Source organism: Sinomicrobium soli, assembly GCF_003285545.1.
Classification (GTDB): Bacteria; Bacteroidota; Bacteroidia; order Flavobacteriales; family Flavobacteriaceae; genus Sinomicrobium.
Genome location: NZ_QLNV01000001.1, coordinates 1 through 461,373 on the forward strand (window position 1 = coordinate 1; position 461,373 = coordinate 461,373).

The following is a 461,373-nucleotide window of genomic DNA, read 5'->3' on the forward strand; positions in this document are numbered from 1 at the left end:
TTTTATATCATTGTAGTATCTTTCCAGGTGGCACTATGCCTCCGAAATCCGTGGCATGGTCACTCCGAAATATCCAAGATTCTCCTCTCTAACATCGATGAACTCCTATCTTTTATTGAAGCCCGTTGTTTTAGGGCACAGTTTAGAGAGGTTAGAAATGTAGAATTCTTCTTATTCAGATTAACCACAATTTTTGCATAAACACAACAATTGGGAATGGTTCGAAATCACATCATATTAAATGAACGCCCAAAAACTTGAAAACCACGCAATTCAATAGGAATTACGTGGTTTTGTAAAGAATCTGAATTCTTAATAGTGACCCCGGAGGGATTCGAACCCCCAACCCTCAGAGCCGAAATCTGATATTCTATCCAGTTGAACTACGGAGCCATGACCCGGAAAATGAAATCTCATTTATCACAGGTTTATTTTTGTTTCAATATTTCACTAATAAATTCTCTTCCAACACCCGACTTCAGATACTTTCTCTACGGGCATTTTATTGTGCAAGCTTCTGCTTTACAATTGCAGAGACCACTTTGCCATCTGCTTTTCCGGCCAACACCCTGGTGGCTGTTCCCATTACCTTTCCCATGTCTTTCATACCCTGGGCGCCGGTGTCAGCAATAACTTTTTCCACCACTTTTGCAATATCTTCCTCACTGAGCTGTTCGGGCAGGAATTTCTCTATAACGGCAGCCTGGGCCAGTTCGGGCTCTGCCAGGTCTGCTCTTCCCTGTTCCGTATAGATGGCTGCGCTGTCTTTTCGCTGCTTTACCAGCTTCTGTAACATCTTCAGCTCATCCTCCTCCGTGAGCTCTTTTGCGCTGCTTTCGGTCTGTGCAAGCAACAATGCCGATTTAACAGCTCTCAATGCTTCCAGGGACACGGTATCCTTGGCTTTCATCGCTGTCTTCATCTCTTCCATGACCTTGCTTTGCAGACTCATCTCTTGCGTTTTTAATCCGGTGTGCGAATATAAGAAAGAATTACAATACCGGGGGCAAAAATACGGAATTTTTACCCCATAAAACAGTTAAACGCCATAATCCCGTAAAAGACATGGCGTTTAACTGCGGATACCTCCCTGCCTTATACCCGGCCGGTAAGGTTATGGATTATTTTAGTCTACATTATCGTGAAGAAAGGAGTTGTTCGTCCGCAACTGTATATCCTCATTGCTGTCATTTCCTACCGAAATCCTCGAGGTACCGTCGCCTGAACTCCTTTCACTGAGATCTACCCCCAGCCTTTTATATGCGGGCTGTTTTTCTATTTCATCGATCTTCGAGACACTGTTGTTAAACCTGTAATTAAACTCCTTGAGTTTCCTCCGGCGCTCTTCGGCCCTTAATTTCAGGCTTTCCTCTATCGATGTGTTAAAGGGATCTACTTCCTGTGATGCCGCATTTTCTTCCGGGGTACTGACCACCTTTTTTTCCATGGCCAGTTCCTGGTCGGTCACCTCATTTCCGGGCGAAGATTTCGGGCTGGCATTAGACAGCCTGTTTTCCACTTCCATATAATCGTCCAGGCTGTAACGGCGTACTCCTTCTTCCGATACTTCGGTAACCGGAACTACCTCTACATGATCTTTGACATCGTAATTACGGGCGTCGTCCGTATTGAGCTCAAAAGTCCTGGTTTGGGATTGTTCAGATTGCTTTTTTGCCGGTGTTGCCGGCCTGTTAACTTCTTTTGCCGGTTTGTTCACAGGCATATCAAAAGAAAGTGTGGTCTGCTGCTGGGGTTCCCCCGGCGCCGACCTGATCTCTTCAGCCTCAACCTCAATATTCCTGATGTGTTCCGTGGTATCTATGATCACAAAATCCTCTTCCCTGGCATAGACTTCATCGTATATCACATCCATATTCCTGATGATATCGGTAGTAGATACCAGGTCCGGGCCGTCATTTTCCGTAAGGGTATGCCTTACCGCGGGTTGTTCCTGGTTCCGGGCCGGGCCGGTTTCTCCGGGAAAGTTCATCGTCATGGATGTCTTGTCCGGGGAAAGGTCCTGAATGGCCCTTTGCTCGTCCTCCAGGGTATGTATGATCTTCTTGGCCTCGGTATTTACGATCTCGTGTTGTTGCTCTATATCAAAACCCGTAGCAATAATGGTTACTGAAATGGCATCGCCCAAAGATTCGTCTTCTCCCACACCCATGATAATATTGGCACCGTGCCCGGCTTCGTTCTGGATATGGTCGTTGATCTCGCCTATCTCGTCAATAGTGATTTCCTCGCCGCCAGAAACGATAAGTAGCAGTACGTTCTTGGCACCTGTAATCTTATTGTCGTTCAGCAGGGGCGAATCGAGCGCTTTGACAATGGCGTCCTGGGCCCGGCTTCCTCCTGTAGCCGCAGCCGATCCCATAATGGCAGTACCGCTGTTAGACAATACGGTCTTGGCATCCCTGAGGTCGATATTCTGGGTATAGTGATGGGTAATGACCTCCGCAATACCCCGTGAAGCCGTAGCCAGCACTTCATCGGCCTTGGAAAAACCTGCCTTGAAGCCCAGATTACCATATACCTCCCGAAGCTTGTTGTTATTGATCACGATCAGTGAGTCTACGTGGCTCCTCAGGTTATCCACTCCCCTTCGGGCCTGTTCGTTACGGGTTTTTCCTTCGAACTGGAAAGGAATGGTGACGATCCCCACGGTAAGGATATCCAGCTCCTTTGCCATCTTGGCAATGATGGGCGCTGCCCCCGTACCGGTACCACCACCCATCCCGGCAGTGATAAAGAGCATTTTGGTATTGCTGTCCAGCATGCCCTTGATCTCTTCGAAGCTCTCTATGGCCGCTTTTTCCCCCACATCGGGATTGGCACCGGCTCCGAGCCCTTCTGTGAGAGATACCCCGAGTTGTATTTTATTGGGCACGGAACTGTTGTCCAGTGCCTGTGAATCCGTATTACACACTACGAAATCGACTCCTTTGATCCCCAGCTGAAACATGTGATTTATCGCATTGCTTCCTCCGCCACCAACGCCTATTACCTTGATCACATTGCTCTGGTTCTTGGGCATGTCGAACGAGATGTTTCCAAAATCTGTGTTGCTACTCATAATAATTGTTTACAGGTTTTAATACTTTTTCTTCAGCCAATACGTTGCTATTCGGCATTGTCTAAAAAATCTTTTACTCTATCGGACCATTTTTCGAGGAAAGACTTGCGTTCCTTCTTCGGTTTCGATATCGTTTCGGGCTCATCGGTTGGTTTACGGGATAATTCTTCCTGTTGGTTGTGTTCTTCGGTGTTTTGCTCTTCGGCGACAAATCTGCTCTGCCGGTCGAGGGCATTCATCACCAGCCCCACTGCCGTAGCATATACGGGACTGGCTACTTCAGGGTCTGAATCACCGGCCAGGTGTTCATTGGGGTAGCCGATCCTGGTATCCATCCCGGTGATGTACTCCACCAGCTGTTTCAGGTGTTTCAGCTGGCTGCCGCCTCCTGTCAGCACGATCCCGGCTATGAGTTTCTTTTTTTGTTCCTCATGGCCGTAATTCTTGATCTCCATATACACCTGCTCTATGATCTCCACGGCCCTGGCATGGATGATCTTGGACAGGTTCTTCAGTGTAATTTCCTTGGGTTCCCTGCCGCGTAATCCGGGAATGGAGACGATCTCATTGTCCTTGTTTTCCCCGGGCCAGGCCGATCCGAACTTGATCTTGAGCAGTTCTGCCTGTTTCTCTATAATGGAGCAGCCTTCCTTGATATCGTCGGTAATCACATTACCCCCGAAAGGGATTACGGCTGTGTGACGGATAATGCCATCCTTGAAAATGGCCAGGTCTGTGGTTCCGCCCCCTATATCGATAAGGGCCACTCCCGCTTCTTTTTCCTCCTGGCTGAGCACCGCATTAGACGAGGCCAGCGGTTCCAGTGTGATCCCGGCCAGCTCCAGCCCGGAACTCTTTACACAGCGGCCAATATTCCGAATGGAGGAAACCTGCCCCACCACTACGTGAAAATTGGCCTCGAGCCTTCCGCCATACATTCCTACGGGTTCCTTGATCTCCGACTGTCCGTCCAGTTTAAACTCCTGCGGAAGCACGTGTATGATTTCCTCGCCGGGGAGCATGACCAGTTTGTACACCTGGTTGCAAAGCCGCTCCACATCGAGCTCATCGATCACCTCATCAGAATTGGGACGGGTAATATAGTCGCTGTGCTGCAGGCTCCGGATATGCTGCCCGGCTATGCCTACCACTACTTCGTCCACACGCTTGCCCGAATTGTTCTCTGCCTCCTGTACCGCCTGCTGGATAGACTGTATCGTCTGGGTAATATTGCTTACCACCCCGCGGTGTACGCCCAGGCTCCTGGCTTTTCCAATACCCAGTATCTCTATCTTTCCGTACTCATTCTTACGGCCTATCATAACCACGATCTTCGTGGTCCCTATATCCAGTCCTATTCCGTATTTCTCCTGTCCCATAACTTATTTTTTGGTGCACACCACCTGGTTGTTGAATCTCAGGTCTATCTGCTTATACTTATCCAGGGAATGATCCTTTAATGCTTTGTGATAAAACGCCTTAAAATTAACGACCTTCTGCTCCAGGTGGTCTGTTTCTCCCAGGATCACAGTAAAGTCGTCCGCCCGCATCCGGAGTTTATACCCGGATACCTCCCTGTGAATGCCCGTAATATTCCTGTTCAGGAAAGCATCACCGTCTATATATTTCACCAGGGTATACACCTCCTCCAGCACATCTTCATCAACAGTCCCCGTAACCAGCGGTACCCGTACCGCATGCACCGGCGACAACGGCATGCGCTTCCCCTGCCTGTCTATATAATAAGAGGTCTTACCCGTAACACGGGCAATGGGTTCCCTTTGCTTGATTCTCGCACCAAGTTGCCCGTTTACAGTCATATAAACCTGGGCTTCCTGTATCATTTCGTCGGAGTTAAGTATACCCTCCAACTTATTCAAAACTAATTTTTCTTTAGGTATATCCGGTACGGTGTCAGCATTTTGTATTAACAATTTATTAACCGCCTGATGGGTAACGAACAGGTTGTCTCCGTCCAGAAATACAATGTCTATCCCGCTTACGGGTTTTCTCTCATACCTGTGATTGGCAAAGGAGTACAAAAATACCAGTACTGCCATCACCAGGAATAATTTTATGATGTGGATTGCCTTTCGCATTACAACCGATATATTAGTATTCGTTTCATCTTATCATTGTCTTTCTTATAGTGCTATTCCGTATCTGCGGACCAGTATCTGCCTTATCCGCGGCACTTCTACGCCGATATCCCCTGCTCCCATGGTCAGTACAATCCGGGCACCGGTATTTTCGAGGACTTCCAGCAGGGCTTCCTTGCTCACAAGCTGTTTATTGTTATGCGAAACTTCGCCCAACAACTTTTCCGAAGTCACCCCTTCTATAGGTTGTTCCCTCGCCGGGTAGATATCCAGCAGGACCACCTGGTCGAACCCGGACAGGCTTTTCCCGAATTCCTTCATAAAATCACGGGTACGGCTGTACAGGTGAGGCTGGAATATCGCCAGCACCTTCTCTCCCGGGTACATTTCCCTTACCGCCTGGTGCACGGCTTCTATTTCGGCCGGATGGTGGGCATAGTCATCCACATAAACCACCTCCGGGGTATTCAACTGGTAAGAAAACCTCCGTTTCACTCCCTTAAACCCGGCAAGGGCTTCTGCTGTCTTTTCAGGAGAGGCACCTCCTTCCACGGCCATGGCAAATGCTGCCAGTGCGTTCAGCAGGTTGTGTTTTCCCGGTTTTCCGAAAGTCACTCCGCTTACCTTTCCTTCGGGCATACGGATGTCAAAAACATAGCGTCCTCCGGTGATCTTTATATTTTCCAGGCCATAAGCGGCAGCGGTTTCAAATCCGTAAGTCACCCCCTCGAAAGGCAGGCCGTAACGCACGATCAGCTTTCCTCCGGGTTTAACCTTCCCGGAAAAATCACGGAAGCTCTTTTCCATCTCGGCCTTGCTCCCGTAAATATCGAGATGATCGGCATCTACCGAGGTGATACAGGCTATATCGGGCGACAGGTGCAGGAACGAGCGATCGAACTCATCGGCTTCGGTAACGGTGACCTCTTCTCCCTCGATCAGGAAGTTGCTGTTGAAATTCTCCGAAACCCCTCCCAGAAAAGCAGTGAGGCGGGTACCGGTTTCCCGCAGCAGATAGGCCAGAATGGACGAAGTGGTGGTTTTACCGTGCGTTCCCGCCACGGCATAGCAGAAGGTATCCGCCGTAATATACCCGAGTACTTCCGCCCGCTTGCTTACCCGAAAGCCGCCGGCCCTGAAATAGTGTAACAACACACTGTTCTCCGGTATTGCCGGGGTATAGACCACAAGGGTATGCTTCGGGTTGCGAAAGGCATCCGGAATTTCCTGCTCTTCATCCGAATAAGCCACCGTTATCCCCGTTTCCTCCAGCCCGGCCGTAATATCGGAAGGGACCCTGTCATAACCGGCCACCTCCTTACCGATAAAATGGAAATACCTGGCCAGGGCCGACATGCCTATGCCTCCGATCCCTATAAAATAAACGTTATGTATGTCTTTTACCTCCATTTACGGTCCTGCTTTAATCCTGTCTCTTCAGGTATCGTTCTATTTCGTCAACAATGTCGGAAGTGGCATCCGGCAGGGCCAGCTTCCTGATATTCTCTCCCAGTTGCCGCTGCCTGTCCTCCGATCCTGCCAGGGTACTGAATTCTTTTTCAAAATCCCTGTCCAGGTCCTTCTCCCTGATCAGGATGGCAGCATCGGCATTCGCTACCGCCTGTGCATTTTTGGTCTGGTGATCTTCGGCTACGAGTGGCGACGGTACGAATATCACCGGTTTTCCCACAATACTCAGTTCCGAGACCGACCCGGCCCCGGCCCTGGATATCACCATATCGGCCGCTGCATAGGCCAGGGCCATTTCGTTGATAAACGGGTGTATGTGAACCGTATTGCTCGCATACCCCTTAAATTCTTCGTAATACAAGGTGCCGCATTGCCACAGGAGCTGTATCCCCAGGCTGTCGAAAAAGGCCAGGTGGCCATGTGTCAATGTGTTGATCGCCCTGGCGCCGAGGCTGCCTCCCAGCACCAGCAATACCTTGCGCTGCGGGTCCAGCCCGAAGAACCTCATGGCTTCTTCCCTTTTCCCGGAAATATCCAGCAGGTCCTGCCGTACAGGATTCCCGGTCTTTACGATCTTGTCTGCTGGGAAAAAGCGTTCCAGTCCGTCATAGGCCACGCATATTTTCCGCGCTTTTTTAGCGAGCAGCTTATTGGTAATGCCCGGGTATGAATTCTGCTCCTGCAGTACACAGGGAATTCCCCGTGAAGAAGCTACCCTGAGCAGGGGGCCACTGGCAAACCCGCCGGTCCCCACCACCACATCGGGACGGAACCTCCTGACAATACCGCGGGCTTTCCACAGGCTGCTGATCAGCTTCAGGGGAAACAACAGGTTCTTCAGCGAAAGTTTCCGCTGTATCCCGGATATCCACAGGCCTTCGATATCGTAACCCGCCCTGGGCACCTTCTCCATTTCCATACGGTCTTTTGCCCCGACAAACAGGAAAACAGCCCCGGGATAACGCGCTTTCAGCTCGTTAGCTATGGCTATGGCCGGGTAAATATGCCCGCCTGTTCCTCCTCCTGATATGATAAACCTATAGTTGTCCACTTAAAACCTCTAACGGATTTTGTTCTTCTTCTGTTACTGCTCCCCTTTCCGCTACTGTCGCCGCTTCTTCCCTCCTCGCGCTTACACTGAGAATAATGCCTATGGCCAGACATGACATCCAGATCGACGTACCCCCCGTACTTATCAGCGGAAGGTTCTGCCCGGTAACCGGAAACAGCTCTACCGCCACCGCCATATTGATCAGCGCCTGGAACACGATGGGCAGCCCCACACCTATGACCAGCAATTTTCCGAAAACGGTATCGGCCTTATAGGCTACGATAACAATCCGGAACAGCAATAGCATATACAAAAACAGGAGCAGCAAGCCTCCTGCCAGGCCGTATTCTTCCACGATAATGGCATATATAAAATCGGAAGAGCTCTGGGGCAGAAAATTCTTCATTACGCTTTTTCCGGCACCTACACCCAGCACCCCCCCGGTGGCAATGGCGATCTTGGCCTTCTCGATCTGGTAATCAGCCTCGGTATCTTCTCCGTTGGCAAAATTCTCGATCCGGTTTACCCAGGTATCGATCCGGTTGGGCAACAGGTCCGGGAAAGCCTTATTGACCAGGATAAACAGGAAAAGGCTGAATATCCCGGCAGCCACTATGCCCCCCAGGTATTTTACCGGGTACCCTCCGAGAAAACACAGGAGCAGCACGATAAAAAAGAGTATGGCCGTAGTGGAAAAATTGGCCGGAAGTATCAGGGCCATAACCAGGAATACCGGTGCCCACAGCGGGACTACGGTTTCTTTGAAAGCAACTTCCCGGTCCTTTATCCTGGACAGGTACCGGGCCACATAGATCAGCAGCACAACCGTTGCCAGGGTCGAGGTCTGAAAACTCACGCCCACAAAGGGGATCCTTACCCACCGGCTGGCATTCGCCCCGTCGATGGTCGTTCCCTGGGCAAGGGTATACACCAGCAGCAAAAACACCACCGGCATGACAATAATGGACAGCCCCTTGAAATACCTGTACGGGATACGGTGTACACCGAAAATAATACCGAAGCCCAGCAGCAAAAGCATGGCGTGCTTCAGCAGGTGCCCTACGGTCGTTCCCGATCCTACCACATAAACCAGGTTGGAACTCGCACTGTACACAGGCAGGAACGACAGAATGGCCAAAAGTGCGGCTACAGCCCAGATGGCCCGGTCTCCCTTGATATTTTTAAACAGACTCTGCATGGTATCTCTTTTTCTGTACTCTCCCGAAACAAGGTTACAGGTGTTTTACAGCCTCCTTGAACTGATTGCCCCGGTCTTCGTAATTCTCAAACAGGTCAAAACTGGCACAGGCAGGAGACAACAGTACATTATCCCCCTTCTCTGCTATCTTGTAAGCTATCTTTACCGCCTCTTCCATAGACTGTGTTTCCACCATCAGGTCTACCACCCTGCCGAAAGCATCTATGATCTTGGAATTATCGATCCCCAGACATATGACAGCCTTTACTTTTTCACGTACCAGGGGCATCAGTACCGTATAGTCATTCCCTTTATCCTGCCCGCCTACGATCCATATCGTAGGTGCCGACATGCTGTCCAGCGCATAGTGAACCGCGTTGACATTAGTAGCCTTGGAATCATTGATATACTGAACATTCTGTATTTTCAGCACCTTTTCCAACCGGTGTTCCACCCCCTGAAAGTTCTCAAGACTCTCCCTGATGGTCTGTTTTCTCACCTTTACCAGGTGGGCTACCAGGGAAGCCGCCATGGTATTCTTGACGTTGTGTTTCCCTTCCAATACTAATGTGTCTGTAGACATAATGCTCTGTTCGTTATCTATGGTTAATATTATTTTATCATTCTTTACAAAGGCCCCCTGCGGGATTTCCTTTTCCAGTGAAAAAGGCAGCAATACCGATCGCACCGGGTGTTTTTTCAGCCAGTCCGTAATCACTTCATCATCCGCATCGTAAATGAGGTAATCGTCTTCGGTCTGGTTCATCGCGATCCGGAACTTGGAAGCGATATAACGTTCAAAATCATTGTCATACCGGTCCAGGTGATCCGGGGTGATATTGGTGATCACGGCTATATGCGGACGGAATTCCCTGATACCGTCCAGTTGAAAGCTACTGATCTCCAGCACGAAGAACTCCTTGTCATCTTCGGCCACCATACCGGCAAAACTTTTCCCTATATTCCCGGCCATCCCCACATCCAGTCCGCCATTGCGAAGCAAATGATGGGTAAGCATGGTGGTTGTGGTCTTCCCGTTGCTTCCCGTGATCCCTATCAGCATCCCCCCGGTATACCGCGATGCGAATTCTATCTCCGAGATCACCGGGATTCCCTTGCCCGTCAACTCCTGCACCAATGGCACGCCATCCGGTATTCCGGGGCTTTTCATCACCAGGTCTGCTTCCAGTATCCTGCCTGCATCATGGCTGCCTTCTTCCCACGATATTTCATACTGTTCAAGAACGTTCCTGTACTCCGGGCCTATCTTTCCCCGGTCTGAGACAAACACTTCAAAGCCTTCCTTTTTCCCCAGGATCGCTGTCCCTATCCCGCTTTCTCCCGCTCCCAGCACTATTAATTTTTTCATTCCAGAGGCTTCTTTTACTTTCACTGTTGTCATTTGCACACCCGGCTATCTGACCTTAAGGGTCACTATCGTTATCACCGCCAGCATAATACCGACAATCCAGAAACGGGTTACGATCTTACTCTCGTGGTATCCCTTTTTCTGATAGTGGTGATGCAGGGGCGACATCAGGAAAATGCGCCTGCCTTCACCGTATTTTTTCCGGGTATATTTAAAATAGCTCACCTGCAGTACCACCGAAAGGTTTTCGGCCAGGAATATCCCGCACAATACCGGAATAAGCAGTTCCTTGCGCACTGCTATGGCTATTACCGCGATAATGCCGCCTATGGTCAGGCTTCCGGTATCTCCCATAAACACCTGGGCCGGATAGGTGTTATACCACAGAAAACCTACAAGCGCCCCTGCAAAAGCGGCGATATACACCGAGATCTCCCCGACCCTGGGGATATACATGATGTTCAGGTAGTCGGAAAATATGATGTTTCCCGAAACCCAGGCAAAAATCCCCAGTGCAATGACGATAATCGCAGACGACCCTGCTGCAAGGCCATCTATTCCGTCGGTCAGATTCGCCCCGTTGGACACCGCCGTAACGATAAAGATGACTATGGGGATAAAGATCAGCCACGCATAATCCCTGTAATTATCGCCAGCCCAGGCAATGATCCTCGAATAGTCGAGTTCGTTGTTCTTCACAAAGGGAATAGTGGTCGTCGTCGATTTTTCTTCCTCCCCGGTATCGGCCAGTGTTTCGGCAGAAACAACCTGTGCATAATCGGCACTGATCCCCTCCTTGACGGTGACCTCCGGGTGAAAATAAAACGTGGCTCCCACGATAATCCCCAGTCCTACCTGTCCCAGCACCTTGAACCTTCCTTTAAGTCCTTCCTTGTCCTTTTTGAATATCTTGATATAGTCGTCCACAAAACCGATGGTTCCCATCCATATGGTAGTGATGAGCAGTACGATGATATAGATATTGTCCAGTTTGGCAAAGAGCAATACTGGCACCAGGGTAGACAGGATAATGATGATCCCCCCCATGGTAGGCGTACCCGCCTTTTCCGTTTGCCCTTCGAGCCCGAGGTCTCTCACGGTTTCACCCACCTGCTGCCTGCGAAGAAGATTAATGATATACTTCCCGAAAATGGTGGATATAAGCAGGGAGCATATTACAGCCATAGCCGCCCGGAAAGAGAGGAACTGGAAAAGTCCGGCCCCGGGGATCTGGTAGTGTTGGCTCAGGTATTCAAATAAGTGGTATAGCATTCAGCCTCTTCTTTTTTATGCGTTACTGGTCTACTTATCGAGTGCCTTTATCAGCTCTCCTGCAATTTTAAAATCGTCAAAATCCTTTCGTTCCCCGTTGATCTCCTGGTAGGTCTCATGCCCCTTTCCCGCAATGAGGATTATATCGTTTTGTCCGGCCATCTGGCATGCTGCCTTAATGGCCTGCTTCCGGTCTGTAACAGACAGCGTCTTGTTGTAATACTGGGGGGCTACTCCCTGCTCCATCTCCCTGATGATCTCCTCCGGGTCTTCCGTTCTCGGGTTGTCGGAAGTAAAGATCACCTTGTTGCTCAGTTCCGCCGCAATTTCACCCATGACAGGCCTTTTGGCCTTGTCGCGGTCACCCCCGCAGCCCACTACGGTGATCAGTTGTTCGTTACCGGTGCGTATGCTGTTGATGGTCTGTAATACGTTCTTAAGCGAGTCGGGAGTATGCGAATAATCGACAATGGCGGTAACCCCTCCTTCCGACACAAAGTACTGGAACCGCCCCTGTACACTCTCCAGCTCACTGACCAGCCGGAGTATTTCCATCGTCTCCAGCCCCAGCAACTCTGCCGTGGCGTATATGGCCAGTATATTATAGGCATTGAACTGGCCTATGAGCTTTACCCAGACCTCATTCTCCCCGATCTTGAGCAGCAGCCCCCCGAATTGGTTCTCCAGTATCCGTGCCCTGAAATCGGCATACGACTTTAAGGCATAGGTATATTTCCTCGCTGCCGTATTCTGGACCATCACGGCACCGTTCCTGTCATCCGCATTGGTCAGGGCAAAGGCTTCTTTGGGCAACAGGTCAAAAAAGCGTTTCTTTACATCCCTGTATTCCGCAAAGGTGTGGTGATAGTCCAGGTGATCGTGGGTGAGATTGGTAAATATCCCCCCGGCAAACCGGAGCCCTTCTGTCCTTTTCTGCGCTATCCCGTGCGAACTGACCTCCATAAAGCAGAACTCCACCCCCTCCTGCGTCATCAGGTCGAGGTAACGGTTGATGGTCAGGGGGTCCGGCGTGGTATGGGTAGCGGCGTATTCCTTATTATCCACCATGATCCTGACGGTAGACAGCAAGCCTGTCTTATATCCCGCCTTGCGGAACAGCTGGTACAGCAGGGTAGCAATGGTCGTTTTACCGTTGGTACCGGTAACGCCTACCATTTTTATATTCCCGGAAGGGTTCCCGTAGTAATTGGAAGCCATGACGGCCAGGGCGGCATGGGTGTCTTCCGCCTGCACATAGGTCACCCCGTTCACCATGCTGCCAGGCATCTCTTCGCAGACTACGGCTACGGCTCCCTGCCTGAGGGCGGCATCGATAAATGCATGTCCGTCGGCCTCCGCACCCCTTATGGCGATAAAGACATCGTTCAGGCTTACTTTCCTGGAATCGAAACACAGGGCATTGACAGCCACGGAAGTATCTCCTGCCACGGCGGCTATCTGCACTTTATACAATATGTCTTTCAGTATATTCATCTATGAAAGTTCCAGTACTACGGTTTCGTTACGTTTTATCTTATTTCCGACGGTGAGGGACTGTTTTCTCACCTTTCCGTTCCCTACCGCCTTCACTTTAAGCCCCAGGTTTTCCAGTAACGGGATGGCATCCATGGCACTCATTCCCTTTACATCGGGCATCACATCACTGTGTTTCTGCGCTTTTGCGTAATAGGACTGGTAGTCCTCTTCGGTCTCCGGCCGGGTCTGCTCCAGCTCTTTCACTACATCTTCTACCGGGGAACTGGTATAAATTTTCTGTGCGATACTCTTAAAGACCGGCCCGGATACATCTGCCCCGTAATACCCCACGCTCCTGTCGGGTTCGTGAATCACCACAATACAGGAATACTCGGGGTCATCTGCCGGGAAATATCCTGCAAACGTCGAGATATACTGCAACCGTTCCCTGTTTTTCGTCCCGTAGTTTTTCTGGGCCGTCCCCGTTTTTCCCGCCATGGAAAAATTGGGGGAATACAACCGCTTGCCGGTACCTTTCAGCACCACATTCTTTAACATTCCCTGTAACTTGCTCACAGTTTCCGGCGAGCACACCCGGGGGTTTATCACTTCCTTGTCAAACTTCATGATGGTCTTGTTCCACTCCTTCACTTCCTTGATGAGCCTGGGTTTTACCATTTCGCCGTTATTGGCTATGGCATTGTAGAATGTAAGCGTTTGCAGCGGGGTCATGGACACGCCGTATCCGAAAGCCATCCACTCCAGGGCAATTCCGCTCCATTGTTTTTTATTGCGGGGGTCAGGTATATAGGGCTTCCCCTCTCCCTTGATAGAGAGTCCCAGCGGTTTGTCGAGCCCCATCTCATAAAGTCTGTCCACAAACCTGTCGGGATGTTCGCTGTAGTGTTCGTGGATCGTCTTGACCACCCCTACATTAGACGACACCTCAAAAGCACGCCCCACACTTATTTTCCCGTACCCTCCGTGTTTGGTATCCCTTACCCTTCTGCGGTAATAGGTAATAACCCCTTTCTCGGTATCTACAATATCACTGGTATCCACCACCTTGTCTTCCAGGGCTACGGCCAGGGCCATCAGTTTGAAGGTAGACCCCGGTTCGTGCGACTCTCCTATGGCATAATTCAGTTTTTCGTAATACTTGCCGTCGGAGGTACGCCCCAGGTTGGAAATAGCCTTGACCTCTCCCGTCCTGGTCTCCATCACTACAGCCGTACCGTGCTCCGCCTTGTATTTCTCCAGCTGGGCCAGCAGGGCGTGGTGTGCGATATCCTGGATATTGATATCTATGGTAGAGATCACATCATACCCATCCCTGGGCTCTACTTCATTATTATCGCTGATGGGCTTCCACTGCCCCTTGGCAATACGCTGCTTCAGCCTCCTGCCTTCCTGTCCCTCCAGGTATTCCCCGTAAGCCCCTTCGAGCCCTACGCGCAGTTCATGGCCACTGCCATCCAGGCGTTCATACCCTATACTGCGCTCGGCGATCTTCCCGAGGGGGTGCTCGCGTTCCACATGCTGCTCTACGATAATCCCTCCCTTATAGGGCCCGAGTTCAAAAAGCGGAAAGTTCTTGATCCTTATATATTCGGCATAGCCCAGGTCTTTGGTCACGAGCAGGTACCTGTTTTTATTGGCCCTTGCCTTGCGGAAGGTTTTCTGGTAATAGGACGAAGGCTTCCCCAGCATTGCCGAGAGCTCGTCCGACAGTGGCTTCAGGTATTTTTCAAAATTCTGGGCAGACACGGTCAGGGCGTCGAAACGGATGTCGTATTTGGTCACCGAGGTCGCCAGCAGGCTCCCGTCGTCAGAATACAGGTTCCCCCTGTTGGCAGGGATGGTAAAATTCCGGATCGTACGTTCCTCTGCCATCTGGCGGTATTCTTCTCCGTCTACCTGGATATACACCAGTTTTACCGCAACCCCTAATGCAAACAGGAACATACACCCGGCGAGGAAATACAGTCTGTTCAATATTTTCTTCTCTGTTACTGGCATAACACCGTTCAAACTTTTGCGATAATTTTGTTTCTTTCCTACCCTAATTGCGTCCTGCAATCACGATTTTCCTCGGAGGTGTCTCAGACTGTTTTACCCCCCGGTCTTTCAGCCGGGCCATAATGGCCGACTCCAGTTTCATCTGCTGCATGGTTGCCCTGGTATCCACATATTCACTTTTCAGCTCCTTGACTTCGTCGTTGAGCCGGGCAATCTGGTGCACCTTCTTGTCCACACTGTGAGAACTGGCTATCATCAACACTGCCAATGCCGAGGCAAAAAGGATAAACCGCCAGTTTTTAACTGCATCCTCACTGACCAGGAACTTTCCTTTCAGTATATCGATCAACCTGCTCTTCATAACCTTCTGTATATGGTGTTCTACTTTTTTCAAATACGTTCCGCAACCCTCAGCCTGGCACTCCTGGCCCTGCTGTTTGCTTCAATCTCCGCGGCATCGGGCACGATCAGCCCCCCGGATTTCTTAAAGGGTACATCCACATTCCCGTAAAAATCCTTTTCCGGTTCACCTTCGAACATCCCGCTCCGGATAAACCGCTTCACCAGCCTGTCTTCCAGCGAGTGATAGCTTATCAGGCTGAGCCGCCCGCCTTTCCTGATTACCCCGGGCATCTGCAGCAGGAATTCCTTCAACGCCTCTATCTCACTGTTCACTTCTATGCGAAAGGCCTGGTATACCTGGGCCAGCACCTTGTTCTCCCTATGCGCGGGCAGAAAACGACGCAATGCCCTTTTCAGGGCTTCGGTGGTTTCCAGGGGAGCGGTTTTTCTCGCCTCTGCTATGGTCCTGGCCATGGCCCGGGCATTTTTCAGTTCCCCGTACAATGCCAACACCCGGCGCAAGGCCTCCTCGCTGTATTCATTGACCACTTCATAGGCCGAAAGTTCACTCCGCCGGCTCATCCGCATATCAAGGGCAGCTTCGAAGCGGGTGGAAAACCCCCTTTCCGCCACGTCGAACTGATGGGAAGACACTCCGAAATCACCCAAAACACCGTCCACTTCCCGGACGCCGTGCAACCGGAGAAAACGCCGTACATGCCTGAAATTCTCATGAATAAGCACAAAACGGTCGTCATCGATCCTGTTTGCAAGCGCATCTTCATCCTGGTCAAAGGCATAAAGCCTGCCCCCGGCTCCCAACCGGCTCAGTATTTCACGGGAATGTCCGCCGCCACCGAAGGTCACATCCACATACACCCCGTCTTCCCTGATCCGGAGCCCGTCTACAGATGCCTTCAGCAAAACCGGTTTATGATATTCCGTCTTCATCATCGTCTCCCATTACTTCTTCGGCCAGTTCGGCAAAATCCAGTGCCGCATCGTCTATAGCCTGTTCATACTTATCCTTATCCCAGATCTCAATAATGTTAATGGCCGACGACAACACTACTTCCTTACCGATCCCGGCAAAAGCCACCAGGTCTTTCGGAATAAGCAAACGCCCGGTAGTATCTACCTCCACCATTCGTACACCGGCAGTAAACCTGCGGATAAAATCATTGTTTTTTTTCTTAAACCGGTTCAGCTTGTTCATCTTTGCCATCAGCACGTTCCACTCTTCCATAGGGTACAGCTCCAGGCAGGACTGGAACACGGCACGCTTTAAGACAAAGCCTTGCTGCAACAGGGGTGAAAGCTGATTTTTCAGGGCCACAGGGAGCATTACCCTGCCCTTGGCATCTGCCTTGCACTCATATGTACCTATGAAACTATTCATTATCAAGCCTTAAGCGCTCCGGGTTTACATTTTCAAATATATGGAATTATTTACCACTTTTTACCACTTTCTACCACTTTGTTGATAAGTTTTGCCATTTACACTATAAAATTCCCTCGGGGAACCGGCGGGGAAATGCCCCGATATAGTACGCATACCATTTCAGACCATCCTATATATCCTACATTAAAACGGTATTCATTTCTTAAATACCAGACTGAAATCCCTGAAAAAAAATTCGTTTCATTCCTCATATACCTGCTATCCGGCAAAAAAATAAGTGCATAGACATGCCCCGGGATTTGCAGTGAAACATTTTTATGTAAATTTGCTAACTTAGAATATCAACTAACCTATTAATGGTACAGAACATAAAGAAAGAAGGAAAATATTCTTATCTGGAAGTAGGAGAAGGGACTCCCGTCATTATTCTCCACGGACTTATGGGGGGGCTGAGCAACTTCAACGATGTTTCCAGGTACTTCTCCACAAAAGGATACAGGATCATAGCTCCCGAATTACCGATATACAAAAAACCTTTATTGCGTACCAACGTAAAGAGCTTTGCCAAATACCTGGACCAGTTTATCCGGTACAAGGAACTCGACAAGGTGATCCTGCTGGGAAATTCTCTCGGGGGCCATATCGGGCTGCTGCACGCAAAAATGTTTCCCGAACACGTCAGGGCACTTGTAATAACCGGAAGCTCAGGGTTATACGAGAGTGCGATGGGGGACGGATATCCGAAAAGGGGAAATTACGAGTTTATCAAAAAGAAGAGTGAAGACGTATTTTACGATCCGAAAGTGGCTACCAAGGAAATTGTGGATGAAGTCTACGCCACGGTCAACGACCGTTCGAAGCTTATAAAAACACTGGCTATTGCCAAAAGCGCCATCAGGCACAATATGGCGAAGGACCTGCCCGGCATGCATGTGCCTACCTGTATCATATGGGGGAAAAACGATACGGTAACCCCCCCGAACGTAGCCGAAGAATTCCACACCCTGTTACCTGATTCCGACCTTTACTGGATAGACAAATGCGGCCATGCCCCCATGATGGAACATCCCGCGGAATTCAACCGGCTGCTGGAAGAGTGGCTGAACAAAAGAAATATTTAAGTCAGGGCCCATGCAAATCCATTCGGCAGAATTTGTAATCAGCAATACGGATGTCGGCAAATGTCCGAAAGACCCGATCCCGGAATACGCCTTTATCGGCCGGTCTAACGTAGGTAAATCTTCCCTGATCAACATGATCACCAACAGGAAAGGGCTTGCCAAAACTTCCGGAACACCGGGAAAAACACAGCTGATCAATCATTTCCGTATGGATAACCGCTGGTTCCTGGTAGACCTTCCGGGCTATGGTTACGCCCGCGTATCCAAAAAGCAGCGAAAGGGATTCCAGAAGCTGATTACCGATTATTTTGAAAAACGCAAGCAACTGGTCTGTGCTTTTGTACTTATCGACCTACGGCTGGAACCCCAGAAAACAGACCTGGAATTCATGTACTGGCTCGGCACGAACAGTATCCCGTTTACCATTGTCTTTACCAAGGCAGACAAGCTCAAACCCGCTGCCGTCAGCAGGAAAACAGGAGAATACCTGCAAAAACTGACCGAAGATGCCTGGGAAGAGGCTCCTCCCCATATCGTTACTTCTGCCCAGAACGGTACGGGAAAAGACGAATTGCTGGGATATATCGAACACATCAACCAACAGCTGAAATAGTATTCTTCCCTGAGGACTGTAAGCTGTAAGAGCTTGTTTAAATTGATTTGATTGCGGCTACTTTTTAAGTTCCAGTTTTTCCGCAAAATACTCACAAAAATCCCGCATGGTAGCTGTCATTTTTTCATCCTGTGTCGCCTTGTGAAAAGTATCGGCCATAGCCACAAGGGTCTGATGAAAAAACACCTTCATTTCATCGACTGGCATATCCTTGGTCCAAAGGTCGATACGGAGGGTTTCCTGTTGCTCGCTGTCCCATACCGAGAGTAGCATGGCCTTGGCCTCTTCCTCCTGTACCCCCCCGTCTTCGGCAGTCCACCTCAATTTTTCCGGCACCCGGTTCTCATCCAGTTCTACGGTAAGTTTTATATCCGAAGTATGTGTTTTAGCCATTATATTTTTTCCTTTTAATAATCTCCTGACTCGCTTATATTTCCTGTGATCCCGGATTTCCCGGGTTATTTCTTCCCGGGCTTATACCGGGATTCCCGGAAGAGTTGTTCCGCCGGGACCTTTAGCATTTGCTGCAAAGATACATTATTGTTTTTCATATACGCCCTTACGATCTGCCATCCTGCGAAACGCCCGAGTTCCCCCGGCGATTCATTGTCGAGTTCCAGGTAAAACTTGGAGAAGGGAGCCGGAACAATAAAACGGTCCCTTAGCCTGGAATCGGTAGAGAACAACAGGTCGCGCTCTACGAAATAACGCCATATCTCCTGCTCATTGGCCTTCGCCCACTCCATTTCCTCTTTGGTATACCCCATCTTTTGCGCATCGGGCACCTCCGGAAGAAAAAGATCGCACAGGTACAGGAGCCTGCCTTCGTAGATCATGGCTTCCATAAAGCTTCGCCCCCTTTCCGGCGGCACCTGCTGCCGGGCGTATGACATGGCTGCTTCCGGCACCATATGTTCCTTCCGGAATTTTTTACTCAGATAGACCGGTATCCCCCTGTAAAAACGGTGGTCAGGGCCCAGGTAGCAATCCAGTGATACCAGCAACAGGCTATCTGCCCAGATCACGCGGTTCCGGTAATCTACATCGGAAGTAAGTGTTACCACTCTCGGCGGCTCAAAGCGGGGAAAATAATATTTGATATGCTGAAACAACCCTCGCAATTGCTCCCGTTCTGCAGACAGGTCGGGAAATATACGCCCTGCTTCTTCAGACAGTCCGGCCTGCAAGGTATCATTCATTTTCGCAATCCAGACACTATCCGTATATTGTTCGGGAAAAAGAAAAGGATAAGCGGTTTTCAATTGTGGCAGATCGTCCGGTTCCGCTTCGGAAAAATCCCTGTCGAACCTGTCCAGGCGGACTTCAACATGGATATTGCTTATTTTTTCTTCCAGGGCGTTATTCCTTTTACAGGATGCGGCAAAAGCCACAAATACCACAAACAGCACTACTTTTCGCATACGTATGGAAATTATATGTATAAACGACAGATCTTTTTAATAATTTTATCGGCACGGGGCGAAATGCCGGCCCGTGCAAAGTTAACACAGATAAATTACAAGCACATGCAAACCGAAAAAGTAATAGAACATATCGTACAATGGCTTAAGGACTATACACAGAAATCCGGAACAAAGGGATTTGTGGTCGGAGTGTCCGGCGGTATAGACTCGGCAGTGACTTCTGCCCTCTGTGCCCGTACCGGCCTCCCCCTGTTATGCCTTGAAATGCCTATCCACCAGGCAGAAAGCCAGATCAGCAGGGCTATCAGGCATATCGAATGGCTGAAAGACCATCACGGAAATGTGTCGGAACAATCGGTAAACCTGACCCCGGTATTCGACAGCCTGATCGGCAGCCTGCCTTCCGTAAACAGGGAGGAAGACCGTTTTATGTCGCTGGCGAATACCAGGGCAAGGCTGCGAATGACCACCCTCTATTATTTTGCAGCGCTGAACGGCTACCTGGTAGCAGGTACGGGCAACAAGGTAGAAGATTTCGGGGTAGGCTTCTACACCAAGTACGGAGACGGGGGGGTAGACCTGAGCCCGATTGCCGACCTCCTGAAAACCGAAGTATACGAAATTGCCGCCCACCTGGGCGTTATCCGGGAAATACAGGAAGCCCCGCCTACAGACGGACTGTGGGGAGACAACCGCACGGATGAAGACCAGATAGGGGCCTCCTACCCGGAACTGGAATGGGCCATGCTTATGGACGAAAAGGGTAAAAAGCCCGGGGATTTCGAAGGCAGGCAAAAAACGGTCCTGGAAATATTCCTGAAACTCAACAGGGCCAACAAGCACAAAATGGTCCCCATACCGGTATGCGAAATCCCGTTAACCCTTAAATAGACCGGAGTTACGCCCATTTCCGAAAATCCGGTGAAACGTCATTTTAAACCGACTATATGCAGTGTAAGGATATTTGTTTTTCATTAACAGAATCTTAACCTTTAGTCATAAGATTTTAACTACATTTTTAATGAAATATTTCCCCCCGATCTTGCATGAGATACTTTTTTTAACTACATTTATCCCCATCAACCCCAAATCTTCAATATAAACTAACTTCCCTACTTACCTGTTTGGTTTATTTTATAAAAGCACCTAACTGATCCTAAATAAAAACAAATCATTATGATTAAAGTATTGATTGCCGACAACCATCCGGTAGTACAAGATGGTATTATTGCTGCCCTGGGCAGCAATAAGGATATCGAAGTGGTAGGTAAAGTACGGACCACTTCCGAACTTTTTGACCTTTTACCCCAGTTAAAACCAGATATCATCCTTTTGGAAATGAATATTCCTGAAGTTAACGGGATTACTGCGCTACGGCAGTTAAAAAAAGAGCACTCCCAAACCAGGGTTCTTATCTTCAGTTCAGAATCTGAAGATGTTTATGCACTGAGCACCTTACGGGCCGGTGCTTCGGGCTACCTTTCGAAAGATGCGGACACTGCACTGTTATCTGAAGCCATTACCAAGATTGCCAATGGCGGACTTTTCATCACCAATGAGCTGGCACAGCGGCTGGCTTTTGACGAAAGTACCAACAAACCGAGAAAATTCTTCAGAAAACTCTCCACAAGGGAAGTAGAGGTACTGAAGCTCCTGGCGGAAGGAAAGCGTAACAAATATGTAGCCGAAGAACTCGGGCTCAACGAAAAAACGGTAAGTACCTATAAAGCCCGCCTGATGCGCAAACTCAATGTAGACAATATGGTAGATATGCTGCAACAGGCCAAGGCACTGGAGCTGTACTAACCCTGTTGAAAGTTTAGAGCACCCGGTTGAGTTTCCGGGCAAGCAGACGTTTTAATTGATGGTAATTCATGATCTCCTCGAGGATATCCGGATTACCATCTTTTTTTTCCAGTGTTTGCTGCTGTAGCTCCCCCACTCTTTTTTCGATAAGGTAACAACGCAGGTTGAGGACGGTTTCGCTGACCAGCTGCGCCACGGTCTGTGACTTGTCCTTGACCAGGATATCCTGGTCCTCCCAGCGGTGCAGGATATATTTTTCTTCATCCATCAGTATGGAGGTCACCTCCCTGGCCTCATCCGGTTCGAGTTCCTGTACAAAACGGTCTACCGAAAAATCTTCGCCCCCGTTCAGGTTCTCTATAAGCCGGGGAAACACTTTCCTGAACACCTCATTGCTCAATTCTACCTCGTCTTCCTGCAGATCGAGAAAAACTTTTTCAAAAACCCTGCATCCATGTACCATTTTTTCCAGCTGCAATTCCCCCTCATCGTCCTGTTTCAGCACATAGTCCTCAAATTCTTCGGTTTTCTTTCCGTAAACCAGTAACAACTCGATGATCTTCCGCTCCAGCACATATTGCTTGTCCACTTTCTGCACCGCGGGTTCTTCCCGTTCCCGGACCACCTCCATACCGGTTTCCTTCCGCTGCTGGCGCTGCCTTCTGCCGGCCTCGGCGACTTCCTTCCTCCCTATCTGCGCCAGGGTGTTGAAAAGGACCTCTTCCGAAATATCCATAATACGGGAGCATTCCTGTACATAGACCTCGCGCTGTATCCTGTCGGGTATTTTACCTATGCTGTTTACAATATCCCGTATGGTCTCTGCCTTTCGTATGGGGTCGTCCTTGGCCTCCTCCATCAGTACGGAAGCCTTAAAACGGATAAAGTCGGTGGCTTTCTCCTGCAGGAACAGGACAATATCCTCCAAAGTGTTTTCCCGTGCAAAACTATCCGGGTCTTCCCCGTCGGGCAAGGCACATACCTTTACATTCATCCCCTGCTCCAGGATCAGGTCTACCCCGCGCAAAGATGCCCTTAAACCGGCAGCATCGCCGTCGAACAGCACCGTAATATTATTGGTAAGCCGGTGGATAAGCCTGATCTGCTCCGGGGTAAGGGCCGTTCCGCTGGAAGCCACTACATTTTCTATCCCCCGCTGGTGAAACTGGATCACGTCGGTATAGCCCTCTACCAGGAAACAGTTGTCTTCCCGGGCTATAGCCTGTCTCGCATGATAAATGCCATACAGCACCTTGCTCTTGTGATAGATCTCCGTTTCCGGGGAATTCAGGTATTTTGCCGCCTTTTTATCACTTTTCAGTATCCTGCCCCCGAATCCCAGTACCCGTCCGCTCATAGACTGTATGGGAAACATCACCCTGCCCTTGAAACGGTCGAACTGCCTGCTTCCTCCTCCCCTGCCATCTTCCTTTACAATGGTCAACCCGGTCTTTTCCAGGAATTCCAGCTGATACCCCTTGGAAAGCGCTTCTTTGGTAAAGGCCTCCCATTCATCAGGGGAATACCCCAGGCCGAACTTGCGTATGGTCTCGTCCGTAAATCCGCGTTCCTTAAAATAGGTAAGCCCGATGGCCTTTCCGGGTTCGGTATTCCACAGTACATCCTCAAAATAGTCACGGGCAAACTCACTCACCAGGTACATGCTTTCCCGCTCATCGGCCTGCTGCTTCTGCTCGTCGGTCTGCTCGGTCTCCTCGACTTCAATATTGTATTTCCGGGCCAGGTACTTTATGGCTTCGGGATAGGTAAAATGCTCGTGTTCCATTAAAAAAGCCACTACATTACCTCCCTTCCCCGAAGAGAAATCCTTCCATATCTGCTTTACCGGAGATACCATAAAACTCGGCGTACGTTCATCGGTAAACGGGCTCAGTCCCTTAAAATTGGAGCCGGACTTCTTCAGCTGTACAAAATCGCCGATCACCTCCTCTACCCGGGATGCCTCAAAAACCTTATCTATCGTGTCCTTGGAGATCAAGCTGTTATCCTTTTTAGTGATTTTATCCGGAGTTGAGTTAATGAGTTATCGGGGTATTAAGTTATTCAGGCAACAACTAAATAACTGAATAACCCATTAACCTGATAACCGAAATCCCCGCACGGAGGCGGGGATCAAAATTACGGAATTTTATTTTTTTACCGGGATCTTTTACGCTCCCTTATAATTCGAAGCGGAGCCCCAGGGAAATATTCCGCTGTTCCGGGTTGGGGTCCCTGAATATGGGATTGAGGTCGTATTTCAGATAGACCGACACATCTCCAGCTCCCACATAAGCCGCCAGGCCATAGACAAAATCATTGGTATTATAACTGTCCTTGATCTTTTCTTTGGTATGGCTCCCGCTTTCATCCCTGTACTTCAGCTTCTGCCTGGAAGTCAGGTTGACCCCGGCATACCCGCCTATGCCCACCTTGAATTTCTTACGGGTGGAATACCTGAAGTAACGATCGTATTCCTTTTTTTCCGACGGCCCGAACTCAAGGAACAAAGGCACTACAAGGTGGTCCTGCCTGAATTTGGCCTTTTTCAGCTTATGCGGAAAAGGTTCCAGGTACGTCGTTTCCCCCTCGCTCACAAAATACCGGTCGTCCTTGGGTTTTAAACCGTTAGAATGCAGAGACAGCCCGTAACTCACCCGTACGGCATTGCTGTTTTTCAGCAGTCTCGTTTTCCATTGCCACCCCAACTCGAAGAACCTGCTGCCCCAGGCCTTGTACGGGCTGTCGTTAAGCGATTGTCCTTCAATAATCGCATTGTTGAGCCCTACGGCAATAATAAGATCGGAAGTGGTCCTTTTGTCGTACTTTTTTTTCTTGTTGTCACTTTTAAACTCTATCCCAAAAAGTAAATCTCCATCTTCCTCATTTTCTGTCCCAAAGTCTATTCTCAACATACTGCCTTCAATCGCATTCAGATCGAGCTTAGCGTACTCTCCCCTTTCCACCAACGCTTCCTTATTATCCAGGATAGCCAGCCTGTTCTCGATATTCAGGGCCGAGCGCTTTGCTTCCTGCTCTTTCCGCCGTTGTGCTTCACCGGCGCTGATCTTCCCTTCCCGCTGCAGGGCCTGTATACGCTCCACTTCCTTTTTCAGCCTGGATTTTTCTTCCGGGACCACACGCTCCCTTTCTTTTTTCAAAGCCTCGAGCACCCGTTCCTTACGGTGCATATCGAGGCTGTCTTTCGCTGTTTGCGCCCCTAAATTCTGGGCAATAAAAGTCATTGTCACCAAGGTGACATACATAACAATTCGCAACATGATCAATGGATTTTATGGATGATTTTTGTACTAATTCCTATCGGCAAGCGCGGTGCCTACCCTGGCCAGCCCGTCCTTCAGCGCTTCCAGTACCTTTTCCCGGAAAGACCGGTCTATTTCGGCTTCCACCTCGTCCAGAAGCGCCATGGCATCAACACTGCCGCTATCGCTGAGCTGCAGCCGCTCTGCGGCAATTTCGCGCTGTGCATGTGCCAGCATCATTTCGATATCTTCGTCGGTCACTTCCCGCTCTTTATTAATTTCCAGGAGCTTCGAAACCACCCCGGCAACTTTCTCATCTTCCTTTTCCCTCTTTCCGGTTTCTTCTGCCTGCACAACAGCCTGCTGCCCGGTATCTTTCACGGGGTCATATACGGGAACGGAACCGGTTTCGAAATGCTGTTCCCGTACAGGCTCCGGACGCCCGGAGGCCGGCTTTTCCGCAGCTGCAACTTCTGTTTCCGTTTTCCCGTTTTTTACCTGCCTCTCCTTACTTTCCGTATTTACCGGAACCGTATCGCCGGTTTCCGGGGCAGATACTACTGCCGGGACCGTTGCCCTTTCCGGCCGTTTTTCCCACAGCAGCAACCCCAGCACTACTATGCCCACTGCCGAAGCAACCGCAAAAAGCGACGCCCGTTTGTGCCGGGGAGAAGATGCCGGCCGACTTTCCAGCTGCTGCTCCAGCCTGTCCCAGGCAGATGCAGCAGGTGTTATTCTCCTTTGTTCCAGTTTCTCCCGTATTTGCCTTTCCAGCCTATCTCGTTCCATTTTCTTTCTCTTTTAATTCCAGGATGCGATCTTTCAGCATTTTCCTCGCTTTGAACAGTTGTGATTTCGACGTGCTTTCCGATATGTGCAGGGCTGCCGCTATTTCCCGGTGCGAATACCCCTCTACGGCATACATCAGGAAAACAGCCTTATACCCTTCCGGCAACAGGTCGATGAGCGTTTGTATTTCTTCCGTATCCGGGGCGTCCGTTTCGGGGATATGCGCCGCGGTGTTTTCCGGCAACTCACTGACCTCTACAAAAGACAGCGATTTTTCCCGGCGGAGAAAGGAAATACATTCCCGTACCATAATCCGCCTTACCCAGCCTTCAAAACTACCTTCACGGCGAAAGGCACTAAGATTCGCAAACACCTTGTAAAACCCCCGGATCATCACATCTTCTGCAAAATGGGTATCCCTGATATAACTGCGGCATACACTCAGCATTTTGGAAGCGTACTTGTCATAGAGTTCCCGCTGGGCCCCGCGGTGATTTGCAGCTGCCTTGCGCAACAGCTGGTTTTCGTCCTTATATAGTGGTATGATCTTCAAAAGTCGTCTTTTCATCGGGTGCTTTCATTTCTATAGACGTCCCGCTTTATAAAAAGGTTGCCTGAAGGTATGTTTTTTTCTGAAGAGGTATTATTTTTTACGGTCTATGACATAATTGACCATGAGTTCCAGGGACTCCTTATATTCCGAAGCAGGATAGGCATCCAGGATTTCCAGGGCTTTTTTCTGAAACTCCTTCATCTTCCGCTCCGCATATTGCAGTCCGCCCTTATCCTTTACGAAACCGATCACCTCCTTAACCCGTGCCATGTCCTTGTTGTGGTTCTTCACCGAATTGATAAGCCAGCGCTTGTCCTTTTCGTCACAGTGGTTAAGGGTATAGATCAGGGGAAGCGTCATTTTCTGTTCCTTGATATCTATTCCCGTAGGCTTTCCGATGCGTTCATCCCCGTAATCGAACAGGTCGTCCTTGATCTGAAAGGCCATTCCGATGAGTTCACCGAACTTTCTCATCCTTTCGGTTTCCTCCGACCCGGGCTTTACGGAACAGGCTCCCAGTGCGCAGCACGCTGCAATCAGGGTAGCAGTCTTCTGCCGGATGATCTCGTAATACACTTCTTCGGTAATATCGAGCTTCCGGGCTTTCTCGATCTGCAGGAGTTCTCCTTCGCTCATCTCCCTGACTGCAACGGAAATGATCTTCAGCAGATCGAAATCGTCATTGTCTATGGAGAGCAGCAACCCTTTGGAGAGCAGGTAATCCCCGACCAGTACGGCGATCTTGTTCTTCCACAGTGCATTGAGCGAGAAAAAGCCACGCCGGCGATTGCTGTCGTCCACCACATCGTCATGTACAAGGGTGGCGGTGTGGATGAGTTCTATAACCGACGCCCCCCGGTAGGTGCGCTCATTTACCTTTCCTCCCGATACCATTTTGGCCACCAGGAACACAAACATGGGGCGCATCTGCTTTCCCTTCCGGTTTACAATATAATAGGTTATGCGGTTAAGCAACGAGACCTTTGAAGACATGGACTCGTGGAACTTTTTCTCAAAAAGTTCCATTTCGGTATAGATAGGTTGCTTTATTCTGGCCACAGGTTTCATCACGGCCCCAAAGATATAAAAAAGCTGTAATTATACCTTAGCAATGATGCGTCCCGCACCATATTTATCCAATGGCCTGTAAATAGCTCCCTTTCGTATTGATTTGCTATCTTTAAAAACTTTTTAATCATGCTTACCCATGAAAAACCACGAATACACCGGTACTCTCCTGCTATACCTCCTGCTCTGTCTTATCCTGACAGGGTGTTCATCCACAAAAAAGATAGCGACCCTGAAGCCCGAACCCGATAAAGCTGCTCCTGCGACCTATGAAAACACCCATTCGTTTATCAACCTCCCGGTCAGTATAAAACTGAAGGATGTAGAACGCATAACAAACAGTTCTTTTGAAGGGCTGATCTACGAAGATGATGATTTTAAGGAAGACGACCTGAAAATGAAGGTGTGGAAGGAACAGGATATTTCCATAACCAACGAAAACGGAAAACTCAAGACCGTTTTACCGCTTAAGGCCCTGATACAATATAAGTTCAGCGCCCGGAATTTCGGGCTCCCCCTCGAAGACATCAGGAATATATACCTGAACGGCACCGTTACCCTCATAAGCGATGTAGGCCTTTTCAACTGGGAACTCCGGACCAATACAAGGTTGAAATCGCTGGTGTGGAACGAAGAGCCCACCACGAACGTCATGGGACAGAAAGTTACGGTGACCGGCCTGGTAAACCCGGCCGTTGCCCTGTTCCGGTCGGTGATCGAAGAAAGTATAGACGGGGCCATCAGGGAGTCACTCGATTTCAAGCCGAATGTACTGGAGGCCCTGCAACAGGTATGCACCCCTTTCCGGATGAGCGACACCTATGAAAGCTGGATGCGCATCATTCCCCGGGAACTCTACATCACCGATGCCACCCTGAAAGAGCAGGCCATCTCCTTTAAAATGGGGATGAAATGTATTATGGAAACGGTGATCGGGCAACAGCCCCCGGTGGTATTCGACAAGGAACACATCGCCCTGAAACCGGTAAAGGAGATCCCCGAATCGGTAAGTGTCAGCATTGCCGTGATATCGTCGTACAAGGATGCTTCGAGGATCATCACCAAAAACTTCAGGGGTTATGAGTTCGGGGAAGGGAAACGCAAAATATCGGTAGAGAACGTCGACATCTGGCACAAGGAAGGAAAGATCATCGTAGCGCTGGAAGTCTCGGGAAGTATTGACGGCACCATTTACCTGGCCGGGTACCCGCAGTACAACCAGGTGACCAAAGAGATCTATTTTGACAAGCTGGACTATGTCCTGGATACCCGGAATGCCTTATTGAAATCGGCCCAGTGGCTGGCCGGGAATTACGTGCTCCGCCAGTTACAGGAAAAGTGCCGGTATTCCATAGCACCCGATCTCGCCGAAGGCCGGGAAATGATAGCACAGTACCTCGACAACTATTCTCCCGCAAAAGGCGTTTTTGTGAACGGAGAGGTCCGGGATATCGAACTCGACCGGATGCAACTGGCCACCAATGCCATGGTAGCACTGATAAAACTCAAGGGAACAGTGCTTGTTTCCATAGATGGCCTGGAATAGACCACTCCCCCGGCTACATATCGAATTTAAAAGTAACCCCACCAAGGACCTGGAAGCCCTGTACCTGGTAGTTCATCCAGCGTGTGTACCGGTTATTGGCTATATTATTGGCCTTGGCAAACAGGGATACCTGGTCGTTAAACCTGTACCCCAGACGGAGGTTAATGTCAAAATAACTGTCGAGGTCCACGATTTCCGAAGTTAAGGGAGTAGTACCGGCACCCATGTGCGTATACAGGTCCTTTCGCTTCCCTACGAAAAACATATTGGCCCCGGCAGACCAGTGCTCCCCGATCTGGTAATCCCCGAAAAACGACCCTCTTACCACGGGAAGGTTCCAGGCTTCTTCCTGTTCGTCCGTATCGTACCCCGAAACTTCCGCATTGACCCCGAGGGTGAGGCCCCTGCTGATATCGGCATGCAGTTCCCCGAAAGCGGAAAAGGTAGTCACATCGTCATATACCACCCCGAACGAATTCCCGTACATATATCCCTCGTTATCCGCCGTACCGGAAATCACCGGGTTTGCAAGGTATAGGGGTTTATTATTCTCGGCCCTATAAGATGCCTTTACATTATAGCCCACGGTAGAGGACAGCTTTCCCTTCATTCCCAGAAAGGCATCGTATTGACGGTCTGTAGGGGTTATTCCAAGTGAAGGAGCCACAAAGAGGTTCTCCTGCGCCAGGTCGTGGTACGAATTCTGGTCGAGTCCGCCCTTCACCCCTCCGTAAACCGTAACGTATTCTTCCACCAGGCGGTAAGAAGCATCGATCCGGGGGTAGATATAGACATCATTATCACTGTTCTCGATATCCATTCCGTAGAACACGGAAGCCCCGAGATTAATGGTATAATCATCTCCTCCAAGTACAAAATTGGGATTGATCCCCAGTAACAGGCTACCGTATTTCATTTTTTCCCCGCTGTAGTATTCATGCCTGAATTCCCCGCCCACATAGTCTGCGGTAATATGAGTGGTCACACTCTGTTCATCAGAGATGGGAAATTCGAAGGAAGGCTTGAATACCAGGCGGTTTTCCCCGGAGCTCTCGGCATCCCAGAAACGCTTATACGACACTTCCCCTCCGGTAAAGACCGATTCCTCTACGGCTTCGAGCTGTCCGCCTACCGACGCCGTGTAATAGGTAAGGCGTTCGTCTATACTCCTGATCACAGGCAAATCAAATCCGGCTTGCTCCGGCAGGCCATACCAGTTGTATATCTGGTGGTGAAACCCGGCATTGATCCCCCAGCGGTAAAAGCGACCGGCATTGTTATACGATGCCTTCAGATGGGTGTCGAAGAATTTGGTATCCAGTTCGGTCTCGTCCAGCTGTGCCAGGGACGAGTGATGGTTCAGCCCTATATCGAACGACTGGTCTCTGCTGATCTCCCGGCTGGTATAGAAATCCAGCAGGGCGGTGCTGTAATTTCCCAGTCCGAGGGATACGTAGCTGTTGTACAGCATTTCCCTTTTTCTTTTTTCCACTACGGCGGCCTTCCCCTTTTCGGGAACAAAAGTCGATGCCACGGGCACCGAGAATATACTGTAGTTTATCTCTTTTTTCTGCAACAGCACGGAGTCTTCCAGTACAGGGTCTTCCCTCACCTTAAAGGCATCGGGTATACTGGCCTTGTAAGGCTTTATGACATTGACCGTTTCCGTACCTATATCTTCCTTTTCCTGTGCAGACATTCCCGCGGTGACACACATCATTGCCGCGAAAAGGCATAAAGGCATAAATGCGGCAAGGATATCTCTGTATTGTTTCCCGGTATTTTCAGATTTATGATACATTATTCAGGTATGGGATTTTAGTTATTATTCGGATTCACTGAAGAATTCGTCTTGGCCTCTTCAGCCTTGATGCGGGCGAGTTCGTTACGCGCCTCTTCCACCACTTCGGGATAGTCCCCGAAACTGCTGATCAGGTTATCGAGAATATAGGTAGCCTGAAAGGCATCGTCCATGGCATAAAAATTCCTGGCCATCAGCAGCAGCCCTTTCGCCCCGAATTCCTTATACCCCGAATACTCCCCGGCCAGTTGCTGTACACTCTCGTTAGAGGCTTCATAATCCCCTTCCTTATTTTTAAAGTACGCATCGTAATAGAGGGCTTCGGCAGCCAGCGCACCGGTCGCCGTTCCGGCCAGTGCTTCATAAGCCGATTTTGCAGTAGCATCGTCCCCCGCCGCGACGGCAGACCGGGCAATGATCGTATTGGCATCCCTTCTGATCCTCTGGTCGGTACTTTCCTGCTCCAGCAGTTCCCTGGCATAAGTGACCGCTTCCATATGGTTCCCCTGCTCGTAGTTTACCTTCATCAGGTTTGATTTGGCAAAGAGGACATTCTGGGGAGACCCCGCTTCTTTTTCCAGCCTGGAAAGTACCGGCAGGGCCTTCTCATCATTTTTTTCGTCGAGGTACAGCTGTCCGAGGCGCACCAGGGCCTGTTCCGTAAATTCGTTTCTCCCTCCCTCTGCGACCTTTTCATAATGAGGTACCGCCTTAACCGTTTCTTCCCTGGCATCATAAGATTGCGCCGTATAGAAATGGGCCTCGTTCGCATGTATTCCCCTGGGGAATTTCTCCAGGTAGCCCTCAAATCCCTTTATGGCTTCCTCCGGGTTGTTCTGTGCATACTGCCGCTCTGCCGATTCGAAGGTTGCATGGTCCAGTTCGGCATCGGTTACTTCCACAAAATCCAGTCCTTTCACCCAACTGGCATACGCATCGACCTGCCCCATATCCATATAGATCAATTTGGCTGTAGATACGGCCTGCATGGCCTCGGAAGTCTCCGGGAAATAATCGGCTACGCCGCGGAATTTTTCCAGGGCCTTTTCATTTTCTCCGGCATTGTAATACACCAGCCCTTCACGTAACATGGCCTTGGCCACAAACGGGCTCATGGGATATTCCCCGACCAGGCGCTGGTACATCCCGGTAGCATCGGCAGACCTGTTCTGCGCTACATAAGTATTCCCCAGTTCGTACATCGCATCATCGCGAAGGCCGGAATCCGGGAACTCCCGGATAAAGGCATTGAGCGCCTCCACTTTCTGCGGAACGCGGTCTACGAAACCATAACTGATGGCTTTCTGAAACGAGGCATAATCCTCATGGCCCTCACGCATCGCAATGGCATTGTTATACGCTTCCATCGCCGGCCAGTATTTTGAAGTCGCAAAATAACTGTCTCCCAGCCTTATCCAGGCATCGTTCAGCCTTTCGCGGTCTTCCAGACTGCTCTCGCTATCGGTAAACTTTTTAAAATGCGCAACGGCATTACCGTAATCCTTCTGCTTGAAAGCGGCATATCCCAGCTGATAATCCGCCTTGTAGAATTCAGGGGTCCTGTAGGCCCTGGGCTCTCTCAGGAAATCCCCGAAATACTCCGCGGCCTCTTCATAATGTTGCTGGCGGTATGCCGTTTCTCCCCTCCAGTAAATGGCCCTTGCCGTATATTCTTCATCTTCCGGTTCGGCTATGGCCTTGTCAAAATACGATGCGCTCTCCCCGAACTTGCCATCCCGGAACAATTCGACCCCGCGGAAAAAAGCCACTTTCTGGTATACTTCCCTGTTGCCGTAACTGTTGTTCTTCTGAAGGAGCTCCAGGGCCGCATCGTAATTCTTCGACGTCACATAGGAGTCGACCAGAAGCGCTTCCACCTCCTGGCGGTATCCCGATTCCGGGTATTTCTCTACAAAGGAGTGCAGCACTTCGGGAACACTTTGATACGGGTTTCCGATATCATAGCTCAGCCTGGCATAATTGAGTAATGCATCTTCCCTGATCTCTGCGTTAAAATCCATTTCCGAGGCATTCCGGAACGCATTGAGCGCCTGCTGTTTCCTGTTTCCCTTAAGGTAGCACTCCGCCAGGTGATAATAGGCGTTCTGCGCTACAAAATCGTTCCCCCCGATGATCCTGTTGAACTGCCCTATGGCTTTCTCGTAATCACCCTGCTTGTAGTAGGCATAGCCCAGCTGGTAAAAATCGGTATTGTTCCACTTGCCTTTTTTTCCTTTATATTCTTTCAGATAAGGTATGGCTGCCTCATACTCCCTGAGGTTAAAATAGCTTTCCCCAATGATCTTGTTGAGCTCCGATATCTCGGCAGGCTTCGACTTGGGAAGCTGCTCCCTGGCAAGGTCTATGGCTTCTTCAAACTTTCCGGCCTTAAAACTCATATCTGCCTGGTAATACGACAGGTTCCTGTTGAGCTCCCTGTTGTCGGAAACCTGGTCAAAATAAGCCGTCGCCTCATTGTAATCATCACCTTCATAAGCCATATACCCCAGGTAATACTTGGCCCTGTCCCCGTATTCTTCCGAAGAAGCCACGCGATTGAAATAGGTTTTGGCATCGGCAGGCCGTTTTACGGCAAACAGGGCATATCCCTTTTTAAAGGTAAAGGCATCTTCTTCTCCCGTGCCCAGGCCCTGTGCTTCAGCCTTGTCATACCATTTGAGGGCCTGCGGATATTTTCCGTGGGAAAAATAATAATCCCCCGCATCGATATATGCCGTATTCCTCTTGGTAGAGGTCGGATAGTCTTCTACAAAATTCTCCATGAGTTTTTCCGCCCCGGCCTGTTGCAACCTTATGGCACTGCTGGCCGTATAATACGCACTGTTGGCGGCCAGCTCTTCGTCACGGGTGCTCAGCCTGACCTTTTCAAAGATACGCTGTGCGGCGCCGTACTGCTTGTTGTGGTAAAGCTCCAGCGCTTTTTCATAATCCTTATCGGTATAGGTGTACACTTCAGACAGCTGTGCTGTGGCCGTCCATAGAAAACAGCAACTGGCAACAAGCGGAATAACCCTTATATATCGCATAAAACAAATTTTTTCTTCAACCAAAGATAACCCAATATACAACCTATAACGCAGCTTTCGGATGATAATTATCCACAAAGGGATTAACGATATAAAAAAGGGCATAGCTCCCTGTCTTACCGCGAAAATGCTCCCGGAACACGCCTGCGGCCTTTCCCGGCAGGCCAAAAGAATTTAACACCCCGCTTTGCTGCAGGGACCCCTAACTTTTATTATTTTTACCCTTGTATAAAAGCCCGAACATGTCAAACACTATTGTAGAACTCCGCGACGTAGCCATTTATCAAAGAGAGAGCCTGGTTTTAAGTGAGATCAATCTAAGCATTAACCAGGGAGAGTTTGTCTACCTCATCGGAAAGACCGGCAGCGGTAAGAGCAGTTTTATGAAAACGCTTTACGGCGACCTTCCCCTGACCCAGGGCTCAGGCATGGTCACCGACTTCGACCTGAGAACACTGAAAGAAAAGGACATCCCCTTTCTCCGTCGCAAGCTCGGTATTGTTTTTCAGGATTTCAACCTGCTTCCGGACCGCACGGTAAACGACAACCTGCTGTTCGTACTGCACGCCACCGGCTGGAAAGACAAGGACAAGATCGTAGCGCGTATAGAAGATGTTCTCGGACGTGTCGGCATGAAAACCAAAGGGTTCAAATTCCCGCATCAGCTCTCGGGAGGGGAACAGCAACGTGTAGCCATAGCCCGCGCCCTGTTGAATGACCCCGAGCTCATACTCGCCGACGAACCTACCGGAAACCTGGACCCCCAGACCAGTGTCGAGGTGATGAAGGTGTTACAGGAGATCAACCAGAATGGCCGTACCATACTCATGGCCACCCACGACTATGCCCTGTTGCTCAAATTCCCCTCCAAGACCCTGAAATGCGATGGCAGCAAGGTCTTTGAAGTGGTACAGAAGAATGTCTGAAACTACAGGGCTGCTTATACCCACTGGTTTTCATGAACACCGCCCCCGCAGGACAATTCCCGGCAGGAAATGGTAAATGTTTCCGTTAAAGGGTTGTATCCCGAAGACTCAAAGTTTTCCCGGTATTTGACCAGGTAGCCTTCGGTAAAATTCACTTCTTTCAGCTTGGCATCCGTGTTGCGCTTTATAAAGGTTATGGTCCCGTTCTTGCGCTCAAAATTGTTGGTCATCCATTCAAAAAAGAAAGAATCTCCCGTAGACTCTACCGTAATATTAATTCTCCCCCCTCTTGTTACGGACGAAGGACGACCCGTGGCATCAACTTCCTGTGCCAGGTCGTAATTGACGCTTAAGATATTTACCTTCTTACCGCCAACACTTAAAACCGCCTTGAATGACATATGTACAAAATAAGATTTAACAAAATAAAATATCAGATCAGTCAGAATACAGCCTGCAATATATTAAAGAAGGCGCTATTCTACAACAGCATCATGCCGAAGCGACTTCGGCATTCCGGTCTATTTTCTTTACCAGCCCCTGCAATACCTTCCCGGGACCTACTTCAGTAAACAGGCTGGCACCGTCGGCTATCATCTGCTGCACGCTCTGTGTCCATTTTACGGGGGCTGTGAGCTGTGCTATCAGGTTCCTTCTGATCTCGTCCGGGCTGGTTACAGCCGTGGTGGTCACATTCTGGTATATGGGACAGGCCGGGGTATTAAAAACGGTCTGCTCTATGGCCGAAGCGAGTTCTTCCCGCGCCGGTTCCATCAAGGGAGAATGAAAAGCGCCCCCCACAGGAAGCACCAACGCCCTTCTGGCACCGGCCTCCTTAAGGGCCTCACAGGCCCTGTTTACGGCATCTGTCTCTCCCGATATCACAAGCTGCCCGGGGCAGTTGTAATTAGCGGGAACAACTATGCCCCCGGTAGCCTCACATACCTGCTCTACCACAGTATCTTCGAGCCCCAGCACCGCAGCCATGGTACTCGGTTGCAACTCGCAGGCTTTCTGCATCGCCAGGGCACGCTGAAAGACCAGTTTCAGTCCGTCCTCAAACCCCAGTGCGCCATTGGCCACCAGTGCCGAAAACTCCCCGAGGGAATGACCGGCAACCATATCGGGGGCAAAAGCTGCTCCCAGTGTTTTACTCAGTACAACCGAATGGAGAAATACGGCAGGCTGGGTAACCTTTGTCTGCCGGAGGTCTTCATCCGATCCGTTAAACATAATATCGGTAATGGCAAACCCCAGTATTTCATTGGCCGTATCAAAAAGCTTCCGTGCCGTTTCCGACTGTTCGTACAGGTCGGCTCCCATACCTGAAAATTGTGCTCCCTGACCGGGGAATATATATGCTTTCATAGTTTATTGGTTTGTAGTTCTCAGTTTATGAAAAATACGGAAGCGCCGGAGATTCCTCCCCGACCGAAAAGGCCGGGACAGGCTCTATCGTCGGAATGACAACTCCCGACTCCCTTAACCGTATTCACCGGTCAAAAATAATAAATTGTTTACTGGCAGCCGGACATCTTTTCGCATATTCTGAAAATCCGTCCTCTTTCGCCGGGTACCGGTCCTGTTCACTCCTCATACCAGCCGGAATATTTTACATAATTTGCCGCAATCCGTTCGATCTCCCCGGAAAGCAGTTCCTGGCTTATATCCCTGACTTTCCTGGCAGGCACTCCCGCATAGATACTTCCTGCCTCTACCCTGGTGTTCTTTGTAACGACAGCTCCGGCAGCAATAATGCTGTTGCGCTCCACCACACAGTCATCCATCACAATACTTCCCATCCCGATCAGTACATTATCGTGTATGGTACAACCGTGTACAATGGCATTGTGCCCGATGGAAACATTGTTTCCGATCGTCGTGGGCGACTTCTGATAGGTGGCATGAATAACGGCGCCGTCCTGCACGTTGACCCTGTCGCCCATACGGATATAGTGTACATCCCCCCGTATTACCGCATGAAACCATACGCTGCACTGGTCTCCCATACTGACTTCACCCACGATCACCGCATTCTCGGCTATAAAACAGTCTTTTCCCATTACGGGCGCTTTTCCGTTAATCTTTTTTACAATCATACCTCTTTGTGTTTACGGTCGCAGGCACAAATATAAACAAGCGCAGGCCACTGTGGTAAAATATCCGGAAAAGTATATGTAACTTTGCACCAAAATGCAATTGAAATGGAAAACAGCACTGTAAAAATAAAACCGACCTCCAATCCGGCCATTATAAAGTTTGAAGCTTCCCGTTTCCTGACGGAACACACGAGCTACGAATACCGGAACATCGATGAAGCCCGGGACTCCCCGCTGGCGCAACAGCTCTTTTACCTGCCGTTTGTCAAGACCGTGTTTATCTCGGGAAATTTTGTAGCCATAGAGCGATACGATATTGTGGCGTGGGAAGATGTCCGGGAAGAAGTAGCTGCCCAGATCGCCAATTACCTGGAAAGCGGCCGGCCCGTAGTGAAAGAGGCAGAAGCCGAAACCCGCTTGCCTTATACCATCTATGCGGAAAGCACCCCGAACCCGGCAGTGCTCAAATTTGTCGCCAACAAGAAACTGGTGAGCTCGACCTTCGAATTCAAGAATATCGACGAGGCCAAAGACGCTCCCCTGGCACAGTCGCTCTTCCACTTTCCGTTCGTAAGGGAAGTATTTATCGATGAGAATTATATTTCCATCACCAAATACGACATCGCCGACTGGAACGATATTACGATGGAACTGCGCGAATATATACGGGTATACCTCGAGGAAGGCAAACCCGTTGTTTCCGATACCATACAGACACAGAAAACCAATAAAAGTGCCATTGCTCCGGAAGCGGATAACAGCGATATCGGGGAGACCTCCAGGGAGATTATCGGGATTATAGAAGAATATGTCAAACCGGCCGTAGCCAGTGACGGGGGAAATATTCTCTTCGAATCGTATGACGAGGAGAGCAAAGTGGTAAAACTCGTATTACAGGGGGCCTGCAGCGGTTGTCCTTCTTCCACATTTACCCTCAAGAACGGTATAGAGACCATGCTTAAGGAAATGCTTCACGGAAAGGTAAACGAAGTAGTGGCCATTAACGGATAACATAAACCTACACAAGCACCGGAGCATTACATTACACCTGCCGGCTCAACGGCTACCGGAGGTTTAGTTTGTTTAAAATGTCATTCAGAACGCAGTGAACCTGCCTGCCGGCAGGCAGGGAATCTCCACCCAAGATCAAAAAACCTTCAACAGCATAACGGAGAGCCCGGAGATTCCTTCCCGACCGAAAAGGCCGGGACAGGCTCTATCGTCGGAATGACAAAGCCACTACAAACATAGGATAACGACTCCCGACTTCCGGCCATTTCGTCGTTTGCAAACTAACGACGGCACTACAGTACCGGAAAGGCTTTTTCCTTGACCTCCTTATAATCCGAATAGAAGTCCCTGAAGAGCTCCAGGAGATTCATACTGGCAGAGATCAGGTCTTTGGTTTCCAGCAACAGCCCAAAATACAGTTTGGTGTTTTTCGGACTGGTCTCCGTGGTGCGGATACGGTCTATCTGCTTCTGAATGAGATCGGATACCCTGTCGAACAATTCCTGTTTCTCTTCCAGGATACCGTCGATCTTCTTAAAGGATTCCTTGTCAAAAGTTTCCTGTATCTTGTCGAACAGCACCTGCAGGTCCTTGTCGATCTTCTTCAGGTCCCTGATCTGGTTAAACTTGAGGTTCTTGTGATTGTTATTGACATGCGAATAACTGTTTTTCACAATATAGCCTATCGACTGCACCATGTCCTGCAGGTTATCCAGCATCAGGATATAGAACTTACTGGCTTCTATCGAAGATTCGTCCAGCGATTTTATGAAATAGAACAGTTCCCCTTTCAGTTCATCGACCTCATCCTCCAGTTTTTTCAGGGTCTTCTTGTTTTTCTTAAGCTTTTTGAGATCCTGCAGCCCCAGGTGATCTACCACCTCGGTATACAGCTTATTTGTTTTTCCGATAACCTTGGAAATATGGTGCGAACTGTCGTTTACAATTTCGTGTATGGTAATAATATCTTCCGTCCTGAGCCTTCGCTGTTCTTCTTTTTCCTGGTTCTTCCGGGCGTGTATCCTGGCACTCCGGTACAGCAGGACGGCCACTACGATGAGCAGTCCCACAAACGACACTACCCCGCCTATGGTAAGCAGATAGGCTATGGAAGCCGCGGCAACAAAGGCTACAATAGCCGTGAGGAACCATCCTCCTATAACATTAAACACTCCTGCCACGCGGTATACGGCACTTTCCCTGTCCCATGCGCGGTCGGCAAAGGAAGTTCCCATAGCCACCATAAAGGTCACATAAGTTGTAGACAGCGGAAGCTTAAGGGAGGTCCCTATGGATATCAGTATACTGGCCACCATAAGGTTTACGGAAGCCCTTACCATATCGAAGGCCGGGGCATCCTTGTTTTTCCTGCGCCTGGTCTCGGGCTGTTCAAACTGTTTATCTATCTTGAGCTGTACAGATTTGGGCAGAAAATAGTTGATACCCGCCCCGGCATATACCGAAGCCCTTACAATAAAACGGGAAAGCGCATTGGGCGAGAACTTTTCTGCCCCGTCGCCCTGGCGGGACAGGTCTACCCCGGTGGCAATAACATCGCGTGCCTTTTTGGAGGTCCACAATGTGATGACCATCACTATTCCCGCAAACAGCAGGAAATAGAAAGGTGCTACAATTTCCTCGCTGGCCAGTGCTCCCATAGTATATGTATTGGCAGACATACCGGAATCCACAAAAAAACCATACGACTGGAAAGCCGCTATGGGCACCCCGATAAAATTCACCAGGTCATTCCCCGCAAATGCCATGGCCAGGGCGAAAGTCCCGATAATAATGATAAGCCGGAGAATATTGATCCTGAAGACGCTCATCAGCACCTGCGACAGTACAGTCCAGAACACCAGGCTTATACCGAGGATGATAAGCTGATGCGTGGTTATCCACGCATAGGTTTCAGCAGGGATAAAAGAAACACCCTTCATCCCCTTGATCAGGATAAAAAAGGTGATCGCCGTAATGGCAAGCCCCCCGAAAATAGCGCCTATATACTTAACCTTCTTTTCGAACTGAAATGTAAAAACCAGTCTCGAGATATATTGCACCAGGGCCCCGACGGTAAATGACAGGGCAACGGAAAGCAATATACTGATCACGATCTGCGAGGCCTTCGTCGTATTGATATATTCTCCCAGGCTGGACATATCGCCGTTCTGCACTACGATCTTGTATCCGGCGAGACATACTGCTGCCCCGAGCAGTTCAAACACTATGGACACTGTAGTGGAAGTCGGCAAACCTATGGAATTGAAAACATCCAGCAACAGGATATCAGCGATCATCACGGCCATAAAAATGATCATCACCTCGTTAAAGGTAAACATGCTCGGAACAAAAATACCACTGCGGGCTATCTCCATCATCCCGCTGGAAAACAGGGCACCGCAGGCAATACCCACACTTGCCACGATCATGATGGTCTTCATGGAAACCGCTTTGGACCCTATCGCCGAATTCAGAAAATTAACGGCATCGTTACTCACTCCTACTACCAGATCCGTTATGGCCAACAGCGCAAGGGCTATCAGCATTACCATATATATCTGTTCCATACGTATTCTTTACAGAGGCAAAAGTCTGTCAACTTAATTAAAGTAAAGTTAATTTAATGTTACGAAAACATTACGCAGATGTTTATAACAGTTTCTTAATCTACAATTTAAGGCATTTTGTCATAATTACCGTCCTTTTTTTTCTTATATTATAAGGGTAATCATTTAAAATATTGATATTATGGCAGTTTTAAAAGTAATCGAAGTATTGGCAAGCTCCCCGCAAAGCTGGGAAGATGCCGCCAGAAAGGCTATTGCACAGGCCTCAAAAACCGTGAAGAACATCCGGTCGGTGTACGTACAGGACCAGAGTGCCGTGGTCCAGGGCAGTGACATCAGCGAATTCCGGGTAAACCTCAAGATCACCTTTGAGGTGCAGGATTAAAAAAACAGACGACAGGAAAAATGTAACCAAAAAAGCGTTTCAATACTGTTGAAGCGCTTTTTTGTCTTATTTTACAACGCTATTAAAAACGTTTCCCAATGGCAGATCCCTACACCAACGACCTTATTCATGAAAGCAGTCCGTACCTGCTGCAACACGCGCACAATCCCGTTCAGTGGAAACCCTGGAAACCGGAAGTCCTCGAAGAGGCCGTTGCCTCCAACCGGCTGTTGCTGATAAGCATAGGATACGCTTCATGCCACTGGTGCCACGTCATGGAACAGGAGTGTTTTGAGGACAGTGAAGTGGCCGAGGTCATGAATGCACACTTTATCAATATCAAGGTAGACCGGGAGGAGCGGCCTGATATAGACCAGGTATATATGACCGCCTTACAGGTGATGACCGGGCAGGGCGGATGGCCGCTGAATATAGTGGCCCTCCCGGACGGCCGTCCGGTATGGGGCGGCACATACCTTTCAAAAGACCGGTGGACAGGAACACTGTGGCAGATCCGCGATCTGTATGAACAGGAACCCCGTAAGCTGCAGGAATACGCCACAAGACTGGAACAGGGATTGCAGAGGATGGAAAGCATCGTACCGAAACACGACATCTCTCCTTTTTCGGACAGCCAGATCAGGCAGGCCGTGTCCCGGTGGAGGTCCGGATTCGACTACGAGTACGGCGGACCCGACAGGGCCCCGAAATTCATGATGCCGGGCAATATCGCTTTTCTGCTGGACTACGCCTCCGTTGCCGGAGACAAGGCCCTTATGCAATATGTAGAACTCACACTGACCAAAATGGCTTACGGCGGAATTTACGACCAGGTCGGGGGAGGGTTTTCACGGTACTCGACAGACCGTAAATGGCATGTCCCGCACTTTGAAAAAATGCTTTATGACAACGGACAGCTCGTAAGCCTCTATGCCAATGCCTACGCAGCCACAGGCAGCAAGCTCTACAAAACGGTCGTCTTTGAAACCCTTGAATTCGTCCGCCGGGAACTGACCGGCGATGACGGCGCCTTTTACTCCTCCCTCGATGCCGACAGTACAGACCCGGAGGGCCGGCTTCGGGAAGGTGCCTACTACACCTGGAAGGAAGAAGAGCTGAAAACCCTCCTCGGCGATGATTTCCCCCTGTTCGCAGCGTATTACAACATCAATGGTTACGGCCTGTGGGAAGAAGACCGGTATGTCCTGATCCGAAGTGCCCCGGACAGGGAGATCGCCGCCCGGAACCATATTGAGGAAGGCCTGCTTTCCGGCAAGCTGAATTCCTGGAAACACCTGCTCCTCGACTACAGGGAACAGCGCCCCCGCCCGCGGCTGGACGACAAAATACTGACTTCCTGGAATGCCCTCATGCTAAAGGGTTATACGGATGCCTATAAGGTTTTCGGCGAAAGATCCTTCCTGGAGGCCGCCCTGAAAAATGCCCGTTTTATACTGGAAAAGCAATACGACGGCAACGGAAGACTATTCCGCAATCACAAGGGAGGCAAAAGCAGCATCAATGCGTTCCTGGAAGATTATGCCGCGGTTACAGATGCTTTTATCGCGCTTCATGAAGCAACCCTCGACGAACAGTGGTTACAGGTATCCAGGGCACTCACAGACTATGTTTTCACGCATTTCCACGATCCGCGGAGCCATATGTTCTTTTTTACTTCAGACCTGGATGCGGCACTGATTGCACGAAGTGTGGAAAGACAGGACAATGTGATCCCGTCTTCCAACTCCATCATGGCCGGGAACCTCTTTGTACTATCCAGGCATTTTGACGATGAAAAATACGGGAAAACCGCAAGCCTGATGCTACAACAGATGCTGGACGACATACAAAGCCACCCGTCTTTTCACGCCAACTGGCTGAGCCTGATGCTTTACCACACCTCCGGATTCCGGGAAGTCGTTATCTCCGGCCCGGAGGCCGCAGCATACGCAAAAATCCTCAACAGCCACTATCTCCCCCTGAAAACAGTGACCGGTACATCGGAAAGATCCGGCCTGCCCCTTTTGCGGCAGCGGTATCACGAAGACAGTACTGTTATTTATTTATGTAAAAATAATACCTGTACACTCCCCACCGGAATTCTCAAAGAAGTCGTTAAAAACCTGAAAGGTTACGAATAATGTATACAACCACCAGGAGGGAACAGAAGCCTGATCATCTTTTACAGCCTGGGCTTAGGCCGGGTTACGACAAAATCCTTCAGGTAGTAAGGTTCAAAATAGGCGACGTCCTCAAACCCGCCTGTTTTGAACTTTTCTTCGGAAAGCAAAACCATCCCGCTCGCGGAAGGCACCTCCCTGTGCTCCGGAAATACGGCATTGGGATGGCGGATGACTTCTCTGCATTTCCCGGCGCCATTTCCCGTAAAACAGACTTTTCCCCTCTCCAGCCACAGTGCAAAAGAGGTTTCGTCTACAATCTCGGCACGGGTTTCCCTCAGGAGCCTGAGTTCCGGGTCATATACTGCCGAATAGACCTCCATTCTCCTCGCATCGAGCAGGGGCAGAATAACACCCTGAACGCTGCGATACCGCGATGCCAGTACCTGGAGCGTCGGTATGGCCAGCAGGGGCTTGTCCAGGGCATAACACAGCCCTTTAACGGCTGATACGCCGATCCTCAGTCCCGTATACGACCCCGGGCCCATACTTACCGCAAAGGCATCTACCCCTTCCGGTGAAATCCCCGCTTCTTCGAGTACTTCCCGTATAAACACATGAAGATTTTCGGAATGTGAATAGTTTGCATCGTCCTGTTCCCTGATCGCTACGGATGTCCCGTCCACAGCCAGGCATACCGAACAATTGGTGGTAGAAGTTTCCAGGTTGAGAATAACAGCCATCCTGCCAGATTTGTTACCGTGTTACAGGGGGGCAAGATAAGCCCTTTTCCCCGAACTGTAAAATGATATGCTATAACTCGTCCAGCGGTATCCCGAAATAAAATTCCAGGACCTTCAGCTTGAACACATAATCGTATTTTGTCCTGACGAATTCCGCTTCCGCATTATCTACCCTGGCCTGTGCCTGGGCATAATCGAAACCGTTCATCAACCCTACATTATAGCGTTCCCGGGCATAATTATAGGCTTCTTTCCGGGCCTCCAGGGCTTTTCCGGCTGCTTCATAACTCTTGTAAGCGGCCCGGGTATCGTTCCACGCCTGGTGTACGGCATTGTCGAGGTCCAGCTTGTCCTGCTCCAGCTGGTTTTTGGTCCGCTCCAGGTTTACTTCACTTCGCTTCACACTGTTTCGCGCCGAAAAACCGTTAAAGACCGGGATACTGAGCTGCAACCCATACGAATGCCCGTCATTCAGCGACCACTGGTCGAAAAAAGGCATCGGCCCCCGCACCCCCATGATCTCCCTCGGCGTCACCACAGCTTCTTCGGTAGAAGGGACCACCCCTATCGGTACCAGGTCGAATTCTCCGGTACCTACAGACCTGTCCTGGTACGATATCCTGGTATCGTATCCGTAATAGGCAGACAAGGTCGGCAACAGTGCCCCCTTGGCTATTTCCACATCTTTTTCGGCCAGCGCCACATTGGTTTCCGAAAATTTTATATCGTTCCTGAACGTCAGGGCCTTTTCGTAAATAGTCCGGGGCGATTCATCCGGGATCCGGGATTCGGGCATTACAAAATCTTCATCTGCCACATCAAAGTTCTCATAGTCATCGATAAGCAGGAGCTGCGCCAGCGATATCCTGGACAACCTGAGTTCATTTTCCGCATTCACGATCTGTTGTTCCTGGGTAGCCGCAGTAGCTTCTATTTCCAGCAGGTCGCCCCGGGGAACCACTCCTGAGGTCACCAGCTCCCTGGTCTTTTTCAGGTCCTGTACCGTAACCGCATACTGTGCCCTGGCCACTTCCAGGTTTTCCCTGCTGAAAAGCACCTGCAGGTATCCGTTGGCTACCGAAAGCGCTATATCATCTTTCATATCGGCCAGTTTATACCTGTTGGCCAGAATGCTCAGGTTGGCCCTTCTCAAGGTCTTTACATTCTGCAACCCCTTAAATACATCTACGCTCACCGACCCCTGGAAAGAGGTAAACTGCGTCGTCTGGTTTTCGAGCAACCCCGTGGTAATATTCTGGTTGAGCCCGATATTCCAGGAGTGAGAGGTTCCCAGATTGATCTTGGGGAGAAAATTCCCCACCGCATCCGATTTATTGACTTCCGCATCGCGGGAATCCAGTTCGGTCTGTCTTACGCTGATATTGTGTTTCAGGGCATACTCAATACAGGACTTCAGGGTCCATTTTTTGGCCTGGGAATGGGCCAGGAAGGTTGTGAGGAGAAAAGTAAGAAAAAATAGTCTTGTTCTCATAAGGGTTATTTATTGTTTTTTAAGCGGTTCCGTTTTGTTCCACACTTTTACCCGGTCACTTTCCGAAAGTCCGGATACTATTTCGATATTGATACCGTCGGAGATCCCTGTTTCCACATCCCGCCGCTCAAATTCCTGTTCTCCCGTCTCCACCTCCACATAGGGCTCTTCCGTTTCCTTGTCGAACTGGAGCAGGGCTTCCTTTACAGCCAGTACGTCTTCCTTCTTGTCGAGCACCAGGGAAGCATTGGCACTGTACCCTGCCCTGATAAAATACCCTTCTTCCATAAAGACATTGGCTTCTATCCTGAACTGTATCACTCCCGAGGAGGTTTCTTCCTCTTCGTTCCATTTGGGAGCCACAAACTTCAATTCCCCGTCAAATTCCTTGTCGGGAATGGCCCCGAAACTTATTTTCAGCGGAGAGCCGACTTCCAGTTTCCCTACTTCGGCCTCGTCTACCAATCCCTGAAAGATCATTTTCGAGAGATCGGCTATACTGGCGATGGTGGTCCCGTCGTTAAAATTGTTACTCTCTATAACCTGGTCCCCTACTTTAACCGGTATTTCCAGTATGGTTCCGGCAATAGTAGCCTTGATATTGGTATTGGCACTGCTCGACCCCCCGGCCGATCCTTCCCGGATGATCTGAAGATCGCTCTGGGCATTGGCCAGTTCCTGTTTCGCCTGGTTATGGGTGAGTTCTATATTGTTGAATTCCTGGGCAGAAATAACCCCCTTGTCGAAAAGTTCCTTATTCCGCTTGTATTCTATCTCCGCGTTCCCCAGCGATATCCTGGCATTACTCACCCTTCCCCTTGCGGTGTTGAGCGTTTGTTCATTGGGTACTACCGTTATTTTGGCGATAAGATCGCCGGCTTCCAGCACATCGCCCTCTTCCACCAGTATTTCTCCTATGATACCGGAGATCTGCGGCTTTATGGCTACCTCATCTTCGGGGATCACCTTTCCAGTAGCTACCGATTTCTCCTGGATGGTTGTTTTAAACGGGGTTTCCGTATCGTAGGTTATGGGCGACTTGCTGTTGGATTTTACAAAATAGGCTGCAGCCAGAAGTGCTCCTACGATCAGGACACCGATTCCCAAATACTTTACAATTTTCATCTATGACACTCTAATTGGTTATTCTTTTCTCTTTATCTGTTCGTATGCTGTAACTATTCTTCCCTGAGGGCATCGATAGGCTTGATATTCACCGCCCGCTGTGCCGGAATGAGCCCGATCAGGGTTCCCAGGCCGATCATGATCAGCAGGGCTCCCAGAATATAGGGTATGGGCACTGTGGGATTGGTATACGGGAAATCTCCTCCTCCCTGGGTCATCATATTGATCAATGCGAGCACCATGGCCCCCAGTATGATCCCCATGATCCCGGCTACCAGGGTAAGAAAAACAGATTCGAGCAGTATCTGCCCCCTCACCTCGGCGGGAGTAGCTCCCAGCGCCCTTCTCACTCCCAGTTCCCGGGTACGCTCCTTTACCGATATCAGCAGGATGTTCCCTATGGCGATAACCCCGGCGATGATGGTGGCCATCCCCACAAAGAGGGATAAAAAATTTAATCCACGGGCAAAGCCGAAAAGTTTTGAGAAAGCCTCTCCCAGGTTAAACCCTCCGAAGGCCCTTTCATCATCGGGATGCACCTTATGCCTGCGCTTCAGCAGGTTCTTCACATCCTTTTCCAGGGCGACAATGTCGACATCCTCATAGGCTGCAATGGCCATCCACCCTACATCCTCTCCCGTATTGAATATCTTCCGGTAGGTCGTGTAAGGCAGCATGAGGGCACTATCGCCTTCGAAATCCACATTTTCCGATTTTTTATACACCCCGATCACCTGCAGGTATACATTGTTGAGCTTTACAAAATTCCCTACCGGGTCTTCGTCCTTGTCGAAGAGATCGTTTCTCACCCGCTCGCCGATCACACATACCCTCCGCTCTTTCACAATATCCATTTCATTGAGAAAGCGGCCTCCTTCGTATATTTTTTTCTTCGAGATCTTGTCCACTACCGGATAATCCCCGAAAACCGGGTAGGTACCGTATTTCGTCCCTCTTGAAACGGTGGGCGGGGCGCCCCCGAATACTCCCATCACATTCCTCGGAGCGATAAACTGGATCTCCGGCAACTTGTTCTTCAGGTCCTCCACATCCCCCAGCTTGAGCCTTATCGTTCTTCCTATCTTAAACCCCGCATAAGGAATACTGGTTCGCTGGGTCCATATAAACATGCTGTTATTGGCGATGCCCTGAAATTCCTTTTCGAAACCGTTATCCAGCCCCTTGGTGGCCCCGGAAAGGGCGATATACACAAATATCCCCCAGAGCACCCCGATAATGGTAATCACGGTACGCACCTTGTTCTTCCGGATAGACCCGAAAATTTCCTGCCATGTATCCCTGTCAAAAATAAACCGCATTAGGTGTCTTCTGTTTTGTTATTTTCCATGATATTCCCGGTATTATTCATCCCTGAGTGCTACAATCGGTTTTACATTCGCCGCTTTTCTGGCCGGAACATAGCCTGCCAGTACTCCGAAAAACACGAGGATAAGTGTAGCCATAATGACAATATTGAGCCCGACCCCCGGGTTACTGATAAAATAGTCTTCCTTGAAACGGTCTCCCATAAGGGAAAGTATCCCCATTCCCAGCACCAGGCCGACATAACCGGCTATGGTCGTTATAAAAATGGATTCCTGCAACACCAGCCCGATCACCGAAGCCGGGGTGGCCCCGAGGGCCTTCCGGATACCCAGTTCCTTCGTGCGTTCCTTCACCACAAAGACCATGATATTACTGATCCCTATAACCCCGGCGATCAGGGTGCCTATACCCACGAAAACAACGACCAGTTGCAGTATGTTGGCAAACATCATGTTGCGCTGCACAATATCTGCCATATTCCGGAGATAGATGGCATTCTGGTCATCGGGCGCTATATTGTGTTTGGCCTTCAGGTACTTTTGCAGGCTCAGGTCGAAAGCCATGGCACCTGCATACCCGATATCGGTATTATAGGTCAGCATGATCTCATTGATCTTGTCGGTACCCTGGTCCAGCATCTGCCGCGTCGTATAGGGCATATAGATCATCCGCTCCTCGTTATCCCCGTCATCATCCTGGAACACCCCGACAACCCGGTACATGACACCTCCCACATCCAGGTATTTCCCCACGGCGCTCTCCGAGTGTCCGAACAGGTCGACCTCTACAAGTCTCCCGATAACGATATTCTTGGCAAAACCGGCCATATCATGTGCATTGACATACCGCCCCTTCATGATAATGGTCTTCTGCATATCTCCATAGGGCGGGGCTATGGCATTGATACTGTAACTGTTGGACTCTCCCCTGTACCTGGCGGTAGCACTGAAGGAGATCACCGGGGTGATCTCGTCGAGATAGAGTGCAAAATCCTTTTTTATATCGTCTATATCGTCATTCCTGAATTCAATGGCCCTACCCTTCTTAAACCCTTTATACGGCTCGGAGGTCCGTCCCGGATTTATGGAAAAGGTATTGGTCGCCTCTCCCATAAAAAACTCGTTGAAGGAATTCTTCAGCCCGTTGCCCATACCGTAAAGCACGGTAAAGATAAATATCCCGAGCGCTACGGTAAAACCCGACAGGAATGTCCTGAGCTTGTTTTTACCTATGGTCTGGAATATTTCCTGCCAGCGGTCCCTACTGAACATACGATGAAGCCCTTACCTGTTCTACAAAAGAATCTTCCACGATAACACCGTCTTTCAGGTGTATGATACGTTTACACATTTGCGCGATATCGGGTTCGTGGGTTACAACCAGGATGGTCTTGCCTTCATCATTGATCTCCTGTATGAGGTCCATGATCTCATAGGAGGTCTTGCTGTCCAGCGCCCCCGTAAGCTCATCGGCCAGCAGCACCTTGGGTTCGGCAGCCATTGCACGGGCTATGGCCACACGCTGTTTCTGCCCTCCGGACAACTCGCTGGGAAGATGATGTGCCCAGTTCTTCAGCCCTACCTTTTCCAGGTATTTCATGGCCTTCTCCTGCCGCTCGTTCCTGTTTACACGCTGATAGTAAAGCGGCAATGCCACATTCTCTATGGCTGTCTTATAATTGATCAGGTTGAAAGACTGGAAAATAAAGCCGAGAAACTTGTTCCTGTATTTGGCCGCCTTGGTCTCATTGAGGTTCCTGATCGGCACCCCGTCCAGGATGTATTCTCCGGAGTCTGCCTCATCGAGCATTCCCAGAATATTGAGCAGGGTGGATTTCCCCGACCCGGAAGATCCCATGATGGCCACGAGTTCCCCCTCTTCTACAGACAGGTTCAGCCCTTTGAGCACGTGAAGGGAATTAGTCCCCATGCGATAAGATTTGTGCAAGTCCTTAATTACGATCATCCTTCTGGAGCTTTGAGGTGTCATGCCGCGCAAAATCACCGGCACAGCCAAACAATATTAGTATTAGACATTCAAAAAAACAAAAAGTTACATCCGATACCATAAAATTTTCAATTTATTTCTCTTGTCACAACAACAGATGCCGCAACATGCTACTTTTCCGCGAGTAACCTGTATATCAGTATGGCAGCCCTCTGCGTAAGGGCTTCAAAAGTATTCAGGTTGATATTCTCTTCCGGGGAGTGTGCGCCTTCCCCCATGGCACCGAGGCTATCCAGGCAGTCTACATATCCGCCCACAAAAGACACATCTGCAGCTCCTTTCACGAGCGGGTCAACCGCTTCTACCTCACCCAGCCCCATATCGACACTCACCTGGCTCAGTTTTTCCAGCAACTTCCTGTTACCTTCGGTAGGCTCCATGGCGGGATAGCTGTCAAAAAAAGTGATTTCCGCACGGGTACCCGGCAGGTTACGGGCCGTGATCTCCCTCATCTTCTCCCTTGCCTTTTCCTTCTGTTCTTCCGATATAAACCGGAGCCCCCCGTCAACTACCGCCGTCCGGGCCACCACATTAGTCTTCCCGAAAGTATTTCCCTTGCTCAACGCATCGTCATACGACACCTCGGTACCTCCCAATACGGTTCCCGGATTAAAGGTCAGGTAACGGTCGTCTCCCCTTACTTCTTCATAAAATTCGTGGAGGATACGGGAAATCTCGAAGATGGCCCCGGCGCCTACTCCCTCACTGAAAATATCGGCAGAGTGGGCCTGCCTGCCGGTAACTTCCACTTTCCACCCGGAAGAACCGCGTCGTGCCATGGTAGCTTCCGAAAAACCGGTAGAGGGCTCAAATCCCAGGGCCACATCGCTCCGCTTTGCCGCATCGATCAGATCTTTCCTGCTTACGGACAGTGGCTTCCCGGTATACTCTTCATCCCCCATCAGTGCTACAATAACCTGCCTGCCCTTTAAAAGTCCGTTTTCACGAAGTGCCTTTAAAGCATACAAAATAATGGCATTTCCCCCCTTCATATCATTGACCCCGGGCCCGGTAGCTGTACTGTCATTTATTTTTTTCATGGTCTGAAACGGGCTGTCCTCTTCGAAAACCGTGTCCAGGTGGCCTATAAGCAATACTTTTTTACCCTTTGTTCCGCGTGTTTCTACAAAAAGGTGACCCGCACGGTCCATTTCCGCCGGCATATCCACCCATCGCGTATCGAACCCTATCCCGGCAAACACATCGGCAAACACCTGCCCTACCTCCTGCACACCGGCATGGTTCATCGTTCCGCTGTTGATATTGACCACCTTTTCGGTAAACTCCAGCTGGTCTTCAAAATTCCGGCTTACGGCAGCCGCGATCCGGCGTTCGGTTTTAGAAAGATTCTGGGCGTGGCCTGCAACTACAGCCAGCACCAATCCTGTACTGAAAAAGGTCCGGAATCGTGACATAGATATATTTTTAATATATAAGGAGTGCTAATTTAAGGATTTTCGCGCATTTGTCTCCCGGAATATATACAATACTGTTCCGGTCGGTTCCCGGCTTGCCGCAAAAAGCCGTGCAACATCAATCGAACCGCATTGCCCTGGCCGGTACGATCCTGGTAATGATATAGGAAGGCAGCAGCAGCATGGCCAGGCACAGGAGCAGGATACCGGAATTGAGCAGTATAATATAGCCCGGACTGATATATACCGGAGCCTCGACCACGTAATAGTTACTCGGGTCCAGCTTTATCCATCCCGTGTACTTCTGAAGAAACAGCAATCCGAGCCCGACCAGGTTTCCCCAGAACAGTCCGACCAGGATAAGATAGGCCGCATTGTAAAGGAAGATCTTGCGCACGCTCCAGTTTGCACTCCCCAGCGCCTTGAGAATACCGATCATGGGGGTGCGTTCCAGTATAAGCACGAGCAATGCGGTAATCATGTTGAACCCTCCCACGACGATCAGGATACCGATAATAAGTGCCGTGTTGAAATCGAACATACCGAGCCATTCGAATATGGAGGGAAACTCCTCCAGGATAGTGGTCGAATCGAGCGTGGAAAGCGTCTGCCCGTAAACCCGGTAGCCTACCTCCTCCAGCCTGTCGAAATCGGCAATAAACAGCTCAAACTTTCCTACCTGGTCTTCTTCCCAGCGGTTCATGCGCTGTATGTGACGAAGATCGGTAAACACATATCTCGCATCAAAATCCTGAAAACCGCTATCGTAAAGCCCGGTGATCCTGAAAATACGCTGGTTGGGTACGGAACTCTCTTCATCTCTCAGGAAAAATGCGTAAAACGTATCGCCCACCTCCAGTTTCAGCCTGTTGGCCAGGTACCTGGAAAGCAGCACCTCATTATTGAGCTTTCCTCTAAAGTCAGGTAATTTTCCCGATACCAGGTATTCTGAAAAGTACCTCCAGTCGTAATCGCTTCCCACCCCTTTCGCTATGATCCCTTCAAAGGTGTCTTCAAGCCGGATGATCCCCGCTTTAGAAGCCACTCCCTGAATATGGGTGATTTCGGGGATCTCCCTGAATTCCGGGTAAAAATCCTGCTTCAGCGATATCGGGTGCACAGAAACTTCAGACTGGTTGTTGTCGTAGTTGTAGATCTGGATATGCCCGTTAAAGGCCGAGACCTTTTCCCTGATCTTCTGTTGCAGCCCTACTCCCGCCGCAACGGAAACCAGCATGACCACCAGTCCTATGGCTATGGCAGCTATGGCAATTTTTATAATTGGTGCCGATACACTACTTTTATAATCTTTGGACCTTATAATGCGTTTTGCTATGAAAAACTCTAAATTCAAGGGGACTGTTTGTTTTACAAACCCCAAAAATACATTTTTATTACGGTTCTTCCTCGAAATTATAAGGAAGGGTGCCCATCTGTCCGCTCCCGTTTTCCAAAAAACCGGCTGCAAAAAAAACGCAGGCCTCACCACGACCGGCTTCCGGGTACTTTTTCTGTCTTTTCTTTTAACCGCATGCAGCAGCCGTGCTTCCTCCGGGACCGGGGAAAAACCGCACAGCACGGACCAGGCAGTTGCGGAAGTGGCACACATAGAGACCGGGGCCGACCGGACCGCGGAATACCTCCCCCTGTTAAAAGGCAAACGGGTAGGCATCGTAGCCAATCCTTCCAGTGTCATTTTCAGGAACCGGGAAAAAACCGTGTACGTCCACCTGGTAGACAGCCTGCTGAAAACAGGGGTCAACATACAGAAAGTGTTTGCACCCGAACACGGTTTCCGCGGGACCGCAGAAGCCGGGGAAACCGTGAAAGACGGCAAAGACCCGAAAACGGGGCTCCCCGTGATCTCTCTTTACGGCAATAACAAAAAACCGGAGCCGGAACAACTGGAAGATATCGACATCCTCGTTTTTGACCTCCAGGATGTAGGAGTGCGTTTTTACACCTATATATCCACGCTTCACTATGTAATGGAAGCCTGTGCCGAACTCGGGAAGCCCGTACTCCTTCTCGACCGTCCGAACCCGAATGGCCACTTTACGGACGGGCCGGTCCTGGAACCGCAGTTTAAAAGTTTTATCGGGATGCACCCCATTCCCGTAGCACATGGGATGACCATAGGAGAATACGCCCGGATGATCAACGGTGAAAAGTGGCTGGCCCGGGGTGTACAATGCCCCCTGCAGGTCATCACCTGCGCCAATTATACGAAAGACATGCCTTACGAACTCCCCGTAAAACCTTCGCCCAACCTGCCGAATGCCCAATCCGTCAACCTGTATCCCAGCCTCTGCTTTTTCGAAGGTACCAATGTGAGTGAAGGACGGGGCACGGACAAGCAGTTCCAGGTCTACGGCTCTCCCTACCTTCCGGAAGCCGAATATCCCTATACCTTTACCCCCGAACCCAATTCCGGCTCCGGCAACCCCCAGCACCGCGGGAAGGTGTGCCACGGCGAAGACCTCTCCGGTACGGAAAGGCTGTATCGTATCGAACTTAAATGGCTTGTCCGCGCCTACCGGAACACGGCCGGAAAAGAGGATTTTTTCACTGATTTCTTCGTCAAACTGGCCGGCACAAAACAGCTCCGGCAACAGATCGAGGCAGGAATACCGGAAGACGAGATCCGGGCAAGCTGGCAGGAAGGCCTGAGAACATTCAGGGAAGTCCGTAAAAAGTACCTGCTTTACAGAGAACAGTAAACTACCTCAATGCAAGCATACGAGGCATTAGAAGGAAAACAAAAACATCCCGAGGCAAGCCTCGGAGCATTTAAATCTCGATTATCGAGTAATTTTATTTAGGAACAGGTTTTGACGATTTTTCGATAATGAATACTTAATTTTGTATAAATTAGGTCATTATGGAGACATTCACAATACATACAAAGAACAAGGAGCAATCCAGGATCATCAAGGCTTTTCTAAAGGCCCTGAAAATACCTTTTCAATCTTCAGAAGAAAATCCGTATGACCCTGAATTTGTCGCCAAGATCAAAGAAAGCGAGGTACAGGCCAGAGAAGGAAAGGTCAAAGCCATTAAAACAGATGAACTGTGGAAGTAGTTTATACTGAAAAAGCTTTAAAAGATCGTGCTTATTGGATAAAAAGAGCTGACCAGGCAATTCAGAAAAAGATCACCAACCTAATCAAATCCATCGAAGATCATCCGTACGAAGGGATTGGCAAACCCGAAGCCTTAAAATATGAATTATCCGGTTTTTGGTCAAGGAGGATCAACAGAGAGCACCGGCTTATATATTATATAAGGTTTTAAAAGAAAAAGATGTTATAGAAATTCACTCCATGAAGGGACATTACTGATTTATTTAACATTGGAGCCCGTTTAAACAATACAATTGCCCGGAAAGCCGTTCAGGCTCCCGGGCAATTGTATATCGGGCCGGCGCTGTTCCTTTAGATGGCAGCCCTGGCTTTTTCTACGGCGATCGTTGTATCGGCCTTGACGTGTGCAGCGTTGGCACGACCGCTGGGGTCGGTGTTCTCCTGCCATTTCGGGATCCATCTCTTTACCGTTCTGGCGGCACTCTCCTGCGGGAAATGCTTGTGGAAAATCTCACGGTAGAAAAAGGCTTCCTTCGTCGCCGGGGTGTTTATCGGGTACTTTTCAGCCGCGGTGGCCATTTGTGCATCGGTAACCTGTGAGGCACAGTGCGCTATCAGGGTATCGATCCAGTTGTATCCCACTCCGTCGGAGAACTGCTCTTTCTGTCTCCACAGCACCTCATCCGGAAGGAAAGGCTGTTCAGGGGTATCAAAGGCTTTTCTCAGAATATATTTCTCTATGCCGTCATAAGTCTTGGGCTGCTTGAACTCCGGCATGATCTCCATGGCGGTCTGCAGGAAGGATTTATCCAGGAAAGGCACCCTTGCTTCCAGTCCGTGGGCCATAGTACTCTTGTCCGCCCGGAGGCAGTCGGCCGTAGACAGTTTCTGTACCCTGTCTATGGTCTCTTTCTGAAAATCCAGGGGAGAGGGTGCGTTCCTGAAGTAGAGGTAACCTCCGAATATCTCGTCGGCGCCTTCCCCGCTCAATACCACTTTTATGCCCAGGTCGGTAATCGCCTTACTCATAAAATACATGGGAGTGGAGGCCCTGATGGAAGTTACATCGTAGGTTTCCAGGTGCCATACCAGTTTCTCCAGTATCTCTATCCCCTCTTCTATGGTAAAGTGTATTTCATGGTGTTCCGTACCGAGATATTCCGCAACCTTCCGGGCTGCAATAAGATCGGGCGCGTCGGCATCCAGCCCTATGGAGAAAGAGTGCAGCTTTTGTCCCGTTCCCTCCAGCAGCCTGCAGGCAATGGAAGAAGTAAGTGAAGAATCCAGCCCTCCCGACAGCAATACTCCCAGCGGCACATCGCTCATCAGGCGTTTCCGGGTAGCCTCTATCAGGCTTTCCCGCAGTTTATCCAGGTCCAGGTCTTCCGTAGCCGTTGCACTGTCGAACCACTCCGGGGTAAAATAGCGTACAAACCCGGTTTGGGGAGTATAGAAATGCCCGGGAGGAAAAGCAGCGAATTCCACACACTGATCGGCTATGGTCTTCATTTCGGAAGAAAAATACATACGCCCTTCGGCATCCGTCCCGTAGTAAAGCGGTTTCACCCCGATCGGGTCGCGCCCGGCAATAAAATCGTCCCCGTCTACCACTACAAAGGCAAAAACCCCGTCGAGTCTGTTGCAGAAGTCATAACCGAACTCCTCGTAGAGATGTACGATAACTTCCGAATCTGAGGTAGTGCGGAAGGTGTGATCTTTCAGCACGGTCTCCCTCAGTTCCCCGTGGTTGTATATTTCGCCGTTGTGCACCATCCAGGCCGTATCGGTACCCTGTATCGGTTGCTTCCCGGTATTCAGGTCTATAATGGATAATCTTTCGTGGCTTAACACGTGGCCATTTCCCGTGAGGTGCAGGTCACTTTCGTCCGGCCCCCTGTGTGCCATTCTCTTCGACATTTCCCCGATAAGCCCGGTATCGGCTACAGGCTTCCTGGCTTGCAGGGCCCCTTCGGGAGTATAGGTTGCGCTTATAACTGCTAATATTCCACACATAACTCAAAATGGTTTTAGTTTCTAATGACCCTGCAAATATTAGCCTTAACTTTCACTTTAAAAACCAAAACAATAAAAATAGTTACAAAAACACACAATGAAATCCTATTTTTATTTCCGAATGAAATACACGAAGACATAAATACTGTTTTTTCGAACAAACTGTAAGAAGGTGTTCCCGTATCTAAAACTCCATATGTGGCCATTCCGATCTCAACCGGCGGATGCGGTCTTCCAGCCTGCACCTGAAATCCCGGTGTTCCGGGGAGTCCGGCGCAAAAGGTTTATGGGAGAGCCCTTTCCGGATGGCATCCACTTCCTTCATGTCCTGATGTGCTGCAGGGGATATCCAGGCCCCGGAAAACTTTTCCCAGATATATTGTATGGCCGTATCTGACGGATGTATCATGTCGTCGGTATAAAACCGGTAATCGCGGAGCTCGTCCATCACGATCTCATAAGAAGGAAAGTAAAAACAGGACAGGGGGTCCGTCACCTGGTGTACTGCTGTTACGAGATGGGCCTTACTTCGCTGGTTTTCGACAAAGCCGTCTCTTAAATGGCGTACCGGGGATATGGTAAAAATAATCTGCACTTCCGGGTTTATTTTCCTCAGGGCACTGATCATTCCGGAAATATTACCGGTTACCGATTCTGCGGAAGCCAGCTCTTTTTCAAAATGCTTTTGTGGTATTTTATGGCAGTTGGCCACCGGTTCTCCCGTTTCCTTTAAGCGATATCCCCAGGCCGTCCCCAGGGTGATGAGCACATGCGTGGCTGTTTTGAGGAAGGTTGCTGTTTCTTCAAGCGCGGTATTGATGTTTGACAACGCCTGTTCGCGTGAGGTGCTGCTCAGGCTTGAATGTGCATCAAAACAGTGCCAGCGCCCCTGGTGCCCGAAAAGTGCTTCCCGGGTATACTTATCTCCCGAAACAACCTTTTCCAGAAAGCGGGCTATTGCAGCAGGGTGGTATAAGATACCAAAGGGGTTTCTCAGGCAGCGGAACTGAAAATACTCCAGTTTGCCGGCCATATGCTCCGAAAAACACGAACCCAGCAATAACAGTTTCGAATGATGATCAATACTATGATCGCCAGGTATAGCCGGTATTTCAGTTCGCAGTTTCAAATTTTCCCGGTATTTGTATGTTTCCGGCCTGTGCCTGTCACAGGTTCCGGGTCATTTATTTTGAGGCAATAAATGTCCTGGCATGCTCCAGGGCCTCCGGAATCCCTTCCGGCCGCTTCCCCCCCGCCGTGGCAAAGAAGGGCTGTCCGCCACCGCCGCCGTTGATATATTTCCCGAGTTCCCGCACCACCTTCCCGGCATTGAGATCCCGTTCGGAGGCCAGTTCCTTTGAAATATAGCAGGTGAGCACGGCCTTGCCCTGCTGCTCTGTGGCCAGCAGTACAAAAAGGTTTTCATGCTCCCTTCCCAGTTCGAATACCAGGTCTTTTACCGCCGGGGTATCGAGATCTACCGTAGTCGCGAGAAAACGCACATTCCCGATATGTTCAAAACTGCCGGCAAGCTCCTTCTTAAGATTCCCGGCCTTGTCTTTCATCAAGGCTTCAAGCTGTTTTTTCAGGGCACTGTTCTCTTCCTGAAGTGCCGTGATCGCCTTTACGGGATCGCTGGTATTCCTGAGCGCTGCCTTCACTTCCCCGAATATTTCCGCCTGGGAAGTAAAATATTCCTTGGCCGCATCCAGGGTAATGGCTTCAATACGCCGTATTCCGGCAGCAACAGCGCCTTCCCCGGTAATGATAAAGTGCCATATATCCCCGGTATTCTTTACATGGGTCCCTCCGCAGAGTTCCATACTCTCCCCGAAACGCACGGTCCTGACCGTATCGCCGTATTTTTCCCCGAACAAAGCCATAGCCCCTGCCTCCAATGCTTGCTGGTAAGGGGTATTGCGGTGCTCTTCCAGCGGTAACTGTTCCCGGATACGGGCATTTACAAAATCTTCCACCTGTTGCAGTTCTTCCTGTGTCATCCTGCTGAAATGGGAGAAATCGAAACGCAGGTGGTTGTTGTGTACCGAAGACCCTTTCTGCTCTACATGCTCCCCGAGCACCACCCGGAGTGCCTGGTGCAGAAGGTGTGTCGCCGAATGATTGGCAGACGTTCGCCTGCGCTGGTTGGCATCCACCACCGCCGTAAAGCTTCCTTCCGTATTACGGGGAAGGTTTTTGGTAAGATGTATGATAAGATTGTTCTCTTTTCTGGTATCGGTAATATATACCACATCGCCGTTAGCGGCCTTGATATATCCCTTGTCCCCCACCTGGCCTCCTCCTTCGGGATAGAAGGGGGTTAGGTTGAATACTACCTGATACATCTCACCGTCCTTTTTACTGTTCACCTTGCGGTAACGTGTAATTCTCACCCGGGTTTCAAGGGTATCATATCCCACAAATTCCTCTTCGTCATCTTCAGACAGCACTACCCAGTCTCCCGTACTCACCGCCGTAGCGGCCCTGGAGCGGTCTTTCTGCTTCTGGAGTTCTTTGCGGAAGCCCTCTTCGTCCAGTGCATATCCCCGTTCTCCGAGGATCAGGGCCGTGAGATCTATGGGAAACCCATAGGTATCGTAGAGTTCGAAAGCCTTGCTTCCGGATATGGTATGGTCTTTCGCATTGGAAATAATACTGTCCAGCAGTACCAGCCCCTGTTCCAGGGTTTTCAGGAACGATTGTTCTTCTTCCCTGATCACATTGACCACGAGATTTTTCTGTGCCTTTATTTCCGGGAAAGCGTGGTGCATCTGGCTGCTCAGCGTATCTACAAGCTTGTAGATAAACGGCTCGTCCTGCCCGAGGAAAGTGAAACCGTAGCGGATGGCCCTCCTGAGGATACGCCGTATCACATAGCCCGCCCCGGTATTGGAAGGCAATTGTCCGTCGGCAATGGCAAAAGCCACCGCCCTGAGGTGGTCGGCAACCACCCTGATCGCAATATCCGTCTTCTCATCCTTCCCGTATTTGCTGGTAGTGACCGCCTCGATCTCCCGGATGATCGGGGTGAATACATCCGTATCATAATTGCTCTTCACGCCCTGCAACACCATACACAGGCGTTCGAAGCCCATACCCGTATCCACATGCCTGGCCGGCAATTTTTCGAGAGAACCGTCAGCCTTGCGGTTAAACTCCATAAAGACCAGGTTCCATATCTCCACTACCTGCGGATGGTCCTTGTTCACCAGTGCGCTCCCGGGCACCTTTTTCCGCTCTTCATCAGTGCGTATATCTATATGAATTTCCGAACAGGGCCCACAGGGCCCCTGCTCTCCCATTTCCCAGAAGTTGTCGTTCTTATTGCCGGGAAGCACCCTGTCTGCCGGAACTATGGCCTCCCAGAGCGTTTTCGCTTCCCCGTCTTCGGGAAGGTTATCGTCTGCAGCTCCTTCAAAATAGGTGACATACAGCCTTTCACGGTCAATACCGAATACTTCCGTAAGCAGTTCCCAGGCCCATCCGATAGCCTCTTTCTTGAAATAGTCGCCAAAACTCCAGTTCCCGAGCATTTCGAACATGGTATGGTGATAGGTGTCTTTCCCCACTTCTTCCAGGTCGTTGTGCTTCCCGCTTACTCTCAGGCACTTCTGCGTATCGGTAACCCTTGCGGATACCGGCTTCCGGTTTCCGAGGAAATACTCCTTGAACTGGTTCATTCCCGCATTGGTGAACATCAGTGTCGGGTCGTCCTTGACCACCATGGGAGCCGATGGCACTACAGTGTGTTTGCGCGCTTCGAAAAACCTGAAAAAACGTTCTCTTACTTCTTGTGACTTCATCAATATGTGTTTGGCGTTTTGCTTTTTTCAAATGACAAGGGCCCGGACTGTAAATCTTAAGCTTTTCTAAAAATTGCAGTAACTGGAAAACAATTTTTATATTTGTCCGTTAGCTCGGTTTAAACAAACGGCTTTCCCCTGTATTCCATTGTCGTTTACCGGGCAAAAATAGAATATTTTAATTTTATGTCGAAGGTAAAATATTATTACGACCAGGAGACACTTTCGTATCGGAAAATTGAGGTAAGGAGAGGAAAAAAGATACGTAACTTTCTGGTTTTTCTTCTGGCCTCGTTCCTGTTCGGGCTTCTGGGGCTTTTTACCTTGCTCAACACCGGGCTGGTCAATACCCCGAAGGAATTATCCACCACACGGGAACTCAAACAATACGAGCTTCAGTTCGAGTTGCTGAACAGAAAGATGGAACAGATGGAAAAAGTCCTCGCCGATATAGAGGACAGGGACAACAACATATACCGCCTCTATTTTGAAGCCAGTCCTATTCCGGATGAACAGCGCCGCGCGGGATTCGGGGGGGTTAACCGCTACCGGAGCCTGGAAGGGTTTGAGAATTCCAGGATCGTTGTCAATACCACCAGGAGGCTGGAAATTCTTCAGAAACAGCTTGTCGTACAATCCAGGTCGCTGGATGAGATCTCAAAACTGGCGGAGGACAAGGAGAAACTGCTCGCTACCATTCCGGCCATACAACCGGTAAACAACAAAGACCTGAAACGGATGGCGTCGGGATTCGGGTGGCGGACAGACCCGTTTACCAAAGCGCGTAAAATGCACTGGGGGATGGATTTTTCCGCACCGAAGGGCACCCCGGTCTACGCTACCGGCGACGGGGTGGTAACCCGGTCAGACAACCGTGCGGCAGGGTACGGCAACCACATCAGGGTAGAGCACGGATTCGGTTATGAAAGCCTCTATGCACACCTGAGCAAATACAACGTAAGAAAAGGACAGAAAGTGAAGCGCGGAGACCTTATAGGGTATGTGGGCAGTACGGGGCGTTCACAGGCTCCACACCTCCATTACGAGGTCTTTAAGGACGGACAACGGATCAACCCGATGAACTTTTACTACGGCAGTTTAACGCCTGCGGAATACGAAGAACTGATCCATGTAGCCTCACAGGAAAACCAGTCTCTCGATTAGCGGCACGAAGGCCGGACACAAGACCAAAAGGATTGAGCATTACGATAACGCAATACGTTCCACATCATGCACATAGAACTTCCTGAAAAACGCTATTACAATATAGGCGAAGTAGCCAGAGCCTTTAATGTAAACACTTCCCTGATCCGCTTCTGGGAAAAGGAATTCGACGTACTGCGTCCCAAGAAGAATGCCAAGGGAAACCGAAGGTTCACTCCGGAAGACATCAAAAACCTGCAACTCATCTACCACCTGGTCAAGGAAAGAGGCTTTACCCTGGAAGGTGCCAAGACCCACCTGAAAGAAGAAAAACACAAAACCCTTTCCAATTTTGAGATTATTCGTAAATTGGAAAACATAAAAGCATCCCTTTTAAAGATCAAGGATGCATTATAATTTTATAAGTAAAAATCACAAAAATCAAATTCACTCACTATGAAAAAATGGTTAATCCCGGTTATCATCCTGGTTGTTATTGGTGTAGGCATTTACAGCTGGGCAGTAGGTTTCAACAACACTGCCGTCACCTACCAGGAAGATGCAAAAACCACCTGGTCTAACGTGGAAAGTGCATACCAGCGAAGAAATGACCTGATAGGAAACCTGGTCAAAACCGTACAGGGTGCAGCCGATTTTGAACGAAATACCCTGAGGGAAGTGGTGGAAGCCCGGGCCAAGGCAACCTCCACCACCATCAGCGCCGACAACCTGAGCCCGGAAAAAATGGCGGAATTCCAGCAGGCGCAGACCGGACTTTCTTCTGCATTGTCCAGACTGCTGGTATCGGTAGAGCGGTATCCCGAACTCAGGGCCAACCAGAACTTCCTGGAACTACAGGCACAGCTGGAAGGCACGGAAAACCGGATCAACGTGGCACGGGACCGTTTCAATGCCGGGGTTAACACGTACAACAAGCATATCAAAACCTTTCCCAATAAGATCCTGGCCGGCATGTTCGGTTTTGAGGAAATGGCCCGGTACCAGGCTGATGCAGGATCGGAAAATGCCCCGGATGTGGAATTTGATTTCGGAGCGTCTTAATGCTCACGCAGTGAGTAAAACACAGCACTATTACCATGTCTGAAGTAGAAAAATTTTTGACTGCCCGCGAAGAAGAAGAGATCGTAAAAGCCATACAGGAAGCAGAACGCAATACTTCGGGGGAGATTCGTGTACATATCGAAAGAACCTCGGGAAATTCCGAGCCCTACCAGAGGGCTATTGCCGTATTTCACGAATTGGGGATGGACCGGACCGAACTGGCCAACGGGGTTATCGTATATATCGCCGTAGAAGACAGGACATTCGCCATTTACGGGGGCAAAGGGATCAATGATGTGGTGCCTGATGATTTCTGGAACAGTACCAAAGAGGTCATGGCCTCCCGCTTTAAGGACGGACATTACAAACAGGGGCTCGTAGAAGGCATCCTGAAGGCCGGAAACCAGCTCAAACAACACTTCCCCTGGCAGGAAGACGATATCAATGAACTTCCGGATGAAATCTCAAAAGGATAACCCCTGACAATAATACAAATTGCACGACAGCCCATGGCATTTCACAGGTTCCTCACTCTTTTTTCTTTTTTACTGATCACCGGATTTTCCGCATCTGTACAGGCGCAGTACCAGATCCCGGACGTTCCGGAAGTACAGACCAGCGTATACGATTACAGCAACCTTTTTTCACCTGTCCAGAAGAAGGCACTGGAAGAGAAGCTCGTCAGGTATTCCGACAGTACTTCCACGCAGATCGTGGTGATCGCCATAGGATCTGCGAAAGGAGAAGACCTCAATTACCTCGGGGCCAACTGGCTGACGGAATGGGGCATAGGACAGAAAGGAAAAGATAATGGCATCCTGATCCTTCTGGCAGAAAAAGACCGCAGGGTAAGTATCCAGAACGGTTACGGCATAGAACACCTGCTGACGGATGCATTGAGCAAGCGCATTATCGAACAGGTAATGAAGCCCTATTTTGTCAGGGAGGATTATTACGGCGGACTGGACAAGGGGACAGATGCCATTTTCGGGGTACTTACCGGGGCGTATGAAGGACAACGGAAAGACGGGCGGCAAAGCGTATCCCCCGGAAGTATACTTTTTATTATCATCATGTTTATTGTTCTCGTGGTCATTCTCTCCAGGAGGGGCGGTGGCGGAAGAAACGGCACCGGGAGGTTCAGGGGGCCTGACCTGCTGGACATGATCATCCTGAGCAGCATGGGCCGGGGAGGCTTCGGAGGAGGCGGATCTTCAGGAGGTGGTTTCGGCGGAGGCTTCGGAGGGGGCTTCGGCGGCGGAATGGGAGGTGGCGGTGGTGCCAGCGGAAGCTGGTAAACGCCTTTATCCTGCCATTGGTCGAACAAAGACAAACACATGCTTCTTCCCTTGATATAGCCCCCTTTATTATTATCTTTGCATAATGTAACACTTAATGCCTGCGCTTTGCTAATTTTTACCCGAAAAAAAACGGTTTACCTTAAAGATCTGTTTGAAGAGGATCATGTGGATATGCATTCGCATCTCTTACCCGGAATTGACGACGGGGCCAAAACCACCGAAGACACCGTGAAACTTATCGATGGTTTTAAAGAACTCGGTATCCGGCACATCATTACCACCCCTCATATCATACAGGGGGTATGGCCCAATACCTCCGGTATCATCAGAGAGAAGGAACAGGAAATCCGTCCTCATGCCGAAAGACAGGTATCTTCTTTCAGGGCCGCAGCAGAATATCTTATGGATGAATCGTTCAGGGAGCTGGTCCGGGAAAGGGACATCCTTTGCCTTAAAGACAAATATGTATTGGTGGAGATGTCGTATATCAGTCCGCCCATATCCCTTTTCGACATTCTTTTCGACCTGCAGGTAGCGGGATACACCCCGGTACTGGCCCATCCGGAACGCTATCTCTTCTATCACGAGAACTTCGACATGTACGCCAAACTGAAAAAGGCGGGATGCCTGTTACAGCTCAACCTCTTATCGCTGTCGTCCTACTACGGGCGGGAAGTACACAAAACAGCGATGAAACTGCTACGGGAAGGCCTGCTTGACTTTGTCGGGACCGATGCCCATAACAGCAGGCATATCGAATACCTGAAGCGGAAATTCAGGATAGAGGCCCCGGAAATATTACGGGAACTCATAAGCAACAACAAGGCCGTTTTCGCACCCTGACATCTGGTTGGTTATTTGCTTATTTAGCAGGAGATTCTCCCCTTCCAGCCGGCAGGCCGGGCTTCGCTCAGAATGACAATGACTCATTCAAACGAACTACGAACTAAGAACTAACAACTAAGAACTAAGAACTAAGAACTAAGAACTAAGAACTAAAGGCACTCCGAACGAAGGCCAAATAAAAAACCCGGAAGCAAAACTTCCGGGCCAATTAAACCTTTATACATTTTCAGGTTCTGCTCCTGTTAAAATCCGAGCTCTGTTTTGACATCTGCCATGATATCCTTACCATCTGCAAGCAGGATTCCCGATCCCGGGGAAGCATCCAGCACATACTGGAATCCCTGTGCTTTTCCTACTTTCTGGATAGCAGCCTGGGCCTTTTCAAGAATAGGCTGGATCAGTTCCATCTGTTTTTTCTGCAATTCCTGCTCGGCAGCCTGACGGGCCTGCATGATATTGTTCTGCATGGTCTGTACCTCCTGAGCCCTCTTCTGGTTCTCGTCTTCTGTTTTTCCTGCGGCTTCGCTTTCGTAAAGTTTGATTTTATTTTGCAATTCCTGTCCGGAACTCTGCAAGTCTGAAGAATACTGCTTTTCCAGTTTTTCCAATTCTGCCCTAGCCGCTTTCATCTCCGGCATATCCTCCATTAATTGCTGCACATTGATGTGGGCAACTTTGCTCTGTGCATTCGCAAAACTAACCGTTCCTACAGCTAATACAAAAGCAATGGCTAACGTTTTCAATTGTTTCATAATTTCGAAAATAATAAATGTTTAAGTGTTAATTGTTATCGTTATTGTTCTTTTCCTTTTCGCGTTCTTCCCTTTTTTGCTGCCGTTCTTCTTCCCTGGCCTTCATGTAGGCCTCCCGCTCTTCGAGTATCTGCTGCCTGCGCTCTTCAAACTCCCGTTTGCGCTCTTCCCGTTCCCTGATACGCTGCTGCCGTTTCTCTTCCATCAACCTTGCGCGCTCTTCCCTTTCGGTTTCCGCGCTTTCTCTCTGCGCTTTTCGCTCCGGGTCTACCTCCCTGTTCACGTCTTCAAACTTGTTCTTCGCACTTCCCGTACGGTGTTCTTCCGTGACCCTGGTCCGGTCTATGCTTCTCAAAACCTGGTCGCTAATATCGTGTTTTTTATCGGAATACAACATCACCACATCGGCAGACCTGTCAAAAACAAAATCGTAGGACCTTCTCGAAGCGATATCCTGCACGGCATTAAAAACCCGGTCCTGTACCGGTTTTACCAGTAACCGCTTCTGCCGTACCATATCACCTTCCGGGCCGAACCTGCCCTGCTGATACTGCAACAGTTCTTCTTCAGATATCCTGATCTCTTCTTCCCGTTCCTCTATCAGCTCCCTGGTAAGCAGTACTTTTTCCGCTTCCAGTTCCTTTTTCATGGTTTCTATGGCATTTTTTTTCTGTTCTACCTCAAGCTTCCATTTTTCCACCCGTGCCTCAAGCTGCGAGCTGGCTTCCTGGTATTCCTGTACGTTCTCCAGGATATATTCCATGTCCACGTATGCTATCCTCACTCCTCTCTGACCATATGCGGCCCATAAAGAGGCCAGAAACAATACCGAAAGAACTTTAGCCTTCATGAGTTGCTGTTGTTTAAAATTTCGCCTGAAATTAACAATTTTTTCAGCAAACCCCGGCCATTATTTCCATATATATTTTTCAGGTAACGGGTATTGTCCAAAAATTACCCGGCCAATCATCCTCATACTTTCCCTGTGAAAAAGCATTTTCCCTGTTATCTTTTCTTTTTCTCTTTCATACCGGGACTTCATCCCTTCCATCGGCAAACACTACACAGAAAATATCATGCCAAACTCAGAATTGCTGTCCTATAATAAAGTGGGTTTCCCATCCGTTCTTCTGTCCGGTGCCGTCCACAGAATCGAAACCGTGACCGAAATCTATTCCGAGCAGACCAAATGCAGGCATAAAGATACGCAGTCCGAATCCTGCCGACCGCTTGAGCTGGAAAGGATTGTATTCCTTAAAATCGGTATAGGCAGCACCACCCTCGGCAAATATAAGCCCGTAAATGGAGGCTGCGGGTTTCAGGGTAAGCGGATATCTCAGTTCAAGAGAGAACTTGTTATAGATCGTAGATCCTATATTCGGAGATAATGACTGGTTGGGATATCCCCGCAATTGTATGGTTTCCCTGCTGTCCAGCGTATAGTTTGCCATTCCGTCGCCTCCGAGATAGAACCGTTCAAAAGGCACTACCCCCCTGTCGCTGTTGTACGCCCCGAGGTAACCGAAATTGGCCGATGTTTTGAGCACCAGGTCTCCTACCAGCCTGTTGTACCATTCCCCGTCGAACTTGATCTTGTAGAATTCCAGCCACTTGATCTTTTCCTGTTCTATTTTTTCATCATCGGGCACTATATTTCCATCCTCATCTTCTGTCTGGAATTCCGGTTTATCGCCAAGGTTTGCGTAATCCACTCCGTCAAACAGGGAATACGGCGGGGTCAGCCTCGCCGAGATGGTAAACCGCGAACCGGTACGGGGATATATGAGTTTCGGGAACCTGTTATCCCTCGAAAGCGCAATGGTATATGCGATATTCCTGGCAAACCCGGTACTTCCGAACCTGAAAAGCCCGATCGGGTAGTTCTCCAGGTCGTAATACTGGAAGCTCAGTGAGTGGGAAAGACTGAAATAGTCGTCAGGCACTTCGAGCCTCTTGGCCAGCCCCAGTGTAAAACTGGTGATATAAAACCGCTGGCTCTTGTCGGGCCTTCCGGTTCTCCAGTCGTAGTAGAACTGCCGGCTATGCGACAGGGAAGCCGAGAACTGTGTCGGTTTCTTTCCTCCCATCCAGGGTTCGGCAAACGAAAAACTATAGGTCTGGTAGAAACGGCTGGCCTGCAATCTCAGTGCCAGCGTCTGCCCGTCTCCCATGGGTACGGGTTTATATGCATCTTTCTTGAACAGGTCCTTGATGGCAAAATTGCTGAACGAAAGCCCCAGCGTACCGATAAATCCGCCGCCGCCGTATCCTCCCTGTAACTCGATCTGGCTCGATCCCTTTTCGGTAAGGCCGTATTCGATATCCACCGTACCGGCATTAGGATCGGCATTCTTGATATCCGGGACCACCGCTTCCTGGTCAAAATACCCCAGACCACCGAGTTCCCGTATGGTACGGATCACGTTTTCCTTACTGTACTTCTCTCCCGGCCGCGTACGGATCTCCCGGTAGATCACATGGTCATTGGTCTTATCGTTCCCCGAAACCCTGACATCGTTAAAATACGCCAGTTTTCCTTCACGGATACGGATCTCGAAATCAATAGTATCGTTCTTGGCCGATATTTCCACGGGAGTAATGGTTGAGAACAGGTAACCGTTGTTCTGATACTGGTTGGTGATATCATCTCCATCGGGTTTGGTCTCGTCCTGGATACGTTGTCTCAGGAGCACCCCGTTATAGGTGTCCCCGGGCTGTATACCCAGCAGGGAAGCCAGCTGCCGATCGGAATAGACCGTATTCCCCACAAAATCGATACTTCCGAAATAGTATTTATCCCCTTCCTCCAGGTCGATATTGATACTGATATTCTTCGATTTGTCATCGATAACCGTATCCAGAATGATCCTGGCATCGCGGTATCCTCTTTCCTTATACTTATCTATAACCGAGGTGAGGTCGGTCTTGTAATCTTCAGGAATAAATTTCGATTTTTTCCAGAAGCGCCCGAACATCTTTCTCTTGGTATTCTTCATGGCCTTGCGAAGGGTCTTGTCTTTCAGGGCTTCGTTACCCTCAAATACGATATCCCTGACCTTGACCTTTTCTCCCCGGTCTATATTCACCTGCATTTTGACTGCATTGACTGCCGAGGTATCGGGGGCGGTTATAATATTGGCCTTCGCGTGCAGAAAACCCTGTTTCTTGTATTTGTTAACCAGAAAGTTCCTGGTATTGGTGATAAAACTTTCGGTAACCCGTTTTCCTTTCTTGATATCGGCCTCCTTCAGTACGGCTTCCCCTTTTTTCTTCTTTATCCCTTCCACCTTTACCGAAGAGAGGGTAGGCACTTCCTTGATATCCAGTATCAGAAAGACCTGATCGCCCTCAACGCGGTCGATATAAAAATTCACATCGCTGAACAACTCCAGTTTCCACAGTTTCTTGATCACTTCCGAGACCTGCTCTCCGGGAATGGTGATCTCCTGCCCTACACGCAGACCGCTGTAGGTAACCACGGTTTGCTTGTTATAGCTTTTTACCCCGGTAACTTCCACGCCTCCGAGGATATAGTTTTTCCCTTTGTCGAACTTGATCTCCTGCGCCCTGAGTGCAGTATTATTAGAAAGAAGTACAAAAAATATGGTTATCGCTCCAAAATATATATTGCGCATGCTATATTTCGTTAAGTTGTTCGCTTGTTTTTCCAAATCTACGTTCCCTGTTCTGATAGTTTAGAATTGCTTCATACAGTTTTTCCTTATTAAAATCGGGCCAGAGGGTTTCGGTAAAATAAAGCTCGGCATAGGCTATCTGCCAGAGCATGAAATTGCTGATTCTCAGCTCCCCGCTGGTACGTATCAACAGGTCTACATCGGGTAGATCCTGCGTGTAAAGATGCTCATTTATAACTGATTCGTCAATATCTTCTACAGAAATTATATTATTTTTAACTTTAGTCCCTATGGCTTTTACCGCATGGGCAATCTCGTCCCTCGAACCGTAACTCAGTGCCAGGGTGAGGGTCATACGGCTGTTGTTACGGGTCTTTTCGATCACCTCTGCCAGCTTTTTGGATACGGTACGGGGCAGAAGGTCCATACACCCTATGGCATTGAGCCTGATATCATTTTTGTTAAGGGTTTTAAGTTCTTTCCCCAGTGAAGTAATCAGCAGTTTCATCAAAGTCTCCACTTCGAGCTTCGGGCGTTTCCAGTTCTCGGTAGAAAACGCATACAGGGTAAGGTGTTTCACCCCCAGTTCTGCGCAGCCTTCTACAACTTCCCGCACAGATTTCGCGCCCTTTTCGTGCCCGAACACCCGCAATTTCCCGCGTTGCTTTGCCCATCGTCCGTTACCGTCCATGATAATGGCTATATGTGCCGGCAATCGCTGCTTGTCTATTTCGTCTTTTACAGTATCCATTAATCTATTTCGTCAAAGGAAAAACAACTCTTTCCTCTTGATGTCACGTATGGCAAACCCGCTTTAATCATAACAATAATTACAGGGCCTTTTTCCGAAAGTATACGTCAGGGTGATCCCGCTGAACACATACCAGTCGTTGGTGTTATAACTGCCGAAAACCCTGTAATCACCCGCTTCCGGCTCCTTCTCGGGATAACTCCCGTCTATATCATTGGCCAGGCTATACCTCACTATAACCTCAGCCCCGAGGATCAGGTTGGGCAACACCTCACCCTTGACTCCCAGTCCGAAAGGAAATGCCAGGGTTGTCCGTCTTTTCTGGGGCCGCAACTGCTCCGTGCTCTGCTCCAGATACCACATCCGGTAATTCAACCCCGCTACCCCCGCATAAATGTAGGGGGTAAACGGCCTGTGCAGGGAATGGAGGTCGAACTCCCAGAAATTAAACTCTATCCCCAGGGATGCCTCCAGTATTTTATTGGAGAACGCATATCCTCTCGCTTCCCGTGCCTGATCGCCGGAGTCGGTGTCATCGGCATGCAATTTCGTATAAGACAGCATCGCCCTGTACGAATACCGCGAACTTTTATTCCATTTATATATACCTCCCAAAGCCAGTTCGTTGGGGTTGATGTAATTGGTCTTCCCCACATCCCCTATAAAATTACTCCCGCCGAGAAACACCCCCAGTTCATGGATCTGGGCAGTACCGGCACAGCATAAAAACAGGAAAAAGACCGTCGTAATCCCTTTTCCGCATGCTTTCAAAAGTTTGCAAATATAATAATTATGATTGCTCATGGGTAATTTCCTTTGAATTAGTATGCTTAATCAACAGATTTAAAGGTTTTTTATTGTTCAATAACTGCCCCGGCACCCCTGTGCCACCGTATTCCCAACCCTGCTATTGCTAAAAAAAACACACTCGTTTCAAGTTACAGGTTACCTTCAACCTGCTAACTTCATGCTTCGTGTTTGCAACATTTCAATTTCTTTTATCTTCTCCCCAGAGCAGTTTGTTCCTCAGGGTCTTGAGGAAACTCTCCGACCGGAGTTCCACCATACGCATTGCGAAAGGCGCCTTTCTTATAATGATCTCCGTTTCTTCGGGCAGGGTGGCTACCCTGGAATCCAGGGATACGAGATAATTGTTTTCCCGCCCGGAGACCTTCAGCCTGATTTCGGTATCATCGGGAATTACCAGGGGTCTCGCATTCAGATTATGAGGCGCTATAGGAGTGATTACCAGTCCCGTAGCATCCGGCGTCAGTACCGGACCGCCACAACTCAGGGAATATCCCGTAGAACCGGTAGGGGTCGCTATAATAAGCCCGTCCGCCCAGTAGGAAGTGAGATACTCGTCGTTCAGGTATGTAGCCACGGTGATCATGGATGCGGTATCCTTGCGGTTTACGGCCACTTCATTCAATGCAAAATTGATCTCGGCCAGTGCTTCATTTTCGGGGCGCGTACTGATCTGGAGCAACGTACGACCTACCACTTCGTATGTTCCGCTGAAAACGCTGTCCACGGCTTCTCTTATATGCTCTTTCTGTACGGTAGCCAGGAACCCCAGCCGCCCGGTATTGATCCCCAGAACCGGGATACCTAGATCGCGTATGTACAAGACGGTACGGAGTATGGTCCCGTCGCCTCCCACACTGAAGAACAGGTCATACCCCTCATCGAGATCCTCAAAGGACGCAAAGGTCCCGTAGTTCTTCTCCACTTTCAGAAAACGCCGCAGGTGTTCCAGGTATTTCACTTCCACCACAATTTCCACCTCCCGCTCTTCAAGGGCTTCGAGGAGCGTAAGCACGTATTTCTCACTGTCGCTGTGATAAAATTGTCCAAAAAGACCTACCTTCATAACCGGATACCGTGATTTTTATATATTGAGGAATTTTTTCAGATAGTCCGACCTTTCCCTGAGACTGGCCAGGTACATGTCATCTTCATTGCCCATAACGATACTGTAGCCATACCTCCGGAACGACTGTATTATGGCATTCAGCCCCGTGTTTCCCACTTTCAGCGTTATCTGCGCCCGGTCTCCCTGACCGGAGGATATGAAAGCACCGAGCAGTTTTCCGTTATTGCTTTCGACGATTTGCGAGATCTCGCTAAAGGTGTAATCCGTGCTGCCCTTTTCTACAATGAGGATCCCACCTGGCTCGTTAAAGAACGGGGTCTCCCGGAAAAGCCCCATAATGTCCGTGAGTTCGTAATACCCCAGGTATTTTCCTTCCTTGTCCAGTACCGGCATGATATTGGCATTGTTCCCGGCAAATTCCTCCAGTACTTCCAGCCAGTGGGTATGCTCTCCCACGAAAAAAGCGTCGAGGGCATAACCGTAATCGGAGATCTTCTTTTCCAGGTCAAATCCCGCCATATCTTCTTCAGAAACATTCCCTACCAAATGCCCGTCTTTCACCACGGGAAGGTGCGTATTGGTTAGTTCAAGAAAGCATTCCCTGGCTTTTTCCAGGGTATCATCCGGGCTCAGGGGAGGAACATCGTGGTTTATACAGGTATTGATCTCCATAGTGCAACTTTACTCGATAATCGAGATTTAAATACTCCAAGGCCTGCCTCGAAATTGTAAAAACAGGTTTCTATTGCATACTCGTGGGCTTGCCCCAGAGGTTCTTGATTCAAACAAACCGGGAAAATGGCAACCGTTCCCCTTATTCCGGGCCGTTTCGGCCTACGGGATCACAACTCATTACGAGTCAATCGCTTACCATAAACCCTTCTTTTCGGTCAGCAAATTAATTAAATTATGTGAGAATAAAGCAGGATGAAGTTTGTATTTTTGCTCTTATTTTATCTCAGGCATGACCCGGTTAAGTGTAAACATCAACAAAATAGCCACCCTTCGCAATTCGCGCGGTGGTAATGTACCCGATCTGCTGCGCATGGCCGCGGATATCCAGGAATTCGGTGCTGAAGGCATCACCATCCACCCCCGTCCGGATGAGCGGCATATCCGCTACCAGGATGCCAGGGACCTGAAAGATGTGGTTTATACGGAATTCAATATTGAAGGCAATCCCATAAAAAAGTTCACGGATCTCGTTCTCGAAGTAAAGCCCACCCAGGTAACCCTCGTCCCCGACGGGGAAGATGCCATTACCTCCAATGCCGGATGGGACACCGTAAAACACGGGGATTTCCTCAGGGAGGTCATTGCCGAATTCAAACGCAACGGCATCCGGACCTCGATCTTTACCGACCCCGATCCGAAGATGGTGGAAGGTGCGGCAACAACGGGAACAGACCGCATAGAGCTGTATACGGAAGCTTATGCCTCTGCTTTCGAAAAAGGCGACAAGGAGGGGATCCTTCCTTATATCGAAGCCGCAAAAACCGCAAATTCACTGGGACTGGGCATTAACGCCGGGCACGACCTGAACCTGGAAAACACCAGGTTTTTCAGACAGAACATCCCCGGGCTTCTGGAAGTTTCCATCGGGCATGCCCTTATTGCAGAATCGCTGTATCTCGGCATTGAAAACGTGGTAAACCTATATCTTGACAGGCTAAAGGAATGACCTGACCGCTCCGGCCGTAATAATGGCAACGGATATCGGTCAGCGTCAGGGCAACACCTTTTCGGCTCCTGTGCCCTTCGCCTCAAAAAGACGTAGAAAATGAGTCCTGATCCTTTGGCGGACCTCCTCCATATCCACCGTTTCCCTGCCGAGTTCCACATTCAGCGAAGTGACTGCTTTTCCGCGTATCCCACAGGGAATGATATGATCGAAATACCCCAGGTCGGCATTGACGTTCAGTGCAAACCCGTGCATAGTCACCCATCGTGAAGCTCTTACTCCCATAGCGCATATTTTACGGGCAAAAGGTGTCCCCGTATCGATCCACACCCCTGTTTCCCCCTCACTGCGCATGGCACTGATCCCATAGTCGGCCAGGGTAAGTATGATCACCTCCTCCAGAAAACGGAGGTATTTGTGAATATCGGTAAAAAAGTTGTCCAGGTCCAGAATGGGATAGCCTACGATCTGCCCGGGGCCGTGATAGGTGATATCCCCTCCCCTGTTGATCTTGTAGAAGGCAGCTCCCCTGGCCTCCAGCTGTTTTTCATTGAGCAGCATATGGGCCATATCCCCGCTCTTCCCCAGCGTATACACATGCGGATGCTCTACGAACAGCAGGTAATTGGGGGTCTCAAGACCGGCATTCTCCCTCCTGTTCTTCATTTTGATATCCAGTATTTCCCGGAATAACTGTTCCTGGTAATCCCAGGTCTCCCCGTAATCGCGAAATCCGAGATCCTGTATGTCCACCTGTTTGTTCATGGTACAAAGATAGCCATTAAAAACAACCCGGCACAGCCACTTCCACTACTTCCCGTACTGCATTGCTACCGGTTCGGGTTATTGAGAATGACCAGGGCGGCGATCACTCCCGGAACCCAGCCGCACAGGGTCAGCAAAATAACGATCACAACAGAACCACATCCCTTGTCCAGCACCGCAAGCGGCGGGAAGAAAATAGCCAGTAAAACTCTCCAAATACTCATTATACACTTATATTAACCCCAGGAAAATATCCTGTTTTCTTATTGATTGTAAATATCCACGCTGTAAGACGACAAAAACACCGTTTTGTTACACCGGCCCGCTGCATCCCCTGCAAAATTAAATCATCATTTTTCAACTACCGCTTTTTGTGTCGCTTTTATCACGGGAAGATGATATACACCATGTACAAGGAACCCGTTTAAACTTTTCTTAATAGGCCGCAGAATATAAATTGTAACTATCTTTGCATCTTTAAAATAAAAAAGGAATTTAACATACAGCGTTTGATATGCAGCTTTCAGAACAGGAACTCGTAAGAAGGGAGAAACTCGGAAAATTGAGGGCACTGGGAATAGACCCGTATCCTGCGGCCTTATACCCGGTAGACCATACTTCCGGCCGGATCAGGGAAGAATATGAAGAAGGCAGGGAAGTCGTTATAGCCGGCCGCCTGATGAGCCGGAGGATACAGGGCAAGGCCTCTTTTGCCGAAGTACAGGACAGCGAAGGAAGGATACAGGTGTACTTTAACCGTGACGAAATATGTCCCGGGGAAGACAAGACACTTTACAACGAAGTATATAAGAAGTTGCTGGACATCGGGGATATCATTGGTGTCAGGGGACAATTATTCACTACCCAGGTAGGAGAAAAAACGGTTATGGTCAGGGAGTTTACCGTGCTGAACAAATCGCTGCGCCCCCTTCCCCTTCCGAAGGTGGATAACGAGGGGAAGGTCTACGATGAATTCAACGATCCGGAACTGCGATATCGTCAGCGCTACATAGACCTGGTGGTAAACCCGCAGGTCAAGGAGACATTTATCAAACGGACCAGGATCACCAACAGTATCCGTGAATTCTTCAACAGCCGCGGTTATCTCGAGGTGGAGACCCCCATACTGCAACCCATTCCGGGAGGAGCGGCCGCCCGGCCTTTTATCACGCATCACAACGCGCTCAACATTCCGCTTTACCTGCGGATAGCGAATGAGCTATACCTGAAAAGGCTTATCGTTGGCGGGTTTGACGGCGTTTATGAATTTGCAAAGGATTTCCGCAATGAAGGAATGGACCGCACCCATAATCCCGAATTTACGGTAATGGAGCTCTATGTTGCCTACAAGGACTACCACTGGATGATGGATACCACCGAAAAATTACTGGAGAAAGTAGCCGTGGATGCCAATGGCAGCACTACGGTCAAAGTCGGGGACAACGAGATCAGCTTTAAGGCGCCCTACCCGAGGGTACCCATCTTACAGGCCATAAAAGACCATACCGGTTACGATGTGGCCGGAATGGATGAAGAAGCCCTCCGGGAAGTGTGTAAAAAACTGGACATTCCCGCCGATAACACCATGGGAAAAGGCAAGCTTATCGATGAGATCTTCGGAGAGAAATGCGAGCATCATTATATACAACCCACCTTCATCACCGATTATCCCAAGGAAATGAGCCCGCTTACCAAGGAACACCGCGACAACCCCGATCTCACGGAGCGCTTTGAACTGATGGTTAACGGCAAGGAACTGGCCAATGCCTATTCGGAGCTCAACGACCCCATAGACCAGCGGCAACGTTTTGAGGAACAGCTGAAGTTGTCGGAAAAAGGAGATGATGAGGCCATGTTTATCGACCAGGACTTTTTACGGGCCCTGGAATACGGCATGCCGCCCACGTCCGGGATCGGGATCGGGATCGACCGGCTGGTGATGCTGCTTACCAACAACGCGTCTATACAGGAAGTCCTTTTCTTCCCCCAGATGCGACCGGAGAAGAAGCCACTGGAACTCAAGGACAACGAAAAAGCGATCCTCGGGATCCTGCAAAAACAGCAAAGCATGACGCTTGATGCGCTCAAATCAGCAACCGAACTGAGCAATAAGGCCTGGGACAAGGGCATGAAAGGCCTTTCCAAACTGGGGCTTATCAATGTCATTGTGGAAGGCGACAGCAAAACCGTTGTCTTACAGGAACAGGAATAGTTTCGAAACTATAGATGACTAACTATTTGGTTACTGGTTATTAGGTTATTAGGTTATTGAGTTATTCAGACAACGACTCAATAACCCATTAACTAAGTAACTCAGTAACTTAGCAACCTGATAACTCAAATCATAAACGAGATGTACTAAAGCATATAGATTTGACTTCGAATGAGATTATTAAAGTCCGGGATTTGACAGTTCCGGACTTTTTTTGTTAAAAAACATTAAAAAACTCAATTCTGTTTAAACCTCCTGCCTTTCTTCCGGTCTAACCTACAAAATCTAAAAAAAGAAACATATGAAAAAGTTATTGACTTTAGCCATTGCTCTTACGCTGGTAAGCGGGATCATGGCGCAGGAAAAAGGGGAAAGAAGAGGTATGGAAAAGAAAAAAGAAAGGATATCGCATTTTAAGGATCTCACTCCCGGGCAGCTCGCAGCGCTTCAGACCAAACGCATGGCCCTGAAACTGGACCTCGACGCCTCACAGCAGGAGGAAGTACTGAAGCTCAACACCGAACTTGCCGAAAAGAGGAAAAGCCGGATGGAAGCCTTTAAAAAGGCCGATAAAAGCGTAAAAAAGGAATGGTCTTCCGAAGACCGGTTTGCCTTTATGAACACACAACTCGATGCCCAACTGGAAGTTCAGAACCGTATGAAGGACATACTGAACGACGATCAGTACGACCAGTGGAAAAAGGATCAGCACAAACGTTCCTTTAAAAGGCATTATGCGTTTAAGCACAGAAAATCCATGCCTCACAAAAAATAATCAGTTCAATATGAAAAGGCCGGCCCGGGCATTCGTCCCGGAGCCGGCCTTTTTTATCAGGAGAGAGGCCGTTATTTCCTTTTTATCCCGGGCTGCATTATGTGATAACTTTTCTTTACTTTAGAATTCGCCACTATATCCTTCACATCTTCGAGCAGTTGTTTTGCATCGTAAATAATGCCGTCTTTTACCGTATATTTTACGCCTCCTACACGAACGACCTTATTATCTTCGGTAAGTTTTATGGCACCTGTACCGTACAGGCTCTGGAAATTCTCCAGCGGATTTTCCTCTACGATAACAAAATCAGCCAGCTTTCCGGGCTCCACCGTACCGATCTCCTGGTCCATACCCAGAGATTCCGCACCGCTTAATGTGGCTGCCTTGATGACCTCAAGAGGATGGAAACCGGCTTCGCGGAGCAGTTCCATTTCACGCGGATATGCAAATCCGTACAGTTCGTAGATAAACCCGGCATCCGTACCTACGGTGACCCTACCTCCGCGGTTTTTGTATTCATTGAGAAAGACCATCCATAATTTGTAGTTCCCCTTCCATTCAATCTCCTGTTCCGTACCCCAGTAATGCCAGTACGATCCGTGGGACTGCCTGCTGGGCGAATAGAAATCCCACAGTGAAGGCAGGGTGTATTCCTCATGCCATTCCGCACGCCTCGCCCTGGTGAGATCCCGGTTGGCGTCGTAGATTACCATGGTGGGAGACAGGGTAAAATCGAGGGAGATGAGCTCATTCATGACCGCATTCCACTTCTCCGAATAAGGCTTTGCAGCCTGTTTCCACAGCTGTCCTGCTTCCCCGAACCTGTCCTGTTCGTTCTGGTAATTGTAATCAAGGGAATAATGTTGTACCGTCCTGTCATCAAAAAGGGCTTCGGGAAGGCCGTACCAGTGCTCCATGGAGGTCAGTCCCGCACGGGCACTGTTCAATACGTTCCATTCGCCTACGTAAATCTGTGCATGGTGCATCTTGGAACGGAGCCCCAGTTTTTTATTTTCATCCAGGGCAGCGGCCATAATCCTGGGCGGAGAACCGAAGAACTTAATGCCATCGGCCCCTTTTTTGGCGTTTTCGCGTACCCATTCCCTGGCCTGTTCGGGAGTGGTTATGGGAGTCGGGCTGTTCCTGGCAAAAGCGGTATACGCTTTTATACGAGGGGCCGTGATCTCGTTGTGCTCGCTTTTTTTCTTTTCATCCAGTACCCAGTCCAGCCCGTTGCCACAACCCGGGTCGGCGATCGTTGTAACACCGTGCCCCATCCATAGTTTAAATACATACTCGGCCGGAGTTCCCTGAGAAATTCCTCCTATATGCGCATGGGTATCCACGAATCCGGGCAGAATATACATTCCGGTAGCATCGAGTTCCTTGCCTCCCGGTTTTAATTCGGGCCGTCTTTCCGGGTCGATCTCCACCCCCGGATAGCCCACGGTTTTCACATCGGTAATGCGATTGTTTTCCACCACAATATCTACGGGGCCCGTCGGGGGTGCAAGGGTGCCGTTTATCAAAGTAGCTCCCCGGATGATGAGTTGCGGCCACGGGCCCTCGCCCTCTTCCCGCGGAGGGGCTTTTTCTATCTGGGCATGGGCCTGAAATGTAAACACGGCCACGCAAGTGAGTGACAGGCATATGATGTTCAGTGTTTTCATGAGAATTATGTTTTTACAGATTAAACAGGGGTAAAGCAAGTCTGCCGAAAGTTCCGGCAGACCTGGCTTCCGGCGGCACATAAATTTACCTCCTCGCATACCGTGCGGGCTCATCCCCGGCCGGCAACGTATTTTTTATAAACTCGCGCAGGTCGTCGTTGGCCGTCACTACGTCTTCGCTGCGGAGATACATCATATGCCCGCTGCGATACCCTTTCCAGCTCATCCGGTCTTTCAGTTTTCCGCTGGGGTCCATCTGCCACATGTTGTACTGGGCGTTAAAATAGTCACAGGCCCCGTCGTAGTAACCGGACTGTACCATGACATGCAAATAGGGATTCTGGGCCATGGCCTGGCGCAGGTCGAGGCCGGTGGTATTATTGCTCCTGTCCCACGGACGTACGGGCCCGAACATATAATATTTGAGATCGGTATCGTATTTCAGGTAATTTTTCATGTAGTAATTGATGGCAGGGGTAAATTCGTGCAGCCAGGTAGTGAGTTCCGCAGCGTAGTCCGGCTGTTCTCCGGCATCCATGGCATCAATACCAAGATACCTGGAATCCAGTCGCCCTATGGTATACCCTTCGTCCCGAAGCAGGTCTTTCCAGAAAAAGTTTTTCGGAACCCGCAGATTATGCTGAAGGATAACTTTTTCAGACAACCCGGAATAGCGGGAGATACGGGCGGCCATCTCTTTCTTTTCGGCATCCGGCAAAAACCCGCCTCTGGCAATGGCCGGGATCAGTTCGTCAATGGTAAATTTCTCTACTTCCGGCAGTACATCGGTAAGGTCTTTGGATTGCAGGTCGGCCGGTAATTTTTTATGATACCAGGCAGCAGCACAGTAATACGGCAATATATTGGCGGCATCGGCAGCCATGCCCCTGTCCATCCCGAGTGTTGTGGGCGATACAAGGACCACCCCGTTGAGGTACATCCAGTGCCTGTTCTGCAATTCGAGAGACAGTCCGGATACCCGTGGCGTACCGTAACTTTCACCGATCAGGTATTTGGGGGATTCCCAGCGGTTCTGCCGGGTCACAAAGGTATTGATCCACGCTGCGAGGTATTCGATATCCTGTTTCACCCCGAAGAATGCCTTTTGCATTTCTTCTTTGCTCATGGTGGAAACCGCCCTGGAATATCCCGTATTTACGGGGTTGACATATACAATATCGGCAACATCGATAATAGAGTTGGGGTTGTCCTTTACGGTATAAGGCTGTAACGGAAAACCTTCGGCATCGATATTCAGGGTTTTCGGGCCGGTATATGCCATATGCATCCATACCGAACCGGTGCCGGGGCCACCGTTGAAGGAAATGAAAAGCGGCCTTCCGGAACGGTCTTTCACATCCGAGCGCTCGTAATAGGTGAAATGCAACCCGGCAATAATATTGCCTTTATCGTCCCATACGGGATATTTACCGGTGGTAGCCTTATATTTTACCGGGACACCTTTTATGGTTACCTGCCCGGTGGTAACAACAGTGGTATCCATACTGGTATTGAGTTGCTGTGCACCGACAGCTACGACGGCAAAGACTGCTATGATAAATGTGTAAATCCTATTCATGATCATGTGTTTGATTAAAGAATTGAACAAATAAACAAACGGTTTCCGGGTATCCCGGATAACGGTGAATACCCGGAACCGCTCAGTTGATATCCCAGAACAGTTTGGTTGTCAACAGGTCTCCTCCTATGGCCGAAGCCGCACTTTCGTAATTGGCACGGTTCAGTGTCTGTTCCGAAATAGGGTAAATAAGCCTGACGGGGACGATATCCACATAAGATTCGGGCGGAGCCGAAAGTTCCGGGTAATCCAGCCTCCGGTATTCGGTCCAGGCTTCCAGTCCCTGGTTAAAAAGTGCGATCCATTTCTGTTCTCCTATCTTTTGTTTCCAATTTCCCGTGGCAGTGGTATAAGCCACCCCGGGTTGCAGAAGATAGTTATCCGCACCTTCCACCCCGTAATATTCGAAGGAGGCCTTTATGGCCTGGTTATAATGCATTTCGGCATCCGAAACCCCTGCCAGGCCACGTTCTGCAGCTTCCGCAAGAAGAAATTCTACCGTGGAATAATCCATAAAGATCACCGGGGTGGTGGGTTCGTAGAACAAAAGCCCGAAAGGCGAAAAGGATGCATAAGAGACTACCAGGCCCGGAGCAGAGCCTATGAACTCGCCGCCGACATCCTGGAAAAAGACACTTCTCCTCGGGTCGTCCAGGTCGTTCATAAGGTCTACAAAAGGTTTTGCTCCTACAAAATCACGGCGGTTCCCTACGGCAAGGTCTGTCCACAGTTCATTTGTATTGGGCGGAGCAGACTGGTGCACTACCTGTGCAATATCTGCATTGGAGGTAAAAATACCGGGAAGGGCCTCAGTGATTATTTCGGCAGCCAGTGAAGGGTTTGAGTCGGCAATACGCATCCCCATTTGCAACAACAGGGAATTGCCCAGCTTTTTCCAGGCCGAAACATCCCCGTCATAAAGGATATCGTTATCCCAACAGGCCCCGGATTCGTCGATATTGCCGATAGCCGTCCTCAACCTGCCGATCAGGTCTTCATAAATGTTCCGGGCATCGTCGTACTGTGGTGAGATATTCTCGACATCGAGAGCTTCGGAATAAGGTATATCACCGAAAGATTCCACCAGTTTTGCATAGGTAAATACCTTCATAATTTCCAGGGTAGCCAGCATATTCAGTTCTTCCGGCCCGTTTTCAACGCCGTTTACTTCCGGGTTACTCTCTATGATACCGGAACTTTTTTCCAGGTTGATAAGGACCCCCATATACACATCGTTCCAGGTGAAATTGGAATAATAGGTTGCGCCTTCATTATAGGTTACCGAAGATATCTGCTGCGCGAGTATCCGGGTTGTATTGAAAGGATTGCCATTTGCGCCGTATGTGATACCGCTCAGCAGGTCGGACATGTTTTTTATGGCCAGGTTGAAGAACGTATCGGCAGGAGCATCGGAAACATTTTTTTTATCCACATTCAATTTTTCCAAATCTCCGGAGCATGAAAACAGTATTATGAATATGGAAAACAGGATAAAAAAGTTTTTCATCATCATTTAGTTTAAAGTTAGAATTGCAGTTGCACATTCACCCCCATATTCCGTGTGGATGGCAGTACCCCGTTCTGAAAGCCTTGCAGGTTACCGGAACTCAGATTGGCTTCCGGGTCGGAGAAAGGCAGGTTTTTGTGAATGATCCACAAGTTGGAACCGACGATCCCCACTCTCATAGACTCTATATGGAGTTTTTCGAGGAAACTTGTTTTGGACAGCGTATAAGTAAGGGCCACCTCCCTGAGCTTGATATAGGAGGCATCATAAATATAGTAGGCGTCAGGCGCCTTGATACTTCCGGTTGCATTCTGGTAGGTATTCATGGAGGTACGTACGGTATTGACACTACCATCTGAAGCTACACCTTTAAGTACAATACCGCCACCGTCTGCCAATGTATTGCGCACCGGGTTGCCCAGGTCGTTCAACCCGGCCGAATAATCGTATAACCCGGACCTGTTACCGGTAGCGATATCCTGGGAGAATACATCGCCGCCTTTCTGCATGTCGACCAGGAAACTCAGGTTGAAATTTTTGTATCTCAGACTGTTGGACATCCCCCCGTTCCAGTCCGGGGTAATATTCCCGATCACATTGTTTGATGTGGTTGTCCGTTCAAATTCCCCCGTTTCCTGGTCAATGACCCTTTTTCCGTCGAGATATATAAAATCTGTTCCCTGTATGGTTCCGTACGGCTCTCCTACGGTAGCATTGATGGTTACGCCCGAAACACTGCCCAGTTGCAGGTTGCTTCCGCCTTCGAAGAGGGTGAGAACCACACTTTTGTTTTTGGCCCAGTTCAGGTTGACATCCCACGAAAAGTCTTCCGTGGAGATCACCGTCCCGGACACAGCGACCTCAAGCCCTTTGTTCTCGATCTCACCGGCATTTACGAATTTGGAAGAATACCCCGTAGTGGTCGAGATGGCCACGGGCATGATCTGGTCTTTGGAATTCGTCTTGTATGCAGACAGATCCAGCCGTATCCTGTTGTCCAGAAGACGTACTTCCACCCCTCCCTCAATACTTACGGTCCTTTCCGGCAACAGGTTTTCGTTGTTCTTGGTGGGGTTTGTGCCGTACAGCGGCACCGAACCGAAGGGAGTGGGCTTGTTCAGTACGTCCCTGAGACTGTTGGCAGGGGCCGAACTTCCTACCTCGGCATAGTTCAGCCGTAATTTCCCGAAGGAAAGTACCTCGCTGTCGATGAGGTTGGAGAATATAAAACTCGTAGATACGGAAGGATAGAAATACGTACTGTTTTCAGGAGGGAGCGTAGAGGAATGATCAAACCTTCCCGTGAGGTCCAGGTACAACAGGTTATCATAGCCCAGCGACAATAAACCGTAATATCCGTCTACTCCTATCTTCTCCAGGACTTCTTCGGGGGCTTCCGGGACATTTACGGAATTGGTCAGGGAAAACACACCGGGTATGACCAGCCCCCCGTTGGTCATGGCACTGATGGAACTGAAGCTGTTACGGCGGATGTTGACTCCCAATACGCCACTGACATTGAGTTTTTCGGAGACGTATTTGTTGTAGTTCAGCATGAGATCGTAATTCATCTCACTGTAATTGATATTTTTTCTGGAATACATCCCTACAGCACCTGCGGTACCTTCGTTAACTCTTTCTTCCTGCAGGAAGGAATAGGTGTCCAGGGATACTTTGCCCTCTATGTTCAACCAGTCGGTAAACTTGTATTTGATCGATGTATTGCCAAAAATCCGGCTCCTGGTATCGTTCTGATAGTTTTCATAGACCACCCAGTACGGGTTGTCTATGGTCCCGCCCATAAAGGGATCGATATTCCTCCCGGTCGTGAAGTAGGCATCCTTAAGTTCTTTTATACCTACGTTCATCGCCCAGTACTTCCGCATGGAAGCCACGACATTTCCGGCATTGGCCCCGGTTTCGTTGCCGGTACGGTTCCGGCCAAGGGCATCGGTCTTGATGTAATTGGCACTTCCGGACACGCTGAGTTTTTCCGAAATGTCAAAAGAAGTGTTCACGGATACGTTATTCCTGGTGAGGTCGCTGTTGGGCATGATACCTTCCTGGTAAAAGTTGGTATAGGACAGCCTGTAGGTTGCCTTATCACCATTACCAGCAAAAGAAATGCTGTTGGAAGTGGTTACCGGTGTTTCGAAGAAAGTGACCAGCTTGTCTTTCGGAGCTTCCCAGGGTGTCGGCTGCATATAATTGGGAGACTCCGGGTAGAAAGAATCCCACTGGTAGACCAACAGGTTAGGATCAAAGGGAGCCCCGTACGAGCCATAAGCGGTAGATGGTGTTACCAGGTCAGGGACCCCGTCTCCGTTGACATCGCTTTCCTCGAAAAAACCATTGCCGCCAGGACCGTATAACGCCCCGTATCCCGTACCGTATTTATACTGGAAATCAGGCCATGTGGATTTGTCTATCCATCCTACGGTAACACTGGAATTAATGGTCACTGTCGGCTTTTTTTTGGCTCCGCTACCGGATTTTGTGGTGATGATCACCGCCCCGTTCGTAGCCCTGGAACCATACAGGGCTGTTGCTGCGGCCCCCTTGAGAATGTTTATGGACTCGATATCGTTGGGATTGATGTCTGATGCGAGATTGCCGTAATCAAACCCTCCGGCACCCGTTTGCTGGTCGGAAGAATTGAAATTGGAATTATTGACGGGCACGCCATCTACGACAAACAACGCCTGGTTGTCGCCGGTAAGCGAAGTACTCCCGCGAATGACTACATTACTCGATCCGCCCATATTGGTATTATTGCGTATCTGTACCCCGGCGACTTTACCCGACAGGGAATTCACCACATTATCTGAAGGCACCTGGTTCACATCTTCGCCATCTACTTCCTGTGTTGCATATCCCAGCGATTTCTTTTCCCTGGAAATCCCCATGGCCGTTACCACGACTTCGTCGAGCTTGGCAGAATCTTCTGTAAGCATAACCGTAATGGAAGCCTGATTGTTAACCGGGATTTCCTGTGTCTTAAATCCGATGTAAGACACTACCAGTATGGCGTCTCCACTGACCTCCAGGGAAAAATTCCCGTCAAAATCGGTTTGCGTCCCCCTTTCACCGCCTTTTTCCAGAACATTTGCACCGGGCAGAGGCTGTCCCCCGGCATCGGTGACCACCCCGGTTACCACAGTTTGTACGCTGCCCTTTTCGCTAATTTTTAAAGGCCGTTCTGCCGAAGGTTCAGGTTTATGAAGTTTACTGAGGATGATCTGCCGCCCTTTGATCTTGTAATCCACTTCCGTCCCCCTGAATATCACACCCAGGATTTCCGAAATTTCTTTTTGATCAATTTTCAATGTTATTTTCCGCTTAAGGGATATCACATTGCTTTCGTATAAAAACCGGTATTCCGTAAGGGCTTCTATCCGGCCGAATACTTCTTTGACGGTAACATCTTCGAGGTTCAGGGACAGTTTATCGTCTGCCTCCGAGGCATTGACCTGGAGTGCAAAAAACGAAATAAAAAGCAGGGTAACCATAAGTCTTATCTTCCGGTCAAATGAGGGAAATCTCCAGAACGGGAGGTCTCTGGTTAATTTTTTTTTCATAATTTTACATCGATTTAAATAGTTGATGAATACGATATTTAATTCACTATTAAGTCTATCGGGGAAGGCGCCAACATTCCCCGATTTTTTGTGAATTCTTACGATGAAAGGGTTACGTCATAGGCAATTTTTTTACGGAGGTTAGTTAATGATTATCTGATCATCTTTTATGTTATAGGTATAGGGAAAGATCTCTTCAATAGATTTTAAAACGTCCTCTATTTTTTCCACTTCCACACTAAACCTCGCATTCAGTTTTTTACCGGCCAGTTCCGTATTGTTGTTTTTTATGGTTACATTGTATTTGCGTTCCAGTTTTATCAGGGCTTCACCGAAGGGCGTATCCCGGAATACGAGTTCTCCCTTGGTCCAGCTGGTATAGAGTTCGACGTTCACATCTTCCGTCCTGGTGGTACGGGAGGCCCTGTTCCAGGCTCCTTTGGTCCCGGGTTTCAGAACGATATTATCAGCAGTATTATAAGTATTGCTCATGGCTACAGACCCTTCTATCAACACGGTTTTTATCTCGGCATCTTCCCGGTAGGAGGATATGTTGAATTCCGTTCCCAGCACCTCTACGGTTACCGCATCGGCATGCACGAGAAAAGGATGTTCTTTATCTTTGGCTACTTTCAGGTAGGCTTCACCATCTATATAAATCTCTCTTTTATGACCATCCGGGAACCTGACCGGGTACTTTATATGGGTTCCCGAGTTAAGGTGAATGGATGTACCGTCCGACAGTTCTATTTCAAAGATCTTCCCATACGGGATCCGCAATTCGTGAAAAACAAGCTCGTCTGCCTGCACATCCGCCTCATACCGGATCTTATTACCCTGTTGTTCCGCGATCACTTTACCCGAAGCAGAGACGATCTGCTGGTGCCCTGCCTGGTCGATGACCTCTATCCTGTCATCTCCCGTTTTTAACTGAATGCTGTCTTCGGCAATACCAGGTTCCCGGGAAGACACGAGCATTACCCGGAACAAATAAACCAGGGAGATCATGCCTGCAAAGACAGCGGCATATTTCAGTACGTTTTTGTATATCGGTTTAACCCGGTGCCTGTCGGGGCGCATCCTGTCTTTTACCTTTTTCCAGTCCCGGTCGGCATCCAATTCCTTCAGGAAATCCAGCGACTCATCCGTAAGTTTTTCGCGATGGAGGTCCCGGATCAGTCTTTTTTCATCTTCGGTCAGGTCTTTCAGAGCTTCGGCATCAATCGTACCGGAATTTTTAAGTTTTTTCAGAATTGCGCTAATCCGTTCTTTTTTCGACATCACAAACATGTTTCTATTAATATGTTATAGAATTTGTTAAACAGGGTGACAAAAAAATATGTTTTTTGTAATTTTTCTTTATATAGTGTTTTTTAAGTGATAATTTTTTTGAGTTAAGTTGGAAATTGTTAATTTTCCCTAAAATCCCTCACTCAAATTGTCTATGAAGCTCTATGAACGCAAAGTCCGACATCAATGCCGTTGAAATAGAACGACTTTTTAAAGAGAACTATGATGTACTGTGCCTGGTCTCTTTCAGGATACTAAAAGACAGGGATACGGCAAGAGATATTGTACAGGATTTTTTTGTTTTTTACTGGCAAAAGAAGAATACGATATCCATAAATGTCTCTTTTCAGGCCTATGCCGTCAGGGCCGTGAAAAACCTGAGCCTGCTTTCGTTGCAAAAACAGCGAAAGGAACATCTGCTCCTCCGGGATTTAAATACGGAGGAAGAGGACTTAAGGGATCTGAGGGATAAAACAGGCAGTTACACTAAAATCCTGGAAGTATTGAACCATCTCCCGCGCAGCCGGAGAGAGATATTCATATCCTCCGTGATACACGGCCTGAGTTATTCTGAAATTGCGGAATCTTATAATATTTCTGTAAATACGGTAAAAACCCAGATAAAAAGGGCTTATGTTTTTTTAAGGTCAAAGGTCAGCAAAGAGGACCTGTTATACCTGTCCCTGTGGCTCTCACTTGGGGCCTTCTGAGGAACACAATATATCCGGATTTTGTGGTTTAGCCCTTTGCTATTTTCACCATAGTATATTTCCTTTCCACCGCGTCGCCCGTTTTACTTTTCACCCGTTCGGTTTTATCTTCAAACCCAGTGATTTTCAGCTCCGATACTGCTATGAGCTCTTCAATATCACGCTTGTCAAAAAGCCTGAACCGCACTCCTACAAAAGGCAGTTTACGCATAAATTCCCTGTCTGCATACGTCAGTACACCTATTCCTCCCGGTTTTAAGGTTCTTTCGATCTCCTGCAACAACTTTTCCGGATCTGACCAGAAATAAAGGGTATTCACCGTCATGACCCGGTCGAAAAAACGGTCGGCGAACGGTATGTTCACTCCGTCATAAAGCTGAAATTCCGCCGGCTTCCCCATATGAGCATTCCGGGCCTCGTTCCACATGGTTTCCGAAACCTCCAGGCCAAAATACCGGAGCCCCGATGCCCGGCCCAGCAACTCCACCAGATGCCCGCAATTGCCGTGGCCCAGTTCCAGTACTGTATTTCCGTCGTCCAGCCCGAGCAACCCTATCGTATTGATCGTCATCCCGATATTGGACATATTCATATTTTCTCCTACCGCAACTCCCATTTTTCCGCTCGGACAGCTCAATTGCTTTTCCAGTTCGCGAATCTCGGTTTCCGTTAATGTTTTCTTCATTTCGGGATTGTAACAGTTCTTGTTTGAATTTCATTTAACAGCTTGTATGCCCCCATGACCGGTCACACGCAATGAGACCCTGCCGGTAAAGCCCGGGTAATATGTTTTCATACAGATACTATGGTAAGGCAAGATAATAAAAAACACCTTTCCATTTTCCCCGCTCAAGAGATACAGATATAAATCATAATTTCGTGACGGATTCATTTTGCAATTCAAATCCGTTTCATACCTTTGTCGGCACATTTAAAGAAAGAGGAAGGATTTGACTGATTGCAACCTCGGTAAAAAATGCTAAAAACAGTTGGTTCCGCCCTTAAAAACGGCGCCGGTGAATACCGCAGAACAAACCGCTTTAGCAACTTCTTTCAGTAGCTCCTTTCTCCATTAGACAAACAAAAATTCAAATTGAGATAATGGCTTATTTATTTACGTCCGAGTCAGTCAGTGAAGGGCATCCGGACAAGGTTGCCGACCAGATATCCGATGCGCTTCTGGACCATTTCCTGGCCTTTGACCCGGAATCCAAGGTGGCATGCGAAACACTGGTCACTACCGGGCAGGTGGTACTTGCGGGAGAAGTAAAATCACAGACCTACCTCGACCTGCAGAATATTGCCAGGGAGGTGATCAACCGTATCGGTTATACAAAGGGGGAGTACCAGTTCAGCGGGGATTCGTGCGGAGTGATCTCGCTCATACACGAACAGTCGCAGGACATCAACCAGGGGGTAGACCGGGCCAGCAAGGAAGAACAGGGCGCGGGAGACCAGGGAATGATGTTCGGCTATGCCACCAAAGAAACGGAGAACTATATGCCGCTGGCCCTGGATATCTCTCATAAAATATTGCATACCCTGGCCGGGTTGCGAAAGGAAGGAAAAGAAATTCCCTACCTGCGCCCCGATGCCAAGGCACAGGTCACCATAGAATACAGCGATGATGACATCCCCCAGCGTATCGTGACCATTGTGGTCTCTACCCAGCACGACCAGTTCGACAGTGATGATAAGGCCATGCTGGACAAGATCCAGAAAGATATCAGGGAAATCCTTATTCCCCGTGTCAAGTCTCAACTCCCGGAAGGCCTGCAGCAGCTTTTTACAGACGATATCCAGTATCACATCAACCCCACCGGAAAATTTGTGATCGGAGGGCCTCATGGCGATACCGGGCTGACGGGGCGCAAGATCATTATTGACACCTACGGCGGGAAAGGTGCTCATGGCGGAGGGGCTTTTTCCGGCAAGGACCCCAGTAAGGTAGACCGCAGTGCGGCCTATGCTGCAAGGCATATTGCCAAAAACCTGGTCGCCGCAGGTGTAGCCGATGAAGTACTGGTACAGGTAAGCTACGCCATCGGAGTGGTAGAACCTACCTCCATCAGCGTAAACACCTATGGAAAATCGAACATCGACATGACCGACGGGGAAATTGCCCAAATCGTGGAAAAACTGTTTGATATGCGCCCTGCCGCCATCGAGGAACGGCTGAAACTGCGCAATCCCATATACCTCGAAACCGCCGCCTACGGCCATATGGGTAAAACACCCCAAACCGTGACCAAGGTATTCGAATCGCCCTACAACGGACGTATCGAAAAACAGGTAGAACTCTTTACCTGGGAAAAACTGGATTATGTAGACAGGATCAGGGAAGCTTTTGCGCTGTAATATCCGTAACTCCGGAAGAGGTGTCATTATATAAAAAAACGGGAGAGCTTATGGGTTTTCCCGTTTTTTTATATAATTTTTTGAATATCCGTAATTACTCATAATTTTGTATATTTCACTGAAATAGAGCGTTCCATGAACATATTCACATTCACAGCCCATTTCGGGGATGAACAGGCCTGTCGGCATCATTTTAAAGAACAACGGGATAAGATTGGGGTCACCTGTGCCCGTTGCGGCCATACTGAACACTATTGGATAAAAAGCCGTTGGAGCTACGAATGTAAAAGCTGTCGTCACCGGACTTCATTAAGGAGCGGAACGATTATGGAGAGTTCCAACCTTTCGTTTTTGACCTGGTACAAGGCCATGTTTTTAATGAGTGTGACCAAAAAAGGGTTTTCGGCTAAAGAAATGCAACGGCAATTAGGTCAAAAGCGCTATGAACCTGTGTGGGCCATGGTGCACAAGTTGCGAAAGGCCATGGGTAACAGGGATGCCCGTTACACCCTGGAAGGGATGCTGGAGCTCGATGAGGGCTATTTTACGGTGGAAACCTCCGAAGTGGATCGGGATAAAGGCGTTAGGGGACGTGGAGCTGCCGGTAAGCAGAATGTACTGGTCGTGGCAGAGTCCACCCCGCTGGAAGACCCACAAACTGGTAAAAAGGACAAGCACGTCAGGTATTTTAAGGCCAAGGTACTGGATACCCACGAGAAAGGCGAGGTATCCGAAGCTGTGGGCAAATCACTAGACGAAAAGACCATTGTCTTTAGCGACAAGAGTACCTCATACGTGGACATTGCCGATTATGTTGAACTACACATCACCGAAAAATCCAACAAGGAAACCACGAAGGAAACCCTGAAATGGGTACATATAGCCATCAGTAATGCCAAACGCAACCTATTGGGCAACTATCACAAGATAAAGGGCAAATATTTACAGTTGTATCTCAATGAGTTTGTGTACAAACTCAATAGAAGATATTTTGGAGAACGCCTCTTCGATAGGCTTGTGGTGGCCAACATCACTGGATTATGACTAAAAACGGATATTCAAATATAATTTTCTCCTGAATGGAAAAACCAACGGCTATAGTGGCAGATTTGTTTTAAGTTTTTTCAGGTAAACCTCATTCCAGTCATCTGCTTCGTCTTCAGCAAATTCTTCATAGGTATAATCGGGGTTATTCTTTTTTTCTCTCATTTCAACAAAATCTCCAAAATACTGAAAGCCTGAACTATAATAGTATTCTGTTAATTTGGCATTAGTATTGTCAAGGATATACAAACTTCCCGTGTCACTTTTCACCCCACCAATACTCCCGGTAAAATTATATTCGTATAGATATGTTATATTGTTTTTTTCCCAGGCTCCATAAAAAAAATCATTATTCTTGCTGTAAAATACAGGATCCCCTAATCTGGCCAATAAGGTTCTGTATAGTTTTTCACTTTCTTGTGATGTAAAAACATTCACTCTAAAAAAAGGTATTACCACTTCATTTTCTTCAACATAAAACTCTAATCGGTTTTGACTTTCGTGTTTTTCCGAAACCTGTCCGTTCAGGTCAATATCATTGAAGACTAAAAGTCGGGGATCCATAGAAATATACAGGCTTAAATTTTCAAATGTAGCCGACTGTTTTTCTGTTTGATATTTATTTATTAAGTCATTGCCCGAATATGGCAGATTAATTTCGGCCAAATCTATTTCCTGAGAGCTGCACGATGCCATCATTATCAATAAAAATACTATAAAGTGACTTTTTTTCAATAACCAGAATATCATAATTAAAAAAACAAACATTGAAAGAGATGTAAACATAAACTTCCCAAACTCATAGGACCATCAAATTACTCTCACTCGAAAACTCACTAAAGATCATGTAAGTAGGAACATTTGAAATATTGTTAACCAAGCTTAGAGATATATTTCTATTTCCAGATTTCCACTGAAATTTCGTTCCGAATTCATTTTCAAGTACCTTTTGTTTTTCTGAACCGATTTCATCTATTCTTTTTATAACCGAACCAACTTCCGTATCGTTTTTAATCAGAACCTTATAACCAATTACTTTTCCATATTGACAATAAACCAGCGCCTTGTCCCCATCGACATAAGGATGTTCAAAATCACCTTTTTTTAAAGTGAAAAATGCAAAATATTCATTTCCCTCTTTTTTCAAATTGTTGTCAATAAGACCATCCCATTTCTCACCTATTATGTTTACCAAAGTATATATTCCGTTTGAACAATGTATGAGAAAACCGGAAGAAAAGATTCCTATGGCACCAAAACCAATATTTAAAAAAAACTTCCTACGTTTCATAAATATCAAATAATAGTTAACCCATGATTTTTTGAACGCATATGTAACTTTACCTCCAGTTCAATGTTACTTTGTTTTGCTTTATCCGGACTTTTAAACTGAAGAGGTTGCGTTCCGTTCTTTTTCAGTAATCGCACCAATTTTCCATTTCCCATAATCTCAAGTTTCAATTCTTTTTCATCGAAAGGCTCTACTTCCAGATTTTGACCAAATAATTCAGATATTCCATTTTTGAAACCTTTTTTTCTCTCCTCCGAAAAATAGAAAGCCTGTTCCTGGAGTTTCATCTTCTCCATGGATAACTCTAAAAATTTAGGAGCATCTTTGATTTCTAATACTGATAACACTTGTCTGTAATATGAAACTACTTCCTTAAACAAATCCTGTTCATCCATTTTGGTTAAATCTACCGAATTTTGCCACCCATCCAAAACAAAGGGAAGATCAACTTCTATTTCGGTCATTATTTCAAAATATTTATGCTCTACCCCTTCACTTAAACCGTCCCATGGGGATTCTATCCGAGGGTGGAACTTATGCCTTGAGTCTTTCCATTTATCGGGATCAGCCTCAGCACAAAAAAAATCTATCATCATTACCTCTTCTTCTGTAATATAATCCTTCCCTTTTCGTGGAAACATTTTCCCCACAACTTTATATTTACCACTTTCAAGTAAGACATGGTTGATCAAATTGTCCCCTGCATATCCTCCTTCTCCAGCAGTTTCCTCTCCAAACCAATCAACCACAGGCACATCATTAACGTAGACACTCCCCGAACAATAAATTGTAGAATAAACTGAATACAAGGGGTTTTCAAAATTATGCATTTTCATATATGTTATTTTGTGAGATATTTTTCCCACACACCCTTTCTAAACTCACGCTACATTAATCTATATGCTTATCATTGTGCTGATCCAAGAAAAGGGTATCGTCAATTGCCTGTGCTCAATACGTCTATCTACCTTAAACTTCAGTGCATGACATCTAACCACAAAATGCAATACAGGGGCTCTAAAAGACGATTCTACCAAGCTTTAACCTCCAATTAATTTAGCTTAATACCGCATGAGAGATTTCCGCATCATACATTTCTTTGATGTGAGCCGAGTTCAGTTTATACCCTCTTTTTTCTAAATAACGATCAGGGTTTCATTTTTACGATGAAATCTGAACTCCAGGGAAACCGTATCTTTCGGACTATTTTTATTTATTAACCGGATAATTCCATCTCTATTTATCGTATCTACCAATGTAACCATTCTTCCTTCTGCAAAGAAGAACATTTGTACGTTCTCAGGATAAGGGGCCAACTCATAATTTTCATCACCTATTACATCAGTCAATTTTTGCAGGCGGGATTTTTTTTCCGACTCTTCCAGGTAAAATACGGTAGCCAACAATTCTTCCCTTTCCCATATTAGCTTTTTAAATGCAGAAGTATCATTTTCAGCGACCATCTCCCTGATTGTATTATAACGTTCCAATAATTCATTTTTAAGATCGTCTTTGTCTTCTTCCTTCAAATTTACCGAATTACTCCAGCCTTCCACTTCATAAGGTACCTCTACATCTATTTCAGTACGAAGTTCAAAATAGGGATAACCGTCAAGACCTTTATTCCCTGCTCCTTCTGTGCCCGGTGTTTCAATAGTAAACATCGGGAATTTCTTTTCCCAATTACCGGCTTCTCTGTAATACCCCTCCAACATAAGATAGGAATAAAACTCTAAAGCCGTTTGTCCATATCTCGGATAAATACGCCCTGTAACTTCATACCTGCCACTCTTTAGAATACAGGAATTTAACGGGACTGTAGGACTGATACTTCTGCCTTCAGGTTTTGTTATTTCTCCCCAATACAAGTTTAAAGACGGGGGAACGTTATCCACCATAAATTCAATTTGTCCTGTAGCCGCAGTCAAATGCACATCATAAGATTTATCAACAATAGTATCGTTTTTTTCGCTTTCCGAAGGTGTCGACAGATCATATCTTAATGTATCACTCATAATTTCAGGTATTTCGTATATGGTAATGACATTCATATTATCGCCCTGTATCTCTTGCTTCCTATTTTGTCCGCAAGCACTGAATGCTAACACGATCAGGGCACAACTCATGGTTTTTTTCATGGTTTTATAAGTTTTCCCTCCGAAATTATAGGTTCATGGTTAAACAATTCAAAAGTCTATGTAAATTTCAGATCATAATTCATTTCTCTTTTGGAAATTAGTTTATAGCATGTAATTATTAGTACTGCCTCATTCCACCATACCGAAGACCTAATACTATTCTATAGTGGCTGATTTGCTTTAAGTTTTTTCAGGTAAACCTCATTCCGGTCATTTGCTTCGTCTTCAGCAAATTCTTCAATAGCAAACTTATGATCTTCCAAAACACTCTGTCCTAAGTAAACCCCGGAAAACTTTTGCAATTCCTGTCCATCTATACTAATCCTTGTTTTTACTCGAATGGGCATAAGCTGTGGTTTTTAATCATTATTTAATGTGGTTTCATCAGGTACCTGAAAACTGAAAACTGCAAAGTCAAAATAATCTGCATTCTCTTTTACAAAACGGGCAGATAACAAAGATTCGAGATCTTTTATCTGTTCTTCCCCGATACCATTAGGACATAAGTTTTGCACCCCGCCTTTATTGTATTTAAACAAAACCCTTAAGGTTTTTACATTTTGCTGTTCTTCTACCGGAATGGAATAGCGCTTCCAGTATTCCTTTGAAAAGCGCTTTACAAAATCAAGAAACCGTTGCTCTTCACCGGTTTCCACAAGGTTCTTGCTTTCTTTAAAAAGTTGCAAAAAGGGACGTTTTCCCAATCTCTCTTCCAGAATACCTGTACATCCCCTGGTTTTATCCACATCGGACACTTCCAGCAAAATAACATCCGTATTTTCACCGGTGCCGAACCTGTCTTTCAAATACTCCCAAAAATCGGGTGTCCTGATTCCGGTTTCGTTTCCCGAATCCGTAGTACGTTTATAATTGTAGGGAGTTCGCCTCAGCGCTCCGTCCTCTCCGTCATAGCCATAGGAATAGACAATACTCCTTCTCTCTATGGAATCGAATAAAACATCAAAACCTCTTTCCCTGAACTTTCCCCTATACTCTTCATCAAAAATGGCACTCCCCCATTTTATCACCTTTTCCACATCTTTTTTGTTCTCCGGTAAAGCATCCCAGTAAACATTTTCAAACTCCGTAAGATCGGCATACAAGACATCAGCACTTTTTTGCAAATCTTCCATAACTTCCCGATATCTCATATAATCGATGGCCAAGTATATTGCCACTCCCCAGAACACAAAAAGAGACAACGCCAATTTCCACTTCTTTCCACGATGATTTTTCACCTTTGCCATAAGCAGATATTGTCAAATATATAGTCATCTATCTTATTATAATCCTCTTCAGATGCAATGGTGATATTTCGGAATAAAACAATTTGTAACCGTGAAAACGGTAGGTGAATGCCAGGAATTTAGATTTATACGATGCTATTATCAGGATATACCTACATATTTCGACTATACCATATAATCGATATTCATTGTCATCCTATAACTCTGAACCGATGATCAGATTATTCATAAATTTACCTTATTACCTCTAACTCACTACCTATTGGTTTATGTAAATAAAGTTCTATTTCATAAACCAGTTTTTCTTCTTTATTTTCACAAAATAAAACTGGTTCGTGGGTAGTAGTGACCAACGTAATCACCCTTTTATCACCATAAAACTTAAGAAATGAATCTTCTATATTATTAGCAGCTTCCATTTTTGATTCTATCAAGGTATTTATCAGATTGTCCCACTCCTTTTCGGTGTCCGTTGATGAAGTGTATAGAGCCCGATCTATTTCATTAATTTTTGTATCATATATACTCCTATACTCCTGAAATTTTTTTTGTTCCAGCAGGGAGTATACATTTTGATAAAAAGCTTTCACTCTTTTCTCAAGAGAGTCATTCAACTCTAATTCTTCTGATTGCGACCATCCCTTAACAATATGAGGAACTTCTGCCTTAAACCTCGCTATATTTTCAAAAAAGGGAACTGATTCATTTAGTTGAGGCGATTTAAACTCAAATACATTGACCAGCTCTCCTTTATTCATTTCCAAATCCTCCACAATAATTTCCATGTTTAATGAAGAATGTTCATTAAGAGCTTGCTGCCCTGCCTGTGGATATAGGTACATCGAAATTTTCTGTTCTCCAGAATTTAATATCAAATGATTTATTGGATATTGTGTGGATATCATACCCGTATCATGATAATTAAAGACAGGTATATCATTTATTCGGATATTAAAATTACAGGCTCTGCTGGAGAATTTTAATCTGTAGAAGGGTTTTTTCATTCAAATTCCTTTAAAAACTTTTTATATATAGGCCACTGCCCTTTTTTAAGGTTTTCCTCTTTAATAAGGATCAAGTTACTTCCCAACCAGTATGTCCTCTCCCCATTTTCTTTCTTTTCAGAGTATTTTATGGTCCCAAACTGTATAATAATCCCATTTTTTTTCCATAAAAACACCTGGCTCTCATTCGCATTATCAGGACCGAATACAAGCTTACCTTCTCCATATTGTTCTTTTAGTACCTTGCGAAGATTTTCAGTATGGTCAGCATCATATGTTTCAAACTTATAACCAATAATTATACCGTTGACAGTGCGTATAAGTAGTTCGTCAAAGGGAATATTGTTATATGAGGCCTGTTTGCTATCAGGGGAGATATGATAATCGCGTATCAGATTAGATTCGTTGCGTTCAATTGCCCCCTCGTCGTCCATTTTATAAAACCTGTAATCATCAGCCAGATCTATCTCCCTGGTTTCTTTAACCTCGATAAACTCCAGGTAATTTTCTATTTTTTCATCAAATTTTAGTTTTGACAAATCCATATTTTCACTCATACAGCTAACCAATATAGCAAGAAAAAACAAACCAATTTTATTATACATTCTGTTATTCATTTAAGTAGTTTTTCTCAAATTCAATTTTATCAGGAGGTACAATTTCCGCATCGGGAGGACTTTTATCAAATGTTCTCTTAATAATCCCGAACCTCACACTCCCCTTCAATACAAAAGTAGCTATAACTCCTCCGAATTCAGCTACAGGCACGATATATACCCCTTCCCGATCGGCTCCACCTTCCACTCCTCCTTTAACACTGGCCTCTCCTGTAATACCGGCCTCTATCTCCGCCTCGAAACTTCCTGCCGCCACTTCCCCTGTACTTCCCGAAGCAGACAACTCAATTTCCAGCTTAATTTCTCCCGTTACCGTAATTTCTCCTTCACTTCTTTCAGGGAGTAATGTATTGATATCAACCTTCCCATCTACCTCTATATTACCTGAGAATCTAACTTCAAAAACAACTTCTACATAATCCTTAGCCTTCGTTCTAACAAATTCTATAACCTTAGTTACCCCCGGAGATAATGTGGTGGCCGCTGCAGAAATCAAATCAATAGTAAATGTTGCTCCGACCAACGGTTTTGCAGAAGCACCAACGGTTACCAATGTGGCAATCTGATCTGGTGAATCGGCAGGAATATCACCAGTTTTTTCCAATTTCCATTTTGCCGAGGCTGCAATTGCTGGAGATTCAATCTCAAGACTCATCGGCATGTTCCCTCTTAAATGAGTTGTTATATTATCTATCAGGGTTTTAACTCTTGCAAACAGGCTAAGGGTTTTACGAATACCTTCCAAAAATTTGTCTCCAACTTCGAACTCATCTTCACCATTGTTCCAGGTAGCTTTCAATGACCATTCAAAGGATTGTAACATTTCACCATCCGAAGCAAATCCACTATCAACAGCCGAACCTATTGCCTTGTCTTTATCAATACTATAACTTGTCAAACCATTACTAAAACCATAATAAAACGGGGCATCATGATTCCATTTAAATTCTAATTCCCACTCTATATCCGGGTGTATATTGAACCGTACCTCTCTCGAATATCTACACGTGGATATTCCACACGAATAATTTTGAGTCAACTCCCGTCTCTTAGGCCAAATATAGCTTAATAAAGCTATCGGATTATTCATTCCTACCACTCCCCCAGGATATTCATACCTTGGCCTCAACACAAGTTTATCTCCACTTTCCTCCGGAGACCAGGTACCGACGGCTTCATCATAAACAAATATATTATTATGGTGAGACGGCTTTTCCCCACATTCTTCCGTATGTACTCCTTCGAGTTGTATGGTAACTTCCTGGTCATCACCATTTCCCGCTACTACGGGAATCACCGGGTGGATCAGGTTCGTAGCCAGGAAGCCCTGTTCCTTATTTTCCCTAAGTATTTCTATCGGCTCCTGATCCTTTACGATAACTTTCAACGCCGAAAACCTGCATTCTTCATGATCAATAGGAGTAAGGGTTTCTTCCTTTACACTTACTATTTGCGGTGTAAGACCCAGCCTGGGCATGATAAAATCGAAAATGGTCGTACTGACCTTCAGGGTAAAATCCCGGATCACCGGGCTTCCCGGAGCGAATCCGCCATCTGTACGGTTTTCCAATACGTCTTTCGGATTGAAGGTAAACCTCACCGTATAATCCTGTGTGGTCCCGTCCGGATGCCCTGTAGCCTCTTTCCAGGCAGGGTCTACAAAAAGGCTTTCCTTCATCTGAAGGTTATACTCAAGAGCGGGATTATCGGAATTCGCATACCGGTCCAGGTCCAACCGCTTCTTCCCGTTGTAAATACGTGTACCCTGGTAAAGGATCTCCACCTCTGCCCCGTATCTTCCCGGAATGATCCGGTGGGTTTCTATATGCAGGTCTACGGTGTCCCCGTACCTGATACCTTCCAGGCTTTGTATATCTTCCCGGATAAAATTCTCATCGGGGTCATACATCCGGAACTCCCTTTTTTTAGCGAAAAGGGAAAGTACCCCCGGCTGGTCTACTCCTATGATAAACGCTCCCATACCGGCCCAGTCCGGACTGTAATACAGGCTTTCCAGCCATATGCCCTGCCCTGCCCGTTCAGGCGTATACGACGGATACCTGGGGCGGCTCCAGTCTGTTTGCCCGTTCTCACCGGTCTCAAAAACCGTGATATAATTATGTGCGACCTGTTTCACCGATTCCGGGGTATAATCTGCCTTCCCTCCGTTCAGGTGGTTAAAGTACTCGTGTAAAGCCATCGGAGCCGGGCCGCTTTTCCATTCCAGCCAGCTCTCTTCCCCGAAAGCATCCATCCCCTGAGCCACAAAATACATCCGGTGCTTCCGCGACTGTAGTGACCTGAGACGGTCCGTATCCAGCTGAAATGTCGCTTTTTGCCCTACCGGAACCTCAAAGATCACATAATTATGACGCGAGGTTTCCATCACCTTATTCCCGGAAGAAGCGCCCGACAAGGATATCCATTTACTCATTATTCGGCACTTATTAGATGTTCTACTTTATCTTCCCGTTGTTCCGAAGGGGCCGCAAAAGGGTTGAGCATGACATGGGTTTCCTCGTCGGCCTGCTCCATTTGCTGCGAGGTAGGCGAGGCTGTTTGTCCGTGAAAACTGACCGTAATACACGGAGCCCCGGCAACAGGACAGGTCGCCTTACTCTTTTCAGTCAGTACTTTACCGCCATTGCTCAATGTTACCTTTTCGTAAAAATCCTGCCATTCGGCAACCTGTACCTGGCAGGGTTTGTATCCGCCCGGGGTCGGTTGCAGTTTACACTGCCCGAAGGTCTTTTTTTCAAAAGGCTGCCCCACATCCATATGGGTAGCGATCATCTTGTCGCTGCCATCACTCTCATTTACGTATTCCTTATGCTTGCTTACCACTTGCAGGGTATCCGGAAAATCGCCGTACCGGCATTCGCATAATGCTCCCTGACATACTATTTTTCCACTGCTCATATCCGTGTTATTTTAAACGAAATCTCTCTTTCCTTACCTGTGACCAGATGACAGACGCCCTCCATTTTTTTTAATACAACCCCGTCTTTCTCCCAGGTATACGACATATTCAAGTTCCCATCCTTTACCCTTGTCCGGTAGCGAACCCGGTCGGAGGCATATGTTCCGGTATATTCCAGCCGGAAATACCCCGTATCCTGACGTTTCAGCCGATGTCCGCATTTAAAGGAAACAGGCCTTTCCCCAGGAACCAGCGGCAACCTGATGATATTTTCTTCCTTTTGTCCGATCGCCTCCTGCATAAAAAACAGGTAATAGAACATGTCTTTCCTGATCGCCTGCCGGAATGTCTCTACCGACGCAAGGCTACCGGACATCCGGTCCAGGTATTTTTCCGCTTCCGCTCCGGTATACTCCCTTTGCAATCCCGGAAGTGCATTTGTCCAGCGCTCCCGTATCTCCTCAAAATTATCAATCCCCAACAACACCCCGGACCGGCCTATCCTGAAAACAAACGGATATAGCACTCCGGAACATTTTTCCGCAAAGACATCCATCAGCCTGTGAACAAGCCCGCCATTTACCGCAAACCCTTTACGGTTCAATACACACCGCAGGTTTCCTTCGCTTTCCTCCGTGTATGTAACCTCCACTATATATTGTATCGTCTTCTCTTCTTCCCCTTCCGGCCTCCCCTTATCCTTTCGTTTATATGTAAATTTTACTCCGTATACCAGGTTCTTTTTCATATTAGGATCAGTACTGAAAAGGTATTGTTTTAGCTATTAAAATTATCGTCTTCACTTAGTTTAATAACGCTCTAAAGTCACTTCCAACCTTTGAAAACTCAACTTTCCCGAAGTCCTTTTCCGTATATACTTCATGTTTTTCCTGAATACTTTCAGGAGTTTGCTTAACCGTGAGAATATTCATTTTTTTTAGATATATATTATCAGGCGACTCATAAACAAAATATAAGGTAATGTGTTCCAGGTTTACCATAAACCCTCCCTCGTTAGCATTTAAGGAGATATAAGGGTCCCCTCCCTGGTAACCACATGCCGAACAAGTTATCATTTCATTATTAATTGCGATAGTTTTATATTCTTCTGCTCCTTGTCCTAACTTTACTTCCAATATTCGGTTAGCTTTTTCATTGGCCGTCATTAATTTTATTTTATCAGTCATTCCATCCCCATTAATATCTAACATCAAAGAATCTACAGCCAATCCGGTCTGGATCCTCTCTACTTTCTGACTTTTTTGATCATTCTGACTTTCTGGTTTTCCTTTACAAAAAACAAAAACAATACCAAGCCAAACAAAGCCAATTCTCAATATAATTGTTTTAATCCTCTTTGAATTCATCATAGTAATCTTTTAAATTATCCGCATATTCTGGATTAAAAGTTTGCCAGGAAGATCCATTATATTTTTCGGCTATTTTTTCCCAATCTTTATCTTTCATAGCCTGAATCAAACCATTTGTATTTTCCAGATAACCAATAAAAAATTTAAATTGTTGTACTTCACAAGTATTAACAGCTTTCTCCATTTTTTCTGGAGTTTCAAAAGCTACATCATAATTAAAACCCATTACTTGAAATTTACCCCATGAACATGATTTTAATGCACTGGTGTAATCAATCCCCTTTGCAATTCTTAATTTCTCATATTGATCTGCATACGAACCATATCCTCCTGAATTATTATTAACAATATTCGGATATTGATCCTTCAACTTTTTTAGTTCCTCATCCGTTTTTCCTAAATCTTCCTTTAGGTATTTCCACATTTTATGTCTTTCAAATAAAATAGTTGCCTGCTCTTCTTCCCAGAAACTATTTCTTTTGGATTCTTGTTTGGCTATGGCATGCATAATTGCAGATTCTACTCCAAGTCTTTCAGATTCCTGTTCGTAAAGTTCATCCGTAATTGAAGAACCTTTTCCTCCACATGAGGTATTTAATAGTCCTTGTAACTTACAATAGCAAGTAGCCCCTCCTACCTCAAACCACTCCCCGTCCTCATTCAAAAACACATTACTCCTGTCCCTTCCACAATACACAACGTCCCCTTCTTCCGCCCGGGCTTCCACTTCAATGGAAAGCAGACTCTTTACCGTATCATATATGGGTTCCATCCCTATAGGGGTCATTGCCCCGAAGGCTTCGGGGGAGACCGTTCTTTGATTTTCCGTATCGCTATAACCTACCAACTCCTTGTCCTGTAATTTCTCCCGCCAGGTTTCCAGGGTTTCATCTTCTTCAGGACGCAGCTTTATTTTAGCATAGTAGTAAATCCCTTTTAATTCTTCCTCCTCCGGCTCACAGAGCTCTATGGCAGTCACTTCGCTGTCGTCCTGCATCACCGCAAGTGCTCCCCCGTCCGTTAGCAAGGGCTCCTTTTCTTTCAGGGTTGCCCGGAGACTGCTCAAAGTACCGAAATGTTCCACCACAATATAGACCTCTTCCCCAATATTTCCAGCGGTTATTTGCTCGAACCGGGTTGTCTCGCCTACCTTGGTCCTGCTGGTGATATGAAGCTTATCCCCGACATCTATTTCAGTTGACGTCAATCCGTTTTCCTCCATAATATCCTGGTAGGATACCCCTTCATACTCGCCTGCTATTACAGAGAGGTTGTCGCCGGAGACTACCGTATACTCTTCGGTAGTTTCGTCGTAGACATCTTCTACTTTTTTCTCCGCAAAAAAGGCTTTGTTTATAAATACGTCACCGGGGGGCGCCTCTTCGGGATCTCCGAAACATATCCCTTCTTCCGCAGTTTCGTTAATTGCGGTAGAGGCTGCCTGGGTGATGACATCAGCATAATTGCTGATATCACCGCGGGCAATACGGATAAATTTTCCCAAAGCTACTTTTGTAATCACACCCATAACTAAAACAGGTTTCCTTTTTTTCCACTATTGCTGTTTATTTTCGACCTGGCATGGCTATTCAATATGCCTTCGTTACTCATAGAACTTATTTATTTTCACTGTTGCCGCCGGACTTAAAATCTTTCATTTTATTGATTACTTCCTGGTCCGGTATCCCGGTAAAATCAATTTCAGAAGTTTTTTTACAAACGATAGTATCCTTGTTACCTACTAAATAAATCAAAAGTTGATTTTCATCCTCACTTATCAAAATTTTCTTACTCTCAAAGTCATTAAAATCAAAGTCAAAATCCACTGGTGAATAATAGCCCGAAGACTCCAATTTATTTTGGTTTATTTTATACAATTCATAAGCAAAAACCTCTTCTGTCATGGTAGGGAAGGTAACCCATTCTGCATCTTCTCTACCAAAGAAGTGAATCTCTTTCTGTATTTGTTCCAAGGATACATTATAAAAAAAATCTAAATTCACATTATTAAAAGACTCCGGAGGGAATTCCACAAATGCCAATTCTTCATTTTTGAATAAATAAAACACGAGATCAGGTTGTGTATATGATATTCTGACAATATCTCCGTTTTGATCCACTTTGGATCCCGGGTGTAATTCCTGTAAAAAAACCTCATTACTTTCAAGAACAGTATCTGCGACAGTTGCAAGATTTTTTTCTCGTTTAGACTTACAAGCAGTAAACAGAATCAGGAAACAAAGTATATATAAATTATGAGGTAAAGCCTTCCATGTTGCCATACTGTAATTTTTCCTGTCCGTTGACTTCTTTGATCTTACCTCTGTCCTTTTCATCTTCTTGTTGTCTGTCATCTTCTGATTGATTATCGCCATTTATATCACTTTTTCTTCAAAGATCAATTATCCTCCGAGCATTTCATATAGTATTCAATTATAAAGGAAAACCACAACTCTCAATCTACCCCTTGTTTTAGCACTTTGTTAAACCCCTTTTTTAAGGCATTTACATCAGCCCTACTTCTCGTTATTTTCTCTAACAATCTTTGTGAAATTTCTTTTTCCGGATGGGGGCCATCAAAATGAAAAAACCAAAACCCTATTTGTGTTCGCTGCTCCTTCTGCGATAAGATTTCAAATAGGTCATCAGGGTTATCCTCTATCATTTCATGCAGTTTGTGCTTTAGGTAATTTACAGCATCTGCATCCCATTTACCTTGCTTTGCAATATTTATTATCTTATTCAAAACTTCATCTTTACAACAAATCTCTGAACTTAGAAACAACATATCTATATATGCGTTAGCTTCTTTATATAGAGGCATTTCACCCTCTTCATCATCAAATCCAAAATAATCCTGAAAAGACTGAAATGTAGAAGGAAAGGCATATACATATCTGGTCAAATCAGCGTCGGAAACTTTTTCAGATGAAATCTTCTTAAAATAATATGTCAAAGAATCAATTTCTGATACTTGCTGCTCTGCTTTTGAAATATCTTTGGTAGTTCCTTCTGAATATTCGGATTTATTTTTATTCTTCTTTACTTGTTCACATCCTATAAACAAACATATATTCAAGATCACAATTGTACAAAACACCTTATTCATCTTCTCCAACAAAATTTTCTGTTATAATAATCTTTGCATCTTCTATACCAACCTCTTTAACATAATCGTTAATTTCTTTCAGTTTAGCTTTACTTCCGGAAACCCAATCTGTAGATTTTGAAGTTCCAGGTAATAAACAACCTCCTCCGTATAGACGTTCTCAAGCAACTCATTTTAATTAGAAACCAGCAACTCTGCATGTCGCAAAGCATGAGTCCTATATATAATATTTTCTTTTACTATTTGATAACATTTTGTAACCCTTTTTGTTATCTTCCCAGTCAACAGCATTTCAAGAAGCTTTCTTCAATACCAAATATTTATCTTCACATTCTTCAAATTGTGAAAAAGGATTCTCAGCATTACCATAATTTTGAATGAGAATGGACGAATCTTCATATTCTCCTCTGAATTCAGGTTTTATCTCCAAATTTCCCGAACTTTCTTCTACACGGAAAAGAAAGAATACCTTCTCACTTTCTCTACTAATCTCAATTACTCCGGATTCTTTTCTCTTATTCGTTTCCAGATTAAATGTATTATTCTTTAACCTGATCCGAAGATTACATTTATTTCCGCCAGCTAACTTATATACACCATCATAAATATGTAAAGTATCTTTTTGATTGTTGATGTAAGAACTTATTTTTTTCGTTTGGGGGTTAATAGTTTCTTTTTTCTCTATACATTCAAACAAGAGTAGAAAAATTAAGATTAATATCGCTTCCGGCATTTTACTTATTTTATTCGTTCCATGACCCTTTTTGGTATCTTCTTATCCTTACCTTCTTTCTTTATATAATTTATATATTTGATATAGGATTCTTTAGCCTTTGAAATATTATTCACCCCCCAATAGGCATCTCCTAAGTTAATATAGGCTACAGTTCTTTCGGGAAATTTTGAAATTATTTTTTTTAATATAAATATTGCTTCATCATAGGCTTTTGCCTGTTCCAGGTAATAAGCTATATCGTTATATTCTGTTAAATTATCCTCTGAAAGTTTTATTTTTCCTAATAACGATTTATATCTATCTATTCCTAAATAAATTTTGGAGTTATCACTATTAAATCTTTCAATAAATTCTACCAGATTATCCTCAATAAAATATTCTATATTACATAAAGAGTCTCTTTTTGAATTTTCAGGGATTTGTTTAATCTTCTTTACCTGTTCAGAATCTATTAAGACCTTCATTTTAATATCTTGCTCTACATCACAGATATACGTTGTCGTATAATCTTCCTGCCAATAATTATTTATATATCTGGTTTTTGTCAAAATCCAATCGCTATCAACATAAGCTACAAAATAATATGCCTGATCATTTCCTCCATCCGGGAAAAAGGTATGAATCTTCATCAATTCATTGCCATTTTCTACTTTTTGAATGTCTCCTATTATCCGTCCTCCATCTTCCGAAAAATTAATACTTTTTAACATCATTTGATATTCTCCCTCCTTGTTAACAAAGAAATAGAGTTCATTCCCTTTATATTTCTTTGAACTTACAACTTTATCCAAAACACCATCCTGGTTAACATCTATATCTCTTATAAAATAATCACTATTGCTCTCAAAGTACTCTATATCCTTAATTTGATCTTCCTTTTGTATTTTCGCCTTACTTGTTACTTTCCCAATGTCGGTGTATGAACGTACTTTCTCTTTACATCCAGCAACACAAAATATTAACAACAAAATTGTTTTATTTGTTATTCTCACAATCCGTATCATACTTGAAAATCTTTTTTAACTCATCTATATAATCTCTCCTCTCTTGTAACCCATTACCTCCTCCATTAACCAACCAACTAATAACATCAACATAATCATCGTCAGCTATTAGGTTTAAATCAATTGTGCCATATTGTTTTGTTTCTCCATTATCTTGATAAGATATTATAGTTTTTGAATAACTTGAGTTAACATTCGTGACATAATCAGGTGCACTTGAGGGAGGTGACCATGTCTCTCCTACACTCAATACCTTTCCCTGTTTCCAAAACCATCCTGCAGAATCAAACGAATTGAACAAATCATTTCCAATTATTTCCGGATCTTCAACACAATCTATACCACTATAAATGCCATATATTTTATAGTTACTCTCCCATGTAAGCTGCATTAATCCTCTTCCTATATAAGGAGCATAGTTCGCTGAAGTGTTGTATTCTTCTGACGTTCTTAATCTATCTGTTTCATGATATATTTGAGCCAAAAAATGTATTCTTCTAATACATGTGTTTATCTCATATGTATTAAACACATTATTTAATTCTTCTGTAAATCGAGTGAAAGATTTATCGGAGGAAGGGATATCACAATTTGATTTCCAAAAAAGATTTTCTTTATTATCACCAGTATAAACCGAAGATTCTGATTTACGTAAGGCAATAATAATTTCTTTAACCTCCTCTTCCGTTAAGTCCCTATTACAATAACAAGTAGCTCCCCCTACCTCAAACCACTCCCCGTCCTCATTCAAAAACACATTACTCCTGTCCCTTCCACAATACACAACGTCCCCTTCTTCCGCCCGGGCTTCCACTTCAATGGAAAGCAGACTCTTTACCGTATCATATATGGGTTCCATCCCTATAGGGGTCATTGCCCCGAAGGCTTCGGGGGAGACCGTTCTTTGATTTTCCGTATCGCTATAACCCACCAACTCCTTGTCCTGTAATTTCTCCCGCCAGGTTTCCAGGGTTTCATCTTCTTCAGGACGCAGCTTTATTTTAGCATAGTAGTAAATCCCTTTTAATTCTTCCTCCTCCGGCTCACAGAGTTCTATGGCAGTCACTTCGCTGTCGTCCTGCATCACCGCAAGTGCTCCCCCGTCCGTTAGCAAGGGCTCCTTTTCTTTCAGGGTTGCCCGGAGACTGCTCAAAGTACCGAAATGTTCCACCACAATATAGACCTCTTCCCCAATATTTCCAGCGGTTATTTGCTCGAACCGGGTTGTCTCGCCTACCTTGGTCCTGCTGGTGATATGAAGCTTATCCCCGACATCTATTTCAGTTGACGTCAATCCGTTTTCCTCCATAATATCCTGGTAGGATACCCCTTCATACTCGCCTGCTATTACAGAGAGGTTGTCGCCGGAGACTACCGTATACTCTTCGGTAGTTTCGTCGTAGACATCTTCTACTTTTTTCTCCGCAAAAAAGGCTTTGTTTATAAATACGTCACCGGGGGGCGCCTCTTCGGGCTCTCCAAAACATATCCCTTCTTCCGCGGTTTCGTTAATTGCGGTAGAGGCTGCCTGGGTGATGACATCAGCATAATTGCTGATATCACCGCGGGCAATACGGATAAATTTTCCCAAAGCTACTTTTGTGATCGCACCCATGACTAAAACAGGTTTCCTTTTTCTCCGCTGTTGTTGTTTATTTTCGACCTGGCATGGCTATTCAATGCGCCTTCGTTACTCATGGAGGTTATTTCCGATCTCCCCACATTATTAATGGTATCGGCCTGTGCACGGAAATCCCCATCTGAAATTTCAGTGATATTGGCTGCCTGAAGCCTGTAATCGGCCGTAGCCACTTCCTTGAGGTTTTTACCGGCAGTAATACTCGTATCCTCTCCCGAATTGGTAGTAATAGATCTTCCCGCAGTAAGTGTCATGTGCTCTCCGGCTCTTATCGATACATTTTTCGGGGCAGTAACCTCGATGTTCCCCTGCCCGTCCATAAACCAGGTATTCCCGGAGGGGTCTTCGATAAAAATGCTGCCTTCGGCATCGTTCATTTTTATTTTGGTACCGCTGCGGCTATGAATAACCTTAAGGTCATTGTTTTCGGTAGCATACCCGCTGACCTGGCTGCCGTTGTACATGGTCCCGGCCACGTATGGTTTTTCTGCATTTCCCCCTTCGAAAGCTACCAATACTTCTTCACCTACTTCCGGAATAAAATAAAATCCCTTACTTCCCCCTCCGTGAGGTTGCACCATACGAATCCACGGGCTTTCATAATCCCAGTGAAACTTTACTTTTACACGTCCCAGGCCTTTGGGGTCATTATTATCGGTCACTATCGCCGGCTGGGTTTCTGCAACGGGAGGGGTCAGTACATTGGTATAGGGCGGGGCCTCCACAGTATCCGGGACCCCCTCGAATTCGTTGCTGTAATTCCCTGTCTCATCACAGATATGAGTGATTCGTGTGATATAGTAACGGCCAAACGCAGATTCCCGAACCCCGTCGGCAGGGTCGCCGGTAAGTGAGAACTTAGGCTCCGTAATACTGGCAATATCACCCAAACGAAGGCCCGGTTCCGTAGATGTTCCACGGGCGGTAACCATCCCCGAAGCCCTGCCCTGTAATTGGGTCTTTACCCGGTCGTGAAGGTGGCCGGAAGCGTTTCCTGGACTGATCGGGTGATTATAATGCATGGATGCTCCCGTATCGGGAAATATCCGCTTTGAAATCTCCAGCATGGCCTGGGTAAGCCCCTGGCTTTCCAGTCCTATCTCAGTAGCTTTGAGCTTCTGCACCGTGGCACCTTCCGGATCATAACCTGAAAATGAAAAGCCAAGGGGCTTAATTCCCATATGCCGCTTAAACCGCGATATATTCCGGCCGTATACCAGGGAAAAAGTCTCCGGTTTCGGACGCCCGAAAACCAGTCGGGTACCGTTGTAATAACACCACTGCCCCTTCTTTTGTGCCAGGCGGCACAGAAAACCGAAATCACTCTCTCCGTACTGTACCGTATAGTCCAGAGCCGTGTCACGATCGGGATTCAGCTGAAGCCCCAGACTTTCTTTCTGACGTCCCAGGGTGTCCGACACCACTTCTGACAGCTCCTTGTTCAACCAGGAATGGGTGTTGGGAACGCCGTCCAGCTGAATGGTAGGACTGCTCCCGGAAATCACCATTTCCCCGGCAGCCCCGCGGCTGCGGTCGACATCCACGTCCGTGACAAGACCTTTAAAGGTCAGCGTACCCGAAGTCTCCGGGATACGGGGGGATATGGCAATATGGATAATCTGCCCCATATAGCCTTGAGCCTTATCAAGGGCATGGTCAATAAAATCCTTGGGTAAAGGCTGCTTTATCGAAAAAACATGATGGGAACACAAGGACTGCACTATGGCTATTTTGGAAAATTTGGTCAGCTGCTCCCCATTGATTACTATCCTGATATTGGTCTGTATGGCCATGATAAAAATTTTATTCTTTAGTATTCCTGTTCTTTTTTAAGGTGGTGACAATACATGAAAGCCCTTCTCCCCGCTTAATCCCAAACGTTTTAATTCTACTTCACGACCATAAAACCTGATAGCAAAAATGGCGGAAACGGACTCTGCTGTCCTGTCCCATTCCAGATTATCATCAATAAGTGTCTTCAGGTTTAATCGTTCCAAAGCCATGTTCGTGTCATTCCTCACACTTAAAAGGCATGAATACCCCCCGGGATTCACCAGAATCTGTAAGGTTAAAATTCCACGAATACTATCTATTATATCCTGATCCCAGTTAGCTGCAAGAATTTCATTGACAGATCTCGATTTAACCCGAACTGAAACAGAATCGTTTTCCACTACAAACCGCTCCATATTACAACCTTCGTACTTTTCAGGAAAAAGCTCCTGGGAAAACATCACATTTCCCGTAAATGAAAACATGGAGATAACACAAAAAAAAATTACGGCCCTTTTCATCAGTTCAACAAAATATATAAACTACATAATACAAGCGCAAAAAAGAGAAAACCTACCAAACCATTATAGTAATCCTGTACACTGTTTTGAAAATTCCTCCCCCTTTTATCTTTTATGTAGCAATTCAGTTTTCTATAATTGCCTTTTCTGTTTAAGACCTTTTTTCCCCCTTCTATTACCGCAAACCTGACAAAGGCCCCTATAAGTCTGCATTGAGACTGCTTAGCAACTCAGCCCAATCCAATGCATCTTCTATTGATTTCACATTCAAATCCACAATAATTCCGTGTTACAACGCCGGCGGCCAGTTCTTGTCAAACCGCGAACCGTTGATATCTATTTCCTTGGCCACAATGGTAATTTCGGCACGCATGGGCAGGGTATCATCCGCATCAAAGGCCTCTTCATAGGAGACACAATAGGCTTTCCTGAATTTTAATCCGCGCATTTTAGACATCCCGTCCCGGCGGTAAAATACAAATTCCCCGTCCCGTACCTGGCCGGGATTGCGCATCCAGTCGAACAATGAGGTACTTTTGGTCAGCTCTACCAGCACCCGGATGCGGCCTCCCCTGGGGTCGGCTGCCGGACGATCGCTGTGATCGGTGTCCTGTACCATGGACATGCGGTAACGCAAGACCACCATTTCTTCATTCTCTATGGTTAATTTGGCAAGGAAACTCATATGCTTTTTTTGCTATTGAAATACTGTTATACCGGACTAAAATATATCTTTTCTCCCTGAGTTTGTATCCCTGAAAACCAGTATTTAGCCAACCTCAAGGTCAGCATGGTATCGTTTGTCCCTGAATACGCCCCCGGCATTGGCATTCCGTACGCGGTCGCCAACTGACAGTTCCATCCCCTGAGGTCAACTGATAAAAAGTACCAGCTATAGTACTTATTTACAGTCTGCAATATATTAAATCCTGCTTTTTACACAAAATAAAATCGGACAAAAAATATTTTTTATCCACAAGAATTTAAAGATTTAGCTTACAAAATATCCCTCAATGCGAGTCCCGGAACTTCTTAACCCCGGGCTGCCGGGTAAAAAATTTTACAATAATCCCGGATTAAATGAAATATTTTCTTCCCTTTTGCGACTATATTAATATAACGCATCTTCCATACATGGACCGGAACGAAAAAAACAGAGTCATACAACGGGTAACTGTGGCAGAAGAAAACAGGCTGGTCCATTTTCTACGGCAGTGGATCCCGGACAGGGAAGATGCCCGGGATATTGCACAGGACGTTTTTTACAATCTGATCCTCGGGTTTGAGGAGATCAAGGATATTGGCAAGATCACTTCATGGTTGTATGCCACGGCACGGTATAAGGCCATTGATTTTATCAGGAAAAAGCGGCCCACTCCCATATCTGCACTGGGCAGGCCGTTGCACACCGATGAGGGCGAAACAGATATTTTCGGGTGGTTGCTGGAGCATATTCCTCCACACCAGGAAACAGAGCTCTGGCAGGAGGAAGTATTACGGGTGGTGGAGTATATCCTTGAGGAGCTGCCAAAGGTTCAGCGGGATGCCTTTTCCCTGCACGAACTCGAAGGCATCCCGATAGCGGAAATTGCCAGGCGGCAGCAGGTACCCGTAAACACCGTACTATCGAGAAAAAGATACGCCGTATCCCGGTTAAAAAAGGCATTACAACTCTGGTATAACGAATTAAATGATTGACCTATGAGAGCACTTAAAATAATAGGGTTTGTTATTTTCAAACTGGCATTTATTGCCCTTTACGTATGTATTGTCATGCTGTTGTGGAACTGGCTTATGCCCTCCGTATTCGGCATTGTAAAACTCGATTTCTGGCAGACCCTGGGCATACTGCTACTGTGCAAGCTGCTGTTTCTGGGAAGCGGATGGAATTACAGGCGCAACAGGAAATTTTCGCCGCGTCACGGAAAGCAGCAATGGAAGTCGGAATTCAGAAAAAAATGGATGGAAAAAATGTGTAACGCTCAAGATAAAAGCAATGAACAATAACCTATTCACCTCCGGGGTACTCGTTTTTGCCACGGATGTAACCAATACCAGGGAAGCCAATAATGTACTGGTAAGCCTGCTCCTGCACCCGGGAGTCAGGCAGGCCAATTTTGACCTGGAAGACACCGACAGTATTCTCCGTGTGGTATCCTGCGGCATCTCGGAACGGGAAATCGAACGCCTGCTCGCCAGGCACCACCTGTGGTGTAAGGCCCTGGCATAAAAAACCCGGTACCTCATGCGGAGTGTACCGGGAATACAGTAAATCGCCTGCAGGAAACTATGCCCGGCTTTTGAGCATATGCCGTTCCCGGGCAAGGAGGGTGTTTTTGAGCAGCATGGCAATCGTCATGGGCCCCACCCCTCCCGGTACGGGAGTGATATAACTCACTTTCTTGCTCACATGTTCAAAATCGACGTCTCCCACGATACGATATCCCCTTGCTGCGGTTTCATCGGGAACACGGGTAATTCCCACATCGATAATGACCGCATCGTCCTTGACCATTTCGGCCTTGAGATAATTGGGCTGACCCAGGGCAGTAATAATAATATCTGCCTGGGAAGTGATCTGGGTAATATTCTTTGTATGGCTATGAGTAAGGGTTACGGTTGAATTTCCCGGAAATCCCTTCCTCCCCATCAGGATACTCATGGGGCGCCCCACAATATGACTCCTTCCTATAACCACGGTATGCTTCCCCTTGGTCTCCACATTATAACGTTCCAGCAATTCCAGTATCCCGAAGGGCGTTGCGGGAATAAAGGTGGTCATATCGAGGGCCATCTTACCGAAATTTACCGGGTGAAAACCATCTACATCCTTATCCGGGTCAACAGCCATCAATACTTTTTGTGTATCTATCTGCCGGGGCAACGGAAGCTGTACGATAAAACCATCGACGGATTCATCTTCATTGAGCTCCTTTATTTTCCGGAGCAGTTCTACTTCACTGATGGTACTGGGGAGTTTTACCAGGGTCGATTCGAAGCCCACCCTCTCACAGGCCTTCACCTTACTCCCCACATAGGTAAGGCTCGCACCGTCATTACCTACCAGTACTGCAGCGAGATGAGGCACCTTTTCGCCCCGCTTTTTCATCTCCGCCACCTCGGCGGCAATTTCTTCCTTGATCTGATTCGATATTTTCTTCCCGTCTAATAATTCCATGCTTGCTGTTTAGTTGTTTTGTGCTTTCTATGCTGAGAATACTGTTAGCGCATCCCTTTCATCATCTGCATCATTTTCCGGCCCCCGCCTCCCTGCATCATTTTCATCATCTTGCTCATCTGGTCAAATTGTTTCAGAAGCTGGTTCACCTCCTGTACCGACGTTCCCGACCCTTTGGCTATCCTCTTTTTCCGGGAAGCGTTCAGCGTGGAAGGAACAGAACGTTCTTCAGGGGTCATGGAGTGTATAATAGCCTCGATATGCTTAAAGGCATCGTCATCGATATCAACGTCCTTAAGCATTTTTCCCGCACCGGGGATCATCCCCATCAGGTCTTTCATGCTCCCCATCTTCTTGATCTGCTGTATCTGGGACAGGAAATCGTCAAAGCCGAACTGGTTTTTGGCAATTTTTTTCTGAAGTTTCCTCGCTTCTTCCTCGTCATATTGTTCCTGGGCACGTTCTACGAGAGATACTACATCTCCCATTCCCAGTATCCTGTCGGCCATACGGGAAGGGTGGAAGACATCTATGGCATCCATCTTCTCCCCGGTACCTATAAACTTGATCGGTTTATGGACCACCGATTTGATCGAAATGGCCGCCCCGCCCCGGGTATCCCCGTCGAGTTTGGTGAGCACCACCCCGTCAAAATCCAGCCGGTCGTTAAAGGCCTTGGCCGTATTTACCGCATCCTGACCGGTCATGGCGTCTACCACAAAAAGGGTTTCCTGCGGCCGGATGGCCCGGTGAACATTGGAGATCTCGACCATCATCTCTTCATCTACGGCAAGACGTCCGGCAGTATCGACGATCACCACATTATGGCCGTTGGCTTTGGCGTGCTGTATCCCTGCCTTGGCAATGGCTACCGGATCATTGTTCCCCCGGTCTGAATACACCTCGACCCCTATCTGCTCTCCTACCACATGCAGCTGGTCGATAGCGGCAGGGCGATACACATCACAGGCTACCAGAAGTGGTGTTTTTGATTTTTTATTTTTCAGGAAGCCGGCCAGTTTTCCCGAAAAGGTGGTTTTACCGGACCCCTGGAGACCGGACATAAGGATCACCGACGGGTTTCCCGAAAGATCGATCCCTTCGGCATCACCTCCCATAAGGCCGGTAAGTTCGTCCTTGACGATCTTTACCATAAGCTGCCCCGGTTGCAGGGTGGTCAGTACGTTTTGCCCCAGGGCCTTTTCCTTGACCTTGTTGGTAAAATCCTTGGCTATCTTAAAGTTGACATCGGCATCCAGCAGCGCCCGCCTCACCTCCTTGAGGGTCTCCGCGACATTGATCTCCGTAATCTGCCCATGCCCCTTCAGGACGTGGAGGGCTTTATCCAGCTTTTCACTTAAATTATCAAACATAACTACCTGCTTCTTTTATACGTATCAAATGAGATTCGAAACCTGACTGCCCTGACTGCCGGCAGGCAAGTTACCCCGCCGTTTACCTCAAAACCCCCCGCTTCGAACAGCGCAGAATTTTTTCCGGTTTTCCTGTCTCCGTACTCACATTTATTCCGGGACCACGGACAAAAATACCGGTTCCTTTCCCCGGCGGGATGCAAATTTAAACATTTGAACCGAAGCCCGCCAAGGCTGAAGCTCTAATTTTAAACATTTTCGGCAAGAAAAAGACACAGGAACAGAGACCGATATGCCTGAAAAGAGAAAAGAGGTCTTGCGACCTCTTTTTCTGGCTGCCGGGCACCCCTACCCGACAGCTCAATCCAAACAACCTATTTTTGACAGTTGCCATATCCCTCCGGATATCGGGTATCGCAACCTCTTTCGGATAACGATAACAACTGTATGTATGTATTTTTATCACGACCTGTACCGTTTGTTTCCCGGCACCGGCCTTTTGTATATTTCAAAAATTAATTCCCGCAACCTTCGGCCGTCTGTTTTATAACGTCCAGAAGTTCTTCATTATTATTGACTTCCATCATTTCATTTCCGAGATTTACGGTTACCGGATAATTTATCGTGGTATGCAAATCTCCTATGGCCTCCATAAACCTGAAAAAATCCTGGTCATTTCCGATAGGGACACTTCCGTTGGTCTGGTTATTGGCATTATACGTCAGCATTTCCAGCGGATAGGAAAACCGTATACAGGGAATCCTGGCGTATTCATCATTATCACACCTTTCCCGCAACAGGGACAACTCCTCCTCCGACCTTATCTCGATTTCGGTATAATCGCCCGAAACCACACTGAAAGGAAACTGCAGTGAAGCCGGAATTCCCAGTTCCTCTACAATATCCCGGACAATGCCCAGATCCCCTTCGTTATTGATCATCCGCACTGCCCCGTTAAGGCTTACCGCAATGGGCAACTTCAGGGTTCCGCAACTATACCCGTCCAGAAAATCATCTTCCGTTTCATAATTGGAAGTTGCTTTCCTGATCCAGACTGTCATTTCGGAACCATCCGCTATGGCCAGTCCCGGATCTTCCCCTATCATTTCTTCTATCTCTTCCTGGCATGCAATACATAAAAAGAACACAGTGGCCGCTACAAGTCTGCCGGTGAAATACAAGCTGCCGTTTCCGGCGTATTTCAGACATAAAACAGTTACTCCTGTAAATACCCTACCCCACATTTCACTTTTTTTTGTTTTTTAGTTGTCAGTTCGTAGTTGTTAGTACCAAATTTGCCAGGTCTATCACTGAATCGGGGAACCTTTCTTATAACAAACTGCAAGGTACACAGACCAGCAACAGTAAACAAGCATTCCAAATACACATTTTAAAATATCAGTCGTTATATACGGTTGCAGGAGGCAGGACAAAGGGTTTAACATTCTGTAGCTTTAATTCTACACACAAAATAAATATCTTTGTGCATCCTGATAAAAAAATCCCATGCAACAAGACGACCCTGTTTGTTCTGAAAAAATCTACACCTCGATATATCGCAATTACGCGGAGAAACTCAATAATTTCATATATTACAAGTGCGGAGACACCAAGGAGGCGGAGGATATCGTCCAGGAATCCTTCGTCAGGTTGTGGAACAATTGCAAAAAGGTACCTTTTGAAAAGGCCAGGGCATTCCTGTTTACGGTAGCCAATAACCTTTTCCTGAATGTAGTGGCCCACAAGAAAGTGGTGCTCGACTACAGCAGGGAATCCCCGGGTGATTCCGACAAGGAAAGTCCGCAGTTCCTGCTGGAAGAAAAAGAATATATGGAGAAGCTGCAAACGGCGATCGGCAACCTGAGTGAAGCCCAGCGCACCGCGTTCCTCCTGCACAGGATAGACGGAATGAAATACAGCGATATTGCAGCATCACTGGGAATATCCGTAAAAGCTGTTGAAAAGAGGATACACAAGGCCCTGGTAAGCCTTAGAAAAGAAGTGGAAGGTGTTTGACCTGAAAATAAATTTCGGCTGTCAAAAACAAGGTAGGGTATATCCTATCTTAACTGTTAAATAACTAAATGCCAACAATGAAGAATGATAACCTGTTAGCAAAATGGCTGAGTGGCGAAATCTCCCCGGAAGAACTCGACATCCTCAAACAGACCGAGGACCTCTCTTCTTACGAGAAGATCATTGCCCATACCGGAAAGTTCAAGGCTCCTGCCTTTAACAGGGAAGTGGTATTACAAAAGATCAGGGACCGGCAACAGGATACTCCCGCTCCCCGGCGAAGCATCGGTTTGTGGAAAATAATAAGCGGCGCCGCTGCCGCACTGGTATTGGTGCTGGCCTCATACCTGTTTTTTTCGCAGGGCAATATTACCGTAAAAACCGCCAATGCCGAAAAAACCAGCCTCCGGCTTCCCGATGCTTCGGAAGTCGTACTGAATGCGGGATCTGTCCTTAGTTACAGTAAAAGGAAATGGGATTCCGAACGGGAGCTCAGGCTGGAGGGAGAAGCATTCTTCAAGGTGGTTCCCGGAAACACTTTTGCCGTACACACCGCTGTCGGTAGCGTTACGGTATTGGGAACCCATTTTAACGTGAAGAGCCGTAACCGGTATTTCGAGGTCAATTGCTACCAGGGCTCGGTGGAAGTGGTCCACAACCGGGACACCGTCATGCTGAAGCCGGGCGAAACATTCCGCTCCCTGGAAGGCAGCAGGATAGAGACCGGAAGTTTCCCGGAGCATGAGCCTTCCTGGATAAGGGATGAAAGTTCTTTTAAGAGTGTTCCCTTTCAGGAAGTCCTCGGGGAATTCGAACGGCAGTACAATATTAAAATCCGCAGCAATACCGGTACCGATATGCATTTCACCGGAAGTTTTAGCAATAACGATTTAGAAACTGCCATAAAAAGTATTACCTTGCCGTTCCATCTAAAGTACCGGTTTTCGGATGGCAGCAACAGCGAGATTATTTTGTATTCTGAACAAAACTAAAACACGGATAACGGTTGTTTTAGTCTTTTTTTTATGGGGCCTCCCCTGTCTTCACGCACAGGAAAAAGAAGCCCTGTCCGCAGTGCTGCCCCGGCTGGAAAAACATTACGGGATCAAGTTCTCCTATTCCGACAACGACATAGCCCCCTTCCGGGTTGTGGCCCCCGATCTGTCGTCCCCGCTTCCCGGGGTTATCAGCCTTATAGAACAACAGACCTCCCTTACGGTAAAAAAGCTGAATGACCGGTATTACACTATCACTTATCAGCCACAATCACTGTGTCTTATACTGATAGACGAGTATTTGAAAGAGCCCGTGGCAGGAGCTTCCGTACAGGTCTCCCGGGACGGAGCATACGTTATAAGCGACCTCGGGGGAAAAGCCGGGTTTACCGGTATTTCCCCAAAGGCGGTTGTCCGTATCCGCTCTGTCGGGTACCGGGATGTAACATTCCCGGCCGGCGAGCACACCGGGAAAACCTGTGATACCATTTCGCTCATACCGGAATACCAGAGGCTGGAAGAGGTTGTGGTAAAGCAATACCTCACCAGCGGGCTACAGAAAAAAACGGACGGAAGCATCAGCATAAGCACCGGGAGTTTCGGGATACTTCCCGGACTGGCGGAGCCCGATATCCTCCACACCATACAGGCGCTCCCCGGTGTTAAAAGCGCTACCGAAACGGTTTCCAACATCAATATCAGGGGCGGCTCCCACGATCAGAACCTCATTTTATGGGATGACATCAAAATGTACCAGTCCGGGCATTTCTTCGGATTGATATCGGCCTTCAACCCTTACCTCACCCGGGATGTCTCGGTCATCAAGAACGGGGCAAGCGTACTTTACGGCGACGGGGTAAGCGGGACCATAGACATGAGGTCGGCCAATACCATAGACAGCACCTTTACCGGCGGGGCGGGATTCAACCTCATCGCTGCCGATGCCTATACCCGTATCCCGATCGGCAGCAAACTCGCCCTTCACCTGTCGGCACGACGATCGGTCACCGACATGATCTCCACCCCCACCTACAACTCCTATTTCGACAGGGTATTCCAGGATTCCAAGATCACGGATACCGAAAACCAGGAGATTAACGAGCATATCGACAGGGGAGAAAACTTTTATTTCTACGACACCAGTGTCAAGCTGCTATACGATCCCGGGGAGAAGCACCAGGTAAGGGCCAATGCCATTCTTTTCAAGAACAACCTGGAATACAACGAGCAATCCGTAAACACGGGAGAAGCCCAGCAAAGCACCCTGACACAACAGAATCTCGCCTTCGGCGCATCGGTCAGAAGCGAATGGTCGCCTGCGATCACCTCTTCCGTAAACGTGTATTATACCAAATACAATCTCGATGCCGTAAACTACACCCTCTTCACGGACCAGCGATTGCTGCTGAACAACGAAGTGCTCGAAAGCGGGGTCAAGGCGCATGTCAACTACAAGATAATCCCTTCGGTAAACCTGCTTGCGGGGTACCAGTTTTACGAAGTGGGGATTACCAATACCGACGATATCAACACGCCCAGGTTCCGGTTAAAGGACAAGGATGTAATACAGAACCAAGCCTTCTTTTCAGAGGTCAGCTACCAGTCGCCCAGCAAGGGAACCTATATCAGGGGTGGGCTACGGGTAAACTACATCGACAAATTCCGGAAATACATCCATGAGCCCAGGCTCAGTATCCGGCAGAAAATATACGGCGGCCTTGCCCTGGAAGCCCAGGGAGAAATGCGAAGCCAGGTCACCAACCAGGTCATCGACCTGCAAAGAGATTTTCTCGGGGTCGAAAAGAGAAGGTGGATCTTGTCGAACGACGACGACCTGCCCGTCACCAGGAGCAAACAGGCTTCTGCGGGGCTCCACTACAACAGGCATGGCTTTTATGCAGGGCTCGAAGCCTTTTATAAAACCGTGGAGGGCATTACCACTTCGGGGCAGGAATTCCAGAACGAAGGACAATACCTGCGAACGGCAGGCAACTATACTTCCCGGGGGATAGAGCTCTTGTTCAATAAAAAAACAGGCAGGTACAGCACCTGGCTCAGTTATTCCATAGCCCGGAACGAATATGACTTCAGGGAGCTCACCCCGTCCTCCTTCCCTAACAACCTCGATATCAGGCACGCCGTCTCTTTCGCAGGCACCTATACCCTGAAAAGACTGAAATTCGCCCTCGGGGTCAACTGGAACTCCGGAAGGCCGTATACCACCCCCATAGCCGGAAATGAAGTTACCGAAAGACAAACAGGGAACAGCATAAACTACAATCCGTCCAACAGCGACAGGCTTCCCGATTTCTTAAGGGCCGACCTGTCCTCCACCTATAATTTTGAGATAAGCCCGAAGGTAAGGGCAAATATCGGGATCGCCATACTCAATCTCCTCAACCGGAAAAATACCCTCGACATCTATTACAGGCTGGAAAACGACCGGAGTACGCAGATACAGCAGGTAGAAAGCCTCTCCCTCGGCCTTACCCCCAATATGACTTTCAGGGTATTTTTTTAGGATGCAACTTCCGACCCGCTAATAGCAATCACTCCTGATCTGCTTCCTCTCCTGGTAATAGCTCAGCGGTTGGCCGTTATGCGCCGGGCAAATGGTTTCCAGGACATCCAGTACATTTTTGTACATGCCCAGCGAACCACAGACCATAACCACGCCATTGCGGTCCAGGACCCCGGCGATAAGCCCGGCATCCGAACGGAGTTTATCCTGTACATAACAACAGTCTTCTTCACGCGATAAAGCCAGGGAAAACCAGTCCAGTTTCTTCTCCCGGAGCAGTCGCTCCACATCAGGCCTGTACAAACTATAGGACGCGGCATCCCTCAGCCCCAGGTATAAATGGGTCTGTGCGGTTCTGTTGTGATAAAGCATCCCCAGAAAAGGAGCTACCCCGGTACCATTGGCGATCAGCACGACTTCAGAGGCTCTTGCGGGAAAGTGGAACGCCGGGTTCCTGACCAGCCTGGCCCTGATCGTTTCCCCTATTCCGGCAGTATGTAAAAAGCCGGAACCCAGTCCGTTTTCGTACAGTTTTACGCTTAACCGGATATTTCCGTTTATCTCACCTATGGAATACAGGCGTTCCCGGTAATCGTTGCCGGGATACACCGCCAGCAGGTCACCGGAAGTAAAACGGTGGTGCCATCGCGGTTTCAGGGTCATCAGGAAAGTAGTACCACCGGTATCGGTTTTGCCCACTACCTTAAATTTCCTAAGCCGCCGGGGGGCTGCATACAGCTCTTCTTCCGGAACAGAAACGGAAATCCCGGTAGCGCCTGACCATTGTTTCACCCACCGGCCGAAATCCTCTACCGACTTGTCATTGATAGTAAACACCGGCAACACCGGGGTCATACGCTGCCCCAGCTCCCGGTCTGCATCAAAAGCAAACCTGCAATAATCCGGATAGGCCAAGGACCCGAACCCTACTACCGAATACCTGGTATCCCGGTTCGGTGTGATCCCTTCCAGTTTTTTGAGGAACTGTCCGGCATTGGCCGGCGGATCGCCCTGACCGTAGGTAGCGGTAATCACCACAAGATGTTTTGCCTCGGGGTAAGTGGTAACCGCATTCATCTCGGCGATAAAGGCCTTGTGTCCCCCTGCCGTCAATTGTTTACAAAAAGCGGCAGCATAAGTAAGGGTACTGCCGTTCTCCGAACCTGCCAGGACGACGATCTCCGCCTCTCCCTTCCCGAAGCTGTTCTTCCACCGGGCACGTCTTCGCCGGAGCGTCATGGCAAAACCGGAATAGACAAAAAACAGGATATTGACCGAAGCCACTGCGAGGACCACCGACCACCATATACTGCCTTTCCCTGTATGCAGGTTCAGGCTCCAGGTGGATAAGACGGCTGTTCCCGGAACCCGTACCCGGCTCAGGACATCACCGGTATACTGGTTGATGAGCAGTTCTTCGCCGTATTTTTTTAAGATAAAGTAATCCCCGACATCCGGTGAAAAAGGGAACTCCAGGGCCGTGACCTCCGAAAGCGGCGTTCTTTTAAAAACCTCAAAATCCGGAGGGGCGACCCGGGGAATTTCCGACAGCGCCTCCTCATTGACCCGGTGCGTGATCTCCGGTCCGGGCAGCAGATGAAACTTTTCCAGGGACAGGTACACCCCGGTAGCCGTAATGATCACAATGGGAATTAAAGACAGGCGGCCGGAAACCACATGCCAGTACTGGTTAAAGTTCTCGTTGACGATCCCGGAGAAAAACCGCCGTATTCCCCGTTGCCGCCTGATGATCAATACGCTTCCCGTAACAGCGATCAGAAACAGTAAAAACGAGCAGAGCCCTACAAAAAAACGGCCTGTGCCTTTCATAAACAACGACCTGTGAAAACTGGTCACCCATTGAAAGAAAGGTGAGGGTTTCAGTTCTTCCCCGAGATATGCCGCCGTTCGCGGGTCAAAATACCCGCTCAGATCTTCCCCTTCTTCCGTAAATACGGAGGCGATGACAAAATCATTGGCGTCGACCTTAATTTCCATGATTTCCGGATAAGTCTCTTTAAATGCCGCAATGGTCTGCCCGAGGGTGATCTTCCCCGGGTCGGCCACCTTATACGGCTGCAACTGTTCCGAGACAGGCCGGAAAGCCAGGATCGCGCCTGTTACCGAGGCCAGGACTATAAAAACAAAAGAAGATACGGCCAGTGCCAGGTGGCTGTATCTCCAGATGGATACGGTCATAATCTATGATTTTTATCCGGGCTAATTGGGCATCATCCTGACATAGCGGATAAATCCTTTTCCTTCGTGTTTGATTTTAATGTTTTCCGAAGTCAGCGGAAATTCGACATCCGTAGTATAATACTCCTGGTCTTCCACCGCCGATTCGAAACGGATACGGTAGCCGGCATCTATCCTGGAATCCTCTATCCCGATAACCTGAATGGCCCGTCCGCCCCCGCTGATGGTGGCACCGGTTATGGCATCTATATTATGGCGTTTTCTTCCGTAGAATTTCCACCATTCCTCCATACTGTGATACCACTCCGGGTCGTCGCCATTGACGTACAGGGTTTTTTCATACTGCCCGTCCGGGTCGATCAGTGAAATGACAATATACGCCGCCTCCCCCGTGTAGTTGGTCATCTGTATCATGCATTTGTACCTGGTAGTATCAGCTATGGCACCGAAAGATACCAATACCAGGCATAGCCCGGCAACAAAAGAGATCAAAATTGTTTTTTTCTTCATCTTCACATCTGTTTCAAAAAATCCAGGGATACTTTATTCTTTTTAAGTATCTCATTCTCAGAAGCCAGATCGTAAGCTGACTCTCCGAAATCGGTAATTACAGTCTTATCTGCCCCGAGTTCCAGAAGCGCTTTTAATATCCCGTCGTCTTTGGCCCTCATGGCAGCGAGCAGCAATGGCGTATTACCCTCTTTATTCTTGGTATTAATATCCTGACCGGTTTTTCGGCCCAATTTCAACAGTTCAACACTGTTTTTATCTACTGCCAGATGATACCAGGTATCGCCATTCCCCTGGGGTTTGGCAAGATCAAGTCCTTCTTTTTCCAGGAGTTCCAATTTTATTTCAAATACCTCTTTGGCTCTGTTACCGCCCCTGCCACCAAGTGAATTGACGAGATAAGACACCAGCGTATTTCCTCCGGCATCCGCAACCCGTATATCAGCTCCCTTTTTTATGAGAAAGTCTACTGCCTCAGGTGTATTTCCCTGTACTGCCAGACTCAATGCCGTCTGCCCTTTTTTATTGGCCCGGTTGATATCTTCCGTGTTTTCAGACAACAAGTTTATCACTTCCAGGCTGTTTCCCCCGGCGGCATTCATAAAAGGCGTATTCCCCTTGTGATCGGCTGTATCTGTATCCAGCCCGTGATCGAGCAGATACCGGATCACTTTTACATCCCTGTTCCTTGCGGCTGCGATATGCAGGGGAGTAAAGCCTTCCTTATCGGCTACTTTCGGGCTGAGGCCCCTGCTCTCCAGGTAATGATATACCTCAATACCATTGGTAACCCCCCGGGTGCCTGAAGCTGCAAACAGGAAGGCCCGGTCGTCCCCCTTTATTCCCTTTTCCCACAGCTTGTCCATCAGGGCAATGTTTCCCGCCTTCGCTACGTAATTGAAGATGCCGTTACCGTTGTGGTCGGTACCGTTAATATCCAGTCCTTTCGATACGAAATAATCGGTGAGCACCAGGTCATCATCTTTCGGAGCGGCCAGTAACAAGGCGTTGGCCCCGTCCGCACTGAGGTCCTTTTCCAGGTTGGCCCCGTGTTCCAGGCAGAGTTCATACACTGCCGTATTTTTCACCCCGGCACCGGCGGCAAAGTTCAGGATGCTCATACCGTGGTCATCGACCACATCGGTTCTGGCCCCGTGGTCCAGCAGGTATTCCATAAGTTCCGCATTGCCCCTGTAGGCCGCCCAGAATATATAGGTCCTGCCATCGTGTGTCAACTTGTTCACATCGTTTCCTTCCTTTGAGATCAGGTGGATGACAGACCTGTTCGATGCATCTTCCAGCATGGCGTATACCACCCCGTCGAAATTATAGCTATTGGCTTCACCCGGGGCATTTCCCTCTTTTATCCTGGCATCGATAACCTCCGGGGAGGGATCGGTTTTCCAGAAATCACGGCTCCAGAAAATGTTCTCCTGGGAAAATCCGTTAACGGTAATCAGCAGTATTACAGCGGTGAGTACTGATGTATAACACCTCATATCCTATTCTTTTACAAACGATTCGATCAGGGGGTTTATCTCTTCGGGAGTATTAAAGGCATCTTCTTCGAACAGCGACTTGTACAACGGCTTGTTATCTACCTTTTCTTCCAGCGACAGTTCTTTTTTGCGGGCAAATACTTCCTCCCACTTGGCGCGGACCAGGCTCCACTTCTCCTTGTTTTTCTCCCAGTATTCCCGGGCAGCATTACATTCGCTGTCGTCAACACGCCTGTATACATCATACCCCTTTTCCTGGGCGATGATCACGTCTTCCTCACCGTCTTCCCGAAGTATCTTATCGTTGTCCTGGTCGTGTATCCAGCCGTAATCCACGATCTCATGGCGGTTTCTCCTCAGGGTCACGTTGTAATCGCTGCGCTGTGTATATTCACGCCTCGGCAGCGGGGCGGAAGTTTCATTCTCCCAGAAATGCCTTCCGTCTACGTGCACCCAGGAAGCCGATCCCTGGTAACGCGGACTGTCATCTACCTGGAATACTTTCTGTGTCCACTGCCCCTTTACCTGTTTTGCCGGGAGGGTAACGAATTTCCAGGTGTTGTCGTGATCGTAATCGTAAATATCGCTATTCTCATATTCCCAGTCCTGACGCCAGTGTTTAACAATATAGGGGTGTTCCTTCGAACCCACGATAAGCAGGTGCTGCATGGATATTTTATCCCTGCCGTCCTCTACCAGCTGTACCCACTCCAACCCCCTTTCGTGTTTGGTTTCGGAGGGTACATAAGCAGAATCTTCCACATATTCGAAAGTCTCTGCAAAATTAAACGTCACCTCATAACAGCCACACATGCTCTTTATGGCCTCTATGTCCTGTTTCTTTTTGTTTTGTGCCTGTATACTGAATAAACATGACAAGCTCAGTACGGAGGCTAATGTGAACTGTTTCATAATAATAGGATATTGAAAAATATTTTATTATTTATAATAATTAAAAATAACATACATCTGCGCAAATTTAAATAAGAATAAGTCTTAATAAAAATAAAATAGTTGTTTTATTTTCCTGTTGTTTGTTTATTTCTGATGCCGGTCCGGGAAGCGGGTCAACAAACCAGGGCGGGGACAGGGTAAGAATACAAAACCCCGGTCACCAAAAGGCAGCCGGGGTTAGTGCAACTAAAAAATAAAAAACTTAAAAACTAACTTACTTCAAAACATATTGAATATGAAAATCAAATTACTCCAATAATTCGTATTTAAACTGCGGATACCCTCTCTCCCCTGCTTCGTTTAGAAAAGCTGTAAACTGTAACTTGAAGTAGTTTCCGTCGGCATCTTTTACTATATAATACCTATCGTCTTTCACCTGGCTTTCCTCGCCACCAAACCCGCCGGTTTGCCGCCAGTCGCTACCTATTACGGTCTTGTCGTCATATACAAATTCGGTTTCTTCCACATCAGACCGGGAAAATGCATCAAAAGAAGGCGCCCCGGTCTCTACGGTACTTTCTCCTTCCGTTTCGTAAATAAAAACGGTATACAATCCTACATTGCCCAAGGTGTTATGGACGGCATAATCAGAAAAAGTAACCCCGGCAGTCGTACCTGAAAAATCCCCGTAATAGGAATATACACTGGTAAAATTGATGTCCCATTTCTCCTTTTCCGGCTCGACGTCCACGATCTCACCATTTACCAGGCTAAAGGCCCTGATATTATAGGCATCATCCTTACTGATCTTCACTTCCTGGTGGTCATCAGCATCCAGTTCGGCATATTGCAGGGTATACTCATTCCCGTCGGTCAATATCCTTATCTTATAAAACCCCCTGTGTTCTCCTGCTGTATTGATGGAACCGGGGTCTGCAGCTTCCGTAGGAATGGCACTTCCGGCAGAGACTATATACACCTTATTATCGGTATCGGTTGTAGAAATCCCGCTGATAGCGGTACCACCAAGCCCTCCTTCCACGGAATCGGAAAAAGATATTCCATTGTCCGCGTCACCGTACATACCATAGCCTAATGGCAGCCCGGTCTTAAGTTCCTCCACATTATTTACCGTGATGTCTACAGACTGAAACGTCTGTATATCCAGGTATTTCAATTGCAAAGGAGTCTCAAAAACGGTATTGCTGTTTACGGCATCAATATCCGTGAATTCCGAAAGTTCTGCGGCAGTGGCCAGGATAGAAGCATTCAGAAATACCCTGTTCTCCGATCCGGAGTAAAAACCGAGTTCCCAGGCATCCCGCCGTACGACCTTTGTATCAGAGGTGCCCAGGTCTATATATACCTGGTTGGGCTGATTGGAACCTCCAGATTCCACATCTATTGTAGCCGATTCTACTGTGGGAATTTCGGGACCCGTTCCGGGGCCGTCATCGTCACTGCTACATCCGGTAATCAACAGTCCTGCAAAGAGGAGCTGTAAAAGGAAATAATTTCTCATATTAAGTTCAGCGTTTAAAATTATACAAAAGCTTCAGATAAAAGGACCTTCCGTATCCCAGCAACACATTGCCGGGAGGAGCACCGTGAGCTGTTCCTGAAACGGCAGTCGTGTTCACACTTACCACATCGAGCAGGTTCCTGGCCCCCGCAGTAAGTTCCAGTGTCTTGTTTAAAAAGGATTTCCTGATGCTGGCATCCCACCAGGTAAAGGCATCCTGTTCGCCTTTCATGTATACAGTATCCCCGGTATCGTTCGTCCGTTCTACATATTGGGGCTGTTTGCCGTTGTATTTTAATTGTGTGGTCAATACGATCCCGTTGGCAGGTATCGTATAACTTACCATGACATTTGTGGTAAAATTAAAGAGATAGTCGTCCCTGCTCACCTCTTCCGCCCCGAGTTCCTGTGCAATGCCGATATAGCTGAGTCCCAACCCGGCCTGCAGGTTTTTGTAGTACAGTGTATTTTCAAAGGATGCTCCGAGTACCCGGTGCCGGTCTATGTTCATATAGCGGAAACTGCCCCCGGGCGCCTCATTTCCCACCAGAATAAGGCTTATTTTGTCCTTGATATTAAAGTGAAACCCCTTGAGAGATTGTCTGAGCGTCACTTTATCCAGGTGCGACCGCTTTTCTATGGAAACCAGGGCAGAAAGCCCGTCTTCCGGCTTCAGGTCGGGGTTGCCCTGCACGTCGTGGTTGGCATCTACAAAATAATAGAACAACTGGGCAAATGTCGGGGTCTTATATGCCGAACCGAATACGCCCTTCATCTTGATGTCGTCCGACAATTCATACCCGGCGGTCAGTCCCCATATCCAATGGGTACCATAACTCGAATTACTGTTGAGCCGCAGCCCCGGATAAAGGGCAAGCCGGTCCGTAATATTCAGGTCGGCAGCGGCAAAAACATCATAGTTTTCCAGCCTTTTCTCCACAATGTCCCTGGAGTGCTCCCCACTGGCCGATACATCATATCCTTTCTGGTTTACAAGCTCGTACCCCAAGGTAAGATCAAAGAATTCCGATTTCGAAAAAATCCGGCTCAGTACACCCCTTGAGAACAGCAGGTCGCTGGACTGGTCGGTGATATCCCGGGTCACCTCCTGTTTTCTTCGTTCCCCCACATTATACACATAGTCCTCATTATCCCGTTCCTGCTTCTGGAAAGAGAGTGCCAGGTTGTAGTTCATGGAATTCCACTTACCATCGGCATAGAGCTGATGTAAAAAACGGGAGGTGTTATATCGCTTGTCGTTTGCTGTAATCTTATAGACATTACCCTCTGCCCTGGCATTAACCACATGATCGTATATATCCAGAGTTTCGTCGTAGTACCCGAATTTATAATAGATATTGAAGCGCGGAGCGGTATAATACAGCCCCCCTGTAAGGTTGAGCTGTTCCTTCGGATTCCATTCATTGCCCCTGAGCCCGTCGTTTATCACGGAATTGTTCTGCGTCTTAAAATAGTTCTTTCCCCTGTAATTATTAAAAAAACCCTGGAAATCGTTCCGGTTAAAACCTGCGGCAACATACAACCTGTCGGAAATATTATGCCCCATTTTCAGGGACTGAATATGTCTCCCCTGATCAGACCAGTCGTATTCTCCCCCGACAGTCTCTTCCTGGATCGCTGCCTCTACTTCCCATTGGCCTTCTGTCCCCTTTTTGGTCACTATATTGATTACCCCGGCAACAGCATTATCCCCATAGAGCACCCCCATCGATCCTTCAACCACCTCTATCCGTTCCACCTCATCGAGATTGATCTGGTTGATATCAATATTATTGCCATAACCATTATCACTGACCAGGGGTATGTTGTCTACCAGTATTTTTACGTACTCCCCTCCCAATCCGAACATGCGCACGGTAGACCTGCCCGACTGTGCATCGGGAACAACATCGATATTCAACTGGTAATGAAGTATATCTGCCAGGTTATTACCGGCCAGTTTGTCGATATCCTGCCGGCTTATTTCGCTCACTGTAAACAGCTTTCCGGATACGCTCCCCCTTTTGTACTGGTCTGTCACTATAACCTCATGAAGGGTATTTACCTCCGTAACTGTCGTATCTGTCTCCACCTGGGAATACGCCTGATAAAATACCGGGACACTGAAAAAAAACAGGAATATTTTATGTCTTTGCAGGTATGCATTCATTTCAGTCTGTTAGAAAAATCTCGTTACCTCTCTGTTCTTTGACCATATTTTTTTACCAATCGGCAAGGATTCCCTATAGAGATAAGCCCGGCTATGAACCATTCGGTATTTAGCCAAGCAACTCAAAAGCCTCCGGACGACCGGATATATTTCTCAGTTTAAGACAAAGATGACCCAAAAAGATATTCGGAATAGTTATTAATAAATTCGAAGCAAATATATAATTAATTTTTATTCAATCTAAATAAATTTATTTAAATTTGCCGTGAACAACACAATACCGGAGCACAAAAAGAAAGAAAGTCCGGAAAAATATTCAGACATGAACAACACCGCCTTACCGAAAATATCGAAGATGCAATAGTGCCCTTTATTGCCAATTAGTTTTCATCTATGGTTAACTACCGGCCGTCCCGAAAGAAGTTTCGGGACGGTTTTTTTTATAAAGTTTGAAGCATGACGTCCGAAGCCCGGAACCGGAAGTTTTGTTGTAAGTCATAAGTCTTTACCCAGGCACCGGGGAACTTCAACAGCATCACGGAAGCACCGGAGATTTAACTGCGTTGAGCCCTTCGGGGTTCCCCTTTCCCGATGCTCGGGACAGGCTGTCGGAATGACAACTCTGAACCAGTTATGAGTTCAGATTTTTAACCTCCAACTAACGAACTAACAACTAAGAACTAAAAACCCCCACTACATCCGCTCAGGTACATCGATCCCGAGCAGGCGGCAGCCGGAAGCGATGACCTTGCCCACTTCTTCGGACAGTTGTACACGGAATGCACGGATATTTTCATCCTCGGCACCCAGTATGGAAACATTCTGGTAGAAGGAGTTGAACTCCTTAACAAGGTCATAGACATAGTTGGCAACCACTGCAGGACTGTAATTTTCTGCGGCGGTCTGTATGATCTCGGGATAAGTCTCCAGCGATTTCAGCAACTCCTTTTCCTTCCCGTGCAGTCCGGGTACCTTCACTTCGGCAGCCGTATCCCCGGCCTTTCGCAGTATAGACTGTATACGCGCATAGGTGTACTGGATAAACGGCCCCGTATTTCCGGCAAAGTCTACCGACTCTTCCGGGTTGAAGAGAATTCTCTTTTTCGGGTCTACCTTGAGGATATAATATTTCAGGGCACCGAGCCCGATAACCTTGTACAACTGCTGTTTTTCGTCTTCCGTATAGCCGTCGAGTTTACCCAGTTCGCGGGAGATCTCCCCGGCCGTACCGGTCATTTCCGCAATAAGGTCGTCGGCATCGACCACAGTACCTTCCCGGCTCTTCATTTTTCCACCGGGGAGGTCAACCATTCCGTAACTCAGGTGGTACAACCGTTTCGCCCAGTCATATCCCAGTTTCTGCAAGATCAGGAACAGCACCTTAAAGTGATAGTCCTGTTCGTTCCCTACGGTATACACCATTCCCCCTATATCCGGGTGGTCCTTTACCCGCTGTACGGCCGTGCCCATGTCCTGTGTCATATAGACCGCCGTACCGTCGGCCCTCAGCACAATTTTCTCATCCAGTCCCTCCCCGGTAAGGTCTATCCACACACTGCCGTCTTCCTTGCGGTAAAAAACGCCTTTTTCAAGCCCCTCTTCCACAATATCCTTTCCGAGCAGGTAGGTATTGCTTTCGTAGTAATAGGAGTCGAAATCCACCCCCAGGTCGGAATAGGTTTTTTCAAAGCCGTCATACACCCACCGGTTCATTTTTTCCCACAGGGAGATCACCTCCTCGTCCCCTGCCTCCCATTTGCGCAGCATTTCCTGGGCTTCCAGCAGGAGCGGGGCTTTTCCGGCCGCTTCCTTTTCAGGCATACCACTGTCTTCAAGGGCCTTGATCTCCTTTTTGTATTCCTTGTCGAATATCACATAGTATTTCCCCGCAAGATGGTCGCCCTTCAGGCCCGTGGTTTCCGGGGTCTCCCCGTTTCCGAACTTTTGCCACGCCAGCATCGATTTGCAGATATGGATCCCCCTGTCGTTGATAATCTGGGTTTTGTATACTTTTTTCCCGGAAGCTTTAAGGATTTCAGCAACCGAATATCCCAAAAGATTATTCCGTATGTGCCCCAGGTGCAGCGGTTTGTTGGTATTCGGTGAAGAATATTCCACCATAACCGCCCCGGCATCCGGTTCCGGAACCCTGAAACCGTAGTTCCGGCTGTTCCTGATCCGGGAAAAAACATCCAGATAGTGCGCATCGCTGATCACCAGATTGAGAAAGCCTTTTACCACATTGTACTTTACAACATCATCCACACCATCCTGCAAATACGCCCCGATCTGTTCTCCGATGATCTGAGGATTCCCTTTGACAACACGCAACATGGGGAAGACCACTACCGTTACATCTCCCTCGAAGTCTTTCCGGGTAGGTTGCAGCTCTACCGATTCCAATACGGCTCCGTATATTTCCTTGACAGCTTCTCTTACTTTAGCTATGATACGCTCTTGTATATCCATCCAAATGATTTTATGCCCCGGGGCGTGCAAAGATAACAAATGTTGAAAAATAGCGTATCTTTATAAAAAAATACCATGCTGCTCTGTACTACCTGTAACGACAGCCGGAACAGAAAAAAAATAGAAAATTCAGTAGGCAAACCCTATACCCTGGACGAACGGGAAAAGCTGCAAGGGGTGCACTCTCCCGTTATGGAGATCGTATCTTCCTCCCTCCCGCTGCGAAACCTGCTTATCCTGAACCCCGGAGACAATAATTGTACCCTGGAATTAAGGCCCCGGGGGATTATCCTCTATTTTTCCTCTGTTATGGGCAGACATGCCTTTGTTATCCCTTATTACAAACTTTCGATCCGAAAAATAAACGCCGGAACATACGGCATTCACAAAGACAATTACCGCATCGGTATCAATGTCATAAACCGCGAAGGCCGCGACTTTATAAAAAAGATACTCCGCTCCAGGACCGATAGCCTTCCTTTCTTTGCAGACGATTTATGATCTCCGGGTTCGTTCGTAAATCCCGGATGACAAGATGATACAGGGGGCAGGAAAAAGGAATTTCCCGATCAGCTTACCTTTTTATCTTTCGGTTCCCGTTTGTGCCAGTACGAGGCCAGTATAGACCCGGTGATATTCATCAAAGGTCCGAAAATGGCAGGGGCCAGCCCCATCGTGGCAATCTTGCCTATCGAATTGGCTATCCCCGAAGCCAGTCCGCCATTCTGCATCCCCACCTCTATCGCAACCGTCCGTGCATCGCGCTCCGGTAGACGAAAAAGACGTGCATACCAATACCCCAGGGTATAGCCGAAAAGATTGTGAAACAACACCAAAAGCAACAACACCAGACCTATGTCCAGAAGACTGTCCCTGCCCGCTGCCGTGATCACCACAATAATCAATGCTATACCCAGCATAGACACCACCGGCATCGCCAGGTCCAGCCACCTGGCCTTACCGTGGAGCAGCTTGTTGAAAAGCAACCCCGCGCCTATGGGGATAATGATCATCTTGACGATATCCCACATCATGGCCAGGACATCGATTTCTATAAACTCACCCGCCAGGAACTTCATCAGCACCGGAGTGAGGAACGGGGCCAACAGGGTGGCTATGGCGGTAATCGTCAACGACAATGCCAGGTTGGCTTTGGCCAGATAAGCCATCACATTGGATGCCATACCGCTGGGAGAACAACCGATAAGCACAATACCCGCTGCGATTTCCGGGGGAAAATCACTCACACTGGCCAGTATAAAACCCGACAGGGGCATAATGATGAACTGGGCCGTCACCCCTATAAACACTCCTTTCGGAGCCTTGATTACCGATTCGAAATCACGTGCGCTCATCGAGGTGCCCATACCAAACATTATGAGCTGTATCAGGGGGGTAATCAACCTCGTAAGCCTGAAGTCCCCTACGGAAATGAAATACTCCGGGTAATACATGGCCAGGGATACTGCGGCAAAGATCATTATCGTATATACATATCCCCGCAAATGGGCAAAGCCGTAAAAACCAGCGGCCAGAGCCACAAAAAACAACACCAGGAAAGGGCCTGCATTGGCAATATGACCGGAAAGAACCATTACTGCATAAACCAGCAGCAACAGGGCAGCAAGTCCCAGCACTGTTAAAAACAATTTCTTCTTCTTCAAAACACGGGTGTTTAGAGGTTGAAAATAAAGGTTAAAACTTATACGCCTGACGGGCCAGGAGTTTCCACTTCCCATCCTTTTTTACATACACCAGCATATTGCCGATACGGATATCTACGGGCTCCCCGGCATGGGTAGCACGTGCCTCGAAGATATGGCGAACGACAGCCGTATGCCCGCTCACGGTGATCTGCTGATCGGTAAAATCGACTTTCGTAAAATCAAAGGCGCCATTAACCAGGTCGTCCGTAAATGCAGTCCTGTCCTGGATGGTACCGTTGGAATGGCCATAGCTCAATTCGTCTGCCGTAAGATCATCGAGAACCCCGGTATCGGGAGAAACTATGGCTTCGCGTAACAGTTCCACGGCAGCTTCCACGGCCTTCATTTCCTGTTCAGGGGTAATCAATTCTTTCTTTTCTGCCTTAGCGGGCCCCTGTTGTTCTTTTTTGACCTCCGTACAGGAGACCAGCAGAACCAGGCAGCAGGTCAGCGCCCATATCTTTTGCAGTGTTTTCATAATTTATTGTCTTTAACTATCTTTTATTTCAAATACCTATACGGATCCCTGAACTGCTTCCATAAGCCTGCCAGGTATTTCAGCTGAAAACCGAAAATGGTGTCTTCCTGCTCTCTCCGTTCTTCGGTCCGGTAATCTCCATTTTCTTCAGTCCGTACCTGTTCCGTTATAAATACTTGTGTTCTTTGAGGTAATCGTTGAGTTCTTCCCTCGTCATCGGTAGTTTGCTGTCCGGGTACCGCCCCAGCCACTCCACAAAATCCTTTTTAATCACATCCGTCCACTGGGTATCGATCTGGCCTGCCGTATATTTCTTCTCCTTCAGCCGCTGAAAACCGAACTGGTCACGAAGATTGGTCACCTCCGAAGAGATCACCAGGTCGTTTAACAGATATGCCGGGATAAAAACCACACCATACCGGTTGGCCAGTACCACATCACCGGGCAATACGATAGCCCGGCCAATACGGATCGGGGCATTGATGGACGTCAGCATTTCCTGTTGCAGGTACGACGGGTCGTCCCCGCGGAACCAGCCGTTGAAATCCTCTATTTCCACCAGACCGGCAAGGTCCCGTACCCCGGCATCAAAGACAAAACCGTTCTGAGAATTCGCATAGATCGCATTGCCCAGGTTAGAACCTATCAGTGTACCGTCAATAACACGGCCGTATCCATCGGCCACATACACATCTCCAGGTTGCAGGATCTCTATGGGCCAGGAATTGCTCCCCCCGATCGTATCCCGGTTTTCCCGGGCACCCTGTATTTTGACCACCTTGTCAAAATCCGGGCGCAGGGGCATGTATTGTGCCGTCAGCACCCTCCCGGTCAGCACCCGGTCGTCATGGACCATTTTCCACCCGCCTTCGTACTGGTTGTGAAACCCCTTCCCCCGGAGAAAGCCCCAGGCCTCTTCTACATTAATGGCCTTTAATCGTTCCAGGAGAGCATCGGATACCTTGGGACGACCGTCTTCAAGCCGTTCTCCCTTCCATCGGGAGGTAAGGGTTTTTACATATTCCGGAGGCGAAGTCACATGCTGGGCAGAAAGTCCCAGCGACACCAGTATCAGGACAAGGCTTACTATGTTCGTCTTATTCATGTCTTTTGTCTTTTAAAAAATTGATTTGTTTTTCGGGATAATTTTTCCCCTAACTGTACGTCCTGTCGTGCGAACGAACCTCATCCCATTCCTTCGTTGGGGCGAAGAAGGTCTTATCACTCGGATGGAGGTGTTCCCTGACCACATCTTCATTCAGTTCTATACCCAGTCCCGGGGCGGTCAACGGCACCGGGGCAAACCCCTTGTCTATCATCTTTCCGCCACCGGTCATCGTCACGAGATCTTCCCACCACGGGAGGTCTACCGAATGGTGCTCCAGGGCCAGGAAATTCTGGGTAGCCGCAGCACAGTGCACATTGGCCATAAAAGATACCGGGGTACCCGCCTGGTGCATGGCCATGGCGATACCGAACTCTTCCGCATAATCCCCGATACGCTTGGTCTCCAGTAATCCGCCCGAAGAAGCCAGGTCGGGATGGATAATATCTACTGCACGGTTATGGATCAACGGAAGAAAATCTTTCAGCAGGTAAATATCCTCTCCTGTTGCCGTGGGGGTCTCTATGGCCTCACTGATCGTTTTCCACTGTTCGTGGTACTGCCACGGCACCATGTCTTCAAACCAGGCCAGCCGGTATGGGTCCAGCTTACGGGCCAGGCGGATTCCGTTGTTCAGGTCGAAATGCCCATAATGATCCGTAGAAATAGGGATCTCGTAACCCACCATGTTACGCACATTTTCCACTATTGCCGCCAGTTCGTCCAGCCCCTTTTCCGTAATCTGGATCTGTGTAAAGGGGTGTTTGGCATTGGCATATGACATCGGGTTCTGCCGGTCGCCCCATTGGGCCAGGTTCCCTTTGCTGTCTTCCCAGAATTTCGAATTCACCACCGTTCCCGGCCGGCCCTTCAATTCTCCTATGGAAACATCCATCTTCAGCCATGTATACCCCTGATCCTTGATCCGGTAGTTGATCAGCTTCTGCTGCTCTTCGGGGGAATGAGCCTCCGGGGTATCGGCATACAAGCGTACCTTATCCCGGTAACGCCCTCCCAGCAATTGCCAGGCCGGTACGTCATAGGCCTTGCCGCAGATATCCCATAAGGCCATCTCCACGGCACAGACACCTCCCGCCTGCCTTGCAGGGCCGCCGAACTGTTTAATGACCTTGAAGATCTTTTCCACGTTGCAGGGATTTCTGCCCAGGATACGGCTCTTAAGCATCAGGGCATAACGCACATCGGCAGCATCACGCACTTCGCCCAGCCCGTATATCCCCTGGTTGGTATCGATGCGGATAATGGCCGTGCCCCCCATAACGTTGGTCAGGGCATAGCGCATATCGGTGATTTTCAGGTCTGAAGGAGCGGAACTCCGTTTCACCTTAGACGTGGTCTGTGCCATGGTATCCTCGAGAGACAGTCCCATAAATCCCGCAAGGCCGATACCACCAAGGGCCGTTTTTTTCAAAAAATTCCGGCGGGCAGATCCCGTATCCGCACTATCCATCTCAGCCCGGCGCGATGCCGCATAGGCCTTTTCTTCTGCTTTGTTTTTGGCAATAAGACGCCTTAACTCACTTTTCATAAGTTTTTGTTTTTAGATTGGTAAATATGTTTTTGTAATTATACTACTGGTCCCACCAGACCCTGGTGTCCAGGTTATCCGGCCCCATCCGGGATACGGCTTCGCTGATGTGTTCCCCGTTTACGGCCAGTTCTGCACTCGGATAGGTAATCCTGCGGATAAACTCACCGGTAATATCCTGTCCCGGATACGGGTTGGGGGCAAGGTCGGGATAGCCGGTTCTCCTGAAATTGGCATAGGCTTCCGGCCCGTTCAGGAAACAGGCTACCCAATACTGGTCATACAATTGCTCCAGGGAGCCCCCGTAAGGATGATCGGCTATATACTGGTCTATATCCGCAGCGGGTATGGCGCTACCGGGGTCGTATTCGGCCATGAGTTCCATGTGTGCCCTTACCCCCTCTTCAAAGTAGGTGGCCGGGTCTCCGGACACCCATCCGTAGGTGGCCGCTTCGGCCAGCAGTAAGCGGGTTTGTGCATGGGTAACCAGGTACATGGGGGCCCCGATCTTTACCATACGGGTACGATCTGCCTGGCTGAAATCATAGAAGCTTGCCAATCCCCCGGCAGATACGGCTTGTCCTATGGTACTGTTGTCGTGCCCCATAGGCATCCCTATCTGGTCTGCCGGATCTGTAGACGCATTGGCCGGGACCTGTTCTGTTCCGGATGCCGCTCCCACATAGCGGACAGCTATGGAACCCAGCCTGGGGTCGTCCGTATTCGCAAGAAAATCTACAAAAGTATCCACCAGGTAAAAATTATTGGCTTCGGAACCGTTCAGGAAGTTCCCTATAGGATTGGTAAAATTGCTGTCGTGACGGATGACATAATTATCTTCGTTAGATGTCATTACCCCACCGGCAAAAGCATCTTCCACGGTTTGCCGGGCAAGGGTTTCATCGGCATTGATAATGTGTATTCCCAGGCGAAGCAGCAGGGAGTTTCCCATTTTACGCCATTTCCCGAGGTCACCTCCGTAGAGTATTTCCCCGGTCACCGCATTGCCGTTGTCGTCGAGGGCTGCTACGGCCTCTTTTACTTCCTTGATCAGGTCGCTGTAGATCTCCTGCTGCGGATCGTACGCGGGCAGTACGATCTGGTCGGAAATCCCCTTCCCGGCTTCGGAATACGGAATATCGCCATAGCTGTCCGTAAGTACCATAAACGTAAATGCCTGTATGATCCGCGTCATCTGCAACAGGTTGGAATATTGCGGGTCGTCCTGTATCCGGCTCATCAGATCGCCTGTATTTTTTATAACGGTTTCGTAATAATCATCCCAGACTTCCGCCGAAGCGAAACGGTTGTCCTGGTTGTGATTGCCCCCGGTAAGCAACCCGGAATTGGGGGTAACAAGCTGCTGTACTATGGCGGCATCGTATTTGAGCTGCCCGGTAGCAAAGGAAGTCCCTATCACGGCATTGTTAAATAGAAATACCGGGTCTACTTCGGTCGGATCTACATCGTTGGTATTGATCTCTTCAAAATCCTTTTCACAGGCTGTGTTCAGTAAGGAAAACACTACTGCAAAAACAAAATATACTGTATTTTTTATCATGGTTCCCTTTTTTTAGAATTTTAAGTTCAGGTTAAACCCCATACTACGGGTTGTAGGCACACCGGTTGATTCAAGTCCGGAAACATTATCCGAACTGAATGCAAAAGAATCCGGATCTATATTGTCTACCCATTTTTTCAGAATGAGGACATTATTGGCCACGATACTGAGTTTGGCCCCCTTGATAAAAGATCTTTCGGGAATGAGCTTATGAAAATCATAACCTATGGTAATCTGCCGCAATTTCCAGAACCCTCCGTTATATACAATGGGTTCGATGAGCTGTGATGCCCGTACTACTTCCCAGTACTGCTGGGACTCCGTAGCTACCGTATTGGGTTGTCCCTGCAGATTGACTCCTTCCCCCACAACACCGGTCTCCCTTCCGGGTAAGGTCATTTTATGCAATCCGTGGCGAACGGCATTGAAGTTGGTGCCGGAGATCATCTTGTTTCCCAGTTTGAAATCTATGAGAAAAGAGAGGTTAAAATCCTTATAACGGAAGGTATTGGTAATCCCTCCCGTCCATTTGGGCAGGGCACTGCCAAAGAATACGATATCTTCGGTAGGCAGGGCCCTGCCGTCGTTACCGAAAATGCGGCGTCCCTGTTCGTCTCTCCGGTATCCGAAACCGGCAAGCTGACCGATCTCCTGCCCCACTACCTGGTATAAAAAACCGTTGAATATGTGCTCTCCTACCAGTATCCTGTCTCCCGGTTCGTCGGTGAGCAGGCTCAATACCTTGGTTTTATTGTAAGAACCGTTGATGTTCAGGTTCCACTGAAAATCATCGTTTTTAACAGGGATGACATTTAAAAGGGCCTCAAAACCATCACTCCGGCTCTCCCCGCTGTTTATCAGGGTATTGGTAAACCCTGAGGTATTGGAAATCTGGGCAGGGATGATCTGGTCTTTGGTTATTTTGCGGTAAACGGCCACATCCAGGTTCACCCTGCTTTCAAACATCCGGATATCCAGCCCTATTTCAGCCTCATTGGTGCGCATGGGCTTGAGATCCGGGTTGGGCAACGTACTGGTATTGGCCCCTGCAACGGGCTGAGTACTACCGTCAGGGCCGGTAAAGAAGTTGGGGTCGATATCATAGAAAAGCACATTGGAATACGGCGGTACATCCGTATCGCTCCCTACCTGTGCATAGGCAAACCGGAGCTTACCGAAAGACAACCACTCCGGCTTATTGGTAAACATATTGGAGAATACGTAGCTTCCGGATACGGACGGATAGAATATGCTGCGGTTCTCCGGTGCCAGGGTAGAAAACCAGTCGTTCCTGAAGGTACCACTGAGGTAATAGGTATCTTTCCAGGAAAGGTCTACCGCGCCATACACCGAGTTTACCGCTCTTTCGGAAATGGCATAGGCAGGATCCTTTACACGACCGTTTTGTACGGTATAGAGATCGCGTATCACAAAATCGGTCACATCGACCCGGTTGATATCCATACGGCGCTTCATCCGGTTTCCTCCCAGGTTAACCCCCAGACCGAAGTCTTCCCCGAATTCCTTATCAGCCGAGAAAAGGATATCCATATTGGTTTCGCGAAACCTTCGCGCTTCCTGGGTATAGGTACCGTTAACAAATCCGTCCGGGGCCGGCCCACGGGAGGCCTGCCCGGTAGGGAAGCCATTATAATCCTGGTCTCTGGACCAGTAATCCTGCCCGACCCTTCCTTGTACGAAAAGCCAGGGCAACAGGTTGTATTTAACGGCTACATTACCGAAAATACGATCTCTTTTTATGTTATTGAACTGTTCCGCCAATGTAAAATAAGGGTTTGTACGGTTGCGAAAACGCGAATACACATATTCGTTACCACTTGCATCGTATTTATACCGTTCCAGTACATCCAGGGACATGGAATTGGCCAGGTTGTAGATGGAAACGGGAATGGTATTGTCCTGCTGTCCTACGTTGGGCGGATTGGTATTTATTTCATTGGAGTAATTGACGTGTACATTCACATTCAGCTTATCTGAAAAATCATGGGTCACCCCCAGGCTTACGGTTTTTCGTTCAAATTCATTGTTCGGGGTAATCCCCTGGCTTTTGAGGTTTGCAAGGGACAGGTTAAACCCTCCTTTCTCCCCACCGCCGGCAATGGATACGGAATTGGTGACATCGAGCCCGTCCCTGTAAAATTTCTTTATCCGGTTCCGTTGCGGAACATAGGGTACTTCCACCCCGTCAAACAATATCTGGGTCATCCCGGGTTCAAACCGTTCCCCGAAAGACCATTGTCCGGAAGTCGGGTTGGCCGAAGTGGGCCGCATACCGTTTTCACCCTGCCCGTATTCGTACTGGAAATCGGTAAAATCCAGCGGGGTATGGTTAGTGACATTAAGGTTGTAGGTAACACCAAGCCCTTCTCCCTCACCCCTGGTCTTGGTGGTGATCATAATGACCCCGTCCTTAGCCCTGGAACCGTAAAGTGCGGCGGCGGTAGCTCCTTTCAGGACTGTCATATTTTCTATATCGTCCGGGTTAATACTGGAAAAACCATCTCCCCCGTCGGAGTATACCCCACCGTCGCTGATACCCGGTTCCCCGCCGGTACTTCCGGGATTAGTCCCGAAAGATGTATTGTCAATAGGCACGCCGTTCACCACAATCAGCGGGCTGTTGGTCCCGGAGATAGACGACTGCCCCCGGATACGTACCTTGGATGATCCGCCGGGGCCACTGCCCAGCGCGGAAATATTCACCCCGGCAACCTTACCCTGAAGGCTGTTCATAAAATTGGAAGAACGGTTTACATTGACTTCCCCCGGTTCCACTTCCGAAACAGCATACCCCAGTTTGCGGGATTCCCTTTTTATCCCCAGTGCGGTAACAACGACGACATCCAGGGTCTGCACGTCTTCTCTCAATGTGACATCTATTGTCGTCCGGTCACCTACCGTTTCCCTTACCTGCTTCATTCCTATGTACGTAAAGACCAGTACGGCATCCGTACCCGGGATGTCTATATCGTATTTTCCGTCAAAATCGGTCACTGTTCCTATGGTGGTCCCTTCTACCAGGACATTTACTCCGGGCATGGGAACTCCCTGTTCATCCGTCACGGTCCCGTTTACCGTTACCTGTACGGTATCATGACGATCATTACCACCATTGTTACCGGACAGGAAACTTTCTAATTTGCCATTATCCATCTTCAGGATAATCTGTTTATTCAGGGTTTCATAGACAATGGAGGTCCCTTTAAAGAGTTTGTTCAGCACCCGGGACAACGGCACCTCATTAAAATCTACGGAAACCCGTCTTTTGTAATCCACTTCCCGGTCGTTGTACAATACTTTGTACTCGGTCTGTGTTTCGATCTCCTTGAGTACCTTTTCGAGGGCTACATCCTCAAAGTGCAGTGAAATTTTCACATCCAGCGAAAAGTTTTCTGCCTGTACCTGGAACAAAAATGCCGCGAAGAAACAGATCAGGAGTTTCATCTTTAAGTCAAACTTTAATGCGTAAATAAATACACTCCCTGACTTCAGAAGGTTTTTCATATCTTTGTTTTGGTTTATGTGGTTAAACATTGTTTTAATCACTCCATTTCAAATCGGAGGATGTGCCACCATCTTCCGGTTTTTTTTATATAGGTGATTTTTCTTTTTTCCCGTTATAATTCCGTCATAGGCAAATTTGTTTTATAAGGTTACAGGTTCCCGGCCCCCTGGGGAAACCCGGGATAAACTACAGCCGAAAGGGAGGTTATCAATAATCAAGCCCCCACAACGCTCCCCCTTACGGGCTAATCACAATGCTATCGCCCCGGACCGTGTATTCAAAAGGATAATTTCTCCCAAAATAATTCAGGATGTTTTCTACAGATTCGCCCTCAAAGCCTGCTGTAAATATTTCTTTGTCCAGGTTTTTATTCTTATTGATTATGGCAATATCATAATACCTTTCAAGTCTTCTCAGTATTTCGCCGAAAACTACATGATTAAAAATGAGTTTACCTTCTATCCATCCGGTATACACCCCGGTATCGACATCTTCGAAGGAAATATCTTTTTGTGTTTTATCCCACGTAGCCTTTTGCCCGGGTACCATCCGGGGGGCTTTTTCCGGGTTATAGTCTTTTCCTTTTTCAAAAAGGGCTACCGATCCTTCGAGTAAAACAGTGTGTATGCGCGATTCTTCCTTATATGAATTGACCACAAACCTGGTACCGAGCACCTGTATGTTAATACCGTCTGTTTCTACCACAAAGGGTTGTTCCGGATTTTTCTCCACATCAAAATAAGCCTCCCCTTCCAGGAATACCTGCCGGTTTCCTTCTCCTGTGAAATGTATAGGGTACTTTAAAGAAGACCCGGCATTGAGGTTCACGGTCGTACCGTCGGAAAGGATGAGTTCAAAAGTCTTTCCGAAAGGAATCTGTATTTCGTGATATTCCGGTACAGTTGTATTAACGGCTTTTTCCGTTTTCCGGTAATTGATACTCCTTCCGCGCCGTACACCTATTATTCCTCCGCTCCTGTCCTTGATGGCCCCGTCCGCTGTCTCCTCCAGTACTGTAATACTGCCATCGGGCAACCGAAGGGTTATGTGCTGTTCTCCGGCTACGGCATCCGCAGGGGGTTCGCCGGATAAATGATCCCGGAAAAAGAAATAACCGATGGCAATAAAGCCTGCAAATACAGCGGCTATCCTGGCCCAGCTATACAGGTACCTGACTTTTTTGTCCGGCGGGCGGATCGCTGCTTCTATTTTTTTCCAGTCTTTATCCCTGGTTTTACAGAGCTCTTTTGCAATTTTGTGCTGCGCCTCTATCTTAACCGGATCGGAAAGGTGTTCTATGACATAATCCCTGTCTTCATCACTGAAAAGGTCACCTTCAATATCCGTTCGTTCTATCCGCTTCCCCCGCAAGATCATGTCGGCAAGCTTTATGGCTGTTTTTACCATTTTATCGAAATGGATCATAATATTTTACGTAGTTAATAATTTTAAAACGCATATTTTGCACACTACATAATTAAAGACGACAAAAAGTGAGAAGAGGGTTAAAAAAAATAAGTTTTTTTTTGGAGAAAGTTGAAAAGTTCCCGGTTACAGCTTGCCGGGGGCATCCGGCGAATACGCACAAAGAAACACAGGTTCGCAGAAAAAGTATCTCAGGGTTCAGAACTCAAAATCAAGAACTCCCCTTCTTCTACAGCAATGAAAACAGCACCGAGAACACTCCTTTCAACATTACCCTGAGCTTGCTATAGGCTATGCGTTTCTGTGCTTTGACGGTATTGACGGAAATAGATAATGCCTGGGAAATTTCGTCGTTTTTATATCCCTTTAAACTGAGGTTTATGATTTCTTTACACTTATAGGGTAACATATCCACCGCCTCGCGGATTATTTTGGAAGACTCCTCAAGCAATACTTCCCGTGCAAAAAAGGAATCGGATTCCAGTTTTTTCAGGTCGGCGGCCTCCAAAGGGTTCTTGCTCCTGTATTCCTTGCTTTTAAGATAATCGAGAGACTTGTTCTTCACCGCAGTATACAAGTATGATTTCGCAGCGTTCTCATCGCGGAAAACAACTTCCGTGTCCCAGACACGGATAAATACCTCCTGTACGATATCTTTTGAAATTTCAATATCACCCACGTATTTACCGGCAAACAAACAGAGGGAATCATAAAAGGTATTGAATAACACCTTGTATTTACGAATCGAGATTTTACGGGGATTCACAGACTTCAAAATCTCATAAATATTAGCTTATATCATCAAATCAAAAGGTTGGTACCCTGCCCTTCACAATATCAGGATCAGTATCTCCCGATATTTTCAGCCACTGATCCACCTAAACATTCTCTGTGTATCCGTGACAACGCTGGCTTAGTTCTGAAAGAAATATAATGCTGGCAAACAGACCACACTACAATTATCAATTCAAATATTTTAAAAACAATTAAAGATCATATTCTTAAAAAGTCATTGAATTTAGTATTAAAATTTCAAATACCAAAATATCGGCACAAATCACCACCTCCCGGAACCACATATATCGGACAGGCAGAGCAAATATCACAGATTGTGATTTACCCTGTTCCAAAATCGTATAACTCCCCATTTCCCACAGCTCCCTACACCATCCGGGTTAAGATCGATACGGTCTATGCGGGGGTTGCTTATGCCCATAACGGAAAAATAGCCATCAGTTCGGCCTGGATACGTAAAAAGCCCGGTATTACCTGCCGGGCCTTATTTTTATGTAGTTGTTCTTACTTTCAGGAGATGATCCGCTAACGGTTTCCGGAAACGTGAAGCCCGCATTCACGGTTTTCGAGTACTTTTGTCGGATCGTAATACTTGAATTCATTTTCAAGACCGTGGTCTTCGAGATAGGTGTCCAGTTGCGCATCACTCCAATAGAAAAAAGGAGAAACCTTTACAATACCATCGTCGCCCAGGGTTACGATATCGAGTGAATCCCGGAAGGCGGTCTGCCCTTTTCTCAGGTTGGTAAACCACACATCGGGCTGATGTTCTTTCATGGCCCTCCTGAAGGGTTCCAGTTTTACCTGTTCCGTAAATTCCTTGTGCAGGGGCGAATCGATATCGGGAATTCCCATGACTACATCCCGGTGGGCAGCCGTCTGCCGGGGCACATACAAATGGATGTTAAGTCCCAGCTGCCCGATAAGGCGTTCGGCATGGCGGTAGGTCTGGGGGGTATTGTACCCGGTGTCGCACCATATTACCGATATATTGTCTTTTACCCTGGTAGTGGCATGCAGGATGGCGGCTTCATAAGGCCGGAAATTGGTAGTCACCACCGGCCTGTTGGCAGTTTTCACAGCCCACTGTACAATCTCTCCGGGAGTTTTGTCTTTCAGGTGTTCATTGATCTTTCTCAGGTCCATAACCATTATTTTTTACAATCCGAGGCCATGCCCTCTCGCGCAGGCAGTACGGTATTATCACTTTGACATCAATAGTGCACAAATATACTATTAATCTATCGATTTACTCGACTATGTGTTGATTTTTTATTCTTCCGAAAGATCGGCAAGTGTTCTTTTTTCAAGGACACTGAGCATACTGTCTCTCATTTCGGCCATGACCCTGTTGAGCGAACAGGCTTCTTCCGTCTTGCAATCGCTGCATTTTTCATAAAAGTGAAGGCTTACGCAGGGCAAGGGGGCTATGGGACCCTCAAGGACCCTGATCAGTGCTGCAACGGTGATCTCTTCCGGATCCTTTAAAAGATAGTATCCTCCGCCCTTTCCTTTCTTGGAGCCCAGGAATCCCGAATTTTTCAACTGTAGCAGTATGATTTCGAGAAACTTCTTCGAGATATTTTCACTTTCGGCAATTTCCGAGATCAGTACCGGACTTTTTTCTTCCCTTCTGGACATGTATACCAGGGCTTTAAGTCCGTATTTTGTTTTCTTTGACAACATATCAGCACCGGTGGTTTAACACCTAAATATAACAATTATTTTTATCCCTGGCCTTTACGGAGAAAGATCTCCGCCATCATACAACGCGCACTTCCCCCGCCACATGCTTCTATAACATCAAGGGGGGCAGACAATATTTCACAATACCGTCCTATTTTTTCCAGTTGTTCCCTGTCGAGACTTTGTCTTGCCGCTTCGCTCATCACCAGGTACCTGCTACCGTTCCCGCCCTTAAGCTGCAGCATGTTTCCCGCAAAACTGTTGACCTGGTCTTCGGTAATCTCTATGATTTCCTTTCCGTCTTCCTTCAGGTGGCTCACGAGCTGCTTCCGCTCTTTCTTATCATCAATGGCCGCTGTACAGACCACGGCAAAATCCTCTCCCACACTCATCATCACATTGGTGTGATAGATCGGTTTCCTGGTTCCGTTCACGGTCTGCCATGCCGTAAATAGCACAGGCGTATATTCGAAATCCTCACAAAACTCTATAAACAATTCTTCATCTGCCCGGGGCGAAAGGGCGCAGTATGCCTTGCGGTTCACCCTGTCCAGTATCATGCTCCCGGTGCCCTCCAGAAAAAGCCCGTCGGTTTCCGCTTCGGTATAATCCACCACTTCAGCTATTAAAAAGCCCTCTTTTTCCACAGCCTCCAGCACCTCTTCCCTGCGCTCCAGCCTCCTGTTTTCTGCAAACATCGGGTACAGGGCCACCGTGTTTTCCTCGTGAAAGGAGATCCAGTTGTTCGGGAAGATCGAATCGGGAGTATCCGGTTCCCTGCTGTCTTCAACCACAATAACCCGTATGGTAGCAGCCCTCAGTTTATCCACAAAGGCATCGAATTCCTTCAGTGCCCTGTCCTGTACCGTTTGGGGGCTAAGCCCTTCCAGCACTTTCTGGTAGTAATTGTTTACGGCGGTCTGTTCGTTCATCCGGAAATTCACCGGGCGTATCATCAGTACGGTATCGGTAATCTGTTGTCTCATCATCAGGCTCTTATCAAAGGCATTGTGGAACAGCGGAAAAGCCCTTCCTGTTTGGATATTTCGGCATAGGGTACCTCCTCAACGGTAAACCCCTGTTTCCGCAACCAGTTGTTCAGGCGTACAAAATTCCGTTCGGATACCACTACATCCGTATCAATGGAAAATACGTTGGAATACATGTGATACATCTCCTCGCGTGTAATGTGGAAAAGATTTTCCCTGCCGAACAGCGCCACGAGATATTCATAGTCATCCCTGTCGCTGAACCCCCCGGGATATATAATCCCCCGGTCCTTTCCCACCGGCTGGAAGCAGCAGTCGAGATGAAGGGCGTTGTCCCTGGCCTCTGTCGCAGATTTCACCAGGTCGAATTCCTTTACATTCCTGTCAGGAAAAAGCGCTCTCAGGAACTGCACACCGTGCATATTGGTCCTGGCGGTGATCTGGTCGGGGTAATCCTCTCCCTTATATGTTCCCACAAAAATATGGTCGTTCCACAACATGACATCCCCTCCCTCAATATGTACTTCTTCGGGAGGAGTGATGATCTTCTCCGGCGCAATCTGTTCCATTACGCGGGCTATGGCCTTTAATTCCTTTTCCCGGCGTGGCAATATGTTCGATCTGATAAAAAGGTCATCGATAACAAAGGCAATGTCCCTGGAAAAGATCTGGTTATAACCGGCTATAACCTCAGGACGGTACACCTTGACATCATATTTTTCAAATACCCGGGCAAACGCCTCCATCTCCCCGACCATATCTGCCTCCGAAGGATAGGTACCCGCCAGGATATGCTCCAGCGATTTGGGATCGTAAGCCTCCTCCGGAGCAGGTACCCCGCCATTGCTCACTGCCGTACCCAGGACCAGTGCTTTTAGCCTGGAGGTTTCATCTTTTATATTGAGTTTTAACATAACCCCTTGCAATTTGTTACAAATATAAAAAAGGAGAGACGCACCGTGGTGCGCCCCTGTCCTGTTTTTTAAAAAAGAACCGAAAATTTTCCGGGTTCTTTCCTTACCTCTTGTCGATATCTATAAAAGTACGCTTATTTTCCCCGACATATACCTGTCTGGGCCTTCCTATCGGCTCATTGCGCAGGCGCATTTCCCTCCATTGGGCGATCCATCCGGGAAGACGTCCGAGGGCAAACATCACCGTAAACATCTCGGTGGGAATTCCGAGGGCACGATAGATGATCCCGGAGTAGAAATCCACATTGGGATACAGCTTCCTGTCTACGAAATACTGGTCTTCCAGGGCTTCCTTTTCAAGTCCCTTGGCAATGCCCAGTACGGGATCGGTAACTCCCAGGTCGCCGAGTACCTCATCGGCCGCCTTTTTGATGATCCTCGCCCTGGGGTCGAAATTCTTATATACCCGGTGACCGAATCCCATAAGGCGGAACGGATCATTCTTGTCCTTGGCCTTGGCCATGTATTTCTTGGTATCTCCGCCATCGGCCTTGATCCCCTCCAGCATTTCGATCACCGCCTGGTTGGCTCCCCCGTGAAGGGGTCCCCACAGCGCCGATATTCCGGCCGAGATGGAAGCAAACAGTCCCGCATGTGACGATCCGACGATCCGGACGGTCGATGTAGAGCAATTCTGCTCATGATCGGCATGAAGGATCAGCAGTTTGTCCAGCGCATTGATCACCACATCATTTTTCCTGTATTCCTTGTTAGGCTTCTTAAACATCATTTTGGCAATGTTCTCCACATATCCGAGGGCATCGTCGCCATAATCAAGCGGCATTCCTTCCTTTTTGCGCAATGTCCACGCCACGAGCACCGGGAACTTCGCCATCAGCTTTACAATGGCCCTGTACATCTCTTCTTCCGAAGAAACATTGACAGAAGAAGGATTAAAGGCAATAAGTGCACTGGTCAGCGATGCCAGTACTCCCATCGGGTGGGCGGATTTCGGGAAACTGTCGAGTATCTTCTTCATGTCTTCATCCACTACAGACTGATCTTTGATGTCTTCGTGGAATTTATCCAGCTGATCCCGGGTAGGTAATTCGCCAAAAATCAAAAGATATGCAACCTCAAGGAAATCGGCTTTTTCCGCCAGTTCTTCGATGGTATAACCGCGGTACCTCAGAATTCCCTTTTCACCGTCCAGATATGTAATAGCACTCTCGCACGAGCCCGTGTTCTTATAACCGGGATCAAGCGTAATAATCCCGCTCTGTGCCCGAAGCGTCTTAATATCTATTGCTATTTCATTTTCTGTTCCGACGGTAACCGGAAACTCATATTTCTCACCGTTATACTCTAAGGTAGCAGTTGTAGACATAATAATTTTATAGATTTTTAGATTCACCAATTTTCACATCCGAAGCTCAAAAGAGACTACTGTGTATTTGATGTGAACGAGTGTTGCGAAAATACGAAATAATGTCTTAAAATAAACTTAATTAGCGCTATTTTTGAGCGTGTAAAACCTCAAAAGACAGCATTTTTCCCCACCGGGCGCCGGGCTTGATCATTTAATCTTACAGAGACAGTCATTGTCATTCGGAACTGCCTGTCCCGAGTATCGGGAAAGTGAAGCATCTACCCCGAAGATCAAAGGAATTTCAACAGCATGAGGGAAGACCGGAGATCCCTCCACTGCGGTCGGGATGACATTCCTGTCATTCAGAGCGGAGCGCAGCGAAGTCCCTGCCTGCCGGCAGGCAGGGAAGAATTTCCAACCCGGATCAAAGGAACTTCAGATCAATCACAGCGAATAAAAAACCCCGGAGATCAATCCGGGGTTTTATCACGATGGTTATTCCGTTTTTATTGCTGTTGTACCTTAAAAGCTTTTTTCCCGGGATAGTAGGCCACGTCGCCGAGCTCTTCTTCAATGCGCAGCAACTGGTTGTATTTGGCCATACGGTCGCTTCTGGAAGCAGAGCCTGTCTTGATCTGTCCGGTGTTGAGTGCCACGGCGAGATCGGCAATGGTATTATCTTCCGTTTCTCCCGACCTGTGAGACATGACGGAGGTATAGCCTGCATGATGTGCCATATTTACGGCAGCAATGGTTTCCGTCAGTGTTCCTATCTGGTTCACCTTGATCAGAATGGAATTGGCAATACCGCTTTCTATACCGCGGGACAGTCGCTCTACATTGGTAACAAACAGGTCATCTCCGACGAGCTGCACCCTGTCACCTACCCTGTCGGTAAGGTATTTCCAGCCTTCCCAGTCATTTTCATCCATCCCGTCCTCTATAGAGATAATCGGGTATTTCCCGGCCAGTTCAGCGAGATAGTCGGCCTGTTCCTGAGAGGTCCTTACCTTGCCCTTATCGCCTTCAAACTTGGTATAATCGTATTTGCCATCCACATAAAATTCCGCAGAAGCACAATCCAGCGCGATCATGACGTCGTCCCCGGCCTTATACCCGGCTTTTTCAATGGCCTTGATAATGGTCTCAAGAGCATCTTCCGTGCCTTCAAGCGTGGGTGCAAACCCTCCTTCGTCACCAACGGCAGTGCTCAGTCCGCGATCGTGCAGTACCTTTTTCAGATGGTGAAATATTTCGGTCCCCATCTGCATCGCATGAGTAAAGTTCTCCGCCTTTACCGGCATGATCATAAATTCCTGAAAAGCTATGGGAGCATCGGAATGCGACCCCCCGTTGATAATATTCATCATCGGCACGGGCAGTGTATTGGCACTCACCCCTCCCACATAACGATACAGGGGCATACCCAGTTCATTGGCCGCAGCCTTGGCCACCGCCAGGGAAACTCCCAGTATGGCATTGGCCCCCAGCTTCGACTTATTGGCCGTTCCGTCCAGGGCTATCATCTGCTTATCGATAGCATTCTGCTCAAACACCGATGTCCCCACCAGTTCTTCAGCGAGAATATTATTGACATTATCCACAGCTTTGGAAACTCCTTTTCCCATGTAAGAAGAACCTCCGTCCCTCAACTCCACTGCTTCGTGCTCTCCTGTAGACGCTCCCGAAGGTACCGCCGCTCTTCCGAGAATACCGTTTTCGGTAACCACATCCACTTCTACCGTAGGATTACCTCTTGAATCTAAAATCTGCCTTGCATGCACACTAATAATGATACTCATAATATTACTTGTTATATTCTGTTTCGTTAAACTATTACTCCAAAAACTGTTATCCCTTCACTGTGGCGATCTCCGACACCATCCCGATAAAATCGTCGAAAAGGTATGAAGCATCGTGTGGCCCCGGACTCGCTTCCGGGTGATACTGCACAGAAAAACAGTTTTTATCCTTTATGCGTATCCCGGCCACCGTATTGTCATTGAGGTGAATATGTGTGATCTCCACTCCGGGATGTTGTTCCACTTCTTCCCTGTTGACCGCAAAGCCGTGGTTCTGGGATGTAATCTCACCTTTTCCCGTAAGAAGGTTTTTGACCGGGTGGTTTATCCCCCTGTGCCCGTTGTGCATCTTATAGGTGGATATCCCCTGCGACAAGGCTATGATCTGGTGTCCGAGACAGATCCCGAACAGCGGAAGGTTTTCGGATATGATCTTTTCAGCCACTTCTACAACACCCTCCAGGGGTTCCGGGTCACCGGGTCCGTTGGAAAGAAAATACCCGTCCGGATTCCACGCCTTGAGTTCCTCGAGGCTCGTATCATAAGGAAATACCTTAATGTAAGCGTCCCTGGCCGCCAGGTTTCTCAGAATGTTCTTTTTTATCCCCAGGTCGAGGGCTGCTATTTTATATGTAGCATCCGGATTACCGAAGAAGTAGGGTTCTTTCACAGAAACTGCGGAAGACAGCTCCAGTCCTTCCATGGCCGGGACTTCCGCCAATTGCGCCTTCAGTTCATCGATCCTGTCGACCTCCGTAGAGATCACGGCATTCATGGCTCCGTTATCGCGGATGTAACTCACCAGCGCCCTGGTATCCACATCGGAAACAGCAAACAATCCGTTGTCTTCCAGAAATTCCGACAGCGAGCCGTCGGCTCCGGCCCTGGAATAATCATAGCTGAAATTTTTACAGATCAATCCGGATATCTTTACCGAACCGGATTCCACCTCTTCGTCCCTGACTCCGTAATTTCCTATATGGGCATTGGTAGTCACCATGATCTGCCCGAAGTAGGAAGGATCGGTAAAAATTTCCTGATACCCCGTCATCCCGGTATTAAAACACACCTCGCCAAAAGCGGTTCCTTCCTTACCTACCGCCTTTCCATAAAAAATGGCCCCATCCGCAAGGATAACGACCGCTTTCTTTTTTGATTGATACTTCATGTATGGATTGTATAATTTATACTAAATATTCCCCGAATTCCAGCCATATGCCGTGGAAATCATCGCTACAGCCATGCCTTACCACTTGTGTACATTCAATCATTCGCGAAACATTTAAAAGTTTTACAAAATAACACAAAAAAAAGGATAAACTAAAATGTTTATCCTTTTGATATGTAATGATTTCGTTATCATTTGTTATTCGTCGGCAGAAGCTTTTTTATCATCGTTATCCGGGGCCTTTTCGGCCGCTTCCACTTTCTCGTCTTTCACTTCTTCAGCCTTCGGCGCCTCTTCTGCCGGTGTCTCGGCTTTCTTGCCGCGGCCTCCCCGTCGTGTAGATTTCTTTTTAGCCGCTTTCTCAGTGCTGTACGTCTCGTTGTAATCTACCAGCTCGATAAGGGCCATATCAGCGTTATCCCCAAGGCGGTTACCCAGTTTTATAATACGGGTATACCCTCCGGGGCGGTCAGCTACCTTTACTGCAACATCCCTGAACAGTTCCGTTACCGCATACTTGCTTCTCAACCTGGCGAAAACCACCCTTCTGTTATGCGTGCTGTCCTCCTTTGATTTTGTAATCAATGGCTCGATAAACACTTTTAATGCCTTGGCCTTGGCCACGGTGGTATTGATCCGCTTGTGCTCTATCAGGGAGCAGGCCATATTGGCCAGCATCGCTTTTCTGTGAGCCGATTTCCTCCCCAGGTGATTTATTTTCTTTCCGTGTCTCATCTTAATTCCCTGTATTGTTATCCTTACCTTCCTCTATATACTCTTATAAAAGGGAGCGGCAGGATTAATCTTTATCTAATTTATATTTGGACAGATCCATTCCGAAACTCAATCCCTTTACACTTACGAGTTCTTCCAGTTCGGTAAGCGATTTTTTTCCGAAGTTGCGGAATTTCATCAGATCGTTCTTGTTAAAGGATACCAGATCTCCCAGCGTGTCTACTTCGGCAGCCTTAAGGCAGTTCAATGCACGCACCGACAGATCCAGGTCTACCAGCTTGGTCTTGAGCAATTGCCTCATGTGCAGCGACTCTTCGTCATAGGTTTCTGTCTGCGCGATCTCATCTGCCTCAAGTGTGATTCTCTCATCGGAGAACAACATAAAGTGATGGATGAGGATCTTGGCAGCCTCGGTAAGGGCATCCTTGGGGTGGATGGAACCATCGGTAATGATTTCGAAAACCAGCTTTTCGTAGTCTGTCTTCTGTTCTACACGATAGTTCTCCACACTGTACTTTACGTTCTTGATAGGCGTAAAGATAGAGTCGGTAAAAATGGTCCCGATCGACGCATTGGCCTTTTTATTCTCTTCTGCCGGAACATACCCTCTTCCTTTCTCGATAGTAAGTTCGAGATTGATGTTTACCCCGGACTCCATATTACAGATCACATGATCCGGGTTCAACACCTGGAAACCGGAAATAAACTTCTGGAAATCTCCTGCTGTCAGTTGCTCTTTTCCCGTAACAGAAACCGAAACGGTCTCATTCTCCACATCTTCTATCTGCCTTTTAAAACGCACCTGTTTCAGGTTCAGTATAATTTCCGTAACGTCTTCCACTACACCCGATATGGTAGAGAATTCATGCTCTACGCCTTCTATCTTTACAGATGTAATAGCAAAACCATCCAAAGAAGCCAGCAAGACTCTTCGCAATGCGTTACCAACGGTCAATCCGTATCCGGGTTCGAGCGGGCGGAATTCAAATTTCCCCTCGAAATCGGAAGAATCGATCATTATAACTTTATCGGGCTTTTGAAAATTTAATATTGCCATAGTTTGACAGCTGTCTGATTATTATTTAGAGTATAACTCGACGATTAATTGTTCCTTAATATTTTCCGGGATCTGGAGTCTTTCCGGTATATTAACGAACGTCCCTTCCCTTTTTTCCGTGTTCCAGGTGATCCACTCGTACACCGCCGAGTTATTGGCCAGCGAGTTCTCGATCACTTCAAGGGATTTTGATTTTTCACGTACGCCGATCACATCACCGGCTTTAAGGGTATATGAAGGAATATTTACGATCTCTCCGTTTACGGTAATATGGCGGTGAGATACCAATTGCCTGGCACCCCTTCTCGAAGGGGAAATCCCCATTCTGTACACCACATTATCCAGCCGGGATTCACACAATTGCAGTAACACCTCACCGGTTACCCCTTTGCTTCGGTTGGCCTTTTCAAAAAGATTCCTGAACTGTCGCTCAAGGATACCATAGGTATACTTGGCTTTTTGTTTTTCCATCAACTGAACGGCGTACTCCGACTTTTTTCCTCTCCTCCTGTTATTCCCGTGTTGCCCGGGAGGGTAATTTTTCTTTTCAAAAGACTTGTCATCACCAAAAATGGGCTCTCCGAACTTTCTAGCGATCTTGGTTTTTGGACCTGTATATCTTGCCATGTTAAAAAAATTATATGACGACGAAATGATTATGAATTAAGGCTTATCCTTCGATAATCGCAAAATATTCCGCCGCTATCCGATTGTAAAATAAAATTAAACTCTTCTTCTCTTGGGCGGGCGACATCCGTTGTGCGGCAGCGGAGTAACGTCTATGATCTCCGTAACCTCTATACCTGCATTGTGCAGGGTTCTGATGGCAGATTCCCTTCCGTTCCCAGGCCCCTTTACATAGACCTTTACTTTCCTCAGACCAGCATCCTGGGCTATTTTAGCAGCATCTTCGGCAGCAACCTGAGCAGCGTACGGGGTATTTTTCTTAGACCCTTTAAAGCCCATTTTACCGGCAGATGACCATGAAATCACATCACCCTTCTTATTGGTCAGTGCTATGATGATATTGTTGAACGAAGCTGTTACATGTGCCTCACCCACAGATTCCACTACAACCTTGCGCTTCTTCGCAGCTTTTGTATTCGACTTTGCCATATTACCTTACGTTATTATTTGGTTGCCTTCTTCTTGTTAGCAACAGTTTTTCGCCTGCCTTTACGGGTTCTGGAGTTGTTTTTGGTTCTCTGACCTCTCAACGGTAAACCGATACGGTGCCGGATACCGCGATAACAACCTATATCCATGAGACGCTTGATGTTCAACTGTACTTCAGAGCGCAATTCACCTTCAATCTTAAAAGCACCTACAGCCTCACGGATCCGGTTGATCTCCTCATCCGTCCAGTCAGACACTTTAGTATCTTCATTTACTTCAGCTTTTGCCAGTATGTCTTTGGCCCGGCTTTTTCCGATACCGAAAATATAAGTCAGTGAGATAACTCCACGCTTATGTTTAGGTATATCTACTCCTGCAATTCTTGCCATAATTACCCTTGTCTTTGTTTAAATCTAGGATTCTTTTTATTAATTACGTACAATTTCCCCTTACGACGCACAATTTTGCACTCGGGACTTCTCTTTTTTAGTGATGCTCTTACTTTCATGATAATTCAATGTTCAGGTCCGGACGCGGCATATACCGTCTGCCCGGCCATTAATATCTATATGTGATCCTGGCTTTTGTGAGATCGTAAGGGCTCATTTCGAGCTTTACCTTATCCCCCGGCAACAATTTTATATAGTGCATACGCATCTTTCCGGAAATATGGGCCGTAACGACGTGCCCGTTTTCCAGTTCAACACGGAACATTGCGTTCGACAATGCTTCGATAATCGTACCATCCTGCTCTATTGCTGCTTGTTTCGCCATGTATTACACTTCTGTATTTTAATTACTGCCTTTTCTTAAGGCGGCACAAATTTATGATTTTTCTGCTTATGATCGAAAAGCTATCCGAACATTTACGCTCAGGCTACTACTTTCCGGTTTTTTCCGGTCTTCATAAGACCGTCATAATGCCTGTTCAGCAGATACGAATTTACCTGTTGCATGGTATCTATCGCCACTCCCACCATAATCAGGAGCGAAGTTCCTCCGTAAAACAGGGCCCATCCCTGCTGCATTCCCACGATCTTAACAACGAAAGCCGGTAATATGGCTATAATTGCCAGAAAAATGGATCCCGGGAAGGTGATCAGCGACATGATCTTGTCCAGGTAATCACCGGTTTCCTTACCGGGTTTTACCCCGGGTATAAAACCGCCGCTTCTCTTGAGATCGTCGGCCATCTTGTTGGTAGGCACCGTGATCGCCGTATAAAAGTAGGTAAATATTATAATCAGCAATGCGAAAACAAGATTATACCAGAACCCGAAAATATCCATAAATGCCGACTGTACCGATTGGGCCGCTTCCGAACTCGACAATCCGGCCAACGCACCCGGTACAAACATGATCGCCTGGGCAAATATGATAGGCATTACTCCCGAAGCATTGAGCTTGAGGGGGATATACTGCCGTGAACCGAAAACATTTTTCTCATACCCGCCTGAAGATGTCCGCCTGGCGTACTGCACCGGTATCTGCCTGGTAGCCATAACCAGCATGATCGAAGCCAGAATTACAACAAACCAGATCACAAGCTCGATGAGAATAAGCATTAACCCACCATTATTTTCAGACACCCGGGAAGCAAACTCCTGGATAAACGACTGCGGAAGACGGGCAATGATACCCACCATAATGAGCAGTGAAATACCGTTTCCGATACCTTTATCGGTAATCTTTTCACCCAGCCACATGGCAAAAATGGTTCCGGTAACGAGAATAATTACCGAAGGGATGATAAAATCAAGCCCTTTTCCCAGTAAAAATGCACTTTCCGGCACCCCCAGTGCTCCCAGGCCATAGAGATAGGCCGGAGCCTGTACCACACATATAGCTATGGTAAGCCAACGTGTAATCTGGTTAATGGTCTTTCTGCCACTCTCTCCCTCCTTCTGCAGTTTCTGCAGGTAAGGAACAGCTATCCCCATCAACTGTACCACAATCGAAGCAGATATATAAGGCATAATACCAAGAGCAAATACGGAAGCATTGGCAAAAGCCCCTCCCGTAAACGCGTTGAGAATTCCCAGTAAACCGGTATCTGTCTTGCTGGACAGTTCGGCGAGTTGTACAGAATCAACACCCGGAAGAACGATCTGAGTACCGAAGCGGTATACCAGCAGCAACCCCAGGGTTACCACGATACGGCTTCTGAGCTCTTCTATTTTCCAAACGTTGCTAAGTGTCTCCAAAAATTTTTTCATGGTCGGTGTTTTCTTATACGGTTACCGCCTCTCCTCCGGCTTTTTCTATAGCCGCTTTGGCACTCGCGGTAAATTTGTGTGCAGATACTTTAAGTTTGGCCTTCAGTTCTCCTCCACCCAGTATTTTAACCAGATCAGAACGTTTAACCACCCTTTTCGTTACCAGAGTTTCCAGGTCTACCGTATCGGTAATCACACCCTTATCTACCATTTCCTGTAGCTTCCCAAGATTAATACCTACGTATTCCTTACGGTTTATATTGTTGAAACCGAACTTGGGAACCCTTCTCTGTAACGGCATCTGGCCACCTTCAAAACCGATCTTCTTGGAATATCCGGAACGGGACTTGGCACCCTTATGTCCCCGGGTAGCGGTTCCTCCTTTTCCGGATCCTTCTCCGCGGCCCACACGTTTTCCGTCCTTATGCACTGAACCTTCTGCCGGTTTTAAGTTACTTAAGTTCATACCTGTATTGTTAATTAAGCCTCCTCTACGGAAACCAAATGTTTTACTTTATTTACCATACCAAGGATATTCGGTGTAGCGTCGTGCTCTACAACCTGTCCTATTTTTCTAAGGCCAAGCGCTTCGAGGGTTCGTTTCTGATCCTGAGGGCGCTTAATCTGGCTCCTTACCTGTGTTACTTTAATTTTTGCCATGTTATCCTTGTTTACCCTTTAAAAACTTTCTCCAGAGATATTCCCCGTTGCACAGCAACAGTCCGGGCATCTCTCAACTGTAACAGTGCGTCAAAAGTAGCTTTCACAACATTGTGGGGGTTGGAAGACCCCTGGGATTTCGACAGTACGTCAGACACTCCCAACGATTCCAGTACGGAACGCACCGTTCCTCCGGCGATCACTCCGGTACCGTGCGAAGCAGGCTGAATATACACTCTTGCCCCACCGTATTTACCGCGCTGCTCATGAGGAAGCGTTCCCTTGTTAAGGGGAATCCGAACCAGGTTCTTTTTCGCATCTTCGACCGCTTTGGAAATAGCATCGGCAACCTCTTTGGATTTGCCAAGACCATGTCCTACCACACCGTTTTCGTCACCTACCACTACTATAGCGGAAAAGCCGAATGCCCTACCTCCTTTAGTAACCTTAGTAACTCTCTGTACGCCAACCAGACGATCTTTCAGTTCGAGTCCGCCGGGTTTTACCAATTCCACGTTTTTGTATTTCTGAAACATAATTTCTTAGAATTTTAGTCCGCCTTCCCTGGCTCCTTCTGCCAATGATTTAACTCTTCCGTGATACAGGTATCCACCTCTGTCAAAAGAGACCGTTTCGACACCTGCCTTGATCGCCTTTTCGGCGATAGCCTTACCCACTAAAGCAGAAATCTCGGATTTTGTCCCTTCAGATCCGGCGATATCCTTGTCCCTTGAAGAAGCCGAAGCAAGTGTAACCCCGTTAACATCGTCTACCAGTTGTGCGTATATCTCCTTATTACTTCTGAAAACAGCCAGTCTGGGTCTTTCGGCCGTACCGCTAACCACTTTCCTGATCCTGTTTTTTATACGTTGTCTTCTTTCCGTCTTTGATAATGCCATAATGCTAATTATTAAGCTGATTTACCTGCTTTTCTTCTCAATACCTCACCAACAAACTTAATACCTTTACCCTTGTATGGCTCGGGTTTACGGAAAGAACGTATCTTCGCCGCCACCTGGCCTACAAGTTGCTTATCGTAAGAAGTAAGCTTTATAATAGGGTTTTTTCCCTTTTCGGATATGGTCTCGACTTTTACCTCAGGGGCAAGTTCCAGAACGATATTATGCGAAAATCCCAGAGCGAGATCCAGCTTTTGTCCCTGGTTACTGGCCCTGTATCCTACACCTACCAGTTCGAGTTCCTTGGTATATCCTTCAGAAACCCCTATCACCATATTGTTGACCAAAGTACGGTAAAGACCGTGCTTTGCTTTCTGTTCTTTGCTATCATCGGTAACTTCCAGTACCACCTGTCCGTCCTCCTGCTTCACAGCGACGTCCCTGATTTCCTGGGTTAGCTCTCCTAATTTTCCCTTAACGGTTACGACATTGTCCTTAATGGTTACCGTAACTCCATCGGGTATATTTACCGGACTCTTTCCTATTCGTGACATTTCTTCTTGTCTTTATTTTTTAGTAAACGTAACACAATACTTCGCCCCCAACATTCTCGTTCCTGGCCTGTTTGCTGGTCATTACTCCGTGAGAAGTAGACACAATGGCAATACCAAGACCGTTCAGCACCCTGGGAAGATCGCTTGAGCCCGCATATTTACGCAAGCCCGGTTTACTCACACGCTGTATTTTTCTGATCACCGGCTCTTTGGTGGCCTTATCGTATTTCAGCGCAATCTTAATCTTTCCCTGTACGGCATTATCCTCAAACTTATAGCTCAGGATATACCCCTGGTCAAAAAGGATCTTGGTGATCTCTTTTTTCAAATTGGAAGCAGGAATCTCCACCACCCTGTGCCCGGCACTGCTGGCATTCCTGATTCTCGTCAAATAATCTGCAATAGGATCTGTATACATCTATAAAAATTTGCGGTAGTAGTTTTCGCCTGTCTCATCGCGAACTTACCACCCGTTAAAAATTACCAACTTGCCTTCTTAACCCCGGGAATAAGCCCCTGGTTGGCCATTTCGCGGAAAGTAACCCGCGATATACCGAAAACCCTCATATACCCTTTTGGTCTTCCGGTAAGCTTGCAACGGTTGTGCAGCCTTACAGGCGATGCGTTTTTAGGCAGCTTCTGCAGTGCTTCATAATCGCCGGCCTCCTTAAGAGCCTTGCGTTTTTCAGCATACCTGGCCACCAGTTTTCTTCTCTTCACCTCGCGGGCTTTCATGGATTCTTTAGCCATACTTAATTCTTTTTAAAAGGTAATCCCAATTCGCTTAACAATGATTTTGCCTCCTTATCGGTACCGGCAGAGGTCACAAAGGTAATATCCATTCCTGAAATACGGTTGACCTTGTCGATATCTATTTCGGGAAATATGATCTGCTCGGTAATTCCGAGGTTGTAATTTCCACGACCGTCAAAACCATTGGCCTTGATACCGCCGAAATCCCTGACCCTCGGGAGCGCACTGGTTACCAGACGATCCAGGAATTCGTACATACGGTCTCCTCTCAGGGTAACCTTGGCTCCGATGGGCATCCCCTTACGAAGTTTAAACGAGGCCACATCCTTCTTCGAAATGGTAGCCACAGCTTTCTGTCCCGTAATGGTTGTCAGTTCGTCTACTGCATAGTCTATGAGCTTCTTATCTGCAACGGCAGCTCCTACACCACGGCTTACCACTATTTTTTCCAGTCGGGGCACTTCCATTACATTCTTGTACCCGAACTCATCCTTCAGAGCAGCGATAACCTTGTCCCTGTACTCTTGCTTCAATCTCGGAATATATGCCATAACTAAATAACTTCGTTGGATTTCTTGGAAACTCTCACTTTCTTGCCATCCTTGACTTCATATCCTACCCTGGTAGTTTCCTTGCTCTTAGGATCTATGAGCGCCAGGTTGGAGATATGGATAGCAGCCTCTTTCTGAACAATACCTCCCTGAGGATTGTTAGCACTGGGCTTCTGGTGTTTCGAAACCAGGTTCACCCCTTCTACTATCGCCTTGTTCTTTTCACGATCTACCTTCAGGACCTTGCCTTCCTCTCCTTTGTGGTCTCCGGCAATAACCCTTACAGTATCTCCTGATTTTATTTTTAGCTTTATCATTTTTCTACGTATGTATTACAGCACTTCCGGTGCCAATGATACAATTTTCATAAACTGCTTGTCGCGAAGCTCTCTCGCTACCGGCCCGAACACACGTGTACCGCGCATCTCGCCGGTGGGATTCAGCAACACACAGGCATTGTCATCAAAACGGATATAAGAACCGTCAGGTCTTCTCACTTCCTTCTTGGTACGCACAACAACAGCGGTAGATACCTGTCCCTTTTTAACGTTTCCGTTAGGGGTAGCTTCTTTTACGGTAACAACGATCTTGTCGCCCACAGAAGCATATCTTCTCTTTGTACCTCCGAGAACACGAATAGTCAGAACTTCCTTGGCCCCGGTATTATCGGCCACCTTTAATCTTGTTTCTTGCTGTACCATAATTACTTCGCTCTTTCAATGATTTCAACTAACCTCCAACACTTGGTTCTACTCAACGGACGTGTCTCCATTATTTTTACCGTATCACCGATGTTGCAATCGTTCTTTTCATCGTGCGCCACATACTTTTTTGTCTTGAGCACGAACTTTCCGTACATAGGGTGTTTCACACGTTTAACTTCTGAAACCACTATGGATTTCTCCATTTTGTTGCTGGTAACGACCCCTATTCTTTCTTTTCTTAATCTTCTTTTTTCTTCCATCTTAAGCAGCATAGGATTATTCTACTTCCCTTTTTGTTAGCTCAGTAGCCAAACGGGCAACCGTTCTTCTCACCTTTCTGAGCTGAAGCGGATTTTCAAGCGGAGTGACAGCGTGAGCCATTTTTAAGTCTGCGTAATTCTTTTTGAATTCACCAAGCTTTTCCTGGAGCTCAGCAACAGATAATTCTCTAATTTCTGACTGTTTCATAATTCATCCAATTATTAAGCTGAATAATCTCTTGCCACGATAAACTTGGTTCGAACCGGAAGTTTCTGAGCGGCCAGACGCAATGCCTCCTTGGCAACATCCATAGGCACTCCTCCTACTTCGAACATGATTCTTCCCGGCTTCACCACTGCAGCCCAGTATTCCACCGCACCTTTACCTTTACCCATACGTACTTCGAGAGGTTTTTTGGTAATAGGCTTATCCGGAAATATCTTGATCCACAGTTGTCCTTCCCTTTTCATATAACGGGTAGCTGCTACACGGGCGGCCTCGATCTGACGCGCTGTTATAAAAGAAGAGTCCAGTGATTTTATACCAAACATTCCGTTAGAAAGCTCATGACCTCTTTGGGAAACCCCCTTCATGCGCCCCTTCTGCTGTTTGCGATATTTGGTTCTTTTTGGCTGTAACATTTTTCCTTACTTTAAAAAATTACTTTCTTCGGCGTGCTTTTTTGGCACCACCTTTACCGCCCTGCTGTTTTTTGGACATTCCCACCAGCGGAGACAATTCTCTCTTTCCGTAAACCTCGCCTTTCATGATCCATACCTTAACACCGAGCCTCCCATAAGTGGTATGGGCTTCGGCCTGGGCATAATCGATATCCGCCCTGAAGGTAGACAACGGGATCCTTCCTTCCTTATACGATTCGGAACGCGCCATTTCCGCGCCGTTCAAACGTCCGGAAATCTGAACCTTAACCCCTTCGGCATTCATACGGATGGCAGCGGCAATAGCCATTTTCACCGCACGCCTGTAACTGATCCTGCTTTCGATCTGACGCGCTATACTCGCTGCGACAAGATTGGCATCCAGCTCCGGCCTCTTGATCTCGAAAATATTGATCTGGACCTCCTTTTCGGTAATCTTCTTGAGTTCTTCCTTCAGCTTGTCTACCTCCTGACCGCCTTTTCCGATAATAATACCGGGACGAGCCGTAGTGATAGTAACGGTTACAAGCTTAAGGGTCCTTTCGATAATCACCCTTGAAACACTTGCTTTCGATAAACGGGCATGAACGTACTTCCTGATCTTATCGTCTTCTGCGATCTTATCACCGTAGTCCTTTCCTCCGTACCAGTTAGATTCCCATCCCCTGATTATACCGAGGCGATTTCCTATTGGATTTGTCTTTTGTCCCATCTATCTTCCTAGCTTTGTGTGTTATTATTAGCTCCTAATACCAGTGTTACGTGGTTGGAACGCTTTCTTATCCTGTGCGCACGCCCCTGGGGTGCCGGACGAAGCCTCTTAAGCATGCTTCCCCCGTCCACACGGATCTCCTTTACAAACAGGTCAGCTTCCTCTATACTCGCATCCTCGTTTTTTACCTGCCAGTTGGCAATAGCCGACAACAACAGTTTTTCCAGACGCCGCGAAGCTTCTTTCTGACTGAATTTCAAAATAGCAAGCGCTTTTTCCACTTTCTCTCCCCGAACCAGGTCTGCAACCAGACGCATTTTTCTGGGCGAAGTAGGGCAGTTATTCAACTTGGCAAACGCCAGGCTCTTCCTGGCTTCCTTGAGCTGTTCCGCTCTTTGTCTTTTACGAACTCCCATAGCTTCCTGTTATTTTTTTCCTTTATTCTTTGCACCCGCATGCCCCCGGAAGGACCTTGTCGGTGAAAATTCTCCTAATTTATGCCCCACCATGTTTTCAGTAACATAAACGGGTACAAACTGACGACCGTTGTGCACAGCTATGGTTTGCCCAACAAAATCCGGGGTAATCATGGAAGCCCTTGACCAGGTCTTGATCACGGTTTTCTTTCCGGACTCTATATTCTGCTGTACTTTCTTCTCCAAACTATAGTGAACGTACGGTCCTTTCTTTAACGAACGTGCCATCTGTTATCTCTTTTATTTCTTTCTACGTTCTACGATATACTTATTACTCGCCTTGGTTCTGGAACGCGTTCTGAATCCTTTGGCAGGAACTCCGTTTCTCGACCTCGGGTGTCCTCCTGAAGCCCTTCCTTCACCACCACCCATCGGGTGATCTACCGGGTTCATCGCCACAGGTCTCGTTCTCGGCCTTCTGCCCAGCCACCTGCTTCTACCGGCCTTACCGGACACCTGAAGCTGGTGGTCAGAGTTAGACACCGCTCCTACCGTAGCACTACAGGTCACCAGTATAAGACGTATCTCCCCGGAAGGCAGCTTTACCGTAGCATACTTTCCTTCCCTGGCGACCAGTTGGGCAAATGCCCCGGCACTGCGCGCCATAACTGCTCCCTGTCCGGGACGCAGCTCTATACAGGAGATCACCGTACCCAACGGCAGGTCGGAAAGCGGCATGGCATTTCCGATCTCCGGAGCACTTCCGGGACCTGAAACTACCGTTTGCCCCACCTGAAGTCCGCTCTGGGCAATCATATAACGCTTTTCCCCGTCACTGTACTTCAACAAAGCGATAAAGGCTGTTCTGCTAGGATCGTACTGAATAGACTCCACCGTAGCTTCCACTCCGGTTTTATCCCTCTTGAAATCGATTATACGATACTTTCTCTTATGACCACCACCTCTGTAGCGCATGGTCATTTTTCCTTGACTGTTTCTTCCCCCGGATTTTTTTAACGGAGCGAGCAGGCTCTTCTCCGGCTTATCAGTAGTAATCGCGTCAAATCCGTTTACTACTCTAAATCGCTGTCCCGGGGTTACCGGTTTTAGTTTTCTAACTGACATTTTTGTCTTACCTTACTTATATGTTACTATAAAAATCAATAGTATCTCCTTCGGCAACCTGAATTATGGCTTTCTTGAAAGCATTGGTCTTACCGTACTGAATACCAGCCTTGGTATAACGAACGCTTCTTTTGGGACCGTAATTCATGGTACGAACTTTCTCAACAGAAACACCATAAGCAGCCTCTACAGCATCCTTTATCTGGATCTTATTCGCCTTTCTGTCCACAATAAAACCATAGCGATTATTCGCCTCGCTATCCGCGGTTACTTTCTCCGTAATTATCGGCTTGATCAACACACTCATGGTCTCTTATTTACTTAAATTCGTTTCAATTCCTTCCAGAGCACCCTCCAGAAGAATCACATTATTAGCATTCAGTATCTTGTAAGTATTTAATTCTGAAACACTTACAACCTCTGAAGTTTTTAAATTACGTGACGACAAATATACATTTTTATTTGGCCCACCCAATACAAACAGGGATTTTTTATCCTCTAACCCCAAGGCTTTCAGTACAGAAGTAAAATTCCTGGTCTTCGGTGCATCGAAACTGAAATCTTCCAGAACCACTATGGCTTCTTCTTTTGCCTTCAGGCTCAAAGCCGATCTGCGCGCCAGGCGCTTCACATTTTTATTCAGTTTCTGGGTATAGTCTTTCGGCCGCGGGCCAAAGACCCTTCCTCCACCTACGAATACGGGAGACTTAATACTACCCGCACGCGCAGTTCCGGTACCTTTTTGTTTTTTAAGCTTCCTGGTACTCCCTGCTATCTCCGCGCGCTCTTTAGCCTTATGCGTTCCCTGACGCTGATTGGCCAGGTAACGTTTTACATCGAGATAAACAGCATGGTTATTAGGCTCTATCCCGTAAACAGCATCGGAAAGACTGACTTTCCTGCCTGTTTCTTTTCCGTTGATATCTAATACTGCTACTTCCATTACTTCTGAACTATTACATAAGCATTTTTATGCCCCGGAACACACCCCTTTACTACCAGGATATTCTTTTCCGGAACCACTTTCAACACTTGCAGGTTTTCAACTGTTACTCTATCGGCTCCTGTTCTTCCAGCCATGCGCATTCCCTTGAATACACGTGCAGGATAGGAAGCCGCTCCAATAGAACCAGGCGCTCTCAGGCGGTTGTGCTGCCCGTGGGTAGCCTGTCCTACTCCTCCGAATCCGTGGCGTTTTACCACCCCCTGGAATCCCTTACCTTTAGAAGTCCCTGTCACATCGACAAATTCTCCCTCGGCAAAGTGCTCTACCGTTACGGTATCGCCTAACTTAAACTCTCCTTCAAACCCCTGGAACTCGACAACTTTCTTTTTGGGCGAAACTCCTGCTTTTTTAAAGTGACCTAATTCGGCCTTGTTAGCACGCTTTTCTGCCTTGTCATCGAAACCGAGCTGAAGAGCCTCATACCCGTCAACCTCATTGGTTCTGACTTGGGTAACCACGCAAGGACCAGCCTCGATCACGGTACATGGAATATTTTTACCGTTCTCGTCAAAAATGCTGGTCATGCCCACTTTTTTACCAATTAACCCAGACATACTGATTTTTGATTTTCCGCCAGATTACGAAACCGGTTCTCACCTTCTTCCGAAACCCGACACATTGTTATTAATTAATGATCTATTCAAAATAATTCAGGGTCAAAAAAACATATTTCAACCCTGAATACATTTTTTTCCGTTTTTCCCTCGCAAACCGCTCAGGACATGTTTTTTTCAGTTATGAGTTTTCCTATCCGCAAACCGCTGAACCCCGAATTCCGAACTTATCATCAGACCTTGATCTCCACCTCAACTCCGCTGGGTAATTCCAGCTTCATCAGGGCATCAATAGTCTTGGATGAAGAACTGTAGATATCCAGCAACCTCTTATAAGAGCTCAACTGAAACTGTTCCCTCGATTTCTTGTTCACGTGAGGAGAACGAAGTACGGTAAACAGTTTCTTATGTGTTGGCAACGGAATAGGCCCTGTAACTACAGCTCCGGTAGTCTTTACAGTTTTAACGATCTTCTCGGCAGATTTGTCTACCAGGTTGTGATCGTACGACTTTAATTTTATTCTTATTTTCTGACTCATTTTCCTAAAGTTTAAGCTTCAACCCCTTTTGCTTTCTTAATCACTTCTTCAGCTATATTGGAAGGAGTTTCCGCATAGTGAGAGAATTCCATGGTAGAAGTTGCCCTACCGGATGACAGGGTCCGCAATGCAGTGACGTACCCGAACATTTCGGACAGCGGGACAACTGCCTTGATCACTTTCGATCCGGCCCTGTCGTCCATACTGTTTACCTGTCCCCTCCTTCGGTTCAGGTCTCCTACGATATCTCCCATGTTTTCTTCCGGCGTCAACACTTCCAGCTTCATTATAGGCTCCATAAGAACGGCACGGGCTGCTCTGGCAGCAACCTTGTAACCCATTTTGGCAGCCAGCTCAAAAGAAAGTGAATCGGAGTCGACCGCGTGGAACGAACCATCTTTAAGCACAATCTTCATCGCATCCATTTCAAACCCGGCCAAAGGCCCGTTTTTCATGGCTTCCCTGAATCCTTTCTCTACGGAAGGAATATACTCCTTAGGAATATTACCTCCCTTGATCTCGTTGACAAACTCAAGTCCGGGCTTATCTTCATCGGCAGGTTCCATGGTAAATACGATATCCGCAAATTTACCACGTCCACCGGTCTGTTTCTTATACACTTCCCTGTGATCTGCAGAAGCGGTAATAGCCTCCTTGTACTCTACCTGGGGCTGCCCCTGGTTTACTTCCACCTTAAACTCTCTTCTAAGACGGTCTATGATAATATCGAGATGAAGCTCTCCCATTCCGGAAATGATCGTCTGCCCGGAAGCCTCATCGGTTTTCGCCTGAAAGGTAGGATCTTCTTCCGAAAGCTTGGCCAGCGCCATTCCCAGCTTGTCCACATCTGCCTTGGTCTTGGGCTCTACCGCGATACCGATTACCGGATCGGGGAAGATCATACTTTCCAGCACTATGGGGTTCTTCTCATCACTCAGCGTATCTCCGGTCTTGATATCCTTGAATCCGACAGCCGCACCGATATCTCCGGCAGCGATAGATTCTACAGCATTCTGCTTATTGGAATGCATCTGGTAAATACGCGAAATACGCTCCTTTTTCCCGGACCGGGTGTTCAACACATAAGATCCGGCATCCAGTTTCCCGGAATATGCTCTAAAGAAAGCCAGCCGTCCTACAAAAGGATCGGTTGCAATCTTAAAGGCCAGCGCTGCAAAAGGTGCATTGACTTCAGGTTTTCTTGAAATTTCTTCGCCGGTATCCGGATCTGTCCCCACTATTGCATCTTTATCCACCGGAGAAGGCAGGTACCTGCAAACAGCGTCGAGCAGGAACTGCACTCCCTTGTTTTTAAAGGAGGACCCGCAAACCATAGGGATAATACTCATATCCATCACCGCAGCCCTGAGCGCAGCGTGGATCTCATCCTCTGTAATAGAGTTTTCATCTTCGAAGAACTTCTCCATCAGGTTCTCATCATACTCGGCAACTGCCTCGATCAGGGCTGCGCGGTACTCTTCAACCTCCTCCTTCATGTCTTCCGGAATATCCACCACATCAAAGGTAGCCCCGAAATTATCTTCATGCCATACTACCGCCCTGTTCTTGATAAGGTCAACAATACCTTTAAAATCGGCTTCATCTCCGATAGGAAGCACAATCGGTACTGCATTAGAGCCCAGCATTTCCTTTACCTGGCGACAAACATTGAGAAAGTTCGCCCCCTGTCGGTCCATCTTGTTTACAAATCCCATACGGGGCACCTTGTAATTATCGGCAAGCCTCCAGTTGGTTTCGGACTGTGGTTCCACCCCGTCTACCGCACTAAACAAAAAAACCAATCCATCAAGAACCCTTAAAGATCGGTTTACTTCCACGGTAAAGTCAACGTGACCGGGAGTGTCTATAATATTGAAGTGATACGGCTTGGTATCCGGAGTCGGCTGTGCATTTTCCATAGGAAAATTCCACGTACAGGTAGTTGCAGCAGAGGTAATGGTAATACCGCGCTCCTGCTCCTGCTCCATCCAGTCCATAGTCGCAGCACCATCGTGTACCTCCCCGAGCTTATGACTAACCCCCGTATAGAACAGGATACGCTCGGTAGTCGTAGTTTTTCCGGCGTCGATATGCGCTGCAATACCTATATTTCTGGTGTATTTTAAATCTCTTCCCATTGTTATTTTCTGTTCTTAGCTATTAAAACCTAAAGTGAGAGAATGCTTTATTCGCTTCCGCCATTTTATGCGTATCGACCCTTTTCTTGACTGCCGCTCCTTCTTCCCTGGCCGCAGCAAGAATCTCGGCCGCCAGCTTCTGCGCCATCGTCTTCTCATTTCTCTTGCGGGCAAACGCTATAAGCCACTTCATAGCCATAGACACTTTCCTGTCCGGACGGATCTGCATCGGTATCTGGAAGGTAGCCCCCCCCACACGACGACTCCTTACCTCCACATGAGGCATAACATTAGACAACGCATCCTTCCAGGTCTCCAAAGCAGACTTTTCCTCATTCTGCTTCTTCTCCTCCACGACATCGATAGCATCGTAGAATATCTTAAACGCAACAGACTTCTTACCGTCCCACATCAGGTTATTCACAAAACGAGTCACCAACTGATCGTTAAACCTGGGATCCGGTAAAAGAGGCCTCTTTTTCGCCTTTCTTTTTCTCATTTCTTTTCTTTAAATGTAATTCGACTTTTTAACAAAAACTCTCAGACAAAACACTTTTGCAGGGCAACATTCCTGTCACCCCGCCAAATACGGAACGGCTATTTCTTGTCCTTAGGCCGTTTTGCCCCGTACTTAGACCTTCTCTGTGTTCTGCCCTGTACCCCGGCAGTATCCAGCGCACCGCGCACAATGTGATACCTTACACCGGGCAAGTCTTTTACCCTTCCGCCTCTTACCAATACTATCGAGTGCTCCTGGAGGTTATGTCCTTCCCCGGGGATATAGGCGTTCACCTCACTACCGTTTGTAAGACGAACACGCGCAACCTTACGCATTGCGGAGTTCGGCTTCTTGGGTGTAGTAGTGTAAACACGCGTACATACCCCTCTTCTCTGAGGACACGAATCCAAAGCAACCGATTTACTCTTCTTGGTAATTCTGGCCCTTCCTTTTCGTACTAACTGTGAAATTGTTGGCATAATTTACTATACAAATAAATGTTTATTTTAAACAAAGCCTCTTTTTAGAGGGTGGCAAAGGTATAGTTTTTTTCCAATAATTCAAACATAATCAATTAATTTTCTTTCAGATATAAATTTAAAAAATCAGGTTTCCGTCAGGACACCTCCCATACCGGTTCTCTTTCCGGAGAAGGTTCTCTGTTTAAAATTCACCTGCCGGACAAAGCCCTCCCTGCGCAGACACCTTAAAATAAGTAACACTTTTCTCCCGGAAGAGGCACTCTTACCATAAAATTAACAATTCTTGTCACGACCTCGATTTTTAAGAAAAATAAAAAAATAAAAACAAAACATCGAATGACTGTTATTTAAACCTCGTAAATACCTGTAAAACACAAAAAAAACACACTATTTAAATAAATAGACTACAAAAGAAGAGCCAACAAATTATGTTAATAAATTGTTATCGTTATTTTTTTTACACATATTTGACGAACTAATTCAAAATATTCACTTGAACATGAGAACAAAAATCAGTTTAATTTTAACGTTATTTTTGACGTTAACTGTGCACTATCTATCTTATGCACAGGAAAAAACCGTTTCAGGTACGGTTAACGATGCTTCCGGCTTACCGCTTCCGGGAGCCAATGTTTTGGTCAAGGGTACCACTACAGGGACCCAGACCGATTTTGACGGTAACTTCACTTTAACTGCCAGCCAAGGGCAGACCCTGGTGATCTCGTATATAGGGATGAAGACCCAGGAAGTACAAATAGGAGCTTCATCGAATATAACAGTAACCCTTGAAGAGGATGCGGAGAGCCTGGAAGAAGTTGTGGTTACGGCTTTGGGGATAACCCGGGAAAAGAAATCGTTGGGATATGCCACTCAGGAAGTAGGTGGTGATGAGGTAAACACTGCCAAGGAAACCAATTTTGTCAATTCTCTTTCTGGTAAAGTTGCCGGGTTGGATATTAAGAAAAGTAGCACTCTTGGAGGTTCATCCAATGTAATATTACGTGGGTATTCTTCTCTTACAGGAAACAACCAGGCGCTTTTTGTTATTGACGGTACACCCATAAGTAACTCGAACACAAATACTGACAACCAAATGTCTGGTAGAGGTGGTTATGATTATGGTAATGCTGCCATGGATGTCAATCCTGAGGACATTGAAAGCATCAACGTTCTTAAGGGAGCTGCAGCAACAGCACTCTACGGTTCCAGAGCAGCTAATGGTGCGATTATCATAACTACTAAAAAAGGTAAGACTCAAAAAGGCATCGGAGTAACCATTAATTCAGGAATAACCTTTGGCTCCTACGACAAAGACACTTTTTCCAAGTACCAAAAAGAATACGGTGCAGGATACGGGAAATATTACGGAGATGATGAAGCTTCCTACTTCAACGATTTTGATGTAAATGGTGATGGGGTGAAAGATCTGGTAACACCATTTGGCGAAGATGCATCCTTTGGAGGACGATTTGACCCCAATTTAATGATATATCAATGGGATGCTTTTTATCCGGAATCTCCAAACTATATGAAAGCTACACCTTGGGTTGGTGCGAAGCATGGACCGGAGTATATATTTCAGACTTCAACCACATTTACCAACAGCGTATCCCTATCAGGAGGTAATGAAGACGGATCTTTCCGCATGGGGTATACCAATCTGGATCAAGAAGGTTTATTACCCAATAGTAAGTTAAAGAGAAATTCCATTGATTTTAATGGTTCATATAATTTTACCGATAAACTTACAGCTTCTGCTAAAGCCACATTTACGAAAACTGACGGCAAAGGGCGGGAAGGTACAGGATACAGTGGACGAAACCTTATGCAAAGCATGCTACAATGGAACCAGTCCAACGTAGATTTCAAAGATCAAAGAGATGCTTATTTTGCAACTCGTCGAAATATAACCTGGAACTATGCATCGATAAATCCGGACGACCCATTGTACCTCTTCCCTCTTTATACGGATAACCCGTATTGGGAACGATATGAAAATTATCAAAATGACACCAGAAACAGATTATTCGGTAATATTTCTTTGGATTATGAGATCAATGACTGGATTTCTGCTACAGCCCGTGTTTCTTTAGATACATACAGTGACTTAAGGGAAGAAAGGATTGCGGTTGGAAGTAAAGACGTATCAGAATATCAAAGATATAATGGTAATTACACCGAACTGAACTATGACCTTTTACTTAATTTCCGCAAGGATTTCAGTGAAAAATTCAATTTTAACGGTACTTTAGGAGCCACTAAAAGAACTCTGTCACAAGACTATATTACCGCTCAGACTAATGGGGGACTGGTCATTCCAAGACTTTATTCGCTCTCCAATTCAGTAAATTTACTGGAACCTCCTTTGGAAGAACGTTCAGAACTGGTTGCAGACGGTTATTTCACCAGTCTTTCTTTTGGCTATAATGATCTCTTGTTTCTGGATCTGACGGGTCGTATAGATAAGTCGTCAACACTCCCTACTGATGACAACACTTATTTTTACCCTTCGGCATCTACAGCTTTTGTATTTTCCAATCTAATTGACAGTGAATGGCTTACTTTCGGTAAGTTCCGGGCAAACTATGCTGAAGTTGGGAACTATGCCCCGCCATTATCGGTATATACCGTATTCGACGCGCCGACAAATTTCAAAGTACCAATGTTCTCGTATGCTACATACGTAAACAACAACGTATTAAAAAATGAAACTACAACGAGCTTGGAACTTGGCTTGGAAATGGCTTTTTTCCAAAGACGATTAGGATTTGACTTTGCAGCCTATAAGAACAATTCCAAAGACCAGATCCAACCTATCAGGGTTTCAGACGCATCGGGAGCATCCTATAAATGGGTAAACTCTGGAGAAATTGAAAACAAGGGCCTGGAAGTAAATCTTTATGGATCTCCCATTAGAACCGAAGATTTTGAATGGAAGGTAAATATCAACTGGTACAAGAACCAAAGTGAAGTATTATCCCTTTATGAGGGCGTTAACAATTACGAAATGGCGAGTTACCAGGGAGGAGTTTCCATCAATGCTACCGTTGGAGAACAATATGGTTCAATTTGGGGGTCAAATTTTGTATACCTCGATGGAGAACGTGTAGTTGACCCTGAAACAGGTGCATATTTGGTAGATACTGCTGCGCAGCCTATTGGTAATATAAATCCAGACTGGAAAGGTGGTATTCAGAACATGCTCAGATATAAGAATCTTTCATTGGGCTTCCTTATAGATGTACAGAGAGGTGGAGATATCTTCTCATTAGATTCCTGGTATGGATATTCAACAGGGATATTCCCGGAAACTGCAGGTCTTAACGACCTTGGAAACCCAAAAAGGGATCCAATTGTACAGAATGATGACGGGTCTTATGCTGCAAATAGCGGTGGTATTATCCTTCCCGGTGTAAATCCTGATGGCTCTCCTAATACTACCAGGGGAAGCATGGAAGATTCCAATAATGTTTTAGGATATAATGCGGCGGGCACAGGAGGTCCTAATGCAGCCCATATGTATGATGCCAGCTACATAAAACTAAGAGAAGTTACGCTTTCCTACTCTCTTCCTTCCAAAATAATAGATCAATTACCTTTCCAAAATGTAACGCTTTCTGCTGTGGGAAGAAACCTGTGGATTATAGACAAAAACACTCCCTATACCGATCCCGAAGCAGGTTTAAGTTCCGGGAACTGGCAAGGAATTCAATCTGGTCCAATGCCAACTGCAAAGGAATACGGATTTAATATTAGACTTCAATTTTAAACGATGAAAGTAATGAAAAAACTGTTATATATTTTTGTCATTCTATTTGGCATATCATCATGCTCAGACATGAATGAAGGGCTGAATACGGATACTAAAAAGCCTACTGATGTACCGGCGGAAACTTTATTCCCTACGGCAACTAAGGCGTTGTTTGATGAAATGGTCCATCCCAGCGTCAATAGAAGTGCTTTCAGGTTTTTTGGGCAATATTGGACAGCGACAACCTATACGGACGAACCCAATTACAATCTCAGAACCCGGGGTATCCCGGAAAGTCACTGGCTGGAGCTATACAGGGATGTATTAAAGGATTTAAAGGAAACATCTGAAATAATTGCGAATAGTGAAGGCTCCGGAGAAGCCCCGGAAGTATTGGCCAATAAATCTGCTATGGCAGAAATCCTCACAGTATATGCCTATCATGTACTTGTGGATTCTTTTGGAGATGTTCCTTATACCGAAGCCTTGCAAGTACTGGAAAATACAACTCCGGTATATGATGATGATGCCGCTGTATACGAAGACCTGACTGTACGTCTGGACAATGCAATCTCTACATTAAACCCGGAATATGCTGGGTTTACAAGTGCTGACCTCATCTATGGCGGAGATATCGAAAGCTGGATAAAATTAGGAAACTCCTTAAAACTACGTATGGCTCTTCGATATGCCGATGTAGATAATGCAAAAGCTAAATCAATGGCAGAGGAAGCTGTTTCCGGAGGTGTTTTTACATCAAATGATGACAATGCTACAATACAATATGATCCGGGCGCTCCAAATACCAACCCCATATGGGAAGTTCAGGTACAAAGCGGAAGAACAGATTTTGTAGCTGCCAACACTATCGTAGATAAAATGAACGAACTGGAAGACCCAAGACGTCCAGTCTATTTCAAACAAAATCTGGGAGAAGGTGTTTATGATGGTGGTTCTTTTGCTGCCAGGGGAAACAGCTATGACAATAGCTCTCAAATTGGTGCTATATTTGACGAACCTACATTAGAAGGTATCATCATAGAATACTCCGAAGTAGAATTCTTATTAGCTGAAGCTATTGAGAGAGGTTACGCAGTAGGGGGAACTGCTGAAGAACATTACAATAATGCAGTTACAGCCTCAGTAGAATATTGGACGGAATCATCCAGCGAAGCCTCCGCTTATCTTTCTAACCCTGATGTAGCTTATTCTACTGCCCAGGGAGACTGGAAAGAAAAAATAGCTACTCAAAAATGGATATCTCTTTTCAACAGGCCTTTTGAAGGCTGGACCACTTACAGGAGATTAGGATACCCAGAAATGCAGGTTACAGCTCTGTCAAAATTACCTACTCCCCGACGTTATACCTATCCGGTTGCAGAAGCCAGCCGTAACACAGAAAATTATAATGCAGCAGTTACGGCCATGGGAGGTGATGAACTATCTACAAAGATTTTCTGGGATGTAGAATAAAATCATCAATTTACCATTCATCAGGAATATACAGAAAAGGCCATCTTTTGAAAAGACGGCCTTTTCTTATTTGCGGAACACTGCAAAACACCACAAATGACATTATGACTATACCCCCCCGTGCGATCACTGATTTTTATCGGACTTTGCGATACAATTACGCACTTTATCGATAATTTCATTCGTTTTGTCGAATTTTACCGATGAGAATATGCTTCAATGCACTATTTGAAAAAGTTGCCGGATATTTGTCCTGTTGTTTGATAACAACGCTGATAAAACAGAAACGACAATACAAAATCATATTTCTGGATTAGTTAGTTGTTTTAAGATTCATGGTTGGTTTAGACTTTTACTGTTGTTTATTTTTGGGGTAGTTTAACATGTAACAATGTTAATTTAATAAGCACGGTAATTTTAAGAGGCTGCCCTTACGGGCAGCTTCTTTTTTATATATCCTCCTCCTGCTCCCCTTTTTCTTTTCGGGCATATACACTATCTTCGTAGGCTTAAAAACCAGTTGTAATATGTGTGGTACTGCAAAAGAATTATTCAACACTCCATACGGGGCCGCTCCCTTCAGCAAAATAAAATCATCCGATTTCCTGCCGCTCATAGAACGGGAAATCGAAAATACCAGGAAAGAGATAGATCGCATCACTTCCAATCCGCTCCCTCCCGACTTTTCCAATACCGTGGAGGCACTGGAATTTTCCGGAGAATACCTGGACAGGCTCAGCAGTATGTTCTTCAACCTCAACAGTGCCGAAACCAATACGGAGATCCAGCAACTGGCCCGGGAGATCTCCCCACTGCTCTCCGCGTTTGCAAATGACATCCGCCTCAACCAGGTACTCTTCCGTCGTGTGGAAGAGGTTTATGTACAAAGAGATCGCCTCGGGCTTACCCCCGAACAATACACCCTGCTCGACAAACAGTACAAGAGTTTCGCCCGGAACGGGGCGGCACTCGAAGAAGAAAAAAAGAAGAGGCTGCGGGAAATAGATGCAGAACTATCCTCCCTGAGCCTCAAATTCGGGGAACACGTACTGGCCGAGACTAATAAATTCGAACTTCACATCACGGATAGCAACCAGCTCTCCGGGCTGCCGGAAGGAACTGTAGAGGCTGCAAAAAACCTCGCGGAAAGCAGGAATAAGGAAGGATGGGTCTTTACCCTGGATTACCCGAGTTTTATCCCCTTCATGACCTATGCAGATCACCGGGAACTGCGCAAGGAAATGCTGCTTGCATCGGGAAGCAAGGCCTTTCACGGCGACGATCTGGACAACCGGGATACCGTACTCAGCATCGTACGCCTCCGCTGCGAAAGAGCCCGTCTCCTCGGGTATAAAACCCACGCCCATTACGTGCTCGAAGAGCGTATGGCCGGCTCTCCTGAAAAGGTGGAAGAATTCCTGAACGAAATGCTCGAAAAGGCAAAACCCGCTGCTTTAAGGGAATTTGAAAAACTACAGGAGTTTGCCCGTGAACAGGACGGGATAACCCCATTGCAGAAATGGGACGGGGCCTATTACACCGAAAAACTCAAACAAAAGCTCTTCGAACTTGACGACGAAAAACTCAAGCCTTATTTCAAACTGGAAAACGTTATCCGAGGGGCATTTACGGTAGCCCATAAACTGTATGGCCTCAGCTTTGAGGAAATAAAGGACGTCGACAAATATCACGAGGAAGTGCTCACCTACAGGGTCACAGACACCAACGGCAGGTTCATAGCCCTGTTTTATGCCGATTTCTTCCCACGACCGGGAAAGAGGAACGGGGCATGGATGACATCGTACAAGCCTCAGGCGGTAAAGAATGGCAGGGAAGAACGCCCGCACATCTCCATTGTCTGCAACTTTACCCGGCCTACAAAAACCAGGCCTTCACTGCTTACCTTTAACGAGGTAACCACCCTTTTTCACGAATTCGGGCACGCCCTGCACGGCATGCTGGCCGATACCGTTTATCCCTCGTTAAGCGGCACCAGCGTATACTGGGATTTTGTCGAGCTCCCCAGCCAGGTACTGGAAAACTGGTGCTATGAAAAAGAAGCCCTTGAGCTCTTTGCCAAACACTATGAAACCGGGGAAGATCTCCCAATGGAATACATCCGGAAAATAAAAGAGTCGTCAAGCTTTATGGAGGGTATGCAAACCCTCCGCCAGCTGAGTTTCGGGCTCCTTGACATGAGCTGGCATGCCACGGACCCCACAGCGGTCAGGGATGTCAAAAAACACGAAGACCTCGTATTTTCTGCAACCAATCTCTACCCGGAAACTCCGCAAACCTGTATGAGTACCGCTTTCTCCCATATCTTCCAGGGAGGGTATTCATCCGGTTATTACAGCTATAAATGGGCAGAGGTTCTCGATGCAGATGCCTTCGAACTCTTTAAAGAAAAGGGAATATTCAACAAGGAAGTCGCCGAAAGCTTTAAAACCAATATACTTTCCAGGGGAGGTACGGAAAATCCCGTAATCCTGTACGAGCGATTCCGGGGGCAGCAACCCAATCCGGATGCCTTACTGAAAAGGGCAGGATTGATTTAAGGCTATTTTTTATCCTCCTTTTTTTTCCAGGCTTCGTATCCCCCTTTCAGGTTGGTCACATTTTGAAATCCCAGGGAATCCAGGGATTTCGAAACACGCGCGCTGCGTTTCCCCGTACGGCAATACACATATACCGGCGTTTCCTTGTCTATGTTTTTCCACTGCGCCAGAAAATCCGGCTCCAGGCAATCCAGGTTTAAAGCTCCCGGCAAATGTCCTTCCCCGAATTCTTCCGCAGTGCGAACATCTACAAGGAAACCTTTCTGCAGTTCTTTCGAACCTGCCGATGTGATATCCACGTCTTTTACCTGGCCGCTGGCCCCCGCTGTCAACAGCCCGAATACAAACAACAGTATATACTTCATATCTATCAGTTTTTATTTATAACCCTTTCAGAATTACCAGCAATACCATCCATAAAACCGGTATTCCCTCGACCCAGAAACTACAATAATACTTTCCCTGTTCAACACGCGAATACCATAGTGCCACTCCCAGAAATACCGAAGTCAGGGACAGTCCCGCAAAATCCGGCAGACTGCTTTTTCGCTTGAACAATTCCAGCAACAGCACCAGTAAAAGGACTGCCGTACCCATGTACTTTGAACTTCTTACTCCGAATTTCTGGGGAATGGTCCCCAGCGACAGGTCGTCCACGGCCATATCGCGTATTTCAAAGGGAATGGTCAGCACAATCACAAAAAGAAATCGCTGTATTCCCTCCATTAACATATCCGCGCCCGACACCCTGCCGTAAACCGGCAGCTCCATGTTACCGGCAAGGGGAAGCCATACCGTAGCCCCGCTCCATACCAGGGCCACGATAAAGATCTTAATGCCGGGAAAATTACGTATGTTACGTACCGAGGCATTAAGGGGTACGGCGTAGAAAAAGCACAACAATACCAAACCGCCCAACACCATAAGGCCCTGCAAGCGGATGTGTATGGCACAAAAAACACAGCACAAAAAACAGGCAAAACTAAAATACTGAATACTTTTCACATAACGTGTCCTTACCACATAAAACCTTCTTGCCTCACTGCCGTATTTTATGAAATTATACCCTACGATGGTCCCGAAAAATACCGTAAGGCACACATACCCGTCAAAAGGCAGGTCTAAATTAAACATGGTAATAACGGTGAGCATACCGGCAGACAGTGCCACATGTATACTCGCCTCGATATAGAAATTCAACAAGCGTATCAGCCATTTCATCGGACAAAAATAAAGAATAGAATGTATTCTCATTTAATACACTCTTCCTACCGTGTTTTTTAAGAGCTTGTTTAAATTGATTTGATTGCAGCGAAAAATAGAGATTTTTGCCCCAGATGAAAGCTTTTTTGCGCTACATAGCCATAGCTACGGAGCAAGAAAAAGACGAAATATGGGGTAAAAAGATCATTTTGCAGCCAATTGGAATTAGTTTAAACAAGCTCTAACTTCATACTGTGGTTGAAAACTTTTTTACAACAACTTGAAAATGATCTATTAAAAAAAATATAATAATGTACTTTTGCGCGATAATCACAATCTGGTAAACTCATCTGTTTTTTCAGGATGAGTTCCATATCTTACACTTAAATACATCTAATGAGAACAGATTCCTTTGCAGTACGTCACATCGGTCCCGGAGAGGGAGACCTCGGTCACATGTTAAATGTCACAGGAGCAGAAAGTCTGGAAGACCTGATCAGTGAGACCATCCCCGACGATATCCGGCTCAATACGCCTTTAGAACTTCCCCATGCGTTGAGTGAGAGTGAGTTCATATACCATATTCAGAAGCTCGCTTCCTCCAACAAGGTATTCAAATCCTATATCGGCCTGGGATATCATCAGACCTTTACACCATCTGTAATCAAGAGAAACATACTGGAAAATCCCGGCTGGTATACGGCATACACCCCGTATCAGGCAGAAATTTCCCAGGGAAGGCTGGAAGCCCTGCTCAATTTCCAGACCATAATATCCGACCTTACCGGGATGCCCCTGGCCAATGCTTCCCTTCTGGACGAAGGTACCGCTGCGGCCGAAGCCATGGCCATGCTTTTCGAAGTAAGGTCCAGGGAACAGAAAAAAAACGGGACCGTCAAATTCTTTGTTTCCGAAGAAATTCTGCCTCAAACGCTTTCGGTACTCCGCACCAGGGCCGTTCCCCTTGGCGTAGAACTGGTAACAGGTGATCCCGGGAATTTTGACTTCTCTGCGGAATACTATGGTGCCATCCTGCAGTATCCCGGAAAATACGGAGCCGTGAACGACTACAGGGAATTCGTGGCCAAAGCTCATGAAAACAATATCAGTATAGCCGTAGCCGCCGACATCCTGAGCCTTGCACTGCTCACACCACCGGGAGAATTCGGGGCCGATGTGGTAGTAGGTACCACGCAGCGTTTCGGTATCCCCATGGGATATGGCGGTCCACATGCCGCTTATTTTGCCACACGGGAGGAATACAAAAGGAATATCCCCGGAAGGATCATAGGGGTTACCAAAGATACCGCCGGCAACAGGGCACTTCGTATGGCGCTGCAAACAAGAGAGCAGCACATCAAAAGAGACCGGGCCACTTCCAATATATGTACGGCCCAGGTGCTTCTTGCCGTAATGGCAGGAATGTATGCGGTATATCACGGACCGGAAGGGATCAGGTATATCGCAAACAAGGTACACCATTCGGCCGTGACCCTCGATCACATCCTGCAACAGCTCGGGTACGAACAGCTCAACACCTCCTATTTCGACACCCTGGTGGTCCGGGCCGATGCTTCCCGGATAAAAGAAGTGGCCGAGGCGCGGGAAATAAACTTTCTGTATATCGACAAGCAGACCGTATCCGTCGCTGTAAACGAGGCGACTTCCATAGACGACCTCAATGAGATCATAGCCGTGTTTGCTGACGTTGCAGCCAAAACTCCCGTTATTGTAGAAACGCTTACCGGCGAATCTGCGATTCCCGTAGAGCTGCAACGACAGTCCGCATTTATGGAAAACGAGGTTTTTAACCGCTATCATTCGGAAACAGCCCTGATGCGGTACCTCAAAAAACTGGAACGCAGGGATCTTTCGCTCACCCATTCCATGATCTCGCTGGGATCCTGCACCATGAAACTCAATGCCGCGTCCGAAATGCTTCCGCTGAGCATGGCCCAATGGGCCAATATACACCCTTTTGTTCCCCTGGAGCAGGCAGCAGGTTATCAGCAGGTACTTGGCGAACTGGAACAGCAGCTCAATGTTATCACCGGGTTTGCAGGCACCTCTCTACAGCCTAATTCGGGCGCCCAGGGAGAATTTGCAGGGCTCATGGTTATCCGTGCATATCACGAAGCCAATGGTTCCTTTGATCGCAATATCTGCCTTATCCCCGCTTCGGCACATGGTACTAACCCCGCCTCAGCAGTGATGGCAGGAATGAAAGTAGTGGTCACCAAAACCGATGAAAGAGGAAATATAGACGTTGATGACCTCAGGCAAAAAGCAGAAAAATACCAGGATAACCTTGCAGCGCTGATGGTGACCTACCCTTCGACTCACGGCGTATTCGAATCGTCGATCAGGGAGATCACAAAGATCATTCATCATCACGGGGGGCAGGTTTACATGGATGGTGCCAATATGAATGCCCAGGTAGGCCTTACCAATCCGGCCACCATAGGGGCAGACGTTTGCCATCTCAACCTGCACAAAACCTTTGCCATTCCTCACGGGGGGGGAGGACCCGGAGTAGGCCCCATCTGCGTAGCGGACCACCTGGTACCGTTCCTTCCGTCCAATCCGGTCGTAGAAACAGGCGGAAACAAGGGAATAACGGCAATTTCGGCAGCCCCCTGGGGAAGCGCACTGGTATGCCTTATCTCCTATGCCTATATCAAAATGCTGGGGGTCAACGGGCTTACGCAGGCCACCCGGTATGCCATTCTCAATGCCAATTATATCAAAGACAGGCTCAAGGGGCATTTCGATGTACTCTATACCGGGGAAAAGGGAAGAGCGGCACATGAAATGATCGTGGACTGCCGGTCTTTCAAGAAAAAGGGCATAGAGGTTACCGATATCGCAAAACGCCTTATCGATTACGGGTTTCACGCTCCCACGGTTTCCTTTCCCGTAGCGGGCACCCTGATGATAGAACCTACCGAAAGTGAGAACAGGGAAGAACTGGACCGCTTCTGTGATGCCATGATCGCCATACGCAGGGAAATTGAAAACACTTCCCCGGAACAGCAGGACAACATACTGAAAAATGCACCCCATACCCTGGAGATGCTTACCGCAGAAGAATGGAACTATCCGTACACCAGGGAACAGGCCGCATTTCCGCTGGAACACATCCGGGAAAATAAATTCTGGCCTTCCGTAAGGCGGGTCGATGATGCCTATGGAGATCGTAATCTCATGTGCACCTGTGCCCCGATAGAAACCTATGCCGAAGCGGAATAATCGCATCAAAACGCAATATTTACAAGGCTTTATGAGATCGTATATCATGAAGCCTTGTTTCATTGGGCGCTACCCCAAGGCCCTGAAAACTTTCAAGCGGAGGGGTTGGGCATCGTATTTTTTGTTATGCATGCATAACAAAAATAAATATCTATTGCATACCTTTAGCAAAAATCATTGAACAATGAATATCAAGATCACCGGAACAGGATGTTATATCCCTTCCGAAAAAGAGTCGAATTCAGCTTTTCTTCAGCACGAATTTTTCGACTCCGACGGAGTTCCATTCGATACCCCCAACGAAACCATTATTGAAAAATTCGAAGCCATAACCGGTATTGCCGAACGCCGTTATGCCAAAACAGAGCTCAACACCTCAGACATAGCCTTTGTGGCAGCCGAAAATGCCATAAAGGACTCGGGAATAGATCCCGAGACCCTGGATTATATTATAGTAGCCCATAATCTGGGCGATGTGAACCACGACAGCATACAGGGCGACATCATCCCCTGCCTGGCAGCCCGCGTCAAACACAAACTCAACATCAGCAATCCCAAATGTGTGGCATACGATCTTATCTTCGGTTGTCCCGGATGGGTAGAAGGTCTCATACAGGCCCAGGCCTTTATACGTGCCGGTATGGCACGAAAATGCCTGGTCATAGGGGCCGAAATACTATCCCGTGTCACTGACAGGCACGATCGTGATTCCATGATATTTTCCGACGGTGCGGGAGCTACGGTAGTAGAAAGCTGTGAAGAAGACTGCGGTATCCTCGCCTTCGAAAGTGCAAGCTATACCCGCGACGAAGTGGGATATCTCTTTAACGGAGGCTCTTATAACAGGGCATTGCCGCAAAATATCCGTTACATCAAAATGCACGGCAGAAAAATTTACGAATTCGCATGCATCCATGTTCCCCAGGCCATGAAGGAATGCCTGGATAAAAGCGGAATTTCCATAGATAATGTCAGGAAAATATTCATTCACCAGGCCAATGAAAAAATGGATGCCGCCATTATCAAGCGCTTCTACCGTCTTTATAACAAACCGGTTCCCCCGGGCATCATGCCCATGAACATACACAAAATGGGAAACAGTTCGGTAGCCACCATCCCCACCCTGCTCGATATGGTCAAAAAAGGAGAAATAGAGCAACAATCCGTTCACAAGGGAGATGTTATTATATTTGCAAGTGTAGGCGCCGGCATGAATCTCAATGCCGTAGTGTATAAATGCTGATTATGTACGAAAACAATTTTCCTGACAAGCGATACGGGATCACCCTCGGTTTTTTAAAAGAGCACCTGCCGGCAACATCCCGGATACTCGACCTCGGTACTCCCAATCCCTTTACCGGTATCATGCAGGCACAGGGATACGAAGTAACCAATACCGGGGGCGAAGATCTTGATATAGATGTAAGTGCTGTAAAACACGACCACTATGATGCGGTTACGGCTTTTGAGATATTCGAGCATATGGTATCGCCCTTTAATGTCATAACAGCCATCAAGGCCGACAAACTGGTTGCCTCTGTTCCGTTGAGATTATGGTTCTCGCCGGCATACCGCAGCAAAACCGATATGTGGGACAGGCATTACCACGAATTTGAAGACTGGCAGTTCGACTGGTTACTCGAAAAGGCAGGATGGGAAATAAAAGCCCGGAAAAAATGGACCAATCCGGTCAAAAAGATAGGTTTCAGGCCCCTGCTGAGATGTATTACGCCAAGATACTACGCCGTGTATGCGGAGCGGAAAAGATAAAAGACTCCCTTTTGTGGCACCGTGCTGTTCAGGACAAAAGGAATGACAGTATAAGCAGGAGGCTCCCCTCCGTAAAGGGGCGTACTCCCGCCTTTATCGCCTCCATGATCTTCCACAGGTGATTCTTTACGGTCTTGGGGGTGATCCCGAGCATCTCTGCAATTTCCGCATTGCTCCTGCCCTCCTGCCGGGAAAGCCGGTATATCTTTTTTTTCTGTTGTGGCAGCTTATCCACAATTCCGGCTATGACCTTACAATACTCCTTATAGAACAGCTGTGTTTCTATCTGGTCGTACTGTTCGGTAATACCATTCCACAGCTCCTCCTTTGCCACTTCCCTCCGCATGGTATCCCTCAGATGATTAAAGGTCAGGTTCCTGGCCATGATAAATATCAGGGTGTGAAAAGTAGCGGGTTTGATCTTATCCCGCTTTTGCCAGATCCGTATAAAAACCTCCTGAACAATTTCATCTGCCACGTATTCGGATTTGGCATACGAAAAAACAAAATAGTAGACCTTCTTTCTCATCAGCACAAAAAACCGCTCAAAAGCAGCCTGGTCTCCCCGCTTAATCGCTTTGACCATCTCGATATCCAATTGGTGTTTACTTCGGCTCATCGTCTTAAATCTTCGGGTTGGATTATTGTTTCATTCAAATATAGAATTAATCTGCAAATACATTTTACAGGGTTAAAATCGCACAATTCTACATACTACTTTTCGATCATAATATATGTTAAATATCATTCAAACAGGAATAATCAATCCAATTTGTGTATATTTACAGCTATAAACGCAATACCTGTACTCCTCACAAGTACAGTAGGAAAACACTACAAATATATAAACATTTTGTGGAAATAAAAATTATCGCAAAACTTTAACACTCGATACGTTAATGGAAATTGACAGATCTTTCATGCTCGACCGGATAAAGACCCACTACCGCTTTAAAAGGGATATCGACCTGGCACGGCATCTGGGTGTAAAACCGCAGGTATTGTCTAACTGGAGGAAAAGAAATTCTTTCGATGCCCAGTTGCTGTACACCAAATGCGACGAGCTGAACCCTTCCTGGCTGCTTACCGGTGATGAGCCTATGCTGACATCTGCATTACAGGATCTGCACAGTTTACAGGAAGAAAGCGGGGTATATGTCTTACAGGAGAAAATCAATGCCCTGGAAGGCCGGATCGAAGCCTTACTGGAAGCCAATACCGCCCTGAAAGAAGCCAATGGCGCATTTCGGGAAACCATCGATATCATGAAGAAACGCATTTCGGAACTGGAAGCGGGGAAATAGTAGGGGTAATTCGGTTCTTCGGTAACACTCTGCAGCTCGCTGACTGTCGTCCTGACACCTAACGTTTGGGTAACCGCATGAATGGATACGACGTTTTTGAAATGAAGCAACTTACGATAGATACGTCATAGGTAGCGCAGCCGAAGAATCTCCGGTGCTTCCGTTATGCTGTTGGAAGTTCTTTGATCCGGGGGCAGGAGATTCCCTGCCTGCCGGCAGGCGGGTTCACTTCACTTCGCTGCGTTCTGAATGACAGTGTTGTCATCCCGAGCGTAGTCGAGGGATCTCCGGTCTCGACGTTATGCTATTGAAGTTCCTTTGATCTGAGGTTGAGATTCTTCCCTACGGTCTGAATGACAAACTACGAACTAACAACTAACAACTAAGAACTAACAACTATACCGCTGCAACCACTAAAACTCCGGAGGCAGCAGAAGGGTACGCCCTATAAAATAAAAGCACATGGCCTGCCGGGGTGCTACCGGGATACTGTCGTAAAGACGCTGCTTCCTGATCACATTGCCATCACGGCTGCAATACTCTATCCAGCAATAATCCTCACGTACGCAGCACAGGCGGATCTTGATAAGCTGTTGCTCTGCAGACAACGCAAAGGCCTGCATGGCCATCCTCACAAAAACCGGCTCATTTTCGAAGAGGTTCATGACATATCTTACGCCATCGGTATAGTAGAACGGAAAATCGGAATGCAGGTACAGGCGGCCGGTACTGCGAAAATTTTCCAGTTTGCTCCGCAGGGTGCTGCCGTACGTTTCTTTCGGGGTAGTTATTATTGTTTCCATAGAATAGGTTATATAATTTCAGACAAGCCGCACTTTACAGTCGGAAACCGTATTATTGCGAAATTCTATTTCGAGATACATCTTATAGGGGATCGTCTTGAGATCGTGTACAAAATACTTCCACCGGTCTACGTAATAGTGGTTGTATTCGTCTCCGAGAAGTTCAACGATCTCTTCTTTTGTCCTTGAAATCAACAGTTCCGTATCCAGTATATGTTTCAGGTAGCACATGCGCTGTTCCCGGCTGCGCTTCCAGGTTAAACTTTCAAAAGAACAATGTTTGATCCCCAGCAGGAACATTACATATTTACAATATAAAGGCATAGTCGCATTTTTTATTAGTCGTTTTAAATACACACTATTACTACCCTCTGTAAAAAACCCTGTCTCTGTATTGCCTTTCGCACAGTACCGGTATAAGCTCCTTACCTCCCGGATACCGTTGAAAAAGCACTGACATAAAAGTAAACGACGACGCCCGAAATAATAACAGAAAACCTGTAGAACCTTTTGTTTTGGAACATAGAATAAGTTCGATTGAAACATAGAACAAGTTCTAATAACGGTTAGGAGATAATCACCATTTTTTTTGTATCATTGTACACCCCAAACACTATTTTATCCAACTTACATAAAATCAGGGTATTATTTCCACTAACTTCCCATTAGGGATATGACGGGAAAATTGTTTTACCATACCTGATATAGAAAACTCTGAACTCACGGTTTTTACATAATATTTTAGAATTCCGCTCTGATTCTAATGCGACTTACGTTGATTATTCTTTACAGCCTGTTCTGCCATGTTTCTTATTGTAAACAAATTAACAACAGCTTCACCCACGACCACAACCTCCGTTGGTATACCGATAGCGACGGGCTGCCCCAGAACACCATTACGGAAATATTTAAAGATATTCACGGTTACATATGGCTGCTTACCAAAAACGGGGTAGTACGGTATAACGGAAGTAGCTTCAGAACCTATAATTCCGAAAATACCGGGCTCGGCAACAACAGCATGACCCAGGTCACAGGTAACCGGAAATCGGACAGTATCTGGGTTTTCAATGATTTTGACGAAGCGCTCCTGATCACCCGGCGAACCGCCAGGCACGTATACTACAACAAACCGGGTATTCCGTCCGGGACTCCCTTCTTTGCACCCGGAAGCACTGTCGCCCTGGATCAGGTACCGGAGTCGGGGAAAAGCGACTTCTTTAAGGTCGGAGATACACTATGCCATATTTCAAAATCGGGAAAATACACCCTGATATACGGTGAAAACTATACTTCAGGAATGCTGGACCTGAAAAATGACAGCATAGGGAAAATTATTTATAACCGGATCGCACAACAGGTTTTTATCCTTACTTCCGGAAACCTCTATACCGTAACCAAAGAAAAGGACCGGCTCCTGGTTTCTCCATTATTGAACCGTTTCAGCTATCATCGGTTCAAGGATATCATATCGATCTATTACGACAGGTCGCTGAACGAGTTATATCTCGGGAGCAATACCAGGGGGCTGGGGGTGATCAGACCAAAAAAATTCCACAGTCATTACGACACCAACCCCGACAGGGTGCAATATGCCCTTATCGCACAGGACAGCAATACCGTTCTGACCGCCAATGGTACCCGTATCACGGCAGACAGTTCGGGAATCCGGACTTCCCGGATCAGATTCCCCTGTGAAGGTGACGAAACGAGCATGACCATCGATACTTTCGGGAATATCTGGACCAAAAAACAGGATATGCTGTATTGCTTCCGTAAGGATACCGGCTTTAACGGATACCGGCAATGGAAGCTCCCCGGAGACATAGGCCGGGTATACCTCGGAAAAAATGGCAACATATGGATTACCACCCGGCCTGCAGCACGACAAAACACAAGGAATAAAGGAGCTTTATACCGCATGAACCCCGCACAACCGGACCAGCCCCCCCTGTACTTCAGATCGGTCGGGTTTGACATATCCTATATCCTGCAGACCCCGGATTCCTCCCTCTGGCTGGGCAGCTATAAAGGGCTGTACCGGCTCGACCTCAAGACATCAGGGATAAGCACCATCCCCGGATTGCAGGACAAACACATAAAAAACCTGTATGCGGGTACACAAAACGAATTGTGGATCGCTACCGCCACCAAGGGCATTTTCCTGTACCGAAACGACACCCTTACCGGTTTTCCCCCGGACAGATACGGGTATATGCGCTCCCCTCTTTGTATCCGGGAAGATGCAAAAGGCTTTCTGTGGGTCTCCTCCGGAAAAGGACTGTTTCAGGTCTCAAAACAGAAAATGATAGACTATGCCACGGGAAAGACAGACCAGGTGTACTATCACTACTACGATAAAAGCTCGGGGTTTACTTCCAATGAGTTCAACGGCGACTGCCAGCCCTGCGGGGAAACACTTTCCAATGGCTATATCGCCTTCCCTTCCCTCGAAGGCATAGTCCTGTTCGATCCCCTCCAGATACACCCCAGGCTGCCAAATACAAAACTCTATCTCGACGAGGTCTACACTGTTCAGCACCGGGAGAAGGTAACGGTTCACAACGACACCATTCACGTACCCCGGGACTTCTCAAGGATATACCTATGGATCGATTCGCCGTACTTCGGAAACCCCCGTAACCTCAATCTCCAGTTCAGGCTGGAAGACCAGGGCGACGAGCAATGGGAATACATTTCGCAGGGGCAGCCCATCACCTTTTCACAGCTCTCCCCCGGCAGCCATACCATTGTCGTCCGGAAAATGAACAGTTTCTATTCCCATTACACCCATAAGCGCATTACCCTGATCGTACCTCCCTATTTCTGGGAAACGGACTGGTTCCTGTTACTGCTGCTACTCGCCGTTCCCGTACTTCTGTACTATAGCATAAAGTTCAGGATACGGTATGTGCGCTATAAAAACATGCTCCTGCAAAAGAAGATAGCCGAAAACACAAGACATCTGCGCAACGCCATCAGAACACTGAAGATCACCAGAAACAAGCTCGAACAACAGACCTCCATCCAGGAAAAGCTTATCGCATCCATAAGCCATGATATCCGCAGCCCGCTTCGTTTCATGGTAGATACTGCAAAATACATACACAACCACTATGACATGGGAGACAGGGAAACGATCCACAAAGGCATTTATTCGCTGTATACGGCTTCGGAGAATATCTACGATTTTATCAGCAAACTGCTGGAGTACAGCAAGGCCAAGGCCTATGACCAGCGCAAGGACGCTCCTCCGGATATTTACGACCTTCACGAAATGGTAGCGGAAAAAATATCCCTGTTTTCCGAAATAGGCCAATCACAGAAAACAGGGATATACAATGGTGTCCCCAAAGCATTCCTCACTACGGTAAGCAAGCACCTGTTATCCATCATTATCCACAACCTTATCGACAATGCGGTCAAGAATACCTACGGCGGAACGATCTCCATACAGGCTTTCTTAAAAAAGCAACGCCTATATATCACCGTAAGGGATACGGGCAGGGGCATGTCTGCCGGGCAATTACAACACTACCGGGCACTATTTCACCCGGAAAAAATAAAAGCTCCTTCTTATGAACACCATGAGAAAAACCTCGGAATGAAAATCATCCTCGACCTCCTTATCATTCTCAACGGGGAGATAGACATACGGAGTACATTGCAAAAGGGAACGGTCATCACTCTTAATTTCCCCCAGAAACATCCCCTTCCTGCATCCTGATCTGAAGTTTGAAGTACGAAGCCCGCAGCTCAAAGTCTGAAATCAACTATCAACTACGAACTAAGAACTAAGAACTAAGAAAGATCAATTATTCCATATATCTTCCTCAAACCCCCTGATATTCTCCTTTATACGGTCGCTTTCCAAAAGCTGGAACAGGGAATTCTCCACTACATAGTCCTTGATATAACGATCTCCCTGAACATTGTCCTCCTTATAGATCACGGCGTTAAACCGCCTGGTGTTCAACAGGGTATCAAAAGATATGGGAGCTGCCGAATTCCTGTTATTAAAAGCTTTGGCCTCATGGAGTATCTGTCTTGCCCCCGGGTACCACACCCAGAAGAGTTCCACCAGATTAGAACCATCGTCAATACCCTCGTCCATAAAATTGACATCGGGGGCCACCGGGGCTATCCCCAGGAGGCGGTACTTGAGCTCTCCCTGTCTCTTGTCGAAATACCAGACCCCTTTGATCCGGTACTCCCTGATGTCGGCGGCGGTGATGTCGCGGCGGTCTATGTATTCGGGAGACAACCGTTCGCCCGCGTTGAGCTGCTCGTATCCCATATCCGTAGTATCTATTTTGGAAAGGGTCGATCCCAGTTCTTCAAAAGCCCTTTTCTCCGTAAAGTAGGAATCCGCATAAATATCTTCAAGCTCTCCCGACTTTATGGCTTCGACCAGTACATCGTACAACGACTTCCTGTTCGACCGCTCTATGGGTTCCACGGGATAATAGAGAGCATAGTTCACCCTCTCGTTAATATCTATGGTTTCCCACGTCATTTTAGACCACATAATGTCCCGGTCATCGACATAGCCGTAATCCATGGGCGCATCGTTGTCCGCATTTTTCTGTCTTTCCGTCTTGACTCCTATCTCTTCGGGTTTTTTGGCATTGAGAAGATTGGCCTGTGCAGACAACAAAAAGCTGTACAGACCAAAAAGGAAGAAAAGCGGGGTAGTAACTCTTCTTTTCATGATTCTGATGTTTAAGTAATTGGGATAGTACTATATTAAAATAACAAGGACTCCCCCGGCAATGTCTTTCGACACCTGCAAAAGGAGCCCGGATGCTTCATCGATATACCCTGCAAGGCATTATCGTAGAGTTCTAATTGGTAAGCTGTATCACTACCGGAGATACCTTTTTCAGTTTATATCCTGTATTTCCGACAATATACGCCTCTATGTCAAAGACCTGAACGGCATCTCCCCTTCGGGCCCGTTTCAGGGCATTCCTGGCGGCCCCGTCCAGTTTATTTCCGCTAACCGAAATGGTAGGCTGTCCCGGGACCTTGAATTTAAATCCTCTTATACCGAGGTTCAGGTCAAAGTCAAAATCTTCCAGTAAAGCGCCCACCGTAGAAACTTCCAGGCTGGATCTGGGCATACTCACTTCTCCGGATTCGCCCCTTATGGTTCCAGAGGGCCTGGGCACGTCCTTGATCCTGAATTCCGTAGTCGTACTGATGCGCTGCCCGTCCGGCAGTGCTCCGCTGGCCGTAATATTTACTGTCCTTCCCCCTCCCGGTCTCATGGTGTATTTGCTTCCCGAAACCCTGGAGAGTCCCGTAGCCGAAGCAGACACCTTATTGTCCGGAATCCCGGGGATGGAAATGGTTATCGGATTGGAGACCCCACGGTATACCACATTCATCTTATCGGCAGAAATTACCGCTGCATTGGGTTTGGAGATCGTGGCAAATGCTGCCGACACCGGGACTTCGAGCATTTCCTCATCCTGCATAAAGATCAGTTTTCCCTCGAGCTTGTGATCTCCGGGACTGCCGGCACTCACATTCAGCCTGACCTTTCCCCCGTCAAGGCTGTAGTCTCCTTCCGAAAGCTTTTGCCCGTCCAGGAACAATTCCACTTCGTGAGGTTTTGTAGTCGCATCCGTCCTTCCCAGTACGATAGCCCCGTCAAAGGTCTCTCCCTGGTAATAGGCCGACTTGGGCTGCTCCAGCAAGGTAGAGTAGTTGGTCATGGAAACCTCACTGCTCAGTTCTTCCCCGAGCATGGCGCTGAATACATCGCTCTCGGTGGTTTTGATATCGGCCTGCATCTGGGTTATTTTAGTGAGGGATGCCACGAGGGGAAATCCTTCAAAATTATAATTCAGCCAGTCGATCTTCACCCCTTCCCGGTTTTCCACTTTTCCGTCCTCTCCCGTAGAGAAACGCTCGGCTACCGAACTCTTTACCTCGTTAAAATTTTCTTCACCCAGCGCCGTTATAACGGCCTCCCTGTACGTATTGATCCTGTCGATAAACTCCTGTCCTTCGTCGGTATACCGGCCTCCTCCCCTGAAGAACTTGTTGTCGAGGAACGTGGCCTGGTCCATTTTTTCATAATCCCTTTTATCGTTCAGGTTCTCGGTCATTTCGTTCTTCAGTTCCTCCAGGTAATTGTAATAGTCTGCCGAAAGCTCCTTTACCTCCCCGGCCTTTTCCAGGATTGGGCGGTAACGGTCGGGTTTCTCTTCGGCCATCTGGGCCAGCCCGTTCAGCGCTGCCGTATTATCCTCCGTGGCCTTTACATTGGAAGCTTCGAGTTTTTCATTCAGCGTACCAAAAGCCGACAACACCTCTTTCCCCATATTTATCGCCAGCATGGCAATAAATACCAGGTACATGAGGTTGATCATCTTTTGACGCGGTGACAAATTATTTCCTGCCATGTCCTAATCGGTTTTTGATTTTGGTGTTTGCGGTTATTAGCGTTTGTTCATGGCAGACAACATTCCACCGTACACACCGTTAAGGGATGAAAGATTAGTGGTAAGCGATTCCATTTGTTCTTTCAGGCGTCCGGCATTATTGGCCACCTCTTCGTTAATGGCAGCCTGTCGTCCGGCGCTTTCCAGCTGTACCTTGTAAAGACTGTTGAGCGATTCCATCTGTGCGGCCGCCAGGGAGAGCTCCTCACTGTATTTCCTGGTAGAGGAAATAGCATCTACGGTAGGTGCTATATTCTTGGCAGCTCCTTCAAAATTCCTGATACTATACCCCAGGCTACTCATCAGTTCGGCATCGATCCTGGCTTCCTTGAGCAGGTTGTCGAGTTTTTTGGACAACAATCCTTCGGCTTCCTTCACCTCTTCCTCCACTTTCTGCTCCCTTTTCCTGGCCTCTCCTCCGCTGAGCTCGGGATACACCCTGCTCCAGTCCAGGTCTTCATCTACAGGTTCGAACGCCGAAATGGCAAAAATAAGTGCCTCGGATACCAGTCCGATCGCCAGCAGGACGGTTCCGTTAAGCGGCCCGAACTCCCAGTGATTAAGCTTGAAAAGCGCTCCCAGGATAACTACCGAGGCCCCCAGACTATAGGCCATATTAAATAATTTCTTATTGGATTTGGATCTTGCCATAATGGTAAATAGTTGATTTGTTATATATCAGTTAAAATCTCAGAACACCGCTTAGCGGCCTATCTCTTTTGCCCCCATATAATCCTGGACCGTACGGAAGCCGATATAGCTTCTGGCAGAATCCTGGTATTCAAAATCCCGGGTACTCACCTGCAGGAAATAGGCGACATCTTTCCACGAACCTCCCCGTATCACCTTCCTCTTGTTCTGTTCGTCGTAGGCATTGGGGTTCATGGTAGAAGCATAGTCATACGAACTGGGGTCATAGGCCGAATTGGTCCATTCGGAAACATTCCCTGCCATATTATACAACCCGTAATCGTTGGGTTTATAGGATTTTGCCTCCACGGTATACAGGGCATCATCGGCCGCATAGTCGCCCCTGTTCGGTTTGAAATTGGCCAGAAAGCATCCGCGTTCGTCCATCAGGTAGGGTCCTCCCCAGGGATAGGTCCCCGATTCGAGTCCGCCCCGGGCCGCATATTCCCATTCCGCCTCGATCGGCAGTCGGAACTGGTTTACAAAACCTGCACCCCTCGATTTCTGAAAGTCATTCTTGTATTTGGTCCGCCAGTTACAGAATGCCTTGGCCTGTTTCCACGACACTCCCACCACGGGATACTCACTATAGGCATCGTGCCAGAAATAATCATTGTGCATGGGTTCGTTATAGGAATAATAGAAATCCCTGATCCACACCGTAGTATCCGGATAGATCATCATCTCTTCCGTCTTTACAAAGTCTTTCCGGTTCCCCTTTTTCATTTTGGCTGCCGCCTGTATATCCATCCAGGTGTACTTGTATTTCAACTGGGTGACATCTATGGTACGATAACCGTTATACGACTCCTCCAGGGGAAGATACATGGAGTCCATAACTTCGGTATAATACTGATCCGGATATTTCGCCGGGTCCCATATCAGTCTCGGTTTCTTATTGAGCATACGTCCTTCAAAACCGGTTTCACCCATACCGCCGTAATTTTCGATCATATACCTGTCGTATTCCGAAAGCTGGGAAGTATCGGCATCCTTAAAGGCATATTCTCCTATCCCGCCGTCCCCGGGGCCCAGCCCTTCGTAATCGGCAAGAATGGCCAGTTTGGTACGGAGCACGGAATCCTTGACCCATTCCACGAACTGGCGGTACTCACTATTGGTGATCTCGGTCTCATCCATATAAAACGACCTTACGGTAACCGTTTTGGTAGGGGCGTTCATTCCGCCGGAAACGTCAGATTCCGATTTTCCCATAATGAAGGAACCCCCGGGCACCAGCGTCATTCCGTAAGGCTTTTCCGGATGCCATCGCTTTCCGCCTACTCCTACCAACTCTCCCCTGTCCTGTTTACCGCAGCTGTACAAAACAGCTCCGAGGGCTATAACAAAAAATAGTTTTTTCATTCGCTTTTTCGGTTAATATGGTTTAAAAAATTCCGCATACCCTATTACTTCCGATATCCCGATTTTTTTTCAGCTGTATTCCGGCCGGTAACATTCACTGCACCGCTGCCGGCATCATCCCACGGCCGTTTTCTTACAGGCCTTCCACCAGCGTTCGGGGATGATCTCGTTGCAGGCATCCAAATAATCCTTTTGGGTGCATGGTAATAACGTATGTCTTTTCAATTTATTATTCGGTGCCCCGAGAATCGGCACTTCGATCCACCACCTCCCGGAAACATCACTTTTGTAAAAACACAATTCCTGATCTTCCATCGGAACGATATATTTCTCGTAATTACGGGTCCCGGAGAAAGGATAATCCTTTTTCCTGAAATTAAACCCTTCGATAAAATACCACAATATATGTGCGGCGAGTTGAGCACTGGCCGGAGTATTCCGGTTTTCATAGATCCCGAATACGGACACCTTGTCACTGATCCCCGCATACCGGGCAATGGCGCAGATCTCACGCCCGTCAAAACCGTTGGGAAATGTTCCGGGCGCATGCCCGAGGTCTGCCCCCCTGACGGAGGTCATATCAAGGCTTACCACATCGGCATCGCGAAAAACGGGTTCGGCCAGGGTAATGTCTTCCGCCAGCGCCCCGAGCCTGTAGGCATCGAAGAACAATTTGTCCATAAGATCGATCTCTTCCTGGGCATTGAAATAGGTCTGATAACCGAGATTACTGAAATTAAAGAGATTATTCGGCTGCTCTACAATAATCCTGCTCATATAGGAAGCGGAAGAAATCAGTTCACCGGGAGAGCCGAAATCAAAACGGCTATCTACAGAGACCAGGTTTACCATTTGTTCCAGCTGGTCAAAGGCCCTGTAAGTGGCATAGGTAATATCCTGGCTGCCCCCTATAATAATGGGTACAATTTCCCTTTTTACCAGGTATCCCACAAGAGATTTCACCGCAAAATAGGTATCCTCTACGGTATCTCCCGCCGAAATATCACCCAGGTCCGCCATTCCGTGACTCCAGTTTCCCCCGTAAAGCCGGTATAGCTGAATGCGTATCTCGTCCAGGCCGGGCGATATTCCTGCCCCCTGTACTACAGAATTCCTCGTCTCATCCACACCCACGACAGCCAGTTTCACCTGCTCCAGATCAGGTATTCCCTCCTGCCCGGTATGCATCCCTATCTGGTTTCCTATGGTCTGTGCAGACAGTAACTGATTATGGGCCACCACTGTCGTACTTACGGGCGACAAGAACTCAAAATCCATACTTTTTACTCGTGTTTCGCCAATACTTTTCCTGCCATCGGCGTTATTCTTTAATATCCGGTTACTTTTTACGCGCTTTTCCCGCCTTTCCCTTAACCGGTTTTTTTTCTTCCAGCCTCTTTTTTACATCTTCAAGCTCCAGTCCGGAAACATCGACATCCTTGGAAAGCTCCACCTTGCTCCTGCCCTTGATGATATTGTGCCTGCCCCAGCGGGCCTTCTCTATGCGTATCCCTTCTTCCGGCCATTCCCGCACCACTTTTTCGGCTTCCTTTTTAAGCTTGTCCTCGATCAGTTCGGTTATATCATCATCAGACAGGTTGTCAAAATCGTATTTTTTATTGACATTGACAAACATTCCGTCCCATTTGATAAACGGACCGAACCGTCCCTTGCCCTTGGTCACGTCCTTTCCCTTATATGTAGCTATGGGAGCATCGGCCTTTTGCTTGGCCCTTATGAGCTCTACCGCCCGGTCCAGCGTCACATCAAAGACATCTTCCCCCTTGTCCAGGGAAATAAACCCATTGTCATAACGGACATACGGACCGAACCGTCCCACATTGACCTCTACGGGCTTGCCTTCGAAATCGCCCAGCACTCGCGGCAGTTCGAACAGCCCCAATGCCTCTTCCAGGGTAATACCCTCTATGGTCTGCTCCGGAAGCAGGCTGGCAAAGCGGGGTTTTTCCTCTTCTTCAGCCACCCCTATCTGCACCATCGGGCCAAAACGCCCCAGCCGTACACTTACCTGTCTCCCGCTTTCGGGATCCGTGCCCAGGATACGCTCTCCCCTTTCCCTGTCGGCATTTTCCTCTACATCCTTTACCTGGGGGTGGAACCCTTTGTAAAACTCCTTCATCATCAGGGTCCAGTCTTCTTCTCCCGATGCAATATCGTCAAAATTCTGTTCTACCCTGGCCGTAAAATTATAATCAAGTATGTTTTCGAAATGGGTCACCAGGAAATCATTGACTATGGTCCCTATATCCGTAGGCACCATTTTTCCCTTATCCGCCCCTGTAATTTCCGAAAGTGTCTTCTCCTGCAACTCACCCTTACGCAGGGTAAACTGTGTGTATTTGCGTTCTGTTCCTTCTATACTGCCCTTTTCTATATAACCGCGGTTCTGTATGGTGGAAATGGTAGGCGCATAAGTAGAAGGGCGCCCTATTCCCAGTTCTTCCAGTTTCTTTACCAGCGACGCTTCCGTGTAGCGGTACGGCGCCCGCGAAAAACGCTGGGTAGCCGTCATTACCGTATTGTCCAGGACCTCTCCTTTTTCCAATGCCGGAAGCAGGCCGTCCTGTTCTTCGTCCTCTTCGTCCGTTCCCTCGATATACACCTTCAGAAAACCGTCGAATTTAAGCACCTCCCCGGTAGCAGTAAACAGCTCCTTATGCGTATCGGCTTCTATTTTCACATTCGTACGTTCCAGTTCCGCATCGCTCATCTGGGAGGCAATGGTACGCTTCCAGATCAGGTCGTACAACCGTGCCTGGTCACGTTCTACGGACACGGAATGACGTGATATATCGGTAGGACGTATGGCTTCATGGGCTTCCTGGGCCCCCTTGGCCTTCTGTGCAAAATTCCTGGGTTTGCTGTACTTTTCCCCGAAGGCCTGTTTTATCTCTGCCTTTGCGGCCTCTGATGCCTCGGGAGAAAGGTTTACGCTATCGGTTCTCATATAGGTGATAAGCCCCGCTTCATACAGGCGCTGGGCTATGTTCATGGTCCTGCTCACCGAAAAGTAGAGTTTCCGGGAGGCCTCCTGTTGCAGTGTGGATGTTGTAAAAGGAGGTGCCGGGGTCTTTCTGGCAGGTTTGGTCTCAAGGCTGGCTACCTTAAACGCCGCGCCGGTATTGCGTTCGAGAAACTGTTTTGCTTCTTCCTTCGTACCGAAAGTTTTCGGCAGTTTGGCCTTGAAAGTCTTTCCTTCCGCGGTCCGGAACTCGGCCACTATGCGGAACGACACTTCCGGGGTAAACCGGTTGATCTCCCGTTCGCGTTCCACGATAAGCCTTACGGCCACCGACTGCACCCTCCCGGCAGACAGTCCGCCCTTTATCTTTTTCCAGAGTACGGGCGAGAGTTCGTATCCCACGAGCCGGTCCAGCACGCGCCTCGCCTGCTGTGCATTGACAAGGTTGTAATCTATCCCCCTGGGGTTTTCTATCGCCTTGAGAATGGCGTTACGGGTTATGGCATTAAAAACGATGCGCTTTGTCTTGGACCGGTCGAGCTTAAGCTGTTCCGCCAGGTGCCAGGCTATGGCTTCCCCTTCGCGGTCCTCATCACTCGCAAGCCATACCGTATCAGCTTTGGAAGCGAGGCTCCGGAGGTTTTTAACCACCTCTTTCTTGTCTTTCGAAACAATATATTTCGGCTTGAAATCCTTGGTCACATCTACCCCCAGCTCTTTGGAAGGCAAATCGGAAATATGTCCGTAACTGGACGCTACCTTATAATCCTTTCCCAAAAACTTTTCTATGGTTTTTGCCTTGGCAGGCGACTCAACAATCACTAAATTCTTTGCCATAAACCCGATTTTAAGATTACAAAAGTATATTAAAAAAAATTTATGGAAGCACCCCCGTGTTTTTTTGAATAAAAATACCCCGGCATTTCCCTGCCAAATTGTCACTGAGTTTATAAATAATCCTATCTTTGTACCCTGAAAATATCACAAACGGAGTGCAATTCGTTTTTCCGGGCCGGACCCGTACAACCTTTCCGGTTCCAGTATATTTCCGGAAGATCACCGATAAAACATTCCGTTAAGGGCACAGGGTATTATGGAAAAAACAATAGACGAAAAGAAACAGGGAGAGCAGCTCGTAATGGATATACAGCATTACCCGGAACAAGGTGTACAGCACCGGAAAGACGGTAAAAAACTGTATATAGAAAGTTATGGCTGCCAGATGAATTTCTCCGACAGCGAGATCGTAGCCTCCATCCTTGCCGGGGAAGGCTTCAATACCACCCAGCAGCTGGAAGAAGCCGACCTGGTCCTGATCAACACCTGCTCCATACGGGAAAAGGCAGAACAGACCGTGCGCAAAAGGCTCGAAAAGTTCAACGCCGTCAAAAGGATAAACCCCGCCATGAAGGTCGGGGTACTGGGCTGTATGGCCGAGCGCCTGAAAAGCAAGTTCCTGGAAGAGGAAAAGATCGTGGATATGGTGGTAGGGCCCGATGCCTACAAAGACCTGCCCAACCTGGTGCAGGAAATCGATGAAGGGCGCAATGCGGTAAATGTCATTCTCTCCAAAGAAGAGACTTATGGCGATGTTTCTCCGGTGCGGCTCAACAGTAACGGGGTCACTGCCTTTGTATCGATCACCAGGGGATGCGACAATATGTGCACCTTCTGCGTGGTCCCGTTTACGCGGGGTCGGGAACGAAGCCGGGATCCGCAATCCATCCTGGAGGAAGTGGGGCAGCTCTGGGAAAAGGGATACCGGGAGATCACCCTGCTCGGGCAAAATGTAGACAGCTATCTGTGGTATGGAGGAGGGCTCAAGAAGGATTTCGAAAATGCCTCGGGGATACAGAAAGCCACAGCGGTAAGTTTTGCCGGCCTGCTGTCTATGACAGCCGAAGCATATCCCAAAATGCGCATCCGGTTCTCTACCTCCAACCCGCAGGACATGACACTTGACGTGATCAGGACCATGGCAGAATATCCCAATATCTGCAAATACATCCACCTCCCGGTGCAAAGCGGGAGCGACCGTATACTCCGGGCCATGAACCGCCTGCATACCAGGGAAGAGTATTTCCGGCTTATCGACAACATCAGGGAGATCATTCCCGACTGTGCCATTTCTCACGATATGATCGCCGGTTTTCCCACAGAAACCGAGGCAGACCACCAGGATACCCTCTCACTTATGGAATATGTGAAATACGACTTCGGCTTTATGTTTGCCTATTCGGAGCGTCCCGGAACACTGGCCGCGAGAAAGATGGAAGACGATGTTCCCGAAGAGGTCAAAAAGCGCAGGCTTACCGAGATCATCAACCTGCAGCAACAGCACGGTCTATTCCGTACACAGCAGCACCTGGGAAAAACGGAAGAGGTGCTTATCGAAGGCCCTTCCAGAAAAAGCGATGCCCACTGGATGGGACGCAATACCCAGAATACGGTTGTAGTATTTCCCAAAGAACACTACAATATAGGCGATTTTGTCAATGTAAAGATTACCGACTGTACTGCTGCAACCCTGATAGGAGAAGCAACAGGCCTTTCTGATAAGAGCTTGTTCTAATCCGGAAGCAGCAAGCAAGTATAACCCAAAACACGTTTTCCCGGTATTGCATACACCAAACCGGGAAGGCAGTCAGAAGAGCATGGAAAACGTACAAGCCATAAAACAGCGGTTCGGTATCATAGGCAACGATGTAAAGCTCAACCGCGCCATCGAAAAAGCCACACAGGTAGCCCCTACCGATATTTCGGTACTGGTAACCGGGGAAAGCGGAGTAGGAAAGGAAAGTATTCCCAAGATCATCCACTCCCTGTCGCATCGCAAACACGGCAGGTTTATCGCGGTCAACTGCGGGGCCATTCCCGAGGGTACCATAGACAGCGAGCTCTTCGGGCACGAAAAGGGCTCTTTTACAGGGGCCACCCAGACCCGTAGCGGATATTTCGAAGAGGCCGACGGGGGTACCATATTCCTGGACGAAGTGGGAGAACTCCCGCTCACCACCCAGGTACGGCTTTTACGGGTGCTGGAAAACGGGGAGTTTATAAAGGTAGGGTCGTCAAAAGTGCAGAAAACCAATGTCCGTATCGTAGCCGCTACCAACGTCAATATGTTTGAGGCCATCGAAAAGGAAAAGTTCCGCGAAGACCTCTACTACCGCCTCAGTACCGTGGAAATACACCTTCCCCCGCTGAGAGACCGCAGGGACGACATCCACCTGCTCTTCCGGAAGTTTGCCGCCGACTTTGCCCAGAAATACAAAATGCCCGCAATCCGGCTGGAGGACAGCGCCGTAAAAGTACTGCTGGAATACCGATGGGCAGGGAATATCAGGCAGCTCAGGAATGTGGCCGAGCAGATATCGGTACTGGAACAGGACCGCTCCATCTCGGCAAATACGCTTACGGGGTACCTGCCCGGTGCCGGAAAAAACCTGCCGGCTGTGATCAGTGACAAAAAGTCCCAGGGTGATTTTGGCAGCGAACGGGAGATCCTGTACAAAATACTGTTCGATATGAAAGGTGATCTCAACGACCTGAAAAAGCTCACACTCGAACTCATGCAGTCGGGCAGCAGTCAGAAGGTAAAAGAGGAAAACCAGAACCTCATCCGGAAAATCTACGGAAAATCCGATGCTCCTGATGATTTTGAAGATCTCGCCAGGAATTCAGGCATCTCTACCGAAAACTACCCGGCTATCGAGGATTACGAAGACAGCGAGGCCCTGGAGGTGCTTCCCGTGGCGCAGGACCAGGAACTCCGGAACACCGAAGACAAATACCACTTTGCCGAAGAGATCGAAGAGGAAGAAACGCTTTCCCTCCAGGACAAGGAACTGGAACTCATCAGGAAGGCCCTGGAACGGAACCACGGCAAACGAAAAGCCGCAGCAGCCGAACTGGGAATTTCCGAAAGAACGCTGTACAGGAAAATAAAACAATACGATTTGTAAGGAAGATTAGCTGGAAGTCGGGAGTCCGAAGTCGGGGTTCTCATTCTGAGCGAAGTGCAGCGAAGCCGAAGGCTCTATCGTCGGAATGACAACAGCCAACCAGTAACCAAAATAAATACATTCGCATGAAAAACAATCATACAGGCCCGGCAATACCGAAAAGGGCTGTTTCCATATTGGTAGCCTGTGCTGCCCTGCTTATTTTTAAAGGATGTGGCATATACAACTTTACGGGAGGCGATGTCGGAAGTGCCCAGACCTTCCAGGTAAATACGTTCCGGAACGAAGCCCCGCTGGTCGAACCCGGACTGGACCGGGACTTTACCCTGGCGTTACAGGACCTGATCATGAATCAGACCAGCCTGGACCTGGTACCTTCCGGCGGAGACCTGCTCTACGAAGGAGAGATCACCGAATACCGGGTGGCCCCCATGACGGCAACAGCACAGCAAACCGCCGCCCAGAACCGCCTGACCATAGGGGTGCGTGTGCGTTTTACCAACAACACCAAGGAAGATGCCGATTTCGAACGCACGTTCTCGTTTTATTACGATTTCCCTGCCAACTCACAGCTCAACTCAGTAAAATCGGCTGCTCATGAAGAGATCTTCGAGAGGATCACCCAGGATATCTTCAATGCCTCCCTGGCCGACTGGTAGGTATTTGCAAGTCGTTAGTTTGTGAAGAATGGCAGGAAGTCAAAACAAACAATATCAACATGAACGCTTCAGACTACATACAACTCTTAAGAAAACCCGAAAACATCCGGCTGGAAGAAACAACAGCCCTGGAAACCCTGATCGGGGAATACCCCTTTTTTCAGTCGGCCAGGGCACTTCACCTGAGAGGGCTCAGTAATCTGAACAGCTTCCGGTACAACGATGCACTCAAAAAAACTGCGGCCCATACCACCGACAGGACAGTGCTGTTCGACCTGATCACCTCAAAAGAATTCCTGCAGAACCGCATTGCCAAAACCATCGCCAACCGGAAGACCAATCTCGGGGATATCGAAGTCAATGCACAGGAGATCCGCATAAAGGGCAATACCCTGGTCGAACAGACCCACCTGGCAGATGAACAGGACGCCGAACGCATCCTCGATCCTTCCGTATTTATTCCCGTACCTTCCGAAACGGAACAACAACTCGGAATAGGGACTCCCCTGACCTTCGGTCACGGTGAGAAGCACTCCTTTTCGGAATGGCTTAAATTATCGTCCTGCCAGCCGGTCGCGCGGGAAACGGCAGTCAGTTCGCAGAAAGACAAAAACAAACAACCTGCTCCGGCAGAGATCAGCAGGAAATTCAAGCTTATAGACAAGTTTATCAAAAACAACCCGAAGATCGTGCCCAGGGCAGACCGGAACAAGGAACCCACCGTAGTAAACCTGGCCCACAATGCGCAAGTGGAACAGGAAGAGCTGATGACCGAGACCCTGGCCAGGGTATACCTGGAACAAAAACGGTATAAAAACGCCATTCAGGCCTATAAAATATTAAGTTTGAAATATCCGGAAAAAAGTGGTTTCTTTGCAGACCAGATCAAGGCCGTTAAAAAACTGCAACAAAACAGTTGACCGATGGCCGCTGTCCGGAAACCGGGAATTTCCGGACGGGATACGACAACAAAGCATATTAATATATTATCACATAAACAATGAGTACGTTTTCTATATTCATGGTGCTGATCATTATCGTGGCACTTTTATTAGTTCTGGTCATTATGGTACAGAATCCCAAAGGCGGAGGACTGTCTTCTTCCTTCGGTGGTGGCGGTAGCCAGATCGTAGGCGGCGTTAAAAAGACCGGAGATTTCCTGGACAAGAGTACCTGGACCCTCGCTACCATCCTGATCGTGCTGATACTGCTTTCGAACCTCAGCCTCAGGAACAGCGGTGCATCGCAGGAGTCCAAACTGCTGGAAGGCCAGCGGACAAGACAGGAAACTACAATACCGCAACAGGACAACACCACACCTCCGGTACCGACAGAAACCGATACTACCGGGGAACCCGAATAGCGGACAGACAAAAAAGATACCTGAAAAAATGCCAGCTTGTCATAAGTTGGCATTTTTATTTACAAAAATGTCAGTTTCCTTTCCTTTTTAAGACATTCGTACACGTTGGCATAATTTCTGCCTGACAGTGCATAGTTTAAACATAAATCTAATTTAAAATAAAATAGTAAAAATGGCTGAAGTAAACATTAAACCGCTTGCAGACAGGGTTCTGGTAGAACCTGTCGCCGCAGAAACAACAACTGCTTCCGGAATTATCATTCCCGATTCTGCCAAGGAAAAACCTCAGAAAGGAGTTGTTGTTGCAGTTGGTCCCGGTACCAAGGACGAACCGTTAACTGTAAAAGTCGGTGATACTGTGCTTTACGGAAAATACTCCGGTACCGAACTCAAACTCGAAGGTACCGATTACCTGATGATGCGCGAAAGCGATATCCTGGCTATTGTATAGCACCCCCTTATCACAACCGGATTGACACTGAACTGAAAACAGTAAATTAAAAACAACAGAAAATGGCTAAAGACATAAAATTTGACATTGAAGCCCGTGACGGACTAAAGCGCGGAGTAGATGCCCTCGCAAATGCAGTAAAAGTAACACTCGGCCCCAAAGGGAGGAACGTAATTATCAGCAAATCCTTCGGAGCCCCCACCGTAACCAAGGACGGGGTTTCCGTAGCCAAGGAAATAGAGCTGGACAACGCGCTGGAAAACATGGGCGCACAGATGGTTAAGGAAGTAGCCTCCAAAACCAATGACCTCGCCGGTGACGGAACCACCACGGCTACCGTTCTGGCACAGGCCATCGTTAAGGAAGGCCTGAAAAACGTAGCGGCAGGAGCCAACCCCATGGACCTTAAAAGAGGGATCGACAAGGCTGTGGAAGTCCTGGTGAAAGACTTGGCAAAACAATCGAGGGAGGTAGGTGATGCTACAGACAAGATAAAGCAGGTAGCTGCCATTTCTGCCAACAACGACGAAACCATCGGTGAGCTTATCGCCCAGGCGTTTACGAAAGTCGGAAAGGAAGGGGTAATTACCGTAGAAGAAGCCAAAGGTACTGACACCTATGTAGATGTTGTGGAAGGGATGCAGTTCGACAGGGGATACCTCTCTGCCTATTTCGTTACCGATTCCGAAAAGATGGTTGCCGAACTGGAAAACCCGTATATCCTTCTTTTCGACAAGAAGATCTCCAACATGAAAGACCTTCTTCCCGTACTCGAGCCTGTTGCCCAGCAAGGAAAACCCCTGCTGATCATTGCCGAGGATGTAGACGGTGAGGCCCTCGCCACCCTGGTCGTAAACAAACTGAGAGGTTCTCTCAAGATCGCAGCGGTAAAAGCCCCGGGATTCGGTGATCGCAGAAAAGCCATGCTGGAAGACATCGCCATCCTTACCGGAGGTACCGTAATTTCTGAAGAGAGAGGATTTACGCTCGAAAATGCTACCATAGACATGCTGGGTACTGCCGAGAAAGTAGCCATAGACAAAGACAATACTACCGTAGTCAACGGTGCCGGTGAAGCCGAAGCCATTAAAGGCCGCGTAAACCAGATCAAGGCGCAGATAGAAACGACTACCTCAGACTACGACAGGGAAAAACTTCAGGAACGCCTTGCCAAACTGGCCGGTGGTGTAGCCGTACTGTATGTAGGTGCTGCCTCCGAAGTGGAAATGAAAGAGAAAAAAGACCGCGTAGATGATGCACTTCACGCTACCCGCGCTGCCGTAGAAGAAGGTATCGTAGCCGGTGGTGGTGTGGCCCTGGTAAGAGCCAAGGCAGTGCTCGACCAGGTGAAAGCCCTGAACCCCGACGAAGAGACCGGAATACAGATCGTGGCCCGCGCTATCGAATCGCCGCTGAGAACTATCGTTGAAAACGCAGGTGGCGAAGGTTCCGTAGTCGTTTCCAAAGTACTCGACGGAAAAGACGACTTCGGTTACGATGCCAAGTCCGAAACCTATGTAGACATGTTTAAGGCCGGTATCATCGACCCCAAGAAAGTAACCCGTATCGCCCTGGAAAATGCGGCTTCCGTATCCGGTATGATCCTCACTACCGAGTGTGCGCTTACCGATATCAAGGAAGACAACCCTGCACCTGCAGGCCCTCCCATGGGCGGGGGAATGCCGGGAATGATGTAAAACAAATGTTTCCGATAAAAAAAGCTGCCCGAGAGGCAGCTTTTTTTATTCCTATAATTTTGCCATCCGCAGCCGGAGGGAATTGGCAATCACCGACACCGAACTGAAGCTCATGGCCAGCGCAGCGATCATGGGCGACAACAACAAACCGGATACAGGATACAACACGCCGGCCGCTACCGGAATTCCCAGGGCATTATACGCCAGGGCAAAGAACAGGTTCTCCTTTATATTCCGCATAACCTTATGACTCAGCATACGGGCCCTCGCTATACCATTGAGGTCTCCTTTCACCAGGGTGATCTCCGCGCTCTCTATCGCCACATCAGTCCCGGTCCCCATCGCTATACCTATGTCGGCCTGTGCCAGCGCCGGGGCATCATTGATCCCGTCTCCCGCCATGGCTACTTTCTTTCCGGCTTCCTGCAACCGTTTGACCTCGTTCAGCTTGTCCGCCGGCAACATCTGCGCCTTAAAACCGTCCAGCCCGAGCGTTTCATTTACCGCCCTTGCCGTGTCTTCATTATCACCGGTCAGCATAACCACCTCCATGCCTTCGTCCTGTAATTTCTCTATGGCTTCCCTGCTGGTCTCCTTTATTTTATCCGAAATCACCACAAAACCCAGCACCTCACCATCTTCTGAAAGGCAGGATACGGTTTTTCCCTGTTGTTGTTCCGCCTTTACCTGTTTTTGCAATGCTTCCGGGAGCTTTACCCCTAACTGCTCCAGTAATTTGTCATTTCCGAGTGCCAGAGCCTTGTCCTGCCCCCCTTCGGAATGCACACCCTTTACCCCCTTCCCGGTAACAGATTCGAAATCGTTTACCTGTACGGGCTCTACCCCTTTTTCTTCGGCATACCGCATGGTTGCCTGTGCCAGGGGATGTTCGCTATGACTGTTGAGCGATACTATCTTTTGCAGGACCTCATCCCCGCCTGACCCGCCGGCAGCCACCACTTTTTCCACCGAGGGTTTCCCTTCGGTAACCGTTCCGGTCTTGTCAATGATCACCACATCAATTTTATTCATTCGCTCCAGGGCCTCCGCATTTTTAATGAGCACCCCCGATTGGGCGCCCTTACCCACCCCGACCATGACCGACATGGGCGTTGCCAGTCCCAGCGCACAGGGACACGCAATGATAAGTACGGCAATGGCATTTACAAAGGCATACACATAGGACGGTTCGGGACCGTATACGGCCCATACGATAAAGGTCAGTACGGATATCAGCACCACGACAGGCACAAAATATCCCGAGATCCTGTCGGCCAGTTTCTGTATCGGGGCCCTCGACCTGCTGGCGGAATTGACCATATCCACAATCTGCGAAAGCAGGGTATCGGCTCCTACCTTCTCGGCCTCCATTACAAAACTCCTGTTTCCGTTAATGGTGCCTGCGCTGACCGTATCTCCTTCCCCGCGATCGACCGGGATAGGCTCCCCGGTGATCATGGACTCGTCTATCGTACTCTTTCCCTCCTTGATAATTCCGTCTACCGGGATCTTCTCCCCCGGCTTTACCCTGAGCAGGTCACCCTTTTCCACATCGTCCAGGCTCACCACCTGTTCCTTTCCCTCTACCACCCTGGTCGCCGTATTGGGTGCCAGTTTCAACAGTTCCCTGATGGCCGAATTGGTCTTGCCGTGTGCCCTTGCCTCAAGTAACTGCCCGAGTAATACCAGCGTAAGGATTACGGTTGCCGCCTCGAAATACACGTGAACCGTACCGTCGGCAGACTTGAACTGCTCCGGCAATATCCCCGGGAATGCCATTCCGCCGAGACTGAATAGCCAGGCTACCCCCGCTCCCAGCCCGATCAGGGTAAACATATTGAGGTTCCAGGTCACCACAGAGCGGTATGCCCGCTCAAAAAACATCCATGTAGCATAAAACACCACCGGCAGGGAAAGCCCCAGCTGTATCCAGTTCCAATACTCGCGGGGGAGCCAGTCCCCCACAGGGTCCCCCGGAAGCATTTCAGACATCGCGATCAGGAATATGGGAAGGGTAAATGCCACGGCAATCTTGAACTTGCGCAACAGCTTGATGTAATGCTCATCCGTTTCTTCCTCTTCCTCTTCCACAGGAACAAGGTCCATTCCGCATTTCGGGCAGCTTCCCGGCTGGTCACTGATCACCTCGGGATGCATCGGGCAGGTATAAGACACCTTTTTTCGCCGTGGTGAAGGTGCCTCCACGAGATCCATCCCACACACAGGACAACTTCCCGGTTTGTCATAGGTCTTGTCCTCTTCACAGTGCATGGGGCAATAGTAAACCCCGCTGCCGGGAACACTGCCTTTTTTCGCGGAAGCATGGGAAGCATCGTGTTTTCCATCACTGCTGCAACAGCTACACCCCTTTTTTTCCTCACCCGGAAGCGCAATGCCGTAATGCCCCCTGTCGGCCTCAAAGGCCTCCCCCAGTTTTGCGAAGGGAACGTGCTCTTCCATCTCCACTACGGCCTCTGCCTTGTCCAGGTCTACCGTTACCCCGGTAACCCCGTCGACACTGCCGATAATCTTCTCCACATGCCCTTTACACCCCGTACAGGACATTCCGGTTATTTTATAGGTATGTTTCATCATGATTTTATCCGTATTTAAGAATGCAAAGTTCCGGGATAAAAACCGGAAGTTATTATACAATTCCGGAAAAGGATTGTATAATTTACGGATTTTCTGCAGAAGAAACAGGCTGTTTCCGGGGTAATACCTCCGGGAGGGATTTTTATATGCGTTTCGTAGATTCCCTGACGATCAGTTCGGTCTTAAGGGTTATGGTCTGATAATCTATGATATCGGCATCATCTTCCTCTATCTGGCGTATCAACAGTTTGGCCGCAGCCTCTCCCATCTGGAATGCCCGGTCATTGACCGTCGTGAGACTGGGCTCTATAATCCTGGAAATGGGATAATTACTAAAGCCTGCAATAGCTACCTGTTCCGGTATTTTTATGCCGGCCTTATTAAAGGCCTGGATAATACTCACGGCAGTATAATCGTTCGCACAGAAGATGCCGTCGGGCAGATCGGGCAGCTGCAGCAGCCTGCGGGCACAATCTGCACCTTCCTCGTAACTCAGGTTTTTGGTGGTCAGGATAAAATCGTCCCGGAACATCATGCCATTGTCGGCAAGAGCGGCCTTATATCCTTCCAGGCGTTTCCTGAAAATACCGGTAGACTGATTACCCGCAATGTGAAAGATCCTCCTGCAACCGACATCTATAAGGTGTTCCGTAGCCGTGTATGAAGATTCGTAATCGTCGATGTTGACTTTATTGGTCAGGAAGTTTTCCGGGGTACGGTCGTAAAACACCTGGGGCACTTTCAGGTTGTTCAACCGTTTGAGATGATCAAATATCCTCGACTCCATCGCCAGGCATATAATAACGCCCTCCACCATTTTTGTCTGAAGGATCTTCACGATCTCTTTCTCCCGCTTATAGGAATCATGTGATTGAAAAATGGTAACGTGATACCCGCTTTTATATGAAAACTCCTCGATACCACTGATGACCCTGGAATGAAAATGCACATCGATCCTGGGTACAATGACACCGATGGACCTGGTTTTCTTACTCCGGAAACTCGCCGCTATGGAATTGGGGGTAAACCCCAGCTCCTCGGCCCTGTCTTTTACGGTTTTCTTGGTAGCCTCACTGATGGCCGGATGATCAGACAGGGCCCTGGATATCGTAGACGGTGCCAGCCCCAGATCCCTGGCCAGATCTTTTAAAGTTACTCGTCCTTTAGTCATCTCAAAATTCAAACGTTTGCATAAAAAATAAATTAAACATAAGGAATATCAGGTGAACTTATACTAACACCCTCTCTTTGAAAACCACCATACAGCTGATAACAAGATGCTTAATTTATCACAAAGATAATAAACATCCTCTTACAAAACGCGCTTGCTTCCCGTTTTTTTAGAAAATTTTAAGGCAAACGTTTGCATAAAAAAGATCTAAAATATACATTTGATATGATTTTAAGACTTAATTAGTGATAATCCGAAAAAAAATGGTCAAATGAGTGAACCTTACAAAAACAATCTCCGCCATTGCGGAATAATTCGGAACTTCATGGGATATATGGCCTTCCTGGCGATACACCTTTTGATATCAGGCCCGGTCATGGCCCAGGAAAGGACAGTCTCGGGAACCATTACCGACAGCGAGACCGGCATGCCACTGCTCGGGGTAAATATCATTATCAAGGGAACTTCTACGGGAACTTCTTCCGACCTGGACGGGAACTATACCATTACGGGAATTTCTCCGGGCGATATCCTGACGTACTCCTTTATGGGGTATGAGTCCCGGGACATACCCTTCGATGCCAATACTACCATAGATGTTTCCCTCACTCCGGCAACCAACGAGCTGGAAGAAATGGTAGTCGTAGGGTACGGGCGCCAGAAAAAGAGGAACGTCACGGGATCTGTGGTTTCCGTGGGAAGTGAAGAGATCGCACAATCCAATTTACAGGACCCGGTATCCGTCCTCCAGGGAAGGGCTGCCGGGGTACAGGTCACTTCCAACTCGGGGGCTCCCGGCGGGGGAATGACCATCCGTGTAAGGGGAAATTCTTCCCTGAATTCCGGGAACGACCCGCTTTTTGTAGTAGATGGCGTTCCCATAGAATCCAACAGCCTGTCTTCCCTCAACGGTACGGAAAATTTCGGATTAAATCCCCTGGCCGATATCAATCCCGACGATATTGAGTCCATTGAAATTCTCAAAGACGCCGCATCGACAGCCATATACGGTTCCAGGGCGGCCAACGGAGTGGTCATGATCACTACAAAACGGGGAGCGGAAGGCAAGGCCCAGGTAAACCTCAATGTCCATACCGGGATAAGCCAGATCACCAGGAAACTCAGTGTGCTCAACGCCAGCCAGTACAGGGAGCTCATCCTCGATTCTTACCGGAACATGGATAATCCCGAAGAACCCTACTGGACGGTAATAGACTCGCTTAACCCCAGGAATACAGGTGATGTGGACTGGCAGGACGAATTGCTGCGCACTGCTTCCCAGTACAAAATAGACCTGGCAGTAAGGGGCGGAGCCGAAAATGTGAAGTACTCCTGGAGTTCTTCTTTCCTCAATCAGGACGGCATTATCCTGAACTCCAATTACAAAAGGGTAACCACAAGGCTTAACGTAGACTTCGATATTTCAGATAGATTAAGGGCAGGCCAGAGCATTGCCTATACCAACACCAATAACAACAGGATAAATGCCGGAGGTACCGGAAACCTGAGTGTGATCCGCGAACTGCTGGTAAGGCCTCCCTCCTATGCCATGTATCTCCCCGACGGTTCACTGAACGGGTATATGGTAGGAAGGCGTAACCCGGTGGGTATTGCGCTTTATGCCACACACCAGAACAAGAGCAACCGGATTATCGGGAACGAATACCTCGAGTACGATATCATGGACGGGCTGACCTTCAGGAGTAACCTCAACCTCGATTTTACCGCCATGAAAGAAGACGATTTCATGCCTTCCATTCTCGACTACCGCGAAGGATACAATACCGGGGCCGTAAGAAGTACCAACAATATTACATGGGGCAACGAAAATTACCTGAAGTTCGATAGAAACTTCGGAGAAAAACACAGCCTGAATGCCCTGGCGGGGTTCAGCTTTCAAAACTGGCAGTACGAACGTACGGGACTGGACGGGATGTTTTTTCCCAGTGACAATATCCGTACCCTCAACGGGGCCGGTACCATTTCCAACCAGGAAGTGAACATTACCACGGAGCACTCCATGCTCTCCTATTTCGGAAGGGTGTCTTACGATTATATGGGAAAATACCTCGCAGAGGTAAATATCAGGGCCGACGGTTCTTCCAGGTTCGGAAAAGACAAACGCTTCGGTTACTTTCCCTCGGCATCGGTAGGCTGGAGGTTCTCTGAAGAGAAATTCCTTGAAAACCTCGATTTCCTAAGCGATGCCAAACTTCGCTTCAGTGTGGGGAACACCGGTAATGAGGCCATAGGCAATTACACTTCACAGGGAGAATTTATGGTGGGGAGCAACTACCTCGATTATTCGGGGGCGTCGCCTTCGGTCATGCCCAATTCCGGGCTTACCTGGGAAACCACCACCCAGTATAACGCCGGGCTCGATGTTTCCCTTTGGAGAAACCGCCTGATCTTCAATGCCGATTTCTACATAAAAGATACCCGCGACCTGCTATACAATGTTCCGATACCGCGAACTACCGGCTTCAGTTATATCACACAGAACATCGGGAGGATACAGAACAAGGGAATCGAATTCCTGGTAAGCAGCCGTAACCTTACGGGCGATTTCAGCTGGAATACCAACTTCAATATAAGTGCCAACAGGAACAAGGTCAAGGAACTCCCCGAAGACCTGCTTACCAATGGCTATATCCAGAACGGCACCTATCACATCCTCAAGGAAGGGCTTCCCATAGGCACGTTCTACGGCTGGAAATTCGACGGCGTTTACGCCCGTGACGAAGACAATGTAAACGGGGTGACCAACGGCGCAATGGGCAGGGAGTTCCAGGGCGGGGACCCTATCTGGAACGACCTGAACGGAGACCATATCATCAATGAAGACGACCGGCAGATCATCGGTAATGCCGAACCCGATTTCTTCGGGGGGATCACCAACGATTTCAGCTACAAGAACTTCACGCTCAGCGTATTTTTCCAGTTCTCCGTAGGCAACGAGATCTACAGCGAGATCAACCATCAGAGAAATTCGGTAGTCCGGTACAACAACCTCTCTACCGACGCACTCGGGAGATGGAGGGAACAGGGCGATATCACGGATTTTCCGAGGCCCGTACGGGACGACCCCATGCAGTCAGACAGCAGGGTACAAAGCAGATGGGTAGAGGACGGCTCGTATATCAAACTCAAAAACGTACATTTCAGGTACAGCTTTCCTTCCAGGATCATCAATAAGATCGGTATCCATAAGCTCGATGCCTATATCACGGCGACCAACCTCATTACCTGGACGAAATACACGGGCTTTGACCCGGACGTCAATTCCTACAGCGGGTTACGGGCAGGTGTAGACGAAGGCTCCTATCCGCAGAGCCGCACCCTTATCCTGGGATTAAATTTTGGACTTTAAAAACTACTGGTCATGAAGAACATAAAAAAACTATTTATAGGATGTATACTTGCAGCAATAACGGGTTCCTGTGCAGATTCCATACTGGACAAAGAACCGGTGAGCAGCTTTCCGGCCCAGGGGTTTTACAAGAATGCCAGTGATGCCCAGGCCGGGGTATACGGGATTTACGACGCCATGCAATCGGCTTTCAGGATCAATTTCTCCCTCTGGGGAGAAGGAAGGGCCGATGCGGTAGACACCAACAACTCGGGAGATGCGCTGGCACTCCACCAGAATACACTTACCCCTATCATTTCCTCTGCCAGCTGGAATAACCTGTACGAGGTCATCAGCCGGGCCAACTATGCCATAAAATACGTGCCCCAGGTCTTTGACGGGGAAAGCACCCTGAAAGACCAGCTGCTGGGGCAGGCACATGCCCTGAGGGCCATCGCCTATTTTTATGCCGTAAGGGTATGGGGCGACGTTCCCTTGATCACCGAACCCTACGAAAGTGCGGAACAGGAACTTTTTATCTCCGCAACCGACCGGGAGATTATACTGGACCAGGTTGTAGACGACCTGATCTTTGCCTCGGAAAACTGTGCGGAAAATTACGGCGGGGAAAGAGACCGCATACTCGTTACACGCGGGGGAGCAAACGGATTTCTCACCCAGGTATATATGTGGAGGGGCGAATATGATATGGTCGTGGAGTCTGCACAAAAGGTACTCGACAATCCCCTGTACTCCCTGGTGCCCATCAATAACTGGTCTGATATCTTTACTACCGGGTTTTCCGGCGAAAGTATCTTTGAAGTAGGTTACAATGAAATACAGACCAATTCCATGCGTGTACTGTATGCCCTGGGGTCCGACAGTTATTATTTCCCCAGTGAGTCGTTCAGGAATTCCTTTGAAAACGGCGACAGGAGAAAATCCCTGATATACGATACCACCCAGGTAACACCCCGTAAAATATGGAAGTTCTTCGGAGAAGGCTTTAACGATGAAAGTCCCGACCCCTCGGAGAACAACATCGTACTGCTGCGCCTGGCAGACATCGTACTGCTAAAAGCAGAGGCTCATGCAAGACTGGGGCAGACCGATACCGCCCTCGAATTGCTGAACAGCATACGAAACAGGGCCGGCCTCCCTGCGCTGGACCCGGAAGATGCCGAAGCGCAATATTCGGGAGTGGAAGCCGCCATTTTACACGAAAGGGCCATCGAACTGTCGTTTGAAGGACACCGCTGGTTCGACCTGGTGAGAACAGGGTCGGCCATAGAAGTGATGCAGCCTGTAAACGGGTTGAACAGTGAGGCCAACTTCCTGTGGCCCATACACGAGGATGCACTGAACAGAAACCCGAACCTGGAACAGAATGAGTTTTACCGGTAATAAAAACCGGGAAGTTAACTTAAAACACTTAAAATCATGCAGAATCACAATATACTGATCCGTTTTCTCGGAATTTGTCTCACAGTAGCCATCACTACCGCAAGCTGTGAGATCCAGAAAGATTTTGAATATCAGAAATCAGGGACAGACGGCAAACTGGAGGTCAGTGCCTGGGAGTTCATACAAGAGAACGATTCGCTGGAATACCTGGAACAGGCCATTGTACTGGCCGAACTTCAGGAGTTGTATGAAGGGGAAGAGGTCAGGACATTTATCACCCCTACCAATGCGTCGTTCAAAACCTACCTGGCCGATAACTCATACAGCAGCATGGAGGAAGTCCCCCTCCCCATTCTCCGCAATATCCTCAGGTACCACATCGTCAATGACAAGGTGCATTTCGGAGACCCCGAACTCTTCGAGAACAACAAGCCCATCGCCTATGATACGGAGAACGGGCAATTGATGTACCTCTCGCACAACAACAATTTCATGGGCCTCATCAACCAGGGGACCAATGTGCAGTGGCAGATCACCACCTCCAACCTCGAACCGCTTAACGGGGTGCTGCACATCGTCAATTCCATCGTCTATTTCTCAGCCCCCGCAGGGGATACCAATGCACCCGACCCGACCCTGGTCAGGGACACCATCTTCCCGGTATACGACACCTATGTAAACGGGGGGGCGCAATCCGGGGCAAACTTCGGGAACAACCCCTTGCTGAAGGTCAAGAATGTTTCCGGGGACGGTGATTACGACCGGAAAGCGTTCCTGATGTTCGACCTGGACGATTTCGACCGGGAAGGAATCATCACCGATATTCAGCTGGAAATCGCTGTGTCCTTTACCCATGCCAAAGGAGTAGCCCTGGATGTATACCAGACGCCTGACACAAGCTGGAATGAAATGGGACTTACTTTTGACAGTGCCGTTTTCCCCCAGGATGGCCCCATTGCAAGTATTACGACAACCAAGGTGTCCAGTTTTAAATTTAACCTGACCGATTTCTACAAGGACAACCAGGAACTCGGCCGCCTGTCGCTTATGCTCGACGGGGAAGCCGGTACCGATGAAACCGATGACCTGGCCTCGAAAGAACACGCCGATCTCCATCCGCCCATGCTGGTGGCCACCCTGGCTTCAGGACAAAATACCCTGGAGTTGTCTACCCATGAAGACATCAACGTTGAAAACGGGGAGACGACCGTGTGGAACAACGATATCCTGGAAATTACCGGTGCAACGGCAGCAGATATCATCTACACCGTAGAAGCTGCTCCCGCTAACGGCTGGCTGATCAAGGGCGCCAATATTCTAAGGGCAGGCGACCAGTTTACCCAGCTGGATGTCGAGCTTATGAACCTGTTGTACATTCACAATGGGGAAGGTGGCAGCGAAGACACTGTAATGCTTTCGGCAAAAGACAAAACAGGCTCCGCTATTGAAGAAATAACCGTGGAAATAAATGTTCAATAACAGGTATATCATCCCAACTATGAATTATTCCACACTTTTTTTACACGCCCGCTCCCTGTTTCAGGCCGGTATACTGGTCCTTTTCCTGTATTCCTGTGGTTCCTCGACAGATAACGATGAGGAAAAACCCCCGGAAAACACCGTACGGACCCTTGATTTTTCAGGATTTGAATGGATAGTGCGCAGTTCCGGCGAGGGCAGGGAAGGCCCGGGGCCCAATTATTTTTCAGATTCGGAGGATAATGTATGGGTAGATGACGACGGCCGGCTGCACCTGAAAATCGTTCAAAAGGGAGGGCATTGGTATTGCGCAGGGATCTCCCTCCGCAGGTCACTCGGATACGGAAAATATGTTTTTTACGTATCCGGAAGGATAGACCGGCTCGACCCGAATGCCGTAGCCGGAATGTTTACCTACAGGAATGACAACGAAGAGATCGATATCGAATTTTCACGATGGTCCGACCCTGATAACATGGATTCCCAGTTTGCCGTACAACCGTCAGATATTCCGGGCAACAAGGAACGTTACAACCTCGGGCTTTCAGGGGAAACCAGCACGCATTCTTTTGACTGGCAACCCGACAGCATTGATTTCATAAGCCTTTACGGGCACGATACCGCAGTGTCGGAAAACAATGTGATCCACTCCTGGAATTACAAGGGCAGTAACATCCCCCCGGATAAGGACGAAAGACTGAAACTCAACCTATGGCTCTTCAGGGGGCAGAACCCTTCAGACCTGAAAGAACAGGAGATCATTATTGAGAAAGTGGAATATATCAAATAGCTTCCGGGATGATCTTCCGCTACCCTGTCAATCACCCCGCCAAAAATATATCGGGCGGTCAACACAAAAAACAAGAAACTCCGGTACGGCTACATAGCCCGTACCGGGACCCAAATATCAAGTATAAATATGTCAGAACTGAATCAGAACATCTGTGTTTTTTCCACCCCGGAAGAAACAGGAATTGCGGCAGGTAAAGCCGTAGAAGAATATCTTATTGCATTGCAGCGTAAAAAAAAGACCATCCGGATGATCTTTGCCGCCGCCCCGTCTCAGGATCATTTACTATCTTACCTGGCCGATTCCCCGAATATACAATGGGAAAAAATAGTAGCCTTTAACATGGATGAGTACCTCGGACTGGAAGCCCATGCCCCGCAACTGTTTTCACGATACCTGGAAGACAAGCTCTTTTCCAGGGTCAGCCTGAAAGCAAGGCATACGATCAATACGCAAAATCCGGTACAGGAGGAAATAGAACGGTTTACAAAACTCATCAGCCGGGACACTATAGATATCGTATGTCTGGGAATAGGAGAAAACGGCCACCTGGCTTTTAACGATCCGCCTGTTGCCGATTTTAATGACCCCGATACCATAAAAACCGTGGCGCTGGATATGGCCTGCCGGGTACAACAGGTACACGACGAGTGTTTTGACTCGGTCGCCGAGGTCCCCACTCACGCCCTGACCCTCACCATCCCCGCCCTGCTTCGCGGTACGGCCCTGTTCTGTGTTGTAATAGGAAAACACAAAAGAGAAGCCGTCCGCAAAACCCTGACGGGTCCGGTAGAAGAGTCCTGCCCGGCTTCCGTACTGCGAACCCATCCGGACTGCAGGTATTTTTTTGACAAGGCGGCATACGGAAATACAAAGACCGGTAAAATACACCAGCACGGTATTACAGGATAAAAACATTTTAAAAGAAATACACAACACAACAGATTATGCGATATACACAGATTGTCAGTTCAATATTCATGCTCATACTGGTATCCGGGCTAAATGCCCAGCCTTCACAGCGCAGGACCGGCGACTTTGACATCAGGGGTTTTCACCTCGACCTCCGCATACAGGTCATGACCCCGGAAGCGCTTAAGGCATTTGCGAAGGAACTTTCGGATTTCGGTATAAACACTCTTGTGATGGAATGGGAAGCCACATATCCGTTCAGGGAGCATCTCACCATAACCAATAAATATTCGTATTCCAGAAAGGAGATCGAAGATTTTATAGCGTATTGCAATTCACTCGGCATACAGGTGATCCCGTTGCAACAAAGCCTCGGTCATGTGGAATACATATTGCGCAATGCCCGTTACAGTCATCTCAGGGAAGATAAAAAAGATATCTCCCAGTTATGTCCCACACTTCCGGAAGCCAACAGGGAACTGTTCACTTCACTGCTTTCCGACCTTGCAGCTACACATAACTCCGATTATATACATATAGGCGGTGACGAAACCTATCTGCTGGGGCACTGCGAACGATGTGCCGCCAAAGTGGCCGAAAAGGGAAAATCTGCCTTGTTTGTAGATCATATGAAAATGATCGCACAAATTGTACTCGACCTGGGAAAGACCCCGGTGATGTGGGCAGATATCATCCTGAAATATCCCGAAGCCGTAAAAGACCTGCCGGCCGAAACGGTATTCGTAGACTGGAATTACGGTTGGAAAATAAACCACTTCGGCGATGTGGCGGGACTGCAGGACCAGGGATTTACCTTCTGGGGAGCCCCGGCGATCAGGAGTCACCCAGACAACTGGTATGTCACCGCCTGGAAAAAACATCTCGAAAACCAGAAAGACTTTATTCCCTATGCCCGTAATGCCGGTTATGAAGGCATCGTCATGACCTCATGGTCTACAACAGGCTTATACGGCTTTATCTGGGACGTGGGATATGAAGTCATAGACATGGTCCAGATCAGGAACACCTATCCCCTTGCCGGGTTCCGTATCCTTGTGGCTGCCTATGCCAGGTCCCTGGAACAGGAAGCACCTATCGACCCGGAGTCATTTGTTTATGACTACGCCCGGGAACGGTTCGGAATGGATAAAAAGGATGCCGGGAAATTATGGGATTTCATCTCGGCCGTACCGGAACTGATTGAGAACGGAAAACCAGCTTACAGCAAAGACATTACGGCATTGAAAAACAAATTTCTCAACATAAGGAACAGCCTTTACGAATGCCGTGTTAAAACACATAAAGAAGAATTCGAACATTTCAGGCTGATGGCCGACCTCCGCATGCATTACCTGGAATTCAAGGAAATCGAGGCCGCCTACAATACTCCCGGGCTTACGGAAGGGCAGGTTCCCGGACTCATCTCCCGCCTCAACAAGGTATTAAATGACGGAAAGGTACTGAACAAGCGATTTGAAACCCTGATGGACGGTTTTTTATATCCTGCCGGGATCCGGGAACAGAACAAATGGAGGGAAGCGCCTCTTCACGTGCTTTCGGACCGTCTTAATAAAAGAAAAAAATAAAACCATCAGCTACACATGCAGTTATCGGATTGGATCGTACTGGCCGCTTACTTTCTCATGCTCATAAGTATCGGGCTCTGGGCTTTTTTCAAGGTAAAGAATGCCGCAGATTTTTACACGGCGGGGGGCAGGCTCCCGTGGTGGCTCACCGGAATATCCCACCACGTATCGGGGTATAGCGGTGCGGTTTTCGTGGCATACGCGGGAATAGCCTATACCTCGGGGTTCAGCCTGTACGTATGGTGGGCCTTTACCGTAGCCATATCTACTGCAATAGCGGCCCGTTACATTGCTCCCAGATGGTCCCGCTTACGTATTTTCAGCAATATCCAGTCGCCCACGGAATACCTCAGGGAACGGTATGGCCTGAACGCCCAGCAGCTTATAGCATGGCTGGGATCCCTTATAAAAATTTTTGACACCGGGGGTAAAATAGCAGCCATTGCCGTTTTGCTCCATGTTTTCAGCGGCACACCGGTAGACCTCGGGATATTACTGGTGGGGATGGTCACACTGGCATATATTACCGTGGGAGGACTATTGGCTGATGTCTGGAATGATTTTGCCCAGTTTATCGTTCAGCTGCTGGCCGGGATTACCATGTTTGTCATGATCCTCATGCAACTGGGCGACGGGGCCGGCGGGGTGTTTTCGGTATGGGAAAGGCTCCCGCCGGAAAACAGCAGCTTCTTCAGGGAACCCTATACGGTATACTTTGCGCTGGTGATGCTGATGATCAATTTTTTCAGCTACAGCGGAGGTACCTGGAACCTGGCCACGCGTTTTATCTCGGCTTCAGACGGAAAAACGGCCCGGAAAGCCGCCGTATTGTCTTCCATACTGTACCTGGTATGGCCGCTTGTACTCCTCTTTCCCATGTTTGCCGCTCCCCTGTTCTTTGAAAACCTGGCAGACCCTACACTTTCCTATGGCCTGCTGGTCAAAAAATTCCTGCCCCCCGGGCTGGTAGGGCTGGTGCTGGCTGCGCTTTTTGCCAATACCCTTTCCATGACCGCATCAGACTCCAATACCGTCTCCGCGGTTATCAGCCGGGACATCCTTCCGGTGATCTTTCCTTCCGTCCGGAAATACGGCCCTAAAAAATCCCTGGCCCTGGCCAGGATCACCACCTGCTGTTTTACATTCCTGACCATCCTGGTCGCTGTAAATGCACACTATTTCGGAGGGGTTTTCGGGCTTATAATTTCGTGGTTCGCAGCATTACTCGGGCCTATCTCCATCCCGGTAATACTCGGTTTGCTACCCGCTTTTGCCAAAAGTGACGGAACATCTGCCGTACTTTCCATTACGGGAGGGCTGCTCTGTTTTATTTTGCTTAAATTGTTTCCCGTAGATTCCCTGGCCCTCGAGATAGGAGGCCCCTCCCTGGTATCGCTTGTCATCTATACACTCACAGGGGTATTGCGAAAAGGGGATATACCGGAAAAAGTCAGGGTACTGCATCGTCACCTCAACCAGAAATCCTGAAATCATAAAAGCCCGTAAACAAGCCTGTTTATTTTTATATCGATGAAGAAACACACCTACAAAGGCATACACTACAAGACCGGAAAAGCAGTTGCATTACACGTAACAGGCGAAAAGATAACCGGAACAGGGGAAATACCCCATGACCTCTCTTTAAGGGAAATCATCATACCGGGGCTGGCAGACCTGCAGGTCAACGGTTATAAAGGAATTGATTTTAACGGGGAGGACCTGGATGTAAAAAAAATAAGAGATCTCATCCAAAACCTGTGGGCAACGGGAGTTACCACCTGTTTTCCCACGGTGATCACCAATAGTGACACCCGCATAGCTGCTTCCCTGCAAACCATAGCCAATGCCTGTGATACGGACAAGGCCATAGACAACACCATAAGGGGAATACACCTGGAAGGCCCCTTTATCTCCGGGGAAAACGGCCCCAGGGGGGCACACCCGGAACAATTTGTAAAAAAACCGGACTGGGAACTTTTCCGGAAATGGCAAAAAATCTCGGGCAACAGGATAAAACTGATCACGCTTTCCCCAGAATGGCCCGAAGCATCCGGGTTCATCGAAAAATGTACTGCCAGCGGAGTGCTGGTATCCATAGGGCATACGGCAGCTACAGGCGAAGACATACAGAAAGCCGTCAGGGCGGGAGCCAGGATGTCTACCCATCTCGGCAATGCCGCACACCTGCAGTTGCCACGACATCAGAACTATATATGGGAACAGCTGGCCTCCGATGCCTTATGGCCGACCATCATCGCCGACGGCTTTCACCTCCCCGCATCCGTACTGAAAGTGTTTTTCAGGGCAAAACCGGAACAAGGCATCCTGGTCAGTGACGCCACACAGTTTGCAGGTCTCCCTCCCGGGACTTATGATACACATATCGGGGGAAAAATAGTACTGGACGAAAAAGGAAGGCTCTTTATGAAAGAGCACCCGGGCCTTCTCGCCGGGTCGGCACGGACACTTATCCAGTGTATTGATTTTCTCACAAGGGAAAAACTGCTGCCTCTGGAGACTGCCGTGGATATGACCTCCGTGAGGCCCATGCATATAACCGGACTGGAGCACCCCTACGGATTACTCCCCGGTGCTCCCGCCGATTTTGTGATCCTGGAACAACGGGAAAAAGAGATAAAGGTAAAGCAGACCGTAAAATCGGGGGAAATCGTATTTCAAGGTCAGTAAAAGATATCCGACCCGGCAAAGCCGTACGAAACAAGCTTTTACAAACTGTCCAGCGACTTCCTCCTGCTCTCCCCTACCTTCCTGAAATGCGATGGGGTAAGCCCGGTAACCTTCTTGAACTGCCGGCTCAGGTGGGCCGCGCTGGAATATCGGAGCCTGAAGGCTATTTCGCCCAGTGACAGCTCATCGTATACCAGGAGTTCCTTGACCTTTTCGATCCGCTGGGCGATGTAATATTGCTCTATGGTGGTCCCTTCTACCTGCGTAAACAATTTGCTGAGATAGGTATAGTCATGCAAAAGCTGTGCACTCAGGTAACCGGAGAGGTTGACCTTCAGTTCCCCGTTATCATTACCGTGTACCAGGGTTACGATCAGGTTTTTCACTTTTTCGATCAGCCTGCTTTTTTTATCGTCGATAAGACTGAACCCGTATGGTGCCAGGGCAGATCCTATGCGCTGCTTCTGCTCCGCCGTGACGGGAGCCGCAAACTGCACCACTCCCAGTGTTACGGATTCGGGGATGATCCCCAGCTGCTCCAGTTCAGACCTCACCACCATGCTGCAACGGTCACAAACCATATTTTTAACGTATAGCTTCACGCAAATAAGTTTAAATGAAGTTTCTTGTACCAAGGTTGTAAGTTATATGCAACCTGGTGCTCGTTTGCAACGAGTATCAACTTGTGCGTTACCAACGCATCTAACGATCGGTACGCGTTTGAGCAAAGCGGAAACGCGTACCGGTGTTGTTTATTTATTCCAGCACTTCCTCAACCGTACCGCATTTCAGCATCTTATCCCCGAAATAAGGGTTCAGTACAGCCTCTTCCGAAGACAGCCAGGACGCCCCTTTATTGTTAAAAGCCATCGGGCAGTATTGCTTGTATACCGCACCGGAAGCGATCTGCCCGGATACGAGGCCCGTGATCTCTTCGGAGAGCCCGAAAAAAGACTCGCGCTGGGCCTCTACATCTTCGGATGCTTCTATTGCCCTGGCAAATTGCAGCGCCTTGTCTGCATTATCGTTCTCAGAAAGGGCGGTTACCAGCATCCGGGCCCCTTTCTGCGCTTCTCCCGCATCAGTGTTGACCAGGGCAGCTTTCACATGGATATAGTGATCGTATACCTGCCCTGTCTTTTCGTCCTTAAAAGTCACACTTTCCTGCTTGCGGTCATCTGCACCGTCCTTATGCGATGCGTGATCGTGTTGTTCTGTTGCACGGTGATCGTCTGCCTGCGGTTTTTTATCCGTCTTACAGGAATACGCAGCAGTCATGGACAGTGCCAGTACGGCAATAATCAATCTGTTTTTCATTAGTATGTAATTTAACGTTATTCTTGTTTATTTGATCTCCTCGGTAATTTCTCCGCATTTCAGCATCTTATCCCCGAAGTACGGATTGCGTATTTCACGGGACAAACTCAGCCAGTCCGCCCCGTTATCGGAATCTGCCATAGGGCAGTGTTGCACGTATAAAGTTACGGAAAACGGCCCGAATGCATGAGCCATACGGATCACACTTTCGGACAGCGGTTTGAACGAGCGCCGCATCTCCTCCAGGTCGCCGGTACCGGTCATGCGCTCCAGGTACGTCGCCGCCTCTTCCCGGAAATCCATCCAGTACTGATGAGACGTCCCCTTAAACAACGACATGTCAGCACCGTCAAGCGCAGCACTGATATCCCCAACGGCTTTCCCCGCTGCCGGGGCATCGCCGCCTGCAAGAGCATCTTTCAGTCTGAGGTAGGCCCGGGCCACCTGTTCTGTCGCATGCCTGGCTTCAGGAGAAATTTCCGCCCTTTCAGGCATCTTTCTTTCCCCGGTATTACCGGAAGCAGGCGTTCCGCCGCCGTGATGATGGCCGGCCCCGCTGTCTCCGCCGTCCGGGCTCATCATACTGGGTTTCCCTGCCAGCTGGGCGGCTGCATCTACGGTAAAGGTACCGTTTATCACGATCTCATCGCCTTCTTCCAAGCCCTTTTTTACCACATAAGCCTCACCGAGAGACGGACCGAGAACCACTTCCCGCATTTTGAACGACGGCGTTCCGCCACCCGTTTCCCGCGTGTAGACTACCGAACGTTCTCCCGTCCACAACACGGCACTTTCCGGAATGGTAATGGTCTTGTCTGATGCAGCTTCCGGTGCGATATGCATTTCCCCCGAAGCAAACATTTCGGGTTTGAGCCTTCCGTCTTTATTGGATACCTCCACCCGGGCCGTTGCCACCCTGGTCTGTGCATTGATCAGCGGATCGACAAAAGTGACCTCGCCTTCAAAAGTTTCTCCGGGCAACGAAGCTATGGTGTATTTTATCGTACTTCCTTCTTTTACCCAGGTCATTTCACTTTCGTAAATATCAAAAAGTACCCACATGGCCGAAAGATCGGCGATTTCATAAAGGGGCATTCCGCGTTCCACATAATCCCCCGGTTCCACCTTGCGTTCGGTTACAATACCATTGACATCGGCGCCGATGGGAAAACGCTGCAGGGGGCTTTGATTTTCCAGTATGTTGTCCATCTGTGCCTCCCCGATTTTCCAGTTCCGCAGTTTTTGCTTTGCCGCCTCAAAAAGTTCGGGCTGGGCATTCCGGATGGCATGGGCCTGCAACAATTCTTCCTGGGCGGTCACCAGCTCCGGCGAATACACCACGGCCAGGGTTTGTCCCCTTCGTACCTTTTCACCGGTAAAATTGATACTGAGTTTCTCAATCCGCCCGGGTACATGAGTGGTCTGTGCATACACCTTACGCTCGTCGGGAACGACCTTTCCATTGAGCCGAAGCTTTTTTTCGGTCACCTGCCTTCCCACCGTCATGGTTCGGATATTGGCCAGTTTCACTGCATTTTCACTCATGGCTACCACTGCGGGGTCGCCTTCGGATGCATCACCTTCCAGGGGAATGAGGTCCATTCCGCAAAGAGGACATTTTCCCGGTTCGTTCTGCCTGATCTGCGGGTGCATGGAGCAGGTCCACACTTCCTCTACCCCGCTTTCGGCCGTATGGTCATGGGCAGACGCCGCATCCCGGTCTCCGCCGAAAAACAGCCATCCGAGCAGGAACCCTAAGAGCAGGAGCCCTGCCATGATCAGGATATTCTTGGTTTTTACTTTCATTTAGTTTATTAGTTTGTAGTTCTTAGTTTTTTAGTTGCTGGTATCAGGTTCGCAGGATTCTTGTACACCCCAACGATAATTTAGTCTTCGGATAGCAGGTATGCTTTCCTCGCTTGCGCTGCGAAACGGTCTTTTTCGGCTGTGACCTTTGCCGTCTCATACAACAATTTCTCCTGTTGCATCCGCAATATCTCCTCTATTCCGCTTTCCGAATTCCCATAGGCCGCCAGCAATAATTTAATGGCCTGCCCGGTACTTTCAAGCTGTTTGTCATACAGTGCCATACGCTGTTGTGCTTTCCTGATGTCGTAACGGGCCATTTCGTAATCGGCCCTCAACCGGTTCCGTACCGCAACACTTTCCTGCCGGGCCGCTTCGGCCAGGAAGTCCGCTTCCTTCACCCTCGCCTTATGCTGTTTCCGGAAAACCGGCAAACTTACCGAGAGCATGGGCATGATCACATCCTGCCCGTTGTTTTCAGGGTTCATCTCCGTCTGCTTGCTTATGATGGAATAGTCTATCCCGATCCCGAGCATGGGCAGGCCCTGCTTAACGGCCGCTTTTCGCTGTGCCGTATAGGAGGCGGTCTGCTTGTCCAGTTGCTGCATTTTCGGGTGAGCGGCAAAAAGACTGTCGCCTTCGGCATTTTCCTGTTCCATCTCTTCTCCCGCGGGAAGGGCAGGAAGTGTTTCGGGAAAGGCCACCTCGCTGTCATGAGCCACGTTCAGCAGCGCATTGAAACGGTATGCTACCGATGCCCTTTTATCTTTGAGCAGGGCGATCTCTGTCCCGGTATCATTCCGTTTCATATCTACCCGCACCACGTCTACCATGGCCGCCTTGCCGTTACGGAACCTGGATAGTGCCAGTTCGCGGAAGGTGTTGAGCACTTCCATATTTTCCTCCTGTATACTGATGGTCGCCTGGAGCTCGTACATTTCCGCATAAACCGTCTTTACCTTTACAAAGAGTTCTTCCCGGGTGTCCAGGTATTGCTGAAAACCGGCCTCTGCCATTAAAGTTGCAGCGTCTTCCCGGGCTTTCAGCGTCCCGAACCAGGGAAACATCTGCATCAGCGAGAATTTGGCTTCCTGCCTTCCCAGCCGGGTCTCTATCATCTTACCGAAAGCACTCATCGTAAGCGTAGGATCGGGCAGGCTGCTCACCTGCGGGGCCTTTTGCATGGCAGCTTCAAACCGGGCGTAAGAGGCCTTCACCTCAGGGTTGTTTTCGGCAGCTGCCTGCAAATAGTCATCAAGGGTCTGTGCTGTCACTGTAAAAGGCAGCAGTACTAAACTTATGATCCGGATTATCTTTTTCATGACTGTAAGGTTTCATTTTCTCCGTTCCCGGCATTTTCCTTTTTTACGACGGTTTCCCTCCAATAGGCCTGAAGCACGGGAACGACGAACATGGTCATAATCTGTATGAACATCCCGCCAACGGTAGGTATCGCCATGGGCACCATAATATCGGACCCCTTCCCGGTCGAGGTCAGTACGGGAAGCAGGGCGATAATGGTTACGGCTGTAGTCATCATGGCCGGACGGACTCTTTTAAGCCCGGCTTCCAGTACGGCCGCCCTGACCGCCGGAACGGTCCGGGGTTGTTTTTCTTCAAAAACCTGGTGGATATACGTTCCCATGATCACCCCGTCATCCGTAGCAATGCCGAACAATGCGATAAACCCTACCCATACCGCCACACTGAGGTTTATGGTATGCATCTGGAAGAGATCGCGCATGTTCACCCCCAGCACGGAAAAATCCATAAACCAGGCCTGCCCGTATAGCCAGAGCATGATAAACCCTCCTGCAAAAGCGACGAATACGCCGGAAAAATGTATGGTGGAGGCAATGACGGTACGGAACTGGAAATACAGCAGTAAAAAGATCAGGACCAGGCTCAGGGGGATCACTATCGACAACCGCTTGACGGCGCGCACCTGGTTTTCGTAATTTCCGGAAAACTTATAGGTTACTCCCCGGGGTACCTGCAATACACCGGAAGCTATTTTCTCTTCGATAAAACGGCTGGCCTCGTCAACGACATCCACTTCGGCATAGTTTTCCTTTTTGTCGAAGAGCACATAACCGGTGAGAAAGGTCTCTTCACTTTTTATCATCTGCGGCCCGCGGACATATTCCGCCCTGGTCAGTTCCCCGAGCGGTATTTGTGCCCCCGAAGGTGTCGGCACGAGTATCTTCCCGATCTTTTCCGGGGTATCCCGCAATTCTCTCGGGTAGCGCACCCTTACCGGGAAGCGTTCTCTTCCCTCTACCGTACTGGTCACCTGCATACCGCCCACGGCAGTCTCTATGACCTGCTGCAACTGCTCTACGCTCAAACCGTACCGCGCTATGGCATTCCGGTCGATATGCAGCTGCAAATAAGGTTTTCCCACGATGCGATCGGCAAAAACAGCTTCTTCTTTTACGGAAGGGACCTGTTTGAGAAGGTTTTCGAGTTGTATCCCGAAATCCTGTATCGTTTCCAGGTCTGGGCCGTAAACCTTGATCCCCATCGGGGCGCGCATCCCCGTCTGTAACATCACCAGGCGGGTTTCTATCGGTTGTAAACGGGGAGCGGAAGTTACACCGGGAATCCGGGTGACCCTTACGATCTCGTTCCATATATCATCGGGAGACTGCACCGTGCTCCTCCAGTTCCGGAAATAGCTGCCATCCGTATCCTGTACCAGGTCTTTATCCGAAAACCCTTGTTCCAGCACTTCATCATTGGTAAGCGTATCTCCGGATTTCAGGATAAAACGGCCTGCTTTATCCGTTTTATAGGCCTGCTGCCTTCCGTTCCCGTTCCTGCTGTATTCCGGCTTGTAGTTTATAATGTTCTCATACATGGAAATAGGTGCCGGGTCCAGGGCACTTTCGGCCCTTCCCATCTTACCGACAGCCATCTCCACCTCCGGTATTCCGGCTACTGCCATGTCCAGTTGCTGCACGACGCGCCGATTCTCTTCCATCCCCGCATGCGGCATGGAAGTGGGCATCAAAAGGAAACTTCCCTCGTCGAGAGAAGGCATGAATTCTTTCCCCGTTCCCGGAAATGCATGAGCCAGGCCGCTCCACAGCGAAGTCGTACGGATGTTCCATCCTATGGTATCTCCTCCCCGGGCCACCACACCGAAAAGTTTCGGGAAGCCTATCCATATCATCAATCCCAGAAAGACGGTAAACAGGGGCAGCAACAAAAATTTCCCTTTGTGTACAAGGCACCATTTCAGTATGGGTTCGTAATACCGGACCACCGCGAGCAGGGCCACAAGTATCAAAGCCAGCAGAAGGATTACAAAAAGATAGTTGCTGAACAGGCTGTTCTGATGGCCTAACGGCACCCATTCCTCCGCCAGGAAAAACAGGGTCACGGCCAGTATGACAAACAGCGTGATCCCGGAAGCATACTTACCGAGGAATTCCGGGCTTCGGTGTTCGAACAGTTTTATGATACCGATCACTGTGAGCGCCAGCGGCAACCACATCCGGAAAACCACGGCCAGGACGAGCCCGCCCGCCACCAGGGAAATATGCCACACCCGGTTGATGTGCTTTTTCTTCGACCCCATCGAAAACACAAAATAAGAGAGGGTAGGCAAAACGATAATCCCGAGCACAAAAGAAGCGGCAAGCGCAAAGGTTTTGGTAAAAGCAAGCGGGCGGAACAGTTTTCCTTCGGCGTGTTCCATAAAAAATACGGGGAGGAAACTCACTACGGTTGTGGCGAGTGCCGTGGTTATGGCCGGGGCAACCTCCGTAGTTGCACGATAAATAATCCCTGCCAGCGCCTTTCCCCTGGCCCCCCGGCTTTTTCCGGATTCCAGGTGGCGGATCGTATTTTCCACAAAAACGATCCCGACGTCGACCATCACCCCGATGGCTATGGCGATCCCGGACAGGGCCACTACATTGGCGTCGACCCCGGCATACCGCATCACTATAAAGGTCATCAGTACCGCTACGGGCAGCAGGCTCGATATCAGCACCGACGCTCTCAGGTTGAGCACCAGGACCACCACGACGATAATACTGATGAGGATCTCATGCGACAAGGCATTTTCGAGCGTCCCTATGGTTTCTTGTATGAGTTGTGTACGGTCGTAAAACGGAACGATGGTGAGCTGGCTTTCCGTACCGTCTTCCAGTGTTTTCCGGGGCAATCCGCGGGCTATTTCACCGATCTTGTCCTTGACATTATCGATCACCTCGAGCGGGTTGGACCCGTAGCGTGCCGTGACCACCCCCCCGACAACCTCGGCACCTTCCTTGTCGAGCAGTCCGCGCCGCGTTGCAGGGCCGAGCGTTACCTTCCCGATATCCCGGATAAGGACAGGTTTGTTGGCATTGACCGCGACCACTGTTTCTTCCAGGTCTTTAACCGATTTGATATAGCCCAGGCCGCGGACCAGGTATTCCACCTGGTTCACCTCTACGGTTTTGGCCCCTGCATCCCTGTTGGAATTTTTTACGGCCATCATCACCTGGTCTATACCGATATGGTAGGCTTTAAGGGCATCGGGATCGACATCGACCTGGTATTCCTGCACATACCCTCCTATCGATGCCACTTCAGACACCCCGGAAACAGCGCTGAGACCGTATTTCACATAAAAATCCTGTATGGTACGCAGTTCGTGCAGGTCCCAGCCCCCGGTGACATTTCCGTCCGGGTCACGTCCTTCGAGGGTATACCAGAAAACCTGCCCCAGTCCGGTGGCATCCGGCCCCAGGGCCGGTTGTACACCTTCCGGGAGAAGGTTGGCGGGAAGCGAGTTCAGTTTTTCGAGTATCCTGGAACGCGACCAGTAAAATTCCACATCTTCATCGAAAATAATATAGATGCTGGAAAAGCCGAACATGGACGTACTCCGCACCGAGGTTACCCCCGGCACCCCGAGTAGCGTGGTCGTCAGCGGGTATGTAATCTGGTCTTCCACATCCTGGGGAGACCTTCCGGGCCAGTTGGTAAAAACGATCTGCTGGTTTTCCCCGATATCCGGAATGGCATCTACCGGGACAGGGTCCTGAGGTAAGAAACCGGTATTCCAGTCAAAAGGCGATGTCACCAGCCCCCACCCTATAAACAGCAGGAGCAGGAGAACAGTAACCAGCCTGTTATGCAAAAAATAACGAATAATGGTATTTAACATCGGATATTGCTTTTAGTGATGTAAACAATGAACCGTGAAACACGGGACGCCGGAAATACCGGGACGCACCTCTTCCATGTGAAATTTTCACGGATACGGAACAATCACTAAAAACTAAATGAGAAAAGTATCGTGCAGGACCTGAATATCCCGTACGACCAGCGGGGGAGCGTAATCCCCGAAGGGAATGACATTTTCCTCCAACCCTTCGAAAAGATCGAGGTAAGTATATACAAAAGCCTGTACAAAGACGAACTGATGCTGCAATTCCATGCTTGTGGCTTTCTGTAGCGTGTCCTGCCCCTGTATCAGGGCAATTTCATCGGAGCAACAGGAAGTTTTGGTTACCGTACAGGTATCCTGTATTTTCATACTTTGGCCGTACCCGGCAACCATACCACAGCTATCCGCCCCGGAAAAGAGTGCCGTGTCTACCAGAAAATCCCCGCAGAAATGCTTTTCCACGGTAAAGGAGACGGTAGAGAACAACACCAGGAAGGCGAGTAAAAAGGATGCTATTTTGAAAAAAGCCTTTTTCATTCCAGTACAAAAGTAATAAATATTCCGTTCTGACCGGATTTTTTTAAAATTGTTAACAATACGGGCATATCAGACCTTACCCGGAAACTGCCGTTTTTCCCGGTCCTCCCTTGACATACATTGCGTTTCAGATGCCGTAAACTATCGGTTTATTCCCTAAATTTGTCCGCAAAACCATGTGTTATGAATTTTAAAGAACTGAAACCCCGGGTCGAAAATATACTTGGTGAAGACACTGCAGTAGAAGACCGTCTTACCCGTGTGTGTGAACTGCTGAAAGAACATGTCTCTTATTATGACTGGGTAGGTTTTTATTTTAAAAACGGGAACAGGGAAGAACTGAAACTCAAAGCGTTTGCCGGGGAACCTACCGATCATACCATTATCCCATTCGGCAAGGGGATATGCGGACAGGTTGCCGTTTCCAATGAAAATTTCGTGGTCCCGGATGTCAAAGCCCAGAACAATTATATAGCGTGCAGTATATATGTGAAAGCGGAAATCGTTATCCCGCTTTTTGTAAACGGGGAAAACATCGGCCAGATCGATATCGATTCGCATACTCCCGATCCGTTTACGGAGGAAGACGAAAAGTTCCTGGAATTTGTCAATGCCCGGGTTGCGGAAATACTCTGATGCTCCCTGTACATGACCCCTGCCGCGGTGACAATGGCACTATTTCTCCGCGGAATGACCATTTTTCCTCATCATGTTCACGGAAAACCACCCGAGGGTAACAATGATCACCAGCATGACCGCCCACAGCCATACCTTGTTTTCAAAGAGGGGCGACGGCCTTTTAACACGCTCTTTCGCCATGACCTCCTCTTCCCCTGCTTCCAGTGGCGTTAAAGTTACGGGTATCCTGTCGGCAAAACGGCCTATATCGTAATTCGGGTGTACCGCCGGTGTACTGCCGTAAACCAGAAAGTACGCAGCCGGTTCTGCAAAGCGGACGACCAGTTCATGCAGATATCCCTTTACCTGTACACCATCGATGTCCAGGGGCTGATTGTCGTGGTTATCAATAAGTACATTCAGCTTTTTAACAATGGTACTGCGAAAGGTAAATTCATTGTTGTCCATGGAATTGAGCGTCCCTGAAGCCAGTGTATGATACTGATACTTCCATCCCTGTTCCGTCTTCACACTGTCGGCAACATACCTGATGGTCAGGGGCCTGTAGTAATCGAACCGGTCTCCGACATCTATAAGCAGACGGCTCACGGGCACGGGAAACGGCAAATCGATATCGATCCCGGTTTGCCCGGATGCCCTGTCTTCCCGTATATCCGTTTTCCGGGGGAGATAATCCCTGAAAACACCTTCCGTAGTCTCCATCCGCTCCATTCCGGCTTCCAGGAGGTCCGGTTTCTCCTCACTGTCTATAAACACCCGGAGATAACGGTATTTTGATTCCGGAAAGGCCAAAGTAGTAGATTGAAAATCGGTGGTTTCGTTTTGTATGGAAAGAATGCGGTAATTTTCAGAAACAGTAAACCATTGGCGCTGATCCTGGCTGCCTTCGAGGGTGACCCGCCAATCGAAATTTTCCTGTTTAAAATCCAGTTTGATCCGGTTGACCGTCTCCGTACCCGGGACTTCAAAGGTAAAGTAATACCCCTTATTGTCGCTAACGGTATTCAACCGCCTGAAACCGATCTTCCTTACCGATTTTTTCCCGCCGGTCAACCGCAACATGTACGGGGCCTCTACCGTATCGTTGTTTTTTGTTACGCCATAGATCCTGATATCGTCCAGGTTACCGGATACCTTCCCGAATACCTCATCGGGCAGGACGATCTTGTGCCACTGCTCCGAAACCCCTTTCAGTTCGCGTTTATAATCGTATTGCCCTATTTGTCCGTAGGTAGCGTAACACACTAAAAACAAACACAGTGCGCAACATATTTTAATTATTTTTGTCATCTGATATGATATGCTTGTACTTGTTATACAAAAACGAAATGATGAGGAGCAGTACCCCCAGCGAAACAAATGCGACAGTCTTCGCGATGGTATCCAGTTCAGAAATATCATAGACAAACAGCTTGAGCAGGGCCACTCCGAACAATACGATCCCCCCGACACGCAGGTACTTTTTCTTTTTCCAGATGCCGAAAGCGATCAGGAAAAAAGAATAAACGCCCCAAAGTATGCTCAGTCCGAACTTGTAGGATTGTGAAGTTCCGGCCATATCCATCCAGTGTATCAACTCACTGCTGGCCATCCATAATACGGCAATATGCACCAGGAGGTCGAAAGCCACCCGGAGCCCTCTTTGTCTGAGATCCCCGCGAATACACTTATAGGCCACCGCAATGGCCAGGGCGGCAAAGGCAAGCGAAACGTATCGTATCCCGAGATTGAACGCCCCTCTCCGGTAGTATTCCGACAGGGTCTGATCCAGGTAACTCTCCCTCAGTTCACTCAGGGTGTAAAGCCCCTGCGTCAGAAAGACCAGAAGGGTGAGAATGATAAATCCGAGATTGATAAACCCTAACAAGCGGTTCCTGAATTTCCTGTAATTCACAAAGGCGAGTACGGAAAAGAAAAACAGGGAATAGTTAATGATCCAGATGGTTTTAAAACGGTTCAGATCATGATCCCAATACCGCATGGGCGACGCCTGGTCATCTGCAGAAATCGCAACCACCGAGTCGGCATAGAGCTGTTTCCAGTAATGTGCAATTTCCAGCCGGAAGGCGTAGTAAAGCGTACATAACAAGATGGCAGGGACCAAAAAGGAAACTATTTTTAACATCCCTTTTCCGGATGCCGTGACGAACCTGCGGTTTACAATGGCAATAAAAGCAAAGGCAGCTACAAACAATAAGGAACTCAGGAAACTGATATTAAGCAGGGGGGTAATTTCCGGTTCCGCATCTTCCGGATAATATCCGCCGTAGAAAGTCATCCAGTCGTGAATAATACTGAAAAACGCCAGCAGCATCAAGGGATACGACAATTTTTCATAGACCGGCACCTTCCTGGTCCTCCCGATCCAGAACAGCAATGCGGCCTCCCCTGCCCAGAGCAGGGTGACCCAGTTGCCCTCCAGCTGCACCGGGATGGCCAGGGTAATAAAGACAAGTACCAGGCCCGAAACCATATAGAACAGGTTCCTGTCGGTGAGTTTCTGACGGTAGACCACCACACTCACTATAAAGTGCAGGATGGCATTACACAGTGTAAACAATCCCAGCAACTGTGCTCCCGTAGTGTGGTTGTTCAGGACAGCATATCCTATTCCGTAAAAAATAAACGAATTGGCCAGCAGCAGCAAGATGTCGTCAATGACGAATTTTTTCTTTTTGAGTAATTTATTCGCCAGGAGCATGAGGTAAAACGTCACGAAGAACACCAGGAGGAAAGTCAGGGCCAGTGCAAAATGCTCATCGGTCCGGTATTCCGTCACAAACCAGGAAAAGTACATGATCCACGTAAGCACAAAAGAAGTGTAATACAATGGCTTCCAGTATTTTTTAAATGCAACAGCCAGGATTCCCGCATTGATAATGGCCATATACGAAAACAGTACCTCCACTTTCCCCGAAGATTCACTCAGCAACAGGGGAACGGCATAGGCGCCGACCAGCCCGATATGCGCGATGACCTGCCGGTTGTACTGTACGGCAGCCACCACGGTAAAGACCGTAAAGACCACCATCAGCAGAAATGCGGGAAGCTGCGGGATCAGGCCGTAAAAGTCGTAGGCCGCATAGGTGATAAAGTACATGATGGCCATGGCCCCGCTCAGTAAGACGGCACTGAAATTTTCGTAATTCCTTTTCAGCCTTATGGCAAACCCCAGGAGCCCTATGCCTGTTAGGTATCCCAGGATTATCCTGGTCAGCGGACTGATAAGTTCGTGGTCGATCGCGTATTTCGCACCGATGGCCACCCCGATCACCGTAATGGCAATCCCGATCTTGTTGATCAGGTTTTCCCCGATAAATTTCTCCAGGTCCGATTTTTTCTTCGGGGCTTTCGCAACAGGTTTCACCGGCTGTTTTAAAGGTGCTTCCGGTGCCGGTTTACTCCCGCCGTGTGCTCCGGAAGCCGCCTGTACAGGTTCTTTTTCAATTTCGCGGACTGTTACGGTACTGCCTTGTTCTGCCCTCTCTTTTTCAGGCTTCCGGATCTCCCCGTGTTTTTTCAGCATGCCTATTTCGGCCTGCAGTTCACCGATCTCCCTGGCAAAGTCCTCCTGTCTTTTCAAAAGTAATTCCAGCCTGTGATGCAGCCGGTTTATGCTATCGTTGTTCTCTGCCATATTGTTCTGTCATTTTTCCAATCGTGGATAACTCCCGCACAATATATCAAAAAAACCTGATTGTTTTACACCTGCTTCCCAAACCTATCCCAATCTTTTCTTCATCGCCTCCACTACCCGGAAGGCGGCAGGGCAGATCGCAGTGTTTTTCAGGGTAATATCAGTGATCTGGTGAAATTTTTTCCGGTCGGTATGCGGGTATTCCCGGCACGCTTTGGGGCGTACGTCATAGATCAGGCAGTAATTATCGGCCCCCAGAAAGGCGCAGGGAACACTTTGCAGTACATAGTCCTGGTCTTCATCCATGCGCAGATAGCGGTCTGTAAACTGCCGGGGTTTTAGTTTCAGGTGCCGGGCAATCCGCTCTATATCGGCATCGGTAAACAGTGGCCCGGTAGTTTTACAGCAATTGGCACACTCCAGGCAGTCTACCTCACTGAAAACCTCATCGTGCAGCTCCCGCATGACGTGATCGAGATTTTTGGGGGGCTTTTTTCTGAGTTTGGCAAAGTACTTCTTGTTTTCCTTATGCTTATCTTTGGCCAGTTGCGGTAAATGTGCCAGTTCTTCTTTCATGACACAAAAGTAAGAAAGTACGGCACTCACCGCATACAAAGACCTGAAAAAAATGAACTCCACAGCAAAAACAGAACCTGCACCCGATATCATCGGGATGGCCATCCGCGATTATTACACCGGAAATTACACCGAGGATATCATCACGGAAACCTCCATTTCGGAAGAAGATATACTTCCTGTCCCCTACCTTTTCCGGGACTACGGGCAGATGCCCGAAATAGAGCAGGTGGCCCTTATGATGGCCCGCGGAAAAGTGCTGGACATAGGTTGTGGCGCAGGAAGTCACGCCCTGTACCTGCAACAGCAGAAACAACTCGATGTCACTGCTGCAGACACCTCTCCGGGGGCGGTGGAAATATGTAAAAAGAGAGGAGTATCGAAAACCGTCAATTCGGATATCATGGATTATAATGAAACGGGGTTTGATACGGTACTGCTGCTTATGAACGGGCTGGGGCTCTGCGGGAAACTCGATCGTATCGGCACATTTCTGCTGCACCTGAAAAGCCTTTTAGGTCCGGGCGGACAAATACTGCTGGATTCCTCCGATATTCTCTATATGTTCGACGAGGATGAAGACGGGGGAAAATGGATCCCTTCGTTTCCCGCCTATTACGGGGAACTCGAGTTCAGAATGCGTTATAAAAACGTGCAGGGCCCTTCTTTCCCCTGGCTTTTCTGCGATTATAACACCTTGCAAAACGCCGCTGCAGTTCACGGTTTCGACTGTGAGCTTCTCCTGGAAGGGGCACACCATGATTACCTGGCCCGGCTTACTCCCGTTTCGGCAACTTCCCCGTAACACTTCTCCCATTATACGGAATGGCATGATCCCCATCCACACATTCCCACATTATCTCATTATCACATTGGCACATTATCTCATTATCACATTGGCACATTAGCTAATCATCCCTCCTACGACATTTTGTATTCCCCGTCTATCAGCCTGTTTCCCTCATCGTTATCACATACCGCATAGTTAAACCCGGGGCGCAGGCAATAGGCGCCGTATTCTCCCTGTTTATTCAGTGCTATAAAACCGATCTGCAGGTATTCCAGGTCGGGCCGGTTTTTATAGATGTCATAAATACGTTCCACAATTTCCTTACAGGCTTGCTGCGGGCTTTTTCCCTGCCGCATCAGTTCTACCACCATGGCACTTCCGGCCGTACGGATGACGGCCTCTCCAAGCCCGGTAGCCGCGGCACTTCCCACTTCGTTGTCCAGGAACAGCCCGGCCCCGATGATCGGGGAATCCCCAACCCTGCCGTGCACTTTCCAGGCCGCACCACTGGTAGTGCATGCCCCGGAAAGATTACCGTTTTCATCGATGGCCAGCATGCTTATGGTATCGTGGTTTTCCACATTGATAATGGGCTTGTATTCCGATTTCCGCAACCATTCGCGATAAGCCTTTTCGGCATCGGGAGTAAGCAGGTTTTCTTCTTTGAACCCCTGTTCCAGGGCAAACTGTTTTGCCCCTTCTCCCACCAGCATGATATGCGGGGTTTTCTCCATGACTTTCCGGGCTACGGAAATGGGGTGTTTTATATTTTGCAGAAAGGCTACGGAACCACAGTTGAACTCGTGGTCCATAATACAGGCATCGAGGGTTACCTTCCCCTCGCGGTCCGGCCACCCGCCATAGCCTACACTGGACACTTTAGGGTCGGCTTCCGCCACACGTACCCCGGCCTCTACGGCATCCAGTCCGGCCCCTCCTCCGTTCAGTATTTTCCAGGCTTCTTCATTAGCGGGCAAACCGTGGTTCCAAGTAGAGATCACTACCGGTTTTCTCACTTCATTATTCCCAGTCTCCCCGGCACTTTCCTTTTTCCGGGGATCGTGAGGTTTGATACCGTTGTCTACGCAGCTGTAAAGCGTCCCTACCGCTACGGTACCCAGTGTGGCTTTTGTCAAAAATTTTCTTCTGTCTATCATATCCCGATTTTTTCAATCAAATTTCCCATACCCTTTACGGCCGGGAAAAATACTATAGCGTTTCACTGGTTTCCTTAATTACTTCAAGCTGCTCATCAGTCAGTGCAGGCCCGTCAAAGAAGGCGGCGCCTTTTGCCCCGTTATCCCTGGCGTAATGAATGGCTTTTTTCAATTCATCCGCCGACATTTCAGGCACATAGATCCCCGTGTGCAATTGAGTGTCCTTGTATTTCAGGTCTTCCACTCCCTGTTTCGTCGCAAAACCTATCCAGTCGGTCTCCTCGTTGTAGAAACTGTGATAGATCATGGGGAGCACCACGTCAACATCCCACTTGTCCCAGCGCTGACGCACCATATGGTCTGCCATTTCCGGATAGGGAAAAACAGCGGCAGTCAGTATTTTTCCGTGTTTATGGGCTATTTCATAGGCATCGTTAACCACATCGCGCACCTTGTTCAGCCTGAACTGCTTCCATTCCATATCTATGGCAGGGTTTTCCATTTCCCTCGGATTTTTATGGTGTATCTTTTCAAATTCCGCCACGCAGGCATCGCAATAACAAAAATCGAATTCCGGGAGTTCTGTTTCCTGCTCCAGGTCGTATTTGGGCAGTAACCCTACCGGAAGAAAAATATCGGAATAGCGGATATAATCGAGGTGAACGCTGGCCACGCCTTCCACTTCGGCAAGTCCCTCCACGAGTTCCAGCACATGCCCCCTCGATTCGGGACGGGTAGGGCAGAGCCACTGGTAGTAGTCTACATAGGGCCGGTGGTCGAAACAGGATTTTCCTTCCCTGCTCACCGCATACCATTCGGGATGCTGCAGGGCCACCGAATCCCCGGGACGGTTCATGGCCATGATCCAGGCATGTACTTCCAGTCCTTCTTCACGGGCCAGCGGCGTCAGCCTTGCCAGCAGGCCGGGATCGGTATTGGTGTTGATCAGTACCGCGTCGAGCCCGTTATCCCTATACTTCCTGAATTCCTCCGTATAGGATTCGTCCGTACGCTGCTTGTCAGCCGTGATCCAGGTCCAGAATTTAAACGCTTGCTCCTTTTCGGCCTGTACTGTTGCAGGGGTTTGTCCTTTTTCTTCTTTCTGCCCCTGCGGCCCACATGACATGAAACCTGCCAGGGCCACACACATCGTTAGTTTTAAAATTTTCACGCGAATAGGTTTAAGTTAAACTATTTAATATTGAACTCCAACAGCACAACGTCAAGACAGGAGATCCCTCCCCGCCTACCGGCCGGCCGGCACTACGGTCAGGATGACCACACTGTCATTCAGAGCGAAGCGAAGAATTTAAACCCCGGTCCAAAGGATAAACCTCCCGTCTTCTGTCACCGTAAGCGTTTTTCCCGTAAAAGGGCTCAGGGCGGTCAGGTTCCATCCCGTACTGTGCATTTCGAGCGATATTTTTACCGGCTTTCCTTCAACCACCAGAGGTGTACCTACCAGTTCCCGCACCGAATGTATCCAGTTCCCGTTTTCCTGCTTATGGGCTTTCTGTTTGCGGTAAAGGGCATATAATTCCCATTTGATCTTTTCGTCGTCGGGAATGCTGAACTCACCTCCTTTTCCCGGGGCTTCCGGGGAAAAATACACATATCCCCACCATTCGGGTTCATGCATATTGACCACCCATTGCGGAGACCACACCCAGTTGTATTCCGGGAGGTATTTCCCGTTCCTGTCTTTTTTCCGCCCGTATTTTCCGTTATCCAGTTCGTAGTCCCAGTTTACCCGTGAAAAATTGATACGCCAGAACTCGTTCTCCGGGCTCGATTCCGTCGCACCCGAATGTGCTTCCTTCAGCACCTCCCAGGGCATGGCGATCTCCACGCTCCATCCCTTATCGGTATCCCCGGGATTGTTCAGTGTTCCGTCTATGTGTACCGCAGTCTTTATCCCCTGAATGTCCCAGCTATCGATTACGGGGGCATTTTCCCTGTATGGTTTTACCAGGTAGAGGTCCCATACGGTGTTCAGGGCATTCATTTCAAATTCCATATAATTATGCGTATCCCCGTCAGGGTCTATAAAGACCTCGAAATCATTGTTGTAAAAGATCACGGTATCGCGCTGTTTCAGCGTCCCCCATACGTGAGGTTCTTCCATTTCGGCGAGGAAATAGAGGTATTCCTCATCCCACAACATCCTCACACGGGTTTTGTATGCCGGGGTTTTCTCCCCTTCGATATCGATAAAATCTTCGGTTTCCGGGGCCTGTTTCCACGCTTCTTCATCTCCCTTTCCGTCTATATTCAGGGGCGTGGTGATCTTATGTGCCACATAAGAGCGCGGAGGCACGATCTGTTGCTGCGCAAAGATGCCCGGGCATAAAAAAATGATCATTGCCAGGGGGAGGATGGTCTGGTGTATTTTTGCCATATTGTTTGTTTTTGAGGTCCGATGTCCGGAGAATATCTACTTCCGGCTTCCGGCTATTTCCACGGTCTTTCACCTGAGCCGGGTTACAGGCTGTTTTCCTTTATAAAGCGGATGATCTCACTGATACGGCCAAAGGCCATTCCGGTTACGGTATCCGCAGCGCCGTAATACAGCGCGAGTTTATCTTCTTCATGCGAATGTAAGGCTGCACAGGGAAAGACCACATTGGGTACATCTCCCGTCATTTCATAACTTTCCGCAGGGGCCAGCATATAAGGCCGGGTACGGTATTTTACCTGGTCAGGACGGTCTTTATCGAGCAGGGCTGCCCCCACGGAATACCGGAAACCATTGCAGGTATTGATCACCCCGTGATAGAAAAGCAACCATCCTTCATCAGTAAGTATGGGCACAGGCCCCGCTCCTATCTTCGTACACTGCCAGGCGCTGTCTTCAAAGGGCGTGACCTTCATGACACAGCGGTGCTCTCCCCAGTATTTCATGTCCGGGCTGTAGCTGATATAGATATCCCCGAAAGGCGTATGCCCGTTGTCACTGGGCCTGCTGAGCATGGCATACCTGCCGTCTATCTTTTCGGGGAACAGCACCCCGTTCCTGTTAAACGGGAGAAAGGCATTCTCACACTGGTAGAACGTTTTAAAATCAAACGTATACCCTATACCTATTGTGGGCCCGTGATACCCGTTGCACCAGGTAATCCAGTAACGGTCCTCGATAAAGGTGACCCTGGGGTCGTACTTATAGTCGGAATCGATCATATCGGTATTCCCGGCCCCGAAGATTATGGGATCGTGGGCAATGTCCCAGTGTATGCCGTCTTTGCTGAAACCGGCAAAAATATTCATCTGTACGGCCCTGTTGTCACAGCGGAACACCCCGGCATACCCGTCTTCAAACGGTACCACCGCACTGTTGAATATACTGTTGGACGAAGGAATGGCATACCGGTCTATTACAGGGTTTGCACTGTAACGCCACATCACGTCCCTGTTTCCTTCGGGTCTGTCCTGCCACGGAATTGTATTCATTTAGTTTATTAGTTTTTTAGTTCTTAGTTGTTAGTTACTATCAGGCATCTTCCTCACCTTATCCAGCCAGGTAAATTTGAGTATGGCTGAAGTTACTACAAATATAATCAACCACCACAATGACCTGGAGTAATCCCTCACCATAAAGAATACCGGGAGCAGGATCATACTGGACTGCCATACTATACCAACGGTACAATTGAACATATCCATACCGAAATTCCTGTTCCTGCCCACGGGATTCCCTTCTTCTTCCAGCTTGCGGCACACAGGTTCCCACCATCCCCAGGGGCGCACCCGGGCATAAAAACTCTTGAGAGTACTTATCCCGGTTGCCGGGGTGAGGAGGGTTCCCAGGATACACCCCGCCAGGGAAAACCCGAAAATAACGGGAAACAGGTAGATGGCCGGAATATGTGCTGTTTCATACAACAGTGTTCCTTCCGTAAAATTGTCCTTGTTCTGGTCTGCCAGGAATTGCAGAGTAGCGATAAGCAATCCCGACAACATACCCCAGAAATAACCCCATCCGTTAAAACGCCACCACACCCATTTCAGGACATTGGCGGCGACATATCCTCCGTAAAGCGCGCTGGTGATCCACAATGTTATGGAGTTGATAGACTCGGCAAAAAAGCCCATGACCACCCCCAGGATCACCACACCGAACGAAGCGATATGACTGGCGCGTATATAGTGTTTGCCGGAAGCCGAGGGTTTAAAATATTTCTTATAGATATCGTTTACAATATAAGCCGGGCCGGAATTGACAAATGCCGAAAAGGTAGACATAAAGGCGGCCAGCAGACCGGCGAGCAGTAATCCCTTGATACCGACAGGCACGTGGTTGTTGATCACCCTCGGCAGGATCATCTCGAGGTCGCCGGAACTTACCGCCCCCGTTTCCGCCATGGCCGGCGCCAGGTATACAAGCCCTAACACTACTATTCCGGTGATGAGCAGGTACCTCGGCACAAAGAGTACCAGGTTGGTAAAACCACTCATATAGGCAGCATCCTTCACATTCCTGGTAGAGAGTATCCGTTGCATGTCGTAACTCGGCGTAGGTCCCGCCACACTGGCAAAAAAGCCCTTGAGCAGTGTCATCCCGATAAAGGCCCCGAACATCTTATAGCCCTGGGTATCGATCAGGTCGTTAAAAGTGGCCAGCTTCCCCTCCCAGAAGCCTTCCAGCTCCCTCCCGAAAAATATGTTTTTCCACTCGTCGGGAATTACTGCCGACAGCTGTGCGTCACTGACAGCGATAAAGGCATAAACAGCGATGAGTATCCCCGCCAGTACCATAATAAGGTATTGCAGTACTTCAGTGGCCACCACAGAATACATACCTCCCTTTATAGTATAGATAGTAGTCAGCAGGATAATGATCAGGGCATACGACTGTGCCGAACTGAGCAACAGGGTACCTCCCGGGGAAAATGTCATATCCCAGGGCAGGATAATGGTCATGAATTTCCCGACACCTTCAAAAAAATAAGCTATAAACCCCACGGCAGCCACTATGGCAAATACCGCCACAATAAGGTGTGATGCCCTCCCTGCACGGTCGTCCCCAAAACGGGTAAGTATCCATTCCGACCCGGTCATGATATTGGAGCGGCGTATCCATACAGCCAGGAATACCATGACGAATATCTGGTTCCAGATGGGCCACATCCACATGAACATAAAGCTTTTTGCCCCGTACAGAAACAGTATTCCCACCATCCAGGCCGTTCCCGACACATCGAACATGCCCGAACCGTTACTCAGCCCGAGGTAATACCATTTGATACTGTTTCCCCCGAGAAAATATCCGTCCAGCCCTTTGGACGCTTTCCTGGAGACCCATACCCCGATGGAAAGGGTCAGAATAATATACAGGGCTATAATCAATACATCTAAGGCGGCCATTCAATATTATTTTTCAGCACTCACTCCCCATTCCTTATCTGGTTCGGGGCCCATAACAAAATGCAGTTCTCCCCCGTTGAGGATCTCTTCGTGAGTAATGTAGGTTCTGTTGAGGTCTTTTCCGTTCAGGGTAGCCGACTGTATATACCTGTTGGTATCCGACACGCCGTCTGCGCTGATGACAAAGCGGGTATCATCCGACACCTTTATTTCCGATCTTTCAAACAGGGGGCTCCCTATCTGGTAGATCCCGGAGGCCGGGTTGTAGGGATAGATCCCCAAAGCGCTGAACACATACCAGGCCGACATCTGCCCGCAGTCCTCGTTTCCGCTCAGCCCGGCAGGAGTGGTGTCGTACTGGGAATTGAGAATTTCCCTCACCCAGTACTGGGTACGCCAGGGCTTTCCGGCAAAATTGAACATATAGGCGATGTGATGGCTCGGTTCGTTACCGTGGGCGTACTGCCCGATCAGTCCCGATATGTCCGGGGAGGCATCATCGCCGGTAATTTCCGAACTTTCCGTATACAGCTGTTCCAGCATGGCGGTAAACGGTTCTTTTCCCCCGTGCAATGCGATCAGGCCTTCCACATCGTGCAATACGAACCAGCTGTGCTGCCAGGCATTGCCCTCGGTATAATCGGTACCCTTGCGGTGTATGGAGAGTCTGGGATCAAAAGGCTCGTGCCATTGCCCCTGGTCCGATTTGCCACGCATAAACCCGGTTTCGGCATCAAAAAGGTGCTTGTATGCCCCTGCCCTTCCGGCAAAATATTCATGATCGTCCTGTTTGCCGAGTGCTTCGGCTACCCGGGCAATGCACCAGTCGTTATACCCGAACTCCAGGGTAATGGTCACCGATTCGTCCAGGAGGTTATACGGTACGTACCCGAACTCCTTGTAAAAACCGACCCCGCGTTTCTTTTCGTCACTCATCATGGTGAGTTTCATCGCCTCATAGGCCTTTTCCGCATCAAACCCCTCTATGCCTTTCAGTATGGCGTCGGCAATGACCGGAATGGCATGGTTCCCTGTCATGGTATAGGTCTCATTGCCGTAAAGCGTCCATACCGGCAGTGTCCCGTTCTCGTCGTAATAGACCAGCATGGAGTTCACGATATCAGAAATCCTCTGCTTGTCGAGTATGGTAAGTAAGGGTTGCTGTGCCCTGAAAACATCCCAAAGCGACAGGCTCGAGTAAGCCGTATATCCCTCTGCTGTGGCTATGCTGTCGTTTTGCAGGCGAAACTCCCCGTTGGCATCACTGAAAGTTACTGGGGCCACCTGGGCGTGGTATAGGGCCGAATAGAAAATGGTCTTCAGTGAGTCTACAGGGGTTTCCACCTCTATTTTGCCCAAAGCGGAATTCCACAGCCTGCCGGCATCTTTCCTGACCTCTTCAAAATCAAAACCATCCCGCTCCTTCATGTTTTCCTTTGCATTGGCTATACTTACCGAAGACAGGCTTAATTTCACTTCAAGGACTTCCCCGCTCTCCCCGTCAAAGAAAAACTGTGCGGCGGTTTTTGCCCCGTTAACCTCATTTTTCCCGTCTGCGCCCCTGGCGTTCTCATAAAGCTTAAATGAAGCCAGGGGTTTGGAAAACTCAGCCACAAAAAACACTTTCTGGTTTTTTGCCCATCCGGTACTGTGCCTGTATCCGCTTATGGTATGCTCATCCTCCACCCCGATCCGTGTTTCCAGCGGTTTGTCCCAGTTTATGGCAAAACCGAGGTCTACCACCACACTCTGGAGGTCCCCTTCCTTATAGGTATACCTGTGATACCCGGTACGCAGGGTACTGGAGAGTTCCACGTTGATATCGTGATCCTCGAGATATACCTGGTAGTAGCCCGGGCTGGCGGTTTCATTGTCATGAGAATATCCTGACTTATAGGGGTAATCGTCCCTGGAAGTGATCTCTGTCCCCAGGTCCACTTCCTTGTTTACCGGCATAAAAAGCAGGTCGGCCAGGTCGCCTATTCCGGTACCGCTGAGATGAAGGTGGCTGAACCCCACGGCTATGGAATCCGTAATGTGATATCCCGAACACCAGTCCCATCCGGAAGTGCCGTTGTCCGGGCTCAGCTGTATCATTCCGAAAGGCACCGTAGCCCCCGGATAGGTATGGCCGTGATCTCCGGTACCTATAAACGGGTCAGCATACGAAGTGAACTCCGGCGCATTGCTTTCAGTAGTTTCCTCATTTTTTTGTGACGCCCCTCCCCCGCAGGAGACCAGGGCGATTAACGCAGTCAATAAAGCGTAAGAAGCAGGTTTGTGTTTCATTTTAGTTTTTTAGTTTGTAGTTCTTAGTTGTTAGTTGCTGTTTTCAAACTCTGAACTCATAACTCTGAACTGGTTCATAGTTATCATTCCGACTCCGGACTTCCAACCATTTCGCCGTTTACAAACATTTGAGTCCGGGAAGCACAGGATGGGACATTTATATTGAACTCGTTTTTGGGTTATTTCATTGTGTCTTGACGGAATGTTACCAAATATTTATATTTTTGGGCAGCTGGAGAATTAATTTAGACCAACAACATTTCTAAGAAGCCAAACGTCAAAAAACACCACCGGGGGTCCGGGTGTGACGGTCACAGGACCGGACTTCCGGAATACCGGACTTCAAAGACAAGCAACAGGCATGACACACCGAAAACAGATGGGCAGACTTTTTGATTTCGACGGCCGTATCAACTACCGTATCGCTACAAAACACCATGTCATTTTCTGGCTGATCTACTTTTCGTTTAATACCCTGCGGTGGGGCAGTTACTACCACGACTACTGGTATTCACTGAAAGCCAATGCCATCGGTTTTCCCATTCACATGGCCCTGTGCTATTTCAATATCTACTACCTCATGCCGAAGCTCATATACAGAAAGAAATTCGTACTGTACAGTTTCGGCATACTCCTGGCCATTTTTGTGATGGTACTGGTCAAGTTTTTCCTTACTTATTTTCTTATCAGTACCAATGTCTGGCCCGAAGGCCCGGAAGAGACCACCACCTTGTCGTTCAATTATGTCACCCAGATGATGCTGGGCGAACTGTACGTAGTCTCTTTTGTCACCGCCATAAAAATTACGGCCGACTGGCTTCGCGAACACAAGCGGGCCGCCGACCTGGAGAAGGTACAACTGGAAACAGAACTCCGTCTCCTCCGTACCCAGGTGTCTCCTCATTTCTTTTTTAACACCCTGAACAATATCTACTCACTGGCCATTGAACAGTCCGGAAAAACCCCGGAAACCATCCTTAAACTCTCCGAGCTTATGAGGTACCTGCTCTACGAGACCAAGCAGCGCAGGCAGAGCCTGATCAAGGAGATCCTCTGCCTCCAGAACTACCTCGATCTCGAACGCATGCGTTACGGGGATTCCCTGAAAATAATAATGAACCTCAGCGGCGACCTGGAGGGAAAAAAGATCCCTCCCATGTTATTGCTTTCCTTTATCGAGAACTGCTTTAAACACGGGGCCAACAAGAGTATCGATCAAATCGTAATTGAGATCGATTTCAGGATAGAAGGTGATTTCCTGTATTTCAGGGCAGCCAACACATTACCTCCGGATACCGGAGAGGAGACCTCATCCCGTAAACCGGGGGGCATCGGAATAAAAAACGTCAGGAAAAGACTGGAACTGGGATACCAAAGGAATGAATATGAACTGGATATCAGGAAGGAGAAAAACTGGTATATCGTTCTCCTGAAGATCAAAGTAAGCTAACCACAACCACTAACCGATAAAAACAACTGAAATGGGGCTGAGATGTATTGTTATTGACGATGAACCACTGGCGGTAAATGTCCTTAAAAACTATATTGCCCAGACCAAGGAGCTGGAACTCCTGGAAACCTTTAGCAATGCCCTCGACGGCATGACCTTTCTCCGGGACAACGAGACCGACCTGGTCTTTCTCGACATCAACATGCCCGTGCTGGACGGTCTGAGCTTTCTGAAGGCCCTTAACAACAAACCCATGGTTATCGTCACTACGGCCTACGAGGAATACGCCGTAAAAAGTTTCGAACTCGAAGTGCTGGATTACCTGGTAAAACCCATCCCCTTCCATCGCTTTGTCATGGCGGTAAACAAGGCTTTCCGCATGCATTCTGCCCTGCAGAAAACCGAAGCCGACCATGCCGAACGCAGGCATATTTTCATCAAAATAGACAAGAAGAAGATGAAGAAAATATACCTGGACGAGATCACCGTAGTGGAAAGCCTGAAAGACTATATCAAGATAAACACCTATTCCGGAAAGTACATTGTACACCAGACCCTGAGCAGTTTTACCGATGACCTTCCGGCAGACCGTTTTATCCGTATCCACCGTTCGTATACCGTTTCTCTCGACAAGATCGAGGCCCTTGAGGGAAACAGTATAGAAATAGGCGGTGTGCGGTACACCATAGGGCGGAGTTATTTCAACGAAGTGAGAAGCAGGATCCTCAACGAACCCCTCGAAGACGAGTAAGCCCGGCCCCTATTTCCCGGTGAGTTTGTTCAGCACTCCGAACACTCCCCGTATAAAAGTGGCACTGGTGAGTACTTTTATGATGGGGTTCATCCGGGTACTGCGGCCTCCCGAGGTTCTCTTCCTGTCTGTCCTGCCCTTTTCACGGGCCTCTTCAGATGCTGCAATTTCAATTTTTCCGGTCAGTATCTCATACGCACTTTCCCGGTCTATCTGTTCATTATATTTTTTCACAAGTCCGGAACGCGCTGTCAATGTCTTTATTTCGTCATCGGTAAGCACATCCATCCTGCTCATGGGGGCCCTGAGCAAGGTTGCCGCCAGGGGGGTCGGCCTTCCTTTTTCATCAAGTGCGGTGACCAGCGCCTCTCCCGTACCCAGGCTGGTAAGCACCTCAGTGGTATCGTAATATTCGCTTACGGGATAGTTTTCGGCAGTAAGCTTAATGGCTTTCCGGTCTTTGGCCGTAAAAGCGCGAAGGGCGTGTTGTACTTTAAGCCCGAGTTGCGACAACACGGCATCCGGAACATCGGTGGGGAGCTGGGTGCAGAAATACAGTCCCACCCCCTTGGAGCGGATCAGTTTCACGATACTCTCTATCTGGTCGAGTAATGCCTTACTGGCTTCGTCAAAGATAAGGTGGGCCTCATCGATAAACACCACCAGTTCCGGCCGGCCGGAATCGCCCTGTTCAGGCAGCGTATTGTACATTTCCGCCAGGAGACTGAGCATAAAGGTGGAAAAAAGTTTGGGCCTGTCCTGGATATCCGTAAGCCGGATAATGTTCACATAGCCCCTTCCCTTGTCGTCTACCCGCATCAGGTCTTCTATTTCAAAGGACCGCTCCCCGAAGAAAAGTGCTGCTCCCTGCTGTTCCAGGGCTACCAGTTTGCGAAGTATGGCTCCCGTAGATGCCGTTGATATCCTGCCGTATTCCCGGCTGATCTCTTCCTTTCCCTCTTCCGTGATATACTGAAGGGCCTTGCGAAGGTCCTTGATATCCAGCAATGGCAATTTACAATCATCGCAATATTTAAAAACAACGGCGAGCACTCCTGCCTGTGTATCGTTAAGTTCCAGTATACGCGATAACAATACCGGCCCGAACTCCGATACGGTGGCCCTGAGCCTTACCCCCTGCTCATCCGAAATGGTCATCAGCTCTACCGGGGCCCCCTGCGGTTCGTAAGGCAGCCCGATTTTCTCATGTCGTTCCAGGATAAAACCGGCCGCCTCTCCCGGTTGTGCAATACCGCTGAGGTCTCCCTTGATATCCATCTGCAATACAGGAATGCCCTGTTGTGAGAGTTGCTCCGACAGGATCTGCAATGTCTTGGTCTTTCCCGTACCCGTAGCCCCCGCAATAAGTCCGTGACGGTTAAAGGTTTTCAGGGGCAGCCTTACGAAAGCGTCCTTTACCGCTTCGCCATCCAGCATGGCCGCTCCCAGTACGATAGCCTCTCCCCTGGTAGCATATCCCGAAGTAATATCATCGAAAAAAGTTTCTTCCTTACCCATGAAGTCTGTTTTGGTATAAAAATAAGTTAATTTTCACGAATGTCAGCTACCGGGTATATTTATAAACAGGACAGCCGGTAAGGTTTTAGAACTTACAACTTCTTATCGTATCTTTGCACCATGAGCAAAGCAGAGGTTTTAACATTAGTGGAACGGGGAGAAATGCTCCCCCTGATGGAGGAGTTCTATACCATTCAGGGTGAAGGGTATCACAAGGGCACAGCCGCATACTTTATCCGTATAGGCGGCTGTGATGTGGGATGTCACTGGTGTGATGTCAAGGAGAGCTGGAATGCCGAAACACATCCGCCCACCGCAGTAGACCGGATCGTTGACAACGCAGCAAAATATTCAGACACCATCGTTATTACCGGGGGGGAACCCCTTACGTGGAACATGGGTCCCCTGACCTCAAAATTAAGAGACAGGGGGCTCAAAACACATATAGAGACCTCCGGGGCCTATCCGCTTACCGGGGTATGGGACTGGATCTGCCTGTCTCCGAAGAAAATAAAACTCCCCGTAGAAGATATTTATGAAAAAGCACAGGAACTCAAGGTGATCGTATACAACAAAAGTGATTTTGCCTTTGCCGAACAGCAGGCCGCAAAAGTCGGCCCGGATTGCATACTCTACCTGCAGCCCGAATGGAGCCGGCGCGAAAAAATGATCCCGGAGATCGTCGGTTTTGTCATGAAAAACCCGAGGTGGAAGGTGTCGCTGCAAACCCATAAATACCTGAATATTCCCTGAATATTCCCGTTGCTGTTTGTTTCTAAGGGTAATTGGTTAATGGGTTATTAAGTTATTCAGGCGACAACTCAATAACCCAAACCACAAAACGGAACCCATAAAAAAAGCCGGTTATTGATAACCGGCTTTTTTGCCCCGGACCTAAACAACATCCCGGGCGTCAGGAAACAATAGGTATAATCTTCCTTTTACCTGAAACTGAATGCAATCCCCGCCGTAAGCATATTGTATTCCTGCAGCGTATACTCGGCAAAGATCTTGAAAAAGGCCAGGTTGAGGCGGGCACCCAGACCTGCCCTTACTCCTCCTACATTATACTTTAGTGCAATGGGATCCTCATATTCTTCGGTATGGGTATACACCCCCGCCACCTCATAATCGACCTCATAGGTTCCGAGAACGTCGAGTCTGGAAGTTCCTCCCGAATACCCCAGGCTTCCGAAAACAGTTACAAAAGGAAAATCGAGAGAGGCCAGTCCTTGTATCGTGTAGGTTCCCAGTTTAAATTCCGCGCTCTGGTGCTCCCCGTCAAAAGCATCTCCTTCCTCGATATTGTAATCTACTTTCATATTGGAAAAAGCTGCGAGTACGGACACGTTCAAAGGCAGTTTTTCCAGCGGACCGAAATACTGCATCAGGTCGTGTTTGATCCCGAGGCCGAAAAGCTGTCCCCTGACATCATCAGACCCTACACGGGGAACAAAACGCAGCATCAGGTCGGTATTCTTTACAATTCCCACTCCCAGTTGAACCGCAGGTGCCGGTATGGCGTTCATGGGCACATCTTCGCCTATTCCTTCAGGCATGGTAAACGAGACAGTTTCGCCGGTATCCCGAAGTTCCACTTCCACCATCGAAGGCTCTGCATCGCCGGCAACGGTCGGGGTCATATCAGGGGTCCCGGTAATGCGGTTCTCAAATGCCAGCTCCGAAATCCGGAAAAGCCGGTTGCTCCTGGGCACCATGGCAGCATTGGCGGCTATGGTTATATCAAATCCCAGGGTTTTGTGTGTTTTGGCCGTAGTGGCCCAGCCACCGTTTGCCGCATAGACCAGCCCCTCCATGGCAGGTGCTATATAGGCCCCCATCAGGGTATTGGCATCCTTCTCTCCGGCTGCAATAATGCTTTCAAAGCCATCCTGGGCATACACCCCGACAGTCATACACAATGCTGTCACGGTACATAAAATGGTAGTTTTCCTATTCATAAATTATATTGGAATTATGGTTAGTATTCGTCTTTTCCGAACTGTACGGTTGCGAAATTACAGGGTTTCACAAAAGAATAAAATCCCCTCAACAGGGTATTTTACCCGGGATCATTCTTTACCGTAAATACATAAATCTACTGTATACCAACAACATACCACCCGTTAGTCCGCAAATCTGCAAATCTATAAGGATAAAGGCAAACACCGTCCGGAGGAGCTGTAGAACTTGTTCTACAACCCGGAAACGGTTTATACCGGTCCGTCATTACCGGATAAACCAGGGGCCCGATAGCATGCCCGGTTGGTAAATATGAAATTTTAGTTGTTTAGAATCATTTTAAATAGTATGTTTGTAACTGAACTTATATACAAAAAATCATGAGAAAGAACTTTTTATCCGCACTGACATTTTTTATGAGTTGTACCATGGCCGTACCGGCTGTGAACACCGATAATGACGAGAAAAAAAACAAACCCGCTAATGCCGGATGGTTCCGGGCCGAAGGCCGGAAGACCGATGTAAAATTCGTCCGGGTACTGTTTGCCGCCGAAGGCTCTGAAAACGAAGGAGAAAGCAACGATATCACCCAGCTGGTCTTCGACAGTACTGATCCCCAAGGCAATGCGGTAAAAGTATACCGTTTCCAGGTCACCGCCAAGAATACCGGCTACGACGAACTGCAGACCACAAAAGACGGGGATTACAAACTAAAACAGGTAAAGCAGGGAATAAAACTCCATATAGAGGTTCCCCTGGAAAACGGCACCCCGCAGTTCGATAAGGCTTATGTGGGAAACCTCGCCTATAATTTTGGGACCAGGGAAACCCGTCATATCCTGACCCCGGAGGCGGTATCCGGGATCAAACTGAAAATAAGCCGCCTGGAACTTCCCGAATTCGGTGCCGGCAGCAAACCCGGCGATAAGGGAATAGTGTATAACGACGGCTATATCAAATTTAAGCTGAGCGCCGAAGCAAAGCATATCGGTTCGGAGCAGTGGTCTCCTTTTGACATCAGTATCAATGCTCCTATTTCCATTACCCACATCCGTGGCAGGGAAAGGGCCGATCGCGCAGTTTCGATTGACAACGGTATTGTCCTCAAAAACAAATAGTCTCCCGCACAGGATTTTTCCCTGAAAGTATTTTCATTGCAGGGGCAGGCAGTAATCAACGGCCTGCCTTTTTTATTTACCGGCTGGTCAATCCCCGGCAACTTCCTCTTCAGCCTTCTGCTGCAGGTATTCGGTGGGGGTCATTCCGAAATGTTTCTGGAAATTCCTGCCGAAACTGGTCTGCGACTTATACCCTACCTTTTCTGCTACCTGGTACATCCGGAGTTCACTGTTTTCGAGTAACTGGACCGCTTTTTTGAGCCTGCTCATATTGATGAGTTCATTGGGAGACAGTTTCGAGATCTCCCTGATCTTGCGATATAGGGTAGAACGGCTCATGTGCATGTGTTCTGCCAGAATGTCGACACTCAGGTCGGGATCGGCCAGGTTATCGTCGATAACCTTGTCCAGTTTCCCGAGAAAGGTTTTATCGTTGTCTGAAACAGCCATCGATTTCATATGGGCCAGGGGCGAACTGGAGTAATGGCCCAGAATATGTTTTCTGTTCTCGATAAGATTGGAAATCTGTACCTTGAGGTGCCCCATGGAAAAAGGTTTGGGGATATAGGCATCCGCTCCCGACTCCAGTCCTTCGATCTTGGCGTTCAGGGCACTCTTTGCCGTGAGCAGGATCACCGGAATATGACTGGTTTTCACATCACTCTTTATGCGCCGGCACAACGCTATACCGTCAAGCACAGGCATCATCACATCACTGATCACCAGGTGTACATCATTTCCGGACACCATCTCCCATGCCTGCTGCCCGTTTTCAGCCATCTGTATGTTGTAATCCCCGGAAAGTTCGTTATATATAAAATCCGCCAGTTCCCGGTTATCTTCGGCAACGACAATGTGGGCTCCTTTCCTTTCATCAACGGTAAAACCTGTGCCATGAGCAGGTTTTTTCCCTGAATCGGCTTTCTCATCCACACCCCTGAACTCCATATCCTGGTGAATGGGGAGCCGCAGTACAAACACATTGGCCTCCTTGGCTTCCTCGTCCATAAACAACGCTCCGTGGTGCAGCTCGGCCAGGGAATGGGCCAGTGAAAGCCCTATCCCGCTGCCGTGCTCCCTGTTTGCTTCGGGAAGCCTGAAAAAGGGTTCGAAAATGCGCTTCCGGTGTTCGGGAGAGATCAGGTGCCCGTCGTTCTCAAAGCGGATCACAAACTCCCTTCCCTCCTTCCGGAGTGTAATGCGCACCTCGTGATCGGAATATTTCACCGCATTGATAAACAGGTTGCTGAGAATTTTCTTGACGGCCTCTTCATCTATAAAAGCATAGATATTCCCGGTTTCGGATACAAGATCAAAATGCAGTTGTCTTTCCTGGATCAGCTGGCTGAACCTCACATAGGTTTCCTCGAGAAGCTCGTTGATATTCACTCTTACGAAACTCAGCTTTACGTGTTCCATTTCGGTCTTCCGGAAATCCAGCAGTTCATTGACCAGGTTGATAAGCCTGGAAGTGTTTTTTTGCATGATCTCCAGGTTATGGGGAATTTCGGGCGACCGGTAACTGCGGTCGAGCAGCTTTTCAAGAGGACTTTTTATAAGGGTAAGCGGCGTCCTTATTTCATGGGCTATATTGGTGAAAAACTCGATCTTGGCCTGGTATATTTCCTTTTCCTTCTCACTCTCCAGCTGCTGTATTTTCCTGTTGTTCCTGTCTTTGGTATAACGGTGATAATAACGCAGCAGAAAATAGACCAGCGACACCAGCAATACGGTATAGAGCATATAGGCCGTCCGGCTTCCGGAAAAGGGCGGCAAAACACTGATACGGAGCAGATCGTTTTCCTCACCCCATACCCCGTGGCTGTTAAGCGCCTTGACTTTCAGGTGATAGTCCCCGGGAGGGAGTTCGGTAAAACTCACCCGGTGATTCTTGCCCAGGGATACCCATTCTTCATTGAGCCCCTCCAGTTTATACCAGTATTCCGTCATTTCCGGAGCCGTATAGCTCAGCGATGCAAACTCCAGGCTAAAGGTAGACTGGGCATTGCTCAGCGTAATATGATCAGAAAACAGGATAGACCTGGTCAGGGGGGAGTTCTCCTCCCCTACCTTTACTTCCCTGTTATTGATCCGTATATCCGTAACAAAGACAGGAGGGCGGTAATTGTTTTGTACGAAACGTGCGGGATTAAAGCTGATCAGCCCCTTTACACTTCCGAAATACATTTCACCGTCAGAGTCTTTAAAGGCAGAACTGTAGTTGAACTGATCGCTCAGCAGTCCGTTCGACCTCGTATACACCTGCATCTGCCCGCTATCCGGGGTAAATTTCACCAGGCCGTTAGAGCTGCTCACCCACAGGTTCCTCCGGTCGTCCTCAAGTATGGAATAGGTAACATTGGAAGGAAGCCCTTCCTTTCTGGTATACCGCCGGAAAGTACCGGACCCGTGCTGAAAAAGATTCAGGCCGTTTTCCGTAGTGATCCATAATCGGCGGGCAGAATCCACAAACAGGCCGTTGATCACATTGGAGCTGATACTCAGGGAGTCTTTCCTGTCGTACCGGAAAACCCCTTTTTTACCGGTCTCCGGATTAAAATAGTACAATCCGTCCCAGTATGTCCCTGCCCACAGGGTGCCATTGTGGTCTTCGGTCATGCAGGTAAAATGATAAGCTTCCGGAAAGCCATCCACGATCTCAAATGTATCCCGGTCGGGAATATACCTGTAAATCCCCGAAGATGTAAGCACATAGATCACCTTTTGGCGGGTCTGGTATATAAAAAAGATAAAATCGCTTTTCAAATGCCCTCCTTCTTCTCCGGTACCGTAATGCCTCACCACCTTTCCCGTACGGATATCCAAGACATCCAGCCCGTGCTCGAAGGTTCCCACCCAGAGCTCGTCTCCCACCGGAAGTATACCGTGAATATTGTAATGGGAGAGGGCTCCCTTTTCTCCTACGGAAGAATAATTCACAAACGTTCCCACCTTCGGATCGAACCGGTTGAGCCCGGCATCTTCCGTTCCTATCCACAGGTTCCCGTACCGGTCTTTCTCAATCTCCCGTACCGCATTGCCGCTTATCGAATTCTGGCCTACCTGCGGAAAATAGCGCTGTATAGGGGTGTATTGCTCCGGATAGTAATTCACCCCCCCGAAATAGGTACCGGCCCACATCCCCTTCTCCTCGTCCGGCACCAGGGCATATACGGCGTTGTCAGACAATGAGTAAGGATCGTCATAACTCTTCTCGAGATGCTCATAGGTATGGTCGTCAAAATGGTAGATATAAACCCCCGATTCTGTCGCTATCCATAGTTCTTCCCGGTTTTTCATTACAAAATCCCGTACGTACAGCGGGTTTTCGCTGTCGTCGAGAAGCTTTGTCAATCTGCCATCAGACAATGTATACAGCAAAGCCCCATGGTTCTTGGTCCCGATAAAAAGCGTATCCTTACCTGCGGCCGACATGGCCGTGATCACCAGCCGTTCGCGGATATCATTTTCTACGGGCTCTACCCTGCTGAACGAATCGTTATCAGGCACGAACCTGTACAAAGTATCAAAAGACGCCACAAAAACCTCTCCCTGGTCATTACTGCTGATGAGCTGGGCACTAAACTGGTTAAAAACCTCTTCCCGAAACGTATTTCCATCCTCCTGAATGGCTATCCGGTGAAGGCTTCCTGCAGCGATAAACCACAAATAACCATTGGCATCACCATGTATGTCCAGGATGGGCTGATTGGCCGTGCCTTCCATCAACTCAAAAGACTCGCTCTTCTCGTCGTAGCGAAACAGACCGGTGTCGGTACCTACCCATATATAATGCCCGTATTCTTCCAGGCACCTTATGTAATTACTGCCTATGCTTTCAGGGTTTCCGGATTCACGCTGGAATAACTTAAAATTATAGCCGTCGTACCGGTTGAGCCCGTCTTTGGTACCGAACCACATAAAACCCTGGGCATCCTGCAGCATACAGATCACGGAATTATGCGACAGTCCGTCTTCCACCTGCAATTTCTTAAAAGCACGGTTCTGTGCCGGTAAATGAATACCGGCAACAAAAAATACCAAAAACAGACAATACCATTTCATATCTCTACAAATCAACTCATTTCCCTTAAAAAGACCATCTGCAAATCATCCCATTTTTAAACAAATCATCCCATTACCTGTCTTTTAATATAAAAACCGGTAAAAATGAATCTATTTGAATAAAAATTGAAACAGTTACACCATATCCCTTTGACACAAAATCGCCTACATTTGGAAATATAATTTAACAAAAATCAAACTATTTCTTTAAGGATTAAAATAAAAAAACTGATTTTTTATAGCAAATCAACAAAAAGGCCCTTTTCCACTTTATCGACGATATATAGCAAGATGAGGTGTTCTAATTCAACAAATCGTTTCACATAGTGCGCAAACGAAAAATCAAAACTTTGATTCTATGAAAACTAAACTCAATTCAAAAACCGGCCTCAGGATGATCCTTTTCCTGACGGTCCTGTGGGGGCAGTGCGTTCTTGCCCAGCAGCCGACAGTCTCGGGAACCGTTACCGATGCAGACGGTATTCCCATTCCTTTTGTCAACATTGTGGTAAAGGGTACCAGTACCGGGACATCGGCAGATATGGACGGCAATTATTCCATTCCGGCCGCGCCCGATGCCACCCTGGTCTTCAGCTATGTAGGCTTCAGCACACAGGAGATAGAGGTCAACGACAGGATACAGATAGACATACAGATGCAGGAAGATGTATCCGCTCTTGAAGAAGTCGTCGTTGTAGGATACGGGACCCAGCAGAAACGGGACCTGACCAGTGCCATCTCCGTAGTAAAGTCGGACCAGATACAGAAACGCCAGACTACTACTGTTGCCGAAGGACTACAAGGATTAGCCCCGGGGGTAAACGTACGTGGAGGAGGGCAACCCGGACAAGAAGCCTCCATACAAATACGGGGATTGAAAAACCTGCAAAGCGCGAATCCGCTCTATGTAGTCGACGGATTAATCACCACAGCCAACAGGGATTTTAATCCGAATGACATCGAATCTATACAAATCTTAAAAGACGCTGCCGCTGCGGCAATATACGGCTCCAGGGCCGCCAACGGGGTAGTGATCATCACCACGAAAAAAGGGATACAGGGGCCCTTACAGGTCTCTGCCAGTTCCAAAATGAGCCTTACACAAGTACCAAAATACGACCTTGCCGGACAGGAGGAATTTGTACGGTTGAACAATATGGCCTATGACAATGCAGGATTGCCAAGACAAGCCTTAGACCTCAATGTTAATACGGATTGGCAGGACATAGTGTTCCGCACAGGATTAATACAAGATCACAACGTCAGTTTCTCAGGAGGTGGCGAAAATTCTTCCTACTTCATATCGGCAAATTATTTCGGGAACAAGGGTACTGTTATCGATACCGACTTCGACAGGGTCTCGCTCCGAGTGAATACTAGTGGAAAAAAGGGAATCTTTAGTATAGGAGAAAACCTGTCACTCTCCAATGCCAAAACGAATGAGATAGGGGCACCCGCAGCCGACCGGGGAAATCCTTTTATAGATGTTATAAGGATGTTCCCAACCGTTCCCGTATATGACGAAAACAATCCGGGAGGATTCGGATATGGAAAAGCTGATGTCGCCAATACCTTTGGAGCAAATCCGGTAGCCATTGCCAATCTGATAGACCGGGAATTGGAAAACTTCAGAATAAGAGGAAATCTTTGGGCAGAAATAGACCCGACGCCTTTTTTAAAATACCGTTTTAACTTTGGATACGAAACCAGTTTTGACGACTATTTTTACTTGAGAAAGAAAGGAAACTGGACCATGAATCAGGCCGACGAACCATCAATGACGAATCAGAACAAGGCTCAGTCGGAGACTACTCTGATTGAAAACACCATTTCTTTCAACAAAGATTTTGGAAAACATCATGTCAACCTCGTAGCGGGGATGACTTATCAAAAAGACATATACAAACAAATCAATGGCACCAAGAGAAACCTTTTGGTCAACCCGAACACCGGATCCTACTTTGACGTCTTGGATCTCGGAGATCAAGGTGTCGTTGGTGGATACCGCAACGAATCTGTCCTGATCTCCTATCTCGGAAGACTGGAGTACAATTACGACAACCGTTATCTCTTAAACGCGGTATTCCGTCGCGATGGTTCTTCCAAATTCAGCGATGTTCACAAATGGGGTAATTTCCCATCTGTATCCGCAGGATGGAGACTGAGCAATGAGAAATTCTTCGACATAGAAGAAGTCAGTGACCTAAAACTGAGGGTAAGCTATGGAGAACTCGGAAGCGGAAATATTCCGGATTATGAATACATGATGTTTATCAACACACTGGGATCCATGGTTGCAGGAAGGGACCAGTTATTATATCCGGCTGCTACCCAAGTAAGGCTGGCGAATCCCGAATTGCGTTGGGAGACACTTAAACAAACCAATTTCGGGGTTGACCTCGGTCTTTTTGACAACAAACTTCAGATCACCGCAGATTATTTTATCGCGAGAACAGAGGATGTATTATTCGGTTTTCCAATTCTACTTTCTACGGGTAATGACGGAGGAAACCCGATTACCAATGCGGCTACTGTAGAAAACAAAGGTTTCGAATTCAACGCAGCCTACAACGAGGTCGTCAATGAAGATTTCAGTTTTAACGCTTCGATTAACCTGAGTACCCTTAACAATAAACTCATCAAACTCGGTAATGGCTTCAACGAAAGCATACAAGGTAATACGGTTACTCGTGCAGGACAACCTGTAGGTATGTGGTACGTACTACAAACCGACGGACTTTTCCAGAGCCAGGAAGAGATCGACAATTACACCAACTCTGACGGACGGGTTATTATGCCCGATGCACAACCTGGGGATATCCGGTTTAAGGATGTCAATGACGACGGACAGATCACCAACGAAGATAAGGCTGTAGTATCCAGTCCCTGGCCCGATTTCGAAATGGGCTTTAATGCCGAAGTGCAATACAAGGACTTCGACTTTTCCATGAACTGGATCGGTTCATTTGGGGCTACTGTCTATAACGGTTTCAGGAGTACCGTAGACCGTTTTGACGATGATACTAACTATCGGTCAGGCATTCAACCCTGGACCCCCGAAAATCCGGATACTAACTTCCCAAGAGTGGTAAAAGGAACTTCTTTCAACGCTCGTGGTGATAGTGATCGCTGGTTAGAAGACGGCAGTTTTGTAAGGCTGAAATATATAGGTATAGGGTATAACGTACCTGCTGAAATACTGGAAAAAGCAGGTTTCAGCAAATTGCGGATAAGCATGTCTGCCCAGAATATTATCACCTTTACCAAATACGGGGGGCTCGATCCGGAATTCAGTAATAACGATCCCTTTCAAAGAGGAGTGGACTTCGGAGCTTTTCCCAACTTGAAAACCTATTCCATAGGAGTTGAACTCGGTTTCTAAAATATCATCATCATGAAAAAAATAATAATACTAAGCATACTGTCATCGTGCCTTTTGGCAATGACCTCATGCAACGACGATTTGGATGTCCAGAATCCGAATTCATTGACCGTAGATCAGTTTTGGCAAACACCGGAAGACGCTCAACAAGGGGTAAATTCCATTTATGCCATGTTTTACAAAGATGGTACTTGGGCACGATGGATGTATTTCCGATTGGATCTCTCTTCCGACGAAGGATTCAGTAAAAGCCCATGGGTAGAGCTCGCAGACTGGACGCGATTTGCCTATATTAACTATGATTTTTGGGAAGGCAACAACGTGACCTGGAGAGATAATTACAAAGCCATTTTCCGGGCTAACCAAGTACTGGCTTATGTACCCGATATTGAATTTTCTGACGAGAACAAAAAGCAGGAACTACTCGGAGAAGCTAAATTTTTGAGAGGGCTTTATTATTATTATACAGCCCTGCTCTGGGAAAACATACCCATTATCCTCGATCCTTCAACACCTTCTGACCTTCCGGAGCAGGCCACTTTAGAAGAAGTATACGCACAAATCGAAACGGATCTGATCGATGCCTTCAATGCTCTGCCGCCACAATGGGACGACGCTAATCTCGGACGCCCTACCAAAGGGGCTGCTCAGGCCGTACTTGCCAAACTGTATATGCAACAACACGAGTGGGAGAAAGCCGGGACAGCACTTGAATACCTCATCGCCGGAGAAGGGGCACATTACAGCTTAGTTAACAACTTTGCAGATAATTTCACCTCTGAAAATGAAAACAATTCCGAATCGGTTTTTGAAATACAGTACGGAGATCACAATTTGGGAGGTACTGGAGAAACTCAGGATGCCGCAGTGTCCACTACACGTTCACAATTTTTCGCACCGAGAAACATAGGCTGGTCCGACGGGCAAGCGCGATTCTGGTTGGTGGATGCTTTTAAACAGGAAAAAACAGCCGAAGGCGAGATCGATGAAAGATTGCGATACAGCTTATACTATCCGGATCTTACTGCAGACTTTGGCGATCTCATATATGGTAGGGAATGGGAATGGAATGATGATGAAACCTGGTTTAGAAAATATCAAAGAAACGACAGAACCACTGAAGATTACTTTAATCCTATCAATTATCGTCTGATTCGCTATGCCGACATCCTGTTGCGTTATGCTGAAGTACTCAACGAACTCGACAGGACCTCCGAAGCCTACACATACGTAGACCAGGTACGGGAAAGATCGGGAATGCGCCCACTGGCAGAAGCCTATCCGGCCATTGGCAATGACAAGCAGGCTTTCCTGGAAAGACTGAAGATAGAACGGGTATTGGAATTGGTTGGGGAAAGTGTGCGCTGGGAAGACCTGAAACGGTGGGGAGACCTGGATACACAGGAAGCCGTAAATGAAATTGCGGAAAGAGACCCTGATTTCGATAATTTTGAAGTGGGTAAACATATCCGTATGCCCATTCCGTTGTCGGATGTAAACAATAACCCCAACCTCGAACAGAACCCGGGGTATTAGTAAGAAACTAAGAACTACAAACTAATTAACTATAAACCAAAATGATCAAATTACCGGAACTTTTCTGTATCATGGCCTTCTCCGTTGCCGCCTGTTCCCAGAAGGGCAACAGCGGGAAGCAAACCACAGACCGGGAAGAGGAACTCCGTGATACTGTGGAAACCGGGGTGGCTACATTCAGTAATCCCCTGCTCGATTCGGGGGCAGATCCCTGGGTGCTGAAAAAGGGCGGCCAGTACTATTATACCCATACAACGGGAAACAGGCTCGTCCTCCGGCAGACCGACCACATGGAAAACCTGGATTCGGCGGTACCGCTCACCATATGGAAACCCGATCCCGGACAGGAATATTCTCACGATCTGTGGGCACCTGAGATTCATTTTATCAATGACAAATGGTATATGTACTTTGCCGCTACAACAGACCAGGACAGGGACAGGAACAGGCGGATGTTTGTCCTGGAAAACAGCAGCGACTCGCCCATGAATACCGAGTGGGAATTCAAGGGCAAGATCACAGACACTTCCGATCACTGGGCCATAGACGGTACTGTACTGGAGACCGGGGGTGCCCATTATTTTATCTGGTCCGGATGGCGTACCCGGGACCAGCCCGAAAATTCGGGCAAACAGCAACTGTATATCGCCAGGATGGAAAACCCGTGGACCCTTTCCGGGGAACGGGTGATGATATCGGAGCCGGAACTGGAATGGGAAAGGCACGGCCTGGTCAATGAGGGGCCGGTGGCCTGGAAAAATCCCGCCGGGGATATTTTTCTCTTCTATTCCGGATCGGGATGCTGGACCGACGATTATGCGATCGGGGTCCTGAAACTCACCGACCCGGATAACCCTCTCGACCCCGGTTCCTGGGAAAAATATCCGGAGGCTGTTTTCAGTAAGAATCCCGGACAGGGCGTATATGCCCCGGGGCACAACAGCTTTTTCAAGTCGCCCGACGGCAGCGAAGACTGGATATTATACCATGCCAACGACAATCCCGGGGATGGCTGCAGTCCGGCCAGAAAACCCCGGATGCAGAAGATGGAATGGGACAGTAACGGTTTTCCCCGGCCCGGGATACCAGTATCCCGTGACAGCGTACTATCCGTTCCCTCGAATTAAACATAAACCTAATCATATTATATTCACTGGAAAACATGAAAATCTCACACTGTATTATCCCGGTCATGGCCGTCCTTCTTTATTCCTGCAATACCTCGCCTTCAAAAAAAAAGGCAGCGGCGGAAGAAAGCGGGGAAAAAGCAGAAAAAACTGCCACAACGTATTCCAACCCTCTCGATGTAGCATTCGGCGATCCGTATATCATGAATGACGGTGGCACCTTCTATATGTACGGTACCGGCGGAGGGGCCAAAGACGGTTTTTCAGTGTACCGCTCTTCAGATATGGTACACTGGGAGCCCCGGGGGCAGGTATACACGGGAAATACCTCATCTTCATGGGCTACAGATCATTTCTGGGCCCCCGAAGTATATCGTTTCGAAGATAAATACTATATGTTTTTCAGTGCACAATGGCGGGACAACCCGGATAATGAACTGGAAAACTTCCGCATCGGCGTTGCTGTCTCCGACAGTCCCGAAGGACCTTTCGAGGAAATGGGAGACCGGCCGCTCTTCGACCCGGGATACCCGGTCATCGATGCCAATGTATTTGTGGATGACGACGGTACGTATTACCTGTATTATTCCAGGGTCTGTTACAAACATCCCGTGGAGAGCGAGATCGCGGCATGGGCCCGTAAAAAGGGATGGTATGACGAGATCGAGGAAAGCTGGATCTACGGGGTAGAACTAAAACCTGATTTCAGCGGAATAACGGGAGAGCCCGTATTACTGCTGCGCCCGCCGCTCAAAATGGACGACAGGAACGCAGAATGGGAAAGCCGGTCGGTAACTTCTAAAGAAATGAACCGTCGCTGGACCGAAGGCTCATATACCTTTAAAAGAAATAACACCTACTATATGATGTATTCCGCCAATTATTACAAGGGAGAAAACTATGCCGTAGGCTATGCTACCTCCTCTTCTCCCCTTGGCCCCTATAAAAAATCGGACACAAACCCCCTCCTGGAAAAAAACACACAGCACGGGGGAGAGGTCACGGGAACAGGGCACAACAGCCTGGTCTTTCTCGATGACAACAGTATCTATTGTGTGTATCACGGCCGTACAAAGGCCACGGGCGACGAACGCGTAGTTTTTATCGACCGTATGGAACTCGGCAATGATGGAACACTGCGGGTAGACGGCCCTTCGACCACCCCGAAACCCGTTCCCGTAAATTGAACCTTGCAACCTGCACCCTTATCAAATTAATATAATTTCTGCATATGAGAACAACAACACGAATATTCATTATTATCCTTATTGCCGGACTAACCGCATGTAAGCAAAAAGCAGGGAAAGAAAAAACAGAAACGGCACCGCAGACCGAACAGGCCGGTACCGATACCCCCCTGCTTTCCGAAAAAGCCTTCGATACCATCATCGATGGCAAACAGGTAGGCCTGTACTGGATAGAAAGCAGCGGGATCAAAGCAGCTTTTACCAATTACGGCGGGCGCCTTATCGGGCTCTGGGTACCGGATAAGGACGGCAAGATAACCGATGTGGTCTGGGGGCCGGGAAGTATTTCGGGCTATACCGATACCACGGAACCCTATTTCGGGGCCACTATCGGCCGGGTGGGCAACCGCATTGCCAAAGGAAAATTCACCCTCAACGGCAAAACGTATTCCATCCCGGTGAACAACGGGGAAAATTCGCTTCACGGAGGCAAAAAAGGGTTTCAGGATGTAGTATGGGAAGCAGAACAACCCGACAAACAGACCCTTGTACTCCACTATAACTCCCCTGACATGGAGGAAGGGTTTCCCGGGAACCTGGATGTACAGGTCACCTACTCCATCGCCGGAAACACCCTCAGGATGGAATACGAGGCCATTACAGACAAGGCTACCCCGGTGAACCTTACCAATCATGCCTTTTTTAACCTCAACGGAGAAGGCAGCGGCAGCATCCTGGAGCATAAAGCCCGGTTCTATGCAGATCAGTTTACCCCTGTGGATGACGGGCTGATCCCTACCGGGGAACTCCGGGATGTAAAAGGTACCCCTTTCGACTTTACCGAACCCCACACCATAGGTGAGCGTATCGAAACGGACAATGAACAACTCAAATACGGCAAGGGATACGACCATAATTTCGTACTGAACAATACACCGGCAGAAGGAATGAACCACGCTGCCACCGTTACGGGAGACCGGTCGGGTATCGTTATGGACGTATATACCGAAGAACCCGGAATGCAGTTTTACAGCGGAAACTTCATGCAGGGCAAAAACACTTTCAAAAGCGGGGCAAAAGACGAATTCCGGACCGCCTTTGCCCTGGAGACCCAGCATTTTCCGGATGCCCCCAATCAGCCTGATTTTCCTTCGATCATCCTGAATCCCGGAGAAACATATCATACCGTATCCCTCTATCGCTTTTCCTTAACACCATAATCATGAATATACTGCACGGCCTTATACTCATACCGGCTTTTTTTCTAATAACCGCCGTTCACGCCCAGCAGCCGGACCCTCCCGGCCAGGCAGCCCCGGGCGAAAAACCCGAATACGAAGCCTACCTTTTTGCCCATATGACGCATCAGGACTACGGACGCCTGTACTATTCGGTAAGCCTTGACGGACTGCACTGGTCTTCCCTCAATGAAGGAAAAAGAGTGTCGGAAGCATACCAGGGCCATCCCGACATCGCAAAAGGACCGGACGGCCGTTATTTTATGGCCGGCAACCGCAGTGATGCTTCTCCCGATATCGTAATATGGGTGTCGGAAGATCTCACCAGCTGGAAAAAACACGCTACCTACACCCCTCCTCTGAAAAAAACTCCCGGGTACACAGATGCCCTTCAGCGCATCGGGGCCCCTAAATTATTTTATGACGAAGCCTCCGGAAAATTTATCATGACCTGGCACACCCCTCATGTGGAAGGCTCAAAGGAAGACCCGGAAAGCTACTGGGCAAGCCAGCGCACCCTTTATGTATTTTCCGAAGACCTGATCACTTTCGAAGGCCCTCCCCGGAAACTGTTCGAATGGGAATTCGGCACTATCGATGTCATTATCCGTAAAGCCGGGGATACGTACTATGCCATCCTGAAAGACGAGACCTACCCTACCCTGTACTGGCCTACGGGAAAAACGATACGGATCGCCAGGTCTGATCAGTTAACCGGACCTTATTCCCTTCCGTCCGATCCCATAAGTCCGAATTTCAGGGAAGCCCCGGCACTGCTCCCTTCCCCCGACGGCAAGGTGTGGTACCTGTATTACGAACAATACCCGGGAGTATCGTACGGACTATCCATTGCCGATAATCTCAACGGGCCCTGGTACCAGGCTTCAGGGTACACTTTTTTCAGTACCTGGGACAAATACCGGCTGCCCCCTTCGGTAAGGCATGGCTGTATGATCCCCATTTCCCGTGAAGAATACGATACCCTGGTAAAGACCTTCGGAATGGAAGACAGGGGGGAATGAATGCGGAGTTCGGAGTTCAGAGTTATGATAAACCAGTAACCTGTAACCAAGTCCCGAATTCAGCTCAAAACGGGCTTAAATAAGATGGACATAGTTTATCGTTGTTTATCGTTTATTGCATACAAACAGTTTAACCTAACTTTAATCGGATGAAAAAAATATTTTATCTTTTCCTTACGGGGCTGGCCGGTTATGCCACCGGCTGTAACAACTCCGGGCAGGCGCGGACAGGTTCCGGAGAAGAGGAAAATACAGAACACGCGGAAACCGTTGAAAAAAAACAGGTATACCTGGCAGATCCCACCATCTTCGAGAGTGAAGGTACTTATTATCTCTACGGCACCAAAAACGATCCGGAGATCGAAGGAGAGGGTTTCCTGGTCTATACCTCGGACGACCTCGTAAACTGGGAAGGACCTGCCGGGGCGAGTGACGGCTTTGCCTTAAAGAAAGGAGACGCTTTCGGCAACGGCGGGTTCTGGGCACCCCAGATCTTCGAATACAACTCGCGCTTCCATATGGCGTATACCGCAGACGAACATATCGCCATAGCCTCGAGCGACAGTCCTCTCGGCCCTTTCACCAATGACGGACAGGCCATAGAAGCTCCCGTCAGGCAGATAGATCCTTTTGTCTTCTTTGACAACGGCAAAATATATATGTACCATGTACGCCTGCAGGACGGCAACAGGATCTTTGTCGCTGAAATGACCGACGACCTGGGCAGCCTGAAACCGGAAACCCTTACCGAATGTATCAGCGCCGAAGAGCCGTGGGAAAACACCGAACAGGCGAAATGGCCGGTGGCAGAAGGGCCTACGGTCATTAAAAAAGACGGGCAGTATTACCTGTTATATTCTGCCAATGATTTCAGAAATCCCGATTATGCCGTGGGATATGCCGTAAGTGACAGTCCCGGAGGCCCCTGGGAAAAGGCGGCCCAAAGCCCGGTCATATCCCGGGGCAGTACCGGAGAACCCGGAAGCGGGCACGGAGATGTTATAGAAGGGCCGGAGGGCGATACCTATTATGTATTGCATACCCATTATTCGGAAAATAAGGTACATCCCAGAAAAACGGCTATGGTACGGATCGAAATAAAGGACAATGCGGTTCATCATCTTCCGGACAGCTTCACCTGGGTCCGTGCAGACGATAACGATACCGACGGGAAATAAACCGGGAACAAACAACTACCGGTTACCTACTTTTCGGGTAACCGGTCTTTTACTTCATTCCAGAAGGCATGGTCATAGAGATGGGCAGCACCGATGATACTGGCCTCCTCGGTATTGGGGACCACGGCAACAGGAATGTCGAGGCCGTCTTTATTCCAGCACTCACGGAGCCGGGGCAAAAAGTATTCATACGCACGGGATATGCTTCCCCCCATTACCAGCAGATCAGTTTCAAACCTCCTGAGATGGGGCAGCATGAAACTGCACAGGTTCTGAGCAAATTCTTCAAATATCCGCGATACATCGATATCAGTGACCTCCAGCAGGTCCCTGACCCCTTTCAGACCGTTTTCACCCGATAATTCCGTATAACGGGAAAGAAACCAGCGGGTTGAGAAATAATCATCGGCCATCCCCTCCAGGAACGGCTTGTCCCACAGACAACCGTTTTCAGGGACCCGGCTTCCAGCCGTTTCCGGAATTCCCCTTTCCAGGAAAGCCGCTCCGAAACCCGTTCCCAGCGTGATCGCCGTTACCCGGTTGCCATTCTTGTCCTTGTTCATGAGGGCTCCTCCCACCCCGAAAGAAGTCGCATCATTGAGAAAGCGCAGGGAGACGTCCTTATCCAGGTATCCCGGAAGTTCATTCAACACCGATACCCCATAAAGCTGTTCATATTTGTCGTTCCCTTCAAAACAGGCTATTCCTTCCTTATAACGGAAAGGCCCGGGCATGGCCATGCCCACTCCCGAAACACCTTGACCTTCGGATGCCCCAAGGGTCCTGTTGATCACCGAAGACCACCTTTCGAATATTTCTTCTTTTGATGCCTTACTATCCAGGTTTCCGTGAAAATATGTCCCCTTAATAATTTCTGATCTCTCTATGTCTACAGCAGCACTGCTTATATGGCTTCCGCCCACATCTACTCCAATTGCTATTGGCATGATATTATTTTTTGTCGTATTTCGCTAATAAATGATCTGTTCACCGGTGAAACTGTTTACGCAAATCCGAAAGCCAGGTTTTATCGCCGTCTGAATAACAGACCAAAAAAATCCCCATATGTTACAGCCGGTCATCAAAAAAGTCCATCGAAGCCTAAACCCCGACGGACCCCCACATAACACTATTCTCCGCCTTACAGGCGCTATACTGCCCATACCAAACAAGAAATAATCCTCTCAAAATGGTAAAAACCGGCAGTAATACATTTATCCACATGGTACTTTTTTTATAAAAACCCGGTACCCGGATCCAAGGCAACAGGCCGAAACCAATGGCTTATGCCATAACTTTTCCGCTGAAGTTTCCTGTGCTATACCCGGCAGAAAACGGTGCTAAATTACTAAATCGTTTTAGCAAAGTAAATATTTTTTGAAGAAAAATTGTGCAAATAACAATTTCCGGGCTTTCGGATATTAAAATTAACAATTATAAGCCCGCTTTCCCATATGCATACGGGAGGGTAAAAACACGCTTCGGGTACTCGGAGTACTGCTGTACGTACTTACGGGGCTACACCCTAATCTACAAAATGGTTATAGGCATTCCGCACACTGTTCATTTCGTCCGAAAGGGCTTCCAGCTGCCTGTCTGAAAGTTGTCCCGAAGATGCTGCATCCCTCATTATTCTCCGGGCCGTAACCAGGAAGCTGTTAACAGCCTCGTTAAACCTCGCAAAGGAAGCCTCCTTGCCGGCATAGTCTTTCATCCCTTCGGGAGACATCTCACTGTGCTTCTTATGGGCGGTTTCCAGGGCATCGTATTTTTCCCTGAATACAGCTTCATGTTCTGCATAACTTCCCCCCTGGGCCTCTCCTGTTTTTATGAATTCATCTATGGCCCTGAAATCATCCTTGGCGGCAAAAATATAGGACTTCAGCGGATGGTCCTGCAATATTTTCCGTTCCGCACCATCAGACACTACCGCCAGGCGCCGGTGAAGGTCGGCATTGAGCGTATAGTACTCCTCCAGTAACACGATCAGCTCATCGATGATCTCGTTTCCCTTCCTGCCTCCGTCGTCCTTGTAATCCTCAGCCTTGACATACTCGTCAAGGCGCTTGTAGCTCTCCCTTATAGCGTCAAATTTATCACTTACCTCCTCTCCTTTCGATGTAAAAAAATCGCGATCGTCGGTTTCCAGGGCAGAAGGCGGTGTATCTGTCGATGTCCCGGGACGTTGTATCGGGGCAATATAAATAGGGGACATCAATACCGCAAAAGCCAGTTTTGAACTCGGGTTTTCCAGCCCTTCCTCTACCTTGGAGACGTTGGAGATCACCCTCTCGAGATAAGACCGCCTCTTGTCATCCAACTGTATCATGGCATTGTTATAGGTAATGATCGAATTGGCATCTTCCGTATCAGACGCCGCATACATATCGGTTTTCGGGTCTCCGGAAGGGGAAGGCTTATCCTTGCAGGCCCACAGGCCCATACAACACACACATACCAGGGTATAACAAACATGCTTCATGGCCATCATTTAGTTAATGTCTGCAAAATTACCGGTTTAAACCAGGAAAAAAAATACCCGGAAACAAGGATTTTCCGGGCAGGCAGGAATAAATTCCGATATCTGTACTATTTTAGTGGCATGAGGAATTCTATCGGTGTATTACTCTTTCTGCTTTGCTTTGTTTCCCGGACCGTTATGGGCCAGGAGACCCTTCCCGTTTCGGGTTTTGGCCCGGAGACCTACAGGGCGGGCAACCAGAACTGGATGCTGTCTCAGGACGACAGCCGGCATATCTATATCGCCAATAATTCCGGTTTACTGGAATACAACGGTGCCCAGTGGCATCTCAACCAGACAGGCGACGGTGGTGTGGTAAGATCGGTCATGGTGTCGGAAAACAGGATATATACCGGCGCATACATGGAATTCGGCTACTGGGAACGACAGGACGACGGAAGGCTGGAATATACCAGCCTTATCCCGCTGGTAAATGGAGGGATACGTTATGGCGAACAGTTCTGGCATATCGAGGTCCTGGGGAACTACATCCTTTTCCAGAGCCCCAACAACATATACAGCTATCATAAAGAAGACCAATCGATCACGGTAATCTCTTCCGAAAATATTATTCTCAACCTGTTCCGGGTCGGAAACAACGCGTATTACCAGGCCATAAACGAAGGCCTGTATGTCATAGAAAACGGGAAACCCAGTACCGTAGTGCCCTATGAAGCCATACGGAACGAAATGATCGTAGGGCTCTTCCCCTATAACGACGGCATGCTTGCCGTAACCCGGGGCAGCGGGGTCTTTGCCGCCGGGGACGGAAAATGGGAAGCCCTCCCAGTGGAAGGATATCCCTATTCCGAAAGCATATATGTTGCCCTGCTCCTGAACGATAATACCCTCGCCCTGGGAAGCATAGGCAACGGCCTGTATCTTCTCGGCCCCGGGAACGGACAGGAACAGCACTACCTGCAGCCCACCCTCACCAACAACACGGTGCTCTCTCTTTTCGAAGATGCTTCCGGCGATATCTGGTGCGGGACAGATAACGGCATAAGCGTGATCAACAGGCAGAACACCATCAAGCTGTTTAACGATACTTTCGGAAAGACGGGAACCGTATATTGCAGTTACCAGGAAAACGGCCTGCGATACCTCGGCACCAACCAGGGACTTTACATAAGTGATACCGGCCAGGAAACTCCCTACCGGCTCGTGCCGGGAACCAAGGGCCAGGTATGGACCATTACCCGCATCGGCCGGACGCTGTATGCCGGGCATGACAGGGGTACCTTTATTATAGATAAGGACCGGGCCGAACTCATCTTCGACCAGTCCGGTACCTGGGAACTGAAACCGCTGGGAAAGGGTATCATACAGGGCCACTACGACGGTATCACCCATATAGACAGTACCGGGGCGATACGAAAAATAAAAGGTTTCGACCTCTCGTCACGCAATATAGTGGTCGAGAACGATTCCACAGTGTGGATAGCCCACGACCACAACGGGGTATTCCGCCTTAAAATGAATCCGGATGCCACGGTAAAAAAGGTCAGGAGTTTTTCCCCCTCGGCAAATACCCCGCAGGGCGTCAGTGTATTCAAGTTCGGAGACAGTATCTATTACTCCACCAGAGAACACATATACAAGTTTCTTTCCGAAGCTGACAGCTTTACCCCGGAAAACCGGCTGGAGCAGTTAACCGCGGATACCAGGCGGATCACCGGAACTTCAACGGTGACTCCCGACGGGGTCTGGTGGACTTTTGGGGAAGACGGTATCTACCACACCGCTACCGATGCCTTTCGCAACAGGCCGGAGCTCCGCTATGTTCCCCTGCCCGCGGCATACCGCAGTATAGCTACCCGTTTTGAAAACATTTCACTGCTCAGCCGCGACAAATACCTGGTGGGGAGCAGTATGGGGTACGTGGTGTTTGAGCTTCCGTACCAGTACAACGCCCCGAGAAAGCTCAGCATACAGGCAGTGGAAACCGCAGACAGGCGCGAGCACTATACCCCGCGCTCCCTGAACAACCGGGATACCGAGCTCCCCAGCAGGATCAATTTTATCCGCTTCGAATACAGCGTGCTCCAGTACAGCAGGCTGAACGACGTAAAATACAGCTATCGGATAGCGAACTATACCCCCGCCTGGAGTGCCTGGAGCCCGGAGGCCACAGCCGGTTTTAAAAATATCCCCCCGGGCGAATACCTCTTTGAGGTCAGGGCCAGGATCAACGGCCAGGTCACCGGTACCGAAAATTTCCGCTTTACCATCGCACCGCCCTGGTACGCTTCGCGAACGGCGGCAGTCGTCTATGTACTCCTGCTCCTTGCCCTTATCGTCTTTGTACACCGCATGTATTCCGATTATTACCGCAGGCAGCAGCAACGCCTTATCACACGGCAGCAAAAGGAACTGGAGATCAAACAACTCGAAAGCCGGCAGGAGATCATGACCCTTGAAAACCAGAAACTGGAAAACGACATGGCCTCCAAAAACCGCGAACTCGCCGCTTCTACCATGAGTATCATCAGGAAAAACGAACTGCTGGCAGAGCTGAAAGACAAACTCTCCAGGGCAGGAACTCCCGAAGACACCCGTAAGGTCATCTCCTTTATCAACAGGAACATGGACGACGAAGACAACTGGAACCTCTTTAAGGAAGCCTTTAACAATGCCGACAAAGATTTTCTCCACGCCGTAAAACAGAAACATCCCAATCTCACCCCCAACGACCTCAAATTATGTGCCTATCTCAGGCTTAACCTCTCTTCCAAGGAGATCGCCCCTTTGCTCAACATATCGGTAAGAAGTGTGGAAATAAAACGATATCGCCTCCGGAAAAAGATGGAGCTGGACCACAAAGACGGGCTTGCCGAATACATCCTCAATTTCCGGGCCTCAACAAACTCTTAAAATACCTCAACATTACCTCAACAACTCCCCCTACAGGGCAGGGAAACAGGATAAATCCCAATTTTTCTTAAAAAATGAATATTCCTCATTTTTAAAGCTATTGAGTGATGAATTACAAAAAATAATACCTCTTTTTTTATCATGTATATTTTTTGTTGAGGTTGATTTTTCCTTTTCATAACGGTTTATTAATACATTGGCTTCAAACAAAATCATCAATGTAATGAATAAAGCACTACTATCATTTTTGCTATTGGCGGCTTCGTTCGGGGTATATGCCCAGACCTTTCCCGTTTCGGGAAATGTGACCGATGCCGAATCCGATATGCCCTTGCCACAGGTTAATATTATCGTCAAGGGCACGACACGGGGAGTAGTAACCGATTTTGACGGTAATTATACCATAGACGGCATTTCTGCCGGGGATATACTGGTATTCTCCTATATCGGTTTTGCCTCGCGGGAAATTACCATTGGGACGCAACACACCATCGATGTAAAGCTTCATCCCGACTTGCAGGCACTGGATGAGATCGTCGTAATAGGTTACGGTTCACAGGTAAAAAAGGAAATCACCGGCGCGGTCTCCACCATAAACTCCGGGACCATCGAAGAGCTGAAGCCCCTCAATGCGGCGCAGGCCCTGCAAGGGACTGCTTCGGGGATAAACGTCACCCCCCAGGGCGGTGCGCCCGGGACAGAATCCAACATCAGGATACGCGGAATTTCCACCAACAGGAACAATGCCCCGCTCATTATCCTGGACGGGTTTCAGTACGAGGGCGGACTGAATTCCATCAACCCCCAGGACATTGAGAACATCACCGTGCTCAAAGATGCCCAGGCTGCCATTTACGGGACCATTGCGGCAAACGGAGTGGTTCTCGTAACCACCAAGTCGGGACGCAAAAACCAGAAAGCCAGGATCTCGTATGACGGCTATACCGGGATACAGGAAACTACCCGCAGGCTGCCGGTACTCAATGCCACCGAATATGCACTGCTGCTCAACGAGAGCTATGCCAATGCCGGGCAACAACTCCCCTTTCCTGATGTCAGCACGCTCGGAGCAGGCACCAACTGGCAGAACGAGGTGTTCCGGCAGGCTCCCGTAACCAATCACAACCTCACCATTACCGGGGGAGAGGAAAAGGTCAGTTACTCCCTCGGGGCCTCGCACCTGGACCAGGAAGGTATTATCGGCGGTGACAAGGCCGGTTTCAGGAGGAGTACCGCGAGAATTTCCCTGGATGCCGAGGTTTCCGATAAACTTTCCGTGAGTACCAAGCTGTTTTACAACCGAACCAAAAATCACAATATAAACAGCTTTTCCCTGGGGTCGGTGCTGTTTAACGCAGCCAATATCGCCCCGGTCATCAACCCTTCACAAGACAACCTGGACGGCACCCTCAGTCTCGGGAACGAGGTGGTGAACCCGCTCACCCAGATCGAGAATACCTTTAACGAATACATCACCAACCGCCTGAGCGGAACACTGCAGGCCTCCCTGAAATACATCAGGAACATGGAACTACAGGCCAGGTTCGGTTTCAATACTTCCAACACCAGGAACAGGGAATTCAGCCCCGTATACAACTACGGCGCAGGCAAGATATACACCCGAAGCGACAATATGGTGACCCTGGCAAAGATCAATGACAACGACTATACCTTCGACCTTTTCAACACCTACAGCAATACCTTCGAAGACCACCACAGAGTTACCCTCATGGCGGGGATGACCGCCTACAGGAGTTACGGAGAGGGTCTTAACGGAACACGTACCGGCGTACAGGCCAACCAGTGGAAATTTGCCGATTTCAATACCGCCACAGGTTCGGGAGACAACCAGACCAACGGCTCCTGGGCCTACGACCAGCGCCGCCTTTCCTATTTCGGAAGGCTGCAGTACGCCTTTAAGGACAAATACCTGTTTTCTGCCATGATACGCAGGGATGCCTCCACCTATTTCGGCCCCGACGAACGCGTTGCCTATTTTCCGTCGGCCACTGCCGGATGGGTCGTGTCGGAAGAGGGTTTCTTCGACAACACCGGCATCGTCAACTTCCTCAAGCTGCGCGGAAGCTACGGGGTGATGGGCAATGACAGGATTCCCGCCTTCGGGTACCTGTCACTGCTGAACGGGGAAGCCACTTACGTACTGGGAGATGCGCAGAGCCTGGTAAACGGCTATGCCCCCGGAACACTGGCCAACCCTGCCATAAAATGGGAGGAAGCCAAAAAACTGGATATCGGGTTCGACCTGCAGCTGTTCGGCAACAAGCTGGAACTGGTTGCGGATTATTTCAGAAACGTCCGGGAAGACCTGCTCATCGACAATATCCCCGTATCGGGAATACTGGGTACCGGGGCTCCGGGAGCTGCAGGGCCGATCCTCAATGCCGGGACCGTAGAGAACACCGGATGGGAGTTTGCCCTGAACTACAACCAGACCTTCGACAACGAACTTACCATCTCTGCCGGATATAACATCGCCACCCTGAACAACAAGGTGACCCGGGTAAACAACGGTACGGGATATATCGAAGGCGGAGGTTTCGGCGTGGGCCAGCCCGCCCCTGCAAGAATGGAAGAAGGGAAACCCATGGGGTATTTCTACGGCTACCGTACCGACGGTATTTTCCAGACACAGGAAGAAGTAGACGCACACCCCTCTCAGAGTGCCCTGGGTGCCAGTGCCAGGCCGGGGGATATCCGCTATGTGGACCTCAACGGCGACGGTGTCCTGGACGCCGGCGACCGCACCGATCTGGGAAATCCCATCCCCGATATTACCATGGGGCTCAACCTGGGTCTTCAGTACAGGGGATTTGACTTCTCTGCCTTTTCCTTTGCCAACCTGGGCAATGATATCGTGCGGAATTACGAAAGGGACCAGCCCAACGTCAACAGGATGAACTACCGCCTGAACCGCTGGACCGGCCCGGGCACGAGCAACAGCGTTCCCCGGGTAACCACAAACCCCACGGCAAACCAGGTCTTTTCCGATTTCTTTGTGGAAGACGGATCGTTTGCCCGGATACAGAGCATTACCCTCGGGTATACCGTACCCCTGAAATTCGTGGAAAAATCAGGGCTCGACAAATTCCGCATATACACCAAGGTGGATAACGTGCACACCTTTACCAAATACTCCGGGTACGACCCCACGGCCTCTACCGGCGAGCCCATAGGCAGCGGAATAGACTACGGTTTCTACCCTGTACCGCGAACATATATCATCGGTGTAAACCTTCAATTCTAAACGAAACGGACAAGAAACATGAAAAATATATCTCTATACAAACCACTGGTAACAGGAATACTCGCTTCTTTCCTGCTCACGGGCTGCGGCGATGACTTTGTGGAAGTAGACCCGCGTTACGAGATCTCCTCGGGCGACTACTTCAACAGTGAAGACGATTACTACAACGCCCTGCTGGGTACCTACGACATACTGCAGTCTACCTACGTCAACGTAATACTGGGCGAGATCGCTTCAGACAACACCCATGCCGGGGGCGAGAGTGCCACCGACGTGATAGGATGGCAGCAGGCAGACCGGATGGAGCACACCCCGATCAACGACAACCTCGACGATATATGGGACTGGAACTTTGCCGGGGTGCAACGGGCCTCCTTTATTATCGAGAACCAGGACAAGACGGAGTTCGACGGTAAGGAGCAATTGCTGGCAGAAGCCCGGTTTTTGCGGGCCTACTTCAATTTTGAGCTGGTAAAATGGTTTGGTCCCATCCCGGTCAAGCCGGAAGGACAGTTTGTCCTCGGCGAGGAAGCCTCCATACCGAGGTCGCCCGTGAGCGAGGTGTACTCCTATATCGAAAGCGACCTCCTGTATGCCATAGAAAGGCTGGCAACGGACGCCCCCGAAGTGGGCAGGGTTACCAAAGGTGCCGCACAGGCCCTTTTGGGGAAAGCCTATCTCTACCAGGAGAAATTCGACGAAGCCGCCACGGTACTCAACCTCGTGATAGGCTCCGGGAAATACCACCTTTACGGTACGCAGACCGGGGAGGACTATGCAGACCTCTTTGAGTTCGAAGCCGAAAACTCGGGGGAATCGGTATTCGAAATACAGTATACCGGGGTGCAGGGCGCCGGCTTTGAGTGCCTGCAGTGCAGCGAGGGAAATGTCATGGTGGGGTTCAGCGGGATACGGAATTACAGCGGCCCGGTTTTCGAACCGGGATACGGGTTCAACCTGCCCACACAGGAAGCCTACGACTCATTTGAGCCCGGCGATCTCCGCAGGGACGTTACCGTACTGGATATCGAGGCATGGGCCGCCGAAACCGGGGCCACTTACGGGGTAGGGAATCCCGATCCGGTGACGGGGCATACCGGGTACTACAACAGGAAGTACCTGCCCCGTATCAATGAGAACGAAGGTGATGCCAACCTCACCCAGCCCAACAATTACAGGGCCATACGCTATGCCGACGTACTGCTGATGGCCGCCGAGGCGCTCGTTCGCGGGAATATCGATGAAGCACAGGCCAGGAACTATCTGAACCAGGTGCGGGACCGCGCCGGACTGGACGGGGTGTCTTCTTCGGGCAATGCCCTGCTGGAAGCCATTTACCGCGACCGGAGGTCTGAACTCATGGGGGAAGGACACCGCTTTTTCGACCTGGTACGCACCGGGAGGGCACAAGGTACCATCGCCGGGTTTACGGCACCGAAAAACAACGTATTCCCCGTACCGCTGGAAGAAATACAGTTCTCGCAAAACAACTGGGAACAAAACCCCGACTATTAAAAGACCAACACTATGAAGACGATAACACATCTGTTTATATGCACCATACTCACCGGCCTGTTCTGGGCCTGTGCAGACGACGACGGGCCGGAAAGCGTACGTATTGCCGAACCCACCGATATCACTGCCGGTTTTATCATCAGGCAGGACAACTCGGGAGAGGTCGAGATCTTCCCTTCCGCAAAGGGGGCAAACGCCTTTGTGATCAATTTCGGTGACGGGAGCGAAGCCTCCGGCGAAATCGCCGCAGGGCAAAGCGTATCCCATACCTATACCGAAGGGAACTACACCCTTGAAATTACCGCTAAAAACCTCAACGGCAACAGCGCTACGGCTACCAAAGAACTCGTGCTCTCCTTTCTGCCGCCCGAAAACCTTGAAGTGACCATTGACAGGGACAATGCAAATCCGTTTACGGTTACCGTCAGTGCCACGGCAGACCACGCTGCGGGCTTTGAAGTGTATTTCGGCGAGGACGAGAACGAGGAACCCGCGTTCATAACGCCGGAAGAGACGGCCTCCCATGAATACCGGGATATAGGCACCTACACCATAAGAGTGGTTGCCCTGAGCGGCGGTACAGCGACTACCGAATACACCGAAGACGTGGAGATATCAACTCCACTGGTACTTCCCATAACCTTCGAGATCCCCACGGTAGCCTATGATTTTTACTATTTTGGCGGTGGCGACGGCACAATGGCAGCCCTGACGGACAATCCGGCCCCCGACAACACCAACAACAGCAGCACCGTGGCAGCGTATACCAAACCCCCGGGATCGGAAACCTGGGCAGGGATCTCGGCTGTCATCAACGGAGGGGTCGACTTCTCCGCGAGCACAGCCATAGCCGTAGACGTCTACGCACCGGAAGCCGGTATGCCGGTACTGCTGAAAATGGAAAAAGAGGGCGACCCGGATACTTTTGTGGAGTTCCGGCAGCACACCACTGTTGCCGGGGAATGGGAAACCCTGGTGTTCGACCTGTCCGCCCGGGATGAGTCCGCGGTATACAGTACCCTCGTGCTGTTCTTCAACTTCGATATCCCGGGAGAAGGTGAAACCTATTATTTCGACAATATCCGCCCGGCCTTCCCCGAACTTCCGCTTACCTTCGAGGACCCGGTATCCTACCCGTGGATGAATTTCGGAGGGGCCACATCGGGTATTGCAGACAATCCCGACAAATCGGGGATCAACACCTCCGAAAAAGTGACCGGTCTGTTTAAGGGAGAAGGCGCCGAGACCTGGGCAGGGTCCAACATTATGCTCGACGGCCCGATAGACCTTTCCGGTTCACAGGTGATCAGCATCAAGACCTGGTCGCCCGTAAACAATGCCACGGTACTCCTGAAACTGGAAGATTCGGGCTCTGACCATGCCGTTGAGATTTCTTCCGTCACTACGAAGACAGAAGAATGGGAAACACTGAGCTTTGATTTTTCAGGCACCGATAACCTGGAAAACCTCGACGTCATAACCATTTTCATGGACTTTGACCAGACGGGCCGGGGAGATACCTTTTATTTTGACGATATAGCACTTACTCATTAAAAACAGGACAATGAAACGATTTCCATTTTATATATCAACACTGCTGGCCGCCATGCTGTTCCTGCTGCACAGCAGCTGCCAGGACGACGACAACAGCCTGGGAGACATCACGGCCCCTTCCGGGCTCAACCTCGAAGCCCGCATCATAGGTGCCGACGATGAAAACGAATACGGCGACGGCAGCGGACTGGTAGAATTCCTGGCCAGTGCGGAACACGCCACCAATTACAAGTTTACGTTCAGCGACAAATCGTCGGAACTCGCCACCAGCGGTAATTACACCCACCGGTTTACCACTCCCGGGGTCAACGATTACATCGCTACCGTGATCGCCAGCGGTACCGGTGGCGTGAGCACCAGCAAGACCATAAACCTCACCGTCTTCAGCGAATTTGACGACCCGGAGACCAAGGCCCTGCTCACGGGAGAGAGCAGCAAGACCTGGTACCTCGCCAAAGCCCTCCCCGCACATCTCGGGGTAGGCCCGGCAGAAGGTTTCTCTCCCGATTATTATTCGGCGACCCCCTTTGAAAAAGGCGACTGCTTCTATAACGACGAGCTTACCTTCAGCCTGGACAGCAATGGCAACATTGTTTTTGAACAGGACAACAAGGGAGAAACCTTCTTTAATGCAGACTATCTTTCCGTGGGAGGAGGAAGCGGCGGAGAAGATGCCTGTCTTCCCTTCGATACCTCGGGAAACAAATTTGTGAATCTCGCACCTGCCGTTTCGGAAGCACCGGGAGGTACCGGCACCCAGCTTATCATATCCGACGGTGGCTTTATGAGCTACTACATCGGTGCCAGTGCATACGATATCCTTACCATAGAAGAAGATTATATGGAGGTCAGAGCCATTATGGGCTCCAACAGTACCCTGGCCTGGTACCTGAAATTTACCACCGACCCCGAAGGCGGCGGAAACAATGGCGGAGAGGAAGAAATGCTGGAAACCCGGTTTGAAAACCTGGTGTGGTCGGATGAATTCGACGAAGGCAGTGCCCCCGACCCGGCAAACTGGAATTTCGAAACAGGCAACAACAACGGCTGGGGAAATAACGAATCGCAGTACTATACCGAAGACAATGCCGTGATCGACGACGGGGTACTGAGCATAAACCTCGTCGCGGAAAGCATTAACGGTTATAACTATTCCTCTTCCCGTATCACTACCCATAACAAGTTCGATTTTACCTACGGCCGGGTAGAAGTACGTGCAAAACTCACCGAAGGCGGTGGTACATGGCCCGCCATCTGGATGCTGGGGTCCAACTTCCAGGAAGTGGAATGGCCGGGTTGCGGAGAGATCGACATTATGGAATACGTAGCCAACCAGCACGATGTGATACACGGTACCCTGCATTTCCCGGGGAATTTCGCGGGCAATGCCGTATCGGAATCTACGGTCATAGACGATGTGGCATCAGACTTTCACAACTATACCGTGGAATGGACCGAAGACCAGATTATCTTCGCGGTAGACAACAAGATATTCCACAAATTCGACAATACGCCGGACACTCCTTTTCACAACCCTTTCTTCCTCATCCTGAATGTGGCGATGGGAGGTACGTTCGGGGGAGAAATAGATCCGGCATTCGAACAATCCTCCATGGAGGTGGAATACGTACGCGTATACCAGTAATCCGCCAAAAAGAAGTGTAATAATCTACAGAGACAGGACAAGTGATATTTCCTGTCTCTTTTTTCGAAATCACATGACAAGAACAAGACAAGTACTCATGGGGTGTCTTGCGGGGACCGTCCTGTCTGCCTGCAACCCCGGGACTACGAACGCCACTGCCCCTTCCGGCAGTACAGAGCAGAAAGCAGATTCGGTACTCGCCCTGATGACGCTCGGGGAAAAAGTGGGACAAATGGTGTTGTACAACGGCAGCTGGGATGTTACCGGCCCTGCTACGGGTACCGACGACAGGAAAAAGCTGGAAAAACTCAAGAAGGGACATGTTGGAGGCATGCTCAATGTCACTTCGGCAGCCAATACCCGGGAAGCCCAGCGGCTGGTCATGGAAAATTCCAGGCTTAAGATACCGCTTATCTTCGGTTACGACGTGATCCACGGCTATCGCACCATGTTTCCCGTACCCCTGGGAGAAAGCGCCAGCTGGGACCTGGAACTGATGCAGAAAACAGCCCGGGTGGCCGCCCGGGAAGCGGCGGCAGCAGGAATTAACTGGACCTTCGCCCCGATGATGGATGTTTCACGCGATGCCCGCTGGGGCAGGATCATGGAGGGTGCCGGGGAAGACCCCTATCTCAATGCGGTCATTGCCGTAGCAAGGATACGGGGGTTTCAGGGTGACGACCTCTCGGCCGCGAACACCATCGCCGCCTGTGCCAAACATTTTGCCGGGTATGGTTTCGCCGAAGCCGGAAGGGATTACAACACCGTAAACATAGGTGAACACGAGCTTCACAATACCATCCTGCCCCCTTTCAGGGCAGCGGCCGACGCGGGGGTAGCGACCTTTATGAGCGCGTTTAACGACCTTGACGGCATCCCGGCCAGTGCCGACCGGAAATTGCAACGGGAGATCCTGAAAGACACTTGGAACTGGAAGGGCTTTAATGTATCCGACTGGGGCGCCATCGCCGAACTCATCCCTCACGGGGTTGCAGCCGATAAGGTCCAGGCCACCGGTCTCGCCGTACGGGCAGGTATCGATATGGATATGGAAGGGGGAGCTTATGAAGAAGCCCTGGTACAACTGGTGGAGGAGCACAAGATACCCGAAAACCTTATAGACGATGCCGTAAAGCGGATACTCCGGGTAAAGTTTGACCTCGGGCTTTTTGACGACCCTTACCGGTACTGTAATGAAGAGACCGAAAAGCAGGAACTCTATTCCTCCGAAAACCGGCAGGTGGCCTTGGAAGCGGCAAAAAAATCGATCGTTTTGCTGAAGAACAACGGGAATATCCTCCCGCTGGGGAACAATATCCGGAATATCGCCGTGATCGGCCCTCTTGCCGGTGACAAAGACTCCCCCCTCGGGAACTGGCGGGCGCAGGCCGAAGCGAATTCTGCCGTTTCGGTACTGGAAGGTATCCGGAACCACGCGCCGGAAAGCTGTGAAATAACATACGCCAAAGGAGCCGACCTCGCTGCCGGAACGCGTAACTTTTTATCTCCCCTGGATATAAATGACGAGGATACCAGCGGTTTTGCCGAAGCGGTATCCCTGGCACGCAAAGCCGATGCGGTGATCCTGGTCGTGGGAGAAGACGCCTTTCAATCGGGAGAAGGCCGCAGCCAGGCCGATATAGGTTTTGCCGGCGTACAGCAGCAACTGGCAGATGCCGTAACGGAAGCCAACAAAAACACCGTAATGGTGCTGATGAACGGCAGGCCCATGGATATCACCGACAGCGCCGGCAAGGTAAAAGGCCTGCTCGAAAGCTGGTTCCTCGGCTCGGAACACGGCAACGCCGTAGGAGAAGTGCTCTTCGGAAAATACAACCCTTCGGGCAGGCTGCCGGTTTCCTTCCCCCGGCATGTAGGACAGGAACCGCTCTACTACAACCGCAAAAGCACAGGCCGCCCGGAAGGCGGGGAACAGGTGACCTATTCCCACTATACCGATGTCGCCAACGACGCTCTTTTTCCCTTCGGCTTCGGGCTGAGCTATACTCATTTTGCCTACGGGAATATTCAGCTGAACCGGGATTCCTTTACTACCGGGGGCACCATAATGGCGTCTGTTACCGTGACCAATACCGGGAAAATGGCCGGAGAGGAAGTGGTACAGCTCTACCTTCATGACGAAGTGGCCTCCATTACCCGCCCGGTGAAAATGCTGAAAGCCTTTGAAAAGATCCACCTTGAACCCGGGGAAGCCAGGACAGTGGATTTCGTGATCGATGAGGATATGATTTCTTTTTACACCATCAACAGGAAATGGGAGGCCGAACCCGGGCGCTTCCGGCTCTACATAGGAAGCAGTTCGGCAGAGACCGATGCCACCTCCTTCGAATTCAGGTCCGAATGATCGGGAACGCCATACAATAAGGCCCGTGTCGTACCGCGGAAGTTTCCGAAGTACGGCCCGGGTTGTTATAAAGTAATTACCGGAGGATCGGGAAGTTCGGATGTTTTGACTATTTTAGCAGCAAGGCCGAAAACAGTTTCGGAAGTCGGCCCCCGGGGTTTCGGGATAACCTGTAACCCGGTCTTCGATACATTCCGACCTTCGGCCGTACTGTGTTGCAGACCAAAAAGCGCAATCGAATGCATAACATCTGTCATTTATAAACAATACCATCTAAATTTGCTCGCATGAAAATATTTGCCCGTACCTTATTTTTCATCCTTGTCATATTAACAAGCCCCGCGATCTCCGGACAGGAAGTTTCCCCGGAGCATATCAGTTTCGTCCGGCAGGGCGTACAGAGAATGATCTTTAACGAAGAACAGGCCATTCCACTGGCAACGCTGGAACCCGGTAATGTGGTGGGGCTTCAGGCAATGCATCCCGTCACGCATTATTCAAAAGAGCGGGCCGGGGTGAGCATTCGCGGTAATGAGTTGGTGATTGCCGCTGCAAAAGAGACACAGACCGGGATCTGGTTCGGAGGCTTCAACCCTTTCGCGACCTATGTGATAGACCTGTCTTCTGTCAGCGGGAATGGGGCCCTCGGTTTCGAATTTTCCGATGCGGCACACAAGGAGCAGTTTTTGGTCACGATCGGTTTTAACGATACCCTGCTCACCGGCGTAAACCTCAGGGTCCGGGATGCAGAAAAAGTGATCACAGACCGGTCAATTACCGTAAATAAGGAAGAAAGACAGCCGTTGAAAGGGAGGATCATCCTTCAAATGCTGGGCAGCGGGCTTACCCTGTTCCTGCAGGATGAGGGATTGCCCCGGGTAATAGGGCAGGCAGATTTTAACACTCATATCGATCTGCGCAAAAAATATTACCTGCAGCATTTTCAGACACGGCTTTTCGCACAGTTAAACGAAGGCGAAGTCCGGATAGAAAAGGCCGGTGTGGAATTCGGCACGGGAGTGGGCCTGGCCGATATCAGGGCAATTACTTATGAGAACGGGGACCCCCTGCTCGACCGGGGAAGGCTTTGGTATACCATGTCTGTACGGGGGCGGGGCCTGCCACATCACCTGCAGGGAGTATTCAGCCTGGACCCCACCACTTTCGACATTAAATTTGAAGGGGTCATCGTATTTGATCGCGGGGACGGCTTATTGCGGAATGAGATCGCATCGCATATCTTTTACGACAGGAAAGACAAGGTCTGGAGAGGGATGACGACAGGCTTCAGCGCCTATGCGAACCCTGAAAGGGAAAAGAAGCAGTTACTGGCCATCGAAAGCGGGAAGGACCCCCGGTTCGGTTTTTCCGTCATGAATGCCGTTCCTTTCGGGATGGTGGGAGATATCGAGGACCCCCATATCGTATTTGATGAGGAGGTAAATAAATGGCGTATGCTTACCTGTGAGAATCACGACGGGTACAAGGCCATTGTCCTGGAGTCGGACCACTGGGATAGGGGGTACCGGCAAATTGCAGGTCCGGTCCGGTATAATTCTACCGGAACTTCCATACAGAAAATCGGGAATACCCGGTATTGCTTTTCGGGAAGCTCGGAGCGAAAGATCTTTATTTACACCTATCCCGACCTCCGGGAAGCCGGGAGTTTACACATGGACCTGCCACCCTGGGATGCAACTTCCGGAACAAGGGTATGGCCCAATGTCGTTCAGTTACCCGAGGGGTACCCGTTCCGGTATGTAGCATTGATGATGGACAGGCTGGACTACCCCGGACAGCAGGGACCGCACTGGTCTTATGGTGCGCTCTATCTCTATCACGGTTCGGAAATGCAGTTGTCCGGAAAAAACTGAACAGTTTTTTTAAAAGAACATGCTGATTTCGTACAGCAAAGATCCCGTCGGGTTGTTCTGATCGCAAGCGCAAGGATCACAAGTGATAAGACCAACAGAAGAGGTCGTTTAACACATGTTAAACGACCTCTTCTGTTGGTCTGCAACCCGTTAAACTGCCGGGATTATGCCCCCAGGTTCTTTTTGAAAAATCCTTCCAGCTTGTCAAAGGGGATCATATCCAGCCTGTCATACAGGTCTACGTGAACACCATCGGGAATGATCATCAGTTCCTTAGGGTCGGAAGCCTCCTTATAAGCATCTTCACTGAAATAACGGGAATGGGCGTTTTCTCCGGCAATAAGCAGCATCGGCCTGGGGGAGATCTCCTTGATGTAAGTCAGGATGGGCATATTCATCAGGGACAGCGGTGTGGTCATCGTCCAGGAGCCGTTAGAATTGATGGAACGCTCGTGAAAACCTCTGTCCGTTTTGTAATAGTCGAAATATTCTTTTACAAACTGGGGTTCGTCCCCTTTTATTTCACTGGGCAGTCCCTGCGGCGCCAAAGCCGGAGTTCCCTCTGCCGCATCTTCCCAGCGTTGCCGGCTCAGGTCTTCCAGCAATTGTGTGCGCTGCTCAGGCGTGGTGGCATCGAAATACCCCTTTGCATTTACTCTCGACATATCGTACATACTGGTGGTGGCAACGGCTTTCACGCGTTTGTCTACAGCGGTAGCGTTTAATGCAAAACCGCCGAAACCGCAGATCCCGATAATCCCCAGCCTGTCCCGGTCTATATTGTCCTGAAGTCCGAGAAAATCGATGGCCGCACTGAAATCTTCGGTGTTGATGTCGGGCGATGCCACATGACGGGGTTCACCGCCGCTTTCCCCGGTATAAGACGGATCGAATGCAAGAACGGCAAAGCCACGTTCCGCCATCTGGTTGGCATACAGTCCCGATGCCTGTTCTTTTACCGCCCCGAAAGGCCCGCTGATGGCAAGGGCGGGCAAGGGTTCGTTCCCGCTGTTTTCCGGGAGGTAAAGGTCGCCGGCCAGTTCAATGCCATAACGATTCTTAAAGGTTACTTTTTTACGGGTCACCTTATCGCTTAATTCAAACGTATAGTGTTCTCCTGCTGTTTTCATCTCTTCTGTTTTTTGAGTTTGTACTTCCTGTTCTTCTTTCTCCTTCTGCTGCTCCTGCTTACACGCTCCGAGTACCAGCAGGGCCATAACGGGTATAAAGATTACTTTTTTCATTTTTACAAGGTATTACGTTTAATTTTTCAAACCTGCCATATCTACTACAAAACGATATTTCACATCGCTTTTTGCCAGCCTTTCAAAGGCATTGTTAATCTGGTTTACATCGATGAGTTCTATCTCTGCCGTAATGTTGTGTTCGGCACAGAAATCCAGGACTTCCTGTGTTTCTGCGATCCCCCCGATATTCGAACCTGAAAAACTCTTGCGGCCGTGTACTACGTTGGATGCCCCGATTTCAAGCTGTTCGGCAGGCAATCCGACCATAACCAGGGAACCATCCACTTTTAACAGGTTGATATAGGTATTTATGTCGTGCCTGGCAGAAACCGTATCCAGTATCATATCCTGCCCGGGGCAACTTCCCATTTGTTCCGCATCGGTAGACAATACGACATCATCGGCCCCGAGGCGTCTGGCGTCGTCCGCTTTGGCCTGCGATGTGGTAAATACGGTAACGTGGGCCCCCATTGCTTTGGCGATCTTGATCGCCATATGACCCAGGCCCCCGATACCGATGATGCCCACATTTTTACCCGGGCCCGTTTTCCAGTGCTTTAACGGTGAATACACCGTGATCCCCGCACAAAGAATAGGTGCTGCACCCGGCATATCCAGGGTTTCCGGGACACGGACTACATAATTTTCATCAACGACAATACGTTCCGAAAACCCTCCGTAAGTAATCCCTCCGTATTTTTTGTCGGGCGAATTAAATACAACCGTCCAACCACTTTCGCAGAACTGCTCATCTCCTTCCTTACAGTGGCTGCATTCACGACAACTATCTACTATACAGCCTACTCCTGCCAGATCGCCTGCCTTGAACCTGGTAACGTTTTCACCCACTTTGGAAATTCTACCGACGATTTCATGTCCGGGAACAATCGGGTAGAACGTACCTCCCCAGTCGTTATGGACTGCGTGCAGGTCGGAATGGCAGATACCGCAATACAGGATCTCAATTTCCACATCGTGCGGCGTCACTTCCCTTCGCCGGATGTTCAATGCTTCCAATGGCGCTGCGGCAGCTTCTGTGCCGAATGCTTTTGTGCTATGTGTGTTCATTGTTATGGACTTTATCAGTTTAATGATATACAAAATTAGAAGATACTGATAAATAGATTGTTATACATATTCCGGAAATAATTACCATTTTTACCGATCCGGAAATATTTTACCCTCTTGTAAATCACGAGGTTGCAAATTTTCAGGGCATTGAAAAAAGAAAATCATCCATATTATACTGAAATTGATATTTTACCGCCATAACGGTAATTATAGAGATGGCATTGGTCATTGTTCCATGTTTCACACTTCCACCTCTTATTTTACTGCAATAACAGTAAAATATGCTTTTTTTATACCTTTAACATATGTCCCTATTATTAAATTATGTATTTTTACCGTCTAAACAGTAAATAATGAATGATTTCGATTTAGGGTTTATGGTGAAGGACCATCGAAAAAAAACAGGGCTGACACAACTTGAATTGGCCAATCTGGCCGGAGTCGGGAAGACCACCGTTTTTGACATTGAAAAAAACAAGGAAACTGTTCGCTGGAATAATCTTCTGGCAGTACTCCGGGTCTTGAACATTAAAGTGGAATTCAGAAGTCCATTGACCAGATAATATGAGAAAAGCGGTTGTATATGTCCATGGAAAAAGGGCAGGTGTGCTGACAGAAGTGTCCCCTAACGAATATCATTTCGAATATGATGATCACTACGAGGGAGCAGCCATCTCTTTGACCATGCCCGTCGGTCAGAAAAAATACAGTTATACATCATTCCCGCCCTTTTTTGAAGGTTTGTTGCCTGAAGGTATCATGTTGGAAGGATTGCTGAGGATGTCCAAAATTGACCAGAAGGATTATTTCTCCCAATTGGTGGCAACGGGAGCTGATCTGGTAGGTGCGGTAACCGTTAAGCCAACGGAAGATGAATAGGTGTCCCATCACATACGAATTATGCGGTACGGCAAAATACAGCGAGAGAGGACTTAAAATGATCTCGCCCAGGTTAAGCCATTTAAATGATTTGCCCTATACCGCTGCAGAATTGAGACAAGAAGCGGTAAACAGGGCAAAGAAGCTATCCATACAGGGTGTACAGCCTAAATTGAGTGCAACGGTTTCCGTGGTCGGCCGGGAGTTTAAAATTGTGGATCAATTTGGAACCTATATCATAAAACCGCAAAACGATCTGTTCCCCCAGTTACCTGAAAATGAAGATCTGACCATGCGCATGGCCAGGGTATTTGGTCTGGATGTGCCCTTTCATGGTATGTTATATGGCAAAGATGGCAGTCTGTCGTATTTTATAAAGCGTTTTGACCGTTATGCCAAGGGAAAAAAATATGCTACGGAAGATTTTGCTCAATTGACCGGAAATACAAGGGATACAAAATATCGTTTTACCATGGAAAAACTGGTTCCGGTGATCGAAGAATTTTGCTCGTTCCCCGTTATTGAAAAAGCAGATTTTTTCAAGCGGGTCATTTTCTGTTATGTGACCGGGAACGAGGACATGCATTTAAAAAACTTCTCCCTGATCACCAAAAACGGGAAAACAACCTTAGCACCGGCTTACGACCTGTTGAACTCTTCCATTGCCATAAAGAATCCCGATGAAGAAATTGCATTGACACTGAAAGGAAAGAAAAGGAATCTGAAAGCTTCTGACTTTACGGACTACTATGCGAAAGAACGATTGCAATTGAACGACAAAACAATAGCAGTGATCCTCCGGCAAATACAAAAAACAGCCCCGAAATGGAAGGAATTGATAGAGATATCGTTTCTTTCGGATGATATGAAAGAAAAATATTTCAAGGTATTGGGATCCAGATTGAAAATGTTTTGATCCCATACCATGGCCAATACTGTGATATCGCCGGTAAGGACAGGGGCACTTTTCAAGTGTTTAAGTGAACCATCTACATAGCATCAACACCTCAATATAATTTACAGACCCAAAAATAAAACAATTAAATCTTTTGTTTTCACATAAAAAAACGGGATATCAAGAAGAAATCCCGTCAAGTGCGGATGAAAGGACTCGAACCTTCACACCTCGCGGCACCAGATCCTAAGTCTGGCGTGTCTACCAATTCCACCACATCCGCAATGGCCATTTTCATGTGGCTGCAAATATAATTTATTTTTTGGACTCCCGGAGGTTGTCATTAAAAAAATATCTTTTTGTACATTTGATTGGTTTATCAAAGTTATTATACTTCATGGAAGACATTTCATCATACGTTCAAAAAAACAAAGAACGGTTTATCGGGGAGTTAAAAGACCTCCTCAAAATCCCCTCCGTAAGTGCCGATCCCGTTTTTTCCCAGGATGTCCTCAACACTGCAGAAGCCGTAAAAGAAAATCTTTTAAAGGCCGGATGTGACCGTGCAGAGATCTGCGATACTCCGGGTTATCCCATCGTTTACGGAGAAAAGAGCATCGATCCGGACCTGCCTACCGTCCTGGTTTATGGCCATTACGATGTACAGCCTCCCGATCCGATGGACCTGTGGGAGAGTGGTCCGTTCGACCCGGTGATAAAGCAGACGCCCGGGCATCCGGAAGGCGCCATTTTTGCCCGCGGGGCCTGTGACGACAAAGGACAGATGTTCATGCATGTCAAGGCACTGGAATATATGGTGCAATCGGGAACACTCCCCTGTAATGTAAAGTTCATGATCGAAGGGGAAGAAGAAGTGGGTTCGGCAAGCCTGGAGTGGTTTATTGAACGGAACCAGGAAAAACTGAAAAACGATGTCATTCTTATTTCCGATACCGGCATGATCAGTAACACACAACCTTCCATTACCACGGGGCTCCGCGGGCTGAGTTATGTGGAGGTAGAGGTTACCGGTCCCAACCGCGACCTGCATTCCGGACTGTATGGCGGTGCGGTAGCCAACCCCATCAATGTGCTGGCCGGAATGATCGCCTCCCTTCACGACGAGAATAACCGTATTACGATTCCCGGGTTTTATGACAAGGTAGAGGAGATCTCCCCCGAAGAGCGCAGTGAAATGGCCAAGGCTCCCTTTTCCCTCGAGCAATACAAAAATGCACTGGATATTGACGATGTATACGGAGAAGCCGGGTATACCACCAATGAGAGAAGTTCCATACGCCCTACCCTCGATGTAAACGGTATATGGGGAGGCTATACCGGGGAAGGGGCCAAAACGGTGATCCCTTCCGCAGCCTATGCCAAAATATCCATGAGGCTGGTTCCGGACCAGGACTGGGAAGAGATCTGCCAGCTGTTTAAAGATCATTTTGAAAGTATCGCCCCGAAAGGTGTCAAGGTCGTGGTAAAGCCTCATCATGGCGGACAGGCTTATGTAACTCCTATCGACAGCATTGGCTACCAGGCAGCAAGCAAGGCCTACAGCGACACCTTCGGGATCACTCCCATTCCGCAGCGAAGCGGCGGAAGTATTCCCATCGTATCCCTTTTCGAGAAGGAGCTGAAAAGCAAGACCATCCTCATGGGCTTCGGGCTGAACAGTGATGCCATACATTCCCCTAACGAACATTTCGGGGTCTTTAACTACCTGAAGGGTATCGAAACCATACCATTGTTCTACAGGCATTTTACCGAACTGTTCCGGTCGCAGGAAAACGAATCGTGATTTTTTCCTTATAAATGCATCAAAAAAAGAGGCTGTCCGCTACTGGATAGCTTCTTTTTGATATTGAAGGACGGGTCGTCAGCAGACCGGAAATGTTCCCGGTACCATTACATCATTTCCAGGTTTTCCCGCTGCTTCCTGGTAAGGCCCTTAACCACCAGGTCATAGGAGTGATCTATGAGTTCGTTGATAAACCCTGCAGACAATTCTCCACTGTCGAGCCGCACCGTATTCCAGTGTCTTTTGTTCATGTGATAGCCCGGCTGAATGCTCTCGTATTCCGCACGCAGGTCGTGAATCCGTTCCGAATCACACTTGAGGTTTACAGAGTGGTCGCCGGCTTCCCATTTGTTCAGTGAAGTCAGTGCAAACATCTTTCCCATCACCTTGAAAACGATAGTGTCTTCTCCGAATGGTGCATCTTCCGTAGCTCCCTTTTTGTTCAGGCAATAATTTCTCAATTCGTCAATATTCATATGTTTCCGGTATGTTTGATAATTTATCTGAAATAAACATTGGGTTTTCAGTTACCGGTTGGCTTTGATCGATTTGATTTTACATGATAAAGGTACAAAAGAACATTGAAAAACCGGCTATACTTCTTCTCCGGATACATTTTTCAGCACGGGCTTTTCTCCTTCACTGATCTCCAGAGCGGAATAGTCCAGTTTCCATCCTATGGTCTGCACTATAGTCTCTATGAGCAGTATGGCCTCCAGCACTTCCTTTCTCGCCGTATCCATCAGTCCGCTCTCCGGGATTTTATCCAGGATATGCTGTCGTGCCTCCTTGTTCAGGTCCGTAAGATCGGAAGAGGCAAAACGGTTAAAAAGGCCGTTCTTTACATCGTAATATTTCAGGTCCGGCTCTATGGAAAGCACCTGCGGTTGCGGAAACTCGTTCAGTATAATGCGTTTGCGCCTGTTATCGGCATCCATCTTCACCTTTCGCAGGTCATATCCTATATGTACCCTGGCATTGATAACGATCAGCGCTTTCTTCCTGCCCGACAAAAGGCTCATAACCCCCTGTTTCGCATTCTCGTAATGATAGATCTCCGCAAATTCTCCCTCTACAGTGACCAGTTTGCAAACCCTCCTTATTTTTTCCAGCAGTACCACCGATTGCTTTTCCGTCAGCTGTTTCTGCTGTCTCCGTTTCAGGAAGGTGTACAGCCAGAATGTAGCGATCACCCCGGCCACCAGTCCTATAAATAAGATGAATATGTCATTCATAAATTCTTCCCGTTTTTATTTCTTCCGAACCCCGACTTCATGCTCCGTGCTTCAAGCCACCTCCCCCTACCAGACCCTGAACAGTACCGGCCGGGATGGCGAAGCGTCATTGACAAAAGGCGCTACCTGTAAATTTAACAAATATGTTCCGTCTACCACCGTATCCGGTACAAAAATCATTTCCGTTATCGTCGCATCATACCGCACTTCTCCCGCTGTATTCCAGAATGCCTTATGGGCGAGCAGCTTTCCGCCATCTTCCTCCCGGTCTACGGAAGGCAGGTCTACAAGCAGGTGTTTCACCCCCTGCGCCCTCAGAAATGCGGCCGCGGCTTCCTCCAGGTAAGGCGGATTCGTATGCGAATAGTTACGGGTCTGTTTATCGTTATCATTAGGCAATGTCCTGATAAGCAATGCCTCCGGTTTATTTCCGGATAATTGCTCTTCTACTTTCGCCAGGGTCACCACCCGGTCTTCCTCCAGTTGTTCAGGGGCAACCGTTATCAGTTCCGCAATAAAGAAAAATGTTCTCAATGCCTCGTTTACACTGTAAAATTGCCGGGTAATATGCCCCACACATTCGGTATGTGTTCCGTGTGCATGCGGATTAAAACGGATGGTATTGAAATTGACAGCTCCTCCTTCCGCCACACTTCCTGTCCACCCTTCCGACCGTACAGGATCGATTTCCGGAGGCCCCAGGGACCAGGCCACGGGATTGGATACCGATGCCCGTAACGGCAAGGAGATATCCAGGGGATCATTGAGGTTGGCGCGATAGGTCCTGCCGCGGAAGTGAATTATCGTTTGCATCCTGCAATGTAACGATTATACAGGAACGGGGCAACATCCCATAGCCCGGAAAATCTTCTGAAAGCGTCCTGGCCATTTTGCCGGTTAGGTATAAAACCCATAAATTTGCTCCTTCCTTATAATCCTTTATCCCTATGATCAAACATCGTGTTTTCTTCCAGTTTTGCCTGCTGGCGCTATACCTCTTTCCCAATCCCGCTGCTTCCCAGGAAACACTGCAACCGGAGGCTTCGGTAATTCAGAAACACATCGCATTCCTCGCAGCCGACAGGATGAAGGGGCGCGGTACCGGGAGCAGGGGACTGAAAAAGGCGGCCCGTTACATAGAAAGGCAGTTCAGGAGTTACGGCCTCCCCCCTGCGGGCACACGTAAATACAGGCAGCCCTTCCTGGCCAGGGTAACAAAAGTAAAGGTAAAGGACAGTATCAGGAACGCCAGTAACATCATCGGTTTCCTCGACAACGGGGCGCCGTATACCATTGTTATCGGGGCGCATTACGACCACCTGGGCAAAGGGCATCAGGGCAGTTCCAGGCATCCTTCCCCCGAAGGGCTTATTCACAACGGCGCCGACGACAATGCTTCCGGCGTGGCCGGATTGCTGGAACTGGCGCGGTATTTTTCGGGTAATGAGGTCACGGAGCCCTATAACTTCCTGTTTATAGCCTTTTCAGCCGAAGAACTCGGACTCCTGGGATCGAAGCATTTCACAGCGCACCCGACACTCCCCCTGGAAAATATCCACTTTATGCTCAATATGGACATGATAGGCCGATATAACCCCGACCGTGGCCTGGGGATAGGCGGATACGGCACCAGCGATAAATGGCCGGAGATCTTCGAGGGCCTTACCTCCGGCATCAGGTTCTTTACCGACAATGCCGGAAGCGGCGGGTCGGATCACGGTTCGTTCTATGCCAAAAACATCCCGGTACTCTTTTTCCATACCGGCGGACATCCCGACTACCACATGCCTTCGGATGACCCGGAAAAAATAGAGGCAGAAGCAGAGGCCGGTATTATCAGTCTCGGAATACAGATCATAGAAAATGCCATGAAACTGGATAAACTGCCTTTTACAGAAGCAGAATAACGGTGTTGGGGATTAACACTAAATGTTCAAACACAAAACAGATCCGAAGCGATCCCGTCGGTGAGGAACTTTCCCCGGGTGGTGGTCCGCAGCACCCCTTTTTCAAAAGACAGCAGCCCGTTCTCCAGGTGTTTCCCGGCTTGTTCCAGGAGATACGCTTCATAGCTTTCCCCGAATTCCGTTCTCACCTTTCCGGCAGCAACGCCCCATATCGTCCGCAGTCCGGTCATGACGTACTCATTGTAGCGGTCTGAAACGGTGAGCACTTCCCTTTCCCGCGAAAGCTTTCCCTTTAACACCGATTTGATATACAAAGGGTTATTGGCCACATTCCAGCTGCGCTCCGTACCGTTATAACTATGGGCCGAAGGACCGATGCCCATATATTTCCTGCCGAGCCAGTACGAGGTATTGTTCCGGGAAAAATAGCCTTCCTTTCCGAAGTTCGACAGCTCATAATGTACAAAGCCTTCCGCACCGAGCAGTTCCGAAAGGATAGAAAACTGCGCTCCGGCCTGTATTTCATCCGGGGCAGGTACCTTACCGCTGCTCACAAAACTGTTTAGTGCCGTTCCGGCTTCTACCGTAAGGGCATAGGCCGATATATGGGGAATACCGAACTGCAATGCCTTCCGGATATTCTCCTTCCATCGATCGTTACTCATCCCCGGAATACCGTAGATCAGATCTGCCGTAATATTGTCAAAGTATTCCGAGGCCGTCTCCAGGCATTTCAGGGCCTCATTCCCGTTATGTGCACGGTTCATCATACGCAGATCTTCGTCAAAGAACGACTGTATCCCGATACTCAGGCGGTTTACGGGAGATACCGCCAGTTCCCGGATACGCATATCTGTCAGGTCGTCCGGATTGGCCTCGAGGGTAATTTCCGGCTGCCCGGCAACATCGTAGTACTTATATACCTCACCTATAAGTCGTTCCAGTTCTTCCGCAGTCAGTAATGAAGGAGTTCCCCCGCCGAAATAGATGGTTTCCACAACCTCATCCCGGAATTCCTCCGCACGGAGTTCCAGCTCCTTCTCCAGGGCGTTGAGCATTTCCGGCTTTCTGGCCAGGGAAGTGGAAAAGTGAAAGTCGCAATAATGGCAGGCCTGTTTACAGAACGGTATGTGTATATAGAGTGCTCCCAAAGGGATAAAAATTAAGGTTTATACTGTAGCCATAAGAGCCGGTTCATTTTTTTACCCTTCCTTCATTCTGTTTTACAAAGGCGCTCCAGCTGCCATACGACTTTCCGGCAGACAATGCATTTCCCGAATTAAAAAAATGGCATACCGCCGCGGCCAACCCGTCGGTAGCATCCAGGTTCTTTGGCAATTCACCCAGTTTCAGCAGCTGCTGTAACATCCGGGCTACCTGCTCCTTGCTGGCATTCCCGTTGCCGGTAATCGCCATCTTTATCTTTCTCGGGGAATATTCGGTAACCGGCACTTCCCTCGACAACCCGGCAGCCATGGCCACGCCCTGTGCCCTGCCCAGCTTGAGCATGGATTGTACATTCTTGCCAAAGAACGGGGCCTCAATGGCAATTTCGTCGGGGTGATAGGTCTCTATCAGCTCCACGGTGCGTTCGAAGATCATTTTGAGTTTCAGATAGTGATCGCCGTATTTCTGCAGTTGCAGTTCGTTGAGTTGCAAAAATGCCATCTGTTTTCCGGACACCCTGATCAGTCCGAACCCCATAATGGTCGTTCCGGGGTCTATGCCTAATATAATCCTTTCCTGGGCCACATCCGAATAATTAGAAATACTTGCGGCGACAAAGGTACGAAGTTTTTAGAACGGGGATGTTCTCCCTCGCCGGGGTTTTTCCATATCCCCTTTCAGCACCAGTGGCAGGCGGTATTTCGTGGCTACCGGGATATTGCGTTTCAATGCGGGATAGGGCTTTGGCACTTTTTCCAGGCCGGAGCAGACAATACTGTCGAGGTGCGGTACTTTCCTGCGCCACAATCCGGGCGATTCGATCTCCGCTACCGAAATCTCCCCGGTACGGGCGATGAGAAAACGCACATAGATCGTATCTTCCACGGTTCCGTGAACCACAATATGATGCTCATTCATCCCGGTATAGAGGTAATTTACAAAGTGGCTTTCGAAACAGCTTTTCTGCTCCGCCTTACTACTGTTTTCATCGCATTCCTCAAACAGCGGGTACCGGTCTACGTCGTTCCAGTCGATGTTTTTTATCTCATCCCTGACAAGATCGTCTGCAGGGGCCCTTTTCTTTTCCCCGTCCCGGCAGGCGACAGTCCCGGACAGGCATAAGACTCCCAGGAAGACGCGGCATACCTTTTTGCCCTGATACGCATATCGGAATATCAAAAAGAAACAATTCCCGGATGTTCGCATAAAATCACCTTTTAACGGTGAAAATTACGACTTTTTGAGAAATTAACCCCTATCCCGGCACCATACTTTAAAACCGGGGAACAATGTCCCCGGCCCAAAAATCCTAAAAAACCAAACTAAAGAACGGCTCGTGCTACAACCGTACTTTTATTTACATAACCACCTTATAATTGTTGTGGTCTCCTACCTTAAATTCTACATCGTCGAGCCCTATGTAGCTCACTCTAAGGGTCTCCCCTCTCCTTGCACCGATTTTGTAGTTCCCGTCGAAATCGGTTATAGTACCTCTTTCGGTTCCTCTTACCGATATGTTCACACCAGGAATATTATTTCCATCACTGTCCCGGACCACCCCGTAAACATATCCGGCCTCGCCTCCCGGCTGACGGGAAGAAAATACTTTTCCCCTATCTTCGCTTTTCTTTACACCGGACCGGCTTTTGGTTTGCTCTGTATCGATACCAGACTGAAGCCTGAAGGTTATCGGGATGGAAAAAGGAACATTCACCACTTTTCCTCCCGACCTGCCCGGGGCCATTACAGGCAGTTTTTCAATGATACGCACCGCTTCGTTCTCAAGATAAGGGGATGGTCCCCTCTTCCTGATATCCGTGATATTTCCCCCGGTATCTATAGTAAACATGATGGCTACCCTTCCCTGGATATTTTCCTTCTGTGCCTGTTCAGGATAACGAAAATGCTTGCGGATATGCTCACGCATTTTTTCCTGGAAACATTCCCGGGGATTATCGGCATTTTCACACCCGGGAAAAACAGGTACCTGCTCTACTTCACCAAACGGCACACCAGGACCAGAAGAAGGAGATTCCAGAGCCGGGTATTTATCCTCCAATGGGGTACCGGCTTTTCCTCCGTAACCTATAATGACCATCTCGTTGAGGTCCATAAGCTGCTCTATTTCCTCTTCGGTCATATTGTCTTTTTCGGCAATGGCCGACTTTAACCTGCGTACCTGCTCTGCAATGGATACCTCCTCCGTCGAAGGCACGGCTTCTTCCCTTTCACAGGAACTGTATACCAGCATTCCCAACACCAGGGGTACCAGTACCAGGTACTTGAATTGCCAGATCTTCCTGGACTTCGCTTTCTGTAACATAATTATTCGTTTTTTGATTAATGATGATTTGAAAAATGGATTGACGAATGATATTTTTTCCGTTTTAAAGACTTCCTGAAGAAGTAAGCTGTAACTTTCCCTCTTGTCCGGCCCCGTAGTTTTGGCATCGGCGATAAACTCGTGCAGTTCGGCCATGCGGCCCTGAAAAACATACACCAGCGGGTTAAACCAGAAGAGCACACGCAGCAACTCGAAGAACAGAAGGTCTACAGTATGCTTCTGACGAATATGGACCAGTTCGTGGGCTATGATATGCCTGTGATTCTTCCGGTATACCCTGTCTCCGAGATAAATGCTTCGAAAAAAGGAGAATGCCGTGTTACTGTCGGGGAGTACCACCTCCTCATGGGTCTGTTTCCTGATGATCCTTCCCCGGCGCCGCAACCGGAAAATCCTGGTAATTTTTACTGCAAACAATACCAGGCTCAACACCATCCCGGCAAACAGTATCCACTGCCATAAGGGAACCGCAGCAACTACCTCTGCTTCCCCGACCCGGTCTGTTCCCGGGCCCACAATGACCTCCGGAAGCATCACCACATACTCCTGCGGCATTACTTTCCCCAGCCTTTCGATCCTGATAAACGGGATAACACAGGCCAGTAACGGTGTGGCCCACAGGTATAGCCGGTTCCAGTTAAAAAAAGTCTCTTTTTTGAGGAACAGGTCATACACCATGAGAAAAAACAACTGAAAAGCGACGGTCTGCAACAAATAATGTATCATTTCTCCTGTTCTTTATCGTTAATTTCCTTTAAGATCGCTTCCAGTTCCTCCATGCTTATATCGTTCCTCTTCATAAAAAAGGACACCATGCTCTTAAAGGAACCCTGGAAGTAATTGTTCAGCAGTTTGTTGATCGACTGGTTGCTGTATTCCGATTTTTTCAGCAACGGAAAATACACATGCCCCTTCCCTTCCTTTTCATGCCCTACAAACCCTTTTCCTTCCAGTATCCTCACAATGGTGGATACCGTATTATACGCAGGTTTCGGGTCTCCGTATTCTTCGATGATCGATGCTACATTCGCCTTTTCCAGCGTCCACAAAATCTGCATTACCTCTTCTTCGGCCTTGGTTAACTGCTTCATAACTGATCGTTTATTCAACTAATTCTTTAGTTTTACAGAAACAAATATAACTAAATATTTAGTTTAAACTAATTTATTAGTTAAAAAATATCCTGCCGGCATGGAAAAACGGTTTCTTTTTTTACTATTTTTAGCTTCTGAATCATTACGGCATGCCATGGATATAGCGCTAACCATCATAGGTCTTTTATGTATGATCACCGGGATACTCGGAAGCATCCTGCCCGTATTGCCCGGCCCTCCCATCAGCTGGGTCGGGTTGTTGCTGCTTCACTTTACGGAAGGGGTAACACTGAGCTGGTGGTTTCTTGTGCTCACCTTTATAGTCGCCATAGGCATTACGGTACTGGATTATGTCATCCCGGCCATGGGCACCAAAAAGTTCGGCGGGAGCAAGGCGGGCATGTGGGGCACCACCATCGGGCTGATCGTCGGGATCATCGCTCCCATTCCGCTCGGCATTCTTATCGGCCCCTTTGTAGGCGCCCTGATCGGTGAGCTGATCAACAAGGCCGACGGCAGAACAGCCCTCAAAGCCGCTTTCGGCTCGTTCCTCGGGTTCCTCTCGGGTGCCTTTATGAAACTGGTGGTTACGGTGATATTCCTGGTCCTCTACATTGCCAAAGTGTGGAATTTCCGCACGGAACTGTTTACCTCCTGATAAGAAAAGGCCGGGAATAAGTTTTATACATCCCCGTCCGCAGATCCCGGAGGGGGCAGGAAAGGATATCTCCCTTATTTCTTCCGGAAATAAACCTCTATAGGCACCCCGTGAAACCCGAAGTGCTCCCGAAGCTTGTTTTCCACAAAACGGCGGTAGGGGTCCTTGATATACTGCGGCAGATTGGCAAAAAAGACAAACTGCGGCACGGGCGTAGGCAATTGCGTACAGAACTTTACCTTGATATACTTACCTTTGTTCGAAGGTGGCGGTGTTTTTTCGATAATGGGCAGCATCACCTCGTTGAGCTTACTCGTACTCACCCTTTTGCTGCGATTCTTATATACTTCGACCGCCGTTTCCATAGCCTTGAAGATACGCTGTTTGGTCAGGGCCGAAATAAACAGGATGGGAACATCGGTAAAAGGCTCTATCACCTTTCGTATCTTCTGTTCAAAAGCTTTGGTGGTATGGGTATCCTTCGCTACCAGGTCCCATTTGTTCACCAGGATAACGATACCCTTTCGGTTGCGCTGGGCCAGCCAGAATATGCTCTGGTCCTGCCCCTCGAAGCCCCGGGTGGCGTCTACCAACAGCAGGCAGACATCGCTGTGTTCGATGGCGCGTACGGAACGCATCACCGAATAGAATTCCAGGTCTTCCTTCACCCTGGCCTTCCTCCGTATACCGGCGGTATCCACCAGGTTGAACTCAAACCCGAAACGGTTATACCTCGTATCGTTACTGTCGCGGGTGGTTCCGGCAATATCGGTTACGATATAGCGGTCTTCACCGATAAGTGCATTGATAAAGGAGGATTTTCCCGCATTGGGCCGCCCCACTACGGCAAATCTCGGCAGTTCATTTTCTTCTTCCGCTTCCTTTTCGGGCAACAGTTCCACCAGGGCATCGAGAAGATCTCCCGTGCCGCTCCCGTTGATCCCCGAGATGGTGTGGTAATCGCCCAGTCCCAGTCCGTAGAACTCCACCGCATCAGCCTCCCTCATAGCGTTATCCACCTTGTTTACCGCCAGCAGCACGGGTTTTTCCGTCTGTCGCAGCAAACGGGCCACATCTTCGTCCATTCCGGTGATCCCGGTTTCGACATCAACCACGAAGATCACGACATCAGCTTCATCGATAGCCAGTTCCACCTGCTTGTCGATCTCCTGCTCAAAAATATCGTCACTTCCCATCACGTAACCTCCCGTATCTATCAGGGAAAACTCCTTTCCGTTCCAGTCGGTCCTGCCGTAATGCCTATCCCTGGTCACCCCGCTCACCGCATCCACTATGGCTTCCCTGCGCTGGATAAGACGGTTGAACAGGGTAGACTTGCCTACATTCGGCCTCCCTACGATAGCTACTATATTACTCATGTGAAAAGTTTTATCGGTGGCAAAGGTAATACAGAAACCTGTATACCGGGTAAAAAAATCCTACTTGTGGTCGTATCCGAACCTGCGAAGCTGCCGCTCACTGCTCCTCCAGTCCTTATTCACCTTTACGAAAAGCTCGAGATGTACCTGCTTGCCAAAAAAGGATTCCAGGTCTTTCCGGGCAGCTATGCCCACCCTTTTCAGCGCGCTCCCCCTGTGCCCGATAATGATCCCTTTCTGGGAATCGCGTTCTACCATAATCACGGCACGGATACGGATAATATCGTCTTCCTCCAGGAATTCCTCCGTCTCCACTTCCACCGAATAGGGGATCTCCTTCTTGTAAAAGAGCAGTATTTTTTCGCGTACGGCCTCATTGACAAAGAAACGCTCCGGTTTATCCGTGATCATATCCTTGGGATAAAAGGCCGGGGATTCCGGCAACAGTTCGAGGATACGGGCAAATACTTCCCGTACATTAAAATTCTGCAGCGCAGAGATCGGGTAGATCTCCGCATCGGGGAGTTGTTCTTTCCAGTAGGTTACCTGTGTTTCCAGTTCGTCCTGGGCAGACGTGTCTATCTTGTTGAGCAATAACAATACCGGGATGTCCGTATGGCGCAGCTTGTTAAAAAAGTGCTCGTCTTTCAGCTGCTTCTCCCCTATCTCCACCATATAGACCAGCACATCGGCATCATCCAGGGCAGACCGTACAAAATCCATCATGGATTCCTGCAACCTGTACGCCGGTTTTATGATCCCGGGGGTGTCGGAAAACACCACCTGGAAATCATCACCGCTTACAATACCGAAAATCCGGTGCCGGGTAGTCTGTGCCTTGGAGGTTATAATGGACAACTTCTCCCCGATAAGGGCATTCATCAGGGTAGACTTTCCCACATTGGGGTTCCCTATGATATTTACAAAACCGGCCTTGTGTACGGACATCCTTATGCTTTATCTGTTTTGCCTGCAAAAGTACTCATTAACAGCGCAAAAACCGCTGAATACATTATAAAAATTCGGGAGGCCATTATTTTTAGAGTTATGGGTTTCAATCTGCTCAGGCTATCGTTAGTTTGTAAATGATGAAATGGTCGGAAGTCGGAAGTTGTCATCCGGACCGAAGTGCCTGCACCGGCTCCTGATCGAGGAACCTCAACAGCATAACGGCTCAAAAGAGATTCCTCCCCGACCGAAAAGGCCGGGACAGGCTCTATCGTCGGAATGAACAACCCTGTCATTCAGAGCGGAGCGCAGCGGAGGGAAGAATCTCCATCCCAGCCCAAAGGAAATTCAACAACAGCACCGAAAGCCCGGAGATTCTTCACTGCGTTCTGAATGACATTCTAAACAACTAAGAACTATACCCCTGCAACCACCGCGAGGTCACTATTTCCCCCCGTTGGCCCGGAGATCGGCGAGACAATCGGCGCACAGCGAGGGGATAATCCCTCCGGGCATGGACCCGGAAAGACTCCAGCCCGACTCTACCTGGTAGTACATCAGGCAATTCCTGTCGGTACAGTGATGCCCGTTATTCTCATCCAGGTGATCGTGTTGCATGTCGGACCCCAGGTTGACCAGTCCCATCAGGTGCCCGAATTCATGTCGCATCACCGTACTTTCGACCATTACCCTCCCCAACGCGGCACGATTTGAGGTCAACCTCCTTATCGTTTCCGTAAAGATCACGCAGGACGTATTCAGGTAAGCCGTTCCCAGCACGACCTTATTATCTTCATTCTTGTCCGAATCCCGGTCTGCAAAAAACACAAAGACACTGATATCTCCCGAAGCCTCATCACTGTACCGGGTACGGTATTTCTTTTCCAGCTCGTAGACCGCTTCCAGGCTGTAGTCTTCACCTTCCGGCGGAGTGATCCAGTGTTCTTCCACCAATATCCCTTCCGGTTTATACAACCTTTCGGCGAGAAAATCCTTCAGGCTATTCACCGCTTCCGGGGTGGGTTCATGGCCCTCCACATAAAACAGTTCCAGTATGACACGCTTATACTTTTCGGAAGAAAGCAGGTCGGCTGCCGCTTCGCCGGTACCCTGTCTGTTCAGTTTTATATCTCCCCCGGTGGGTTCGAATTTTCCGGGATCATCATCAGAAGTGCACCCTGTCACACCTCCCAGGACAAATCCCGCTAACAGGAAAATATATAGAAATCTCTTCACCGTCGTCTTAAGATTGAAATACTAACATTCTGTAAAGATGCAAAAGAATTGTTAAACATACAATCCTGAGAAAACACACTCCGCAACACCAACACTCTCCTGCCCGAATATCCTTATATACATCCGGAGGTTACATACAATTTCCGGCAAGTTATTTTACCGCAATTAATTTTATTGTACAGGGCCAAAAAAATATAACACTTTGTTAACAGCTCTTTAACAAAACCTTCAGCTTTTCAGAATTGTTATTGGTCGAAAAAATTTCTTCATGTTTCTTTTTAGTACAAGATTTATGCTCCCTATTAAAAATCAGGGCCAAAATCGAAATGCCCGCTTTTTATACAGGGTGAATTCTCAAAACTAACTGAAAATTATGATGTGTAAAAAACAATTGACTTTCGTGATGACTGCCCTTCTTTTATGCGGCCAGTTCTTGCTGGCCCAGGAGCGGACAATTACCGGCGTAGTCACTGACGCCGAAGACGGAATGCCCCTTCCCGGGGTGAATGTAGTGGTCAGGGGAACTTCTTCCGGAGCCTCTACCGATTTCAACGGATTGTATTCCCTGCGGGCTTCCGACGGGGATATCCTGGTTTTTTCGAGTATGGGATATATTTCGAAGGAAGTGCCGGTAAGCGGCAGGGATAAAATAGATATCACCCTTGCTTCCGACACCCAGGAACTGGAAGGCGTGGTAGTTACCGCACTGGGGATCAGAAGAGAGACCAAGTCTCTGGGATATTCGCTCCAGGAGGTAAAAGGGACAGATCTTGTCGAGGCGAGGGAAAACAATCTTGCCAATACACTTACAGGTAAGGTTGCCGGTGTGCAGATCGTAAGGGGAAGCAGCGGCCCGGCAAGTTCATCAAAGATCGTACTCAGGGGGAACAACTCCCTGACGGGCGACAACCAGCCCCTGATCGTAGTAGACGGGGTTCCGATGGATAACTTTGCCGGCGCGGAGAACAATGATTTCTGGAACCCGGACCCGGATATGGGAAGCGGTATCGGGGATATAAATCCCGAAAACATAGAAAGCATGTCTGTTCTGAAAGGGGCTTCGGCCGCAGCGCTGTATGGATCACGTGCCGGTAACGGGGTTATTCTTATCACTACCAAGACAGGTAGGCGCCAGGACGGCCTGGGGATCACCTACTCCATAACCACCGGTTTCGAAAGCATTTTTATCTCTCCCGAACTTCAAAATAAATTCGGACAGGGAGAAGACGGTATCTATAACCAGGTAGACGGTGCAAGCTGGGGGCCGGAAATAGGAGGCCAGACCGTAACGAAATGGAACGGAGAGGAAGCGCCACTCCGCGCCTATAACAACCTGGACAATTATTTCCGTACCGGGATCAATGTAAAGCACAACCTGTCTTTCCAGCAACAGATCAGTGACGGCACCTCTCTTTATTCTTCGGTTTCCTACCTGGATGACAAGAGCCAGATACCCGGATCTTCGTTAAAACGTTTGAACCTGCTCACCAGGGCAGTGTCTTACTTTGGTAAAGACAACAAGTGGTCTACCGATGCCAAGGTGCAGTATATAAGGTCTGACGTAAAAAACAGGCCCTTTAACGGAGTGAACGATTCCAATGCCTTTTCCACCATGTACACCCTTCCGAGTTCCCTGGATATCAGGGACTTCGAAGGCCGTAAAGACGAAGACGGGAACATGGTCTGGTATCAGCCCGGAAATTCGGTAAACCCGTACTGGGCGGCCAAATACAACCTGAATCAGGACCTGAGAGACCGTTTCCTGCTGAACGGGGCGGTCAAATACAGTTTTACCGACTGGCTGAATGCCGAGGTCAGGGCTGGAGCAGACCTGTACACCACCAATACCGAGAGAAAGGTGTACGCAGGAAGCCCAATACCCACAAATTACAGCCTGGGGAAAAACACATTTATAGAGAGCAACTACAGTGTGCTGGTCAGTGCCGCCAAAGACGATATCATTGGCAAACTCGGCGGGGCCGTTACCGTAGGTGGTAATTTAATGAGACAGGAACGCAGCGGGTTAAGTGCCAATTCAGGAGAATTGAGGGTTCCCGACCTGTTCTCGCTGAATAACGGCGTAGACCGGCCTACCGTAAACCAAACCTTTACGGAGAAAAAGATCAATTCCGTATACGGTACGTTCCAGGTCAATTACGACGGTTATGCGTTTATCGACTTTACCGCAAGAAACGACTGGTCGTCCACACTGCACAAAGACAACAGGTCTTATTTTTACCCCTCGGTAAGTACGTCACTGGTTGTATCTGACATGATCCTCCAGGGTGGGGGCGACCTGCCCGAATGGTTTAGTTTCTTTAAGGTACGAGGCTCTTATGCCCAGGTCGGAAATGATATGGGGCCATATCAGTTATATAACTTTTACAGTATAGGGACCGACCCTAACGGGAATACCGTTGCCGGCAGAAACACCACTTTATTTGACCCAACAGTGAAAAATGAACTTATCAAATCGTGGGAAGCCGGTTTTGATCTCAGGCTGCTGAACAACCGTATCGGAATAGACTTCTCCTGGTATAAATCGAATGCCACCAATCAGCTCATTGCCTTACCCCTGAACCCGTTGAGCGGTTATGAAAATTATATGGTGAATGCCGGTGATATCGAGAACAAGGGGATCGAGGTGATGGTCAATGCCAGGATACTCGATAATCCCGATGGTTTTAACTGGGACATGAATATCAATTATTCTACCAACGACAATACGGTAAACAGCCTGACCGAAGAGGTATCCCAATATCGCCTGGGAGGTTTTGACAATGTAGCCATCCTCGCTGTCTCCGGGCAGCCGTACGGCGAGATCTGGGGAACCCGGTACCAACGGGTACAGGATGAATCAAGCCCCCATTTCGGAAAAATAGTAGTCGACGAGCAGGGTATTCCCTTAGCCTCGGATGAAAGTGTAAGACTGGGAAATCAGCAAGCCGACGCCCTTCTGGGGATATCCAATACGTTCAGGTATAAAGACCTCTCCCTGAGCTTCCTGGTAGATGCGCGTTTCGGGGGAGAGATCTACTCCGGGACAAACAGGGCCATTCAGAATGCGGGGACAGGTGCTGCCACCGTAGTGAACGGGGCCAGGGAAGATATTGTTTTTGACGGTGTTGTAGCCGATGGCAGCGGGGGATATGCTCAGAACTCCGCGGCAGTATCCCCGCAATTGTTTTGGCGTGGTATCACGGAAAGGTCCGGTAACCTGGGGATTACGGAAGCCAATATATACGATGCCACCAATATCCGCCTGAGAAATGTCAGCCTGAATTACAACCTGCCTTCCGAATGGCTCAGCACCATGTCCATACAGAGAGCCCAGGTCGGGATTTCCTGCAATAACGTATGGATGATAAAAAGTCACCTGGAAGGTATTGACCCCGAATCGGTATTTGCAACCGGTACCAACGCGGTCGGTTTTGAAAACCTTACAGCGCCAACATCGCGTACCTTTTTTGTAAACCTATCGCTTAGCTTCTAAAACTCAAATGATGACAGACATGAAAAATAATATGATAAAAAGGGCAGGATTCCTGTTAGGGGCAACGGCATTGATGTTTTCCTGTTCCGATTTCGACGAGATCAATATAGACCCCATAGCCGCCAATACCGAACAGGTACAGGTAGAGTATTTTATCAACAATGCCATTACCGGGGCACAGCAGGATCCTCACATAGGTGAAAGGGCATTCGTGTTGTACTGGAAAGCCGCCGGGCGGATGGACAGGTCAAATACATTACCTGTCGGCAGCTATAATGACGACTGGTCTAACGATTACTTCAATGCCTTATCTGGGTGGCTAAACCATGCCAATACGGCCGTACAAGTGGCTGATGAAAAACTCGAGACCGAGAATGTCGAGGTTTATGTAGACAACCTGAAACAGGTAGCCAGGATCTGGAGGGTTTACTTGATGAGCGAAATGGCCGATAACTTCGGTCCCATGCCGGTTAACGGCTACCAGGGGGTAAACCCGGACTTTAACAGTGTGGAGGAAGTATACGATTATATGCTTGCCGAATTAAAGGAAGCCGAAGCTGCCATCGATGAGTCCATCACTTTTCCCGAAGGTGTCAAGGATTTTGACCCGGCTTATCGCTATGATCTTTCCAAATGGAGAAAATACGCAAACTCCATGCGAATGAGACTGGCCATGAGACTCTCGGAAGTAGACCCTTCAAAAGCCCAGCAGGAGTTTGAAGATGCCGTTTCCGGAAGTAATTTTATCGCAACCCTGGACGATAACTTCCAGGTACAGGAGGTAGATGGCTGGAACGACCTTGCCGGAGTAATGACAAGGGAGTGGAATGACCAGTTCCTATCACCGACACTCAACAACCTGATAATCAATCTCGGCGGGATCAATTCGGCCGACCAGCTGGATGCAGCTCTTCACAGCCACATCAAACCTGCCAATTACCTGGGGCTTAAATTTGAAGACCACTTTACCTCCATGACCAACGACCCTTCTGCCGGTTACTGGTTCGACGGCTTACACGAATCGATAGACCCCAGGGCGTATAAGTCTTATATTATCCCGGGGGATTTTGACAATCCTCAAATGAACAGGTATCCTACTTATGATCTTGACTGGACGGGCATCACGGTAAGAAATCTTGTGGATAATGCTGGAGATGTCGTCGAAGAGATCGAAGCCGCCTATACCTGGAATGCCCCTTCCATAGGAAGCTGGGGGAGCAAGGGCTCCAGCAACCAGGTCTATAGCTGGGGAGGAACCACACCGCGTCTGGCCAACAAATTCAGGAACAGTTCGGAAAAGCGTATATTCTTTGCTTCCTGGGAAACCTACTTCCTTATCTCGGAAGCAGCCGTAAGGGGGTGGAATGTCCCGATGTCAGGGCGCGACGCCTATGAACAAGGTATCGGTGAAAGCTTTGAATACTGGGAAGTAACCGAACACCTCGCCGCATATCTCAGCTCCCAGGACTACAACAGGGCCGGAACATCGGTAAGCTGGGACCATACGGCAGAGCCGCCTGCTACGGTTTCGATGGACTATACAGATGGCTATACCAATACTCCCGGCACTACCAGTCTTGCATACCCGGAAAACACCATTTACCAGGGCGGAGGTATAAAAAATGACCTTTTAACCAAGGTGATCACCCAGAAATTTATTGCGCAAAGCCCGTGGCTGCCCCTGGAAACCTGGAATGACCACAGAAGGCTGGGATTGCCGTTCTTTGAAAACCCGGCCATTGAAAATCCTATAAACACCATGCCTCAGCTGAATGGCGGAAATTACACGACCAACCAGGTCAACTTTTTTCCCCAGCGCCTGAGATACCCTTCAAACCTCAGGAACAATGTGCCCCAGGGATACCAGCAGGCCGTAAACCTCCTGGAGGGTGAAGACAATGTGTTCACCCCCTTATGGTGGGCCATGCATTAATCTTCAGGAGCTGTTGAAATACAGCGCTACAAAAGAGCCTCCCGGCAACTTCGGGAGGCTCTTTTTGTTTATGATACAAACAAAAACGGCCACCTGTTCAAGGCAGCCGTTTTTGCTTTGCAGGTACACGCCGTTATTCGTCTGTCTCCAGCGCCTGGTATACCGGGGTCCCGGTAGCCCCGCTCGGGAAAGCTATTCCAAGCAGTGCCGATATGGTGGGAGCCGCATCGTTGATATGGGTTTCCTTTACGGTACTTTTCCCTTCCTGTATTCCCTTACCGTAAAAAAGCAGGGGTGTATGTGTATCGTAATTATAGGGAGAACCGTGGGTTGAGCCGGTTTTGGGGTAAGATACTACTGCAGGGGCAAGCACCAGAAGCACATCTCCCGAACGTTTCTGGTTATATCCCCTTTGCAGCAGGGCAGAAAACCTTTCCGTAAACTCCCCTTCCGTAAAGGCATAGGCCGGGTAAGCCCGTTCTATATCCTTGTATTGCATGGCTTCTTCAACCAGGTCCTGCTGAATCTTCCTGATGCTCAGGTCGTGTTCTTTGGCTACTTTATGGTTGATAAATATCTGGTCGTTCGATATATTGGCGATCAGGTCGTCTACCCCGTATTTTTCCTTAGTGAATTTTTTCATGTGTACGGTAAAATCCAGCTGGCTGAAATACCCTGCCGGAACACCGAGAGACTGCAGGTAAGAAGGCACCTGTACCGCAGCGTGATCGGCTGTCAGGAATACGGTATATTCTCCTTTTCCTACCTTTTTGTCCAGCGCATCCAGCAACCTTTCCAGGTCCTTGTCGAGCCGCAGGTAAGTATCCTGTATTTCCTTGGAGTTGACCCCGAAACGGTGCCCTACATAATCCGTAGCCGAGAAACTGACCGCCAGGAAATCGGTAATATCGTCCTGCCCCAGGTCTTCCCCATCTATGGACTCAAGGGCAAAATCCAGGGTAAGGCTGTTTCCGAAAGGGACACTTTTGAGGATCTCATATCCTCCGTTATTCTTCATCAGCTTTTTGAGGTCATGGGGAAAAACCGGGGATTTTTCTCCCTTGAAAGGCCCTTCATAAGGATTGTCATCAGTACCGCTTTCCACATAAGAATCAATATCGTACAGGGGCTCCCATGTTTTAATATAACTTTTGGCCTTGCCTGAACTGTTGAACCTGCTCACCCATTCCGGCAATTCGTCCATATAATAGGAGCTGGTTACCCAACGTCCTTCATCCCCGCCTACAAACCAGTATGCCGCATTGGCCATATGACCGGCAGGAAGTATGGAACCCCGGTCTTTCAGGGATACCCCGACAACCTTTCCCCGCAATGCCGTGGCCAGCCTCAGCTGATCGGTCACCGTAGTGGTCTTGAGCCGGTGCGGAGACATTCTCCCGGCATCGGAATCCGTTCCTACGGGCTCCTGGCTCTCGTCGCCTGCACAGTACACCATCTTATCCTGCTCCTTGTCATACCAGTCATTACTGATAATACCGTGCACTCCCGGGGTACTTCCCGTATACACCGAAGCATGGCCCGGTCCCGTTTTTGTAGGGGCATAAGGATAATGATTGTTCCTGCAGTTAAACCCTTCATTCACCATTCTCTTAAAACCTCCATCACCATACCTGTCCCAAAACCTGGTAATGTAGTCGTAGCGCATCTGGTCCACCACGATGCCCACCACAAGCCTGGGCCTGGAAAAGGGGGCCTGGTCAGACTGTGCTTTCGAACCGATTACTGACAGTACACATAATACCGCAGTAGTAATTTTTCTCATAACGTATAGATTTTAGATGAGTAAAAGTAAAAAGTTCTGATCAATATGCCATTTATTACCCGATATTTAACGATATACTGTGATGATGAGGGAATGTGATAATGTGTCAATGTGATAATTTGCCAATGTGATAATGTGATAATGTGCCGATGAGGGAGTGTGATAATGATTATCCGTTTACCACAGTGTGAAATCCGCGGGTTTTCCGGGGCTGAAGGGCTGCCTCGTCATGCCTTGTCCCGGTTTATCGGGTAAAGTATTGAATTAAGACCTCCAAATGTTATTTTTTTTGGCATAGTTACTATCTTTACCCTCATGAAGTATATCGAAGCCATAGGCAAGTATTTTTTAATGATCAGGGAGGTATTCAGCAAGCCTACCAAATGGGCGATCATGAAAAATCTTATCCTGAAAGAGATCGACGACCTGGTATTCGGTTCCCTCGGGATATTGATATTCATATCGTTTTTCATCGGCGGTGTCGTAGCCATGCAGACCGCTTTGAATATGGATTCGCCTTTACTTCCTAAAAATCTGGTCGGGTTTGCGACCCGTCAGTCGGTAATACTGGAGTTTGCCCCTACATTTACCTCCATTATCATGGCGGGCAAGGTAGGTTCTTATATCACCTCGAGCATTGGAACCATGAGGGTCACAGAACAGATAGATGCATTAGAGGTTATGGGGGTTAATGCCCCGAACTATCTCATATTCCCAAAAATAGCCGCCATGATGTTCTATCCTTTTGCAGTATCCATTTCCATGTTCTTAGGCATACTGGGAGGCTGGGCCGGTAGCGTATTGGGAGGTTTCACCACCAGCGCCGAATTTACCGAAGGGTTACAGATAGGCTTCCAGCCTTTTCACGTGTTCTACGCCTTTACCAAGACCATTATTTTTGCCTTTATCCTGGCTACCATTCCGTCTTATCACGGATTTTACATGAGAGGCGGTGCCCTGGAGGTAGGCAAGGCCAGCACCACCTCGTTCGTATGGACCAGCGTGGTCATCATCATCATCAATTATATCGTCACACAAATGTTACTGGGCAAATGATCGTTGTAGAAGACTTACATAAATCTTTTGATGGCACCCCCGTACTCAAAGGGATATCCACAGTATTCGAAAAGGGAAAGACCAACCTGATCATCGGGCGGAGCGGTTCGGGAAAAACGGTTTTCCTGAAATCCCTGTTAGGACTGTTTATCCCCGAACAGGGTACTATCATATACAATGGTACTCCTTACGGGGAAATGGACGACGAACAGCAAAGGGAATTGCGGCAGAAAATGGGAATGGTATTCCAGGGCAGTGCCCTGTTCGATTCGATGACGGTGGAGGAAAATGTCATGTTCCCGCTGAAGATGTTTACCAATGATTCCATGAGCGGGATGCGGGACCGTGTCGATGTTGTCCTGAAGAGGGTAAACCTCACCGATGCCCATAAGAAATTCCCCTCCGAAATTTCCGGGGGGATGCAGAAAAGGGTAGCCATAGCCCGTGCCATAGTCAATAACCCGCAATACCTCTTCTGTGACGAACCGAATTCGGGCCTGGACCCGAAGACATCCATAGTGATCGACAATCTCGTACAGGAGATCACACAGGAATTCGATATCACAACCGTCATCAATACCCACGACATGAACTCGGTGATGGAGATCGGGGAAAAGATCGTATTTCTCAAAGACGGCTACAAGGCCTGGGAAGGCAGCAATAAAGAAATATTCCGCACCGACAACGAAGCGGTGACCAGTTTTGTCTATTCTTCCGAGCTTTTCAAAAAGGTAAGGCAGATGTACCTGGAGGAGCGGAATTAGTAATGATATGGAAACCTAATTGAGTTCCTTGACTTCCAGCTTGTCGTTACCCGTTTTCAGTACCAGCCATTCCTTGAGTTTGTCGAATTCCTTTTTGCGCTGGGCCTGGGAAACATTCTCTTTCCAGCTGACGGTAAATGCGGGGATAGTATCTGTTTTGGAAAAATCCGTCCGTATTTCGTTCGAAAAACCAAAAGATTCCACCCCTTCATACAATACGCCGGCTTCCTTACTGAGGGAGGAGAAATCGACATTATAGGTGAGTTTTTGCAGGCGTTCCACTTCTTCTTCGAGCAGGCGCAACTTGGTTTCATTATTGACGAGTTCCTTTTTACTGGATTCGTACAGCTCGTGCACATAGTTGTATTTCTGTTCCGAATCGCTCTGTCCCCCCTGCACTATACGCAGCTTGGCATCCCTGAGCACGGGATATTCCGATTCTTTCTGGTTCTTCCAGGTATTGATCACATTTTCCGGAATGGCTTCGTCGCCCATAAAGACCAGTTCTATACTGGAATCCCCGTCTTTGCCGTAATTGATCTCCGAAAGGTTTTCCAGGAACATGCCCCCTTTTGAAAACTGATACGGGGCCACGACCGTGTGTATGAATTTGCGCGCATCATTCCTGAACCTCGATTCCTTCCATACATTAAAAAAAGTATATCCGGCCGGCACCATAACGATGATGGCAATAAGGGAGGCTATCCTGGATATCATCCTTCTCCGTGCCGAATTCACATACCTTACCATCGGGAACCTCAGTATCTTGAGCACCAGGAAAGTAGCAAGCCCAATAAAAATGGTATTGATCAGAAAGAGATACATGGCCCCGCTGGCATAATCCCAGTTGCCTATGGCCAGGCCGAAGCCCACGGTACACAGCGGGGGCATCAGGGCCGTAGCGATCGCCACCCCGAATATCACACTGGCTATGGTTCCTTTTTTCGCCCGGGCAATGACCAGGGCCAGCCCGCCGAAAAATGCGATCAGCACATCGCGTATATCCGGTGCCGTACGGGCCAGCAGTTCCGAAGATTCGTCCCGAAGGGGGAAAAACCGGAAGAACAGAAAGGCCGTAAGAATACTGAGCCCTACCATCACGAGAAAATTCTTTACCGACCTGCGCAAGGTATCTACGTCATTGATAGCGATAGACATTCCCATCCCGAGAATCGGCCCCATAAGGGGAGAAATTAACATCGCTCCGATAACCACGGCCGGCGAATTGGCATTGAGACCGACAGAAGCGATGAATATCGAACATATCAGAATCCAGGAATTGTGCCCTTTAAACGGGATATCATCCTTGATATGCTGAATGGTCGTGTCCTGGTCGGTATTCGACCTTATATCGAGAAGTTCTGCGAAAAAGGTTTTCAGGCTCTCCAGGAGCCCGGAAAAATCCCTTTTTACCTGATCAGTACTATTCTGTGCCGCCCCGTTATCATTTTCGGGCTGTCCGGACTGGTTTGCTTGTTCCTGCATACGATTCCTAAATTAATTCTTCTCCAAACTCTTGTTTTACACGTAACAGGACCTCCTTGATGTCCTGTTCCTTTTGTTTGGGGTAGATTAACAGTACTTTCTTTTTTTCAACGATGATAAAATCGTCCAGCCCATCCACTACAACCAGCTTTTTCCCGGCTGTACGGATCATGTTGTTCCGGGCATTAAGGGGTAATATACGCGCATTGATCACGGCATTTCCGCTATTGTCTTTCGGGAGTTTATCGTAAAGCGAACCCCAGGTACCGAGGTCATTCCAGTCGAAACCGGCAGGAAGCACATATATGTTGTGCGATCGTTCCAGAATGGCATAATCGATCGAAATATTTTCCGCCTTGTGATAGTACTTATTGATAAACCTTCGTTCGGCAAGGGTATTGTACCGGGGTATCCCCCTGGCAAACAGGGTGTACATCTCCGGTTGCAAATCGCGGAAAGCCTGCAAAATGCTGTTTACACTCCATACGAATATCCCGGCATTCCACAGGTAATTTCCTTCTTTCACAAATCTCTTCGCCACTTCATAAGAAGGCTTCTCCGTAAAATCCAGCACTTTTTTTATTGCGCCATTCCCATGTTCTTCCGTGTCGTATTTAATATAGCCATAGCCGGTATTGGGAAAAGAGGGCTTGATGCCCAGTGTCATCAGGATATCCCTTTCCCGGCAGGCTTCGAAACACCGCTCCACATCATCTGTAAAACGCTCCTCCTGTTCAATCCAGTGGTCACTGGGAGCTACCAGGACCACAGCCTCCGGGTTCTCTTTCTGTATTTTCATCGACGCGTAAAGGATACAGGGCGCCGTGTTTCTCATTGCCGGCTCCAGCAACAGCTGTCCGGGATTGGCTTTGGGCAGCTGTTCCAGGACCAGGTCTTTATACCGTTCATTCGTAAGGATCAGGATATTTTCTTCGGGAATAATACGGCTAAGCCTTCTGAAGGTGGTCTGGATCAATGTCTCTCCCGTACCCAGCATGTCGTGGAACTGCTTCGGGAATTCCGTTGTACTCACCGGCCAGAAACGCGAACCGATTCCTCCGGCCATCAATATGGCGTAATAGTTCTTACTCAATATTCGTCAATTTTAAATTCTCCGATTCGTGTCCATCCCAGGGTCAGCCCGGGATCAGTTCTACTTCGGCATTCGGGTTAAAAAGGTACACCCTTCCCGATGCTACCTCCACACATTCGTACCGCTTTATTTTCCTGTTTCCCTTGCGGAAAATACGCCCGTTATATATACGGAACAGGCTCCCGTAAGGAAGTTCAAATATATAGTTTTTATCGTTGGCAGGGTCGTAACGCTTGAGCGCCAGCGAAAGCACCGCATCGGTATCGCTGCTGGCCCTGGGATTGCGAAAATGCCGGGCCAGCAGCGGCAACAGATCTTCCGGAAAAACAGCGGGATTGATGAACGGCACCATCAACTTCCGGAATACCAGTTTCCATTCGTTCCCATGAGGTTTTATGGCGCTGCCGTATTCCCTGAATGCTACCAGGTGGGCTATTTCATGTACCAGGGTGATAAGGAACCGGTACCTGTTCAGGCTGGCATTTACGGTGACCTGGTGCATCCCGCCGGGAAGCCGCCGGTAATCACCATGCCTGGTAACCCTTTCATTGACGATCTTCAGATACACCCCGTTGTGTTTTATAAGCTCAAAACAGGGCGTTACGGCCCGTTCGGGAATATATTTTTTGAGAATGTCCTCCAACAGTTAGTCTTTAAATACGGATACCTATTAAATTATCCCTGCAACAATGCTATCGCTCCGGCATCATCTTTCCCTAAGGCGTCGAGCTGGAAACCTGTAACAGTTTGCCGTTGTAATACGCATTGCCTTTCAGTGCAAAATCAAATATATACGCTGCCATTTCGGCGGCCGAAAGGGGAGCCTTATACCCCGGGAAGGCTTCTTCCAGCATCTCGGTCTGTACCGCTCCCAGCGCCAGCACGTTAAAGGAAGGCCCCGTCTCCTTATATTCTTCGGCCAGCAATTCGGTCAGGGAGATCACTGCCCCCTTGGCCGAACTGTATGCCGCAAGCCCCGGAAACTTGACACTGCCCTGTACGCCCCCCATACTGCTGATATTCACTACATGTCCGTCAGCAGGCATAAAAGGCAATACTGTGCGGATCACAGATGCCACACCAAAAACATTGACCCGGTACACCGCTTCAAATTCGTCACGGGAGATCTTTGCAAAAGGTTTGTTGACCAGCTTTCCGGCATTGTTTACAAGTATATCCACCTGTCCGTCCCACGATCCGGCAACATAGGATTCCAGCTTGTGCAGGTCGGTTTCCGAAGAAAGGTCGAAGGCAAAGGCCGTAATATTAGGGTGGCCCCAGGCAGAAACCGGCCGGGGATTTCTCGAAAGTGCCAGTACACGATATCCTGCCCCGGCAAAAATCCCGGCCAGTTCAAGACCTATACCCCTGCTGGTTCCGGTGATAATGACATTTTTCACGTGAATAAATTCAATTTAAACTATTTATCTGTAAAAACGATCTCACGGGTAGGTGCATTCGCCATCTTTTCCATGACCGGGATCATATCACCGATAAAGGCAGCCATATGGTCCGCATCCATCAGGTCTGCCTCGTCCCCTACCTTGTGATAGTGTTCAAAATTGGTAAAATCAAAAGTACAAAGGGTTTGTGAGGGTACATTGAATTCCAGGAAGAACGGATAGTTATCCGACCTTTTAAACAACTGAAACTCCTTTGCTCTTTCTAAAAAGCCCACCAGGTTCTTTCCTGCATACTCATTGATCTTCCCGGCCATATTGCTCTCCTCATAGCCGGTAATATAAGCCGTAAAGTCCGCTGTCATGGGCACTCCTATCATTTCCAGGTTGACTACCGTATACAGGTTTAATTTCTCTTTTCGCAATTCCCTGGCGAGGTGACGTGCCCCGAGCAGCCCCTTCTCTTCGGCAGAGAACAGCACAAACATCAGGCTTCTCTTATTCGTTCTGTGCTCCCCGAAGTATTTGGCCAGTTCCAGCACCCCGGTAGTACCCGAAGCATTGTCATTGGCCCCGTTGGCAATAAAATCGTCTCCTTCTCCTTCCTCCAGTATCCCGATATGGTCGTAATGGGCCCCTATGATAATATATTCCTCTTTCAGTTCGGGGTCGTTCCCCTCAAGGTATCCCACAATATTATAGGCAGGCTTCTCAAAATTGTCGAGTGTATCCCGGTAGGTCGCGTAATAGGGTTTTATACCGTGTTCCGAAAAAATCCCCTCGATAAACAGGGCTGCCTTTTCAATGCCGGGGCTTCCCGAATCCCTTCCCTCCAGTTCATCGGAAGCCAGATAGGCAATGGTCTGCCTCACATCATCCGGGTTTACCGTATAACTACCTGTCTTTTCTGCAACGGCGTGCTGTGCACTGAGCCCCATACAGGCTCCGCAGAGTAATACTAAGGAAAACAGACCTTTTTTCATACGAACTAACTTAAATTAAACCGATTCTCTATCAAATTCCGGACTACAGGACCTGAGGCTGCCATAAACAACTGCCACCGGCCCCGGTTATCTACCGTCCTGCTGCTAAAATATACAAAAAATCCCGTTTCCGGATAAAAAACGGAAAACGGGATTCTTTAATTTATGTTAATCTCCGCGTACTATGCAAGCATGGTTACCGGGTTTTCCAGATAGTGCTGCAGGGTTTGCAGGAATTGTGCTCCCGTAGCTCCGTCTACCGTGCGGTGGTCGCAGGCAAGTGTTATCTTCATCGTATTCCCCACTGCGATCTGGCCCTCCTTAACAACGGGCTTCTGTACGATAGCACCGACAGAAAGGATTGCTGAGTTGGGCTGATTGATAATGGAAGTAAATTCCTGGATACCGAACATCCCGAGGTTGGATACGGTAAAGGTGCTCCCTTCCATCTCCTGCGGGGTCAGCTTCTTATTCCTGGCCTTTCCGGCAAGTTCTTTCACCTGCCCCCCTATTTGTGTAAGGGTCATCTGGTCGGTAAAGCGCAGTACGGGAACCACCAGCCCTTCTTCTACCGCTACCGCCACACCAACGTGTACATGGTGATTATAAACCGTGACATCCCCTTTCCAGGAGGTATTTACCTGCGGATGTTTTTTAAGTGCCATAGCACAGGCTTTTACCACCATATCGTTGAAAGAAACCTTGGTGTCGGGCAGGGCATTGATCTGTCCTCTCGAAGCAATGGCATTGTCCATATCCACTTCTATGGTAAGGTAATAGTGCGGCGCCGTGAATTTGGACTCTCCCAGACGCTTGGCAATGGTTTTCCGCATCTGTGAATTCTTCACCTCCTCGGTACTTTCCTCTCCCGCAGGCACAAAAGGCATAGCCTGGGCCGGGGCAGCCTGTTCTTTGGAGGCCGGGGCAGCAGCCGGAGCAGCTTCCTCCTTATATCCCTCAATATCTTTCTTGACAATCCTTCCGTTCTCTCCGCTTCCTTTTACCCTGGAAAGGTCGATCCCCTTGTCTTCCGCCATCTTTTTGGCCAGGGGAGAAGCAAAGATCCGTCCTCCGTCCAGAGTACTTTGCGATTTTTCTCCGGAAGTGTCTTTAGCTTCTTCCTTTTCCGGAGATTTCCCTGCTGTTTCCTTTTCAGCAGTTTTTTCTTTTTTGGCACCTCCGCCTGAGGCAGCGGCGAGCACAGCGTCCACATCCGTACCTTCAGGACCAATAATGGCAAGAACGGCATCTACCGGGGCAGATTCGCCTTCCTGTATCCCTATGTGCAACAGCGTACCGGAATAGAACGACTCGAACTCCATCGTGGCCTTGTCGGTCTCTATCTCGGCCAGGATATCACCTTCCTCTACCTTGTCTCCCTGCTTTTTGATCCAGCTGGCTACGGTACCCTCTTCCATGGTATCGCTGAGGCGGGGCATGGTCACTATCTCTACACCTTCGGGGATCTCTCCTCCTGCAGCTTCGCTATTATCTGCCTGGGCAGCAGTATCCTCCTGATCATCCTGTGGAGATGCAGAATCCTGCGTCTCTGCGGAGGTGGATTTTTCTCCGTTCAGCAGGCCTGAGATATCTTCTCCCTCTTCCCCGATAATGGCGAGAAGGGTATCTACCGGGGCACCGTCTCCTTCCTGTATCCCTATATGCAACAGGGTACCGGAATAGAATGACTCGAACTCCATGGTAGCCTTATCGGTCTCTATTTCGGCCAGGATATCGCCTTCTTCTACTTTATCTCCTACTTTTTTCAACCATTTTGCCACGACACCTTCTTCCATGGTATCGCTTAATCTCGGCATATTAATTACTTCAGCCATAAGAATTATAATTTATGAGATAAAAACGGATAATCTTCCTGTGCATACACCACATCATACATCACGTTCTTATCCGGATACGGTGATTCCTCTGCAAACTTCTCGCATTCCTTCACCCTGTCTTTTACCCGTTTGTCGATTTCCGCGATCTCTTCGTCACTGGCGTATTTCTTTTCCCTGATCACGTCCAGCACCTGGGTTATAGGGTCTATTTTCTTGTATTCCTCTACTTCTTCCTTGGTTCTGTAGTGCTGGGCATCACTCATGGAATGCCCGCGGTAACGATAGGTTTTCATCTCCAGGAATGTAGGCCCTCCGCCGCTTCGTGCCCTCTCTATGGCCTCATCCATGGCTTCGGCCACTTTTACCGGGTTCATACCGTCTACGGGGCCACAGGGCATCTCGTATCCCAGTCCCAGTTTCCAGATATCCGTGGTATGTGCCGTACGGGCAACGGAAGTTCCCATGGCGTATCCGTTATTCTCACAGATAAATACTACCGGAAGCTGCCACAGCATGGCCAGGTTAAAGGTTTCGTGCAGGGACCCCTGCCTTACGGCTCCGTCTCCCATATAGCACAGGGTTACCGCTTCCCTTTTGAAATATTTGTCCGCAAACGCAAGTCCGGCTCCAAGAGGTATCTGCCCGCCTACGATACCATGCCCGCCGTAAAATCCTTTCTCTTTCGAAAAAATATGCATGGAACCCCCCAGTCCCTGGGAAGTACCGGTACCCTTTCCGTAGAGCTCCGCCATTACCCTGCGGGGATCAACTCCCATACCGATGGGCTGAACGTGATTGCGATACGCAGTGATCATCTTGTCTTTGGAAAGATCCATGGCGTGCAGGGACCCGGCCAGTACCGCTTCCTGCCCGTTGTACAGGTGAAGAAAACCTCTCACTTTCTGCTGGATGTACACCGCAGCCAGTTTATCTTCAAACTTTCTCCAGAACAACATGTCCTCGTACCACTTCAGGTACACCTCTTTTGTAATCTTTTTCATGTGTTTAATTTTTTTAGCGATCACACACCGCAAAAAGCCTGTGCGCTTTATCACCTTTCCGCACTACGGGACAAAGGAGTACGCCTCCACACTATCCGCTACTCGCGCAGTTTTCATCGAATACTCTAAATTACCCTTTAAATTTGACGCAGCACCCAAAATCATGTTATTTGTGGTGTTTTCCAATTGCGAGCTACAAAAGTAATATTTTCAGTAAAAGGGAAAAAACGAAAAGCGGAGTTTTATTCTGCTTTTTTGTTAGAAACTGTTTTGAATTTATCCTTTGGTTCTTTTATGCGTCCTTTTCCTTTATACTTCAGCTATTTTTCGGTCCGCAGCCAAGGCCATACACCTCAAAATCCCTCCGGCTCCCTGCCGGATCACAGGCTCTCTTTGTCGAAAAGGAGGGGCAGCAGGTCGCCCACAGAAGGGGCTTTGACCACCTTCCCGGTCTCTCCCATAAAGTAAAGTTCCACGGGAGACTCCTGCCTTACCTCGTATTCCGCAAGACTTTGCCTGCAAGCCCCGCAGGGGGGTACGGGAGTAAGTACCGTACGCTGGTCTGATGCGGCCGATATGGCGATGATCCGTATGGCCGCATCGGGAAACCTGGCTCCGGCCTGGAACACGGCAACCCTCTCGGCACAGAGCCCCGATGGGTATGATGCATTTTCCTGGTTACTGCCTATCACCACTTCGCCGTTATCCAGCAACAGGGCAGCCCCGACCCTGAATCTGGAGTAAGGGGCATAAGCCTTTTTCCGTACCTCTACGGCCTTCTGCATGAGCTCCCTGACCGTTTCGGGAAGCTCGTCCGTTCCGTCATACACTACAAGACGGGAAGTGATTTCTATTTCTTTCATAGATCAAAATTTCAAAGACTATCGATATGCTGCTTTTCACCTCTGCCTTCAACTATCCGGCAGGCGTTATTTCCATCATCACAAAACCATTCCGGTTCCGGTTACGGCGCCCCTGCTTTTCCCCAAAAAACCGGCAATGGCTAAAACTCGGCAAAATCATCACCGAAATTGAACCGGACCGAAAAGCGCAGGGTATTTTCGAGAGGGTTCTCTATCCTTGAGGTGGAAAACAGGTACGATATGTCTATCGTAGCCGAATTATAGGTAAAACCGGCCCCCAGGGAGAAAAACTTACGCCCTCCCTTATCGTTACTTTCGTTGAAATATCCCGTGCGCAGGGCAAAGGCATCCCGGTACATGTACTCGCCGCCCAGTGCCCAGGTAATCTCTTTCATTTCTTCCCCGAACCCTCCCGGCGCATCGCCGAACGAACCGAAGATACCGCTTACAAATCCCTTGTTGTAATAATCGTCTTCCATATTGATCCACCCGTCCCCATTGGAATCTGACGGTGTGGGCACCAGCAGCTTGTTGAATTCCACCGCCGCGGTCAACTTGTTATCAGGGTCAAAAATAAAATCAAAACTCCCTCCCACTTTCAGGTTTGCCGGCAGGAATTCTTCCTGGGTCCTGTCGTTGCTGTAGCTGATCTTGGGGCCGATATTGGAGATATTAAAACCTCCCCGCCATCTCCCGTTAAAATTTTCATACACCAGTTCCGGCGACTGGTAATATCCTGCCACATCTACGGCAAAGGAATTGGCCGCCCTGGCATCGGCACTCCCTTCCACTTCGGTAAGCCGGAGATCTGACCGGAGATAGCGCCCCGCCACAGCCATCGAGAACTGTTCGCTTAATTTCAGGGAATACGAGCCGTCTATGGCCAGTTCGTTAGGTTTCACCTCCCGGGCCGGGTCCATTGCGGTTTTCCTGAACTCAAACCCTCCCAGCCCGTAATACCGCAGGCTGAAAGCAAAAGCGCTGCGCTGGCTGGCACGCTTGTAAAAATTGAGGTTCAGCAACCCCATATCATCTACGAGCTGGGTAAGATAGGGGGTATAACTAAGTCCTACCCCGTACTCCTGTTCCGAAAATACATATTTGGCCGGATTCCATTGCTGTGCATAGACATCGGGAGCAGTCGCCACCCCGATATCGGCCATTCCCGACGACCGTGCATCAGAAGCTACCAGGAGAAACGGCATGGCAGGATTGATCGGGCGGTAATCGCGGGATTGCGCACCGGAAGGAACCAGTTTTGCAAAAAAGGCAAGCGCAATAAAAACAGCAGTTTTCCTCATGTTAAGATCGGTAGATTAACAACAAATATAATGAACTCGCTTAAACTATCCTCAACAGACTGCCAAATGATCTTTTGCCCGGCATATGCCTCCCTGCTGCCCTGTGGCATACAGACCGGTTTCAAAAAGACCTGACCGGGAAAAACAGGGCGGATAAAAGCGGTTTTTCCATCCTGCAGGGAACAGAAGTATTTTGGGTCCGGGCATAATAATAAGGAGTGCAAAACGTTATTACAAGTGTCTTATTGTGGTTAGTTTACAAAAAGAACCCGGCTTAAAAGCAAAAATATATCGTTAATTACTATATTGCACGCATATTTCTGGAGACAACTCAAATCTTTTTTCTATGAAGATTAATTTTAGATTATTGGTATTGTTACTGGTTCTGACAGGCGGGCTTACGGGGTGTAAAAACTCAAAATCCGACTATAAGAACACTTCAAGGGCTACCGGATGGAAGATCAATGACGGTGAAGGAAGTTTTCAGTACAATACCAATTTCAAGGAACAGCAAACGGCCCCCGGGCTGGTATTTATAGAAGGAGGTACCTTCACCATGGGCAAGGTACAGGACGATGTGATGCACGACTGGAACAATTCTCCCACACAACAGCATGTACAATCCTTCTATATGGACGAAACCGAGGTGACCAACCTGATGTACCTCGAATACCTCGACTGGCTCAAAAGGGTATTTCCCCCCGGCACGCCCATGTATGAGAATGTATATGCCGGGGCCCTTCCGGACACCATGGTATGGAGGAACAGGCTGGGCAATAACGAGGTCATGACCAATAACTACCTCCGTCATCCCGCCTATGCCAATTATCCCGTAGTGGGGGTCAACTGGGTTCAGGCCGTACAGTTCAGCGAATGGCGGACCGACCGGGTAAACGAAATGTACCTGGAACAGGAAGGATATATTGCCGACGGTACCAAAAACACGGCTGCTGCGGGAGATATGAGCGGTATTTTCAGTACCGGGACCTACCTGATGAACCCCAGTGCCGTTTACGGCGGACAAATAGACAGTGTACAGGGTAAAAGAAAAAAAGCCGAAGACAGCACCAATGTCTATGCCAAACTTACCAGCGGGGTGATCCTTCCCGGGTACCGGCTGCCTACCGAAGCGGAATGGGAATACGCTGCCATCGCCATAGTCGGAAAACGGGAATACAACAATATCAGGGGAAGAAAGAAATATCCCTGGGACGGGGAATACACCCGGTCTACCAAAAAATCAGCCCGGGGCGATCAGCTTGCCAATTTCAAGCAGGGACGGGGAGATTACGGCGGCATTGCCGGCTGGTCTGACGACGGAGCCGATATCACTGCCGAGGTAAAATCGTACCCTCCCAATGATTTCGGCCTTTATGACATGGCCGGGAACGTGGCGGAATGGGTTGCCGACGTATATCGCCCCATAGTGGATGACGAAGCCAATGACTTCAATTATTACCGGGGTAACATCTACACCAAGACCGCCATCAACGACGACGGTTCCGTAACCGTACTGGACCCGGACCAGGTGGTATACGATACCCTGCCCAACGGAAAGATCATTGCCAAAAACCTCCCCGGAGAGGTCGTCAAGGTGCCCATAAGTGAGGAAGACGCCTATTTACGGCCCAATTTTTCACGTAGTGACAACCGTAATTACCGCGATGGCGACTTCAGTTCCTCGCGTTATTTCGACCGGTTTTACCAGGATGATGCCGTGACCAACGACACCCGGAACATGTACAACTCGCCCCAGCACAGTATCGAGACAGACGAGGAGGGCAACATGATACTGGAATACGACAAATCGAACCGGAGGACCACGCTTATCGGCGACGATGTGCGGGTATACAAGGGCGGTTCGTGGAGAGACCGGGCCTACTGGCTGGACCCGGCCCAGAGAAGGTACCTCCCCCAGTATATGGCTACCGATTATATCGGGTTCCGTTGCGCCATGTCGAGGGTAGGGTCAAAATCCAAATACAAACGCAAGAGACCGAGGGGGTAACGACCTCCCGCAAAAATACACAATTGCAGCCCCGGCACTATAAACAGGTCGGGGCTTTTTGTTATTTTTACCGGATGAACATCGAAACACTCTACCGGGTCTACCTGTCGTGTAACAAGGTATGTACCGATACCCGGAACATTGAAAAAGGAGATCTCTTTTTCGCCCTCAAAGGCGATCGTTTCAACGGCAATGCCTTTGCGGCACAGGCCCTGGAACAAGGAGCCTCCTACGCCGTTGTAGACGAAAGCAGTTACCATACCGGGGAAAAGACGATACTGACCGATGACGTTTTAAAAACCCTTCAGCAACTGGCCCGCTTTCACAGGAAACAGCTGGCACTGCCCATAGTGGCCCTTACGGGAAGTAACGGAAAGACGACCACCAAGGAACTCATATATTCGGTGCTCTCCCGGAAATTCCGCACCGTGGCTACCAAAGGCAACCTCAACAATCACATAGGAGTGCCCCTTACCCTGCTCTCCATGAACAGAAATACAGAGATGGGCATCGTGGAAATGGGCGCCAACCACCTGGGCGAAATAGCCGCCCTGTGCACTATTGCCGAACCCGATTACGGGTATATTACCAATTTCGGCAAGGCACACCTGGAAGGTTTCGGGGGCATCGAAGGCGTCATCAGGGGTAAAAGCGAACTGTATCAATACCTGATGCAACACGAAAAACTGGTTTTCTACAATGCCGGAGACCATATACAGGCGGAAAAACTGAAAGATTATCCGCATACTTTCGGATATGACACTACGGGGAATGCAGATGTTGCCGTCACCTTCCTCGAAGCCGCTCCCTTCGTCCGCTTCCGGTTTAAGGACGAAGAGATCTCATCGGCGCTTATCGGGCGCTACAACTTCAACAATATCGCGGCGGCCATCACGATCGGCACCTATTTTGACGTTCCCGCCGGAAGTATCGGGGAAGCCATAGCCTCCTATATCCCCTCCGACAACCGCTCACAGATCGTCGAGAAAAACGGGAAAAAGATTGTCCTGGATGCCTACAACGCCAATCCCAGCAGTATGCAGCTGGCCATAGAGAATTTCACGGCACTGCCCTACCCCGGCAAAACAATGATCCTGGGCGATATGTTCGAACTGGGCGGGGAGGCCGATGCCGAACATCAGCATATTGCCGACCTGGTAGCCGGCCTCCCCGGACACAGCGTCCTTCTCGTGGGTGAGCACTTCTCCCGTACGCAATCTGCACACCCGCAGTTCCGGGATTTCGAAAGCCTGAGGTCGCATATCCTCGAAAAGGGTATTCCCGGAAAGACTTTCCTGATCAAGGGTTCCCGCGGCATGGCCCTGGAAAGGGTGCTGGAGTTGCTTTAGGCCGTTAAAGCTCCCGCCCCATAAAAGGGTCGGTGCGCGAATGCCTGCCGGTCTCCACCCTGCCGGCATAGCGGCGTGAAAATGTCTTTTCTCCCTCTATGGTCACAAGCACGTCATACCATCCGTAACTCCCGGCTGCAGGTACGACGATCTGCTCCGTACTGCCTTTTCCGATACGTTTCCCGGTCTCCGGGTTGCGGTATGCCTGGTCGGCAACGGTAATACGGACAGCCCTTCCGGAACGGTTCGTTACTTCCAGCACGGCATTGCCCGAACACTTTTTCAAAAACCTGCCCTTCCGCTCATAACCGAAACGGATCGCTACCTCCGGATCTTCGGCATCTCCGCAAAATTCCCGGTAAAAGCCGTTAGGTCCGTAAACCCTGAGGTGGTACCGCCCGCCTTCAAAGTGATCCAGCGGCCAGCTATCTTTTAGTTCGTGCCCTGCAGCTACGGCATAGGGCCAGGCCCTTACCTCTTCCGTCATTTGATTTCCCGGGCTGTTCTCCCGGAGGTATTTTCCCGGGGCATACACGTGAAAGGGTGCCCCTGAAGCCGTGTTCCCGAAGAGGCTGTCTGCTGCGCGAAAAGAGAGCTCAAAAGTTTTTTTATCCTTCGAAAGCCAGCCCTCCGCATAAAGCTCATATGGCAGGGCACAGGAGTCCCTGCTCCCCCTTTCCTGCTCCGGCATAAAGGACATCTTTTCTCCCTGTTTCACCCGTTGTATCTGCGTTTCGGACAAGGGGGCAAAATTGGAAGGAGGAGTTTTAAAAGAAGCATTATAAACCTCCTTCATCAACTGGTTACGGTCTACAAAATCGTCGTAGCGGAATGCCGAAGCATCGAAGGGACGAAATGCCGAAGTGAGATCGCTGCACATCGCCCGGCGCCAGGAGCTGATATTGCTTTCCCGGACCTTCTTTCCCGTCTTTTTGCCCAGCCATGTTTCCATAAACATCAGGGTAGACGTGATATCACAGACCTCCGAATTCACCCAGCCGCCGCGTGTCCAGGGCGAAGCGACTATCATCGGCACCCGGTATCCCAGTCCTACCGGGCTCTCCCGGGCATTTTCAGGGTCCATGTTCTCTTTCCAGAGCTCCTCTTCCCGGGTCACGTATTCCTGCGCGGTATCCAAACCTTCGGAATAGGCATTTTTACGCTTCGGGTCGGGCGCCACAAAAGGGGGAACATGATCGAAATAGCCGTCATTCTCATCATAAGTGAGTATAAACACCGTCTTTTTCCACACTTCCGGGTTCTTCGTAAGGATGTCCAGTACTTCCGACACATACCAGGCACCATACCAGGGGGCGCTGGGATGGTCTGAAAATTTCTGTGGAGCCACAAGCCAGGAGACGGCGGGCAGCTCCCCGCTATCCACATCCTTCCGGAACTGGTGAAGTATATCCCCTTTGGGCACCTTTATAGATCGTTCTTCGCTATCCTCCGTCCAGGTAACGGTTTCCGTACGGTGGTAATCCGGATCATCCGTATTGATCGTAAAAGCCTTGCGGTGCAGGTTTTTGTTATAGGCGGAAAGCTTTTCAAAGTTACCGGGGTTCCACACCCGTAACTCCTCTTTGATCTTCTCCAGCTGCTGCCTTTTCTGTTCCAGGGTATTCCGGAGTTTCTGTGTCTGTGATTTCGGCTGTTCCCTCACAGTCTTCTCCAGTGCCGATATTTCACCGGGAAGTTCGGCCAGTCTTTTCTTCAGGAATTTCTGATGTCCTTCACTGTAGCGGACATTGAACTGCGAGAACCACTCCAGGTTATTATCGGTGAAATTGCCCAGCAGCGACTGGTCTTCTCCTTCCAGTTCGGTCTGCAGGCTTATTTCGTTCTGGTACACCCTCCACGATATCCCGTTTTCCTCCAGTCTTTCGGGAAAGGTCTTCCAGCTGACTTCCCGGTTATAGTACACTTCCGAATTCCGGACCTTCGGGCTGCCCTCCGGTGAAGCCCTGTGTGTACCGCTCCAGAAAAAAAGCCTGTTGGTCGTGGTCCCGGTGAGTGACGAACAGAAATGCTGGTCAAAAACGGTAAAGGCATCGGCAAAAGCATAATAAAAGGGAATGTCTTCCCGCTGGTAATACCCGAGGGTCAGCGGGATATCCTTATACGCCTTTCTCCAAACCTTCTTTGCCACCAGCCACTGATCATATTTCCCGTCATTTCTCGCATCCACCTGGTTTTCCCAGGAATGTGGGAGGTCTCCCATCCAGGTCGCCCTGGTCTCCCTCATATTCAAACGAAAAGGAGCATAGGTCTCCCCTTTTTCGTTGCGTTGCAGCCACACCGGGTTTTTGCCCGGAAGGGTGATGGCCCTCGGGTCGTTGTAGCCGCGCACTCCTCTCAGGGTACCGAAACAGTGATCGAAAGAGCGGTTTTCCTGCATGAGCAGCACCACGTGTTCGGCATCCTCAAACGAAGTGCCTTCATCCGGGTTTATCGCCAGTGCCTTCTGTATAGAGGGCGGAAATGCCATCCCGACCCCCACGCCTCCGGTGAGCATCGCTGCCTTCTTTAAAAAATCTCTTCTCGTATCCATGAAATGATAAGATTATGCCGGATCATAATATCACAGTTAAACCCGGACACAAATTACAAACTTTATTCAAACCCAGTGTTACAATATGGCTGAATGGATATTCTGAAGCTAACACTAATATCGGATAATCAGGAATTGCTTCGAACCAAGAAATACGCTGTAAACTTTGCATCAGGTAATAAAAAATAAATACTTTTACCCTACCTCGGATTTTTGAAAAAAGGGCTTTTATGGAAAAAAGAGAAAAAATACTACAGGGTTCCCTCGACCTCATCATCAAACAGGGGCTTCAACACACTCCCATGTCTCAGATCGCAGAACGGGCAGGAGTGGGCATGGGAAGTGTATATAAACGCTTCAGGAACAAGGAAGATATCGTTAACGGGATCTACATCAAGATCAAAACGGAGGAAGCCGAGACGATCTTTGTCAATTACAATGCCCTCAACAGTGTTTCGGAGACTTTCTATGATGTATACGGCCGCATGATCGATTTTTTTCTTCAAAATCCCCTCAAATTCAATTTTATAAGCCAGTATGCTTTTTCTCCTGTTATCGAAAAGAAGACACAGCAGGAAGCCATGTCCCGGTTCTATCCTTTTGATGAAATGTATGCCAGAGGCCTGGAGCAGGGGCTCTTCAAAGACCTGGAGGCATCCCATCTTACCTATTTTGTCTTCGGTGCTGTCTGTTACTGGCTGAAATGTGCTTCCGAACTACAAATTCACATAGATGACAACCTCAGGGAACAATTTCTGAAAATGGCATGGGATTCTGTCAAAAAAAGAGAAGAAATCCTTTAACTTTTTTTTAATAAATACTGAACGAATATTCAGTCTGTATCTGATACTTTTAGCCATATCTAAATTAAAAAACACTATTATTATGGCTAAAATTGCATTAAAAGACAAAGTAACCGTCGTGGCCGGCGGTGCGAAAAACCTCGGGGGACTTATCAGCACATCATTTGCCAGGGAAGGGTCGGACATACTCATCCACTACAACAGTGATACCACACGTCAGGCCGCGGAAAAGACCAGGAAGGATGTGGAAGCATTAGGCCGTAAAGCCGTACTTTTCCAGGCCGACCTTACCAAACCTGACAATGTAACCCAACTCTTTCAGGTGGCCAAAGACGAATTCGGACGGGTAGACATTGCGATCAACACCGTGGGCATGGTACTGAGAAAACCTATTGCCGATACCACCGAAGAGGATTACGACACCATGTTTGGGGTCAACTCCAAAGCAGCCTACTTTTTTATTAAAGAGGCCGGAAAAAACCTCGAAAAAGACGGAAAGATCATAACGATAGTGACCTCGCTACTCGCTGCGTTTACCGACGGGTATTCCACCTATGCAGGCGGTAAGGCCCCCGTAGAACACTTTACCAGGGCCGCGGCCAAAGAATTCGGCACCAAAGGCATTTCTGTAACAGCCATAGGTCCGGGACCAATGGACACCCCGTTCTTTTACGGGCAGGAAACACCGGAACGGGTTGAATTTCACAAATCGCAGGCCATGAACGGTTTTCTCACGGTAATTGAGGATATAGTTCCCATAGTCAGGTTTCTCGCCACCGACGGTTGGTGGATTACGGGACAAACGATCTTTGCCAATGGCGGATATACTACGAGATAAGCCATCCTGTACAAGGCGGATGCAATACCGTATTCGCCTTGTTTCTTTCTTCCCTGTGACCCTCATTACCCTTGTATCAACCGCTTTTCGAAAGGCCTTTAAGATAGTAGCTACCCTCGCCCTCCCAATGTTTTCCGATACAGTAATCACTGCATCACAAACCTTATTTATCGTAAAAACCTTGGTATTTGTCCATGATTTTCCCCTAATTTTGCGCTCTGTGAACCAGTTGACAGTAACTGGTTTTACGGAAACGAATATAACATTTTCACACTCATGGAATTATCCAAAGTCTTTGAAAACAACAGGAACTGGATCGCGACGAAACTGGAAACCGATCCTGCTTATTTTGAAAATCTCTCCAAAGGGCAAAGTCCGGAAATCCTCTATATCGGTTGTTCCGACAGCCGGGTTACCGCAGAAGAGCTGATGGGGGCACAACCGGGAGAAGTATTCGTTCATCGCAATATTGCCAATATGGTAATCAGCATAGACCTCAATGTCATGTCGGTAGTCAACTATGCCGTAAACCATCTTAAAGTGAAGCATGTGGTGGTATGCGGGCACTATTTCTGTGGAGGGGTAAAAGCAGCCATGCAGGCCGAAGACCTGGGCATACTGAACCCCTGGCTCCGCAATATCAGGGATGTATACCGGCTTCACAAAAAGGAACTGAATGCCATTGCAGACGAAACCGACCGATATAACCGTCTTGTGGAACTCAACGTACAGGAACAATGCCTCAACCTTATCAAGACTGCGGCAGTACAAAAGGCTTATAAGGAAAGGGGGCTCCGGGTTCACGGCTGGGTTTTTGACATTCAAAGCGGGAAACTGATAGACCTCAACATCGATATCGACAAGCTGCTGGAGGATATTACGGAAATATACAACCTGGAATAACAGGTTTCCCTGTCGGGTGGGCCGGGGACTGTGGTCGGGATGAACATTTTCCAGGAACCAGAATAATGCCTGAACTGCCATTCCCGAAACAGGATTTTGCCATATCCCAAAATTTAGTATCTTAGCACATTCCTGTGCACGAACACAAAAAAGTTGAGAACAAGCCGGAAAAAGCAGGATGACCTGCTTTGTAAAAGATATGTGTGTTGAGTCGAGATCAGACGCGGGGACGGCAACTGGTGTTCCCGCCCTGGTCTCTATCATTCTTCCGGCAGTATGCTGTATAAAACGAATAAATCGCACGGAAATTATACCGATGCCAAAGCTTTCGGGCAAACAGCCCGCGGGGCGTTACCATAAAAACCGGAAGACATGAAATATACCAGCTACATCTTTTTATTCCTCGGCCTTGTCCTGATGTCCTGCAAGGACACGCAGGAACCGGCCGCATTCACCCTCATGACCTATAACATCTACCACGGGGAAGACAATTACCGGAGAGGAGAGAGCAATATCAACGGAATAGCCGAAGTTATCAAGAGCCATCGGCCGGATTTTGTAGCACTCCAGGAGGTAGACAGCATGACACTGCGCACAGCCGGGTTTAACGGGGGCGAGAAAAAAGACCTGGTTAAAGAGCTGGAGCAGCTTACCGGTATGCACGGAGGTTTCGGGAAAGCCATAGATTACAGCGAAGGCGGATACGGGGAGGGCCTGCTTTCTGCCGGGACATCCGCATTTAAGGTGCTGAACCTTCCAACGCCGGAAGGTGGAGAAGGGAGGGCCATGATATACACCACATACGAATATGCCCCCGGCAGTAAAATCACCTTTGCGGCCACACACCTCTGTCACGAATCTGAAGAAAACCGCGTGGCGCAGACCAAAGCCATTAACGACTTTCTCCTGAAGTTCGATCATCCCGTAGTACTTGCGGGCGACCTGAATTTCAGGGAAGGATCGGCTCCTTATAAGGTCTTGCAACCGGGGTGGACAGATGCCGCCAAAGCATTCGGATCGCCCCGGCATACCATACCTGCCGACAATCCGCGGGCCCGTATAGATTATATCTGGCTGAGCAATAACGCAAAATGGGAGATCTCTGCCGTAGAAGTGCCTTCCGTACAACATTCCGACCATATGCCGGTTGTGGCAAAAGTATTGCTGACGCCATAGGCACCATTAAAAACGAAAGAGCCGGACACTTCAGATACGGCCCGGCTCTCTCCACTTACACTAACACAAATAAAATAGAGGAAAAATACGCTCTATTAACTTTTCTCTCACCCAGGTGAGACCATTATTTTATTATTATACTCCGCACCTGCACCATACCCGGCAAGGCTGAAGTGTTTTCCCGGGCCTGCCCCGGGGGGTGGTTAACTATGCAGCCGGCAGATCTCCTTTTTCCTTGAGCGGAAGCGAAGAACTGCCCATAAGGTATTTATCGACGTGATGCGCGGCTTCCCTGCCCTCGGAAATGGCCCATACGATAAGCGACTGGCCCCTGCGCATGTCTCCGGCCACAAATACGTTGGGCACATTGGTCTGATAATTATTCCCCTTGATATTGGTCCTGGTATCCTGTTTAAGTCCCAGCTGTTCCGGCAAGGTCTGTTCGGGTCCGGTAAACCCGAGTGCCAGCAGGGCCAGGTCACAGGGCCATTCCTTCCCGGTACCCTCCACTTCCTTCAGTTGCGGGCGCCCCCCGGGAACCTTAACCCACTCGACTTCCACTGTTTTCAGGGCCTTCAGATTACCTTTCTCATCCTTTATAAATTCCTTGGTTGCGATGCTCCAGTTACGGTCGCATCCCTCCTCATGAGAACTGGTGCTTTTCAGGGTAAAGGGCCAGAAAGGCCACGGATGTTCTCCGGTCCTCTCCTTTGATGGCATGGGAAGGATCTCAAAATTGGTTACCGATCTCGCCCCGTGACGATTGGAGGTCCCCACACAGTCAGATCCCGTATCCCCGCCTCCGATAACGATAACGTGTTTTCCACCGGCATGCAGGCTTTCCACGGTTTCCGCTACGCCGTCCACCACCTGGTTATTGCGCTTCAGGAATTCCATGGCCTGTACCACACCCTGTGCATCACCTCCGGGGATCGGAAGCCCCCTGCGTGCAGTGGCTCCTCCGCACAGCACAACGGCATCGAAAGACCTGAGTTCTTCCACATCGTAATTCACCCCTACATGGACTCCGGTCCTGAAGCTTATTCCTTCTTCTTCCAGTATGGCGAGCCTGCGGTCTATGGTGTGTTTTTCCAGTTTAAAATCCGGGATGCCATAACGGAGTAATCCACCGGCTTTCTCATCCCTTTCAAAGACAGTGACCTGGTGCCCGGCCCTGTTGAGTTGTTGCGCTGCTGCAAGCCCTGCCGGTCCCGAACCTATAACCGCTACCGTTTTGCCGGTACGCTCCGCAGGCGGATCTGCCTTGATCCAGCCTTCCTTAAAGCCCCGTTCCACGATATATTTCTCGATCAGTTCAATAGACACCGGGGGTTTTATGATCCCGAGTACACAGGCCGACTCACAGGGCGCAGGGCATAACCTCCCGGTAAACTCGGGAAAGTTATTGGTAGCATGCAGAATTTCCAGCGCCTTTACCCAATTGTTCTTATATACCGCATCATTAAAATCCGGGATCAGGTTTCCGAGCGGGCATCCGCTGTGACAAAAGGGAATACCGCAATCCATACATCGCCCTCCCTGCTCGTTGAGCTCTTTCTCGGAGAGATCTACGGTAAACTCTTCGTAATTCTTTACCCTTTGTTTAACTTCTATATAGTTTTCTACTTGCCTGTCATATTCCAGAAAGCCTCTTAGTTTTCCCATAGTCGCTATTTTTTATTGTGCCCTTATTCTCTCTTACTTTACTTTCTCCATCAAGGCTTCACTGTCCATAGCCTCTTCTCTGGCCAGGCGTTCCAGTGCCTTCTTGTATTCCACAGGCATGACCTTGATAAAGTTGTTTCTCTCTACCTCCCAGTGGTCCAGCAGTCTTTTGGCCAGCGGACTGGCCGTATACACATAGTGGTTTTCCACAAGCTGCCTGACCTCATCCGTATCGCCGGCCGAAGGAGACTCAAGTTCTACCATCTCCAGGTTAAAGTAATGATCGCTTACCGTACCGGAACCGTTGTAGATATAGGCCACTCCGCCGCTCATCCCCGCGGCAAAGTTTCTTCCTATCCTGCCCAGTATAACAGCCACCCCTCCGGTCATATACTCACAACCGTGGTCTCCGACTCCTTCTACCACTGCCCGGGCCCCGGAATTCCTCACACAGAAACGTTCTCCCGCGATACCGTTAATGTATGCCTCACCGGTGATGGCTCCGTAAAGGGCAACGTTTCCTATGATGATGTTCTCTTCGGGTTTGAAATCGGCCTTTTCGGGCACTCTTACCACGAGTTTCCCCCCGGAAAGTCCTTTCCCGAAATAATCGTTGGTATTACCGTTGACTATCATGGTAAGCCCCCGGGTGGCAAAAGCCCCGAAACTCTGTCCGGCAGAACCCGTAAACTTGAGGGTAAGCGTATCTTCGGGAAGACCTTTCTCCCCGTGTATTTTTGAAATTTCGTTACTCAGTATGGCTCCCGTGGTACGGTTCAGGTTATTGATGATAAAACACTGCTCCATCTTCTCTTTCCTGTACACCGCAGGGTGTGCCTTGCTCAGGATATCAAAATCCAGTACATGCTCCAGCTCGTGATCCTGCTTTTTGGTGTTGTAAAGGGCAACGCCTTCTTCCACCCGGGGTTTGTAGAGTATCCTGGACAGGTCGATCCCCTGGGCCTTATAGTGTTCTACGGCCCTGTTCATATCCAGTTTCTCACTTTTTCCCACCATTTCATTAATGGTCCTGAAACCGAGGTCTGCCATGATCTGCCGCAACTCCTGGGCTACGAAATACATAAAATTGATCACGTGTTCCGGTGTTCCCTTAAAATTCTTGCGCAACTCCGGGTCCTGGGTAGCAATCCCCACGGGGCAGGTATTGAGATGGCAGGCGCGCATCATGATACATCCCGAAGCGACCAGGGGGGCGGTGGCAAAACCGAATTCTTCCGCACCGAGCAGGCAGGCTATGGCCACATCTCTTCCGGTCTTGAGCTGTCCGTCGCATTCCAGGACGATCCTGTTCCTGAGGTCATTGAGCACCAGGGTCTGCTGTGCCTCGGCAATGCCCAGCTCCCAGGGCAGTCCCGCATGTCTCAGGGAGGTAAGCGGAGATGCCCCGGTACCTCCGTCAAATCCCGATACCAGGATCACATCGGCCTTGGCCTTGGCCACACCGGCGGCAATAGTGCCCACCCCTACTTCCGAGACGAGTTTTACATTTACACGGGCTTCGCGGTTGGCATTTTTAAGATCGTAAATAAGTTGCGCCAGATCTTCTATGGAATAGATATCGTGGTGCGGGGGTGGCGAGATCAACCCCACATAAGGCGTAGAATTCCTCACCTTGGCTACCCAGGGATATACTTTCGGTCCCGGCAACTGTCCTCCTTCTCCGGGCTTGGCTCCCTGGGCCATTTTGATCTGTATCTCACGGGCATTGGTAAGGTAATTGATCGACACTCCGAACCTTCCCGAGGCCACCTGTTTGATGGCACTGTTTTTCCAGGCACCGTCCAGGTCCTTGTGAAAACGCCGGGGGTCTTCCCCTCCTTCCCCGGAGTTGCTTTTCCCCCCGATACGGTTCATCGCTATAGCCAGGTTTTCATGAGCTTCCTGGCTGATAGACCCGAAAGACATGGCCCCCGTCTTGAACCGTTTTACAATATCGGTCCACGGTTCTACTTCCTCCAGCGGGATGGGATTGAGATTCTTAAAGGAGAACATCCCCCTTATGGTCATCAGGCGCTCGCTCTGCTCATTGATGATCCCGGAATACTCCTTATAACTATCGTATTTGTTCTGTCGTACGGCCTGTTGCAATTTGGCTACGGATGCCGGGTTGAACATATGGCGTTCTCCGTTCCTCCTCCACCGGTAATCCCCTCCTATATGCAGGGGCATGCTGGCAGAGATCTCCTCCTTTTCAAAGGCCAGGTCGTAACGCTTGCGTATTTCCTTTTCTATTTCATAAAGTCCTATACCCTCAATACGGGTTGCCGTATTACAGAAGTACTTGTCCACAAATTTTTTGTTGAGCCCCAGGGCCTCGAATATCTGGGAGCCGCGATAGGAATGCAGCGTGGAGATCCCGATCTTGTTCATGATCTTGACGATCCCCTTCCCGATGGCCTTGTTAAAATTCTTTATGGCCTTATCGGCACTTTCCACCACAATATCTTCATTGGCTACCATCTGCTCTATGATCTCATTCACCATATAGGGGTTTATGGCGCTGGCACCATAACCGAAGAGCATGGCAAAATGGTGGGGTTCCCTCGGTTCGGCAGATTCTACGATAATACCGATCGACGAGCGTTTTCTCAGCTTGTTCAGGGAATGGTGCACATGCGAGCAGGCCAGGATGGCTGGTATGGGAGCATAGCCTTCGCGGACATTCCTGTCGGACAGGATGATCACATTGGCCCCTTCATCTATGGCTGTCCCGATCTCACCGACAATGGCTTCCAGGCGCGATTCCAGTCCGTTCAGCCCCTTGTCTATCTCGTAGAGCACCGAAACAGACCGGGCCTTGAAATCAGGGTGCTCCATGTACTTGATCTTGTCCAGGTCTTCATTGGAAATCACCGGGTTCTGTATGCGCAGCTTTTTAGCCTGTTCGGGAACCACATCAAAAATGTTACGGTCACCTCCTATGGACAGGCTGATATCGGTAACGATCTCTTCCCTGATACCGTCCAGGGGCGGATTGGTCACCTGTGCGAAGAGCTGTTTAAAATAGTTGTACAGCAACTGCGGTTTTTCAGAAAGCACCGCAAGGGGAGCATCAAATCCCATCGACCCGATAGCCTCTTTTCCCTCGGTAGCCATGGGCGTAATAATGGTCTTTATGTCTTCCAGGGTATATCCGAAGAGCTGTTGTCTTGTGTAGATACCGGTTTTTTCCACCGGGGTCTTGTTGCCGGTATAAGGTATGCTCGCCAGCGGCAGCAGGTTATCGTCCAGCCATTGCCTGTACGGCCGGCGGGAAGAGATCTCCTTTTTTATTTCCTCATCCCCCACAATCCGGCCTTCATTCATATCAACGAGGAACATCCTCCCCGGTTCCAGGCGCCCGTGATAAGCCACATTTTCGGGCTTGATATCGATAACGCCCGTTTCGGAAGACATGATTACATAGCCATCCTTGGTCACGGTATATCTCGAAGGGCGGAGACCGTTACGGTCGAGCAGTGCCCCGATATAATTTCCATCGGTAAACGGTATGGAAGCCGGGCCGTCCCAGGGCTCCATAATACAGGCATTGTATTCGTAAAATGCCTTTTTATCGTCTTCCATAAAAGGGTGCTTTTCCCAGGCTTCGGGCACCATCATCATCATGGCTTCCGGGAGTGACCGCCCTGTCTGCAGCAACAGTTCCAGCACCATATCCATGGAGGCAGAATCAGACTTTCCTTCGAGCACTATGGGCGGAATGTCCCTGAGATCATCACCGAATATATCGCTGGAGAAGAGTTCTTCCCTGGCTTTCATCCGGCTCAGGTTTCCCTTGAGGGTATTGATCTCCCCGTTGTGGCACATATAGCGGAACGGCTGTGCCAGGTCCCAGGTAGGGAAAGTATTGGTCGAAAACCGCTGGTGTACCAGGGCCAGTTTGGTCACTACCGCCGGGTCGTCCAGGTCGCGGTAATACCTGTTGATGTCCTGGGGCATCAGGAGGCCCTTGTATATTATGGTGGTGGTAGACAGGCTGCTGAAATAGAAATAGCCCGCTTCGGAGAAATTGGATTGCAACACCTGGTGTTCCGCGATCTTGCGGGCGGCAAATAGGCGGGCATTGAAATCGCGTTCGGAAAGTTCCTGCCCGTTCTTGCCTATAAAAACCTGCATTGCGGTAGGCTCAGATTCGGCAGCTATCCGCCCTATACAGTCGTGATCTACGGGTACCCTGCGCCAGCCTATGATATGCAGGCCCTGCCGGGCTACATTCTCCTCAAAGATCTTCATGCAGACCTTTACCTGGTTTGGCGATTTCGGCAGAAATAACATTCCCACCGCATATTCCTTACGGTCGGGCAGTTCAAAACTACAGGACGCCTTAAAAAACTCGTGTGGAATTTCTATAAGTATCCCGGCCCCGTCTCCTGTTTTTCCATCCGCACTTACCGCACCTCTGTGCTCGAGACGGATAAGAATGTCGAGGGCCTTATGGATAATGTCGTTGGTCCTTTTTCCTTTCAGGTTACAAATGAACCCTGCACCACAGTTATCATGCTCAAATTCCGGGGAATACAATCCTTGCTGCTTTACTCTCATACTTCCTAAAGGGTTGGTGTGTTACAAAATCGTCAACGAAATTAACACAAATATGAAAAAAAGCGAAAGCAATAGCGTATTTACAACAAATTAATCCTCATTTACCAAAAAAACATTGTATAGAATTCAAATTTTCAACGAAGTCCCCCGGATATTAAAAATATTGTATTTCAAAAAGAAAAAAACACACATACCCCCTCAAAAAAACATGAATACGCTCATAAAAATCAATAACAGGCATTCAACCCCTTCAAAAAATCAAAATATTGACTTAAAAACACGCATATTGTCATCACCCCCCTTTTTTATAAAAATCCACAGGCACAAAAAGGAGATAATCACTACTGCCATCCTCCCCCGAGGCTACGGTAGAGTTCTATGTTTGCGAGCAACATCTGCATTTTCACGCTTACCAGGTTCAGATCACTTTCCAGGGCATTGCTTTGGGCTGTCAATACTTCAAGATAATTTGCCAGGCCGCTCCGGAACAGGAGTTCCGCATTGTTTACACTACTTTGCGCGACCGTGATCCTTTTCTTCGCAACTTCATATTCAACATTGAGTTTATCAATACTGACCAGGGCATTGGAAACCTCACTTACCGCTTCGGTAAAGCGTTCCTTAAAATCAATAATCGCGATTTCCCTTTCCTTCTGGGCAATCCTGAAATTGGTTTTTATTTTCCTGTTTTGAAAAATAGGCTGAAAAATGGCCCCGTTTAAGACTGCAAATCCCGATCCTACCGGATCAAAAAGGTTTTTCAGCCATAAAGTATTCAATCCCAGATCGGCATTGAGGGTCAGTGAAGGATATTTCAGGGACTCCGCTACGCCGACATTGGCATTGGCCGCGATCAGGGCGTATTCTGACGCAGCGACATCCGGCCGGTTGGCAATGAGGTCGACAGGCACCCCCGTATCGTAAATGGTTTCGGAATCTACTTCTTCCAGTTCCCTTTCTATTTCAATGTGCCGGGGATACCGCCCCAGAAGTACGTTTAATTTATTCTCCTGGAAGGTATACTCTTTTTCCAGCTGGGGGATAAGCCCCTCCGCTTTCAGCCTTTGCGACTCCGTTTGCTGAACGGCAAGAGAAGTGACCTCTCCGGCTTCATATTGCAATCTCAGGATGGTCAGGGTACTGTCGTTGAGCGCTAAATTCGAGTTCGCAACCTCTAATTGGGCATTCAGCATCAACAGGTTGTAGTAGGTAGAGGCCACTTCCGCGATCAGGGACGTCTGAACCGCTTTTTTCAGTTCCACACTTTCCATATACCCTGCCAGGGCAGACTCCTTCTGCCTTCGGAACTTCCCCCATATATCCAGTTCCCAGCTCGAACTGAGGCTGCTTATATACTCCTGCTGCTGAATATAGAAACTCGATGGCGGGGTCCTGTCTCCATAGTAACTGGAAGCAGGGCTGGAATAATAATTTTCAGAAAAATATTCCTTTACATATTCTGCGGGGGAGCTTTCCAGTGAAGGAAGGAAATTGGCTTTCGACTGTCTTAAACTCTCATCGTTTATAGCGATATAAAGAGCCGCCCTGCTCATTTCGAAATTATTCTGTAACGCGGTATCGATCAGGCTGATAAGCATGGAATCCTTAAAAAATTCTCTCCATTCCATTTTTGCAACACTGATGCTGTCTGCCTCCACACTATCTCTTGAAAAAGCAGATGGTTGGTCCAGTTCCGGTCTTTTGTAGTTTTCTCCTACCTTGCAACCAATGACACTTACGGAGATCAGGACCGTCAATGCGCCCTTGTACAACAAACTGTTCATCTTATTCATCATCATTGTTTTCATCGGGGGTACCGTGTAATTTTTCGTGTATTGTCTGAAACATATAGGCCAGGGCCGGAATGACAAGCACCCCGAGACACACTCCGAGGATCATTCCCCCGGCTGCTCCCACACTTACCGATTTATTTCCTTCTGCAGAAGAACCGGTGGTAAACATCAGCGGGATCAGCCCTGCAATAAATGCCATGGACGTCATGAGAATAGGGCGTATCCGCTGTTCAGAGGCGGAGATGACAGATTCCAGCACAGACAATCCGTTTTTTCTTTTCTGAACAACAAATTCCACGATCAATATTGCATTTTTCGCCAGTAGCCCTACAAGCATGATAATCCCGACCTGAACGTAAATATTGTTTTCGATACCTGCCAGGTTAATGGCAAGAAACACCCCGAGCAGTCCGCAGGGCAGGGACAATAAAACCGACCAGGGCAACCAGTAGCTTTCGTACTGGGCCGCCAGTATAAAGAATACGACCACCAGGCTCAACACAAAGATCATTGCGGTTTCAGAGCCCGATTGTTCTTCTTCAAGGCTTATCCCCGTCCATTCATAGCTGTAGTTTCCCGGCAGTTTTTCGCGGGCTATTTCTTCAATGGCATTCATCGCATCACCCGTACTGTATCCTTTTGCAGGAGTAGCGTTTACACTGATAGCATTATACAGGTTATAACGATTAACTATTTCAGGGCCGAAGGTCTGTTCTACACTGACAAGAGCATTTACCGGCACCATTTCATCCTTGTCATTCTTCACAAAAATGGAATTGATAGATTTCGCATTATCCCTGAACTGAAAATCCGATTGCATATATACCCGGTATTGCCTTCCGAAACGGTTAAAATCTCCCGATTGCACCCTTCCGAAGTAGGTCTGAATGGTACGCATCATATCCTTGACACTAACGCCCATAGATTTGGCTTTCTGATAATCTATATTCAGTTTATACTGGGGGAAGTTGGCATCAAAAGATGTAAAGGCATTGGCTATTTCAGGCCTCCTGTTAAGTTCAATTACAAATTCATTAGCCGTCTGCCCGAATGTACTGAAGTCTCCCCCGGACCTGTCCTGCAGAACAAATTCCAGTCCGCTGATATCACCAAAACCCTGAACGGTAGGCCTTGTAAACAGGTTTATACTGGCTTCGTCCACTACCGCCAGCTTTTCGCTGAGATCCCTGATCACATCGTTGATATCATCTATATCCCCGCGGTGTTTTTTATCTTTCAGACTAATATATCCCATCCCGAAAGAAGGGCTATTGGAAGCATCTACCACATTATACCCGGAAACCGTATTCACGCTGCTTACTGCTTCATGCATCCGTATAATGGAATCTGCTTTGGTAAGGGCTTTGGTGGTCCGGTACAGCGATGACCCTGCCGGCATGGCCAGTGAGAAAGACAGAAAACTGTCATCTTCGGTAGGGATAAACCCCTTGGGAGTCTGGTAAAACATAAAGCCCGTACCTGCCAGAACCAGGACCAGGGCCCCTGCGGTATACCACTTGTGACCTATGGTCCAGCGCACCACATTGATATATTTATGGGTAAACCACGCAAATCCTCTATTGAAAAACCCGAACCATTTATCGGTTTTCGCAGATACTTTTTTAATGCTTTCGGAATTTTTGGCCCTCTGGAACAAAGGCCCTCTTTTTCGCTTTCTTTTCCTGTAAAACAGTACGCTCAATACAGGGCTTAATGTAAGTGCATTCAACGCCGAGATAAGCACGGCAAACACGATCGTATAGGCAAACTGCCTGTAGAAGATACCCACCGGACCGTCCATAAAACCAACCGGAACAAAAACCGCAATCAAAACGATGGTAATCGATATGATCGGTGTAGTGATTTCCTTCATGGCCGCTATTGTCGCTTTTTTGGCACTTAACTTCAAACTGTGCATTTTTTCATGAACAGCCTCCACCACAATAATGGCATCGTCCACGACAATCCCTATGGAAAGCACCAGGGCAAACATGGTAAGTACATTAATGGAGAAGCCCATCAGCTGAAGAAAAAAGAAGGTTCCTATCAGCGATACCGGAACGGTGATGGCCGGTATTAAGGTAAATTTGAAGTTCTGCAAAAACACAAGTACCACCACAAAAACCAGGATAAAGGCTTCAAAGATGGTCTTTATCACCTGGTTTATAGACTGATCTATCTGATCTTTCACACTATAAGTGATCGCATAGTCAATACCTTCCGGGAAAAGTTTGGAATTTTCCTCCAATACCTTTCTCACCTGTTCGTCTATCTCTCTTGCATTGGAATCGTTTGTCTGTGAGATATTTATGGTTATCCCCGGGTTACCGTCCACTTTATTATCACTGTTGTAGTTCGAGGCGCCGAATTCTACCCGGGCTATGTCCCTCAGGTGAAGCAGGGAACCGTCTTCATTGGTCTTAATAACCAGGTCCATATACTCTTCGGGAATATTAAAGCGTCCTCCGTGTTTGAACACCGCCTCAAAAGCCTCTTCTGAATTCTCCCCTACTCCGCCCGGAGCCGATTCGAAATTCTGGTCCCTTATCTCGGCAATCACATCCTGTGGGGTCAGGTTGTACAGGGCCAGCTTTTCCGGGTTCAGCCATACCCGCATGGCATAATCCCGCCCGCGCAGCAGATCTGCACTTGCAACACCGTCTATACGGAGCAATTCCCTGATCACATTAATCCTGGCATACGCCTGAAGAAAGGTTTCATCATAACTGGAATCCGGACTGTCGCTAAACAGGTTGATCGTCATTATATTCCCGCTCAGTCTTTTTACTACGGATATTCCCGATTCATTGACTTCGGGGGGAATACGATTACTGACTTTTGAAATCCTGTTCTGGATATTTACCGCGGCCACATCGGGGTCTGTTCCAGGTTTAAAAAAGACAGAGATGGTCCCGGAACCGGAATTATTGGCGATAGAACGCATATACGTCATGTCTTCAACGCCGTTAATGGCCTCCTCCAGCGGCAGGAGAACCGAACTCGCCACGGTTTCGGCATTACCTCCCGGATAAGAAGTGGTAACACTTACACTGGGAGGGGCTATTTCCGGGAAACGGGTAATGGGCAAATCAATAATACCAACTATTCCGAAAATCACGAGTAACAGCGATATTACGGAAGCTAAGACCGGTCTTTCTATTATTTTCTTTAACATGTCTTAATTTAAGAGAAACTTTCCTTTTTCAATGGGATTAACTTTCATTCCATCCGTAATCTTGTCCAGTCCGGACGTCACCACCCGGTCTCCGGTAGAAAGATTTGTCTTTTTGATAATATAATTTTTACCTGATATCCCTTCTATGCCAATCTCTTTTCTCACTGCTTTATTCTGATCGTCCAGCACAAAAACGAAGTTCTTGTCCTGAATAGTTATCGTAGCTTCCTGCGGTACCAGGATTGCCTCGGGATACTCCTGTTCCAGCATGATTTTCCCCGTACTCCCCGACCGCAGCAGAGCATCCGGATTATCAAACTTGGCCCTTAGTGTTATGGTCCCGGTAGACCGGTCTACCTGCCCCACACTGGCGTCAATTCTCCCCGGCCGTTCATACACATCACCATCGGCAAGGATCAGTTTAACATTCGGGTTCAGTTTTTTCGAAAGGGTGTCATTCCTGACTTTTTCATAAAAGAGGTAATCCGACTCACTCATGGAAAAATAAAAGTACACCTCATGAATATCAGACAAAACGGTCAAAGGCTGGCTATCACCCTTTCCCACCAGGTTCCCGATACGTTTCGGGATCCGTCCGATGTAGCCGCTTACAGGAGCCTTGATCTCCGTAAACTCCAGGTTGATCTGCATACTTGCCGCTTCGGCCTCTGCACGCGCCAATGAAGACTGGGCCACTTTATAATCTGCCTGGGCGGTCTGCATCCTGACTTCAGAGATCACTTCGTTCTCTATCAGGGGGGTCAGCCTGTTCAGTTCTGTCTGGGCTTTCTGTAAACGGGCCTTTTCCAGTTCCACATTCGCCCTCGCATTTTTCAGGTCTTCCAGATAAGGAAGTTCATTAACCTTAAACAGCTTTTGCCCTTTTTCCACAAAATCACCCTCGTCCACATAAATCTCTTCCAGTATACCCTCTACCTGCGGGCGTACCTCAACATTCACGATCCCCTCGATATACCCTAAATAATCGGCTGTTTCAGATGCAGCTTCTTCCTTTAATGTCAACACGGGCAGAGGCACCCCAAGGTCCTCTTCTTCTTTCTCCCTGCAACTGGTCGGTAATAACACTAAAAGCAATGCAAATCCTAAAAAAAATCCTTTGTGAAGTAAATCCGTTTGTTTCTTTTTCATCTTGTATAAGACAATTTATAAAAACTGTTATGTGTCAATATAAGTGCCAGACTTGTCTTCCGGCAATACAGCTCACAATATACTGATAAATAAACCATTAAAAAAAGCACTTTTACGCATAAAAAAGACCGGTGTGTAAAACATGTAGACGCAGACCCCTTAAAGTGTGTAAATTTTACCCATTTTTCCCCTGGAGAAAATCGACGAGAAACCGTAATAATTACAGAAAACTGTAAATTTTACCACTGTTAAAAGGAAATCAGACCGGAGTTCCGGGCAGTAATTTCAGGACAGGTATGAGACCAAACTCTATCTTTTCAGTCTCAAGGCAGGAGTACCCCCCTGGAACCCGTCTTGAATTCCGGGGCTTATTTGGTGAATAAAAAGTGTATTTCCGGAATTTCATTTTTTTTCAGACAAACAACGGATTACCCCAAAATAAAAACAGGAAAAGCGATCATTTTAATCCCTTTTCCTGTTACGTAGCCTCGCCAAGAATCGAACTTGGATCTAAAGTTTAGGAAACTTCTATTCTATCCGTTGAACTACGAGGCCTTTTCCATTATCTCTGCAAATTACCGATAAAGGAACATTAAAACCAAAAAAGCAACCTGTAGTTGCTTTTCTTCTGCTCCCCCTCTTGGGCTCGAACCAAGGACCCTCTGATTAACAGTCAGATGCTCTAACCAACTGAGCTAAGGAGGAATTTATTCTATTCCCTACTCCCGCTTAGCCCGATCCAAAGACCCTCCCGACGAAAAGTCGGGATGCTCCCTGCCTGCCGGCAGGCAGGTAACCAACTGAGCTAAGGAGAAATAGTATTCCATAATCTTAAAAGAACCTGCGTTAAAAAAGCTTTTTGCTCCCCCTCTTGGGCTCGAACCAAGGACCCTCTGATTAACAGTCAGATGCTCTAACCAACTGAGCTAAGGAGGAATTTATTCTATTCCCTACTCCCCCCCTTAGCCCGATCCAAGGACCCTCCCGACGAAAAGTCGGGATGCTCCCTGCCTGCCGGCAGGTAACCAACTGAGCTAAGGAGGAATAGTATGTCGTTTCCTGAGAACGTCCCGCCCGGGACCCCCGATACTCCGGGATGCTCCTGTTCAGGCGGGTGCAAATATATATATTATTTTTATTTTTCACACCAAATAAAAACAGATTTTTCCCCTGGAATTTTACTTGAACAGAGCCCGGTAAATATCATTCCCGTTGGCAAACAATACCAGGGCCAGCAGGATAAAGAAACCGGCCATCTGGGCGTATTCCATGAATTTGTCACTGGGTTTTCTGCCGGACACCATTTCGTATAACAGGAACATTACATGTCCCCCGTCGAGTGCGGGAATGGGCAGGAGGTTGAGCACTCCCAGCATGATAGACAGGATGGCGGTGATCTCCCAGAAAGCCTGCCAGCTCCAGGTTTGCGGAAAGAGGTCGAAGATGGCCTTAAAACCACCTACCCCCTTGTATGCCCCGGTTTCGGGATTAAAGATCATCTTGAGCTGCTTGCCGTAACTCACTACCCTGTCCTTTCCCCGTTTCAGTCCTTCAGGTATGGATTCCACAAAACTGTATTGCTCCCTGCTCACCTCATATATCCCGAGCCTCTCGATATTCGAAAGTCCGAGTCCGGGTGCATAGGACACGCCCATTTTCCCGGCATCCGAAACCGTGATCTCCACGGGTACCTCTTTATCGTCCCGTTCCACTACCGCAGATACGGTCTGCCCTTTGAGCTCTCCTATCCGTGCGATCACCTGGTCGGCATACTTCGTCTCCCGGCCGTCAAGGCTCACCAGTATATCCCTTGCCTGCAGCACACCGGCATTGGGCGAGTCTTCCTCCGTACCCATTATTACAAAAGGAATACGTACATCGATCACGGAAGTACCCTCCCCGGCCTCCCTGCTCTTCATCAGGCGGTCGATAAAATCCACGGGCATGTCTATGGTCTGCAGCTTTCCGTCCCGTTCCACCGTAACCTCCCTGCTTAACAGCAAGGCTTCCATAGAACCGTAGAAACTTTCCACCGGTTTTCCGTCTATGGAAACCAGTTTGTCCCCGGTGCGGAACCCGGCTTCGAGCGAAGCGCTGTTGGTGACCCATATCCCGTCTTTGATATCGCTGTTTTTGATATAACGGTCGCCATAAGCATAGGCAATCCCGATATAGATCAGGAAGGCCAGGATAAAGTTTACCGTAACCCCGCCCAACATGATGATCAGTCGCTGCCAGGCCGGTTTGGACCTGAATTCCCAAGGTTGTGCCGGTTGCTCCATCTGCTCCTTGTCCATGCTTTCGTCTATCATCCCGGATATCTTCACGTATCCTCCCAGGGGCAGCCATCCTATCCCGTAAACGGTATCTCCTATCTTCTTTTTAAACAGGGCAAACTTTACGTCAAAAAACAGGAAGAACTTCTCCACCCTGGTCCCAAACAGCCTTGCGGGAATAAAATGCCCGAACTCGTGCAGAACGATCAGCAGTGAAAGGCTTAACAAAAATTGGCTCAACTTGATAACTATATCCATCTTACTTTATTAGTCGCAACTTGTATTATTATATTGTCCGAAACGCACAAAAGTAATCTTTTCGTTTTATTTAATAAAACTTATCTCTTCAACCACAATGCTTTTAAGAATGTTTTAGGAGGCTACACCCTGCTTTTGTTCTCCTCATAACACGCGGGTATCATTTCCTTAATTTATTTCATAACTTTACCCTCAAAATTTCACATCCGTTTTTATGGAACAATATCACCGGCTCCTCCGGCATATCATGGAAAACGGCACGGACAAGCAGGACCGTACCGGAACGGGTACCAGAAGTGTTTTCGGGTACCAGATGCGTTTTGATCTCAGCGAGGGATTCCCCCTGGTCACCACCAAAAAACTGCACCTGAAATCCATCATATACGAATTGCTGTGGTTCCTGAAAGGAGACACCAACATAAAATACCTGCAGGAAAACGGCGTCAGGATATGGAACGAATGGGCTGATGAAAACGGCGACCTCGGCCCGGTATACGGCCGGCAGTGGCGCAACTGGAACGGCGAGGGTATCGACCAGATATCGGAAGTCATCGCGACCCTGAAAAAGAACCCAGACAGCCGCAGGATGCTCGTATCGGCGTGGAACCCGGGCGTAATGCCGGATACCTCCGTGTCGTTTTCCGAAAATGTAGCCAACGGGAAAGCCGCCCTGCCGCCCTGTCATGCCTTCTTCCAGTTTTATGTGGCCGACGGAAAACTGTCGTGCCAGCTATACCAGCGCAGTGCCGATGTCTTTCTGGGGGTTCCCTTTAACATCGCCTCCTATGCCCTTTTTACCATGATGATGGCGCAGGCCTGCGGATATGAGGCAGGAGACTTTATACACACCTTCGGCGATGTGCACATCTATAAAAACCATACGGAACAGGTAATGCTGCAACTGGGCAGAAGCCCCAGGCCATTACCACAGATGATCCTCAACCCGGAGGTAAAGAATATCTTTGACTTCACATTCGAGGATTTTACCCTTACCGGTTACGATCCCCATCCTCATATCAAGGGTGCGGTCGCCATATAGTTATTAAAGAGACAGGCTCCCGGAGATCGCTTTCAGGGCAATTTCCGACAGCTTTGCCTGTAACCGGGCCTCACTGTGACGCAGTTGTGCATTGATATAATTGAGCTGGGCCGTCCGGAATTCTATGGTGGGTATGGTACCTATCCTGTACTTCTCCATGGTGATCTCCAGGTTTTCCCGGGCTATGGTTTCATTGCGGTATTCCAGCTGTATGAGCCCGAGATTGGTCTGATAGGTCTGGTAGGCCGTTCCCAACTGTGCCAGCAGGGCTCTTTCCTTCTGTTCAATCATCAGCTTGCTTTGGTCTATGGCTATTTTCGCTATCTTTTCGTTCCGGTTCTGGTTAAAGCCGTCAAAAACATTCAGCCGGACCCCCAAACCGTAGTTCAGGCCATGCGCCGAAGAGTTACGGGTAAACCCGAGGCTGGATTCCGACTCACTGAAATTATACCCTGCCGTAGCCACTATCGAGGGATACCTCATGGCTTTTACCTCCCTGAGTTCGAGCTCTGCGATCTGTTTACCGATCACTTCGGCCAGCAGTTCGGGATTGCGTTCGCGGGCCAGCAGTTCCAGTTCGGGCAGGAACAGCTCCTTGTCTACCTCGATCTCACCGACCACCTCAAACCCGGTAGCCGTGTCGCGCCCCAACAATTCGTTCAGCCTTATCTTGGTGGTGTTGTACAGGGCTTTCTGCTTCAGCTTCTGGGTCTGGTCGGCATTAAAATCCACCCTGGCATTGAGCAGTTCCAGTTTAGAGGCCTTCCCTATGGTAAAGCGGTTATTGGCCAGTTCCACCCTTTGTTCCGAGATCACCAGGGTACTGTCGAGCGCTGTGAGCTGTTGCTGCTGTTTTACGATGTCGTAATAGGTAATAAGCACCTCACTGATATTGTTCAGTACCGCCGTTTTCAGTTCGGCATCACCTAATTTCTCCATCTCCTTCAGCTTGTCGTAGCGGGCAAACATGGCCAATCCGTCAAAAATGGTCCAGTCGAGGGCCACCCCATAGGTCAGGTTGTTGTTTTTGGCATCGGACGACGATTGCTCGGTACCGTCAGAACGCAGCTGTTCCAGGTCCTGTATGCTGTTGTTCTTATTGAGCACCAGGTCTACCCCGGGCAGCATTCCCGCCATCCCGGCACTCACTCCCAGCTGGTCGGCCTTATAAGCATTGTCGGCAAGGCGGATATCGTAATTATTCTCCAGGGCTATGGTAAGCGCATCCTGCGGGGTCAGCACTTCCTGGGCGCCTGCCGGTAACAACAGCATCCCGCATATTGCGTATATACATAAAACAGTTTTCTGCATGGCATTATTTTTTTATACGGCATCGAGTTCCGGGCGGTGTTTCTTTTTCCCGGACCACAAGGCATATATGGCCGGTATTACAAACAGGGTAAGCACCAGCGAGAACATGGTCCCCCCGATAATTACCACTCCCATACCGATACGGCTGGTAGAGGCGGCCCCGAGCGAAAGCGCAATGGGCAATGCCCCGAGGGCTATGGTAAGGCTGGTCATCAGTATGGGCCTCAGCCGGGATTCCGCAGCCTCGATAATGGCTTCGGATTTAGACCTTCCCTCTTCCCTGAGCTGATTGGCAAACTCCACGATCAGTATCCCGTTTTTGGTCACCAGTCCTATCAGCATAATGGTACCGATCTGGCTGAATATATTCCAGGTCTGCCCGAACAGCCACAGGGAAAACAATGCCCCAGCCACGGCCATGGGTACCGTAAGGATGATAATAAAGGGATCTATAAAACTTTCGAACTGGGCTGCCAGTATCAGGAATATCAGCAGCAGGGCCAGGCCGAAGGCATAGGAGGTATTGGAACCACTCTCCACAAAATCGCGGGATTCCCCCCCGAGATCGGTGGTAAATGATTCGTCCAGCACCTTTTCCCTGATCCGGTCCATTGCCGCAATACCATCACCTATGGTCTTTCCGGGCGCCAGGCCGGCCGAAACGGTAGCGGAGAGATAGCGGTTGTGATGAAACAGCTGGGGCGGACTGCTGTGTTCGGTGATACGGACCACATTGTCCAGCTGTATCAGCTGCCCATTCCTGTTGCGGACAAAAATGGTGGCCAGGTCTACGGGGGCCACCCTGTCTTTCCGGTCGAACTGGCCGATCACCTGGTACTGCTTGCCGTTCATCAGGAAATACCCGAAACGCTGTCCGCTGAGTGACAACTGCAGGGTTTCGGCCACATCGCGAACGGAGACCCCCATGCTCTCCGCCTTCTGCCGGTCGATATCTACATAGACCTCGGGTTTGTTAAACTTGAGGTCTACATCGGTATAGGAAAAGACAGGGTCCTTTTCCACTTCCCGCATAAATTCCGGGATCTTTTCCTCCAGCTTTTCGAAGTTGGGGGCCTGGATTATATACTGCACCGGCAGTCCTCCCCTGCGGTTTACCGCAATGGTAGGCCTTTGCGTTACACTGGTTTTCGCCCCTACATACTTTTTGGCCCAGCGCTCCAGGCCGGTCGCGATCTCATCCTGGGTTCTTTCCCGGTCTTCCGGCGGCACCAGGGCTATATTCGCCCTTCCGCTGTTTACGGCCGAAGTCCCGAACCCGGGAGACGTGAGTATCAGGCTCACCTTTTTCTCCGGGATAGAATCATTCACCAGTCTGGTGATCGCCGTCATATACCGGTCCATATAGTCATACGATGCTCCTTCAGGGGCTGTCACATTGAGTTTTACAAAACTGCGGTCCTCATAAGGGGCAGTTTCCTTGGGCAGGATCACATAAAAGAGCATTATAAGCCCTATACAGGCCGCCAGAACGGGAAAACTCAGCCATTTTCGCTTCATAAAACCCTGCAAGGCACTGGCGTAGCTCTTGTTCATCATTACAAAATAAGGCTCTGTAGCCCTGTAAAAACGCGACTGCCCCTGTTTACCGGGTTTCATGAGGTACGCATTGAGCATGGGAGTAAGCGTCAGGGAAACAAAGGCCGAAATAAGCACCGCCGCTCCCAGCACTACCCCGAACTCACGGAACAGCCTTCCCACAAAACCTTCCAGGAAAATGACCGGGAGAAACACTGCTGCCAGGGTCACGGAAATGGAGATCACGGCAAAAAAGATCTCTTTGGCCCCTTTTATCGCCGCCTCTATCGGGCTCAGCCCTTCCTCCACCTTCTTATAGATATTCTCCGTTACCACAATACCGTCGTCTACCACCAGCCCGGTGGCCAGTACAATGGCCAGCAAGGTCAGGACGTTTACCGAATATCCTAACAGCCACATAATAAAAAACGTACCGATAAGGGACACCGGGATATCCAGCAGGGGCCTCAGGGCCATAGACCAGTTCCTGAAAAACAGGAAGATGACCAGTATCACCAGTACAATGGAGATCAGCAGGGTCTCGGCCACTTCCTCCACGGCCCGTTTTACATATACCGTATCATCGATTACCACATTGAGCTTAAACCCTTCCGGAAGGTCACTGAGCAACCTGTCGTACTCCTTGTAGAAGGCATCGGCAATTTCCAGGTAGTTGGTCCCCGGCTGCGGAATAATGGCCACCGCCACCATGGGCTGCCCCGAATCGCTCATCTTGGTTTCCATATTCTCTCCTTCGAGAGCTGCCTTTCCCACATCGCTGAAACGGACTATCCTGTTGCCGTCGGCCCGGATAATGATGTTGTCGAACTCTTCTTCCGTGGCAAGATTACCTATAGTCCGCACCGTGAGTTCCGTATTATCGCCGGTAAGTTTTCCTGAGGGCAGTTCCACATTCTGCGCCAGGAGCGCATTTCTGACATCGCCCACCGTAACCCCGTAAGCAGAGAGTTTCAGCGGATCGATCCACAGGCGCATGGCATATTTTCGCTGCCCCCAGATCTGTACGCTGCTCACTCCGGGAATGGTCTGTACCCGCTGTGCAATAACATTCTCGGCATAGTCTGAGAGCTCCAGGATATTTTTCACATCGCTCTGAACGGTCATGGAAATAATACGCTCGGCATCGGCATCGGCCTTGACCACTACCGGGGGGGCATCGATATCCTCGGGAAGGTTCCGCACGGCCTGGGATACCTTGTCCCTGACATCATTGGCCGCTTCCTCCAGGTTTTTGTCCAGGTTAAATTCTATACTGATACGGCTTTTGCCCTGGGTACTTGTGGAAGTAATATTCCGGATACCATCGATAGAGTTAATCGATTTTTCAAGCGGTTCGGTAATCTGCGATTCTATAATCTCCGCATTGGCCCCTGCATAGGAGGTCTGTACGGAAACCTGTGCCGGGTCGATGGAGGGAAACTCCCTTATCCCGAGATACATATACCCCAGCACCCCGAAAAGGATGATCAAAATATTCATCACCAGGGCCAGCACCGGTCGTTTTATACTTATGGTAGATAAATTCATCTGGAAGAGCTAAAGAAGTATTTTTTAATGATCGAGCACCACGTCTACTGCCGCCCCGTTCTCCAGGGCCATGATCCCGTAGGTCAGAATGGTATCTCCCGGCTGCAGTCCGGAAAGCACCCTTACATCACTGCTGGTACGCGCCCCGGTTTCCACCTGTACGGCCTGTGCCTTACCCTTTCTTACCACAAAAACCTCTTTCCCGTTCTGTATCGGGATCAGGGCCTCCGAAGGTACCATAAGAGCATCGGGCACCACTTCGAGCGGGAATTTCACGTTCACGAACATCCCCGGGTATAATTGCCCTTCACTGTTGTCTGCCACCGCCCTCATTTTGAGGGTACGGGTAGTTACATCCACTTCAGGTTCTATGGCATACACCCTGGCGGTAAATGATCTTCCCGTGTCGGTAGTCGTAAATGTGAATTCACTGTTGACCTTCATCCGGGACACATATTTTTCAGGAATGGAGAACGTGAGTTTCAGCTGGTCGGTATTCACCAGCCTGGCCACTGTAGTAGAAGGGGTCACATACGTTCCTTTCGAAATATTGCGCAAACCGATAGTTCCGGAAAAGGGTGCGCGAACAGAAGTCTTGTACCGCTGTGCCGAGATAAGCTCTGCCTCGGCACTGGCCGATTCGTAATCGGCGCTGGCCATATCGTATTCTTCCTGGCTTATCCCCTGTTTTTCGAGCAGCAGTTTCGCCCTGCGTTCATTTTCGGCAGCGAGTTTCTTTGCCGTCTCCGCCTTCGAAAGCTGAGCGGTCAGCTCGATATCGTCTACCTTAAAGAGCACCTGCCCTTCCGACACCCGCGAGCCTTCCCGGAAATAGATCTCCCTGACCACTCCCGATACCTCGCTGCGAATGTCCACCAGTTCATTGGCCTCCAGCGACCCCGAAAGCGACAAGCGGTTCTCAAATTTCTCCGGTTTTACGATCATACCGGAAATCGGGAGGGGCCCTTTTTCCTTCCCCCCCACAAACGCAGTCGCTTCCTTATTTTCACTGACCCTGTATACAATAAGGGCTACAAGCCCCAGAATCAACAGGCCATAGACCATCATACGTATTTTCATACTGCAGATTAGGTTAGTATTTTATAATGATTAGGATATTACGGTGTTGCCCATATTAAGGTTTTCACCCTTTGGACTCTGCAATTATAAGACATTATAATCCTATAAAGGTTTAATCCTGTTTTAAATTTACATACATTCACATTTTTTTAAGAAAAAAGTGTTAAAAACACCGTTGTATATTCTTTTTTAACAGGAATTAGGAGACCTGCCGATTTTTAATCAATAGGAGAAATACATGTTCCTGGCACTCAAACAAAAACAACAGGCCCCCGGAATTCCGGAAGCCTGTTGTTTTTACAGTTATTGGGTTAACAGGTTATTGGGTTATTGAGTACTGTCTGAATAACCCGATTAACTCAATATTCTACCATCCCCAAGACAGTTTTACTGCTCATACTTTTCGGGAACAAGGATAAACTCGGCATAGTTCTCATCATTAAAATACTTTTTTGCATTTTCCCTGAAATAGTCGGAGTCCAGCTTTTCGAGTTCTTCTTCGTAATTCAGAAACCCGTCCATTTCAAGTCCGTATTCATAGGCCCTCTTAAGCCGTGAGATCCAGAAACTATCGTTTTTCAATGATACTTCCATATGAGAAATTTCCGCTTTCTTGATCTTGTTTACATTTTCGGCAGAAACACCATGTTCTTTAATCGCGTCTATCTCTTCCAGCACCCTCGCCTTCAGCTTCTCCACATTTTCAGGAGCACAGGTAAAGCGCACCTGCATTCTGTACCAGCCATACGGCCTGTCGGTCGTAAAACCGCTTACCCTGACGCCATATACCCCCGACATCTTTTCCCGCAGCTCTTCGGTCAGGCGTATCTTGAGTACTTTGGCCAGCAGGTTCAGGTCCCTGGCCTTTTCAGGGGTGTATTCCAGCGTACCCGTAAAGCGCATATCCACTTCGCTTTTGTTTTCTACGCCTTTTTTGACCACCTTTGATATTCTTCCCTTTACTCTCCGTTGCCCGATATCTTTCCAGTTGCTCTGTACAGCAGTATCCGAAGGAAGGCTTGCCAGGTATTGTTCGGAGAGCGAGGCTATGGTATCCGGATCGAAATTACCGGCAAAAATAAAGGTAAATCCGTTGGCATTGGAGAAACGCTCCCTGTAGAATTCGTATGCCGTGTCCAGGTCGAGATCCTTTTCTATCTGCTCCGGTGTCAGGGGAACAGCTCTTAAATGATTGTTCAGCATGGTCCTGGAGATCACCTCTTCAAAATAAGTTCCCGGGTTATCTTCCGCTCCTTCGTACATCGATTTAACTCTTTCCTTATACGCCCCGAAACTGTCTTCATCCTTATGGGGTGCGGTAAAATAAAGGTGTACCATCTGGAACATTCTCTCCAGTTCGGCGGTATTACTCTGTGCCCGGAAAAGTTCATCGTAATAATTGAGATAAGGCGTTACACTTACGTTTTTACCCATATTCAGTTTTTGCAACTGTGTGTTCGACAAACCGTTCAATCCGCTTTCCAGGATAATTTTTCCAGCCTCCCTGGCAGAAACATAAATACTGTCTGCGGCCACAGAACTTCCACCGGGGCGGAACCCGTTCATGGCAATAATGTCGTTCTGGAAGGTGGTAGGTTTTGCCATAACGGTAACCCCGTTTTTGTATTTCCACGTAGTGACATCTACAGTCTTATTGTAGGTCCTACTTTCCAGGATACCGGGAGACGGCCTGTTTTTCATCAGTTCCAGGCCGGCAACATCATCCTTATAGGGTTCCAGTTCCATTTTTCCCGAATCGCTGACCAGGCCGATCAGCTCTTTTTCGGAAGGAAGCCTGTCCCGGATCTTTTCCGGGGCAGTCAGCACTATGGCAATATTGGAAGGGGTTATCCATTGTTCGGCTATGGCATTGACCTCATCCACGGAGATACCCGGAAGGGTTTTCTCATAAAAATCATACCTGAAATCTTCACTGACCACCGGGTCTTCAAAAGTAAAATGATCTATCAGCCTTTCCACATAAATACGACTCGGAATTTTATCGGCCTCTTTCTTGTAAAAATCGGCATTGGCAAGCATCTGCGATTTATACCTCTCCAGCTCTTCCGGAGTAAAACCGAACCTTTTTGCCCGCTCACTTTCGGCAACCAGCGCGCGGATACCATCGCTTATCCTGGCATCCTTCAGGTCGGCCCTGAGCGAGTAACTGTCCATATTACCCAAAAACAGCCCGATACCGGCTACCGCTTTTATAAAGGGGGCGTCCCCGCTTTGTGCAACTTCGTCCAGTCGCTGGCGCAGCATCCCGGAATACATGGTGCGCAACATCGACGCCTTGTAATCCTCGTATGTCCGGACATCTTCGCCCTCTCTTTTGTAATAGATGGAAATCCGGGTGTCGTTGGTTTCCTTGTCGGTGATCACCGCAGCCAATGGCTTTTTGTTTTCCGGTATTTGGTAAACCTTTCGCTCCCTCGGGTTTTCAGGAGCTTTCATACTACCGAATTCCTTCCTGATTTTTGCCTCGATCTCTTCTACGTCAAAATCACCCACCAGTACCAGGGCCTGCAGATCCGGACGGTACCAATCCCTGTAATACCTCCTCATGGCATCGTATTCGGAGTGGAGTATCACATCCAAAGTACCGATAGGCAGGCGGTCTGCATACCTCGAATGGTTGGTGAGCACGGGAACAGACTGGTAATACATCCGCATACCGGCCCCGCTTCTGGCCCTCAGTTCTTCGGCGATCACTCCTCTTTCATTGTCAATCTCTTCACCGGTAAACGTAATCCCGTCGGCCCAGTCTCTAAGCACCTGCAGGCTGGTGTTAAAAACATCCTCTTTATCGGTAGGCACCGAAAGCTTGTATACCGTTTCGTCGAAACCGGTATGGGCATTGAGATCTGCCCCGAATTCCACCCCTACACTCTGAAGGTAATCGATAAGCTTGTTCTTTTCAAAATTCCGGGTCCCGTTAAACGCCATGTGTTCCACAAAATGCGCCAGCCCCTGCTGGTCGTCATCTTCCAGGAGCGAACCGGCATTGACCACCAGTCTCAGTTCTGCCCTGTTCTCCGCCCTGGTATTCTTTTTGATGTAATAGGTAAGCCCGTTTTCGAGTTTTCCCGTTTTTACGGAAGGGTCGAACGGAAGCTCCTTCCCGGGGTTGGTAATGTCGTTGTTCCGTTGTGCATTTGCAATGCCTGTCAGCCCTGCGAACAACAGCAATAAAAATACTATGCGTATGGATCTCATTTAGATTTTTTTTAAATTGAATATTCAGGTTTTGTTTTTAGAAATTATAACCGGGATTCTGATCCTCGTATCCTATCAGTTTGTTTCCCTCGATCTCTGTAAGCGGTATGGGCAGTATATACTGATCGGTACTGGTAATGGAAGGTTTCAGTTCCATGGCCTTGTCAAAGCGTATGGCGGCAAACCATTCACTGCCGTTCTCAAAGGCCAGCTCCCGGACGATCTCTTCAAAAATATCGTCCATCAGTTCATCCATGGTCTCCGCTTCGGAGTCTCCTGTCTCTACCCTGTTCCTTATCTCGTTTAGCGGCACCCGGGCCTCTTCTACCGTTGCCCCGCTTCTCGCCAGGCCTTCGGCCTTGATAAGGTACATCTCGGCAAGCCTTAAAAAATAGGTAGGCCTGAATGTGGCGGCATTATTCACCTTGAGGATGGTTTGCCCCGAATAGGTGAGCGGTTGTCGCGGATCTCCTTCCATGAGTTCGGGAAACCAGGTATCCCCGGTCCTTCCGGAGTAAAAACGTTTGCGGTTGTTCTGGTCCAGGTCAGAATTGGCATCCCTGTAAGTCTGGAAGATAAGCTCGGTGGAGCTGAGCCCCTTGTCAAAGACATCGGCAAAACTGCCTTCCAGCTGTACAGCCCCGGAATTGATCACCCTGTCGGCCATATCGGCAGCTTCGGCATATTCGCCCATAAAGAGCAACACCTTTGCCTTCAGGGCCATTGCCGTAAGTTTGGAAGCCCTGTAATTTACCGTAAAATCAGGAGCGTTCTCCACAGCAAAATCCAGGTCAGACAGTATCTGGGTATAACATTCCATAACGCTGCTTCTCTCCTTGTCGCGGGTTACAAAGTTTACAGGTGCTGTTCGCAAAACCACACCGAGCTCACTCGAAGTATCGTAAAACTGTCCGTAATACCGCAACAGGTCGAAGGTGGTCATAGCCCTCAGAAAATGGGCTTCCCCTATAATCTCCATACGGGTTTCTTCCGAGATCTCCTCCGAAGGTAATTCTGCGGTAAGTGTAATACTGTTATTGGCCATGTCCATTACCGTGTAGATCGCCCTCCAAAAATTCCTCACGTTTGTGTTCTCCATGGTCAGGTCATTATTCACAAACTGGGCATCGCCTATATTGTTCATGGTACCTATCATGGCCGAAGGGATAAGTTCGGAATGCATATAATAGTGAGCCAAAGGATATGCCACTATCTGGGCATAGGCCCCGTTGAGCAGGGCCCTGGCATCATCTTCATCGGTAACCACATTAGAAGGCACGAGGTTGTCCGGCGGGTCCTGGTCGATGGAATCCACCAGGTTGCACGAGATCGTCAACAGGAACAGTAAACTATATATCGGTTTTTTTATCATCGCTATTCTCTTTAAAATTTAATATTGATTCCAAGGCTGTAAATACTCGGTATGGGATACCTGTTCGTGTCCCTTCCGGCTCCCGATATATCGTTGTTAAAAAGAGTCCCTCCCTGCGGATTGGCTCCGGGATAACCGGTAATGGTAAAGAGGTTCTGTGCTACTCCATATACTGCGATACCGTCGATAAAGTCCAGTTTCTGTAAAATACGCTTTGGCATATCATACCTCAGGTTCAGCGTATTCAGCCGCAGATAAGAAGCATCGTGCACGTAGTGACTTGAGATCCGCCGGTTATTGTTAGGATCTCCATAAATGGCACGCGGTTGACGTGTAGGGTTTTCAGGGGTCCATCCGTTTAAGGCATCCACAAGTTTATTTTCCCCACTGAATGTATTAAAGAAATTGACATCCTGGGCTTGTGCATACCAGAAGAGATCATTCCCTATAGAATAGCTGAACTGGGCCGACAGGCTAAGCTGCTTATACCGGAAGGTAGAGGCAAAGCCCCCGAACACATCGGGTTGCGCATCCCCGATAATCGTCTGGTCCAGGACAGTAATCTTCCCATCCGGCACCCCGTCCGGGCCGGTAATATCCTTAAAACGAAGGTCGCCGGGGGCGGTTTCAGCATGTTGATACACCCCGTCAGGAGCAGCTGCATTAAGGGCATCAATGGCTGCCTGGTCCTGAAATATCCCCTCGGCTTCATACCCATAAATCAACCCTATGGCGCTCCCTTCCTTGAGCTGACCTCCATTATTCGGAATACCGGATACAATACCATTCTCATCTTTGTAATCATCTCCTACGCTTACCAGAACATTTTTGTTCCTGGTCGCATTTACACGTATATTCCAGGAGAAATCCTTAGATCGTATAAGGTCTGCATGGAGCAGGAGTTCCAGCCCGGTATTCCGGGTTTCCCCGGCATTAGCCAACACCGTGACGATACCTGTGCTAACAGGAGGAATAACGGGAAAAATGGCATCATAGGTATCCTTGCGGTAATAGCCGAATTCCCCGGAGATCCGGTTGTCAAAGAGCCCGAACTCAAGTCCGAAATCCAGCTGGTCGGTGGTTTCCCATTTCAGGCGGTCGTTCCCGAGTTGTGTCAGTATAACGGCACTTTCACCTCCGTACTGATAGGTCTCATAAAGCGTCCTCCATTGGTATGCCCCAAGATCCTGTTGCCCTGTTTTTCCGATACTCGCCTTGAATTTCAGGTTATTCAGTGTTTTATTTCCCCGGAGAAATTCTTCCTCGGAAGCCCGCCAGGCCACAGCTACTGCCGGGAAGAAGGCATATTTGTTCTCTTTGGCGAATTTGGAGGAGCCGTCTACCCTACCCACCAGGGTTGCCAGGTAGCGCGAATCATAATCGTAATACAACCTGCCGAAATACGAGGCCAGCCCGGAACCTTCACTGGTAGAAAGCCCCCCGTTACCTAAGGTCGCACTGCTCACATTGTCGAGTATACCATTGCTAAACCCTTCTCCGAATGCCTTGTTATACGATTTATTAACGTTTTCAAAGGTAGTCCCCAATACCGCATCAACATGGTGAAGTTCATCCCACTGCCTGAAATAGGTCAGGGTGGTCTGCCACTGTGTTACGGCAGACTGGCTCCGGCTGTCCTGGGCATATCCTTCTCCAGTTCCCTGCAGGCGGCTCCAGCCTCCTCTAAAGGTAAATGCAGGGTAAAAGCTTTTTTGTATCCCGCTATTGTAATTCACCGATAAACGCGTTTCCGCCTTAAGCCCTTCCATCAGTTCAAGACCGGTAAAAAATGTTCCTAAGAACAAAAACGTATTATTGGCATTATTCGCTTCCGAAAGCGCAGCCGGGCTTTCGAGGTTATAGTATGGCGAAAACGTATAATTCCCGTCTTCATCACGTACCGGAAGGTCCGGTCTGAAACGGAATATACGATCATACAAACCTGCATCCGTAGCAAATTGTTCCGCATATGTCGCCTGTATCCGGGTCCCGAAATTCCAGGTCCTGGTAGCGTTAGTGTTCAGGTTAAGATTTATGGTGTAACGCTTCCGTTCCGAGCCTTTAAATCCCGCTTTTTCATCCAGGGCCGATAGGGAAGCGGAATACCGTGTTGCGGAAGTTCCTCCGCGAGCACTGAAATTCGCCGTGGTGGTAATTCTGTTACCCGGGTCCATGATATCTTCCCAGTTGGTATCGGCGTCACCGAAATAGCTGCCGTCCCTAACCGCATTGGCAAAAGCATCGGTCCGGGAACTGTTTTCTACGGCAGTAGTCCAGGCCTCCTTAAACTGGGTGGCATTGAATACATCCAGTCCCGGTAGCTCCTGTATGGAAGAGGACAGGTCGAACTCAAAATTCACATCGCTGTTCCGCGATCCCTGCTTGGTATTGATAATGATTACCCCGTTGGCCGCTCTCGAACCGTAAATTGCTGCTGCCGAAGCATCCTTCAGGACGGAGATGGACTCTATATCGTTGGGGTTTATATTACCTACGGGAGTACTCAGCCCCTGGTTGTCCAGTTCCTGTCCGAGCGACTGCCCTTCAGACCCCCCAATGGGAATATTGCTCTCGGCCACCACGGGTATGCCGTCGATCACAAAGAGGGGCTGGTTAGACCCGAAAAGGGAAGTCGTCCCCCTGATCCTTATTTTGGAGGCCGATCCGGGCTGGCCGTTGGGAGAGCTGACGTTCACCCCGGCTACAAGCCCTTGTAACCCCTGGTCTACATTAATGGCCGGCGCCTGGTTGTGAAAGCTCTCCATATCGACCACCCCGACAGAACCGGTGATATTTTCCTTTTTGACCTCCCCGTAACCGATGATGACAACCTCTTCGATCTCCTCTACAGACGTCTCCATCCGTATATCCACCACCGTGCGGTTTGCGACTTCCTCCTCAAGGGTTTCAAACCCGATATAGGAAAATTGCAGGGTAGCTTCCGCAGAAACATTGATGCTGTAATTCCCGTCGATATCCGTGGTGGTCCCCCGGGTGCTTCCCTGTATGAGTACGGTAACACCGGGCAGGGGAATTCCCTGTTCGTCGGTCACCGTTCCGCGAACCTGGCCCTGTACCTCCGAATTCCGGTCCCGGTTTTCGGCATTCCCGGTTTCCTCAGGTCTGAGAAGGATCAGTTTATCCCTAAGTACATAGCCGATACCCGTGCCTTCCAGTATCTGGTCCAGGATATAGGATACGGGCCGGTTATCAGCCTTGATACTGACCTTCCTTCCGGTATCGATCTTACCGACGTTATAAATAAACTTGAACTCCGTTTTCGACTCTATTTCTTTCAGGATATTTTCCAGGGACATATCGTGTACATCCAGGGTTATCCTGGCCTTTTGCGGATAAGAGTTGGCGTGTAAGGAAAGAAAAGAAGAGATTAACAGTACGGTCCATATTTTCCGGACAGACCCTCCGAACAGGGCGTGCTTCTCCCTGTACCAACTTTGTTTTTTTTTCATACTTTTACAATGTTTGGTTAAAATGAGTGGAATTATTTAGCTAAACGTTAAAATCAGGATCAGGGAATGTCAGCAGCATTTCCTGATCTCTTTTTTTTCATTCAATTGTCAGTTTATTGGTTATTATCCTGTTGCGTTATTCAAATTCTTCATAACCTGGCAACAACCTGTCACCCTGCTCACCGTAAACCCGCAATCCGGAAGGTTCAGCCCGTTTACTACGGTGCCGTAATCATGATTTTTCCATTTTTCTTTTCAAATTTAAAAGGAGTGTCTTCGGCAAAAATGGCAAGGATCTCCTCTATGGATTCCACATCAAAGCTTGCGGTAAACACCTCGTCCTCCAATTCGGGATACCGGTTGATGATCTCCACATTATAGGTACGCTGTAATTTCCGGATGATCTCGGGGAAAGCCGTGTTCGTCAGGACCAGCCTCCCTTCGAGCCAGGCAGTATGTTCCCGCACATCAGCCTCTTCTACACTCAGCGCTTTGCGTTCCCTGTTAAAAGCCCCCCTTTGTCCCGGTTTGAGTATAACTTCCCGGCCCGGTCCGGCATTTTCTTCATCGTACATTTTTACGGAACCTTCCGTAAGGACCACCGCGACCTCCCTGTCACCGGTATAGGAAGACAGGTTAAAGGATGTACCCAGCACCTCTACCCCCACACCCTCTGCCGAGATCACAAAAGGATGTTGCTCATCTCTTGCCACCTTGAAATAGGCTTCACCCCGGAGTACCACACTACGTGTTTCCCCTTTGCCAAAACTGTCGGGATACGTCATGGAGCTTCCCGAATTCAGGGTAACATATGTACCGTCGGCCAGTTTAAGGGTAAAAGTCTGCCCGTAAGGAACTTCTATGGTACTCATGGAAGCTTCCCTTCCGGCAGCGGCATGCTGCCCGTAATCCAGGGTATCCCCGTGCTGAACTGCAACGATAGTGCCCTCTTTATTTTTCAGGTGTTTTGCCTCCCCCTTTGTCATAAGTTCGAGTTTCCCTTTATCCAGGGTAATCTTTACGGTATTACCCGGTACGTCGGCCTCCCTATTGGAGAAAGGACGGTATAACACGGTCAGTGCCATACAAACTCCCACCAGGGCAGCCGCTGCACTCCACATAAATACGGGATGCCGCTTTCTTCGCCACGGCGCTCTTCCCTGCTTCGACCGTTTTACCAGGTCTTCCCAGATACTATCGACATCCAGTTCCCTTATCCTTTCCAGGTCCTGCCCCTGAAGCCTTATTTGCTCAAGCTTCCTGTATAGTGCGGCATTTTCAGGAGGCCCATCCAACCATGTTTTGAATTCTTTTTCTTCTTCAGGGCTCAATGCCGTATTCAGCCTTTTAATAATGATATCTTCTATGTCCACGTGTTTGGTTTTTTTGACACCGGCTAAAACGTGCAAAATATTGCACAGATTAACCGCTGCGCGCTTACATGATTTTCTCAATCAATGTAATTTAGTGTAGGTTATTTATTATTAGCAAAACCTGTGTTCTTTTCATAATATCTTTTGCTTTCCGGGCCTTGCTTTAACTATAAGAGCACAAAAAATAAAAACAGGGTGATCGGGGTTTGAAAAAAAACGGAATTTTATAAAAAGAACTCGTCTTGAGTTATTATAATTTGCTGCAAAACCCTCTTTTGCACCCATATTTTGTCTTTTTCTCTCCCCATAGCTATGGCTATGTGGCTCAAAAAAGCCTTCATCTGGGCACAGGGCGGAGCGTTACGAAACAGCCCAGTGGGCTGTTTTAGCGAACGAGCCAGCTGGCGCAAGGGCAGGTTAGCCTAAATGAAACAACCCAAGATGAGTTCAAAGTCAATGCCAAAGCGAAGCTGAAGAAACTTCAACAACATCTCAGAAAAACAGCCCCGGCACCGCAAACAGGAGCAGCGGAATATGTACCAGGGATTGCCGCAATATCTTATATGCCTTTTTTACCTGGGTCTTTATGGTATTGACCGATACGCCGAGGCCTTCCGCTGCTTCGGAATATTTCAGGCCGTGAACCACACATAATTCGAAGGCTTTCCGGTATCCCTCCGGCAATTTACTGATCTCGTTTACCAGCATATACGCCTCTTCCCGGGCTATTATCTCATGTTCACCCGTCTTCTCCTGAGCCGCAACAGTCTCGATTTCATCCGTCAGGCTTCTCAACTTCCCTTTCCTTTTCCTGCTTTTAAGGCTCTCGTGATAAACGCTTTGCCGCACATAGGCATCGATGTCCTTTACATGCGATATATCGTTCTTTTCCAGCAATGTCAGAAAAACTTCCTGTACAATATCCTTGGCCTCGTCCACATCCAGCACATAACTATACGAAAACCGGCACAGATCCTTAAAATGCTCCTGAAAAACAGATCTCAATATTTTTTCCTTCCCTTTCAATAAAATGTATTTTTTATGTTAAAAGTACATCAATCCTTCGTACCATCAAATTGTGAATTTCGACTTGTTTTTCACGCCATAAGGATACAACAAAACAGTTTCACTTTCAATATCCGAATATTTTTTTTGTAAAATGACGTTGTTTATTAATAGTTTTGTGAACACCCGTTTTATGCAAATTACCCCCTAAAATACTTAATATCAATGATTTTAATAAATCCGGTGGTGATAAATTATCAGGTTGATGAGTCATTCGGGCAGCGCTCAATAACCAAAGCATACCGTTTAAATTATTCTTAGACCCATCAAATGACTATCAAACACCTCTCCGTTTTCTGCTGTTTATCCCTTTTTTGCGCAAATGCCCGGATTTTGCCGGGTACCGCCGGGCAAAAGGAGGCTGCAAGGGTTGAGGTTTCAGGGTACATCGTCAATGAAGAAAACAAAGCCGTCCCTTATGCAGCCATAGTGTTCCGGGACCTGGATACCGGCGAAAGTTCCGGCACCATGGCCGATGGGGAGGAAGGCTTTTTCTCGCTTGAAATACTTCCCGGAACATATATGGTCGAGGTCAGCAGCACAGGCTATTTCACCAGTACGAAAGAGATAGAGATCCTTGAAAAGACCAGGCTTCCCCCTTTTGTGCTCAAGGAAAAGGCAGAAGTACTCGACGAAGTTGTGGTACGGCATGAGATACAGCGAAAAATAAAACACAATGCCACCGGAATGGTGGTAAGTCCGCAAAACGATTCGCTGTTTAAAAAGATCTCCACCACAGATATCCTGGAGCTCCTTCCGGGAGTAAGCATCTCCGAAAACGGGAATATCTCCCTGAATGGTGTTCCGGCAATGGTTACCATAGACGGCAAGCCCCGGCGGCTGACAGGTGACCTCCTGAAAACTTTCCTCGAAAGTATAAGCGGGGACCAGCTGAAAACGATCGAACTGATCAATAATCCCTCGGCCAGATACAGCGGACATGTGAAAAAGGTGATCGACATCACGCTAAAGCGGGAGCGGGACGACGGGATTTCCGGAACCGTATCCACCAGGGTAAACAATGCCAACCTGGGGGTTTCTCCCGGTATCGGGCTGGACTATAAAAGGGGAAAATTCACTTTTTCCTTCTTCTCCATGCCCTATTCCATTTTCCGGAGAAAACGGGAGACGTACACCTTCCGGCACGATTCCGAACAATAGCTATCGTTCCGCGAGACCGGGGCCGAACATTCAGAATCGGACCGGTTCAGCTATCAACTGGGCACGGATTACACCATAGACGAAAAGAGTTCCATCCTGCTGAATGTCCATTGGGAACAGCGTAATGCGGAACGCGATGTCGATTTTAAAAGCGAACAGTCCTTATACGGCCAGCCGGAAAAAACGTATACCGATAAAAACTTCTTCCGCTCCGGGAACAGTGCTTACGGTATCGACCTGGGTTATCGCTACGATATCGAGAAAAACAAAACACGCCTCGATATCGCCGGGAGCTATGGCAGGGGACAAACAGACGATAACGATCGGTATACCGGGGAAACGACAGAACCGGGGCAGGACTCCGGTACGCGGAACACCAGCAGAAACGAAAGGAACGAAGAGCATTTTTATGTGAGTGCCCGGACCGATTACAGTACAAAATTCGGAGACCTGGACCAGTATAATTACGAGATGGGCGTCAAATTTGACCACGTATTTCTCCACAACATGAACACTTTCGAACATTTTGACCCCGCAATGCAGTTATTCGAAACAGATCCTGCACTTTCCACCGATTTTGACTACCGCGAAAACACGTATGCCGGCTATGCCTCCATCAGTTCCAGCGGCGGCCGGTTGAAATACTCGGCAGGGATAAGGCTGGAGCATACCCGGACCAGCAGCCATGTGAAAACGGAACAGCAGCAACAGGTCAATTCCTTCTTTAATATCATGCCTGTAGCATCGGTCAAATACATGATCGATAAGCGTCAGACCAGCAATATAAACCTGTCGTACCGAAAAGGGTACTCCCTTCCGCCCTATATGCAGCTCAATCCCTTTGAAAATTATGTCAATTCCAATACCCTGCGCCGCGGGAACCCCGACCTGGAACAAAGCATCTTTCATCTTATCAGCCTGGGGGTCACACTCAAAAACAGGTATTTCCTCACCTGGAGTTCCAACTATTACACCGATGTTATCGAGGTCGCCGAAACTATGGAAGACGAAACCAATATCATCTCCTAAACGAATATCGGAAACCGGTGGATACACCGGGCAAATTTTAATTCCAATATCAACCTCAGGCCGTGGTGGCGCGTCAATATGTCTTCCGATCTCAGTTTTGTAAAAGTCAGCGGAAAAAGGGTCAACACGCAGTTCAGCACTTTTTCACTGGGAGCAAACAACAACCTGATCTTGCGGAACGATCTTATCATCCGGTTAAATACCTCTTTAAATAACGGAGATTCCAGCAGTTACGGGGTGCCCAATGATTTTATCAGGGTATATGCATCGGCATCCGTCACCAAGAAATTCCTGTCAGACCAGCTCCAGGTCATCGCACAGGTACACGACATCTTCGGTACAGGCAACCGGAAAGAAAACAGCTATACTATCGGAAGCACGACTTATACGAGCAGGAACACCATACAGAGACCCTCAGTATCCCTGAATATTTCCTACCGGTTTGCCTCGGGAAGCAAGATCAGCAAAAAGAACAAGAAAGCGAGCCATGTAGACGGAAGCAGGTTTTAACCCCTTCCTGAAACCAATAAAAAAGCCTCCCGGAAAGGAGGCTGAAAAAATGTGGGGCTACCAGGTTCGAAACAGTGACTCTTCCCGACAGCAAGTCGGGGATGCTATGAGACAGTCCCGGGCAATATTTTGCAACAGAACCTTTTTGCTCGTCTTATAATCGACAATTTCAGAAAGATCCCTTTCTTCCGGGATCTTCTCAGTAAGCTCGTGGTTGTCTTCATGTACTTTCTCCAGGATATCCGGATGATTCAAATACTACGATATAACGAACGGAAATTAATTCTACAAGCCCTTCTGGAATGAAGATTTTCCATTTCCATAAAGAGACCTGTTTTTATTGTGGTTCTTCCATCTTCACAGGTACTTCAGTAAGGAAGATGATATACGGGATGCCTTTAGTTGTTGCAAGGCATTCCCCTTTATTTGCCGCACTCTTTCCCGTGTCAGGTCCATGGATGTGGCGATGTCTTCCAATCTTTTAGGACTATTACCCTGAAGCCCGTAGAACTTTATCATGATTTCTTTTTCTCTTACTGAAAGGACATTGAGAAGATTGGCAATATCAGTCCTGAGTGACATGTTCAACAGATTATCGTCCGGAACGGGAGAATCGACAGCCTCTATTACAGTATACAAGCTATTTCCCTGGTCTTCATCGTTTTTTAACGGGGAATCCAGAGAGAGGTTTCTTCGGGAGTTTAGAAGGCAGGTTTCAATTTCGGAGAGAGAAACTTCCAGGAAATCAGATATCTCCTCCGGGGAAGGTTTTCGCTCAAAAGTCTGCTCCAGGAAAATAACAGCCTGATTTATTTTACCTATCATCCCTATTTTGTTCAAAGGGAGTCTCACCATTCTGGAGTTTTCACTAACAGCCTGTATTATGGCCTGCCGGATCCACCATACCGCGTATGAAATAAACTTAAAACCTCTTGTAGGATCAAATCGTCCGGCTGCTTTAATCAAACCCAGGTTCCCTTCATTTATAAGGTCGGAAAGAGGCAATCCCTGGTATTGGTATTGTTTGGCCACGGAGACCACAAATCTTAGATTGGCATTGACCATCGTTTTTAAGGCATCCTGATCTCCAAGCCTGATTTTTTCGGCCAGTTCTATTTCCTCATCACTGGTTATCAAGGCAATTTTAGAAATATCCAGCAGGTATTTGTCTAAAGTAGTGCCTTTTCTGTTAGTGATTTGACGAGGTATTTTTAACTGTCTCATATATAGTTTTTAGCATGGTGAAGAATAAAATAATTATAGGGGAATAAAAAGACCACCCTGGCGTAACTTTTTTCAGTTTCTGCTTTTTCAGCCGCCTACATCCGAAATTATTGTTTTATGGAGATTTATGTAGAAGATCTTGCAAAGTAGGAATGCTAAGTTTTGTACTTCTACTTTAAAAGGTGGATTTTCTTAAAACGATTAAAGGTATGATTTGCTCACTGTAACCTAAAAGAATATTTCTGTCAGGAGTTTGAAAGAGGTAAACAAACAGGTCAGGACGATACCATCGTCATTTCTGTTTTTCCCAACCGCCGGAGCATTCTTACGTGATCAGCAATGGCTGAGGCAAAAGTCTTTTTTATGTGGTACGGAAGGCCGTATTCATGTGCCGTTTTCGCAACGATATGAGATATTTTCCTGTAGTGAACATGGCATATATTAGGCAGTAGATGATGCTCTACCTGGTAGTTCAGGCCTCCTATGAGCCAGGAGAAGAACCGGCTTCGGGGCGAAAAATTACTGGTCGTTTCCAGCTGATGGAGAAACCAGTCGTTTTCTATAACGCCGTCCTTGTCGGCCAGCGGATATTCGTTGGCGGGCATAATATGGGCCACCTGGAAAATACTGCTTATCCACAGGCCGGTGACCACGTGCATACACAAAAAGGCCAGTATAACGATCCAGGGCGACAGGGGAACCATGATAAGCGGCAGGACCAGCGCATAGGAATAATAAAGCAGTTTCCACCCAATCAGTTTAAATAATTCTTTTTTATATTTCTGTTCCCGGTTCAGCAACCCCATGTTCTTATACCGGATAAGCCTTACAAAATCTTTGGCAGTGATCCACATCAGGGTAGAGATGCTGTAAAAGAACCATACGTAGACATGCTGAAACCTGTGGAGCCAATGCTTCTTGGCATGCGGTGAGAACCGCAGGAAAAACGGAACATTGATGTCATCGTCCGCCTGCTGAATGTTGGTATAGGTATGGTGTAACATATTGTGCTGTATTTTCCACACCGTGGCATTGGCGCCTATGAGATTCATGGTATAACCCAGGTACTTGTTTACTTTCCGGTGCCTGGAGTAAGAACCGTGAATGGCATCGTGCATAACGCCCATTCCTATCCCTGCCATGCCCAATCCGCTGATAACGTACAGGACAAAGAGCAGAAATACATGATGAATGATACCGGTGTTTATAAGGACCAGGGGAGCAAAGAAAGTAAAAAGCATAACCGCTGTTTTGCTAACCATGCTTTTGTTGGCATGCTTGCTGATGTTGTGGGTTTTAAAGTAAGCGTTTACTCTCTTTCTCAATGTCCTGGAGAAGTCCGAACGTTTGTTTGCTGAAAATTTCAAGGTATTCATAATATGGTATTTTTAAGCCGTCAGCCTTTTTTGTAGCCTGTTGTTGTCATTAACCGGAAGACGGAACAAAAACTTTTTTAGCCCTGTCGCTGGGAAAAGACGGAAAGTCCGGGAAAAAGTAGGGAAATCAATATTTGTTTCATCCTGAATTCCTATGAAGACATAAGAAAACATCCCCTGCCCCGGGGCCGGGATCTTTTAAATTCAGCTTGTAAATGTTTAGTGCACTATCGCTATGTAAAATACAGAAGAGAGAAGCATTCAATAAAAGAGCATAAAACGCTGAAAATGAAGACCTGCAGAACTATATTTTATATGGGACACAAGGTAAGCATAATTTTTTGCGATTCCTAATTTAACGTCAGTTCGATATATGGCAATAGTCCAAACCCTAATTCGAAAAGCATCTTTGCGAACCCTGTCATAAACAGCTTGAGCCTGCCCTGAGCCCTTTGACTTCGCTCAGGATAAACTAAAGCCGAAGGGTTCACCGTGACGATTATTCTTATATAGAACTCAGGTTAATTTAAAACCTTAAAAATATCTTGTATTACGGAGCGGCATGAGTTGTCTCATGAGGTTTTTCGGATACTGTCGTTTATAAAGTCTGTGATTCGCTGAAAACCTTTATTTCCCTTTCGAAATAAACCTGTTCTTTTTCTTCAGGATGGTTTTTTACATCGCAATAGTAAACCCCTCTTGCAAAAACCCTGACTACCAGGGGGAGCGTTGGATTTATTTTGGCGCAGACTATATCTCCTGTTTTAAATAAATTATTCATGGCGTTTTTGTCTTTGGATTATACTTCTATTCATCATAACCACTTTTTAGAATGACCGAAAGCATTTTAAACCTTCGATTGGCTTCTATGGTGTGAGGAGTGCTCCCGGGAATAATCATACAATCGCCATTTTGTAAATAGGTCGATTGTTCATTAATAACAACTTCGGCTTCTCCTTCAATAACCTGTACGAATGTTGAAAAAGGAGTTGTCTTGGGAATATAAACTTTACCATAGTCTATGGCCATGGCCATGATATTTCCGGTCTTTTCATTCAGAATATATTTTGTGACTATGGTGTTTGATATATAATTCAACTTGTCCTTAATTCTGAAAGCAATTGATTTTTTGAATTCTGGATTTTCCATGGCCTTGTACTTTTTGTTGCATGTGGCTATTCGTACTTTTTAGCTTTTTTTCTCCGCCTTGGCCTGTTTTTTTCTTTTGCTGTTTTCAAGGCCGAGATCTTACTGTTTTTTTGTTTGTCTTTTTTCTTTTGACACGATTTTACTTGTTAAACTGTTAATATATCTTTTAGGAAAAATTAAGGTAAATAACATGGTTTGTGTTACAGAACTGCCTATATTATTACAGTTTCGGGAAACAAGAAAAGAGCAGTTTCCTCAATAACTGCTCTTTTCTTGTGAATCAGATTTAACTGACTCTGGTACTATTAAGAACAAGCCTGATGGGTTGTTTTTAAGATACCAATAACTTCATTGCGGTTTTTTTCCAACCGGGTTTCAAGTCTTTTGAACAAATCCGCCTCTTTACCGGCTTCAAACTTTACATCTTCGCTGGTAAGACTCGGGTATTTTTCTTGTAAGGCCTTGGATTGTTTTCCCCAATCACCTTGAACTTTAAAAAGTTCACTTGCTTGTTTATTCCTGTTTTCCATGATACTGTAATTTTAATGTGTACTTCATTGTACTAATACAAAGATGACACTAATACAATGTAATACGTTACACAACTAAAACAGAAAGTTACATATATCACAGGTTTTCCAGGGTATCCTTTCTTTTTTTCCCCAGCTTTTTATAAAATGAGGGAGAATGGCCGGTTATTTTCTTGAATTGGTTAGACAGGTGGGCAACACTACTGTAATGTAGTCTATACGAGATTTCAGTAAGGTTTAATTCGTCGTAAAGTATAAGTTCTTTTGCTTTTTCTATTTTGTGCTTAATGATAAAATGCTGTATGGTAATGCCTTTGACCTCTGAAAACAGATTGGATAAATAAATGTAATTATACCCGAGTTTTTCACTAATGTAATCAGAATAATTTCCTTTGGGGACTTCTTCGGCATAGTGTATCATTTCTATAATAACACTTTTTATTTTGTCGACCAGAATACTTTTTTTGTCATCCAGCAATTCCAGGCCCGATGCGGCCAAGTTTGATTTTAGTTCCTGTTTTTGCTCTTCGGTGATCTCCTCTTTTATTTCAACCATGCCAAGTTCAATACTGATATGGTGTAGCCTGAGTTTTTCCAGCTCCTGTTTAACAAGGAGTTTACATCTTAAACTTACCATGTATTTGATGTATAACTTCATGAACCAATGTGGGTTGAATTACCGACTTTAACCGGGATTCACCCGGTTGTACATAATTTGAGATGCCGCTGTACTGATTCTCAAAAAACGGTACGATATAAAGCTACAATATTCCTGCCTCGGGTCCTGTTTTTTCTATGCCTCTTTTCAGGAAAAGTATATTAAACAATGTGTGAAGCAAAAGATTTTACATACAGATTATCCGTGGCTTTTATAGGATTGAATATTATAATTATTGGATTTCGTATAAGGAGGTGTACGCCCCCCCTTTTGTCGTATTGTTTGTAAATTATATGAGTTGATTATAGGGGGCAGGAGATTGGGTTTGATCCGTTTTTTTATTGTACCCACCCGGGCATAAACAAAAAAGCCTCCCGGAAAGGAGGCTGAAAATGTGGGCCCTACTGGGTTCGAACCAGTGACCCCTTGCTTGTAAGGCAAGTGCTCTGAACCAGCTGAGCTAAGAGCCCGATATCATTTTTAAGTATTTACACAGAAAACCTGTGGTTTTCCTGTGGGCCCTACTGGATTCGAACCAGTGACCCCCTGCTTGTAAGGCAGGTGCTCTGAACCAACTGAGCTAAGAGCCCGAAAATGATTGTCAAAAATAAAAATACTGCAAGCAGGCTTACAGGTTTTAAAGAACTTCAGCTATCATTTCCCGTAAAACAGCGGGCTTGTCCTGAATAGCGGATGCAAAAATACGATTGTTTTCCACAGATGCAAAAAATATTTTACATTTTTTCAGCGGCTGCGATCAGAGTACTTCCGCTACGACAAAGGTACTTCCCCCTACGTATACCAGGTCGTTTTTACCGGCTTCCGAAAGGGCGTTTTCATAGGCCTGTGCCACCGTGTTGTAAACTGCTCCCTGCAGCCCGTATTCCGATGCCCGGTCGTGCAGTTCCCGGGCCGGGAGGGCCCTGGCGATTCCGGGGGAGGTGAAATAATAGACGGCTTCTGCGGGCAACAGGGGGAGGATGTTTTCCAGTTTCTTGTCTTTCACCACCCCTAACACGATGTGCAGGCGGTCGTAGGTTTCTTCCCGAAGCTGCTTCATGACCAGCCGCAGCCCTTCGGCATTATGTGCGGTATCGCATATTACTTTAGGATGCTCCCCCAACTGCTGCCACCGGCCCTTAAGGCCGGTATTTTTTACCACATCGGCAAGGCCCGACCTTATATGCCCGGGGGTTACCTCAAAGCGTTTCAACAGCGACACGGCCGTGACTGCAGCGCAACTATTTTTTTGCTGGTATATCCCTTTGAGGTCGCTTACCAGGTGTTTGTCGCATACCGATTCGGCAAGGATCAGGGGAGCGCCCTGTGCTGCGGCCACCTGCTCAAAGACGGGGAAGGTCTCCGGCTGGTATTCGCTGACCACGACAGGCACCCCGGGTTTTATGATACCGGCTTTCTCACAGGCTATCTTCTCCAGAGTATCGCCGAGGATATCGGTATGGTCATAGCCGATATTCGTAATGACCGAAACTTCGGGGGTAATAATATTGGTAGAGTCCAGGCGTCCGCCCAGGCCTACTTCTATAACTGCGATATCAGTCTTCTCACGGGCAAAGAAATCAAACGCCATACCAACGGTCATTTCGAAAAAGGAAAGGTCATGTGTTTCGAGAAAGCCCTTGTTGTCCGCTATAAATTTTACGACGAAATCTTCCGGAACCTCCACCCCGTCAATCTTTATCCGTTCGCGGAAATCCTTCAGGTGGGGCGAGGTGTACAATCCCGTTTTATAACCGGCTTCCTGCAGTATGGAAGCGATCATATGGCTTACCGAACCCTTGCCGTTGGTCCCGGCGATGTGCACCGTACGTATCTTTTGTTCCGGGTTTCCGAGGTGGCGGCAGAATTCGTGGATATTATCGAGTTTGTGTTTCAGGGCCGATGCTCCCTGTTGCTGATATGCGGGAAGTCTGCCGAACATCCACCGCAGTGTTTCCTGGTAGGTCATACCCATAAGTTCACAAAATGTTTATTCGCCCAGGCTAAAGTTGATCACTACAAAACCGATCTGCCTGGAAGGAGCATCCGGGTCGGGGTTCCACTTAAACATAAAGGCGGTTTTTTTTGCCGGTTCCAACAGGCACGGACTGCTGTTGGTGGTCCCTTTTACACCAGGTTGCGCATCGATAACGTTTCCGTTTCTGTCTACCTCTATACGCACTACCACGCGTCCTTCCTCGTTACAATCCTGCTGTACTTTTCCCCGGGAGCGCAACGACCGTCCGCTAAGCCCGTATCCTACCCCTCCGGTTCCGGAGCCGGGACTTCCGTAATAACTACTGGCATAGGGGTCTCCTTCCGGGTCGCCCTTGTCCCCTGCCTTGTCGTCATCGCCTTCCCCCTCGCTTTCCTGTCCGTCCTGCTTTTCTCCCTGAAGTATTTTGGAGAGCACATCGGTAGTAGACTTCGAAGGCTTCGGCGGCTCGGGTTCGGGTTTTTCCTCGGGCTCTTTCTCTGCGGGTTCGGGTTCCGGCTTTTCTTCTTTTACCTTCTCTTCTTTTTCAGGCTGAATTACGGGAGCCTCCTCCGTATCATCGGTAAGCACCTCTTCCTGAGGTTCTTCTACGGGAGCAGGTTCTTCCTCCGGTACCGCTTCTTCCGGAACCTCTTCCTCCGTTTTTTCTTCCGGCGCCATTTCAACAGGTTCCGGAGGCTGTACCTCTCCCGAGCCGAAATCCGTATACCCCAGGTTTACCGTAATCCCGTTCTCTTCAGGCGGGTCCATATACCGCAGTCCCGCATAAAACAGCAGCAGGATCAGCGCCACCAACAGTACGGTGGTCAGGGTAAACGATTTTCTCTTATGTCGGGTATCCAGTAATGACATCGCACTATTCGGGCCTTACGGCCAGTATTACCTTAAAGTTGTTCCTGTTGGCTATATCCATCACGGTTACGGCCTTTTCTATGGGCACCCCCTCCTCTGCCCTGAGAATAATGGTCGGGGATTCCTGTCCTTTCAGCTTGCGTTTCAGTTCCGTCTCCAGGAATTCCGGGTTTATCTTCTGGCTGTCCATAAAGTATTCCAGCTTTTTATTGATGCTTACCGAAACGTTCTGCACATTGGTCGATTTCCCCTTCGCTTTGGGCAAAAGCAGGTCCAGGGCATTGGGCACACTGGAGGTAAGCATAAAGAACACCAGCAGCAGGAATACAATATCGGTCATCGAGGCCATACTGAATTCCGGGGATATCTTATTTCTTCCTTTGAGTTTCATCTGTTTATTTTTTTGTCGGAGGTCGGAAGACTAACTATCTCTACTTCACCCTTCACGCAGGTTCGTCGAGCAGGTCGAGGAACTCCACGGCATTGGCTTCCATCTGGTGTACCACCTTATCGGTACGCACCACCAGGTGATTATACCCTATATACGCAATGATCCCCACGATAAGCCCGGCCACCGTAGTGGTCATGGCCGTATAGATCCCCGAGGCCAGGGCGCCTATTTCGGCCTGTCCGCCACTGGTTGCCATTTCGTGAAAAGCAACAATCATACCGATCACCGTTCCCAGGAAACCGATCATCGGGGCTGCTCCCGCCACGGTAGCGAGGATACTCACATTTTTCTCCAGCTTATAGACCTCCAGGGTCCCCGCATTTTCTATAGCCTTGTTGATGTCTTCCAGCGGCTTGCCTATCCTGGATATGCCTTTTTCGATCAGCCGCGCCACCGGGGCGTCGGTCTGTGCACAGAGGTCTTTCCCGGCCTCCAGCTTTCCGCTGCTCACATGATCGCGTATCTGGTTCATGAAATTCCCGTCGATCCGGGAGGCGGCCTTAACCGCAAACATCCTTTCGAAATAGATATAAAGCGCTATAAAAAGCAGTACGAAAAGGATCAGGATAATGATGACACTCGCAGGACCACCATTGATGATCAGGTCGGCAACAGACAGGGTTTTTTCCTCGGGAATAACCTCTTCGGGAACATTCTGGGCAACGTCTTGAAATAATATCATTGTATACCTTATTTTTTATAAAACGGCCAAACCGGTGTAAAATTATATCTGCTCCCGGCTTAATCACCGCAAGGAACAGGGCAGGCCGGGTTTAGCCTGCACCAAATATAATTAAAAAGAAGAAGAGACCATTCAAAAAGTGATATTTCGGGCAAAACGGGGTATATTGGTTACGGGTTGCAGGTTGAAGGTTCATTAAACTCTGAATTCTGAACTCATGACTGATGAATGGTTATTTCACAAAGATCCACAGAGCCCCCCCCGGAGATTCCTTCCCGACCGAAAAGGCCGGGACAGGCTCTATCGTCGGAATGACAAGCTTCAAACTCCGACCTCCAACTACACCAATTGCCTCAGGGCTATTTCAAAAGCCGTGGTGCTGATGCCTGTTTCAGACGAGCTTTCGGCATGGGTAGCGGTCAGCGCCTTTTTCACGGTGTCGGAAACATCTCCGAAAATGGCGTGGTCGTCCATGCTTACGCGGCCTTCCATAAAGTAGGCAAATACCCTGGCCATACCGCAGTTGGATATAAAATCGGGAATAAGGCTTACCCTTCCGTCGGTGTATTCCATAATGGGGCCGAAGAAGATCTCCCGGTCGGCAAAAGGCACATTGGCGCCGCAGGACACTACTTCCAGGCCGCGGTCCATCAGCCTGCTGATCTGCTCCCTGGTAATCAGCCGCGACGCGGCACACGGGGCAAACACCTCCGCTTTCAGGTCCCATATCCGCTCATTCATTTCCTCAAACGGAACCAATGCCTCGTGTACCAGCGCATTGCCCTCCTTGGTGAGGAACAGTTCCCTGATCTCCTCAAAAGAAAAGCCCTCTTCCCGGATCACTCCCCCGGAAACATCCATGATCCCCACTACCTTTGCCCCCATCCGGGCCAGGTAAAATGCGGCCGCCGCACCTACATTTCCGAAACCCTGCACTATAGCCCGCTTTCCCCTTACATCACCGCCGTAGATATCGTAATAATGCCGTACGGCCTCCGCCACCCCATATCCGGTTATCATATCGGCTACCGTATATTTCCGTTTTACATCCGGGGCGTACTGTTCATTCTCGATCACCTTGATCACTCCCTGCCGGAGCTGCCCTATCCTGTTTATCTTATCGGCTTCCGTAGGTTTGAAATGCCCGTTAAACACCCCTTCCTGCGGGTGCCATACCCCGCAGTCTTCGGTAATGGGGATCACCTCGTGGATCTCGTCCACATTCAGGTCGCCCCCGGTACCGTAATAGCTTTTTAGCAAGGGCGATACCGCCTTGTACCAGCGTTCCAGCACACCCCTCTTACGCGGGTCTTTCGGATCGAAATTAATGCCCGATTTCGCACCTCCTATCGCCGGTCCCGATACGGTAAATTTCACTTCCATGGTTTTGGCCAGCGACAGTACCTCATCCATATCCAGCCCCGTCCGCATCCGGGTCCCCCCGCCTGCAGCCCCTCCCCGGAGCGAGTTGATCACCGTCCACCCCTCAGCTTCCGTCTCCTGGTCGCGCCAGTGAAATACGATCTCGGGAGACCTGTTCTCATATTGTTTCAGTAATTCCTTCATTATTATTTGTGTTAATTTGATAATGTGATAATTTGATAATGTGCCAATGGGATAATTCGATAATGTGATAATGTGCCAATGTGATAATGTGCCAATGTGATAATGTGATAATGTGCCAATGTGATAATGTGATAATGTGCCAATGTGCCAATGTGATAATTCGATAATTGACTAATTGACTCATTGACTCATTGGCTAATTGACTCATTGGCTAATTGGCTAATTGACCAATTGACTCATTGGCTAATTAACCAATTCACCTCCCGGCGGCCTAAAATTAGAAAAATAAAATCATATAACGACTTCATATAAATATGTTATATTTAGAAAATAAAATATATTTTTGAAGAAAATTCATTGAACCCTCCTGCGAAGGACTTTCCAATGAATAATCATCAATAATATCTAACACAAAACACACAACAGGAATATGGATTTCACACTTAGCGAAGAACAGCTTATGATCCGTGATGCGGCGAGGGATTTTGCCCGTAACGAACTGCTTCCCGGGGTTGTTGAAAGAGATGAAAAGCAACTTTTCCCTGCGGAGCAAGTCCGCCATATGGGGGCCCTGGGTTTCCTGGGGATGATGGTCTCTCCCGATTACGGCGGGAGCGGGCTCGATACGGTATCTTATGCCCTGGCCATGGAGGAGATCTCCAAAACAGATGCCTCGGCTTCGGTAGTGATGAGCGTCAATAATTCGCTGGTATGCTGGGGGCTGGAAAAATTCGGGACGGAAGCGCAGAAAAAGAAATACCTGACCAGGTTGGCTACCGGCGAGATCATCGGGGCGTTCTGCCTGTCAGAACCCGAAGCCGGGAGCGATGCCACTTCACAGAAAACCACAGCCATCGAGCAGGGCGACCACTACCTGTTGAACGGTACCAAAAACTGGATCACCAATGGCGGAACAGCCAGTGTATACCTGGTGATCGCCCAGACCCATCCCGAAAAAAAACACCACGGCATCAATGCCTTTATCGTGGAAAAGGGAATGGAAGGCTTCGAGATCGGCCCCAAGGAAAACAAGCTCGGTATACGGGGCAGCGATACGCATTCGCTGATCTTCAACGACGTAAAGGTGCCTAAGGAAAACCGTATCGGGGAAGACGGTTTCGGGTTCAGCTTTGCCATGAAAACCCTTGCCGGGGGGCGTATCGGTATTGCCAGCCAGGCGCTGGGCATCGCTTCCGGGGCTTACGAACTTGCCCTGAAATACGCTAAACAGCGTAAGGCTTTCGGCACCGAGATCTGCAACCACCAGGCCATAGCCTTTAAGCTCGCCGACATGCACACCCGCATAGAAGCGGCAAGGCACCTGGTACTCAAGGCCGCATGGGACAAAGACCAGGGCAACAACTACGACCTCTCCGGCGCCATGGCCAAACTCTACGCCTCACAGACCGCCATGGACGTCACCATAGAAGCCGTACAGATACACGGGGGCAACGGTTATGTCAAGGAATACCACGTAGAACGCCTTATGCGCGACGCCAAGATCACCCAGATCTACGAAGGGACATCGGAAATACAGAAGATCGTTATTTCAAGGGGGATACTGGCGGGGTGAAGGTTCGGGGGTGCTGGTTAAAGGTTGCTGGTTTCGACCGGCCTGTATCGAGCTGACTTCTCTCTACACCTTACCCTTTTAGTTTATCGGGATTTTGCCTTGCGTCGAATACTGTCGCGACAACCAAAGTTTTTTTGTCTTCATCAATCCGGTACAGAATCTTGTAGTGGCGTATTACGATCCTTTTATATGTATTGTTGTACTCCTCATCCTGGTTTTGATGAGAAAAACGAACTGATTTCGGCGCATTCCTTATCTCGGAGATTACATTTCCGGCGCCTTGTGGAGATTTGCTTTTAAGAAAATCATAAATGTCTTTCAAGTCTGACTTTGCCTCATCGGTCCAGATGATTTTATATGTATTTCCGGCCATTTTACCAATGCTCCATTTCTCTGGCCAGATCTTCATCCGTGGTTGTCCTTCCTGCCTTATAGTCTGCTTCTGCCCTTTCCAGTTTGGCATTCAGCAATTCTACCGTCAAAGGCTCTCCTTTACCAGTATGACCAACAACCCTTTCCTTTAAAACGAGTTCTTTTACTTTTAACAGTAAAGATTCTTTTTCGGTATTCAGCAGGTATTGTATCAACTCCAGTTTTGTAGCTTGAATATCCATTACTTAAAATCCTTTTAAACAAATTTACTAAAAACCGACGAATGTACAACCCGGAACAATAGTTTCATTACATTACACACTGCGCCCTAAAACACGTCATGCGTAGCAAGCGTGGTTTGATCGTCATTCAGGGCAGCCTGTCCCGGGCATCGGGAGAGGGCAGCAAAGTCAGAAATACAGAAGATCGTTATTTCGCGGGGGTACCGGCAGGGTAAAGGTTCGGGGTTTGGCGTTGCTGGTTGAAGGTTACAGGCTGCAGGCTCAATGGTCACGGAAACAACTTATATATATCATTCCTTTTCACAAACCGCTGCAACCGGACGGTTTCCGGGTCTTCCAGGAAAAAACCCAGTCTGTAATCCCCTATCCTGATACGATATGCCGTAGCATGTCCGCTTAATTTCCTGACCCCGGCCACCTGTTCAAGACCGGGAGCGTCTTTCAGCTCATGAAGTTTACCCAGGAGCAGATCCTTGAGTTTTCTGTCTCTGATCTTTACAATATCTTTCTTAAACCTGGAATGATACATTACATTCATTCCTCCAGTATATTAAAGATATCACGTTCCGGAACCGTATCTCCGGGGTCTCCCTGCTGCATTAAGACCAAAAGCCCTACATCCTCTTTTTCCTCATCCGTAAGCGAAGCATATTTTTCCTGCTCCTTACTTTTCACAAACAACCGTATCGCTTTTTCCATAAGCGCTTTAACACTTATATTTTCATAGGCTGCAAGCAGTTTTATCTTTTTCAGCGTCAATTCATCAATGTCGATATTCTTTCTCATGGCTTCGATAAACACAAATTATACATCATATATATTATACATACAATATACAAATGTAATCATTTATTAACAACATACAAAGCCCTGTCATTCAGGGCAGCCTGTCCCGGGCATCGGGAGAGCGCAGGGCCGGGACAGGGACTACGGTCGGGATGACAATAAAAAAATCCGTATTTTTGTTATAAAGCCATAAGCCATGCTCTTTAAAAAGAAAAAGACCATCAAGGTAGACGACGAGCAGTACGAATTGCTCAAGAATGCCGAAGCCCGTATCCGCCAGAAAAAAAGGTTGTACTATCACTTTGTGTTCTTTCTTATCGGCAGCGCCTTCCTGGTGGTGGCCAACAAGGTACTGCATTACGGGGAGCCCTACGACTGGTTTGTATGGGCCGTTGCCGCCTGGGCGTTTATCTTTGTCATTCACTGTTTCAACGTCTTTGTTACCCATCGTTTTATGGGCCGGGAATGGGAAAAGAGCCAGCGGGAAAAACTGGTACGCAAACAAAAGGAAAAGATCGCCCGGCTGGAACGGGATGTAGAACAGGAATTCCTGAATTCCGGTCCCGATAAAACTTCATGACCTTATGATCACCATAATCGCTGCCGCCGCAGAAAACAATGCCCTGGGCAAGGACAATGACCTGGTATGGCATTTACCCGACGATTTCAAACGTTTTAAGGCCCTTACCACGGGCCATCACATCATCATGGGCAGAAAGACTTTCGAGAGTTTCCCGAAGCCCCTGCCCCACCGTACCCATATCGTGATCACCCGGCAAAAGGACTACCGCCCGGGGGGCTGCACCGTCGTGCATTCCATGGAAGACGCCATCGCCCTGGCCAGGAAGGCCGACCAGCAGCCGTTTATCATAGGAGGAGGCGAGATCTACAGGCTCGGCCTCCCCCATACGGATAAGATCGAACTCACCAGGGTACATGCTTCCTTTGGCGAGGCAGACACTTTTTTCCCGGAAATAGACCCTGCGGAATGGGAACTTACCCGTTCCGAACACCACCCGCAGGACGATCGGCACCCATATTCGTTTACCTATCTCACTTACAGGAGGAAGGAACTTCAATAGCATAACGGCTCAAAAAGAGATTCCTCCCCGACCGAAAAAGGCCGGGACAGGCTCTATCGTCGGAATGACAATACCCTGTCATTCAGAGAACTAACGTTTAAGCAACCGCATCAATGGAGATGACGTTTTTGTCATCATATATCAAATGTGATAAACCTACACATAACTCCTCCCTTCAGACGAAGGGAGGTGGCTCATCTTCGATGAGACGGAGGGTTCTGAAAGCCGGGATCATAAGGATAATCCCAAACCTTTGGGAATATACGCCAAAGTTCAGGCCGTTCAAAACTCCCCGGCCAGCATAGCTGCCCACCCCTCCCAGCCTGTCCGGCAGGCAGGTTCGTCTGAAGAGGGGAGTTTTTGAAATGGAGCAACTTACGATAGACACGTCATGGGTAGACCTAACGTTTAAGCAACCGCATAAATGAAGATGACGTTTTTGTCTTCATAGATCAAATGTGATAAACCCACACATAACTCCTCCCTTCAGACGAAGGGAGGTGGCTCATCTTCGATGAGACGGAGGGTTCTGAAAGCCGGGATCATAAGGATAATCCCAAACCTTTGGGGATATACGCCAAAGTTCGGGCCTGTCAAAACTCCCCGGCCAGCATAGCTGCCCACACCTCCCAGCCTGTCCGGCAGGCAGGTTCGTCTGAAGAGGGGAGTTTTTGAAATGGAGCAACTTACGATAGATACGTCATGGGTAGCGGAGCGCAGCGGAGGGAACCCGCCTGTCCGGCAGGCAGGCCTGCCGGCCGGACAGGCAGGGAATCTCCAACCCAGATCAAAGGAACTCCAACAGCATAACGGAAAGGCCGAAGATTCCTCCCTATGGTCGGAATGACAATGCCCCATGGTCGGAATGACAAGATCAATGTCATTAGAGCAGGCTACACTACTCCACGGTTACCGACTTGGCCAGGTTGCGGGGCTGGTCTACGTTGCATCCCCGCATTACGGCAATGTGATAGCTGAGCAGTTGTAGCGGGATGGTAGTAATCAGCGGGCTCAGGGTCTCGGTGATCTCCGGGACTTCGATCACGTGATCGGCGATCTCGCTTACCGTGGTATCCCCTTCCATCACTACAGCGATGATCTTCCCTTTCCGCGACTTGATCTCCTGGATGTTGCTCACCACCTTTTCGTAATGGCCGTAGCGGGTAGCGATCACCACTACCGGCATCTGTTCGTCGATCAGGGCGATGGGGCCGTGTTTCATTTCGGCGGCCGGGTACCCCTCGGCGTGGATATAGGAGATCTCCTTGAGTTTCAGCGCACCTTCGAGGGCCACCGGGAAGTTATATCCCCGGCCCAGGTACAGGCAGTTGGGCGCCTCCTGGTATAGTGAGGCGATATATTTTACATGTTCGTTGATCTGCAGGCACTGCTCCACCTTGTCGGGTACGGCTTCCATTTCGGTCAGGTAGCGCTGCAGTTCGGTACGGGAGATGGTTCCTTTGGCCGCGGCGAGTTTAAGCGCCATCAGGGTCAGCACGGTGATCTGCGTGGTAAACGCCTTGGTAGACGCCACCCCGATCTCCGGCCCGGCATGGGTATAAGCCCCGGCATGCGATTCGCGGGCTATGGACGACCCTACCACATTACACACCCCGAAGACAAAGGCCCCTTTTTCCCGGGCCAGTTTTATGGCTGCCAGCGTATCGGCGGTTTCGCCCGACTGCGAGATCACGATCAGCACATCCTTTTCGGTGATCACCGGGTTGCGGTACCGGAATTCCGATGCGTATTCCACCTCCACGGGGGTCCGGGTCAGGTCTTCGAAGATATATTCCGCCACCAGTCCCGCATGCCACGAAGTACCACAGGCCGCGATCAGGATACGGTCGGCATGGACGAATTTCTCCATATGGTCTTCCATCCCCGCCATCTTGATAATCCCGTCATCCGCACGAAGGCGCCCCCGGTAGGTATCCTTGATGGCCTGGGGCTGCTCGTAGATCTCCTTCAGCATAAAATGCTCATAGCCCCCCTTTTCAATCTGTTCCAGGTTCAGTTGCAACTCCTGTACATAGGGCGCTACCAGCGAATCGTCCTTGATCTTACGGACCTTTATCTCTTTCCCGCGTCGCAGTATAGCCATTTCCTCGTCTTCGAGGTAGATGGCATTATTGGTATATTCGATAAAGGGAGACGCATCAGAAGCCACAAAAAACTCGTCTTCCCCGATCCCTATGGCCAGGGGACTACCTAATTTCGCCACTACCACCTCGTTGGGTTTGGTTTTGTCAAACACCGCAATGGCATAAGCCCCGTGCACCTGGTTCAGGGCCACCTGTACCGCCTTGCCCAGCTTCAGTCCCCCGCTTTTCTTGACATCTTCGATCAGGTTGACCAGCACCTCGGTATCGGTATCGGAAGTAAAGGTATACCCCCTTTTTTTCAGTTCGGCCTTTAAGGACTCGTAATTTTCGATAATCCCGTTGTGGATGATCACCAGTTCTCCCGAGTTGGAGTAATGCGGATGTGAGTTTACATCATTCGGCTCCCCGTGGGTCGCCCAGCGGGTATGTCCGATACCCAGGGTACCCCCTAAGGGAATTTCCTTAAGCGCCCGGTTTTCCAGGTCGCTTACCTTGCCCTGCGTTTTGCTCAGACGCAGCTCTTCCCCATCGTACAATGCGATCCCCGCACTGTCGTAACCGCGGTATTCCAGGCGTTTAAGCCCCTTGATCACTACGGGATACGCCTCCCGGTAGCCGATATATCCTACAATCCCACACATGCTTTTTAAGGTTTTATAAGAACCCCTTTAGAGGAGTTCCAATTATTAATCATTACGTTCCAACAAATATATACTATACCCATTAAAACTGACCAGCATGTAAAAAATTGCAGGGAGGATGTAAATTTTTGGTAAAAACCACCCCTACTTCCCGAACAGTTTTTTCCACCAGGGCGAAGTCTCCGGGGTATGCCCGTACCCATAGCCATAACCATACCCGTAGCCATAACCATATCCTTTTTTGGCATCGGAATCATTGACCAGGATGGCCATATTGGGCAGGCGTTTTTCCTTATACAGGTTTTCGGGGACAGCCAGCATCCGTTTATCGAGGTAGCCCGCACGGCATACATAGACAAACATATCAGCATATTTACTGATCAGCAGCGTATCCGTCACCAGGCTTACCGGCGCCGTATCCACCACGATATAGTCGTAGCGGTCGTCCAGCACTTCAAACAGCCAGCCTACCTTATCACCCATCAAAAGTTCTGCCGGGTTGGGCGGTATGGCCCCCGAGGTCAGTACGTCCAGGTTGGCAAAGCCCTCCCGGTTGATCCTAAAGATCAGGTCGTCCAGGCTTACCTCCCCGTTGCTCAGGTAATTGGTGAGGCCGCGGTTATGGGGCAGGTCTACGTATTCCGTCAGTTTCGGGTTCCGTACGTCCATTCCCACCAGTAATACCCTTTTGCCCGACAGGGCCAGGGTCCCGGCCAGGTTGGTCGAGACAAAGGTCTTTCCTTCCCCGGACAGCGTAGAGGTCACAAAGATCTTTTTTGCCTTGTCACCGGTCGTATTGGCCAGCATAAAGTCGAGGTTGGTCCGCAGTATCCTGAAGGCCTCCGCCGCTGCCGTCCGGCTGCTTACCGTAATCATGTCGTCATTGGAATGCGACTTGGGAATATCCCCCAGGAAAGGTACCGACAGCTTCCCGTCGATATCCTTACGCCCCTGTAACTTGGTATCCAGGAGGTCTTTCAGGTAGATCACCCCGAAAGGGATCAGTCCTCCCAGAATAATTGCGGCTAACAGAATAATATTTCTTTTGGGCGATACCGGCTCTTCCTGCCCGTAAGCCGCATCTATGATTTTGGCATTAGGCGCCGTTACCGCAAGGGAAATAGCCGTTTCCTCCTTTTTCTGTAAAAGGTAGACATATAAGGTTTCCTTGATCTGCTGTTGCCGCTGTATCCCGCGGAATACCCGTTCCTGTTCCGGCACGGCCGAGATTTTGGAACCCAGCATCCGTTCCTGTTGTTTTAGTTCGTTCAGAGCTATGGTCTGTGACGACTTTACATTGCTCAGGGTCTGCCGGATACTTTGCCGTAATGAAGCGATCTGCCCGTCGAGGTTGATGATGATGGGATGGTTTTCCGTAGAGCTCTTTAACAGCCGGGTCCGTTCCTGTACCAGTTTGTTATACTCCATGATCATGGAGCCCGAATTACCGTTTTCCGTACTGATATTGGCCGGGATCAGGCTGCCGTTATCGTTGTTTTCCTGCAGGTAGGTGATCAGGTAGTCGGTCAGCTGTAGTTGTGTTTCCGCATCCACGATACGTTTTTCATATTCGCTGGCGCTGCCCAGAGCCAGTTCCGCCTCGGAGGTAATATCCGTAAGCCGGTTGCTCTGTTTAAAGCTTTCCGCATTTTCTTCCACATCGCCCAGCTGCTGTTCTATTACCTGTAGCCGTTCATCGATAAAATCCGCCGTATTCCGCGAGACCAGGTTTTTATCCGCCACCACATCGGCATTATATTGCTTTATAAGTCCGTTTAATATATCTTCCGCTTTACGTTTTACCGGATCGTTAAGGCTTAGTTGTATCACACTGGTATTTTTACCTATCAACTCTACCTGCAACCGCTTCTGATAGTCCAGGGTTACCTTGTCCAGCGGCCGTACCCGTACCGTCACGACTTCACCGACCTGTTCCTGCCCATCCCCGGCATTTGGTAATATGGTAACTTTTCCTAAGGCTGTCGCTATGTTTTCCCCAAAGCCATATTCCCCTCGGTTTTCCTCTTCCTGGTCCAGCAGTTCAAAACGGGTGTCCGAGATGATTCGTACCGTAAAGGTGGTGTCCAGCTGGTATAACACCGAATCGGCCATAGAAAAATTCACCTTAACCGGCGGGTCATAGGTTTCCGAGGTCTTGATCCTTCCCCGGGTAAAATAGGATATATTTAATTCCTTTTGCCGGAGGACGGTTTCCATCAGCGTCCTGGACTTTAGCACCTCCAGTTCATTATCCACACTATTGGTATTGTTCCCGAACAACATTCCCATATCCTCAAAGGCCGACAGTTCCGAAGGCATCCCCCCGCTTTTATCATCCTTGATCATAATCGTGGCCGATACACTGTATTGCGGGGTGGCATACCTCAAATAGAGAAACGCCAGGATCATACAGACCACAATCCCTATGGCAAACCACCGCCAGTTGACCAGGTAACGGTCCAGCTGTTCACGTAAATTGATTTCTTCTTCCCCGGCAGGGCGTACAGGTGCTATATGTTTGTCTGATTGCATATGTCAAAAACGGGTATTATCGGGTCAGTACTGAGATCAGTGCGATCACCACCGAAGCGATGGAGATCACTACAGAGGCATTCCGGTTATAGGTCGACGACTGTACCTGGGCCTTGTTGGGCTCCACATAGATCACATCGTTTTGCTGTAAATAGTAGTAGGGCGATTCCAGCATATCCTTTCTGGTCATATCCACCCGGGTATAGGTCTTTTCCCCGTTTTTATCCCGGATGATCAGGATGTTGTCCCGTTTTCCGTATACGGTAAGGTCTCCCGCCAGCCCCAGGGCTTCCGGGATGGTGATCCGTTCGTTCGGGATGGTATAGGAACCCGGACGTGCCACTTCTCCCAATACGGTCACCTTATAATTCATGATCCGGATATTCACGATAGGGTCCTTGATATAATGGGAGATCCTGTTTTTTAACAAAACTACTGCTTCTCTACGGGTAAGCCCTCCCAATTTTACCGTTCCGATCACGGGAAACTCTATTTCCCCTTCATTATCTACAAGGTAGGTCTGGTACTGCGCTCTTCCCGCCGCATTTCCATCCGTACCCATATAAGCTACTGCCGGAAGGTTAAACGGGATAGCCGTTTCCGTATCAAAGGCCGATACCATAATGGTCAGCAGGTCGTCCGGCTGTAATACCGGGTCATAGATCACCTGGCTGGCCAGTTTATCGATCTCTTCGATATCCTGGAAATAGACGATATCCTTTTTGGAGGCACAGGAACCCATAACGATCAGTAAAACGATCCATAAATAAAAGGGGAAGAAACGGTGTACCGAATGCTTTTTTACCATTATCTGAGTAGTTTATATCTGCTTTTTTATGCGTATGATATGGGGTGGTCTGCATACTTTGCCTGCAAATATAGCATTTGCAAACGATTTTTTATTTCCCCGGTATAAATTTCTTCTGTTTCGTATGGTATCCCCTACCTTTTTAATGAGGGGATTGTTTTTATGTTTAGTAACGAAAAACTTCGGGATACATTATATTCTATTTATATTTTTTGTTTAATGTCATTCAGAGCGAAGCGAACCTGCCTGCCGGCAGGCAGGGAATCTCAACCTCAGATCAAAGAATCTTCAACTGCACTCCTGAAAGACCGGAGATTCCTCCCCATGGTCGGAATGACAACACCCTGTCATTCAGAGCGAAGCGAACCTGCCTGCCGGCAGGCAGGGAATCTTAACCCCGGATCAAAGAATCTTCAACTGCATAACAGAAAGACCGGAGATTCCTCCCCATGGTCGGAATGACAATACATGGTCGGGAGGACAAAGCCTTACGGTCGGGAGGACAAAGGGCGTTACAACAACTCCGTCTCCTCTTTTTGAGCCGGTTTCCGGTCTTTGCTTTCTTCTTCTTTGCCGTCGAGGGATTCGAACAGGCTGTTCATACTTTTGTATTCCGGCACCAGGGCCTTCATCAGTTTTACGGTCTTTTCATTTCTGAACTTTCCGGCTTCCTCACACAGTCTGGCCACGGCCTCGCTTACCTCGGCATGGTCGTCTATGGTTTCGGTAGCGATCATGATCTTTTCGTGGTGGGTAGGCAGGGTTTTGGCCTTGTCGCTCAGCAGCTCCTCGTATAATTTCTCTCCCGGGCGCAGGCCGGTGACCTTGATCCTTATCTCTTCATCCGGCTCAAAACCGGCCAGGCGTATCATCTTGGTGGCCAGGTCCATGATCTTGACGGCCTCTCCCATATCAAAGATAAAGATCTCCCCGCCTTTCCCCATGGCCCCGGCTTCCAGTACCAGGCGGCAGGCTTCCGGGATGGTCATAAAATAGCGGATGATATCCGGATGGGTAATGGTTACCGGTCCGCCGTTGGCAATCTGTTCCTTAAACAGCGGGACCACCGAACCGTTAGACCCTAAAACATTCCCGAAACGGGTAGTGATAAACCGGGTGCATTTTTTATCTTTTTCCCGCAGCGAAAAATATTTCGACTGTACATACATCTCCGCGATCCGTTTGGAGGCCCCCATCACATTGCTGGGGTTTACCGCCTTATCGGTAGACACCATCACAAACTTTTCCGCCTTATACTGTACCGCCAGGTCGGCCATGTTCCTGGTGCCACAAACATTGACAAAAATAGCTTCGGAGGGGTTTTCCTCCATCAACGGTACGTGTTTATAGGCCGCCGCATGATAGATCACATGCGGTTTAAACACCTCGAAGACCCGGTTCATCCGCTGGTAATTCCGGACATCCCCGATCACAGTCTCAAATTGTACCTCCCCGCAGCATTTACCAATCTCCAGCCGCAGCTGGTGCAGGGGCGTCTCGGCCTGGTCCAGTACGATCAGCATCTCGGGTTTGTATTTTAGTACCTGCCGTGCAATTTCGCTACCTATGGACCCCGCCGCCCCGGTAACCAGTACCCGCTTGCCTTTTAGCTCGCGGGAGATGCCCTTGTTGTCGAGTACGATAGGTTTCCGTTCCAGCAGGTCCTCGATCTGTATATTCTTGATCTGTCCGGAAAAATCCTGTTCGTTTTCCCAGTCCGATACCAAGGGGGCGGTAAATACCTTAAACCCGTGTTCCAGGCAGTCGTCTACCAGGGCGATCTTTTCCTGTTTGGTCAGGTGTTTATCGGCCAGGATCACCCCTTTGGCCCCGTGAGCCCGAAGGAGCACAGATACCCGTTTGTTGTTGCTCAATATAGGGAGATCCAGGATGCGCTTGCTGGTATTGTGTTTATTACGGTCTATAAATCCAAAGATCTTAAAGCGAGGGGGTTGCTCCATCCGTACCGCATTAGCAACGGAAATGGCATTGGAATCGGCCCCGAAGACCAATACCGGCATCTTTGACTTCTTCCGCTCTTCACTAAAATACGCCTGGTATACCTGTTTGACCACTACGCGGAACAGGAATAACCCTGCAAAAGCGATCACGGTATAGACAAACAGTCCCGGGATCAGCAGCAGTTTTTCTCCGGTAGCCCAGAAACTAAGGTAATTCACCGCGGTAAGCGCCAGGAAGGCCGAAGTAGTAGAAAATAACAACTTTAGGCCGTCGATATAGGACGAATAGCGGATCAGCCCCGCATAGGTTCTGAAGATTAAAAAAAACACCGTATTGACCCCCACCACCAGCGCGAGCTCCTCGATGCGGGTAAGGCGGGAATAGAAGCTAAGGGTCAGACCCTGCAGCAACACCCAGGTAACCAATGCGGCAAGGACCAGGATGGCGATATCCATCCCCAGTACGATCCATCTCGGCAGGTAACCGATATTCTTCAGGTCGAGTTTCCGCCCGCCGGACTGAAAAACCAATCGCACTGCTGCCTTAAATCTGTTCCAGTTTAGTTTTTCCATATATCGTTGTCTATAAACCTTATTTCAAACTTATTGATTCCCCGGTCCTGCTCCCACCTCCTAATAAAGGTATTAAAAAAAACCGGATTTGTTAAAGAAAACCTAAACCCCCTTGTACTTTCGCTTCGGGAAGCAAGTTTTAACTGACAAATATAGGGTATTCCCCACAGCAGGGAAGCGTCTTTTGTAAACAAAATGTTATTTCCGTGCTACTGCTATGGTTATACCGCCCGGGAGCTGATCCTGTCTTTATATCCCTAAGCTATCGCTTTTGTTACCCGGTTTCCTGAAAAAACTGAAAAAAGGATCAGCATCCGGCTACATATTTACCCGTTTACAGGAACGTCGGGAGGAAATGATATATTGTATTTCGGGGGGATAAACTTTGGGGGAATTACAGGAATATTCACAAACCCTCGCTCAACAAAAAATCAGTAATATATAGATGTTTCACTCCTTCCACAGTATCCTTCCAGAATTCGTCCATGGTCACTACATACTTGGGATACTGATCTCTCACCGACAAAAGATTTCCGTATTCCCTGTCTATGGTCTGACGATTTTCAAGCTTATAAGCTACCTGCACATAAATCTTATTTCCCCGTTTTTCGGCAACAAAATCAATTTCGTTGTTTTCCAGTTTCCCAATATACACCGCATACCCTCTTCTTTTCAGTTCCAGAAAAACAATATTCTCCAGGATCCCGCCTATCATCCGGTCCCGTACGCCCATAGTGGCGTAGATCAGGGAGATATCGCTTACATAAAACTTCTCCTGTGTTTTCAGGATTTCCTTTCCTTTAATATCATAACGGGGGACACGGTACAAAATAAATGATCCTTCCAGGGCATTCAGATAGTTGTAAATCGTATTAATATCTACTTTGCGCTGCTGGCTCTTAAAATAATCCGCTACATTTTTTCCGGAGAATGTATTTCCTATATTATCAAATGCATATTTTATGACGCGTTCCAACAGTTCTACATCACGGATCCCGTACCGCTGAACGGTATCTCTCAGGATAACGGAAGAGTAAATATCATAAACGACCTTATATGCCGATTCTTCCGTATAATCCGTCGTATGAATAACGGGAAAGCCTCCTTTTCGGAGATATCTCAAAAAAAGCCCTTCGCTATCCTGATCTTCCGGAAAATAGCTGTTCCTGAAATCCAGAAATTCGCGATAGGAAAGTGTGTACACAGAAATTTCCACATATCTCCCAGCCAGATAGGTAGCGAGTTCAGAAGACAATAAGTGAGAATTGGAACCTGTGAGATAGATATCCACTTCAAAATCGACGAGAAATGAATTTATCGCTTTTTCCCATCCTTTCACCTCCTGTATTTCATCCAGAAGCAAATAGTACTTCCCGGAGCTCTTTATTTCTTTCTTAACATATCGATATAAATTTGCAGCCTGTAAAAGTTCGGTATAGTCAAAGCTTTCGAAGTTGATAGCAATAAGCTGTTCCTGCTTCACTCCTTTTGCCAGCAACTCTTTTTTTAACAGGCGTAATACCGTTGATTTCCCCGAACGACGGATCCCGGTAATGATCTTTACCTGGGGTTTATCAATGAAGTCTTTTATCTGCTCTATATAAATCGGTCTTGAGATCATGATTTTTTTATGGTTATAACCACAAAAATAATAATTATATGTTATTTTTTATGCCTATAACCCTAAAAACTTATAACAAAGACTAAGAGACTATCTGAAATTCCGGTTTCTCCAACAGCACAACGGAAAAACGGGAGATTCCTCCTCATGGTCGGAATGACATTCCTGTCATTCAGAGACCTAACGTTTGGGCAACCGCATAAATGAAGATAACGTTTTAGTCTTCATTTATCAAATGTGATAAACCTACACATAACTCCTCCCTTCAGACGAAGGGAGGTGGCTCATCTTTGATGAGACGGAGGGTTTTGAAAGCCCGGATCATAAGGATAATCCCAAACCTTTGGGAATATACGTTAAAGTTCAGGCCGGTCAAAACTCCCCGGCCAGCATAGCTGCCCACCCCTCCCAGCCTGTCCGGCAGGCAGGTTCGTCTGAAGAGGGGAATTTTTGAAATGGAGCAACTTACCATAGATACGTCATGGGTAACGCAGTGAAGAATCTGCCCCCCGGCTCAAAGAATTTTCAACAGCAGCACCGAAAGACCGGAGATTCCTCCCCATGGTCGGAATGACAATACCCTGTCATTCAGAGACCTAACGTTTGGGCAACCGCATAAATTGAGATGACATTTTTCTTAATTTTAGCACAATTTGCACATCACAACTAAAATATCTGTATATCAACACATTACATGCTACACCCCAAAACACGTCATGGGTAGCGGAGCGAACCTGCCTGCCGGCAGGCAGGGAATCTCAACCCCAGCCCAAAGGAACTTTAACAGCATAACGTCAAGATCAGACCCCCGTCAACCCTTCCCGTATTCTTTTACGGTCTTCATCCGTAAGATTAGACCCGGAAGGCAGGCAGAGGCCGCGGTTAAAGATATCTTCGGCTACGCTTCCGCCATAATAGGGGGCCTCCCCGAATACCGGTTGCAGGTGCATGGGCTTCCATACCGGGCGGCTTTCGATGTTTCCGGACTCCAGGGAAAGGCGTATTTTTTCACGGGCGTCGTAACTATCGGTCAGAATGGCAGTAAGCCAGTGGTTACAGCAATAATCGTCCCCTGGTTCGTTAAACACCGTAATGTTTCCTGCCCCTTTAAAAAGGTTCACATAAAAATCGTGCATGGCCCGGCGCTGCGCCACCCGGTCGTTCAGCACTTCCATCTGCCCGCGGCCTATACCGGCACAGATATTAGACATGCGGTAGTTATACCCGATATGCGAATGCTGGTAATGCGGCGCATGGTCTCTCGCTTGTGTAGCCAGAAACACTGCTTTTTTCTTTACTTCTTCGTCCGGGCATACCAAGGCCCCGCCTCCCGAAGTGGTGATGATCTTATTCCCGTTAAAAGAGAGTATGCCCATTCGTCCGAAGGTCCCGCAATGTTGCCCCTTGTAGGTACTCCCCAGGGCCTCCGCGGCATCTTCTATGACGGGGATATCGTATTTACCTGCAACAGCATGTACCTCTTCCACCTTATAGGGCATCCCGTAGAGATGTACGGCAATAATGGCTTTCGGCTTTTTACCTTTGGCTATCCTGTCCTTAATCGCCTCTTCAAGGACCTCCGGGCACAGGTTCCAGGTATCGGGTTCGCTATCCACAAACACCGGGGTTGCTCCCAGATAAACAATAGGATTGGCCGAGGCCGAAAAAGTCAGGCTCTGGCAGATCACCTCATCCCCGGCCTTTACCCCGGTAAGGATAAGTGCCAGATGCAGGGCCGCAGTACCCGCACTCACGGCGGCTACCTCTACTTTTCCCCCGAGATATTCCCTGATATCCGCTTCAAAACCATTGACATGAGGCCCTAACGGGGCTACCCAGTTGGTATCAAAAGCCTGTTGTACGTATTTTTGCTCATTTCCGCCCATGTGGGGGGAGGAGAGCCAGATCTTTTCTGACATGGATTTGTTTTTTTTAAACGTAAGACTTCTGGATGTATTACTTATGATTTCAGGACGTAAGATATCGCTATATAAATCATTCTTTCTCTTTACCCAGTATTTTTATTCCTTTATTTGTTAACCTATAACGCTGTAGTTTACTATTGGGTTTATCAGGTATGGTCATTTTTACAAAACCTTGCTCCAAGGCAGGTTTCAGATAGTTAGACCGAAAGTTTTCCCTATGGGAAAGCCCTAATTTTTCCTGTATGGCCTGTCTGTCCATTTCCCCTTCCAATACTTTAATAAGTGTTTTAACTTGCTCGGTAACTTGCTCGGTAACTTGCTCGGTAACTTGCTCGGTAACTGGTTTATCATACACTTTCGACAAGCTCACGGTGACTTCAAATACCGTAGACAACTCAAAATTAAAAAAAGCATATCCGTTGCCATTAGCCTGAAGTTCCTCATTAACCCTTGAAACTCCACGGCTAAAGCGATTAACATATCCCAATACCTTCATTGCCTCAGCAATTACCGGGTTGCGATAATCGTTGACATTCGGAAAGTTCTCCGGCCGGGCATTACCATACAGGCCTCCGGCATTCATGATCTCAATACGGTCGTCAAACTGATATAACCGGATCGGCATATTCGACTGGTAATCCCGGTGCATTACCGCATTCATGACCAACTCACGCAATGCCCAATACGGATAATTGACCGCCTGCTCTTCCCGAAGTACAGAAACAGGCACCGGCTTTCTATCCACAAGAGCAGTATCAATAAAGGTATCCAGTCTTGCCAGTAATGAGACCAGATCTCCCGAAAATTTAATTTCCTTTAATACATCACCCGCTCTGCCGGTTCCGGAAAACCTCACATATTGCAAATACGCTCCCGGCAGAAAAAACTCCGGGTTCTTTCCCAGCAAGAGCAATCCGGCTACGGTTGGCGTATTCCTCCCCACATCAAATAAACGCAAAGATGCCAGTTGTTCAGCTATATTTCTCCGGTCTGCCGCCAACACATCTTCTGCCATAGCCCTGGGAAGATACTGATGTCTGAATATTTTCTCCCGCAAATCATTCAGGGAGGCTCCTGAAAAAGGACAACTATCATAAGAAGCTACACCGGCTTGTCTGCGCTCGGTCAACAAACGCTCTTCCGCTTCATTGGCCACGGCCTTCCTTGGCCCTATCCTTATCCAAACCCTGCCTTTATATCGTACCGGCGGAAAAACAGAAGGCTGTACCTCGACTACGGCTACATCACCTTCCGGGAAAGAAACTTTTTCCACCTGCATCACCGGCGGCGGTAAAATGTTTCCTTCCGAACGCAGGGCTCCGAGGTTTTTAAGCAGTTCATCGGTGACCTGTAATCCCGAAAGCGTGCCGTCATCCTTAACTCCGATCAGCAAATACCCCGGAATACCGTGATGGGGCAGATCGTTGGCAAAAGCACAAACAGCCTGTGCAAACTTATCCGTATTGTGTACCGAAACGGTACGCTCAATACGATCGCTTTCATCAGAAGTTATTAATGGTATGATCTCTTGCTTCAGCATTTTTCGGGTTACCGCTTGTCGAACTCGTCTTGTAACATTATATCTTTTATAGGAAATTCAGCCGTTTTTGTCCGGCTACCTCATTATCAAAAGCCTGTTGTACGTATTTTTGCTCGTTCCTGCCCGTACATGGTGAGTAGAGACCGTTTTTTCTTATAGAGATTTTTTTTGATGTATGACTTACGACTACAGGATGTAGGACAAACATCCCTTCGTTTATTGGAAAACATACATCACTGTTTTCTTATCTTAATTCACTCTTAACAAACGATCGCATTTGGAAAACATAATGCCTTCCTTGTACTGCATATACTTTTCTATTTCTGTACCTCCTTTTAACCATTCCAGGTAAATCGCCGCAGTATTCACCCCTGCCTCATGGGAAAAAGGGTAGCCCCCACCAAAACGGGGATTCAATTCAAGTACGTAAAGTTCTCCCTGATGTTCAAAAACATCGCAATCCAGGTTTCCGACATGACGAAGTTGTTCCCCTATTTCCCTGCCGATCTGTTCAAATTTCTCATCAATTACAGAAACGGCTTTATCCGTTTCTCCCGAACGCATAGCGAGTTTCTGTCGTACAAAAGTTCCTGTATAATTCCCTTCAAAATCATTTAATATATCCATTCCGTATTCCTTACCCGGAATTTTTTCCTGAATCAGGATGGCATGGTCAATATCTTCCTTACTCGCTTCGGCAAGAATCGTTCTTTTTAAACGCATGGATTGCAATTTATAGGCCAATTCCAATTCCTCCATATCTTCGGGAAAATCAATACCTATGGACGCACTTCCCCATCTCGGCTTTATTACCAGCGGGAATGCTAACTCTCCTAAACTTAATGCTTTTTTAGCTTCGTTTAAGTCAATAAACGTTTTCGGGGATTTCAGGCCATTCTGCTCCAGGAATTTGACTGTTTCCCATTTATCAAATGCAATTTTCACTGCATTCCCATCAGACACAATAACCCTTGTCCCCAAAGCTTCTAACTGAATTTTGACTTCACTCAAAACCGGAAGTTCCAGATCGTTTAAGGATATGATAGCCTTTATATTATTTTCCCGTACAATTTTCACTAAAGAAGGTATATACTCAACACTGTATATAGCCGGAACCTGAATAGCTATGTCTGCATCGACCAAAGCAGGTGCTGTAAGCTGCATATCAGTGGCAAAAACCTGCCCGCCCCCCCGTAGCGCTTCTTTAAAATAGTTAATTAAATAGTTGCGCCTTCCTGCACAAGTGAATAGGATGTTCATAATTTAATCCGCTAAAAAGTTAAATATTCCTCCAGTATGCCAAAATAGAATATTCTTGTCATTTATATTATTCCTTTCAATAAAATCCAGCATACCGTAAAAAGCCTTACCCGTATAACAAGTATCCAGTGTAAACCCATATTCTTTAATTGAATTCAGGCTGAGTTCTTTTAATTCACTATTGTATTGTGCATAACCTCCCATCAAATAATCATCCAATACAATCGACTCTCTATTCAGACAAGCAATATCATAGTGAGAACATAAGTCTTTATAAAAATCATCGACAATCCTCGTTGCCTGTTCTGATTTTCTTCCGACTGAGATTCCTATGACTCGGGTTTTTTCAAAACCATATTTATCCAGTCCTGCCAAAATTCCTGATTGCGTAGATCCCGTTCCTGAAGCGTGAAAAATATAATCAGGAACCCAATTATTCTCATCGCAGTAATCCTTCAATTCTTTTATGGCATTAATATATGCTAATCCCCCTTCAAGCGTATGTCCTCCCCCCCAGATATAATAAGGTTTCAAACCTGCCTTTTCATAATTCATCATTGCCCTATCCATGGTAGTACCTATCTCATCAGCCTTACTGACAAAAATTATGTCTGCTCCCGACAACCGCATAACCTTGGCATTCCCTGACTGCCTTTCAAACTCTTTTTCCGAACCATGTAATACCAGAGAACACTTCATCTTATATTGAGCCGCAAATATCGCCACAGCCCTGCAATGATTGGACTGAAAGCCACCTGTTGTAACTAAAGCATTTGCATTTTGAGCAATAATATCTTTGGCCATAGCATCCATTTTCCGGCCTTTATTTCCCCCTCCCAAAAAGGGGTAAAGATCATCGCGGAAAACACTAATATTTTCACCAATTTTATGTATCATTCACAGTTTTTGTATTAGGATCACGAGTCTTTATAAGTGAAGGTATCTGAGGTGTTACAGAAATATCCTTACGTTGCAAAACATTAAGAACAGTTTCCCAGATGATTTTGATGTCTAACACAAATGATATTTTTTCGTAGTACTCAACATCGAAAGCCAATCGCTCATCCCAGTTTAAACTATTTCTTCCGTTTATTTGAGCCAATCCAGTAATGCCCGGTTTTACCTGATGTCTCAACAATTCTTTTTCTGAATAATAGGGCATAAGCTTGGGGGAAAGGGGTCTCGGACCCACAAATGACATTTCATTTTTCAATACATTTAAGATCTGAGGAAGTTCATCCAAAGACAACTTTCTTATAAAGCTTCCTATCTTTGTAATCCTATCCCTATCAGGAAGAGAATTTCCCTTTTCATCATATAGATCTTTCATCGTTTTTAACTTGAATATGTAAAACTCCATATTTTTATATCCTACTCTTTTTTGTTTGAAAAACGGCTTTCCATCAAAATGAAAATATAGTACTACAATGACTGGTATCAGGAAAGGAAATATACAGAGCAATATCAGGATAGCCAATAAAAAATCTAAAATTACTTTGATATACTTATACATTCTACATTGTAATTTTATCGTGTACACTCTTATGAAATCGGGCTGGGCTGCCTATCCATAGTTCATTTTCTGGAATGTCTTTTACAACAACACTCCCTATTCCAATTGCAGCATGTTTTCCAATTGTTTGCTTTCCCCTAATAGTTGAATTCATTCCTACCCATACACCTTCCTGAATATCTAAATAGGACCCCAAACAGGAATTTGCTGTGAAAAAGCAATGTTCATGAATAGTGTTATCATGTCCTATGGAAACATTACTCATTACCAAAGAACATTTACCAATCTCTGTTCCACATGATACACTTACATTTGGCATTACAACAACTCCTGGTGACAGCTTTACCGAGGGCGACACAAATGATAAAGGGTGTATAAAAGTATAAAGGCTTTCATCTGGAATATTTAAGTCCCTAAATCTTTTAATTCTTTCAGGTTGCCCTCCCATTTTATAAATTGTAAACAAAAACTTATATCCTTCCCGGGCTAACTCCGGAGCTTTATCCAATGTTCCTAACACCGGATAACCATGAATAGTAGTCTCTTCTGCATCGTTCAGTAGACCTATAAATTCAGCTTTTGTCCCAAAATTGTTTTTTGCATGATTAATTGCCTCTCCTATAACAATGGCAGTCCCCAAACCCCCAATGATTATTATTTTATCCATTTTGCTGATGCTTTTTTACAATTGACTGGTGCTTTTTTAATATCTTTTGTGCTTTCAACACGAATGGCGGGCCTATAAACTTTCCGTTTATAATGGCTACCCCAACTCCACTTTTACGAGCTTCTTCATCTGATTTTAAGATTTCCCGGGAGTTTTCCACTTCTTCTTGCGAAGGCGAATAATATTTATGTACTAAAGGGATTTCTTTAGGATTTAGAACTAGCATGCCTTCAAAGCCCAACTTTTGTGACAGTATTAGGTTCTTCTCAAGGTCTTCTAAATCTTTTACACGTACGTGTACTGTATCTATTGGGATTATTTTAGCTGCCCTGGCAGCCATTGCTATCATAGCCCTGGGCGTAAACAGACTTAAATGCTCTTTATCATGTATTCCTTCCAGATCAGTGATAAAATCCTCGGAGCCATAAGCTATGGCAACCACACGAGGCGAGGCCCTGCTTATTTCCTCTGCATTTAATACAGCAGAGGCGGTCTCTATTAAAGGTATTATTTTAAAAGTCCCTTTAGGTACTCCTTTTTCATATTCTATAGTTTCCAGCAATTTACAGAAAAAGTAGATATCTTCCCCACGTTTGGCTTTCGGGTACATAAACCCCTCAATACCAGGAATTGTCAACTGGGTCACATCCTTAAGAAGCTGACCACTTTCCCTGTCGTTAATTCTCGGAAAAATGACTCTCCCTTTAAATTTTCCCTGAGAAACATATTCAATCACTTTATCTCTGGCCACCTGCTTATTTTCAACAGGTTGAACAGAGTCTTCAATATCAAAAAGTAAAATATCGGCATTTGCTTTTGTAGCGCTTTGCATAAGCTTATCACTATGTGCCGGAACAAACATCAGGCTGCGCATTAAATAATCACTCATCACTTAAGTTTTTGGTATTAATACTTTTCTTCTGAAACATAATACTTCAAGGTCATCCTGATTAAACGCCCTGGTTTCTACATAAACAATCCCCCTGTCTTTCTTGGAGGTTTCCCATTTATTAATAACTGTTGTTTCCGCCCTGATGGTATCACCTATAAATACCGGCCCTACATGTTTAACTGATTCATATTCCAGATTTGCAATGGCTTTACCACTAATATCGGGTACAGTCATTCCAACCACTAAACTAAATACTAGCGTCCCAACTACTAAAATTTTTCCATGTTGATGATTCTTTACATGTTCCAGACTTAAATGTACCGGGTGATGATTCATTGTAAGTAAGCTGAAAAAGTTATTATCACTCTCAAAAATAGTTTTAGTCAAACTATGTTTGACTGTCTCCCCTATTTGAAAATCCTTGTAAAAATTCCCTAAGTTACTTGACTTCATGGTCTATAATACTTTAAAATTCTCAATGCCCTATCTATATGAGGTTTTTCCAATACTCTTCCCTCTAAACTTATGGCATTAAATTCTTCTTTAACTTCAACTTCATCCAGTTTTTGTTTTACTTTCAGTGCCCATTCATACTCTCCCTCCGTGTAAAACTTAATTTCTCTTAATATCTCTATTTGCCATGGATGAATAAAAAACTTGGCTTCGTACCCTTTTCGGAAGCCATCAAGAACTTCCTTTTGAAATTCACCTTCTGATGTCAATTCCATTGATGCTATATCAATTGCTTTTATCCCGAATGCCCTAGCTAAATACAGCATATATTGTCGAGGGATTTCAATGTTTTCCATGGTATGTGATCCTCCCATTTCTGCCATAAAATCATGACTCCCTAATGCCAGCCCGTATAAATATTCTTTAAACTCTAACATCAGTTCTTTTGCCTCCAAAAAAAATTGAGGGTTCTCAACTAACAAAATAAGCTGAGACTTTGTCAGTACTTCCAAAATATTTCTTAGATCGGATTTATTTCTGATTTTAGGCAATAAAAATTTTGAAAACCCTGCACATGACAATTTTTTTATATATCCAACCTCCATTTCCAGGTCTGAGGAAATAACCGGAACTCTAATAAAATATTTTTTATACTCGGTATTTTTTATTATGGCCTCAATTAAATTATCTATTTCCGATCGTTTTATTGAATCCTCCAGATCAATAATTATCTCCGTGACTCCGATCTTTTCAATTTCACTTATCTTATGTAATCTATTTGCAGGTATAAAAAAAAAGCTTTCCATAAATTATAAATTATGCCTATGTATTTATCACATTCATCAAAACCTACCCAATTCACCCATATGTCAATACTTCATTGTGATTGTCATATAGTTTTTAAAGGTTTTCACTTTCATTATATATTTTTTCCAACCCTTGCCATATTATAATTGGCTCAAAATTCCTGGCCCATTGAATGCCATTATCTCCATAAACAGCAGCTTCCTCTTTATTGCCTTTCATATTATCCATAGCCTCTTTTATAACTTTGGCATTTTTTATTGGTTTCACCAAAACACCGTTATATCCGTCAGATACTGCATTGCTACATCCAGTGGAATGCGTACTAATTATAGGAATCCCCATTGCCGCAGCTTGTATTAACACGTTCCCAAAACCTTCCCACCAAGCGGGAAGCACAAAACAATCCATCAATGCCATATGCACCGGGACCTCTTCAAACGGCACTTTTCCAACCATAATTATACCAGGGTGATTATTGTATTTAGCGATCAGGTCCTTATCCGCAATTTGTTGTTTTTCTACAGAGCCCACCATCAAGAGCCGAATATCAGTATCTTCATGATAAAGTTCATCAAATGCAGTATATAACTCATTTATACCTTTGCGATCCACCAATCTGCCCAAAAAACCGTAAGTATACTTGTTCTTTATTTTGTATTTAACCCGAAGTTGTAGTTTTTTTCTTCTGTGACCTGTCCTGGTGCAAACAGAGAAAGGTCAAGACCATTGCTACTTCCATGACCTATTACAATTGTTTTATTTCCTTTAAAAATACCATCCCTTTCTCCCAATATTTTAACCGACTCACTAATACAAATGATCTTATGGCTATATCGGGCTATTATCTTTTCAAATGAAACGAGTAATTTCTTTAACTTCCCTGCTTCACTTTCATACCTAAACCCTCTACATGTATAAATACGCTTTTTAACCCCGCATACTTTTGCTGCTATCATTCCCAGTAAGCTTACCTTAGGGGTTCCCACATTGATTATGTCAGGTTTTATTTTCAAAAAATAATTTATTATAACAAAAAATGTTTTTAAATCATGCCACAAGCTAATCTCCCTTTTAATATTCACCGGAAGTAATGTACAGTTTTCTCTTTCACAATACGCAATGGTCTTTTCATCCTTAGGTGCTAATAAATACACTTTATAGCCCTTTTCTGAAAAATATTTCAGTTGCCCCCTGATTAATCCAACGCTGGCTGGTGCCGTTATCCCAATCACCAATTTTAATGGTTCTTTTTGCATTACAACTTTATTAAATGGCTATGGTATTATTGATCGTAATTAAATAATTATGCACTATTATATCCCAATCAAAGTCCTTTGATCTCTTATATGCATTCGTACTAATATTTCGGTACGATAAAATTATCTGCTCCATTTTTTCCTGAAGTTCTTCAACAGAGGAATTACTACATGAAAATCCAACTTCACCCTCTTCAAAGAAACCATCAACCCCCTCTCCCCTGGTATAAACTATGGGGAGCCCACGACTTAATGCCTCAGTATATACTGCTCCAAAAGTTTCCGACAGCGAAAGAAGGACAAAAATATTATTATTGTCATAGGCTGATCTAAGTTCTTCTATAGAATTCAGTTTTCCTAAATATTTAATTTTATTGCCCGGCGGAAATATACTATTTATCTTATTAAAATCCATTTCCAGTACATTTTCCCCTGCCACAGTAAGTTCATATGGATACTTCTGTTTTTTCTCTAAAAACTTTATCAGAATATCTATATTTTTTCGCGGAATTATTTTTCCAACAAAGAGCAATTTAACTTGCTGATCAAAAGCAGGTCTTTCTCTAACCGTCTTCTTTTCTTCCAACCAATAAGGAGCTAAGCCATTAGGCATTAGATGGTATTTACTACTATCAAGGTCAGGGTACAATTCTTCTATTTTCGACTTCAATGAAGGGGATATAAAAAAAACAGCCTTAGCTTTTGACAGAATTTTACGCCCTACATATTTAAACACCACACTTCTTCTGATAAATAATGATATATCTGTAATTCGTACCGAAACAACAAATTCCTTTTTCAATAACAAGCTCAAGATAAAAGTCGGAATACCATCACTTATTAATGTGTGTCCATGTAAATAATCAAAGTCACGGTATTTTTTCCTATAAAACAACCTGACTACCTTCAATATTTTCGTTACAAAAATCGCCTTATCAACCTTCCCAAACACATAGTCGATGTCTACTTCAGGAATATCTTCCTGCTTAAAGTGTTTATAGACCGGGATCAAAAACTGGTCATTACGCTTTTTTAAAAGCTGTTTATAAAAATAATAATGGATCTTATTACTTAAAAAATAACTGTTAATATGCAAAGCTGTTTTTTGACTCATCTCCTATGAATTAATAATGATTTGCCGCCTTTCGCTGCAAATCATTAAATTTTTCATCTTTTGTTGGGTTGGCATTATTTTTTGTCCATTTTTTTTGTCCAAGGGCATATGGAAGCATCCACTCATAGGCATTTTTAATACTTTTCCCCTGTGAGGTTTTATAGTTCCACAAATCTATTCCAACCTTATCTGCCATATACGCTATATAAACAAACCCTTTTAAATTCCTGACTGAATATCCCCATGCTGATGCTCGTTTCAACTCATAAACTTGTTCACCTTCCTGTGTTATCTGTTTATCTATCCGTTTCTTCACACTTTCATCTATCACATTCCTGACTATATCATTTTGTCCTGTGAATAAAGCATAAGCAATAACTTGCATATCGTAATAAGTCCCTATATTATTGAGTTGTGCTTTACCTTGTTTGCCTATCTTACTATTGAGCATCCAATCCAATAATCTTGAGAACCATTTTTTCACAGCATTCGTATCGGTTTCTCCCCAACTTTCAGAGCCCTCTATAAGCCTTACCACGTCTATTACATCAATCAAACCATAAGTGTCTGCGAAAACCATCGCTCTTCCTTTGTCCTTACCCACAACTATTTGGCCATATTCGAATCTAGGATACATACTTCTTTTCTCATCCAAAAACCATAAACGTAAGAGTCTGGCTGCTTTCTCCGCATATTTCTCATCCTGGGTGTGGTAATAAGTCAAACCCAAAGCGTATATGTCTTTACAAAATTGAGCCATATATATATTATCTTTTTTGGGCTTGGATATTTCAGGATTTGCCTTACCATCTTTATGTATATAGGGCTTACCATCTTCGCGCTGGGGGTCCGGCCAATAATAAGGCGCTTGACTAAAATACTCCCTTTTGTCCCCATTAGGGGGAATTGCATTTTTGTCAGAAGGAGCATGATCTTTTTTTTGAAGCGCTTTGTTAGCTCTGTCAATAATCTCTTTCACTTCCTTATTATTATTTACAGAGGAAGTAGCAGTAGTTGCTCTGGAAAACAATCCACTCTTTTTTGCTTCCTGTGGTTTAAATAATTCCAAAGTTTCTTGGTCTAAAAGAAGAAGGTTCTTTTCAGATTGAGCGTAACTTTTACAAATAAATAAAACTAAAAAGAAGGCAGATATTGTTCTAAATTGTCTTCCTGGTCCTTTCCTTTTTATTATCAGATTCTTCATTTACCGAATTTTCAATTAATATATTTATCCTTTCAACACGCTTTTCCAAGGAATTACTTCCCCTTAGTTCCAAAAGGTTCTTCCGAAACTTTTGTCGTTTCACTATATCACTCTTTAATTCCCGAATTGCATTTGCTATAGCTTCTATATTCAAGGGATCAACAAGTATACCAGTTTTATTATCAATTTGATTTTCCACAGTAGTTCCCAAAGAACTGATAATTGGCACTCCACAAGCTTTCACCTCCTCTATAACATTACAATGGCCTTCAGATAAGGTTGGCAAAACAAAAACATCAAAACTATTAATAATCGAAGGTAATTTTATATTCCCCATAGGAGCCATCTCCTTAACAAAGGATGCTTCGATTAATTTCCCATTACCTCCAATACATATCAAAGCTATATCCTCCGAATTTAGAGATTGAATGGCCTTTATGACTCTATTGGGTCCTTTTCTCTCAATAAAATGGCCTATGAATCCTACTACGAACATACCTTCACTTATTTTTAACTTCTCTTTACATTCTTTATTATTCATAGGCACAAATCTTTGGTAATCTACAGCATTAGGGATTATTTCTATCTTGGAAGAAGAATAACCTAAACCCCTCAAATACTCATAATTAACCTCTGAAACACATATTATATTTTTCACATAAGACAACATTCCATGTAGAATATCCTTTCTCTGCTTTTCTATAGCTTTGTACGCATCACCAGATTCTCCTGAAGCAATAATCATTGGTATATTTTTTTCTTTAGCAAGCTTATAAATCGATATACCATTGATCAAAAAATGAGAATAAATAAGGTTTACTTCTTTAACATTTTTTTTAAAACACCTTTCAATACTCTGATGCCTAGACTCACTCAGTATTTTTCCTACATCAAACCCAAAAATTTTAGCAGAAAATCCTGGAAAATACAAAGGGCGATAAACTGTACAGTTTTCAGGACCATATGTATCCTTTTTTTTTTTAAATAAGTCGTTAATCCGTAAAGGAGCAATTATTTTCACCTCATGATACTTACTAAGTTCTTGTGCAAAATTATAAACAAATGCTCCGTAATGCGGACGGTATATTGAAGGATAATTATGTGATATTATTACTATTTTCATATACTACTTTTTAGAAAAGAACATTGATATAACTAATCTGTTATACCTATTAATGAGTAATACCAATCATTTTATCTATTCCGGCTATATTCATATATTTAGTATATATAATGAAAACAATGCCAGTACGAAAATAACTCCCAATAGTTTTGTAAACTGAAACCTTTTAAATATCCGATACGTCATTAGGGGATATATAAGAATAATAGGGGTTAAAACCCAAGCCAAAATACCAAACCTATAGGAAAAAGCCATCGTAGAAGTTAAAAAATAAAAGCTAGATAGAAGCATGTAGGTAATAGTTAATTTATGATAAAATTTGTCTTTAATTACAGTAGATAAATAAAGAGCAAAAGCTACTGTCGCCAAGTGCATCAATAAATAAGACAGCGGAAGGGAAGAAATGCCCCCCCCCTCCTGATTATATGCCATCAAGCGCTCCTGATTTCTAACTATACCCCCAATAATAGGTAAATCTTTTAATCCCTTTTTTAATAAAGCCAAAAAAATACTTCCGAAAAAAACAGGTAAAACATACCATTTATTCTTTATAAAACTAGACAGTACATACATAAAGAAAATCACTATAGAAGACAAATGAAAGGCTACAGAAATAGATGCTATCGCGATTCCTATTTTTAATTTATTATCCTTTAAATATGTTATTGCCAATATGGCAAAAGACAACGACAATCCATTTCTCATAATATTAACTCCAAAATTCGGGATACAAAAAAGACTCATAAAGGCCACTAACACTAAAGATCTATTCACATTTGTCATCCTATATGCCGCGCAAAATAACGGGGCCACTAATAAAAATGCCAAGACATAGAAATATCCCCGAATATCCACAACTTTACTAAAAAGATATGAAATTCCATTGAAATAAGGATCCCTCGCTACAAAAGGTGATATTATAGCTTCAGAAAAACTATCTGTCCTCCAAATAAACTGAAAAGCCATTAAGTAACGTGGCGTATCTGTTCCTACAGAAAAGTCCCGAGAACCGAATAAATAGGTTAATCCGATAATTATAAAACAACCTACTAAAAAATCATATTTTTTATAGTATACCTTCTTAATATCAAAACTGATAATAAGGAGTACACATGCTAAAAAAGCAGAAATATATAAAAGATTGTATGCTGGTAATATCTCCTTCACGGAATCATATATTTATTATAAAACAAGTTTTCTTAATTTCCTCACCATTTATTACTTATAAAAACATTGGCAATAGGCAGCAAGAAAGGCGGTTATCCCTTACGATAAACTCATATGTTAAAAATCTTCTAAATTTTTCTCCATAAAATGTTTACTTCTCCTCCAAAAAAGCTAAATCTTAACATTTCATAGGTAGCTTGAGATAGCTTCCAATCTTGTAATCCCATTCTTCTGGATGAAAAGGAACAAATCCTCCATGATGAAAAAAAGTCAATTCTCCAAAATATAAACTACCATTTATCTCATAAAAGTCAACTCTTACATGAGGAAGATTCTTGGAGAGAATCTCTGCAAGCTTTATCATCTTACTAAAGCATTTAGGTTTTTCAATTTCGTTTGTACTATGAGCATATGCCTGAGTAATATTTAGAAGATTAAAGTCCAAATCAAAATAATCAAACTTAATTCCATCCTTCTTATTTTGTCTATCACTAGCAACATATAGCAACTTTGGTTTACCATCGAAGCAAAAAAATTTATAATCCATTAATTCCCCGGCTTTAACATCTACCATATACTTTTCCGCAATTATCCTGGGCTTGATATTTTTATAAGGCCACTCTCTCGATAGATGATACAGATTTTTTTTTAAATGCCTGTTAATTTTCTTCTTTGCTGAATCAATATCAAATTGATTTTTATCCTTGCATATAACCACTCCCCCCTGATCATGTGTCGTTTTTAAAACAAATTGATCAGGCAAAGATTCGAAATTTACTTCGCTAAATGTATCCCATACTCCTAATGTCGGAATTACATATTTTTCTCCAATCACTTCTCCTACATATTTTTTCACATCAAACTTATCCACCATTTTAGGTAAGTCCGGATTCCGATAATTTAATTTTAACCATTGAAGCTTTTCATTAAATGTTTGTGGATTCTGCAAGTTCAGTTTGTAGTCCAGCCTAAGAAAAAAAAGTAGCTTAAGATACAACCTGCCAGGAAGCAACGGAGACATCATACGTAAAAATTTAACCCCCAATATTTTAGGATTATGTAATACCCCGCGTATTTTTCGCTTTATCATACTCATTTTTATAAAATCCATTTAATTCCCAATCCACCAAAAAACATTTAGAACTTTAATTCAAAAATAAAAGGTGACTGAAAATTACTTTAATAATTCAAAGTTGTATCTCCAAATTAATCTCAACATATCTTTTATTTCAAAAGCTTTAACATCCTTTTTTATTCTCCTATAGATCATTTTCTGATAATACTTTTTTTCATAGCCTTTGACCCCCTTTAAATCAATAATGGACAAAATAGAGTTATTATACTTCGATCTTGTTGATGTTAATTTATTCTCCGAATCTATACGATAAACTGCCGTTTTTTGCATCGATCTAATTATCCTGAAATATTTACCTATCCTAGCCCATAACTCCAAGTCTTCTCCTCTGCAAATACCAACAACAAAGCCCCCAACCTTCTCAAAAACGGACGAGTGAACACACACAACTGATGTCCAAAAAAAGTCAACATGCTGCATCACTTCTTTAAAATAATTTTCAATCACCACTATGGAAGTGTCGAGGTTTTCCGAAATATTTTCACCACTTTTAATATAAGAAGTACAAAAGACCTTATCACTCGGATATTGTTCTATCATGTCTTTCAAAATGGTCAAATGATTCTTATGCCATATATCATCCCCATCCAAAAACACAATCCATTCATAATTTGCTTCTTCAATCCCTTTATTTCTAGCTGCAGAAACCCCCTGATTATCTTGATTTATTAACCGAATCCGAGGATCAGAAAACCATTTAACGACTTCAACACTATTATCCGTTGAACCATCATTAACTATTATTATTTCGAAATCCTTTAATGCCTGCATTAATACAGATTGCACCGTGTTTTTAACACTAAGTTCCTTATTGTATAATGGGATAATTACAGAAAACATTAGCTAATGAGATTTAAATTTAAAAATGCTAAAGAAAATTCCTTTTTTTCAGCCAAAATGGCATTCACTTCCTCCCAATCTATATCAGGTAATTGCTCCAGTTTTTCATAATTAAAACCGCTCAAATCCTCTATTAAACGCTCTTGTAATCCAAACATTTCCAGAAGCGAATCAAACCTTGCCTTACCTCTTTTAGTATTAGGAACTACTAAAAACGGTTTGTTAAATAAAATTGAAAATGCAGTCCCATGGAAAGAATCAGTAATCACAAATTTTGCTTTATTAAAACCATTGAGCCAAGAGGTTACTTTTGGGTAGATACATTCTTCAATATTTTGTACCGATCCTTTATCAGGTATACTCTTTCTTGTCACCGAAAAGGTTCTATAATTAAAGTTTTTTGCCGTTTCATATATCAAATTTTTCTTTTCCTTATTAATGTCCAACACATAATATAGCAATTCCCCTTTTACAGATTCTTCTTTTTCCCTATTAATTAATTTGACATATTCACCTTTATCTATTAACATTGTCGGATCTAAAACATGAACAGCCTTTACCCCCAAGAACTTCTTACTTAAATCTATCCCGCTTTTCTCCCTTACGGAAATGGCTTTAAACTTACGGATACTTTCTTTACATTCCTTTGTCTGTTTTTCCGTGTATTCCCAATTATCCACTCCAAAAGATGCCGCATATGACAACCCAATAGTTTCCTCATTATTTACAAAATCTAAAAAGTAATTACTTATACCAGGTGAATATCTCGGTCTCCATACTTGGTCACTTCCAACAATAAACGCATCGAAGTGATCGGCAATTTTTTTCAGGCCTTTAGTACTATATATTGGTTCTGTAATATCCTTTATGTAGGTATCCGTAAAATAACTTGTATGCTGGGAAATAATCCTTTGCTCTTCTTCTGATAATCTAATCCCTCTTCTTTTCCCTCTCCCCAGAATAATTTTGATCAATTCCTTTAATCTAAGGGAAATACCTGTAGTATTTTTTCTTCGATTAACAATAGATACTTGATGCCCCATGTTTTCCAGAACAGTTTTTAGGGCATAGGCTTGCAAAAGGCCGCCGTAGTTATCATGCAGTTGCAGGGTTAATATACCTATCTTCATAATTTCAATGATTAAAACTCTATAAAGTTTTTATTTTTAACACACGTCGTATTTTCTGAATTTTGGAATAAATTAGTGTTTTTTTCTTCAACCTTCTTTTAAACACATCCATTTTTTGATTATATTCTTGTAAGCTCTTTGTTTTCTTCCATAACTCTATACTCAAAGCCCTCACAACCCTTCTTTCCTTTTGAACAATTTTATATTCTACTGGTATATTTTGAAAAAACCTTGAACGCTTATAAGGAGTCAACTCCTTGTTTCTAATATTTTGATCTATTCTAAACTTAGATGCCTGTTGCCTATGTCTGAAACTTGCAGCTTGAGATCTAATAACTTCTTCCTTTGCTAGGAGGTTAGCTTTTAATTCTCCATTTTTCATTCCTGATTTTATAAGCTCATCTGCAAGTAAAGATCTTGTAATAATGATGCTTGCTCCTCTTCCATCTTTCCTATACGGATTGATCCAAGCATCCCCTAATGATATATCCGCTAGTTCAGTTGTTACATCATCACAAAAATCACAGGCATTGGATTTAAAGAGTCCCGTTCCCCACATGTCGCCAACCTTGGACATCTTCATTGTATGGAGAACCTCTTGTGCATCATAAGCACCAAAACCATAGCCTGATGCTGAACCATAAAAATCTTTTATTCTGTATTCCTGATTACTATAATCACCTTTTATACCTACATTTTGAACTAAAAAATCTGTATACAACTTACTTTTAAGTCCCCCACATATTATTCCTACCAGAAAAGCTATCTTCTCTTTTAGTTCAGGATAATAATGTTGCTTTAAACGAATTGCTTTTATAAAACATGCAACTCCCGAAACCCCTATTTTTCCATCTAATTTATCTATGATTTCAAATAACTTTTCCAGTGTTACAGGTAAGTATCGTGTTTTGGAGATCTTATTGATCTGCCTGAAATCAGAAAACAATTGATATTCATAGGTCCCGTTTACTTCCTTTACAATAAAAAGATGCTGGGCATGATTGTTTTTTAATAATTGCTCAAATATATATGTAGCTATACCCCCCGAAGATGATGATGTCCTGTGTTGCTCAGAAAAACCTACATATGTTCCTATATAGCGACCTATCTTAAAATCTTTCTTGTCCGAATCTGACAAAAATAGTTTGGAAAGCCTGTCTTCGTCTCGAACATCTTCATCAGGGGCCGGATTAAATGGACATACTTTTATACTATTATCATTTATAACATTGATTATATCCGGTACAAGAAAGCCATCTTCATTCCACTTCATAGACCTGATACCGTCAGATTCGGATACGCACAAACCACATCCGGTACATAATTGATTATCCACTACATCTTTGATGGTCCTACTTTCTTTCATTTTATTATTTTATTTACAATCAATTTCTTAAAAAAATTTAGTTCACTCTTTGATAAGCCAATCAAAATTATCACCAACATATTTAATATTGTAATAAAAACAGAGCTAACTATAAGTTTAATCCATCCCTCATACGGAATAAATAGACTCGCACCATAAATCCCAAAAAAACCACATACAAAAACCACTAAAACTATTTTCAATAAAACCTGTTTAAAAAAAGAAAGTATATTGATAAAAACGCCTTTTTTAAGAAAATACAACCTTAAAGTTAATGAAAGAAACGTTATAGTTATTGTTACAATATAGGAGAGAATTGGCTCGTTATATACTTTAATAGCCAAGTACGTAATTGGTAAATCGGATAAGATGAATAAGCCCACAACAACTTGGTACCACTTAATCTTCCCTGTGGCCTGTATTCCAATCATCAAAGGTCCTGATATACAATCTACTAACAAATTAACCAAAGCAAGCCGTACAAATATTGAAGTATATTCCGGAGGGTTTTTCAACCAAACCTTAAGAATAAAATCAATATTGAACCAAATTGGACATACTATCAAAAATAACAAAAAAAAGGACAACTTTGAACCCTGAAAAATCAGTTTATGATTCTGAATCAAATCTTTTTGGGCATAGCTTTTGATAATCTGTGGGTTTAGTGCCACCTGAAAATTAGAAACAAAAAGTTTGGTAGCACTATTCACCTGAGAAGTAATCCCGTAAGCAGCATTTATAGTGGTACCAAAAAAGAGATTTAAAATTATATTAGACCCCTGCACTCTTGCAACAGCAGCAATGTTACCAAATAAACTCCAGCCGGAATAGCTCATCAATATCTTATACAAATCAGCATCGTAATAAAATCTGTATTTGCTCTCCATAAAATGGCGAATACAATAAATACGATACATTAGAGCTACAAGTACTGTTACACCAAACATCAGTACCGCATAGGTTTTCAACTTATCAAAGGGAGAAACAACCAAAAGATAAACAATCATTAATTTAAGTAATACTTCAATAATACTATAAGCGGCATAAATATTCATTCTTTCCCTTGCTATAATAAGAGCATTATAAGGCACTTGCATTACCGAAACCATAAAAGACAATATAGAAAACTGGTAAACCCAATTCACAGCTTCCATTCTTTCATGATCTATATTTAACTTATGATTGACAAACCATAACCCAACAGTTTCTGCTAAAAGTAAAATCAGCACTGCTATTCCTATATGAATATTGACTGTGGCACAGAAAGTCTGTTTTAGCTTGGTTAGATTGCCTGTACCTATTTCAAACGACAAAAAACGTTGAGTGGCAGAGGCCATGGCCATTTTAAAAAAACCAAAGGTAGCAACCACACCTCCTATTACACTATAAGCTCCATAATCTGAAACACCTAAAGTGTTTAAAACAACTCTAGATGTATACAATGTGACTCCCATAGTTAGGAACATCCTTACATATAGAAATAATGTATTTTTAGCTATTTTTCTCGAACTTGACATTAATTAATTTGATTAAAAGCCTAAATATTTACTTGCTAAAACAGGGCTTATTTTTCTAAAAATCAATTCAAATAACATACAGATTAACAGTGTTGAAAATATGAAGAAGAATTGTGCTGAAATTACATTTTCATAAATACACTCTATAAAATTATCAGCTATATTATAAAGTCCTTTTAAAGCTAGCATATGAGATAAAAAGATTCCAAAAGACACTCTTCCCATATAGCTAAAAAAAGTCATTTTATTCCATACTACATGATTTCTTAATTTTAGAAGTAGATTAATAAAGAAAAAAGAAAAGAGAAAAGATGTGACTTTAACAGCAGTTAGCGCATCTCCTATATTTTGATATTCTAAAAATAAAGTATAAGTCTCAAACAGAGAGAGAATAAAAAAAATAACAGTAAAAAGAATAGATTTTTTAATGCTCATATGATAACCACCACCTACTTTTAATCCCAATACAAAAAAAACCAACCAAGTAACAAAATTACCTGCGTATACAATCAGTGGGACCTCAATATGATAAAGATATCTCAACAGGTTAATTAAAAGGCAAGAAAAAAGACTTATGGATAATGCAATCCATAGAGAGTTTTTTCGTTTACTCCATTCTATAAGGTAAGGTAACAACAAATAGTATTGAACAATTAAAGCCACAAAATAAAAAGGAAAAGAAGCATTAAAGGTCACTATCCTTCTTAGAGAATGAAACCAATTTTCTCCTTCATAAATTCTAATAGCAACATAAATAAAACTCCATATAAAAAAAGGGATTAATACCCTTGTTAACTGTTTTTTTAGAAAAAGGAAATGATCCTTACATGATTTACTTATTCTTTTAGACAAAAAAAAACCCGATATAGACAGAAAAAGAGGAACAGCAAAATTGATCAGTTGTCTCCAAATTACCATTAAGTGAAATACCCAATCTTGAAAAGATGAATATTTATAGGCAACTATATTAACATGTATCGAAATAACTGCCAATATTGCCAATGCTCTTAATACATCAAAATAATGAATTCGAATTGCCATTAAATTAAGAATGTTATTTAAATCACATATTTAACTTCGGTAACCTTTAAACCACTCTATAAACTTCTTTACTCCCTCGTCAATAGAAGTTGTACTTTTATATCCCAACACCTCCAAATCCGAAATATTCGCCCAGGTTTTCGGAACATCTCCGGGTTGCATGGGAAGATATTCCTTTTTAGCTCCAACCCCCATACTATTTTCAATAGCCTTAATAAAATCGCCTAAAGACTGTGAAGAACCATTACCTATATTGGAAAGACGATATGCCGGTTTATCATTCTCTTTTAGTGGAGGATTATCCAAAACAATCTCTACTCCCTGAACAATATCATCTATATAGGTAAAATCCCGGCTCATATCACCATTGTTAAATACTTTGATCGGCTTTCCTTCGGAGATAGCTTTGGTAAAGAGAAAGATAGCCATATCCGGTCGGCCCCAAGGCCCATACACCGTAAAAAATCGCAACCCGGTAGTCGGGATGCCATAGAGATGGCTATAAGTATATGCCATCAGTTCATTGCTCTTTTTTGTAGCCGCATATAAACTGATAGGGTGGTCCACATTATCCGTGACGGCAAACGGCATTTTTTCATTTTCTCCATATACGCTGGAACTACTGGCATATAACAAGTGCTGTATATTATAGTGGCGGCAACATTCCAGGATATTGACAAAACCCACTAGGTTACTATCCACATAGGCCATAGGGTTTTCCAGACTATAGCGCACTCCTGCCTGTGCGGCAAGATTGACCACCGCCTCGAACTTTTCCTTTTCAAAAAGGGCAGGCAGGGCTTCGCGGTCTTCAAGCTGCATACGTACAAATTGCAAAATATCACCATAGGTAGAAGAGACTACGGTATTCCCGAACACGGAAGTCTCGCTCTTTTGCATGCCGAGTTCCTGCAATCTTGCGTATTTCAGCTCCGGGTCATAATAGTCATTGACATTGTCCAGCCCCACTACCCGGTGCCCGTTTTCCACTAATTTTTTGCAAAGATGAAACCCTATAAACCCGGCTGCGCCGGTAACCAGTATTCTCATTTCTCTTTACTTTTACCTGTACACCTAATTTTTTTAAAAAACAGGCTCTCATTATTATGCAAAGCAGGAACCCGTTCATTTTTTTATTATCTCATAGTCCCGTCGCCTATACCTATAGTATACACATCGAATCCCACGGCTTCCAAACTTTCTTTATCCAGAATAGCCCTTCCATCAAACACAAACGAGGGTTTTAGCATGTTATTATAAACCCTGTCCCAGTCATAGGTTTTAAACTCATCCCATTCCGTAAGTACGGCTATGGCATGGGCCTCTTTGGTAGCTTCATACGGATCGTTGATTACGGTAACCAACCTCCTGTTTTCGTCTTCACTACGTGTATTCAGGTAATCGAGATCCGCATAGACCTGTTCTGCCGGAACTTTAGGATCATATACGACAATCTCCGCCTGTTCACTAAGCAGGTGGTCGGCAACATAGATGGCAGCCGACTCCCGGGTATCGTTGGTATCCTTTTTAAAGGCCCAGCCCAGGAAAGCGATCTTTTTACCGGATACGGTATTGTACAGGGTGGTTACGATATTATCGGCAAACCGCCTTTTCTGGTGGTCGTTCATCAGGATGACCTGCTCCCAGTAGTCTGCTACCTCGTGGAGCCCGTATGATTTGGCGATATAGACCAGGTTCAGGATATCCTTCTGGAAACAGGACCCTCCGAAACCTACGGAAGCCTTCAGGAATTTGGGGCCGATACGACTGTCCGTCCCTATAGCCCGGGCTACTTCATTGACATCGGCGCCGGTTTTTTCACAGAGTTCGGAAAGCGCGTTGATAGACGATACCCGCTGTGCCAAAAAGGCATTGGCGGTCAGTTTGGACAATTCTGACGACCATACATTGGTGGTCAGGATATTTTCGCGTGGCACCCAGCCGGCATAGACCTGTACCAGGGCTTCGATAGCGCCTTTGTCTTCTCCCCCGATCAGTACACGGTCGGGTGCATGCAGGTCTTCTATGGCTGTTCCTTCCGCCAGGAATTCCGGGTTGGAAAGGATGTCGAAATGTACCCCATTACCAGTATTATGCAATATACTCTTCAGCGCCTGTGCCGTACGTACCGGCAGGGTCGATTTTTCCACTACGATCTTGTCGTCTTTGGCCACCCTGGCGATCTGCCGGGCGCAGAGCTCGATAAACTTCAGGTCGGCCGCCATACCCTTGCCTTTTCCATAGGTTTTGGTGGGGGTATTGACCGAGATAAAGATCATTTCCGCCTCGTCGATCGCCTTGTCGACATCGGTAGAAAAAAACAGGTTCCTGCCCCGCGCTTCTTCCACCACCCTGTCCAGCCCGGGCTCGTAGACCGGGAGCCTGCTCAGGTCTGTATCGTTCCAGGCGGCTATCCGCTTTTCGTTGATATCTACTACGGTTACGGTAATCTCCGGGCATTTCTGGGCGATCACGGCCATGGTAGGCCCGCCCACATAGCCTGCCCCTATACAACAGATCTTCGTGATTTTTTTACTCATTTTAAATGTATTCTATAAGTATACTGATTATCAAAATAAAAACCTCTTTTTTCAAGCCTACAAAAGTACTATTCTCCGGTCTTAAAACCAATTAAAACCAATCGCCGTTTGTACAAACGACCGGAAAACGGATAAAGTATATTTTTCTACGGTCAATTTGTAATATACTTCACAATACGATTATACCACCGTAGAATTTTCCTGTAAAAATACTATTAATTGCCATGCGATAGTAGTAAAAAAATAGGGAATATCCTACCCTTAGATGGTGATTTAATGGAATTGTTACCTTTTTTTAATAGTTGTTAGTTCGTAGTTCTTAGTGTCATTCAGAACGCAGGCCCTGTCCCGTACCCTGGTCGGGGGAAGAATCTCCCCCCAGGATCAAAGGAAATTCAACATCATAACGGAAAGACCGGAGATTCCTCCCATGCGGTCGGAATGACAAGTTCGACCGCAGTCGGGACAAGATGGATGTCATTCAGAGATCTAACGTTTGGGCAACCGCATAAATTGGGATGACGTTTTTCTTAATTTTAGCACAATTTGCACATCATAAACAAAGTAACTGTATATCAATACATTACACGATACTCCCTAAAACACGTCATGGGTAGTCTTATACGGATCGTTGACCATGGTGACCAATATACATTTTTTATTTCGTATTACCCGATTGTCCGGTTTTTATATAATACCCGCCGGTTTTTTTACTCCCTCTTCTTTCCACTATGTTTTGTTCCATCAATTTGCCAATGTGTCTTTCAGCCGTTCTTGTCGGTATATTGCCCAGCAATGCTATTATTTCCTTTAGTTGTATTCCCGGGTTATTTTCAACCACCTTCAGCAAAGTTTTTAATCCGCCACTTAATCCGCCACTTAATCCGCCACTTAATCCGCCACTTAATCCGCCACTTATTTTATCTTCATCTTGTTTCGTTCTTTGTTGTTCGTACTCAAGCCCCGTTATAAAGCCGCCGGGAGTAGCGTCAAATACAAACTTCATCGTGGGATAGTCTTTAATTTCTTTCCTAATCCTCACGAAACCACTACCATATTTCTCAATATCGCCCGCCAGATAAAACGCCTCGGCGATAAGCTTATTTCGGGTATGGGCAGAATAGTTGTCTTTTTTGAGTTGCTCGACCGTCAGCCCACCATAAAGTCCTCCAGGGTTAAAACAGGAAATGCTTTTATCAAAAATTTTGATCTGTACATCTATCGGGCTTAAATAATCACGGTGGATCACACTATTAAGCACCAATTCCCGTAAGGCCGGAAGCGGGTATTCAAAAATCTCAGTACGTTTAGTGGTTTTGCCCGTAATTTCAAAAGCCACTTTTATATGGCCTATAATATAGTTCATCGCATCTTCCACTACTTCAAACAAGGTACCGTTAAGCATCTTGTCGTCAATAATCATGGAAGGCGTCTTAAACCGTCCCAAATGCAGGTTATATTCCGTTTTTTCGGAAGCAAACAACAGCCAGGCGGCATGGGTAATGGTATTGCCATTTATGAGCTTAAGTTTTTCCAGGTCGAGCCGCCACTCGCCAGACAACCGAAACCGCCCGGAACTATTTACTTTATCAATAAACTTTTCTATGCTATCCAGGTCCAGGTCGGCCACCGTCTTGCCCGGTTTAGTATAAGCGTCCCAGGACAATTGCAGGGATTGCAGATTGAGGTCGGTGATTTCATTAGGTGACAGTTGATGATTGGAGTTCCCTACCCGCCGGTAATAGCGTCCTTTGAAAGATACTGGTTTTACTGGAAATTCCTGTACCCGGATGACCGCCACTTTCTTTCCCTTGATCACTTTTTCGGTCACATCGGGAACAATCCCCGGCTGGGTTTTATTCTTAATCTCGTTCACCCATTGCTGAAAAGTTTCTTTGCCGAACTCAAAATCCGGGATGGGTGTTCCTTTGTCGTCCATACCCACATACACACTGCCTCCTTTACTATTGGCAAAAGCCGAAAGGGTTTCAATCACCGTATCGGAAAAACGGGATTTAAATTCGATATGTTGGTTTTCTTTCAATTCTTTTTACAACTCATTTGTATATGTCAGGCTATACCCTTACTTTTTAAAACTTCTAAGAAACTGTTTAAATTTTGTTTTTGGAATATTTTATAGTGTATTCCTGCCTGCCGGCAGGCAGGTTTTTGTCAGGCGAAGGTATTTTGAGGTGCATAGCCATAGCTATGGGGAGAGAAAAAGCCTTCATATGGAACAAAAATCATCATTTTCGCCGCAATCAAATCAATTTAAACAAGCTCTAAGGTATCTCGGGATTACAAATTTTTTCACGACCCATTTTACATTTTTTAACGAGGGCGCAAAACGCCTTCGATATTAAAACAAGTGTAAATATAACGAAAAATTGCCCTGGTCGGGGGGAAGAATCTCAACCCAGACCAAAAGAACTTCAATAGCATAACGGAAAGGCCGGAAATTCCTCCCCGACCGAAAAGGCCGGGACAGGCTCTATCGTCGGAATGACATTACGACTGGCACTCGTTACAAACGAGCGCCAGTTGCAAACGAGCGCCAGGTTGCAAACGAGCGCCATGACAGTATACTACACTTCCGGGATGGAATAGCCGTTGTGGTAGGGGGCGGTGATCAGCTGATCGGCCCGGGGGTCGTTAAATCTTTTTGCGGAGGGGTCCCAATAGATCTTTTTGCCGGTGCGGTAGGCGATATTTCCCATCTGGGAGAAGATGGCGATATCGGCGCCGGCTTCTACGGGGCAGTGCAGCAGGGAGCTGTCGCGCGCCCGGATGGCTTCGATAAAATTGGCGGCGTGCAGTTCGAGGCCGTTATCTGTACGCGGCTGCAGGGGTACGGCTTCCATACGTTCTTTTTCGGGGATCACTTCCCAGCCGTCGCGGTTGAGCACCAGGGTGCCCTGGTTGCCGATAAAGGCCACGCCGTGGTTCCGGCGGTACGGTCCGCCGTCAATACCGTTGGCGTGCTCCCACTGTATGTTGAAACCGTCAAACTCGAATACGGTGGTAAGCGTATCGGGGGTCTCCGCCGCATCGTCGGGATAAGCGAATTTCCCCCCCGAGGCCATCACCGATTTCGGGCGGCCGGCTTTCATGCCCAGCAGGGCATAATCGAGCATATGTACCCCCCAGTCTGTCATAAGCCCGCCTGCATAGTCCCAGAACCAGCGGAACTCAAAATGAAAGCGGTTGGGATTAAAGGGCCTTTTTTCTGCCGGCCCCAGCCAGCGGTCGTAGTCTACCCCTTCCGGTACGGGGCCGTCGGGTTTTACGGGAATGCTCTTCATCCAGCCCTGGTAGGCCCAGGCTTTTACCAGGCGGATGCTGCCCAGCTTCCCGGAATGTACAAAGGCTACCGCATCGCGGAAATGTTTCTGGCTGCGCTGCCATTGCCCTACCTGTACGATACGGTTGTATTTCCGCGCCGCACCGACCATGGCTTCACATTCGGTAATAGAATTTCCCAGGGGCTTCTCTACATAGACATCCTTGCCGGCCGCACAGGCATCGATCATCTGCAGGCAGTGCCAGTGGTCCGGCGTACCGATCACCACCGCATCTACCTTATCCGAAGCCAGCAGCTCCCTGTAATCGGTGTAGCGCTTGACCTTTATCCCCCGTTCTGCCAGCTCCTTCTCCCGCATGTCCAGCACATTGCGGTCTACATCGCACAAGGCCGTGCACTCGGTGCCGGGGTGCTTCAGCACGGCATTGAGGTCTGACCAGCCCATACCCTTGATCCCGATAGCGCCTATCCTTATTTTCCGCTCCGGGCGGTTTATCATCGAAAATGCGGAAGGCATTGCCGATCCCATACCCACCGCCGCCGTAAATGCCGCAGAAGTACGGATAAAGTTTCTCCTGGTGTTTTTCATCACTGATTGGTTTTTGAGAAACGGGTTTTTCCCGTTCGTAATCGTTATTCCTAACAAATATAGAAAAACTTATAGTAGAAATGACAATTATAAACTTACCCATGACGTATCTATGGTAAGTTACGACAGGATGAGGGAGATTTTTCTGTTTTATTTAAAGCTTAATTTTTTAACCAGATATTTATCCACCCATTCAGGAATTGTATCACTATATACAGAGACTTCCTGTCCTGACTTTTCTAAAACCACATCCCTGTTTTTGCTGGAACTGTCCAGAACATAAGCACGGTCGGCTTCCATAAATGCAGAAGATAATAATTCCAGTGACCTGTAATAACGACTCTCTATTTTTTCATCAGATACATAGTGCCCTCCTTTTCTGTGACGAATATATACCCTTGATTTATTGATTTCAGGATCCTGAGTACATATAAAATACAGGTAAGTTTTAAATCCGCTCGATCTCGCATGCCTTAAAAAGCTTACTTTCGACGGATGAGACATCACTGTTTCAAAAGAAAACCCGGAAGTACACCTCAGAAGAATAATCCTGAAAAACTCACAGATAAGAGCAGCATGATAACTATTTATGTCGTCTTCGGCGACCATTATATTCTCTTTTAAACGAATTGGAGGAAAATATGAAGTGCCGAGACGATTTTCCAAATCACAATTCAGTATAAAAGTATTCCATTCCTGATCGCTTACCTGCCGGGGAAGATATTCATTACAATCCAGAAATCCATGATTTTTAAATGAGGTCTTTACATTATCCGCATTAACAAAATAGCCCATATTAAAATCATCACTAATTTGTTCGATCAAAGAAGACTTCCCTGATCCGTTGGGACCCGCGAACATACGAAAGCGTTTAGCCATCTGCCAATACAAAATGTTTTTTGTCAAGACGCACCGTATCAAATACGGATTTTCTCAACACTACAGAAGCCCCATCAGGATGTACTTCGATGAGCTTCCCATTTCTTACTACCTTATAACTTAATCCCAGAGCCCTATTCGTCCTCTCCGATATTTTCCAGACTCTTTTCTGGGCCGTAATAAGGCTCTTTATGTCCTTGTTCTTTTTCATCCCGGAATAATCAAGTTTCGATCTGTAAATATACATATTATTATCTAACAATCCTGCTCAAAGAGTTTGCAACTTCGAAGACCGGGGCGTTTTAAATGTGTGTATGCTTTTGAAGCTTTGTACCGGGGTGGAGATTCTTCGCTTCGCTCTGAATGACAAGGATTTGCGAACGACTGGCACTCGTTATAAACGAGCGCCAGGTTACAAACGAGCACCAGCGGCAAGATAGTCGTCCAGGCTGTCTTTCCAGTGGGGAATGGTGATCCCGAGGTCGTTTTTGATGGCTTCCTTGCTCAGTACGGCATAGGCAGGGCGCCTGGCGGGAGTGGGAAAGCGGGCGGAAGTGACGGGGTTTACCTCACAGGGGATACCGGACCACTGAACAATGGCTGTGGCAAAATCGAACCAGGTACATATTCCTTCATTGGTGTAATGATAGGTCTTCACTTCCTTTTGATGTAGTCGCGGCACCATATACAGCAATACCTCAGCGAGATCGGCCGCGCGAGTGGGACTGCCGTATTGATCGGCCACCACTTCGATCTCCGGACGTTGCCGGGCGAGTTGGAGTATCTTATTCACAAAATTGTTTCCCTGCCCGTACAGCCAGGCCGTACGTACGATGGCCGAATGACGGGGTGCTTCCTGCAGCATAAGGGCTTCTCCTTCCCATTTGGTCTGCCCGTAAACATTGACCGGGCTTACCGGGTCGGATTCGCGGTAGGGCTGCCGGCTTGTTCCGTCGAATACATAATCGGTGGAGAGATGTATCAGCCTGATACCGCGTTTCCTCGCGTGGTATGCGAGGACCCCTACGGCTTCGGCATTGATCTTCCGGGCTTCTTCGGGTTCTTCTTCGGCGCGGTCCACTGCCGTGTAGGCGGCGGTATTGATCACGGCCTCTACGGGATGGACCGATAAAAAACGGGTGATCTCCTTTTCATGACAGAGGTCGAGCGCTTCGCGGGAAGTAAACAGGAACCCCGCTCCCTTTCCGGCAGTACGGGCTGCCAGCGCCCTGCCCGTCTGCCCTCCCGCACCGGTGATCCACACCTTACCCATGGAAGTCCGTTTTAAGGTCTACCAGCTCCGCCTGTGCCAGCAACGGCTGTGCGAGGTCTTTTGCCGACAGTTTCAGCGCTTCGCGGGGCAGTTGCCAGTCGATATCCAGCTGCGGGTCGTCGAAACGGATGCCCCGCTCGCTTTCGGGATGGTAATAGCGGTTGCTCTTATAGGCAAAAACCGCGTGTTCACTGAGCACTACAAAACCATGGGCAAATCCGCCGGGAATAAAAAGCTGCTTTTTGTTCTCCCCGGAGAGTTCCGCGCCCACCCATTGCCCGAAGGTAGGGGACCCTTTCCTGATATCGACCACTATATCTAACACGCGCCCCGAAACGACACGTACCAGCTTGGTCTGTGCATGGGGCGGCAACTGGTAATGAAGTCCGCGCAACACCCCGAACGACGATGCCGATTCGTTGTCCTGGCAGAAATCCAGCGCCTGCCCGGTAAAGGCTTCGAGGGCATCACGGCGGAAGCTCTCCATAAAATACCCCCTGCGATCACCATGCACCACAGGCTCACACAGGATGATATCGGGTATGGCGGTTCTGGTGAAATTCATAGTAATACTTCTTTTCTTAGCGGCAGCAAGATATTAAATAATGTTGGTAATTTGATAATGTGCCAATTTGATAATGTGCCAATGTGGTAATGTGTCAATGAGATAATGTGGTAATGTGCCAATGTGATAATGTGCCAATGTGATAATGTGCCAATGTGATAATGTGATAATGTGATAATTGACTAATTATCGAATTGACCAATTGACTAATTATCACATTGACCAATTGGCTAATTAACTTTCCGGAGGAGGTATTGGCCGTACTCGCACTGTTTCATGGGGTGGGCGAGGGCGAGTAGCTGTTCGCGGGTGATATAGCCGCGGTCGTAGGCGATCTCTTCGAGGCAGGCGACCTTGAGCCCCTGGCGTGTTTCTATGGTCCGGATAAAATTGGAGGCTTCCAGCATCGACTGGTGAGTACCGGTATCGAGCCAGGCATAACCGCGGCCCATAAGTTCTACGGTCAGTTCACCGCGGCGAAGGTATTCGGCATTGACCGCCGTGATCTCCAGTTCGCCCCGGGCGCTGGGGGTAATGCCGGCAGCGATATCCACCACCGAATTGGGGTAGAAATAAAGCCCGGTAACGGCATAATTGCTCCTCGGTTGCCGTGGTTTTTCTTCAATGCTCAGGGCCTTGCCGTCACGGTCGAACTCGATCACCCCGTAACGTTCGGGGTCCTGTACATTATACCCGAACACGGTGGCCTTCTGCTCCTGCTCTACCCGGTTTACGGCGTGTTCCAGCAGGGCAGTGAGCCCGTGGCCGTAGAATATATTGTCGCCCAGTACCAGGCATACGGGATCTTTACCGATAAATTCCTTTCCTATGAGAAACGACTGTGCGAGTCCGTCCGGACTGGGCTGGGCAGCGTATTGCAGGGAAATACCCAGTTGCGAACCGTCGCCTAACAGCTTGCGGAATTGCTCCAGGTCGCCGGGGGTGGTGATGATCAGCACCTCCCGTATCCCGGCCAGCATAAGCACGGAAAGCGGGTAATACACCATCGGTTTGTCGTATATGGCCAGGAGCTGCTTCGAAACTCCCCTGGTAACCGGGTACAGCCGGCTCCCGGTACCCCCGGCGAGGACTATTCCTTTCATTTAGTTTCTTAGTTCTTAGTTCTTAGTTTGTAGTCAGTTTTCCGGTTGCATAATAATAATACAAATGTAACTTATTGTTTTTTATTATTGATGACCCCTTAAACATGTTTGGAAAAGTTGTACTTTTTTAAAATTCGCAGTATATTTACGTAACTTATACGTATCAAAATCTGTTATTATGGTCAGGAAAGAATTGCATCTGGATGAACAGGTCATTAAAATACTGGAAGCCGAGGCCCGGCGGCAGAACAGAAGCCTGAAAAACTACCTCGAACATCTTGCCATAGCGCAGGCGAAAGAACTTGAAGTCCCCCCGAAAGCATATACGGAAATGATGGACGATCTATGCTATAAATTCGATAAGGGACAAATTGAATTTTCTGCTATTGAAGATGTTTTAGCCCGGTATGGAATATCTGATCAGAGTCTCTAAAGAAGCCGAAAGGGACCTACACACTGCAAAATGTTATTACAGGGGTTTAGATAGGGAAGCCGATTTTGAACGGGATTTCCTGAGTCAGATTACCTTTCTTAAAAGTAATCCGTTTCTCTTTCAGGTCTATTACCGGAATATCCGGAAAGTGCATTTTCATCGTTTTAAGTATTCTATCCATTGAACTCGTCTTGGGTTGTTTCATTTAGGCGAAAAGCCACTATTTTGTGCCCAGATGAAGGCTTTTTTGAGCCACATAGCCATAGCTATGGGGAGAGAAAAAGACAATATATGGGTGCAAAAGAGGGTTTTGCAGCAAATTATAATAACTCAAGACGAGTTCATTATCTTATTGACCAGGATATCGTCTACGTATTACGAATACTTCATTTTAAACAATATGACGGATCATGAAACCAAAAAAATATCTACTCATTACCGGGGGATTGGGGTTTATAGGGGGCGGATTTATCCCCTGTTTCCTGGAACGCTACCCGGAATATCACCTGGTAAACCTCGACCTGGTGACCTATGCGGCTGACAAAAAGAGGCTCGAAGCCCTTGAAGATCACGACCGGTATACCTTTATAAAGGGCAATATCTGCGACCGGGAAGGGGTTACCCATATTTTCCGGGAATACGATATCCGTGGGGTCATTCATTTTGCGGCGGAGTCTCATGTGGACAATTCCATTGCCGATCCCGGCATTTTTATGGAAACCAATGTACAGGGCACCTATACCCTGGTTGATGCGGCTTTCCGGTACTGGATGAAAGGGCCTTTTGAATACCGGGAAGGGTATGAGGGCAGCCGCTTTCACCATATTTCCACGGATGAAGTATACGGCAGCCTGGGGCCGGAAGGGCTGTTTACGGAAAACTCGCCCTATGCGCCCAATTCACCCTACTCGGCCAGCAAGGCGGCGTCCGACATGATCGTACGCAGCTACCACCACACCTACGGCCTGGACACCGTGATCACCAACTGCTCCAACAATTACGGGCCCGGGCAGCATGCGGAAAAACTGATCCCCACCATCATACGGAATGCCTTAAAGGGCCGGCCCATACCCATATACGGCGACGGCAGCAATATACGCGACTGGCTGTATGTGGAAGATCACTGTTCGGGAATAGACCTCGCTTTTCACCAGGGCCAAAGCGGGGAAGTATACAATATAGGCGGCCATAACGAAAGGAACAACAACCAGATAGCGCATACCATCTGCGAACTGCTCGACGAACTGCACCCCGCAGCGGAAGGCTCGTACAAAAGGCTGATCACCTACGTAAAAGACCGCCCCGGACACGACAGGCGCTACGCCATCGATGCTTCTAAAATAACACGGGAACTGGGCTGGAAAGCCCGGGAGGATTTTGAGAGCGGAATACGGAAAACGGTGCTGTGGTATTTGGGGAGAAAGTGATGTGGTATCAGGCAAATATTACGGTATTACTAAAAACGGTACGTAGTCTGGTTTTGATCTCCGTACTTTTTTAATATTTTTTTATCAACAGCCCATTTTAAATCCCTGCTGGCAGTAGCCTGACTAATCTCCTTAAAATGGTTTAGATAATCTTTACGGCTGAATTGTTTATTACCGGCCTTTATCTTAAACAAATCAACCCTATCACTTGTCGTTAAAGTCCTGTTTTGTGCCTTAAGAAGATTTTCCAATGCCTTTAATATCATGTGTAGCATAAACTCGATAAAAGGTGTGGAATGGCCTATCCTGTCTGAATGCCCAAGTACCTTGTAATACCTCTCCTGATTTTCCTTAATGAGCAACTCCACGGGTAAAAACTCAAATACAAGGTATTGCTGCATCAAGATAAGTGTTTGCCACAGTCTTCCCATTCGACCGTTACCATCTACAAACGGATGAATATATTCAAATTCATAATGAAAAACACAACTTTTTATAAGCAGTAGTTCTTTATCTGTCTTCAGGTATCCCAAAAGGTCATTCATCAAACCCTTGACCATACCTCCGTCCGGTGCCATATGCTTTAATTCCGCCCCTTGTACAATTCCCACGTTCCTGATGCGTAACCTGCCTGCATCGGCTACTAATCCTTTCATCAGAATACCATGTGCTGCTTCTATATCCTTCAAATTATAAGGATTAAAATCATGAAGTTTCTCATACACTGCTATGGCATTTTGTACTTCCAGCAAGTCCTTTTTCGGGGCAATAACCCGTTTATTTTCCAATAAAGCCGTAATCTGTTCTTCCGTAAGCGTATTACCTTCTATTTCTAAAGATGATTGAATGGTGCGTATACGGTTTCTTTTTCGCAGGGTAGTAGGTTGCTGGTATAAATGAGATGCATTGACCTCACCAAGCCTTTCATGAATAGCAGTGACCAATTGTAAAATTTCAGGTGTTATCTGATAAGGAGGCTTATACATGATAGTATCATTTGATAGTATCAAAGATATTAATTATGTTTTTCCCGCACCAAATTTTCTTAGTCTGAATAAAAGCTGACTAACCGGCCGTAACTGGCGCTCGTTTATAACGAGTGCCTATTGTAACAGTGTTTGTAACGCTGATACCCCATAACCAAAACAAAAAAAGCTCTCCGCACACGGCGGAAAAGCCTTTCATTGGTCTAACTACTAAACCAGGGCAAATCAGGGGACCTGCCCTAAACAACACAACTAAATTTTCGGTCGGGCCCTGTGGCGGAGCCTTTCCTTATTCTTTAAGGTTCCGGCGGATATAAACCGGGCCGGATTAACTGGTTAACTGGCGCTCATTGATAACGAGTGCCTATTATGACCTCTCTTTCTGCTTTATTGCGGCCGGCACCTCCGTTCGGGATGAACAGCAGCCGTATCCGGCCGGACACGGCTGCAAATATAGCATTTTTTTTGGCTTTGTGAAAATAAAGTTGTTGGTACTCGTTGCAAACGAGCACCAGATTGCAAACGAGCACCAGTGTTCCATCAGGATACGGTATAGCTGCCCACCTGCTCGCCTTTATCATTATACATAGCTACCCGGAGTTGCTGTAGCCCGGCCGACAACTCGATCTTGGTCCTGCTTCCCGTTTTGGGGCCGCCCCCGATCACAATGGGATAACCGTGGTCGTTATCGGGCGGGTGGATGCCCCAGCGGTGTGTATGCCCGGAAATCACCATGTCTACCTTATATTTCTCAAAGAGGGGGCCAAACAGTTTGCGGCAGTGCATGGTACCGTGCCAGTCGCCGGAGTGATAGGGCGGTATATGCATCAGCACCACGCAATAGCGAGCACCGGAAGCGCGTACCTGCTCCAGTTCCTGGTCCAGCCATACGGCCTGTTGTTCCCTGTACGGGTCAAAAGCGACCAGGCCGTGGTATTCGGGGTGGTCGTCTTCCTTGTCTTCCCCGCTGTCCAGAACGATAAAGTGTACCGGCCCCTGCCGGAATGAAAAATAATACTCCCCGCTATCGTAATCGAAATATTCCTTGATATTGCGGGCAAATTTCCCGCGGGTCTCATGATTGCCCCGGAGCATCAGGAACGGTTTTTCACGGGCAAAAATGGCGCTGCAGGGGTTTATCAGGTGTTCCTGCAACTGCTGCTGCCCGGTCTGGTAGTTGAACATATCGCCGTTGAGCACTACAAATTCATACGGAAAATCCGGGTTTACCGACATCAGGTCCTTAAAACTGTACGGGCGGTCGTGAATATCGTTCAGGATCACACACGACACCTGGTCTGCCCCCGGGTCGGGGGTACTGAACTCATAGGTCTCACTGTATTCCACCGGCCCGAATTCCTGTTTATAGGGCTCAAAGGTACGGATGGCCCTCGAAGCAATGCGATAGCGGTAGGACATGCCGGGTTTCAGGCCGGTAAGCCTGATCTTGTTCAGCGGATTTCCGGCCTGCAACAGGCCGTCTGTACCGGTTTGCGCTTTCCTGTCCGTTTGGTCCGTACCGTATTCGACCCAGCTTTGCGCCGGATGGCCGGAGATAAACATGACGGTAACCCCCTCGGGCGTAAGGTTTTGCAGGTAAGGCACAAAACCCGTGTTTTCTCCTGCCTGCCGCGCCGCTTCCCGCACGCTCTCAAAAGGCACGGGAATACAGCTCAACGCCGCCATCCTGCCTACATTGCCGATAAATGCCCTTCTGCCGTTTTTGGTGTTTGATGGGTTCATTTGGTTTTTTAGTTTTTTAGTTTGTTAGTTCGTAGTTGTTAGTTTGTATCCCCGATCGTAGCGGTTTGTCATTCCGACGATAGAGCCTGTCCCGGCCTTTTCGGTCGGGGAGGAATCTCCGGTCCTTCGGGAATGCTGTTGAAGTTCCTTTGGGCCGGGGTCGGGATTCCCTGCCTGCCGGCAGGCAGGTTCACTCCGCTGCGCTACGTTCTGAATGACAACTTCCGACTCCGGCCTCCCGATCCCGGACTTCCGGCTTCCAGCCACCGGTTAGTCGAGCTGAAATGTGGCCACGACGGGAAAATGGTCTGATTCCTTACTGGCCCATTCGTAAATACCGTACTGGCGTACCGAGAGGCGGTCTATACCCTTGTAAAAAATATAATCGATAATCCTGTCCGGACCGGAGGTCGGAAAGGTGGGCTGGGTACAGTTTCCGTTCCTGCAGCCTACCCGGAGCCGGGAGTTAAGGATCGCTATGGGTTCGGAATCGGGGGTGGCATTAAAATCGCCCCCCACGATCAAGGGCGCGGGAATATCTGCTACGATATCCAGCAATTCCTCTGCCTGCCGTACCCGGTTGCGGGGGTCGGACAGGTGGTCGAGGTGGGTGCTGATAAAATGCAGCGGGCCTGCTGCTGTTTCCACCTCCACCAAAGCCACGGAACGCTGCTCTCCTCCCAGTTCCGGGTCTACGCTCATGGTGTAGCTTTCAGCCGATTTTACCGGAAGTTTCGACAGTATGGCATCGCCGTAGGCCCCGGGGTTCATATCCATGGCCCTGGCAAAGTGGTATTCCATCCCGCAGCGTTCAGCCAGTTCGCGGGCAATATCGACATCGGTGCCGTTCCGCGCCGTAAACCGGTCTACTTCCTGCAGGGCCACCAGGTCGGGGTCGGCCCTCCTGATCACTTCGGCCAGGGCATCGAGATCGGGGATCCCGCCGCTCCGTGCTCCGTAAATATTATAGGTCATCACTTTTACGGTCAGGGCGTCTGCTTCCTCTTCCTTTCCCCCGCCGTCTCCGTCGTCCCCGGAACTACAGCCCCCGGCAAGCCCCGACAGGGCCAGGCATAACAGCAGGAACAGGGGGCGTATGGTATTGCTTTTCATAGGTATTGATTTATTTTCAAACTGTTTATCATTCATTTTGATCCCCCTAAAACGCCTCGATCTCCGCAATGTGGGTGCGGTATACATCCTGGTGGCTGGCCAGTACGGTGAGCCTGAAATACCGCACGGTGACCACCTCGGGAAAATACAGGGTATTGGACGCCGTGTTTTCGAGGGCGTACTGTTCCATTTCCTGCCAGTTTTCCCCGTCGTCACTGACTTCTACAAAAACGTCCCTCGGGTTCCCGTTGCCACCTACCTGGTTGGTCCTCCCGAAAATCTCGAGTCCGTGCAGGGTTTCGGGCTGCCCCATATCGATACTGATATGATGAGGGTGGCCGGGGCGGTTTCCGTCCTCGTCCCGGCGCCACTGGCTGTGCCAGAAGGTTTCCAGGCTACCGTCGAAAGCGTGATATCCCCTTCCGCCGGTATCCGGGCCATCGTTTTCGTCGGAAGACACCTCCAGCAGCGTCCACGCGTCCTGCGGGAGTTTTTCAAAGGGGTTTTCTTCATACCTCCCGGTAACGAGTACATACACGGTCTGCAGCCCTTCGTCTATGGTTATTTCGGGCGCTACGCTCTTGATGGACAGGGGCAGGAGGTGTGGCCGCAGGGAGGAGAACTTCAGCGGGTTTACTTCCAGCTGAATGCTGTTGCTCCCGCTTTTTCCGGCGGGGATGGTCACCTGCTCTTCGCTCAGCCGGTAGCTGTCGGCAGCCATCGGTGCATACGAAGTCCCGTTCTCTTCATTGTACTGCGCCACCAGCTCCGGGCGTACTTCCAGGCTGACGGAGATATTTTCCGGCTGGAATACGACACCCCCGTACCCTGCGCCGAGGGCAATGGGGTACCATTCGTCTTTAATGGTAAAGGTATGGCTGTACGGCTGCTCCATGGCAGCACGCAGAAATACCGTGGAATACGCTTCCGCATGGTCGACCTCCAGCTCCTTCTCACTGCAGGACAGCACGGAAACACCGAACAGGCCTGTGAGAAAGATGCGGAATAATGTGCTTGTTTTCATCTGTTTATTTTTTATGGTGTATTTTCAAAACTTAAACAATATGTTTACTATTAATAATGTCATTCAAAGCGGAGCCCCGCCCGAAAGAGATTCCTCCCCGCGGTCTGAATGACAGGTTCGACCGAGCCCATACTTCGTGCTTTCATCATCACCATCCGGGGTTCTGCACCAGGTTGGGGTTGCGTTCGATCTCTTCCTGCGGGATGGGGAACAGGTAGAAGGCTTTTCTGAACACGCGGTTTTCAAAAACGGTGCGTTTAAAGAAGGCCGGGTCGGTCGCGTAATTTCCCGCATTGACATCCATGCCCCAGAAAGGCCCCGCATCGGTCTGTTCTGCTATTTTCCACCGGCGGGTATCGAAATAACGCAGGTGCTCCATGGCCAGTTCTATACGCCGCTCCCTGCGGATGCGGTTTCTCATTTCTTCCTGGCCGGCTCCCGATGCGTACCCGGGAATGCCTCCCCGTTCGCGTATGTCGTTGAGGTATTCGAGGATATCGGGATGTCCCGGCTCGTATTCGTTCAGCGCTTCGGCGTAATTCAGGAGAATTTCGGCATAGCGGTACATCACATGGGGGCGGGCGATATACCTCGATTCTCTCGGATTACTGTCGGGATGTACATTTTTACGGAAGAGGTAACCGGTCTCGGAATAATCGTGAGAGCCTCCTTTTCCGGATTCCCCGTTATACCACAGTTCGATCTCGCGCACCCCGAGGCTCGAGCTCCTGTTGATCCAGTCGCTCCCGCTGTAAATCACGGAGGCGTAAAAACGGGGTTCGCGGTTTACATACATATTAAAGGTATGGGCCTTTGTAAACCCTTCCGCTTCTTCGGAAAACCCTGTTTCGGTATATCCCGACGCCGTATTGATCACGGGGCTCCCGTCGCCATTGTACCCCAGTATGGGCCGCTCGCCATTGGCCATGTGGTAGGTATCTACCAGCATCTGGGTAGCTCCCATACTGGCATAGCCGTTGGCCAGGCGCGGGGTAAGCGACCGTTCGTAATTGGAAAGGCTGTTGCTGTTCCGCGACAGTATCCACTCTTCATTATAGGGCTCGAGGAACAGGTTCTGGTATGAATGAAAGGCATCGATATCCCCGTTACTGTCGTATTCCTTGTAGAGGGACAATATACCTGTATTGATCACGTCGCGGGCGGCATCGGCAGCCTTTTTCCATTTATCGGCATCATAAGACGTATTCATCAGCGGGGTGCCGTCGGGGTTGACAAAGCCGTTGTAATCGGAATTCCCGTTATAGAGCGGGCTGGCCGCATAGAGCAGCAGGCGGCTCTTGACGGCCATACACATGAGTTGGGTGGCCCTGCCGTAATCCTGTTCGGGCTGGGCGTTAAAATGCACCGGCAGGTCTTCCGCCGCCAGGTCCAGTTCGGCCGTGATATAGTCCACACACTGGTCGAAAGGAGTCCGCGGCTGTTGCATCAGCGGGTCTTCGGTAGACAGGTCGGGGTCTATCAGTTCTTCGTCGAGGATAATGACCGGCCCGTACTGCTTGAGCAGTTCGAAATAAAAGAATGCCCTCAGGAAGCGGGCTTCCGCCTTGTACTGGGTAATGATCTTTTCCCCTTCCCGGTCTTCGAGGATCTGCTCGTTGCCGTCGATATGGTTCAGGAAAGTGGTCGCCGAGCGGATGCCCTTGTAATAGTGGTCCCAGAACACCCAGTAATCGGAGGCCGCACTCCAGTTGCCCAGGTTTACCCGGTAGGGGTTGTTGCGCTGGGAGACATCGATATCGTCGGAGATCACATCCCAGGGCGTATTGTTGGTCCGGTGTGCCTCATCGCGCAGGTAGTTATACACATTGGCGAGATAGGATTCGGAAAGGTCTTTACGGCTGAACACCTCTTCGAGGGTCATGATATCGTCGGGAACCTGGTCGAGAAAATCGGACTGGCAGCCGGCGGCCAGCAGCAGAACAATGGCACTGACTACCGCTACGGCCTGTTTTCTTACCGTTTTTATGCTGTTGTATACTCTCATGGTCTCTTTTTTAAAATTTTAAGTCAACTCCAAGTGCAAAGGTGGACACATTCGGATATGCCGCTCCGCGCCCGTCGCCCAGTTCCACGTCCCAGAGGTCGAATGGGCTCCACGTAAGGAGGTTGTAACCGGACAGGAAAAAGGTGACATTATCAAAGCCTATCCGCGAGGTCAGGTCGTCGGAGAGCTGGTAGTTGAGCTGTGCGTTTTTCAGCCGCAGATAGCGCCCGTTTTTTACCCACCAGGTACTGGATTCGTAATTGCTGTTGGGCGAACCGTCGGAAAGGCGGGGATAGAAGACATCCTGCCGCGGGTCTTCTTCCGTCCACCGGTTGTCTATATTGCTGAGGAGGTTGCCCCTGCTCATGGAAACGGGAAAGGGCACCACGCCTTCGCCGTTGGCGAATATATCGACATTGCCCACGCCCTGGAACAAGGTAGACAGCGACCATTGCTTATACCCTACGGTAAGCCCGAACCCGTATACGATCTCGGGAATGGTACCGTAGCCTATGGGGATCTTATCAAAATCATTGATAAGGCCGTCCCCATTCACATCCTGGAATTTTATATCTCCCGGCTGTACCAGTCCCGGGTGCAGCGGGCCGTTGTCGATCTCTTCCTGTGTTTCGAACAGCCCGAGGGCATTGTAACCGAACCGCTGCCCCACCTTTTGTCCTCTCTGGTCCATCCACGGGTAGGAAGGTACGGGCTTGTCATTCTCGATGATCTCATTCCTGCTGAAGGTAAAGTTACCGAGGGCCTGAATATAAAAATCATTCCAGCGTTTCGAATAGGTAAAGGAACCGTCAACCCCCTTGTTCTCGATGATCCCGAGGTTCCCGAAAGGGGCGCTCTGCAGGCCTACATACGCCGGAACGGCTTCCCTGTTGAGAAATATGCCTTCCCGTCTTTCCTTAAAGAAATCGACCTGCAGGTTCAGATCGCTCCCCAGGGTATATATATCGAGCCCGAGGTTGGTTTTTACGGCGGTTTCCCAGGCCACATCCACACCGTACTCCCCGATATCATAGCCGTCGTAATTATTGTTGCGCTCGCGGCCGTAAGAGTAGCCCCCAGTTTCCTTTATGGTGGTCAGGTAGGCAAAGCGGCGGCCCGTAATCTGGCTGTTCCCCACTTTTCCGTGACTGAAACGGAACTTCAGCATCGGGACGGCCTCGCGCAGGGGCTCGAAAAACTTCTCTTCACTCAGCACCCAGCCGAGCCCGACAGAAGGGAAAAAGCCGAAGCGGTTGTCGGGGTTGAAATTCTCGGAACCGTTATACCCGAAATTGAGTTCGGCAAAATACCGGTTGTCATAGCCGTAGGTGCCCCTTCCGGAAAAACCGAGGTAGCGGTAGGGCAGCGAGCTGTTGAAATCTCCCGCCTGCGAATCTAAACGGTCGCTTTTATTGAAGAGGAACATCCCGGTAACCTGGTGCTTTTCGTCAAAGGTGCGGTCGTAATTCAGGGCGGCCTCCCAGTAGATGGTGCGCTCCCCGTTGCTGTTGCGGGAAAAGCTCAGGTAGCGCTCGCCCCGGTAAGTCTCTTCATACATCATATTGCCGTCTTCGTCACGGCCGGTAGCGAGGTAGGTGTCCGGCCGTTTTGTTCTTCGCATGCTGGTGTAGTTGTACACATCGAAGGAGAACATGGCGGTGGCCGATAAGCCTTTTACATAAGGAATCTTCTGGGTAACCCGCAAATTGGAGAACAGCTGGTTCCTCCACTGGTTGGCATACCCGGTACGGGTGAGATGGGCATACGGATTGGCCAGGCTTCCCTGGCGCTGGTCTGCTATCTCGCCGTTTTCGTACATGACCGGGTGCACCACGGGGGTCATGTAAAACGCATTGGAAAAAATGGTGCCCTGCCCCGAGCCGGGATAATTGGCATTGGCCAGGTATCCCTGTATCCCGAGGTTTACCGTGGTGGTTTCAGAAGCTCTGATCTCGAGGTTGGACGTAAGGTTATAACGCTTGAAACCTACCTGGTTGTCGTACTGCACATCGCCCTGTTTATACAGCCCCACTTCGTCGAAATATCCCAGCCCTACATAAAAGGTGGCATTTTCAGACCCCCCGTTAATATTGAGATTGGCCCTTCTCTGGTGCCCGAAGTCGTTAAAGAGTTCGCTCATCCAGTCTACATTCGGGTACAGGTACGGGTCGGTACCTTCGGCAGTCATCCGGATCTCGTCTTCGCTGTAGATGGGCACACCTCCCCGGTTGGCGATGGCTTCGTTAGACATACGCATATAGGTAGGCCCGTCTGCAAATTCGGGCAGTTTGGTAAATTGGGTGAGCCCCTCGTAATAACGCAGGGAAAATTTCGGTTTTCCGGGCTTCCCCTTTTTGGTGGTGATGATCACCACCCCGTTCGCACCCCGTACACCGTATACCGCCGTAGCGGAGGCATCTTTCAGTACCGTAAAGCTCTCGATGTCTTCGGGGTCTACGTTAGACATGGAACGTGGCACCCCGTCTACAAGGATAAGCGGCTTGCTCAGTCCCTGGCTGAAAGTGGATATGCCCCTGATCCAGATATCGGAATCGTCAAAACCCGGTTCGCCGGTGCGCTGTACACCGATAACCCCGGACAACCGCCCCACCATGGAATTGGTAAGATTGGCCACGGGGTTTTGCAGGTCTTCCGCCTTTACGGTAGACTGGGCCCCTACCAGGCTGATCTTTCGCTGTGTCCCGAAACCGACCACCACTACTTCTTCGAGGGCTTCCTCCGACACTTCGAGCGCTACGGTGATTTCGGTCCTGCCCTCCACGGATATCCGCTGGGTGGCATACCCAAGAAAACTGATCTCAAGGGTAGCATCGGAAGGGACCGCAATGGAAAATTTTCCGTCAAAATCGGTCTGTATCCCGTTATCCGTACCCAACTCTACTACACTGGCACCCGGGATGGGGATGTCGGTTTCGGCATCTGTTACCGTACCCTTTACCGAGATCGCCTGCTGCTCCCGGTTGTTGGGAGAACCGGTGTTACCTGCCGGATTTCCTGTCAAAAAAATCTGGGTATCGAAGATCTGTATTTCTACGGGACGGTCCCTGAATACCTGCCGCAGGAGACTGTCTATGGTGACGTCCTGCATGTTTACCGTAAGTTTCCGGTCCAGGTTTACATCTTCTTTCTTAAAGGCAAAGCGAAAATCAGTCTCTCTTTCTATGGCCTGTAAGACCTCGGAGACCGTCACATTGTTCATTTTCAGGGTAATCCGCTTCTGTGAATAGGAGTTACTGGCCTGTAAGCCGAACAGGGAAAGAAACAACAGCAGGATAAAAAGCTTCATTTTAAGCTCAAGATTTAACAAAGCCACAGGCGGCTTTATTGCGTGAAAAAATCTTTTTTTCATACTTTTATAAATTCTATTTTTCGGTTAATGAATAATTAGCCATTTTTTCTGCGGGGAATGGGCCAACATTCCCCGTTTTTAGCTATCTGGGCAGCTGTCTTACGGACAGCTTCTGAATACAGTTTTTGTTATATCATATTTCTGTTTTAGAGGTTATTACAATATTTTTCCGGTCGGTATAGGTATAGTGAAGCCCGTAGGCTTTTTTAAAGTATTCCAGGATATTGACGAGGGGTTCTGCCTTGAAATGGACATAGAACTGCTTTTCGGCCAGCCCGGAATCTTCGATCTTTATGCTGACGTTGTATTGCCGCTCCAGTTTCTTAAAGATATTTTTCAGGCTCATGTTCCGGAATGCCAGTTTACCGTCTTTCCAAGAAGTATAATAGGAGAGGTCTTCTTCGGTTACTACCGTCTGCCCCGTATCTTTCCTGTAGGTGCCCAGTTTGCCGGGGGTCAGATATACTTTCCGGGCATTTCCCTGATGCTCCAGGGCCACTTTTCCTTGTACCAAAGCCACTTTTATCGCTTCGTCTTCCGGATACGACAATACGTTGAACCGCGTACCCAGTACCTCCACCTGTAAGGCTTCGGCTTTTACCCTGAACGGTTGTCGGGCATTGTGACTGACATCGAAATACGCTTCCCCGTCAAGGGCCACTTCCCTGTAAGTCCCGTCGAAAACGGAGGGGAAGGTGATGGAAGACCCTGCATTGAGGTACACTTCGGTACTATCGGGAAGCAACAGGTTGAATTTCCTGCCATAGGGCACGTATAGACGCAGCATTTCTTTTCCGGAGGCCGGCCCGGGGCCTGCTGCCGTCAGGTCTAAGCGGTTTCCTCTCTGCACACCGATGACCCCGGAGTTCCGGGAGGTGATCAGGACACTGTCCTGTTCTTTCAGCACCCTCTTTTCTCCCGCGGTTTCCAGCACGATCTCCTCGCCGGGCCAGGGCTGGCCAGGCCCGGATTGTTCCCGCAGCAAAAACCACCAGCTGCCGAAAAGGACGATGCCCACACTGCAAAGCACGGTGGCCGCCCGGGCGATACGGCGTTTACGGAACGGCTTCCCGGCCGCTCCGCGGGAGCGGTCTGCGATAAGCTGCTGCAACCTGTCGTATTGCATTCCGGTGCGTTCCTGTATTTCAAAAAGTTCTTCCGGGGCTATCCGCGCCCTGTCGGCATCATCACCGGGCAGCGGGTTAAATTCCGGGTTCCCGCGTAAAAACTCCAGGAGCTCCCCGACCTCTTCCGGGCTGCATTCTTCCTTTATAAACTTCCTGAAAAGATCCCGGATGTGTTCGTTCTGATCCATTGCGTTCTGATTCGTCTGCTATACCTGTGATACAACACCGATGGGAAGCACTACTAAAAGGGGAAATGTTAAATTTTATAATTCACTCATAATTAATACTATAAAATGTTTTTTATATGTAAAAAAACAACTCCCCCCCTGTCATTCAGAGCGGAGCGCAGCGAAGGCGAAGAATCTCAACCCCAGATCAAAGGAAAGTCAACAGCATAACGCAAGACCGGAGATTTAACTGCGTTGAGCCCTTCGGGGTTCTCCTTTCGTCGGAATGACAACAATGTCATTCAGAGAACTAACATTTGAACAACCGCATCAATGGAGATGACGCTTTAGTCTTCATTTATCAAATGTGATACACCTATACATAACTCCTCCCTTCAGACGAAGGGAGGTGGCTCATCTTCGATGAGACGGAGGGTTTTGAAAGCCCGGATCATAAGGATAATACCAAACGTTTGGGTATATACACCAAAGTTCAGGCCTGTCAAAACTCCCCGGCCAGCGGAGCTGCCCACCCCTCTTCATCTGAAGAGGGGAGTCTTTGAGATGGAGTAACTTAGGATAGATACGTCATGGGTAGCGGAGCGCAGCGAAAGCGAAGAACGGTCCGGTACTCGTTACAAACGAGCACCAGCGCACCAGTATTCAGAAAGCTTCAAAGAAGAGCAATAATACCAGGATATCGGAATGTAAATGGAGAAAGGAACGGATCTTTTTCAATGCGATGTTCATCTGGAATTTTACGGTATTGACGGAGATCCCGAGTTCTTCACTGATCTGCCGGTACGATTTTCCGTCTTCCCTCGACATATTGAAGATCAGCCGGCATTTGGGAGGTAACCGGGCTATGGCCTGCCGGCCCATATGCATATATTCCTCATCTATGAGATCGTAATCGGTAGCCTTCTCCGTTTTCTGACTGACGTAAAAGATATCGGCTATACGCAAGCGGTCGGAGGCTGCCTTTTTCAGGAAATTAAAGCAGAAATGCCTGGCGATGGTAAACAAAAAAGCCCGGAAAGATTTGTCCGGGACGATCTCGCTTCGCTTGAGCCAGACCTTGAGGAAGACCTCCTGGGTGATCTCCTCTGCCTGTTCTTCTGTCTTTACGATACTCCTCGAATAGAGGAATATATCTGCATAATACACCTCAAAAAGCCATCGAAAAGCTTTTTCATCCCCTTTGCGAAGTCTGTGGATGGCGGTATTTTCATTCATGGGATTATTTTCATGTAATTAGCAGGCAAACCCTTGATCTTTTAAGAATATCACAATTACACCCAGGGTAATTTATAGATTTACCCGGTAAATCCCAAATTTAGTTTAAAAAAAATACAAAAAACAGTGTGCGGAATGAAGTTAATGCAAACATAAAGTTTACTTAACTTACTACTGCGGGGAGCGGTGCGTTTTGCAAACGAGCACCACAACCGCAGCCCTATTGCTCCGTTGCATCCTTATTGATCATATGCTTGTATAGCTCTGCTCCAGCCAGCAGGAATGCCCCTACCCCATAGGCCTCGGTACTATCGGCATCCACCTTGCCCGGGCTGGCTCCTACGGGCTGCACATAGCCGAGTTTGCCGTCTTCTCGCACAGCGGAAACCAGGACTTTCCATGCTTTTCTGACAACGGGAAGATATGTAGACTCATCGAGCAGCCCGCGGTTGATGCCCCAGGTAAAGGCATGGCAGAAAAAACCGGTTCCACTCATTTCCTTTACCGGATAGCTTTGAGGATCGAGCAGGGAGGTATGCCAACTCCCGTCGGGTTGTTGCAGGGAAGCCAGCCGTTTCATCATCGCTTTGAACAGTTTTTCGAACCGCACCCGGTCGGGATGGTCTGATGGCATGTTTTCCAGCACCCTTGCCAGTCCGCTGACAACCCATCCGTTGCCCCTGGACCAGAATACTTTAGCCCCGTTCTTTTCTTTTTGACCAAAATAACTGCCATCGCGGAAATAGAGTTTTTCCTTCTCATCGTACAGAAAGTCGGTGGTTTTCCACCACAACCTGCACGCCACATTCAGATATTCGGGATTTCCTGTAGCCGTACTAAGGTATGCCAATGAAGGCGGTCCCATAAACAAGGCGTCGCACCAGGCCCATTCCCGGTACTGGATATTGTTTCCCCAGTGCAGGGGCTCGTCGTTCGGTTTGCCGATAATACTGTCTGCCTGACGCGTAAAAGATGTGATCATTTTTTTATCACCATACGTCATATAGAGCTGCGCATAGGTCTGCCCGATACAGTAATCATCGGCATAAAACCGGCGATGGCCCGTATCCCAGTTTAGTTTGTTCCCTATATCCAGTAGTGCATGCAGGTACTTTTCACCACCTTCCAGTACCCCGGTAGCATACAGCCCCGTATAACAGGCCGAATTGACCCAATCGGCCCTGCCATACCCATATCCCTCTCTGTCCCAGGCACGAAGCTGCCAATCTGCTACCCGGTGCATGATACTGAGTATCTCCTCTGATTTAAAAGGGGGTTCCGGTGACATTGTGTTTCCGGCGGATACGCCCGGAGCAGGATACCACATAGCAAATACGAACATTAATATCCTTAATGTTAATTTCATTCTTTTCTTTTTTTTTAATTTCATTTATCAACACATCAAAACCACCCGGAAACTGTTAGGGTTTAAGTTTTAGAAACCGGATTATTCATATCCTTTCAGACTCACGGGCATAAGCGTAGGAAATACCCAGGCGTAATCGTGTTCGGCATATATCAGCGGACGATGGGATGTGGTATACCCGGAATATGCCGGGTTATTATACACCCCACTCATGGCCTCCAGCAGGTTGGCCGGCCAGAAGCCGTACCTGGATTGCAGGCTTCCTGTTACGGGATCTTTAAAATATTTCCACTGGCCGGGGTTCTGGTTGTAATACAGCAGATAATCGAGAGCCTTTTTTACGGAAGCACCGTCTTTTTCGAGATAAAACTGATTCTCACCGGTATGATTATAGATCACCCACATCGATGCTGTTAGTGGCGCCAGGGAAAAGTAGGTGTACCATATACCGTTTTTCTCCCGTTTCACCTCTTCTGTCATATGCCCGTCCGGGGCTATTTTATCAAAAAGATCGCTTTTGATAAGACGTACGTTTTCCGCAAAGTCTGCCCGATCCCCGAGATAGACATTGGCCAGCAGCGAGGCAAAACGGGACCAGTCTCCGGAATTGTTGTTCCTGAACCGGATACTGTTTGCCGCATCGCGAAAAACCTCCCTGGTCCATACGGCAAACTGCTGTCGGGCTTCGGGTTTCCAGTTCTTATAATCTTTCAGGAGGTTGGCGGCAAACAGCAGGGCTGTACCGGAATAGGACATGACCAGGGAGCCGTCCATCTCAGAATATGTTTTGTTTACAGACGCCCAGGCATTCAGGAAGTACAGGGCCTTGTCGGCATATTTACGCTTCCCCGTAAACTTCCAGACCAGGGCACAGCTATAGGCCGAAATGGCGTCAACCTGTAACCCCAGTGACAGCCTGCGATGATTTTCCTTATCCTGGTAAAAGCCCGGGACTGAAAAATCTTCTATCGCATGGTGGGAAATCCCGAAAGCTGCATCTGCCTTTTGCTTTAACTGACCGAATGCTGTGGTATAGGGTTCGTTCTTCTCCCTGAGCTGTCGCTTTACATAATCGATCTGATCTTCAGGGTGCATGGCGGAGCCCCCCGGGGGAAGATCGTTCCCGGTACCGGGCCCAACAGCCGTAACGGCTGTGATAAAAACACTTATAAAACTAAAAATCAATCTGTTCATACTGTGATTATTTTATCATTTCTCAAATGCATTATTCTACCTGGAGGTCCATGAGTTTTACCCAGCCCTTTGCGGTGATCTCTTCATTGACCGCCAGGTTAATGGCCGGATGGTTATCTTCGGAAGTATCGACAATAGCTACGGCCCAGGTATACTTTCCTGCATCCAGGTCTACATCTACCTCAAAATCGTATGATGAAGGGGTGTCTTTAAGCCATTCTGAAGGTTCGCTCTTCTCATCTACAAAGACTTTCACTACCTGATCGTCGGCATCCAGGAGGGCAAAGGCTACCTTGTACTTATAATTCCACTGCGGGATATTATTGGGGAAATATCCCCACCCGGTATTCCTCCAGCGATGGGTGATTACCGTTCGGTCTCCGGCGCTGATTTTTTCCGGAAGGTATACCCGGTCTGGATACAGGCGATACCCGCCTTCGGAAATAAAACGCTGCACAAGGGAGAAACTGTTCTCGAACCACGACCGTACTTCGCCTACGCGAAAATCCATCATATTCACACCGGCCTCTGCAGAAGCCTCAAACTCTCCCTGTCGCACATCTTCCGGGTGTCCTTCGCGGTATTTACCGCTGGAATCGGTCCAATAGCGGTGTGTCCCGGTAGTGATCCACCCGCCTTCCATAATGATCGGACATTTGTGTTTCCATGACCGGGCAAACTGTTTTTCCCAGTCGCCGTAATAATCGGTCATACCAAAAGCATCCTGCCTGATGATGTACCCCTTGTTTATGGCATCGGTCAATAATTTATCACTGTTCTCATTGGGCGAGCCCCAGCTCTCCGGATGCCCCACCAGGCGGTGGTAGTTGATCACCAGGGGGACTTCGCTAAAGCAGCGGACATACAGATCGGTCACCCACTCAAAGACTTCACTTTTCAGGCGTTCGGTACTCTCAGCCGTAGCCGTAGCGGGGTCTTCATAAATAACATTATGCGCCTCTCCCCATTTTCCCAGTCCGTAGGCATCGATAAATGCAGTATGTGCAGGATCGTTGAAGGCTTCTCCGAAGGCCTCTATGAACCTGGTGTAATATTGCTGGAAAACAGGGTCCTGCGGATAGGGAGTTCTGCGGTCGGGAAACCTGCTGTCTTCGAGGTAATACTCCGCCCCGGCATCGAACACGAACTGTGGGGTATTCATGCCCTGGTCGCGTCCGTCTACCACGATACGGAATGCTATAGGCAGCCCTCTTTCTTCGGCTCCGCGAATCAGTTTTCCGATACCGGAATCCGGGTTTTCCCAGGCATAAACGCCATCGGCAGGATTCAGCGAAGCCCAGCTGGTTCGTATATAACAGGCCGAGGCATAGTCGGAGGCCTTGACGCTCATACCGAGGTCTGACACGTAATATTCCGTATCCCAGTACGAAGGGTCTGCATCACGCGCCGCATACATCACCCACCCGTTCAGAGGGTTATGCAGTACAGAACTTCGGTTGTAACGGGGTTTTACCAGGGTGTTGTTCCCCTGGTACGTTTCCGGATCGCTCTCATCGTCTTTGGACGAACAGGACGAACAGGCCAGCAACTGAACGCTCGCTATTAGGACAAACAGGTATTTTATCATTTTTTCAGTTTTGATATTTATTGATTTCATATTTACGATAAGAGGTATATACATGCCTCATGAAGGTCTAACTATCTTTTCTGTGCCAGTATGGTATTATGCCTCAGATCGAGGATTACGATATTGGCCCCGGCAGGAATGGTATAATAGGAGTTTCGCTGGCCTCGTGAGGAACTGCCATACAGGTCGGACACTTTATCGAGGGGAAGCACCTGTTCCAGACCTGTATCATCAGACTCGGGCGGACAACTGAACGCGTAGGCGAGGTTTTTGTTATTATCGGTTCCTCCGTACACTATGAATTTTGCTTTTCCGGTTTGTCCCCCGGTATACACCAGCACCTGGGGATCTGCCACACTTACGGTTGCATTACATTTTATGGGGGCACCCCAGCTGTTAATAGCCCCGTGCATCCAGAGGTCGGTGATCTCGGTGGTTTCTGTTTCACCTGCATCGTTTTTCCAGTCTACATTCAGGGGTTGCAAGGCCTTTTCAGGAGAATAAATAGTCGCTTTCGCCGTTTGCATATTAACCACAATGCGGTATTCTCCGGGGGTTTCTATGTTCCAGGATACGGGCGTATCCCGCATGGTGACATCTACGGCTTCTCCATCTTTCAGGGTTCCGTTACCGTCTGCGGGGCAGATGTAATTCGTTTCTCCTTCGAATTCCACGGGGATCTGCAGTTCTCCGGACTGAAGATCTGCGAGATATGCGAATTGATTGAGATTTTCCAGGGTGCGGCTCATTTCCTGCCTGCCGGTATTACTCAACACACTACCGTCCAGGAATACCTTATCGGCGTCAAAAACCACGGTTTTTACTGGTTGTACATTTACGGATACCGTGCGTACTTCAGGGGCCTGGAATGCACTTCCTCCTTCCCATTCGGCTATTACCCGGAACTCAAGGGTGAACAGCTCATTGGGGGGAAGCTCCCATTTTTCATTGGCCCAGTTCTGCAACTGCTCCGAGGTAAAACTCCTGCTGTACACTCCTTCGTCTTCATAATTGAGGATCGTGGTTGATGTGCCAAAATTATTTCCAACCACGTCCAGCTTAGTGGTGTAAGTAAGCATGTAATCGTCGCCGGGTACCACCCTGGCATCGGTCCACTGCAATGTCAGTATATCCTCTTTGAGGCGGTCTCCGTCTAATGCGATATCGGTAGCGGAAGCCGACAGCTCCAGCTGTTCTTCTGTCTTTTCTATGTCGTTAATACTCTGATCGCAGGAGACAGCAGCAAGGGAAAGCCCCCACAGGAGCAATATTCTGTATAGAAATTGTATTTTTTTCATCGGTATCAGGTTTTATTGGGCATGGAAGGACTTTAGCCATGCCCTGGTGTTTTTGCGTCCTTCCGGGCTTATGTTTTTCAACGTGCCGGTTAAATCAAAAAGAGGGGCATCAATTCTCGTAACCGGGGTTCTGGGGAAATTCCATATCACGGTTGGAATTGATGATCTCCTGAGGAACCGGCCACAGGTTGTGGTAATTCCTGATCTTGTCTTTCAAAGCCTCGTTATGCGCCTTTACCCGGTCAACCAGTTTATGGGTACGCACCAGTGTAAAACGGCGGCTTTCTTCGCCTACCAGTTCCCTGATCCGTTCATCGAGCAGGAAATCCATCGTCATTTCACCTTCACTGACCAGCGGTGCACCGGCCCGAAGGCGTACTTCGTTCACCGCTTCGGCCGCTTTCGCGGGATTGTTCTGCCCGAGATAGGCCTCGGCAAGCAGGAGGTAGGTCTCTGCCAGGCGGAATTTCATCCGGTCTTTATAACTCCCGGTAAGGCTCAGGTTTTCTTCCCTACCGTAAAAGAATTTGGTCAGGGCCGGAAACAATGTATTGGTGGTATGCCAGGTCTCGTCGGTAATGCCGGCCCTTTTACCGTAAAGGGCGGTTTCACCGGGATTGTTGTAATACCAGTTGCGCTTGATGTTGTAATTGGAGTTCCTGATATCGGTATCATCAAAAATCCCTGCCTCGTCGCCCGTGGCATTGGTGCCCTGAGTACCCACCCACCACTGCATGGGAACGATCTGTGCCAGTCCGCGGCCACCGAGCGTATCGGCCAGGATAAAACCGGTAATATTCATATACTTGGGGTTCCAGGCTCTCCGGGTCCAGTCGTCAGAATTGGTACCTCCCCCGATATTGTTGAATTCAAACTGCAGTACCCATATACTTTCCTTATTGCCACTGCTCCTGTTCTGGTTGTTTTCCAGGAAGAGATCACTGAACACATCTCCGGGTTCGTCTTCCGCTACTCCGAACCGTGTTTTCATCAGCTCGAAATACCCGCTGTTGATCACTTCGAGGGCGGCCTCTTCTGCGAGGGTATACGATCCCTGCATGAGGTACATTTCGCTGAGCAGGTGATATGCCGCCCATTTGGTAAGCTTTCCGGGCTTGACGCTATCGGGGTTTTCCGGCAGGTACCCGGCAGCGAATTCCAGATCGTCTATGATATGTTCCAGTACTTCTTCTTTGGGAGTACGGGTAAAGTTGAGCTGAAAATCGTACTGTATCGTCTCTACATAAGGTACATCTCCGTAGAGATAAATAAGCGTCCTGTAGGCATAGGCCCGGAAAAAACGGGCCTGGGCCTGGAAGAGCTCCTTGTCTGAAGGCTGGTCCCAGTTGGTATTCTTCTCTGAAAAAAGCAGGATCTCATTGGAGGAGGACACCAGGCTGTATGCCCATCTCCAGTAAGTGCCCACGAACTGCTCTTCGGAGGTCATGGTAAGATTGCCGAAGGCGGTGAGGGAGGCATCTCCGTACCCGAGGTCGGCAATATCGGTGCCTACCTGTAATGCTTCATAGGGACAGGCTCCATTGTGAATAAATCCTCCTCCTTCACCCCAGGTATTGTATTCTGAACGGGTAAGCGCATATAAACCCGTGATACCTACTTCAAAACCGTAGGTACTGGTGAAGGTATTGTTCGGTGACAGTTCTGACTTGAAATCTTCTTCGAGAAAATCGCTGCATGCGGTGGTGCTGATTGCGGTCGCCACCATAAGCCATGTTTTCAGGTATCTCTTTATTTTCATATCGCGTTTTGGTTTAGAAGGTTAAATTTAATCCCAGCATATAAGACCTGGCGGTAGGATATGAAGCCATCCAGCTGTTGTCGTAATTGAGTACCTGCCTTATATTGGAAAAAGTATGGGCATTATTGACACTGACATTGACATCGATGCCGCTGAGGCCCAATTTCCTTGCCATTTCCGGCCCCATGCTATACCCGAAGGTGATATTCTTGAGCTGTACATAGGAGACCTTTTTATAGTAGCCATGCCCGAAATTATTCACGTATCCCGGAGAAACGATACCGGCATCGGGATTTTCGGGGGTCCAGTAGTCGGCCCCGTGTACATAGTTGGTGATCCCGAAGGTCCAGGCCCCCATATTGGCCATGTGATCGTCGCGCCATACACCGAATACACCGTTCATCAGCACGGAGGCATAAAAATTACGGTAACTGAACCTGTGCCCCATGGACATTCTGAAATCGGGCAATCTCGATCCTATGATCTTGCGGTCGTCGGTATTGATATAACCGTTTCCGTCTACGTCTTCCAGTCTGGCCGACCCGGGAGTAGCCCCTGTCTGTACTTCCCGCTGGTTACCATCGGCATCGGTATAGAAATATTCATCACCTTCCTGCCAGATCCCGGTCATGTTGTAATCGTAATACACCCTCAGGGGTTTCCCTATGAACCAGTTATTCCCGAGGTCATCCATATTGTCTCCCCTGAGCGCCACGATCTTATCGCGGTTTAATGAGAAGTTCAGATCGGTAGTCCAGCGAAAATCCTCCCCGTTGATATTCACCGAATTCAGAGCTATTTCTATCCCCTTGTTACGTGTTTGCCCTATGTTGTCCCAAATCCTGCTATATCCGTTCATGATAGGTACTGTACGTATCATGAGCAGGTCATGGGTATTGGAAAGGTACATTTCGAGGGTACCGCCGAGACGGTTATTGAAAAACTGGAAATCGACACCAATATTAGCCGAATAGGTGGTTTCCCATTTCAGGTTGGGATTCCCGATACCGTCGCTGGCGAGGTAGGCCGTATTTACCGGTGTACCGCCATCGCCCCATATATATTTTACATTGGAATAAAGCCGGTCAAGGGTTCTGTAGGCGGTAATTGCCTGGTTGCCGTTGGCCCCGTAAGACACTCTGAGCTTCAGCAGGTCTATCCATGATACATGGTCTTTTATAAAAGGCTCGTCTCCAATCTGCCAGGCCAGTGCGGCAGAAGGGAAAAAGGCGTATTTGTTATTTTCCCCGAAAACCGAAGAGCCGTCAGTACGCCCGGTTACCGTAGCCATATATTTACCTTTATAAGCGTAATTGAGGCGGAGCATATACGATAACAACGAGGTTTCGGAAAGTCCTGATGCGATAGTCTGGTTACGCTCTGCAGTATCCATCATATGATAGCCGGAATCATCGGTCACAAATCCTTCTCCGCTTTGGGAGGCACTTGTGCTCCTGGTTTCCTGCATACTGAACAGCCCTGTGGCGTCCAGGCTATGATCGCCGGTTTTCAGTTCGTACCGGAGAATGTTCTCCCAGGTATAATCGGTATAATGGTTGTTGGAAATACTGGCTTTTCCTCCTATGAGTCCGGCCTGCTCCCTCCCTGCAAAGGTATCACGGCCGTAATATGTCCCGGAAAATCCGCTGCGGTAGTTGTAACCGTAATTGGAACGGAAAGAGAGCCCCTTTACCGGCAGCAGTATACTGGCATAGGCACTTAGAAAAAAGTTACGGCTTGTAACGTCCTGGTCGGCATTTACATTGATCATGGGATTGGTGATCAGGGAATACTCCATGGGTTCCGTAATATAATATCCTGCTTCATCTTTGTATTTTCCGTACGGGCTCTGCTTTATGGCATGCTCGATATTGGGAGTGACTCCGCCGGTTTCCTTCTGTATGAACTGGCTGCCTACTCCTATGGTAAGCCAGTCGTTGAACTCCTGGTCTATATTTGTGGAGATGTTGGTACGCTGAAGCTGGGAATTATACACTACACCTTCCTGGTCCAGGTGGGAAATGGACGCCAGGTACTTGGTACTGGAAGTACCCCCCGAAACGGTGACCTGGTGATCCATGGTATAGCCTTTCTGAAATACGTAATCCTGCCAGTCGTGTGTGATGCCATTGGCATAGTTTTCCCGCTCGCTGATGCTGATAATGTCTCCGGCAAGGGGATCAAGCTGATCTCCGGTATATCCGTGTTTTAGACGACCGATATCCTGTTTGAGCCTTATGTATTCGTTGGGGCCCATCACATCTATCCGCTGCATGGGCTCGGCCATACCGAACTGTCCCCTGTAGGTGACCTGTGGTTTTCCTTCTACCCCTCTTTTGGTTTGTATGAGAATAACTCCGTTAGACCCTCTTGCCCCATATATAGCCACTGCAGAGGCATCTTTCAGTATAGAAAGGTTATCAATAATATTGGGGTCCAGGTCTGATAACGAACCACTGTACGGTATACCATCCAGAACAATCAGGGGGTCGTTATTGGCGGAAAGTGAATTCACTCCCCGGATAAGTATGCCCTGGTCCTGTCCCGGAGCAGCGTTGGACGCAGTAATATTCAATCCCGCTACCTGACCGGTCAGGCGGTCCATAAGGTTGTTACCGGAAACCATTTTCAGTTTCTCTTTACCCACTACTGAAAGTCCGCCTGTGAGGTCCTTTTTCCGTACTTTTCCATATCCTACAACTACTACTTCTTCCAGCTGCGACATATCTTCCTTCATGGTAACGTCTACCACGCCTGAGGGATCTGCCTCCACCTCGAGACTACTGTAGCCGACATAAGAAAAGACCAGGATGGCATTTGCAGTAGCCTCCAGCTCGTAATTCCCGTCAAAATCGGTGACGGTACCGGTATTAGTACCTTTCACCAGTACATTGACCCCGAGAAGCGATACTCCATGCTCATCGAGCACTTTTCCGGTGATCTTAATACGATCCTGCTGTGCATAGCTACAGGTTGCCGACACGAAGAGGAAAACCGTAAGCACAAAGCAGTCTCTTAGCTTTACATGAATTCTGTTTAACATATAAGTTTGGTTTTAATAATTTGTGATTTGGTCATTGGTCAATACTCGAAAATATACATGAGATCACTTCTCACCCCGGCAGTACCGGAAGATGACGATCCTCATGAGTAGCAAAAGGGGTACGGGGTCAAATGTAGATGATGCGGATTATTTTTGCGGTACGGATTTGTACAGAAATGGTTCTATTTTGTACGGAAAAGCCAATGCTTTGATTATTAAGTAAAAAAAAGCAGTTTTTATAACTGATTTCTGAATTCCGAAGGGGTTACATTATATTGTTTCCTGAAGCATGTACTGAAATATTTGGGATTCTTAAACCCTGTAGCGTAAGATATTTCGGAAATGGTAAGATCTGAGTCCCGGAGTAACTGCGCCGACCGCTTGAGACGTATGTCCATGATAAACTCCTTGATAGACATGCCGAGGATATCGTTCATTTTCTGATACAGCAGGGTACGCCCGATGCCCATGTCTGAAACAAAGGATTCAACGTTGTAATCCATATTGCCAATATTGTCTTCAATGTGTTTCAAGGCGGCACCCAGCAATTGCTCATCGGTAGATGAAATGGTCACTTTGGAAGGCTGGGCCGTATATTTTTTGCTGTACCATTCCTTCATTCTGTTCTGGTTTTCGATCAGGTTGCCTATTTGCTGTATGAGGTATTTCATATCAAAAGGCTTATTCAGAAATACATTGGCCCCGCTTTCGAGGGCCTTGATCTTGTTTTGTGTGTTTTCGCCGAGAGCAGACAAAACCACAATCGGGATATGACTGGTCTTAATGTGGGAACGTAATTTCCGGCAGACATCAAATCCGTCTGCCTCCGGCATCATCAGGTCGGTGATCACTACCCGGGGGAAAATTTTTTCTGCCATACGGATACCTTCCTGCCCATTGACTGCCGTATATACATTATAATATTCCGACAACTGCTGCTTCATATATTCTCTCAGTTCAGGATCGTCTTCCATAACAACGACACTGTATGCTTTACGCCTGTTTTTCCCGGGAGGAACGGTTTCTGCCGATCCGGCCATGATATATGCTATCTCGGAAATCGTATGTTCATAGGCAGGAATATTGTTATCTGTCTCTGCTATACTCCGGGCAAAGGGCAGGACTATGGTAAAGGTTACCTCTGAGGTACCGGAATTCAAAGATATCCTGCCTCCGAGATAGTCCACCAGTTCCCTGACAATTGCCAGCCCCAGTCCTGTGCCCTTTTCGAACGCGGGCTTACCGGATATCAACCTGTTAAACGACTCGAAGATCGCTTCTTTCTTATCGTCGGGGATGGCAGTACCGGTATTGGTAATAGCCACGGCAATATACCCGGCATCGGGCCTTTCCGAAATTTCAAGGTTGATGCGTTGTTCCCGGGATACTGTACTGATTCTGACCCCTACATATCCGTTAGGCATATTGTATTTTATAGCATTGGAAAACAAATTGGTGAAAATTTTCTCTATGACATCGTGATCAAATCGGGTATGGAATTGCTCTATTTCAGTATTCATTTCTGTTGTAATACCTCTTTTCCCGGCATACGTACGGAACAGTGAAAATATGTCCGATATATACCGTATGAGGTCGCCGGGCTTTTCATCAAGGGTTATTTTCTGGCTTTCTATTTCCCTGAACTGGAGCAACTGGCTTATCATTCTCTGAATCCGGTTTACATTGTTCTCTATCAGGCTCACATAGGCATTGGCGCCCGGAGCCTTTTGTCCGGGCAAAAGCTCCTTCAGTTGCTTTAAAGGGTCCATCACCAGGGTAAGGGGTGTTTTGAGATCGTGGGAAATATTGGTAAAAAAATTGATACGAGCCTGGGTAAGCCTTCTCATGTTCTGCTCCTTGAGCTGCTCCATCCTAAGACGGTGCCTGAATATTTTCTTATTGGTAAAATACATCCAGATTACATAGGCTATTCCCAGGAACAACAGGGCATAGACGGTATAGGCCCATCCGGACAGAAAGGGTGAAGGGGATATTTCGAAATACAGGGAAGAAACATGGTCTCCCCACAGGCCATCATTGTTTGCTGCCTTTATTTCAAACTCATATTCTCCCGGGGGCAGATTAAAGAACTGTACCGATTTCTGACCCTGAGGTAAGACATACCAATGATCTGAAAGACCGAGCATCCTATATGCATACTGGTTTTTGGCAGCCTGGAGATAACTGTTGGCAGATACGCGTATTTCAATATTAGACTGTTTATGGGATAACTCAATCCTGTTGCCCCGGTTTCCGGAATAGGACAGCGTGGAAATATCCCGATCTATTGGAGAGTCGCGGTCTCCGGGGATGATCTTTTTGTTGTTGATCAGTAAGCCGGTAAAAAAAACCCTGGGCTTCAGATTGTTCTGTTTTATATTGGCAGGAGTAAACATGATAAAGCCATCGGTGCCCCCGAACAGCATTTCTCCTTTTGATGTTTTAAAACAGGATCGTACATAAAACGCTCCGCACAGGTCGGGACTATCTATATGGGATTTCACTATTTTCCTGTTGCTGCAATCATAGTAATACAATCCGTCGTTGGTGCTGAACCATATGTCTCCTGTTGTGGTGTCTTCCAGTATACCGAAAACCGTTTTCCCGAACAAGCCGTCTTCTTCTCCGAAATTCACATAACTCCCGTCTTTACCCAGCCTGTTGATACCTCCTCCATGAGTTCCCAGCCACACGGTCGAATCTGAGGCAATGCAATACGAATAGAGGTTATTTACCCGGTACGGAGCATTGTCCAGGTAATAATGTTTTTCGATACGCCTCGTGTGTATATCAACAATATAGAGTCCTTCATAGGTCATCAGCCACAGCCTGCCGTCATTGTCCAGGAACAGTGTTTCGATATTCATGTCTACTACCTTGCCTTCGGCATCGGTAATAATCACGTTTTCCGTAGTTCCCTTTTCCCAGTCTTTGTATACCAGTTCTGCGTCCGGGTTCGTCATCCATACTCCCCTGTTCCCTTCAGGGGCAAAATCGTAAACGCTCAATGGTTTTGAAGTTCCGGGCAAATACATCTGTAAATCGACAAAATGCTGCTTTCTGTTGTCAAATTGCCTCATGCCTCCGTTGAATGTAGCTACCCGCAAAATCTCCTTTGCCCTGTCGTAATGCAGCGTCTTGATCAGGTTGGAGGTAATACCGGTATTATTCTCCCCGGTGTAATACGAGAACTGATCGGTTTTCCTGTTCCAGTAATTGACCCCTCCTCCTTCGGTGCCGATCCACAAATTACCCTGCTTATCTTCCTCAAAACAGCTGACAATGGGGTGATTCAGGCCTCCCGAGGTTGCCTTGAAATAATTAATATCATTGTCAGAAAAGGACATATAAGCCAGTTTGCCTCCATAAGTGCCGATCCATACCCCTCCATCGGGATCGGGATAAATGCACCATACCGAATTATTGGGCAAAGAATAGGGATAGTGAAGATTGGAACGCAACAGGCGCATCTCTTCCGTCAGGGGATCGAAAAGAAAGAGTCCCGACTGGGTAGCTATCCATACGATTCCGGTGGTATCGAGATACAGCTGTTTGGCTTGCGTGGATTTCCCATATTCCGGATGCAGTGTGTAATGTTTTGTAACCTGTCCGTTACCGTCACACACATAGAGCCCATCTGTATCCGTAAGGATATATGTACTACCGTCAAACTCCAGAATGTCTCTTATCCAGGAACCTGAACTACCAAGGTCGGCAAACAGGATATATCTTTCTGTTTGATCATTCCATTCATATAATTTCCTTTCCGAGGCCACAAAAACGGATTTCCGGCTTTCCCTCAATACTGTTGGTATTACACTATCCGGCAGAGGGTGTCTTTTTATGTCGGCAGGGGCGGGATAAAAGGATTCCACCTTGTTGTTCCTGATCATCCAGACCGAACCGTCTGTTCCGGAAGTCAGTGCGCCCATATTGCCATCCAGAACACGATCAAACTTTTTAGTCTGATAATCAAAATGTAACAGCCCGTGATTCGTAGCTACATATAATTGTCCGGATTTATCTGTAATGACCTGCCCGTAGGTCCAGTGCGACATGGGTGAATGACATGTGACCAGGTCATTCATTTGAACAAAGGAATTGCCATCGTACACAAACAAGGCATCGTATCCGCTAAACCATATTCTTCCTATGCTATCTTTGGTTATACTGTGTATCCCTCCGTAATACGAAGTCTCTTTCATTTTATGAAAACGATAGTCTGATAGCTGAATCGCAAAAGCAGATTTTGCACATAAAATAAAAAGAACAACGTTGAAGACCAATCTCATCGATTAAACATTAATGTCAATCCGTTGCTAACTTAGTAAAAAAGTGTTTTACAGATTCTTTTTTTTAAGGTTTTTTAGAATGATACAACAAATCCCTTATTTTACTTAAACCAGAGAAACTGTTTAAACCTTACCCTTCGCTTTTTTTTCGGAAAAAATATACTCCGGATATTACCTGCGCAACCTGGTGCTCGTTTGCAACGAGTACCTATCGCCCCCCTCCTTCTTCCGTATTGATCTCCGTCATGATCTCCCCGAACAGCCGGGTGGATTTCAGCCGGGCATCGATGTCGTACATGTTGGTGGCGATGATCAGTTCGTCTGCCTGTGTTTCTTCCAGGAACTGCAATACCTGTTTCTTTACCGTTTCCCGGCTTCCGATAAAGGTGTATTTGATCATCTGTTCCACCCTGGGATGCTGCATGATATTCCTGAAATCAGCCGTCATTTCGGTAGGCGGCTCAATATATTCGGTAGGGGTCCCGGTCAGGATATTGATCACCAGCCTCAGGTGAGAGGTATACAATTTTTCTGCCTCGCTATCGGTATCGGCGATAAAGACATTGACACCGGCCATGACATAGGGTTTCTGCAAGGCGGGCGAGGGTTGAAATTCACTGCGGTAAAAGTGAAGGGCATCGTGCAGCTGTGCGGTGGAAAAATGACTGGCAAAGGCATAGGGCAGCCCCTTTTCTGCGGCCAGGTGCGCACTGCTGGTACTGGACCCGAGGATAAAAATGGGCACATCGACCCCTTCGGCCTGGGTGACCCGCACTTTGGCCGCTTTGTTCTCTACGGAAAAATAGGTTTGAATGGTTTTAATATCCGCAGGAAACGAATGGGATGCCTGGACAAACCCGGGTTTTATGGCATGCGACGTTTCCGGGTCGGTGCCCGGGGCCCTCCCCAGCCCGAGATCGATACGGCCCGGGAACAGGTGGCCGAGGGTGGCGAACTGCTCCGCTACAATAAGAGGCGAATGATTGGGCAGCATGATCCCGCCGGAACCTACACGCAGGGTAGCGGTGGCCTGCGCAATATGGCCGATGAGTATCTGCGGGGCACTGCTGGCAATGGCAGGCATATTGTGATGCTCGGCAAACCACATACGGGTATACCCGGAAGCTTCTGCCTGCTTTGCGAGGGCAACGGCGTTCTCATAGGTCTGATGAATGGTATTTCCTTTGGCGATGGTAGCCAGCTCCAGAACGGACCAGGCTGTTTTTACTGCATCCATATATTTATATGTATCTATATGTTGTTTAAATAAAAAATTACAATGTCTTAAGCGCTTCCAGGTAGTCGTCCAGAACCTCCTTGTTCAGGGAGTAGTAATAAAACCTGCCTTCTTTCTGGGGTTCGATCAACCCGGCGTCTACCAGTTTTTTAATATGATGGCTTACGGATGGCTGGGAAATATCCAGAAGGGATATGACCGTACTGCATTCCAGTCGTTCCCCGCCGGATTGTATGGCGCTCAATATCTTCAGTCGATTGATATCGCCCAGGGCCTTGGATATTTTTTCTATGGTACGTAAGGTCAAAATCTGCGCTTATATATTGATATATGCAAATGTATGGATTTATTCCTGATTTTCCTGCATCCTATTGGTATCACGGCTATCCGGTTCCCTGTCGAACAGACTGAAAAGAGGGCGACGAACATATTGCTGATACCAGGGGCGTCCTTATTTCCGGCTTTTAAAAACCGTAATACTGTTGCCGGTTTTGGATTTGAAAAAGCGACTGAAATATTCGGGATTGGCAAACCCCAGTTCGAAAGACACTTCTTTGGCACTTTTATCGGTATACAAAAACAATCTTCTGGCTTCCAGAACAATACGATCATGGATGATTTTGGAAGGGGACGGCTGCCCGTACAGGGCAAATAAATTGGACAGGGTCTTGGCCGATTTGTTCAGTGATTCTGCATAAAACCTTACTTCGTGCTGCTGCCGGAAATGAAGTTCCACCAAAAGGGCAAACCTGCGTATCAGGTCGAGCTTATGGTCTGCAAGGTCGTGACAGCTTTCGGTCTGGCTCTTGCCCAGCCTGGTTGTTTTTATAATAAGCCGTTTCAGCAGGCTGCGCAGCATCTCGCCCTTGAACCTGTCGCGTTCGCCGAATTCGTCGACCAGTGTGCTTTGGAGCTTTTCGAAATTTTCCGCTTCCTTAGCATTAAGGGTAATAAAAAACGGGGTGCGTATGCCGTAGAACAAAAAGCCTACGCACCCCACTTCCTGGTCGTGATCGAGAATGCAGTAAAACTCCCGGTTGAATTTCCAGGCTACCAGTTGCGGAGGGTGTTCGAACCGGAAATGCTGATTGCCCATCAGCGGCAGGATTGCCTGTTCCGGAAAGGTATAAGGAATCTCATCGATCCATACCGTCTGCTCTTCTCCCTTGTTCCAGACAAAGGTATTGTAAGTGTTCAGGCTCTCCCGGATGCCATCGCCCTTAAGCGCTTCGGAATGACAGTACATCACAAATCGTCCTTCGGTTTTCTGTTCTGTAAAATCCAGTTGCATCTGTGTTCTATCAGAGATCATGTTAAATAACTGCCTGTTTCACAAAGCCGCCGCAAACCGCAGCCGGTATAAATATACGCATTACATGGCATCTTCTTTGGCAATAGCTCCCGCCACGGCAATCAGCAGCCCCGGACTTATCCGCTGCCGGAAATCGGGGTTGATATGTTCAAAACGGATCACTCCTTCGCGGTCGAGAATAAAAACAGAGGGAACGGGCAGTAATAACCCGGTATTTTTCCCGCCGCTACTTTCGGGTAAAAACCCATGGTATCCCTCAGGGGCCTGAAAGGCGATCCCGAATGCCCTGGCCACTTTAAGGTCTGCATCAGACAACAGCGTATATTCCAGGGATTGTTTTCCCAGGGTTTCCGACAGCTTCCCGGGACTGTCCGTACTGATGGCCAGTAACCGGTATCCCATTTTTTCCAGGGGCTCCATGGCTTCCTGCAAGCCGGATAACTGCCTGGTACAATAAGGGCACCAGCCTCCGCGGTAAAAAACGAGCACAATGGGCCCGGAACTGATAAGGGCGTTGACATCCTGCATTTTTCCACCCGCATCCGGCAACTGGATGACGGGCACCTTTTCTCCGGTCAGCAACGGACTTATATCCTGTGGCAGGGCCGGGGCCACAGCCATGTTATGCTCTGTGTCCTTCATCCCGGAAGTCATGTTTTGAGCCTGCAGGCCAAGCCCTGTCAGGCAGAAAGATAATGCGAACAATGTAATCTGAATGGTTTTCATTTATGATGTGTTGTTTCAGGGAATGCCCGGTTTTATACCCGGGCATTCCAGGTCATTGTTATTATTCAATGGTTACTTTAATAATCTGATCTACAGCCGGTAAGGTCGTAAAAGCATTAGGATTGGGGACCTCGGAAACCGGCTGGTTTTCAGGAACTATCATTCCTCCGAGGTTCACCTGGGCAATACCTGCCCCGGGATACTGGTCTACCGCAGTACCATTATTGAACAAGCCTGTATGCGAAGAAATACTTCCTGTCTGCGTAGCGTCAATTTCTCCCCTGGTGGCAAAAAACCAGTCGTTGGAGAATCCGTACATCGTTGCAATTGCAATTTTGTCGCCGTCTGATACGCTCAGTACCTGAGAAACTTTACTCCCCGGAGTTCCGTCAATACGCGGGACCAGGACCTCCGTGTCTTCGGCGGGCAATACATAGACCGATTTTATACCTTCCATGCCCTGCAGATAGCCTGCGAGGTCACTTGCATCGCCCGTTTGGGCCAGCTTGCTCAAACCGTGCCCCGGGTCGGGCTCATCAAGTTGATACACCGGGTTGGTTATGCCATTGTAAATGACCACCAGCACCGGGGAAAGCGGGGTGAATATCCCTGTCCTTTCCCCGATATAGGCAGACAAAACGGAATTGTCACCGGCTTCTGCTATATTCGTAATTCCGTTAACCGCAGCCATCCCGCTCTTGTATAAAGGCGCATCGTCCAGCAAATCGCCGCCCACTATATAAGAAACGGCCCAGACCCCCGGGCTGAACGGGGTAGGATTGGCAGTATCACCGGAGGTATTGGTTACGGTAATGGTAAACACAGCATTACCTTCATAATGCAGTTCCACTTTCATCAAGTCGGATGCGGGAACATAGGCATTTCCCTGGGCGTCCATCCCTGTGATCTCCACAATATTTTGCGGGGTTGATTCCACGGTCCCCGGATGCGTAACATCGGGGCCGGGCGCCTGGTTGATGCGCGTGCCGTTATCCCATAGCCTGACCTGACCGGAAACATCACCTTCCACCGGGGTCCCCTCATTGTCGTATAATGCAATCCCCGGATTTTCAGGAGCAAAAAACAGGTCGTTGGACCAGCCGTACATGGTTGCAAAACTCAAAGCCTGCCCCTTCCCTGCCGAAAACCGGAAACTGAACGATTCTCCCGGGAGATACACCGGGAGGTCTCCTGTATTCTCGAAGGTGCCGGACTGCACCAGGGGCTTTGCATCAAGTACGTTTTCTACGGTTAGGGTATAATCTGCCGGTACCGGCGCCTGGTCGTCGTCACTCTCACAGGACGTCAGGAACATCATGGAGGTAACTGTAAGCAATGCCGGAAACAGGGTTGTATATCTTTTCATTGTATAAGATGTTAGGTTATAAACTCATTTTTATATCGTGTATTTTCACTTTACAAAGATGAAGTTCCTTCCCCTTTCACCCCTTGAAGAAAGCACCCTGATACATGTACATATTTCCCGAAGAAAGTATTGATTCCCCTGTTTCTACTTGCTTCTGAACTGTTCCTCCCGGCTCCACAACATATTGAAGACCGGTATAAAAAATATACCCATATAATTTTTCATCGGTGTTTGTTCTTTTGACGCAGGTACTGTAATAATAATACCGGGGTATCTGTCTGAATAATATTTACTTTTCTATCGAGTAGGATATCATACGCGCGAATATCATCCCGGGCCGCCTCATCGGTTTCTCCCAGGGCATTGGCAAAAACGGGAAGCCTGTAATCCCGTTGCACGGTTTCTATAAAACCAACCTCCCTGTCTACGGCAGAATTTCCGAGGTGAACAATATCCGGAAGTAACATTTCAAGGTGTTTTTTTGCCTTGGAATCGTGGTGGATTTTCGTCATTCGCAGCACCCCGGGCAATAATCGCTCTACCCGCTGAATTTTGTCATACTCACTGTCGTAGAAGAACACGGAGTTTATGGCATCGCACTTTTTCACCACTGCCGTCACCTTTTTCAGGTCGCGGGTATTGACTTTCAGGTCGATGTCAAAAACTATTTTATCCTTTCCAAGATTAAGTGCTTCTTCCAGAGTGGGAATACTATGCCGGGTTATCTTACCCCGATCGTCCCTGAGTCGGAATGTCTTAAGTTCGGATAGACAGATCTTTTTGACCTTTCCGGAACCGGTAGAAATATGGTCGACCGTTTCATTGTGCATCAATACCGGGATGCCGTCTTTGCTTACCCTGACATCGACCTCCACGATATCCACCCCATGTGCTATGGCATCGGTAATCGCCGCAAGGGAATTTTCCGGGTACCGGGTATGCATGGCGCGATGTGCCGCAACCAAAACGACCTCATTACCCGGATCGGTCAGGTGTTGCTTTACATAGGCAAAATCTGTAGAAGCCTGCTGGGCTGCCATAAACAAAGGCAGCATCCATACTATAAATAATATGTTTTTTCTCATTTCCATGTTTCTTTTATGATCCCGGAGAAAGATTGATATAATAACGGAGCCGTTTCGGGGCCGAGTGAGTTTTCTTCCCCGTAAGTGGACTTACGGTCGTTATACAAATAAGGGGGATGTTCATCCCATTGACTTTTGGGGATGATATACCCTATAAAATCATTGGACAGTCCCACTACAAACTTATATTGATCAGTCATCAGGTTTCTTAAAGGAGGAGTTTGGGATGGCTCAGAAGCGCAGAAATCATTTCCCTGGGGAGCTTCCACGCCTCCGTTGACCAGCTCCGGGTAGATCTCCCCGGGCACGAAGAGAAAACCGGCCGGGCCGAATTGCCAGTACGCGATTTCGGAACGCATTTCAAAAAATCCTGAAAATCCCCGGTTGATCAGGCCTGTTGCTCCTGCCAGTCGAAAGTTACGATTGGCTACCGGAAGGGTAACAGACCTGGAAATAAGGAGCTGGGAGGTCTCTTCCAGATGTTTTGTCCACCCCTCCCTTAACAATTTCAAAGCATGCAGGGCAATCCTTTCTCCCTGCGCCTTTGCCTTATCGAATGAAGCTCTTTTATAGAGGGTATCTCCGGCAATCCCCGGAATCCCGAATCTTGGGGAAGTGTGCATCAGGCCGCCTATGGCCCCGTTGATATACATAGCAACACCTCCTGTACCAGCTTCGGCAAGACTGTCTTTGACATATACGCCGCTCTCTATACCCTGGCGTACGTAATGAGGAAAATCTGAGGTAATCCTGGTATTGCGGTTCCACAGGGTTTCCGGATGATTAGCCCAGGCGACAATAGTGCCCAGCACAGTACTGTCCTTTTGCCGTTTCCATTGCATTAAACGCAATCCGTTATCAAATACCCGTGGCTTACGGGAATCATCAACGAGATACCCAAGCGTATCCGTAGTATCCTGCACAAAAGTCACCCAGGCCCCTTCCTGCTTACCGGCAGCTTCAACAATCGCGGCTGTTGCGGCCGATATCACCTTTTGTTCATAATCCTTGTCCACGCCTGAGCGATAGGCGGATTTTCCCCACAACCCGATAAGGTCGGGGGCTTCATGGGTATGGGTGCTTATTACGGCCACATAATCCAGATGAATTTCTTCTGCTACTTTCTTCCGTATAGAAATCACCTGATCATTGAATAATCCGATGGCATCGAGTACGACCAGGCCTACCTGCTTTCCCCCCGAATTCAATACCATCGCCCTTGCCCATAAGGTATCATGAATGGCCGTAGCAGGCCGGTTTTGCTGAAAACCGGCCATGTATACGGCATCGAACTTTCCGTTGTTATTGCCATCTTCAAACCGTTCTCCCAGTCCGGGTTCATAGATTCCGTTCCCGTTGAGGTCCTTCCAGCTATCAGGCACTTCCGGATTTATTTCCTTTTTGGCAAATCCCGCACGGATAGTTGAGACCCCGGTTTCCCATTTTTTATCGTAAGTATAGCCCGGGTTGCGGTCTCTCATACCGTACCAGGCTATAAGGCCGCAAATAAGCACGGAAAACAACAATAGCGCAGCCAGGTATTTCAATAATTTCATCATTCGGAAATAAAATCTTTTTTCATCCGCTCGGGGGTCTGTGGTATTTTGTTGATCAGTTGTTTTTTACCGTTGCGTTTAACCAGTTCAAAGGCGTCATAGACCTTTCCCAAAGGAGTATAGGAAGTATAGGAAAGCCTATCCCCGTCTACCGTAATAATCTGGAACAGCTGGGTGTACTCTCCCCTTCTCTGCATCCAGTCGGCTTTCTCCGAATCGTACATTTTGGGCCCGCTCACCGATACGGCATAGATCGTCCCGGTGTCGTCGGTTGCAGTGATCCCGCTCCCCAGGTTTTTAACCTCTCCACGGGCATAGGTATGATCATGCCCCGTAAGCACCAGGTCTACCTTATGCTTGTCTATAATGGGTTTTAAGACAGTTTTCAGGTTTAAATTGTCTTCGCCGCGTTTTTTGGCAACCGACAAGACAGGATAATGCAGGAATATTACCGACCATTTTTTCGGGCTATTGGTCAGGATGGAATCCAACCATTTCCCCTGTGCTTCTCTGGAATGCTCTTTATCGTCAAAAGACACAGCATCTATAGAAATGACCCGGGTATTCTGGTAATCGACATAATAGCAGGTTTCCTTAATTTCTTCGAGTGGTCCGTTCTGTGGCAGGTTGAACTGCGGACGCCACAGCGAACTCAGGACTTCTTTCCGGTATTCGTGGTTACCGGGGGTCATGATCCCCGGTATGGTAGCGTGGATAAAACTACCTGCGTAAAACCACTCGCCCCACTCCAGGTTACTATCCCTGTCATTGACCAGGTCACCTGCATGCAACATAAAATTCACCTTCGGAAACCTGGTATACGAAGTCCGGATCACCCTGCTCCACATGGATTTCAGTTCGTTCTGGGCATCGCCGAAATAAATAAAACTAAAGGTGTCATGGTCCCGGTCCGAAGCCGTGGTAGTCTGAAACCATTCACTCCACAACCTGTCATCATCTCCTCCGTAACCTACGCGATACACATAAGTGGTAGCCGGACTCAGGTCATCGATTACCGCACTGTGATAATTGGCCTTGACCAAAGGTTCATTATGTTTTTCATTCTTGTTTTCAAAAACCTCGGTTTCGGCTCTTACGGTTCTCACCCCATCGAGCAAAAATTCAGGTCCGTCGGTTGCCACAGCCACCTGTACAAAACCACTATCTATCTGCTGGTTGGTACGCCAGTTCACCGCGATGGATGATTCCGGGTGTTCTGTAAGATTAAGAATAATCCTGTCTGGCACTTTGCTGGGAAAAATAAGCTTATGGCTCCAGACGGTATCCTGGGCACTGTACGGGGTATGGTCATGCCCGGAGTGGGCATGAGGATGTGATCCGGCTGTTTTGTTGTCGGAGCAACCTATCAGAACGGTTACGGCCAGGTAAAAAAAGATATATGATATTTTCATTTTCAAACTTGTTTTTATGTTATTTCAATAGCCACATTTTTTCATAGTTACTATCATCCGACCAGCCCTGGTCTTCAATAGCCTGATCATAATTTTCAGCATTATAGCTGGCTTCATCGGAAGGATAAGGCATTCTGTATGGTATTTCGTCACGGATGGAAAGATCCCCGAAAGGAAAAACAGGATACCCGGTCCGCCGGTGATCAAACCAGGTTTCCGATCCGCCCACAAACAGCATACTCACCCATTTTTGAGCGAGGATCTGCTCCAGGCTGCCGTTGTAAGCCACAAGAGACTGGGTGTAATAACCGGTTGCTTCCGCTTCGGCATCCACCTGGTATTGCGACATGGAAGTGCGGATCCCTTCGAGATAGAGTTCCCTGGCTGATGCTCCGTCATAGTTGAGCTTGTGTATCTCTACCAGTTCGGCAAGGATAAAATAAGTTTCACAGGCCGGAAAGACTACCGCATTAAACAGGGGGTTGCTGTCATCGTGAAATACACTGCTGAACTCAGAATAGTTGCTGGACTCGTAATTGAGATGATTGGTGGTCCCGTTGTAGTTTGTAGCCCCGAAAATCGCCAGGGGTAATCCCACGTATTCATTATTATCCACAGTCCCGGCCTCCGGATTAGCCACCGGACGGACCCAGACCGGCAACCTGGGGTCATTCCTTTCGAGCAGGAAATCCACAAATACCTTGCTCGGTCTCCTGTCATAAAAATCACCGTCATAGGACCCAAGCGGGGAAGAGTCTGTTTTTCTCACACCGAGATACGGCAGAAAAGCATTGTCCTCATTAGACAAAATAAGCGGATACCTGTCGTTATTATTAAGGATCATCTGTATGGTATCAAAGGTTTTTTCATCTTTTTGAGAAATCCGTAACAGGTAACGAAGATGCAGTGAATTGGCCAGCTTTCTCCATTGGAGCACATCTCCTTCAAACATGGGGTCGAAAGCAGCGTAAAGCGATAAACGCCCATCTTCCTGCAGAAGGGTATTGGCCCTGTCGAAATATCCGAGTATGGCTTGGTATATATCTTCCTGCCTGCTGTAGGCGGAAGTATAATTTTCTTCGCCGGCCCCGAAAGCGGTTTCAAAAGGAACATCACCAAAAGTGTCGGTAAGTATACCGAACAGATATCCTTTCATGATAAGCCCGATGGCTTCGAGATGTGTATCCTCTTCTGCTCTTGCCTGTCGTAAAAGGTCTTCATTATTGATCAGGTTATTAAAAGCAAACCCCCAGCTTTCGGAATCCCATCTGTAAGTATCGTCTCCATTATGAATAACCCGGGTAACATATCGCGAAGGGATTCCCATGACCCCACCCACATTCTCTTCGGTAAGGTTATACGCCGTATTTACAATAACCGAACTCATTAAATAGGCAGCATCTACATTTACCGGATCATTCGGATTGGTATTGATCTCTTCGAAATTATCGGTACATCTGGCCAGGCCCAACAGGGTTACGGCCAGAAATAAACTCTTTTTCAGCATAGTTGGACAATTTAGAAATTAGCACTTAATTTGATCCCTATACTTCTGGTGGCCGGTAATTGCCAGGCAGATACTCCCTGGGTAATACCCAGAGGGCCGGCAGAAGAAAGGTAATTCTGGGTTTCGGGATCATACCCTTTATCGTAATCTCCGGTTACAAATCCATCGCGGTTACGTTTGGTCTTGTAGGCGAACCAGCTGATAAGGTCATTACCTATAATATCTACAGAAAGGTTATCGGCCCAACGGATATCTGTGAACGTATATCCGAAACTGAGTTCCCGAAGTTTTATATAAGTAGCAGTGGACATATGGAATTCCTCGTAATCCCAGTATTCCCCGTAATAATACGGTGCCGGAAGCGCCACATCATTTTCCCGGTATGTGCCGTCTTCGTTCAGGATAACACCCGGGATTACAGCACCGTCGGTACGTGGCATCCCGGCGTATTCGAAGCTGAGTCCTCCGCTCTGCGGATCACGGTAAGCGGTAGTAAATCCTATACGTCCGTCAGACATGAGATTTTTGGCCGTATAGTTATAAAATTCTCCGCCCTGGCTCCAATCGACCGTAAAGGCAAGCCTGAAGTTCTTATAGTTAAAGATATTGGTCATCCCCATCGTAAAATCCGGGGTACTGTTCCCGGTTTTCACCCAACTGTTATCCCTTACGAACATACCGTCTTCCAGGATATACCGTCCTTTATCCGGTCCGGATGCTACTCTTGACGGAGTACGCTCGTCATAGAAATCACCTATGGCCCCGTCTACGTACAAACGCTGGTATATCCCGGTTGCAGAGCCCAGCTGTATGCTTTCCATATCGCCGTACAGGGCATTGACCTTATTTTCATTTTTACTGAAATTGGTAGAAAGGTTCCAGGAGAAACCTGCATTTTTTACCGGTGTGGCATTCAGTGTGATCTCTAT

Annotated in this window: 375 protein-coding genes, 7 tRNA genes and 1 pseudogene (1 of these 383 only partly in view); 99 read left to right on the top strand and 284 right to left on the bottom strand. The window is 47.9% G+C overall.

The features are described from left to right. Positions 1-319: 319 nt before the first annotated feature. The 15 genes from DN748_RS00010 to mraZ form a co-directional block, all read right to left on the bottom strand. Positions 320-393, bottom strand: a tRNA-Arg gene (locus tag DN748_RS00010). A 109-nt stretch (positions 394-502) separates the two neighbouring features. Next, positions 503-952 (bottom strand): GatB/YqeY domain-containing protein, encoded by a 450-nt coding sequence (locus tag DN748_RS00015; RefSeq protein WP_112369715.1) that lies wholly within the window; start codon positions 950-952, stop codon positions 503-505. 174 nt (positions 953-1,126) lie between these two features. Further along, complete coding sequence (gene ftsZ, locus DN748_RS00020) at positions 1,127-3,079, bottom strand: cell division protein FtsZ (RefSeq protein ID WP_112369716.1); 1,953 nt, start codon at positions 3,077-3,079, stop codon at positions 1,127-1,129. Positions 3,080-3,126: 47 nt separating this feature from the next. Beyond that, a complete protein-coding gene (gene ftsA / locus DN748_RS00025; RefSeq protein ID WP_112369717.1) occupies positions 3,127-4,458 on the bottom strand; it encodes a cell division protein FtsA in 1,332 nt (443 codons plus the stop codon). A 3-nt stretch (positions 4,459-4,461) separates the two neighbouring features. Beyond that, positions 4,462-5,178, bottom strand: a complete 717-nt coding sequence (locus tag DN748_RS00030) for a cell division protein FtsQ/DivIB (RefSeq protein ID WP_112369718.1) — start codon at positions 5,176-5,178, stop codon at positions 4,462-4,464. 45 nt (positions 5,179-5,223) lie between these two features. Next, the gene (gene murC, locus DN748_RS00035) at positions 5,224-6,588 is read right to left on the bottom strand and encodes a UDP-N-acetylmuramate--L-alanine ligase (protein ID WP_112369719.1); all 1,365 of its coding nucleotides are present in this window, start codon (positions 6,586-6,588) and stop codon (positions 5,224-5,226) included. Between the two features lie 13 nt (positions 6,589-6,601). Then, positions 6,602-7,699, bottom strand: a complete 1,098-nt coding sequence (gene murG, locus DN748_RS00040; RefSeq protein WP_112369720.1) for an undecaprenyldiphospho-muramoylpentapeptide beta-N-acetylglucosaminyltransferase — start codon at positions 7,697-7,699, stop codon at positions 6,602-6,604. Beyond that, a complete protein-coding gene (locus DN748_RS00045) occupies positions 7,686-8,897 on the bottom strand; it encodes an FtsW/RodA/SpoVE family cell cycle protein (RefSeq protein ID WP_112369721.1) in 1,212 nt (403 codons plus the stop codon). Before DN748_RS00045 ends, murG begins: the two co-directional genes overlap by 14 nt. 34 nt (positions 8,898-8,931) lie before the next feature. Further along, positions 8,932-10,266, bottom strand: a complete 1,335-nt coding sequence (murD, locus tag DN748_RS00050; protein WP_112369722.1) for a UDP-N-acetylmuramoyl-L-alanine--D-glutamate ligase — start codon at positions 10,264-10,266, stop codon at positions 8,932-8,934. Positions 10,267-10,311: 45 nt separating this feature from the next. Further along, on the bottom strand, positions 10,312-11,538 hold the full coding sequence (gene mraY, locus DN748_RS00055; RefSeq protein ID WP_112369723.1) for a phospho-N-acetylmuramoyl-pentapeptide-transferase: 1,227 nt from the start codon (positions 11,536-11,538) through the stop codon (positions 10,312-10,314). Between the two features lie 30 nt (positions 11,539-11,568). Beyond that, entirely contained in the window at positions 11,569-13,032 is a 1,464-nt protein-coding gene (locus DN748_RS00060; RefSeq protein WP_112369724.1) for a UDP-N-acetylmuramoyl-L-alanyl-D-glutamate--2,6-diaminopimelate ligase, read from the bottom strand. Then, positions 13,033-15,033, bottom strand: coding sequence for a penicillin-binding protein (locus DN748_RS00065; protein ID WP_112369725.1), 2,001 nt, complete (start codon positions 15,031-15,033; stop codon positions 13,033-13,035). A 43-nt stretch (positions 15,034-15,076) separates the two neighbouring features. Further along, positions 15,077-15,394: an FtsL-like putative cell division protein gene (locus DN748_RS00070; protein ID WP_112369726.1), complete on the bottom strand. Its 318-nt coding sequence runs from the start codon at positions 15,392-15,394 to the stop codon at positions 15,077-15,079. 29 nt (positions 15,395-15,423) lie between these two features. Then, positions 15,424-16,326 (bottom strand): 16S rRNA (cytosine(1402)-N(4))-methyltransferase RsmH, encoded by a 903-nt coding sequence (rsmH, locus tag DN748_RS00075; protein ID WP_112369727.1) that lies wholly within the window; start codon positions 16,324-16,326, stop codon positions 15,424-15,426. After that, a complete protein-coding gene (gene mraZ, locus DN748_RS00080; RefSeq protein WP_112369728.1) occupies positions 16,307-16,774 on the bottom strand; it encodes a division/cell wall cluster transcriptional repressor MraZ in 468 nt (155 codons plus the stop codon). Before mraZ ends, rsmH begins: the two co-directional genes overlap by 20 nt. 359 nt (positions 16,775-17,133) lie before the next feature. Here mraZ and DN748_RS00085 point away from each other — a divergent pair, with 359 nt between their 5' ends. Then, positions 17,134-17,898 carry an alpha/beta fold hydrolase gene (locus tag DN748_RS00085; RefSeq protein ID WP_112369729.1) on the top strand — a complete coding sequence of 255 codons (765 nt, stop codon included), beginning with the start codon at positions 17,134-17,136 and terminating at the stop codon, positions 17,896-17,898. Between the two features lie 10 nt (positions 17,899-17,908). After that, entirely contained in the window at positions 17,909-18,511 is a 603-nt protein-coding gene (gene yihA / locus DN748_RS00090) for a ribosome biogenesis GTP-binding protein YihA/YsxC (RefSeq protein WP_112369730.1), read from the top strand. A gap of 57 nt (positions 18,512-18,568) precedes the next feature. Here the strand turns inward: yihA and gldC are convergent, their stop codons facing one another. Next, the gene (gene gldC / locus DN748_RS00095) at positions 18,569-18,904 is read right to left on the bottom strand and encodes a gliding motility protein GldC (RefSeq protein WP_112369731.1); all 336 of its coding nucleotides are present in this window, start codon (positions 18,902-18,904) and stop codon (positions 18,569-18,571) included. Positions 18,905-18,969: 65 nt separating this feature from the next. Continuing rightward, on the bottom strand, positions 18,970-19,932 hold the full coding sequence (gene gldB, locus DN748_RS00100; protein WP_112369732.1) for a gliding motility lipoprotein GldB: 963 nt from the start codon (positions 19,930-19,932) through the stop codon (positions 18,970-18,972). Positions 19,933-20,037: 105 nt separating this feature from the next. Here gldB and nadE point away from each other — a divergent pair, with 105 nt between their 5' ends. Then, the gene (nadE, locus tag DN748_RS00105; RefSeq protein ID WP_112370073.1) at positions 20,038-20,826 is read left to right on the top strand and encodes an NAD(+) synthase; all 789 of its coding nucleotides are present in this window, start codon (positions 20,038-20,040) and stop codon (positions 20,824-20,826) included. Between the two features lie 285 nt (positions 20,827-21,111). After that, positions 21,112-21,741: a response regulator transcription factor gene (locus DN748_RS00110; protein WP_112369733.1), complete on the top strand. Its 630-nt coding sequence runs from the start codon at positions 21,112-21,114 to the stop codon at positions 21,739-21,741. A gap of 13 nt (positions 21,742-21,754) precedes the next feature. On the opposite strand, the gene dnaG is transcribed toward DN748_RS00110, so the two are convergent. From dnaG to DN748_RS00135, 5 genes are all read right to left on the bottom strand, one after another. After that, positions 21,755-23,740 (bottom strand): DNA primase, encoded by a 1,986-nt coding sequence (dnaG, locus tag DN748_RS00115; RefSeq protein ID WP_112369734.1) that lies wholly within the window; start codon positions 23,738-23,740, stop codon positions 21,755-21,757. 181 nt (positions 23,741-23,921) lie between these two features. Next, entirely contained in the window at positions 23,922-25,022 is a 1,101-nt protein-coding gene (locus tag DN748_RS00120) for a porin family protein (RefSeq protein ID WP_112369735.1), read from the bottom strand. Positions 25,023-25,052: 30 nt separating this feature from the next. Continuing rightward, positions 25,053-25,793, bottom strand: a complete 741-nt coding sequence (locus DN748_RS00125; protein WP_112369736.1) for a hypothetical protein — start codon at positions 25,791-25,793, stop codon at positions 25,053-25,055. Further along, positions 25,780-26,361: an RNA polymerase sigma factor gene (locus tag DN748_RS00130; RefSeq protein ID WP_236636734.1), complete on the bottom strand. Its 582-nt coding sequence runs from the start codon at positions 26,359-26,361 to the stop codon at positions 25,780-25,782. Before DN748_RS00130 ends, DN748_RS00125 begins: the two co-directional genes overlap by 14 nt. A gap of 75 nt (positions 26,362-26,436) precedes the next feature. After that, complete coding sequence (locus DN748_RS00135) at positions 26,437-27,414, bottom strand: polyprenyl synthetase family protein (protein WP_112369738.1); 978 nt, start codon at positions 27,412-27,414, stop codon at positions 26,437-26,439. 139 nt (positions 27,415-27,553) lie between these two features. Here DN748_RS00135 and DN748_RS00140 point away from each other — a divergent pair, with 139 nt between their 5' ends. After that, on the top strand, positions 27,554-28,960 hold the full coding sequence (locus DN748_RS00140; protein ID WP_112369739.1) for a DUF4403 family protein: 1,407 nt from the start codon (positions 27,554-27,556) through the stop codon (positions 28,958-28,960). A gap of 13 nt (positions 28,961-28,973) precedes the next feature. Here the strand turns inward: DN748_RS00140 and DN748_RS00145 are convergent, their stop codons facing one another. Next, positions 28,974-30,761, bottom strand: coding sequence for a porin family protein (locus tag DN748_RS00145; RefSeq protein ID WP_236636735.1), 1,788 nt, complete (start codon positions 30,759-30,761; stop codon positions 28,974-28,976). 17 nt (positions 30,762-30,778) lie between these two features. Next, positions 30,779-33,808, bottom strand: a complete 3,030-nt coding sequence (locus tag DN748_RS00150; protein ID WP_112369740.1) for a tetratricopeptide repeat protein — start codon at positions 33,806-33,808, stop codon at positions 30,779-30,781. 242 nt (positions 33,809-34,050) lie between these two features. Between DN748_RS00150 and DN748_RS00155 the strand changes: the two genes are divergently transcribed. Next, complete coding sequence (locus tag DN748_RS00155) at positions 34,051-34,734, top strand: cell division ATP-binding protein FtsE (RefSeq protein WP_112369741.1); 684 nt, start codon at positions 34,051-34,053, stop codon at positions 34,732-34,734. 14 nt (positions 34,735-34,748) lie between these two features. On the opposite strand, the gene tssD (DN748_RS00160) is transcribed toward DN748_RS00155, so the two are convergent. The 3 genes from tssD (DN748_RS00160) to DN748_RS00170 all read right to left on the bottom strand — a co-directional run bounded on the left by tssD (DN748_RS00160) (position 34,749) and on the right by DN748_RS00170 (position 36,833). Then, on the bottom strand, positions 34,749-35,135 hold the full coding sequence (gene tssD, locus DN748_RS00160; protein WP_112369742.1) for a type VI secretion system tube protein TssD: 387 nt from the start codon (positions 35,133-35,135) through the stop codon (positions 34,749-34,751). Between the two features lie 91 nt (positions 35,136-35,226). Next, positions 35,227-36,102, bottom strand: a complete 876-nt coding sequence (fabD, locus tag DN748_RS00165) for an ACP S-malonyltransferase (RefSeq protein ID WP_112369743.1) — start codon at positions 36,100-36,102, stop codon at positions 35,227-35,229. Between the two features lie 218 nt (positions 36,103-36,320). Then, the gene (locus DN748_RS00170) at positions 36,321-36,833 is read right to left on the bottom strand and encodes a gamma carbonic anhydrase family protein (protein ID WP_112369744.1); all 513 of its coding nucleotides are present in this window, start codon (positions 36,831-36,833) and stop codon (positions 36,321-36,323) included. Positions 36,834-36,938: 105 nt separating this feature from the next. Here DN748_RS00170 and DN748_RS00175 point away from each other — a divergent pair, with 105 nt between their 5' ends. Beyond that, entirely contained in the window at positions 36,939-37,844 is a 906-nt protein-coding gene (locus DN748_RS00175) for a NifU family protein (protein ID WP_112369745.1), read from the top strand. A 293-nt stretch (positions 37,845-38,137) separates the two neighbouring features. Here DN748_RS00175 and DN748_RS00180 read toward each other — a convergent pair whose 3' ends face one another. After that, a complete protein-coding gene (locus DN748_RS00180; protein ID WP_112369746.1) occupies positions 38,138-40,411 on the bottom strand; it encodes an inorganic phosphate transporter in 2,274 nt (757 codons plus the stop codon). A 181-nt stretch (positions 40,412-40,592) separates the two neighbouring features. Here DN748_RS00180 and DN748_RS00185 point away from each other — a divergent pair, with 181 nt between their 5' ends. Continuing rightward, positions 40,593-40,796 carry a dodecin family protein gene (locus DN748_RS00185; protein WP_112369747.1) on the top strand — a complete coding sequence of 68 codons (204 nt, stop codon included), beginning with the start codon at positions 40,593-40,595 and terminating at the stop codon, positions 40,794-40,796. A 98-nt stretch (positions 40,797-40,894) separates the two neighbouring features. After that, positions 40,895-42,937: a thioredoxin domain-containing protein gene (locus DN748_RS00190; RefSeq protein ID WP_112369748.1), complete on the top strand. Its 2,043-nt coding sequence runs from the start codon at positions 40,895-40,897 to the stop codon at positions 42,935-42,937. 41 nt (positions 42,938-42,978) lie between these two features. Here DN748_RS00190 and tsaB read toward each other — a convergent pair whose 3' ends face one another. From tsaB to DN748_RS00230, 8 genes are all read right to left on the bottom strand, one after another. Then, the gene (gene tsaB, locus DN748_RS00195) at positions 42,979-43,659 is read right to left on the bottom strand and encodes a tRNA (adenosine(37)-N6)-threonylcarbamoyltransferase complex dimerization subunit type 1 TsaB (RefSeq protein WP_112369749.1); all 681 of its coding nucleotides are present in this window, start codon (positions 43,657-43,659) and stop codon (positions 42,979-42,981) included. 70 nt (positions 43,660-43,729) lie between these two features. Beyond that, on the bottom strand, positions 43,730-45,151 hold the full coding sequence (locus DN748_RS00200; protein ID WP_112369750.1) for a TolC family protein: 1,422 nt from the start codon (positions 45,149-45,151) through the stop codon (positions 43,730-43,732). A gap of 9 nt (positions 45,152-45,160) precedes the next feature. Further along, complete coding sequence (locus tag DN748_RS00205; RefSeq protein WP_112369751.1) at positions 45,161-46,276, bottom strand: efflux RND transporter periplasmic adaptor subunit; 1,116 nt, start codon at positions 46,274-46,276, stop codon at positions 45,161-45,163. 53 nt (positions 46,277-46,329) lie between these two features. Then, complete coding sequence (locus DN748_RS00210) at positions 46,330-47,595, bottom strand: ABC transporter permease (protein WP_112369752.1); 1,266 nt, start codon at positions 47,593-47,595, stop codon at positions 46,330-46,332. Positions 47,596-47,637: 42 nt separating this feature from the next. After that, positions 47,638-48,873 (bottom strand): ABC transporter permease, encoded by a 1,236-nt coding sequence (locus DN748_RS00215; protein ID WP_112369753.1) that lies wholly within the window; start codon positions 48,871-48,873, stop codon positions 47,638-47,640. After that, positions 48,863-49,567, bottom strand: coding sequence for an ABC transporter ATP-binding protein (locus tag DN748_RS00220; protein WP_112369754.1), 705 nt, complete (start codon positions 49,565-49,567; stop codon positions 48,863-48,865). Before DN748_RS00220 ends, DN748_RS00215 begins: the two co-directional genes overlap by 11 nt. A gap of 152 nt (positions 49,568-49,719) precedes the next feature. Further along, positions 49,720-51,024, bottom strand: a complete 1,305-nt coding sequence (locus tag DN748_RS00225; protein WP_112369755.1) for a M20/M25/M40 family metallo-hydrolase — start codon at positions 51,022-51,024, stop codon at positions 49,720-49,722. 118 nt (positions 51,025-51,142) lie between these two features. Beyond that, positions 51,143-52,378, bottom strand: a complete 1,236-nt coding sequence (locus DN748_RS00230) for an ABC transporter permease (RefSeq protein ID WP_112370075.1) — start codon at positions 52,376-52,378, stop codon at positions 51,143-51,145. 244 nt (positions 52,379-52,622) lie between these two features. On the opposite strand from DN748_RS00230, the gene DN748_RS00235 reads away from it, so the two are divergent. The 3 genes from DN748_RS00235 (at position 52,623) to DN748_RS00245 (ending at position 54,318) form a co-directional block, all read left to right on the top strand. Next, positions 52,623-53,744, top strand: a complete 1,122-nt coding sequence (locus DN748_RS00235; protein ID WP_317047388.1) for an exo-beta-N-acetylmuramidase NamZ family protein — start codon at positions 52,623-52,625, stop codon at positions 53,742-53,744. 161 nt (positions 53,745-53,905) lie between these two features. After that, positions 53,906-54,106, top strand: a complete 201-nt coding sequence (locus DN748_RS00240; protein WP_112369756.1) for a DUF2683 family protein — start codon at positions 53,906-53,908, stop codon at positions 54,104-54,106. Next, positions 54,097-54,318: a Txe/YoeB family addiction module toxin gene (locus DN748_RS00245; protein WP_112369757.1), complete on the top strand. Its 222-nt coding sequence runs from the start codon at positions 54,097-54,099 to the stop codon at positions 54,316-54,318. Before DN748_RS00240 ends, DN748_RS00245 begins: the two co-directional genes overlap by 10 nt. A 140-nt stretch (positions 54,319-54,458) precedes the next feature. Here the strand turns inward: DN748_RS00245 and asnB are convergent, their stop codons facing one another. From asnB to alaS, 3 genes are all read right to left on the bottom strand, one after another. Continuing rightward, positions 54,459-56,120, bottom strand: a complete 1,662-nt coding sequence (asnB, locus tag DN748_RS00250) for an asparagine synthase B (RefSeq protein WP_112369758.1) — start codon at positions 56,118-56,120, stop codon at positions 54,459-54,461. 184 nt (positions 56,121-56,304) lie between these two features. Beyond that, complete coding sequence (locus tag DN748_RS00255) at positions 56,305-57,249, bottom strand: GSCFA domain-containing protein (RefSeq protein WP_112369759.1); 945 nt, start codon at positions 57,247-57,249, stop codon at positions 56,305-56,307. 55 nt (positions 57,250-57,304) lie between these two features. Further along, the gene (alaS, locus tag DN748_RS00260) at positions 57,305-59,923 is read right to left on the bottom strand and encodes an alanine--tRNA ligase (protein WP_112369760.1); all 2,619 of its coding nucleotides are present in this window, start codon (positions 59,921-59,923) and stop codon (positions 57,305-57,307) included. A 186-nt stretch (positions 59,924-60,109) separates the two neighbouring features. Between alaS and DN748_RS00265 the strand changes: the two genes are divergently transcribed. From DN748_RS00265 to DN748_RS00290, 6 genes are all read left to right on the top strand, one after another. After that, complete coding sequence (locus tag DN748_RS00265; protein ID WP_112369761.1) at positions 60,110-61,087, top strand: M23 family metallopeptidase; 978 nt, start codon at positions 60,110-60,112, stop codon at positions 61,085-61,087. A gap of 66 nt (positions 61,088-61,153) precedes the next feature. After that, the gene (locus tag DN748_RS00270) at positions 61,154-61,483 is read left to right on the top strand and encodes a MerR family transcriptional regulator (protein ID WP_112369762.1); all 330 of its coding nucleotides are present in this window, start codon (positions 61,154-61,156) and stop codon (positions 61,481-61,483) included. A gap of 39 nt (positions 61,484-61,522) precedes the next feature. Further along, a complete protein-coding gene (locus DN748_RS00275) occupies positions 61,523-62,128 on the top strand; it encodes a LemA family protein (protein WP_112369763.1) in 606 nt (201 codons plus the stop codon). Positions 62,129-62,163: 35 nt separating this feature from the next. Beyond that, entirely contained in the window at positions 62,164-62,604 is a 441-nt protein-coding gene (locus tag DN748_RS00280) for a TPM domain-containing protein (RefSeq protein ID WP_112369764.1), read from the top strand. Positions 62,605-62,637: 33 nt separating this feature from the next. Then, positions 62,638-63,426 carry a TPM domain-containing protein gene (locus DN748_RS00285; protein WP_112369765.1) on the top strand — a complete coding sequence of 263 codons (789 nt, stop codon included), beginning with the start codon at positions 62,638-62,640 and terminating at the stop codon, positions 63,424-63,426. Between the two features lie 108 nt (positions 63,427-63,534). Beyond that, positions 63,535-64,272, top strand: coding sequence for a tyrosine-protein phosphatase (locus DN748_RS00290; protein WP_112369766.1), 738 nt, complete (start codon positions 63,535-63,537; stop codon positions 64,270-64,272). Between the two features lie 245 nt (positions 64,273-64,517). Here DN748_RS00290 and DN748_RS00295 read toward each other — a convergent pair whose 3' ends face one another. The 7 genes from DN748_RS00295 to DN748_RS00325 all read right to left on the bottom strand — a co-directional run bounded on the left by DN748_RS00295 (position 64,518) and on the right by DN748_RS00325 (position 71,961). Beyond that, the gene (locus tag DN748_RS00295) at positions 64,518-65,027 is read right to left on the bottom strand and encodes an OmpH/Skp family outer membrane protein (protein ID WP_112369767.1); all 510 of its coding nucleotides are present in this window, start codon (positions 65,025-65,027) and stop codon (positions 64,518-64,520) included. Positions 65,028-65,055: 28 nt separating this feature from the next. Beyond that, positions 65,056-65,877, bottom strand: coding sequence for an OmpH/Skp family outer membrane protein (locus DN748_RS00300; protein WP_112369768.1), 822 nt, complete (start codon positions 65,875-65,877; stop codon positions 65,056-65,058). Between the two features lie 235 nt (positions 65,878-66,112). Continuing rightward, positions 66,113-68,662 carry a BamA/OMP85 family outer membrane protein gene (locus DN748_RS00305; protein WP_201741386.1) on the bottom strand — a complete coding sequence of 850 codons (2,550 nt, stop codon included), beginning with the start codon at positions 68,660-68,662 and terminating at the stop codon, positions 66,113-66,115. A gap of 1 nt (position 68,663) precedes the next feature. Continuing rightward, complete coding sequence (locus tag DN748_RS00310; protein WP_112369770.1) at positions 68,664-69,413, bottom strand: isoprenyl transferase; 750 nt, start codon at positions 69,411-69,413, stop codon at positions 68,664-68,666. 63 nt (positions 69,414-69,476) lie between these two features. Continuing rightward, positions 69,477-70,184 (bottom strand): type IX secretion system protein PorG, encoded by a 708-nt coding sequence (gene porG, locus DN748_RS00315; RefSeq protein ID WP_236636736.1) that lies wholly within the window; start codon positions 70,182-70,184, stop codon positions 69,477-69,479. A 217-nt stretch (positions 70,185-70,401) separates the two neighbouring features. After that, positions 70,402-71,286 carry an NAD kinase gene (locus tag DN748_RS00320; RefSeq protein WP_112369771.1) on the bottom strand — a complete coding sequence of 295 codons (885 nt, stop codon included), beginning with the start codon at positions 71,284-71,286 and terminating at the stop codon, positions 70,402-70,404. An 18-nt stretch (positions 71,287-71,304) separates the two neighbouring features. Continuing rightward, positions 71,305-71,961, bottom strand: coding sequence for a CBS domain-containing protein (locus DN748_RS00325; RefSeq protein ID WP_112369772.1), 657 nt, complete (start codon positions 71,959-71,961; stop codon positions 71,305-71,307). Positions 71,962-72,253: 292 nt separating this feature from the next. On the opposite strand from DN748_RS00325, the gene DN748_RS00330 reads away from it, so the two are divergent. Next, positions 72,254-72,970, top strand: a complete 717-nt coding sequence (locus tag DN748_RS00330) for a pyridoxine 5'-phosphate synthase (RefSeq protein WP_112370078.1) — start codon at positions 72,254-72,256, stop codon at positions 72,968-72,970. Positions 72,971-73,015: 45 nt separating this feature from the next. Here the strand turns inward: DN748_RS00330 and lipB are convergent, their stop codons facing one another. Next, on the bottom strand, positions 73,016-73,735 hold the full coding sequence (gene lipB, locus DN748_RS00335) for a lipoyl(octanoyl) transferase LipB (protein WP_112369773.1): 720 nt from the start codon (positions 73,733-73,735) through the stop codon (positions 73,016-73,018). Positions 73,736-73,800: 65 nt separating this feature from the next. Beyond that, positions 73,801-73,959 (bottom strand): YqaE/Pmp3 family membrane protein, encoded by a 159-nt coding sequence (locus tag DN748_RS00340; RefSeq protein ID WP_112369774.1) that lies wholly within the window; start codon positions 73,957-73,959, stop codon positions 73,801-73,803. Positions 73,960-74,249: 290 nt separating this feature from the next. On the opposite strand from DN748_RS00340, the gene lysS reads away from it, so the two are divergent. Together lysS and DN748_RS00350 are read left to right on the top strand one after the other, a co-directional pair. Further along, positions 74,250-75,947 carry a lysine--tRNA ligase gene (gene lysS, locus DN748_RS00345; protein ID WP_112369775.1) on the top strand — a complete coding sequence of 566 codons (1,698 nt, stop codon included), beginning with the start codon at positions 74,250-74,252 and terminating at the stop codon, positions 75,945-75,947. Positions 75,948-76,248: 301 nt separating this feature from the next. After that, on the top strand, positions 76,249-76,722 hold the full coding sequence (locus tag DN748_RS00350; protein WP_112369776.1) for a hypothetical protein: 474 nt from the start codon (positions 76,249-76,251) through the stop codon (positions 76,720-76,722). Positions 76,723-76,793: 71 nt separating this feature from the next. Here the strand turns inward: DN748_RS00350 and DN748_RS00355 are convergent, their stop codons facing one another. The 5 genes from DN748_RS00355 to DN748_RS00375 form a co-directional block, all read right to left on the bottom strand. Beyond that, positions 76,794-78,392: an amidohydrolase family protein gene (locus DN748_RS00355; protein ID WP_112369777.1), complete on the bottom strand. Its 1,599-nt coding sequence runs from the start codon at positions 78,390-78,392 to the stop codon at positions 76,794-76,796. Between the two features lie 85 nt (positions 78,393-78,477). Beyond that, positions 78,478-79,971, bottom strand: coding sequence for a S10 family peptidase (locus tag DN748_RS00360; RefSeq protein ID WP_112370079.1), 1,494 nt, complete (start codon positions 79,969-79,971; stop codon positions 78,478-78,480). An 82-nt stretch (positions 79,972-80,053) separates the two neighbouring features. Then, positions 80,054-81,403 carry a SusD/RagB family nutrient-binding outer membrane lipoprotein gene (locus DN748_RS00365; RefSeq protein WP_161554434.1) on the bottom strand — a complete coding sequence of 450 codons (1,350 nt, stop codon included), beginning with the start codon at positions 81,401-81,403 and terminating at the stop codon, positions 80,054-80,056. Positions 81,404-81,495: 92 nt separating this feature from the next. Continuing rightward, positions 81,496-85,056, bottom strand: a complete 3,561-nt coding sequence (locus tag DN748_RS00370; RefSeq protein ID WP_112369779.1) for a SusC/RagA family TonB-linked outer membrane protein — start codon at positions 85,054-85,056, stop codon at positions 81,496-81,498. Between the two features lie 141 nt (positions 85,057-85,197). Continuing rightward, entirely contained in the window at positions 85,198-86,337 is a 1,140-nt protein-coding gene (locus DN748_RS00375) for a FecR family protein (protein ID WP_161554435.1), read from the bottom strand. A gap of 173 nt (positions 86,338-86,510) precedes the next feature. Between DN748_RS00375 and DN748_RS00380 the strand changes: the two genes are divergently transcribed. Next, entirely contained in the window at positions 86,511-87,056 is a 546-nt protein-coding gene (locus DN748_RS00380; RefSeq protein ID WP_112369781.1) for a sigma-70 family RNA polymerase sigma factor, read from the top strand. Positions 87,057-87,084: 28 nt separating this feature from the next. Here the strand turns inward: DN748_RS00380 and DN748_RS00385 are convergent, their stop codons facing one another. Then, the gene (locus DN748_RS00385) at positions 87,085-87,741 is read right to left on the bottom strand and encodes a class I SAM-dependent methyltransferase (RefSeq protein WP_112369782.1); all 657 of its coding nucleotides are present in this window, start codon (positions 87,739-87,741) and stop codon (positions 87,085-87,087) included. 416 nt (positions 87,742-88,157) lie between these two features. Here DN748_RS00385 and metK point away from each other — a divergent pair, with 416 nt between their 5' ends. Together metK and DN748_RS00395 are read left to right on the top strand one after the other, a co-directional pair. Continuing rightward, positions 88,158-89,414 (top strand): methionine adenosyltransferase, encoded by a 1,257-nt coding sequence (gene metK, locus DN748_RS00390; protein WP_112369783.1) that lies wholly within the window; start codon positions 88,158-88,160, stop codon positions 89,412-89,414. A 135-nt stretch (positions 89,415-89,549) separates the two neighbouring features. Next, the gene (locus DN748_RS00395; RefSeq protein ID WP_112369784.1) at positions 89,550-90,458 is read left to right on the top strand and encodes an IS1595 family transposase; all 909 of its coding nucleotides are present in this window, start codon (positions 89,550-89,552) and stop codon (positions 90,456-90,458) included. 51 nt (positions 90,459-90,509) lie between these two features. On the opposite strand, the gene DN748_RS00400 is transcribed toward DN748_RS00395, so the two are convergent. From DN748_RS00400 to tssD (DN748_RS00500), 21 genes are all read right to left on the bottom strand, one after another. After that, on the bottom strand, positions 90,510-91,193 hold the full coding sequence (locus tag DN748_RS00400; RefSeq protein ID WP_146746534.1) for a hypothetical protein: 684 nt from the start codon (positions 91,191-91,193) through the stop codon (positions 90,510-90,512). A 64-nt stretch (positions 91,194-91,257) separates the two neighbouring features. After that, positions 91,258-91,749: a hypothetical protein gene (locus DN748_RS00405; protein ID WP_112369786.1), complete on the bottom strand. Its 492-nt coding sequence runs from the start codon at positions 91,747-91,749 to the stop codon at positions 91,258-91,260. A 5-nt stretch (positions 91,750-91,754) separates the two neighbouring features. Beyond that, the gene (locus tag DN748_RS00410; RefSeq protein ID WP_236636737.1) at positions 91,755-92,585 is read right to left on the bottom strand and encodes a hypothetical protein; all 831 of its coding nucleotides are present in this window, start codon (positions 92,583-92,585) and stop codon (positions 91,755-91,757) included. Between the two features lie 300 nt (positions 92,586-92,885). Beyond that, positions 92,886-93,887: a hypothetical protein gene (locus tag DN748_RS00415; RefSeq protein ID WP_112369787.1), complete on the bottom strand. Its 1,002-nt coding sequence runs from the start codon at positions 93,885-93,887 to the stop codon at positions 92,886-92,888. A gap of 161 nt (positions 93,888-94,048) precedes the next feature. Next, positions 94,049-94,234, bottom strand: coding sequence for a hypothetical protein (locus tag DN748_RS00420; protein WP_112369788.1), 186 nt, complete (start codon positions 94,232-94,234; stop codon positions 94,049-94,051). Between the two features lie 12 nt (positions 94,235-94,246). Continuing rightward, entirely contained in the window at positions 94,247-95,134 is an 888-nt protein-coding gene (locus DN748_RS00425; RefSeq protein WP_146746535.1) for a hypothetical protein, read from the bottom strand. 233 nt (positions 95,135-95,367) lie between these two features. Further along, on the bottom strand, positions 95,368-96,138 hold the full coding sequence (locus DN748_RS00430; protein WP_112369790.1) for a hypothetical protein: 771 nt from the start codon (positions 96,136-96,138) through the stop codon (positions 95,368-95,370). After that, complete coding sequence (locus DN748_RS00435) at positions 96,135-96,755, bottom strand: hypothetical protein (protein WP_112369791.1); 621 nt, start codon at positions 96,753-96,755, stop codon at positions 96,135-96,137. Before DN748_RS00435 ends, DN748_RS00430 begins: the two co-directional genes overlap by 4 nt. After that, a complete protein-coding gene (locus DN748_RS00440) occupies positions 96,748-99,189 on the bottom strand; it encodes a bactofilin family protein (protein ID WP_112369792.1) in 2,442 nt (813 codons plus the stop codon). The genes DN748_RS00435 and DN748_RS00440 overlap by 8 nt, the downstream gene beginning before the upstream one ends. Beyond that, positions 99,189-99,674 carry a DUF4280 domain-containing protein gene (locus DN748_RS00445; protein ID WP_112369793.1) on the bottom strand — a complete coding sequence of 162 codons (486 nt, stop codon included), beginning with the start codon at positions 99,672-99,674 and terminating at the stop codon, positions 99,189-99,191. Before DN748_RS00445 ends, DN748_RS00440 begins: the two co-directional genes overlap by 1 nt. Next, a complete protein-coding gene (locus tag DN748_RS00450) occupies positions 99,671-100,423 on the bottom strand; it encodes a hypothetical protein (RefSeq protein ID WP_112369794.1) in 753 nt (250 codons plus the stop codon). Before DN748_RS00450 ends, DN748_RS00445 begins: the two co-directional genes overlap by 4 nt. 55 nt (positions 100,424-100,478) lie before the next feature. Continuing rightward, on the bottom strand, positions 100,479-101,045 hold the full coding sequence (locus DN748_RS00455; RefSeq protein WP_112369795.1) for a hypothetical protein: 567 nt from the start codon (positions 101,043-101,045) through the stop codon (positions 100,479-100,481). Continuing rightward, the gene (locus DN748_RS00460) at positions 101,023-102,573 is read right to left on the bottom strand and encodes an N-acetylmuramidase domain-containing protein (RefSeq protein ID WP_112369796.1); all 1,551 of its coding nucleotides are present in this window, start codon (positions 102,571-102,573) and stop codon (positions 101,023-101,025) included. The genes DN748_RS00455 and DN748_RS00460 overlap by 23 nt, the downstream gene beginning before the upstream one ends. A gap of 88 nt (positions 102,574-102,661) precedes the next feature. Continuing rightward, the gene (locus DN748_RS00465) at positions 102,662-103,327 is read right to left on the bottom strand and encodes a hypothetical protein (protein WP_146746536.1); all 666 of its coding nucleotides are present in this window, start codon (positions 103,325-103,327) and stop codon (positions 102,662-102,664) included. A gap of 173 nt (positions 103,328-103,500) precedes the next feature. After that, positions 103,501-104,154 carry a hypothetical protein gene (locus tag DN748_RS00470; protein WP_112369798.1) on the bottom strand — a complete coding sequence of 218 codons (654 nt, stop codon included), beginning with the start codon at positions 104,152-104,154 and terminating at the stop codon, positions 103,501-103,503. A gap of 292 nt (positions 104,155-104,446) precedes the next feature. Then, entirely contained in the window at positions 104,447-104,887 is a 441-nt protein-coding gene (locus DN748_RS00475) for a hypothetical protein (RefSeq protein ID WP_112369799.1), read from the bottom strand. A 5-nt stretch (positions 104,888-104,892) separates the two neighbouring features. Then, the gene (locus DN748_RS00480) at positions 104,893-105,894 is read right to left on the bottom strand and encodes a tetratricopeptide repeat protein (RefSeq protein ID WP_112369800.1); all 1,002 of its coding nucleotides are present in this window, start codon (positions 105,892-105,894) and stop codon (positions 104,893-104,895) included. After that, positions 105,866-107,509 carry a LysM peptidoglycan-binding domain-containing protein gene (locus DN748_RS00485; protein ID WP_112369801.1) on the bottom strand — a complete coding sequence of 548 codons (1,644 nt, stop codon included), beginning with the start codon at positions 107,507-107,509 and terminating at the stop codon, positions 105,866-105,868. Before DN748_RS00485 ends, DN748_RS00480 begins: the two co-directional genes overlap by 29 nt. A 2-nt stretch (positions 107,510-107,511) precedes the next feature. Continuing rightward, complete coding sequence (locus DN748_RS00490) at positions 107,512-109,326, bottom strand: type VI secretion system Vgr family protein (protein WP_112369802.1); 1,815 nt, start codon at positions 109,324-109,326, stop codon at positions 107,512-107,514. A 36-nt stretch (positions 109,327-109,362) separates the two neighbouring features. Then, positions 109,363-109,827: a hypothetical protein gene (locus DN748_RS00495; RefSeq protein WP_146746537.1), complete on the bottom strand. Its 465-nt coding sequence runs from the start codon at positions 109,825-109,827 to the stop codon at positions 109,363-109,365. Positions 109,828-110,116: 289 nt separating this feature from the next. Next, on the bottom strand, positions 110,117-110,512 hold the full coding sequence (tssD, locus tag DN748_RS00500; protein WP_112369804.1) for a type VI secretion system tube protein TssD: 396 nt from the start codon (positions 110,510-110,512) through the stop codon (positions 110,117-110,119). Positions 110,513-111,003: 491 nt separating this feature from the next. Between tssD (DN748_RS00500) and DN748_RS00505 the strand changes: the two genes are divergently transcribed. Genes DN748_RS00505 through DN748_RS00515 form a run of 3 tightly spaced genes read left to right on the top strand, consistent with a single transcriptional unit; the run spans position 111,004 to position 112,057 of the window. After that, positions 111,004-111,525 (top strand): RNA polymerase sigma factor, encoded by a 522-nt coding sequence (locus tag DN748_RS00505; RefSeq protein ID WP_161554436.1) that lies wholly within the window; start codon positions 111,004-111,006, stop codon positions 111,523-111,525. 3 nt (positions 111,526-111,528) lie between these two features. Then, the gene (locus tag DN748_RS00510; protein ID WP_112369806.1) at positions 111,529-111,834 is read left to right on the top strand and encodes a hypothetical protein; all 306 of its coding nucleotides are present in this window, start codon (positions 111,529-111,531) and stop codon (positions 111,832-111,834) included. Next, positions 111,824-112,057 (top strand): hypothetical protein, encoded by a 234-nt coding sequence (locus DN748_RS00515; RefSeq protein WP_112369807.1) that lies wholly within the window; start codon positions 111,824-111,826, stop codon positions 112,055-112,057. Before DN748_RS00510 ends, DN748_RS00515 begins: the two co-directional genes overlap by 11 nt. Positions 112,058-112,114: 57 nt before the next feature. Here the strand turns inward: DN748_RS00515 and DN748_RS00520 are convergent, their stop codons facing one another. From DN748_RS00520 to DN748_RS00535, 3 genes are all read right to left on the bottom strand, one after another. Then, the gene (locus DN748_RS00520; protein ID WP_112369808.1) at positions 112,115-113,005 is read right to left on the bottom strand and encodes a bifunctional 5,10-methylenetetrahydrofolate dehydrogenase/5,10-methenyltetrahydrofolate cyclohydrolase; all 891 of its coding nucleotides are present in this window, start codon (positions 113,003-113,005) and stop codon (positions 112,115-112,117) included. 44 nt (positions 113,006-113,049) lie between these two features. Then, positions 113,050-114,378 (bottom strand): signal recognition particle protein, encoded by a 1,329-nt coding sequence (gene ffh / locus DN748_RS00525; RefSeq protein WP_112369809.1) that lies wholly within the window; start codon positions 114,376-114,378, stop codon positions 113,050-113,052. A gap of 515 nt (positions 114,379-114,893) precedes the next feature. Beyond that, positions 114,894-115,622: a hypothetical protein gene (locus DN748_RS00535; protein ID WP_112369811.1), complete on the bottom strand. Its 729-nt coding sequence runs from the start codon at positions 115,620-115,622 to the stop codon at positions 114,894-114,896. A gap of 262 nt (positions 115,623-115,884) precedes the next feature. Between DN748_RS00535 and DN748_RS00540 the strand changes: the two genes are divergently transcribed. The 3 genes from DN748_RS00540 to DN748_RS00550 all read left to right on the top strand — a co-directional run bounded on the left by DN748_RS00540 (position 115,885) and on the right by DN748_RS00550 (position 119,910). Beyond that, positions 115,885-116,394 (top strand): RNA polymerase sigma factor, encoded by a 510-nt coding sequence (locus DN748_RS00540; protein WP_112369812.1) that lies wholly within the window; start codon positions 115,885-115,887, stop codon positions 116,392-116,394. A gap of 77 nt (positions 116,395-116,471) precedes the next feature. Beyond that, a complete protein-coding gene (locus DN748_RS00545) occupies positions 116,472-117,386 on the top strand; it encodes a FecR family protein (RefSeq protein WP_161554437.1) in 915 nt (304 codons plus the stop codon). Next, positions 117,343-119,910, top strand: coding sequence for a TonB-dependent receptor (locus DN748_RS00550; protein ID WP_112369814.1), 2,568 nt, complete (start codon positions 117,343-117,345; stop codon positions 119,908-119,910). Before DN748_RS00545 ends, DN748_RS00550 begins: the two co-directional genes overlap by 44 nt. 18 nt (positions 119,911-119,928) lie before the next feature. Here DN748_RS00550 and DN748_RS00555 read toward each other — a convergent pair whose 3' ends face one another. The 7 genes from DN748_RS00555 to argS form a co-directional block, all read right to left on the bottom strand. After that, positions 119,929-122,109: a PepSY domain-containing protein gene (locus DN748_RS00555; protein ID WP_112369815.1), complete on the bottom strand. Its 2,181-nt coding sequence runs from the start codon at positions 122,107-122,109 to the stop codon at positions 119,929-119,931. 21 nt (positions 122,110-122,130) lie between these two features. Beyond that, the gene (locus DN748_RS00560; protein WP_201741387.1) at positions 122,131-122,619 is read right to left on the bottom strand and encodes a DUF2271 domain-containing protein; all 489 of its coding nucleotides are present in this window, start codon (positions 122,617-122,619) and stop codon (positions 122,131-122,133) included. 2 nt (positions 122,620-122,621) lie between these two features. Beyond that, the gene (locus tag DN748_RS00565) at positions 122,622-124,118 is read right to left on the bottom strand and encodes an ankyrin repeat domain-containing protein (RefSeq protein WP_112369816.1); all 1,497 of its coding nucleotides are present in this window, start codon (positions 124,116-124,118) and stop codon (positions 122,622-122,624) included. 3 nt (positions 124,119-124,121) lie between these two features. Beyond that, on the bottom strand, positions 124,122-125,030 hold the full coding sequence (locus tag DN748_RS00570) for a DUF6607 family protein (protein WP_112369817.1): 909 nt from the start codon (positions 125,028-125,030) through the stop codon (positions 124,122-124,124). A 289-nt stretch (positions 125,031-125,319) separates the two neighbouring features. Continuing rightward, complete coding sequence (locus DN748_RS00575) at positions 125,320-126,534, bottom strand: HmuY family protein (RefSeq protein WP_112369818.1); 1,215 nt, start codon at positions 126,532-126,534, stop codon at positions 125,320-125,322. Between the two features lie 7 nt (positions 126,535-126,541). After that, on the bottom strand, positions 126,542-128,704 hold the full coding sequence (locus tag DN748_RS00580; protein WP_112369819.1) for a TonB-dependent receptor plug domain-containing protein: 2,163 nt from the start codon (positions 128,702-128,704) through the stop codon (positions 126,542-126,544). A 693-nt stretch (positions 128,705-129,397) separates the two neighbouring features. Next, positions 129,398-131,173: an arginine--tRNA ligase gene (gene argS / locus DN748_RS00585; protein ID WP_112369820.1), complete on the bottom strand. Its 1,776-nt coding sequence runs from the start codon at positions 131,171-131,173 to the stop codon at positions 129,398-129,400. Between the two features lie 75 nt (positions 131,174-131,248). Here argS and DN748_RS00590 point away from each other — a divergent pair, with 75 nt between their 5' ends. Beyond that, positions 131,249-131,674, top strand: coding sequence for a hypothetical protein (locus DN748_RS00590; RefSeq protein WP_112369821.1), 426 nt, complete (start codon positions 131,249-131,251; stop codon positions 131,672-131,674). A gap of 68 nt (positions 131,675-131,742) precedes the next feature. Here DN748_RS00590 and DN748_RS00595 read toward each other — a convergent pair whose 3' ends face one another. The 47 genes from DN748_RS00595 to rpsL all read right to left on the bottom strand — a co-directional run bounded on the left by DN748_RS00595 (position 131,743) and on the right by rpsL (position 168,879). Beyond that, complete coding sequence (locus DN748_RS00595; RefSeq protein ID WP_236636738.1) at positions 131,743-132,837, bottom strand: bile acid:sodium symporter family protein; 1,095 nt, start codon at positions 132,835-132,837, stop codon at positions 131,743-131,745. A 31-nt stretch (positions 132,838-132,868) separates the two neighbouring features. Beyond that, positions 132,869-133,357, bottom strand: a complete 489-nt coding sequence (locus DN748_RS00600) for a nuclear transport factor 2 family protein (RefSeq protein ID WP_112369823.1) — start codon at positions 133,355-133,357, stop codon at positions 132,869-132,871. A 166-nt stretch (positions 133,358-133,523) separates the two neighbouring features. Continuing rightward, the gene (locus DN748_RS00605) at positions 133,524-134,462 is read right to left on the bottom strand and encodes an RraA family protein (RefSeq protein ID WP_112369824.1); all 939 of its coding nucleotides are present in this window, start codon (positions 134,460-134,462) and stop codon (positions 133,524-133,526) included. Positions 134,463-134,511: 49 nt separating this feature from the next. Beyond that, positions 134,512-136,011 (bottom strand): mandelate racemase/muconate lactonizing enzyme family protein, encoded by a 1,500-nt coding sequence (locus DN748_RS00610; protein WP_112369825.1) that lies wholly within the window; start codon positions 136,009-136,011, stop codon positions 134,512-134,514. A 43-nt stretch (positions 136,012-136,054) separates the two neighbouring features. Then, the gene (locus DN748_RS00615) at positions 136,055-137,572 is read right to left on the bottom strand and encodes a SusD/RagB family nutrient-binding outer membrane lipoprotein (protein ID WP_112369826.1); all 1,518 of its coding nucleotides are present in this window, start codon (positions 137,570-137,572) and stop codon (positions 136,055-136,057) included. A gap of 12 nt (positions 137,573-137,584) precedes the next feature. Continuing rightward, the gene (locus DN748_RS00620; RefSeq protein ID WP_201741388.1) at positions 137,585-141,097 is read right to left on the bottom strand and encodes a SusC/RagA family TonB-linked outer membrane protein; all 3,513 of its coding nucleotides are present in this window, start codon (positions 141,095-141,097) and stop codon (positions 137,585-137,587) included. A 238-nt stretch (positions 141,098-141,335) separates the two neighbouring features. Beyond that, positions 141,336-142,523: a FecR family protein gene (locus DN748_RS00625; protein ID WP_112369827.1), complete on the bottom strand. Its 1,188-nt coding sequence runs from the start codon at positions 142,521-142,523 to the stop codon at positions 141,336-141,338. A gap of 229 nt (positions 142,524-142,752) precedes the next feature. After that, the gene (locus DN748_RS00630; protein WP_112369828.1) at positions 142,753-143,289 is read right to left on the bottom strand and encodes an RNA polymerase sigma-70 factor; all 537 of its coding nucleotides are present in this window, start codon (positions 143,287-143,289) and stop codon (positions 142,753-142,755) included. Between the two features lie 554 nt (positions 143,290-143,843). Continuing rightward, positions 143,844-144,464 carry a phosphoadenosine phosphosulfate reductase domain-containing protein gene (locus DN748_RS00640; RefSeq protein WP_410528301.1) on the bottom strand — a complete coding sequence of 207 codons (621 nt, stop codon included), beginning with the start codon at positions 144,462-144,464 and terminating at the stop codon, positions 143,844-143,846. A gap of 126 nt (positions 144,465-144,590) precedes the next feature. After that, on the bottom strand, positions 144,591-145,004 hold the full coding sequence (locus DN748_RS00645) for an RrF2 family transcriptional regulator (protein ID WP_112369831.1): 414 nt from the start codon (positions 145,002-145,004) through the stop codon (positions 144,591-144,593). A gap of 41 nt (positions 145,005-145,045) precedes the next feature. Next, positions 145,046-145,993 carry a citrulline utilization hydrolase CtlX gene (gene ctlX, locus DN748_RS00650; RefSeq protein WP_236636740.1) on the bottom strand — a complete coding sequence of 316 codons (948 nt, stop codon included), beginning with the start codon at positions 145,991-145,993 and terminating at the stop codon, positions 145,046-145,048. Then, complete coding sequence (locus DN748_RS00655; RefSeq protein WP_112369833.1) at positions 145,993-146,907, bottom strand: dimethylarginine dimethylaminohydrolase family protein; 915 nt, start codon at positions 146,905-146,907, stop codon at positions 145,993-145,995. Before DN748_RS00655 ends, ctlX begins: the two co-directional genes overlap by 1 nt. A gap of 103 nt (positions 146,908-147,010) precedes the next feature. Next, complete coding sequence (locus tag DN748_RS00660; RefSeq protein ID WP_112369834.1) at positions 147,011-148,294, bottom strand: citrate synthase; 1,284 nt, start codon at positions 148,292-148,294, stop codon at positions 147,011-147,013. Between the two features lie 488 nt (positions 148,295-148,782). Next, positions 148,783-150,078, bottom strand: a complete 1,296-nt coding sequence (eno, locus tag DN748_RS00665) for a phosphopyruvate hydratase (protein ID WP_112369835.1) — start codon at positions 150,076-150,078, stop codon at positions 148,783-148,785. 49 nt (positions 150,079-150,127) lie between these two features. Beyond that, positions 150,128-151,246, bottom strand: a complete 1,119-nt coding sequence (gene carA / locus DN748_RS00670; protein WP_112369836.1) for a glutamine-hydrolyzing carbamoyl-phosphate synthase small subunit — start codon at positions 151,244-151,246, stop codon at positions 150,128-150,130. Between the two features lie 198 nt (positions 151,247-151,444). Then, positions 151,445-151,981, bottom strand: coding sequence for a 50S ribosomal protein L17 (rplQ, locus tag DN748_RS00675; RefSeq protein ID WP_112369837.1), 537 nt, complete (start codon positions 151,979-151,981; stop codon positions 151,445-151,447). A gap of 64 nt (positions 151,982-152,045) precedes the next feature. Then, positions 152,046-153,038 (bottom strand): DNA-directed RNA polymerase subunit alpha, encoded by a 993-nt coding sequence (locus DN748_RS00680; RefSeq protein ID WP_112369838.1) that lies wholly within the window; start codon positions 153,036-153,038, stop codon positions 152,046-152,048. A gap of 21 nt (positions 153,039-153,059) precedes the next feature. Further along, positions 153,060-153,665 (bottom strand): 30S ribosomal protein S4, encoded by a 606-nt coding sequence (rpsD, locus tag DN748_RS00685; RefSeq protein WP_112369839.1) that lies wholly within the window; start codon positions 153,663-153,665, stop codon positions 153,060-153,062. A gap of 96 nt (positions 153,666-153,761) precedes the next feature. After that, positions 153,762-154,154, bottom strand: coding sequence for a 30S ribosomal protein S11 (gene rpsK, locus DN748_RS00690; RefSeq protein WP_112369840.1), 393 nt, complete (start codon positions 154,152-154,154; stop codon positions 153,762-153,764). Positions 154,155-154,168: 14 nt separating this feature from the next. After that, on the bottom strand, positions 154,169-154,543 hold the full coding sequence (gene rpsM / locus DN748_RS00695; protein ID WP_112369841.1) for a 30S ribosomal protein S13: 375 nt from the start codon (positions 154,541-154,543) through the stop codon (positions 154,169-154,171). Positions 154,544-154,545: 2 nt separating this feature from the next. Further along, positions 154,546-154,662 carry a type B 50S ribosomal protein L36 gene (ykgO, locus tag DN748_RS00700; RefSeq protein WP_112369842.1) on the bottom strand — a complete coding sequence of 39 codons (117 nt, stop codon included), beginning with the start codon at positions 154,660-154,662 and terminating at the stop codon, positions 154,546-154,548. Positions 154,663-154,712: 50 nt separating this feature from the next. Next, positions 154,713-154,928, bottom strand: a complete 216-nt coding sequence (gene infA / locus DN748_RS00705; RefSeq protein WP_011710675.1) for a translation initiation factor IF-1 — start codon at positions 154,926-154,928, stop codon at positions 154,713-154,715. Between the two features lie 98 nt (positions 154,929-155,026). Then, a complete protein-coding gene (secY, locus tag DN748_RS00710) occupies positions 155,027-156,370 on the bottom strand; it encodes a preprotein translocase subunit SecY (protein WP_112369843.1) in 1,344 nt (447 codons plus the stop codon). A 13-nt stretch (positions 156,371-156,383) separates the two neighbouring features. Further along, positions 156,384-156,836, bottom strand: coding sequence for a 50S ribosomal protein L15 (gene rplO / locus DN748_RS00715; protein ID WP_112369844.1), 453 nt, complete (start codon positions 156,834-156,836; stop codon positions 156,384-156,386). Positions 156,837-156,850: 14 nt separating this feature from the next. Then, a complete protein-coding gene (gene rpmD, locus DN748_RS00720; protein WP_112369845.1) occupies positions 156,851-157,030 on the bottom strand; it encodes a 50S ribosomal protein L30 in 180 nt (59 codons plus the stop codon). Between the two features lie 11 nt (positions 157,031-157,041). Then, complete coding sequence (gene rpsE / locus DN748_RS00725; RefSeq protein ID WP_112369846.1) at positions 157,042-157,566, bottom strand: 30S ribosomal protein S5; 525 nt, start codon at positions 157,564-157,566, stop codon at positions 157,042-157,044. Positions 157,567-157,572: 6 nt separating this feature from the next. Then, a complete protein-coding gene (gene rplR / locus DN748_RS00730) occupies positions 157,573-157,929 on the bottom strand; it encodes a 50S ribosomal protein L18 (protein WP_112369847.1) in 357 nt (118 codons plus the stop codon). Positions 157,930-157,940: 11 nt separating this feature from the next. Beyond that, positions 157,941-158,483 (bottom strand): 50S ribosomal protein L6, encoded by a 543-nt coding sequence (gene rplF, locus DN748_RS00735; protein ID WP_112369848.1) that lies wholly within the window; start codon positions 158,481-158,483, stop codon positions 157,941-157,943. Positions 158,484-158,502: 19 nt separating this feature from the next. Continuing rightward, entirely contained in the window at positions 158,503-158,901 is a 399-nt protein-coding gene (rpsH, locus tag DN748_RS00740; RefSeq protein ID WP_112369849.1) for a 30S ribosomal protein S8, read from the bottom strand. A gap of 62 nt (positions 158,902-158,963) precedes the next feature. After that, entirely contained in the window at positions 158,964-159,233 is a 270-nt protein-coding gene (rpsN, locus tag DN748_RS00745) for a 30S ribosomal protein S14 (RefSeq protein WP_112369850.1), read from the bottom strand. 2 nt (positions 159,234-159,235) lie between these two features. Continuing rightward, positions 159,236-159,787: a 50S ribosomal protein L5 gene (rplE, locus tag DN748_RS00750; RefSeq protein ID WP_112369851.1), complete on the bottom strand. Its 552-nt coding sequence runs from the start codon at positions 159,785-159,787 to the stop codon at positions 159,236-159,238. 2 nt (positions 159,788-159,789) lie between these two features. After that, entirely contained in the window at positions 159,790-160,104 is a 315-nt protein-coding gene (gene rplX, locus DN748_RS00755) for a 50S ribosomal protein L24 (RefSeq protein ID WP_112369852.1), read from the bottom strand. 15 nt (positions 160,105-160,119) lie between these two features. Then, entirely contained in the window at positions 160,120-160,488 is a 369-nt protein-coding gene (gene rplN, locus DN748_RS00760) for a 50S ribosomal protein L14 (protein WP_112369853.1), read from the bottom strand. A 2-nt stretch (positions 160,489-160,490) separates the two neighbouring features. Continuing rightward, positions 160,491-160,751, bottom strand: a complete 261-nt coding sequence (gene rpsQ, locus DN748_RS00765) for a 30S ribosomal protein S17 (protein WP_112370083.1) — start codon at positions 160,749-160,751, stop codon at positions 160,491-160,493. A gap of 16 nt (positions 160,752-160,767) precedes the next feature. After that, complete coding sequence (gene rpmC / locus DN748_RS00770) at positions 160,768-160,959, bottom strand: 50S ribosomal protein L29 (RefSeq protein WP_112369854.1); 192 nt, start codon at positions 160,957-160,959, stop codon at positions 160,768-160,770. Positions 160,960-160,973: 14 nt separating this feature from the next. Continuing rightward, positions 160,974-161,393: a 50S ribosomal protein L16 gene (gene rplP, locus DN748_RS00775; RefSeq protein ID WP_112369855.1), complete on the bottom strand. Its 420-nt coding sequence runs from the start codon at positions 161,391-161,393 to the stop codon at positions 160,974-160,976. 19 nt (positions 161,394-161,412) lie between these two features. Then, on the bottom strand, positions 161,413-162,123 hold the full coding sequence (gene rpsC / locus DN748_RS00780) for a 30S ribosomal protein S3 (protein ID WP_112369856.1): 711 nt from the start codon (positions 162,121-162,123) through the stop codon (positions 161,413-161,415). An 8-nt stretch (positions 162,124-162,131) separates the two neighbouring features. After that, on the bottom strand, positions 162,132-162,539 hold the full coding sequence (rplV, locus tag DN748_RS00785) for a 50S ribosomal protein L22 (RefSeq protein ID WP_112369857.1): 408 nt from the start codon (positions 162,537-162,539) through the stop codon (positions 162,132-162,134). Between the two features lie 9 nt (positions 162,540-162,548). Continuing rightward, positions 162,549-162,827, bottom strand: a complete 279-nt coding sequence (gene rpsS / locus DN748_RS00790; RefSeq protein WP_112369858.1) for a 30S ribosomal protein S19 — start codon at positions 162,825-162,827, stop codon at positions 162,549-162,551. Positions 162,828-162,839: 12 nt separating this feature from the next. Then, on the bottom strand, positions 162,840-163,664 hold the full coding sequence (gene rplB, locus DN748_RS00795; protein ID WP_112369859.1) for a 50S ribosomal protein L2: 825 nt from the start codon (positions 163,662-163,664) through the stop codon (positions 162,840-162,842). 16 nt (positions 163,665-163,680) lie between these two features. Further along, positions 163,681-163,971: a 50S ribosomal protein L23 gene (gene rplW / locus DN748_RS00800; protein WP_112369860.1), complete on the bottom strand. Its 291-nt coding sequence runs from the start codon at positions 163,969-163,971 to the stop codon at positions 163,681-163,683. Between the two features lie 6 nt (positions 163,972-163,977). After that, positions 163,978-164,607, bottom strand: a complete 630-nt coding sequence (gene rplD / locus DN748_RS00805; RefSeq protein WP_112369861.1) for a 50S ribosomal protein L4 — start codon at positions 164,605-164,607, stop codon at positions 163,978-163,980. Continuing rightward, positions 164,607-165,224 (bottom strand): 50S ribosomal protein L3, encoded by a 618-nt coding sequence (gene rplC, locus DN748_RS00810; protein WP_112369862.1) that lies wholly within the window; start codon positions 165,222-165,224, stop codon positions 164,607-164,609. Before rplC ends, rplD begins: the two co-directional genes overlap by 1 nt. Before the next feature lie 233 nt (positions 165,225-165,457). Then, the gene (gene rpsJ, locus DN748_RS00815) at positions 165,458-165,763 is read right to left on the bottom strand and encodes a 30S ribosomal protein S10 (protein ID WP_072318085.1); all 306 of its coding nucleotides are present in this window, start codon (positions 165,761-165,763) and stop codon (positions 165,458-165,460) included. A gap of 11 nt (positions 165,764-165,774) precedes the next feature. After that, a complete protein-coding gene (gene fusA, locus DN748_RS00820; protein WP_112369863.1) occupies positions 165,775-167,901 on the bottom strand; it encodes an elongation factor G in 2,127 nt (708 codons plus the stop codon). A gap of 22 nt (positions 167,902-167,923) precedes the next feature. Further along, complete coding sequence (gene rpsG / locus DN748_RS00825; RefSeq protein ID WP_112369864.1) at positions 167,924-168,400, bottom strand: 30S ribosomal protein S7; 477 nt, start codon at positions 168,398-168,400, stop codon at positions 167,924-167,926. A 98-nt stretch (positions 168,401-168,498) separates the two neighbouring features. Beyond that, complete coding sequence (gene rpsL, locus DN748_RS00830; RefSeq protein WP_112369865.1) at positions 168,499-168,879, bottom strand: 30S ribosomal protein S12; 381 nt, start codon at positions 168,877-168,879, stop codon at positions 168,499-168,501. A 502-nt stretch (positions 168,880-169,381) separates the two neighbouring features. Between rpsL and DN748_RS00835 the strand changes: the two genes are divergently transcribed. From DN748_RS00835 to DN748_RS00845, 3 genes are all read left to right on the top strand, one after another. Beyond that, positions 169,382-172,651, top strand: a complete 3,270-nt coding sequence (locus DN748_RS00835; protein WP_112369866.1) for a SusC/RagA family TonB-linked outer membrane protein — start codon at positions 169,382-169,384, stop codon at positions 172,649-172,651. Between the two features lie 12 nt (positions 172,652-172,663). Further along, positions 172,664-174,106, top strand: a complete 1,443-nt coding sequence (locus tag DN748_RS00840) for a SusD/RagB family nutrient-binding outer membrane lipoprotein (protein ID WP_112370084.1) — start codon at positions 172,664-172,666, stop codon at positions 174,104-174,106. A 527-nt stretch (positions 174,107-174,633) separates the two neighbouring features. Next, positions 174,634-176,664: a M3 family metallopeptidase gene (locus DN748_RS00845; RefSeq protein WP_112369867.1), complete on the top strand. Its 2,031-nt coding sequence runs from the start codon at positions 174,634-174,636 to the stop codon at positions 176,662-176,664. A 2-nt stretch (positions 176,665-176,666) separates the two neighbouring features. Here the strand turns inward: DN748_RS00845 and DN748_RS00850 are convergent, their stop codons facing one another. Both DN748_RS00850 and DN748_RS00855 read right to left on the bottom strand, forming a co-directional pair. Beyond that, complete coding sequence (locus tag DN748_RS00850; protein ID WP_112369868.1) at positions 176,667-177,029, bottom strand: rhodanese-like domain-containing protein; 363 nt, start codon at positions 177,027-177,029, stop codon at positions 176,667-176,669. 16 nt (positions 177,030-177,045) lie between these two features. Continuing rightward, entirely contained in the window at positions 177,046-177,885 is an 840-nt protein-coding gene (locus DN748_RS00855) for a UbiA prenyltransferase family protein (protein WP_112369869.1), read from the bottom strand. 378 nt (positions 177,886-178,263) lie between these two features. Here DN748_RS00855 and gcvP point away from each other — a divergent pair, with 378 nt between their 5' ends. The 3 genes from gcvP (at position 178,264) to DN748_RS00870 (ending at position 182,886) form a co-directional block, all read left to right on the top strand. Next, the gene (gene gcvP / locus DN748_RS00860) at positions 178,264-181,116 is read left to right on the top strand and encodes an aminomethyl-transferring glycine dehydrogenase (RefSeq protein WP_112369870.1); all 2,853 of its coding nucleotides are present in this window, start codon (positions 178,264-178,266) and stop codon (positions 181,114-181,116) included. A 184-nt stretch (positions 181,117-181,300) separates the two neighbouring features. Continuing rightward, on the top strand, positions 181,301-182,359 hold the full coding sequence (locus DN748_RS00865) for a 3-oxoacyl-ACP synthase III family protein (protein WP_112369871.1): 1,059 nt from the start codon (positions 181,301-181,303) through the stop codon (positions 182,357-182,359). Between the two features lie 2 nt (positions 182,360-182,361). Next, complete coding sequence (locus tag DN748_RS00870; RefSeq protein ID WP_112369872.1) at positions 182,362-182,886, top strand: methyltransferase domain-containing protein; 525 nt, start codon at positions 182,362-182,364, stop codon at positions 182,884-182,886. Between the two features lie 28 nt (positions 182,887-182,914). Here the strand turns inward: DN748_RS00870 and DN748_RS00875 are convergent, their stop codons facing one another. Then, positions 182,915-183,505 carry an RNA polymerase sigma factor gene (locus DN748_RS00875; protein WP_112369873.1) on the bottom strand — a complete coding sequence of 197 codons (591 nt, stop codon included), beginning with the start codon at positions 183,503-183,505 and terminating at the stop codon, positions 182,915-182,917. 280 nt (positions 183,506-183,785) lie between these two features. On the opposite strand from DN748_RS00875, the gene DN748_RS00880 reads away from it, so the two are divergent. Continuing rightward, the gene (locus DN748_RS00880) at positions 183,786-184,190 is read left to right on the top strand and encodes a helix-turn-helix domain-containing protein (RefSeq protein ID WP_112369874.1); all 405 of its coding nucleotides are present in this window, start codon (positions 183,786-183,788) and stop codon (positions 184,188-184,190) included. A gap of 413 nt (positions 184,191-184,603) precedes the next feature. On the opposite strand, the gene DN748_RS00885 is transcribed toward DN748_RS00880, so the two are convergent. Both DN748_RS00885 and DN748_RS00890 read right to left on the bottom strand, forming a co-directional pair. After that, on the bottom strand, positions 184,604-184,993 hold the full coding sequence (locus DN748_RS00885) for a hypothetical protein (protein ID WP_112369875.1): 390 nt from the start codon (positions 184,991-184,993) through the stop codon (positions 184,604-184,606). Positions 184,994-185,011: 18 nt separating this feature from the next. After that, the gene (locus DN748_RS00890; RefSeq protein WP_146746538.1) at positions 185,012-185,317 is read right to left on the bottom strand and encodes a hypothetical protein; all 306 of its coding nucleotides are present in this window, start codon (positions 185,315-185,317) and stop codon (positions 185,012-185,014) included. A 439-nt stretch (positions 185,318-185,756) separates the two neighbouring features. Between DN748_RS00890 and DN748_RS00895 the strand changes: the two genes are divergently transcribed. Further along, a complete protein-coding gene (locus tag DN748_RS00895; RefSeq protein WP_112369877.1) occupies positions 185,757-188,720 on the top strand; it encodes a sensor histidine kinase in 2,964 nt (987 codons plus the stop codon). 84 nt (positions 188,721-188,804) lie between these two features. Here the strand turns inward: DN748_RS00895 and porN are convergent, their stop codons facing one another. From porN to topA, 6 genes are all read right to left on the bottom strand, one after another. After that, positions 188,805-189,704, bottom strand: a complete 900-nt coding sequence (porN, locus tag DN748_RS00900) for a type IX secretion system ring subunit PorN/GldN (RefSeq protein WP_112369878.1) — start codon at positions 189,702-189,704, stop codon at positions 188,805-188,807. A 133-nt stretch (positions 189,705-189,837) separates the two neighbouring features. Beyond that, on the bottom strand, positions 189,838-191,406 hold the full coding sequence (porM, locus tag DN748_RS00905; RefSeq protein ID WP_112369879.1) for a type IX secretion system motor protein PorM/GldM: 1,569 nt from the start codon (positions 191,404-191,406) through the stop codon (positions 189,838-189,840). Between the two features lie 36 nt (positions 191,407-191,442). Beyond that, complete coding sequence (gene porL, locus DN748_RS00910; RefSeq protein ID WP_112369880.1) at positions 191,443-192,096, bottom strand: type IX secretion system motor protein PorL/GldL; 654 nt, start codon at positions 192,094-192,096, stop codon at positions 191,443-191,445. A gap of 51 nt (positions 192,097-192,147) precedes the next feature. After that, the gene (gene porK, locus DN748_RS00915) at positions 192,148-193,500 is read right to left on the bottom strand and encodes a T9SS ring complex lipoprotein PorK/GldK (protein WP_112369881.1); all 1,353 of its coding nucleotides are present in this window, start codon (positions 193,498-193,500) and stop codon (positions 192,148-192,150) included. Positions 193,501-193,614: 114 nt separating this feature from the next. After that, on the bottom strand, positions 193,615-194,778 hold the full coding sequence (locus DN748_RS00920) for a formimidoylglutamase (RefSeq protein ID WP_112369882.1): 1,164 nt from the start codon (positions 194,776-194,778) through the stop codon (positions 193,615-193,617). Positions 194,779-194,839: 61 nt separating this feature from the next. Beyond that, positions 194,840-197,320 carry a type I DNA topoisomerase gene (topA, locus tag DN748_RS00925; RefSeq protein WP_112369883.1) on the bottom strand — a complete coding sequence of 827 codons (2,481 nt, stop codon included), beginning with the start codon at positions 197,318-197,320 and terminating at the stop codon, positions 194,840-194,842. A 256-nt stretch (positions 197,321-197,576) separates the two neighbouring features. Between topA and miaB the strand changes: the two genes are divergently transcribed. From miaB to groL, 7 genes are all read left to right on the top strand, one after another. Further along, complete coding sequence (miaB, locus tag DN748_RS00930) at positions 197,577-199,055, top strand: tRNA (N6-isopentenyl adenosine(37)-C2)-methylthiotransferase MiaB (protein WP_112369884.1); 1,479 nt, start codon at positions 197,577-197,579, stop codon at positions 199,053-199,055. 82 nt (positions 199,056-199,137) lie between these two features. Next, entirely contained in the window at positions 199,138-200,448 is a 1,311-nt protein-coding gene (locus tag DN748_RS00935) for a sigma-54 interaction domain-containing protein (protein ID WP_112370085.1), read from the top strand. Positions 200,449-200,573: 125 nt separating this feature from the next. Further along, positions 200,574-201,107, top strand: coding sequence for an LptE family protein (locus DN748_RS00940; RefSeq protein ID WP_112369885.1), 534 nt, complete (start codon positions 200,574-200,576; stop codon positions 201,105-201,107). A gap of 59 nt (positions 201,108-201,166) precedes the next feature. Continuing rightward, positions 201,167-202,027: a hypothetical protein gene (locus DN748_RS00945; protein ID WP_112369886.1), complete on the top strand. Its 861-nt coding sequence runs from the start codon at positions 201,167-201,169 to the stop codon at positions 202,025-202,027. A gap of 80 nt (positions 202,028-202,107) precedes the next feature. Further along, on the top strand, positions 202,108-202,470 hold the full coding sequence (gene secG, locus DN748_RS00950) for a preprotein translocase subunit SecG (RefSeq protein WP_112369887.1): 363 nt from the start codon (positions 202,108-202,110) through the stop codon (positions 202,468-202,470). Between the two features lie 172 nt (positions 202,471-202,642). Then, positions 202,643-202,921, top strand: a complete 279-nt coding sequence (locus tag DN748_RS00955; protein WP_112369888.1) for a co-chaperone GroES — start codon at positions 202,643-202,645, stop codon at positions 202,919-202,921. A 62-nt stretch (positions 202,922-202,983) separates the two neighbouring features. Then, on the top strand, positions 202,984-204,618 hold the full coding sequence (gene groL, locus DN748_RS00960) for a chaperonin GroEL (RefSeq protein ID WP_112369889.1): 1,635 nt from the start codon (positions 202,984-202,986) through the stop codon (positions 204,616-204,618). A 51-nt stretch (positions 204,619-204,669) separates the two neighbouring features. Here groL and DN748_RS00965 read toward each other — a convergent pair whose 3' ends face one another. Further along, positions 204,670-207,210 carry a heavy metal translocating P-type ATPase gene (locus DN748_RS00965; protein ID WP_112370086.1) on the bottom strand — a complete coding sequence of 847 codons (2,541 nt, stop codon included), beginning with the start codon at positions 207,208-207,210 and terminating at the stop codon, positions 204,670-204,672. A gap of 145 nt (positions 207,211-207,355) precedes the next feature. Then, positions 207,356-208,384: a LacI family DNA-binding transcriptional regulator gene (locus DN748_RS00970; protein ID WP_112369890.1), complete on the bottom strand. Its 1,029-nt coding sequence runs from the start codon at positions 208,382-208,384 to the stop codon at positions 207,356-207,358. Between the two features lie 271 nt (positions 208,385-208,655). Here DN748_RS00970 and DN748_RS00975 point away from each other — a divergent pair, with 271 nt between their 5' ends. The 8 genes from DN748_RS00975 (at position 208,656) to DN748_RS01010 (ending at position 220,592) form a co-directional block, all read left to right on the top strand. Then, positions 208,656-211,754, top strand: a complete 3,099-nt coding sequence (locus DN748_RS00975) for a SusC/RagA family TonB-linked outer membrane protein (RefSeq protein WP_112369891.1) — start codon at positions 208,656-208,658, stop codon at positions 211,752-211,754. A 12-nt stretch (positions 211,755-211,766) separates the two neighbouring features. Further along, on the top strand, positions 211,767-213,137 hold the full coding sequence (locus tag DN748_RS00980) for a RagB/SusD family nutrient uptake outer membrane protein (protein ID WP_112369892.1): 1,371 nt from the start codon (positions 211,767-211,769) through the stop codon (positions 213,135-213,137). Between the two features lie 36 nt (positions 213,138-213,173). Further along, the gene (locus DN748_RS00985; protein WP_112369893.1) at positions 213,174-214,616 is read left to right on the top strand and encodes a CBM96 family carbohydrate-binding protein; all 1,443 of its coding nucleotides are present in this window, start codon (positions 213,174-213,176) and stop codon (positions 214,614-214,616) included. Positions 214,617-214,635: 19 nt separating this feature from the next. Further along, positions 214,636-215,406, top strand: a complete 771-nt coding sequence (locus tag DN748_RS00990) for a glycoside hydrolase family 16 protein (protein WP_112370087.1) — start codon at positions 214,636-214,638, stop codon at positions 215,404-215,406. A gap of 129 nt (positions 215,407-215,535) precedes the next feature. Next, positions 215,536-216,318 (top strand): 6-phosphogluconolactonase, encoded by a 783-nt coding sequence (locus DN748_RS00995; RefSeq protein ID WP_112369894.1) that lies wholly within the window; start codon positions 215,536-215,538, stop codon positions 216,316-216,318. Positions 216,319-216,353: 35 nt separating this feature from the next. After that, positions 216,354-217,904, top strand: a complete 1,551-nt coding sequence (locus DN748_RS01000; protein ID WP_201741389.1) for a family 20 glycosylhydrolase — start codon at positions 216,354-216,356, stop codon at positions 217,902-217,904. 15 nt (positions 217,905-217,919) lie between these two features. Then, positions 217,920-219,392, top strand: coding sequence for a sodium:solute symporter family protein (locus DN748_RS01005; RefSeq protein WP_112369895.1), 1,473 nt, complete (start codon positions 217,920-217,922; stop codon positions 219,390-219,392). A gap of 42 nt (positions 219,393-219,434) precedes the next feature. Next, positions 219,435-220,592 carry an N-acetylglucosamine-6-phosphate deacetylase gene (locus DN748_RS01010; protein ID WP_112369896.1) on the top strand — a complete coding sequence of 386 codons (1,158 nt, stop codon included), beginning with the start codon at positions 219,435-219,437 and terminating at the stop codon, positions 220,590-220,592. A gap of 38 nt (positions 220,593-220,630) precedes the next feature. On the opposite strand, the gene DN748_RS01015 is transcribed toward DN748_RS01010, so the two are convergent. From DN748_RS01015 to DN748_RS01040, 6 genes are all read right to left on the bottom strand, one after another. After that, a complete protein-coding gene (locus tag DN748_RS01015; RefSeq protein WP_112369897.1) occupies positions 220,631-221,152 on the bottom strand; it encodes a helix-turn-helix domain-containing protein in 522 nt (173 codons plus the stop codon). A 196-nt stretch (positions 221,153-221,348) separates the two neighbouring features. Next, positions 221,349-221,909, bottom strand: a complete 561-nt coding sequence (locus DN748_RS01020) for a DUF3347 domain-containing protein (RefSeq protein WP_112369898.1) — start codon at positions 221,907-221,909, stop codon at positions 221,349-221,351. A 27-nt stretch (positions 221,910-221,936) separates the two neighbouring features. Continuing rightward, positions 221,937-223,715 carry an efflux RND transporter periplasmic adaptor subunit gene (locus tag DN748_RS01025; RefSeq protein WP_112369899.1) on the bottom strand — a complete coding sequence of 593 codons (1,779 nt, stop codon included), beginning with the start codon at positions 223,713-223,715 and terminating at the stop codon, positions 221,937-221,939. Positions 223,716-223,795: 80 nt separating this feature from the next. Next, a complete protein-coding gene (locus DN748_RS01030) occupies positions 223,796-225,037 on the bottom strand; it encodes a TolC family protein (RefSeq protein WP_112369900.1) in 1,242 nt (413 codons plus the stop codon). After that, positions 225,034-228,879: an efflux RND transporter permease subunit gene (locus DN748_RS01035; RefSeq protein WP_112369901.1), complete on the bottom strand. Its 3,846-nt coding sequence runs from the start codon at positions 228,877-228,879 to the stop codon at positions 225,034-225,036. The genes DN748_RS01030 and DN748_RS01035 overlap by 4 nt, the downstream gene beginning before the upstream one ends. A 114-nt stretch (positions 228,880-228,993) precedes the next feature. Then, complete coding sequence (locus DN748_RS01040; RefSeq protein WP_112369902.1) at positions 228,994-229,419, bottom strand: HYC_CC_PP family protein; 426 nt, start codon at positions 229,417-229,419, stop codon at positions 228,994-228,996. Between the two features lie 183 nt (positions 229,420-229,602). Here DN748_RS01040 and DN748_RS01045 point away from each other — a divergent pair, with 183 nt between their 5' ends. Further along, positions 229,603-230,055: a GAF domain-containing protein gene (locus tag DN748_RS01045; protein WP_112369903.1), complete on the top strand. Its 453-nt coding sequence runs from the start codon at positions 229,603-229,605 to the stop codon at positions 230,053-230,055. Between the two features lie 39 nt (positions 230,056-230,094). On the opposite strand, the gene DN748_RS01050 is transcribed toward DN748_RS01045, so the two are convergent. From DN748_RS01050 to DN748_RS01060, 3 genes are all read right to left on the bottom strand, one after another. Then, positions 230,095-231,303 carry a DUF3999 family protein gene (locus DN748_RS01050; protein ID WP_236636751.1) on the bottom strand — a complete coding sequence of 403 codons (1,209 nt, stop codon included), beginning with the start codon at positions 231,301-231,303 and terminating at the stop codon, positions 230,095-230,097. A gap of 28 nt (positions 231,304-231,331) precedes the next feature. After that, positions 231,332-233,695 carry a DUF2339 domain-containing protein gene (locus DN748_RS01055; protein ID WP_112369905.1) on the bottom strand — a complete coding sequence of 788 codons (2,364 nt, stop codon included), beginning with the start codon at positions 233,693-233,695 and terminating at the stop codon, positions 231,332-231,334. An 84-nt stretch (positions 233,696-233,779) separates the two neighbouring features. Then, positions 233,780-234,271: a YkgJ family cysteine cluster protein gene (locus DN748_RS01060; protein ID WP_112370089.1), complete on the bottom strand. Its 492-nt coding sequence runs from the start codon at positions 234,269-234,271 to the stop codon at positions 233,780-233,782. 52 nt (positions 234,272-234,323) lie between these two features. Here DN748_RS01060 and DN748_RS01065 point away from each other — a divergent pair, with 52 nt between their 5' ends. Beyond that, positions 234,324-235,076 carry a class I SAM-dependent methyltransferase gene (locus DN748_RS01065; protein ID WP_112369906.1) on the top strand — a complete coding sequence of 251 codons (753 nt, stop codon included), beginning with the start codon at positions 234,324-234,326 and terminating at the stop codon, positions 235,074-235,076. A gap of 116 nt (positions 235,077-235,192) precedes the next feature. On the opposite strand, the gene DN748_RS01070 is transcribed toward DN748_RS01065, so the two are convergent. The 6 genes from DN748_RS01070 to DN748_RS01095 all read right to left on the bottom strand — a co-directional run bounded on the left by DN748_RS01070 (position 235,193) and on the right by DN748_RS01095 (position 243,868). Beyond that, a complete protein-coding gene (locus DN748_RS01070; RefSeq protein WP_112369907.1) occupies positions 235,193-236,218 on the bottom strand; it encodes a N(4)-(beta-N-acetylglucosaminyl)-L-asparaginase in 1,026 nt (341 codons plus the stop codon). Between the two features lie 52 nt (positions 236,219-236,270). Then, positions 236,271-237,344 carry a putative glycoside hydrolase gene (locus DN748_RS01075; RefSeq protein WP_410528302.1) on the bottom strand — a complete coding sequence of 358 codons (1,074 nt, stop codon included), beginning with the start codon at positions 237,342-237,344 and terminating at the stop codon, positions 236,271-236,273. A gap of 183 nt (positions 237,345-237,527) precedes the next feature. Next, entirely contained in the window at positions 237,528-238,616 is a 1,089-nt protein-coding gene (locus DN748_RS01080; protein WP_112369909.1) for a carbohydrate-binding family 9-like protein, read from the bottom strand. Between the two features lie 83 nt (positions 238,617-238,699). After that, complete coding sequence (locus DN748_RS01085) at positions 238,700-239,665, bottom strand: glycoside hydrolase family 130 protein (protein ID WP_112369910.1); 966 nt, start codon at positions 239,663-239,665, stop codon at positions 238,700-238,702. 30 nt (positions 239,666-239,695) lie between these two features. Continuing rightward, entirely contained in the window at positions 239,696-241,579 is a 1,884-nt protein-coding gene (locus DN748_RS01090) for a sodium:solute symporter family protein (protein ID WP_112369911.1), read from the bottom strand. Positions 241,580-241,585: 6 nt separating this feature from the next. Further along, positions 241,586-243,868, bottom strand: coding sequence for a GH92 family glycosyl hydrolase (locus tag DN748_RS01095; protein WP_112369912.1), 2,283 nt, complete (start codon positions 243,866-243,868; stop codon positions 241,586-241,588). Positions 243,869-244,229: 361 nt separating this feature from the next. On the opposite strand from DN748_RS01095, the gene DN748_RS01100 reads away from it, so the two are divergent. Both DN748_RS01100 and DN748_RS01105 read left to right on the top strand, forming a co-directional pair. Then, on the top strand, positions 244,230-245,318 hold the full coding sequence (locus DN748_RS01100) for a sensor histidine kinase (protein WP_112369913.1): 1,089 nt from the start codon (positions 244,230-244,232) through the stop codon (positions 245,316-245,318). 31 nt (positions 245,319-245,349) lie between these two features. Next, positions 245,350-246,069: a LytR/AlgR family response regulator transcription factor gene (locus DN748_RS01105; protein WP_112369914.1), complete on the top strand. Its 720-nt coding sequence runs from the start codon at positions 245,350-245,352 to the stop codon at positions 246,067-246,069. A gap of 9 nt (positions 246,070-246,078) precedes the next feature. Here DN748_RS01105 and DN748_RS01110 read toward each other — a convergent pair whose 3' ends face one another. Then, complete coding sequence (locus DN748_RS01110; RefSeq protein WP_112369915.1) at positions 246,079-247,587, bottom strand: helicase HerA-like domain-containing protein; 1,509 nt, start codon at positions 247,585-247,587, stop codon at positions 246,079-246,081. Between the two features lie 120 nt (positions 247,588-247,707). Here DN748_RS01110 and DN748_RS01115 point away from each other — a divergent pair, with 120 nt between their 5' ends. Further along, positions 247,708-248,340 (top strand): 7-carboxy-7-deazaguanine synthase QueE, encoded by a 633-nt coding sequence (locus DN748_RS01115; protein WP_112369916.1) that lies wholly within the window; start codon positions 247,708-247,710, stop codon positions 248,338-248,340. 188 nt (positions 248,341-248,528) lie between these two features. Here the strand turns inward: DN748_RS01115 and DN748_RS01120 are convergent, their stop codons facing one another. After that, a complete protein-coding gene (locus DN748_RS01120) occupies positions 248,529-249,548 on the bottom strand; it encodes a DUF6588 family protein (protein ID WP_146746539.1) in 1,020 nt (339 codons plus the stop codon). Between the two features lie 381 nt (positions 249,549-249,929). Between DN748_RS01120 and DN748_RS01125 the strand changes: the two genes are divergently transcribed. Beyond that, the gene (locus DN748_RS01125; RefSeq protein WP_112369918.1) at positions 249,930-250,667 is read left to right on the top strand and encodes a hypothetical protein; all 738 of its coding nucleotides are present in this window, start codon (positions 249,930-249,932) and stop codon (positions 250,665-250,667) included. 87 nt (positions 250,668-250,754) lie between these two features. Here DN748_RS01125 and DN748_RS01130 read toward each other — a convergent pair whose 3' ends face one another. Then, positions 250,755-254,732, bottom strand: coding sequence for a hybrid sensor histidine kinase/response regulator transcription factor (locus DN748_RS01130; RefSeq protein ID WP_112369919.1), 3,978 nt, complete (start codon positions 254,730-254,732; stop codon positions 250,755-250,757). Positions 254,733-255,090: 358 nt separating this feature from the next. Between DN748_RS01130 and DN748_RS01135 the strand changes: the two genes are divergently transcribed. From DN748_RS01135 to DN748_RS01165, 7 genes are all read left to right on the top strand, one after another. Beyond that, on the top strand, positions 255,091-258,114 hold the full coding sequence (locus DN748_RS01135; RefSeq protein ID WP_112369920.1) for a SusC/RagA family TonB-linked outer membrane protein: 3,024 nt from the start codon (positions 255,091-255,093) through the stop codon (positions 258,112-258,114). A 12-nt stretch (positions 258,115-258,126) separates the two neighbouring features. Then, complete coding sequence (locus tag DN748_RS01140) at positions 258,127-259,650, top strand: RagB/SusD family nutrient uptake outer membrane protein (RefSeq protein WP_112369921.1); 1,524 nt, start codon at positions 258,127-258,129, stop codon at positions 259,648-259,650. Positions 259,651-259,691: 41 nt separating this feature from the next. After that, positions 259,692-260,777: a glycoside hydrolase family 43 protein gene (locus DN748_RS01145; protein ID WP_236636742.1), complete on the top strand. Its 1,086-nt coding sequence runs from the start codon at positions 259,692-259,694 to the stop codon at positions 260,775-260,777. Between the two features lie 35 nt (positions 260,778-260,812). After that, a complete protein-coding gene (locus tag DN748_RS01150; protein ID WP_236636743.1) occupies positions 260,813-261,964 on the top strand; it encodes a glycoside hydrolase family 43 protein in 1,152 nt (383 codons plus the stop codon). A 44-nt stretch (positions 261,965-262,008) separates the two neighbouring features. Further along, entirely contained in the window at positions 262,009-263,184 is a 1,176-nt protein-coding gene (locus DN748_RS01155) for an aldose epimerase family protein (RefSeq protein ID WP_112369922.1), read from the top strand. A gap of 2 nt (positions 263,185-263,186) precedes the next feature. After that, the gene (locus DN748_RS01160) at positions 263,187-264,224 is read left to right on the top strand and encodes a glycoside hydrolase family 43 protein (protein ID WP_112369923.1); all 1,038 of its coding nucleotides are present in this window, start codon (positions 263,187-263,189) and stop codon (positions 264,222-264,224) included. A 149-nt stretch (positions 264,225-264,373) separates the two neighbouring features. Beyond that, the gene (locus DN748_RS01165; RefSeq protein ID WP_112369924.1) at positions 264,374-265,402 is read left to right on the top strand and encodes a glycoside hydrolase family 43 protein; all 1,029 of its coding nucleotides are present in this window, start codon (positions 264,374-264,376) and stop codon (positions 265,400-265,402) included. 26 nt (positions 265,403-265,428) lie between these two features. Here the strand turns inward: DN748_RS01165 and DN748_RS01170 are convergent, their stop codons facing one another. Then, complete coding sequence (locus tag DN748_RS01170; RefSeq protein WP_112369925.1) at positions 265,429-266,349, bottom strand: ROK family protein; 921 nt, start codon at positions 266,347-266,349, stop codon at positions 265,429-265,431. Positions 266,350-266,927: 578 nt separating this feature from the next. Further along, positions 266,928-267,884 carry a DUF3829 domain-containing protein gene (locus DN748_RS01175; protein ID WP_161554438.1) on the bottom strand — a complete coding sequence of 319 codons (957 nt, stop codon included), beginning with the start codon at positions 267,882-267,884 and terminating at the stop codon, positions 266,928-266,930. Positions 267,885-268,004: 120 nt separating this feature from the next. Here DN748_RS01175 and DN748_RS01180 point away from each other — a divergent pair, with 120 nt between their 5' ends. The 7 genes from DN748_RS01180 (at position 268,005) to DN748_RS01215 (ending at position 283,015) form a co-directional block, all read left to right on the top strand. Next, positions 268,005-270,797 carry a helix-turn-helix and ligand-binding sensor domain-containing protein gene (locus DN748_RS01180; RefSeq protein WP_161554439.1) on the top strand — a complete coding sequence of 931 codons (2,793 nt, stop codon included), beginning with the start codon at positions 268,005-268,007 and terminating at the stop codon, positions 270,795-270,797. 223 nt (positions 270,798-271,020) lie between these two features. Further along, complete coding sequence (locus DN748_RS01190) at positions 271,021-274,062, top strand: SusC/RagA family TonB-linked outer membrane protein (RefSeq protein ID WP_112369929.1); 3,042 nt, start codon at positions 271,021-271,023, stop codon at positions 274,060-274,062. An 18-nt stretch (positions 274,063-274,080) separates the two neighbouring features. Next, the gene (locus DN748_RS01195) at positions 274,081-275,577 is read left to right on the top strand and encodes a RagB/SusD family nutrient uptake outer membrane protein (protein ID WP_112369930.1); all 1,497 of its coding nucleotides are present in this window, start codon (positions 274,081-274,083) and stop codon (positions 275,575-275,577) included. Positions 275,578-275,589: 12 nt separating this feature from the next. Next, the gene (locus DN748_RS01200; protein WP_112369931.1) at positions 275,590-277,131 is read left to right on the top strand and encodes a hypothetical protein; all 1,542 of its coding nucleotides are present in this window, start codon (positions 275,590-275,592) and stop codon (positions 277,129-277,131) included. A gap of 10 nt (positions 277,132-277,141) precedes the next feature. Then, complete coding sequence (locus tag DN748_RS01205; RefSeq protein ID WP_112369932.1) at positions 277,142-278,776, top strand: family 16 glycosylhydrolase; 1,635 nt, start codon at positions 277,142-277,144, stop codon at positions 278,774-278,776. A 73-nt stretch (positions 278,777-278,849) separates the two neighbouring features. Then, on the top strand, positions 278,850-281,141 hold the full coding sequence (gene bglX / locus DN748_RS01210) for a beta-glucosidase BglX (protein WP_112369933.1): 2,292 nt from the start codon (positions 278,850-278,852) through the stop codon (positions 281,139-281,141). A gap of 287 nt (positions 281,142-281,428) precedes the next feature. Next, positions 281,429-283,015 carry a hypothetical protein gene (locus DN748_RS01215; protein WP_112369934.1) on the top strand — a complete coding sequence of 529 codons (1,587 nt, stop codon included), beginning with the start codon at positions 281,429-281,431 and terminating at the stop codon, positions 283,013-283,015. 164 nt (positions 283,016-283,179) lie between these two features. Here DN748_RS01215 and DN748_RS01220 read toward each other — a convergent pair whose 3' ends face one another. Together DN748_RS01220 and DN748_RS01225 are read right to left on the bottom strand one after the other, a co-directional pair. Next, complete coding sequence (locus tag DN748_RS01220) at positions 283,180-284,145, bottom strand: alpha/beta hydrolase (protein WP_236636753.1); 966 nt, start codon at positions 284,143-284,145, stop codon at positions 283,180-283,182. Positions 284,146-284,277: 132 nt separating this feature from the next. Then, a complete protein-coding gene (locus DN748_RS01225; RefSeq protein WP_112370092.1) occupies positions 284,278-285,330 on the bottom strand; it encodes an NAD(P)-dependent alcohol dehydrogenase in 1,053 nt (350 codons plus the stop codon). Between the two features lie 356 nt (positions 285,331-285,686). Here DN748_RS01225 and DN748_RS01230 point away from each other — a divergent pair, with 356 nt between their 5' ends. Genes DN748_RS01230 through DN748_RS01240 form a run of 3 tightly spaced genes read left to right on the top strand, consistent with a single transcriptional unit; the run spans position 285,687 to position 287,128 of the window. Continuing rightward, the gene (locus tag DN748_RS01230) at positions 285,687-285,896 is read left to right on the top strand and encodes a helix-turn-helix domain-containing protein (protein WP_112369936.1); all 210 of its coding nucleotides are present in this window, start codon (positions 285,687-285,689) and stop codon (positions 285,894-285,896) included. 1 nt (position 285,897) lies between these two features. Beyond that, the gene (locus DN748_RS01235) at positions 285,898-286,212 is read left to right on the top strand and encodes a HipA N-terminal domain-containing protein (protein ID WP_112369937.1); all 315 of its coding nucleotides are present in this window, start codon (positions 285,898-285,900) and stop codon (positions 286,210-286,212) included. Then, positions 286,205-287,128, top strand: a complete 924-nt coding sequence (locus DN748_RS01240) for a HipA domain-containing protein (protein WP_112369938.1) — start codon at positions 286,205-286,207, stop codon at positions 287,126-287,128. Before DN748_RS01235 ends, DN748_RS01240 begins: the two co-directional genes overlap by 8 nt. Before the next feature lie 180 nt (positions 287,129-287,308). Here the strand turns inward: DN748_RS01240 and DN748_RS01245 are convergent. Further along, a tRNA-Leu gene (locus DN748_RS01245) sits at positions 287,309-287,390 on the bottom strand. Positions 287,391-287,504: 114 nt separating this feature from the next. On the opposite strand from DN748_RS01245, the gene DN748_RS01250 reads away from it, so the two are divergent. Further along, on the top strand, positions 287,505-288,911 hold the full coding sequence (locus DN748_RS01250) for a dipeptidase (protein ID WP_112369939.1): 1,407 nt from the start codon (positions 287,505-287,507) through the stop codon (positions 288,909-288,911). Positions 288,912-289,018: 107 nt separating this feature from the next. Here the strand turns inward: DN748_RS01250 and DN748_RS01255 are convergent, their stop codons facing one another. The 3 genes from DN748_RS01255 to DN748_RS01265 form a co-directional block, all read right to left on the bottom strand. Then, positions 289,019-289,387, bottom strand: coding sequence for an MmcQ/YjbR family DNA-binding protein (locus tag DN748_RS01255; RefSeq protein WP_112369940.1), 369 nt, complete (start codon positions 289,385-289,387; stop codon positions 289,019-289,021). 117 nt (positions 289,388-289,504) lie between these two features. Beyond that, positions 289,505-290,146 (bottom strand): DUF4230 domain-containing protein, encoded by a 642-nt coding sequence (locus DN748_RS01260; RefSeq protein ID WP_112369941.1) that lies wholly within the window; start codon positions 290,144-290,146, stop codon positions 289,505-289,507. Positions 290,147-290,212: 66 nt separating this feature from the next. Next, entirely contained in the window at positions 290,213-290,959 is a 747-nt protein-coding gene (locus tag DN748_RS01265; protein ID WP_112369942.1) for a cyclase family protein, read from the bottom strand. A gap of 134 nt (positions 290,960-291,093) precedes the next feature. Here DN748_RS01265 and DN748_RS01270 point away from each other — a divergent pair, with 134 nt between their 5' ends. Beyond that, positions 291,094-292,053, top strand: a complete 960-nt coding sequence (locus tag DN748_RS01270) for a M20/M25/M40 family metallo-hydrolase (protein ID WP_112369943.1) — start codon at positions 291,094-291,096, stop codon at positions 292,051-292,053. 26 nt (positions 292,054-292,079) lie between these two features. On the opposite strand, the gene hemW is transcribed toward DN748_RS01270, so the two are convergent. From hemW to DN748_RS01295, 5 genes are all read right to left on the bottom strand, one after another. Further along, complete coding sequence (gene hemW / locus DN748_RS01275; protein ID WP_112369944.1) at positions 292,080-293,204, bottom strand: radical SAM family heme chaperone HemW; 1,125 nt, start codon at positions 293,202-293,204, stop codon at positions 292,080-292,082. A gap of 43 nt (positions 293,205-293,247) precedes the next feature. Then, a complete protein-coding gene (gene ruvC, locus DN748_RS01280; RefSeq protein WP_112369945.1) occupies positions 293,248-293,805 on the bottom strand; it encodes a crossover junction endodeoxyribonuclease RuvC in 558 nt (185 codons plus the stop codon). A 45-nt stretch (positions 293,806-293,850) separates the two neighbouring features. After that, complete coding sequence (locus DN748_RS01285; protein ID WP_112369946.1) at positions 293,851-294,426, bottom strand: hypothetical protein; 576 nt, start codon at positions 294,424-294,426, stop codon at positions 293,851-293,853. A gap of 151 nt (positions 294,427-294,577) precedes the next feature. Next, positions 294,578-296,290 carry a M56 family metallopeptidase gene (locus DN748_RS01290; protein WP_112369947.1) on the bottom strand — a complete coding sequence of 571 codons (1,713 nt, stop codon included), beginning with the start codon at positions 296,288-296,290 and terminating at the stop codon, positions 294,578-294,580. Beyond that, on the bottom strand, positions 296,287-296,655 hold the full coding sequence (locus DN748_RS01295; RefSeq protein WP_112369948.1) for a BlaI/MecI/CopY family transcriptional regulator: 369 nt from the start codon (positions 296,653-296,655) through the stop codon (positions 296,287-296,289). The genes DN748_RS01290 and DN748_RS01295 overlap by 4 nt, the downstream gene beginning before the upstream one ends. Before the next feature lie 157 nt (positions 296,656-296,812). Here DN748_RS01295 and DN748_RS01300 point away from each other — a divergent pair, with 157 nt between their 5' ends. Then, a complete protein-coding gene (locus DN748_RS01300; RefSeq protein ID WP_112370093.1) occupies positions 296,813-297,316 on the top strand; it encodes a DUF456 domain-containing protein in 504 nt (167 codons plus the stop codon). Between the two features lie 74 nt (positions 297,317-297,390). Here DN748_RS01300 and der read toward each other — a convergent pair whose 3' ends face one another. From der to DN748_RS01315, 3 genes are all read right to left on the bottom strand, one after another. Next, positions 297,391-298,695, bottom strand: a complete 1,305-nt coding sequence (gene der / locus DN748_RS01305; protein ID WP_112369949.1) for a ribosome biogenesis GTPase Der — start codon at positions 298,693-298,695, stop codon at positions 297,391-297,393. Between the two features lie 60 nt (positions 298,696-298,755). Further along, on the bottom strand, positions 298,756-299,643 hold the full coding sequence (gene era, locus DN748_RS01310; protein WP_112369950.1) for a GTPase Era: 888 nt from the start codon (positions 299,641-299,643) through the stop codon (positions 298,756-298,758). A gap of 444 nt (positions 299,644-300,087) precedes the next feature. After that, positions 300,088-300,879, bottom strand: coding sequence for a membrane metalloprotease (locus DN748_RS01315; RefSeq protein ID WP_112369951.1), 792 nt, complete (start codon positions 300,877-300,879; stop codon positions 300,088-300,090). Positions 300,880-301,252: 373 nt separating this feature from the next. Here DN748_RS01315 and DN748_RS01320 point away from each other — a divergent pair, with 373 nt between their 5' ends. Beyond that, a complete protein-coding gene (locus DN748_RS01320; RefSeq protein ID WP_236636744.1) occupies positions 301,253-304,372 on the top strand; it encodes a SusC/RagA family TonB-linked outer membrane protein in 3,120 nt (1,039 codons plus the stop codon). A 19-nt stretch (positions 304,373-304,391) separates the two neighbouring features. Continuing rightward, a complete protein-coding gene (locus tag DN748_RS01325; protein ID WP_112370095.1) occupies positions 304,392-306,305 on the top strand; it encodes a SusD/RagB family nutrient-binding outer membrane lipoprotein in 1,914 nt (637 codons plus the stop codon). 133 nt (positions 306,306-306,438) lie between these two features. On the opposite strand, the gene pafA is transcribed toward DN748_RS01325, so the two are convergent. Then, positions 306,439-308,088 carry an alkaline phosphatase PafA gene (pafA, locus tag DN748_RS01330; RefSeq protein WP_112369952.1) on the bottom strand — a complete coding sequence of 550 codons (1,650 nt, stop codon included), beginning with the start codon at positions 308,086-308,088 and terminating at the stop codon, positions 306,439-306,441. Positions 308,089-308,403: 315 nt separating this feature from the next. Here pafA and DN748_RS01335 point away from each other — a divergent pair, with 315 nt between their 5' ends. Together DN748_RS01335 and DN748_RS01340 are read left to right on the top strand one after the other, a co-directional pair. Continuing rightward, positions 308,404-309,144 carry an MlaE family ABC transporter permease gene (locus tag DN748_RS01335; protein WP_112369953.1) on the top strand — a complete coding sequence of 247 codons (741 nt, stop codon included), beginning with the start codon at positions 308,404-308,406 and terminating at the stop codon, positions 309,142-309,144. Continuing rightward, positions 309,141-309,908, top strand: coding sequence for an ABC transporter ATP-binding protein (locus DN748_RS01340; protein WP_112369954.1), 768 nt, complete (start codon positions 309,141-309,143; stop codon positions 309,906-309,908). The genes DN748_RS01335 and DN748_RS01340 overlap by 4 nt, the downstream gene beginning before the upstream one ends. A 15-nt stretch (positions 309,909-309,923) precedes the next feature. Here the strand turns inward: DN748_RS01340 and DN748_RS01345 are convergent, their stop codons facing one another. The 9 genes from DN748_RS01345 to porV form a co-directional block, all read right to left on the bottom strand. Continuing rightward, positions 309,924-311,393 (bottom strand): DUF389 domain-containing protein, encoded by a 1,470-nt coding sequence (locus DN748_RS01345; RefSeq protein WP_112369955.1) that lies wholly within the window; start codon positions 311,391-311,393, stop codon positions 309,924-309,926. Between the two features lie 7 nt (positions 311,394-311,400). Further along, entirely contained in the window at positions 311,401-312,486 is a 1,086-nt protein-coding gene (locus DN748_RS01350; RefSeq protein WP_112369956.1) for a mannose-1-phosphate guanylyltransferase, read from the bottom strand. 43 nt (positions 312,487-312,529) lie between these two features. Continuing rightward, entirely contained in the window at positions 312,530-313,129 is a 600-nt protein-coding gene (locus DN748_RS01355) for a SprT-like domain-containing protein (RefSeq protein WP_112369957.1), read from the bottom strand. Between the two features lie 73 nt (positions 313,130-313,202). After that, positions 313,203-313,886 (bottom strand): SDR family NAD(P)-dependent oxidoreductase, encoded by a 684-nt coding sequence (locus DN748_RS01360; RefSeq protein WP_112369958.1) that lies wholly within the window; start codon positions 313,884-313,886, stop codon positions 313,203-313,205. A gap of 20 nt (positions 313,887-313,906) precedes the next feature. Beyond that, positions 313,907-314,869, bottom strand: coding sequence for a M20/M25/M40 family metallo-hydrolase (locus tag DN748_RS01365; RefSeq protein ID WP_112369959.1), 963 nt, complete (start codon positions 314,867-314,869; stop codon positions 313,907-313,909). A 182-nt stretch (positions 314,870-315,051) separates the two neighbouring features. Beyond that, positions 315,052-316,704, bottom strand: coding sequence for a pyruvate dehydrogenase complex dihydrolipoamide acetyltransferase (locus DN748_RS01370; RefSeq protein ID WP_112369960.1), 1,653 nt, complete (start codon positions 316,702-316,704; stop codon positions 315,052-315,054). Positions 316,705-316,709: 5 nt separating this feature from the next. Then, positions 316,710-317,708 (bottom strand): pyruvate dehydrogenase (acetyl-transferring) E1 component subunit alpha, encoded by a 999-nt coding sequence (gene pdhA / locus DN748_RS01375; protein ID WP_112369961.1) that lies wholly within the window; start codon positions 317,706-317,708, stop codon positions 316,710-316,712. A gap of 380 nt (positions 317,709-318,088) precedes the next feature. Continuing rightward, positions 318,089-318,571 carry a cytidine deaminase gene (gene cdd, locus DN748_RS01380; RefSeq protein WP_112369962.1) on the bottom strand — a complete coding sequence of 161 codons (483 nt, stop codon included), beginning with the start codon at positions 318,569-318,571 and terminating at the stop codon, positions 318,089-318,091. A 140-nt stretch (positions 318,572-318,711) separates the two neighbouring features. Continuing rightward, entirely contained in the window at positions 318,712-319,872 is a 1,161-nt protein-coding gene (gene porV, locus DN748_RS01385; RefSeq protein ID WP_112369963.1) for a type IX secretion system outer membrane channel protein PorV, read from the bottom strand. Between the two features lie 346 nt (positions 319,873-320,218). On the opposite strand from porV, the gene gldJ reads away from it, so the two are divergent. After that, complete coding sequence (gene gldJ, locus DN748_RS01390) at positions 320,219-321,880, top strand: gliding motility lipoprotein GldJ (protein ID WP_112369964.1); 1,662 nt, start codon at positions 320,219-320,221, stop codon at positions 321,878-321,880. A gap of 74 nt (positions 321,881-321,954) precedes the next feature. Then, complete coding sequence (locus tag DN748_RS01395; RefSeq protein WP_112370096.1) at positions 321,955-323,229, top strand: UDP-N-acetylmuramoyl-tripeptide--D-alanyl-D-alanine ligase; 1,275 nt, start codon at positions 321,955-321,957, stop codon at positions 323,227-323,229. Between the two features lie 4 nt (positions 323,230-323,233). On the opposite strand, the gene DN748_RS01400 is transcribed toward DN748_RS01395, so the two are convergent. Further along, positions 323,234-325,780, bottom strand: coding sequence for a phosphocholine-specific phospholipase C (locus DN748_RS01400; RefSeq protein WP_112369965.1), 2,547 nt, complete (start codon positions 325,778-325,780; stop codon positions 323,234-323,236). A 230-nt stretch (positions 325,781-326,010) separates the two neighbouring features. Here DN748_RS01400 and DN748_RS01405 point away from each other — a divergent pair, with 230 nt between their 5' ends. The 4 genes from DN748_RS01405 to DN748_RS01425 all read left to right on the top strand — a co-directional run bounded on the left by DN748_RS01405 (position 326,011) and on the right by DN748_RS01425 (position 329,500). Beyond that, a complete protein-coding gene (locus DN748_RS01405) occupies positions 326,011-326,583 on the top strand; it encodes a TetR/AcrR family transcriptional regulator (RefSeq protein WP_112369966.1) in 573 nt (190 codons plus the stop codon). An 82-nt stretch (positions 326,584-326,665) separates the two neighbouring features. After that, the gene (locus DN748_RS01410) at positions 326,666-327,421 is read left to right on the top strand and encodes an SDR family oxidoreductase (protein WP_112369967.1); all 756 of its coding nucleotides are present in this window, start codon (positions 326,666-326,668) and stop codon (positions 327,419-327,421) included. Between the two features lie 276 nt (positions 327,422-327,697). Then, a complete protein-coding gene (locus tag DN748_RS01415) occupies positions 327,698-328,324 on the top strand; it encodes a carbonic anhydrase (RefSeq protein ID WP_112369968.1) in 627 nt (208 codons plus the stop codon). A 372-nt stretch (positions 328,325-328,696) separates the two neighbouring features. Next, the gene (locus DN748_RS01425; RefSeq protein WP_112369970.1) at positions 328,697-329,500 is read left to right on the top strand and encodes an endonuclease/exonuclease/phosphatase family protein; all 804 of its coding nucleotides are present in this window, start codon (positions 328,697-328,699) and stop codon (positions 329,498-329,500) included. A 207-nt stretch (positions 329,501-329,707) separates the two neighbouring features. On the opposite strand, the gene DN748_RS01430 is transcribed toward DN748_RS01425, so the two are convergent. The 9 genes from DN748_RS01430 to rseP form a co-directional block, all read right to left on the bottom strand. After that, positions 329,708-331,165 (bottom strand): glutamate synthase subunit beta, encoded by a 1,458-nt coding sequence (locus DN748_RS01430; RefSeq protein ID WP_112369971.1) that lies wholly within the window; start codon positions 331,163-331,165, stop codon positions 329,708-329,710. A 33-nt stretch (positions 331,166-331,198) separates the two neighbouring features. Further along, positions 331,199-335,728, bottom strand: a complete 4,530-nt coding sequence (gene gltB, locus DN748_RS01435; protein WP_112369972.1) for a glutamate synthase large subunit — start codon at positions 335,726-335,728, stop codon at positions 331,199-331,201. Positions 335,729-336,069: 341 nt separating this feature from the next. Next, a complete protein-coding gene (locus tag DN748_RS01440; protein ID WP_112369973.1) occupies positions 336,070-337,536 on the bottom strand; it encodes an efflux transporter outer membrane subunit in 1,467 nt (488 codons plus the stop codon). Beyond that, entirely contained in the window at positions 337,514-340,696 is a 3,183-nt protein-coding gene (locus DN748_RS01445; protein WP_112369974.1) for an efflux RND transporter permease subunit, read from the bottom strand. The genes DN748_RS01440 and DN748_RS01445 overlap by 23 nt, the downstream gene beginning before the upstream one ends. Before the next feature lie 3 nt (positions 340,697-340,699). Then, positions 340,700-341,845 (bottom strand): efflux RND transporter periplasmic adaptor subunit, encoded by a 1,146-nt coding sequence (locus tag DN748_RS01450; protein WP_112369975.1) that lies wholly within the window; start codon positions 341,843-341,845, stop codon positions 340,700-340,702. Positions 341,846-342,328: 483 nt separating this feature from the next. Further along, positions 342,329-342,400: transfer RNA gene (locus DN748_RS01455), tRNA-Arg, on the bottom strand. Positions 342,401-342,476: 76 nt separating this feature from the next. Beyond that, positions 342,477-342,550: transfer RNA gene (locus DN748_RS01460), tRNA-Asn, on the bottom strand. A 157-nt stretch (positions 342,551-342,707) separates the two neighbouring features. After that, a tRNA-Asn gene (locus DN748_RS01465) sits at positions 342,708-342,781 on the bottom strand. 242 nt (positions 342,782-343,023) lie between these two features. Beyond that, on the bottom strand, positions 343,024-344,379 hold the full coding sequence (rseP, locus tag DN748_RS01470) for an RIP metalloprotease RseP (RefSeq protein ID WP_112369976.1): 1,356 nt from the start codon (positions 344,377-344,379) through the stop codon (positions 343,024-343,026). Positions 344,380-344,593: 214 nt separating this feature from the next. Between rseP and DN748_RS01475 the strand changes: the two genes are divergently transcribed. Continuing rightward, positions 344,594-345,418 (top strand): thymidylate synthase, encoded by an 825-nt coding sequence (locus DN748_RS01475; protein WP_112369977.1) that lies wholly within the window; start codon positions 344,594-344,596, stop codon positions 345,416-345,418. A 3-nt stretch (positions 345,419-345,421) separates the two neighbouring features. Here DN748_RS01475 and DN748_RS01480 read toward each other — a convergent pair whose 3' ends face one another. From DN748_RS01480 to DN748_RS01515, 8 genes are all read right to left on the bottom strand, one after another. After that, the gene (locus tag DN748_RS01480) at positions 345,422-346,729 is read right to left on the bottom strand and encodes a TolC family protein (protein ID WP_201741390.1); all 1,308 of its coding nucleotides are present in this window, start codon (positions 346,727-346,729) and stop codon (positions 345,422-345,424) included. A gap of 12 nt (positions 346,730-346,741) precedes the next feature. Continuing rightward, the gene (locus tag DN748_RS01485; RefSeq protein WP_112369979.1) at positions 346,742-349,813 is read right to left on the bottom strand and encodes an efflux RND transporter permease subunit; all 3,072 of its coding nucleotides are present in this window, start codon (positions 349,811-349,813) and stop codon (positions 346,742-346,744) included. Positions 349,814-349,837: 24 nt separating this feature from the next. Beyond that, complete coding sequence (locus DN748_RS01490; RefSeq protein WP_112369980.1) at positions 349,838-350,893, bottom strand: efflux RND transporter periplasmic adaptor subunit; 1,056 nt, start codon at positions 350,891-350,893, stop codon at positions 349,838-349,840. Positions 350,894-351,280: 387 nt separating this feature from the next. After that, entirely contained in the window at positions 351,281-354,112 is a 2,832-nt protein-coding gene (locus DN748_RS01495) for a M16 family metallopeptidase (protein WP_112369981.1), read from the bottom strand. 37 nt (positions 354,113-354,149) lie between these two features. Continuing rightward, positions 354,150-355,484 (bottom strand): RagB/SusD family nutrient uptake outer membrane protein, encoded by a 1,335-nt coding sequence (locus tag DN748_RS01500; protein ID WP_112369982.1) that lies wholly within the window; start codon positions 355,482-355,484, stop codon positions 354,150-354,152. Positions 355,485-355,495: 11 nt separating this feature from the next. Continuing rightward, entirely contained in the window at positions 355,496-358,954 is a 3,459-nt protein-coding gene (locus tag DN748_RS01505) for a TonB-dependent receptor (protein WP_112369983.1), read from the bottom strand. 218 nt (positions 358,955-359,172) lie between these two features. After that, a complete protein-coding gene (locus DN748_RS01510; RefSeq protein ID WP_146746540.1) occupies positions 359,173-360,327 on the bottom strand; it encodes a FecR family protein in 1,155 nt (384 codons plus the stop codon). A gap of 492 nt (positions 360,328-360,819) precedes the next feature. Continuing rightward, positions 360,820-361,353, bottom strand: a complete 534-nt coding sequence (locus DN748_RS01515; RefSeq protein WP_161554440.1) for an RNA polymerase sigma factor — start codon at positions 361,351-361,353, stop codon at positions 360,820-360,822. Positions 361,354-361,725: 372 nt separating this feature from the next. Here DN748_RS01515 and DN748_RS01520 point away from each other — a divergent pair, with 372 nt between their 5' ends. Both DN748_RS01520 and DN748_RS19295 read left to right on the top strand, forming a co-directional pair. After that, positions 361,726-362,553, top strand: coding sequence for a TonB-dependent receptor (locus DN748_RS01520; protein ID WP_161554441.1), 828 nt, complete (start codon positions 361,726-361,728; stop codon positions 362,551-362,553). Between the two features lie 282 nt (positions 362,554-362,835). After that, positions 362,836-364,092, top strand: a pseudogene (locus DN748_RS19295) (outer membrane beta-barrel family protein). Positions 364,093-364,449: 357 nt separating this feature from the next. Here the strand turns inward: DN748_RS19295 and DN748_RS01540 are convergent. The 13 genes from DN748_RS01540 to DN748_RS01600 form a co-directional block, all read right to left on the bottom strand. Further along, on the bottom strand, positions 364,450-365,316 hold the full coding sequence (locus DN748_RS01540; protein ID WP_112369989.1) for a sigma-70 family RNA polymerase sigma factor: 867 nt from the start codon (positions 365,314-365,316) through the stop codon (positions 364,450-364,452). Positions 365,317-365,591: 275 nt separating this feature from the next. Beyond that, complete coding sequence (locus DN748_RS01545; protein WP_236636745.1) at positions 365,592-366,692, bottom strand: fatty acid desaturase family protein; 1,101 nt, start codon at positions 366,690-366,692, stop codon at positions 365,592-365,594. Between the two features lie 598 nt (positions 366,693-367,290). Next, a complete protein-coding gene (locus tag DN748_RS01550; protein WP_112369990.1) occupies positions 367,291-367,473 on the bottom strand; it encodes a hypothetical protein in 183 nt (60 codons plus the stop codon). Between the two features lie 26 nt (positions 367,474-367,499). After that, the gene (locus DN748_RS01555; protein WP_112369991.1) at positions 367,500-367,841 is read right to left on the bottom strand and encodes a cupin domain-containing protein; all 342 of its coding nucleotides are present in this window, start codon (positions 367,839-367,841) and stop codon (positions 367,500-367,502) included. Positions 367,842-368,146: 305 nt separating this feature from the next. Beyond that, the gene (locus tag DN748_RS01560; protein ID WP_112369992.1) at positions 368,147-368,371 is read right to left on the bottom strand and encodes a hypothetical protein; all 225 of its coding nucleotides are present in this window, start codon (positions 368,369-368,371) and stop codon (positions 368,147-368,149) included. 97 nt (positions 368,372-368,468) lie between these two features. Then, a complete protein-coding gene (locus DN748_RS01565) occupies positions 368,469-369,008 on the bottom strand; it encodes a helix-turn-helix domain-containing protein (RefSeq protein WP_236636746.1) in 540 nt (179 codons plus the stop codon). Between the two features lie 416 nt (positions 369,009-369,424). Further along, positions 369,425-369,499: transfer RNA gene (locus tag DN748_RS01570), tRNA-Val, on the bottom strand. 45 nt (positions 369,500-369,544) lie between these two features. Then, a tRNA-Val gene (locus tag DN748_RS01575) sits at positions 369,545-369,619 on the bottom strand. Between the two features lie 167 nt (positions 369,620-369,786). Then, the gene (locus DN748_RS01580; protein ID WP_112370099.1) at positions 369,787-370,998 is read right to left on the bottom strand and encodes a bifunctional folylpolyglutamate synthase/dihydrofolate synthase; all 1,212 of its coding nucleotides are present in this window, start codon (positions 370,996-370,998) and stop codon (positions 369,787-369,789) included. Between the two features lie 21 nt (positions 370,999-371,019). Further along, positions 371,020-371,877, bottom strand: a complete 858-nt coding sequence (locus DN748_RS01585; RefSeq protein ID WP_112369994.1) for an energy transducer TonB family protein — start codon at positions 371,875-371,877, stop codon at positions 371,020-371,022. A gap of 4 nt (positions 371,878-371,881) precedes the next feature. Next, entirely contained in the window at positions 371,882-372,268 is a 387-nt protein-coding gene (locus DN748_RS01590; protein WP_112369995.1) for an ExbD/TolR family protein, read from the bottom strand. A 52-nt stretch (positions 372,269-372,320) separates the two neighbouring features. Then, a complete protein-coding gene (locus tag DN748_RS01595; RefSeq protein ID WP_112369996.1) occupies positions 372,321-373,010 on the bottom strand; it encodes a MotA/TolQ/ExbB proton channel family protein in 690 nt (229 codons plus the stop codon). Between the two features lie 339 nt (positions 373,011-373,349). Beyond that, positions 373,350-374,576, bottom strand: a complete 1,227-nt coding sequence (locus DN748_RS01600; RefSeq protein WP_112369997.1) for a Glu/Leu/Phe/Val dehydrogenase dimerization domain-containing protein — start codon at positions 374,574-374,576, stop codon at positions 373,350-373,352. A 430-nt stretch (positions 374,577-375,006) separates the two neighbouring features. Between DN748_RS01600 and DN748_RS01605 the strand changes: the two genes are divergently transcribed. After that, positions 375,007-376,149 carry an acyl-CoA dehydrogenase gene (locus DN748_RS01605; protein ID WP_112369998.1) on the top strand — a complete coding sequence of 381 codons (1,143 nt, stop codon included), beginning with the start codon at positions 375,007-375,009 and terminating at the stop codon, positions 376,147-376,149. A 70-nt stretch (positions 376,150-376,219) separates the two neighbouring features. On the opposite strand, the gene DN748_RS01610 is transcribed toward DN748_RS01605, so the two are convergent. From DN748_RS01610 to DN748_RS01620, 4 genes are all read right to left on the bottom strand, one after another. Continuing rightward, complete coding sequence (locus DN748_RS01610; RefSeq protein ID WP_161554442.1) at positions 376,220-376,522, bottom strand: type II toxin-antitoxin system RelE/ParE family toxin; 303 nt, start codon at positions 376,520-376,522, stop codon at positions 376,220-376,222. Position 376,523: 1 nt separating this feature from the next. Beyond that, the gene (locus DN748_RS19025) at positions 376,524-376,763 is read right to left on the bottom strand and encodes a hypothetical protein (RefSeq protein WP_161554443.1); all 240 of its coding nucleotides are present in this window, start codon (positions 376,761-376,763) and stop codon (positions 376,524-376,526) included. Between the two features lie 268 nt (positions 376,764-377,031). Further along, positions 377,032-377,301 carry a type II toxin-antitoxin system RelE family toxin gene (locus DN748_RS01615; RefSeq protein WP_112370000.1) on the bottom strand — a complete coding sequence of 90 codons (270 nt, stop codon included), beginning with the start codon at positions 377,299-377,301 and terminating at the stop codon, positions 377,032-377,034. Beyond that, on the bottom strand, positions 377,298-377,549 hold the full coding sequence (locus DN748_RS01620; RefSeq protein WP_112370100.1) for a hypothetical protein: 252 nt from the start codon (positions 377,547-377,549) through the stop codon (positions 377,298-377,300). The genes DN748_RS01615 and DN748_RS01620 overlap by 4 nt, the downstream gene beginning before the upstream one ends. Positions 377,550-377,745: 196 nt before the next feature. Between DN748_RS01620 and DN748_RS01625 the strand changes: the two genes are divergently transcribed. The 3 genes from DN748_RS01625 to DN748_RS19030 all read left to right on the top strand — a co-directional run bounded on the left by DN748_RS01625 (position 377,746) and on the right by DN748_RS19030 (position 379,478). Then, the gene (locus DN748_RS01625) at positions 377,746-378,129 is read left to right on the top strand and encodes a 2TM domain-containing protein (protein WP_112370001.1); all 384 of its coding nucleotides are present in this window, start codon (positions 377,746-377,748) and stop codon (positions 378,127-378,129) included. A gap of 4 nt (positions 378,130-378,133) precedes the next feature. Then, positions 378,134-378,631: a dihydrofolate reductase gene (locus DN748_RS01630; RefSeq protein ID WP_112370002.1), complete on the top strand. Its 498-nt coding sequence runs from the start codon at positions 378,134-378,136 to the stop codon at positions 378,629-378,631. Positions 378,632-379,307: 676 nt separating this feature from the next. After that, positions 379,308-379,478: a hypothetical protein gene (locus tag DN748_RS19030; RefSeq protein ID WP_161554444.1), complete on the top strand. Its 171-nt coding sequence runs from the start codon at positions 379,308-379,310 to the stop codon at positions 379,476-379,478. A 51-nt stretch (positions 379,479-379,529) separates the two neighbouring features. Here DN748_RS19030 and glmS read toward each other — a convergent pair whose 3' ends face one another. From glmS to rfbA, 35 genes are all read right to left on the bottom strand, one after another. Beyond that, on the bottom strand, positions 379,530-381,377 hold the full coding sequence (gene glmS, locus DN748_RS01635) for a glutamine--fructose-6-phosphate transaminase (isomerizing) (protein ID WP_112370003.1): 1,848 nt from the start codon (positions 381,375-381,377) through the stop codon (positions 379,530-379,532). Positions 381,378-381,521: 144 nt separating this feature from the next. Beyond that, positions 381,522-383,909 carry a GumC family protein gene (locus DN748_RS01640; RefSeq protein ID WP_112370004.1) on the bottom strand — a complete coding sequence of 796 codons (2,388 nt, stop codon included), beginning with the start codon at positions 383,907-383,909 and terminating at the stop codon, positions 381,522-381,524. A gap of 16 nt (positions 383,910-383,925) precedes the next feature. Next, the gene (locus DN748_RS01645; RefSeq protein ID WP_236636747.1) at positions 383,926-384,717 is read right to left on the bottom strand and encodes a polysaccharide biosynthesis/export family protein; all 792 of its coding nucleotides are present in this window, start codon (positions 384,715-384,717) and stop codon (positions 383,926-383,928) included. A 512-nt stretch (positions 384,718-385,229) separates the two neighbouring features. Beyond that, on the bottom strand, positions 385,230-387,251 hold the full coding sequence (locus DN748_RS01650; protein WP_112370005.1) for a polysaccharide biosynthesis protein: 2,022 nt from the start codon (positions 387,249-387,251) through the stop codon (positions 385,230-385,232). Positions 387,252-387,657: 406 nt separating this feature from the next. Next, entirely contained in the window at positions 387,658-388,872 is a 1,215-nt protein-coding gene (locus DN748_RS01660) for an ATP-binding protein (protein WP_112370007.1), read from the bottom strand. An 800-nt stretch (positions 388,873-389,672) separates the two neighbouring features. After that, positions 389,673-390,791 (bottom strand): aminotransferase class I/II-fold pyridoxal phosphate-dependent enzyme, encoded by a 1,119-nt coding sequence (locus DN748_RS01665; protein WP_112370008.1) that lies wholly within the window; start codon positions 390,789-390,791, stop codon positions 389,673-389,675. Positions 390,792-390,867: 76 nt separating this feature from the next. Beyond that, entirely contained in the window at positions 390,868-392,337 is a 1,470-nt protein-coding gene (locus DN748_RS01670; RefSeq protein WP_112370009.1) for a Fic family protein, read from the bottom strand. Between the two features lie 249 nt (positions 392,338-392,586). Beyond that, positions 392,587-393,597, bottom strand: a complete 1,011-nt coding sequence (locus tag DN748_RS01675) for an ATP-grasp domain-containing protein (protein WP_112370010.1) — start codon at positions 393,595-393,597, stop codon at positions 392,587-392,589. Between the two features lie 3 nt (positions 393,598-393,600). Next, positions 393,601-394,494: a 1-aminocyclopropane-1-carboxylate deaminase/D-cysteine desulfhydrase gene (locus DN748_RS01680; protein WP_112370011.1), complete on the bottom strand. Its 894-nt coding sequence runs from the start codon at positions 394,492-394,494 to the stop codon at positions 393,601-393,603. Then, positions 394,484-395,110: a sugar transferase gene (locus tag DN748_RS01685; protein WP_112370012.1), complete on the bottom strand. Its 627-nt coding sequence runs from the start codon at positions 395,108-395,110 to the stop codon at positions 394,484-394,486. The genes DN748_RS01680 and DN748_RS01685 overlap by 11 nt, the downstream gene beginning before the upstream one ends. 1 nt (position 395,111) lies before the next feature. After that, positions 395,112-395,777, bottom strand: a complete 666-nt coding sequence (locus tag DN748_RS01690) for an LbetaH domain-containing protein (RefSeq protein ID WP_112370013.1) — start codon at positions 395,775-395,777, stop codon at positions 395,112-395,114. Beyond that, positions 395,770-396,666, bottom strand: coding sequence for an HpcH/HpaI aldolase/citrate lyase family protein (locus DN748_RS01695; protein WP_112370014.1), 897 nt, complete (start codon positions 396,664-396,666; stop codon positions 395,770-395,772). The genes DN748_RS01690 and DN748_RS01695 overlap by 8 nt, the downstream gene beginning before the upstream one ends. Positions 396,667-396,669: 3 nt before the next feature. Further along, positions 396,670-397,122 carry a MaoC family dehydratase gene (locus DN748_RS01700; protein ID WP_112370015.1) on the bottom strand — a complete coding sequence of 151 codons (453 nt, stop codon included), beginning with the start codon at positions 397,120-397,122 and terminating at the stop codon, positions 396,670-396,672. Further along, the gene (locus DN748_RS01705; protein ID WP_112370016.1) at positions 397,119-397,928 is read right to left on the bottom strand and encodes an HpcH/HpaI aldolase/citrate lyase family protein; all 810 of its coding nucleotides are present in this window, start codon (positions 397,926-397,928) and stop codon (positions 397,119-397,121) included. Before DN748_RS01705 ends, DN748_RS01700 begins: the two co-directional genes overlap by 4 nt. A 94-nt stretch (positions 397,929-398,022) precedes the next feature. Then, the gene (locus DN748_RS01710; RefSeq protein ID WP_112370017.1) at positions 398,023-398,580 is read right to left on the bottom strand and encodes a glycosyltransferase; all 558 of its coding nucleotides are present in this window, start codon (positions 398,578-398,580) and stop codon (positions 398,023-398,025) included. After that, positions 398,577-399,185 (bottom strand): glycosyltransferase, encoded by a 609-nt coding sequence (locus DN748_RS01715; protein ID WP_112370018.1) that lies wholly within the window; start codon positions 399,183-399,185, stop codon positions 398,577-398,579. Before DN748_RS01715 ends, DN748_RS01710 begins: the two co-directional genes overlap by 4 nt. Positions 399,186-399,195: 10 nt before the next feature. Continuing rightward, entirely contained in the window at positions 399,196-400,299 is a 1,104-nt protein-coding gene (locus DN748_RS01720) for a glycosyltransferase family 4 protein (protein WP_112370019.1), read from the bottom strand. 10 nt (positions 400,300-400,309) lie between these two features. Then, positions 400,310-401,503, bottom strand: a complete 1,194-nt coding sequence (locus DN748_RS01725; RefSeq protein ID WP_112370020.1) for an alginate lyase family protein — start codon at positions 401,501-401,503, stop codon at positions 400,310-400,312. Further along, positions 401,457-402,626 (bottom strand): glycosyltransferase family 4 protein, encoded by a 1,170-nt coding sequence (locus tag DN748_RS01730; RefSeq protein WP_112370021.1) that lies wholly within the window; start codon positions 402,624-402,626, stop codon positions 401,457-401,459. Before DN748_RS01730 ends, DN748_RS01725 begins: the two co-directional genes overlap by 47 nt. Positions 402,627-402,716: 90 nt before the next feature. Next, a complete protein-coding gene (locus DN748_RS01735) occupies positions 402,717-403,793 on the bottom strand; it encodes an EpsG family protein (protein WP_161554445.1) in 1,077 nt (358 codons plus the stop codon). 178 nt (positions 403,794-403,971) lie between these two features. Beyond that, the gene (locus DN748_RS01740) at positions 403,972-404,883 is read right to left on the bottom strand and encodes an ATP-grasp fold amidoligase family protein (RefSeq protein ID WP_112370023.1); all 912 of its coding nucleotides are present in this window, start codon (positions 404,881-404,883) and stop codon (positions 403,972-403,974) included. A gap of 84 nt (positions 404,884-404,967) precedes the next feature. Next, positions 404,968-405,768, bottom strand: a complete 801-nt coding sequence (locus DN748_RS01745) for a glycosyltransferase family 2 protein (RefSeq protein WP_112370024.1) — start codon at positions 405,766-405,768, stop codon at positions 404,968-404,970. Then, entirely contained in the window at positions 405,768-406,898 is a 1,131-nt protein-coding gene (locus DN748_RS01750; protein ID WP_112370025.1) for a polysaccharide pyruvyl transferase family protein, read from the bottom strand. Before DN748_RS01750 ends, DN748_RS01745 begins: the two co-directional genes overlap by 1 nt. 19 nt (positions 406,899-406,917) lie before the next feature. Then, the gene (locus DN748_RS01755) at positions 406,918-408,264 is read right to left on the bottom strand and encodes a Coenzyme F420 hydrogenase/dehydrogenase, beta subunit C-terminal domain (protein ID WP_112370026.1); all 1,347 of its coding nucleotides are present in this window, start codon (positions 408,262-408,264) and stop codon (positions 406,918-406,920) included. Then, positions 408,261-409,781, bottom strand: coding sequence for a lipopolysaccharide biosynthesis protein (locus DN748_RS01760; protein ID WP_146746541.1), 1,521 nt, complete (start codon positions 409,779-409,781; stop codon positions 408,261-408,263). The genes DN748_RS01755 and DN748_RS01760 overlap by 4 nt, the downstream gene beginning before the upstream one ends. Positions 409,782-409,793: 12 nt before the next feature. After that, positions 409,794-410,822, bottom strand: coding sequence for an acyltransferase (locus DN748_RS01765; RefSeq protein WP_112370028.1), 1,029 nt, complete (start codon positions 410,820-410,822; stop codon positions 409,794-409,796). Positions 410,823-410,852: 30 nt separating this feature from the next. Next, positions 410,853-411,872, bottom strand: coding sequence for an NAD-dependent epimerase (locus DN748_RS01770; protein WP_112370029.1), 1,020 nt, complete (start codon positions 411,870-411,872; stop codon positions 410,853-410,855). Positions 411,873-411,958: 86 nt separating this feature from the next. Then, positions 411,959-413,362: a UDP-glucose 6-dehydrogenase gene (locus DN748_RS01775; RefSeq protein WP_112370030.1), complete on the bottom strand. Its 1,404-nt coding sequence runs from the start codon at positions 413,360-413,362 to the stop codon at positions 411,959-411,961. Between the two features lie 658 nt (positions 413,363-414,020). Beyond that, positions 414,021-415,406 (bottom strand): RNA-binding domain-containing protein, encoded by a 1,386-nt coding sequence (locus DN748_RS01780; RefSeq protein WP_112370031.1) that lies wholly within the window; start codon positions 415,404-415,406, stop codon positions 414,021-414,023. Between the two features lie 541 nt (positions 415,407-415,947). Beyond that, positions 415,948-417,252, bottom strand: a complete 1,305-nt coding sequence (locus DN748_RS01785; protein WP_112370032.1) for a Gfo/Idh/MocA family protein — start codon at positions 417,250-417,252, stop codon at positions 415,948-415,950. Between the two features lie 150 nt (positions 417,253-417,402). Then, entirely contained in the window at positions 417,403-418,131 is a 729-nt protein-coding gene (locus DN748_RS01790; protein ID WP_112370033.1) for a hypothetical protein, read from the bottom strand. Further along, entirely contained in the window at positions 418,124-418,342 is a 219-nt protein-coding gene (locus DN748_RS01795; RefSeq protein WP_146746542.1) for a hypothetical protein, read from the bottom strand. Before DN748_RS01795 ends, DN748_RS01790 begins: the two co-directional genes overlap by 8 nt. Before the next feature lie 201 nt (positions 418,343-418,543). Continuing rightward, the gene (rfbD, locus tag DN748_RS01800) at positions 418,544-419,404 is read right to left on the bottom strand and encodes a dTDP-4-dehydrorhamnose reductase (RefSeq protein WP_112370035.1); all 861 of its coding nucleotides are present in this window, start codon (positions 419,402-419,404) and stop codon (positions 418,544-418,546) included. Continuing rightward, positions 419,397-419,969, bottom strand: a complete 573-nt coding sequence (gene rfbC / locus DN748_RS01805) for a dTDP-4-dehydrorhamnose 3,5-epimerase (protein ID WP_112370036.1) — start codon at positions 419,967-419,969, stop codon at positions 419,397-419,399. Before rfbC ends, rfbD begins: the two co-directional genes overlap by 8 nt. Before the next feature lie 230 nt (positions 419,970-420,199). Continuing rightward, positions 420,200-421,072 carry a glucose-1-phosphate thymidylyltransferase RfbA gene (rfbA, locus tag DN748_RS01810; protein ID WP_112370037.1) on the bottom strand — a complete coding sequence of 291 codons (873 nt, stop codon included), beginning with the start codon at positions 421,070-421,072 and terminating at the stop codon, positions 420,200-420,202. Between the two features lie 178 nt (positions 421,073-421,250). Here rfbA and DN748_RS01815 point away from each other — a divergent pair, with 178 nt between their 5' ends. Next, entirely contained in the window at positions 421,251-421,505 is a 255-nt protein-coding gene (locus tag DN748_RS01815; protein ID WP_112370038.1) for a hypothetical protein, read from the top strand. 410 nt (positions 421,506-421,915) lie between these two features. Further along, complete coding sequence (gene rfbB, locus DN748_RS01820) at positions 421,916-422,932, top strand: dTDP-glucose 4,6-dehydratase (protein WP_112370039.1); 1,017 nt, start codon at positions 421,916-421,918, stop codon at positions 422,930-422,932. A 29-nt stretch (positions 422,933-422,961) separates the two neighbouring features. Here the strand turns inward: rfbB and DN748_RS01825 are convergent, their stop codons facing one another. The 25 genes from DN748_RS01825 to DN748_RS01945 form a co-directional block, all read right to left on the bottom strand. Continuing rightward, on the bottom strand, positions 422,962-423,918 hold the full coding sequence (locus DN748_RS01825; RefSeq protein WP_201741391.1) for a Fic family protein: 957 nt from the start codon (positions 423,916-423,918) through the stop codon (positions 422,962-422,964). 540 nt (positions 423,919-424,458) lie between these two features. After that, a complete protein-coding gene (locus DN748_RS01830) occupies positions 424,459-425,661 on the bottom strand; it encodes a purple acid phosphatase family protein (protein WP_112370041.1) in 1,203 nt (400 codons plus the stop codon). A 270-nt stretch (positions 425,662-425,931) separates the two neighbouring features. Then, the gene (locus tag DN748_RS01835; RefSeq protein ID WP_161554446.1) at positions 425,932-426,774 is read right to left on the bottom strand and encodes an endonuclease/exonuclease/phosphatase family protein; all 843 of its coding nucleotides are present in this window, start codon (positions 426,772-426,774) and stop codon (positions 425,932-425,934) included. Between the two features lie 46 nt (positions 426,775-426,820). Continuing rightward, positions 426,821-427,798 (bottom strand): discoidin domain-containing protein, encoded by a 978-nt coding sequence (locus DN748_RS01840; protein WP_112370043.1) that lies wholly within the window; start codon positions 427,796-427,798, stop codon positions 426,821-426,823. Positions 427,799-427,946: 148 nt separating this feature from the next. After that, on the bottom strand, positions 427,947-429,803 hold the full coding sequence (locus DN748_RS01845; RefSeq protein ID WP_112370044.1) for a RagB/SusD family nutrient uptake outer membrane protein: 1,857 nt from the start codon (positions 429,801-429,803) through the stop codon (positions 427,947-427,949). Positions 429,804-429,813: 10 nt separating this feature from the next. Next, positions 429,814-433,110, bottom strand: a complete 3,297-nt coding sequence (locus DN748_RS01850; protein ID WP_201741392.1) for a SusC/RagA family TonB-linked outer membrane protein — start codon at positions 433,108-433,110, stop codon at positions 429,814-429,816. 196 nt (positions 433,111-433,306) lie between these two features. Beyond that, on the bottom strand, positions 433,307-434,488 hold the full coding sequence (locus tag DN748_RS01855) for a FecR family protein (RefSeq protein WP_112370045.1): 1,182 nt from the start codon (positions 434,486-434,488) through the stop codon (positions 433,307-433,309). 642 nt (positions 434,489-435,130) lie between these two features. Next, entirely contained in the window at positions 435,131-435,703 is a 573-nt protein-coding gene (locus DN748_RS01860; RefSeq protein WP_112370046.1) for an RNA polymerase sigma-70 factor, read from the bottom strand. A 220-nt stretch (positions 435,704-435,923) separates the two neighbouring features. Next, a complete protein-coding gene (locus DN748_RS01865; RefSeq protein ID WP_112370047.1) occupies positions 435,924-437,069 on the bottom strand; it encodes a glycoside hydrolase family 88/105 protein in 1,146 nt (381 codons plus the stop codon). An 81-nt stretch (positions 437,070-437,150) separates the two neighbouring features. Continuing rightward, positions 437,151-438,263 (bottom strand): alginate lyase family protein, encoded by a 1,113-nt coding sequence (locus DN748_RS01870; RefSeq protein WP_112370048.1) that lies wholly within the window; start codon positions 438,261-438,263, stop codon positions 437,151-437,153. Between the two features lie 31 nt (positions 438,264-438,294). Beyond that, entirely contained in the window at positions 438,295-439,851 is a 1,557-nt protein-coding gene (locus DN748_RS01875; protein WP_112370103.1) for a DUF4832 domain-containing protein, read from the bottom strand. Positions 439,852-439,922: 71 nt separating this feature from the next. Further along, positions 439,923-441,149 carry a SusE domain-containing protein gene (locus tag DN748_RS01880; protein WP_112370049.1) on the bottom strand — a complete coding sequence of 409 codons (1,227 nt, stop codon included), beginning with the start codon at positions 441,147-441,149 and terminating at the stop codon, positions 439,923-439,925. A gap of 109 nt (positions 441,150-441,258) precedes the next feature. Beyond that, on the bottom strand, positions 441,259-442,908 hold the full coding sequence (locus DN748_RS01885; RefSeq protein WP_112370050.1) for a RagB/SusD family nutrient uptake outer membrane protein: 1,650 nt from the start codon (positions 442,906-442,908) through the stop codon (positions 441,259-441,261). Positions 442,909-442,921: 13 nt separating this feature from the next. Continuing rightward, on the bottom strand, positions 442,922-445,951 hold the full coding sequence (locus tag DN748_RS01890; RefSeq protein WP_112370051.1) for a SusC/RagA family TonB-linked outer membrane protein: 3,030 nt from the start codon (positions 445,949-445,951) through the stop codon (positions 442,922-442,924). Between the two features lie 236 nt (positions 445,952-446,187). Continuing rightward, on the bottom strand, positions 446,188-450,156 hold the full coding sequence (locus DN748_RS01895) for a hybrid sensor histidine kinase/response regulator transcription factor (protein WP_112370052.1): 3,969 nt from the start codon (positions 450,154-450,156) through the stop codon (positions 446,188-446,190). Between the two features lie 295 nt (positions 450,157-450,451). Next, the gene (locus DN748_RS01900) at positions 450,452-451,480 is read right to left on the bottom strand and encodes an LLM class flavin-dependent oxidoreductase (protein ID WP_112370053.1); all 1,029 of its coding nucleotides are present in this window, start codon (positions 451,478-451,480) and stop codon (positions 450,452-450,454) included. Between the two features lie 37 nt (positions 451,481-451,517). Beyond that, positions 451,518-451,787: an ArsR/SmtB family transcription factor gene (locus tag DN748_RS01905; protein ID WP_112370054.1), complete on the bottom strand. Its 270-nt coding sequence runs from the start codon at positions 451,785-451,787 to the stop codon at positions 451,518-451,520. Positions 451,788-451,931: 144 nt separating this feature from the next. After that, positions 451,932-452,792 (bottom strand): helix-turn-helix domain-containing protein, encoded by an 861-nt coding sequence (locus DN748_RS01910; RefSeq protein ID WP_201741393.1) that lies wholly within the window; start codon positions 452,790-452,792, stop codon positions 451,932-451,934. A 60-nt stretch (positions 452,793-452,852) separates the two neighbouring features. After that, entirely contained in the window at positions 452,853-453,518 is a 666-nt protein-coding gene (locus tag DN748_RS01915) for a peroxiredoxin-like family protein (protein ID WP_112370055.1), read from the bottom strand. Between the two features lie 61 nt (positions 453,519-453,579). After that, positions 453,580-454,884 carry a spondin domain-containing protein gene (locus DN748_RS01920; protein WP_112370056.1) on the bottom strand — a complete coding sequence of 435 codons (1,305 nt, stop codon included), beginning with the start codon at positions 454,882-454,884 and terminating at the stop codon, positions 453,580-453,582. A gap of 221 nt (positions 454,885-455,105) precedes the next feature. Continuing rightward, positions 455,106-455,969 (bottom strand): glycerophosphodiester phosphodiesterase family protein, encoded by an 864-nt coding sequence (locus DN748_RS01925; protein WP_161554447.1) that lies wholly within the window; start codon positions 455,967-455,969, stop codon positions 455,106-455,108. Further along, on the bottom strand, positions 455,966-457,528 hold the full coding sequence (locus DN748_RS01930) for a hypothetical protein (protein ID WP_112370058.1): 1,563 nt from the start codon (positions 457,526-457,528) through the stop codon (positions 455,966-455,968). The genes DN748_RS01925 and DN748_RS01930 overlap by 4 nt, the downstream gene beginning before the upstream one ends. Further along, on the bottom strand, positions 457,525-458,937 hold the full coding sequence (locus DN748_RS01935; RefSeq protein WP_112370059.1) for a purple acid phosphatase family protein: 1,413 nt from the start codon (positions 458,935-458,937) through the stop codon (positions 457,525-457,527). Before DN748_RS01935 ends, DN748_RS01930 begins: the two co-directional genes overlap by 4 nt. A 19-nt stretch (positions 458,938-458,956) precedes the next feature. Continuing rightward, complete coding sequence (locus tag DN748_RS01940; protein WP_112370060.1) at positions 458,957-460,444, bottom strand: SusD/RagB family nutrient-binding outer membrane lipoprotein; 1,488 nt, start codon at positions 460,442-460,444, stop codon at positions 458,957-458,959. Between the two features lie 11 nt (positions 460,445-460,455). Beyond that, positions 460,456-461,373, bottom strand: the 3' portion of a protein-coding gene (locus tag DN748_RS01945) for a SusC/RagA family TonB-linked outer membrane protein (RefSeq protein ID WP_161554448.1). It continues 2,553 nt past the right edge of the window; only the last 918 of its 3,471 coding nucleotides appear in the window; its start codon lies beyond the right edge, outside the window; the stop codon is at positions 460,456-460,458.

What these genes read in the sequence shown, in the direction of transcription:
- DN748_RS00180 (WP_112369746.1), bottom strand. Translation starts at nt 40,411, where the DNA reads ATGGAACAGATATATATGGTAATGCTGATAGCCCTTGCGCTGTTGGCC.
- rsmH (WP_112369727.1), bottom strand. Translation starts at nt 16,326, where the DNA reads ATGAAGACGGAATATCATAAACCGGTTTTGCTGAAGGCATCTGTAGAC.
- ctlX (WP_236636740.1), bottom strand. Translation starts at nt 145,993, where the DNA reads ATGATGAGACAACAGATTACCGATACCGTACTGATGATACGCCCGGTG.
- DN748_RS00030 (WP_112369718.1), bottom strand. Translation starts at nt 5,178, where the DNA reads ATGCGAAAGGCAATCCACATCATAAAATTATTCCTGGTGATGGCAGTA.
- DN748_RS01700 (WP_112370015.1), bottom strand. Translation starts at nt 397,122, where the DNA reads ATGAAGTCAAGTAACTTAGGGAATTTTTACAAGGATTTTCAAATAGGG.
- DN748_RS01440 (WP_112369973.1), bottom strand. Translation starts at nt 337,536, where the DNA reads ATGAAAACAATGATGATGAATAAGATGAACAGTTTGTTGTACAAGGGC.
- DN748_RS00680 (WP_112369838.1), bottom strand. Translation starts at nt 153,038, where the DNA reads ATGGCAATATTAAATTTTCAAAAGCCCGATAAAGTTATAATGATCGAT.
- DN748_RS01540 (WP_112369989.1), bottom strand. Translation starts at nt 365,316, where the DNA reads ATGAGACAGTTAAAAATACCTCGTCAAATCACTAACAGAAAAGGCACT.
- miaB (WP_112369884.1), top strand. Translation starts at nt 197,577, where the DNA reads ATGGAAAAAACAATAGACGAAAAGAAACAGGGAGAGCAGCTCGTAATG.
- DN748_RS01320 (WP_236636744.1), top strand. Translation starts at nt 301,253, where the DNA reads ATGATGTGTAAAAAACAATTGACTTTCGTGATGACTGCCCTTCTTTTA.
- DN748_RS01035 (WP_112369901.1), bottom strand. Translation starts at nt 228,879, where the DNA reads ATGTTAAATACCATTATTCGTTATTTTTTGCATAACAGGCTGGTTACT.
- DN748_RS01835 (WP_161554446.1), bottom strand. Translation starts at nt 426,774, where the DNA reads ATGAAAAGCAATACCATACGCCCCCTGTTCCTGCTGTTATGCCTGGCC.
- DN748_RS01425 (WP_112369970.1), top strand. Translation starts at nt 328,697, where the DNA reads ATGAAATATACCAGCTACATCTTTTTATTCCTCGGCCTTGTCCTGATG.
- era (WP_112369950.1), bottom strand. Translation starts at nt 299,643, where the DNA reads ATGTCCGTACACAAGGCCGGTTTTGTAAATATCATAGGGAACCCCAAT.
- DN748_RS00855 (WP_112369869.1), bottom strand. Translation starts at nt 177,885, where the DNA reads ATGAAATGGCTGATACGCTTGTTGAATTTCTATATCGAGGCGAGTATA.
- DN748_RS01030 (WP_112369900.1), bottom strand. Translation starts at nt 225,037, where the DNA reads ATGAAAAAGATAATCCGGATCATAAGTTTAGTACTGCTGCCTTTTACA.
- DN748_RS00220 (WP_112369754.1), bottom strand. Translation starts at nt 49,567, where the DNA reads ATGATCGTAATTAAGGACTTGCACAAATCTTATCGCATGGGGACTAAT.
- DN748_RS01590 (WP_112369995.1), bottom strand. Translation starts at nt 372,268, where the DNA reads ATGAAACTCAAAGGAAGAAATAAGATATCCCCGGAATTCAGTATGGCC.
- DN748_RS00485 (WP_112369801.1), bottom strand. Translation starts at nt 107,509, where the DNA reads ATGGGTGCGATCACAAAAGTAGCTTTGGGAAAATTTATCCGTATTGCC.
- DN748_RS00420 (WP_112369788.1), bottom strand. Translation starts at nt 94,234, where the DNA reads ATGCCCATTCGAGTAAAAACAAGGATTAGTATAGATGGACAGGAATTG.
- DN748_RS00615 (WP_112369826.1), bottom strand. Translation starts at nt 137,572, where the DNA reads ATGATAAAAAATACAGTATATTTTGTTTTTGCAGTAGTGTTTTCCTTA.
- DN748_RS00015 (WP_112369715.1), bottom strand. Translation starts at nt 952, where the DNA reads ATGAGTCTGCAAAGCAAGGTCATGGAAGAGATGAAGACAGCGATGAAA.
- DN748_RS01855 (WP_112370045.1), bottom strand. Translation starts at nt 434,488, where the DNA reads ATGGATCAGAACGAACACATCCGGGATCTTTTCAGGAAGTTTATAAAG.
- DN748_RS01120 (WP_146746539.1), bottom strand. Translation starts at nt 249,548, where the DNA reads ATGAATAGGAAAACTACCATTTTATGTACCGTGACAGCATTGTGTATG.
- DN748_RS01720 (WP_112370019.1), bottom strand. Translation starts at nt 400,299, where the DNA reads ATGAGTCAAAAAACAGCTTTGCATATTAACAGTTATTTTTTAAGTAAT.
- rpsN (WP_112369850.1), bottom strand. Translation starts at nt 159,233, where the DNA reads ATGGCTAAAGAATCCATGAAAGCCCGCGAGGTGAAGAGAAGAAAACTG.
- DN748_RS01485 (WP_112369979.1), bottom strand. Translation starts at nt 349,813, where the DNA reads ATGAATTTATCTACCATAAGTATAAAACGACCGGTGCTGGCCCTGGTG.
- gldC (WP_112369731.1), bottom strand. Translation starts at nt 18,904, where the DNA reads ATGGCTAAAACACATACTTCGGATATAAAACTTACCGTAGAACTGGAT.
- DN748_RS00325 (WP_112369772.1), bottom strand. Translation starts at nt 71,961, where the DNA reads ATGGAGATCAATACCTGTATAAACCACGATGTTCCTCCCCTGAGCCCG.
- DN748_RS01925 (WP_161554447.1), bottom strand. Translation starts at nt 455,969, where the DNA reads ATGAGAAAAAACATATTATTTATAGTATGGATGCTGCCTTTGTTTATG.
- DN748_RS01815 (WP_112370038.1), top strand. Translation starts at nt 421,251, where the DNA reads ATGGTCAGGAAAGAATTGCATCTGGATGAACAGGTCATTAAAATACTG.
- DN748_RS01130 (WP_112369919.1), bottom strand. Translation starts at nt 254,732, where the DNA reads ATGAAATGGTATTGTCTGTTTTTGGTATTTTTTGTTGCCGGTATTCAT.
- DN748_RS00145 (WP_236636735.1), bottom strand. Translation starts at nt 30,761, where the DNA reads ATGTATCATAAATCTGAAAATACCGGGAAACAATACAGAGATATCCTT.
- DN748_RS00415 (WP_112369787.1), bottom strand. Translation starts at nt 93,887, where the DNA reads ATGAAAAAAACCATGAGTTGTGCCCTGATCGTGTTAGCATTCAGTGCT.
- DN748_RS00540 (WP_112369812.1), top strand. Translation starts at nt 115,885, where the DNA reads ATGCAACAAGACGACCCTGTTTGTTCTGAAAAAATCTACACCTCGATA.
- DN748_RS01885 (WP_112370050.1), bottom strand. Translation starts at nt 442,908, where the DNA reads ATGAAAATAAAGAGATACCTGAAAACATGGCTTATGGTGGCGACCGCA.
- DN748_RS01895 (WP_112370052.1), bottom strand. Translation starts at nt 450,156, where the DNA reads ATGAAAGAGACTTCGTATTACGGAGGGATACACAGTATAACCAAAGAT.
- lysS (WP_112369775.1), top strand. Translation starts at nt 74,250, where the DNA reads ATGCAGCTTTCAGAACAGGAACTCGTAAGAAGGGAGAAACTCGGAAAA.
- DN748_RS01260 (WP_112369941.1), bottom strand. Translation starts at nt 290,146, where the DNA reads ATGAATGACATATTCATCTTATTTATAGGACTGGTGGCCGGGGTGATC.
- DN748_RS01840 (WP_112370043.1), bottom strand. Translation starts at nt 427,798, where the DNA reads ATGAAAACAAGCACATTATTCCGCATCTTTCTCACAGGCCTGTTCGGT.
- DN748_RS00360 (WP_112370079.1), bottom strand. Translation starts at nt 79,971, where the DNA reads ATGAATAGGATTTACACATTTATCATAGCAGTCTTTGCCGTCGTAGCT.
- gcvP (WP_112369870.1), top strand. Translation starts at nt 178,264, where the DNA reads ATGAGAACAGATTCCTTTGCAGTACGTCACATCGGTCCCGGAGAGGGA.
- DN748_RS00380 (WP_112369781.1), top strand. Translation starts at nt 86,511, where the DNA reads ATGAACGCAAAGTCCGACATCAATGCCGTTGAAATAGAACGACTTTTT.
- DN748_RS01615 (WP_112370000.1), bottom strand. Translation starts at nt 377,301, where the DNA reads ATGAATGTAATGTATCATTCCAGGTTTAAGAAAGATATTGTAAAGATC.
- ykgO (WP_112369842.1), bottom strand. Translation starts at nt 154,662, where the DNA reads ATGAAAGTAAGAGCATCACTAAAAAAGAGAAGTCCCGAGTGCAAAATT.
- DN748_RS01145 (WP_236636742.1), top strand. Translation starts at nt 259,692, where the DNA reads ATGATCAAATTACCGGAACTTTTCTGTATCATGGCCTTCTCCGTTGCC.
- rpsL (WP_112369865.1), bottom strand. Translation starts at nt 168,879, where the DNA reads ATGCCAACAATTTCACAGTTAGTACGAAAAGGAAGGGCCAGAATTACC.
- DN748_RS00045 (WP_112369721.1), bottom strand. Translation starts at nt 8,897, where the DNA reads ATGCAGAGTCTGTTTAAAAATATCAAGGGAGACCGGGCCATCTGGGCT.
- porL (WP_112369880.1), bottom strand. Translation starts at nt 192,096, where the DNA reads ATGGCAAGATCCAAATCCAATAAGAAATTATTTAATATGGCCTATAGT.
- DN748_RS01290 (WP_112369947.1), bottom strand. Translation starts at nt 296,290, where the DNA reads ATGATACATTATTTGTTGCAGACCGTCGCTTTTCAGTTGTTTTTTCTC.
- DN748_RS00355 (WP_112369777.1), bottom strand. Translation starts at nt 78,392, where the DNA reads ATGAAAACACTGAACATCATATGCCTGTCACTCACTTGCGTGGCCGTG.
- DN748_RS01745 (WP_112370024.1), bottom strand. Translation starts at nt 405,768, where the DNA reads ATGTTTTCTGTAATTATCCCATTATACAATAAGGAACTTAGTGTTAAA.
- DN748_RS01045 (WP_112369903.1), top strand. Translation starts at nt 229,603, where the DNA reads ATGAATTTTAAAGAACTGAAACCCCGGGTCGAAAATATACTTGGTGAA.
- DN748_RS00170 (WP_112369744.1), bottom strand. Translation starts at nt 36,833, where the DNA reads ATGATTGTAAAAAAGATTAACGGAAAAGCGCCCGTAATGGGAAAAGAC.
- DN748_RS01670 (WP_112370009.1), bottom strand. Translation starts at nt 392,337, where the DNA reads ATGCTGAAGCAAGAGATCATACCATTAATAACTTCTGATGAAAGCGAT.
- DN748_RS01645 (WP_236636747.1), bottom strand. Translation starts at nt 384,717, where the DNA reads ATGGTAAAAAAGCATTCGGTACACCGTTTCTTCCCCTTTTATTTATGG.
- DN748_RS01180 (WP_161554439.1), top strand. Translation starts at nt 268,005, where the DNA reads ATGAGGAATTCTATCGGTGTATTACTCTTTCTGCTTTGCTTTGTTTCC.
- DN748_RS00135 (WP_112369738.1), bottom strand. Translation starts at nt 27,414, where the DNA reads ATGAAACCTGTGGCCAGAATAAAGCAACCTATCTATACCGAAATGGAA.
- DN748_RS00970 (WP_112369890.1), bottom strand. Translation starts at nt 208,384, where the DNA reads ATGACTAAAGGACGAGTAACTTTAAAAGATCTGGCCAGGGATCTGGGG.
- porK (WP_112369881.1), bottom strand. Translation starts at nt 193,500, where the DNA reads ATGAAAAAACTATTTTTTGTTATAGCCCTCGGAGCTGTTTTGTACAGC.
- fabD (WP_112369743.1), bottom strand. Translation starts at nt 36,102, where the DNA reads ATGAAAGCATATATATTCCCCGGTCAGGGAGCACAATTTTCAGGTATG.
- DN748_RS00845 (WP_112369867.1), top strand. Translation starts at nt 174,634, where the DNA reads ATGTGTGGTACTGCAAAAGAATTATTCAACACTCCATACGGGGCCGCT.
- DN748_RS00625 (WP_112369827.1), bottom strand. Translation starts at nt 142,523, where the DNA reads ATGATCCATTTCGATAAAATGGTAAAAACAGCCATAAAGCTTGCCGAC.
- DN748_RS01555 (WP_112369991.1), bottom strand. Translation starts at nt 367,841, where the DNA reads ATGGAAAATCCAGAATTCAAAAAATCAATTGCTTTCAGAATTAAGGAC.
- DN748_RS00310 (WP_112369770.1), bottom strand. Translation starts at nt 69,413, where the DNA reads ATGGATACTGTAAAAGACGAAATAGACAAGCAGCGATTGCCGGCACAT.
- DN748_RS01650 (WP_112370005.1), bottom strand. Translation starts at nt 387,251, where the DNA reads ATGGAAAAACTAAACTGGAACAGATTTAAGGCAGCAGTGCGATTGGTT.
- DN748_RS00205 (WP_112369751.1), bottom strand. Translation starts at nt 46,276, where the DNA reads ATGAAAATTGTAAAGTATTTGGGAATCGGTGTCCTGATCGTAGGAGCA.
- DN748_RS01010 (WP_112369896.1), top strand. Translation starts at nt 219,435, where the DNA reads ATGAAGAAACACACCTACAAAGGCATACACTACAAGACCGGAAAAGCA.
- gldB (WP_112369732.1), bottom strand. Translation starts at nt 19,932, where the DNA reads ATGCGAAAAGTAGTGCTGTTTGTGGTATTTGTGGCTTTTGCCGCATCC.
- DN748_RS01125 (WP_112369918.1), top strand. Translation starts at nt 249,930, where the DNA reads ATGAGAAAGAACTTTTTATCCGCACTGACATTTTTTATGAGTTGTACC.
- DN748_RS01230 (WP_112369936.1), top strand. Translation starts at nt 285,687, where the DNA reads ATGAATGATTTCGATTTAGGGTTTATGGTGAAGGACCATCGAAAAAAA.
- DN748_RS00285 (WP_112369765.1), top strand. Translation starts at nt 62,638, where the DNA reads ATGGCATTTCACAGGTTCCTCACTCTTTTTTCTTTTTTACTGATCACC.
- porM (WP_112369879.1), bottom strand. Translation starts at nt 191,406, where the DNA reads ATGGCAGGAAATAATTTGTCACCGCGTCAAAAGATGATCAACCTCATG.
- DN748_RS01880 (WP_112370049.1), bottom strand. Translation starts at nt 441,149, where the DNA reads ATGAAAAAAATACAATTTCTATACAGAATATTGCTCCTGTGGGGGCTT.
- DN748_RS01105 (WP_112369914.1), top strand. Translation starts at nt 245,350, where the DNA reads ATGGGGCTGAGATGTATTGTTATTGACGATGAACCACTGGCGGTAAAT.
- DN748_RS00480 (WP_112369800.1), bottom strand. Translation starts at nt 105,894, where the DNA reads ATGATACGGATTGTGAGAATAACAAATAAAACAATTTTGTTGTTAATA.
- DN748_RS01060 (WP_112370089.1), bottom strand. Translation starts at nt 234,271, where the DNA reads ATGAAAGAAGAACTGGCACATTTACCGCAACTGGCCAAAGATAAGCAT.
- DN748_RS01625 (WP_112370001.1), top strand. Translation starts at nt 377,746, where the DNA reads ATGCTCTTTAAAAAGAAAAAGACCATCAAGGTAGACGACGAGCAGTAC.
- DN748_RS00515 (WP_112369807.1), top strand. Translation starts at nt 111,824, where the DNA reads ATGAACAATAACCTATTCACCTCCGGGGTACTCGTTTTTGCCACGGAT.
- DN748_RS01160 (WP_112369923.1), top strand. Translation starts at nt 263,187, where the DNA reads ATGAATATACTGCACGGCCTTATACTCATACCGGCTTTTTTTCTAATA.
- DN748_RS00620 (WP_201741388.1), bottom strand. Translation starts at nt 141,097, where the DNA reads ATGAAAAACCTTCTGAAGTCAGGGAGTGTATTTATTTACGCATTAAAG.
- DN748_RS01200 (WP_112369931.1), top strand. Translation starts at nt 275,590, where the DNA reads ATGAAGACGATAACACATCTGTTTATATGCACCATACTCACCGGCCTG.
- DN748_RS00875 (WP_112369873.1), bottom strand. Translation starts at nt 183,505, where the DNA reads ATGAGCCGAAGTAAACACCAATTGGATATCGAGATGGTCAAAGCGATT.
- rplW (WP_112369860.1), bottom strand. Translation starts at nt 163,971, where the DNA reads ATGAGTGTGTTGATCAAGCCGATAATTACGGAGAAAGTAACCGCGGAT.
- DN748_RS00985 (WP_112369893.1), top strand. Translation starts at nt 213,174, where the DNA reads ATGCAGAATCACAATATACTGATCCGTTTTCTCGGAATTTGTCTCACA.
- DN748_RS01325 (WP_112370095.1), top strand. Translation starts at nt 304,392, where the DNA reads ATGAAAAATAATATGATAAAAAGGGCAGGATTCCTGTTAGGGGCAACG.
- DN748_RS00870 (WP_112369872.1), top strand. Translation starts at nt 182,362, where the DNA reads ATGTACGAAAACAATTTTCCTGACAAGCGATACGGGATCACCCTCGGT.
- DN748_RS00535 (WP_112369811.1), bottom strand. Translation starts at nt 115,622, where the DNA reads ATGTGGGGTAGGGTATTTACAGGAGTAACTGTTTTATGTCTGAAATAC.
- rplN (WP_112369853.1), bottom strand. Translation starts at nt 160,488, where the DNA reads ATGGTACAGCAAGAAACAAGATTAAAGGTGGCCGATAATACCGGGGCC.
- DN748_RS01155 (WP_112369922.1), top strand. Translation starts at nt 262,009, where the DNA reads ATGAGAACAACAACACGAATATTCATTATTATCCTTATTGCCGGACTA.
- DN748_RS00465 (WP_146746536.1), bottom strand. Translation starts at nt 103,327, where the DNA reads ATGGCAACATGGAAGGCTTTACCTCATAATTTATATATACTTTGTTTC.
- DN748_RS01005 (WP_112369895.1), top strand. Translation starts at nt 217,920, where the DNA reads ATGCAGTTATCGGATTGGATCGTACTGGCCGCTTACTTTCTCATGCTC.
- DN748_RS00850 (WP_112369868.1), bottom strand. Translation starts at nt 177,029, where the DNA reads ATGAAGTATATACTGTTGTTTGTATTCGGGCTGTTGACAGCGGGGGCC.
- rplX (WP_112369852.1), bottom strand. Translation starts at nt 160,104, where the DNA reads ATGATAAAGCTAAAAATAAAATCAGGAGATACTGTAAGGGTTATTGCC.
- DN748_RS00190 (WP_112369748.1), top strand. Translation starts at nt 40,895, where the DNA reads ATGGCAGATCCCTACACCAACGACCTTATTCATGAAAGCAGTCCGTAC.
- DN748_RS00565 (WP_112369816.1), bottom strand. Translation starts at nt 124,118, where the DNA reads ATGAGGTGTTATACATCAGTACTCACCGCTGTAATACTGCTGATTACC.
- DN748_RS01015 (WP_112369897.1), bottom strand. Translation starts at nt 221,152, where the DNA reads ATGGTGGTGAGGTCTGAACTGGAGCAGCTGGGGATCATCCCCGAATCC.
- DN748_RS00155 (WP_112369741.1), top strand. Translation starts at nt 34,051, where the DNA reads ATGTCAAACACTATTGTAGAACTCCGCGACGTAGCCATTTATCAAAGA.
- DN748_RS01620 (WP_112370100.1), bottom strand. Translation starts at nt 377,549, where the DNA reads ATGAGAAAGAATATCGACATTGATGAATTGACGCTGAAAAAGATAAAA.
- DN748_RS00350 (WP_112369776.1), top strand. Translation starts at nt 76,249, where the DNA reads ATGAAAAAGTTATTGACTTTAGCCATTGCTCTTACGCTGGTAAGCGGG.
- DN748_RS01400 (WP_112369965.1), bottom strand. Translation starts at nt 325,780, where the DNA reads ATGGATACGAGAAGAGATTTTTTAAAGAAGGCAGCGATGCTCACCGGA.
- glmS (WP_112370003.1), bottom strand. Translation starts at nt 381,377, where the DNA reads ATGTGTGGGATTGTAGGATATATCGGCTACCGGGAGGCGTATCCCGTA.
- DN748_RS01580 (WP_112370099.1), bottom strand. Translation starts at nt 370,998, where the DNA reads ATGACCTACCAGGAAACACTGCGGTGGATGTTCGGCAGACTTCCCGCA.
- rfbD (WP_112370035.1), bottom strand. Translation starts at nt 419,404, where the DNA reads ATGGGTAAGGTGTGGATCACCGGTGCGGGAGGGCAGACGGGCAGGGCG.
- DN748_RS01250 (WP_112369939.1), top strand. Translation starts at nt 287,505, where the DNA reads ATGGAAGACATTTCATCATACGTTCAAAAAAACAAAGAACGGTTTATC.
- DN748_RS01370 (WP_112369960.1), bottom strand. Translation starts at nt 316,704, where the DNA reads ATGGCTGAAGTAATTAATATGCCGAGATTAAGCGATACCATGGAAGAA.
- DN748_RS01560 (WP_112369992.1), bottom strand. Translation starts at nt 368,371, where the DNA reads ATGGAAAACAGGAATAAACAAGCAAGTGAACTTTTTAAAGTTCAAGGT.
- DN748_RS00560 (WP_201741387.1), bottom strand. Translation starts at nt 122,619, where the DNA reads ATGAAGAAAAAAACAATTTTGATCTCTTTTGTTGCCGGGCTATGCCTG.
- DN748_RS01215 (WP_112369934.1), top strand. Translation starts at nt 281,429, where the DNA reads ATGAAAATATTTGCCCGTACCTTATTTTTCATCCTTGTCATATTAACA.
- DN748_RS01565 (WP_236636746.1), bottom strand. Translation starts at nt 369,008, where the DNA reads ATGGTAAGTTTAAGATGTAAACTCCTTGTTAAACAGGAGCTGGAAAAA.
- ftsA (WP_112369717.1), bottom strand. Translation starts at nt 4,458, where the DNA reads ATGGGACAGGAGAAATACGGAATAGGACTGGATATAGGGACCACGAAG.
- DN748_RS00110 (WP_112369733.1), top strand. Translation starts at nt 21,112, where the DNA reads ATGATTAAAGTATTGATTGCCGACAACCATCCGGTAGTACAAGATGGT.
- rplQ (WP_112369837.1), bottom strand. Translation starts at nt 151,981, where the DNA reads ATGAGACACGGAAAGAAAATAAATCACCTGGGGAGGAAATCGGCTCAC.
- DN748_RS00240 (WP_112369756.1), top strand. Translation starts at nt 53,906, where the DNA reads ATGGAGACATTCACAATACATACAAAGAACAAGGAGCAATCCAGGATC.
- DN748_RS01725 (WP_112370020.1), bottom strand. Translation starts at nt 401,503, where the DNA reads ATGAAGAATCTGATAATAAAAAGGAAAGGACCAGGAAGACAATTTAGA.
- DN748_RS01150 (WP_236636743.1), top strand. Translation starts at nt 260,813, where the DNA reads ATGAAAATCTCACACTGTATTATCCCGGTCATGGCCGTCCTTCTTTAT.
- DN748_RS01265 (WP_112369942.1), bottom strand. Translation starts at nt 290,959, where the DNA reads ATGCAAACGATAATTCACTTCCGCGGCAGGACCTATCGCGCCAACCTC.
- DN748_RS01605 (WP_112369998.1), top strand. Translation starts at nt 375,007, where the DNA reads ATGGATTTCACACTTAGCGAAGAACAGCTTATGATCCGTGATGCGGCG.
- DN748_RS01065 (WP_112369906.1), top strand. Translation starts at nt 234,324, where the DNA reads ATGAACTCCACAGCAAAAACAGAACCTGCACCCGATATCATCGGGATG.
- DN748_RS00895 (WP_112369877.1), top strand. Translation starts at nt 185,757, where the DNA reads ATGCGACTTACGTTGATTATTCTTTACAGCCTGTTCTGCCATGTTTCT.
- DN748_RS00475 (WP_112369799.1), bottom strand. Translation starts at nt 104,887, where the DNA reads ATGCCGGAAGCGATATTAATCTTAATTTTTCTACTCTTGTTTGAATGT.
- DN748_RS00865 (WP_112369871.1), top strand. Translation starts at nt 181,301, where the DNA reads ATGAATATCAAGATCACCGGAACAGGATGTTATATCCCTTCCGAAAAA.
- DN748_RS00555 (WP_112369815.1), bottom strand. Translation starts at nt 122,109, where the DNA reads ATGACCGTATCCATCTGGAGATACAGCCACCTGGCACTGGCCGTATCT.
- DN748_RS01405 (WP_112369966.1), top strand. Translation starts at nt 326,011, where the DNA reads ATGGAAAAAAGAGAAAAAATACTACAGGGTTCCCTCGACCTCATCATC.
- DN748_RS01765 (WP_112370028.1), bottom strand. Translation starts at nt 410,822, where the DNA reads ATGGCAATTCGAATTCATTATTTTGATGTATTAAGAGCATTGGCAATA.
- DN748_RS01630 (WP_112370002.1), top strand. Translation starts at nt 378,134, where the DNA reads ATGATCACCATAATCGCTGCCGCCGCAGAAAACAATGCCCTGGGCAAG.
- DN748_RS01610 (WP_161554442.1), bottom strand. Translation starts at nt 376,522, where the DNA reads ATGGCCGGAAATACATATAAAATCATCTGGACCGATGAGGCAAAGTCA.
- rplR (WP_112369847.1), bottom strand. Translation starts at nt 157,929, where the DNA reads ATGGCATTATCAAAGACGGAAAGAAGACAACGTATAAAAAACAGGATC.
- fusA (WP_112369863.1), bottom strand. Translation starts at nt 167,901, where the DNA reads ATGGGAAGAGATTTAAAATACACCAGAAATATAGGTATTGCAGCGCAT.
- DN748_RS01860 (WP_112370046.1), bottom strand. Translation starts at nt 435,703, where the DNA reads ATGAATGAAAATACCGCCATCCACAGACTTCGCAAAGGGGATGAAAAA.
- porN (WP_112369878.1), bottom strand. Translation starts at nt 189,704, where the DNA reads ATGAAAAGAAGAGTTACTACCCCGCTTTTCTTCCTTTTTGGTCTGTAC.
- DN748_RS01920 (WP_112370056.1), bottom strand. Translation starts at nt 454,884, where the DNA reads ATGAAAAGATATACAACCCTGTTTCCGGCATTGCTTACAGTTACCTCC.
- DN748_RS01705 (WP_112370016.1), bottom strand. Translation starts at nt 397,928, where the DNA reads ATGGAAAGCTTTTTTTTTATACCTGCAAATAGATTACATAAGATAAGT.
- DN748_RS01450 (WP_112369975.1), bottom strand. Translation starts at nt 341,845, where the DNA reads ATGAAAAAGAAACAAACGGATTTACTTCACAAAGGATTTTTTTTAGGA.
- DN748_RS01490 (WP_112369980.1), bottom strand. Translation starts at nt 350,893, where the DNA reads ATGAAAATACGTATGATGGTCTATGGCCTGTTGATTCTGGGGCTTGTA.
- DN748_RS01240 (WP_112369938.1), top strand. Translation starts at nt 286,205, where the DNA reads ATGAATAGGTGTCCCATCACATACGAATTATGCGGTACGGCAAAATAC.
- DN748_RS01480 (WP_201741390.1), bottom strand. Translation starts at nt 346,729, where the DNA reads ATGCAGAAAACTGTTTTATGTATATACGCAATATGCGGGATGCTGTTG.
- DN748_RS01000 (WP_201741389.1), top strand. Translation starts at nt 216,354, where the DNA reads ATGCGATATACACAGATTGTCAGTTCAATATTCATGCTCATACTGGTA.
- yihA (WP_112369730.1), top strand. Translation starts at nt 17,909, where the DNA reads ATGCAAATCCATTCGGCAGAATTTGTAATCAGCAATACGGATGTCGGC.
- DN748_RS00520 (WP_112369808.1), bottom strand. Translation starts at nt 113,005, where the DNA reads ATGGAATTATTAGACGGGAAGAAAATATCGAATCAGATCAAGGAAGAA.
- DN748_RS01595 (WP_112369996.1), bottom strand. Translation starts at nt 373,010, where the DNA reads ATGATATTATTTCAAGACGTTGCCCAGAATGTTCCCGAAGAGGTTATT.
- murC (WP_112369719.1), bottom strand. Translation starts at nt 6,588, where the DNA reads ATGGAGGTAAAAGACATACATAACGTTTATTTTATAGGGATCGGAGGC.
- DN748_RS01475 (WP_112369977.1), top strand. Translation starts at nt 344,594, where the DNA reads ATGGAACAATATCACCGGCTCCTCCGGCATATCATGGAAAACGGCACG.
- DN748_RS01020 (WP_112369898.1), bottom strand. Translation starts at nt 221,909, where the DNA reads ATGAAAAACAGATTGATTATTGCCGTACTGGCACTGTCCATGACTGCT.
- DN748_RS00140 (WP_112369739.1), top strand. Translation starts at nt 27,554, where the DNA reads ATGAAAAACCACGAATACACCGGTACTCTCCTGCTATACCTCCTGCTC.
- pdhA (WP_112369961.1), bottom strand. Translation starts at nt 317,708, where the DNA reads ATGAAAAAGATTACAAAAGAGGTGTACCTGAAGTGGTACGAGGACATG.
- DN748_RS01910 (WP_201741393.1), bottom strand. Translation starts at nt 452,792, where the DNA reads ATGATCTCTGATAGAACACAGATGCAACTGGATTTTACAGAACAGAAA.
- DN748_RS01090 (WP_112369911.1), bottom strand. Translation starts at nt 241,579, where the DNA reads ATGGCCGCCTTAGATGTATTGATTATAGCCCTGTATATTATTCTGACC.
- rpmD (WP_112369845.1), bottom strand. Translation starts at nt 157,030, where the DNA reads ATGGCAAAAATTAAAGTAACACAGGTAAGGAGCCAGATTAAGCGCCCT.
- DN748_RS01830 (WP_112370041.1), bottom strand. Translation starts at nt 425,661, where the DNA reads ATGAACCCATCAAACACCAAAAACGGCAGAAGGGCATTTATCGGCAAT.
- topA (WP_112369883.1), bottom strand. Translation starts at nt 197,320, where the DNA reads ATGGCAAAGAATTTAGTGATTGTTGAGTCGCCTGCCAAGGCAAAAACC.
- DN748_RS01205 (WP_112369932.1), top strand. Translation starts at nt 277,142, where the DNA reads ATGAAACGATTTCCATTTTATATATCAACACTGCTGGCCGCCATGCTG.
- DN748_RS00385 (WP_112369782.1), bottom strand. Translation starts at nt 87,741, where the DNA reads ATGAAGAAAACATTAACGGAAACCGAGATTCGCGAACTGGAAAAGCAA.
- DN748_RS00990 (WP_112370087.1), top strand. Translation starts at nt 214,636, where the DNA reads ATGAATTATTCCACACTTTTTTTACACGCCCGCTCCCTGTTTCAGGCC.
- DN748_RS00570 (WP_112369817.1), bottom strand. Translation starts at nt 125,030, where the DNA reads ATGAAACAGTTCACATTAGCCTCCGTACTGAGCTTGTCATGTTTATTC.
- DN748_RS01430 (WP_112369971.1), bottom strand. Translation starts at nt 331,165, where the DNA reads ATGGGAAAACTAAGAGGCTTTCTGGAATATGACAGGCAAGTAGAAAAC.
- DN748_RS00545 (WP_161554437.1), top strand. Translation starts at nt 116,472, where the DNA reads ATGAAGAATGATAACCTGTTAGCAAAATGGCTGAGTGGCGAAATCTCC.
- DN748_RS00550 (WP_112369814.1), top strand. Translation starts at nt 117,343, where the DNA reads ATGGCAGCAACAGCGAGATTATTTTGTATTCTGAACAAAACTAAAACA.
- DN748_RS00880 (WP_112369874.1), top strand. Translation starts at nt 183,786, where the DNA reads ATGGAAATTGACAGATCTTTCATGCTCGACCGGATAAAGACCCACTAC.
- DN748_RS19025 (WP_161554443.1), bottom strand. Translation starts at nt 376,763, where the DNA reads ATGGATATTCAAGCTACAAAACTGGAGTTGATACAATACCTGCTGAAT.
- DN748_RS01345 (WP_112369955.1), bottom strand. Translation starts at nt 311,393, where the DNA reads ATGCAGGAACAAGCAAACCAGTCCGGACAGCCCGAAAATGATAACGGG.
- nadE (WP_112370073.1), top strand. Translation starts at nt 20,038, where the DNA reads ATGCAAACCGAAAAAGTAATAGAACATATCGTACAATGGCTTAAGGAC.
- DN748_RS00645 (WP_112369831.1), bottom strand. Translation starts at nt 145,004, where the DNA reads ATGTTGTCAAAGAAAACAAAATACGGACTTAAAGCCCTGGTATACATG.
- DN748_RS01340 (WP_112369954.1), top strand. Translation starts at nt 309,141, where the DNA reads ATGATCGTTGTAGAAGACTTACATAAATCTTTTGATGGCACCCCCGTA.
- DN748_RS01940 (WP_112370060.1), bottom strand. Translation starts at nt 460,444, where the DNA reads ATGCTGAAAAAGAGTTTATTTCTGGCCGTAACCCTGTTGGGCCTGGCC.
- infA (WP_011710675.1), bottom strand. Translation starts at nt 154,928, where the DNA reads ATGGCGAAACAAGCAGCAATAGAGCAGGATGGTACGATTATCGAAGCA.
- DN748_RS01270 (WP_112369943.1), top strand. Translation starts at nt 291,094, where the DNA reads ATGATCAAACATCGTGTTTTCTTCCAGTTTTGCCTGCTGGCGCTATAC.
- ffh (WP_112369809.1), bottom strand. Translation starts at nt 114,378, where the DNA reads ATGTTTGATAATTTAAGTGAAAAGCTGGATAAAGCCCTCCACGTCCTG.
- rpsS (WP_112369858.1), bottom strand. Translation starts at nt 162,827, where the DNA reads ATGGCACGTTCGTTAAAGAAAGGACCGTACGTTCACTATAGTTTGGAG.
- DN748_RS00225 (WP_112369755.1), bottom strand. Translation starts at nt 51,024, where the DNA reads ATGTCACGATTCCGGACCTTTTTCAGTACAGGATTGGTGCTGGCTGTA.
- DN748_RS00600 (WP_112369823.1), bottom strand. Translation starts at nt 133,357, where the DNA reads ATGAAAACACTGCAAAAGATATGGGCGCTGACCTGCTGCCTGGTTCTG.
- DN748_RS01600 (WP_112369997.1), bottom strand. Translation starts at nt 374,576, where the DNA reads ATGAAGGAATTACTGAAACAATATGAGAACAGGTCTCCCGAGATCGTA.
- DN748_RS01690 (WP_112370013.1), bottom strand. Translation starts at nt 395,777, where the DNA reads ATGGATAAAATAATAATCATTGGGGGTTTGGGGACTGCCATTGTTATA.
- DN748_RS00575 (WP_112369818.1), bottom strand. Translation starts at nt 126,534, where the DNA reads ATGAGAAATTATTTCCTTTTACAGCTCCTCTTTGCAGGACTGTTGATT.
- DN748_RS01505 (WP_112369983.1), bottom strand. Translation starts at nt 358,954, where the DNA reads ATGAAAAAAAAACAAAGTTGGTACAGGGAGAAGCACGCCCTGTTCGGA.
- DN748_RS00215 (WP_112369753.1), bottom strand. Translation starts at nt 48,873, where the DNA reads ATGTTCAGTAGGGACCGCTGGCAGGAAATATTCCAGACCATAGGTAAA.
- DN748_RS01235 (WP_112369937.1), top strand. Translation starts at nt 285,898, where the DNA reads ATGAGAAAAGCGGTTGTATATGTCCATGGAAAAAGGGCAGGTGTGCTG.
- DN748_RS00270 (WP_112369762.1), top strand. Translation starts at nt 61,154, where the DNA reads ATGCACATAGAACTTCCTGAAAAACGCTATTACAATATAGGCGAAGTA.
- der (WP_112369949.1), bottom strand. Translation starts at nt 298,695, where the DNA reads ATGAGTAATATAGTAGCTATCGTAGGGAGGCCGAATGTAGGCAAGTCT.
- DN748_RS00265 (WP_112369761.1), top strand. Translation starts at nt 60,110, where the DNA reads ATGTCGAAGGTAAAATATTATTACGACCAGGAGACACTTTCGTATCGG.
- secY (WP_112369843.1), bottom strand. Translation starts at nt 156,370, where the DNA reads ATGAAAAAATTTTTGGAGACACTTAGCAACGTTTGGAAAATAGAAGAG.
- rfbA (WP_112370037.1), bottom strand. Translation starts at nt 421,072, where the DNA reads ATGAAAGGAATAGTCCTCGCCGGGGGTACCGGGAGCCGGCTGTACCCG.
- alaS (WP_112369760.1), bottom strand. Translation starts at nt 59,923, where the DNA reads ATGAAGTCACAAGAAGTAAGAGAACGTTTTTTCAGGTTTTTCGAAGCG.
- DN748_RS01870 (WP_112370048.1), bottom strand. Translation starts at nt 438,263, where the DNA reads ATGAACAGATTGATTTTTAGTTTTATAAGTGTTTTTATCACAGCCGTT.
- DN748_RS00890 (WP_146746538.1), bottom strand. Translation starts at nt 185,317, where the DNA reads ATGCCTTTATATTGTAAATATGTAATGTTCCTGCTGGGGATCAAACAT.
- DN748_RS01850 (WP_201741392.1), bottom strand. Translation starts at nt 433,110, where the DNA reads ATGAAGCTTTTTATCCTGCTGTTGTTTCTTTCCCTGTTCGGCTTACAG.
- DN748_RS00295 (WP_112369767.1), bottom strand. Translation starts at nt 65,027, where the DNA reads ATGAAACAATTGAAAACGTTAGCCATTGCTTTTGTATTAGCTGTAGGA.
- DN748_RS00300 (WP_112369768.1), bottom strand. Translation starts at nt 65,877, where the DNA reads ATGAAGGCTAAAGTTCTTTCGGTATTGTTTCTGGCCTCTTTATGGGCC.
- rpsD (WP_112369839.1), bottom strand. Translation starts at nt 153,665, where the DNA reads ATGGCAAGATATACAGGTCCAAAAACCAAGATCGCTAGAAAGTTCGGA.
- DN748_RS01795 (WP_146746542.1), bottom strand. Translation starts at nt 418,342, where the DNA reads ATGAAAAAGAACAAGGACATAAAGAGCCTTATTACGGCCCAGAAAAGA.
- DN748_RS01930 (WP_112370058.1), bottom strand. Translation starts at nt 457,528, where the DNA reads ATGATGAAATTATTGAAATACCTGGCTGCGCTATTGTTGTTTTCCGTG.
- rfbB (WP_112370039.1), top strand. Translation starts at nt 421,916, where the DNA reads ATGAAACCAAAAAAATATCTACTCATTACCGGGGGATTGGGGTTTATA.
- DN748_RS01175 (WP_161554438.1), bottom strand. Translation starts at nt 267,884, where the DNA reads ATGAAGCATGTTTGTTATACCCTGGTATGTGTGTGTTGTATGGGCCTG.
- DN748_RS01080 (WP_112369909.1), bottom strand. Translation starts at nt 238,616, where the DNA reads ATGGCAAAAATACACCAGACCATCCTCCCCCTGGCAATGATCATTTTT.
- rpsH (WP_112369849.1), bottom strand. Translation starts at nt 158,901, where the DNA reads ATGTATACAGATCCTATTGCAGATTATTTGACGAGAATCAGGAATGCC.
- DN748_RS01775 (WP_112370030.1), bottom strand. Translation starts at nt 413,362, where the DNA reads ATGAGTAAAAAAATCACGAAGATCTGTTGTATAGGGGCAGGCTATGTG.
- DN748_RS00640 (WP_410528301.1), bottom strand. Translation starts at nt 144,464, where the DNA reads ATGGACCTGAGAAAGATCAATGAACACCTGAAAGACAAAACTCCCGGA.
- DN748_RS01075 (WP_410528302.1), bottom strand. Translation starts at nt 237,344, where the DNA reads ATGTCATGTGGGCCGCAGGGGCAGAAAGAAGAAAAAGGACAAACCCCT.
- DN748_RS00410 (WP_236636737.1), bottom strand. Translation starts at nt 92,585, where the DNA reads ATGAAAATGCATAATTTTGAAAACCCCTTGTATTCAGTTTATTCTACA.
- pafA (WP_112369952.1), bottom strand. Translation starts at nt 308,088, where the DNA reads ATGAGAAAAATTACTACTGCGGTATTATGTGTACTGTCAGTAATCGGT.
- DN748_RS00425 (WP_146746535.1), bottom strand. Translation starts at nt 95,134, where the DNA reads ATGGCAAAGGTGAAAAATCATCGTGGAAAGAAGTGGAAATTGGCGTTG.
- DN748_RS01500 (WP_112369982.1), bottom strand. Translation starts at nt 355,484, where the DNA reads ATGATAAAAAAACCGATATATAGTTTACTGTTCCTGTTGACGATCTCG.
- DN748_RS01395 (WP_112370096.1), top strand. Translation starts at nt 321,955, where the DNA reads ATGAACATCGAAACACTCTACCGGGTCTACCTGTCGTGTAACAAGGTA.
- DN748_RS00120 (WP_112369735.1), bottom strand. Translation starts at nt 25,022, where the DNA reads ATGTTGCGAATTGTTATGTATGTCACCTTGGTGACAATGACTTTTATT.
- DN748_RS01100 (WP_112369913.1), top strand. Translation starts at nt 244,230, where the DNA reads ATGACACACCGAAAACAGATGGGCAGACTTTTTGATTTCGACGGCCGT.
- DN748_RS01680 (WP_112370011.1), bottom strand. Translation starts at nt 394,494, where the DNA reads ATGATACATAAAATTGGTGAAAATATTAGTGTTTTCCGCGATGATCTT.
- DN748_RS01740 (WP_112370023.1), bottom strand. Translation starts at nt 404,883, where the DNA reads ATGATAAAGCGAAAAATACGCGGGGTATTACATAATCCTAAAATATTG.
- rpsK (WP_112369840.1), bottom strand. Translation starts at nt 154,154, where the DNA reads ATGGCAAAGTCGAATACAAAAGCTGCGAAGAAGCGCAAGGTTGTAGTG.
- DN748_RS00175 (WP_112369745.1), top strand. Translation starts at nt 36,939, where the DNA reads ATGGAAAACAGCACTGTAAAAATAAAACCGACCTCCAATCCGGCCATT.
- DN748_RS00280 (WP_112369764.1), top strand. Translation starts at nt 62,164, where the DNA reads ATGTCTGAAGTAGAAAAATTTTTGACTGCCCGCGAAGAAGAAGAGATC.
- DN748_RS00935 (WP_112370085.1), top strand. Translation starts at nt 199,138, where the DNA reads ATGGAAAACGTACAAGCCATAAAACAGCGGTTCGGTATCATAGGCAAC.
- rpsQ (WP_112370083.1), bottom strand. Translation starts at nt 160,751, where the DNA reads ATGGAAGAAAAAAGAAGATTAAGAAAAGAAAGAATAGGGGTCGTTACC.
- DN748_RS01825 (WP_201741391.1), bottom strand. Translation starts at nt 423,918, where the DNA reads ATGTATAAGCCTCCTTATCAGATAACACCTGAAATTTTACAATTGGTC.
- rseP (WP_112369976.1), bottom strand. Translation starts at nt 344,379, where the DNA reads ATGGATATAGTTATCAAGTTGAGCCAATTTTTGTTAAGCCTTTCACTG.
- DN748_RS01195 (WP_112369930.1), top strand. Translation starts at nt 274,081, where the DNA reads ATGAAAAATATATCTCTATACAAACCACTGGTAACAGGAATACTCGCT.
- DN748_RS01335 (WP_112369953.1), top strand. Translation starts at nt 308,404, where the DNA reads ATGAAGTATATCGAAGCCATAGGCAAGTATTTTTTAATGATCAGGGAG.
- DN748_RS00340 (WP_112369774.1), bottom strand. Translation starts at nt 73,959, where the DNA reads ATGAGTATTTGGAGAGTTTTACTGGCTATTTTCTTCCCGCCGCTTGCG.
- DN748_RS01115 (WP_112369916.1), top strand. Translation starts at nt 247,708, where the DNA reads ATGAGCAAAGCAGAGGTTTTAACATTAGTGGAACGGGGAGAAATGCTC.
- DN748_RS01110 (WP_112369915.1), bottom strand. Translation starts at nt 247,587, where the DNA reads ATGGGTAAGGAAGAAACTTTTTTCGATGATATTACTTCGGGATATGCT.
- DN748_RS00070 (WP_112369726.1), bottom strand. Translation starts at nt 15,394, where the DNA reads ATGAAGAGCAGGTTGATCGATATACTGAAAGGAAAGTTCCTGGTCAGT.
- DN748_RS01295 (WP_112369948.1), bottom strand. Translation starts at nt 296,655, where the DNA reads ATGAAGCAGTTAACCAAGGCCGAAGAAGAGGTAATGCAGATTTTGTGG.
- DN748_RS00275 (WP_112369763.1), top strand. Translation starts at nt 61,523, where the DNA reads ATGAAAAAATGGTTAATCCCGGTTATCATCCTGGTTGTTATTGGTGTA.
- DN748_RS00150 (WP_112369740.1), bottom strand. Translation starts at nt 33,808, where the DNA reads ATGCGATATATAAGGGTTATTCCGCTTGTTGCCAGTTGCTGTTTTCTA.
- DN748_RS00320 (WP_112369771.1), bottom strand. Translation starts at nt 71,286, where the DNA reads ATGAAGGTAGGTCTTTTTGGACAATTTTATCACAGCGACAGTGAGAAA.
- DN748_RS00885 (WP_112369875.1), bottom strand. Translation starts at nt 184,993, where the DNA reads ATGGAAACAATAATAACTACCCCGAAAGAAACGTACGGCAGCACCCTG.
- DN748_RS00065 (WP_112369725.1), bottom strand. Translation starts at nt 15,033, where the DNA reads ATGCCAGTAACAGAGAAGAAAATATTGAACAGACTGTATTTCCTCGCC.
- DN748_RS00490 (WP_112369802.1), bottom strand. Translation starts at nt 109,326, where the DNA reads ATGGCCATACAGACCAATATCAGGATAGTAATCAATGGGGAGCAGCTG.
- DN748_RS01070 (WP_112369907.1), bottom strand. Translation starts at nt 236,218, where the DNA reads ATGATAGACAGAAGAAAATTTTTGACAAAAGCCACACTGGGTACCGTA.
- rplD (WP_112369861.1), bottom strand. Translation starts at nt 164,607, where the DNA reads ATGGAAGTAGCAGTATTAGATATCAACGGAAAAGAAACAGGCAGGAAA.
- DN748_RS00395 (WP_112369784.1), top strand. Translation starts at nt 89,550, where the DNA reads ATGAACATATTCACATTCACAGCCCATTTCGGGGATGAACAGGCCTGT.
- DN748_RS01255 (WP_112369940.1), bottom strand. Translation starts at nt 289,387, where the DNA reads ATGAATATTGACGAATTGAGAAATTATTGCCTGAACAAAAAGGGAGCT.
- DN748_RS01025 (WP_112369899.1), bottom strand. Translation starts at nt 223,715, where the DNA reads ATGAAAGTAAAAACCAAGAATATCCTGATCATGGCAGGGCTCCTGCTC.
- DN748_RS00965 (WP_112370086.1), bottom strand. Translation starts at nt 207,210, where the DNA reads ATGAAACATACCTATAAAATAACCGGAATGTCCTGTACGGGGTGTAAA.
- DN748_RS00330 (WP_112370078.1), top strand. Translation starts at nt 72,254, where the DNA reads ATGACCCGGTTAAGTGTAAACATCAACAAAATAGCCACCCTTCGCAAT.
- tssD (WP_112369742.1), bottom strand. Translation starts at nt 35,135, where the DNA reads ATGTCATTCAAGGCGGTTTTAAGTGTTGGCGGTAAGAAGGTAAATATC.
- porV (WP_112369963.1), bottom strand. Translation starts at nt 319,872, where the DNA reads ATGAGGAAAACTGCTGTTTTTATTGCGCTTGCCTTTTTTGCAAAACTG.
- DN748_RS01495 (WP_112369981.1), bottom strand. Translation starts at nt 354,112, where the DNA reads ATGAGATCCATACGCATAGTATTTTTATTGCTGTTGTTCGCAGGGCTG.
- gldJ (WP_112369964.1), top strand. Translation starts at nt 320,219, where the DNA reads ATGAAGATTAATTTTAGATTATTGGTATTGTTACTGGTTCTGACAGGC.
- rpsJ (WP_072318085.1), bottom strand. Translation starts at nt 165,763, where the DNA reads ATGAGTCAGAAAATAAGAATAAAATTAAAGTCGTACGATCACAACCTG.
- DN748_RS01750 (WP_112370025.1), bottom strand. Translation starts at nt 406,898, where the DNA reads ATGAAGATAGGTATATTAACCCTGCAACTGCATGATAACTACGGCGGC.
- DN748_RS01165 (WP_112369924.1), top strand. Translation starts at nt 264,374, where the DNA reads ATGAAAAAAATATTTTATCTTTTCCTTACGGGGCTGGCCGGTTATGCC.
- DN748_RS00610 (WP_112369825.1), bottom strand. Translation starts at nt 136,011, where the DNA reads ATGAAAAGTGAGTTAAGGCGTCTTATTGCCAAAAACAAAGCAGAAGAA.
- DN748_RS01675 (WP_112370010.1), bottom strand. Translation starts at nt 393,597, where the DNA reads ATGAACATCCTATTCACTTGTGCAGGAAGGCGCAACTATTTAATTAAC.
- DN748_RS01285 (WP_112369946.1), bottom strand. Translation starts at nt 294,426, where the DNA reads ATGCGAACATCCGGGAATTGTTTCTTTTTGATATTCCGATATGCGTAT.
- bglX (WP_112369933.1), top strand. Translation starts at nt 278,850, where the DNA reads ATGACAAGAACAAGACAAGTACTCATGGGGTGTCTTGCGGGGACCGTC.
- DN748_RS01585 (WP_112369994.1), bottom strand. Translation starts at nt 371,877, where the DNA reads ATGTCATTACTGGATACCCGACATAAGAGAAAATCGTTTACCCTGACC.
- DN748_RS01715 (WP_112370018.1), bottom strand. Translation starts at nt 399,185, where the DNA reads ATGCAAAAAGAACCATTAAAATTGGTGATTGGGATAACGGCACCAGCC.
- DN748_RS00920 (WP_112369882.1), bottom strand. Translation starts at nt 194,778, where the DNA reads ATGGATTTTGAGTTCTTGTCGCCCGTAAGTACGACAGTGGTGGCCCAT.
- DN748_RS00430 (WP_112369790.1), bottom strand. Translation starts at nt 96,138, where the DNA reads ATGAAAAAACCCTTCTACAGATTAAAATTCTCCAGCAGAGCCTGTAAT.
- DN748_RS00945 (WP_112369886.1), top strand. Translation starts at nt 201,167, where the DNA reads ATGAACGCTTCAGACTACATACAACTCTTAAGAAAACCCGAAAACATC.
- DN748_RS00445 (WP_112369793.1), bottom strand. Translation starts at nt 99,674, where the DNA reads ATGAGCAGTGGAAAAATAGTATGTCAGGGAGCATTATGCGAATGCCGG.
- rpsC (WP_112369856.1), bottom strand. Translation starts at nt 162,123, where the DNA reads ATGGGACAAAAGACAAATCCAATAGGAAATCGCCTCGGTATAATCAGG.
- DN748_RS01660 (WP_112370007.1), bottom strand. Translation starts at nt 388,872, where the DNA reads ATGATCTCAAGACCGATTTATATAGAGCAGATAAAAGACTTCATTGAT.
- eno (WP_112369835.1), bottom strand. Translation starts at nt 150,078, where the DNA reads ATGAGTATCATTATTAGTGTGCATGCAAGGCAGATTTTAGATTCAAGA.
- groL (WP_112369889.1), top strand. Translation starts at nt 202,984, where the DNA reads ATGGCTAAAGACATAAAATTTGACATTGAAGCCCGTGACGGACTAAAG.
- DN748_RS01220 (WP_236636753.1), bottom strand. Translation starts at nt 284,145, where the DNA reads ATGAAAACAGCAGGAGAACACTATACGTTTGAATTAAGCGATAAGGTG.
- DN748_RS00200 (WP_112369750.1), bottom strand. Translation starts at nt 45,151, where the DNA reads ATGAGAACAAGACTATTTTTTCTTACTTTTCTCCTCACAACCTTCCTG.
- DN748_RS01785 (WP_112370032.1), bottom strand. Translation starts at nt 417,252, where the DNA reads ATGAAAAACACCAGGAGAAACTTTATCCGTACTTCTGCGGCATTTACG.
- DN748_RS01410 (WP_112369967.1), top strand. Translation starts at nt 326,666, where the DNA reads ATGGCTAAAATTGCATTAAAAGACAAAGTAACCGTCGTGGCCGGCGGT.
- rpmC (WP_112369854.1), bottom strand. Translation starts at nt 160,959, where the DNA reads ATGAAACAGTCAGAAATTAGAGAATTATCTGTTGCTGAGCTCCAGGAA.
- DN748_RS00375 (WP_161554435.1), bottom strand. Translation starts at nt 86,337, where the DNA reads ATGTCGAAAAAAGAACGGATTAGCGCAATTCTGAAAAAACTTAAAAAT.
- DN748_RS01900 (WP_112370053.1), bottom strand. Translation starts at nt 451,480, where the DNA reads ATGGATGCAGTAAAAACAGCCTGGTCCGTTCTGGAGCTGGCTACCATC.
- DN748_RS00510 (WP_112369806.1), top strand. Translation starts at nt 111,529, where the DNA reads ATGAGAGCACTTAAAATAATAGGGTTTGTTATTTTCAAACTGGCATTT.
- DN748_RS00660 (WP_112369834.1), bottom strand. Translation starts at nt 148,294, where the DNA reads ATGTCTACAACTGCTACCTTAGAGTATAACGGTGAGAAATATGAGTTT.
- tssD (WP_112369804.1), bottom strand. Translation starts at nt 110,512, where the DNA reads ATGAGTTTCCTTGCCAAATTAACCATAGAGAATGAAGAAATGGTGGTC.
- DN748_RS01445 (WP_112369974.1), bottom strand. Translation starts at nt 340,696, where the DNA reads ATGTTAAAGAAAATAATAGAAAGACCGGTCTTAGCTTCCGTAATATCG.
- DN748_RS00455 (WP_112369795.1), bottom strand. Translation starts at nt 101,045, where the DNA reads ATGATGAATTCAAAGAGGATTAAAACAATTATATTGAGAATTGGCTTT.
- gltB (WP_112369972.1), bottom strand. Translation starts at nt 335,728, where the DNA reads ATGAGAGTAAAGCAGCAAGGATTGTATTCCCCGGAATTTGAGCATGAT.
- DN748_RS00440 (WP_112369792.1), bottom strand. Translation starts at nt 99,189, where the DNA reads ATGAGTAAATGGATATCCTTGTCGGGCGCTTCTTCCGGGAATAAGGTG.
- rplO (WP_112369844.1), bottom strand. Translation starts at nt 156,836, where the DNA reads ATGAACTTAAGTAACTTAAAACCGGCAGAAGGTTCAGTGCATAAGGAC.
- DN748_RS00370 (WP_112369779.1), bottom strand. Translation starts at nt 85,056, where the DNA reads ATGAAAAAAAAATTAACCAGAGACCTCCCGTTCTGGAGATTTCCCTCA.
- DN748_RS00655 (WP_112369833.1), bottom strand. Translation starts at nt 146,907, where the DNA reads ATGTTAAAACTCAATATAAAAGATGAAACCTCCAGGCTAAAAGCACTG.
- DN748_RS00940 (WP_112369885.1), top strand. Translation starts at nt 200,574, where the DNA reads ATGAAAAACAATCATACAGGCCCGGCAATACCGAAAAGGGCTGTTTCC.
- DN748_RS00060 (WP_112369724.1), bottom strand. Translation starts at nt 13,032, where the DNA reads ATGAATATACTGAAAGACATATTGTATAAAGTGCAGATAGCCGCCGTG.
- DN748_RS01730 (WP_112370021.1), bottom strand. Translation starts at nt 402,626, where the DNA reads ATGAAAATAGTAATAATATCACATAATTATCCTTCAATATACCGTCCG.
- rplV (WP_112369857.1), bottom strand. Translation starts at nt 162,539, where the DNA reads ATGGGAGTTCGTAAAAGACAAAGAGCGGAACAGCTCAAGGAAGCCAGG.
- DN748_RS00975 (WP_112369891.1), top strand. Translation starts at nt 208,656, where the DNA reads ATGAGTGAACCTTACAAAAACAATCTCCGCCATTGCGGAATAATTCGG.
- DN748_RS00085 (WP_112369729.1), top strand. Translation starts at nt 17,134, where the DNA reads ATGGTACAGAACATAAAGAAAGAAGGAAAATATTCTTATCTGGAAGTA.
- DN748_RS00435 (WP_112369791.1), bottom strand. Translation starts at nt 96,755, where the DNA reads ATGAATAACAGAATGTATAATAAAATTGGTTTGTTTTTTCTTGCTATA.
- DN748_RS01845 (WP_112370044.1), bottom strand. Translation starts at nt 429,803, where the DNA reads ATGAGAGTATACAACAGCATAAAAACGGTAAGAAAACAGGCCGTAGCG.
- asnB (WP_112369758.1), bottom strand. Translation starts at nt 56,120, where the DNA reads ATGTGTGGAATATTAGCAGTTATAAGCGCAACCTATACTCCCGAAGGG.
- rplF (WP_112369848.1), bottom strand. Translation starts at nt 158,483, where the DNA reads ATGTCACGAATAGGAAAGAGTCCGGTAAATATACCCGATGGAGTTACG.
- rplE (WP_112369851.1), bottom strand. Translation starts at nt 159,787, where the DNA reads ATGGCATATATTCCGAGATTGAAGCAAGAGTACAGGGACAAGGTTATC.
- rplC (WP_112369862.1), bottom strand. Translation starts at nt 165,224, where the DNA reads ATGTCTGGGTTAATTGGTAAAAAAGTGGGCATGACCAGCATTTTTGAC.
- rpsM (WP_112369841.1), bottom strand. Translation starts at nt 154,543, where the DNA reads ATGGCAAGAATTGCAGGAGTAGATATACCTAAACATAAGCGTGGAGTT.
- DN748_RS01755 (WP_112370026.1), bottom strand. Translation starts at nt 408,264, where the DNA reads ATGAAAGAAAGTAGGACCATCAAAGATGTAGTGGATAATCAATTATGT.
- DN748_RS01190 (WP_112369929.1), top strand. Translation starts at nt 271,021, where the DNA reads ATGAATAAAGCACTACTATCATTTTTGCTATTGGCGGCTTCGTTCGGG.
- DN748_RS01695 (WP_112370014.1), bottom strand. Translation starts at nt 396,666, where the DNA reads ATGAGTGATTATTTAATGCGCAGCCTGATGTTTGTTCCGGCACATAGT.
- DN748_RS01865 (WP_112370047.1), bottom strand. Translation starts at nt 437,069, where the DNA reads ATGAAATTAACATTAAGGATATTAATGTTCGTATTTGCTATGTGGTAT.
- DN748_RS00835 (WP_112369866.1), top strand. Translation starts at nt 169,382, where the DNA reads ATGAGAACAAAAATCAGTTTAATTTTAACGTTATTTTTGACGTTAACT.
- rfbC (WP_112370036.1), bottom strand. Translation starts at nt 419,969, where the DNA reads ATGAATTTCACCAGAACCGCCATACCCGATATCATCCTGTGTGAGCCT.
- DN748_RS01055 (WP_112369905.1), bottom strand. Translation starts at nt 233,695, where the DNA reads ATGGCAGAGAACAACGATAGCATAAACCGGCTGCATCACAGGCTGGAA.
- DN748_RS00460 (WP_112369796.1), bottom strand. Translation starts at nt 102,573, where the DNA reads ATGGGTGTGATTACAAAAGTAGCTTTGGGAAAATTTATCCGTATTGCC.
- DN748_RS00405 (WP_112369786.1), bottom strand. Translation starts at nt 91,749, where the DNA reads ATGAAACGTAGGAAGTTTTTTTTAAATATTGGTTTTGGTGCCATAGGA.
- DN748_RS01890 (WP_112370051.1), bottom strand. Translation starts at nt 445,951, where the DNA reads ATGTTAAACAGAATTCATGTAAAGCTAAGAGACTGCTTTGTGCTTACG.
- mraY (WP_112369723.1), bottom strand. Translation starts at nt 11,538, where the DNA reads ATGCTATACCACTTATTTGAATACCTGAGCCAACACTACCAGATCCCC.
- DN748_RS00305 (WP_201741386.1), bottom strand. Translation starts at nt 68,662, where the DNA reads ATGCGCAATATATATTTTGGAGCGATAACCATATTTTTTGTACTTCTT.
- DN748_RS01665 (WP_112370008.1), bottom strand. Translation starts at nt 390,791, where the DNA reads ATGTCAGAAAAGATCTGGCTCTCCTCCCCCCACATGGGCGGAAATGAG.
- DN748_RS00210 (WP_112369752.1), bottom strand. Translation starts at nt 47,595, where the DNA reads ATGCGGTTTATTTTTGACAGGGATACATGGCAGGAAATTTTCGGGTCT.
- DN748_RS00470 (WP_112369798.1), bottom strand. Translation starts at nt 104,154, where the DNA reads ATGAATAAGGTGTTTTGTACAATTGTGATCTTGAATATATGTTTGTTT.
- carA (WP_112369836.1), bottom strand. Translation starts at nt 151,246, where the DNA reads ATGAAGTATCAATCAAAAAAGAAAGCGGTCGTTATCCTTGCGGATGGG.
- DN748_RS01140 (WP_112369921.1), top strand. Translation starts at nt 258,127, where the DNA reads ATGAAAAAAATAATAATACTAAGCATACTGTCATCGTGCCTTTTGGCA.
- DN748_RS01085 (WP_112369910.1), bottom strand. Translation starts at nt 239,665, where the DNA reads ATGAATACAATTCCGTGGCAGGACAGACCCGAAGGAAACAGGGACGTG.
- DN748_RS00185 (WP_112369747.1), top strand. Translation starts at nt 40,593, where the DNA reads ATGGCAGTTTTAAAAGTAATCGAAGTATTGGCAAGCTCCCCGCAAAGC.
- secG (WP_112369887.1), top strand. Translation starts at nt 202,108, where the DNA reads ATGAGTACGTTTTCTATATTCATGGTGCTGATCATTATCGTGGCACTT.
- DN748_RS01640 (WP_112370004.1), bottom strand. Translation starts at nt 383,909, where the DNA reads ATGCAATCAGACAAACATATAGCACCTGTACGCCCTGCCGGGGAAGAA.
- DN748_RS01095 (WP_112369912.1), bottom strand. Translation starts at nt 243,868, where the DNA reads ATGAAACACAAACCTGCTTCTTACGCTTTATTGACTGCGTTAATCGCC.
- DN748_RS01935 (WP_112370059.1), bottom strand. Translation starts at nt 458,937, where the DNA reads ATGAAAATATCATATATCTTTTTTTACCTGGCCGTAACCGTTCTGATA.
- DN748_RS01550 (WP_112369990.1), bottom strand. Translation starts at nt 367,473, where the DNA reads ATGAATAATTTATTTAAAACAGGAGATATAGTCTGCGCCAAAATAAAT.
- DN748_RS01365 (WP_112369959.1), bottom strand. Translation starts at nt 314,869, where the DNA reads ATGAAAAAAGGTCTGTTTTCCTTAGTATTACTCTGCGGAGCCTGTATG.
- DN748_RS01915 (WP_112370055.1), bottom strand. Translation starts at nt 453,518, where the DNA reads ATGAAAACCATTCAGATTACATTGTTCGCATTATCTTTCTGCCTGACA.
- cdd (WP_112369962.1), bottom strand. Translation starts at nt 318,571, where the DNA reads ATGAAAGAAATAGAAATCACTTCCCGTCTTGTAGTGTATGACGGAACG.
- mraZ (WP_112369728.1), bottom strand. Translation starts at nt 16,774, where the DNA reads ATGAATAGTTTCATAGGTACATATGAGTGCAAGGCAGATGCCAAGGGC.
- rpsG (WP_112369864.1), bottom strand. Translation starts at nt 168,400, where the DNA reads ATGAGAAAAAGAAAGGCGAAAAAGAGGCCTCTTTTACCGGATCCCAGG.
- DN748_RS00840 (WP_112370084.1), top strand. Translation starts at nt 172,664, where the DNA reads ATGAAAAAACTGTTATATATTTTTGTCATTCTATTTGGCATATCATCA.
- DN748_RS01040 (WP_112369902.1), bottom strand. Translation starts at nt 229,419, where the DNA reads ATGAAAAAGGCTTTTTTCAAAATAGCATCCTTTTTACTCGCCTTCCTG.
- DN748_RS01545 (WP_236636745.1), bottom strand. Translation starts at nt 366,692, where the DNA reads ATGAATACCTTGAAATTTTCAGCAAACAAACGTTCGGACTTCTCCAGG.
- rpsE (WP_112369846.1), bottom strand. Translation starts at nt 157,566, where the DNA reads ATGTTTCAGAAATACAAAAACGTGGAATTGGTAAAACCCGGCGGACTC.
- DN748_RS01875 (WP_112370103.1), bottom strand. Translation starts at nt 439,851, where the DNA reads ATGATAAAATACCTGTTTGTCCTAATAGCGAGCGTTCAGTTGCTGGCC.
- DN748_RS00125 (WP_112369736.1), bottom strand. Translation starts at nt 25,793, where the DNA reads ATGGAACGAGATAGGCTGGAAAGGCAAATACGGGAGAAACTGGAACAA.
- DN748_RS01760 (WP_146746541.1), bottom strand. Translation starts at nt 409,781, where the DNA reads ATGTCAAGTTCGAGAAAAATAGCTAAAAATACATTATTTCTATATGTA.
- DN748_RS00580 (WP_112369819.1), bottom strand. Translation starts at nt 128,704, where the DNA reads ATGAATGCATACCTGCAAAGACATAAAATATTCCTGTTTTTTTTCAGT.
- DN748_RS01790 (WP_112370033.1), bottom strand. Translation starts at nt 418,131, where the DNA reads ATGGCTAAACGCTTTCGTATGTTCGCGGGTCCCAACGGATCAGGGAAG.
- murD (WP_112369722.1), bottom strand. Translation starts at nt 10,266, where the DNA reads ATGAAAAAATTAATAGTGCTGGGAGCGGGAGAAAGCGGGATAGGGACA.
- DN748_RS00995 (WP_112369894.1), top strand. Translation starts at nt 215,536, where the DNA reads ATGTCAGAACTGAATCAGAACATCTGTGTTTTTTCCACCCCGGAAGAA.
- DN748_RS00955 (WP_112369888.1), top strand. Translation starts at nt 202,643, where the DNA reads ATGGCTGAAGTAAACATTAAACCGCTTGCAGACAGGGTTCTGGTAGAA.
- DN748_RS01170 (WP_112369925.1), bottom strand. Translation starts at nt 266,349, where the DNA reads ATGCCAATAGCAATTGGAGTAGATGTGGGCGGAAGCCATATAAGCAGT.
- DN748_RS01415 (WP_112369968.1), top strand. Translation starts at nt 327,698, where the DNA reads ATGGAATTATCCAAAGTCTTTGAAAACAACAGGAACTGGATCGCGACG.
- DN748_RS01300 (WP_112370093.1), top strand. Translation starts at nt 296,813, where the DNA reads ATGGATATAGCGCTAACCATCATAGGTCTTTTATGTATGATCACCGGG.
- metK (WP_112369783.1), top strand. Translation starts at nt 88,158, where the DNA reads ATGGCTTATTTATTTACGTCCGAGTCAGTCAGTGAAGGGCATCCGGAC.
- tsaB (WP_112369749.1), bottom strand. Translation starts at nt 43,659, where the DNA reads ATGGCTGTTATTCTCAACCTGGAAACTTCTACCACCAATTGTTCGGTA.
- rplB (WP_112369859.1), bottom strand. Translation starts at nt 163,664, where the DNA reads ATGTCAGTTAGAAAACTAAAACCGGTAACCCCGGGACAGCGATTTAGA.
- ftsZ (WP_112369716.1), bottom strand. Translation starts at nt 3,079, where the DNA reads ATGAGTAGCAACACAGATTTTGGAAACATCTCGTTCGACATGCCCAAG.
- argS (WP_112369820.1), bottom strand. Translation starts at nt 131,173, where the DNA reads ATGGATATACAAGAGCGTATCATAGCTAAAGTAAGAGAAGCTGTCAAG.
- rplP (WP_112369855.1), bottom strand. Translation starts at nt 161,393, where the DNA reads ATGTTACAGCCAAAAAGAACCAAATATCGCAAACAGCAGAAGGGGCGC.
- DN748_RS00605 (WP_112369824.1), bottom strand. Translation starts at nt 134,462, where the DNA reads ATGAATAAGACGAACATAGTAAGCCTTGTCCTGATACTGGTGTCGCTG.
- DN748_RS01685 (WP_112370012.1), bottom strand. Translation starts at nt 395,110, where the DNA reads ATGTATAAGTATATCAAAGTAATTTTAGATTTTTTATTGGCTATCCTG.
- DN748_RS00130 (WP_236636734.1), bottom strand. Translation starts at nt 26,361, where the DNA reads ATGAAAAGACGACTTTTGAAGATCATACCACTATATAAGGACGAAAAC.
- DN748_RS01225 (WP_112370092.1), bottom strand. Translation starts at nt 285,330, where the DNA reads ATGAACACACATAGCACAAAAGCATTCGGCACAGAAGCTGCCGCAGCG.
- lipB (WP_112369773.1), bottom strand. Translation starts at nt 73,735, where the DNA reads ATGAACAAACAGGTGGACATACAGGATCTCGGATTTCGCGATTACGGG.
- DN748_RS00495 (WP_146746537.1), bottom strand. Translation starts at nt 109,827, where the DNA reads ATGAAAAGGGCCGTAATTTTTTTTTGTGTTATCTCCATGTTTTCATTT.
- DN748_RS01770 (WP_112370029.1), bottom strand. Translation starts at nt 411,872, where the DNA reads ATGAGAATACTGGTTACCGGCGCAGCCGGGTTTATAGGGTTTCATCTT.
- DN748_RS01135 (WP_112369920.1), top strand. Translation starts at nt 255,091, where the DNA reads ATGAAAACTAAACTCAATTCAAAAACCGGCCTCAGGATGATCCTTTTC.
- DN748_RS00980 (WP_112369892.1), top strand. Translation starts at nt 211,767, where the DNA reads ATGAAGAACATAAAAAAACTATTTATAGGATGTATACTTGCAGCAATA.
- DN748_RS00450 (WP_112369794.1), bottom strand. Translation starts at nt 100,423, where the DNA reads ATGAAAAAGAACCTGGTATACGGAGTAAAATTTACATATAAACGAAAG.
- DN748_RS19030 (WP_161554444.1), top strand. Translation starts at nt 379,308, where the DNA reads ATGGAGCAACTTACGATAGATACGTCATGGGTAGCGGAGCGCAGCGGA.
- DN748_RS00590 (WP_112369821.1), top strand. Translation starts at nt 131,249, where the DNA reads ATGCTGCTCTGTACTACCTGTAACGACAGCCGGAACAGAAAAAAAATA.